The 455,763-nt window shown below is 65.7% G+C and carries 413 protein-coding genes, 16 pseudogenes, 2 riboswitches and 1 other annotated feature (2 of these 432 cut by a window edge); of the genes and pseudogenes, 247 read left to right on the top strand and 182 right to left on the bottom strand.

The window, feature by feature from the left end:
* Positions 1-1,639 carry the 3' portion of a fimbria/pilus outer membrane usher protein gene (locus tag ACPTTC_RS32115; RefSeq protein ID WP_423395404.1) on the top strand. Its footprint begins 53 nt before the window's first position, so 1,639 of the gene's 1,692 nt are visible here — the last part of the coding sequence; its start codon lies off the left edge, out of view; the stop codon is at positions 1,637-1,639.
* Positions 1,640-1,691: 52 nt separating this feature from the next.
* Positions 1,692-2,753 (top strand): fimbrial protein, encoded by a 1,062-nt coding sequence (locus ACPTTC_RS32110; RefSeq protein ID WP_423395403.1) that lies wholly within the window; start codon positions 1,692-1,694, stop codon positions 2,751-2,753.
* Between the two features lie 56 nt (positions 2,754-2,809).
* On the opposite strand, the pseudogene ACPTTC_RS32105 reads toward ACPTTC_RS32110, so the two are convergent.
* From ACPTTC_RS32105 to ACPTTC_RS32095, 3 genes and pseudogenes are all read right to left on the bottom strand, one after another.
* Positions 2,810-2,963 (bottom strand): annotated as a pseudogene (locus tag ACPTTC_RS32105) (helix-turn-helix domain-containing protein); the annotation flags it as partial.
* 887 nt (positions 2,964-3,850) lie between these two features.
* Positions 3,851-4,183 carry a DUF2322 family protein gene (locus tag ACPTTC_RS32100; protein ID WP_006749392.1) on the bottom strand — a complete coding sequence of 111 codons (333 nt, stop codon included), beginning with the start codon at positions 4,181-4,183 and terminating at the stop codon, positions 3,851-3,853.
* 107 nt (positions 4,184-4,290) lie between these two features.
* A complete protein-coding gene (locus tag ACPTTC_RS32095) occupies positions 4,291-4,992 on the bottom strand; it encodes a flavin reductase family protein (protein WP_423395402.1) in 702 nt (233 codons plus the stop codon).
* A 307-nt stretch (positions 4,993-5,299) separates the two neighbouring features.
* Here ACPTTC_RS32095 and ACPTTC_RS32090 point away from each other — a divergent pair, with 307 nt between their 5' ends.
* The gene (locus tag ACPTTC_RS32090) at positions 5,300-5,626 is read left to right on the top strand and encodes a thioredoxin family protein (protein ID WP_423395750.1); all 327 of its coding nucleotides are present in this window, start codon (positions 5,300-5,302) and stop codon (positions 5,624-5,626) included.
* Positions 5,627-5,636: 10 nt separating this feature from the next.
* Entirely contained in the window at positions 5,637-6,056 is a 420-nt protein-coding gene (locus tag ACPTTC_RS32085) for a secondary thiamine-phosphate synthase enzyme YjbQ (RefSeq protein WP_423395401.1), read from the top strand.
* Positions 6,057-6,137: 81 nt separating this feature from the next.
* Here the strand turns inward: ACPTTC_RS32085 and atsR are convergent, their stop codons facing one another.
* From atsR to ACPTTC_RS32070, 3 genes are read right to left on the bottom strand one after another with little or no spacing between them, the layout of a single operon-like run.
* Positions 6,138-7,949, bottom strand: coding sequence for a hybrid sensor histidine kinase/response regulator AtsR (atsR, locus tag ACPTTC_RS32080; protein WP_423395400.1), 1,812 nt, complete (start codon positions 7,947-7,949; stop codon positions 6,138-6,140).
* Entirely contained in the window at positions 7,946-8,449 is a 504-nt protein-coding gene (locus ACPTTC_RS32075) for a molybdopterin-dependent oxidoreductase (RefSeq protein WP_423395399.1), read from the bottom strand. Before ACPTTC_RS32075 ends, atsR begins: the two co-directional genes overlap by 4 nt.
* Positions 8,450-8,491: 42 nt before the next feature.
* Positions 8,492-9,364, bottom strand: a complete 873-nt coding sequence (locus tag ACPTTC_RS32070; RefSeq protein WP_226198911.1) for a response regulator — start codon at positions 9,362-9,364, stop codon at positions 8,492-8,494.
* A gap of 360 nt (positions 9,365-9,724) precedes the next feature.
* Here ACPTTC_RS32070 and ACPTTC_RS32065 point away from each other — a divergent pair, with 360 nt between their 5' ends.
* From ACPTTC_RS32065 to ACPTTC_RS32055, 3 genes are all read left to right on the top strand, one after another.
* The gene (locus ACPTTC_RS32065) at positions 9,725-10,312 is read left to right on the top strand and encodes a sel1 repeat family protein (RefSeq protein WP_423395398.1); all 588 of its coding nucleotides are present in this window, start codon (positions 9,725-9,727) and stop codon (positions 10,310-10,312) included.
* Positions 10,313-10,433: 121 nt separating this feature from the next.
* Positions 10,434-11,261, top strand: coding sequence for a hypothetical protein (locus ACPTTC_RS32060; RefSeq protein ID WP_423395397.1), 828 nt, complete (start codon positions 10,434-10,436; stop codon positions 11,259-11,261).
* A 123-nt stretch (positions 11,262-11,384) separates the two neighbouring features.
* Positions 11,385-12,404: a hypothetical protein gene (locus ACPTTC_RS32055; RefSeq protein WP_423395396.1), complete on the top strand. Its 1,020-nt coding sequence runs from the start codon at positions 11,385-11,387 to the stop codon at positions 12,402-12,404.
* Between the two features lie 211 nt (positions 12,405-12,615).
* On the opposite strand, the gene ACPTTC_RS32050 is transcribed toward ACPTTC_RS32055, so the two are convergent.
* On the bottom strand, positions 12,616-12,753 hold the full coding sequence (locus ACPTTC_RS32050; RefSeq protein WP_423395395.1) for a hypothetical protein: 138 nt from the start codon (positions 12,751-12,753) through the stop codon (positions 12,616-12,618).
* Positions 12,754-13,410: 657 nt separating this feature from the next.
* On the opposite strand from ACPTTC_RS32050, the gene ACPTTC_RS32045 reads away from it, so the two are divergent.
* Genes ACPTTC_RS32045 through ACPTTC_RS31995 form a run of 11 tightly spaced genes read left to right on the top strand, consistent with a single transcriptional unit; the run spans position 13,411 to position 26,392 of the window.
* On the top strand, positions 13,411-14,817 hold the full coding sequence (locus ACPTTC_RS32045; protein ID WP_423395394.1) for an undecaprenyl-phosphate glucose phosphotransferase: 1,407 nt from the start codon (positions 13,411-13,413) through the stop codon (positions 14,815-14,817).
* Positions 14,818-14,852: 35 nt separating this feature from the next.
* The gene (locus ACPTTC_RS32040) at positions 14,853-16,088 is read left to right on the top strand and encodes a polysaccharide biosynthesis/export family protein (RefSeq protein WP_423395393.1); all 1,236 of its coding nucleotides are present in this window, start codon (positions 14,853-14,855) and stop codon (positions 16,086-16,088) included.
* Positions 16,085-16,576, top strand: coding sequence for a low molecular weight protein-tyrosine-phosphatase (locus ACPTTC_RS32035; protein ID WP_175957053.1), 492 nt, complete (start codon positions 16,085-16,087; stop codon positions 16,574-16,576). The genes ACPTTC_RS32040 and ACPTTC_RS32035 overlap by 4 nt, the downstream gene beginning before the upstream one ends.
* 7 nt (positions 16,577-16,583) lie before the next feature.
* Complete coding sequence (locus tag ACPTTC_RS32030; protein ID WP_423395392.1) at positions 16,584-18,833, top strand: polysaccharide biosynthesis tyrosine autokinase; 2,250 nt, start codon at positions 16,584-16,586, stop codon at positions 18,831-18,833.
* A gap of 19 nt (positions 18,834-18,852) precedes the next feature.
* Positions 18,853-20,031: a non-hydrolyzing UDP-N-acetylglucosamine 2-epimerase gene (gene wecB / locus ACPTTC_RS32025; RefSeq protein ID WP_423395391.1), complete on the top strand. Its 1,179-nt coding sequence runs from the start codon at positions 18,853-18,855 to the stop codon at positions 20,029-20,031.
* 28 nt (positions 20,032-20,059) lie between these two features.
* Positions 20,060-21,304 (top strand): UDP-N-acetyl-D-mannosamine dehydrogenase, encoded by a 1,245-nt coding sequence (gene wecC, locus ACPTTC_RS32020; protein ID WP_423395390.1) that lies wholly within the window; start codon positions 20,060-20,062, stop codon positions 21,302-21,304.
* A gap of 20 nt (positions 21,305-21,324) precedes the next feature.
* Positions 21,325-22,611: a hypothetical protein gene (locus ACPTTC_RS32015; protein WP_423395389.1), complete on the top strand. Its 1,287-nt coding sequence runs from the start codon at positions 21,325-21,327 to the stop codon at positions 22,609-22,611.
* Positions 22,608-23,858: a hypothetical protein gene (locus tag ACPTTC_RS32010; protein WP_423395388.1), complete on the top strand. Its 1,251-nt coding sequence runs from the start codon at positions 22,608-22,610 to the stop codon at positions 23,856-23,858. The genes ACPTTC_RS32015 and ACPTTC_RS32010 overlap by 4 nt, the downstream gene beginning before the upstream one ends.
* Entirely contained in the window at positions 23,855-24,871 is a 1,017-nt protein-coding gene (locus ACPTTC_RS32005; RefSeq protein WP_423395387.1) for a glycosyltransferase, read from the top strand. Before ACPTTC_RS32010 ends, ACPTTC_RS32005 begins: the two co-directional genes overlap by 4 nt.
* A complete protein-coding gene (locus ACPTTC_RS32000) occupies positions 24,868-25,632 on the top strand; it encodes a WecB/TagA/CpsF family glycosyltransferase (protein ID WP_423395386.1) in 765 nt (254 codons plus the stop codon). Before ACPTTC_RS32005 ends, ACPTTC_RS32000 begins: the two co-directional genes overlap by 4 nt.
* A 19-nt stretch (positions 25,633-25,651) precedes the next feature.
* Positions 25,652-26,392, top strand: coding sequence for a heparin lyase I family protein (locus ACPTTC_RS31995; RefSeq protein WP_423395385.1), 741 nt, complete (start codon positions 25,652-25,654; stop codon positions 26,390-26,392).
* Between the two features lie 81 nt (positions 26,393-26,473).
* Here the strand turns inward: ACPTTC_RS31995 and ACPTTC_RS31990 are convergent, their stop codons facing one another.
* Complete coding sequence (locus ACPTTC_RS31990; RefSeq protein WP_423395384.1) at positions 26,474-27,490, bottom strand: 1-aminocyclopropane-1-carboxylate deaminase; 1,017 nt, start codon at positions 27,488-27,490, stop codon at positions 26,474-26,476.
* Positions 27,491-27,687: 197 nt separating this feature from the next.
* Here ACPTTC_RS31990 and ACPTTC_RS31985 point away from each other — a divergent pair, with 197 nt between their 5' ends.
* On the top strand, positions 27,688-28,188 hold the full coding sequence (locus ACPTTC_RS31985) for an Lrp/AsnC family transcriptional regulator (RefSeq protein WP_069250588.1): 501 nt from the start codon (positions 27,688-27,690) through the stop codon (positions 28,186-28,188).
* A gap of 346 nt (positions 28,189-28,534) precedes the next feature.
* Here the strand turns inward: ACPTTC_RS31985 and mdeB are convergent, their stop codons facing one another.
* Positions 28,535-31,264, bottom strand: a complete 2,730-nt coding sequence (gene mdeB, locus ACPTTC_RS31980) for an alpha-ketoglutarate dehydrogenase (protein ID WP_423395383.1) — start codon at positions 31,262-31,264, stop codon at positions 28,535-28,537.
* A gap of 164 nt (positions 31,265-31,428) precedes the next feature.
* Between mdeB and ACPTTC_RS31975 the strand changes: the two genes are divergently transcribed.
* Both ACPTTC_RS31975 and poxB read left to right on the top strand, forming a co-directional pair.
* Complete coding sequence (locus tag ACPTTC_RS31975) at positions 31,429-31,956, top strand: Lrp/AsnC family transcriptional regulator (RefSeq protein WP_423395382.1); 528 nt, start codon at positions 31,429-31,431, stop codon at positions 31,954-31,956.
* Between the two features lie 210 nt (positions 31,957-32,166).
* Positions 32,167-33,888: a ubiquinone-dependent pyruvate dehydrogenase gene (gene poxB, locus ACPTTC_RS31970; protein ID WP_423395381.1), complete on the top strand. Its 1,722-nt coding sequence runs from the start codon at positions 32,167-32,169 to the stop codon at positions 33,886-33,888.
* Positions 33,889-34,246: 358 nt separating this feature from the next.
* Here poxB and ACPTTC_RS31965 read toward each other — a convergent pair.
* Positions 34,247-34,396, bottom strand: a pseudogene (locus tag ACPTTC_RS31965) (ISKra4 family transposase); the annotation flags it as partial.
* 103 nt (positions 34,397-34,499) lie between these two features.
* Here ACPTTC_RS31965 and ACPTTC_RS31960 point away from each other — a divergent pair.
* From ACPTTC_RS31960 to ACPTTC_RS31945, 4 genes are all read left to right on the top strand, one after another.
* The gene (locus ACPTTC_RS31960) at positions 34,500-36,023 is read left to right on the top strand and encodes a GMC family oxidoreductase (protein ID WP_423395380.1); all 1,524 of its coding nucleotides are present in this window, start codon (positions 34,500-34,502) and stop codon (positions 36,021-36,023) included.
* Positions 36,024-36,038: 15 nt separating this feature from the next.
* A complete protein-coding gene (locus ACPTTC_RS31955; protein WP_423395379.1) occupies positions 36,039-37,493 on the top strand; it encodes an aldehyde dehydrogenase family protein in 1,455 nt (484 codons plus the stop codon).
* Complete coding sequence (locus tag ACPTTC_RS31950; protein ID WP_423395378.1) at positions 37,490-38,482, top strand: amidohydrolase family protein; 993 nt, start codon at positions 37,490-37,492, stop codon at positions 38,480-38,482. The genes ACPTTC_RS31955 and ACPTTC_RS31950 overlap by 4 nt, the downstream gene beginning before the upstream one ends.
* Positions 38,483-38,604: 122 nt before the next feature.
* Positions 38,605-39,246 (top strand): NADPH-dependent F420 reductase, encoded by a 642-nt coding sequence (locus ACPTTC_RS31945; protein WP_423395377.1) that lies wholly within the window; start codon positions 38,605-38,607, stop codon positions 39,244-39,246.
* Between the two features lie 300 nt (positions 39,247-39,546).
* Here ACPTTC_RS31945 and ACPTTC_RS31940 read toward each other — a convergent pair whose 3' ends face one another.
* From ACPTTC_RS31940 to ACPTTC_RS31920, 5 genes are all read right to left on the bottom strand, one after another.
* The gene (locus tag ACPTTC_RS31940) at positions 39,547-41,790 is read right to left on the bottom strand and encodes a molybdopterin cofactor-binding domain-containing protein (protein WP_423395376.1); all 2,244 of its coding nucleotides are present in this window, start codon (positions 41,788-41,790) and stop codon (positions 39,547-39,549) included.
* Complete coding sequence (locus tag ACPTTC_RS31935) at positions 41,787-42,251, bottom strand: (2Fe-2S)-binding protein (RefSeq protein ID WP_423395375.1); 465 nt, start codon at positions 42,249-42,251, stop codon at positions 41,787-41,789. The genes ACPTTC_RS31940 and ACPTTC_RS31935 overlap by 4 nt, the downstream gene beginning before the upstream one ends.
* 238 nt (positions 42,252-42,489) lie before the next feature.
* Positions 42,490-42,927, bottom strand: coding sequence for a DoxX family protein (locus ACPTTC_RS31930; RefSeq protein ID WP_423395749.1), 438 nt, complete (start codon positions 42,925-42,927; stop codon positions 42,490-42,492).
* 63 nt (positions 42,928-42,990) lie between these two features.
* Positions 42,991-45,297 carry an FdhF/YdeP family oxidoreductase gene (locus ACPTTC_RS31925; RefSeq protein ID WP_423395374.1) on the bottom strand — a complete coding sequence of 769 codons (2,307 nt, stop codon included), beginning with the start codon at positions 45,295-45,297 and terminating at the stop codon, positions 42,991-42,993.
* Positions 45,298-45,332: 35 nt separating this feature from the next.
* Positions 45,333-46,478 (bottom strand): serine hydrolase domain-containing protein, encoded by a 1,146-nt coding sequence (locus ACPTTC_RS31920; RefSeq protein ID WP_423395373.1) that lies wholly within the window; start codon positions 46,476-46,478, stop codon positions 45,333-45,335.
* Positions 46,479-46,829: 351 nt separating this feature from the next.
* On the opposite strand from ACPTTC_RS31920, the gene ACPTTC_RS31915 reads away from it, so the two are divergent.
* Positions 46,830-47,741: a LysR substrate-binding domain-containing protein gene (locus tag ACPTTC_RS31915; RefSeq protein ID WP_423395372.1), complete on the top strand. Its 912-nt coding sequence runs from the start codon at positions 46,830-46,832 to the stop codon at positions 47,739-47,741.
* 102 nt (positions 47,742-47,843) lie between these two features.
* Positions 47,844-48,106: pseudogene (locus tag ACPTTC_RS31910) on the top strand (IS3 family transposase); the annotation flags it as partial.
* Between the two features lie 40 nt (positions 48,107-48,146).
* Here the strand turns inward: ACPTTC_RS31910 and ACPTTC_RS31905 are convergent.
* Positions 48,147-48,366: pseudogene (locus tag ACPTTC_RS31905) on the bottom strand (IS3 family transposase); the annotation flags it as partial.
* Positions 48,210-48,327 (bottom strand) — a sequence feature (AL1L pseudoknot). Its footprint overlaps the pseudogene before it by 118 nt.
* A gap of 1,080 nt (positions 48,367-49,446) precedes the next feature.
* Between ACPTTC_RS31905 and ACPTTC_RS31900 the strand changes: the two are divergent.
* Together ACPTTC_RS31900 and ACPTTC_RS31895 are read left to right on the top strand one after the other, a co-directional pair.
* Entirely contained in the window at positions 49,447-50,037 is a 591-nt protein-coding gene (locus ACPTTC_RS31900) for a class I SAM-dependent methyltransferase (RefSeq protein WP_423395371.1), read from the top strand.
* A gap of 143 nt (positions 50,038-50,180) precedes the next feature.
* Positions 50,181-50,369 (top strand): hypothetical protein, encoded by a 189-nt coding sequence (locus tag ACPTTC_RS31895; RefSeq protein ID WP_423395766.1) that lies wholly within the window; start codon positions 50,181-50,183, stop codon positions 50,367-50,369.
* 165 nt (positions 50,370-50,534) lie between these two features.
* Here ACPTTC_RS31895 and ACPTTC_RS31890 read toward each other — a convergent pair whose 3' ends face one another.
* The 4 genes from ACPTTC_RS31890 to ACPTTC_RS31875 all read right to left on the bottom strand — a co-directional run bounded on the left by ACPTTC_RS31890 (position 50,535) and on the right by ACPTTC_RS31875 (position 55,003).
* The gene (locus tag ACPTTC_RS31890) at positions 50,535-51,674 is read right to left on the bottom strand and encodes an acyltransferase family protein (RefSeq protein ID WP_423395370.1); all 1,140 of its coding nucleotides are present in this window, start codon (positions 51,672-51,674) and stop codon (positions 50,535-50,537) included.
* 246 nt (positions 51,675-51,920) lie between these two features.
* Positions 51,921-52,133, bottom strand: a complete 213-nt coding sequence (locus tag ACPTTC_RS31885) for a hypothetical protein (RefSeq protein ID WP_423395369.1) — start codon at positions 52,131-52,133, stop codon at positions 51,921-51,923.
* Positions 52,134-52,357: 224 nt separating this feature from the next.
* Positions 52,358-53,347, bottom strand: a complete 990-nt coding sequence (locus tag ACPTTC_RS31880) for an RDD family protein (protein ID WP_423395368.1) — start codon at positions 53,345-53,347, stop codon at positions 52,358-52,360.
* 504 nt (positions 53,348-53,851) lie between these two features.
* A complete protein-coding gene (locus ACPTTC_RS31875; RefSeq protein ID WP_423395367.1) occupies positions 53,852-55,003 on the bottom strand; it encodes a porin in 1,152 nt (383 codons plus the stop codon).
* A 570-nt stretch (positions 55,004-55,573) separates the two neighbouring features.
* Here ACPTTC_RS31875 and ACPTTC_RS31870 point away from each other — a divergent pair.
* The 3 genes from ACPTTC_RS31870 (at position 55,574) to ACPTTC_RS31860 (ending at position 58,483) form a co-directional block, all read left to right on the top strand.
* Entirely contained in the window at positions 55,574-56,611 is a 1,038-nt protein-coding gene (locus ACPTTC_RS31870; protein ID WP_423395366.1) for an ABC transporter substrate-binding protein, read from the top strand.
* A gap of 70 nt (positions 56,612-56,681) precedes the next feature.
* Positions 56,682-57,647, top strand: coding sequence for an ABC transporter permease (locus ACPTTC_RS31865; protein WP_423395365.1), 966 nt, complete (start codon positions 56,682-56,684; stop codon positions 57,645-57,647).
* 14 nt (positions 57,648-57,661) lie between these two features.
* Positions 57,662-58,483, top strand: a complete 822-nt coding sequence (locus ACPTTC_RS31860; protein ID WP_053077708.1) for a quaternary amine ABC transporter ATP-binding protein — start codon at positions 57,662-57,664, stop codon at positions 58,481-58,483.
* 89 nt (positions 58,484-58,572) lie between these two features.
* On the opposite strand, the gene ACPTTC_RS31855 is transcribed toward ACPTTC_RS31860, so the two are convergent.
* Positions 58,573-59,280, bottom strand: a complete 708-nt coding sequence (locus tag ACPTTC_RS31855; protein ID WP_423395364.1) for a hypothetical protein — start codon at positions 59,278-59,280, stop codon at positions 58,573-58,575.
* A gap of 109 nt (positions 59,281-59,389) precedes the next feature.
* Between ACPTTC_RS31855 and ACPTTC_RS31850 the strand changes: the two genes are divergently transcribed.
* A complete protein-coding gene (locus ACPTTC_RS31850) occupies positions 59,390-60,292 on the top strand; it encodes a LysR substrate-binding domain-containing protein (RefSeq protein ID WP_423395363.1) in 903 nt (300 codons plus the stop codon).
* Between the two features lie 39 nt (positions 60,293-60,331).
* Here the strand turns inward: ACPTTC_RS31850 and ACPTTC_RS31845 are convergent, their stop codons facing one another.
* The 4 genes from ACPTTC_RS31845 to aldA all read right to left on the bottom strand — a co-directional run bounded on the left by ACPTTC_RS31845 (position 60,332) and on the right by aldA (position 66,111).
* Positions 60,332-61,999, bottom strand: coding sequence for a GMC family oxidoreductase (locus tag ACPTTC_RS31845; protein ID WP_423395362.1), 1,668 nt, complete (start codon positions 61,997-61,999; stop codon positions 60,332-60,334).
* 17 nt (positions 62,000-62,016) lie between these two features.
* On the bottom strand, positions 62,017-63,234 hold the full coding sequence (locus ACPTTC_RS31840) for a mandelate racemase/muconate lactonizing enzyme family protein (protein WP_423395361.1): 1,218 nt from the start codon (positions 63,232-63,234) through the stop codon (positions 62,017-62,019).
* Entirely contained in the window at positions 63,231-64,553 is a 1,323-nt protein-coding gene (locus ACPTTC_RS31835; RefSeq protein WP_423395360.1) for an MFS transporter, read from the bottom strand. Before ACPTTC_RS31835 ends, ACPTTC_RS31840 begins: the two co-directional genes overlap by 4 nt.
* Before the next feature lie 133 nt (positions 64,554-64,686).
* Entirely contained in the window at positions 64,687-66,111 is a 1,425-nt protein-coding gene (gene aldA, locus ACPTTC_RS31830) for an aldehyde dehydrogenase (RefSeq protein WP_423395359.1), read from the bottom strand.
* A 253-nt stretch (positions 66,112-66,364) separates the two neighbouring features.
* Here aldA and ACPTTC_RS31825 point away from each other — a divergent pair, with 253 nt between their 5' ends.
* The 5 genes from ACPTTC_RS31825 to ACPTTC_RS31805 all read left to right on the top strand — a co-directional run bounded on the left by ACPTTC_RS31825 (position 66,365) and on the right by ACPTTC_RS31805 (position 68,613).
* The gene (locus ACPTTC_RS31825; RefSeq protein WP_124619309.1) at positions 66,365-66,619 is read left to right on the top strand and encodes a type II toxin-antitoxin system Phd/YefM family antitoxin; all 255 of its coding nucleotides are present in this window, start codon (positions 66,365-66,367) and stop codon (positions 66,617-66,619) included.
* Positions 66,610-67,026, top strand: a complete 417-nt coding sequence (locus tag ACPTTC_RS31820) for a type II toxin-antitoxin system VapC family toxin (protein WP_423395358.1) — start codon at positions 66,610-66,612, stop codon at positions 67,024-67,026. Before ACPTTC_RS31825 ends, ACPTTC_RS31820 begins: the two co-directional genes overlap by 10 nt.
* Before the next feature lie 136 nt (positions 67,027-67,162).
* On the top strand, positions 67,163-67,657 hold the full coding sequence (locus tag ACPTTC_RS31815; protein ID WP_423395357.1) for a hypothetical protein: 495 nt from the start codon (positions 67,163-67,165) through the stop codon (positions 67,655-67,657).
* Position 67,658: 1 nt separating this feature from the next.
* Positions 67,659-67,859, top strand: coding sequence for a hypothetical protein (locus ACPTTC_RS31810; RefSeq protein WP_423395356.1), 201 nt, complete (start codon positions 67,659-67,661; stop codon positions 67,857-67,859).
* A 157-nt stretch (positions 67,860-68,016) separates the two neighbouring features.
* The gene (locus tag ACPTTC_RS31805) at positions 68,017-68,613 is read left to right on the top strand and encodes a cupin domain-containing protein (protein WP_423395355.1); all 597 of its coding nucleotides are present in this window, start codon (positions 68,017-68,019) and stop codon (positions 68,611-68,613) included.
* Positions 68,614-68,896: 283 nt separating this feature from the next.
* Here ACPTTC_RS31805 and ACPTTC_RS31800 read toward each other — a convergent pair.
* A pseudogene (locus tag ACPTTC_RS31800) lies at positions 68,897-69,433 on the bottom strand (IS630 family transposase); the annotation flags it as partial.
* Positions 69,434-69,481: 48 nt separating this feature from the next.
* Positions 69,482-70,420, bottom strand: coding sequence for a LysR substrate-binding domain-containing protein (locus ACPTTC_RS31795; protein WP_423395748.1), 939 nt, complete (start codon positions 70,418-70,420; stop codon positions 69,482-69,484).
* Between the two features lie 230 nt (positions 70,421-70,650).
* On the opposite strand from ACPTTC_RS31795, the gene ACPTTC_RS31790 reads away from it, so the two are divergent.
* Entirely contained in the window at positions 70,651-71,526 is an 876-nt protein-coding gene (locus ACPTTC_RS31790; protein WP_423395354.1) for a LysR substrate-binding domain-containing protein, read from the top strand.
* Positions 71,527-71,669: 143 nt separating this feature from the next.
* Here the strand turns inward: ACPTTC_RS31790 and ACPTTC_RS31785 are convergent, their stop codons facing one another.
* The 4 genes from ACPTTC_RS31785 to fae all read right to left on the bottom strand — a co-directional run bounded on the left by ACPTTC_RS31785 (position 71,670) and on the right by fae (position 76,268).
* A complete protein-coding gene (locus tag ACPTTC_RS31785) occupies positions 71,670-73,004 on the bottom strand; it encodes an MFS transporter (RefSeq protein WP_423395747.1) in 1,335 nt (444 codons plus the stop codon).
* A gap of 167 nt (positions 73,005-73,171) precedes the next feature.
* Positions 73,172-74,623, bottom strand: coding sequence for an NAD-dependent succinate-semialdehyde dehydrogenase (locus ACPTTC_RS31780; protein WP_423395353.1), 1,452 nt, complete (start codon positions 74,621-74,623; stop codon positions 73,172-73,174).
* Between the two features lie 56 nt (positions 74,624-74,679).
* Positions 74,680-75,702 (bottom strand): aldo/keto reductase, encoded by a 1,023-nt coding sequence (locus ACPTTC_RS31775; RefSeq protein WP_423395352.1) that lies wholly within the window; start codon positions 75,700-75,702, stop codon positions 74,680-74,682.
* Between the two features lie 41 nt (positions 75,703-75,743).
* A complete protein-coding gene (gene fae / locus ACPTTC_RS31770; RefSeq protein ID WP_031397394.1) occupies positions 75,744-76,268 on the bottom strand; it encodes a formaldehyde-activating enzyme in 525 nt (174 codons plus the stop codon).
* Between the two features lie 325 nt (positions 76,269-76,593).
* On the opposite strand from fae, the gene ACPTTC_RS31765 reads away from it, so the two are divergent.
* From ACPTTC_RS31765 to ACPTTC_RS31755, 3 genes are all read left to right on the top strand, one after another.
* Positions 76,594-77,514: a LysR family transcriptional regulator gene (locus ACPTTC_RS31765; RefSeq protein WP_175957149.1), complete on the top strand. Its 921-nt coding sequence runs from the start codon at positions 76,594-76,596 to the stop codon at positions 77,512-77,514.
* A 224-nt stretch (positions 77,515-77,738) separates the two neighbouring features.
* Positions 77,739-78,089, top strand: a complete 351-nt coding sequence (locus ACPTTC_RS31760) for a hypothetical protein (RefSeq protein WP_423395351.1) — start codon at positions 77,739-77,741, stop codon at positions 78,087-78,089.
* Positions 78,090-78,237: 148 nt separating this feature from the next.
* A complete protein-coding gene (locus ACPTTC_RS31755) occupies positions 78,238-78,798 on the top strand; it encodes a hypothetical protein (protein WP_423395350.1) in 561 nt (186 codons plus the stop codon).
* Here the strand turns inward: ACPTTC_RS31755 and ACPTTC_RS31750 are convergent, their stop codons facing one another.
* Positions 78,799-79,674, bottom strand: coding sequence for a LysR family transcriptional regulator (locus ACPTTC_RS31750; protein ID WP_059605089.1), 876 nt, complete (start codon positions 79,672-79,674; stop codon positions 78,799-78,801).
* A gap of 160 nt (positions 79,675-79,834) precedes the next feature.
* On the opposite strand from ACPTTC_RS31750, the gene ACPTTC_RS31745 reads away from it, so the two are divergent.
* On the top strand, positions 79,835-81,154 hold the full coding sequence (locus ACPTTC_RS31745; protein WP_423395349.1) for a DUF3422 family protein: 1,320 nt from the start codon (positions 79,835-79,837) through the stop codon (positions 81,152-81,154).
* Between the two features lie 43 nt (positions 81,155-81,197).
* Positions 81,198-81,401 (top strand): hypothetical protein, encoded by a 204-nt coding sequence (locus tag ACPTTC_RS31740; protein WP_423395348.1) that lies wholly within the window; start codon positions 81,198-81,200, stop codon positions 81,399-81,401.
* A gap of 37 nt (positions 81,402-81,438) precedes the next feature.
* Here the strand turns inward: ACPTTC_RS31740 and cynR are convergent, their stop codons facing one another.
* Positions 81,439-82,371, bottom strand: coding sequence for a transcriptional regulator CynR (cynR, locus tag ACPTTC_RS31735; RefSeq protein ID WP_423395347.1), 933 nt, complete (start codon positions 82,369-82,371; stop codon positions 81,439-81,441).
* A 113-nt stretch (positions 82,372-82,484) separates the two neighbouring features.
* On the opposite strand from cynR, the gene ACPTTC_RS31730 reads away from it, so the two are divergent.
* From ACPTTC_RS31730 to ACPTTC_RS31715, 4 genes are all read left to right on the top strand, one after another.
* Positions 82,485-83,144 (top strand): carbonic anhydrase, encoded by a 660-nt coding sequence (locus ACPTTC_RS31730; protein WP_175965482.1) that lies wholly within the window; start codon positions 82,485-82,487, stop codon positions 83,142-83,144.
* Positions 83,145-83,174: 30 nt separating this feature from the next.
* On the top strand, positions 83,175-83,645 hold the full coding sequence (gene cynS, locus ACPTTC_RS31725) for a cyanase (protein WP_423395346.1): 471 nt from the start codon (positions 83,175-83,177) through the stop codon (positions 83,643-83,645).
* A gap of 107 nt (positions 83,646-83,752) precedes the next feature.
* Entirely contained in the window at positions 83,753-83,977 is a 225-nt protein-coding gene (locus ACPTTC_RS31720) for a hypothetical protein (protein WP_423395345.1), read from the top strand.
* Positions 83,978-84,041: 64 nt separating this feature from the next.
* On the top strand, positions 84,042-84,476 hold the full coding sequence (locus tag ACPTTC_RS31715; protein ID WP_423395344.1) for a GNAT family N-acetyltransferase: 435 nt from the start codon (positions 84,042-84,044) through the stop codon (positions 84,474-84,476).
* Positions 84,477-84,666: 190 nt separating this feature from the next.
* Here the strand turns inward: ACPTTC_RS31715 and ACPTTC_RS31710 are convergent, their stop codons facing one another.
* The 3 genes from ACPTTC_RS31710 to ACPTTC_RS31700 form a co-directional block, all read right to left on the bottom strand.
* Positions 84,667-85,950: a cystathionine gamma-synthase family protein gene (locus ACPTTC_RS31710; RefSeq protein ID WP_423395343.1), complete on the bottom strand. Its 1,284-nt coding sequence runs from the start codon at positions 85,948-85,950 to the stop codon at positions 84,667-84,669.
* Between the two features lie 146 nt (positions 85,951-86,096).
* Positions 86,097-86,987, bottom strand: a complete 891-nt coding sequence (locus ACPTTC_RS31705) for a LysR substrate-binding domain-containing protein (protein ID WP_423395342.1) — start codon at positions 86,985-86,987, stop codon at positions 86,097-86,099.
* Positions 86,988-87,003: 16 nt separating this feature from the next.
* Positions 87,004-87,126, bottom strand: a complete 123-nt coding sequence (locus tag ACPTTC_RS31700) for a hypothetical protein (protein ID WP_264166048.1) — start codon at positions 87,124-87,126, stop codon at positions 87,004-87,006.
* On the opposite strand from ACPTTC_RS31700, the gene tam reads away from it, so the two are divergent.
* Positions 87,125-87,910, top strand: a complete 786-nt coding sequence (tam, locus tag ACPTTC_RS31695; protein ID WP_423395341.1) for a trans-aconitate 2-methyltransferase — start codon at positions 87,125-87,127, stop codon at positions 87,908-87,910. The two genes, ACPTTC_RS31700 and tam, sit on opposite strands and share 2 nt — an antisense overlap.
* Before the next feature lie 317 nt (positions 87,911-88,227).
* On the opposite strand, the gene ACPTTC_RS31690 is transcribed toward tam, so the two are convergent.
* The 4 genes from ACPTTC_RS31690 to ACPTTC_RS31675 form a co-directional block, all read right to left on the bottom strand.
* A complete protein-coding gene (locus tag ACPTTC_RS31690) occupies positions 88,228-90,678 on the bottom strand; it encodes a phosphocholine-specific phospholipase C (RefSeq protein WP_423395340.1) in 2,451 nt (816 codons plus the stop codon).
* Positions 90,679-90,722: 44 nt separating this feature from the next.
* Complete coding sequence (locus ACPTTC_RS31685; RefSeq protein WP_226239565.1) at positions 90,723-90,860, bottom strand: hypothetical protein; 138 nt, start codon at positions 90,858-90,860, stop codon at positions 90,723-90,725.
* Positions 90,861-91,029: 169 nt separating this feature from the next.
* Positions 91,030-91,710, bottom strand: a complete 681-nt coding sequence (locus tag ACPTTC_RS31680; protein ID WP_423395339.1) for an HAD family hydrolase — start codon at positions 91,708-91,710, stop codon at positions 91,030-91,032.
* A gap of 23 nt (positions 91,711-91,733) precedes the next feature.
* Positions 91,734-92,678: a choline ABC transporter substrate-binding protein gene (locus ACPTTC_RS31675; protein WP_423395338.1), complete on the bottom strand. Its 945-nt coding sequence runs from the start codon at positions 92,676-92,678 to the stop codon at positions 91,734-91,736.
* A 267-nt stretch (positions 92,679-92,945) separates the two neighbouring features.
* Between ACPTTC_RS31675 and ACPTTC_RS31670 the strand changes: the two genes are divergently transcribed.
* The 4 genes and pseudogenes from ACPTTC_RS31670 to ACPTTC_RS31655 all read left to right on the top strand — a co-directional run bounded on the left by ACPTTC_RS31670 (position 92,946) and on the right by ACPTTC_RS31655 (position 95,143).
* Complete coding sequence (locus ACPTTC_RS31670) at positions 92,946-93,626, top strand: MgtC/SapB family protein (protein WP_423395337.1); 681 nt, start codon at positions 92,946-92,948, stop codon at positions 93,624-93,626.
* A 43-nt stretch (positions 93,627-93,669) separates the two neighbouring features.
* Positions 93,670-94,437: a DeoR/GlpR family DNA-binding transcription regulator gene (locus ACPTTC_RS31665; RefSeq protein WP_423395336.1), complete on the top strand. Its 768-nt coding sequence runs from the start codon at positions 93,670-93,672 to the stop codon at positions 94,435-94,437.
* Positions 94,438-94,498: 61 nt separating this feature from the next.
* Positions 94,499-94,714 (top strand): annotated as a pseudogene (locus tag ACPTTC_RS31660) (molybdopterin-binding protein); the annotation flags it as partial.
* Positions 94,715-94,819: 105 nt separating this feature from the next.
* Positions 94,820-95,143 carry a LysR family transcriptional regulator gene (locus ACPTTC_RS31655; RefSeq protein WP_175957278.1) on the top strand — a complete coding sequence of 108 codons (324 nt, stop codon included), beginning with the start codon at positions 94,820-94,822 and terminating at the stop codon, positions 95,141-95,143.
* A 97-nt stretch (positions 95,144-95,240) separates the two neighbouring features.
* On the opposite strand, the gene ACPTTC_RS31650 is transcribed toward ACPTTC_RS31655, so the two are convergent.
* Positions 95,241-96,599, bottom strand: coding sequence for a DUF2325 domain-containing protein (locus ACPTTC_RS31650; protein WP_423395335.1), 1,359 nt, complete (start codon positions 96,597-96,599; stop codon positions 95,241-95,243).
* A gap of 548 nt (positions 96,600-97,147) precedes the next feature.
* Between ACPTTC_RS31650 and ACPTTC_RS31645 the strand changes: the two genes are divergently transcribed.
* The gene (locus ACPTTC_RS31645) at positions 97,148-98,032 is read left to right on the top strand and encodes a patatin-like phospholipase family protein (protein WP_423395334.1); all 885 of its coding nucleotides are present in this window, start codon (positions 97,148-97,150) and stop codon (positions 98,030-98,032) included.
* Between the two features lie 141 nt (positions 98,033-98,173).
* On the opposite strand, the pseudogene ACPTTC_RS31640 reads toward ACPTTC_RS31645, so the two are convergent.
* Both ACPTTC_RS31640 and ACPTTC_RS31635 read right to left on the bottom strand, forming a co-directional pair.
* A pseudogene (locus ACPTTC_RS31640) lies at positions 98,174-98,503 on the bottom strand (aldehyde dehydrogenase family protein); the annotation flags it as partial.
* A gap of 205 nt (positions 98,504-98,708) precedes the next feature.
* Positions 98,709-99,593 carry a helix-turn-helix transcriptional regulator gene (locus ACPTTC_RS31635; RefSeq protein WP_423395333.1) on the bottom strand — a complete coding sequence of 295 codons (885 nt, stop codon included), beginning with the start codon at positions 99,591-99,593 and terminating at the stop codon, positions 98,709-98,711.
* 198 nt (positions 99,594-99,791) lie between these two features.
* On the opposite strand from ACPTTC_RS31635, the pseudogene ACPTTC_RS31630 reads away from it, so the two are divergent.
* Positions 99,792-100,219: pseudogene (locus ACPTTC_RS31630) on the top strand (FAD-dependent oxidoreductase); the annotation flags it as partial.
* 20 nt (positions 100,220-100,239) lie between these two features.
* Positions 100,240-100,368: a hypothetical protein gene (locus tag ACPTTC_RS31625; RefSeq protein ID WP_423395332.1), complete on the top strand. Its 129-nt coding sequence runs from the start codon at positions 100,240-100,242 to the stop codon at positions 100,366-100,368.
* Positions 100,369-100,438: 70 nt separating this feature from the next.
* On the opposite strand, the gene ACPTTC_RS31620 is transcribed toward ACPTTC_RS31625, so the two are convergent.
* From ACPTTC_RS31620 to ACPTTC_RS31600, 5 genes are all read right to left on the bottom strand, one after another.
* Positions 100,439-101,818, bottom strand: a complete 1,380-nt coding sequence (locus tag ACPTTC_RS31620; protein WP_423395331.1) for an MFS transporter — start codon at positions 101,816-101,818, stop codon at positions 100,439-100,441.
* Positions 101,819-102,024: 206 nt separating this feature from the next.
* Positions 102,025-104,118 (bottom strand): esterase/lipase family protein, encoded by a 2,094-nt coding sequence (locus ACPTTC_RS31615; protein ID WP_423395330.1) that lies wholly within the window; start codon positions 104,116-104,118, stop codon positions 102,025-102,027.
* A gap of 331 nt (positions 104,119-104,449) precedes the next feature.
* Positions 104,450-105,319 carry an XAC2610-related protein gene (locus ACPTTC_RS31610; protein ID WP_423395329.1) on the bottom strand — a complete coding sequence of 290 codons (870 nt, stop codon included), beginning with the start codon at positions 105,317-105,319 and terminating at the stop codon, positions 104,450-104,452.
* A 47-nt stretch (positions 105,320-105,366) separates the two neighbouring features.
* Complete coding sequence (locus ACPTTC_RS31605; RefSeq protein ID WP_423395328.1) at positions 105,367-105,735, bottom strand: hypothetical protein; 369 nt, start codon at positions 105,733-105,735, stop codon at positions 105,367-105,369.
* A 31-nt stretch (positions 105,736-105,766) separates the two neighbouring features.
* Entirely contained in the window at positions 105,767-106,162 is a 396-nt protein-coding gene (locus ACPTTC_RS31600) for a winged helix-turn-helix transcriptional regulator (protein WP_226199002.1), read from the bottom strand.
* A 136-nt stretch (positions 106,163-106,298) separates the two neighbouring features.
* Between ACPTTC_RS31600 and ACPTTC_RS31595 the strand changes: the two genes are divergently transcribed.
* The 10 genes from ACPTTC_RS31595 (at position 106,299) to arsH (ending at position 116,645) form a co-directional block, all read left to right on the top strand.
* Complete coding sequence (locus ACPTTC_RS31595) at positions 106,299-106,931, top strand: glutathione S-transferase C-terminal domain-containing protein (protein WP_423395327.1); 633 nt, start codon at positions 106,299-106,301, stop codon at positions 106,929-106,931.
* Between the two features lie 93 nt (positions 106,932-107,024).
* On the top strand, positions 107,025-107,402 hold the full coding sequence (locus ACPTTC_RS31590) for a hypothetical protein (RefSeq protein ID WP_423395326.1): 378 nt from the start codon (positions 107,025-107,027) through the stop codon (positions 107,400-107,402).
* Between the two features lie 92 nt (positions 107,403-107,494).
* Complete coding sequence (locus ACPTTC_RS31585) at positions 107,495-108,787, top strand: TolC family protein (protein ID WP_423395325.1); 1,293 nt, start codon at positions 107,495-107,497, stop codon at positions 108,785-108,787.
* Positions 108,788-108,798: 11 nt separating this feature from the next.
* Complete coding sequence (locus ACPTTC_RS31580; RefSeq protein WP_423395324.1) at positions 108,799-110,322, top strand: efflux RND transporter periplasmic adaptor subunit; 1,524 nt, start codon at positions 108,799-108,801, stop codon at positions 110,320-110,322.
* Positions 110,319-113,525: an efflux RND transporter permease subunit gene (locus tag ACPTTC_RS31575; protein WP_423395323.1), complete on the top strand. Its 3,207-nt coding sequence runs from the start codon at positions 110,319-110,321 to the stop codon at positions 113,523-113,525. The genes ACPTTC_RS31580 and ACPTTC_RS31575 overlap by 4 nt, the downstream gene beginning before the upstream one ends.
* Positions 113,522-113,893: a copper-binding protein gene (locus ACPTTC_RS31570; protein WP_423395322.1), complete on the top strand. Its 372-nt coding sequence runs from the start codon at positions 113,522-113,524 to the stop codon at positions 113,891-113,893. The genes ACPTTC_RS31575 and ACPTTC_RS31570 overlap by 4 nt, the downstream gene beginning before the upstream one ends.
* Before the next feature lie 194 nt (positions 113,894-114,087).
* Entirely contained in the window at positions 114,088-114,420 is a 333-nt protein-coding gene (locus tag ACPTTC_RS31565) for an ArsR/SmtB family transcription factor (RefSeq protein WP_423395321.1), read from the top strand.
* Entirely contained in the window at positions 114,417-115,487 is a 1,071-nt protein-coding gene (gene arsB / locus ACPTTC_RS31560) for an ACR3 family arsenite efflux transporter (RefSeq protein ID WP_423395320.1), read from the top strand. Before ACPTTC_RS31565 ends, arsB begins: the two co-directional genes overlap by 4 nt.
* A gap of 20 nt (positions 115,488-115,507) precedes the next feature.
* Positions 115,508-115,930, top strand: coding sequence for an arsenate reductase (glutaredoxin) (gene arsC / locus ACPTTC_RS31555; protein WP_175909135.1), 423 nt, complete (start codon positions 115,508-115,510; stop codon positions 115,928-115,930).
* The gene (gene arsH / locus ACPTTC_RS31550; RefSeq protein ID WP_423395319.1) at positions 115,908-116,645 is read left to right on the top strand and encodes an arsenical resistance protein ArsH; all 738 of its coding nucleotides are present in this window, start codon (positions 115,908-115,910) and stop codon (positions 116,643-116,645) included. Before arsC ends, arsH begins: the two co-directional genes overlap by 23 nt.
* Before the next feature lie 81 nt (positions 116,646-116,726).
* Here arsH and ACPTTC_RS31545 read toward each other — a convergent pair whose 3' ends face one another.
* Complete coding sequence (locus ACPTTC_RS31545) at positions 116,727-117,737, bottom strand: sodium:calcium antiporter (RefSeq protein ID WP_423395318.1); 1,011 nt, start codon at positions 117,735-117,737, stop codon at positions 116,727-116,729.
* Positions 117,738-117,811: 74 nt separating this feature from the next.
* A riboswitch (yybP-ykoY riboswitch) is annotated at positions 117,812-117,986 on the bottom strand.
* A 120-nt stretch (positions 117,987-118,106) separates the two neighbouring features.
* On the opposite strand from ACPTTC_RS31545, the gene ACPTTC_RS31540 reads away from it, so the two are divergent.
* The 3 genes from ACPTTC_RS31540 to ACPTTC_RS31530 are packed head-to-tail and all read left to right on the top strand — an operon-like array spanning position 118,107 to position 119,864.
* Entirely contained in the window at positions 118,107-118,382 is a 276-nt protein-coding gene (locus ACPTTC_RS31540; protein WP_039354022.1) for a metal/formaldehyde-sensitive transcriptional repressor, read from the top strand.
* A 10-nt stretch (positions 118,383-118,392) separates the two neighbouring features.
* Positions 118,393-119,676, top strand: a complete 1,284-nt coding sequence (dmeF, locus tag ACPTTC_RS31535; protein ID WP_423395317.1) for a CDF family Co(II)/Ni(II) efflux transporter DmeF — start codon at positions 118,393-118,395, stop codon at positions 119,674-119,676.
* Between the two features lie 2 nt (positions 119,677-119,678).
* Positions 119,679-119,864 (top strand): DUF1289 domain-containing protein, encoded by a 186-nt coding sequence (locus ACPTTC_RS31530; RefSeq protein WP_272545136.1) that lies wholly within the window; start codon positions 119,679-119,681, stop codon positions 119,862-119,864.
* Positions 119,865-119,946: 82 nt separating this feature from the next.
* Here the strand turns inward: ACPTTC_RS31530 and ACPTTC_RS31525 are convergent, their stop codons facing one another.
* Positions 119,947-121,356, bottom strand: a complete 1,410-nt coding sequence (locus ACPTTC_RS31525) for a heavy metal sensor histidine kinase (protein WP_423395316.1) — start codon at positions 121,354-121,356, stop codon at positions 119,947-119,949.
* Positions 121,353-122,024, bottom strand: coding sequence for a heavy metal response regulator transcription factor (locus ACPTTC_RS31520; protein ID WP_175965530.1), 672 nt, complete (start codon positions 122,022-122,024; stop codon positions 121,353-121,355). Before ACPTTC_RS31520 ends, ACPTTC_RS31525 begins: the two co-directional genes overlap by 4 nt.
* Before the next feature lie 233 nt (positions 122,025-122,257).
* Here ACPTTC_RS31520 and ACPTTC_RS31515 point away from each other — a divergent pair, with 233 nt between their 5' ends.
* The 8 genes from ACPTTC_RS31515 to ACPTTC_RS31480 all read left to right on the top strand — a co-directional run bounded on the left by ACPTTC_RS31515 (position 122,258) and on the right by ACPTTC_RS31480 (position 129,595).
* Complete coding sequence (locus ACPTTC_RS31515; protein ID WP_423395315.1) at positions 122,258-122,650, top strand: hypothetical protein; 393 nt, start codon at positions 122,258-122,260, stop codon at positions 122,648-122,650.
* 90 nt (positions 122,651-122,740) lie between these two features.
* Positions 122,741-123,022: a hypothetical protein gene (locus ACPTTC_RS31510; protein WP_423395314.1), complete on the top strand. Its 282-nt coding sequence runs from the start codon at positions 122,741-122,743 to the stop codon at positions 123,020-123,022.
* Positions 123,019-124,515, top strand: a complete 1,497-nt coding sequence (locus ACPTTC_RS31505; RefSeq protein ID WP_175965533.1) for a TolC family protein — start codon at positions 123,019-123,021, stop codon at positions 124,513-124,515. The genes ACPTTC_RS31510 and ACPTTC_RS31505 overlap by 4 nt, the downstream gene beginning before the upstream one ends.
* 1 nt (position 124,516) lies before the next feature.
* On the top strand, positions 124,517-125,812 hold the full coding sequence (locus ACPTTC_RS31500) for a multicopper oxidase family protein (protein ID WP_423395313.1): 1,296 nt from the start codon (positions 124,517-124,519) through the stop codon (positions 125,810-125,812).
* A gap of 67 nt (positions 125,813-125,879) precedes the next feature.
* The gene (locus ACPTTC_RS31495; RefSeq protein ID WP_423395312.1) at positions 125,880-126,227 is read left to right on the top strand and encodes a copper-binding protein; all 348 of its coding nucleotides are present in this window, start codon (positions 125,880-125,882) and stop codon (positions 126,225-126,227) included.
* A 14-nt stretch (positions 126,228-126,241) separates the two neighbouring features.
* Positions 126,242-126,622 (top strand): copper homeostasis periplasmic binding protein CopC, encoded by a 381-nt coding sequence (gene copC, locus ACPTTC_RS31490; RefSeq protein WP_423395311.1) that lies wholly within the window; start codon positions 126,242-126,244, stop codon positions 126,620-126,622.
* On the top strand, positions 126,619-127,560 hold the full coding sequence (locus ACPTTC_RS31485; protein ID WP_423395310.1) for a CopD family protein: 942 nt from the start codon (positions 126,619-126,621) through the stop codon (positions 127,558-127,560). The genes copC and ACPTTC_RS31485 overlap by 4 nt, the downstream gene beginning before the upstream one ends.
* Before the next feature lie 220 nt (positions 127,561-127,780).
* Positions 127,781-129,595, top strand: coding sequence for an ExeM/NucH family extracellular endonuclease (locus ACPTTC_RS31480; RefSeq protein ID WP_423395309.1), 1,815 nt, complete (start codon positions 127,781-127,783; stop codon positions 129,593-129,595).
* Positions 129,596-129,824: 229 nt separating this feature from the next.
* Here the strand turns inward: ACPTTC_RS31480 and ACPTTC_RS31475 are convergent, their stop codons facing one another.
* Positions 129,825-130,073 carry a hypothetical protein gene (locus ACPTTC_RS31475; RefSeq protein WP_423395308.1) on the bottom strand — a complete coding sequence of 83 codons (249 nt, stop codon included), beginning with the start codon at positions 130,071-130,073 and terminating at the stop codon, positions 129,825-129,827.
* A 234-nt stretch (positions 130,074-130,307) separates the two neighbouring features.
* Here ACPTTC_RS31475 and ACPTTC_RS31470 point away from each other — a divergent pair, with 234 nt between their 5' ends.
* The gene (locus ACPTTC_RS31470) at positions 130,308-132,152 is read left to right on the top strand and encodes a S10 family serine carboxypeptidase-like protein (RefSeq protein ID WP_423395307.1); all 1,845 of its coding nucleotides are present in this window, start codon (positions 130,308-130,310) and stop codon (positions 132,150-132,152) included.
* A 53-nt stretch (positions 132,153-132,205) separates the two neighbouring features.
* Positions 132,206-132,637, top strand: coding sequence for a 2-oxoglutarate dehydrogenase (locus ACPTTC_RS31465; protein WP_175957229.1), 432 nt, complete (start codon positions 132,206-132,208; stop codon positions 132,635-132,637).
* Positions 132,638-132,707: 70 nt separating this feature from the next.
* On the opposite strand, the gene ACPTTC_RS31460 is transcribed toward ACPTTC_RS31465, so the two are convergent.
* Positions 132,708-133,718, bottom strand: coding sequence for a GlxA family transcriptional regulator (locus tag ACPTTC_RS31460; protein ID WP_423395306.1), 1,011 nt, complete (start codon positions 133,716-133,718; stop codon positions 132,708-132,710).
* 89 nt (positions 133,719-133,807) lie between these two features.
* On the opposite strand from ACPTTC_RS31460, the gene ACPTTC_RS31455 reads away from it, so the two are divergent.
* Positions 133,808-134,932: a DJ-1/PfpI family protein gene (locus ACPTTC_RS31455; protein WP_423395305.1), complete on the top strand. Its 1,125-nt coding sequence runs from the start codon at positions 133,808-133,810 to the stop codon at positions 134,930-134,932.
* Between the two features lie 16 nt (positions 134,933-134,948).
* On the opposite strand, the gene ACPTTC_RS31450 is transcribed toward ACPTTC_RS31455, so the two are convergent.
* On the bottom strand, positions 134,949-136,439 hold the full coding sequence (locus tag ACPTTC_RS31450) for an aminotransferase class V-fold PLP-dependent enzyme (protein ID WP_423395304.1): 1,491 nt from the start codon (positions 136,437-136,439) through the stop codon (positions 134,949-134,951).
* Between the two features lie 190 nt (positions 136,440-136,629).
* Here ACPTTC_RS31450 and ACPTTC_RS31445 point away from each other — a divergent pair, with 190 nt between their 5' ends.
* A complete protein-coding gene (locus tag ACPTTC_RS31445) occupies positions 136,630-137,253 on the top strand; it encodes an NIPSNAP family protein (protein WP_423395303.1) in 624 nt (207 codons plus the stop codon).
* A 192-nt stretch (positions 137,254-137,445) separates the two neighbouring features.
* Here ACPTTC_RS31445 and ACPTTC_RS31440 read toward each other — a convergent pair whose 3' ends face one another.
* The 6 genes from ACPTTC_RS31440 to ACPTTC_RS31415 form a co-directional block, all read right to left on the bottom strand.
* Complete coding sequence (locus ACPTTC_RS31440) at positions 137,446-137,646, bottom strand: hypothetical protein (protein WP_423395302.1); 201 nt, start codon at positions 137,644-137,646, stop codon at positions 137,446-137,448.
* A 321-nt stretch (positions 137,647-137,967) separates the two neighbouring features.
* Positions 137,968-138,300, bottom strand: coding sequence for a TrfB-related DNA-binding protein (locus ACPTTC_RS31435; protein ID WP_226199021.1), 333 nt, complete (start codon positions 138,298-138,300; stop codon positions 137,968-137,970).
* Positions 138,301-138,558 (bottom strand): PAAR domain-containing protein, encoded by a 258-nt coding sequence (locus ACPTTC_RS31430; protein WP_423395301.1) that lies wholly within the window; start codon positions 138,556-138,558, stop codon positions 138,301-138,303.
* Between the two features lie 70 nt (positions 138,559-138,628).
* Positions 138,629-139,963, bottom strand: a complete 1,335-nt coding sequence (locus tag ACPTTC_RS31425; RefSeq protein ID WP_423395300.1) for a virulence factor — start codon at positions 139,961-139,963, stop codon at positions 138,629-138,631.
* Positions 139,964-140,102: 139 nt separating this feature from the next.
* Entirely contained in the window at positions 140,103-142,268 is a 2,166-nt protein-coding gene (locus ACPTTC_RS31420) for a T6SS effector phospholipase Tle3 domain-containing protein (protein ID WP_423395746.1), read from the bottom strand.
* Between the two features lie 160 nt (positions 142,269-142,428).
* Positions 142,429-145,197 carry a type VI secretion system Vgr family protein gene (locus ACPTTC_RS31415; protein ID WP_423395745.1) on the bottom strand — a complete coding sequence of 923 codons (2,769 nt, stop codon included), beginning with the start codon at positions 145,195-145,197 and terminating at the stop codon, positions 142,429-142,431.
* A gap of 843 nt (positions 145,198-146,040) precedes the next feature.
* Between ACPTTC_RS31415 and ACPTTC_RS31410 the strand changes: the two genes are divergently transcribed.
* From ACPTTC_RS31410 to ACPTTC_RS31365, 10 genes are all read left to right on the top strand, one after another.
* Positions 146,041-147,294 (top strand): MFS transporter, encoded by a 1,254-nt coding sequence (locus tag ACPTTC_RS31410; protein ID WP_423395299.1) that lies wholly within the window; start codon positions 146,041-146,043, stop codon positions 147,292-147,294.
* Positions 147,295-147,440: 146 nt separating this feature from the next.
* The gene (locus tag ACPTTC_RS31405; RefSeq protein WP_423395298.1) at positions 147,441-148,370 is read left to right on the top strand and encodes a LysR substrate-binding domain-containing protein; all 930 of its coding nucleotides are present in this window, start codon (positions 147,441-147,443) and stop codon (positions 148,368-148,370) included.
* A 115-nt stretch (positions 148,371-148,485) separates the two neighbouring features.
* Entirely contained in the window at positions 148,486-148,980 is a 495-nt protein-coding gene (locus ACPTTC_RS31400) for a hydroxyquinol 1,2-dioxygenase (protein WP_423395297.1), read from the top strand.
* 38 nt (positions 148,981-149,018) lie between these two features.
* Positions 149,019-150,029, top strand: a complete 1,011-nt coding sequence (locus tag ACPTTC_RS31395) for a hydroxyquinol 1,2-dioxygenase (protein WP_423395296.1) — start codon at positions 149,019-149,021, stop codon at positions 150,027-150,029.
* A gap of 45 nt (positions 150,030-150,074) precedes the next feature.
* The gene (locus tag ACPTTC_RS31390) at positions 150,075-151,541 is read left to right on the top strand and encodes an aldehyde dehydrogenase family protein (RefSeq protein WP_423395295.1); all 1,467 of its coding nucleotides are present in this window, start codon (positions 150,075-150,077) and stop codon (positions 151,539-151,541) included.
* 8 nt (positions 151,542-151,549) lie between these two features.
* Positions 151,550-152,617: a maleylacetate reductase gene (locus tag ACPTTC_RS31385; protein WP_423395294.1), complete on the top strand. Its 1,068-nt coding sequence runs from the start codon at positions 151,550-151,552 to the stop codon at positions 152,615-152,617.
* A gap of 28 nt (positions 152,618-152,645) precedes the next feature.
* Positions 152,646-152,789, top strand: a complete 144-nt coding sequence (locus ACPTTC_RS31380) for a hypothetical protein (protein WP_423395293.1) — start codon at positions 152,646-152,648, stop codon at positions 152,787-152,789.
* A gap of 5 nt (positions 152,790-152,794) precedes the next feature.
* A complete protein-coding gene (locus ACPTTC_RS31375; RefSeq protein ID WP_046549162.1) occupies positions 152,795-153,106 on the top strand; it encodes a YciI family protein in 312 nt (103 codons plus the stop codon).
* Between the two features lie 3 nt (positions 153,107-153,109).
* The gene (locus ACPTTC_RS31370; RefSeq protein ID WP_423395292.1) at positions 153,110-153,445 is read left to right on the top strand and encodes a Rieske (2Fe-2S) protein; all 336 of its coding nucleotides are present in this window, start codon (positions 153,110-153,112) and stop codon (positions 153,443-153,445) included.
* 197 nt (positions 153,446-153,642) lie between these two features.
* Positions 153,643-154,731: a porin gene (locus ACPTTC_RS31365; RefSeq protein WP_423395744.1), complete on the top strand. Its 1,089-nt coding sequence runs from the start codon at positions 153,643-153,645 to the stop codon at positions 154,729-154,731.
* A 313-nt stretch (positions 154,732-155,044) separates the two neighbouring features.
* On the opposite strand, the gene ACPTTC_RS31360 is transcribed toward ACPTTC_RS31365, so the two are convergent.
* Together ACPTTC_RS31360 and ACPTTC_RS31355 are read right to left on the bottom strand one after the other, a co-directional pair.
* The gene (locus ACPTTC_RS31360; RefSeq protein ID WP_423395291.1) at positions 155,045-155,923 is read right to left on the bottom strand and encodes a PhzF family phenazine biosynthesis protein; all 879 of its coding nucleotides are present in this window, start codon (positions 155,921-155,923) and stop codon (positions 155,045-155,047) included.
* A 507-nt stretch (positions 155,924-156,430) separates the two neighbouring features.
* Positions 156,431-156,817 (bottom strand): hypothetical protein, encoded by a 387-nt coding sequence (locus tag ACPTTC_RS31355; RefSeq protein ID WP_423395290.1) that lies wholly within the window; start codon positions 156,815-156,817, stop codon positions 156,431-156,433.
* 279 nt (positions 156,818-157,096) lie between these two features.
* A riboswitch (SAM-I-IV-variant riboswitch) is annotated at positions 157,097-157,199 on the top strand.
* A 42-nt stretch (positions 157,200-157,241) separates the two neighbouring features.
* Between ACPTTC_RS31355 and ACPTTC_RS31350 the strand changes: the two genes are divergently transcribed.
* Positions 157,242-157,574 (top strand): hypothetical protein, encoded by a 333-nt coding sequence (locus tag ACPTTC_RS31350; protein WP_423395289.1) that lies wholly within the window; start codon positions 157,242-157,244, stop codon positions 157,572-157,574.
* Positions 157,575-158,167: 593 nt separating this feature from the next.
* Here the strand turns inward: ACPTTC_RS31350 and ACPTTC_RS31345 are convergent.
* Entirely contained in the window at positions 158,168-159,328 is a 1,161-nt protein-coding gene (locus tag ACPTTC_RS31345; RefSeq protein ID WP_175978805.1) for an IS30 family transposase, read from the bottom strand.
* Between the two features lie 737 nt (positions 159,329-160,065).
* On the opposite strand from ACPTTC_RS31345, the gene ACPTTC_RS31340 reads away from it, so the two are divergent.
* The 4 genes from ACPTTC_RS31340 (at position 160,066) to tnpC (ending at position 163,756) form a co-directional block, all read left to right on the top strand.
* Positions 160,066-161,201 (top strand): IS3 family transposase gene (locus ACPTTC_RS31340; protein WP_423393241.1). Its coding sequence is split into 2 segments (ribosomal slippage): positions 160,066-160,330 and positions 160,330-161,201, totalling 1,137 coding nucleotides; the frame shifts between segments, so codons are not numbered across the junction.
* A 213-nt stretch (positions 161,202-161,414) separates the two neighbouring features.
* Entirely contained in the window at positions 161,415-161,816 is a 402-nt protein-coding gene (tnpA, locus tag ACPTTC_RS31335) for an IS66-like element accessory protein TnpA (protein WP_423391978.1), read from the top strand.
* 44 nt (positions 161,817-161,860) lie between these two features.
* Positions 161,861-162,154 (top strand): IS66 family insertion sequence element accessory protein TnpB, encoded by a 294-nt coding sequence (tnpB, locus tag ACPTTC_RS31330; RefSeq protein WP_057929670.1) that lies wholly within the window; start codon positions 161,861-161,863, stop codon positions 162,152-162,154.
* A 51-nt stretch (positions 162,155-162,205) separates the two neighbouring features.
* A complete protein-coding gene (gene tnpC, locus ACPTTC_RS31325; protein ID WP_423391979.1) occupies positions 162,206-163,756 on the top strand; it encodes an IS66 family transposase in 1,551 nt (516 codons plus the stop codon).
* A gap of 100 nt (positions 163,757-163,856) precedes the next feature.
* On the opposite strand, the gene ACPTTC_RS31320 is transcribed toward tnpC, so the two are convergent.
* On the bottom strand, positions 163,857-164,684 hold the full coding sequence (locus ACPTTC_RS31320; protein ID WP_423395288.1) for a hypothetical protein: 828 nt from the start codon (positions 164,682-164,684) through the stop codon (positions 163,857-163,859).
* Positions 164,685-165,869: 1,185 nt separating this feature from the next.
* A complete protein-coding gene (gene glmS, locus ACPTTC_RS31315) occupies positions 165,870-167,699 on the bottom strand; it encodes a glutamine--fructose-6-phosphate transaminase (isomerizing) (RefSeq protein ID WP_423395287.1) in 1,830 nt (609 codons plus the stop codon).
* A 156-nt stretch (positions 167,700-167,855) separates the two neighbouring features.
* On the opposite strand from glmS, the gene ACPTTC_RS31310 reads away from it, so the two are divergent.
* Positions 167,856-168,347 carry an Lrp/AsnC family transcriptional regulator gene (locus ACPTTC_RS31310; protein WP_021160045.1) on the top strand — a complete coding sequence of 164 codons (492 nt, stop codon included), beginning with the start codon at positions 167,856-167,858 and terminating at the stop codon, positions 168,345-168,347.
* A 32-nt stretch (positions 168,348-168,379) separates the two neighbouring features.
* On the opposite strand, the gene panB is transcribed toward ACPTTC_RS31310, so the two are convergent.
* Entirely contained in the window at positions 168,380-169,237 is an 858-nt protein-coding gene (gene panB / locus ACPTTC_RS31305; RefSeq protein ID WP_423395286.1) for a 3-methyl-2-oxobutanoate hydroxymethyltransferase, read from the bottom strand.
* Between the two features lie 77 nt (positions 169,238-169,314).
* Here panB and ACPTTC_RS31300 point away from each other — a divergent pair, with 77 nt between their 5' ends.
* A complete protein-coding gene (locus ACPTTC_RS31300) occupies positions 169,315-170,133 on the top strand; it encodes an AraC family transcriptional regulator (RefSeq protein WP_175965559.1) in 819 nt (272 codons plus the stop codon).
* Positions 170,134-170,152: 19 nt separating this feature from the next.
* Here ACPTTC_RS31300 and ACPTTC_RS31295 read toward each other — a convergent pair whose 3' ends face one another.
* Both ACPTTC_RS31295 and ACPTTC_RS31290 read right to left on the bottom strand, forming a co-directional pair.
* Complete coding sequence (locus ACPTTC_RS31295; protein ID WP_175965560.1) at positions 170,153-170,686, bottom strand: methylated-DNA--[protein]-cysteine S-methyltransferase; 534 nt, start codon at positions 170,684-170,686, stop codon at positions 170,153-170,155.
* Positions 170,683-172,167, bottom strand: coding sequence for a bifunctional transcriptional activator/DNA repair enzyme AdaA (locus ACPTTC_RS31290; RefSeq protein WP_423395285.1), 1,485 nt, complete (start codon positions 172,165-172,167; stop codon positions 170,683-170,685). Before ACPTTC_RS31290 ends, ACPTTC_RS31295 begins: the two co-directional genes overlap by 4 nt.
* A 320-nt stretch (positions 172,168-172,487) precedes the next feature.
* On the opposite strand from ACPTTC_RS31290, the gene ACPTTC_RS31285 reads away from it, so the two are divergent.
* Complete coding sequence (locus tag ACPTTC_RS31285; protein ID WP_423395284.1) at positions 172,488-173,780, top strand: MFS transporter; 1,293 nt, start codon at positions 172,488-172,490, stop codon at positions 173,778-173,780.
* A gap of 78 nt (positions 173,781-173,858) precedes the next feature.
* Here ACPTTC_RS31285 and ACPTTC_RS31280 read toward each other — a convergent pair whose 3' ends face one another.
* Positions 173,859-174,962, bottom strand: coding sequence for a LacI family DNA-binding transcriptional regulator (locus ACPTTC_RS31280; protein ID WP_423395283.1), 1,104 nt, complete (start codon positions 174,960-174,962; stop codon positions 173,859-173,861).
* 82 nt (positions 174,963-175,044) lie between these two features.
* On the opposite strand from ACPTTC_RS31280, the gene ACPTTC_RS31275 reads away from it, so the two are divergent.
* The gene (locus ACPTTC_RS31275; protein WP_423395282.1) at positions 175,045-175,878 is read left to right on the top strand and encodes an NAD-dependent epimerase/dehydratase family protein; all 834 of its coding nucleotides are present in this window, start codon (positions 175,045-175,047) and stop codon (positions 175,876-175,878) included.
* A gap of 211 nt (positions 175,879-176,089) precedes the next feature.
* On the opposite strand, the gene ACPTTC_RS31270 is transcribed toward ACPTTC_RS31275, so the two are convergent.
* Together ACPTTC_RS31270 and ACPTTC_RS31265 are read right to left on the bottom strand one after the other, a co-directional pair.
* Positions 176,090-176,788, bottom strand: coding sequence for a hypothetical protein (locus tag ACPTTC_RS31270; protein ID WP_423395281.1), 699 nt, complete (start codon positions 176,786-176,788; stop codon positions 176,090-176,092).
* 104 nt (positions 176,789-176,892) lie between these two features.
* Positions 176,893-177,363, bottom strand: coding sequence for a MerR family transcriptional regulator (locus ACPTTC_RS31265; protein WP_423395280.1), 471 nt, complete (start codon positions 177,361-177,363; stop codon positions 176,893-176,895).
* A gap of 77 nt (positions 177,364-177,440) precedes the next feature.
* Here ACPTTC_RS31265 and ACPTTC_RS31260 point away from each other — a divergent pair, with 77 nt between their 5' ends.
* From ACPTTC_RS31260 to ACPTTC_RS31245, 4 genes are all read left to right on the top strand, one after another.
* A complete protein-coding gene (locus tag ACPTTC_RS31260; protein WP_423395279.1) occupies positions 177,441-178,685 on the top strand; it encodes an NADH:flavin oxidoreductase/NADH oxidase family protein in 1,245 nt (414 codons plus the stop codon).
* Positions 178,686-178,878: 193 nt separating this feature from the next.
* Positions 178,879-179,262, top strand: coding sequence for a DUF2946 domain-containing protein (locus ACPTTC_RS31255; protein WP_423395278.1), 384 nt, complete (start codon positions 178,879-178,881; stop codon positions 179,260-179,262).
* 109 nt (positions 179,263-179,371) lie between these two features.
* The gene (locus ACPTTC_RS31250; RefSeq protein ID WP_423395277.1) at positions 179,372-180,289 is read left to right on the top strand and encodes a hypothetical protein; all 918 of its coding nucleotides are present in this window, start codon (positions 179,372-179,374) and stop codon (positions 180,287-180,289) included.
* Positions 180,290-180,305: 16 nt separating this feature from the next.
* Positions 180,306-180,671, top strand: coding sequence for a copper resistance CopC family protein (locus tag ACPTTC_RS31245; RefSeq protein WP_423395276.1), 366 nt, complete (start codon positions 180,306-180,308; stop codon positions 180,669-180,671).
* Between the two features lie 64 nt (positions 180,672-180,735).
* Here the strand turns inward: ACPTTC_RS31245 and ACPTTC_RS31240 are convergent, their stop codons facing one another.
* The 8 genes from ACPTTC_RS31240 to ACPTTC_RS31205 all read right to left on the bottom strand — a co-directional run bounded on the left by ACPTTC_RS31240 (position 180,736) and on the right by ACPTTC_RS31205 (position 189,087).
* Entirely contained in the window at positions 180,736-182,853 is a 2,118-nt protein-coding gene (locus ACPTTC_RS31240) for a TonB-dependent receptor (protein WP_423395275.1), read from the bottom strand.
* A 53-nt stretch (positions 182,854-182,906) separates the two neighbouring features.
* Positions 182,907-185,021: a TonB-dependent receptor family protein gene (locus ACPTTC_RS31235; RefSeq protein WP_423395274.1), complete on the bottom strand. Its 2,115-nt coding sequence runs from the start codon at positions 185,019-185,021 to the stop codon at positions 182,907-182,909.
* 165 nt (positions 185,022-185,186) lie between these two features.
* On the bottom strand, positions 185,187-185,618 hold the full coding sequence (locus tag ACPTTC_RS31230; protein ID WP_423395273.1) for a DUF2946 family protein: 432 nt from the start codon (positions 185,616-185,618) through the stop codon (positions 185,187-185,189).
* Complete coding sequence (locus tag ACPTTC_RS31225; RefSeq protein ID WP_423395272.1) at positions 185,596-187,059, bottom strand: PepSY-associated TM helix domain-containing protein; 1,464 nt, start codon at positions 187,057-187,059, stop codon at positions 185,596-185,598. The genes ACPTTC_RS31230 and ACPTTC_RS31225 overlap by 23 nt, the downstream gene beginning before the upstream one ends.
* Positions 187,060-187,302: 243 nt before the next feature.
* Positions 187,303-187,791 carry a DUF2946 family protein gene (locus ACPTTC_RS31220; protein ID WP_226199089.1) on the bottom strand — a complete coding sequence of 163 codons (489 nt, stop codon included), beginning with the start codon at positions 187,789-187,791 and terminating at the stop codon, positions 187,303-187,305.
* Positions 187,792-187,894: 103 nt separating this feature from the next.
* Positions 187,895-188,440, bottom strand: coding sequence for a hypothetical protein (locus tag ACPTTC_RS31215; protein ID WP_423395271.1), 546 nt, complete (start codon positions 188,438-188,440; stop codon positions 187,895-187,897).
* Entirely contained in the window at positions 188,437-188,670 is a 234-nt protein-coding gene (locus tag ACPTTC_RS31210; RefSeq protein WP_423395270.1) for a hypothetical protein, read from the bottom strand. The genes ACPTTC_RS31215 and ACPTTC_RS31210 overlap by 4 nt, the downstream gene beginning before the upstream one ends.
* Positions 188,671-188,763: 93 nt before the next feature.
* A complete protein-coding gene (locus ACPTTC_RS31205) occupies positions 188,764-189,087 on the bottom strand; it encodes a DNA-binding protein (protein ID WP_175015743.1) in 324 nt (107 codons plus the stop codon).
* Positions 189,088-189,679: 592 nt separating this feature from the next.
* Here ACPTTC_RS31205 and ACPTTC_RS31200 point away from each other — a divergent pair.
* Positions 189,680-190,312, top strand: coding sequence for a LysE family translocator (locus tag ACPTTC_RS31200; protein WP_423395269.1), 633 nt, complete (start codon positions 189,680-189,682; stop codon positions 190,310-190,312).
* Positions 190,313-190,330: 18 nt separating this feature from the next.
* On the opposite strand, the gene ACPTTC_RS31195 is transcribed toward ACPTTC_RS31200, so the two are convergent.
* Entirely contained in the window at positions 190,331-191,299 is a 969-nt protein-coding gene (locus ACPTTC_RS31195; protein ID WP_175965579.1) for a LysR family transcriptional regulator, read from the bottom strand.
* A 271-nt stretch (positions 191,300-191,570) separates the two neighbouring features.
* On the opposite strand from ACPTTC_RS31195, the gene ACPTTC_RS31190 reads away from it, so the two are divergent.
* The gene (locus ACPTTC_RS31190; RefSeq protein WP_423395268.1) at positions 191,571-192,899 is read left to right on the top strand and encodes an MFS transporter; all 1,329 of its coding nucleotides are present in this window, start codon (positions 191,571-191,573) and stop codon (positions 192,897-192,899) included.
* Between the two features lie 128 nt (positions 192,900-193,027).
* A complete protein-coding gene (locus tag ACPTTC_RS31185) occupies positions 193,028-194,194 on the top strand; it encodes a M24 family metallopeptidase (protein WP_423395267.1) in 1,167 nt (388 codons plus the stop codon).
* A gap of 66 nt (positions 194,195-194,260) precedes the next feature.
* On the opposite strand, the gene ACPTTC_RS31180 is transcribed toward ACPTTC_RS31185, so the two are convergent.
* Positions 194,261-195,889: an NADP-dependent glyceraldehyde-3-phosphate dehydrogenase gene (locus ACPTTC_RS31180; protein WP_423395266.1), complete on the bottom strand. Its 1,629-nt coding sequence runs from the start codon at positions 195,887-195,889 to the stop codon at positions 194,261-194,263.
* A gap of 601 nt (positions 195,890-196,490) precedes the next feature.
* Between ACPTTC_RS31180 and ACPTTC_RS31175 the strand changes: the two genes are divergently transcribed.
* Positions 196,491-197,528: an ankyrin repeat domain-containing protein gene (locus ACPTTC_RS31175; RefSeq protein ID WP_423395265.1), complete on the top strand. Its 1,038-nt coding sequence runs from the start codon at positions 196,491-196,493 to the stop codon at positions 197,526-197,528.
* Between the two features lie 140 nt (positions 197,529-197,668).
* Entirely contained in the window at positions 197,669-198,034 is a 366-nt protein-coding gene (locus ACPTTC_RS31170; protein ID WP_226199102.1) for a hypothetical protein, read from the top strand.
* 102 nt (positions 198,035-198,136) lie between these two features.
* Here the strand turns inward: ACPTTC_RS31170 and ACPTTC_RS31165 are convergent.
* Positions 198,137-198,271, bottom strand: a pseudogene (locus ACPTTC_RS31165) (LysR family transcriptional regulator); the annotation flags it as partial.
* A gap of 398 nt (positions 198,272-198,669) precedes the next feature.
* Here ACPTTC_RS31165 and ACPTTC_RS31160 point away from each other — a divergent pair.
* Together ACPTTC_RS31160 and ACPTTC_RS31155 are read left to right on the top strand one after the other, a co-directional pair.
* On the top strand, positions 198,670-200,799 hold the full coding sequence (locus tag ACPTTC_RS31160) for a TonB-dependent receptor (protein ID WP_423395264.1): 2,130 nt from the start codon (positions 198,670-198,672) through the stop codon (positions 200,797-200,799).
* 346 nt (positions 200,800-201,145) lie between these two features.
* Complete coding sequence (locus ACPTTC_RS31155) at positions 201,146-201,754, top strand: hypothetical protein (protein WP_423395263.1); 609 nt, start codon at positions 201,146-201,148, stop codon at positions 201,752-201,754.
* A 77-nt stretch (positions 201,755-201,831) separates the two neighbouring features.
* On the opposite strand, the gene ACPTTC_RS31150 is transcribed toward ACPTTC_RS31155, so the two are convergent.
* Entirely contained in the window at positions 201,832-202,779 is a 948-nt protein-coding gene (locus ACPTTC_RS31150; protein WP_423395262.1) for a LysR family transcriptional regulator, read from the bottom strand.
* A 225-nt stretch (positions 202,780-203,004) separates the two neighbouring features.
* On the opposite strand from ACPTTC_RS31150, the gene ACPTTC_RS31145 reads away from it, so the two are divergent.
* Positions 203,005-204,030, top strand: a complete 1,026-nt coding sequence (locus tag ACPTTC_RS31145; RefSeq protein ID WP_423395261.1) for a DUF1338 domain-containing protein — start codon at positions 203,005-203,007, stop codon at positions 204,028-204,030.
* Between the two features lie 138 nt (positions 204,031-204,168).
* Here ACPTTC_RS31145 and ACPTTC_RS31140 read toward each other — a convergent pair whose 3' ends face one another.
* From ACPTTC_RS31140 to ACPTTC_RS31125, 4 genes are all read right to left on the bottom strand, one after another.
* A complete protein-coding gene (locus ACPTTC_RS31140) occupies positions 204,169-205,677 on the bottom strand; it encodes a DKNYY domain-containing protein (protein ID WP_423395260.1) in 1,509 nt (502 codons plus the stop codon).
* Between the two features lie 217 nt (positions 205,678-205,894).
* Entirely contained in the window at positions 205,895-206,092 is a 198-nt protein-coding gene (locus ACPTTC_RS31135) for a CsbD family protein (RefSeq protein WP_175864337.1), read from the bottom strand.
* A 59-nt stretch (positions 206,093-206,151) separates the two neighbouring features.
* Complete coding sequence (locus ACPTTC_RS31130; protein ID WP_175954506.1) at positions 206,152-206,502, bottom strand: BON domain-containing protein; 351 nt, start codon at positions 206,500-206,502, stop codon at positions 206,152-206,154.
* A gap of 65 nt (positions 206,503-206,567) precedes the next feature.
* Entirely contained in the window at positions 206,568-206,732 is a 165-nt protein-coding gene (locus ACPTTC_RS31125) for a hypothetical protein (RefSeq protein WP_423395259.1), read from the bottom strand.
* A 369-nt stretch (positions 206,733-207,101) separates the two neighbouring features.
* Here ACPTTC_RS31125 and ACPTTC_RS31120 point away from each other — a divergent pair, with 369 nt between their 5' ends.
* The 4 genes from ACPTTC_RS31120 (at position 207,102) to ACPTTC_RS31105 (ending at position 211,917) form a co-directional block, all read left to right on the top strand.
* Entirely contained in the window at positions 207,102-208,646 is a 1,545-nt protein-coding gene (locus ACPTTC_RS31120; protein WP_423395258.1) for a PAS domain S-box protein, read from the top strand.
* Positions 208,647-208,786: 140 nt separating this feature from the next.
* Positions 208,787-208,978: a CsbD family protein gene (locus ACPTTC_RS31115; protein WP_423395257.1), complete on the top strand. Its 192-nt coding sequence runs from the start codon at positions 208,787-208,789 to the stop codon at positions 208,976-208,978.
* A 421-nt stretch (positions 208,979-209,399) separates the two neighbouring features.
* Complete coding sequence (locus ACPTTC_RS31110) at positions 209,400-210,551, top strand: branched-chain amino acid ABC transporter substrate-binding protein (RefSeq protein ID WP_423395256.1); 1,152 nt, start codon at positions 209,400-209,402, stop codon at positions 210,549-210,551.
* A 193-nt stretch (positions 210,552-210,744) separates the two neighbouring features.
* The gene (locus tag ACPTTC_RS31105; protein ID WP_226199115.1) at positions 210,745-211,917 is read left to right on the top strand and encodes an NAD(P)/FAD-dependent oxidoreductase; all 1,173 of its coding nucleotides are present in this window, start codon (positions 210,745-210,747) and stop codon (positions 211,915-211,917) included.
* Between the two features lie 103 nt (positions 211,918-212,020).
* Here the strand turns inward: ACPTTC_RS31105 and ACPTTC_RS31100 are convergent, their stop codons facing one another.
* On the bottom strand, positions 212,021-213,202 hold the full coding sequence (locus ACPTTC_RS31100) for a serine hydrolase domain-containing protein (protein ID WP_423395255.1): 1,182 nt from the start codon (positions 213,200-213,202) through the stop codon (positions 212,021-212,023).
* Between the two features lie 325 nt (positions 213,203-213,527).
* Between ACPTTC_RS31100 and ACPTTC_RS31095 the strand changes: the two genes are divergently transcribed.
* On the top strand, positions 213,528-214,655 hold the full coding sequence (locus ACPTTC_RS31095) for an aminotransferase class V-fold PLP-dependent enzyme (RefSeq protein WP_423395743.1): 1,128 nt from the start codon (positions 213,528-213,530) through the stop codon (positions 214,653-214,655).
* 365 nt (positions 214,656-215,020) lie between these two features.
* Here ACPTTC_RS31095 and ACPTTC_RS31090 read toward each other — a convergent pair whose 3' ends face one another.
* Positions 215,021-215,470 carry a hypothetical protein gene (locus ACPTTC_RS31090; RefSeq protein ID WP_423395254.1) on the bottom strand — a complete coding sequence of 150 codons (450 nt, stop codon included), beginning with the start codon at positions 215,468-215,470 and terminating at the stop codon, positions 215,021-215,023.
* 501 nt (positions 215,471-215,971) lie between these two features.
* Here ACPTTC_RS31090 and ACPTTC_RS31085 point away from each other — a divergent pair.
* Positions 215,972-216,382 (top strand): GNAT family N-acetyltransferase, encoded by a 411-nt coding sequence (locus ACPTTC_RS31085; RefSeq protein ID WP_423395253.1) that lies wholly within the window; start codon positions 215,972-215,974, stop codon positions 216,380-216,382.
* A gap of 98 nt (positions 216,383-216,480) precedes the next feature.
* On the opposite strand, the gene ACPTTC_RS31080 is transcribed toward ACPTTC_RS31085, so the two are convergent.
* The gene (locus tag ACPTTC_RS31080; RefSeq protein WP_423395252.1) at positions 216,481-217,029 is read right to left on the bottom strand and encodes a 2'-5' RNA ligase family protein; all 549 of its coding nucleotides are present in this window, start codon (positions 217,027-217,029) and stop codon (positions 216,481-216,483) included.
* A gap of 80 nt (positions 217,030-217,109) precedes the next feature.
* Positions 217,110-217,676, bottom strand: a complete 567-nt coding sequence (locus ACPTTC_RS31075; protein WP_423395251.1) for a nucleotidyltransferase family protein — start codon at positions 217,674-217,676, stop codon at positions 217,110-217,112.
* Between the two features lie 44 nt (positions 217,677-217,720).
* Between ACPTTC_RS31075 and ACPTTC_RS31070 the strand changes: the two genes are divergently transcribed.
* The 4 genes from ACPTTC_RS31070 (at position 217,721) to ACPTTC_RS31055 (ending at position 219,277) form a co-directional block, all read left to right on the top strand.
* Entirely contained in the window at positions 217,721-217,846 is a 126-nt protein-coding gene (locus ACPTTC_RS31070; protein ID WP_423395250.1) for a hypothetical protein, read from the top strand.
* Positions 217,847-217,951: 105 nt separating this feature from the next.
* The gene (locus tag ACPTTC_RS31065; protein ID WP_423395249.1) at positions 217,952-218,326 is read left to right on the top strand and encodes a hypothetical protein; all 375 of its coding nucleotides are present in this window, start codon (positions 217,952-217,954) and stop codon (positions 218,324-218,326) included.
* Positions 218,327-218,338: 12 nt separating this feature from the next.
* The gene (locus ACPTTC_RS31060; protein WP_423395248.1) at positions 218,339-218,533 is read left to right on the top strand and encodes a tautomerase family protein; all 195 of its coding nucleotides are present in this window, start codon (positions 218,339-218,341) and stop codon (positions 218,531-218,533) included.
* Between the two features lie 90 nt (positions 218,534-218,623).
* Positions 218,624-219,277: a DUF998 domain-containing protein gene (locus tag ACPTTC_RS31055; protein WP_423395247.1), complete on the top strand. Its 654-nt coding sequence runs from the start codon at positions 218,624-218,626 to the stop codon at positions 219,275-219,277.
* 105 nt (positions 219,278-219,382) lie between these two features.
* Here the strand turns inward: ACPTTC_RS31055 and ACPTTC_RS31050 are convergent, their stop codons facing one another.
* Entirely contained in the window at positions 219,383-219,967 is a 585-nt protein-coding gene (locus ACPTTC_RS31050; protein ID WP_423395246.1) for a GNAT family N-acetyltransferase, read from the bottom strand.
* A 268-nt stretch (positions 219,968-220,235) separates the two neighbouring features.
* On the opposite strand from ACPTTC_RS31050, the gene ACPTTC_RS31045 reads away from it, so the two are divergent.
* Positions 220,236-221,102: a helix-turn-helix domain-containing protein gene (locus tag ACPTTC_RS31045; RefSeq protein WP_423395245.1), complete on the top strand. Its 867-nt coding sequence runs from the start codon at positions 220,236-220,238 to the stop codon at positions 221,100-221,102.
* 87 nt (positions 221,103-221,189) lie between these two features.
* Positions 221,190-222,104, top strand: coding sequence for an alpha/beta hydrolase (locus tag ACPTTC_RS31040; protein WP_423395244.1), 915 nt, complete (start codon positions 221,190-221,192; stop codon positions 222,102-222,104).
* Between the two features lie 177 nt (positions 222,105-222,281).
* Here ACPTTC_RS31040 and ACPTTC_RS31035 read toward each other — a convergent pair whose 3' ends face one another.
* Positions 222,282-223,010, bottom strand: a complete 729-nt coding sequence (locus tag ACPTTC_RS31035; protein ID WP_423395243.1) for a hypothetical protein — start codon at positions 223,008-223,010, stop codon at positions 222,282-222,284.
* A 203-nt stretch (positions 223,011-223,213) separates the two neighbouring features.
* Here ACPTTC_RS31035 and ACPTTC_RS31030 point away from each other — a divergent pair, with 203 nt between their 5' ends.
* From ACPTTC_RS31030 to ACPTTC_RS31005, 6 genes are all read left to right on the top strand, one after another.
* Positions 223,214-223,588 carry a VOC family protein gene (locus tag ACPTTC_RS31030; RefSeq protein ID WP_423395242.1) on the top strand — a complete coding sequence of 125 codons (375 nt, stop codon included), beginning with the start codon at positions 223,214-223,216 and terminating at the stop codon, positions 223,586-223,588.
* A gap of 127 nt (positions 223,589-223,715) precedes the next feature.
* A complete protein-coding gene (locus ACPTTC_RS31025) occupies positions 223,716-223,937 on the top strand; it encodes a hypothetical protein (protein ID WP_423395241.1) in 222 nt (73 codons plus the stop codon).
* 130 nt (positions 223,938-224,067) lie between these two features.
* Positions 224,068-224,319: a hypothetical protein gene (locus ACPTTC_RS31020; protein ID WP_175965602.1), complete on the top strand. Its 252-nt coding sequence runs from the start codon at positions 224,068-224,070 to the stop codon at positions 224,317-224,319.
* A 65-nt stretch (positions 224,320-224,384) separates the two neighbouring features.
* On the top strand, positions 224,385-224,879 hold the full coding sequence (locus ACPTTC_RS31015; RefSeq protein ID WP_423395240.1) for a GNAT family N-acetyltransferase: 495 nt from the start codon (positions 224,385-224,387) through the stop codon (positions 224,877-224,879).
* Positions 224,880-225,004: 125 nt separating this feature from the next.
* Positions 225,005-226,897, top strand: a complete 1,893-nt coding sequence (locus ACPTTC_RS31010; protein WP_423395239.1) for an SAM-dependent methyltransferase — start codon at positions 225,005-225,007, stop codon at positions 226,895-226,897.
* Between the two features lie 106 nt (positions 226,898-227,003).
* Positions 227,004-227,684 carry a hypothetical protein gene (locus ACPTTC_RS31005; RefSeq protein WP_423395238.1) on the top strand — a complete coding sequence of 227 codons (681 nt, stop codon included), beginning with the start codon at positions 227,004-227,006 and terminating at the stop codon, positions 227,682-227,684.
* A 90-nt stretch (positions 227,685-227,774) separates the two neighbouring features.
* On the opposite strand, the gene ACPTTC_RS31000 is transcribed toward ACPTTC_RS31005, so the two are convergent.
* Positions 227,775-228,746, bottom strand: a complete 972-nt coding sequence (locus ACPTTC_RS31000) for a LysR substrate-binding domain-containing protein (protein ID WP_226201327.1) — start codon at positions 228,744-228,746, stop codon at positions 227,775-227,777.
* Positions 228,747-228,882: 136 nt separating this feature from the next.
* Between ACPTTC_RS31000 and ACPTTC_RS30995 the strand changes: the two genes are divergently transcribed.
* Together ACPTTC_RS30995 and ACPTTC_RS30990 are read left to right on the top strand one after the other, a co-directional pair.
* The gene (locus tag ACPTTC_RS30995) at positions 228,883-231,183 is read left to right on the top strand and encodes an NADP-dependent malic enzyme (RefSeq protein WP_226201326.1); all 2,301 of its coding nucleotides are present in this window, start codon (positions 228,883-228,885) and stop codon (positions 231,181-231,183) included.
* Between the two features lie 436 nt (positions 231,184-231,619).
* Positions 231,620-232,588 carry a hypothetical protein gene (locus ACPTTC_RS30990; protein ID WP_423395237.1) on the top strand — a complete coding sequence of 323 codons (969 nt, stop codon included), beginning with the start codon at positions 231,620-231,622 and terminating at the stop codon, positions 232,586-232,588.
* Positions 232,589-232,626: 38 nt separating this feature from the next.
* Here the strand turns inward: ACPTTC_RS30990 and ACPTTC_RS30985 are convergent, their stop codons facing one another.
* From ACPTTC_RS30985 to ACPTTC_RS30975, 3 genes are all read right to left on the bottom strand, one after another.
* The gene (locus tag ACPTTC_RS30985; RefSeq protein ID WP_423395236.1) at positions 232,627-234,321 is read right to left on the bottom strand and encodes an NfrA family protein; all 1,695 of its coding nucleotides are present in this window, start codon (positions 234,319-234,321) and stop codon (positions 232,627-232,629) included.
* A complete protein-coding gene (locus ACPTTC_RS30980) occupies positions 234,318-236,276 on the bottom strand; it encodes a glycosyl transferase family protein (RefSeq protein WP_423395235.1) in 1,959 nt (652 codons plus the stop codon). Before ACPTTC_RS30980 ends, ACPTTC_RS30985 begins: the two co-directional genes overlap by 4 nt.
* Positions 236,277-236,474: 198 nt before the next feature.
* A complete protein-coding gene (locus tag ACPTTC_RS30975) occupies positions 236,475-236,795 on the bottom strand; it encodes a hypothetical protein (RefSeq protein ID WP_423395234.1) in 321 nt (106 codons plus the stop codon).
* A 452-nt stretch (positions 236,796-237,247) separates the two neighbouring features.
* Here ACPTTC_RS30975 and ACPTTC_RS30970 point away from each other — a divergent pair, with 452 nt between their 5' ends.
* From ACPTTC_RS30970 to ACPTTC_RS30945, 6 genes are all read left to right on the top strand, one after another.
* Positions 237,248-237,544: a hypothetical protein gene (locus tag ACPTTC_RS30970; protein WP_423395233.1), complete on the top strand. Its 297-nt coding sequence runs from the start codon at positions 237,248-237,250 to the stop codon at positions 237,542-237,544.
* 12 nt (positions 237,545-237,556) lie between these two features.
* Entirely contained in the window at positions 237,557-239,197 is a 1,641-nt protein-coding gene (locus ACPTTC_RS30965) for a DUF2334 domain-containing protein (protein WP_423395232.1), read from the top strand.
* Positions 239,198-239,303: 106 nt separating this feature from the next.
* Positions 239,304-240,272: a hypothetical protein gene (locus ACPTTC_RS30960; protein WP_423395231.1), complete on the top strand. Its 969-nt coding sequence runs from the start codon at positions 239,304-239,306 to the stop codon at positions 240,270-240,272.
* Positions 240,273-240,580: 308 nt separating this feature from the next.
* The gene (locus ACPTTC_RS30955) at positions 240,581-241,780 is read left to right on the top strand and encodes a PLP-dependent aminotransferase family protein (RefSeq protein ID WP_423395230.1); all 1,200 of its coding nucleotides are present in this window, start codon (positions 240,581-240,583) and stop codon (positions 241,778-241,780) included.
* A gap of 12 nt (positions 241,781-241,792) precedes the next feature.
* On the top strand, positions 241,793-241,984 hold the full coding sequence (locus tag ACPTTC_RS30950) for a hypothetical protein (protein WP_423395229.1): 192 nt from the start codon (positions 241,793-241,795) through the stop codon (positions 241,982-241,984).
* A 104-nt stretch (positions 241,985-242,088) separates the two neighbouring features.
* Positions 242,089-242,676 carry a pyridoxamine 5'-phosphate oxidase family protein gene (locus ACPTTC_RS30945; protein ID WP_423395228.1) on the top strand — a complete coding sequence of 196 codons (588 nt, stop codon included), beginning with the start codon at positions 242,089-242,091 and terminating at the stop codon, positions 242,674-242,676.
* A gap of 16 nt (positions 242,677-242,692) precedes the next feature.
* Here the strand turns inward: ACPTTC_RS30945 and gcvA are convergent, their stop codons facing one another.
* Complete coding sequence (gcvA, locus tag ACPTTC_RS30940; RefSeq protein ID WP_175954447.1) at positions 242,693-243,586, bottom strand: transcriptional regulator GcvA; 894 nt, start codon at positions 243,584-243,586, stop codon at positions 242,693-242,695.
* Positions 243,587-243,720: 134 nt separating this feature from the next.
* Here gcvA and ACPTTC_RS30935 point away from each other — a divergent pair, with 134 nt between their 5' ends.
* Complete coding sequence (locus ACPTTC_RS30935; RefSeq protein ID WP_423395227.1) at positions 243,721-244,425, top strand: SDR family oxidoreductase; 705 nt, start codon at positions 243,721-243,723, stop codon at positions 244,423-244,425.
* Between the two features lie 203 nt (positions 244,426-244,628).
* On the opposite strand, the gene ACPTTC_RS30930 is transcribed toward ACPTTC_RS30935, so the two are convergent.
* A complete protein-coding gene (locus ACPTTC_RS30930; RefSeq protein ID WP_423395226.1) occupies positions 244,629-245,483 on the bottom strand; it encodes an alpha/beta fold hydrolase in 855 nt (284 codons plus the stop codon).
* A gap of 108 nt (positions 245,484-245,591) precedes the next feature.
* Here ACPTTC_RS30930 and ACPTTC_RS30925 point away from each other — a divergent pair, with 108 nt between their 5' ends.
* The 19 genes from ACPTTC_RS30925 (at position 245,592) to ACPTTC_RS30835 (ending at position 267,405) form a co-directional block, all read left to right on the top strand.
* Entirely contained in the window at positions 245,592-246,122 is a 531-nt protein-coding gene (locus ACPTTC_RS30925) for a MarR family winged helix-turn-helix transcriptional regulator (RefSeq protein WP_423395225.1), read from the top strand.
* A 97-nt stretch (positions 246,123-246,219) separates the two neighbouring features.
* Complete coding sequence (locus ACPTTC_RS30920) at positions 246,220-247,176, top strand: LysR substrate-binding domain-containing protein (protein ID WP_423395224.1); 957 nt, start codon at positions 246,220-246,222, stop codon at positions 247,174-247,176.
* A 208-nt stretch (positions 247,177-247,384) separates the two neighbouring features.
* Positions 247,385-248,314: a TauD/TfdA family dioxygenase gene (locus tag ACPTTC_RS30915; protein ID WP_423395223.1), complete on the top strand. Its 930-nt coding sequence runs from the start codon at positions 247,385-247,387 to the stop codon at positions 248,312-248,314.
* Positions 248,311-249,786, top strand: coding sequence for an AMP-binding protein (locus tag ACPTTC_RS30910; protein ID WP_423395222.1), 1,476 nt, complete (start codon positions 248,311-248,313; stop codon positions 249,784-249,786). The genes ACPTTC_RS30915 and ACPTTC_RS30910 overlap by 4 nt, the downstream gene beginning before the upstream one ends.
* A 13-nt stretch (positions 249,787-249,799) precedes the next feature.
* The gene (locus tag ACPTTC_RS30905; RefSeq protein ID WP_423395221.1) at positions 249,800-250,426 is read left to right on the top strand and encodes a thermostable hemolysin; all 627 of its coding nucleotides are present in this window, start codon (positions 249,800-249,802) and stop codon (positions 250,424-250,426) included.
* Between the two features lie 57 nt (positions 250,427-250,483).
* Positions 250,484-251,674 (top strand): multidrug effflux MFS transporter, encoded by a 1,191-nt coding sequence (locus ACPTTC_RS30900; protein ID WP_423395220.1) that lies wholly within the window; start codon positions 250,484-250,486, stop codon positions 251,672-251,674.
* Positions 251,671-252,105, top strand: coding sequence for a DoxX family membrane protein (locus tag ACPTTC_RS30895; RefSeq protein ID WP_175954429.1), 435 nt, complete (start codon positions 251,671-251,673; stop codon positions 252,103-252,105). Before ACPTTC_RS30900 ends, ACPTTC_RS30895 begins: the two co-directional genes overlap by 4 nt.
* A 166-nt stretch (positions 252,106-252,271) precedes the next feature.
* Positions 252,272-253,369: an efflux RND transporter periplasmic adaptor subunit gene (locus tag ACPTTC_RS30890; RefSeq protein WP_413227066.1), complete on the top strand. Its 1,098-nt coding sequence runs from the start codon at positions 252,272-252,274 to the stop codon at positions 253,367-253,369.
* Positions 253,366-256,452, top strand: a complete 3,087-nt coding sequence (locus tag ACPTTC_RS30885) for an efflux RND transporter permease subunit (RefSeq protein ID WP_423395219.1) — start codon at positions 253,366-253,368, stop codon at positions 256,450-256,452. Before ACPTTC_RS30890 ends, ACPTTC_RS30885 begins: the two co-directional genes overlap by 4 nt.
* A gap of 47 nt (positions 256,453-256,499) precedes the next feature.
* Positions 256,500-257,981: an efflux transporter outer membrane subunit gene (locus ACPTTC_RS30880; RefSeq protein ID WP_423395218.1), complete on the top strand. Its 1,482-nt coding sequence runs from the start codon at positions 256,500-256,502 to the stop codon at positions 257,979-257,981.
* Positions 257,982-258,396: 415 nt separating this feature from the next.
* Positions 258,397-259,206 carry an enoyl-ACP reductase FabI gene (gene fabI, locus ACPTTC_RS30875; protein ID WP_423395217.1) on the top strand — a complete coding sequence of 270 codons (810 nt, stop codon included), beginning with the start codon at positions 258,397-258,399 and terminating at the stop codon, positions 259,204-259,206.
* 61 nt (positions 259,207-259,267) lie between these two features.
* Positions 259,268-261,616, top strand: a complete 2,349-nt coding sequence (locus tag ACPTTC_RS30870) for a DUF3141 domain-containing protein (RefSeq protein WP_423395216.1) — start codon at positions 259,268-259,270, stop codon at positions 261,614-261,616.
* 19 nt (positions 261,617-261,635) lie between these two features.
* Positions 261,636-262,574 (top strand): phosphate acetyltransferase, encoded by a 939-nt coding sequence (locus ACPTTC_RS30865; RefSeq protein WP_423395215.1) that lies wholly within the window; start codon positions 261,636-261,638, stop codon positions 262,572-262,574.
* A gap of 4 nt (positions 262,575-262,578) precedes the next feature.
* Positions 262,579-263,757, top strand: a complete 1,179-nt coding sequence (locus ACPTTC_RS30860) for an acetate/propionate family kinase (RefSeq protein ID WP_423395214.1) — start codon at positions 262,579-262,581, stop codon at positions 263,755-263,757.
* A 33-nt stretch (positions 263,758-263,790) separates the two neighbouring features.
* Positions 263,791-264,045: an RNA-binding protein gene (locus tag ACPTTC_RS30855; protein WP_113194772.1), complete on the top strand. Its 255-nt coding sequence runs from the start codon at positions 263,791-263,793 to the stop codon at positions 264,043-264,045.
* A 270-nt stretch (positions 264,046-264,315) separates the two neighbouring features.
* Positions 264,316-265,359 (top strand): alpha/beta fold hydrolase, encoded by a 1,044-nt coding sequence (locus ACPTTC_RS30850; RefSeq protein ID WP_423395213.1) that lies wholly within the window; start codon positions 264,316-264,318, stop codon positions 265,357-265,359.
* Positions 265,359-265,901, top strand: a complete 543-nt coding sequence (locus tag ACPTTC_RS30845) for a cytochrome P460 family protein (protein WP_423395212.1) — start codon at positions 265,359-265,361, stop codon at positions 265,899-265,901. Before ACPTTC_RS30850 ends, ACPTTC_RS30845 begins: the two co-directional genes overlap by 1 nt.
* A 301-nt stretch (positions 265,902-266,202) precedes the next feature.
* The gene (locus ACPTTC_RS30840; RefSeq protein WP_175965635.1) at positions 266,203-266,529 is read left to right on the top strand and encodes a DUF4148 domain-containing protein; all 327 of its coding nucleotides are present in this window, start codon (positions 266,203-266,205) and stop codon (positions 266,527-266,529) included.
* 84 nt (positions 266,530-266,613) lie between these two features.
* Complete coding sequence (locus ACPTTC_RS30835) at positions 266,614-267,405, top strand: alpha/beta fold hydrolase (protein ID WP_423395211.1); 792 nt, start codon at positions 266,614-266,616, stop codon at positions 267,403-267,405.
* Positions 267,406-268,068: 663 nt separating this feature from the next.
* Here the strand turns inward: ACPTTC_RS30835 and ACPTTC_RS30830 are convergent.
* From ACPTTC_RS30830 to ACPTTC_RS30800, 7 genes are all read right to left on the bottom strand, one after another.
* Positions 268,069-269,328, bottom strand: coding sequence for an MFS transporter (locus ACPTTC_RS30830; protein ID WP_423395210.1), 1,260 nt, complete (start codon positions 269,326-269,328; stop codon positions 268,069-268,071).
* Between the two features lie 321 nt (positions 269,329-269,649).
* Positions 269,650-270,462 (bottom strand): hypothetical protein, encoded by an 813-nt coding sequence (locus ACPTTC_RS30825; protein WP_423395209.1) that lies wholly within the window; start codon positions 270,460-270,462, stop codon positions 269,650-269,652.
* Positions 270,463-270,547: 85 nt separating this feature from the next.
* Positions 270,548-271,447, bottom strand: a complete 900-nt coding sequence (gene bla / locus ACPTTC_RS30820) for a class A beta-lactamase (protein ID WP_423395208.1) — start codon at positions 271,445-271,447, stop codon at positions 270,548-270,550.
* Between the two features lie 486 nt (positions 271,448-271,933).
* Positions 271,934-273,028 (bottom strand): 3-isopropylmalate dehydrogenase, encoded by a 1,095-nt coding sequence (leuB, locus tag ACPTTC_RS30815; protein ID WP_423395207.1) that lies wholly within the window; start codon positions 273,026-273,028, stop codon positions 271,934-271,936.
* Between the two features lie 396 nt (positions 273,029-273,424).
* Positions 273,425-274,198: a class I SAM-dependent methyltransferase gene (locus ACPTTC_RS30810; protein ID WP_423395206.1), complete on the bottom strand. Its 774-nt coding sequence runs from the start codon at positions 274,196-274,198 to the stop codon at positions 273,425-273,427.
* Positions 274,179-274,841 (bottom strand): flavodoxin family protein, encoded by a 663-nt coding sequence (locus ACPTTC_RS30805; protein WP_423395205.1) that lies wholly within the window; start codon positions 274,839-274,841, stop codon positions 274,179-274,181. Before ACPTTC_RS30805 ends, ACPTTC_RS30810 begins: the two co-directional genes overlap by 20 nt.
* A 32-nt stretch (positions 274,842-274,873) precedes the next feature.
* The gene (locus ACPTTC_RS30800; protein ID WP_423395204.1) at positions 274,874-275,908 is read right to left on the bottom strand and encodes an MDR family NADP-dependent oxidoreductase; all 1,035 of its coding nucleotides are present in this window, start codon (positions 275,906-275,908) and stop codon (positions 274,874-274,876) included.
* 92 nt (positions 275,909-276,000) lie between these two features.
* Here ACPTTC_RS30800 and ACPTTC_RS30795 point away from each other — a divergent pair, with 92 nt between their 5' ends.
* Positions 276,001-276,642 (top strand): TetR/AcrR family transcriptional regulator, encoded by a 642-nt coding sequence (locus ACPTTC_RS30795; protein WP_423395203.1) that lies wholly within the window; start codon positions 276,001-276,003, stop codon positions 276,640-276,642.
* 197 nt (positions 276,643-276,839) lie between these two features.
* Here ACPTTC_RS30795 and ACPTTC_RS30790 read toward each other — a convergent pair whose 3' ends face one another.
* Positions 276,840-277,667: an SDR family NAD(P)-dependent oxidoreductase gene (locus ACPTTC_RS30790; protein WP_423395202.1), complete on the bottom strand. Its 828-nt coding sequence runs from the start codon at positions 277,665-277,667 to the stop codon at positions 276,840-276,842.
* 99 nt (positions 277,668-277,766) lie between these two features.
* Between ACPTTC_RS30790 and ACPTTC_RS30785 the strand changes: the two genes are divergently transcribed.
* The 6 genes from ACPTTC_RS30785 to ACPTTC_RS30760 all read left to right on the top strand — a co-directional run bounded on the left by ACPTTC_RS30785 (position 277,767) and on the right by ACPTTC_RS30760 (position 283,454).
* Complete coding sequence (locus tag ACPTTC_RS30785) at positions 277,767-278,141, top strand: MerR family transcriptional regulator (protein WP_423395201.1); 375 nt, start codon at positions 277,767-277,769, stop codon at positions 278,139-278,141.
* A 601-nt stretch (positions 278,142-278,742) separates the two neighbouring features.
* The gene (locus tag ACPTTC_RS30780) at positions 278,743-279,213 is read left to right on the top strand and encodes a rhodanese-like domain-containing protein (protein WP_175965644.1); all 471 of its coding nucleotides are present in this window, start codon (positions 278,743-278,745) and stop codon (positions 279,211-279,213) included.
* Between the two features lie 28 nt (positions 279,214-279,241).
* Positions 279,242-280,180, top strand: a complete 939-nt coding sequence (epsC, locus tag ACPTTC_RS30775) for a serine O-acetyltransferase EpsC (protein ID WP_423395200.1) — start codon at positions 279,242-279,244, stop codon at positions 280,178-280,180.
* 8 nt (positions 280,181-280,188) lie between these two features.
* Positions 280,189-280,410 (top strand): helix-turn-helix domain-containing protein, encoded by a 222-nt coding sequence (locus ACPTTC_RS30770; RefSeq protein ID WP_175965646.1) that lies wholly within the window; start codon positions 280,189-280,191, stop codon positions 280,408-280,410.
* A gap of 136 nt (positions 280,411-280,546) precedes the next feature.
* Positions 280,547-281,479, top strand: a complete 933-nt coding sequence (locus tag ACPTTC_RS30765) for a family 2A encapsulin nanocompartment shell protein (RefSeq protein ID WP_021156739.1) — start codon at positions 280,547-280,549, stop codon at positions 281,477-281,479.
* The gene (locus ACPTTC_RS30760; RefSeq protein WP_423395199.1) at positions 281,454-283,454 is read left to right on the top strand and encodes a family 2A encapsulin nanocompartment cargo protein cysteine desulfurase; all 2,001 of its coding nucleotides are present in this window, start codon (positions 281,454-281,456) and stop codon (positions 283,452-283,454) included. The genes ACPTTC_RS30765 and ACPTTC_RS30760 overlap by 26 nt, the downstream gene beginning before the upstream one ends.
* Positions 283,455-283,512: 58 nt before the next feature.
* Here the strand turns inward: ACPTTC_RS30760 and ACPTTC_RS30755 are convergent, their stop codons facing one another.
* The 6 genes from ACPTTC_RS30755 to groES form a co-directional block, all read right to left on the bottom strand.
* Positions 283,513-284,406: an acetylglutamate kinase gene (locus tag ACPTTC_RS30755; RefSeq protein ID WP_423395198.1), complete on the bottom strand. Its 894-nt coding sequence runs from the start codon at positions 284,404-284,406 to the stop codon at positions 283,513-283,515.
* Positions 284,407-284,454: 48 nt separating this feature from the next.
* Complete coding sequence (locus ACPTTC_RS30750; RefSeq protein ID WP_226201288.1) at positions 284,455-284,976, bottom strand: PTS sugar transporter subunit IIA; 522 nt, start codon at positions 284,974-284,976, stop codon at positions 284,455-284,457.
* Between the two features lie 139 nt (positions 284,977-285,115).
* Positions 285,116-285,334 carry a hypothetical protein gene (locus ACPTTC_RS30745; protein ID WP_226201287.1) on the bottom strand — a complete coding sequence of 73 codons (219 nt, stop codon included), beginning with the start codon at positions 285,332-285,334 and terminating at the stop codon, positions 285,116-285,118.
* A 58-nt stretch (positions 285,335-285,392) separates the two neighbouring features.
* Complete coding sequence (locus tag ACPTTC_RS30740; protein WP_039354345.1) at positions 285,393-285,764, bottom strand: DUF6697 family protein; 372 nt, start codon at positions 285,762-285,764, stop codon at positions 285,393-285,395.
* Between the two features lie 661 nt (positions 285,765-286,425).
* On the bottom strand, positions 286,426-288,066 hold the full coding sequence (gene groL / locus ACPTTC_RS30735; RefSeq protein WP_423395197.1) for a chaperonin GroEL: 1,641 nt from the start codon (positions 288,064-288,066) through the stop codon (positions 286,426-286,428).
* Between the two features lie 12 nt (positions 288,067-288,078).
* Positions 288,079-288,369 (bottom strand): co-chaperone GroES, encoded by a 291-nt coding sequence (gene groES, locus ACPTTC_RS30730; RefSeq protein ID WP_175954388.1) that lies wholly within the window; start codon positions 288,367-288,369, stop codon positions 288,079-288,081.
* 105 nt (positions 288,370-288,474) lie between these two features.
* On the opposite strand from groES, the gene ACPTTC_RS30725 reads away from it, so the two are divergent.
* Positions 288,475-288,789, top strand: a complete 315-nt coding sequence (locus ACPTTC_RS30725; protein ID WP_423395196.1) for a hypothetical protein — start codon at positions 288,475-288,477, stop codon at positions 288,787-288,789.
* A gap of 85 nt (positions 288,790-288,874) precedes the next feature.
* Here the strand turns inward: ACPTTC_RS30725 and ACPTTC_RS30720 are convergent, their stop codons facing one another.
* Positions 288,875-289,894, bottom strand: a complete 1,020-nt coding sequence (locus ACPTTC_RS30720) for a zinc-dependent alcohol dehydrogenase family protein (RefSeq protein WP_423395195.1) — start codon at positions 289,892-289,894, stop codon at positions 288,875-288,877.
* Positions 289,895-290,028: 134 nt separating this feature from the next.
* Between ACPTTC_RS30720 and ACPTTC_RS30715 the strand changes: the two genes are divergently transcribed.
* Positions 290,029-290,940 carry a LysR family transcriptional regulator gene (locus ACPTTC_RS30715; RefSeq protein WP_423395742.1) on the top strand — a complete coding sequence of 304 codons (912 nt, stop codon included), beginning with the start codon at positions 290,029-290,031 and terminating at the stop codon, positions 290,938-290,940.
* 67 nt (positions 290,941-291,007) lie between these two features.
* A pseudogene (locus tag ACPTTC_RS30710) lies at positions 291,008-291,112 on the top strand (EamA family transporter); the annotation flags it as partial.
* Positions 291,113-291,120: 8 nt separating this feature from the next.
* On the opposite strand, the gene csgH reads toward ACPTTC_RS30710, so the two are convergent.
* The 6 genes from csgH to ACPTTC_RS30680 all read right to left on the bottom strand — a co-directional run bounded on the left by csgH (position 291,121) and on the right by ACPTTC_RS30680 (position 295,577).
* Positions 291,121-291,441 carry a curli-like amyloid fiber formation chaperone CsgH gene (csgH, locus tag ACPTTC_RS30705; RefSeq protein WP_423395194.1) on the bottom strand — a complete coding sequence of 107 codons (321 nt, stop codon included), beginning with the start codon at positions 291,439-291,441 and terminating at the stop codon, positions 291,121-291,123.
* Between the two features lie 71 nt (positions 291,442-291,512).
* Positions 291,513-292,889, bottom strand: coding sequence for a beta strand repeat-containing protein (locus ACPTTC_RS30700; RefSeq protein WP_423395193.1), 1,377 nt, complete (start codon positions 292,887-292,889; stop codon positions 291,513-291,515).
* Positions 292,890-293,007: 118 nt separating this feature from the next.
* A complete protein-coding gene (locus tag ACPTTC_RS30695) occupies positions 293,008-293,550 on the bottom strand; it encodes a hypothetical protein (RefSeq protein WP_423395192.1) in 543 nt (180 codons plus the stop codon).
* A gap of 29 nt (positions 293,551-293,579) precedes the next feature.
* A complete protein-coding gene (locus ACPTTC_RS30690) occupies positions 293,580-294,479 on the bottom strand; it encodes a CsgG/HfaB family protein (protein ID WP_423395191.1) in 900 nt (299 codons plus the stop codon).
* A gap of 63 nt (positions 294,480-294,542) precedes the next feature.
* Complete coding sequence (locus tag ACPTTC_RS30685) at positions 294,543-294,965, bottom strand: curli assembly protein CsgF (RefSeq protein ID WP_244134897.1); 423 nt, start codon at positions 294,963-294,965, stop codon at positions 294,543-294,545.
* Between the two features lie 45 nt (positions 294,966-295,010).
* Entirely contained in the window at positions 295,011-295,577 is a 567-nt protein-coding gene (locus ACPTTC_RS30680; RefSeq protein ID WP_423395190.1) for a CsgE family curli-type amyloid fiber assembly protein, read from the bottom strand.
* 499 nt (positions 295,578-296,076) lie between these two features.
* Here ACPTTC_RS30680 and ACPTTC_RS30675 point away from each other — a divergent pair, with 499 nt between their 5' ends.
* The 7 genes from ACPTTC_RS30675 to ACPTTC_RS30645 all read left to right on the top strand — a co-directional run bounded on the left by ACPTTC_RS30675 (position 296,077) and on the right by ACPTTC_RS30645 (position 304,119).
* Positions 296,077-296,796, top strand: a complete 720-nt coding sequence (locus ACPTTC_RS30675) for an SDR family oxidoreductase (RefSeq protein ID WP_423395189.1) — start codon at positions 296,077-296,079, stop codon at positions 296,794-296,796.
* Between the two features lie 224 nt (positions 296,797-297,020).
* Positions 297,021-298,979 (top strand): arylsulfatase, encoded by a 1,959-nt coding sequence (locus ACPTTC_RS30670; protein WP_423395188.1) that lies wholly within the window; start codon positions 297,021-297,023, stop codon positions 298,977-298,979.
* Positions 298,980-298,993: 14 nt separating this feature from the next.
* A complete protein-coding gene (locus tag ACPTTC_RS30665) occupies positions 298,994-300,043 on the top strand; it encodes a formylglycine-generating enzyme family protein (protein ID WP_423395187.1) in 1,050 nt (349 codons plus the stop codon).
* On the top strand, positions 300,040-300,849 hold the full coding sequence (locus tag ACPTTC_RS30660) for a MetQ/NlpA family lipoprotein (protein ID WP_423395186.1): 810 nt from the start codon (positions 300,040-300,042) through the stop codon (positions 300,847-300,849). Before ACPTTC_RS30665 ends, ACPTTC_RS30660 begins: the two co-directional genes overlap by 4 nt.
* Positions 300,843-301,829 (top strand): YkgJ family cysteine cluster protein, encoded by a 987-nt coding sequence (locus ACPTTC_RS30655; RefSeq protein WP_423395185.1) that lies wholly within the window; start codon positions 300,843-300,845, stop codon positions 301,827-301,829. Before ACPTTC_RS30660 ends, ACPTTC_RS30655 begins: the two co-directional genes overlap by 7 nt.
* A gap of 65 nt (positions 301,830-301,894) precedes the next feature.
* Entirely contained in the window at positions 301,895-302,221 is a 327-nt protein-coding gene (locus ACPTTC_RS30650; RefSeq protein ID WP_175954362.1) for an antibiotic biosynthesis monooxygenase family protein, read from the top strand.
* 197 nt (positions 302,222-302,418) lie between these two features.
* The gene (locus ACPTTC_RS30645; protein WP_423395184.1) at positions 302,419-304,119 is read left to right on the top strand and encodes a hypothetical protein; all 1,701 of its coding nucleotides are present in this window, start codon (positions 302,419-302,421) and stop codon (positions 304,117-304,119) included.
* A 93-nt stretch (positions 304,120-304,212) separates the two neighbouring features.
* Here the strand turns inward: ACPTTC_RS30645 and ACPTTC_RS30640 are convergent, their stop codons facing one another.
* Together ACPTTC_RS30640 and ACPTTC_RS30635 are read right to left on the bottom strand one after the other, a co-directional pair.
* A complete protein-coding gene (locus tag ACPTTC_RS30640; protein WP_423395183.1) occupies positions 304,213-305,118 on the bottom strand; it encodes a hypothetical protein in 906 nt (301 codons plus the stop codon).
* Between the two features lie 178 nt (positions 305,119-305,296).
* Positions 305,297-306,229, bottom strand: coding sequence for a LysR family transcriptional regulator (locus ACPTTC_RS30635; protein WP_423395182.1), 933 nt, complete (start codon positions 306,227-306,229; stop codon positions 305,297-305,299).
* A gap of 206 nt (positions 306,230-306,435) precedes the next feature.
* On the opposite strand from ACPTTC_RS30635, the gene ACPTTC_RS30630 reads away from it, so the two are divergent.
* The 4 genes from ACPTTC_RS30630 to pdeR all read left to right on the top strand — a co-directional run bounded on the left by ACPTTC_RS30630 (position 306,436) and on the right by pdeR (position 314,925).
* Entirely contained in the window at positions 306,436-307,209 is a 774-nt protein-coding gene (locus tag ACPTTC_RS30630; RefSeq protein WP_423395181.1) for a putative hydro-lyase, read from the top strand.
* A 78-nt stretch (positions 307,210-307,287) separates the two neighbouring features.
* A complete protein-coding gene (locus ACPTTC_RS30625) occupies positions 307,288-308,586 on the top strand; it encodes an MFS transporter (protein WP_423395180.1) in 1,299 nt (432 codons plus the stop codon).
* Between the two features lie 120 nt (positions 308,587-308,706).
* On the top strand, positions 308,707-312,357 hold the full coding sequence (locus tag ACPTTC_RS30620; RefSeq protein WP_423395179.1) for a hydantoinase B/oxoprolinase family protein: 3,651 nt from the start codon (positions 308,707-308,709) through the stop codon (positions 312,355-312,357).
* A 564-nt stretch (positions 312,358-312,921) separates the two neighbouring features.
* Positions 312,922-314,925 carry a cyclic di-GMP phosphodiesterase gene (pdeR, locus tag ACPTTC_RS30615; RefSeq protein ID WP_423395178.1) on the top strand — a complete coding sequence of 668 codons (2,004 nt, stop codon included), beginning with the start codon at positions 312,922-312,924 and terminating at the stop codon, positions 314,923-314,925.
* A 48-nt stretch (positions 314,926-314,973) separates the two neighbouring features.
* Here pdeR and ACPTTC_RS30610 read toward each other — a convergent pair whose 3' ends face one another.
* Positions 314,974-315,837 carry a crotonase/enoyl-CoA hydratase family protein gene (locus ACPTTC_RS30610; protein ID WP_423395177.1) on the bottom strand — a complete coding sequence of 288 codons (864 nt, stop codon included), beginning with the start codon at positions 315,835-315,837 and terminating at the stop codon, positions 314,974-314,976.
* Positions 315,838-316,419: 582 nt separating this feature from the next.
* Between ACPTTC_RS30610 and ACPTTC_RS30605 the strand changes: the two genes are divergently transcribed.
* The 12 genes and pseudogenes from ACPTTC_RS30605 to ACPTTC_RS30550 all read left to right on the top strand — a co-directional run bounded on the left by ACPTTC_RS30605 (position 316,420) and on the right by ACPTTC_RS30550 (position 332,117).
* Entirely contained in the window at positions 316,420-317,142 is a 723-nt protein-coding gene (locus tag ACPTTC_RS30605) for a winged helix-turn-helix domain-containing protein (protein WP_175954344.1), read from the top strand.
* A 10-nt stretch (positions 317,143-317,152) separates the two neighbouring features.
* The gene (locus ACPTTC_RS30600; RefSeq protein WP_423395176.1) at positions 317,153-319,765 is read left to right on the top strand and encodes an ATP-binding protein; all 2,613 of its coding nucleotides are present in this window, start codon (positions 317,153-317,155) and stop codon (positions 319,763-319,765) included.
* 148 nt (positions 319,766-319,913) lie between these two features.
* Positions 319,914-321,182 (top strand): ABC transporter substrate-binding protein, encoded by a 1,269-nt coding sequence (locus ACPTTC_RS30595; RefSeq protein WP_423395175.1) that lies wholly within the window; start codon positions 319,914-319,916, stop codon positions 321,180-321,182.
* A 189-nt stretch (positions 321,183-321,371) separates the two neighbouring features.
* The gene (locus tag ACPTTC_RS30590) at positions 321,372-322,208 is read left to right on the top strand and encodes a carbohydrate ABC transporter permease (RefSeq protein ID WP_423395174.1); all 837 of its coding nucleotides are present in this window, start codon (positions 321,372-321,374) and stop codon (positions 322,206-322,208) included.
* A gap of 1 nt (position 322,209) precedes the next feature.
* Complete coding sequence (locus ACPTTC_RS30585) at positions 322,210-323,040, top strand: carbohydrate ABC transporter permease (protein WP_226201189.1); 831 nt, start codon at positions 322,210-322,212, stop codon at positions 323,038-323,040.
* A gap of 38 nt (positions 323,041-323,078) precedes the next feature.
* The gene (locus tag ACPTTC_RS30580; RefSeq protein ID WP_423395173.1) at positions 323,079-324,215 is read left to right on the top strand and encodes an ABC transporter ATP-binding protein; all 1,137 of its coding nucleotides are present in this window, start codon (positions 323,079-323,081) and stop codon (positions 324,213-324,215) included.
* Between the two features lie 91 nt (positions 324,216-324,306).
* Positions 324,307-325,116 (top strand): ThuA domain-containing protein, encoded by an 810-nt coding sequence (locus ACPTTC_RS30575; protein WP_175954332.1) that lies wholly within the window; start codon positions 324,307-324,309, stop codon positions 325,114-325,116.
* Positions 325,113-326,261: a Gfo/Idh/MocA family protein gene (locus ACPTTC_RS30570; RefSeq protein WP_423395172.1), complete on the top strand. Its 1,149-nt coding sequence runs from the start codon at positions 325,113-325,115 to the stop codon at positions 326,259-326,261. Before ACPTTC_RS30575 ends, ACPTTC_RS30570 begins: the two co-directional genes overlap by 4 nt.
* 148 nt (positions 326,262-326,409) lie before the next feature.
* Positions 326,410-327,828 (top strand): carbohydrate porin, encoded by a 1,419-nt coding sequence (locus ACPTTC_RS30565; RefSeq protein WP_423395171.1) that lies wholly within the window; start codon positions 326,410-326,412, stop codon positions 327,826-327,828.
* A 5-nt stretch (positions 327,829-327,833) separates the two neighbouring features.
* Positions 327,834-328,757 (top strand): aldo/keto reductase, encoded by a 924-nt coding sequence (locus ACPTTC_RS30560; protein WP_423395170.1) that lies wholly within the window; start codon positions 327,834-327,836, stop codon positions 328,755-328,757.
* Between the two features lie 39 nt (positions 328,758-328,796).
* A pseudogene (locus tag ACPTTC_RS30555) lies at positions 328,797-329,804 on the top strand (glucokinase); the annotation flags it as partial.
* Positions 329,805-330,146: 342 nt separating this feature from the next.
* Positions 330,147-332,117 carry an APC family permease gene (locus ACPTTC_RS30550; protein ID WP_423395169.1) on the top strand — a complete coding sequence of 657 codons (1,971 nt, stop codon included), beginning with the start codon at positions 330,147-330,149 and terminating at the stop codon, positions 332,115-332,117.
* 69 nt (positions 332,118-332,186) lie between these two features.
* Here ACPTTC_RS30550 and ACPTTC_RS30545 read toward each other — a convergent pair whose 3' ends face one another.
* Positions 332,187-332,432, bottom strand: coding sequence for a hypothetical protein (locus ACPTTC_RS30545; protein ID WP_423395168.1), 246 nt, complete (start codon positions 332,430-332,432; stop codon positions 332,187-332,189).
* A gap of 133 nt (positions 332,433-332,565) precedes the next feature.
* On the opposite strand from ACPTTC_RS30545, the gene ACPTTC_RS30540 reads away from it, so the two are divergent.
* Both ACPTTC_RS30540 and ACPTTC_RS30535 read left to right on the top strand, forming a co-directional pair.
* Positions 332,566-334,485 carry a DUF3857 domain-containing transglutaminase family protein gene (locus ACPTTC_RS30540; RefSeq protein WP_423395167.1) on the top strand — a complete coding sequence of 640 codons (1,920 nt, stop codon included), beginning with the start codon at positions 332,566-332,568 and terminating at the stop codon, positions 334,483-334,485.
* A 49-nt stretch (positions 334,486-334,534) separates the two neighbouring features.
* Positions 334,535-334,702 carry a hypothetical protein gene (locus tag ACPTTC_RS30535; protein ID WP_174378269.1) on the top strand — a complete coding sequence of 56 codons (168 nt, stop codon included), beginning with the start codon at positions 334,535-334,537 and terminating at the stop codon, positions 334,700-334,702.
* 121 nt (positions 334,703-334,823) lie between these two features.
* On the opposite strand, the gene ACPTTC_RS30530 is transcribed toward ACPTTC_RS30535, so the two are convergent.
* Positions 334,824-335,873, bottom strand: coding sequence for an AraC family transcriptional regulator (locus ACPTTC_RS30530; RefSeq protein WP_423395166.1), 1,050 nt, complete (start codon positions 335,871-335,873; stop codon positions 334,824-334,826).
* Positions 335,874-335,943: 70 nt separating this feature from the next.
* Here ACPTTC_RS30530 and ACPTTC_RS30525 point away from each other — a divergent pair, with 70 nt between their 5' ends.
* Positions 335,944-337,146: an MFS transporter gene (locus ACPTTC_RS30525; RefSeq protein WP_423395165.1), complete on the top strand. Its 1,203-nt coding sequence runs from the start codon at positions 335,944-335,946 to the stop codon at positions 337,144-337,146.
* A gap of 49 nt (positions 337,147-337,195) precedes the next feature.
* Here ACPTTC_RS30525 and ACPTTC_RS30520 read toward each other — a convergent pair whose 3' ends face one another.
* Positions 337,196-338,074 carry an aldo/keto reductase family oxidoreductase gene (locus ACPTTC_RS30520; RefSeq protein WP_423395164.1) on the bottom strand — a complete coding sequence of 293 codons (879 nt, stop codon included), beginning with the start codon at positions 338,072-338,074 and terminating at the stop codon, positions 337,196-337,198.
* A 96-nt stretch (positions 338,075-338,170) separates the two neighbouring features.
* On the opposite strand from ACPTTC_RS30520, the gene ACPTTC_RS30515 reads away from it, so the two are divergent.
* Positions 338,171-339,070, top strand: coding sequence for a LysR family transcriptional regulator (locus tag ACPTTC_RS30515; RefSeq protein ID WP_423395163.1), 900 nt, complete (start codon positions 338,171-338,173; stop codon positions 339,068-339,070).
* 49 nt (positions 339,071-339,119) lie between these two features.
* Here the strand turns inward: ACPTTC_RS30515 and ACPTTC_RS30510 are convergent, their stop codons facing one another.
* The 4 genes from ACPTTC_RS30510 to ACPTTC_RS30495 all read right to left on the bottom strand — a co-directional run bounded on the left by ACPTTC_RS30510 (position 339,120) and on the right by ACPTTC_RS30495 (position 342,506).
* A complete protein-coding gene (locus ACPTTC_RS30510) occupies positions 339,120-339,965 on the bottom strand; it encodes a helix-turn-helix domain-containing protein (RefSeq protein ID WP_423395162.1) in 846 nt (281 codons plus the stop codon).
* Between the two features lie 48 nt (positions 339,966-340,013).
* Entirely contained in the window at positions 340,014-340,571 is a 558-nt protein-coding gene (locus ACPTTC_RS30505; RefSeq protein ID WP_423395161.1) for a carboxymuconolactone decarboxylase family protein, read from the bottom strand.
* Positions 340,572-340,701: 130 nt separating this feature from the next.
* Positions 340,702-341,463, bottom strand: a complete 762-nt coding sequence (locus ACPTTC_RS30500; RefSeq protein ID WP_423395160.1) for an isocitrate lyase/PEP mutase family protein — start codon at positions 341,461-341,463, stop codon at positions 340,702-340,704.
* Positions 341,460-342,506, bottom strand: coding sequence for a saccharopine dehydrogenase family protein (locus tag ACPTTC_RS30495; RefSeq protein ID WP_423395159.1), 1,047 nt, complete (start codon positions 342,504-342,506; stop codon positions 341,460-341,462). Before ACPTTC_RS30495 ends, ACPTTC_RS30500 begins: the two co-directional genes overlap by 4 nt.
* A gap of 118 nt (positions 342,507-342,624) precedes the next feature.
* Between ACPTTC_RS30495 and ACPTTC_RS30490 the strand changes: the two genes are divergently transcribed.
* On the top strand, positions 342,625-343,218 hold the full coding sequence (locus ACPTTC_RS30490) for a TetR/AcrR family transcriptional regulator (RefSeq protein ID WP_423395158.1): 594 nt from the start codon (positions 342,625-342,627) through the stop codon (positions 343,216-343,218).
* Between the two features lie 28 nt (positions 343,219-343,246).
* Here the strand turns inward: ACPTTC_RS30490 and ACPTTC_RS30485 are convergent, their stop codons facing one another.
* Positions 343,247-343,711 carry a MarR family winged helix-turn-helix transcriptional regulator gene (locus ACPTTC_RS30485; RefSeq protein WP_175965684.1) on the bottom strand — a complete coding sequence of 155 codons (465 nt, stop codon included), beginning with the start codon at positions 343,709-343,711 and terminating at the stop codon, positions 343,247-343,249.
* A gap of 81 nt (positions 343,712-343,792) precedes the next feature.
* Between ACPTTC_RS30485 and ACPTTC_RS30480 the strand changes: the two genes are divergently transcribed.
* The 11 genes and pseudogenes from ACPTTC_RS30480 (at position 343,793) to ACPTTC_RS30430 (ending at position 356,504) form a co-directional block, all read left to right on the top strand.
* Entirely contained in the window at positions 343,793-344,161 is a 369-nt protein-coding gene (locus tag ACPTTC_RS30480) for a hypothetical protein (RefSeq protein ID WP_175954301.1), read from the top strand.
* Between the two features lie 88 nt (positions 344,162-344,249).
* The gene (locus ACPTTC_RS30475) at positions 344,250-344,867 is read left to right on the top strand and encodes a glutathione S-transferase family protein (RefSeq protein WP_226201205.1); all 618 of its coding nucleotides are present in this window, start codon (positions 344,250-344,252) and stop codon (positions 344,865-344,867) included.
* A gap of 138 nt (positions 344,868-345,005) precedes the next feature.
* Positions 345,006-347,819: a type VI secretion system Vgr family protein gene (locus ACPTTC_RS30470; protein ID WP_423395157.1), complete on the top strand. Its 2,814-nt coding sequence runs from the start codon at positions 345,006-345,008 to the stop codon at positions 347,817-347,819.
* A 44-nt stretch (positions 347,820-347,863) separates the two neighbouring features.
* The gene (locus ACPTTC_RS30465) at positions 347,864-352,789 is read left to right on the top strand and encodes an RHS repeat-associated core domain-containing protein (RefSeq protein ID WP_423395156.1); all 4,926 of its coding nucleotides are present in this window, start codon (positions 347,864-347,866) and stop codon (positions 352,787-352,789) included.
* Positions 352,786-353,181: a hypothetical protein gene (locus ACPTTC_RS30460; RefSeq protein WP_423395155.1), complete on the top strand. Its 396-nt coding sequence runs from the start codon at positions 352,786-352,788 to the stop codon at positions 353,179-353,181. Before ACPTTC_RS30465 ends, ACPTTC_RS30460 begins: the two co-directional genes overlap by 4 nt.
* Positions 353,182-353,274: 93 nt before the next feature.
* Positions 353,275-353,610, top strand: a pseudogene (locus ACPTTC_RS30455) (RHS repeat-associated core domain-containing protein); the annotation flags it as partial.
* Between the two features lie 280 nt (positions 353,611-353,890).
* Positions 353,891-354,394 carry a hypothetical protein gene (locus ACPTTC_RS30450; protein WP_423395154.1) on the top strand — a complete coding sequence of 168 codons (504 nt, stop codon included), beginning with the start codon at positions 353,891-353,893 and terminating at the stop codon, positions 354,392-354,394.
* A gap of 262 nt (positions 354,395-354,656) precedes the next feature.
* Positions 354,657-354,842, top strand: a pseudogene (locus ACPTTC_RS30445) (RHS repeat-associated core domain-containing protein); the annotation flags it as partial.
* 353 nt (positions 354,843-355,195) lie between these two features.
* Positions 355,196-355,591, top strand: a complete 396-nt coding sequence (locus ACPTTC_RS30440; RefSeq protein WP_423395153.1) for a hypothetical protein — start codon at positions 355,196-355,198, stop codon at positions 355,589-355,591.
* A gap of 198 nt (positions 355,592-355,789) precedes the next feature.
* Positions 355,790-355,924, top strand: a pseudogene (locus ACPTTC_RS30435) (RHS repeat-associated core domain-containing protein); the annotation flags it as partial.
* 301 nt (positions 355,925-356,225) lie between these two features.
* A complete protein-coding gene (locus ACPTTC_RS30430; protein WP_423395152.1) occupies positions 356,226-356,504 on the top strand; it encodes a hypothetical protein in 279 nt (92 codons plus the stop codon).
* Between the two features lie 201 nt (positions 356,505-356,705).
* Here the strand turns inward: ACPTTC_RS30430 and ACPTTC_RS30425 are convergent, their stop codons facing one another.
* From ACPTTC_RS30425 to ACPTTC_RS30405, 5 genes are all read right to left on the bottom strand, one after another.
* Positions 356,706-357,428, bottom strand: coding sequence for an HAD family hydrolase (locus ACPTTC_RS30425; protein WP_423395151.1), 723 nt, complete (start codon positions 357,426-357,428; stop codon positions 356,706-356,708).
* A gap of 19 nt (positions 357,429-357,447) precedes the next feature.
* Entirely contained in the window at positions 357,448-358,419 is a 972-nt protein-coding gene (locus tag ACPTTC_RS30420; protein WP_423395741.1) for an ornithine cyclodeaminase family protein, read from the bottom strand.
* A gap of 109 nt (positions 358,420-358,528) precedes the next feature.
* Positions 358,529-359,659 (bottom strand): DSD1 family PLP-dependent enzyme, encoded by a 1,131-nt coding sequence (locus tag ACPTTC_RS30415; RefSeq protein ID WP_423395150.1) that lies wholly within the window; start codon positions 359,657-359,659, stop codon positions 358,529-358,531.
* Between the two features lie 128 nt (positions 359,660-359,787).
* The gene (locus ACPTTC_RS30410; RefSeq protein WP_175954282.1) at positions 359,788-360,714 is read right to left on the bottom strand and encodes a LysR family transcriptional regulator; all 927 of its coding nucleotides are present in this window, start codon (positions 360,712-360,714) and stop codon (positions 359,788-359,790) included.
* Positions 360,715-360,911: 197 nt separating this feature from the next.
* A complete protein-coding gene (locus ACPTTC_RS30405; RefSeq protein WP_423395149.1) occupies positions 360,912-361,826 on the bottom strand; it encodes an NAD(P)/FAD-dependent oxidoreductase in 915 nt (304 codons plus the stop codon).
* 141 nt (positions 361,827-361,967) lie between these two features.
* Between ACPTTC_RS30405 and ACPTTC_RS30400 the strand changes: the two genes are divergently transcribed.
* From ACPTTC_RS30400 to ACPTTC_RS30380, 5 genes are all read left to right on the top strand, one after another.
* On the top strand, positions 361,968-362,408 hold the full coding sequence (locus ACPTTC_RS30400) for an Rrf2 family transcriptional regulator (protein WP_226201210.1): 441 nt from the start codon (positions 361,968-361,970) through the stop codon (positions 362,406-362,408).
* 250 nt (positions 362,409-362,658) lie between these two features.
* Complete coding sequence (locus tag ACPTTC_RS30395) at positions 362,659-363,246, top strand: DUF2760 domain-containing protein (RefSeq protein WP_226201211.1); 588 nt, start codon at positions 362,659-362,661, stop codon at positions 363,244-363,246.
* The gene (locus ACPTTC_RS30390; RefSeq protein WP_226201212.1) at positions 363,243-365,084 is read left to right on the top strand and encodes an Hsp70 family protein; all 1,842 of its coding nucleotides are present in this window, start codon (positions 363,243-363,245) and stop codon (positions 365,082-365,084) included. Before ACPTTC_RS30395 ends, ACPTTC_RS30390 begins: the two co-directional genes overlap by 4 nt.
* 5 nt (positions 365,085-365,089) lie before the next feature.
* Positions 365,090-367,891 (top strand): Hsp70 family protein, encoded by a 2,802-nt coding sequence (locus ACPTTC_RS30385; protein ID WP_423395148.1) that lies wholly within the window; start codon positions 365,090-365,092, stop codon positions 367,889-367,891.
* Between the two features lie 391 nt (positions 367,892-368,282).
* Entirely contained in the window at positions 368,283-371,225 is a 2,943-nt protein-coding gene (locus tag ACPTTC_RS30380; protein ID WP_423395147.1) for a KAP family NTPase, read from the top strand.
* 209 nt (positions 371,226-371,434) lie between these two features.
* Here ACPTTC_RS30380 and ctlX read toward each other — a convergent pair whose 3' ends face one another.
* On the bottom strand, positions 371,435-372,451 hold the full coding sequence (ctlX, locus tag ACPTTC_RS30375; RefSeq protein WP_423395146.1) for a citrulline utilization hydrolase CtlX: 1,017 nt from the start codon (positions 372,449-372,451) through the stop codon (positions 371,435-371,437).
* Between the two features lie 62 nt (positions 372,452-372,513).
* Positions 372,514-373,593, bottom strand: a complete 1,080-nt coding sequence (locus tag ACPTTC_RS30370; protein WP_423395145.1) for an ornithine cyclodeaminase — start codon at positions 373,591-373,593, stop codon at positions 372,514-372,516.
* Positions 373,594-374,033: 440 nt separating this feature from the next.
* Between ACPTTC_RS30370 and ACPTTC_RS30365 the strand changes: the two genes are divergently transcribed.
* Together ACPTTC_RS30365 and ACPTTC_RS30360 are read left to right on the top strand one after the other, a co-directional pair.
* Complete coding sequence (locus ACPTTC_RS30365; RefSeq protein WP_006479718.1) at positions 374,034-374,465, top strand: Lrp/AsnC family transcriptional regulator; 432 nt, start codon at positions 374,034-374,036, stop codon at positions 374,463-374,465.
* Positions 374,466-374,837: 372 nt separating this feature from the next.
* The gene (locus tag ACPTTC_RS30360; RefSeq protein WP_423395144.1) at positions 374,838-375,539 is read left to right on the top strand and encodes a methyltransferase family protein; all 702 of its coding nucleotides are present in this window, start codon (positions 374,838-374,840) and stop codon (positions 375,537-375,539) included.
* Between the two features lie 107 nt (positions 375,540-375,646).
* On the opposite strand, the gene ACPTTC_RS30355 is transcribed toward ACPTTC_RS30360, so the two are convergent.
* The 4 genes from ACPTTC_RS30355 to ACPTTC_RS30340 are packed head-to-tail and all read right to left on the bottom strand — an operon-like array spanning position 375,647 to position 379,259.
* On the bottom strand, positions 375,647-376,240 hold the full coding sequence (locus tag ACPTTC_RS30355) for a peroxidase-related enzyme (RefSeq protein ID WP_423395143.1): 594 nt from the start codon (positions 376,238-376,240) through the stop codon (positions 375,647-375,649).
* Positions 376,237-376,767: a CMD domain-containing protein gene (locus tag ACPTTC_RS30350; protein WP_423395142.1), complete on the bottom strand. Its 531-nt coding sequence runs from the start codon at positions 376,765-376,767 to the stop codon at positions 376,237-376,239. The genes ACPTTC_RS30355 and ACPTTC_RS30350 overlap by 4 nt, the downstream gene beginning before the upstream one ends.
* A gap of 45 nt (positions 376,768-376,812) precedes the next feature.
* Positions 376,813-378,246, bottom strand: coding sequence for an NAD(P)-binding domain-containing protein (locus tag ACPTTC_RS30345; RefSeq protein WP_423395141.1), 1,434 nt, complete (start codon positions 378,244-378,246; stop codon positions 376,813-376,815).
* Positions 378,243-379,259 carry a LysR substrate-binding domain-containing protein gene (locus tag ACPTTC_RS30340; RefSeq protein ID WP_423395140.1) on the bottom strand — a complete coding sequence of 339 codons (1,017 nt, stop codon included), beginning with the start codon at positions 379,257-379,259 and terminating at the stop codon, positions 378,243-378,245. Before ACPTTC_RS30340 ends, ACPTTC_RS30345 begins: the two co-directional genes overlap by 4 nt.
* A gap of 355 nt (positions 379,260-379,614) precedes the next feature.
* On the opposite strand from ACPTTC_RS30340, the gene ACPTTC_RS30335 reads away from it, so the two are divergent.
* The 5 genes from ACPTTC_RS30335 to ACPTTC_RS30315 all read left to right on the top strand — a co-directional run bounded on the left by ACPTTC_RS30335 (position 379,615) and on the right by ACPTTC_RS30315 (position 384,805).
* Entirely contained in the window at positions 379,615-380,808 is a 1,194-nt protein-coding gene (locus ACPTTC_RS30335; protein ID WP_423395139.1) for an ABC transporter substrate-binding protein, read from the top strand.
* Positions 380,809-380,842: 34 nt separating this feature from the next.
* Positions 380,843-382,654, top strand: coding sequence for an ABC transporter permease (locus tag ACPTTC_RS30330; RefSeq protein WP_423395740.1), 1,812 nt, complete (start codon positions 380,843-380,845; stop codon positions 382,652-382,654).
* A gap of 11 nt (positions 382,655-382,665) precedes the next feature.
* A complete protein-coding gene (locus tag ACPTTC_RS30325) occupies positions 382,666-383,523 on the top strand; it encodes an ABC transporter ATP-binding protein (RefSeq protein WP_423395138.1) in 858 nt (285 codons plus the stop codon).
* The gene (locus ACPTTC_RS30320) at positions 383,520-384,284 is read left to right on the top strand and encodes an ABC transporter ATP-binding protein (RefSeq protein ID WP_423395137.1); all 765 of its coding nucleotides are present in this window, start codon (positions 383,520-383,522) and stop codon (positions 384,282-384,284) included. The genes ACPTTC_RS30325 and ACPTTC_RS30320 overlap by 4 nt, the downstream gene beginning before the upstream one ends.
* 74 nt (positions 384,285-384,358) lie before the next feature.
* Positions 384,359-384,805: a hypothetical protein gene (locus ACPTTC_RS30315; RefSeq protein ID WP_423395136.1), complete on the top strand. Its 447-nt coding sequence runs from the start codon at positions 384,359-384,361 to the stop codon at positions 384,803-384,805.
* A 25-nt stretch (positions 384,806-384,830) separates the two neighbouring features.
* Here ACPTTC_RS30315 and ACPTTC_RS30310 read toward each other — a convergent pair whose 3' ends face one another.
* Together ACPTTC_RS30310 and ACPTTC_RS30305 are read right to left on the bottom strand one after the other, a co-directional pair.
* Positions 384,831-386,252 carry a sensor histidine kinase gene (locus ACPTTC_RS30310; protein WP_423395135.1) on the bottom strand — a complete coding sequence of 474 codons (1,422 nt, stop codon included), beginning with the start codon at positions 386,250-386,252 and terminating at the stop codon, positions 384,831-384,833.
* Positions 386,239-386,904 (bottom strand): response regulator transcription factor, encoded by a 666-nt coding sequence (locus ACPTTC_RS30305; protein WP_423395134.1) that lies wholly within the window; start codon positions 386,902-386,904, stop codon positions 386,239-386,241. Before ACPTTC_RS30305 ends, ACPTTC_RS30310 begins: the two co-directional genes overlap by 14 nt.
* Before the next feature lie 238 nt (positions 386,905-387,142).
* Between ACPTTC_RS30305 and ACPTTC_RS30300 the strand changes: the two genes are divergently transcribed.
* Together ACPTTC_RS30300 and ACPTTC_RS30295 are read left to right on the top strand one after the other, a co-directional pair.
* Positions 387,143-388,159, top strand: a complete 1,017-nt coding sequence (locus ACPTTC_RS30300; protein ID WP_423395133.1) for an ABC transporter substrate-binding protein — start codon at positions 387,143-387,145, stop codon at positions 388,157-388,159.
* Between the two features lie 100 nt (positions 388,160-388,259).
* The gene (locus ACPTTC_RS30295; protein WP_423395132.1) at positions 388,260-389,570 is read left to right on the top strand and encodes an MFS transporter; all 1,311 of its coding nucleotides are present in this window, start codon (positions 388,260-388,262) and stop codon (positions 389,568-389,570) included.
* A gap of 12 nt (positions 389,571-389,582) precedes the next feature.
* On the opposite strand, the gene ACPTTC_RS30290 is transcribed toward ACPTTC_RS30295, so the two are convergent.
* From ACPTTC_RS30290 to ACPTTC_RS30280, 3 genes are all read right to left on the bottom strand, one after another.
* Positions 389,583-390,263: a hypothetical protein gene (locus ACPTTC_RS30290; protein WP_423395131.1), complete on the bottom strand. Its 681-nt coding sequence runs from the start codon at positions 390,261-390,263 to the stop codon at positions 389,583-389,585.
* Positions 390,264-390,533: 270 nt separating this feature from the next.
* Complete coding sequence (locus ACPTTC_RS30285; protein ID WP_423395130.1) at positions 390,534-392,324, bottom strand: MASE4 domain-containing protein; 1,791 nt, start codon at positions 392,322-392,324, stop codon at positions 390,534-390,536.
* Complete coding sequence (locus tag ACPTTC_RS30280; protein ID WP_423395129.1) at positions 392,321-392,965, bottom strand: response regulator; 645 nt, start codon at positions 392,963-392,965, stop codon at positions 392,321-392,323. Before ACPTTC_RS30280 ends, ACPTTC_RS30285 begins: the two co-directional genes overlap by 4 nt.
* Positions 392,966-393,286: 321 nt before the next feature.
* On the opposite strand from ACPTTC_RS30280, the gene ACPTTC_RS30275 reads away from it, so the two are divergent.
* Both ACPTTC_RS30275 and ACPTTC_RS30270 read left to right on the top strand, forming a co-directional pair.
* Positions 393,287-393,739 carry a hypothetical protein gene (locus tag ACPTTC_RS30275; protein WP_175965712.1) on the top strand — a complete coding sequence of 151 codons (453 nt, stop codon included), beginning with the start codon at positions 393,287-393,289 and terminating at the stop codon, positions 393,737-393,739.
* A gap of 102 nt (positions 393,740-393,841) precedes the next feature.
* Positions 393,842-395,860, top strand: coding sequence for a VTT domain-containing protein (locus ACPTTC_RS30270; protein ID WP_423395128.1), 2,019 nt, complete (start codon positions 393,842-393,844; stop codon positions 395,858-395,860).
* 482 nt (positions 395,861-396,342) lie between these two features.
* Here ACPTTC_RS30270 and ACPTTC_RS30265 read toward each other — a convergent pair whose 3' ends face one another.
* From ACPTTC_RS30265 to ACPTTC_RS30230, 8 genes are all read right to left on the bottom strand, one after another.
* Entirely contained in the window at positions 396,343-396,600 is a 258-nt protein-coding gene (locus tag ACPTTC_RS30265; protein WP_423395127.1) for a hypothetical protein, read from the bottom strand.
* A gap of 438 nt (positions 396,601-397,038) precedes the next feature.
* On the bottom strand, positions 397,039-397,863 hold the full coding sequence (locus tag ACPTTC_RS30260; protein ID WP_423395126.1) for a hypothetical protein: 825 nt from the start codon (positions 397,861-397,863) through the stop codon (positions 397,039-397,041).
* 311 nt (positions 397,864-398,174) lie between these two features.
* Complete coding sequence (locus ACPTTC_RS30255; protein WP_423395125.1) at positions 398,175-398,861, bottom strand: hypothetical protein; 687 nt, start codon at positions 398,859-398,861, stop codon at positions 398,175-398,177.
* A gap of 88 nt (positions 398,862-398,949) precedes the next feature.
* Complete coding sequence (locus ACPTTC_RS30250) at positions 398,950-399,498, bottom strand: hypothetical protein (protein WP_423395124.1); 549 nt, start codon at positions 399,496-399,498, stop codon at positions 398,950-398,952.
* Positions 399,499-399,580: 82 nt separating this feature from the next.
* Positions 399,581-400,060 carry a hypothetical protein gene (locus tag ACPTTC_RS30245; RefSeq protein ID WP_392387956.1) on the bottom strand — a complete coding sequence of 160 codons (480 nt, stop codon included), beginning with the start codon at positions 400,058-400,060 and terminating at the stop codon, positions 399,581-399,583.
* Positions 400,048-400,737, bottom strand: a complete 690-nt coding sequence (locus tag ACPTTC_RS30240; RefSeq protein WP_423395123.1) for a pilus assembly protein — start codon at positions 400,735-400,737, stop codon at positions 400,048-400,050. Before ACPTTC_RS30240 ends, ACPTTC_RS30245 begins: the two co-directional genes overlap by 13 nt.
* Positions 400,738-400,768: 31 nt before the next feature.
* Positions 400,769-403,030, bottom strand: a complete 2,262-nt coding sequence (locus tag ACPTTC_RS30235) for a TcfC E-set like domain-containing protein (RefSeq protein ID WP_423395122.1) — start codon at positions 403,028-403,030, stop codon at positions 400,769-400,771.
* A 106-nt stretch (positions 403,031-403,136) separates the two neighbouring features.
* The gene (locus tag ACPTTC_RS30230; protein WP_423395121.1) at positions 403,137-403,670 is read right to left on the bottom strand and encodes a CS1 type fimbrial major subunit; all 534 of its coding nucleotides are present in this window, start codon (positions 403,668-403,670) and stop codon (positions 403,137-403,139) included.
* 285 nt (positions 403,671-403,955) lie between these two features.
* Here ACPTTC_RS30230 and ACPTTC_RS30225 point away from each other — a divergent pair.
* Both ACPTTC_RS30225 and ACPTTC_RS30220 read left to right on the top strand, forming a co-directional pair.
* Positions 403,956-404,548 (top strand): annotated as a pseudogene (locus tag ACPTTC_RS30225) (helix-turn-helix domain-containing protein); the annotation flags it as partial.
* Positions 404,549-404,998: 450 nt separating this feature from the next.
* Positions 404,999-407,380, top strand: a complete 2,382-nt coding sequence (locus tag ACPTTC_RS30220) for a response regulator (RefSeq protein ID WP_423395120.1) — start codon at positions 404,999-405,001, stop codon at positions 407,378-407,380.
* A gap of 13 nt (positions 407,381-407,393) precedes the next feature.
* Here ACPTTC_RS30220 and ACPTTC_RS30215 read toward each other — a convergent pair whose 3' ends face one another.
* Positions 407,394-409,868 (bottom strand): ATP-binding protein, encoded by a 2,475-nt coding sequence (locus tag ACPTTC_RS30215; protein ID WP_423395119.1) that lies wholly within the window; start codon positions 409,866-409,868, stop codon positions 407,394-407,396.
* A gap of 290 nt (positions 409,869-410,158) precedes the next feature.
* On the opposite strand from ACPTTC_RS30215, the gene cblR reads away from it, so the two are divergent.
* The 4 genes and pseudogenes from cblR (at position 410,159) to ACPTTC_RS30195 (ending at position 412,878) form a co-directional block, all read left to right on the top strand.
* Positions 410,159-410,866 (top strand): cable pilus system response regulator transcription factor CblR, encoded by a 708-nt coding sequence (gene cblR / locus ACPTTC_RS30210; protein WP_423395118.1) that lies wholly within the window; start codon positions 410,159-410,161, stop codon positions 410,864-410,866.
* A 134-nt stretch (positions 410,867-411,000) separates the two neighbouring features.
* A complete protein-coding gene (locus ACPTTC_RS30205; protein WP_423395117.1) occupies positions 411,001-411,210 on the top strand; it encodes a hypothetical protein in 210 nt (69 codons plus the stop codon).
* Positions 411,211-411,469: 259 nt separating this feature from the next.
* Positions 411,470-412,313 (top strand): annotated as a pseudogene (locus tag ACPTTC_RS30200) (helix-turn-helix domain-containing protein).
* Positions 412,314-412,368: 55 nt separating this feature from the next.
* Positions 412,369-412,878: a GNAT family N-acetyltransferase gene (locus tag ACPTTC_RS30195; protein WP_423395116.1), complete on the top strand. Its 510-nt coding sequence runs from the start codon at positions 412,369-412,371 to the stop codon at positions 412,876-412,878.
* A 16-nt stretch (positions 412,879-412,894) separates the two neighbouring features.
* Here ACPTTC_RS30195 and ACPTTC_RS30190 read toward each other — a convergent pair whose 3' ends face one another.
* From ACPTTC_RS30190 to ACPTTC_RS30180, 3 genes are all read right to left on the bottom strand, one after another.
* Positions 412,895-413,848: a leucyl aminopeptidase gene (locus ACPTTC_RS30190; RefSeq protein WP_423395115.1), complete on the bottom strand. Its 954-nt coding sequence runs from the start codon at positions 413,846-413,848 to the stop codon at positions 412,895-412,897.
* Between the two features lie 58 nt (positions 413,849-413,906).
* The gene (locus ACPTTC_RS30185) at positions 413,907-414,029 is read right to left on the bottom strand and encodes a hypothetical protein (RefSeq protein ID WP_006766865.1); all 123 of its coding nucleotides are present in this window, start codon (positions 414,027-414,029) and stop codon (positions 413,907-413,909) included.
* A 390-nt stretch (positions 414,030-414,419) separates the two neighbouring features.
* Positions 414,420-414,875: an Lrp/AsnC family transcriptional regulator gene (locus tag ACPTTC_RS30180; RefSeq protein WP_059861100.1), complete on the bottom strand. Its 456-nt coding sequence runs from the start codon at positions 414,873-414,875 to the stop codon at positions 414,420-414,422.
* 123 nt (positions 414,876-414,998) lie between these two features.
* Here ACPTTC_RS30180 and ACPTTC_RS30175 point away from each other — a divergent pair, with 123 nt between their 5' ends.
* On the top strand, positions 414,999-415,544 hold the full coding sequence (locus ACPTTC_RS30175; RefSeq protein WP_423395114.1) for an RBBP9/YdeN family alpha/beta hydrolase: 546 nt from the start codon (positions 414,999-415,001) through the stop codon (positions 415,542-415,544).
* A gap of 226 nt (positions 415,545-415,770) precedes the next feature.
* Positions 415,771-417,039, top strand: coding sequence for a YbfB/YjiJ family MFS transporter (locus tag ACPTTC_RS30170; RefSeq protein WP_423395113.1), 1,269 nt, complete (start codon positions 415,771-415,773; stop codon positions 417,037-417,039).
* Positions 417,040-417,059: 20 nt separating this feature from the next.
* On the opposite strand, the gene hpaC is transcribed toward ACPTTC_RS30170, so the two are convergent.
* The gene (gene hpaC / locus ACPTTC_RS30165; protein WP_423395112.1) at positions 417,060-417,605 is read right to left on the bottom strand and encodes a 4-hydroxyphenylacetate 3-monooxygenase, reductase component; all 546 of its coding nucleotides are present in this window, start codon (positions 417,603-417,605) and stop codon (positions 417,060-417,062) included.
* Between the two features lie 353 nt (positions 417,606-417,958).
* Between hpaC and ACPTTC_RS30160 the strand changes: the two genes are divergently transcribed.
* Complete coding sequence (locus ACPTTC_RS30160) at positions 417,959-418,591, top strand: response regulator transcription factor (RefSeq protein WP_175954205.1); 633 nt, start codon at positions 417,959-417,961, stop codon at positions 418,589-418,591.
* 38 nt (positions 418,592-418,629) lie between these two features.
* Here ACPTTC_RS30160 and ACPTTC_RS30155 read toward each other — a convergent pair whose 3' ends face one another.
* The 5 genes from ACPTTC_RS30155 to ACPTTC_RS30135 all read right to left on the bottom strand — a co-directional run bounded on the left by ACPTTC_RS30155 (position 418,630) and on the right by ACPTTC_RS30135 (position 422,801).
* On the bottom strand, positions 418,630-419,373 hold the full coding sequence (locus ACPTTC_RS30155; protein ID WP_423395111.1) for an SDR family NAD(P)-dependent oxidoreductase: 744 nt from the start codon (positions 419,371-419,373) through the stop codon (positions 418,630-418,632).
* A gap of 59 nt (positions 419,374-419,432) precedes the next feature.
* Positions 419,433-420,557: an amidase gene (locus ACPTTC_RS30150; protein WP_423395110.1), complete on the bottom strand. Its 1,125-nt coding sequence runs from the start codon at positions 420,555-420,557 to the stop codon at positions 419,433-419,435.
* A 31-nt stretch (positions 420,558-420,588) separates the two neighbouring features.
* Positions 420,589-421,110, bottom strand: a complete 522-nt coding sequence (locus tag ACPTTC_RS30145) for a nuclear transport factor 2 family protein (protein WP_423395109.1) — start codon at positions 421,108-421,110, stop codon at positions 420,589-420,591.
* An 8-nt stretch (positions 421,111-421,118) separates the two neighbouring features.
* A complete protein-coding gene (locus tag ACPTTC_RS30140) occupies positions 421,119-421,496 on the bottom strand; it encodes a hypothetical protein (RefSeq protein WP_226201243.1) in 378 nt (125 codons plus the stop codon).
* 111 nt (positions 421,497-421,607) lie between these two features.
* Positions 421,608-422,801, bottom strand: coding sequence for an acyl-CoA dehydrogenase family protein (locus ACPTTC_RS30135; protein ID WP_423395108.1), 1,194 nt, complete (start codon positions 422,799-422,801; stop codon positions 421,608-421,610).
* A gap of 144 nt (positions 422,802-422,945) precedes the next feature.
* Here ACPTTC_RS30135 and ACPTTC_RS30130 point away from each other — a divergent pair, with 144 nt between their 5' ends.
* Positions 422,946-424,499, top strand: a complete 1,554-nt coding sequence (locus tag ACPTTC_RS30130) for an ATP-binding protein (protein ID WP_423395107.1) — start codon at positions 422,946-422,948, stop codon at positions 424,497-424,499.
* 44 nt (positions 424,500-424,543) lie between these two features.
* Here ACPTTC_RS30130 and ACPTTC_RS30125 read toward each other — a convergent pair whose 3' ends face one another.
* The 3 genes from ACPTTC_RS30125 to ACPTTC_RS30115 all read right to left on the bottom strand — a co-directional run bounded on the left by ACPTTC_RS30125 (position 424,544) and on the right by ACPTTC_RS30115 (position 426,779).
* On the bottom strand, positions 424,544-424,930 hold the full coding sequence (locus ACPTTC_RS30125; RefSeq protein WP_174429285.1) for a 2-hydroxymuconate tautomerase family protein: 387 nt from the start codon (positions 424,928-424,930) through the stop codon (positions 424,544-424,546).
* 65 nt (positions 424,931-424,995) lie between these two features.
* Positions 424,996-425,499 (bottom strand): aromatic-ring-hydroxylating dioxygenase subunit beta, encoded by a 504-nt coding sequence (locus tag ACPTTC_RS30120; RefSeq protein WP_423395106.1) that lies wholly within the window; start codon positions 425,497-425,499, stop codon positions 424,996-424,998.
* Complete coding sequence (locus ACPTTC_RS30115; RefSeq protein WP_423395105.1) at positions 425,496-426,779, bottom strand: aromatic ring-hydroxylating oxygenase subunit alpha; 1,284 nt, start codon at positions 426,777-426,779, stop codon at positions 425,496-425,498. Before ACPTTC_RS30115 ends, ACPTTC_RS30120 begins: the two co-directional genes overlap by 4 nt.
* 139 nt (positions 426,780-426,918) lie before the next feature.
* On the opposite strand from ACPTTC_RS30115, the gene ACPTTC_RS30110 reads away from it, so the two are divergent.
* The gene (locus ACPTTC_RS30110; protein ID WP_423395104.1) at positions 426,919-427,839 is read left to right on the top strand and encodes a LysR family transcriptional regulator; all 921 of its coding nucleotides are present in this window, start codon (positions 426,919-426,921) and stop codon (positions 427,837-427,839) included.
* 260 nt (positions 427,840-428,099) lie between these two features.
* On the opposite strand, the gene ACPTTC_RS30105 is transcribed toward ACPTTC_RS30110, so the two are convergent.
* On the bottom strand, positions 428,100-429,089 hold the full coding sequence (locus ACPTTC_RS30105) for a PDR/VanB family oxidoreductase (RefSeq protein ID WP_423395103.1): 990 nt from the start codon (positions 429,087-429,089) through the stop codon (positions 428,100-428,102).
* Positions 429,090-429,256: 167 nt separating this feature from the next.
* Complete coding sequence (locus ACPTTC_RS30100; RefSeq protein ID WP_423395102.1) at positions 429,257-430,654, bottom strand: spinster family MFS transporter; 1,398 nt, start codon at positions 430,652-430,654, stop codon at positions 429,257-429,259.
* 410 nt (positions 430,655-431,064) lie between these two features.
* Between ACPTTC_RS30100 and ACPTTC_RS30095 the strand changes: the two genes are divergently transcribed.
* A complete protein-coding gene (locus ACPTTC_RS30095) occupies positions 431,065-432,183 on the top strand; it encodes a porin (protein ID WP_423395101.1) in 1,119 nt (372 codons plus the stop codon).
* Positions 432,184-432,230: 47 nt separating this feature from the next.
* Here ACPTTC_RS30095 and ACPTTC_RS30090 read toward each other — a convergent pair whose 3' ends face one another.
* Positions 432,231-433,265 carry a LysR family transcriptional regulator gene (locus ACPTTC_RS30090; RefSeq protein ID WP_423395100.1) on the bottom strand — a complete coding sequence of 345 codons (1,035 nt, stop codon included), beginning with the start codon at positions 433,263-433,265 and terminating at the stop codon, positions 432,231-432,233.
* Complete coding sequence (locus ACPTTC_RS30085; protein WP_423395099.1) at positions 433,262-434,236, bottom strand: AraC family transcriptional regulator; 975 nt, start codon at positions 434,234-434,236, stop codon at positions 433,262-433,264. Before ACPTTC_RS30085 ends, ACPTTC_RS30090 begins: the two co-directional genes overlap by 4 nt.
* 150 nt (positions 434,237-434,386) lie before the next feature.
* Here ACPTTC_RS30085 and ACPTTC_RS30080 point away from each other — a divergent pair, with 150 nt between their 5' ends.
* Positions 434,387-435,502: an NAD/NADP octopine/nopaline dehydrogenase family protein gene (locus ACPTTC_RS30080; protein ID WP_423395098.1), complete on the top strand. Its 1,116-nt coding sequence runs from the start codon at positions 434,387-434,389 to the stop codon at positions 435,500-435,502.
* Entirely contained in the window at positions 435,499-436,509 is a 1,011-nt protein-coding gene (locus tag ACPTTC_RS30075) for a 3-hydroxybutyryl-CoA dehydrogenase (RefSeq protein ID WP_423395097.1), read from the top strand. The genes ACPTTC_RS30080 and ACPTTC_RS30075 overlap by 4 nt, the downstream gene beginning before the upstream one ends.
* A 104-nt stretch (positions 436,510-436,613) precedes the next feature.
* Here ACPTTC_RS30075 and ACPTTC_RS30070 read toward each other — a convergent pair whose 3' ends face one another.
* Both ACPTTC_RS30070 and ACPTTC_RS30065 read right to left on the bottom strand, forming a co-directional pair.
* Positions 436,614-437,951 carry an MFS transporter gene (locus ACPTTC_RS30070; protein WP_423395096.1) on the bottom strand — a complete coding sequence of 446 codons (1,338 nt, stop codon included), beginning with the start codon at positions 437,949-437,951 and terminating at the stop codon, positions 436,614-436,616.
* 192 nt (positions 437,952-438,143) lie between these two features.
* Positions 438,144-438,665, bottom strand: a complete 522-nt coding sequence (locus ACPTTC_RS30065; protein ID WP_423395095.1) for a GNAT family N-acetyltransferase — start codon at positions 438,663-438,665, stop codon at positions 438,144-438,146.
* A 202-nt stretch (positions 438,666-438,867) separates the two neighbouring features.
* Here ACPTTC_RS30065 and ACPTTC_RS30060 point away from each other — a divergent pair, with 202 nt between their 5' ends.
* Entirely contained in the window at positions 438,868-439,251 is a 384-nt protein-coding gene (locus ACPTTC_RS30060) for a hypothetical protein (protein ID WP_423395094.1), read from the top strand.
* 234 nt (positions 439,252-439,485) lie between these two features.
* Here the strand turns inward: ACPTTC_RS30060 and ACPTTC_RS30055 are convergent, their stop codons facing one another.
* Positions 439,486-440,343 carry a helix-turn-helix transcriptional regulator gene (locus tag ACPTTC_RS30055; protein ID WP_423395093.1) on the bottom strand — a complete coding sequence of 286 codons (858 nt, stop codon included), beginning with the start codon at positions 440,341-440,343 and terminating at the stop codon, positions 439,486-439,488.
* Positions 440,344-440,441: 98 nt separating this feature from the next.
* Here ACPTTC_RS30055 and ACPTTC_RS30050 point away from each other — a divergent pair, with 98 nt between their 5' ends.
* Positions 440,442-441,335 carry an SDR family oxidoreductase gene (locus ACPTTC_RS30050; protein ID WP_423395092.1) on the top strand — a complete coding sequence of 298 codons (894 nt, stop codon included), beginning with the start codon at positions 440,442-440,444 and terminating at the stop codon, positions 441,333-441,335.
* Positions 441,336-441,390: 55 nt separating this feature from the next.
* On the opposite strand, the gene ACPTTC_RS30045 is transcribed toward ACPTTC_RS30050, so the two are convergent.
* From ACPTTC_RS30045 to ACPTTC_RS30035, 3 genes are all read right to left on the bottom strand, one after another.
* Positions 441,391-442,770, bottom strand: coding sequence for an FAD-containing oxidoreductase (locus tag ACPTTC_RS30045; protein ID WP_423395091.1), 1,380 nt, complete (start codon positions 442,768-442,770; stop codon positions 441,391-441,393).
* 178 nt (positions 442,771-442,948) lie between these two features.
* Entirely contained in the window at positions 442,949-443,527 is a 579-nt protein-coding gene (locus ACPTTC_RS30040) for a hypothetical protein (protein ID WP_423395090.1), read from the bottom strand.
* A 49-nt stretch (positions 443,528-443,576) separates the two neighbouring features.
* On the bottom strand, positions 443,577-444,041 hold the full coding sequence (locus tag ACPTTC_RS30035; RefSeq protein ID WP_423395089.1) for a GNAT family N-acetyltransferase: 465 nt from the start codon (positions 444,039-444,041) through the stop codon (positions 443,577-443,579).
* A 148-nt stretch (positions 444,042-444,189) separates the two neighbouring features.
* Between ACPTTC_RS30035 and ACPTTC_RS30030 the strand changes: the two genes are divergently transcribed.
* Positions 444,190-444,828: a LysE family translocator gene (locus ACPTTC_RS30030; protein ID WP_175965727.1), complete on the top strand. Its 639-nt coding sequence runs from the start codon at positions 444,190-444,192 to the stop codon at positions 444,826-444,828.
* Positions 444,829-444,915: 87 nt separating this feature from the next.
* On the opposite strand, the gene ACPTTC_RS30025 is transcribed toward ACPTTC_RS30030, so the two are convergent.
* Complete coding sequence (locus ACPTTC_RS30025) at positions 444,916-446,127, bottom strand: hypothetical protein (protein WP_423395088.1); 1,212 nt, start codon at positions 446,125-446,127, stop codon at positions 444,916-444,918.
* A gap of 459 nt (positions 446,128-446,586) precedes the next feature.
* Between ACPTTC_RS30025 and ACPTTC_RS30020 the strand changes: the two genes are divergently transcribed.
* Genes ACPTTC_RS30020 through ACPTTC_RS30005 form a run of 4 tightly spaced genes read left to right on the top strand, consistent with a single transcriptional unit; the run spans position 446,587 to position 451,668 of the window.
* Positions 446,587-447,360 (top strand): DUF3348 domain-containing protein, encoded by a 774-nt coding sequence (locus ACPTTC_RS30020; RefSeq protein ID WP_423395087.1) that lies wholly within the window; start codon positions 446,587-446,589, stop codon positions 447,358-447,360.
* A gap of 10 nt (positions 447,361-447,370) precedes the next feature.
* Positions 447,371-450,418: a DUF802 domain-containing protein gene (locus tag ACPTTC_RS30015; protein WP_423395086.1), complete on the top strand. Its 3,048-nt coding sequence runs from the start codon at positions 447,371-447,373 to the stop codon at positions 450,416-450,418.
* 3 nt (positions 450,419-450,421) lie between these two features.
* Complete coding sequence (locus ACPTTC_RS30010; protein WP_423395085.1) at positions 450,422-451,066, top strand: OmpA family protein; 645 nt, start codon at positions 450,422-450,424, stop codon at positions 451,064-451,066.
* Positions 451,063-451,668, top strand: a complete 606-nt coding sequence (locus ACPTTC_RS30005; protein WP_423395084.1) for a DUF2894 domain-containing protein — start codon at positions 451,063-451,065, stop codon at positions 451,666-451,668. Before ACPTTC_RS30010 ends, ACPTTC_RS30005 begins: the two co-directional genes overlap by 4 nt.
* A 31-nt stretch (positions 451,669-451,699) precedes the next feature.
* Here the strand turns inward: ACPTTC_RS30005 and ACPTTC_RS30000 are convergent, their stop codons facing one another.
* A complete protein-coding gene (locus ACPTTC_RS30000) occupies positions 451,700-452,203 on the bottom strand; it encodes a DM13 domain-containing protein (RefSeq protein ID WP_423395083.1) in 504 nt (167 codons plus the stop codon).
* A 240-nt stretch (positions 452,204-452,443) separates the two neighbouring features.
* Here ACPTTC_RS30000 and ACPTTC_RS29995 point away from each other — a divergent pair, with 240 nt between their 5' ends.
* On the top strand, positions 452,444-452,755 hold the full coding sequence (locus tag ACPTTC_RS29995; RefSeq protein WP_423395082.1) for a DUF4148 domain-containing protein: 312 nt from the start codon (positions 452,444-452,446) through the stop codon (positions 452,753-452,755).
* A 79-nt stretch (positions 452,756-452,834) separates the two neighbouring features.
* Here ACPTTC_RS29995 and ACPTTC_RS29990 read toward each other — a convergent pair whose 3' ends face one another.
* Positions 452,835-453,395, bottom strand: a complete 561-nt coding sequence (locus ACPTTC_RS29990) for an NADPH-dependent FMN reductase (protein ID WP_423395081.1) — start codon at positions 453,393-453,395, stop codon at positions 452,835-452,837.
* Between the two features lie 140 nt (positions 453,396-453,535).
* Between ACPTTC_RS29990 and ACPTTC_RS29985 the strand changes: the two genes are divergently transcribed.
* Complete coding sequence (locus tag ACPTTC_RS29985; protein ID WP_423395080.1) at positions 453,536-453,751, top strand: hypothetical protein; 216 nt, start codon at positions 453,536-453,538, stop codon at positions 453,749-453,751.
* 39 nt (positions 453,752-453,790) lie between these two features.
* On the opposite strand, the gene ACPTTC_RS29980 is transcribed toward ACPTTC_RS29985, so the two are convergent.
* Positions 453,791-454,381, bottom strand: a complete 591-nt coding sequence (locus ACPTTC_RS29980; protein ID WP_423395079.1) for a histone acetyltransferase — start codon at positions 454,379-454,381, stop codon at positions 453,791-453,793.
* Positions 454,382-455,513: 1,132 nt separating this feature from the next.
* Between ACPTTC_RS29980 and ACPTTC_RS29975 the strand changes: the two genes are divergently transcribed.
* Positions 455,514-455,763: the 5' end (the start) of a hemagglutinin repeat-containing protein gene (locus ACPTTC_RS29975; protein WP_423395078.1), read on the top strand. 8,906 nt of this gene lie beyond the right edge of the window; the window shows 250 of its 9,156 coding nt (coding positions 1-250); the start codon lies at positions 455,514-455,516; its stop codon lies off the right edge, out of view.

The following is a 455,763-nucleotide window of genomic DNA, read 5'->3' as shown; positions in this document are numbered from 1 at the left end:
GAGCAATGCGGTGGTGGAAGTGCGGCAGAACGGCTACGTGATCTATTCGACGCCGGTGCCGCCCGGCGCGTTCGAGATCACCGACATCTATCCGAGTGGCTCGAACGGCGATCTCGAGATCAGGATCACCGAGGCCGACGGACGCGTGCGCCGGTTCAGCCAGCCGTACTCGTACCTGCCGGTCATGGTTCGTCGTGGCAGCCTGCGGTATGCGTTCTCCGCCGGGCAGTTTCGCGCCCAGGGCCAGTCGAGCCCGAAATTCACGCAGGGCACGCTGGTGTACGGTGCCACTGACAACTTTACCGGCTACGGCGGCATTATCGCTGCGGAAAACTACGTGGCGGCCGCCCTCGGCATCGGCATGAACACGCGCATCGGCGGCCTGTCGCTGGACGTCACGGCGAGCCGGTCGCGCACGTCGACGGGTACGCGGCAAGGTCAGAGTGTGCGGTTCCTGTATTCGAAGACGCTGTATTCGACCAACACCACGTTCACGATGGTCGGCTATCGCTATTCGACGGATGGCTACCGGACGTTGAGCCAGCATGTGGAAGACACGGACCATTCGTACGGGCCGCGCGTCGCGCGTCAGAAAAGCCGTCTGGACGTGAACGTCAACCAGCCGCTCGGGAGCGGCTCGATGTTCGCCGGCGTAGGCGACACGACCTACTGGAACGGCGAAGGGCGCAGCCGGCGCCTGCAGGTCGGCTACAGCAACAGCTACAAGAACGTCAGCTACAGCTTGTCGGCGTCGCACATCCAGGAGTCGGGGCCGTTCGCGCGGCCTGACACGCAGTTCAACGTGTCGGTCAGCATTCCGCTGGGCAAGGCGTCGAGCACGCATCGACTGTACGCGAATGCGGTGTCGTCGGCGCGCGGCGACTTCAACGTACAGACCGGCGTGTCGGGGTACCTGAACGACAGCAACACTGTCAACTACGGCGTGCAGGCGGGCTATAGCCGCGGCGGCGGCGGTTCGGGCGGCGTGAGCGCGGGCTGGGATACGCCGAACGCGAAGCTGACCGGCAACTTCACGCAGGATCGCTCGGGCCGGCATTTCGACGCGGGCGCATCGGGCTCCGTCGTCGTGCATGGCGGCGGGGTCACGCTCGGCCAGCCGCTCGGCGAGACGTTCGCGGTGGTTGAGGTGCCGAAGGTGCGCGACGTCACGTTCGGGGGAGCGCCGACGGTGCGCACCGACCGGCGCGGCTACGCGATCCTGCCGTATCTGCAGCCGTACCGTCAAAACTGGCTGAACGTCGATTCGGCGAGTATCGGCACGCATACGGAGATCGCCGACAACGCGAAGATGGTGGTGCCGACGCGCGGGGCGATCGTGAAGACCCGCTTCGACGCGGAGTCGGGCCGGCGCGTGCAGTTCGAGCTGAGCCGGGACGCAGGCGGCAAGGTGCCGTTCGGCGCGCAGGCGTACGACTCGAAGGGCAAGCTGCTCGGCATGGTGGACAACCAGTCGCGCCTGCTCGTGTTCGGCATCGAGGACCAGGGCAGCATCGACGTGCAGTGGGGCAACAATAGCTGCAAGGTGTCCTATCAATTGCCGACGATGAACAAGGAACTGGCATACGAACGTCAAGCCGCAATGTGCCTGTCTGCGCGCACGGTGGCTGGCGCGCAATGATCCGCGTTCCAACGGCTATTCCTGTCCCGATCCTGAAATACAAGGAACTCAGATGCTTTATCAAACACGTCTCGAATACATTTCTGCTATGTCGACTCGCAATACCCGTTTTCTCCGAACGGCCGTGTTGTCGCTCATGCTGCTAGTCGGCGTGGGGGTCGGAGAGGCCCAGGCCGTATGTACGCAGTCCGGAGGGAAGATCACCCCGGTAACGTTTCCGCAGTTGCCTGCGAGCCTGACGCTGGCGCCCGCTGCCATTGGCCAAGTGATGGCCTACTATGAAGTTCAGGCACCATTAGCCAATCCGCCTAGCTTCTTGTGCGCTAAAGGCGATATTCTTGGTTTGAGCAACATGACGGTTTCGTTGCCGCTACAGGACCAGAGCAAGAAAATCTACGAATCCGGGCTCCCCGGCATTGGCATGCGTTTTAGCTTCAAGGCAACCGTTAATTGGGGTTTACTCACGGAGCCACCCTACGAAGGGACAACCACAGGCTCGGGAGTTCTAATATATCCCTTCGACATCATGCGCGTGGAGTTCATTCGTACTGCGATGGATGTTGGAGGTGGCAGCATTACGCCGTTTGATTTGAGTACCTCCTTTTACATCGGCACCAATCCGAGGACCACTATCCCTATTACGGGTACACAGATGAAGACCACGCTGGTGAACAAGATCTACTTCAGCAGTTGCTACAACCAGTCGTCTGCACCCACCGTGAATCTGGGGCGGCCCTCCATCAGTGAACTCAAGCAGGGCGCCACGCTTCAGAAGGATTTTTCGCTGGATATCCGTTGCGATGGCATGAACTCGACCACCAAGCCACCGGTGACCATCTACTTCAAGGGCAACTCGCCGCGCGACGGCTTGCTGCTCACGGACGGACAGGGCGAAGCCGGCAGGGCGCAAGGCGTCGGCGTGGCGCTTACCAACTCCAACGGGGTGGCCCTGCCTTTCTCCAAGGCGAAAGCGATGCCAATGAGCTGGACGAGCAGCGGCACCAACACCGAGTTCTACCACTTTTCAGGCAAGGCGCGCTACGTCGTCAGCGGCGGAGAGGTCAAGGCGGGCAAGGCGGATGCCACGCTGACTTATGTGCTTGAGTACAACTGAGTCCGGTCGGCATGCAGGTGCACGACGCCATGACGAATCGGGTTGTCGTCGAAGCCAAGCGAGGGTGCCTTGCGCGTGACGACCGAGAAGCTCGGACCGAGTGACGTTCTCGATCGTCGTGTTGTGACTTCGCGGCGGAATGCCGTTCCGGTTCAGGCAATCGCGCACCTTGTTGGCGGTGGTGAGATCGATGTTGGGGTACCGTCGTATCCGGCGCGCGCAGGTCGCCGACCGCACCACGGATTCGAACGCCGGGTCATCCGGCGCCTCGCACACCAGTATCAGCGTCGCGAATTCGTGCGTGCTCAGCATGGCCGCCTCCCGTCGCGCATGGAGCCGCCGCCAGCGGGCGTGACGCGGAAAAACGCAACAGGATGGAACATGCGTCCGGACGCCACTACCCGACGACGGGGCGGCTTCGGTCGGCTGGTCGGGGCGGGCCGGTCCGCGCGGCGCAACACGAATGGATTGCGGGCAACGCGTACCCGAACGCCGATTGGCGCGTAGCGACCGTAACCGTTGCGCGCTGCCCGCCGGCCAGCCCGAAAATCCGTGATGACGTGGGCAATGTGCCGCTGTCGGCGGCGGGTCTTCGCTAGCCGATCGAAGGTGAAGAAAGGATCGTTCATGATTCGCTCCCGGTTGAACCTCGCACGAGGGACGAACCGGGCCACGCGCTCCAGTTCGCCGACCTGCGAGAGATCTCGCTGGCAAACAAATCGAAACACGCAGCGCGTGAGCCGCGACTGCTTGAGCGGTACCTAACATAGAGCAGGAAACGCAAATTTCAAGCGCGGTTTCGCGACGATGCTGGTGGCACGGAGCGGCGACCGTCAACGCCATATTGTCGCTCGTCATCGGCACGGACACGATTCCAATGCGTCCAGTCGCAATTTCGACGGCATACACCCCGACGGCGTCCTCGGGTCGATCACCAGCCATCTGAACGCGATGACGATCAAGGTTGCCGCGAGTGAGGGTGCGCTGAGACATCGGGCGCACAGATGAATGTCAAACTTCCGTAACTCGTCGGCACCCATCGACGAGATGAGTGGGCGTGCCGCGCATCGAGGCGGTATCGTCGCCCCGCCTGTCGCTCAGCCCTTCGCGACGACGTCGATGCGCAGCGCGTCGCCGCCGGCCGCGATCGCGAGCAGGCGATCGACGTTCGGGTGCGCGCCGGGGCGGTTGCGTGCGTCGGCGGTGTGCTCCGCGAACACCGCGAGCCCATGCTCGGCAGCCTTCGCGTCGAGCGCACCGAAGGCCTGCTTCAGGTAATGGTAGACCGCGAGCGAACCCTGCTTGCCGGGCTGGTTCTCGATGCTGGCGACCACGTCGCCGTTCGCGCCGACGAGATCGATGCGCGCGATGCCGTCGATGGCCGGCAATTGCGCGAGGTTGTCCTTGAATACTGGGGTAGCTTGAATCACTGAAAACACTCCGTCGGTTCGGTCATCGGCCAATGAGCATGGCCGGCCGTATTTTATCCGATCGGTTTCGGTGCAACGGCCGGCGCGGGCCGCCACATCGCGCTTCATCACCGCCCGGCGTCGGCCGGCACGCCGACATCGCGCGAACGCTCGATGTCGGGGCTGCGATACGCGCGCTCCGGAATCTCGGCGAGCCGCGACGCATGCACCTGCCGAGGCCCCAGGCCATAAAATTTCTGGAAACTCATGATCAGCGGCGACCATTTGTCCGGATCGATGTGGTCTTGATGACCATCCATCAGCAGGTCGGGATGCACGTGCACGCGCTGGATGCGTACCTCGAACACCGTGATCTTCCCGCGCAGGTCCGGTGTTTCCTCGGAGAGGCCGTGCGTGGCCGCGACGACCGCTTCCAGGTGAATCGGGCACTCGAGCGCACGCGGCGGCCGCACGGTTTGCGATGGCGTTTCCGTCAGCCCGGCCGTGCCGAACTTGTCCGGCTCGTACACGTAGCCTCTCGCGCGCTTCGATTCGGGCACCGGATGCGTGCCCGTCGTCCGTGCGATCCGGTCGACCGCGTGCGCTTGCGCGGAGGACGGCAGGTTCAGCACGCATTCGCCGGTGCGCATCAGGTTGCGGGTGGTCTGCGAGCTGGCGGCGATGCCGATCACGCCGCGCCAGCCGAGCCAGAACGCGGACGAGATCGGCGCGAGGTTGGCCGTGCCATCTTTGTTCAGCGTGCTGACCAGCACGACGGGCGTGCCGAAATAGAGGATGTTCGGTTCGGTGACGCGATGCGGAGCGTTCATGGTCGGAGCCTTCGCTTCGTTGATGGATCGGTTCACATGCTGATCCTGTCGCGGCCGCTCGGCGCTCCGATTCTTGTCGTCTCATCCGGAGACGGTCGCGATGCGGCGACGCACGAAAATTCCTCGGCCTCCAGTGCCTGCGATGCGCGGTAACGGCGCGAGCATGCGGCGCGCGAGCGGCCATGAGCGGCCACGAGCGCATCGGCGCCACGCAGGCTTTTCCGCTACAGTAAGAAATCGCAGGCCGCATGCCGCCGCGCCTCGCGCGCCGCACGGCCACATTCCGGAATTGCACATGAGGACCCCGATGGACACGCCGCAACGCTATATCGCCAACGCGCCCACGCGCGAGGAAGTCGACGCACTGGCCGGCGCGACCGTCATCGAATTCGGCGCCAACTGGTGCGGCATCTGCGCGGCCGCGCAGCCCGCGATCGTCGAATCGTTCGCCGCCCATCCCGCCGTGCGCCACCTGAAGATCGAGGACGGGCCGGGCCGCCCGCTCGGCCGCTCGTTCCGCGTCAAGCTGTGGCCGACGCTGGTGTTCCTGCGCGACGGCGTCGAGGTCGCGCGCGTCGTGCGCCCCACCGATGCCCGGCAGATCGAAGCCGACGGTTTCGCGGCGCTGGCCTGACGCCATGGCCATGCAACAAGCCATCACGCATATCGCCGTCGACGCGCGCGGCAGCGGCCTCGTCGAGTTCACGCCGCAGGTGCGCGCGTTCGTCGACCAGCAGTCGATCCGCACGGGCCTGCTCACGGTGTTTTGCCGCCATACGTCGGCTTCGCTGCTGATCCAGGAGAACGCGGATCCGTCGGTGCGGCGCGATCTGGAGCGCTACTTCGTGACGCTCGCGCCGGAAGACGAAAGCCGCTACGAGCACGACACCGAAGGCCCCGACGACATGCCGGCCCATTTGCGCACGGCGCTCACGCAGGTGCAACTGTCGATTCCGGTCGAGCATGGCCGCATGGTGCTCGGCACCTGGCAGGGAATTTATCTGTTCGAACATCGGCGCGCGGCGCACCGGCGCGATATCGTGCTGCATCTGATCGGCGAATAAGCGCGAGCGCGAGCGGGAACGCGCGATGCAGCCGCAGCGCCGGCGAGCGATGCCGTGCGCGTTTGCACGCGGCGCACCGCTTCAGGCGAGCAGCTTCTCGACGAGGGCGCCGAGTTCGCGCAGGTGTACCGGCTTCGGCAGGAATTCGTCGAACACGCGATGGTTCTCGCGCAGCGCGGCCGATTCATACGCGCTGACGCCGAGGATCACCGGATGGCGGCCGTCGTCGTCCGGCCGCGCGACCGCGCGAATGCGGCGCGCGACCTCGAAGCCGCTCAGGTCCGGCAGTTCGAGATCCAGAACCACGATGTCGTAGCGGCCCGCGCCGAAGCGCGCGACGCCTTCCTCGCCGGTGCCGCACAGATCGGCGTCGATGCCGAGCGCCGACAGCATCGCGCCGAGCGTTTCGCGCGCGTTGTCGTTGTCGTCGACGACCAGCGCGCGCCGGTCGCGATGCGCGGCGGCGGCCGGCCACGCGGGCGCTTCGCCGGCGGCCTCGATGAAGTCGGGCACTTCGACGGGCAGCGTCACGACGAATTCGCTGCCTTCGCCGACCACGCTGCGCACGTCCACATGGCCGCGCAGCGTCGTGACGATTTCGCGCACGACGGCAAGCCCCATGCCGATCCCGTCCACATGCAGCCCGACCGCGTCGTTCGCACGATAGAACGGCTCGAAGATCTTCGGCAGATGCTGCTTCGCGATGCCGGTGCCCGTGTCGCGCACGGCGATCGTCAGTTGCTTGCCGGCCGGTGCGTCGGCGAGTGCGATCGATATGTCGATCGATCCGCCGAGCGTGTATTTGACGGAATTCTCGATCAGGTTCGAGAGCACCTGTCGCAACAGCTTGCGATCCGAGCGGATCGAGAGCGCGTGCGGCTCGACCTGCTGCGCGACCGCGATACGCTTGGCCGCGATCTTCTCGCGCAGCGGCTCGATGACTTCGACGAGCAGCGACGCCATGCCGACCGTTTCCAGTTCGGCGAGGCGCTTGGTCGAGCGCAGCTTGATGTAGTCGGTCAGGTCCTTGACGAGCGCTTCGAGCGACAGCGCGGAATTTTGCAACCGCCGGATCGTCTTCAGGTTCGCGTCGGATTGCGGGCGCGCGAGCAGGATCTCGATCGACCCGCAGATCGCCTGCAGCGGCGTGCGCAACTCATGGCTGACCATCCCGAGGAATGCGTTCTTCGCCTCGATCATTTCGAACGCGCGATCGGACGCCTTGCGTTCGGCGTCGAGCGCCGCGTCCTGTCGTTCGAGCAGGTCGTCACGCGTGCGCATCGTATAGAACAGCAGCAGGAACAGCGCGCACAGGATCACGCCGAGCACGGTGCCGAGGATCAGGATCGCGCGCTGCTTTTCCTTCAACTGATGGAACGTGAAGTCGCGCTGCGCCATCTCGATCGCGCGGAAGTAGTTCGCGAGGCCGTTGACCTTCGGCCAGTACGCATTGACCTCGTCGATCAGCTGCCGCGCGTTCGTCGGCGCACCGCGCAGCAACGGCACGTCGTGCTTCAGGCGCGTCATGAATTCGCCGAGCGCGTCGATCTCGTTGCGCGCGCGCGGGATGCGCAGCCAGTATTCGGATACTTCGGAGGGCCGCTGCAGGAACCCGAACGACACCGACAGGCTGTCGAGCTGCATCTGCACGTGATCGAAGTCGTCGTCCTGATGCGTTGCGTAGAGGATCAGCTGCCGGTCGAATCGCGTATAGACGTTCCGGTATTGCGCGGCAGTCCAGAACACGCCTTCGCGCGGCCCTTCGAGCACACCCTCGTTGACCGACGTGGCGAGGAGATCCCACAGCAGGAACGCCCACGCGGCGAACCCCATGATCCACAGCGAGCCGAGGACCAGGATGATTTTTCTATTTTTCCATCGCCGGCGTTTCATTTCACCGTCAGGCCGATGATCTGCCACGCGAACTTGGCTTCGCCGAGCGGCGTCTTCAGTTCATCGGGATACTGGTCGCGCGGGTACATGATCCACAGCGGGCCATAGTTGTCGTTGCCGAGCACCTTGCCGTTCATCGTCCGCGCGAGGATCACGCCGTAACGATCGGCGTCGGACACGGGGATCGTGAACGTGTACTCGTCGATGCAGTGGAACTCGATCTGCGTGCCGTGCGCGCCGACGGTCTTCAGCACGTCGGACAGGCGCGGGCCGGTGAAGGTCGCCTTCGGCGTCCAGCTCGTCGACGTGACGATCGTGTGCTGCGGCAGCGCCATCAGCGCCTGCTCGGAAAACACGTAGGCCGTCCCGCCTTGCTGGTTGTGCTTGTCGATCTTGCCGTCGACGGTGAACGTAAACGACGAAGCGGCCCAGGTCGCGGCCGCCATGCCGAGCAGGCAGGCCGTCAGCAGGCTCTTGATCCAGATGGTCGAAATTCGCATGTCTTGCCCTCGGTCGTGCGGTGGTGATTTGTCGTTGTTGCCTCAGTTCGCGGCGGCGGGAGCCGGCAGCGGGATCTTCAGTTCGCGCGCCACTTCGGCGAACAGGATCGGCAGGCGCACCGGTTTTTCCTCGCAGCGCGCGTTGTAGTGCGACACGATGTGCGCGATTTCGTCTTCGCTGGCTTCGCCGGTCGAGATCTTTCCGGTCAGCAGGAAGATCGGCGCGCCGCTGTTCTCGCTCGAGCGGATGCCGCGCACGAGCTCGGCGGCCGTCTGGTCGCCGAGCATCCAGTCGAGGATGTAGCCGTCGAAATCCTCGACCTCCAGCGCCTTGCGGAACGCCGCGCCGTCGAAGTACGGAATCGCGTTCACGCCTTTTTCGATGAAATATTCACATACCGTTTCAGCGACATCCTGCGAATCGTCGACCACGGCGATCCGCGCCGCATACACGTTCGGCTGGGCCGAGCGCAGCTCGATGACGTCGACCGGGTACGTGCGGCCTTCGCGCGCGTGCTGACGCTCGGTGATGAGCCATTCGCCCTGCCACTGCAGCGCGACGAAATCCGTCTCGATCTGGCTGCTGGCCTTGGTCGAGATCGCGGCGCGGCAGCGGAAGCGCCGCGACTCGATCACGAGCGTCGCGTCGATCATCTCGGCGGCGGCCGGCTGCGTGCCCTTGTCGTCGAGCAGGATCGCGGGCGGCACGCCGAAGTGCGTCGCGATGTCCTGCAACTGCGACAGGTTCCACGGGATCAGGCCTTTCATCTTGCGCGTGACGACCGAGAAGCTCAGGCCGAGCACGTTCGCGATCGTCGTGTTGTGACTTCGCGGCGGAATGCCGTTCCGGTTCAGTAGGTCGCGCACCTTGTTGGCGGTGATCAGATCGACGTTGGCCTGCTCGCTGTTGGACATCTCGACGGGGTCTCCAGGGGGTTTTGGCGAGGGTGAGCATATCAAAACTGACGCGTCATGCAAGCTTCGAAAAAGCGAATGACCTTGACATGCCATTTTTCTCCATTATTATTGCTCACCACGTCACTATTGTTTTTCGCGTCATGTTTGGAGATCGATGCCGGCCACAGGCGGTGCAGCGAAACGCGGGAACAATGAAGCAGTGACTGAACGATTCGAAGAGAGAACCTGAGAGAGCCTTGGAGTGCGTGTCGGCGTTGGCGGATTGTATCCGTTGCGCCGCGCGCCACCGGGTACGAGCTCCCGGGGGTGGGATAGCTCGAAGAATTGCGGCGCCAATAGAACCTGAGGGAAGTAACAATGTACCGCCGTTTACTCGCACCGGGGCTGCTGTTGCTACTGGCCGCGTGCGCGCAGGATCCGTCGATCACCAGCAACACGGTGCGGATCTGCGACGACACGGGTTGTTCCGACCGTCCTAAAGATAAGGTCTCCTATCAAAAAAGGGACGATTCGGAAGACCAGGAAAGCCCGCGCATCGCTGCGCTGAAGCAGACCGCGAAGACCCAGCCGAAGGCCGCCTACGACCTCGGCCTGCGTTATTTCCGCGGCGACGGCGTGCGCCAGGACAGCTACCAGGCACTCAAGTGGATGCGCGAGGCCGCCGAGCGCGGCGACCTGCAGGCGCAGAAGGCGCTCGGCAGTTTCTACCTGTTCGGCCTCGAGGAAATGGGCTCCGACGCGCGTGAAGCGGAGAAGTGGCTGTCGATCGCGGCCGGCCGTGGCGACAAGGAGTCGAAGAAACTGCTCGACCTGGCGCGCAAGGCCAAGAAGGAAGACGAAGAAGACTGGAAATGGCGCACGGAATGGCGTGACCGCTATTACGACTACTGGTACTCGGGCTATCCGTACTACGGCGTCTGGCAGCAGACGTACTGGTACTACTGACCGGGCCTGAAGCAACGGGGGCAGCAGCGGGGAGACCACCATCGCGCGCCAGCCGGGGGGGCTTATCGAAGTTCGCACGAACACATAAGCCGGACAACGACTCTAATCGATCAATAACGACATGAAGACCATCCTTTCCCAACGTCTCACTCAAGGTGCGCTGGTGGCGGCGCTTTGCGCGTCCGTGACGGGCTGCGGCGGCGTGGTGACGCCCGGCGGCCAGAACGCGGGCGTGACCGGTGCCGCCGCGGGCGGCGCGAGCGCCGGCGCCGATTCGGGGCTGCAGCGCTGCGCGTCGCCGCTCGGCACGATCGCCGTCGATGATGGCCGCAACGCCGACTGGTGGGGCCCGTTCGGCAGCGCGACCAAGATGACGACGATCGACCCGCTGCTGCGCCTGGCCGTCCAGCAGTCGAACTGCTTCGTGATCACGTCGATCGGCAACCAGAAGAGCGACGCGCGCCTGTCGCGCATCACGCAGCTGCAGCGCAACTCGGGCGAATACCGCGCGGGCTCGAAGCAGCAGAAGGGCCAGCGTGTCGCGGCCGACTATTACATGGAACCGCAGATCGTCATCAACGATTCGCCGATCGGCGGCATCGGCAGCATGATCGGCGGGCTGATCGGCAACAGCGCGATCGCGGCGGTGGCGGGCCACCTGCAGACGAAGGCATCGGTCGTCACGCTGACGCTGTTCGACGTGCGCTCGGCCGTGCAGATCGCGGCGTCGGAAGGCAGCTCGACGGCGACCAACTACGGCGCGGCGCTGGGCGGCTTCGGCGGTGGCGTGGGCGGCGCGCTCGCGGGCTTCTCGACGACGCCGGAAGGCAAGGCGACGGTCGTCGCGTTCATCGACGCGTACAACAAGATGGTCGTTGCGCTGCGCAGCTACAAGGCGCAGGACGTCAAGGGCGGCCTCGGCCGCGGTGGCCAGCTCCAGGTCAACTGACGTTCCCGGGCCGGCGGTGCGCCGCCGGCCGATTCCTGATGCTTGATTCGTGATGGTCCGTGCGTGCGGAACGATTCGCGCGTGCCGGTTGCGTTCGTCCTGTTCGTTTGAAAGGTGATTCCGATGAAAGCCGTTGCATTGATCGCATTGACCTGTCTGGCGCTGACTGCTTGCGGCGGCGACGACAATTCCTCGCCCGCGGCATCCGGCGGATCGGGCACGAGCAACAACGGCGGAAGCGGCGGCACCGGCGGCACGGGTTCCGGCGGGACGGGAAGCGGCGGCAGCGGTGGCAGCGGTGGCTCGGGCGGCAGCACGCTGACGCTGCGCTACGACGCGCAGCCGACTGCGGCGGATCAGGCGAGCTTCCTGACGCTGCTCAACAGCGAAGGCGCGAAGGGCTATCGTTATCTGGGCGACTACTTCTACAGCGCGTCGAACGGCGGGTCGCGTTCGATCTTCGTGAACGACGGCGCGGCGCAGACGTACACGTACCAGTTGCAGGCGGCGCCGTCCGACATGACGGGCTTCGTCAACCAGGCCAACGCGCAAGGCACGAGCGGCTACCGCTACGAAGGGCCGCTCACGTACGGCTATCTCTATCGCAAGGACGGCGGCTCGTCGGCGACCTATACGTACGCGACGACGGCGTTGCCGGCCGACACGAACGCGTTCCTCACGCAGGCGAACGGCCAGGGCCAGTCGGGCTACTGGTTCCTGGGCCCGATGATGGTCGGATCGGTGCAGGCGAACGTGTACATGAAGAACAACGCGTCGAACGCGACCTATACGTACGATGCGCTGGTGCCGACGACGAATGTCAGCGACTTTATCGCGCAGGCCAACAGCGAAGGCGCGAAGGGTTATCGCGCGAAGGGCGGGATGCTGTTCGGCAGCACGATCTCGTGGGTCTACGTGAAGGACCAGACCCAGTCGCCGACCTTCACGTACCAGTCGGCCGCGATCCAGTCGACCGGCGACAGCTTCGTCCAGCAGTCGAACAATTTCGGCGCGCAGGGCTCCGCGTACCTGGGCGATCTCGCGCTCGGCACGTCGACGCCGGTGATGGCGTCGTTCTACTTCAAGCCGGCCAACTGCACGGGATTCCTGTGCACGACGCTGAATCCGCTCACGCAGAATTGAGCGGGCGCCTCCGGCGCAGCAGCGTCGCGCGGGTCGTTCATGGCTGAATGACCCACGCTCGCCGAATCGAGTGCCTCAGGTGCGCCACGTCATCCGTGGACGCATCTTTTGCCGCCGGCTTGCCGGCGGCGTTCCGTTTACGCGTCGGATTGCGCCCCGGACGCGATCTCGCTGCGAAATTTCGATCACGCTCAAAGCAGACTTTCTTGTTCTAACACGCGAGCCGAGCGTTGACGCTGACGTTGCCGCGATGGATGCGCACGAGCGGCATCGTGACGAGCGCGCGGCACACGCGCGCCCTTTTGTCACTGTCGAGATCCTCGAATTCGTCGCGGAGCCGGGACGTCATGTCGGAATTGACGACGTCGATGCACGTCGACACCGGGTCGGCCGGCACCCGAGACGAAGCGCGGAAGTGACGCTGGCGCGCGTTGCTCGTCAGGACGCGCAGCGAAAACCGACCACCCACGCGTAGCGGCGCATTGACGCCGCACTTATCGCAACGGCGACACACGTCGCAATCGTCGGCCATCGGGTCCGCGGGATGGTGGTGCTTCCACACTGTCTCGCGAAGTGACCCGATGCGCATCGCACCGCGTGCTTGATCAATTGACATCAATCAATCTGCCATGTAGGCAGGGACCTCATTGGCAAATAGGACAAGAAAGGTATTTATATCAATTTGTTTCGGACTTGAACGATTTAAAACGCCAGATCGTGGTGGCAGTATCCAAGTCTTACATCGTCTCGATAAGCGATGAGCTCGTGGTAAGCGGAGAGCGTCGGTCTCGTTGAAGTTGTCAGGCCACGTCCACCAGGTTCGAAAATCAACGGTTCGTAACATTTGATTGAAGGCCTGTGTCAATCGAATCAGATTCGCATTGCTAAACAATAGATGAAATCGATCATCGGTTCGGGAGTCGATCCGTGCCGGCGTGGCATGCATTGCGTGACGATGCGCCGCAGTTCCATTGCCGATCGACCGCGACGGTGATCGCCCAGGGTTATGCCTTCGTTAAACCAAACTAGATACACCCCCGCCGTTCGCGGAAAAGCGTCGCGGTTCAGGTTGCTGGATGCCGCGCTGCTTGTCGCCACCGCATGGGCGGCGAGAAGCTGGCTGGGCGGCTCGCCGTCTGCTGAATCGGATGCCGTGCTGATGGCCGTTTCGATCGCGTGCGCGCTGCTCCTGTTTCCGTTGGTCGGCTTGTACGGCGATCCCAAGCGCCGCCTGTCGTGGCGTCGCGTGTGGCTCGCGCCGGCCTGTCTGGCCGTCGCGTTGTGTGTCGGCGCGGTTTCCGTCACGGCGCACGACCGGCAATTTCCGATCGAACTCGACTGGGTAGCCGGCTGGTTCGCGTTGTCGGCGGTCGCGCTCGTCGTGTCGCAGGCCGTGCGGTGGCGGCTCGGCGTTGGCGCGGCGGCGCGGCATGCGCGGCGCAAACCGGTTGCGCTCGTCGGGCATCTCGAACGTTGCCGGTCGCTCGTTGGCCGCGATGCGTGTGAAACGTGGCGGCCGTTCCGGATAGCCGCAATCTTCGACATGTCCGGTCCGTCGCCGATCGGGCCGGAAGAACAGGCCGTGCATCGTGACCTGGCCAAATTCGTCGAGCACGTGCGTCGCGCACAGGTCGGGGAAGTCTGGATCGTGTTGCCGTTGTCGGAGGCCGATCGTGTCGGCGAGATCGTCCGCGCGTTCGCCGAGGATCTGGTCGACATCCGCTTCATGCCGGATCTCACCGGCATGACGCCGCTTCATCCGGACGGCGCGATTCGTGGCCGCGCGCTCGATCTCGTCTCGTCGCCGCTGTCCGCGCGGGCGCTGGCGGGCAAGGCGATGTTCGATCGCGTGTTCGCGGGCCTGGCGTTGATCGGAATCGCGCCGCTGATGGCCGTCGTTGCGCTGGCGGTCAAGTTGTCGTCGCCGGGGCCGGTGCTGTTCCGGCAGCAACGCAGGGGCGCTTACGGGCGCGTCTTCACGATCTACAAGTTCCGGACGATGCGCATGTGCGAGCCGCGCGAGCCTGGCGAAGTCCGGCAGGCGACGCAAGGCGACCCGCGCGTCACGCGTGTCGGCGCGCTGCTGCGGCGCACGAGCCTCGACGAACTGCCGCAGTTCTTCAACGTGCTGAAGGGCGACATGTCGGTGGTCGGACCACGCCCGCATGCGGTGGAGCACGACCGCTTCTACCGGCACCTGGTCGACGGCTATATCCAGCGCTACCGGATCAAGCCGGGCATCACCGGCTGGGCCCAGGTCAACGGTCATCGCGGCGAGACGGATCGCATCGAGAAGATGCAGAGGCGGATCGAACACGATCTCTATTACCTGAATAACTGGTCGTTTGCGATGGATATGCGGATCGTGGCGGCGACCGTTCTGTATGGATTCACGCATCGCAATGCCTATTGAATGACGCGTCGACGTACGGTGTCTGGACAACGGAAATGGAAACAGGAAAACGGCCCGGCTCACGGGCGCAACGATTGCGATCGGCGATGATGGTCTTGCCCGTCGTGCTGCTGTGTGCTTGTGCGGTCGAACCGGGCATGCATATGAACCTCGCGCATGATGCGCCTCACGATGATGGTATCGCGACGCAGACATACGAAGGCGGCTTGACGGTGTCGATGCATCGCATCGTTGCGGCATCGCTCGGCCAGCCGCAAAACGCACCCGCTCTGCGTGAAGCGGCGGCGTCGGTACCGATCGGGCCGATCGACGGCGAGTTGATCGCGGCCCAGCGGCGCGAGGCGCGCGCACAGGATGAACGCATGCGCGCGGTGCTCTTTGCCGCGCCGGCGCCATACGCGATCGACGCGGGCGACGTGCTGCAGATTACCGTGTGGGATCACCCCGAACTGGCCGCGGCGCAGGGCAACCCGGGCACGCAACAGGTGCGCCCTGCCGATCCGCCGGCGGGCTTCGTGGTCGATCAGGCCGGCAACCTGGCTTTTCCGTACGTGGGCGAACTGCATGTCGCCGGCATGAACACGAGCGAGATTCAGTCCGCGCTTCGCGCGCGGCTGTCGAAGTGGTTCGTCGCGCCGCAGTTGACGGTGCGCGTTGCGTCGTATCGCGCGAATCGCGTCTACATCGACGGCGAAGTTCATGCGCCTGGCGCGCAACCGCTCAACGACACGCCGATGACGCTGTTCGAAGCGGTCGCGCGCGCGGGCGGCTTCACAGCCGACGCCGATCAGAGCCGAATGACGCTCGTGCGCGACGGCGTCGCCTATCCGGTCGACCTGTCGGGGCTGATTCGCGAGCGCGTCGATCCGTCGCGCATCGTGCTGCGCAACGGTGACCTGCTGCAGGTCGGCGCGCGCGACCAGTTCGGCGTGTACGTGATGGGCGAAGTCAACAAGCCGACGACGGCGCTGCCGCAGCGCAACGGCCGGCTCACGCTGGCCGACGCGCTGTCGCAGGCGGGCAGCGTGAACCAGGGCACGGCCGATCCGAAGCAAACCTACGTGATTCGCGCCGGCGCGGACCGGCAGGCGCAGGTGTTTCATCTGGATGGCAGGTCGCCGGTGTCGATGGTGCTCGCCAACGAGTTCGAGCTGCAGCCGCGCGACGTCGTGTACGTCGACAGCACGAAGCTGGCGCGCTTCGGCCGCGTGCTCGCGCAACTGCTTCCGGCCATCAACGCGGGCCTGACGGCCGCGATCGTCACGAAATGATGAAACGGATCCTGGTGGTGTGTACCGGCAACGTATGCCGCAGCCCGGCCGCGCAGGCGCTGTTGTCGCGCGCGCTGCCCGGTCGCACGGTGGAGTCGGCCGGCGTCGCGGCGATCGGCGGGACGCCGGCCGATCCTGTGATGAACGCGCTGTTGATCGCGCGTGGCTTCGACCTGTCGGCGCATCGGGCCCGACGCGTCGATGACCGGACCTGCCGGTGGGCCGACCTGATTCTGGTGATGGAGGTCGCGCATCGCGAGCTGATCGAGCGGACTTTCCCGATGACGCGCGGCCGTGTGTATCGCCTGACCGAGCGCTACCGGATCGACGTTCCTGATCCGTACCGCCGAAGCCGCTACGTCTACGACTACGCGACGAAGCTGATCGAGCACGGCGTTGCCGATTGGGCCGCGCGGATCGCCACCTTCGACCCGAACCTGCAGCAGCATCCAGATACCGGCACGGATGCGCCGGAACACTTGCAGTGAGCCTCAAATGAACGCATCGAACCCACGCCAACCTCATTTACGCGACGCCGATGAACTCGACGTGCGCGGCATCCTCGACCTGCTGATCCGGCACGCAGGCCGCATCGTCGCGGTCACGGCGGCGTGTGCCGCGCTTGGCGCCGGCTATGCACTCGTCGCGAAGCCGGTCTACAAGGCAGACATTGCCGTGCAGGTCGAAAGCGGCGGCTCGGACCTGCGCAGCATGGCGGAGGGCGGGCTCGTCGGCGGCCTCGGCGCGCTGTTCGACGTGAAGTCGACCGACGACGGCGAGATGGAAATCCTGCGCTCGCGGCTCGTGACCGAACCGGTCGTCGACGGTCAGCATCTGCACATTGAAGCGCGTCCGCGCCGCGTGCCCGTGATCGGCTCCGCCGTCGCGCGCTTCAATCGCGGGCTGTCGACGCCCGGCCTGTTCGGGATCGGCGGATTCGTCTGGGGCAACGAGCGCATCGATGTTCCGGCATTCGACGTGCCACGCGACTTCCAGAAACATGCGTTCATCGTCACGTCGCTTGGCGACGGGCGCTATCGTCTGTCCGGCGGCGATCTCGATCGCGATGTGGAAGGCGCGATCGGCGAGCCGCTGCGCGTGAAGACGGCCGCAGGCGACGTGACGCTGCAGGTGGCCGGCATCGAAGCCGAAGCGGGCGCGCAGTTCGTCGTGAAGGCGGACTCGAGGCAGGTCGTGCTCGCCGAACTGCAGAAGAAACTGGCGATAGCGAATCGCGGCAAGGATCAGTCCGGCGTGATCGGCGTGTCGTACGAAAACCATGATCCGGTGCGCGCGGCCGCCGTGCTTAACGCGATCGCCGACAACTACGTTCGGCAGAACGCGAGCCGCAAGGCTGCTACCGCCGAGAAGTCGCTGGCGTTCCTGAGCGACCAGGTACCGACCGTGGAGCGTCAGTTGCGCGCGGCCGAAGATCGCCTCAATGCATACCAGGCCCGCCACGAAATCGTGGATCTGACCGAGCAGGCGAAGGCGATGCTGACGCAATCGACCGCCGCGCAGATGTCGCTGTTCGAACTCGAACAGAAGCGGCTGGCGTTGGCGTCGACGCTGACGCCGGCTCACCCGGAGCTCGCGGCGGTCGACCGGCGGATCGCCGCTGCCAAGGCGCAGATCGGGACGATCAACGACACGATCCGGCGCTTGCCCGACGCGCAGCAGAACGTCGTACGCCTGCGTCGCGATGTGACAGTGCAAACGGAGATCTATGTCGGCTTGCTGAACAGCATCCAGCAGCTTCGCCTGGCGACCGCGAGCAAGATCGGCAACGTGCGCGTGATCGATCGCGCGATCGTGCCGGACGAGCCCGTGCGGCCGAAGCCCGCGCTGGTCACGGTAATTGCCGCACTGATGGGGCTCGTGCTCGGCACGTGCGCAGTCGTCGGCCGCGCGGTGCTGTTCGGCGGTGTGACCGATCCCGCGGAGATCGAGCGCGACACGAACCTGAACGTGATGGCGACGATTCCGCACAGCGTTGCGCAACGCCGGCTCGCGCAGCGCGACGCTGCGGCATGCGAGGCGACGGTCCTGGCGCTGACGCGACCGAACGAACCCGCGGTCGAGGCGCTGCGGAGCCTGTGCACGGCGCTGCGGTTCCAGTTGATGGACTGGCCCGACGGCAACCGCGTGCTGATCACGGGACCGTCCGCGGGTGTCGGGAAATCGTTCGTGTCGGCCAACGTGGCCGCGCTGCTCGGACTGTCGAACAAGCGTGTGTTGCTGATCGACGGCGACCTGCGTCGTGGCGAGCTGGCCAGGCGCTTCGGCATGCGGCCGGAGATCGGCCTGTCGACCGTCCTTCGCGGCGGCGGGACCGCCGCCGCCGCCATCGTGCGCGACGTCGCGCCGAACGTCGATCTGCTACCGGCCGGCCCGCACGTCGACCGGCCCGTCGAACTGCTGTCGTCCGATCGTCTGTCTGCGTTACTGACGCACGTTGCACGCGATTACGACGTCGTGCTGCTCGATGCGCCGCCGCTCCTGCCGGTGACGGACGCCGTCGTCCTGGCCGCGCATGCGGACACGATCCTGCTCGCGGCACGTGCCGGCGTGACGACCTCGGGCGAACTGCTCGAAGCGGCGAAGCGGATCGAACGCGCCGGCGCGCGCGCGACCGCGGTCGTGTTCAACGGCTTCCGGCCGGGGCTGCGTTCCGCCCAGTACGGCAACTACGGCGCGTACGGGTATGACAACGCCGATTCGCAAACCGCTGCGGATCGCACGTGATCCGCCGACGGAGATTCCGATGACCCATCACCACGAAAACATCCTCGTTACGTTCGGCACCCGCCCGGAAGCCATCAAGATGGCGCCGCTCGTTCACGCGTTGCGGGCCCGCGAAGGCGTGCGCTGCGGCGTCTGCGTGACGGCCCAGCATCGCCACATGCTCGATCAGGTGCTCGACCTGTTCGGCATCGTGCCGGATTTCGATCTCGACCTGATGCGCGCCGGGCAGACGCTGGGCAGCCTGACCGGGCACATCCTCAATGCGCTCGACCCGGTGCTGGAATCGTTCCGGCCCGATCTCGTGCTCGTGCACGGCGATACGACCACGACGCTCGGCGCGACGCTCGCGGCGTACTACCGGCGCATTCCGGTCGGTCATGTGGAAGCCGGGCTGCGCACCGGCAACCTGTATTCACCGTGGCCGGAAGAGGCGAACCGGAAGGTGACGGGCGCGCTCGCGCTGCATCACTTCGCACCCACCGAAACCTCGCGGGCGAACCTACTGGCCGAAGGCGTCGAAGCCGACCGCGTGCACGTGACCGGCAATACCGTGATCGACGCATTGCTGACGATTACCGAGCGCCTCAAGCACGACGGGGCGTTGGTGCAGCAGATGCACGAGCGGTTTCCGTTCGTCGACGACGAGCGGCGCATGATTCTCGTGACCGGCCACCGCCGCGAGAACTTCGGCCGCGGGTTCGAGCAGATCTGCGAAGCGATCGCGACCATCGCGAAGCGCTATCCGGAGTGCCGCATCGTCTACCCGATGCACCTGAATCCGAACGTGCGGGAACCCGTCACGCGGCTGCTCGGCGACATCGGCAACGTCATGCTGATCGAGCCGCAGGAGTACTTGCCGTTCGTCTATCTGATGAGCCGCGCGTGGTTGATCCTGACTGACTCCGGCGGGATCCAGGAAGAGGCGCCGTCACTCGGCAAGCCGGTGCTCGTGATGCGCGACACCACCGAGCGGCCGGAAGCCGTCGGGGCGGGCACGGTCCGGCTGGTCGGCACCGAAGTCGAGCGGCTGGTCGGCGCGGTGGTCGAGCTCTGGGAAGACGGACGCACCTATCGCGCGATGAGCCGCGCGCACAACCCGTATGGCGACGGCCGTGCAAGCGAGCGGATTGCGGATCTGCTGGTCTCGCCGCCGATCCTGACGCAGGGGCCGGCATACCTGGCCGGCTCGCCCTGCTGAATCCCCCGACGTCTGGAGAACCTCATTCATGTCATTCGAAACCGTTTCCGTCATCGGGCTGGGCTACATCGGCCTGCCCACCGCGGCGGCCTTTGCCGCGCGCCGTAAAAGCGTGGTCGGCGTCGACGTGTCGCAGCACGCGGTCGACACGATCAATCGCGGCGAGATCCATATCGTCGAACCCGAACTGGACATGCTCGTGCATGCCGCCGTGACGCAAGGCTACCTGCGCGCGACGGCAACGCCCGAGCCGGCCGATGCGTTCCTGATCGCGGTGCCGACACCGTTTGCCGAGGGCAACAAGCCGGACCTGACCTATATCGAGGCCGCATGCCGGTCGATCGCGCCGGTGCTGAAGAAGGGCGACCTGGTGGTGCTGGAGTCGACTTCGCCGGTCGGGGCGACCGAAAAAATTGCCGCGTGGCTCGCGGCGCAACGCCCGGACCTGACCTTTCCGCAACAGACCGGCGAGCGCTCGGACATCCGTATCGCGCATTGCCCCGAGCGCGTGCTGCCGGGCCACGTCGTGCGCGAACTCGTGGAGAACGACCGCGTGATCGGCGGAATGACGCGCAAATGCGGCACGCGTGCGCAGGAACTGTACGAGGTGTTCGTGCGCGGCGAGTGCATCCTGACCGATGCGCGCACTGCCGAAATGTGCAAGCTGACCGAGAACGCGTTTCGCGACGTGAACATCGCGTTCGCGAACGAGTTGTCGGTGATTTGCGACCAACTGGACATCAACGTGTGGGAACTGATCCGGCTGGCGAACCGCCATCCGCGCGTCAGCGTGCTGCAGCCGGGGCCGGGCGTGGGCGGCCATTGCATCGCGGTCGATCCATGGTTCATCGTCGATTCCGCGCCGGAGCACGCGCGTTTGATCCGAACCGCGCGCAATGTGAACGACGACAAGCCGCATTTCGTCTACGAGCGCGTGCGGCAGGCGGCGAGCCGCTTCCGCGAGCCGGTGATCGCGTGTCTCGGGCTTGCGTTCAAGGCGGATATCGACGATCTGCGCGAGAGCCCGGCGATGGAGATCGTCGAAGCGCTGGCGCGGAACGCCGGTGCGACGCTGCTGGTCGTCGAACCCAACATCGCCGCGTTGCCGGCGTCGCTGGAAGCGAAGACCCGGCTGTGCGATCTGAACACCGCGCTGGCCGAAGCCGACGTGATCGTGATCCTCGTCGATCACGCGCCGTTCCGGCGAATGGACCCGGTGCGGCTGCAGACCAAGGTCGTGATCGACACGCGCGGCATACTGGCGCGCGGGTAACGGGCGGGCGCACAAACATCATGCTGCGGAATGCCGACGCCGAAAAGCTGCTGGGCCGTGTCGAAGCGCTTGTCTGTACCGGCGCGCCCGGTCTTTATCGTGTGCTGACGTTCTGGGTCATCCAGCGGATCTATTCGCTGGACGAGCTTGGGGCTGCGGCGTCCAACCTGTCGATCGCGCAGATGATCGGCTTCTTCACGGCCATCGGCTGGGCGACGCTGATTCTGGTACGCGTACCGGCGACCGACGGGAAGCAGGCGGCGCGCGGCGCGTTCTACTCGTTGGTGTCGATGGCGGGATGGACCGCCGTGGCCGCCACGTTCGCATGTGTGCTGGTGTCCGCGACCGGTCTCGTCGCGTTCGATCTCGGCGGCGTGGTCGCGCTGATGTGGGGCTGGACCGTGTATCAGCTCGCGCGACATTTCTTCGTGTCGTACCGCCGCTACCGGATCACGATCGCGTTCGACTGCCTGCTGATCGTGGGCTCGTGCGCGATGCTGTGGATGGGCACGCGCCACGGCCATTCCGCGTCGTCGTGCCTGGCCGTTGCGCTGGTCGTGGTGGCCGTCGCGATGTTCGCCGCGATCGGCGCACCCGATCGTCGCGCGTTTTCGATGCGCATCGACGTGAAGGGGCTGCAGTTCGGGCTGACCAATTTCCTGTCCGGCGGCATCGCGCTGGTGACCGTACCGGTGGCGAAGGCGATGTGCGGTGCGTCGTTCGCGGGGATGCTGTCGTTGTTTTCTTCGGTGACCGCGATGGGCAACCTGCTGCCGCGCGCCATTTCGATCGCGCAATTGCCGGACCTCGTGAAGCGGAAGAAGGACGAGGCGCCGCTCGATGCGACGCTGGGCGCGATGCGGCGCAATATCGCCCTGTCGAATCTGGTCGTACTTGTCGCGAATCTTGCGATGGTGGCAGGACTGACCTACCGATACGGGCTCGACGGCCACGGCGTGTTCGCGGTGCTCGCAGGCGGCGTGCTGCTGGCGATCCAGTGCGCGGCCGGCGTGCTCGGTGTCGTCAGCAGCAACGTGATGATGGTGTTCGAGCAGAGCGCGGTCACCGCGCGGATCAACATCGGCACATCGGCGTTGTTCGCCGCATTGCTCGGCGGCTGCGTCGTCATCGGCGGCGAAACCGGGTTCTTCTGCATGCTGGCGTCCGCGGTGGTCGTGACGCTGATCCGGAACGCGATCGTCGTGATGCATGCGCGGCGGGTATGCGCGGCCTATGCGGAATCGATCGGGGCGTTGGACGCAGCCGATATGAAAGCGACGCCGGCGTCGTCGGGAGCGCGACCGTGAACGCGGCCGCCCGATTCCCGGCGATCGTGCCGCATCGTCGATCGCGCGTCGCCGACCTGGGCGCCGGACTGCTGGCGCTCGCTTACTTGGTCTTCTGCGTCAGCGACACGCTGCTCACGCTCGACGACGATCGTTCGCAGGTCGTAAAGATGAGCGCGTTCGGCCTCGTGTTCGCGGCGATTCTGCTGCGCCCGCGCTTTCACCGGCTGGCCGTCGTCGCGCTCCCCGTCGCCGTGTCGCTCTGCATCGGGATGCTGCTGTCGTTCAACGTCCATGCAGGGATCGAGGAACTCGTCCGTTTCCTCTTTCCGGTCGCGATCACGGTGGCGATCTTCCCGTACCGCGACCGGCTCGACGTGCTGATCAGGACGTTCATCGGCGTGGTCGTGAGCAACGACCTGTTTCAGCTGTATTTCTATGTGTCGTACGCGATCGGGTTGCCGCTGTTCATGCCGGTGCGGATCGACTCGGGATTGTTCCTGCGTGCGCAGGGGTGGATGGGATTCTTTTCGGAATTCAGCTTCATCAATCTCTGCGCGTTTCTGCTGTGCCGCTGGTACTGGTCCGGCCGTCGCGCGGCAATCGCGTCGTGGGGTTTCCTGGTGTTCGCGTTGCTCGGCTTCTCGTTCAAGCTGTTCGCGGCGCTGGCGCTCTATCCGTTCGTGAGGAACGTCAGGGATGTGCGTGCGTGGCTGGCTGCCGCCGGCATCGCGGGCATGATGCTTGTGCTGATGGCGACGGGCGTGCTGGATGCGCTGTTGAAGGTCGGCATGGCGAAGATCCTGTTCTACGTCGTCGCTGGCAATTCGGCGCGCGCCGAATCCTATCGCGTGATGTTCGAGTCGATCCGCAACGGCAATCTGCTCGGCGAAGGGCTGGGCAGCTTCGGCGGCCCGGCATCGGTGAAGTTCTCGTCGCCGCTCTACCAGCTCTATCACTTCGACTGGTACGGGCTCGGCGGGTTGTTGAAGACCACCGACACGTTCTATCCGCACCTGTTCGTCGAGATGGGCACGTTCGGCGCGCTGGCGTGGCTGGTGTTCGTGCTCGGATACGGACAAGGGCGACGCAAGCCGGCTGTCTGGTTCTACATCGTCGGCGCGTTCTGCTTCGACAACATCTTCTCGATGGCATTTGTGTCGCCGTCTTACGTATTTTCCGCGCTGCTGGCGATGTATGCGTTCTCGTGGGGGCGGCCCCGCGTCGGCCCGGCGCATCGTGGCGGGGCGGTGGAGGTTCGCTCATGAAAATTCTCGTCGTTACGAACATGTATCTCGGCAGCAACCGCGCGAGCCCCTGGCAGGGCGTGTTCGTGACCGAGCAGGTCGAGGCGCTGCGGCGTTCCGGCGGCTGCACGGTCGATGTGCTCGTCATCGAGGGGTATCGCGACAAGCGTGAATACCTGCGCTCGATCTGGCAGGTCTGGAAGGCCGCTCGTGCGGGCCGGTACGACGTCGTGCATTACCACTTCGGCCTGAGCGCGTGTTCCGCACCGCTGATCCGGTTGTTCACGAAAGCGCGGGTTGTCGTCACGTTCCACGGCACGGACATCCTGGGGCCGCTCTGGATGCGCGCGGTGTCGAAATCGATGGCGTGCTTCGCGCATGCGTGCATCGGTGTGAGTGCGGAGATTTCGTCGCGTCTGATCCGGCTGCGCCGCCGTTGCGTGACGATTCCGTGTGCTGTCAATGAGACGGTCTTCGCTGAGGATCGCGACGATGCGCGCATGAAGTCCGCCGTGCCGATCGTTGTTTTCCCGTCGTCGCCGAATCGGCCGGAGAAGAACTATCCGCTATTTTCGCTGGTGCTGCGGCAGCTTGCGGAACAACACGGCATCCGGGTGCAGGAGCGGCATATCGACGGTCTCGATCGCGGCGAGGTGCGCGACCTGCTGGCGCGTGCCGCGTGCTTGCTGATGACGTCGACCCGGGAAGGGTCGCCGCAATCGGTCAAGGAAGCGATGGCGCTCAATCTGCCGGTCGTATCGGTCGATGTCGGCAACGTGCGGCAACTGCTCGACGGCGTGTCGCCGGGCATGGTGGTGTTCGACCACGACGCGGGCCGTCTCACGAACGAGCTTGCCGAAGTGTTGGAGGCTGGCGTGCGATCCAACGGGCGCGAGAAGCTTGCGGCGCTCGGTTACTTCTCCGCGGATGTGTCGGCGAAGTTGAAGGAGCTGTATGCATTGCTGCACCGGTCGTCGCGATTTGCCAACGATATTCCGGATGTTAAAAAAAATGATGGCGAGGCCTTGCAATGAACCGCGCTGAATTCTTTTCGTGCCCGATCCATCTGATGTCGATGAACGATACGGTGGACTGGATCGACGCGAGAGTCGAGAAACGGCAATTCACGCAGCACGTCGTCGTCAACGTCGCGAAGATCGTCAACCTGCAGCGCGATGCGGAACTCGCCGCGTCGGTCCGCGAATGTGACGTCGTCAACGTCGACGGCATGGGTGTCGTCTGGGGCGCGCGGCTGCTCGGCATCCCGGTGCCGGAACGCGTCGCGGGCGTGGATCTGTTCGATCGGCTGCTGGCGCTGGCCGAAGCGAAAGGGCTGCCGGTCTATCTGCTCGGCGCGACGCCGGAGGTTGTCGAGCGGGTCGTCGCCGTGACGGCGGCACACTACCCGCGGCTGCCGGTCGCCGGATATCACCACGGCTATTTCTGGGACGACGAACAGGCGGTCGTGGACGACATCCGCCGGTCGGGTGCGCGGCTGCTGTTCGTCGCGATCACGTCGCCGCGCAAGGAAAACTTCATCAATCGCTGGAAATCGCAGTTGGGCGTCGATTTCGTGATGGGCGTGGGCGGGACGTTCGACGTGGTGGCGGGGAAGGTGAAGCGGGCACCGCCGTGGATGCAGCGCAGCGGGCTGGAGTGGGCGTTTCGCGTGATCCAGGAGCCGGGGCGGATGTGGAAACGCTACCTGTCGACCAACAGCCGCTTCCTGGCGATGCTGGCGCGCGCGTATGTGTCGCGGCTGTTTCGGCGAAAAGGGGAGCGGAATGTGCGGTAGATTCGTCGTTGCCGCATGCGTGCTCGTCGCATCGGTTTGCCACGCGGGCCCGGAAGGCGGCAAGCATGACGATGCGCGCTTTTATCGGTCGGACTGGGCGCGCGGCATCGATTCGCGGCTTCGTTTGCAGGAGCCGGTGGTGCAGAACATTACCACCACCGAAATTTCCGGTATTCACGGCACGCTGTTGAGGGTGACGATGAACCGCTCGCAGGATTTCAGCAGCGTGGCGAGCGGCACGCCACGTTCCGAGATCAGCTTCTCTCCGGTGTTTCGCTTCGTCAACGGTCGTGACTACGAGGTGCGCTGGTCGACGGTCGTTCCCGCCGACTACCGGTTCGATTCCAGACAGCCGGAACTCATCGCGCAGTTGCATCAGGGCGGCAGCGACGGGTCACCGCCGTTTGCGTTGCTGCTGAATAACGGGAAGTACGAAGTCGATGTGCGCGGCGCGCCGGGCATGCCGAGCCAGTCCATTGCGTTCGGCGACCCGTCGGCGGATCGCGGGAAGCCGGTCTGGTGGGTGCTGCGGTATCGACCGGACGATCAAGGCGTCGACGCGCTGACCGATGTTTTCCGCAACGGCGAATGCGTCGTGCATGTTACGGGCGTACCGAACGCGTATCCGAACGATCGTGACGCTTACTTCAAGCTCGGCCTCTACAAATGGTGGTGGAAGACCCGCCCGTCCGATGTGATCGAGCGAACGATGTATTACGGCGACATCGAGATGAAGGTACTGCGTGAGACGGCCCGATGAGCGGGGCTGAACCGGGCGGGAGCCGTGCCGGTTCGACGGAGGCGTGACGCCGGTGCGCGCCGCACCTCCGCCCGGCCCGCCTCACCCCTGTCGGAAAATCTCCGCATACGCACTCAACGCCGGCACGCCGCCGAGGTGTGCATACAGCACCTTCGAGCCCGGCTCAAACTCCCCGCGCCGAACCTTGTCGATCATCCCGTGCATCGATTTCCCTTCGTACACCGGATCCGTCAGCATGCCTTCGAGCCGCGCGCACAGACGAATCGCCTCGAGCGTGCCGTCGTTCGGCAGCCCATATTCGGGGCCTGCATAACGCGTGTCGAGCACGACGTCCTGCTCGTCGATGCGACGCCCGAGTTCGACGATCTCAGCCGTGTGCCGCGCGATGCGCGTGATCTGCGCATGCGTCTTCTCCGGCGTCGCGGATGCGTCGATCCCGATCACGCGATCCGCGCGGCCGTCCGCCGCGAAGCCGACGACCATCCCCGCCTGCGTGCTGCCCGTGACCGAGCACACGACGATGTAGTCGAACTTGAAACCGAGCTCGGCTTCCTGCTGCCGCACTTCCTCGGCGAAGCCGACGAAGCCGAGCCCGCCGAGCGGATGCTCGGAGCAGCCGGCCGGAATCGGATACGGCTTGCCGCCCGCCTGCCGCACGCTCTCCATCGCTTCTTCCCAACTACGGCGGATGCCGATGTCGAAGCCGTCGGACACGAGCCGCACGTCGGCACCCATCATCCGCGACAGCTGGATGTTGCCGACCTTGTCATATACGGGGTCCTCATAGTTGACCCAGTGCTCCTGCACGAGCACGCATTTCATCCCGAGATGCGCGGCAACGGCCGCGACCTGACGCGTCTGGTTCGACTGGACGCCGCCGATCGACACGAGCGTGTCCGCACCCTGCTCGAGTGCGTCGGGGATCAGGTATTCGAGCTTGCGGGTCTTGTTGCCGCCGAACGCGAGGCCGCTGTTGCAGTCCTCGCGCTTCGCATACAGCTCGACCTTGCCGCCGAGGTGCGCGCTCAGGCGCTTGAGCGGCTGGATCGGCGTCGGGCCGAACGTGAGCGGATAACGGGGGAAACGTTGCAGGTTCATCGGCGTGCTCCGGAAAGCGGTGGACAGGGCGGGTAATCGGATCGTTCGGGTGCGGCCGGCAGGCCGTGTTCCGACGAGAAAAATGATAGGCAGAAGCGCGAGAAATGAGCTTGCGAAATCAATTGCGTCGGCCTACGTTATCGACATTGATGGAACGCTATAAACAATTTCGATTCGTTGAGTAGGAGGATGACGCAATGAAATTAGATCGAGGGAGCGCATCGCCGGCTGACGCCGCACCGGCGCTCGATCGCATCGACCGCGCGATCCTGCGGCAACTGCAGCAGGACGCGTCGATCTCCAACGTGAGCCTCGCGGCGAAGGTGAAGCTGAGCGCGCCGGCGTGCCTGCGGCGCGTCGAAAGGTTGAAGGAGATGGGGCTGATCCGCGGCATCGTCGCGTTGCTCGATCCGAAGCCGCTCGGTGCGGGGATGCTGGTCGTGATCGGCTTCGTGCTGGATCGCTCGACGCCCGAAGCGTTCGCTGCGTTCGAGAAGGCCGCGCAGAAAGTGTCGGGGTGCGTCGAGTGCCACGTCGTGACCGGCGAATTCGACTACTTCATGCTGGTGCGCACGCGCGACAACGACAGCTTCAACCGGCTGCACGCCGAACAGCTGCTATACCTGCCCGGCGTGCGTCAGGTGCGCTCGTTCATGGTGCTCAAGGAGATTCTTTCGACGCATGCGTTGCCGTTGTAGGCGCGTGCACGCGGTAAAGGTGCGACCGACGGATGCGTCGGTCGCGGTGGGGGATTTCAGCGAGTGGCATGGTGCGCGAGACGCGCCGTGGCGCGAGGGTGCGGCTTGCCCGTAAGCGATACGGGAGCGAATGCGCGACGGGGGTGTCGATGGCGGACGCCCGAGCGCCCGAGCGCCCGAGCGCCCGAGCGCCCGAGCGCTCAGACACTCAGACGCTCAGACGCTCAGACGCTCAGACGCTCAGACGCCCAACGCCCAACGCCCAACGCCCAACGCCCAACGCCCAACGCCCAACGCCCAACGCCCAACGCCCAACGCCCAGGCACGAAGACAAACGACGCACCGCTCAGCGCTGCCACGGCGCCGCACCGGGCTGCTGCGCGATCTTGCCAAGCCGCTCGCGCGCATCGCGCACGATCCGGGCATCGATCTCGCCTTCATCCGCGAGCGCCTTCAACGCAGCAAGCACGATGCTCGCCCGATCGACTTCGAAGAACGCACGCAGCGCTTCGCGCGTATCGCTGCGGCCGAACCCGTCGGTGCCGAGCGTCACGTAGCGGCGCGGCACGTAGGCGCGGATCAGCTCGGGCACCGCGCGCACATAGTCGGTCGCCGCGATCACGGGGCCGTGCGTCTCGGCAAGCTGCTGCGCGACATAGGGCTCGGCCGCCGTCTCGCCGAGCCGCGCCAGCCGTTCGGCTTCCATCCCGTCGCGCTGCAATTCGCTGAAACTCGTGACGCTCCACACGGCGGCATCGATGCCCCAGTCGTCCTCCAGCATCCGCTGCGCGGCGAGCACTTCGCCGAGAATCGCGCCCGCGCCGAGAAACTGCACGCGCGCCGTCGCGTTCGAGCCGGACGGCAGCCGGTGCATGCCCTTCAGGATGCCGTTGCGGCGCGCGGCCGGATCGTCGTCGGGCATCGACGGCTGCGCGTAGTTCTCGTTCATCACCGTCACGTAATAGAACACGTCGCGTTGCTGCTCGACCATCTCGCGCATGCCGGCATCGACGATCGTCGCGACTTCGTACGCGAACGCCGGATCGTACGCGCGGCAGTTCGGGATCGTGGACGCCGCGAGATGGCTGCTGCCGTCCTGGTGCTGCAGCCCCTCGCCGCCGAGCGTCGTGCGGCCCGACGTCGCGCCGACGAGGAAGCCGCGCGAGCGCTGGTCGGCGGCGGCCCAGATCAGGTCGCCGATGCGCTGGAAGCCGAACATCGAGTAGTAGATGTAGAACGGCAGCATCGGCAGGTCGTGCACGCTGTATGCAGTCGCCGCGGCGATCCACGATGACACGGCGCCGGCTTCCGAAATACCCTCCTCGAGAATCTGCCCGCGCGTGTCCTCGCGGTAGTAGAGCATCGAGCCGAGATCCTCGGGTTCGTAGCGCTGCCCGAGCGGCGAGTAGATGCCGACCTGCCGGAACAGGTTCGCCATGCCGAACGTGCGTGCTTCGTCCGCGACGATCGGCACCACGCGCGGGCCGAGCGCCGGGTCCTTCAGCAGCGCGGCGAGCATGCGCACGAGCACCATTGTCGTCGACATCTCGCGACCTCCCGCGTCCAGCGCGAACGCACCCCAGGCCGGCATCGGCGGGACGGTGAGCCCCTCCGACGCCACCATCCGCCTTCTGGGCAGATAGCCGCCCAGGGCAGCCCGGCGAGCGTGCAGGTAGCGCATCTCGGGGCTGTCTTCGGCCGGTTTATAAAACGTGAGCTGCTCGACGTCGAGATCCGACAGCGGCAGCCGGAAGCGGTCGCGGAATGCCTTCAGGTCGTCGACGTCGAGCTTCTTCTGCTGGTGCGTCGTCATCCGGCCCTGGCCGGCCGTGCCCATGCCGTAGCCCTTCATCGTCTTCGCGAGGATCACGGTCGGCTGGCCGCGATGGGCCAGCGCGCGCGCATATGCGGCGTGCAGCTTGCGCGCGTCGTGGCCGCCGCGGCGCAGGCGGTCGATCTCCGCGTCGGTAAGCTGCGCGGCGAGTGCTTCGAGCGCGGGATCCTGGCTGAAGAAGCGCGCGCGGTTGTACGCGCCGTCGTTCGCGGAGAAGGTCTGGAACTGGCCGTCGACGGTGTCGGCGAACGCGCGGGCGAGCGCGCCTGCATGATCGCGTGCGAACAGCGGATCCCAGTCGGACCCCCACAACACCTTGATCACGTTCCAGCCCGCGCCGGCGAACAGCGCCTCGAGCTCGTCGATCACGCGGCCGTTGCCGCGCACCGGGCCGTCGAGCCGCTGCAGGTTGCAGTTGATCACGAACACGAGGTTGTCGAGCCCCTCGCGCGCGGCGAGCGACAGCGCGCCGAGCGATTCGGGCTCGTCCATCTCGCCGTCGCCGAAGAAGCCCCATACGGTGCGGTTCGTGGTGTTCGCCAGGCCGCGATGCTGCAGGTAGCGCATGAAGCGCGCCTGGTAAATCGCGTTGATCGGGCCGATGCCCATCGAGCCGGTCGGGAACTGCCAGAAGTCGGGCATCAGCCACGGGTGCGGATACGAGCACAGGCCCGGGCCGGCGATCTCGCGGCGGTAATGCTTCAGGTGATCCTCGGTGAGGAAGCCTTCGAGATACGCGCGCGCATAGACGCCCGGCGACGAATGCGGCTGGAAGTAGACGAGGTCGCCGCTCGTGCCGCGTTCGCCGCTGCCGTCGGCCGTTGCCGCGCGGAAGAAATGGTTGAAGCCGACTTCGAACAGGTCGGAGGCCGACGCATAGCTCGCGATATGGCCGCCGAGCTCGCCGTACGCGCGGTTCGCGCGCACGACCATCGCGAGCGCGTTCCAGCGCAGCGCGGCCGACAGCCGCTCCTCAAGCTCGGCATCGCCCGGGTAAGGCGACTGGTCGTGCGCGGCGATCGTGTTCAGGTACGGCGTGACGGGCCCGCGCGTCGCCGCGAGGCCGCTCGCGTGAGCATGGTCGGCGAGCCGGTCGAGCAGGAACTGCGCGCGATCCTTGCCGACGTGCGCGACGACCGCGTCGAGCGCTTCGAGCCATTCGGCGGTTTCTTCCGGGTCGGCGTCGGCGTGCGCGAGGTTCGCGCGCCGCGTGGCTTCGAGTCCGTTCGACAGGTCCGTCATCGCAGGTCTCCCGCGCGCCGGTTTGGAGCGGCGCGCAATCAGTGGCAATCGGTCGAATCATGCTACCCGCCGATCCGCAAAATATGCGTCTGATTTCATTGGGCATTCTGCTTCGGATGGTGTAAATATTCTGGCTACGGCCACTCCTGCAGAAAATTTCCACCATGAGCGCACACCCGCGGCGGCTCGACCGCATCGACATCGGCATCCTGAACCAGCTTCAGCAGAACGCGCGGATCACGAACGCGGAACTCGCGCGGGCAGTGAACCTGTCTGCCACGCCCTGCTTCAACCGCGTGCGCGCGCTCGAGAAGCTCGGGCTGTTCCGGCAGCAGGTCACGCTGCTCGACCCGGAGCCGCTCGGGCTGCGGATCAACGTGTTCATCCAGGTCAGCCTCGAGAAGCAGGTCGAGGATGCGCTGCAGCGCTTCGAGGAAGCGATCTCGCAGCGCCCCGAGGTGATGGAGTGCTACCTGATGTCCGGCGACGCCGACTACCTGCTGCGCGTCGTGATGCCCGACATGCGCACGCTCGAGCGCTTCATCATCGAGCGGCTGACGACGATTCCCGGCGTGTCGAACATCCGGTCGAGCTTCGCGCTGAAGCAGGTGCGCTACAAGACCGCGCTGCCGCTGCCGTCGGCGGGGCTGACGCTGGGCGATCCGGACGAGTCGGCGTCCGACTGGAGCTGAATCCGCTGTCGCGGGCGAAGCCGCCGGCTGGCCGACGAAACGGCGACAGTCGCCCGACACCGCCGAAAGGGACCGAACGAAACGCACGCAAGCGCGTCGCACGTTCACGACACGGCGCGAAGCGATCGCGTATGCTCGTCCGTTCGGTGGCGAAGGCGGCCACCGCAGCCGGTTCATTCGTGTGACGACCCATCAACGAGCGAGGACAGCATGGCTAAACAGACGATGGCGGAATACCTGGCGAAGACGCTGGCGGCAGCGGGCGTCGAGCGCATCTGGGGCGTGACGGGCGACAGCCTGAACGGCCTGTCGTTCAGCCTGAGCCAGATCGGCTCGATCCGCTGGATGCATACGCGGCACGAGGAAAGCGCCGCGTTCGCGGCTGGCGCGGATGCCGCGTCGACCGGGCGGCTCGCGGTGTGCGCGGGCAGCTGCGGCCCCGGTAACCTGCACCTGATCAACGGGCTGTACGACTGCCACCGCAATCACCAGCCGGTGCTCGCGATCGCCGCGCACATTCCGTCGACCGAGATCGGCCTCGGCTACTTCCAGGAAACCCATCCGCAGGAGTTGTTCCGCGAATGCAGTCACTTCGCGGAGCTCGTGACGAACGCATCGCAGTTCCCGCGCGTGCTCGCGCGGGCGATGCGCACCGCGATCGACGAGCGCGGCGTCGCGGTGATCGTGCTGCCGGGCGACATCGCGCTCGGCGACGGCCCGGACGAGCGGCCGGCGTGGAGCGAATCGGCGCCGCCGTCGATCCTGCCGGCCGACGCCGATCTCGACCGGCTCGCGGCGCTGCTCAACGCGTCCGATGCGGTGACGCTGCTGTGCGGCAGTGGTACGCAGGGCGCGCACGATGAAGTGGTCGCGCTGGCCGACACGCTCGGCGCGCCGGTCGTGCATGCGCTGCGCGGCAAGCAGTTCGTCGAATGGGACAACCCCTTCGACGTCGGGATGACGGGGCTGATCGGCTTCAGCTCGGGCTATCACGCGATGGAGTCGTGCGACACGCTGTTGATGCTCGGCACGGATTTCCCGTACCGGCCGTTTTATCCGTCGAACGCGAAGGTTGCGCAGATCGACTGGAAGGGCTCGCAGCTCGGGCATCGCGCGCCGCTCGCGCTCGGCCTCGTCGGCACCGTGAAGGAAACGATCGCGGCGCTGCTGCCGCGCCTCGTGCGCAAGACGCAGCGGCGTTTCCTCGAAAACGCGTTGAAGCATTACGCGGCGGCGCGCAAGGGGCTCGACGATCTCGCGGTGGCCGAGCCGCCGGGCCGCGCGATCCTCCCGCAATACCTGACGAAGATCGTCGACGAAGTCGCGGCGGAAGACGCGATCTTCACCGCCGACGTCGGCACGCCGACGCTGTGGGCCGCGCGCTACCTGACGATGAACGGCAAGCGGCAACTGCACGGCTCGTTCAATCATGGCTCGATGGCGAACGCGATGCCGCAGGCGCTCGGCGCGCAGGGCGCGCATCCGGGGCGGCAGGTGGTATCGCTGTCCGGTGACGGCGGGCTGTCGATGCTGCTCGGCGATCTGCTCACCGCACGCCAGCTCAAGCTGCCGATCAAGATCGTCGTGTACAACAACAGCCTGCTCGGCTTCGTGTCGATGGAACTGAAGGCGGCCGGCTATCTCGACACGAACGTCGACCTGAGCCCGACCGACTTCGCGGCGATCGCGAAGGGCGCGGGCATCTTCAGCGTGCGCGTCGAGCATTCGGAGAACGTCGAGGAAGCGCTACGCATGGCGTTCGCGCACGACGGGCCGGCTGTCGTCGACGTCGTCACGTCGAAGTACGAGCTTGCGATGCCGCCGAAGATCGAACTCGCGCATGCGAAGGGCTTCAGCCTGTTCATGCTGCGCGCGATTCTCAGCGGGCGCGGCGACGAGATCGTCGAGCTGGCGAGAACCAACTTGCGGTGATGCGGTGCCGCGCGCGGTGCTTCGGGCAGCGCGCGCGGCGCACCGCACGGACGAGCGCGCCGGGGGGCGTTCGTCGGTGCGGGACGAATCGAACAATACGACAAGAAGGCAATCGAGATTCGTGCCTACGAGGCATCCGACCTGCACGCTATCGGCCATCTGGTTCGATGTATCGCTGCTCGCGCATCCGCTTTTCGGCGACGCGCGGCTGCGTGAGCAGCGCACGCTGATCGAAGCGGTTTATCTGCCCGAGGCGGAAACCTGGGGCGCGTGCCGGGCCGCAGACGCAATTTCTACCACTCCCTACCGATCAGATCCGTCGCCTGTGGCTCAAGCGCCATCTTGCACTCGAGGCGCTCCGTAGCGGATGCGGCGACGTTGAAGCCCACACTCGTGGCGGCTTGCCGGTTTCGCCCAGTGCAGCCACGACGACTGCGATCGACGATGGCCGGTTGCCGGCTTCTACGCGATTTCGCGTGCCTGAACCCTTGCGATTGCAACGAGCTTTAGGTTGCCGTAATTCGAACCGATAGTTCTGGTATTGCGTCCGGGAAATCACCTTGCCTCGGGTTAATCTGCATTCAGATAACCGAATCCAAGGAGAAAGCCCGATGAGCCAAGCCAATATCAAGAGTCCGGTAGCACATGTGGCCGACGTTTTGATTGTGGGTGGAGGGTCGGCAGGCGCGGTGCTGGCGCGGCGCCTGAGCGAGACCGCGAATCGGCGCGTGTTGTTGCTCGAAGCCGGCGCCGCGTATGACGCCTGGGGCTATCCACATGCGGTCGCGAACAGCGACCAATTGGGCGCCGCGACCGGACATGATTGGGGTTATCGATCAGAGCCCGGCTTCGTCGAACATCCGATCGGCGCCTTTCGAGGCAAGGTCCTGGGCGGAAGTTCGGCTGTCAATGGTTCGGTGGCCATTCGAGCAAGACCGCAGGATTTCGATAACTGGGCGCTGGCAGGCTGGTCGTATGAAGATGTCCTGCCGGCCTTCAAGAAACTGGAGCACCGCGTCGGCGGCGCGGATGCGCTGCATGGCCGTAACGGTCCGTTGCCGGTCCGTCAACTCGAGCGCGATGACATCACGCCCATGCAGCGCGCATTCATCGATGCATCGATCGCAAATGGATTCCAGCCGATAGACGATTTCGACGGGCCAGATGCGCATGGCGTCGGTCCCTACCCGATGAATATCGTCAACGGGGTCCGCGTCAATACCGGTATCGCGTATCTGGATAACGAAGTCCGCGACCGGAGCAACCTGGAAATTCGCGGCAACGCATTGGTCGATCGGGTCCTGTTCGACGGTACGAAGGCCATCGGCGTAAGTTTGGCGAATGGCGAGGAAATCCATGCAGGAGAACTCATTCTCAGCGCCGGCGCTTATGGCAGCGCAGCCATCCTGCTGCGTTCGGGGATCGGCCCGAGCGCGGATCTGCGCGCGTTGAACATTCCCGTGGTGGCGGATTTGCCGGTCGGCCAGCGCTTGAAGGACCATCCGTTCTATTACAACGCGTACGCCGCGCACCCGGACAGGATAGGTGCGCAGTCGCCGGTGATCGGCGCGAAGCTGTGGACGCGCAGCAAGCAGGCGAAGCCCGGGGATCTCGATCTCCACGTGACCGCCACGCATCTGTTTCCCCATGATCAGAGCCCGACGAAGGTCGGTTTCGTGCTGGCGGTCGCGCTCACGCGTCCGCTGTCGGTGGGCCGGCTCAGCCTGGTCGACCGGAATCCGGAGACAGCACCGCGCATCGACCTCAACTTCCTCGCCGATCCCGGCGACCGCGCCCGGTTGCTCGACGGCGTCAAGATCGCGCGGCGGATTGGTCAAACCGAACCCCTGTCTCTCCTGATTCATTCCGAACTGGCGCCCGGCATCCACGCGCGCACGGATCAGGAGATGCTCGATTCGATCAAGGCAACGCTCGACACCTATCATCATCCAACGTCGACGGCCCCGATGGGCGGTATCGGCGACAACGGGGCGGTGGTGGATCTGCAGGGCAGCGTCCACGGCGTATCGAACTTGCGCGTGGTCGATGCGTCGATCTTTCCCGACGCCATCTCGGTGGCGACCAATGTCACCACGATCGCGGTCGCCGAGCATATCGCTCGGCACTACGCCTGATCAGGGGATCCGATCATGACGATCACGACAGCCCTGCATTGGATCGACGGCGCCTGGATCGACTCCGGGACGCACCGTGATTCGGTCGATCCGGCAAGCGGAACGGTCATCGGCAGATACGCGGATGGCGGCGAAGCGGTGGCCGAACTGGCGATCGCCTCGGCGAGGAAGGCGTTCGACACGGGAAACTGGAAACACGATGCGTCGCTGCGCGCCAAGGTGCTCGACGAACTGGCTGCGTCATTCGAGCGGCACGAGGAAGCCCTGATCGAACAACTGGCGCTGGAAAACGGCAAGGTCAGGGCGGAGGCGCGCTTTGAGGTCACGATGGTGCCGTCGAAGTTGCGTTTCTACGCAGCGCTGGCGCGTGCGGAGCGTGGTCACAGCGGCACGCCGAGACCGGATGTGTTGTCGGTGGTGGTGCGCGAACCGATGGGCGTCGCCGGGATCATCGTGCCCTGGAATTCGCCGGTCGTGCTGTTGATCCGCTCGCTGGGACCGGCGCTGGCGGCGGGCGTCACGACGGCCATCAAGATGCCGGGGCAGACGGCCCAGACCAACTCGCTGGTGGCGCGCGTCATCTCCGAAGCCCCCAGCTTGCCGCGCGGCGTGATCAACCTGTTCAACGAGTCTGGCGCCGAAGGCGCGAAGCTGCTGGTCGCGTCGCCCGCGGTGCCGGTGATTAGCTTCACCGGGTCGACTGCGACCGGCAGGGCGATTTCGGCGGTGGCTGCACAGCGCATCAAGCGCGTCGGACTGGAGCTGGGCGGGAAGACGCCGCATCTGGTATTCGACGACGCCAATCTGGACGCGGTACTTCCGATTCTCGAGAAATCGCTGACAGTCTTTGCCGGTCAGTTCTGCATGACGGGTTCGCGGTTGCTGGTACAGCGCGGGGTTGCGGCGCAAGTACGCGAAGGGCTTTCCAGGCGACTCGAGGCGGTCCGCGTGGGGCCCGCCGCCGATCCGGCCAGTGACATGGGGCCGCTGATCGACAAGCCGAACGTGGCGCGGGTCGATGCGATGGTCGAGCAGGCCATCGCGGCGGGTGCACGGGTGATTACTCGCGGCGGACCGGTTCGGGAGGGCGCGCTCGCAAAGGGTGCGTTCTATCGGCCCACGCTGCTGGAGGTGACCGACGCGAAGCTGCCGATCGTGCAGCAGGAGGTATTCGGTCCGGTGTTGACCTTGCAGGTTTTCGATACGGAAGAAGAGGCGGTGGCGCTCGCGAACGACAGCGAATACGGTCTGGCGGCCGGAGTCTGGACGCAGGAGGTTCACCGGGCGATGCGGGTTGCCCGCGCGGTGCAGGCGGGTACGGTCTGGATCAACGATTGGGCGAAGGTCTACGACGAATTCGAGGAAGGAGGCTATAAGCAATCCGGTCTTGGACGCCTGAACGGTGTCGCCGCGATCGACGATTTCGTCGAGTACAAACACATCACGTTGAATACGGGACATGTGTCATGAAAGGAAAAATCGTGCTCGAGGAGCACCTGACGACCGAGTTGAATAACGGCCTGTGGGATGCGGCGGGCGAAGCGGCTCGCAATGGCAAGGCCTACATGGAAGATGTCGATGCGAGGCTGCTGGACGTGGATACGCGCTTGAGCGACATGGATGCGAACGGTATCGATATCGCGATCCTCTCGCTGACGTCACCCGGCGCACAGTCCATTCTCGATGTAGGGCAGGCCGTGGATTTCGCCAGGAAGACGAATGACCAGATCGTGGAGCAATTTTCCTCTCATCGATCCGGTCGCTTGAAGGCATTCGCGACGGTGGCAATTCAGTCTCCGCGGGCCGCGGCGGATGAGCTTGAACGCGCGGTCGTGGAATTGGGCATGAAAGGAGCGTTGATCAACGGGTACACGAACATCGGCGATCGAGACACCGCGCAGTACCTCGACGAAGAACCGGTATGGGAGTTCTGGGAACGGGTATCGACGCTGAATGTGCCCGTGTATTTGCATCCGAGGGAGCCGCTGCCGGCTCAGCAACGCATCTATGCAGGATACGAGTCGCTGGTGGGGTCGGCCTGGGGCTTCGCTCATGAAACGGCGACGCATGCGATCCGGTTGATGCTGAGTGGCTTGTTCGATCAGTACCCGAACATCCAGATCATCCTCGGTCATCTCGGCGAGGGCTTGCCGCTCATGCTGCCGCGCCTCGAACATCGGCTCGACATGCAGCGCGAAGGGGTGGGGCTGGGCAGGGCAAAGCGGCGGGTGAGCGAGTATTTCAGCGAGAACTTCTACATCACCACGGCCGGTCACTTTCACACCAAGGGGTTGTTCAACGCGATCAGCGAGGTCGGAACGGATCGCGTGATGTTTTCGGCCGATTATCCCTACGAGAGCATGACTACCGCGAGCCAGTGGTTCGATCACGCATTGCTTAGCGAAAACGACCGGCAAAAGATCGGGCGGGACAACGCCGCCCGGCTGTTCGGGCTATAGCTTCGAGAATACGGAGGACACGTTTCGTTTCGAGGTATCGGTCGTTCGGGGGCGCGTCGCTTTGACGAGCGGAAACGGATGTCGTGCAAATGTGCGGAAACGTTTGTTATCAGGAGAAGGGAATGGAACATGTTGCAATCATCGGCCTGGGGAACATCGGGTCGCGTCTGGCGAAGAACCTCGTCGCCGGCGGGGTTTCGTTGATTGTCGCGGATGCCGACGAGGATAAGGCGAAGCAGTTGGCGGATACGTTGGGAGAACGGGTGACGCATGCAACGCTCGATCAGGCCATCGACCGGGCGGACATCGTCATCTTCGCGGTCTGGTTCGACGTCATCAAACGCTATTTTGAAACCCACGGCGCGCAACTGGCTGGCAAGATCGTCGTCGATACCTCGAATCCGATTGCGCCCGACAACGCGGGCGGGTTCAAGAAAATCCTCCCGGAAGATCAGTCGTCGGGGCAAGTCCTCGCCAGCCTGTTGCCGGTCGGTGCGAGGCTCGTCAAGGCGTTCGGCACCTTGGGCGCGGCGTCGCTGACGTCGGGTGCGAATCGTCGCCCGACGCGGGCCGTCGAATTCTATGCGGCGGACGACGCGGCAGCGGGAGACGCAGTGGCGAAACTGATCGACGCGAATGGATTCGATGCCCTGAAAGTGGGTGGAATCGACCAGTCGATCCGCATCGAAGTCTTCGGTGATCTTCACGAATTCGGCAAGCTCGGCCGTCTGGTCTCGGCCGATGAGGCTGCGAAACTGATCTAGAACAGGTCTGGGTGAGTGTCCAGTGCTGGCCGCGTGGCCGGCACCGGATGACTTGCTTCCGGTCGGCTACCGGCGGCTGCATGCAGTCGTGGAGCGCGAAGGCATTCATGTGCATCGCAAGCGCGTGCATCGCCTTTATCGTGAAGGGGCGGTTCATCTTTCATAAACGTCAGATAAGGCGCTATAAGGTCCAATTCGTCATCCTGGACATAGGTCGAGGACGGTCTCCGCTTTTCCAACTCCTTGTGACGTGAATAACGCGCTCCAGTGAGCGGAACGGCATTGTTCCGAACGGCGGGATCACGCAAATGCACCGCGTAACTTATCGGGCGTGATCGGTAGATCCCGGATGCGGCGGCCCGTCGCATGCGCGATTGCGTTGGCCAGTGCCGCCGCCGCCGGCCCGACCGAGAACTCGCCCGCGCCCAGCGATACTTCGTCGGGGTGATCGATCAGCTCGATATCGATCGGCGGTACTTCGTCGAACCTCAGGATCGGGTAGTCGGCCCAGGCGCGCGTCGTGATCTTGCGTCGGTCGAATGCTACGCGTTCCTTCAACGACCAGCTCAACGCCTGCACGATGCCGCCTTCGATCTGGCTTTTTGTGCCGTCCGGGTTGACCACGCGCCCGACGTCTGCTGCCATCGTGACGCGTGTCACCTTGACGACACCGTGTTCGCGATCGACCTCGACCTCGACGACCGCGGCTGCGTAGGCCTGGATGTTCTTGTAGCGCGAGTAGGCGAGACCGCGGCCGCGGTGTCCGTCGCCTCGCGCGCCAGCGCGCCAGCCGGCGCGCCGCGCGCATGCGTCGAGTACGGCCAGCGCACGCGGGTCGCTCAGGTGCGCGCGGCGGAATGCAACGGGATCGATGCCGGCTGCGGTGGCCAGCTCGTCGATGAACGATTCGATCGCGAACACGTTCGCGTAGGCGCCCAGCGTGCGCAGCGAACTGGTGCGGATCGGCGCGTCGAGCAGTAGGTGATTGACGACGCGCTGGCGCGGCAGGTCATAGACGGCCACCGCGTTGCGGTCGCCGTTGCCGTACGGCTGCGGAATATGCAGCGGCGGCGTCGGCGAGAACGGCCTCGCGAGATCCCAGGCGGCAAGCAGATTGATCCCGCCTTTCTGGCCTGGTCGCGCCGCATGGGTGTTGCTCCACAGCTCGTATTGCCAGTCGACGATGCGGCCATCGTTCGACAGGGCAGCCTTCACCTGAATCGCCATCGCGGGGCTGATCGGGGACCATGCGAATTCATCGTCACGCATCCATTGGAGCTTGACCGGCCGGCCGGGCACCTGACGCGCGAGCAAGGCCGCGTCGAGCGCGGCGTCGTCCGCACCGTTATGGCCGTAGCAGCCCGAGCCTGCCGTATGCACGACATCGACGGCGGCGACAGGCATGCCGAGCACCGTTGCCAGATCCCCGCGTAGCGGAAACGCGCCTTGCGTATGTGACCAGACGGTCAGGTGCGCGTCGTTCAGCAGCGCTACCGCGCAGGACGGTCCGATCGACGCCTGCGACAGGTACGGCCGCGAATAGGTCGCCTCGAAATGCCTGGCGTCGGCGGGTGGCGCGATCTCCTGGCCGACCGACGCAACGATGCTGTCTTCGCTGCGCCAGCGGTACAAGGCCTCGGGCAGCGCACTTGCGTCGGGTAGGGCGGTGCCGTCGTCGCTCCATTGCGCGGCGGCGGCCAGTGCGCCGCGCGCGGCGATCGCCTGTTCCTCGCGCTGCGCGACGACGCCGAGAAAATTCCCGTCGCGCACCACGGCAATAACGCCCGGCAGAGCGCGCACGCGCGCGTCGTCGAGCGCGAGCAGTCTGACACCTGCGCGCGGGGGCCTGACGACTCGGCCGAACAGCATCCCGGGCATGCGCAGATCCTGTACGTAGGCGGCCTCGCCGGTGAACTTGCCGGGCAGGTCGAGGCGCGGTATCGCCTTGCCGACCAGACGGAAGTCGGCGGGGCGTTTCGGCACGACGTTCGCCGTCACTTCGAGGTCTAGCAGATCGCGCTTGCCCGCGACCAGGTCGCCGTAGCTGACGGCGCGGCCGCCGGCGGCCAGTACGCGGCCGTTTTCGGTCCGCAACGTGCCGACGGGCACGCCGAGGCGGATCGACGCCTGCTGAAGCAGCGTCGCGCGGGCCTGGGCGGCGGCGATCCGGACGGCGGCACCGCTTTGCTCGATCGACTGGCTGCCGTATGTGTAGCCTTCGTTCGGGCTGCGCGTCGTGTCGGCCGACACCATCTGCACCCGGGCGAGATCCGCGTCGAGTTCGTCCGCGGCAATTTGCGCGAGCGCTGTGAGGATGCCCTGGCCGAGTTCGGCTTTGCCGGTGAAAACCGTGATGGCGCCATGTTCGTCGATGCGGATCCAGCCATCGAGCCGGCGGTTCGTTCGCAGGCTGATTGGCAGTGCCGGTTGCGCCGCGCTGCCGGCCGGTTGGGGCAGTGCGCTCAACGGGGCGAGCGTGAAGGTGGCGACGAGCGCGCCCGCAAATTTGCCGAAGTCGCGGCGGGTAAGTTTGGCGACGTTCATGCGCGCATCTCCTGCGCGGCGCGCAGGATCGCGCGGACAATACGGTTATGCGCGCCGCAGCGGCACAGCATGCCCGACATCTCGCGGCGGATCGTCGCCTCGTCGGGGTTCGGATTGGCATCCAGCAGCGCCTTCGCGGCGATCAGCATCCCGCTCGAACAGTAGCCGCACTGGGCCGCCTGTTCGTCGATGAATGCTTGCTGAACCGGATGCAGCTTCGCTCGCGAACCGAGACCTTCGATGGTCGTCACGGGCGCGTCGCCCACGGCTCCGACCGGAAAGACGCAGGAGCGTACCGCGGTTTTGCCGATCAGCACGGTACATGCGCCGCATTGCGCCTGTCCACAGCCGAATTTGGGGCCGTTCAGGGCGAGGTCGTTGCGCAGCACGTAGAGCAACGGCGTATCGGGCGCTGCTACGACGGTGTGCGTCCGCAGGTTGACTTGAAGCGAAAGCGTCATGGAGTGCTCCTGGCGGGTTGCCGGAGGGCGCCTCGTCTTGACCACGAGGTTGCTGCGTAAAAGGATTTCGTATGCGATCGGGGGCGGTCGGAACGGGTTGATAAGTAAAACAAAATAAAAATTTTACGAACCATCGAGAAATCCAACGGACCTAATCATGAATTTCTCAATAGCTTATAAGTATTGGGAAATTCTTTAATCTGGCGGGCGATCCGTAATGGATCGCATACGGTTTCCATCAGTGGCGATCGATCGAGAACCGGCCGGGGCCGGAGACGATCAGCACCAACAGACCGCCCACGATACTGACGTTCTTGTAGAAATTGATCTGGTTCGCGTACTGGTCGGCACCCGTCATGGTCCAGTACGGGTGACCGATGAAGGCGGTGCCGAGCGTGTAAAGCGCGAGCAGCAACGCCACCGGCCGCGTGTAGAAGCCGGCCACGATCAGCAGCCCGGCCACGAACTCCATCACCACCGCAATCACCGCCGCGAGCGTCGGCACGGGCACGCCTGTCGACCCCATATACGCAACGGTACCGGAGAAGCCGATCAGCTTCTGCCAGCCGAACATGACGAACAACACCATCATCAGCACGCGTGCGATCAGCAGCACGTTGTCCTGTTGCTTGTCGAAAGAGAGGTAGCGCATGGTTGGGAGATTCTCGTGAAAGATTGATTGATATCGTGCGATCGATAATGCCCGGCGCCATGTCGGCGCGTGGCGTCTCGTTTATGGTCAGGTCGATTCTGCGGCGGTCTCGCGAGGCGCGTTCGACAGCGAGCGAACGATCCGGACCGGCACCGACTTGTACGATGGAGTCCCGCTCTGTTTGTCCACGTAATCGAGCGGAACCAGCTTGTTTGCTTCCGGATAGTAGGCCGCCACGGAACCCGGGGCGATGTCGTATGCGACCACCGTAAGACCTTCCATGCGGCGCGTTCGGTCCGCTGAGAGGGTTTCGATGTCAACGAGGTCGCCGTGTTCGAGCCCGCGCGACGTGAGATCGCGTTCATTCATGAAGAGGATGTCGCGCCGGCCGAAGACGCCACGATACCGATCATCCATCGTGTAGAGCGTGGTGTTGTATTGGTCGTGGCTGCGGATCGTGGCCAGTCTCAACATGCCCTCGTCAGCGACGTCGTCATCCTCGGCGAGACCGTCGAACACGAAGAATTCCGCCTTTCCGGAGGCTGTCGGCCAGATGCGTTCCGCCGGCGGGAGCGGCAATCGGAACCCGCCGGGCGTCTTGATGCGGGCGTTGAAGTTCGCGAATTCCGGAAGCACGCGCTCGATCAGGTCCCGGATGCGGTCGTAGTCTTCGATCAGCGCTTGCCACCGGATCTTGCTGTCCGGCAGCGTGGCACTGGCGATGCCGGCAATGATGGCCGGTTCCGACAGCAGGTGTTCCGACGCGGGTTTGAGTTTCCCCTGCGACGCGTGCACCATCGACATGGAGTCTTCGACCGTGATGGCTTGACGCCCGCTGGTCTGGATATCGGCTTCCGTCCTGCCGAGGCAGGGCAGCAGAAACGTTTCCTTCGCAACCAGCAGATGCGACCGGTTCAATTTGGTGCCGAGATGCACGCTCAATTCGAGTTGCTGCATGGCGGGAAAGCATTGATCCGGGTCAGGTAGCGCAACCGCGAAATTCCCGCCCAGGCAGAGCAGCGCCTTAGACTCACCGGCGATGATCGCCTGCATGGCCTTCACGGCGTCGTGCCCATGCTGTCGAGGCGGCTTGAAACCGAATGCGTGTTCGATCCGATCGAGAAACGTGGTGCTCGGTTGCTCGGTGATGCCAACCGTGCGATTGCCTTGGACATTCGAGTGTCCGCGCAACGGACAGATGCCTGCCCCCGGCTTGCCGATATTGCCGCGCAACAACAGCAGATTGACGATCTGCTGGACGTTCGACGTGCCCTTGTTGTGCTGCGTGATGCCCATGCCGTAGGTGACGATCGTGGCCTTGGACTTGGCGTAAAGCGCGGCCACGCTTTCGAGATCGGCGCGAGTCAGGCCGCTCGCCACCTCGATCTCGGCCCACTCGGTGGTGTCGAGATCGTCGACCAGGGCGGCGATGCCCTGCGTGTGTTCCGCGATGAAACGGTGATCCAGGACCTCGCCGGTCGCCGCATCCAGCGCAAGGAGCGCCTTCATCACCCCCTTGAGCGCGGCGGTGTCACCGCCTACTTTCACCTGCAAATAGGTCGAGGCAATCCGCGCGGAACCGTAGGTCGCCATCTCGAGCGGATTTTGCGGATCCTCGAAGCGCTCCAGCGCACGCTCGCGAAGCGGATTGAACACGACGATCGGCACGCCGCGTCGCGATGCTTCATGCAGGGTGCCCATCATGCGGGGATGATTGGTGCCCGGATTGTGGCCCATCGAGATGATGAGTTCGCATTGGTCGAAATCGGCCAGGGACACCGTGCCTTTGCCGATGCCAATCGATTTCGGCAGGCCGACGCTGGTCGGTTCGTGGCACATGTTCGAGCAATCCGGGAAATTGTTCGTGCCGTATTCCCGCGCGAAGAGCTGGTACAGGAAGGCCGCTTCGTTGGAGGCCCGGCCCGACGTGTAGAACTCCACGGAATCGGGGTTCGGGAGACGGTTCAGGATCGCGCCGATACGGGAGAAGGCGGTATTCCAGTCGATTGCCCGGAACGTATCGCTGGTGCGGTCGTACACCATCGGATGCGTGAGTCTTCCCAGGTCTTCCAGATCGAAATCGCGCCATGCGCGCAGTGACGAGACCGTGTGGCTCGCGAAGAATTCGGGCGGCACGCGTTTGGTCGTCGCTTCCCAGGTCACTGCCTTTGCGCCGTTCTCGCAGAATTGAAACGTCGAACCATGCTCCTTGTCCGGCCATGCGCAGCCGGGACAATCGAAGCCGTCCGGCTGGTTGGTCCGGAGCAGCGTGACGGGTGCTTCGATCGTCTCCATCTGCAGGCGTATCGCCCTGGCCGTCGCGCGCAGCGCGCCCCATCCGCCGGCCGGCCCGTCATAAGGCCGGATGCCGGGTACTTCACGTCGCTTGGTCATAAACGCTCCCTTGAACGCATGAGGTCGGGCAGACCCTAGGCATACAGCGCATCGCGTATCCGGTTTGGATAGGCGCCGGACATGCCTTCGAACGACGTGTTCGTCAGGCTGACGACGGTGAGACGCTTGAGCGGGTCGATGAACCAGTTGTGGCCATAGACACCTCCCCACTGAAGCGTGCCCGGTGACTGGGGGGAATCCGATGCGGCGGCGTCCGATAACACGGCCCACCCGTAGCCGAAACCCCAGCCGGGTCCCTGCGTTCCGGCCTGCGGACCGACATGGTCACGCATCATGTCTTCGACCGTCGAGCGTTGAAGGATCGGCGCGCCGCCTTTGCGGATCACTTCAAGAAATTGCAGGATGTCGCCTGCCGTACCCGCCATGCCGCACCCGCCTGACGGGTAGGAATCCTTGTAATGAATTCGACTGGGCGCATAGCGAATGGCGTTTGCGAAGGCGGGAACGATCGATTCGTCGGTCATGGCGACGGGATCGGGATGGCCGTCGACATAGGGTTTGACAAGACGCCTGGATTTGTCGACGTGGAACGTGAGATCGTCGAGGCCGAGGGGGGATGTAACGAGCCGGTGCATCGCGTTCGGAAACGACTCCCCGGTGGCGCGCTCAATCACCGCGCCCAGCACGTCCAGTCCGAGCGAGTAATTCCATCGCTCGCCGGGCGCGAAGCGCAGCGGAACGCTGGCCAGTCGCCGCAGGTTTTCGTCGAGACTCAGGTTGGGTTGATCGAGCCCGTCGGAAATGTCAGCCTGATCGTAATGCCCGCCGGCCACGTCGAGAAAGCGATAGCCGAGCCCGGACGTATGTGTCAGCAAGTGCCGCAAGGTGATGTCCGGCGCGGTGCCGTTGGCAAGACGCGGGCGGAATTCGGGCAGGTATCGTGTGACGTGATGATCCAGCGCGATCACGCCGCGTTCCACCAGAACCATGATCGCCGCACTCGTCAGCGGTTTGGTGACCGAAGACAGGCGAAAGATGGCGTCTTCGCTCATCGGCGTATTCGTCTCCCGGTCAGCCAACCCCGCCGCCCGGCGATAGACGGTCTCGCCGTCGATCGCCACCATCAGCACCGTGCCGAGCACGCGTTTGTTGCGGATTGCATGATCGGTGACGGCGTCGAGGCGACGAGCCAGTTCGCGGCGATTGAGTTGATCCGGCATCTGAAAAGGTCCTTGTCGGAGAGCAGGCGGTTTGTGGTCGTCAGGCAGATGCGTCTGGATAGGGCTTCCTTGCGGAACGGGCATGCGCGACGAGCCGATGTAGTGGGACAGTCTAGAGCGGGGCACATGACGGGAGGAAGTGCCGCTCACGCGAACGATAAGTTCGAATTTTCGCAACGAACTTGCGATGAACCGCCAATGGGCGCAGCGTCCGATCGCCACCGCGGTATGAAATCGGACGAGCCTGAACCTGCGCGTCGAATTATTGCTGCATCGATCGAGTCAACTCGGGATCGATGATTCGGATCACGATATGATCACGCCTGATGGAACCCGGAGCCACGCAGAGATATGCTGAATCTGAACGACGTCTATTACTTTGTGCAAGTGGTGGAGAACAAAGGCATCACGGCGGCGGCGCGCGCACTCGGCATGGCCAAGTCAAGTCTCAGCCGGCGCATCCATGGGTTGGAAACGGCGCTCGGCGCCCGCATGATTCAACGCACGTCGAGAGGCTTTGATGTCACGGAAGTCGGCGAGGCCTTTTACAAGCATGCGGTTGCCATGCTGATCGAGGCGGAGGCGGCGGAGAACGTGGTGCGACAGCGGATGGCGGAGCCCAGCGGGATCATCCGCTTCTCGTGTTCGGTCGCGACGGCGCAGCTGCTGCTCGCCGACCTGATTCCCAAATTCATGATCGATCATCCGCATGTGAGAATCGTTCAGCATGCGTCCAACCGGCAGGTCGATCTGCTTCAGGAAGGATTCGACCTGTGCCTGCGGGCGCACGTCGACCCGTTGCCGGATTCCACGCTGGTACAACGGGTGATCGCGCAAGCATCCTGGCACTTGTTCGCGGGGCCGGACTATTTGCGGAGCAGGGGCGTGCCCGATACGCCCGCCGATCTCGCATCGCACGACGGCATAGCGTTTGGCGGCATTCAAGATGTGAGCGAATGGCGCTTGAGTCATGCGGCGCGCCCGGATCAGGTTGAGACCGTGCCATTCAAGGCGCTGCTCTGCAGTGACGACATGACGACGCTGAAAGCTGCGGCCTGTCACGGCATGGGCATTGTCGCGTTACCCGGCTATGTGGGGCGTTCGGAGGTAGGTCAGGGGAAACTTGTGCGCGTCTTGCCGGACTGGATCGCGAGCCGGTCGACAATCAGCCTCCTGATGCTGTCGCGACGCGGATTGCTGCCATCGATCCGGACATTCGTCGACTTCTTGGCGGAGCAGGTGCCGATCGCCGTGCAGTGCTGAGCGTGTGTCGCTATTCCACACGGCTCGGATGCAAGCGCGAATGGCGTTGCGGTAGCCGTGCGATTCGAGCCCACATACCCGGTTAGTATCGCGTTACGACCGGGGCGGCAGGCGAGCGCAGAACGCGTGCGTCGCAGCCCGCAACGCCAGGGACTACGCCCGGTCTTCAAGCGCCCGTATCGGGTGACGACGGATTCGACACACACCGCCTGCCGGTGGCGCCAAAATTGTTCGATCGGCGCGTCGCCGGCAGGTCGATGTCCGAGCGGATCAGCGCGGGCCTGATCTGCCAGGCGTTGTGCAGCGCGCACTGGCAACGCAAAGCACGACCAGGATTGCCGCTGCGCTCCAATCGCGGCGCCCAAGGCTGATTCGGTCGCCCAGCGTTGAACTGTCAGTTGACCCGTTCCGGCGGGCGCGGCGTTTGGACAGATTCCGAAGCCGTGCGGCATGGCGTCGGTAGCCCGACGGGACAATCCGCAAGACCTTGCAGATCGGCTCGACGCCGAAGGTGTCGCGATGCCGATCAATGGAGGCCTTCAGGACTTGAAACGGCGGTCGAGCTCAGCCTGGTCGAACACCCGCTCGCCAGCTCGAGGATCTCGTTGGTACGGTGCAGTTCCTTGAATCCGAGCCTCCACAAAAACCGGTGTGGTTCAGAGTGAATTCTTGTGACCCGGTATCGTCTGAAGCTATTGTGGCGGACGTAGGAAGCGAGTCGATTTAGAAGAATCGCGCTTAAATGGACGGGTACACATGCATGAATGCATCAGGATTGTTTCGAATGCGGTGCGTCGGATGGTGATAATGCCAAGCTGTCGAGTGAGCGCAGTGATGCGCCTTTGTGCCGCCGCATTGGCGGCGCAGGCTTGGGTAAGCGGTAGCGCACATGCGATGAACAATGAGATGTCGTCGAGGCAATGCGAACCGCCACTCGCGCAGCGTCTGACGCGGGCTGCGCTCGCATCGCCCGACGCGGTTCTACGAGATGGTTCTCTCTATGGCGTACAACGTTGGACCGTAGCGACACGCGCTAGCTATCTCGGCCTGGAATTTCCCGGATTGCTATCGTGCGCGTACACGGTGAGCGCTATCTTCCGGGCTGCATGCCATCCGATCGGCAATCTTGCTTCAGTCTCGGCTGTCGATGCGACGTTGTCCCGCTGGCCGAAGGTTACGAAGATCGAAGATCTTCAGCCCGGTGATGTAGTGTTTTGGCGACCACGACGCACGGGCATGTTTCGATGCCCTAACACGCATTGGCACGTTGGTATCGCTGTCGGAAATGGCCGTACAGTCGACAACGACTGGTGGTCGGGAATGCCGGAAAAACATTCAGTCAGCCGGCTATGCCTGACTTTCGCCTATGCGCGTCGAGTACCGTAATCGTGTGTAGGCGTTGTGCGCAGGATGTATGGCAGACCAGGATCGTCGGCGAGCGCGATCCCGCGCACTTCCGGTAGCGCATCGATCGCTGATCGCGCATCCGGCGGCCGATCCGGCACGAATTGATCGGCGGAATCAGGGACAATCTTCACGTCGCCTTAAGTTTGCGTTTCCTAGAATCGATTTGAACGTCGCTCTTCCTGCGGCGGACCGCCTCGTCCAGGAGGATGCGCATGCCAAAGCCCCGTGTCGCCGTAGTCCTGTTCAACGAAGCCGTCGGCACGTCGAGGCCGACAGCGCAGCCGCGCGAGGGCCGCCCATGATGTGGCCGAACGCGTGGCGTGTCTCGGCACTGTTCGTGCGCGAGTGGGTCGGCCGTCCGGCCGCGGTGGGCGCGCTGTGCCCGAGTTCGCGGCAGCTGGCGCGCGAGATGGCCGACGCGGTGCCGGACGGCGACGGGCTGGTCGTCGAGCTCGGCGGCGGCACCGGCGCGATCACCGCGGCGTTGCTCGAACGCGGCGTCGCGCCACGGCGGCTCGTCGTGGTCGAGCGCTCGCCGGCGTTCGTCCGGCATCTGCGGCGACGCTTTCCCGGCATCTCGGTCGTGTCGGGCGACGCGCGGCAACTCGAGCGGCTGCTGCCGCCCGACGCGCGCGTCGACGCGATCGTGTCGTGCCTGCCGCTGCGCACGCTGCCGCGCCGGGACGTGACGGCGATCGTCGACCAGTGCCATCGCGTGCTGTCGGCCGACGGCGTGATGATTCAGTTCACCTACGACCTGCGGCCGCCCGGCCGCCATCCGCTCGGCGATTCGGCATTCGTTGCCTGCGGCAGCCGGATCGTGTGGGCAAACATACCGCCTGCGCGCATCGTGACCGTGCGCAGCGTTACCGCCGAACACGCGGGCTGATGCCGCTGCGAGCGGGGCGCCCGGTCGTGGCGCCTCGCCGTTGCCGTTCACAAGTCCTTCCAATCCCCCTTCGCATCGACGTCACATCAGGTTCCTGGCATCACCTTTCATTTCAAAAGAATCAATGGCGGGGGGCCGGCAACGTGAATCGAATCAAACTGGCGGCGCTGCAGTGCGCGGGCGCCTTTGCACTGGCCGGATGCGGCAGCGACGACGGCCGCGTCGTGCGCAGGCTGACCTTGACACCGGCGCCGGCCGTGCGGCGCGAGACGTTGCCGTGGCAGACGCTCGCCCGCTATACGCGCAAGGAATACGCGGACTATCTGGATTGACCCACGACCGGCGACCGGCGGACGACCTGCGCGGTCACCCGGTCGATCGCCGATTCAACACGGGGCTTGCGGTCAGGCCGGCCGATATCGTCAAGCGATACGGCCGGCGTCTGGCCGTTTTTTTTCGTCGCTCGATCGCTGTCGGGCCGCGTGCCGGACGGTCCGCTAGAAGCGCGAGCCGTCCGGCACGCGCGTTGACGGCCGCGACGCGATCCGCTTGATGTAGCGGTCGAGCGGGGTCGTATAGCCGCGCGCGATCGCCGCGCTCAGCGCCGCTGACAACACCAGATACGCCATCAGCAACAGCAGCTTCGTGTCGCCGTGCGTGGCCGACGGCGGCCAGAACGTGCGCAGCCCGCCGAGCACGATCAGGTGGAACAGATAGAGCTCGTAGCTGAGCCGCCCGCTCCAGCGCAGCGGTGCGAGCACGCGGCCATGCGTGCGTTCGCGTTCCGCATGCGCGCCGATCAGCAGCACGGCCGTGCCGAGCGCCATCGCGGAGACCCCGATCACATGGCTTTGGGCGATCGGCCACGCGAGATAGAGCGCCGTCATCGCCGCTGCCGCGAGCCATTGCACGGGCGCCGTCGCGAGTACCTGCCAGCGCGCGCGCTCGGCGAGCAACGCGGTGCAGCAGCCGATCGCGATGCCGTCGAACGACGCGAAGTATGCATAGAGGAATCCGCCTTCGTCGCCGGCGTGCGTGACGCGGTATGCGGGCCCGATCGCGGCGATGACCACCCAGAACGCGACCAGCCGCGTGTCGCGGCGCAGCGCGATGCACAGCAGCGGAAACGACAGGTAGAACACCTCCTCGACCGACAGCGACCACAGCACGCCGAGCGCGTAGTTGACCCATCCGTACGCGCCGATCAGCACGTTCATCCAGAACGTGAGCGACGCGAGATTCACGAGCCAGAACGACACCGGGATGCCTTCCGGCGCATGGTTCTGGAAGATCGGCACGCCGGCCGCCGCGAGGCCGTTGACGAGCGCGAGCAGCAGGAGCAGGCACGGGACGATGCGCGCGATACGCGACACGTAGAATGCGCGCACGTCGAGCGCGCCGAGGCTGCCCCAGCGGCGGCGCGCATTCGACGTGATCAGGTAGCCGGAGATCACGAAGAACATCGTCACGCCGTAGTTGCCGTTGCGCACGATCGCATGGACCGCGTCCCAGCCGAGCACGCGCGCGAGCGACGTGTCGCGCAGCGAGTAGGGGATGTTGAAGTGATGCAGCAGGACCAGCACGATCGACACACCGCGCAGCAGGTCGATTCGCGCGTTGCGCGGGCCGGTGCTCATTGCGGGCTGCCTGGTTCGGCGAGGGCGGAGCGCGCGGCCGGGAGGCCGGCGGCGGATGCGGACTGGGTGCGGCGCCAGTGCTTCAAGTGACACTCCTTCGGATGGGGCGGCACACAGTGTATCGACGGATCGTCGGCTGTCGACCTGTCACGGTTGACGGGGCGGCTTGCGTTTCATGACACGGGACGGCCCGATCGAACCCGGGTAGCCGCGGATATTGTGCGGTCAAGGGGCATGCGCCGTTGCTCAATGTCCTGCAAGGACGTAATAGATCCCGAGGCACGCAACGGCGAGTAGCGGGAGCGCGATGACGATGAAGGCAATACGACGGATGCCGTGCAGGCGAGTCACGCCGACATACAGGCTGAGGGATCCGAAAAAAAGCGTCACCGGCCAGTAGATGGTGCCGTAAAGGACCGGGACGACCCAGATCGGCAGGTCGATGCCGATGTCACTCATTCAGGATGCTCCGTTGTATGTGTGGACGCGCGTTCCGTCGTGTTCAGCTGGCGCCGCGATTCGACGTGGCGACTCCCGATGCGCGTTTCGCATGGGCCTGCAATCGCCGGAATCGCTGGCCGCGTGCGCTGGCGCTGGCATCGTTGCTTCCGTTGTGCGCCCTTTGCTCTCGTCCGGTGGACAGGCATGGCTCAACCGGGTGAGCGGCGGTCACGCCTGCATCGTCACGTCGACCCGGTGCCGACGGTCGCGGCCCATTCGGCAGGCGAGCGCCCCATGAAAAACTGGTTTCGCCACGTCGCAATACCAAGATTGACTGCGCGGACACTGACCACGTTGACGAGATCCTGCTGCCGCAGCCAGGCCGATGCGGAAAGCGCTGCGTGCGCAACAGCGGTCGCCCCGGCCTTGTTCAGCAACGTCGGCGTGCTCGAGGCCACGGTGATGGTGACGACCGCTTTCGCCGTCTGGCCCGCCGGGCCGACCGCACGCAGGTTGCCGATCCAGACGCCGCTCTGGAGCACGCCCGGAACGGTGGACGCCGCACGCTGGATCTGATGGATATCGGCCAGGCGATCGTCATCGATCAGCCGCGTTGCCGCAAAACGACTGCCGACGAACAAAAGCAGGCCAAGGACAGCCAGGATCGCCCAGTGCTTTCGGCTAACCGGAGCGGCATCCTCGACAGGGGCCGCGACTCGCACGACCCTGCTGGCGGTGAGCAGATCCTGTACGGACTGGCGGCTCGGCCTGTTGAACACGAGCAGATACAGCAACGCCATGCCCCAGAAGAACATGATCGCGTCGTTTGCGGCGGCGAGCCATGCCATGCCCGGCTCGTGAAGCGCGGGCAGGTCGATGAAGACGATGCCGCCGAGGATCAGCGGAACGGCGATCAGCGCGTACCGTGCCCAGGCGCGAAGGTACCCGGGACCGGATCCGTCAGGGGCGGCGCTATCGGCGACACGGATCTGCATCACCCGCTTGCCGAGCGACTGGTGCCGATTCCCGCCCTCGAGCAGGCCAAAGTAAATGGAACCGATCAGGAAGCCGATCAGCCTTCCCCATTCGCCAATCGTCGAAAGGGCATCGAAGAACAAGATCGCGATCGCCAGCCCGATCAGTCCGAGAATGATTGAATCGATCGAAAAGGCGGCGGTTCGTCGCCAGAAGCCGGCAGCGCCGTGCGATTTTGGGTGTTCGTTGTGCTCCATTGCCGTAGCCCCCGATGCGTTGTGTTCGTCGAGCCGTTTGGGCTCGTTGCGGCGCGTGGCTGCAGGATTACCTATCCCCATACCGCCACGGTGGTGACAGGCAGATCATATCGACCGGCCTGACGTGGAATTGCAAACTAGTGTGAGCAATGCGCAAGCGCGAGCGTCCTTCATCCCGCAAGCGGCTTGTCTACGATCGACCCGAGCGCGGCAGGGCGTGCGCTGCCAGGCGGACAGCGCACGCCCTGCGAGCATATCGGCCGGGCGCCGGATCGAGACAGGCACCGACGGGCATGAAAGGCTGGAAACGATTGTCGTGGATTTTCATGAGGCCGTCGAACGCGTGTGTCCGGCTTGGCGAGGCAGCCGATGTCGCACACGCGCTCCGGCATCCGGTGACGAACCATGAAAAAACCCGCCGGCAGGCTTGCGCTTGCGGGCGGGCAAAGACACCTCGGGCAGACCGGCGCGGGTGTCGCGTGAAGAACGGAGAACCGGGTTGCGTCAGAACTTGTGGCGCAGCGCGACGCGCACGGCCACCTGGTTCGACGTCGACGACGGCGCATCGGTGCCGGGGATGAACGCGTTGTCGAGGATCGAGTTCGTCTTGTCGCCGGCGATGTGCTGGTAGGCGGCCTGCACGTACACGTCGGTGCGCTTCGACAGGTTGTAGTCGGCCATCAACCCGGCCGAATGGATCTTCGGCTTCGCATTGCCGGTCGACGCGTCGTACTTCTCGAGCGACAGCACGTACTGTGCGCCGACCATGAACGCCGGCGTGATCTGGTACGAACCGTTCAGCTCGAAGTTCTGGTACTTGATCGCGCTGACCGTCGCGCCCGGGGCGATGATCGCGCCCGGCGTGCCGAGGTAGCCGTTGCCGGTCGGGTTCTTGTAGTTCGAGTTCGTGTACGCGAAGCCGACCGTCGCGGGCCCGAACGTGTAGTTGATGCCCGCGCCGAACACGCGCATGCGCTCGGCGATGTAGCTCGCGTCGTTCGCGGTGATCGCGCCGGCCGAGCCGTCGCCCGGATGGTTCGCCTGCAGGTACGCGGCGCCGATCAGCAGGCCGTTGTTCTGGTACTGCGCGCCGAAGCTGTACGCGCGGTTGTCCGAGAAGTTCGTGCTGTTGCTGAAGCTGTATGCGCCGCCGAACTGGAAGCCGCCGAAGTTCGGGCTTGCGTACTTCACCGTGTTGTCGAGACGGAACGAGTTGTCGGTGTTGTCGTTGTCGAACGGGTGGGCGAGCAGGTAGCCGCCCCAGTTGCCGTTGGCCGTGGTCGGCGCGAGATAGTCGACCACCGAGTCGTACTGGCGGCCGAACGTCAGCGTGCCGTACTGGGCCTGGCTCAGGCCGACGTAGGCCTGGCGGCCGAACATGCGGCCACCCTGGTTGAGCCGGCCGGTGTTCACGTCGAAGCCGTTTTCGAGCTGGAAGATTGCCTTCATGCCGCCGCCAAGATCTTCGCTGCCCTTCAGGCCCCAGCGGCTGCCCTGCGCGTAGCCGCTCGCCATTTCGTAGACGTGGCCGGTGCCGACGTTGTTCGTGTAGTTCAGGCCTTCGTCGATCACGCCGTACAGCGTGATGCTGCTTTGCGCGAACACGGGGGCGGCGAAGGTTGCCGTTACGGCGAGCGCCGTCAGGGTCTTTTTCATTGAGATCTCCGGGATATCCAGCTTGTATCGGTTGTCGTGAGCGCGTCCGGCGAGGCGCGCCCCGTCATCCGGGGCGACCCTGCGCAGCGCGTGCGGCGCCGGAAACGCGCAACGCGCGGCGGCGCGGCAACCGGCAGCGTCGGGTCGTGTCTCCTCCGATGACACCGCGCATTCTTCCCAAGCCGAACAGGATCCGAAAGCGAGTAATTTCGATGATTGCTATCGGCTTCGCCAATGGGGTCGCGACAGGCTGTTTCGACAGTCGAAACGGGGTGCGCCGCACCACGCTTCAAGGCCGCTCGCGCGACGGCCGAACGGGGGCGCGACACGGTATGCGCGGGGCCGTGAGCGGACTGGGGGAATCGGCTGGGAGGCCCGTCCGGCGGGCTTTCAGGGATGCCGGAAGATCGATTGGCGCTGCCGATTGCAATGATCGGAATTACTCGTTTCCCTAAACAAATTGGCGGCTGAAACATGCAGGCTGACCGGACGTGGCTGGATTCACGATGCGCCGGTCGCCGCGCATGCCGCGACGCACAAACAACAGATTCGATTTGGAGACGACCCACCATGCAGATTCGACGACTGAAAACGGTCCTTCTCGCCGCCGCGGCGATCCTGTCCGCGCCTGCCGCCCACGCGGCCGGCGGCGCGTGCGCCGACGGCAAGACGGTCCATTTCGCGGGCATCACGTGGGAGAGCGGGTCGTTCGCGACCGAAGTGCTGCGGCAGATCCTGGAGAAGGGCTACGGCTGCAAGACGGACGTCGTGCCGGGCAGCACGGCCGCCACCGAAACGGCGCTCGCGCGCAACGACCTGCAGATCTGGGCCGAGCAGTGGACGGGGCGCAGCGAGATCACCGCGAAGGCCGTCGCGTCGGGCGCCGTGAAGCTGATCGGCGACACGCTGCCGGGCGGCACGACGGAAGGCTGGTTCGTGCCCGACTACGTGGTGAAGGGCGATCCGGCGCGCAATATCAAGCCGGTCGCGCCGGGGCTCGTGTCGATCGACGATCTGCCGAAGTACAAGCAGGTGTTTGCAGACGAGGAGGAACCGGACAAGGGCCGCTTCCTGAACTGCCCGACGGGCTGGGACTGCGAGCGCGTGAATACGCGCCTCCTGAAGGTGCTGAAGCTCGACCAGTCGTATACGAACTTCCATCCGGGCACGGGCGCGGCGCTGGATGCGGCGATCGTGTCCGCGTACCAGCGCGGCGCGCCGATCGTGTTCTATTACTGGGGCCCGGCCGCGCTGATGGCGAAATACAAGTTCACCGCGCTGAAGATGCCGGCCTATAACGAAGCATGCTGGAAGACGTTGCGCGACGAGAGCAGCACGCACCAGTGCGCATCGTCGTACATGGTGTCGCGGCTGACGGTCGGCGTGTCGAAGCCGTTCGCCGATGCGAACCCGGATCTCGTCGGCGTATTCGGCAAGGTGCGGTTTCCGATGGACTTCCTGAACCAGACGATCCTTGAAATGACGACGAAGAAGATCGACGGCGCGGCGATGGCCACGCAGTTCCTGAAGACCCGCCCGGACATGTGGAAGCAGTGGGTGCCGGCCGACGTCGCGCAGAAGATCGCCGGCAGCCTGAAGGGCGCGTAACCTGCGCGCGGCGGCGGGCCCGCGCCCGCTGCCGCCGTCACGCGCCTTCGCGGCGCGACGGAGAATCAACATGAACGGCTTCTTTCTGCACCTGTCGATCGCCGACTGGGTGAACAGCGCGCTCGAGACGTTCGTCGCGCAATACGGCGACGGCTTCCATCACTTCAGCGTACTGGTGCTGCGCTACCTGCTCGTGCCGCTCGAGGGCGCGCTGCGCGTGGCGCCGCCGTGGCTCGTGCTGCTGGCCGTCGGCGCGATCGCGTGGAATGCGACGCGCCGCATCGGTCTCGGCGCGCTCTTCATGCTGCTGCTCTACGCGATCGGCTGCTTCGGCCTGTGGGACAAGCTGATGCAGACGCTTGCGCTGATGCTCGTCTCGACGGTGCTGTCGGTCGCGATCGGCGTGCCGGTCGGCATCCTCGCGTCGCGCAGCGCGTGGCTGCGGCGGATGCTGCTGCCCGTGCTCGACGTGATGCAGACGCTGCCGAGCTTCGTGTACCTGATCCCGGTACTGATGCTGTTCGGGCTCGGCAAGGTGCCCGCGATCCTCGCGACGATCATCTACGCGCTGCCGCCGCTGATCCGCCTGACCGATCTCGGCATCCGCCAGGTCGATCCGGACGTGACGGAAGCCGCGCGCGCGTTCGGCACGACGCGCTGGCAACTGCTCGTCAACGTGCAGTTGCCGCTCGCGCGGCCGAGCATCATGGCCGGCATCAACCAGACGACGATGATGGCGCTGTCGATGGTCGTGATCGCGTCGATGATCGGCTCGCGCGGGCTCGGCGAGGACGTGCTCGCGGGCATCCAGACGCTCGACGTCGGCAAGGGCACGCAGGCGGGCCTCGCGATCGTGATCCTCGCGATCGTGATCGACCGGATCAGCCAGGGCTTCGGCCAGGAACGACGCGCGCGCCGCCGGCTCGCGCAGCAGCGCCGGCAGAGGGGCGCGTCGCGCGTGCCGTACCGGTTGCCGCGCAAGGCGCAGTCGGCGGGCGTCGATTCGAATCAGGCGACGCAGTCGTCGCGTGCATAGGAACGGAGACAGACATGGCGACCATCGACGTCAAACACGTGTACAAGCTGTTCGGGCCGCAGGCCGCGCATGCGCGCGTGCTCGACCTGCTGCGCTCAGGCAAGCGCAAGGCCGACGTGCTGGCCGAAACGGGCTGCAACGTCGGGCTCAACGACGTGAGCCTCGGCATCGAGTCGGGCGAGATCTTCGTGATCATGGGGCTGTCGGGCTCGGGGAAATCGACGCTCGTGCGGCACTTCAACCGGCTGATCGAGCCGACGGCCGGCGAGATCGTGATCGACGGCAGCGACGTGATCAAGCTCGACGCGCACGGGCTGCGCGAGCTGCGCCGCTTCAAGGTCAGCATGGTGTTCCAGAACTTCGGGCTGCTGCCGCACCAGACCGTGCTCGACAACGCCGCGTATGCGCTGCGCACGCGCGGCGAGAAGCGGCACGATGCGGCCGAGGCCGCGCGCAACTGGCTGACGAAAGTCGGGCTCGACGGCTATGGCGATCACTATCCGGACGAGCTGTCGGGCGGGATGCGGCAGCGTGTCGGGCTGGCGCGCGCGCTGGCGGCCGACACCGATGTGCTGCTGATGGACGAGGCGTTCTCGGCGCTCGATCCGCTGATCCGCACCGAGATGCAGGATCAGTTGCTTGAGCTGCAGGCGACGCTGTCGAAGACGATCGTGTTCATCACGCACGATCTCGACGAAGCGCTGCGGATTGGCGACCGCATCGCGATTTTGCGCGACGGTACGCTCGTGCAGGTCGGGACGCCGGACGATATCCTGTCGCGGCCGGCGGATGATTATGTGCGGCGGTTCGTGGAGAAGCGGTCGAGTGTGAATTGAATCGGCCGGGCGGGGAGAACGATGCGGCGCTGCGCACCGCACTGCACCGCATCGTTCTCGCGCCGTTGCGGCCCGTGCGCCGTTTGCGGTTACGGCTCGATCGATTCGTAGCGCCGATAGCGCCCGCTTCCGTAATTGTCAGGCATCCTGCATTTCTGATAACTCTGCATCAGCCGAAACGCGGACTTCTCCCGGTCCGTCTCGTCGCCTTCCCGAAGCCAGAGCGCATGGCTTTTCTCGGCGAGCAAGACAAGCAGGCGTCGTCTGGCAGCGGACAACGCCGAACGATCCAGCAGGTCGCACACGAGATTGGCCGTCACCACGCCGAACAGCCTGCGGTGTGCCTGGCAGTCGTTCGACGCGAGCAGGTGCATCGCTTCGGCGAAGGCCGTTTCTGCTTCCGCCACCGATCGCTGCAGCGTGATCGCGGGGAGCGCGAGCGCCGTGATGTAGACGCGATCGTTGGCGTCGAACCTGTCGAGCGACGCATACACGTCCGCCAGTCGTTCGAGCACCGCATGCTGGCGGTCGATGCGCCGGAGCGATTCGGCCGGGACGTCGTCGTGCGCGTCCATGAGCTGGTCCAGATAGCCCATTCCCGCCTGCCAGTCGCCAAGATGCTCGCCGAATACGTGCGTCGCGAGCGCCGCCAGTTCGACGAGATCCTGCTCGCCCATCGGGAGCGCAAGCCGCTCCCGCAAGCGGGCCGCCACCGCTGCCGGCTGCTTCGTATGGTCCTGCCAGTCCTGTAACAGCGACTCGCGCAATCGTTCGTCGTCGTTCTGCGTCGCCACCATGCGTTTCTCCGTTCGGTTGCCCGAATGGTAGGAGCGGGATAGGTGTGTGTACAGTGCAGGTTTGGCAGATATATGATGCATTCGATGCAAATCTGCGAGGAGCGCGGTGTTGAACCGGATCGACCTGAACCTGCTGCTGGCGCTGAAAGCGCTGATCGACGAGGAAAGCGTGTCCGGCGCGGCGCGCAGTCTCGATCTGAGCCCGTCCGCGATGAGCCGGACCCTTGCCCGTGTCCAGGACGCGATCGGCGACAAGGTGCTGGTGCGCGCGGGCAAGGGCATGGTGGCGACCGAAACGGCGCGGCGGTTGAAGGAGCCGCTCGACCGCATCCTGCAGGATGTGGAGCTGCTGCTCGGCGCGCAGCACCGGTCGATCGACGCGCAGCGCGTCTTCAACATCAGCGCGAACGACGGGTTCATCGATTCGTTCGCGGTACCCATCATCGCGCAGGCGTGCGAGGCATGGCCGCATGCGAGGCTGCGCTTCCTGCCGAAGCACGAGAAGACCGTGGCGCGCCTTCGCAGCGGGGAAGTCGATATCGAAATCGGCGTGGTCGGCGAGACCGGGCCGGAGATCATGATCCGCAAGCTGTTCGACGACCGCATGGTCGGCGTGCTGCGAAAGGGCCATCGGCTGGCGCGGCGACGCATGACACTCGATGCGTATCTTTCCGTGCCGCACATCAGCGTGTCGCGCAAGGGGCGCTTTCACGGGCCGATCGACGATGCGCTGAGCGAGCAGGGGCGCGAGCGCAACGTCATCGCGGTGGTGCCGAACTTCAAATCGGGCATCGAGCTCGCCCAGCGCTCGGACTGGATCGCTCACGTACCCGAGAAGCACACCGCCGAGGCCCGGCGAGACGTCGTGACGTTCGACCTGCCGGTCGCGACCCCCGCGCTCGCGATCTCGATCATGTGGCATCCGCGCTTCGAACGTGACGCGGTGCATGCCGGGCTGAGGGACCTGATCGTGAACGTGTGCCGGCAGATCGTGGGTGCCACGAAAGGCTGATGCTCGGCGGTGGTGACCGCCGAACCTGCCGGCACCGCGCTACTGCGCGACCGTCTCGCGTGGCGTCGACGGCACGCCGGCCGTCTCCGGCCGCGCCGCATCCGCCAGGATCAGATCCGCGCCTTTCTCCGCGACCATCATCGTCGGCGCGTTGATGTTGCCCGACGTGATGTTCGGGAACACCGACGCATCGACGATCCGTAGCGCCTGCAGCCCGTGCACGCGCAGCGATGCATCGACCACCGACGTCGCCGCGTCCGGCCCCATCGCGCACGAGCCGCACAGGTGATAGATCGAACCCGACTGCTCGCGGAAATACTGCAGCATCGCTTCGTCGGAATCGACCTGCGGCCCCGGCGAGATTTCCTCGACGGTCATCGACTTCAGCGCCGGCGCGTGCATCAGCGCCCGGATCATCTTGCTGCCCTGCACGGCTTCATCGAGATCCTTCTGCGTGGTGAGCGCGTTGATGTGGATCTTTGCCGCATCCTCCGCGCGGTTCGACGCGATCTCGATCGTGCCGCGGCTCGTCGGACGGCACGGGTTGAACGCGATCAGGAATCCAGAATATGGCTCGGGCTTGATGCTTGCGCGGTCGCTCTTCGGGATCCGGTATGACAGCGGGTTGAAGTACAGCTGGATGTTCGGCTCCCGCGCATCGTCCGAGCCGCGGAAGAAACCGCCCGCCTGGTTCACGCTCATCGCGAGCGGGCCGCGCTTCGTCAGCAGGTAGCGCAGCCCGATCTTCATCTTGCCGATGAGCGTGCCCATCTCGTCGTTCAGCGTCGGCCGGTTCGCCTTGAAGTAGAAGCTCACGCACAGGTGGTCCTGCAGGTTGCGGCCGACGGCCGGCAGCGCATGCACGAGCGGCACGCGCTGGCGCGCGAGCAGCGACGGATCGCCGACGCCCGACAGTTGCAGCAGCTTCGGCGTATCGACCGCGCCGGCCGCGAGGATGACCTCGCGTGCGGCGACGAGCGTTTCGTCGCCGTGTTCGCCCGCGACGACCACGCCGGTCGCACGCGTGCCGTCGAACGTCACGCGCCGCACGAGCACGCCGGGGCGCAGCGTGAGGTTCGCGCGGCCCAGCGCGGGACGCAAGTACGCAAAGCTGCTCGAACAGCGTTCGCCGTTCTTCGTGTTCAGGTCGTAGATGCCCGCGCCTTCGAACTGCGCGCCGTTGAAGTCGTCGGTGCGCGGCAGGTTCAGTTGTGCGCAACCCTTCAGGAACTCGTGGACGATCGGATGCACGTCGGCCTTCATCGACGTGATGTGGATCGGCCCCGTCGAACCGTGATGCCGCGGGTCGGTCGCGCCCGCCGCGTGGGTTTCGAGCTTGCGGAAGTACGGCAGCACGTCGTCGTACGCCCAGCCCGGATTGCCGGCGTTCGCCCAGTCGTCGTAGTCGCTGCGCTGGCCGCGCACGTAGACCATCGCGTTGATCGAGCCCGATCCGCCGACCACCTTGCCGCGCGGGCAGTACAGCTTGCGGTCGGCGAGCTGCGCCTCGGGCTCGCTGTAGTACATCCAGTTGTAACGGCGGTTGTAGTAGGTCTTCGTGAAGCCGACCGGCACCTTGAACCAGAACGACGCGTCGCGTTCGCCGGCTTCGAGCAGCAGCACCGAGTGACGGCCCGATTCGCTCAGGCGGTTCGCGAGGATGCAGCCGGCCGAGCCCGCGCCGACGATGATGTAGTCGTAAGTCATGGTCGCGTTTTTCCTGGTCAGCCCTTCGCGGGAGCGAGATCCTTTACATCGACGGGCTTCTCGCCCATCTGCAGGTGCAGCCGTTCGCCGGTGTACGGCGTGTGACGGCGCACGACGTCCATGTCGAGCTCGATGCCGAGGCCCGGTTCGGTCGACGGAATGATGTAGCCGTCTTCCCAGCGGATCGGCGTCTTCACGACTTCGGCATGGAAACCGCCCCACGTCATGATGCTTTCCTGGATCAGGAAATTCGGCGTGCAGGTCGCGAGCTGGATGCTAGCGGCCGCGCCCACCGGCCCGTTGTACAGGTGCGGCGCGATCTGCGCGTAGTGCACTTCGGCGAGCGTCGCGATCTTCTTCGCTTCGAGCAGGCCGCCCACGCGCGCGACGTTCAGTTGCAGGATCGACGCGCCGCCCGCCTGCAGCAGCTTGTGGAATTCGTACTTGGTGGTCAGGCGCTCGCCGGTCGCGATCGGAATCGACGTGTGCTTCGCGACTTGTGCGATCGCTTCTTCCTGGCCGGGGGGAACCGGCTCCTCGAACCACAGCGGGTCGTATTTCTCGAGCCGCTTCGCGAGCCGGATCGCCGACGACGGCACCATCTGCCCGTGCGTGCCGAACAGCAGGTCGGCCTTGCTGCCGACGGCTTCACGCACCTTGCGGCAGAACGTTTCGCAGCGGTCGAGCACCTCGAGCGACAGCTGATGGCCCGAGTAAGCCGTGTACGGGCCGGCCGGGTCGAACTTGACGGCCGTGAAGCCGAGCTTCACGTTCTCGGCCGCGCATTCGGCCGCGAGGTCGGGGTCGTCGTAGTCGTATTCGCCCTTCGCGTTCTTCGGGTACAGGTACGTGTACGAGCGCAGCCGCTCGTGGATCTTGCCGCCGAGCAGTTCATACACGGGCTTGCCCGCGGCCTTGCCGACGATGTCCCAGCACGCCATTTCGAGGCCGCTGACGACGCCCATCATCGTGAGGTCGGGACGCTGCGTGAAGCCGCTCGAATAGGCCTGGCGGAACAGCTGTTCGACGTGATGCGGGTCGCGGTCAAGCAGATGGCGTTCGAACACGTCGTCGATGATCGGGGCCATCGCCTTCGGGCCGAACGTCGCCGAGTAGATCTCGCCGACGCCTTCGATGCCGTCGTCGGTCCTCAGCTTCACGAAGATCCAGTACATCCCGCCGATATGCGGCGGCGGCACGGCGACGATATGGGTTTCGAGCGAAACGATCTTCATGCGGACTCCTGGAGGCGGTTGAGGCGGTATTTGAGGAACGCGGCGGCGCCCGCGCCGCAGAGCGCGATGGCCGCGATATAGCCGAAGTAGAGCTGGTAGCCGTGCGCGCCCGGGTAGGTCTGCGTCACGTAGCCGTTGATCAGCGGCACGAACACGTCCGGCGAATAGCCGAGCACCGAGATCAGGCCGATCGCGAGGCCCGCGCAATGGGTCGGCACCTTGCAGTCGTCGAGCAGCGACCAGTACAGGCCGCGAATCGCGTAGGTGAGGATGCCGATGAACAGCACGAGCACGACGAGCATGGCCTGCGGGCTGTGCGCGGGCGCCGCGATCAGCCCGACGAGCGACAGCGCGGCGAGCAGCAGCGCCCAGAACAGCACGGACACCTTCGATACGCGATCGCCGAGGAAGCCGCCGCCGATGCCGCCGACGGGGCGCATCCACAGCTTGAGCGTCGTGATGAAGCCGGCCGCCGTCGCGCTGAGCCCGAAATTGCCTTCGTGCAGGTACGCGGAGAAGCTGTAGGTCGCCCAGAACACCTGATAGCCGCAGAACACGATCGCGGCGACGAGCCACAGCTCGGGGATCGACGCGAGCGTCTTCAGGTCGGTCAGCACGTTGCCTGGCCGGCGATTGCTGGCCGTCGCACGGCGGCCCGTGCTCGCCGGATCCTTCACCAGCGCGAGCAGCACGCCGAGCGCGATGCAGAAGAATGCGTACAGGTGGACGACGAGCTTGAAGCCGGCCGCGTCGGTGCCGCCGCGCGCCTGCGTCACGTACGCGAACAGCGTGATCGCGATCGTGGCGAGCAACGCCTCGACGAGGCCGCGGCCGCCGTCGAGCAGGCCGAAGAAACGGCCCTGTTCGTCGGGGCCCGCGATCGTGTTCACGCGCTTGATCACGGCGGCCCAGAACGTGAGGCCGGTGGTGAGCCCCCAGCCGCCGAAGATCAGCACGAGCGCGTTGAACGACGGCCCGGTCGCGTAGACGAGCCCGAGCGCGCCCGTTGCAAGCAGCGAGAAGCAGATCAGCCAGCGCGGCGACAGGCGGTCGGCGAGCCAGCCGCTCGGCAGGTAGCTCACGAGGAAGATCGTGCCGAGCGACGAATACAGGTAGCCGAGCTGCACGTCGTCGATATGGAAGAACTGCAGCATCGTCGGCTGGTACACCTGCCGCAGATACAGCATCGGGTAGATCGCGCCCGCGGCAATCACGAGCAGCAGCAGTTGCAGGTAGCGTTGCGCGCGGGCGGGCTGCGACGCGTGTGCGTCGTCGTGCAACGCGAGCGACGCGGCGTGCGTCGACGGTTGGGTCGGCATGGTGTCTTCCTCCATCAGACTTCCTTTACGCGGAGGTCTGCAGATTTGTTATGTGTTCGGTCGGGTCAGGGGCGGCGCGCGCGGCGGGGTGTCGTGGTGCGCGCGCCGGAAACGGTGCGTCGGCGTGACGGCGTCAGTACTTCATGACGACGAGGCGCGTCTGCGTGAATTCGAGCATGCCGTGCTTGCCGTCGTCGCCGCCGAGGCCCGAGCGCTTCCAGCCGGCGTGGAAGCCCTGGTACGGGTCGGCCGGCGTGCGGTTCACGTACAGCTCGCCGGCTTCGATCGCGTTCGCGACGGTCATCGCGGTGCGGTAGTGCTCGGTGTAGAGCACCGACGACAGGCCGAACTGGTGGTCGTTCGCCCGTGCGATCGCTTCGTCGATCGTCGTGTAGCGCAGCACGGGCATGATCGGGCCGAAGGTTTCCTCCTGCACGATCTCCATGTCCTGGCGGCAGTTCGTCAGCAGCGTGGCCGGGTAGAAGAAGCCGGGGCCGGCCGGGATTGCGCCGCCGGTTTCGAGCGTCGCACCAGCGGCGATCGCGCGTTCGACCATCCCGTGGATGTGCGCGCGCGCCGATGCGCTGACGAGCGGGCCCATCCGCGTGGCGTCTTCCGCACGGTCGCCGACGCGCACGGCCGCCATCTTCTCTTTCAGCAGCGCGACGAAGCGATCGTGCACGCTGTCGTGCACGTACACGCGCTCGATCGCCGTGCAGAGCTGGCCGCAATGGGTCGTCTTCGATGCGACGAGTGCGGCGGCCGCGCGTTCGAGGTCGGCGTCGGGCTCGATGATCGCGGGCGTCTTGCCGCCGAGTTCGAGCGACGGCTTCGCGATGTTCGCCTTGCAGTAGTCGAGCACCTTGCGGCCCGCGTTCACGCTGCCCGTCAGCGTGATCATCCCGACTGCCGGATGCGTGCACAGCGCTTCGGCCGTCGGGTGATCCATCGTCAGGATGTTGATCACGCCCGGTGGGAAGCCTGCATCGTCGGCGGCCTTCGCGATCTCGAACGCGGACACCGGCGTGTGGTTGCTCGGCCGCACGACCACGGTGTTGCCGGCGATCAGCGCGGGCGCGACCTTGCGCAGCAGCGTGTAGACGGGGTAGTTGAACGGGATCAGGCACGCGACGACGCCGATCGGCTCGCGGTGCAGGAACAGGTTCTCGTCCGGCGTGTCGCTCGGGATGATCTCGCCCTCGATCCGGCGCGCCCACTCGGCGTGGTAGCGCGTGATCTGGCCCGCGTAGACGGCTTCGTTCGACGCGTCCTCGACGCTCTTGCCGGATTCCTGCCCGAGCGCCGCGCCGATCTCGGGGGCGCGTGCGGCGAGCGCGTCGGCGAAGCGGTGCAGGCAGGCGGCGCGCTCGGCGCTCGGCAGCTTGCGCCAGGCTTTCTGCGCGGCGGCCGCGGCGTCGACGGCGGCGAGCGCCGCGGCCGGCGTCGCGGCCGGCACGCGCGCGAACGGCGCTTCGGTGGCGGGATTGTGGACGACGATGAACGTGTCGCTTTCCGGGGCGACGAAACGGCCGTTCACGTAGTTGCGTTCGGTGCGCATGAAGTGACTCCTCCGATGAATGCTGGCGGATCGCTTCGGGTGGCGACACGCGCGGCACGGGATGGAGACCATTTTGTTCATGCGTTTAGCGCACGACAAACGACTTATTTTCGGGCCGACCATGAGGAAAATGCACGTTACTCAGCGAATCGGCCGGAGTCGCCCGTCCGGCAAAGGACGGGCTGTTTTTACCATCCTGCGCAGAATGCGTAAATTACGTATAATACGCATTCAACCGTCCCCGGAGGCTGCCATGCCGACCATTACTGCAACCGATCTGGCACGCAACACGCGCCAGATCCTCGACCAGGTCGCGCAGCGTCGCGAAACCGTCGTGGTCGAACGTAATCAGACCGTAATCGCTCGCCTGGTGCCGGCCGAACCCGTCATGAACGCGGCGCAGGCGCTCGAGGGCTTGCCGCAAACGCTAGGCGCCGAGGACGCGGCCCGCTGGCTGCGCGATAGCCGCACTGGCTTCGAAGATGGAGTGCGTGACCCGTGGGCGTGATCATCGACAGCTGCGTTTGGGTCGGCTTGGCAGGTGGTGCAGTTGAGCCGCGCGCCGTGATCGACACGGCTGGCGATGCGCCGGTGTTCATCTCGACGGTCTCGCTCGGCGAACTGGCATTCGGCGTGCACGCATGCGCGGACGCCGCTGAGCGTGCGCGGCGGGCCGCACACCTGAGGCAGCTCGAGCGCCGGCCGGTGCTCGACGTCACGCGCCACACCGCGGCCGCGTTCGGCGTACTGGCGGCGGCCGTCAAGCAAGCCGGCCGCTCGCCGCGTCCGCGCTATAACGATCTGTGGATCGCGGCGCAGGCGATCGAGCACGGCTACGCGCTGATGACACTGAACACCGCGGATTTCGCGGATTTGCCGGGGTTGACCGTGTTGGTGCCGGCAGCGGCGGCCTGATCCATGCCTACGCCACAGGGACTCATCCGCGATTGAAGTTCACCGCCTGCAGGCGGCTGGCGTCAGCCTTGAAGGCCCGCATTACGTTATCCAGCTGGCGCCGGTCAGCCCGGCCGGCACGCTCGATGCGCCGACCGTGAACATCAGCGTGCTGGCTCGTCCCGCGCTGACTGAGTCCGATCGGAATGTGCGCCTGGAGGCGTACGACGTCCGGCACGATTTCCGTCTGGTCGACATTGTGGTCGAGGCGCGCGAAACGCGTTACGAGCGCGCGCCGTATTTCCGCGAGGGTTTCACGCTGTCGCTCGAGGAAGGCATGACCGAACAGGTGGCCGTCTACCTGCCGCGCATCGATCTGATTAGCCTGGTTGCCGCCGGCGTGGGCGAGGCCATCAAGCCGATGCTCGGCTGCGCGCCGGCGCCGCACGAACAAGCGGTGATCGCCGATGTCGTCGCAAGCACCGTCCGCGATCGTCGACCGACCGGTCGCGCTCGATCGCGAGCTGCCCCCGCGACGTTCGGGTTGCGCCGCAGCTGCGAAGATCGGATTTATGCCGCGTGCCGCTTACCGCGCTGGTCGGCCACAAGACGTCGAGGCCGTACTGCGGAAAGTCGAGCTGCAGGCCTATGACGTGAAACGGGTCGTGGTGATGGTCGATGCGCAGGATCGAGGCGAGACGGTGTATGCCGCGTTCAACGTGAATTGCGAGACCGTGTTGATCCACGCGCGCAGTGAGCGAGCGGATCGCTACTGGCATGTCGACAGCGATCAGATCGTGCCGATACCGGCACCGCGTTGCTGCGGTCGTTCATCATCGACTCAATGCAAATGAAACTAGCTGTATGCTGTTGGCCTGTCGCTACGAATTCACGGTTTGCTTGCCGGTGATGGCTAAAGCAGCTTCCGGATACGAAGCAGTAAGGAATTGCAAATCGCAACAATCACATCGTATGTTGACAATAAAAAATAGAATTTTTCGTAGAGGGTCGATGGCAGTGATCGTGCAAGCCGCTGTCATTTCAACTTTTATCGCACTTGGCCTGATCTATGTTGGGGAAGTTATGGCGGAAGAAAGCACGCACAAGATTGAAAAATCGAAGGAATTTTGGATTAAAAAGCTTGGTCTGGCGCCGCACCCAGAGGGTGGGTACTTCAGATACGAGTTCGGTTCAGATGTGGTCCGAAAAACAGCTGGCGGAGCTGAACGAAAAGACTATAGCGGAATATATTTCATGGTGACGCATGATAGTCCGTCACACTTTCATCAGATGAAGTCCGATGAAATATGGTATTACCACGCTGGGGATGCGTTGACGATGCATGTCATCGATGAAGCAGGGAAATACCGCACCGTCCGTATCGGCCCCAATCCGGATCGTGGGGAGGTGCTATCCGTGGTCATGCATGGTGGCTGGATTTTTGGCGCGTCGGTTGACTCGGGTGATTATACTTTGGTTAGTTGTACGGTCGTGCCGGGATTTGACGAGGCTGACTACAGAATATTAATTCAGTCTGAATTGTTGGAAAAATATCCGGAAAATCGGAATGTCATACTGAAAATGGCATACAAAAATTTTCCAAAATAAAAGGCGGGCGTGGTGTTGGAGTGCTCTGCCTTCGTGGTTCGATAGTCGTTTGCGCGAATGAATTTTGGACGGGATCATTCGTGTCAACGGTGAACAGTATTCCAACCTGCCAAGTAGAGGCGATCTTTCCAAAAGATGATGGGAAGCACTCGTCGGTGGCAAGAATTCGTGTGAATTTCAGGTCTATCGCCCGTATCTCCGCACGACGCATCCAGACGCCAGCGTCGATATGTGCCGACGTCGTGCGAGCGAGAAGCGGGCGAACTCAACCACACATTATCGTTTAGACCCGTGCGCAAAACCGTTCGAGGCTCGCGAGAATTTCATCGGCCGACTTGCTCCAGGCGAACGGCCGAGGATTCGCGTTATAGACGTCGAGGTAATGCCAGATTGCCTCTTCAAGCTGCCGTGTCGAGCGATGCGTGCCACGTCGAATGTACTTCTCGGTCAACGTGGCAAACCAACGTTCCACCTGATCGAGCCACGATGCAGACGTTGGGGTGAAGTGAACCCGGAAGCGCGGATGTCGAGCGAATCGGTTTTTGATCGAAGGCGCCTTATGCGTGCCGTAGTTATCCATCACCCGATGCACGTCCAGATCAGCGGGCACGCTGGCATCGATCGTGCGCAGGAACTGCGGGAATTCACTACTGCGATGGCGACGATGCAATTCACCGATGACTTCGCCCGTGGCAATGTCCAGCGCGGCAAACAAGGTGGTGGTGCCGTGGCGCATGTAGTCGGGGGTACGACGCTCGGGAATGCCGGGCGCCAACGGTAGTATGGGCTGCGTGCGGTCCAACGCCCGGATCTGGCTCTTCTACTACGACAGGCGGCAATTTATTCAACGAATTTCCAACTCGCAACACTACGCCAGCGGCACTTGCGGAAGCGGCGACGACGGTTCGAGATGGCGTTTCGCGAGCCACACTTCCTGCTGCAGCCAGTCGCGGAGCTGGACGATGTGCGGCAGGTTCGTCTGCTCGGGCCGCGTGACGAACCAGTACGACTGGTGGCCGTCGACATGCACGTTGAGCACCTGCATCAGTTGCCCGGTCGCGAGTTCGCGCGCGACCATATGGCGGTCGGCGATCGTGATGCCGAGACCGTCGATCGCCGCCCGGATCGCGTGGTCGAGCAGGTCGAATTCGTAGCCCCCGCGTGTGTCGACGTCGGTGATGCCGGCGGCTTTCAGCCAGTGCTGCCAGGTCAGGTAGCGCTGGTCGTCGGTGGCGAGCACGTGCAGCAGCGTGAAGCGGTTCAGGTCGATCGGCGCGCCGTCCTGTCGCAGCCGCGCATACAGCGCGGGCGCGCAGACGGCGATATGCTGTTCCTGCATCAGCAGTGCGTTGTCGAAGCCGTCCCATTCGCCGTCGCCGAACCGGATCGCGCAGTCGAGCACGCGCGATTCGCCGAGGCTGTCGTGAATGCGGGTCGTGAGGCTCAGCTCGAATTCGGGATGCGCGTCGCGCAGCCGGCCGAGGCGCGGCACCAGCCAGCGCGCGGCGAAGGTGGGCGGCACGTTCGCGCGCAGACGGTTCAGGTGGGTTTTTTCCTGCAGGCTGCGCACGGTCAGCTCGATCTTGTCGAACGATTGCTGCAGGGCGCGCAGCAGCACGCGGCCGGCCGCGGTCAGTTCGAGCTGGTGATGGCGGCGCTCGAGGAGGGTCTCGCCGAGCTGGCCCTCGAGCTGGCGAACCTGGCGGCTCACCGCGCTCTGCGTCACGTTGAGCAACTCGGCCGCGCGGGTGAAGCTGCCGGTGCGGCCGGCCATCTCGAAGGCTTTCAGCGCATTCAGCGCCGGCATCTTGCGTCTCACGGGCGGTGTGGTGTTTGGTGCGGGATGCTTATTGTAGGCGGAGGGCCGCAGACGCGGGGACGATGAATGGAAGCGACGGCGGGCGCGGGCCCTCGGGCCTTTGATCGCGCGGCGGCTGGCGCGCCGGGTTGCGACAGGGCCGCTCGCCGGATGGCCGGCGGCGCCTGCCGGCAACGACACGAACGATACGAACGATACAAACGAAAGGGACACACATCATGCGACGCCTGCCATCGTTGATCGCACTGCGATTTTTCGAGGAGACCGCGCGTCACCTGAGCTTCAACCGCGCGGCGGTTTCGCTGTGCGTGACGCAGGGGGCGGTGAGCCGGCAGATCCGGCTGCTCGAGGAAGCGCTCGGCGCGCGGCTGTTCGAGCGCGATCACAAGGGCGTGCGCCTGACCGATGCCGGCCAGCGGCTGCTGCCGTTCATCGGGCAGGCGTTCGACACGATCGAACGCGGCGTCGCCGAAATCGCCGCCACGCGGCCGGGTGCCAAGCGGCGGCTGACGGTGTCGCTGCCGCCCACGTTCGCGACGCAGTGGTTTTCGCCGCGGCTCGGCACCCTCGCGGAGGCGCTGCCTGACGTCGAGCTGTCGATCCGCACGGAGCCGGCTGACGATTGCCATTGCCACATCCGTTTCGGGCGCGCGGCGCGTGCCGGGATGCAGTCGGAACTGCTGATGATGGAGCGGCATGCGCTCGTCGGCGCGCCGCGCTATCGCGGCGATGCGCTCGATGTGCTGCTCGGCCGGTTGCCGTCGCTGCATGTGCTGCACGAAGGCAAGCGCCTGACGCTGTGGGCCGACTGGTGCGAGCAGGCGGGCGTGCCGCTGACGCGGATCGGCGACGGCATCGAGTTTTCCACGCTCGAACAGGCGATTCGCGCGGCTCGCAAGGGCGCGGGGCTCGCGGTGGTCGATCTCAACATGATCGAGGAGGAGATCGGCGAGGGCAGCCTCGTGCGGCTGTCGCCGGTGCAGCCGATCGGGCCGTTCGGCTATTGGCTCGATGTCGAGCCTGAGAGTGTCGCGGTCGAACCGGTGGCCGCGTTTGCTGCGTGGTTGCGAGAGCAGGCGGCGAGGAGAGGGTAGGCGGCGAGGGCGGTGGGACGCGGCTGATGTTTCCGTGGGAACGATCTCGCGCGCGTCGTCGCAGTGGCGCATCGGCATGGCGTCGATGCGAACGCCTTGATCGAGCGCGATGAAGCAGGCGGGCACGCAGCCCGCCGCCACCGTCAATGCCCCGACGCCTGCTCCAGCGTCAGGTGCTTCGTCTCCGGCGCCCATGCGATCGACACGATCATCCCCACCAGCAGCACGCCCGCGAGCGCGAACATCGTCGCGTGAAAGCCGAGCGTCGCGATGCCGGCCGGCAGCAGGAACGTGCCGATCGCCGAACCGAGCCGGCTGCACGCGATCGCGAGCCCCACGCCGCTCGCGCGCACGTCGGTCGGGAAGCACTCGGGCGGGAACACGCCGACGAGATTGCTGAACGCCGACATCGTCAGCGTGAAGATCGCGAACGCGACGATCATCGCGATGGCCGCCGACGACGGCAGCACCGCGAGCGCGACGAGCGATGCGCACGTCACCGCGAACGAGCCGATCAGGAAGCCGCGCCGCGACAGCCGGATCGTCAGCCAGATGCCGATCAGCGCGCCCAGCACGAGGAAGCCGTTCAGCAGCAGGTCCGCGCCGAAGCCTTCGGCGAGGCCGATCGTCTTCAGGATCGTCGGCAGGAACGTGTAGATCGCGAAATACGGAATCACGAGGCACACGAAGAACGCACAGTTGAAAATCGTGCGGCGGATCAGGTCACGCTGGAACAGCCGCGAGAAGCCGCCATGCGCATGCGGCTCGGTCGAACCGTCGAGCATCACGTGCGGCCCGAAGTGCTTCGCGACGATCGCGCACGCTTCCTGCGCGCGGCCTTTGCCGAGCAGCCAGCGAGGCGATTCGGGCGTGCCGATCCGCAGCACCAGCACGATCAGCGCGGGCAGCGCCGCCGACGCGAGCAGCCAGCGCCAGGCGTCGGGCGTGACGTCGCTGTACGCGAGACCGAGCACGTTCGCGGCGACATAGCCGATCGTCCAGATCACGCTGAACGAGCCGAGCAGCGCACCGCGATGCTTGCGCGGCGAGAATTCGGCGAGGATGGCATGGCCGACCGTGAAATCGCCGCCCATCCCGAAGCCGATCAGCACGCGCAGCAAACACAGTTCGAGCGGCGACGTGACGAAGAACTGCGCGAACGCAGCCGCGGTGATGATCACGAAGCTCGTCAGGAAGATCTTCTGCCGGCCCATCCGGTCGGACAGCCAGCCGAACACGAGACTGCCGAAGAAGATGCCGATCAGCGCCGAGCTGCCGATCATCCCCATCCAGAACGCGTCGATCGGCATCTGCTTGCCGAGCGCGGCGAGCGCGTAGCCGATCGTGCCGAGCGTGTAGCCCTCGGTGAAATGCGCGCCGAACGTCAGGCCGGCGATCTTCACGTGAAAGCGGTTGAGCGGCACGTCGTCGAGCGCGACGGGGCGGTGCGGCGCCTCGGCGCCGCGCGACAGCGGCAATGCGCGCGCCGTGCCGGATTGAACGTTGGCTTGAGTCAAGCTGCCTCCTGGATTGTGGGTGTGCGTGCAGCGGCGCGCGGCGGCGGAACGCCGTCGAGAGCGCCGTGCGAGGCGCCGCGCGGCCGGGCGGCGCGCGGCGCGGGTCGACCGCGGGGAGCGGCCGGTGGTCAGCGGCCGAGGCCGGCCATCAGCGTGTACTTGAGTTCCACGTATTCGTCGAGGCCGTACTTCGAGCCTTCGCGGCCGAGCCCCGATTGCTTGACGCCGCCGAACGGCGCGACCTCGGTCGAGATGATCCCGTCGTTGACGCCGACCATTCCGCTCTCCAGCGCACCCGATACGCGCCACGCCCGGCCGAGGTCGCGCGTGTAGAAGTACGCGGACAGCCCGAACGACGTGTCGTTGGCCGCGGCCACGGCTTCCGCCTCGGTCGCGAAGCGGAAGCAGCCGGCGACGGGGCCGAAGGTTTCCTCTTCGGCGATCAGCATGTCGGCCGTCATGCCGGTGAGCACGGTCGGCTCGTAGAACGTGCCGCCGAGCGCGTGACGCTTGCCGCCGGTGAGCGCGTGCGCGCCCTTCGCGGTGGCATCTGCCACGTGCCGCTCGACCTTGCCGAGCGCCGCGTCGTTGATCAACGGCCCCTGGTCGACTTCGCCCGCGAGCGCGTTGCCGACGCGCAGCGTGCGCACGGCGTCGGCGAGCTTGCGCGTGAACGCGTCGTACACGCCGTCCTGCACGAGAAAGCGGTTCACGCACACGCAGGTCTGGCCCGTGTTGCGGAACTTCGATGCGATCGCGCCCTCGACCGCCGCATCGAGATCGGCATCGTCGAACACGATGAACGGCGCATTGCCGCCGAGTTCGAGCGACAGCTTCTTCAGCGTGTCGGCCGACTGCTTCGCGAGCAGCTTGCCGACCCGCGTCGAGCCCGTGAACGACAGCTTGCGCACGACGGACGAACTCGTCAGCGTCTCGCCGATCGCAACCGCATCGCCCGACACGACGTTGAACACGCCGGCCGGCACGCCCGCGCGCTCGGCGAGCACCGCGAGTGCGAACGCCGACAGCGGCGTTTCCTCGGACGGCTTCAGCACCATCGTGCAGCCGGCCGCGAGCGCGGGGCCGGCCTTGCGCGTGATCATCGCGAGCGGGAAATTCCACGGCGTGATCGCCGCGACGACGCCGACCGGCTCGCGCGTGACGACGATCTGCGAATTCGGCTTCGGGCTCGGGATCACGTCGCCGTACATGCGCTTCGCTTCTTCCGCGAACCATTCGAGAAAGCTCGCCGCATACGCGACTTCACCACGCGCTTCCGCGAGCGGCTTGCCTTGCTCGCGCGTCAGCAGCTCGGCGAGCGCGTCGCGGTGTTCGAGCATCAGCTCGCCCCAGCGCTTCACGCGGGCGCCGCGTTCCTTCGCGGTCAGTGCGCGCCACGCGGGAAACGCGTGCGCGGCGGCGTCGATCGCGCGTTGGGTGTCGTCGGCGCCGCCTTTCGCGACCTTCGCGATCGTCTCGCCGGTCGCGGGGTTGAACACCGGATAGGTCGCATCGCTCGCGCCATGCGGTTCATGCCATTCGCCGCCGATGAAATGGCCGGTCCTCAGAAATGCGTTCATTGTGTGTCGTTCCTTCAGTGCCTCGGAGCCTCTCGGTACCGCAGTCCTTCAAACTTTCAGTCCGTCGCGAAGCTGCCCTGCGCCGGACGCGAGGTGCGCGCGATGCGTTTGCCGGCCGTGTAGTCGTTGATCAGGTCGCACGGCGTGTAGTTGCGTTCCAGCTCGTGCAGCTCTTCTTCGGTGAGTTGCGTTTCGAGCGCACCGAGCGCGCTGTCGAACTGCGCGACGGAATCCGCGCCGACCAGCATGCTCGCGATGCCGGGGCGGCCCAGCACCCACGCCTGCGCGATCTGCGCGGGCGGCACGCCGCGGCGCTTCGCGACCTTCGCGACCGATTCCGCGATCGCGAGCGACGATGCGTCGCCGTACATCTGCGCGGTGAAGAAGTCGGTCTGGTTGCGCGTCGATTGCGGCTCGCAGGTGAGCAGGCCGCGCGCGAGCGGGCTGAACACCGATACGCCGACGCCCTGGTCGATGCAGTACGGCACCATCTCGCGCTCTTCCTCGCGATACGCGAGGTTCAGCTGCAGCTGCATGTTGATCGGCTTGTCCCAGCCGTTTCGTTCGCAGGCCTGCATGATCTTCGCGAACTGCCACGTGTACATCGTCGACACGCCGATATAGCGCGCCTTGCCCGCGCGCACGATGTCGTGCAGCGTGCTCATCGTTTCCTCGACGGGCGTGTTCACGTCGAAGAAGTGCAGCATGAAGATGTCGACGTAATCCATCCCGAGGCGCTTCAGCGACCCGTCGATGCCGTCGAGCACGTGCTTGCGCGAATGGCCGCCCGCGTTCGGATAGCTGCCCATGTCGTAGCCGACCTTGGTCGTCACGACCAGCTCCTCGCGGCGCGCGTTGCGCTTCAGGATGCGGCCGACCACTTCCTCGCCGACGCCGGTCGAATAGAAATCCGCGAGATCGATGAAGTTGACGCCGGCGTCGAGTGCGCGGCGCACGATCGGCTCGCTCTGCGCTTCGTCGAAGATCCAGGGCTTCCATTCGGGGGTGCCCATGTTCATCGTGCCGAGACACAGGCGGGACACCTTCAGGCCGGACTGGCCGAGGCGGACGTATTCCATGTTTCCTCCAGGTGCGGCCTTGTATCGGCCGCTTGTCGTCGTCAGTTTTTCTTCGGGGTGTAGAACGGGTTCGACACGTCGCGCGCGGCGGCGAACACCGCGTCGCGATGCGGCAGCCCTTCCATCGCCGCGACGATCGCGTTGCGGCACGCGCGGTAGTTGTTCTCGAACACGGCGTCGAGATCGTCGGTCTGCGGGTTCACCCAGTTCGCGGACACGACGACCCAGTCGTTCTCCGCTTCGGGCGGCAGCGTGCCGTTCTCGAGCGCTTCGGCCACGGCCTTCGCGATGCCGGCCTGCGACGCGCCCCACGTGGCATTGCCGTGGAAGTCGCCGGCGATCTGCGCCTTGTTCACATACAGCGTGAGCGGCTTGGTCGGCACGCCCGGCTGCGCGATCACGACGAACGGCGCATGGCCGGCCGACGGCGTGGCGAGCGCGGTGGCGAACGCCTGGCCCGCCGGGCCGTTGCGCGGGCCGACCAGCACGTTGATGTGCGCGAGGTTGACGCCGGGGCCTTCGAAGCCTTCGCCGATGTAAAGCTGCCTGGGTTGGGATGCGGTCATTGCGGTGTCTCGTCGATGAGGTGGGTGTGAGGCGATTGTGGTGGGCCGTGGCGCGGCCGGTGAATCGATGTTTTCTGATCGGGCCATGAGTTTTCGTCGTCTCCGGGAAAGCCCTGATCCCGGCGCGCGAATGCCCGCCGGGCGGGCCTCGACCGTTGTCGCGACGGCGGCCGGGGCGGGATCGGCGGGTGGGCATTAGCGTACCGGCTCCGGGTTTGTCATACCCGGGCAGGGGTTGGAGGGCCGAGCGCATCTGGACAACAATCGGCGTACTCCGAGCCCTATCTTTCGTCTTCCCTTTTTTTTTCGAAAGCGAGTAATTCCGATGGCTGCCATTCAAAGGCCCGATTGGTCGAAGCTCAGTTCGCTCGATCCGGAGCTGATCCGGGCATTCGTCGCCGTGGTCGAGAGCGGCGGTTTCACCGCGGCGGCCCGGCAACTGCATCGCACGCAATCGACGATCAGCCTGCGCATCCGCACGCTCGAGGAGCGGCTCGACACGCACCTGTTCATGCGCAACAGCCGGCGGCTCGAGCTGTCGCGCGACGGCGAGAATTTCCTGATTCATGCACGCCGGATCATCCAGGTGCAGAACGACGCGATCCTCGCGCTGAAGCAGGCGAGCAGCGACCGCGGCGTCGTGCGCTTCGGGCTGCCCGAGGACTATGCGGAGCTGTGGTTGCCCGACCTGCTGAAGTCGTTCTATGCGACGCGGCCGGGCGCGCGTTTTCATGTGCATTGCCGCACGTCGCTCGAACTGCTCGAACGGCTGCAGGCCGGCGAGCTCGACGTCGCGCTCGTCGTGCGGCATGGGCCGAACGCGAGCGGGCGGCTGCTCGGCCGACACGACGTCGTGTGGGCGGCGCACCGCGATTTCGCGCTGGACCCGCAGGCGTCGGTGCCGCTCGCGCTGTTTCCGGAGACGTGCTGCTACCGGCAGCGCGGGCTGCAGGCGCTCGCGACGGCCGAGCGGCCGTATCACGTCGTCTATACGAGCCAGAGCCCGACCGGCATCAAGATCGCGGTGAACCACGGCGCGGCCGTGACGATGATCGACCGCTGCACGCTGCCCGAGAACTGGCGCGTGCTCGACGAGACGGACGGGCTGCCGCCGCTGCCGGCGGCCGATCTCGAACTGCATCGCTCGCCGGGCATCTGCGACCCGCTGACCGACGATCTGGTGTCGATGATCGAATCGATGGTCGACGAGCGGCGGCGTGCGTCGCTCGACGCGTTCGCCGCGTAACGGAACGACCGCGGGGCCGCACGCCGCGCGGGCGAGGTTGGGGCAAGCTGCGGCGCGAGATCGCCGCGCGTGCGTGACGACCGCACGGACAGCTTCCGGCCGGTATCGTGTTGTGTCCCCGATGGCGTTTTTTGCATCGGCGGCGCGTTTTTTTGCACGACGTTTATGCCGTCTCTTCTAAGCTGGGGAGGTGTCGAACAGCCGAGACGGCTTCCGTCCGCTCCATGACCTTCATTCATCCCGTTCCCGCCTTCGATGTCGCCGGCCGCCAGTTGCGCGCCGGCGCACGCAACAACGTCATTCCGTTCCCGCCGCCGCGCCCGCGCCTGCAGTTGCCCGTCACGCTGACGGCCGACTCCGGCGAACGCGCGCACGCCCTGCTCGCGGCGCTGCTGCATTCCCCGCTCGGCGTCCATGTCGTCAGCGCGCGTGCCGTGCGCGACGTGGTTCCCGTGCACTTCGACATCGCACCGGAAGACCTGGATTTCACGCTGCGCACGCTGATCGCGCAGCAGGCCGATGCGGTGATCGGGCCGGTCGCGCGCCGTTTGCGCGTCGGGCCGAAGGCGCGGTGAAGCGAGGAACGGTTGTTGCTCGTTCCTGAATGGTTTGTCCGATCCGCCGCCCGATCGCCGGTTGCCGGCCGCCGTGCTGCCCGCCCGCAGGCGGCACGGCGGCGAGCGCCATCGCGTGCGCGGCGCCGATCCTGAATATGGAGGGGTCATGGACCTCATGGAAGCAGTGCCTGTCGCGCGGCCGGCGAGCCGTCGCGTACCGACGGCGTCGCTGCCGTCGGGCCAGCAACTCGCGCGTCAGCTCGTGACGACGGTGCGCGTGGCCGAAGTGCTGCTGCATCAGGCGATCGTCGTGCCCGACGGGCATCAGTGGTCGGTCGACACCGAGCGGGTCGACGCGGCCGGCGGGCCGCTCGCGGCGTGGGAAACCTGCGTGACCTGGCGGATCGGCAAGGTGTTCGCCGCGACGGTGAGCCCGGCCGCGCGCGTCAACGATCGCGACCAGGTCGCCGTCGAGATCCGGCTCTGCCTGCCCGAGCAGGACTACGTGGCCGGGCGGCGCGTGAGCACCTTCGGCCGCTGCCACGGCAACCGCTTCGGCGCGACGCTGTCGGTCGCGTCGGGTGCGCAGTGGGGCTGGCAACGCAAGGAGCACGTCGCACCGGAACACGCGCAGCTGCGCGGCGATACGCTCGAGGCGCTCGTCGATGCGGTGGTCGCGAACGTCAACGCGGCGCTGGCCGCGGCGGGATTCGGCGCGACGCGCTGATCACGCGTCGGCGGTTTGCCCGGTCTGCCGCTGCAGGTCTTCCATCAACTGCTCCGCGAGAAAGTCGCACGGCGGCCGCTTCGATTTGGTGCTGCGCGCGAGGATCAGTTCGAGCGGCGGCAGGTCGGGCAGCCCGTGCGAGCGGCCGAGCATCGACAGTTGCGCGGGAATCGCGCAGCGCGCGAGCGGCGCGACCGCGAGGCCGGCCTCGACCATGCTGAGCAGCCCGAGCAGGCTCGGGCTTTCATAGGAGGTGCGGTACGGCACCTTCGCGCGCTCCAGGCTGCGGATCGCGTTCTCGCGCGCAACGCTGCCCGGCATGAACACCGCGATCGGCAGCGGCCGCTCTTCCCACACGCGCGGCCCGTTCGTCATCGCGGCCCACGCCATCGGCTCGTGGCGGATGAAATCGCCGGTCAGCCCCTTGATGCGCGTGCCGCACACGAGATCGACGGTGCCCTCCTTGATCAGCGGCGCGAGCGCGCTGCTCGGCAGCCCCATCACCTGGATCTCGACCTTCGGGTAGGTCGCCGAGAATTTCTTCAGGACCGACGGCAGCAGCGACGACGCGTAGTCGTCCGGCACGCCGATCACGACTTTACCGGTCACTTCCGGCCGTACCACGGCCGCCCAGGCCTCGTCGCGCAGCGCCAGCATTCGTCTGGCGAATCCGAGCAGCACCTCGCCTTCGCGCGTCAGCACGATGCTGCGCGGCTTGCGCACGAACAGCGGCCGGCCGATCGCGTCTTCCAGGCTCTTGATCTGCATGCTCACGGCCGACTGCGAGCGGTTCACGGCCTCGGCGGCGCGGGTCATGTTGCCGGTTTCCGCGACGGCGACGACGGTGGCCAGCACGTCGTGATCGAGCATCTTCATGGGTATCAGGAAAACTGAACGTAACGATCAGCATTATGCGTTTTTATTGTTGCTGTGTGTCTGCCATAGTGCGATCACGCTGACGTTTCATCCGAAAGGGCGCGGCGTTCGGGCCGGTCGATCCGGCGTGCAGCACTGAACAGGAAAGCGTGGTGTATCGATGATGGACCATCCGTTGCGCGCCGCGCTGGCCGCGGAATTGCATGCCCGGCCGTTCCTGCGGCTCGCCGAAGCCGTGTCGCTCACGCATTACGCGATCTACGCGGACGGCCAGCCCGACATCCACGAAACGCTGCTGCACGCACTGTGCCGCGATACCGGCATCGCCGCGCCGCACGAAGGCGCGACGCACTACGCGGTGCAGTCGCCGAGCGGCTGGCATCTGAAGTGGGAACGCCATACCGAATTCTCGACCTTCACGTTCGTCGCGCCGCGCCGCGACACCGGCTATTTCGACGATCTCGCGATCGAAGGCATTCCGGCTGCGTGGTTCGCGCGGCTCGCCGGCATCCGCTTCGTCGCGGTGCGCATGGAGCTGCTGAAGGGCGACGCGGCGCGGCTCGTCTGCGGCGACCTGCGCCGCTGGATCGACGGCCCCGCGCTCGTCGGCAGCAACGTGCTCGGCGGCGGCAAGGTGTTCTGCGACTGGCACGTGCGCGACGACGGCTTCATGCGCTTTCTCGTGGTCGACGAGGATTTTCGCGAGGAGCAGGGCGGCCGCCTGCTGCAGCGCCTGCATGAAATCGAAACGTACCGGATGATGGCGCTGCTGGCGCTGCCCGTCGCGCGCCGGATGAGCCGCGAGCTGGACGAGATCCACGCGGCGCTGCACGCATTGATGCAGCGGATGGACGCGAGCGGCGCGGACGGCGACGATTCGGCGCTGCTCGTCAAGCTCACGCATCTCGCGGTGCGGGTCGAATCGCTGTCGGGATCGGGCGCACGTTTCAGCGCGTCGCGTGCGTACGAAAAGCTCGTGCTGGCACGCATCCACGAGCTGCGCGAGGAGCGCATCGAAGGGATGCCGACGATCGCCGAATTCATGGAACGCCGCTTCGCGCCGGCGATGGAAACCTGCCGCAGCGTATGGGCGCGCCACGAGCAGATCGCCGCGCGGATCGCGCGGGCGGTCGACCTGCTGCGCACGCGCGTGAATCTTGCTCAGGAAAAGGACGTGACGCGCCTGCTGGCGGGCATGGAGCGCACCGCGCGCAATCAGCTTCACTTGCAGCACGCGGTCGAAGGGCTGTCGGTGGCGGCCATTTCGTACTACGTGCTGTCGCTCGCGACGGCGGCGTTCAAGGCGCTGCACGTGATGAACCTGCCGGTCGATCCCGAGCTCGCGGAAGGCCTGCTGATCGCGCCGGTCGTGTTCGCGGTGATCCACATTACGCGGCGCACGCGCGCGCAGCTGGCGCGATCGGAGGCGGCGCACGACGGCACGCCGGTGCAGGCGGCGGCATTGAAGCAAGTTGGTTAGAACTTCGAAAACATAAACAGGTAAAACAGGTAAAGGAGTGGAGATGACTTTTTCGCAGAAGCAGCCGGGCTTTTACAGCGGTTTCGATGCCGCGTTCGACGAACCGGCACCGGATGAGCCAGGCGCGCCGGAAGCGCCGCGCGTGACGTCGTATCAGGCGGTGCTGCAGGAGCCGATGACGTCGCTCGTCGGGAATACGAACGACCGGCCGGACGTCGCGGCGGTGGCGATCCTCGGGTACAACTGACGCGGTTGCTTGCCCCGCTCCGGGGCAACGCCGGCCTTCATTGCCCGGCCGCCCCGGGGCGTGCCGGGCGGGGTTCGCCTGCCTTTTTCCCTTTCCCCGCCCCCTGCGCCAACGCCAGTTCGACGAACGCGCGCGCAGCGGCGCTCCGGTACGCCCCCTTGCGCTGCAGCAGCACGGCCGTGCGCCGCAGGACGGCCGGATCGAGCGCGACGGCAACGAGATCGTCGTGCCCGGTCGCGATCGTCGCGGGCAGCAGCGTCGCGAGGTTCGTGCGGCGCACGATCTCGATCACCGCCCCCAGCGAATTCGCTTCCATCAAGACGCGCGGCCGCACGTCATGCTCGCGGAAATAGCGGTCGATCTGCATGCGTGTCGCGAACTCGGCCGTGAGCAGCACGAGCGGCGCGTCGTGCAGCGCGCGCAGGCCGGCCTTGCGCTTGCCGGCGAGCGCATGCTGGCGGCGCACGACGAGCGCGAGCGTTTCGACCAGTAACGTTTCCGCCTCGATATCCGCCGTCTGCACTTCCTCGAACGCGATGCCGACATCGAGCTCGTCGTCGACGAGCAGCGCCTCGATGCGTTCCTGCGACATCTCGCGCACCGATAGCGACACATCCGGATAGCGGCCGTGAAACGCCTCGACGAGCGGCCCGACGAGATAGCTCGTGAAAGTGGGCGTGACCGCGATCCGCAGCGAGCCGCGGCTCAGATCCTGCACGTCGTGAATCGCGCGCCGGCCTTCCGCGAGATCGTGCAGCGCCTGCCGCGCATAGCGGAAATACACGTCGCCGGCGTCGGTCAGCCGCGTCACGCGCCCGCTGCGGTCGAACAGTTGCGCGCCGAGCGTCTCCTCGAGCTGGCGGATCTGCTGGGACAGCGCGGGCTGCGACACATGCAGCGCGGCGGCCGCGCGCGTGAAGCTGCGGTGCTCGGCGACGGCGAGGAAGTAGTGGATATGGCGCAGCAGCATGGCGATTCCTATAAGTCCTGCTTATCCACAGGATCATAAATCAGTCTTTTACCTTATTGGAAGTCCGGCGTAACCTGCCCTTCATCGATTCCACCTGCACCGGAGAACACACGATGAAGGACATCATCGAAGGCTTCCTGAAGTTCCAGCGCGACGCCTATCCGGAACGCGCCGCGCTGTTCCGCGATCTCGCGCGCAGCCAGAACCCGCGCGCGCTGTTCATCTCGTGCTCGGACAGCCGGCTCGTGCCCGAACTCGTCACGCAGCGCGAACCCGGCGACCTGTTCGTGATCCGCAATGCCGGCAACATCGTGCCGTCGTACGGCCCCGAGCCGGGCGGCGTATCGGCGTCGGTCGAATACGCGGTGGCCGCGCTGCGCGTGACCGACGTCGTGATCTGCGGCCATTCCGATTGCGGCGCGATGACCGCGATCGCCACCTGCCAGTGCATGGACCACATGCCGGCCGTCGGCCACTGGCTGCGCTACGCCGATTCGGCGCGCGTCGTGAACGAGGCGCGCCCGCATCGCAGCGAACGCGAGCGGATCGACTCGATGGTGCGCGAGAACGTCGTCGCGCAACTCGCGAACCTGAAGACGCACCCTGCCGTGCGGCTTGCGCTCGAAGAAGGGCGGCTCGCGTTGCACGGCTGGGTCTACGACATCGAATCGGGCTGCATCGACGCCTACGACGGCGCGACCGGCCGGTTCGTCTCCCTGGCGGACCACCCCGAGGTCCGCGCCACGCCCGCGACGCTCCCCGTCGCGGCCTGAATCGCTCCTACCCAACCACGAGGAATTGCCATGATCCAGTCCCAACTCAGCCAGACTGCCCGCCACGCGCTCGCGGAGACCATCGTGCTCGCGAAGGCGCGCAAGAACCTGTCGTTCGCACAGCTCACCGAAGGCACGGGCCTGAGCGAAGCGTTCGTGACCGCCGCGCTGCTTGGCCAGCACGCGCTGCCGGCGGAAGCGGCGCGCAACGTCGCCGACAAGCTCGGCCTCGACGACGACGCGGTGCTGCTGCTGCAGACGATCCCGCTGCGCGGCAGCATCGACGATCGCGTGCCGACCGACCCGACCATTTACCGCTTCTACGAAATGCTGCAGGTGTACGGCACGACGCTGAAGGCGCTCGTTCACGAGAAGTTCGGCGACGGCATCATCAGCGCGATCAATTTCCGGCTCGACGTGAAGAAGGTCGACGATCCCGAAGGCGGTTCGCGCGCGGTGATCACGCTCGACGGCAAGTACCTGCCGACCAAGCCGTTCTGACGCCGATGCGGCGCCGCGGCAGCGGTGCCGCGCAGCTTCCCGCCCGACGCGCACCGGCCGCCGGCCGGCGCACGGTCCCGCCGTTGCGCTTCAACGAGGACGCAGCCATGGATCTGGTGAAACGCATGATCGATCTTGCGAGGAAAAACGCGGAAGCGGGCGGCCGCCCGTTCGCGACGGTGATCGTCCGTGGCGGCGAGATCGTCGCGGAAAGCCCGAACCTCGCCGCGCAGACCAGCGACCCGGCCGCGCACGCCGGGATCCTCGCGGTGCGCGATGCGCGGCGAAGGCGACGGGCGCGCCACCACGGCATGCCCGCCGACGCGCTATAGTCGAGCGATGCCCGCCCCGGGTGTTGCATGCCCGGCAGTCTCTCGCTTCGACCGAACCCGCTCCATGACAACGCAACCCGACGTTTCCATCCGGCTCACCGACACCGGGCAGCCGGGCGCACACGACTTCATCAGCCGCAAGCTCGGCGAATTCAATCACGCGATGACGGGGCGCGCCGACGCGGCCACGCTCGACGTGTACGTGACCGATCCCGCGACCGGCGAGATCCTCGGCGGCCTCACGGGGCGCACGTCGCTCGGCCTTTTCTTCATCGATCTGTTCTACCTGCCCGAATCGCTGCGCGGCGGCGGCTTCGGCAGCCGGCTGCTGCGCGAGGCCGAAGCGGAAGCGAAACGACGCGGCTGCGCGCGTGCGGTGCTCTACACGATCTCGTTCCAGGCGCCGGATTTCTACCGGAAACACGGCTACGAAGCGTTCGGCGAGGTGCCGTGCGAGCCGGAAGGCACGTCGCGGGTGTTCATGGTGAAGGTGCTGTGAACCGGTTCGGCCGGCGGGCGTCGCGTGATCGTCATGGTCACGTTCGGCGCATGTTGCAGATTGCCGATCAGGTATCGATGCCGCGTGGTGTTCAGGGTGCGGATCCTTGGGTCAGCACGATTACGCGGCTTGAACGCCGTCATCCCAGCGCCGCCCCGTGCGAACCGGCACGGGGCGCATGCCGCGCGGGTCAGCAATGCTCCAGTGCGTACGACAGGTCGGCGATCAGGTCGTCCGGATGTTCGAGCCCGACCGACACGCGAATCAACCCTTCCGACACGCCCGCCGCAGCACGCGCATCGGCCGGTACGCCCGAATGCGTCGTGGACGCCGGATGGCAGATCAGCGATTCCGTGCCGCCGAGACTGACCGCCGACTTGAACAGCGTCAGGTGGTTGATGAACCGGAACGCCTGCTCGCGGCCGCCGTCGAGGAGGAACGCGAACGTCGAACCGGGCCCGGTGCACTGGCGCCGATAGACGGCCTGGTAGGCCGGATCGTCGATGAGCTCGGGATGCAGCACGCGCACCGGCCGATGCGGATTGTCGGCGAGCCAGCGAGCGACGGCGCTGCCGCTGCGGGCGGCCTGCTGCATGCGCAGCACGAGCGTTTCCATCGAGCGGGTGATCATCCACGACGAATGCGGATCGAGCTGCGAGCCGAGCGTGCTGCGGATCGAGCGGATCTTCGTGATCAGCTCGCGGGTGCCCGTGACGCCGCCGGCGACGAGGTCGCTATGCCCGCCGATGTATTTCGTCAGCGAGTACACGCTCAGGTCGATACCTTGCCGCGACGGCTTCTGATACAACGGCCCGAGCAGCGTGTTGTCGCAGACCGACAGCGGGCGATAGCCGTGGCGCGCTTCGAATGCGTCGATCTCGCTGCGCAGCCCTTCGAGGTCGAACAGCGCATTGGTCGGGTTGGCGGGCGTCTCGATGTAGCACATCCGCACCTTGCCCTTTTGCGCGGCCGCTTCGAGCGCGGCGCGGATTGCGCGGGTGGACAGCCCGTCGGCAATCGCTTCGGAGCGAATGCCCCACTCGGGCAGGAACTTCGAGATCAGCGTCTCGGTGCCGCCATACAGCGGTACGGACTGGACGACGCAGTCGCCCGGCCGCAGGAACGTCAGCAGGATCGCGGCGATGGCCGACATGCCGCTCGACGTCACGACGGCGGCTTCGGAATCGTCGAGCAGCGCGAGGCGATCCTCGACGATCTCCAGGTTCGGGTGATTGAAACGGCTGTAGACGAGGCCCGCGCCTTCGCCTTCGGGCGAAGGCTTGCGCCCGGCCACGACGTCGAAGAATTCGGCGCCGTCCTCGGCCGTGCGGAACGCGAACGTCGACGTGAGGAACACGGGCGGCTTCACCGATCCTTCCGACAGGAACGGATCGTAGCCGTACGACATCATCTGGGTTTCGGGATGAAGTTCCCGGTCTGCAATCTTGCGCTTGTGATAGTTGCGATAGGCCATGCAGTGCTCCGTGCAGGGGTAGTGAGGAACGGCCGTTGCAGCGGTGGCGTGACGTGCTCGGCGCCGGGTAGGCGCCGGTCGTCGCGACCGCGTGTGGCGATACTACCCCGAAGGCGCTGCTTCGTGACGCACCCCTGACAGTGTCGTCAGGGTGTCGCCTGTTCGATGATCATGTCGTACAACGCACGGGCGGCCGGCGACAGTTGCGCGCTCCTGCGCGTGACGAGCACGAGCGTGCGCGACACCGCCGGCTCGACGAGTTCGATCGTGCGGATCATCGGATACGCGTTCTTCTGGATCGCGAGCTTCGGTACCACGGCTGCCCCGAGCCCTTCGGCAACGAGCCCGAGCGCCGTCGAGCTGCGCTGCACTTCGTAGAACGAATGCAGCGACACGCCGCTCGTCTTCAGCGCGCCGTCGAGCAGCCCGCGATTGCCGCTCACTTCGCCGGCGAAGATCAGCGGATGCGGCTGCAGTGCCGCCCAGCGAATGCGCCGCCGCCTGGCGAGCGGATGATCGTCGCGGCACACCAGCACGTACGGATCGCTCGTCAGCGGCACGTTGACCAGTTCGGGATGCTGGTCGCCGGCGATGCCGATGCCGAACTCGGCCTCGCGATGCAGCACGGCCTGCAGCACCGACGCCGACGCGTGATCGAGGATCTTCACGCGATCGTGCGGCCGGTGCGCGGAGAAGGCGCGCAGGATGCGGGGCAGGTACTGCACGCCGACCGTCGGCACGCACGCGATCGTGACGTCGCCGCGCTGGCTCAGGCCGGTTTCGCGAATTTCGGTGAGCGCGTCGGACAGTTCGTTCAGCAGCCGGCGCGCCTGCGGCAGGAAGCGCCGGCCGATTTCGGTGAGCGTGGTGCGGCGCGTGGTGCGCTCGACGAGCGCGACGCCGAGAAAGGTTTCGAGCTTGCGCAGCCGCTGCGTGATGGCGGTCTGCGTCACATGCAGCGTTTCGGCTGCTTGGCGGAAGCTGCCGCCGTCGGCGATCGCGACGAAGGCCTGGACACCGAGCGTATCGATTTTCATCAGAAATTTGAATCAATCACGATATTAAATTCATTTTACTGAACTTCGTGACGATCGCAGAATGCGGTGCATCGACGGCCGCCGGCATCCCGCGCACGGAGAAGGCCAGGCCGATTACGCCGACCAGGAGGAACGACATGACGACCCCACTCGATCGATACGCCGCCCAGTACGTGCAATTCGAGGACGAACGCACGCGGCCGATCCGCGATCTGCTCGCTGCCGTGCCGAATACGCCGATCCATACCGCGATCGACATCGGCTGCGGGCCCGGCAATTCGACGGAGGCGCTGATGGCGCGTGCGCCGCACGCAACGGTTCACGGGATCGATGCATCGGCGGACATGATCGACGCCGCGCGCAAGCGCCTGCCGGGCCTGCGTTTCGATGTCGTGGACATTTCCACCTGGGACGATCCGGGCGGCTATGACCTGATTCTCGCGAATGCGGTGCTGCAATGGGTGCCTGCGCACGACACGCTGTTTCCGGCACTCGTCGGCCGGCTCGCGCCGGGCGGTCATCTTGCGGTACAGATGCCGGACAACCTCGACGAACCCGCGCACCGGCTGATGCGCGAGGTCGCCGCGGCCGGGCCGTGGGCGGACAAGCTGAAGGGCGCGGCGCGCACCGAGCGGTTCGACGCGCGCCACTACCACGCGCTGCTGTCGCCGCTGTGCTCGCGTGTGGACGTATGGCGCACGACTTATTACCACCCGCTGCGCGGCGGCGCCGACGCGGTCGTGGAGTGGTTCAAGGGCAGTGCGCTACGGCCATTCCTCGCGGCGCTCGACGATGGCGAGCGCACGGCGTTTCTCTCGCGGTATCGCGACGCGATCGCGGGGCCGGACGGCTATCCGGCACTCGCCGACGGCACCGTGCTGCTGCCGTTCCCGCGCCTGTTCATCGTCGCGACGCGGGCGTAGCGCGGCAATGACGGGCGGGCGGCAGTGCGTCAGCTTGCCGGCCGCCGGCCGTCGCGCGAAAGCGAGCCGTCTTGCCGGACGCCTCGTTCGCCCAGCCGCCGGATCGAAGCCGGAGTGCTTGCGCCGCGCCGGCGGCCGGGCTGTGGATCCTCGAAATCCGGATCGCGCACCCGGCGCGGCCGTTCGGCGCGTTCCACGACGACCTGCTCGTATCGCGCGTACCGCGCGGCTGGAAAAGCATTCGGGCGCAACGTGGTGCGTCGCGCCCGAATGCGTGTCGGCCCCATGCAGGCGGCCGGCACGGTCCGGCCATTCCGTCAGATGGTGATCGTGACGGGGCCCGCGAGCGGCGTGTAGCCGTCGTCGAACAGGTACCACGCATCGTACTGCCCCGACGCCAGCGAGCGATTGGCCGTGGACGAGAACAGCAGCGAGCCGGTGCTCTTCGGCAAGTACGCCCACGACTTGTAGCTGCCCTTGGTCGGCTGCGCGCCATGCGCAAAGATGCCCACCCAGTTTTTCGGGCTGTGGCTCCAGGGCGGTGCGACGTAGTCGAACCGCAGCGTGCCGAACGTCGAGCCCTGTGACGCGAGCGACGCGACGAACTTCTTGCCGGTATTGCCGATCGCCGAATCCGTGAGCAGCGCGCCGGATTGCGTCTGCACGCAGCCCGCCACCCGGCGCAGGAAGTTCGGGTCGTTCGCGTCGCGAATGCTTGCGTCGTACCAGCCACCGTCGCCATACCACGTCACGGCTTGCGTCGCGCCGGCGGCGACGGTGACCGACTGCCGCGCGTTCATGCCATAGGCGTTGTCGGTGAGCTGGAACGTCGTCGCGCTGGCCCCGGCCGAGTTGTCGAGCGTGATCTGCACGTTGCCGTTCGCCACGTCGTAGCACAGGCTGATTTCGGCGGTCGATCCGGTGTTGCCGGACGAGCCGATGCTGCCGCGGAACGTCTGCAGGAAGCCGTTCGGCCCGTAGATCGAATAGTCGTAGCTGCCGCCGCTAGTCAGTGCGAGCGAATCCGACAGGTTCGCGCACTGGCCCGCGCCGGCCGCGATCGTGTAGTGCCGGGGGATCGTGCTCGTGCCGTCGACCCACGCCTGGAGGTGTACGCCGGCGGCGCCGGTGTTGGTCATCGTCAGCGCCAGCGCGTTGCCGGCGCGGTTGACCTTGCCTTGCACGAAGAACTCGTAGGGCAGGCGGCAGGCGGTGCTGCGGCCGGCGGCCTGCGCCGGCACCGCGGTGGTGGTCGGATAGGGGATCAGCACGGTCGAACCGTTCGGGTTCATGTTGCTGACCGGCGGCTGGATGGCGGGAACCGTCTGGTCCGCGTTCGAGAAATCGAAGGCCGACGTCAGGTCGCCGCACACCGTGCGCCGCCACGGCGTGATGTTGGTTTCCTGCAGCCCGAAGCGCGCTTCCAGGAAGCGGATCACCGATGTGTGATCGAAGACCTGCGAATTGACCTTGCCGCCCTTCGACCACGGCGAAATGATGAACATCGGCACGCGCGGGCCGAGCCCGATCGGTACATCGCCGCTTGCCGAGCCGTCCGATGCCGCGCCGCTGCTGGCGACGAATTCGGCGGCCGTCGAGACTGTCGACTGACCGGTGCCGGCAGCGGCGCTGGCCGGGACGGCCGGCGGCATGTGATCGAACAGGCCGTCGTTCTCGTCATACATGACGAGCAGCACCGTGCTGGCCCACACCGCCGGATTCGACGTCAGCGCATTGAGGACGTTGCTCACGTACCATTCGCCGCCGCTCGCGGCCCACGACGGATGTTCGCAGTATGCGTACGGCGCGGCGATCCACGACACCTGCGGCAGCGTGCCGTTGGCGACGTCGGCCCGCAGCTGGCTGAAGAGGTTCGTGTCGTATTCCTTGCCGCCGCCTGACGGATCGATCTGCGTGCCGTTGAGCGCCGGCGCGAGCGGATCGCTGGCACCGAGGTTCTGGTATTGCTTGAAGTTGAGGATGACGTTGTCGCCGTAGTTGCCGTTCCACCAGAGATCGCTTTTGGAGCCGTTGTATTCGCCGTAGCCATGGTCGGCGTCCAGGCCGTTGCCCTTGTCCTGGTAGAACTTCCACGTGACGCCGGCCGTGTTCAGGCGCTCCGGCATCGTGGTCCAGCCGGTGCCCGTCATCGTGTTGGTCGTGTACGGCGCATAGCCGGGGACGTTGCCGCAGCAGCCGGTCCACAGATACAGGCGGTTCGGGTCCGTCGGGCCGAGCATCGAGCAGTGGTAGGCGTCGCACACCGTGAACGCGCTCGCCAGCGCGTAGTAGAACGGAATGTCGTTCTGCGTGAAGTAGTACATCGTGCCGCTGGTCTTCGCGTCCGCCCAGTTGTCGTAGCAGCCGTTGTTCCAGGCACTGTGCGTGCCGCTCCAGCTGTGGTCGAGGTCGCCGTAGTAGGTGTCGCCGTTCGCCGTTCCGGAGGGCGGGGACGGGTTGAACGGGAACACGTAGGACGTCAGCCAGGGCTGGCGCCACACCGGATACCCGCTCGAAATCACGACCGGCCGCGGATCGCCGAAGCCGCGTACGCCGCCCAGCGTGCCGAGGTAGTGGTCGAACGAGCGGTTTTCCTGCATCAGGATCACGACGTGCTTCACGTCCTGGATCGTGCCGGTCACGGTGGCTGCCGGAATGGCCTGCGCGCGCGCGATGCTTTCGGGCAGCATGCCCGTGATCGCGGTGGCGCCGGCGAGCTTCAACGCATCGGCGAGGAATTGACGTCGTGTCGTGGGTTTGTTTTGCATGATCGCTCTCTGTCGTGGATGGCTGGCGTGAGGGCCGGCGTCGGTCAGTGGCACGCGCTCGCGCAGTGCAGGACAGGCGTGGACGCCGAGCCCGGTGCGGCCGCGCGCGCGGCCGCGACGCTGGCTGGCGTGCCCGAGTCGCCATCGCCGCAAGCGGCCAGCGTGCACAGGAGTGCGATCATGAAAACGCCGCGCCAGTGCGGAAAGCGGCTTTCCGGCCGGCTCGGCTTGACGACAGGCTTTCGATCCAGTTCGAGTCGGATTCCTGAATGATCGAGACTGTTGCTGCGTGCTCCGTATTTCATTACCCCTCCAGACATGAAAAATGGACAGCAGAGAATATCGCCCGAATCAGAACAACTTCATGACAGGCCACCCGCGCGTGCCTGCCACTTGCGACAGCCTCGAGTCGGGATTGGTTGCGACCGGATGCGTGACGTAATCCAGAAGCGGCACGTCGTTGATCGAATCGCTGTAGAAGTACGTGCGTTCGAAATCGGCCGGCGCGTAGCCGAGTGACGCCAGCCATGCGGTCGTGCGCACGATCTTCCCTTCGCGGAAGCTCGGCACGCCTGTACTGCGCCCGGTAAACGCGCCGTCCGGCGTGCCGTCGTCGGTATCGAGCTCGATGCCGAGCAGGTGTTCTATACCGAATTCCGCCGCGATCGGCCGCGTGACGAAGACGTTGGTCGCCGTCACGATGCAGCAGAGATCGCCGTCCTCGCGATGGCGGTCGACCAGCTCGCGCGCCTGCGGCGTGATCGCCGGGCGGATCACTTCGTCCATGAAGCGCGCATGCCAGCGTTCGAGCACCTTGCGCGGATAGCGGGTGAGCGGCGCGAGCGTCACGGCGAGGTACGCGTCCATGTCGAGCGTGCCGGCCGCATAGTGACCGTAGTGCTCGTCGATCAGCGCCACGTGCGCGTCGTCTTCCCGCCAGCCGACCCGCGTGATGAAGCGGCTCCAGGCCTGGTCGCTGTCGAGCGGCAGCAGCGTGTGGTCGAGGTCGAACAGCGCGAGATTCTTGTACATGGGTGGTTCCTTGTCTGGCGTGTTCATGCGCCGATGAGCTTCTCGATCGCGTCCTTCGCGTTCTTGCCGTCGATGGTCGTGACGCCGTCGAGCCACTTCGACAGCACGCCGGGGTTCTTCTTCGCCCACTCCTTCGCGACGGCGACCGGATCGGCGTGATTCATGATCGGCACCATCAGCTGGTTCTCTTCGTCGGTCGTGAACGTCAGGTTGGTCAGCAGCCGGCCGACGTTCGGGCAGCGTTCGAGATAGCCGGGCGTGACGAGCGTATAAACCTTCGCCGAGCCGTAGTTCGGGCCGAACACGCCGTCGCCGCCGTCGAGATAGGCGATCTTGAAGTTGATGTTCATCGGGTGCGGCTCCCACGCGAGGAACACGATCATCCGGTGCTCCTGCACCGCGCGCGTGACCTGCACGAGCATCCCGGCCTCGCTCGATTCGACCAGCTTGAAGCCGCCGAGCCCGAACTCGTTCTTGTCGATCATCCGCTGGATCAGCGCGTTGCCGTTGTTGCCGGCGCCGATCCCGTAGATCTTGCCGTCGAGCTGGTCGCGGAACTTCGCGATATCGGCAAAGCGCTTGAGGCCCTTGTCCGACGCGTATTGCGGCACGGCCAGCGTGTAGCGCGCGCCGACCAGGTTGGGCTGCGGCAACTGGTGGACGGCGCCGGCATCGACGAACGGCTTCACCGTCGGTGTCATGCTCGGATCCCAGTAGCCGAGAAACGCGTCGATTTGCGCCTTCTTCACGCCGGCCAGCACGATCGGCGGCGACGCGATCGTCTTGGTCGCCTCGTAGCCGAGCCCGTCGAGCAGCATCATCGCGACGCCGGTGGTGGCCGCGATGTCGCTCCAGCCGACATCGCCGAGCGTCACCTTTTTGCAGGTGTCGCCTTCCGACGCGTGAACGGGGGCCGTGGCCAGCGCCGCCAGCAGTGTTGCAGCCAGCATCCATGCCTTCTTCATCATGTTGGTCTCCTAAGCAAGTGTTCCGGATCGTGTTGCCTGAATGGTCTGACGATTGATCGTGCTGATCGGATGAAACAAACGAATTTGGGTCTGGCTTTGTCGTTTTTCGTACCGTATATTAGAACGCACAAAATCGCAAGATCGCACAAAAATACAACTTGCCGGTTGCCGGCCCGGCGACGGGCGGGTGACGGCAGGAAGCATCGGGCGACGGCCCAGGCGGGCCGTGCTTCATCAGGTAGACCACGCAAAGCAAGGAGATCTCGCATGATCAGTCAGATGGAAATCGTATCCCGCCTGTTGCTGGCGGCATTGCTCGGCAGCATCGTCGGCATCGAGCGCGAGCGCCTGTCATGGGCGGCCGGATTGCGCACGCACATGCTCGTGGCCGTGGGCGCCGCGCTCGTGATGGTCGTGTCGGCGTTCGGTTTCGCGGATATCCAGAACGCGAAAAATGTGTCGCTGGACCCGTCGCGGGTCGCCGCGCAGGTGGTGTCGGGCATCGGCTTTCTCGGCGCCGGTTCGATCATGCTGCGCGGCGAGATCATTCGCGGCCTGACGACCGCGGCGAGCCTGTGGGTCGTGGCGGCGGTCGGGCTGGCCGTGGGCGGCGGCATGTACGTGGCCGCGATCGCCGCGACGGTGATCGTGCTCGCGATCCTGGCCGGCCTGAAGCCGATCGAGAAGCGCTTCTTCGCCGTGCGGCAGCGTTGGGGCGTCCGTATCCTCGCGAGCCGCGGCGCGGTGAAGCTGACGTCGCTGCAGGCGATGCCCGGCATCGACCAGGCGCGCATCGTCCAGTTCATCATCGAACAGGACGATGCCGCGCCGGACGACGACCGCATCCACGTGGTGTTTTCAAAGATGACGAGCAGCGAGTTCCAGGCAGTCCGTCAATCCCTGCAGACCCTCGTGGGCATCAAAAAGATGGAGGAGAGCGCAGCCTAGTTCGCCGTTCGAATAACATTGACGTTCATTCCGAGGACATTCCATGTGGCAAGAAGAGCGATACCAGAGGATCCGGCTTCTGTTATCGAAGATGCAGCGCGTTTCCACCGACCGGATCATGGCTGAACTGAACGTGTCGCGGGAAACCGTGCGGCGCGATCTCGTCGATCTCGAGGCGCTCGGTGAACTGAAGCGCGTACATGGCGGTGCGGTGCAGGTAGGCGACGAAGCGCCGATCGCCGAACGCGCGCAGACGCACGTGAAAGCGAAGCTGGCGATCGCCCGCGCGGCGGCCCGGCTGGTCACGGGCTCGCAGACGTTGTTCATCGACGCAGGCACGACCACGACGCTGCTGGCCGAGGAGCTGGCGAAGCTGTCGGGCCTCACGATCATCACGAACTCGATCGACGTCGCACTGAAGATGCGCTCGAGCGACCCGACGCAGGCGAACAACGAAACGATCCTGCTCGGCGGGATGATCGGCAGCCGCGCGGCCGCGACCGTCGGCGACGGCACGGTTGCCGAGATCTTCCGCTACCGCGCCGACCTCGCGCTGCTGTCGCCGGTGGGCGTCGATGCCGTCCGCGGCGCGACCAACTATGACCGGATGGAAACCGAAGTGGCGCGCGCGATGGTCAGCAACGCGGCGGACGTCGCGATCCTGGCGGATTTCAGCAAGCTCGGCACGAACAGCCGGATCGGCTTCTGCGAGCCGGCGCGGATCGGCGCGCTGGTGACGGACTCGAAGGCGGAATCGGTCGACAGCTTCAAGAGCATCAGGAAGGCCATCAAGAACATCGTGCTGGCGTAGCGCCGGGCGGTGTGGGGCGCGATCGGCCGCCGTCATGCCGCCCATGCGGCGCGCATGCGGCGCGCATGCGCACGACGGCTACGCGGTCACGTTTTCCTGGCATGAACTGTTCAACACGCCCGTTGGCGAACACGCGATCGTCGTGTTCGAGTGCGGCGGCGCGCCGCTGTCGATCGACGACGGCGCGCCGCGGCTGTTCCCGGGCGCCGACCTCCTGCCGGCGCCGCGCCACGTGAAGCGGCTGGCCGGCATCGTCGCGCGCGTGCTCGAGGTCTGATCCGGCGCGGGCTGCACCGGCCATCGTGTATGCTTGCCCGCATCGTTCAAAGGGCAGGACAACATGAAGAAACCGGCACACCCCAAGCCTGAGGTGCGGTTCAGGATGCGTATCCAGCAAGCCGATACGATCGCGCTCGGGCCGGGCAAGGTTGCGCTGCTCGAAGCCGTGCGCGAGCACGGTTCGATTTCGGCGGCGGCGCGCAGCCTGAAGATGTCGTATCGGCGTGCGTGGTTGCTGATGGACGAGTTGAACCGCTCGCTGAAATCGCCGGCGACGGTGTCCGAACATGGCGGGCAGAGCGGCGGCGGCAGCGTGCTCACGCCGGTCGGCGAGGAGATCATCCGGCTCTATCGCGGGATCGAGGCGCGTGCTTACGCGGCTTGCGCGGCCGACATCGCCGCGCTCACGAAAATGGTCAGGCGCTGAAGCGTGCGCTGGCCTGCGGCCCGTTCACGCTGACGACGGGCTTTCATTGGCACCCTGAAGCGCCGCGCGCACCGCATGCGGCGAAGCGAACCACGCCCTAGCCATGCCGCAGGCAAATGCGCGGCGTGCCGCCCATGCCACCCCTGGCGGCCTCCGGCGGCGTGACGTCGCGCGCCTGCGCATCGAGCCGCCCGATCAGCTCGACGAAACTGGCGACGCTCGCCGTCCGCAGCGGGTAGTACGCGATGTGGTGGCGTTCGCAGATGCGCTTGAGCTGGTTTGCCGAATCGTGGTCGATACAGTCGACCGGGAACACGACCATGTGCGCGCCCGGCAGCGCCGCCGCCAGCAGGCCCTTGCGATCCTCGATGCCGCCGTCGTGCAGCGTCACCTCGCCGCCCGCCGTTTCGACGATCCGCTTGATCGCGCGGTTCGAGCCCGGCCGCCCGCCGACGTACACGAGACGCATGCCCTGCAGAATCGACAGCGGATTGGCCGCGCGCTCGGCCGGCTCGTCCGCCGACGCCTGCACCGCCTGTTCGATCGCGCTCGCTTCGGCACGCAGCGTCTTCACCATCGCCATCAGGTCGTCGAGCCGCGCGCGCATCGCGCGGGCGCTCGCCTGTTCCGCGGCGATCCGCTGCTCGGCCGCCTCGCGGCGGCTCGTATGCAGCGCGAGCCGTTCGTCGCGCGCGGCCAGTGCGTCGCGCAGCGCATGCACTTCGTCACGCAATATGCTTTCCGCCGCCGCCGGCGGCTGCGCGTTCTGGCGTGCGGCGAGGGCATCCCGTTCCTGTCGCGCTGCGTCGCGCTGCGCGCTCATTTCGTGCAGGCGCGCCTGCTGCCGTTCGATCTTCGCGTGCAGCGCCGCATTCTCTTCCTCCAGCGCGACCAGCCGCCGGATATCGGCGCGATTGGCCGCGCCGACCAGGTGCGACAGCATGTGCAGGTCGCCGAACGCGGCCTGGCGTACGGCCATCGTCGTGCGCGGATGCGTCATCAGCGCCCAGTACGCGGGCGCAATGTCGCCGCTCTGCAGCGCATCCTTCCAGCGCGCGAGGAGTTCGTCCGCGTCCTGCGCGTTGTCGAACGCGTGGATCGCGCCGGCGTAGCGCGCGTCGAGCGCCTTGTGCAAGGCCTTGGCGCCCGCCGTGCCGTCGATCGCGAGCGCGACGGCCGCGTGATGGATCTCGAGGTCGGTCGCGTGCTGGCGGTCGAGGTCGGTGAACTTCGGCACGAGCCTGCGCAGTTCGTGCGTGGTCAGGCAGGTGCCGATGATCGAGCAGTGCAGGTTCGCATCCAGCTCGGACAAGCGCGTGCGGCGCTTCAGCTCGGTCAGTTGCGCGCGCGACGGCGCGCAGCATGGATCGACCCGCACGCCGGTTGCCACGGGCAGGGTGCCGCCGGGCGACGAGAGATCCGCCGTGCGGGCAAGGCGAAAGGGCGGAGCGTGCATGTTGACCTCTGTCCGGCGTGGTCGGGCCGGGGACGGATGCGCGAAAGATTCGCGAAATATACCATGGAATATAACGCGCGAAATTCCGCGGGAATCACCGGGCAACGCGGCGTGGCGCGGTCGGTAGGGCGCGGTTGAATGGCCGGTGAGCGGCATTGCGGCAGGGGCCGGGGGCGTGGGCGAAACGGCGAGCGATGCCGACGCGTGACGCGCCATCACGTACTCGACGCATAGCCCGACAAACAGCAAGTCGACGCGCTCAAGCGCGGCGACCGCGTCGCGCATCGCGGCCGGGTCGTTGCTGAACGAATCGGAGAACATGTCGTCACGCGTTCTCTGCATGGATGCGAGCCGGAAACAGGGCGGGAATGACGTAGCCCGTCTCAACGATGGCGCATCGCCGGATTCCGGGAAGCGCAACGCGCCGCACGCCGCGCCGGACAACCGGTGGGCCCGCATGCTGGCAGGGTTTTCATCAGGACATCCGGAGCACCGCACGATCCATCATGGAGAAAGCGCTGTCGCAGCCAACCGCAGGAGGGCGCGCCGTGACGTCCGATCCCACTCCCTCGACCGCCTTCGTGTTCGCCGGCGGCGGCAGTCTTGGCGCCATCGAGGTCGGCATGCTCCGCGAACTGGTCGCGAGCGGCGAACGGCCTGATTGCGTCGTCGGCGCGTCGGCGGGCGCGATCAATGCCGCCTATTTCGCCGGCCGGCCGGATGCGGACGGCGTCGCGATGCTCGCCGCGCTGTGGTGCAGAATCCGCCGCCAGGACGTGATGCCGTTCTCGATGCGCAGCATCATCGCGATGCTGCTGCGCAACCGGCCGCATCTGGTCGAGGCCGACGCGCTGCGCCTGCTGCTGGAAACCAACCTGCCGTACCGGCGGATCGAGCAGGCCGCGTTGCCGCTCCACATCGTCGCGACCGACGTGCTGAGCGGCCGCGAAGTCGTGCTGTCCGCCGGCCCGGTCGTGGATGCCGTGCAGGCCAGCGCGGCGATTCCCGGCGTGTTTCCGTCGGTCAGCATCGGCGGCCTGGAACTCGTCGACGGCGGCGTCGCGAACAATACGCCGATCTCGGTTGCGATCGCGCTCGGCGTCAAGCGGATCGTCGTGCTGCCGGCCGGGTTCGCCTGCGCGTTGCGCGTGCCGCCGCGCAGTGCGATCGCGCATGCGACGCACGCGCTGACGCTCGTGATCGCGCGGCAACTGGTGCGCGATCTGGAACTGTACGCGGCGCGCGCGCAAATCCATGTCGTGCCGCCGCTGTGTCCGCTCGACGTATCGTCATACGATTACTCGCAGTGCGCGCGACTGATCGACAAGGCCGCGGAACGCACGCGCGCGTGGATCGATGAGGGCGGGCTCGCGGAATGCGCGATTCCGGACCCGCTGCGCGAGCACGACCATGCGGCGGCGCTGTCGCATTGAAGCGGGTTCGTGCACCGTGCAAACGCATGATCGACGGGCGCCGATTGCCCGGTTCGCTCCCGGAAATTCTGCGAAGCACCAAAAGAAACGGCACCGTGTGCGAGACTCGGTGCAGCCTACGACCTGAAAGGCCCCGCTTGGTCAGTCGATCACGCGCATTGCGTGGCGCAGCGCCTGATAGCTGCGCAGCCCTGCAACGCCGAGTTCGCGGCTGATCCCGCCGAGCCCGAACCCGCCCCAGCACACATGCTGGTAGTTGAGCTGGGGCGCGTTGATCCACACGAGCCCCGCGCGCACACGCTGCTGGAATTGCTTCGCGAGCTCCGCATCGCGCGTCACGACGGTCGCGACGAGCCCGTAGCGCGTGTCGTTCGCGAGCGCGATCGCCTCGTCATCGGTGCGGAACGATTTCACGCATGCGACGGGGCCGAACACTTCGTCGGTCCACCGCGGGTTGTCGGCGGCCGCATCATCGTGGCGTTGCCGCCCATCGGCTGATTCAGCTCGCGGGGCATGGGCCGTCTCCTTTTTCTCAGGTAAAGCGATCGGCCGATGGTAGAGGAGAACGCCCGCGCGAAGATTTTGAAGTCGCAACGTTTACATCGACGGGGCTCGATGCAAGTGGCGCCGCCGTATCGACGCGGCGCAACCGAACGTGGCGGCGCGGCCGGGCGTGTCAGCGCGGGACGGCCGGCGGCGCGGCGCCGTCGTGCGGGCCGGCGCAAGGGAACACGGTGGCGGCTGCCCCCCACGCGGCGAGTTCGCGCTTCGTGCGCACGCCGAGCTTCGCGAACGCGCGCTTCACGTACGACTCGGCCGACGCGACGCGCACGCCGAGGATCTCGGCCGTCTCAGGCACGGTCTTGCCGGAGAGCAGGTGCTTGCAGGTTTCGTATTCGCGCTTCGACAGCTTCACGCCGTCGGCCGCGATCCGCGCATCGAACTGCGCGAGCGGATGGACGTCGGGCGTCGGGTGCGCGACGCGCCGCACGGCCGTGGTCGACGCGTGCAGTTCGAGCAGCGGGAACAGCACGTCGCTGATGCTGCGAAAGCGGTTCATCTCGGCGAGCGTGAACGGCGGCCGGTCGCGGCCGCGCTCCAGCGCGATCGAATGCTGCGAATAGCGCGTGCCGCGCGCGAGCACGCATTCGTGCCCGATATGCACGTCGTCGAACAGCCGCTGGCGGAATTCGCCGGGCGGGATCGCCGCGATGTCGCGCACCACGAGCATCGTGCCCGTCTTGCCGCGCAGCCCGGCGAACAGCGGGTCGCTGTCGAGAAAGCGCTCGTAGTAGAGCGTCATCACGGCGGAGATTTCGGCGGATGCGGTATCGATGCCGCTGCTGCCGATCCATTCGCATCGGTAGCCGGTGGGCATCGAGCCGTCGACGCGCGAGCGTTCGACGTGCGCGACGTCGAGCGGCACCACGTCGTTCAGCAGTTGCGTGAGGCGCGGCACGAAGTGCGGCGTGCCGACCGTCTCGATCAGCTCGCCCAGCGCCTTGAACGACACGTTGAAGCGGTCGTTGTCGCGGTGGAAGGGGTTCACGTCGAGCAGCATGCGGTTCCCCGGGTGAAAAGCGGGCGGATTGTAGCGTCGGCAACGAAAAGCGTCATTAGGGGGAAACACCGCCGGTTGTCCTGCCGACCCGTTCGCCCCGGAAAACGCCGCTTGTGCCCCCCGAAAGGGGGCATACCGGGGCAGTGTAAATGAGTAACTTTGTCCGTGCTTTTTTCAATCAAGAGTCGAAAGATTCGGATGACCAAACTGAATTCGCCGCTGTTCGCCGGCGCGCCGTGGTCGCGCAACCGCAGCGGCATCGCGCATCCGGCGAAGCTTGCGTGGGGGCTGAAGCGTGCGGCGCTGAAGCTCGGCGTGAAGCGGTACGAGCACACGCCGCTCGTGACCGCGACCACGTGCTCGCGACCGAGCCGCTGACCGGCGAGCAACTCGCGCGGCTCGGTGTTCGCGAAGCGCCATCTCGGCGACAAGGCCGTGTTCGCCGCCGGCGATACGGGCTACGGCGTCGCGGCGAGCCGGTTCGGCGCTTTCATGGGGCTGAACCTCCTTCGACCGAGACGGCCCCGAGCGCCAAGCTCGACATCGCGAACCAGAGCCCGAGCTGCATCCCGCCCGGGCCGATGCGTTGGGGCGCCGCGAAGATCACGTTTCATGCGTTCGACGGACCGCGCAGGACGCGATCGACATGGCGCGCACTGCACGCGTGAGCGCGTCGACGCTGCCGACCGTCGCCATCGATACCGACGCGTGCGTGCTCGACTACGTGGCCGGCAATCCGCACGATCTCGCGCGCGACGGGGCCCGGCGGTTCTGACGCGGCGCGCGGCGCGCAGCCAGCGGTAGCGGTTACGCAGGGCGGCATGCACGTGCCGCCCGCGCGACGCTCATGCGTCGATGCGCTCGACCTTGCCGACGAGCAGCCCGTACGACAGGCTGCCCGCAAGCGCCATCGCGGCGATGTAGGTGATCGCGCGCGAGAAGTCGGCGCCGTTCACGAGCAGCCCGATCACGATCGGCGTCGCGATCGCGGACAGGTTGCCGATCAGGTTGAACACGCCGCCCGTGAGGCCGAGCAGCCGCGCGGGCGCGAGCCCCGACACCAGCGACCACGTGATCGACGCGAAGCCGTTGCCGAAGAACGCGATCGTCATGAACGCGATCACCCAGCCGGTCGACGTGACGTAGTTCGCGCCGATGATGCAGGTCGAGATCAGCAGGCCCGAGATGATCGGCAGCTTGCGCGCGAAGCCCTGCGAGGCGCCGCGGCGCATCAGCCAGTCCGACAGCACGCCCGAGCACAGCACGCCGACGAATGCGGCGAGGAACGGCAGCGACGCGAGGAAGCCCGACTTGATGAAGTCCATCCCGCGATACTTGACGAGGTAGGTCGGGAACCACGTGAGGAAGAACCACAGCGTCGAGTTCAGCGCGAACTGGCCGAGATAGATGCCCCACAGCTTGCGCCGGCCGAGCACGACGCCGAGATCGCGCCACGTCGACGGCGCGCGTTCGCCGCGCGCCGCGATACGGTCTTCGAGATCGACGAGGCCGCCGCCGTCGCGGATCAGCGCGATCTCGGCCGCGTTGACGCCGCGAAACGCGCGCGGCTCGCGGTACACCGCATACCAGATCGCGGCCCAGGCGACGCCGGCGAGGCCGGTCGCGACGAACACCATGTGCCAGCCGAGATGCACCTGCAGCCATGCGAGCACCGGCGTGAGGAACGCGAGGCCGACGAACTGCCCCGACGTATAGCCGCCAATCGCGCTCGCGCGCTCGCGGGTCGGGAACCAGGTCGTCACCACGCGGTTGTTGATCGGGTAGGCCGGCGCTTCGAGCGCACCGACCGCGAGGCGCAGCACGATCAGCCCGACGAACGAACCCGCGAAACCGAGCAGCAGCGTCGCGGCCGACCACAGCGCGAGCGCGCCGGCATACAGCACGCGCGGCGACACCTTGTCGACGAGCCAGCCGCCCGGGATCTGCATCAGCGCGTAGGTCCAGCCGAATGCGGAGAACACGAGGCCTGCACGCACCGGATCGATGTTCAGTTCCTTGAACAGCGCGGGCGCGGCGATCGACAGGTTGCTGCGGTCGAGATAGTTGATCACGACCGTGACGAACAGCAACGCGAGGATCAGCAGCCGCTTGCGGCTGGGCTGTGTGGCTGCTGCTGCGTGGGCGACGGATTCGGGCGAGATATCGGCGCGCGTGTGCGGCCGCTCCTGCGGGTTGGCATGGGTGCGTGACGCGGATTGGGCCACGGTTGTCTCCTGTGTTCTTTGCCCGGCTGGCGCCCGTGAGCGGGGCGGCCGAATCGGATGGCGTTGCGGCGAACGTTAGAGCCGTGGGGTGAAACGCGTCAACATTTGGAAAGGCATCCCTATTAATGGGATGCCTGGCGTTCAATATGTGGGATTCGTGTGCTGGCGATCCCATGCCGGCACATGGTTGCGTCTGCGTGCGGGTGCTATTTCTTGCAATAGTCGTCCGAGTCGAAGCAGAAGAGGACGCCTGCCCTGTCGTTGCACGGGCGTTTCAGCGCGTCGCTGGAAAAGGCATCGTATGCGGCGGCGGTCTTCAGCAACGGGGATGCGGAGCGACAATACCCGGCCTCGTACAGTGCTCGTGCCTTGGTGGCCGTGAGTTGGCCGGTCAGTGCGGCGAGCTTGGGTTTGTCGACAGGAGAGCTTGCTTGAATGTCGTGGCTGGCGTCGATCGCCAGTTTCAGCGAATGGGCGGCCGCAAGCCAGTCGTGCTGCTCGGCGAGCGCGAGACCTTTTTGTCCCTGGGCAAAGACGAAATTCGGATTGGTCTTGTCGAGCGTGCGGGCAACGCTGTCGAAATTGACCACTGCCGCCAGCGTTTTGTATTGCGGTGCCTGGGCTTTGATGTTCGCCAGCGCGGCGTCGAGCGTTTTGTCGCATGGCCGTGTCGCGCAGACGAGCGCGCTGAAACGATTGGCGCTGTCGATGGCGAGCCGGGTCGACGCATCGAGCTGCATCGCGGAATCCGGCAGGACAGTCGCGGGGGCCAGGGCAGTCTGCACCGCCGACGCGTCGATCCGCGAGCCACCCGCGGCGACGTAGGCCGAAAGCCATTGCGGGTGCGCGGTGCTTTCCTGCGCGATGGTCGTGGCGACGATCGTGTCGAGTATGTTCGGCAGATGGATGTCGAGGAAGTCACGCTGGAAGCCGGGATCGGCCGGTAGGTCGCCGTGAGGGCTCAGCAAGCCGGTCGTGTTGGAAAACATGTCTTGGGGCGCGGATGCGAGATTCGCACTGGTGAGCGGCACGCGACCGTCGCCCTGCACGGTGTCCCAACCGTCCTTGCTGCGGTCCGATTGCGCGAGGATCGTCGTTTTGTGCGCGTCGACCAGCGTTTCGCGCTGGTTGGGCACTTCGTAGTACACCGAGTAGTAGAGCCATACAGGCACGTCGAGCGGGGCGGCGACGAAACCGCTGCGAAAATCGCGTGCCTTGGCGAGGACGTCCTTGTATTGCGGCGGCAGTTCGTAGCGCCCGAGCAGGCTATGTCCGATGGGGAGCACCCAGAACGCAGGATCGTAGTAGCTGACGTTCTGCGTGTCTGCCATGTCGCGTCCCGGACGAGGGACGTGAAGGCAAATGAAATCCGCGGCGCGATTCGACGGACGAGGGGTGAGTTCGATCGCGCCCGGCCAGGTCAGGATCAGCGGACGAACACCCTGCGTGAGGGCAGAGGTCACGTCGTTGACGACGCTGGATTTGATCGTCCCGAGCAGTGTCGCAAAGCCCTCGAGCGGATTCGGCAGCGGTTGGTTGTTGGCCGCGACCTTGTCGCCGACCGTCGGCTGCACGTACCCTTGCTCGATCATGCGGATGATTTCGCAACTGCCGACCAACGGGGAACCGAGCGTGACGAGTTGCATCAACCGATGCGTTGGCGCGACATCGTGCGCGTGCTGCATGGCCCATTGCCACGACACGAGCCCACCCATGCTGTGCGCGACGATGATGATGCGACTGCCGGCCGGCAAGGTGTCGATGCACCGGTCCAGGTCCTGCGCGCCTGAGCGGATATCCCGTCGCCAGTCGTAACCGCATGCCAGGAACCGGATATGCAGGTCGTTCGTGGCCTGCTTCATCTGTCGAAGCGCTTTGCCGTAGAAATCCATGCCGGCCATGCTTTCGAGGACAGTGGGCCGGATGGTGCTGCGGGCATTCTCGTCGATGAGCGCTGGCGGCAGCGCGAGATTCGCGATGAAATCGTCGTAGTGCGTCGCGAGATACGACAGGCTCAAGTTGCCCCAGATCTTTTTCTGAGTGGCGGTATCTTCGAGCGCCGAGCCCAGGATGCCGGGAACGAACACGACGGCAAGCGAAGATGCGACGCCGTCGAGCTCGGATGCAAGGGCGGCATCGCTTTTTGCTGCCTGCTTGAACGCAATGACGGCGGAGGTCGCATCCAGCGGGTTCGTGATCGTTGTTTTCGTGAACGGGATGTAACTCAGGTCAACCGCCAGAGCGGCCGTCGAAAGAACGCAAAGGATCACTGCGATCAGTGCCGCTCCGATTTCGCGCATTGCAAGTCCCCTTGGTCTCAAGCTGCTTCTGTGATTCTTTTCAGTCTTTGTCGAGTGGATTCCGTATCGTCGGCCCACTTCTGCCGAACTCCGAGGCGCGTCGGTCGTGCCGGGTCGATTCGCGGCTTCCGCCATCACGGGAATCCATCAGGATCCGAGCCCCTTCCCGGATGGCGTAACGAGGCGAATATTCATTGATATAGAAGAACATCGCATCCGATGCAATCCGTTATTTCTCCCGGACGTCGGATGCATTTTTGTAAGAATGTTTCGTTGTGTACCTGTTCAAGCAGTTCGTGGTCGGTGAAAAATCCCCGCTCGATATCGCGGTTCAGTTGCCCATCGCTTCCTTCGCGCTGACCCAGCCCTGCACCGCACCGGCGTGCGGATTGCGATACCGCACCTTCAGCCACTGGAAATCGGCGCTCGCGTCGATCAGCTCGACCGTGTCGCCCGCGACGACGTAGCGGCGCGTGGGTGCGTCGTTCATCGCATCGTGCAGCGGCAGCCGCGCCGGGCGCACCTTGAACGTGACCGTGCCGCCGCCGTACGCATCGGGGCGGCGCGATACGCGCTTGCCGTGCTCGTCGTAGGTCAGCAGCATCGACGACGGGCCTGAATCGCCGTCGAGCAAGTCGCGCAGGTCGTCGGGTATCGCTTCGCTGGATTGGTACAGGTACATCCTGCCGCCGGCATCGAAGCGGTACGCATCGGTGTACCAGATCGGGCCGCCGCGGCACGAGCTGTACAGCGTGCGCACTTTCGGTTTCGTGACCACGTTGACGAGGTCGTCGCAGTTGCCATGCGGCAGGTTGCCCGCCGGCATGCGCAGCGGCTCGAACTGCTGGCGCGCGGCGTCGTACAGGTAGATGCCGTAGTTGTCGTTGACCATCCCGAGCGTCGCGTGCATGGCGAGATCGCGGTGGCCGTCGAAGTTGTAGTCGTCCGACGAGAGGTGATAGTGGCCTTCCTCGTCGGCGGCGGTGACGTCGAGCGTTTGCGTCTTGCCGCTCGGCAGGAAGCGCACGGTGATGTGTGCGCTGTCCGCGCGTTCGACGCGGACCGTGACGGTGTCGTCGACCTTGAACGTGAGCAGCGGTTGCGCCGCATGCGCGGCGGGCGCGATCGATGCGAAGGCGGCGAGCAGCAGCGTGGTCGCGGCAAGGCGGGGAAGCGGGCGGAATCGCGAGGTGCGCATCATGGGCAAACGTAGGAGCGAGGGTCGAGGATGAGCGGGCTGACGACCGCCTAGCCGCGCGTGCTGTCGTCCTGAAACCGGTTCTTGCCGACGAAGATCTCCTTCAGCGCGGCGCGCAGCACGACCGGATCGTATTGACCGGGCGCGAGATGGATCACGTAGCGCGTCTGGCCGTCGAGACGCGCGGCGAGGGCGGGTTCGATCTCGACCTCGATCGTGTCGTCCGTCAGGCGCACCGACAGATCCTTGACGCGCACGTTGATCTGGTCGCGCACCATCACTTCGATCAGCGCGTCGTCCGGAAAGCGCGACAGCGCGAAGCAATAGTCCTGCTCGGCGTCGTGACAGTAGATGTTGGCGAAGCTTTCGTCGTCGTCGAGATCGGACGTTGCCGCGCCGATCGTGGCGTGAAGTTCCATGAATGTGGGTTCCTGCGTAAGGGGGTGACGGTTATCGGGTTGAAGGGAGGGTCGCTTCGATCGCGGCTTCCGTACCAGGAGGCGTCCCACCGGCATCGCACGACGCATCGGCATCGCGCGCCTTCAGCCACAGCCCGAATTCGCGCATGACGTCGACCACCGGCCGCAGCCGGTCGCCGTCGGCGGTCAGATCGTACTCGACCCGCACCGGCACTTCCGGATAGACGGTGCGCCGCACGAGCCCGGCGTCTTCGAGTGCGCGCAGGTCGAGCGTCAGCATCCGTTGCGAGATGCCGGGCATGTCGCGCCGCAGGTCGCTGAAGCGCCGCGGCCCGTCGAGCAGATACGACACCAGCAGCAGCCGCCAGCGGCCGCCGAGCAGGCGCATCGCTTCTTCAACGGAACATCCTGTCGCACTCGTTTTCATCGTGCCCAATCCTGGTCGGTAAATTTTTTGTGACTACGGCACAAACGACTGCCGTCTTCCCAGCCCTGCGCCGATGCGAGATATTAGCGCCCGCGTCGCGGCGAATCGATACATGGACAACCCACGAAGGACACGCATGAAGCTCTATCACGCTCCCGGAAGCTGCTCCCAGGCCATCTGCATCGTGCTGCGCGAAGGCGGCATCGAGGCCGAGATCGTCAAGGTCGACGCGCGCAAGCATGTCATTGAAGACGGGCGCAATTACTACGAGGTGACCGAACTCGGCTACGTGCCGCTGCTCGAACTCGACGACGGCACGCTGCTGCGCGAAGGGCCGGTGATCGCGCAGTATCTCGCGGATCGGTGCCCGCCCGCCGCGCTCGCGCCCGCCTACGGCACGCTCGGCCGATATCGGCTGATGGAGTGGCTGAACTTTCTCACGGCGGAAATCCACAAGGGTTTCATTCCGCTGCTGTACGCGGTGCAGGCGGGGCAATACGTCGATCCGGCGAGAGCGAAGCTCGACAGCCGTTTCGCGTGGATCGACCGGCAGCTCGACGGCAACGCGTTCCTGACCGGCGACACGTTCACGGTCGCCGATGCGTACCTGTTCGCGCTGACGGGGTGGGGCAAGGCCGAATGGATGCGGTCGGTGTACCACGCGGATATCGACCTGACCCGGTATGCGCATCTACGTGCGTGGTACGAGCTGGTGCGGGCGCGGCCCGCGGTGCAGGCGGTACTGGAAGCCGACGGGCTCGCGCGGTAGCGTGTTGCGGCGGCACCGGTGGCGGAGTCGGCCCGCCGTTTCGCCGAACCGACTCGCCGCCACAAAGCAAAACCCCGCGCTATAATCCCCGCCATGAAATTCCTCCGGACCATCCTGCTGCTGCTGCTCTGCGCGGTGCTGCCCATCAGCGGGCTGGCAGCCAGCGGCCTGGCCGGGGAATGTCCGATGATGCAGCAGGGCATGTCGATGGACATGAACGCTGGCATGTCCGCCGACATGCCGGGCTGCGATTCGATGAAGTCGTCGCCCACCGACACGTCTCACGCGAAGGCGAAGGGCATGTCCTGCAAGCTGACGGCGCAATGCCAGTTCGGCAGTCTCTATCATCCGGCCGCTCGCGCCGACGTCAGTCGTCCCGCTGCATACGCCCGTACCGTCGCGTTCCACTACGCGCAAATTCTCCCGGTCCGCGATCCGAACGGATTGTGGCGCCCTCCACGCATCAGCTGATCCCGATCCGATAGGTTCGCCGCATTCGCGGTGAGGTTCGTCCTGTATCAGGACGTGGAATCCCTATGGGGTTCCGCCGTTGGGGTTAAACCATGTCATTCCATCTCGGCACGCCGCCTGCGCGGCGTGCGCGTCGGCGCGCGCCCATGCTTTGGGCGGCGCTGCTGGTTGCGGGCGCCGTTCACGCGCAGCAACCGTCTTTCACGCTGGACGCCGCGCTGCAGTCCGCCACCGATCATTCGGCTTCGATGCAGGCCGCCCAGGCGTCGGTGCGCGCCCGCTCGGAGTCGGCCGTGAAGGCCGGCCAGCTGCCCGACCCGATGCTCAAGGCAGGCATCGACAACCTGCCGGTCAATGGCGGCCAGCGCTTCACCATCGGCCAGGACTTCATGACGATGCGCCGCATCGGCATCGAGCAGGAGTGGGTGTCCGGCGACAAGCGGCGCCTGCGCTCGGCGCTCGCCAACGAGCAGGTCGGGCGCGAGCGCGCCGGCTATCTCGCGCAGCTCGCGAGCGTGCGCCAGCAAACCGCGACGGCGTGGCTGAACGCCGTCTACGCGAAGCAGGCGCTCGCGCTGCAGCAGGCGTTGCTCGATCACATGAACCATGAGCTCGAGGCGACGAAAGCGTCGTATCGCGGCGCGAAGGCCAGTGCGGCCGATGTCGTCCAGGCGCGGGCCATGCTCGCGCAGACGCAGGATCAACGGCTGAAAGCGCAGCAGGTCTACCAGACCGCGCTCATCGCGCTGTCGCGTTGGACCGCCGTGCCGGCCGACGACGTCACCGGCACGCCGCCCGCGCCGGAATCGTTCGTATCGTCGCTGCCGCCGGACGAGCTGCGCCTGTCGCAACCGGCGCTCATCACGGCCGCCGACGATATCGCGGTTGCCGAGGCGGATACCGCCGTCGCGAACAGCGAACGCAGCCCGAACTGGACGTGGGAAGTCGCGTACCAGCAGCGCGGCGGTGCGTATTCGAACATGGTGTCGGTCGGCGTCACGATCCCGCTGCCGCTCAATCGCAAGAACCGCCAGGACCGCGACATCGCCGAAAAGGCCGCGCTCGCGACGAAGGCCCGCCTGATGTACGAGGACACACTGCGCCAGGTGCAGGCCGATATCCGCACGCAGTCCGCGACGCTCGCGAGCGGTCGCGCGCGCATCGCGAATCTCGGCGACGCATTGCTGCCCGCCGCCGATCAGCGCGTGCAACTGGCGGACGCGGCCTACCGTGCGGGCGCCGGCTCGCTCGCGGATACCTTCGCCGCGCGCCGCGCGCAACTGGATGCGCAACTGCAGGTGCTCGATCTCCGGCGCGAGGTCTCGCAGACCTGGGCGCAGCTCGAATACCAGGTCGTGCCGTCGACGCTGGCCGCGGCGCAATAAAGGAGAACGACATGACGAAGCAAATATGGGCCCGCGCGGCCGTGCTGGCGTTCGCCGGTGCCGCGCTGCTCGGCGCGGGTTATTTCGTGGGCGCACGCCATGCGGCGGCGACCGACATCGCCGCATCGCCCTCGCCGGGCAACGCCGATTCGAAAAGCGGCCGCAAGGTGCTGTACTGGCACGACCCGATGGTGCCGAACCAGCACTTCGACAAACCGGGCAAATCGCCGTTCATGGACATGCCATTGCAACCCGTCTATGCGGACGAAGGCGGCGGTTCGTCAGGCATCCGGATCGATCCGGGCCTGCAGCAGAACCTCGGCATCCGCTATGCGACCGTGCGCCGCGAGCAGACGGCGGCCGGCTTCGATGCGGTGGGCACCACGCAGTTCGACGAGTCGCGCGCGGATGTCGTCCAGTCGCGTGTCACCGGCTACATCGACCGTCTCTATGCGCGCGCGCCGATGCAGCGCATCGTGAAGGGCGCGCCGATCGCGTCGCTGTTCGTGCCGGACTGGCTCGCGCCGCAGGAGGAATACCTCGCGCTCAAGCGCGGCGGGATGGACGGCAGCCTGCTCGATGCCGCGCGCGCACGGATGCGGGCGCTGTCGATTCCGGACGGCATGATCGCGAGCCTCGATCGCACCGGTCGCGCGCAGACGCATGTCGTGCTGACGGCGCCGGAAACCGGCGTCGTCAGCGAGCTGAACGTGCGCGACGGCGCGATGGTCGCGCCCGGTCAGACGCTCGCGAAGATCGCCGGGCTGGCGACGCTGTGGCTCATCGTCGAGGTGCCGGAAGCGCTGGCGCTGAACGTGCAGCCGGGGATGCCGATCGACGCGACGTTCGCCGGCGACCCGGCGCGGCATGTCACCGGACGCATCCGCGAAGTGCTGCCCGGCATCAGCACGAGCAGCCGGACGCTGCAGGCACGCGTCGAGATCGACAACGCCGCGTTGAAGCTCACGCCCGGCATGCTGATGCGCGTGCGGGTCGCCGCGCGGCAGACCGTGTCGCGCCTGCTCGTGCCGTCCGAAGCGGTGATCGCGACGGGCAAGCGCTCGATCGTCATCGTGAAGAACCGCGACGGCCGGCTTCAGCCCGTGACGGTGACGCCGGGTAACGACGTCGGCAGCGACACCGAAGTGCTCGGCGGGCTGAACGAAGGCGACACGGTCGTTGCGTCGGGGCAGTTCCTGATCGATTCCGAGGCGAGCCTGAAAAGCGTGCTGCCGCGGCTGGAAAGCGGCGCCGGCGCGAGCGCGGCGGGGGCGAAGTCCGTGTCGGCGCCGACAGCGGCGGCACCCGCCTACGAGACCACCGGCAAGGTCGAACAGGTCACGGCCGACGACATCACGTTCTCGCATCAACCCGTTCCGGCGCTCGGCTGGGGGGCAATGACGATGACGTTCGGCAAACCGTCGGCCACCGCGTTCCCGGACGTGAAGCCCGGCCAGACGGTGCGCTTCGCGTTCACGCGGAACGACGACGGCTATCGGCTGACGAAGGTCGAACCGCAGGGAGGCGAACGATGATCGCGCGCATCATTCGCTGGTCCGTCCACAACCGCTTCCTCGTGCTGCTCGCCACCGTGCTGATCGCCGCATGGGGCGTCCACTCGCTCGGGCAGACGCCGCTCGATGCGTTGCCCGACCTGTCGGATACGCAGGTGATCGTGAAGGCGTCGTATCCGGGCAAGGCGCCGCAGATCGTCGAGGATCAGGTGACCTATCCGTTGACGACCACGCTGCTCGGCGTGCCCGGCGCGAAAACCGTCCGCGCGTATTCGTCGTTCGGCGACGCGTTCGTCTACGTGCTGTTCGACGACCGCACCGATCCGTACTGGGCGCGTTCGCGCGTGCTCGAGTACCTGAGCCAGGTGCAGAGCCGGCTGCCCGCCGGCGCGACGGTGTCGCTCGGGCCGGATGCGACCGGCGTCGGCTGGGTGTACGAGTACGCGCTCGTCGATCGCACCGGTCGTCACGATCTCGGGCAACTGCGCGCGCTCAACGACTGGTTCCTGAAGTTCGAGCTGAAGGCGGTGCCGGACGTGTCGGAAGTCGCGAGCATCGGCGGGATGGTGCAGCAGTACCAGGTCGTGCTCGATCCGGACAAGCTGCGTGCGTACGGCATCACGCAGGCGGAAGTCGCGACCGCGCTCGGCAACGCGAACCAGGCGTCCGGCGGCTCGGTCGTCGAGCTGGCCGAGTCGGAGTACATGGTGCGCTCGACCGGCTACCTGCGCACGCTCGACGAGTTCCGGCAGGTGGTGCTGCGCACGAACGACGCCGGTACGCCGGTGCTGCTCGGCGACGTCGCGCGCATCCAGGTCGGCCCGGCGATGCGGCGCGGGATCGCGGAGCTGAACGGGCAGGGAGAGGTGACGGGCGGCGTCGTCGTGATGCGTTCCGGCAAGAACGCGCTGACCACGATCGATGCGGTCAAGGCGAAGCTGGCCGACCTGAAGCGTTCGCTGCCGCCCGGCGTCGAGATCGTCACGACCTACGATCGCTCGCAGCTGATCGAGCGCGCGGTGGGCAACCTGAAGGACAAGCTGGTCGAGGAGTTCGTGATCGTCGGGATCGTCTGCGCGGTGTTCCTGTTTCATCTGCGCAGCGCGTTCGTCGCGATCCTGTCGCTGCCGCTCGGCGTGCTGGCCGCGTTCATCGTGATGCGCTACCAGGGCGTGAACGCGAACCTGATGTCGCTCGGCGGGATCGCGATCGCGATCGGCGCGATGATCGACGCGGCGATCGTGATGATCGAGAACGCGCACAAGCATCTCGAGGCGTACGACCACGCGCATCCCGGCGAGCCGCTCACGGCCGCGCGACGCTGGGAGCTCGTCGCGACGTCGGCCGCGGAGGTCGGGCCCGCGCTGTTCTTCTCGCTGCTGATCATCACGCTGTCGTTCATCCCGGTGTTTTCGCTGGAAGGGCAGGAGGGCAAGCTGTTCGCGCCGCTGGCGTTCACCAAGACCTACACGATCGCCGCCGCCGCCGGCCTGTCGGTGACGCTCGTGCCGGTGCTGATGGGTTATCTCGTGCGCGGCCGCATTCCGCACGAGCACGCGAATCCGATCAACCGCGTGCTGATCCGTGCATACCGGCCGCTGCTCGAAGCGACGCTCAGGCGCCCGTGGGCCGCGATCGGCGTCGCGGTCGTCGCGCTCGTGCTGACGGCCGTGCCGTTGTCGCGGCTCGGCGGCGAATTCATGCCGCCGCTCGACGAAGGCGACCTGCTGTACATGCCGACCGCGCTGCCCGGCATCTCGGCCGACCAGGCGAGCGCGCTGCTGCAGCAGACCGACCGGCTGATCAAGACCGTGCCCGAGGTCGACACGGTGTTCGGCAAATCGGGCCGTGCCGATACCGCGACCGATCCCGCACCGCTTGAGATGTTCGAGACGACGATTCGCTTCAAGCCGCGCAGCGCCTGGCGGCCCGGCATGACGCCGGAGAAGCTCGTCGACGAACTCGATCGCACGGTGAAGGTGCCGGGGCTGTCGAACGTGTGGGTGCCGCCGATCCGCAACCGGCTCGACATGCTGTCCACCGGCATCAAGACGCCGGTCGGCGTGAAGATTTCCGGGCCGGACCTGGCCGGGATCGACGCGATCGCGAAGCAGGTCGAGGCCGCGGTGAAGCCCGTGCCGGGCGTGACGTCCGCGCTCGCGGAACGGCTGAACGGCGGCCGCTACATCGACGTCGACATCGACCGCCTCGCCGCCGCGCGCTACGGGCTGTCGGTGGCCGACATCCAGTCGGTCGTGTCGTCGGCGGTCGGCGGCGAGGATGTTGGCGAAGTGATCGCGGGGCGCGAGCGCTTCCCGATCAACCTCCGCTACCCGCGCGAGGTGCGCGATTCGGTCGAGAACCTGCGGCAACTGCCGGTCGTTACCGCGCGCGGCGCGCAGATCCGCCTGGGCGACGTCGCGCGCATCGCGATCGCCGACGGCCCGCCGATGATCCGCAGCGAGAACGCGCGGCTGTCCGGCTACGTGTACGTCGACATCCGCGGCACCGATCTGCGGAGCGCCGTGCGCGCGATGCAGCAGGCCGTTGCGCAACAGGTCGCGTTGCCGCCCGGCTATTCGATCGCGTGGTCGGGGCAGTTCGAGTATCTCGAACGCGCGGCGGCCAAGCTGCGGACCGTCGTACCGGTGACGCTCGTGGTGATCTTCGTGCTGCTGTTCCTCACGTTCGGCTCGGCGGCCGATGCGCTGCTGCTGATGTCGACGGTGCCGTTCGCGCTGGTCGGCGGCTTCTGGCTCGTGTGGGCGCTCGGCCATGCGGTGTCCGTCGCGACGTCGGTGGGCTTCATCGCGCTCGCGGGCGTGGCCGCCGAATTCGGCGTCGTGATGCTGCTGTACCTGAAGGGCGCGCTGCAGCGCCGGCTGGATGCCGGCGAATCGCTGACCGAGGCGCTGCTGCTCGACGCGATCCGCGAAGGCGCGGTGTTGCGCGTGCGCCCCAAGGCGATGACGGTCGCCGTCGTGCTCGCCGGCCTCGTGCCGATCATGGTCGGGCACGGCGCCGGCTCCGAAGTCATGCAGCGCATCGCCGCGCCGATGGTCGGCGGCATGGTCACGGCGCCGCTGCTGTCGATGTTCGTCATTCCCGCCGCATGGCTCCTGCTGCAGCGCCGTCGTGCGCGAAGCGTGGCCCGCGCGCGGCATTCCGAATCTGTTCCTCACGGCACGAAGGTGCCATCCATCCCAACCGGAGAATCCCGATGAAGAAGCTGATTACCCTCACCGTTGCTGCCGCCGCCGTTCTTGCTGCCGGCGCGGCCGTCACCCCCGCCTTTGCCGCCGGCGACATGGCCGGCATGGACATGTCCGGCATGAAGATGTCGTCGGGCGGCATGGCCGAGTCGAATGCCGCGCTGACCGACGCCGAAGTGAAGAAGGTCGATGCCGCGACCGGCAGGATCACGCTGAAGCACGGCGCGCTCGAGAACGTCGGGATGCCGCCGATGACGATGGCGTTCAAGGCGAAGGACGCGGCGATGCTCGAGCACGCGCATCCGGGCGACCAGGTCAAGGTGCGCATCGAGAAGGTCGACGGCGTGCTGACGATCGTCAAGCTGGTGAAGGCGTCCTGACCTGAGCGCGCGCCGGTGCATTGCCCGTCCGCGAGGCGGGCGGCTGCACCGGCGCCGTGCGTATCGGGCTGGAAGCGGCTCGGGCGGCTGCGTCTGACGGTGCGCGAAGGGCTTGCGGGCAGCCACGCACGGGCTCGGCATCATCATTTCAACAATGCTTGAAATATTGAAATGATGGCGCTATCCTTCGCGCCATGGACTCCAATCTCGTCGTGCGCGCGTTGGGCGCGCTTGCTCATGAAGCGCGCCTCGCGATCTTTCGCGCGCTGGTCGTGGCCGGCCCCGAAGGGCTGCCGGCCGGCGCGATCGCCCAGCAGATCGGGCTGTCACCATCGAGTCTGTCGTTTCATCTGAAGGATTTGTCGCACGCAGATCTCGTCACGGCGCGCCAGGACGGCCGGTTCATCTATTACGCGGCGAATTTCGAATCGATGCGCAGGCTCATCGGGTTCCTGACCGAGAACTGCTGCGCCGGCGCTGCCTGTGACGTACCGGCTGCGCCCGACTGTTGCGGAGGCGGCGCGTGAGCGGCTCGAACTTTGCACGGCCGCAAGCCGCGGCGGCCGCGCCCGCCATCGGATGCTTCGAGCGCTGCCTGAGCGTCTGGGTGGCGCTGTGTATCGTGCTCGGCATCGCGCTGGGCCAGGCGCTGCCCGCGCTCTTTCAGCACATCGGCCGCATGGAATACGCACAGGTCAACTTGCCCGTCGGGCTGTTGATCTGGGTGATGATCGTGCCGATGCTGGTCAAGGTCGACTTCGGTGCATTGCATGAGGTTCGGCAGCACGTGCGGGGGATCGGCGTCACGCTCGTCGTGAACTGGCTCGTCAAGCCGTTCTCGATGGCGTTGCTCGGCTGGCTGTTCATCCGGCAACTGTTCGCGCCGATGCTGCCGGCCGACCAGATCGACAGCTATATCGCCGGCCTGATCCTGCTGGCCGCCGCGCCGTGCACGGCGATGGTGTTCGTGTGGAGCCGGCTGACGGGCGGCGATCCGCTGTTCACGCTGTCGCAGGTCGCGCTGAACGACAGCATCATGGTGATCGCTTTCGCGCCGCTGGTCGGCCTGTTGCTGGGGATGTCCGCCATCACGGTGCCGTGGGCGACGCTGCTCACGTCGGTCGTGCTCTACATCGTCATCCCGGTGATCGTCGCGCAAGGGTGGCGCAGGCTGTTGCTCGCGAAGGGGCCGGCGGCGTTCGACCGCGCAATGGCGAAGGTCGGCCCGTGGTCCGTTGCCGCGCTGCTGGCCACGCTGGTGCTGCTGTTCGCGTTCCAGGGCGAGGCGATCCTGAAGCAGCCGCTGGTGATCGCGCTGCTCGCGGTGCCGATCCTGATCCAGGTGTTCTTCAACGCAGCGCTCGCCTACGGGCTCAATCGCCTCGTCGGCGAGCAGCACAGCATCGCGTGCCCGTCGGCGTTGATCGGTGCGTCCAATTTCTTCGAGCTGGCCGTGGCGGCCGCCATCAGCCTGTTCGGTTTCCACTCCGGCGCAGCGCTCGCGACCGTCGTCGGCGTGCTCATCGAAGTGCCGGTCATGCTGCTCGTCGTGCGCGTCGTCAACCGCTCGAAGGGCTGGTACGAGCGCGCGTGAAATCATTCAGGAATCCGGAAATGACCGACATCACGATCTATCACAACCCCGAATGCGGCACGTCGCGCAACACGCTGGCGATGATCCGCAACACCGGCGTCGAGCCCCGCGTCGTGCTTTATCTCGACACGCCGCCGGGTCACGAGGAACTGCGCGCGCTGATCGCGGCGATGGGCATTCCCGTGCGCGACGTGCTGCGGCGCAAGGGGACGCCTTATGACGCACTCGATCTCGACAATCCGAAATGGCGTGACGAGGATCTGATCGGCTTCATGGTCGCTCACCCGCTGCTGATCAATCGCCCGATCGTCGTGACGCCGCTCGGCACGCGGCTGTGCCGCCCGTCGGAGCGGGTGCTCGAGATCCTGCCCGATCCGCAGCAAGGGCCGTTTGCGAAGGAGGACGGCGAAATCGTGATCGATGCGGCGGGCAAGCGTGTCTGACTGCCTGAACGACCTGCCGCAACTCGATGCCACGCTCTTTCGTGTGCCGGACGCGAGCCGGCTGCAACCCGTGCAGCCTTCGACGCATCCGCCTCGGATCGTGCTGCTGTACGGGTCGTTGCGCACGCGCTCGTTCAGCCGGCTGCTGGTCGAGGAAGCGGCGCGGTTGCTGACGGCGATGGGCGCCGAAGCCAGGATCTTCAATCCGTCCGGATTGCCGATGCCCGACGATGCGCCCGACGACCACCCGAAAGTGGCGGCGCTGCGCGAACTCGTGCAATGGTCGGAGGGCATGGTGTGGTGCTCCCCCGAGCGTCACGGCGCGATGACCGGCGTGATGAAATCGCAGATCGACTGGATTCCGCTGTCGGTCGGCGCGGTGCGGCCGACGCAGGGCAAGACGCTGGCGGTCATGCAGGTCAGCGGCGGATCGCAGTCGTTCAACGCGGTCAACCAGATGCGCGTGCTCGGGCGCTGGATGCGCATGCTGACCATTCCGAACCAGTCGTCCGTCGCGAAGGCGTTCATGGAATTCGGCGACGACGGCCGGATGAAACCCTCCGCGTATTTCGATCGGGTCGTCGACGTCATGGAGGAACTGGTCAAATTCACGCTGCTGACGCGCGACGTCGGCGCGTACCTGACGGACCGGTACAGCGAGCGCAAGGAAAGCGCCGAGCAACTGTCGCAGCGTGTGAACCAGACGCGCATCTGAAGCGCGCGCCGGCGGGCGGCGCAGTGGTGCTCCGTTCGCGCGGGGCAGCGGGATCGCGCGCGGCGGGCCCGTTGAGCAGGATCAGCGCGCCAGCGTCAGGAACAGGTAGCCCGCATAACCCGCGCCGTTCGCCAGCAACGCCCAGATCGCGAGGCCGCGCGTGCGCGCATTGAAGCGCAGCCACGCCGCCGCCGCGAGCGTGATGATTACGCCGGTCAGCACTTCGGGGCGCGGCTCCCACGGCGTCAGCATGATGCCGATCGCCGGCAGCAGCGTGCCCTGGAACACCATCGCGCCGGTGATGTTGCCGAACGCGAGCGTGTCCTTCCCGCGGCGAATCCACAGCACGCTGTTGACCTTCTCCGGCAGTTCCGTCGCGATCGGCACGATGATCAGCGACAGCAGCAGCGCCGAGATGCCGAGCGCGTGCGACACGCCTTCCACGCCGTGAATGAAGCCCTTCGCGCCGCCAACCAGCAGCGCGACGCCGATGAGCAATTGCAGCGCGATCGTCGCGAGGTTGGTCGGCACACCGAGGCGTGACAGGAACATCGTGTGCGGCGCCTCGGTGCCATGCCCGGCATCCACGAGCTGATTCGATGCGCGGAACGTCATCACCACATACATCACGTAGATGCCGACCAGCATCACGGCGAGCAGCGCACGCACGGCCCCGTTGTGATGCGGGACGAACATCGCGGCGGTGGCCAGCGAGAACGCGGCGAGAAAGTAGTTCATGTCGCGCACGAATCCCGTGCGTTCGGGCGCGATCGTGCCGCGCAGCCCTCGCGAGCGGATCACGGCGAGCGTCATCAGGAAGGTCGTGAGCGTCGCGAGCATCAGCGGCGCGCCGAGAATCGCGCCGACGCCGATCTCCTCGTTCACGGCCTGGTTCGCGGTGCCGCCGGCGAGCGCGAGCAGCGGCACCATCGTTTCGGGCAGCGCGGTGCCGACGGCCGCGAACAGCGAACCGGTGACGCCTTCGGAAATCTTCAGGCGTTCGCCGAGATGTTCGAGCGCATTGGTGAAGACTTCGGCGGCGATGAGAATGACGATCAGCATGAACGCCAGCTCGACGAACATGAAAGTCATGCGGCACCTCCGCAGGCAAGGGTGCGGACGGCGGCGAAACGCGGGGGGAAGACGGTGGGGAACATGGGGACTCCGTGGTCGGACGCTGACGAACCATGGCGCATCCACCGACGTCCGACCAGGAACGACGCGATGCGCCCATGGTCTCGCCAAGCCGATCAGGCTGAACGCGCCACGGCCGCAGGCCGAGTGTGTTGACGCGTTCGCTTTCCGGGGACGGAAAGCAGGCTACTCCCCAAAGACGAACGGCAGTCTAGCCGAGCGAATGGCTTTCGGCAAGCCTTCATCTCGCAAAAATATACCCCTCTCCCCTATAGGGGCAGCCTTCTGGATATATACTCCCCCTCCCTATCCAGGAGTCCGTCGGCGATGAGCCATACCGTTCGTGAAAAACAGAAGCTGCTGAACCGAGTGCGCCGTATCAAGGGCCAGGTCGAGGCGATCGAGCGCGCGCTCGGGGAAGAGCGCGGCTGCAACGAGGTGCTGCAATTGATCACGAGTTGTCGCGGCGCGATGAACGGGCTGCTGGCCGTCGTGCTGGAGGACCACATTCGCGAACACATGGTCGATGCCCATGGGCCGGATGAGCACGAAGGCAGCGCGACCGAGCAGCTGATCGACGTGGTGCACAGCTATTTCAAGTAATCGGGGGGACATGAACAATTTCACGAATGACGCGTTCGGCGCGGGGCATGACCATATCTTCCTCGGCGCCGCGCACGAGCAGAACGAGCGGCGGACATGGATGGTGATCGGGCTGTGCGCGGCTATGATGGTGGCCGAGATAGTCGGCGGTACGCTGTTCGGGTCGCTGGCGCTCGTCGCCGACGGGCTGCACATGTCGACGCACGCGGGCGCGATGCTGATCGCCGCACTGGCCTATACCTATGCGCGCAGGCATGCCGACGATCCGCGTTTCGTGTTCGGCACCGGCAAGCTGGGCGACCTGGCCGGGTTCACGAGCGCGATCGTGCTCGCGATGATCGCGATCCTGATCGGCTACGAGGCGATTGCGCGTTTGCTGGCGCCGGTGCCGATCCATTTTGGCGAGGCGATTCCGATCGCGGTGCTCGGTCTCGCGGTCAACCTGGCGAGCGTGTGGCTGCTGAGCGGTGGGCATCACGGGCACGATCATGGCCACCATCACGGGCATGGACACGGCCATGGGCACCTGCACGACGATCACGCGGATGAAGCCATGAGGGTGTTCTCGACAGCCGGCGTGTTCGACGTATCGGTGTTCGAGGACGGCGTGCCGCCGGTGTTCCGGATCGCGCCTGCAACCGGCGAGTCGAGCCTCGACGGGGTTTCTGCATCGATCACGACCGTCCGCTCCGACCAATCGCGACAGCGTTTCACGATGGTCGCGCGCGACGGCTTCCTGGAATCGCGCGAGACCATTCCCGAGCCCCATGCGTTCGATGCGATCGTGACGCTGAACGGCAACGAGCACGCACTTACGTTCGTCGAACACGATCATCATGAAGGCGTGCACGCTGCCGCGGCCCGCGATCACAACATCCGGTCGGCCTACGTTCACGTGATCGCCGATGCCGCTGTGTCGGTGCTGGCCATTATCGGCCTGCTGCTCGCGCGTGCCTTCGGCTGGGTCTGGATGGACCCCGTCGCGGGCATCATCGGCGCACTCGTCATCGCGAACTGGTCGTACGGTCTGATGCGCGATACGGGCGGCATCCTGCTCGACGTCAACGTCGATCGCAAGCTGGCGGAGCGCGTGCGTCATGCGATCGAGGCGCTTGGCGACAAGGTCAACGATCTTCACGTGTGGCGTGTCGGCCCCGGCCACATGAGCGCGATCGTGTCGGTCGAGACCGTCGATGCGGTGCGCGACGCGCGCTTCTACCATGCACTGGTCAAGAGCTTTGGCGGCTTGTCGCACGTGACCGTCGAAGTGATGGCGCCGGCGAAGGCGGCCTGACCATGGCCGTGAAATCGCCGTGTATCGAGCTGTGCGCGTTCGATGGCCGCACCGGATTCTGCGTGGGCTGCTTGAGGACGCGGGACGAGGCACGTGACTGGAAGAAACTGACCGACCATCGCCGGCACCGGATACTGAACGACCGCAATCGCCGCCAGGCGAAGATCCGGCGCGAGCCGGGAGAGTGAAGGTGTTCGGCGACGGTGGTTGTCGTGTTTCGTTCGGCGTCGCACCGGCCGTCATGCCGATGCGACAGGCGGGGTAACTGGCTTACCCTTCGGTGCCCCGCGGAAAATAAAGCGCGAACGTCGTGTGCCCGTCGCGGCTCGCGACCTCGACCTTGCCGCGATGCAGCTCCATGATCGACTTCACGATCGCGAGCCCGAGCCCCGCGTTGCGCGCCGCGCCGTGCCGCGACGAATCGATGCGATAGAAGCGCTCGAAAATCTTGTCGACCTGTTCGGGCGGAATCGCGGCGCCGCGATTCGTGACTTCGACGAGCGCGTAGCTGCCTTGCGCGGAAACCGCCAGCTCGATCGTCGACGCGGCTTCCGCATGTTCGAGCGCATTCGACGCGAGATTGCTCACCGCACGCCGGAACAGCGTCGCGTCCGCGACGACCGGCGCCTCGCCGTGCACGTCGATGCGCACGCCGGCTTCATCGGCCAGCGCCTGGAAATACGAAGCGAGCCGGCGCAGCTCGCTGCCCGCGTCGAGTTCGGCGGTTTTCAGGTGCTGCCGCGCATTGTCGGTGCGTGCGAGAAACAGCATGTTCTCGATCATCCGCTGCAGCCGTTCGCATTCCTCGATGTTCGAATCGATCAGCGCTTCGTATTCGTCGGTCGTGCGCGCGCGCGACAGCGTGACCTGCGACGAGCTGATCACGTTGGCGAGCGGCGTGCGCATGTCGTGCGCGAGATCGGACGAGAACTGCGACAGCCGCACGAACGCGCGTTCGAGGCGGTCGAGCATCCGGTTGACCGACGTCGCGAGTTCGCGCAGCTCGACCGGGCCGCCGCGTGCGTCGAGCCGGGCATTCAGGTTATGGGCCTCGATGCGCGACGTCTGCCGGCCGAGGCTCTCGACCGGACGCAGGCCGCGCGACGCGACCGCGTAGCCTAACGCGCCGACCAGCAGTGCGCCCACCGCCGCCGCGAGCCAGATGTCGACGCGATAACTTTCAAGCAGCGACTGGCGATCGGTCGCCGTGCGCGCGAGCGCCACCTGGATCGCGTCGCCGGACGGCAGCGTGGCGCGTGCGTAGACGCAACGCGACGTGCCGATGCCGGGCGGCGAGCACGTGAACGGCCCGTTGGCTCCGCCGGCCGGATGCGGCGCAGCGATCGCCGACGCCAGCGTGTTGCCGGCTTCGTCGGAATGCGCGACGATCGCGCGATTCTGCGCATCGTAGATGCCGAGATACACGCCCGGGTGCGACAACAGCACTTCATGAAACACGGCCGGATCGGCCCGCAGCGCGGCGATCGATCCGCTCGCGTGCGCGAGCTGCAGGAACTGGTTGAGCTTGCCGGAGATCTCGATGTCGTCGCGCCGCGTCAGCTCGGCGGACAGCGAGCGATACAGGTACGCGCCGGTCAGCGCGAACACGAGCGCGGCGACGGCGGCGAACGCGAGCGTCAGGCGCCGCAGCAGCGAGTACGAGCCGGGGCTGCGCGTCACGAACGATCCTCGAGCACGTAGCCCATCCCGCGGATCGTTTGGATCAGCTTCGTCTCATACGCGTTGTCGATCTTCGCGCGCAGGCGCTTGATCGCCGCATCGACGACGTTCGTGTCGCTGTCGAAATTCATGTCCCAGATCTGCGACGTGATGAAGGTGCGCGTCAGCACTTCCCCCTCGCGCTCGGCGAGCAACTGCAGCAGCGCGAATTCCTGTGCGGTCAGGTCGATGCGGGTGTCGGCGCGCCGCACGCGGCGGCGGATCAGGTCGACTTCGAGATCGGCGACATGCAGGATGTCGCGTACGTTGCGCGGCGCGCGCCGCAGCAGCGAGCGGATGCGTGCGAGGAACTCGGCATACGCGAACGGCTTGAGCAGGTAGTCGTCGGCGCCCAGTTCGAGCCCGGCGACCTTGTCCTCGATCGCCTCGCGCGCCGTGAGCAGCAGCACGGGCGTCTGCTTTTGCGCGCGCAGCCGCCGGAGCACCTCGAAGCCATTCAGTTCCGGCAGCATCACGTCGAGCACGACGAGATCGAAATCCTCGTGCAGCGCGAGGAACAGCCCGTCCTTGCCGTTTTCCGCGACGTCGACCGTGTAGCTCGCCTCCATCAGCCCCTTCCGGAGGTACGACGCCATCTTGGGTTCGTCTTCGACTATCAGTATCCGCATGGTGGGGCAGGCTGTCCGTGATTCCAGTCGGTCAGTGTAACGCGTGAGCTTACGGCGCCGCGCGTGCGCGAAGGATGACCGGAGGATGACGGAATTTTCATGAAACCCCGGTCATGTATCGGCCATGTCGTCGTCACCGCGGCGGCGATAAGCTGCGGCCGTCTTGTCCCCGGAGCGCGCCGTCTACGCGTCGCGCCGGCCCATCCGGTCGTTGCCTGCGTGATTCCGCATCCATGTCGTACTGGCGCAAATTCTTCGTCGTCGTGCTGCTGGCGCTGAGCCTGCCGATCCAGTCGTTCGCGACCGTGTCGATGGCATGTGCGGGTGCGGGCGTGGCAATGCCGTACGGGGAGAGCGGGGCAAGCGCTGGTGACTCGGCCGTGCCGCATGCGATGCCGGGCACGCAGGGTGGCCAGCATACGCACGCGCACGGTGATCATGCGGGACATGCCCAGCCGTGCGCCGCGTGCGGGTCCTGCTGCCTCGGCACCAGCATGGCGGATCTTCCCGCGATGTCCGTTGCGTCGGGTACCGGTATCGCGATCGTCTCGTTCGCGCCGACGCCGGTCGTCGTGTCGTTCCTGACCGGCGGCATCGACCGGCCGCCGCGCCGGCTTCTCGTCTAGCCCCAGCCCGCGGCCCCAACCGGCCGCGCTCCGCAATCCGCTCCGGCGGCGGCATCCCGTCCGCCGGGCGACTCAAGACGAGACCCATTCATGCGATTGATTACTGCGGCGCTGCTTGGCGCGGCGGCCCTGGTGCCGTCGTTCGCGCCTGCGCAAACCCCGTTGCCCGATCCGGCGGACGCCGCTGCGGCGGTGCCGGACGTCACAGTGACGTCCGCGTTCGACGGCTACCGGCCGTACCGGGACGACGAAGGCCCGGGCTGGAAGCAACTGAACCGGGACGTGATGGAACGACCGGCGAAAGGACGAGCGACTGGCGGCGCGGCCGGAAGCGGCGCCGCGCATTCGAAACATGGAGGAGCCGCGCAATGACGATGCTTGCGATATCGCCGAGGATCGGCGCGGCCGCGGCCATGCTGGTGTTCCTCGCGGGCTGCACGACGTTCTCGAAGGACGGCGGCTTCGACACGGTGTCGTCCGCCGCATCGGAACGCATCGGACAAGATGCGATCGTGGTCAAGACCGACGCCGACCGCGAAGCCGTCGACAAACGGACGAAGGAGTTGCTTGCCAAGCCGCTGTCGATCGACGACGCGGTGCAGGTCGCGCTGCTGAACAACCGTGGCCTGCAGGCGTCCTACGCGGAATTGGGACTATCGGAGGCCGATCTCGTCCAGGCCGGCCGGCTGCCGAACCCCCGCTTCGCGTTCAGCCGCACACGCGCCGGCGACGGCGAGCTGACGCTCGGCCGCACGTTCTCGGCGAACGTGTTCGCGCTGCTGACGATGCCGCTCGCGACGAACATCGAGCGCCGCCGCTTCGAGCAGACCAAGCTGGAGACGGCCGACGCGATGCTGAAGGTCGCAGCGGACGCACGCCATGCGTACGTCGAGGCCGTCGCAGCCGAGCAGGCCGCGAACTATGCAGAGCAGGTGCGCGATGCCGCGAGCGCCGCCGCTGAACTCGCGCTGCGCATGCGGCAGGCCGGCAACTTCAGCCGCCTCGATTACGCGCGCGAACAGGCGTTTCATGCCGACGCGGTCGCGCAGCACGCAAAGGCGCGCCAGCAGGCCGTGGCCGCGCGCGAGAAGCTCACGCGCGCGATGGGCCTGTGGGGCGAGCGCACGCAGTACGCGCTGCCGGAGCGCTTGCCCGATCTGCCGAAAGCGCGGCCGAACCTGCCCGATCTTGAACGCTTCGCGATGACCAACCGCTTCGACATCCAGGCCGCGAAGCTGCAGACGCAGGGCGTCGCGTCGTCGCTCGGGCTGAGCAAGGCCACGCGCTTCGTCAATGCGGTCGACCTCGGCTACGTGAACAACTACGAGACCGGCAAGGGGCACGAGCACGGCTACGAGATCAGCGTCGAGATTCCGTTGTTCGACTGGGGAGGCGCGAAGGTCGCGCGGGCCGAGGCCGTCTACATGCAGTCGGCGAACCGGCTCGCGAAGACGGCCATCGATGCGCGTTCCGAAGTGCGCGAGTCGTATGCGGCATATGTGACGAGCTACGACGTCGCGGCCCACTATCGCGACGAAGTCGTGCCGCTGCGCAAGACGATCTCCGACGAGCTGCTGCTGCGCTACAACGGGATGCTCGCGAGCGTGTTCGAGCTGCTGACCGACGCACGCGAACAGGTCGGCGCGGTCAACGGCTACATCGATGCGCTGAAGGATTACTGGCTCGCCGAAACCGATCTGCAGATGGCCGTTGGGGGCCGGCTGCCGACCGAGGGCGCCACGCCGCGCACGACGCAATCCGTCGAACCCGCATCCACTTCAAACGCCGACGCTGCGCCGCAGCCGGCTTCCACCCCCGCGGCGCAACCGGTGCCCGCGACGCAACCGCATCCGGAAGGTCATTGACATGGTGTCCCGTCGACAATTTCTCAGCGGCTCGGGCGCCGCGCTGCTGGGCGCCGCGATGGTCAGCAAGGCCGGCGCCGCGTCGCTGCCCGAAGCGCCCACGATGGCGAAGACCGCCACGCAGCCGCCGCTCATGCCGCCGAACGGCCGCCCGTACACGCCCGTCGCGACGCTGAACGGCTGGACGCTGCCGTGGCGGATGAAGAACGGCTGGAAGGAATTCCACCTGACGGCGGAACCCGTCGTGCGCGAAATGGCGCCCGGCATGAACGCGCACCTGTGGGGCTACAACGGCCAGTCGCCGGGCCCGACGATCGAGGCCGTCGAAGGCGACAAGGTGCGAATCTTCGTGACCAACCGGCTGCCCGAGCACACGACGATCCACTGGCACGGGCTGCGGTTGCCGAACGGGATGGATGGCGTCGGCGGCCTCACGCAGCCGCATATCCCGCCCGGCAAGACCTTCGTCTACGAGTTCCAGCTGGAAGCGCACGGCACGTTCATGTACCACCCGCACGCCGACGAGATGGTGCAGATGGCGATGGGGATGATGGGCATGTTCATCGTGCATCCGAAGGACCGCGGCACGATGCCGGTCGATCGTGATTTCGTGTTCCTGCTCGCCGCGTACGACATCGATCCGGGCAGCTACACGCCTCGCGTGAACGAGATGACCGACTTCAACATGTGGACCTTCAACTCGCGCGTGTTCCCGGGCATCGATCCGCTGCCGGTGCGCGCGGGCGACCGCGTGCGGATTCGCTTCGGCAACCTGACGATGACGAACCACCCGATCCACCTGCACGGCTACAGCTTCGAAGTCGCGGGCACCGACGGCGGGTGGATTCCGCCGGCCGCGCGCTGGCCAGAAGTGACGGCCGATGTCGCGGTGGGCCAGATGCGCGCGATCGAGTTCACTGCCGATCGCCCGGGCGACTGGGCGTTCCATTGCCACAAGTCGCATCACACGATGAATGCGATGGGCCACCAGGTGCCGAACCTGATCGGCGTGCCGCAGAAGGATCTCGCGCAGCGCATCGGCAAGCTCCTGCCCGACTACATGGCGATGGGCAGCACGGGCGGCGCGATGGGCGGCATGGAGATGCCGCTGCCCGACAACACGCTGCCGATGATGACGGGCACGGGCCCGTTCGGGCCGCTGGAGATGGGCGGGATGTTCACGGTCTGCAAGGTGCGGCAGGGGCTCGGCCGCAACGACTATCGCGATCCGGGCTGGTTCCGGCATCCGAAGGGCACTGTCGCGTACGAGTACACCGGCGAACTGCCGGACGGCTGAGCAGCAGCATGCGGCGGCTGCTCACAGGCGGCCGCCGGTTTCATTTCATTCACTGGGAGTCGACACGATGAAGAAGGGACTGGTTTTGATGGCGACGGGTTGCGCATGGGCGTTTTCCGCTGCGTCGTACGCGGCCGGCGACATGGCCGGCATGGACATGAGCGGCGGTGCGAAGCAGGAAGCCGCGGCGCAACAACGCATGTCGCACGGCGAGATCCGCAAGGTCGATACGACCGCCGGCAAGCTGACGATCAAGCACGGCCCGCTGGAAAACCTCGGGATGGACGCGATGACGATGGTGTTCAAGGTGAAGGACCCGGCGATGTTGTCGCAGGTGAAGGCCGGCGACAGGATCGACTTCGTTGCGCAAGACGTGGACGGTGCGCTGACCGTCGTCGAGCTGAAGAAGCCGTGACGCGGAGCGTGACCATGAAGATAACGAACCTCACGCGACTGGCCGCGATCGTCTCGACCGGTGCGATTCTCGCCGCCGCACCGATCGCGGCCTCGGCGCACGGCAAGCTGGAAAGCGCAGCACCGGCGACAGGAAGCACGGTCGACACCGCGCCCGACACGTTGCGGCTCACCTTCAACGAAGACCTCGAACCGGCGTTCAGCTCGGTGAAGGTATCGGATGCGAACGGCAACGCCGTCACGCAGGAAAAGGCGAAGGTCGATGCGGCGAACCCGCGCGTGATGACCGTCGCGATGCCGAAGCTCGCGCCCGGCGCGTACACGGTGCAGTGGGCGGCGATGACGGCCGATGCGCATCGCACGAAGGGCACCTATACGTTCAGGGTGAAGGGGTGAACGACGGCTTCGTCGGCCTCCTGCGGCTCGTGTCGGTCGCGATCCAGAACGCCGGGTTTGCCGTCATCGTCGGCGCGCTGCTCGGCAGCCACTGGCTCGCGCGCGGCGCGTCGGCGTGGCAGCACGGCATCGGGCGGCGGCTCGTCGCGACGCTGCGCATCGCGTCCGTCATATCGCTGGCCGCGAGCATCACCGCGTTCTGGGCGCATTGCGCGCTGATGAGCGAGGTGTCGTTGCTCGACGTGGGGCCGGCTGTGTGCGCGATGCTCGCGGGCACCGGGTTCGGTCACGCGTGGCTGGCCGGCGCGGTGTTCATGGCGGTGGTCGTGGCGCTGTCGTTTCTCACGCATGCGAACGTCATGCGCTCGCGATTGGCGATATGGGCCGCGCTTACCAGCGTCGCGCTCGCACGAAGCAATGGCGGCCATCCGGTGGATGCCGGGCTGTTCAGCGTGCCGGTATGGATCGACTGGCTGCATCTGCTGGCGATTAGCGCGTGGGTCGGGCTCGTGCTCGTGACGGCATTCAGCGTGATGCCGAGGTTCGCCGCGATGCCCGCGAGCGAACGCACGACAGGCGCGTCGTTCGTGCAGTCGCTTTCCGATGCATCGACCTGCGCATTGATCGTGTTGTTCGCGACCGGCGCGTACAACGGCTGGCGCGGCGTCGATACGCCCGCCAACCTGCTCGCGTCGACGTACGGGCAGATCCTGCTGCTGAAGCTCGCGCTCGTGCTGATCGCGGCGGCACTTGGCGGACACAACCGCTTCTTCGGGATGCCGAATCTGTTGGCGGCGCTGAAAGATCCGGCAGCCTCGATGCCGGTCGGGTTGTTGCAACGATTCGGCACAGTGTTGCGGATTGAGGCAGTGGTGCTCGGCGGCGTGCTGATTGTTGCGGCGGTTCTCGTGTCGAGTGCGCTGCCTGGCACGGTGTAGCGAGACGGCGCGACGCCGCAGTGGAGAGGGCACGCGGGGCAATCGTCACGAGCATGGCTGGATTTCATCAGACGATTTCCCCGCTTTTTCAGGCGTAAGCGCACGGTAGCTGCGATCGCACCACGATAAAAATAGTTACATCTACCTGTCTTTCAATTACCAAAAACTGTCATTGAGCGCCGCTAAGCTTTCGCCACCCTCACAACCGGGATTCCCCGTCATGCGCTCGACAATCCGCCTCATTACTCCGCTATTGCTGCTTCCGACGCTCGCCGCGCCGGTTTTCGCGGCCACCGCCGCGCCCGTCAGCCCGAACTGCGGCGGCAGCGCGACGCCGATCGCCGATATCCAGGGGCCGGGCGCGCCGTCGCCGCTGGCCGGCCAGAACGTGTCGATCGAAGCCGTCGTCACCGCCGATTTCGGCGGCACGGACGGCTTCGGCGGCTTCTTCGTCCAGCAGGCCGACGCGCAGCGCCGCAACCAGCCGGGCGTGTCCGAAGGGCTGTTCGTCTACGCGCCGAAGGTGCGTGCGAAAGCGGGCGACCTCGTGCACGTGACGGGCAAGGTCGAGGAGAAATACGGGCAGACGCAGCTCACGCAGTCGGGCGCGATCGCGGTGTGCGCGAACGGCCAGACGGTCAGGCCCGCGACGCTCACGCTGCCGGTCGACAGCTCGAACGCGTTCGCCGCGTATGAAGGCATGCTCGTGCGCCTGCCGCAGACGCTGAACGTCACGGACAACTACGAACTCGGCCGCTACGGCAGCGTGATGCTCAGCAACGGCCGCCTGCGCACGCCGACGAGCGTCGTGCCGCCCGCGCGGGCGCAGACGCAGATCGATGCGAACGCACGCAATCGCCTGATCCTCGACGACGGGTCGAACAAGCAGAACCCCGCCACGGTGCCGTACCCGGCGCCGGGCCTGTCGGCCGCGAACACGCTGCGTGCGGGCTACACGGTGCGCGACATCGAAGGCGTGCTCGAAGTGCGTTACGGCGCATGGCGCGTGCAGCCGCTGCCGGGCGCCGCCGCGCCGGCGTTCGAAGCGCGCACGAACCAGCGCACTCCCGCACCGGCGCGCGATCCGAAATCGAATCTGCGGGTCGCGTCGTTCAATGTCCTGAACTACTTCAACGGCGACGGTCTCGGCGGCGGCTTCGACGATCCGAACAACCGCGGTGCGAAGAACTTCCAGGAATTCCAGCGCCAGGAAGCGAAAATCGTCAGCGCGCTGAAGGCGATCGACGCCGACGTGATCGGCCTGATGGAAATCCAGAACAACGGCTACGGCGAACTGAGCGCGGTGCGCCAGCTCGCGGCGAAGCTCGGCAACCACTGGCGCGTCGTCGATCCGGGCGTGTCGCGCCTCGGCGGCGATGCGATCACGGTCGCGATGATCTACGACAGCCGCAAGGTCGAGCCGGTCGGCCGTGCGGCCACGCTCGCGATCGACGACAAGAACCGCCAGCCGCTCGCGCAGTCGTTCCGGCTGATCCGTGGCAACAAGCAGTCGCTGACGGTCGCGGTCAACCACCTGAAGTCGAAGAACTGCCCGGACGCCGCGAACGACGATCTCGACCAGGGTGACGGCCAGGGCTGCTGGAACCCGACGCGCACGCGCGCGGCGGCGAAGCTGGCCGACTGGCTCGCCGGCAACCCGACGGGCGTCGCGGGGCAGGGCGTGCTGCTGATCGGCGACTTCAACAGCTACACGTACGAAGACCCGATCCGCACGCTGGAATCGCGCGGTTACCGCAACCTCGTCGCGCGCTGGATCGGCGCGCATGCGTACAGCTACGTGTACAACGGCGAAGCCGGCTATCTCGATCACGCGCTCGCGACGTTGCCGCTCGCGTCGCACGTGAAGGCCGTGCACGAATGGCACATCAACGCGGACGAGCCGGTCGCGCTGCAGTACACGCTCGCGTACAAGTCGGCGGAGCAGCAGAAGACGTTCTACGCGCCGGATGCGTATCGTTCGTCGGATCACGATCCGGTGCTGATCGATATCGCGCTGCCGGGCGGCGGGAAGTGACGGCGGATTGAACGCGGGTGGGGCGCGGTGTGCGGCGAGGCGGCACGCCGCGTTTCATCCCGGCCGCACCGGCCGGCCGGATTGCGGGTAAATAATTCCGCCGAAATTTTCATGAATTGGCGAAATCGGTATTTTATGGATGGCGCGATGCGGATAAATGCATCGTTTGAAAAATTGTTGAAGCGACTCGAATCATCGAATGACGGTCCATGCTTGATGTCGAGCCGAATTAATCGATCGCCGATAATAAAAATGAAAGAATAATTCCGGCGATCTGAAGGCTTTCGAGGCGCGATGCCGGCGCCAGTAAAGGATTGCCGGTCGTGCGATAAAAACCGCCGATTCGGTGGATTATTGTCGATAAAACGTGCAATGCACGAATATTCCCGCTTTCTTTCAATTGCCAGACACTGCCGGCCGTTAGCATCATTGCGGGATTTTTAATATCCGAATGATCTTTGACAACGCGGCGCAGCACCGCCTATTTTTGTGTTGTCGTAAATTTGGGTCATATAAAAGTTGTCCAAACTGCAGGGGGCGTCCGAGCACCATTCTCGCCAGCAGTTTGCTGTGTCTGTATCAAGTTCAGTCTCTTAGAAGTCCAATCCCCAACCGCCGACTGCCGACCGTGCAACGCGAGTGGCGGGTCGGCCTGCGCGTTTCGCAGGCGTTGGCGGCCTTTGTGATGCGGTATCCGAACCAAAGGACAGAGATGAAACCAGACAGGAGCTGTACCGGCAGCCGCCGTGGCCGTCACGGCCGGTTGGCCGGGCTAGGTGCATTGACCGTCATGACCTTGGCGCTCGCGGCGTGCGGCGGCGACGATTCGTCGTCCGTCGGTGCGTCGAGCCTCGCGCAGGCCACCGCCAGCCAGCAGGCCAGCGCGCAACAGGCGGCCGGCCAGACGCCGGCCAACCAGCCGTACGTCGACCCGGTCGCGTATTCGATGAATGCGACCGACGGCCTCGCCCCCGGGCAGGTGTCCGAGAAAACGGCCGTCATGCATTACCAGTGGAAAAACGGCGGCACGACCGTCAACTACACGACGACTACCGGCCACCTGACCGCGCAGGACGCGAACGGCAATGTGGAAGCGTCGATGTCGTATGTCGCCTACACCGCGCCGAGCACGAACGGCAAGCCGCGCCCCGTCACGTTCGTCTATAACGGCGGCCCCGGCTCGTCGTCGATCTGGCTGCGGCTCGGCTCGTTCGCGCCGACCCGCGTGGCCACGCCCGATCCGCTGTTCGGCAACAACTGGCCGAACTATCCGCTCGTCGACAATGCCGAAAGCCTGATCGACACCACCGACCTCGTGTTCATCGACCCGCCCGGCACCGGGCTGTCGGAAGCCGTGTTGCCGAACACCAACCAGAAGTACTGGGGTTCGGATGCGGACGTGAACATCATGCGCGACTTCATCCAGCGCTACCTGAACGTCAACAGCCGCAACACGTCGCCGATCTACCTGTACGGCGAATCGTACGGCACGCCGCGTACCGACATGCTCGCGCTGGCGCTCGAATCGGCCGGCGTGCACCTGACGGGCATCGTGCTGCAGTCGTCGATCCTGAACTACTTCGCGGATGCGGTGGAAGCCGTGGCGATCACGCAGTCGACGGAGGGGCTGCTGCTCGAAACCGATACCGTGGCCGGCTACCTGCCGGGCTATGCGGCGGTCGCGGCGTACTTCAACCAGGTTTCCCCGGCGCCGGTGAACCAGGGGTTGTACGCACTGCAGACGGAACTGTTCACGACGCTGATCTACAACCAGCTGCAGAAGTATTCGCAGTCGTGGGTGTTGAGCCAGCTCGGCATTCCGGATGCGCTCGGCACGCCGGTGTTCCCGAGCGATGCGACGCTCAAGCTGTGGTCGATCCCGTCGAGCCTCACGCAACAGGCGTTGCGCGGCTACTTCAACGCGAATCCGTTCGGCACGAGCCTGCTGCCCGGGACGACGATCGGCCGGTATGACGGACGCGTGTCGTTGCCGAACGCCGATCCGCGGCTGCAGAGCGACGGCGACCCGTCCGACATCCTGATTTCGCAGCCGTTCACGAACGCGCTTGCGACGCAGATGCCGGATTACCTCGGCTACACCGCGCCGAACGCGACGTACCTGCCGCTGAACGACAACATCATCGAGGTCTGGGATTTCTCGCACGACGGCCAGCCGATGCCCGACACGATCCCCGATCTGCTCGGTGCGCTGCAGCTCAACCCGAAGCTTCGCGTGCTCGCGGAGAATGGCTTCCACGATCTCGCGACGCCGTTCTTCAACACCGAGAAGCAACTCGCGCGGCTGCAGACGGTGAAGGGCCTGAATCCGAAGCTGCAGGTGAACTTCTTCCAGGGTGGCCACATGATCTACCTGGACGACGTCGCCCGGCCGCAGATGAAGCGGGACCTGAAGACGTTCTACAAGGGCGCGCGGATTCCGACGGCGCTGACGCTGCACACGCTGCCGCCGCCGTGGCCGGATGAAAACCCGCCGAGCGTACCGACCGGCAGCGTCCCGGGCGCAACCGCCGCGACGACGCTGGCGGCCGCCCCTTGAGCGACCCTGAGCGACGGACTCCTTGTCAAAGGAACCCTCTATTCATCCATTGAATGCGAGTGATCATGTCCCTAATCAATTTGATGCGGCGTATGTCTCCGTTGATCGTCCTCGGTGCCGTGATGAGCAGTGCCTACGCGTTGCCGCCGCAGGCGGTGGCGCCGGTGAAGCTGCCGCACGGCGGGCACGGTGTCGACGGTCCGTTCTTTCCTGCCACGAAAGCGGCGCCGGTGTTGCCGTCGACCGGCGCGACGCTGCAACAGCAGGCGCAGCAGCGTGTCGATGCGCGGCTCGGCGCCAATACGGTGCTGAGCAACGGCGCGGCCGTGACGAAGGCGCAGGCGCAGAGCAACGGCCTCGGTTTCGTGTCGAAGCACTTCGATGAAATCGATACGAAGCACACCGGCCGCGTGACGATGAGCGATGTGCGGCAGTTCATCCAGCAGCGGCAGGTGCAGGCGCAGCAGGAACAGCAGGACGAGTGACGTAGCACGTAGCAGGCAGGGCGGCGGCCGGTGCGGGATGATTCGCACCGGCCGCCGGAAGGTGCACGGCCTATTCCGCCTGCAGCTTGTCGCGTCGCTGTCCGAAGCGTGCGCGATAGTCGCGCGGCGATACGCCGACCTGCTTCGCGAATGCACGCTGCAACGCGTCGACACTGCCGAAGCCCGAGCGTTCGGCGATGCGTTCGAGCGGCCAGTCGGCCCGCTCGAGCAGCGCCTTCGCGCGCTCGATGCGTGCGGCCAGCACGAACTGCGCGGGCGATCGTCCGGTCTCCTTGAGGAAATGACGCGCAAACGTACGTTCGCTCATGTGCATCCGTGCGGCCAGCGCCGCGACGCCGAGATCGCCGGTCGGATCGTCGGCGATCTCGGTGAGCAGCGCGCGCATGCGGGGTGTCGCGTCGGCTAGCGTGCCGAGTCCGACGCTGAATTGCGCTTGCCCGCCGGGACGGTGCAGGAACAGCACGAGTTCGCGCGCGACGGCGACGGCGGTCGGCGCACCGCAGTCCGCCTCGACGAGCGCAAGACACAGGTCGATGCCGGCCGTCACGCCGGCCGACGTATGGAAGGGCGGATCGCTGACGTAGATCGCGTCGGGCTCGACGCAAACGTCAGGGCACAGCGCTTGCAGCGTCGAACACTGGTTCCAGTGCGTGGTCGCTCGCCGGCCGTCCAGCCAACCGCCCGCGGCGAGCACGAACGCGCCGGTGCAGATGCTCGCGATGCGCCGTGTGCCCGCGAGCCGCATACGCAGCCACGGCAGCACGCCGGCGTCGGACGCCGCGTGTCGCAGCGCCGTTTCGCTGCCGCCGGCGACGATGATCGTATCGATCCGCCCGGGCAGTGCCGCGAGCGCGGTCGTGCCGGCGAGCCGCAAGCCCGCGTGCGTGACGATGTCGTCGCCGTCCTGCGACGCGAGCGTCAGCCGATACGGCGTCGCGTGATCCGGCCGGTAGCGGTTCGCGATCGCGAATACCTCCATCGGGCCGGTGATGTCGAGCGACTGGACGCCTTCGAAGCCGATCACGACGATGTCGCGTACCGGTTGCAGGGGCTGGGGCATGGCGGAAAGTGCGGTGGAGTTGTCCTTGTGACCGCGAGCATGATCCTTGTAATTTCCCGGGCATGCAATCGAATGACGCGGGGTGGACGATGCGGGAAAGAGCGGGACGGCGTGCAGGACGCGCGTGGATGGCGCTGCTTGCGTGCATGTTGCTTGGCATGTGGGCATGGCCGGCGGGGACGGCCTGCGCCGCGGCGGCAGGCGCACCGATGCAGACACCGATGCAGACGCTGACGACGGCCGCGCCGAAGGACGGCCGCGCGCGCCCGCTCGTGGCGATCGTGGCGGACAACGCAGGCACTGAGACGACCGATTTCGTCGTCCCTTACTCGATCCTGAAGGCGTCCGGCGCGGTGGATGTCGTCGCCGTGTCGACGGATGCGGGGGCCGTCGAACTGATGCCCGCGCTGCGCATGCTGGCCGACGCGACCTTCGAACGGTTCGATGCCGCAACGCCGGCGGGAGCCGACGTGGTGATCGTGCCCGCGCTGCACCGCGCGGACAGCCCGGCCGTACTGGCATGGCTGCGCAAGCAGGCCGCCGGCGGCGCGACGATGGTCGCGATCTGCGATGGCGCGGAGGTGCTCGCGAACGCGGGCCTGCTGCGCCATCGTGCCGCGACGTCTCACTGGTATTCGCGCGACGGCCTGCGCCGCCGCTTTGCCGATACGACCTGGGTCGACGATCGCCGCTATGTGATGGACGGCAACGTGATGACGACGAGCGGCGTGTCGGCGTCGCTGCCTGCGTCGCTTGCCTTGCTGAGCGCGCTGGCCGGGCCCGAGGCAGCGCGCGAGACCGCGCGGAGCATTGGTGTGCAGGCCTGGAGCGATCATCACGACGGAAGCCGGTTCGCGCTGAGCGCGCGCACGACGCTCTCTGCGCTGGCGAATCGAGTGGCGTTCTGGCGGCACGAGACATTCGATCTGCCGGTCGAGCGCGGCTTCGACGAACTGCCCGTGGCGCTGACGGCCGATGCGTGGGCGCGGACATGGCGCGGCGATGTCGTCTTGACGGCAGACGCGCACGAGGTCGTGTCGAAGCACGGGCTGCGGCTACTGACGCAGCCGGCGGGCGTCGGGCACGCGCCCATCGTCATTCCGGAAGGGCGGCGCGGCGATGCGGTGCTGCCCGGCGTGCTCGAGGACATCGCATCACGCTACGGTGGCGCGACGTCCGATTGGGTGGCGTTGCTGCTGGAGTATCCGCGTTAGCGGCGCCGTGCCGGGTTCAGGCCGAGGCCAGCGCCGTACGTCGGGCGCACAGGCGATTCCACAGCATGCCGGAGCGGCTGCCGCTGCGGCAGTACGCGAGCACCGGCTTCGGCAGCGTGTCGACCAGTTCACCGAATGCATCGATCTCGGTGTCGCCGATGCGGTCGCGCTCGACCGGCAGGTAGCGCGCTTCGAGGCCCAGTTCGCGGGCCGCCGCGGCGATGTCGTCGAACGCCGGATGGTCGTCGCCTTCGCCGTCCGGCCGGTTGCAGATCACCGAGCGGAAGCCGGCGTTGCGGATCGCCTTCAGGTCGGCCGGCGTGATCTGCCGTGAAGCGGAGAACCCGTTCGCCGCCGTCGCGCGACACTGTTCGATCGCGTGGCGGAAACAGGCGATCGCGAAGTCGACGTCCTGCTCCGTCGTGAAGCGGCCGAAGCTCACGCGCACGGTGCGGCCTGCCGCTTCCGCATCGAGGCCGATCGCGGTCAGCACGTGGGACGGTGCGCCGCTGGTCGAGTTGCAGGCGGACGTCGACGATACGGCGAGCGCGTCGCCGAGCATGAACGGGAAGAAGCCCGGCGCATTCACCGTCAGGCTCAGCGTGTGCGGGATGCGGCGCGCGCCGGCCGCGTTCTGCGTGACGTCGCCGAGCTTGAACAGCGCGTCCGTCAGGCGGGCGCCGAGCGCCGCGATCCGGGCGGCTTCACCGTCGAGCTTTTCCGCGGCCAGTTCGCATGCCACGCCCATGCCGACGATCTGGTGGGTGGCGAGCGTGCCCGAGCGCAAGCCGCGCTCATGCCCGCCGCCATGAATCTGAGGGGCGATCCGGTTCGCGATGTCGCGGCGTACGAACAGCGCGCCGATGCCCTTCGGGCCGTACACCTTGTGCGCGGACATCGACAGCATGTCGATGTCGAGCGCACGCACGTCGATCGGCGTCTTGCCGAGCGCCTGCGCGGCGTCGACGTGGAGCAGCGCGCCTGCGTCATGCACGATGCGCGAGATTGCGCCAATATCGGTCAGCGTGCCGAGCTCGTTGTTCACGAGCATCAGCGACACGAGGCCCGTGTCGGGGCCGATCGCGGCAGCCACTGCGTCGGCGGTGATCTCGCCGTCGCGCGTGGGCGTCAGGAACGTGACCGACGCGCCATGCTTCGACAGGTTCGCCATCGTGTCGAGAATGGCCTTGTGCTCGATGCGGCTCGTGATCAGGTGGCGCTTGCCGGTCGCGTGTTCCGCATAGCCCTTCAGCGCGAGGTTGTTCGATTCGGTGGCGCCCGAGGTCCAGACGATCTCGTCGGCATCCGCGCCGATCAGCGCGGCGACTTGCGCGCGTGCCTGCTCGACCTTGTCTTTCGCGAGCCGGCCGGCGGCATGCGAGCTCGATGCGGGGTTGCCGAAGATGCCGTCGAAGCCGAGGCAGGCCGTCATCGCGTCGATCACGCGCGGATCGGCGGGTGTCGTGGCGGCGTAATCGAGGTAGTGCAGCGTGGTGGTGTCGCTCATGTCCTTCTCATGCTCGTTTCTTTCGGAATGGGAGAAATGATACGGGGGACAGAAGGGAAAAAGGATCCAAAGTGGGCTGTCGATTCAGCTTGATATGGAATAACGTTTTATCCGATTGTGGATTGGGGGAATTTATTTTTCTTGTGGCTGGCGGGTGCGATTTGCGTGTCCGCAGCCCATTTTGCGAGGGATGGTCGAGATGCAGTATGAACTGACGACGTTGTCGTGTTTGCTGCTGGCGCAGGATGCCGTTTCCGCCGGTGCGCATCGATGGGTATCGGATCCGGGGGCTGGGGGGCGTCTCCTCGGCGCATGGCGTTCGGAAATCGGCGAGTTGGGGCAGATCGTCGTGTTGCGAGGCTTCGACGATGTCGGCGAACTGCAGCAGGAGCGCCGTCGTGCGTTGATGAGCGGCGGGCCGTTCAATATCGACGGTGACGACGTCGGTCTCGACATGGAAACCTACGAACTGTTTCCGTTCCTGCCCGCGATCGAGCCGTCGACACTCGGCAGGTTCTACGAACTTCGCCGCTATTGGCTCAAGCCGGCCGGGATCGCGCCGACGATCGCCGCGTGGGAGCAGGCCGTCGGCCCGGCCGAAGCCTATACGTCGCATCTCGTCGCGAACATGTACGCGACGGATGGCCCGCCTCGCATTGCTCATATCTGGGGGTTCTCGAGCCTGGAGGAGCGCATGGCATTGCGGGCGCGCCACTATGCCGAAGGGCTTTGGCCACCCAAGGGCGGACCGCAGCAGATCGAGCGGGCTACTTCGACGATTTGCCTGCCGGAAGCGTGGTCTCCGCTGCGTTGAATTTTCAATGAATCGCCGATGAGGCCGCCCCGCCCCGTGCTGCCGAGGGCAGCACGATGCGAAGGCAACTGGCCGTATCAACCACCCCGAAGCGGCTGGCTTGCCGCGCATCGCGGCGAGGCTGCGGCAAGCGCCGGATGGCGGCGCCGGCACGCCGACACGAAACGCGATCGGCAGTGCCGCGAGCAGCATTCAGGGCTGCGCAGAGGACGCCGCGTGCGGAGCGCGCACGGCATCCATGCCCTTGATCAGGGCAGCAATGCGCCGTTCGATGTCGTCATATTGGCGTGCGATCTGGGTTGCGTCGGGATCGCGAATGCCGACGTCTCGTGTCGAGGAGAACGCCGTTCCGTGCACGGATTCGTACTGGATATCGATAGCGATATCGTTCATGGTCAGCAACTTGAGCAAGATGGGCAAGCATGGAGGTGACGCCTTATCCGACAAGGCCAGACGCGGTACGATCTCGCCGGCTTTCAACGGGGCGTCGGGGCGCGGCCAGCCGGTACTGAAGCATCCCGTGGCACCGATACCTGCATCGGACTGGACGCGCGACCAGATACGGGACCGAGACCAGCGTATTTTCGGGTTCCGATCGTCACGGTCATACCCTTGATGATGGCCGGTCCCAGCCCTGCATTTGAAAGATGGATGCCGCGCCTGTTTTCGGCGTCGTCGAAGTGCTGTGTTGCCACTATGCGGGGCGGGAATCGATCAGATCGCCGTATCTTGTTCATTCTGGTTCGCCAATCGATATGCATCTCGCACCCATGCCTGGAGTGCGGGCTCATATCTGGCCGGGATCGTGATCGTGAGGGTGGTGAGGCGCGTGCAGCTTCCCGGTAGCTCCAGATACCGCTGCCACACCTTCCGTACAAGCTGCGACATCGCGGAACACGTCATGCCGACTTCCGCCGCCACAGCCCGTTGTGATCGACCCTTGACGAAAATCTCGTGCAGGGCCCACTGGTTCAAGGGCTTGATTCGTGTATTTTGCATGCGCAACAGGCGGAACTGTTCGGCAGTCATGCGTCGGGTCTTTTGCATTCAAACTCGCCCGGAAGTGTGAAGTGAAGAAATCAAGGTCGCGCCGCATGAAGTCTTGTGACCATCGAAGGCAGAGTCGCGACCTTCGACCTTGAATGCCGTGTCGCCTTCGGCAATCGTGCAGGTACCGTGAATCGGACACGAACACACGTCGCCTATGCGGGCGACCGAGCGCCCCATCACCTTGCTCGTTTCGGCTCCGGATTCGACCCGGCCGCCGTGGGTATGTACGTCGCCGACCCGGATAATTCCTCGCATATGACTCATCCCCTGAATGATTGGCGCGGAGCTCGCGTTCGCACGCGACGTGCCGTCGCGTCGGTTCGCATCACCATGAATAGCCCTGCATGCCGTAATCGGTATCGTGCCGGCGGCCCCACCACGGCAGGTAGGCATTGTTGCCACCGCGCGCGCGGAACCAATCCTTGTCGGGATCGATCGGCGTGAGTTTCGACGGTGGCATGACGACAACCGCGACGGGATGTTCGGGGTCGGTCGTGCCGGCGATCAGGGCGTTGCCGCCGAAGTGGTTGATTCGGCCGATTGCCAGCGCGACGTCGGTCAATGCGCTGCCGGTGCCCATGTCGCCGAGTCGGGCAGCGGTGTTGAATGTCTGCTTTCGGTGGTCGTATTCAGGAAGAGTTTCCGTCAACGTCTGTGCGAGCGCGGCAACGCGTGACGACGCTGCATCGCTGCCTGCGCCTGCGTCGTGGACGATGTAACTCAGGTTCGCGACCGCGACGCCGGCATTGCGTGCCGCCTGGTCGATGGTTGCCTTCCATGCCTGGACGGCGCGCGTCGTGCCGACCTTCGGCGAAAACTCTTGCGTGTTGCCCGTTGCGGCTTTGCCGATCCAGGCGAGCGGTTCGCGCTGCGTGTTGAAGTTCGGGCCGGCGAGGAATAGCACGACGAGGTTCTCGTTGATCTGCGCGTCGGTGGGCGGGAAGCTTGGCGCGTCCCAGTTTATTGCCCATACGGTCTTGTCGGGGTTCGCCTGCAAATAGTCCAGTGCCTTGTTCAGCGACGTAAAGCCAGCGTTCGCGCCGCCTTGCGTGATTTGCACATCAGGGGGCGTGTCGCGGCTCCACATTTCTCGGAAATGCGGGTTGCCGATCAAAAACGTCTTTCGAATCGAATCGCGCAAGTAGCTTTGCGAGTCGCCAACTTCGAGTCGATTCGGAATGGCCAGTTCAACACGAATGCCCGCGAGTTCGCGCCAGTCCGCTTTATCGCTGGGGTTCACCGTGTAGAAGTATTTGGGGTTGGACGCATAGCGTGAGCTAAGCAGCAGAGGGAATTTGTACATGTACTTGCAATAGAAGCCTCTAAACGTTTCCTTGCCTCTGTTGCCATATGCGATACCCGCTACGGGCTGCAAGCTCGTAAAGGACTTCGGGTCGGTGCGAACCATATCGTCATTCTTGTTTGGAACAGAGAGTTCTTGTGCCCACAACAATTGCCATTCGGTCGGGTAGTCCATGCGTTGCAACGGATTCAACCACATCAGGCCAACAACCTGCGCGACGAATGGCTTCGCCGGTTCTTCTGCGGCTTGCGCGGTATGCTCTCGGACGGGCACGGCTTGTGCTGGACGCATCAGGGCGGTGGTGAACAGAAACACCATGAGTACAGCGAGACCGGGTACTACAACGAATCGTTTCATCCAATCTCCTATTTCCAAATGTGCCGGATCGGGTTGTTCGACGTGCGTCATCAGCGAGGCCATGAGCACGGTGGTGATCAGCCATGTCGAAACGGCGACGGCGGCACGTCTCGACCGTGTGGCGATTAGCGTCTTCAAATCACCCCCCGACCTTCAGATAGAACTCACCTTCACGTTCGTCCACAATCGCGTCGGGTATTTTTCCCTCGCTTTTCTCCGCATGTACCCACTCCTGCATCGGTAAATCGTCGAGTTGACCACGCGAGAAGTAGTCGACGTACTTCTTGTTCGGATGATCTAAGGGAATCCCGTCCCCCATCCGCCAATCGGCCTCAATTCTCAAGTCATAGAGTTGATCGGGAGTCAGGTAGCACAGCCCCACCGCAACGTCATACGCAAGCGCCTTTTCGGCATGTTCCGGATTCGTCATCGTCGTGGAATGATTCGTCGGGCTGTTGGTCGCCCCGCGATCGAGCCAGTCGACAATCTGCTTGTCGCGCCATTCCTTGTAACCCTCCGGCATGGCGCTCTTGCCGTCCTCGCCGATCACATGGCCGTCGCTATCGAGCCATTCGGTGTTCAGCGTTCGACGTGCCTCCATCCGCATCAACGCGCGATCCTCGTAGCGTTGCGCGGCTTCGGTATCTGCCGTACCTTGCGCGACGCTATCCTGGCTCTTCGGCTGGTACTGGTCGTACGGATCATTGGCCCGCTTGTCCGCATCGGCCTTGTTCGCTTCGCGCCATGCGGCCGGCGGATCGTTGCCTTCGTTGAAGTCGCTCACCGCGTCGCCGTCCTTCGTTTCGACTTCCTTGCCGAACCGCAATGCCTTCGGCGGGAACGGTTCGTCAAGTGCCGGGGCGTCCGCCACGATGGTCCATCCCTTCGGCGGATCGGCGTTCACGCGGAACATATTCAAGGCCGAACTGATCCCGGTCATCACGAACATGAGCGGCGCGGTTGCAAGCGTGGCCGCCACCCCGAACACGGATTCGTTTCCTTTGAGCGCACCGATGAGATTGAACCTGGCCGGCGGAGAAGGCGGATACCAGAATCCCGACGTCTTTCCCTTCTGGACACGCCGCCAGTCATCCTCCCAATACCGATAGGGTGTCTGCACGCCGACGGGGAAGCCGGAGGCGAAGACGCGCTGCGTCAGCACGCCGGGGACACTGATATCGTGCAGCTCGTTCTTGTCGATGCCGCGCCAGCCGATGCCTTGAACCGTGACCGCTGAAATCACCTGGTCGTGCGGGCAGCAATACGCGGTGACGCGACCATACGTCGATTCGTTCAGGCCATGGCGAACCCGATCCTCTTGTGCCGCATACGACCTCTTGCTGGTCGGCGACACCCGTTCGTTGGCCATGTCTTCATCGATCTTGTCGGCGGAGCGTTCGTAGGCTTTTCGAGTGCGGATGATCGACAGAAACTTGCCGAACGTTTTCGTGCGCGCGGCGTAGGTCTGCCGTCCGCGACGGCCCTCGCCGTCCTTGGTCGCGCGTTGCGACCAGGTATCCATGAACGTATCGGATGGATTCGGACCGTCTGCACGCGCAAGGCTGTACGGCGCGTTCGCCAGCACGTAGGCGTCCGCCACGCAATGTCCGTTGCGCCCCCACGGATCTTCGACATCGGGCAGCGCATCGCCGAAGAATGCCGCCGTCAGGCCCACGATGTTGCCCTGGCTATGGCACACGACGGTAATCGGTACGTCGGCCTGCATGCGGCGAATCGACTCGATCAACTTCGCAAGGCGCAACGCCGCGAGCACGCCATACGCGCGGGGCGGCGCGCGATACAGCGGCCGGTTGGTCGGATTGATGCCCTGCACAGTGATCCACCCGGCCGCCCGGTCGTCGAGTCCGCCGTGCCAGAGATCGGGCAGGCTCGCACAGCCGTTCGTGAACGGACCGCCGCCCCAATAGTCCTTTTCGTTCAGGAAAATCTTGTCGCCGTACTCTTTCAGTTCCTCGGCGGTCGCGCGATAGCCCCATCGGAAATGAATGACGGGCGAGAAGGAAGAATCAGATTGGATGTAATTGCCGGACCAAAGCTTCGGATTCAGGAACCCGTCAGGCGTCACGCTTTCCGTGTACTTCGCCGGCACCAACTGCCCGGCATCGATGCCGCGATACTTCAACTGATCGTCCAGCCGCCCGAGCCGGCGGTTCAGGCCGTCGCACAGCCCCCGCTCGGCGGCCTCGAACCATTCGCCTTCGGAGTTCACGCCATGTACGAAGATGACGATACCGGGCAACGGCAGTTGCTTGATACAGATTAGCCGCGTGCCTTTCGTCCACATCGCGACCCCTTCGCTCCGGCCGACGACGATCTGCGGTGATTCCGGGCGCGGCGTAGCCGCGTCGGGCACGTCGGTCTTCGCGGCATGCTCGTCGGGGGGGAAATCCGCAGCCGGCCGAGGATTGGGAGATGAATCAGTCATCCGGACTCCCATGCTTGCGTTAGACATTTTTCTTGGTGAACTGGACCGCCAGCCTCTCGAATCGGTCGGTATCGATCGCCGGCAGTTCCCCGGCCATGTCGGTCGTCAGATCCGACAGTGTTCCCGATGCCTTTCGAATCTGTCCTTCGAACCCAGGTGCCGCGTTACCGTCCGTTGGGCGGATCAGCTTCGGGACGCGGCCGAGCGTACGTTGATCGAAGGTCGGCAGGTCGACGCTCATGCTTGCGGGGCCGTCCCATGCATGACCGTCCGATTTCACGGTGAACTTGCCGGGGCATCCCAGTTCGATATCGCGACCATGCAGCTTGAGATATGCGCCGCCGGACGTGACGAATACGACTTCGTCGCTTGCCGTGCCGGCAAGCTTGCCGTCGGCCGCAGTCAACTGGATGTTTTTGCCGGACTCGATTTGCGTGTCGTCGTTCTGCGATTGAATGGCCACTTTCCCTTGATTCGCGATTACCGACACGCCGTCCCCATGTGCGAACATCGCGACGCCACTGCCGCCATGCAGATTGATGGTCTCGCCGCTGGAGAGCTGCACGTGTTGCCGAGCAACCTGATCGATGTTTTCGCCCGCGTACGTCACATGTGTTTTGGGAGTGACGCTCAGCGATCCGTCCTGCGCGCCGAACGCGATCAGTGCGGACGCGTCGCCGGGTGTGCCGGACGCTGCGTCGCCAGGTGTCCAGTTGCGGAACGCCTCGGCGAGCGTCGTCTGCCCGGTGGTATCGACGGCGTGCCCGCCATGCTGGCCGGCATAATCGCCGAGCGACTCGAACAACTCGGTGCACTGGTCGAGCAAGCGGATCAGTTCATCGCGATCGAGCTGACCACCGGTCGCGCGTGTGCGCGCGTAGGTCGACAACAGGATGCCCTGGGCGGCGCGCAACGCCGCGGCGGCGTCGGTGCGCAGTTCCGCGCCTTCACCCCGGTCGCGCCCTTGACCATCATGACGGGGCTGCGTCAGATAGCCGAGATTCAATTGGGTGTGCGCGTGTTCGCTTGCCAACTGCGCCGAAATTTGTGACGGCGTATCGTCCAGACGAAGCTGGTTATACCGATGGCCCTTGATTTCCTTGGTCTTGATTCCGGACAAGTAGCGGTTGCCGGGTAGCGAGCCGGTATCGCTGAAGGTTGTGGGCGGGTTCGCGCCGTTGCTCAGGATTCCGATGATCACCAAACGGTCCGGGTCGCCCGACAGGCTGCCCAGCAAAACCTCCATGCCGACCCGAGGCAGGAAAAGCGCGCCGAAGTATTTCCCCGCCAGACTTGTTCCGACGCGAATCGGCGCACTGTCGCCCGCCAGGCCGGTCGTTCCGGCGCCTTGCGCGTGGGCGTGATCGACCGGGTCGTAGCCGTGAATCTGCACGCGCACGCGGCCGGCCGCATCGCAAAACACTTCCTCTCCCTGTGTGCAGACGATCGTGCCGGTGAGCAGGTGGGCCGGCGGCACATCGATTCCCGGATCGTAGGAAGGCTTGAGCGGCACGCCGCGTTGCACGCACGTGAAACTGTTCTCATAGCGCGTGTCCATCCGTTCCGATGCATCGGCTGGCGCCGGCGAAACGATTTGCATCAGGTGACGGCTTGCCGCGAACAGCCCGTTCACGCGACCTGCCAGGAACTTCGGCAGGTTGTTCCAGATATCGTGCCGAACCGACGTGACGACAAACTGGCGATGATCGGCGGGCTTCATATCCAGCTCGGGATCGCCGGTCAACGTGAACCAGTGACCGACCGGCATGTCGCGCACGCTGCTGATGCCTTCGTGGCGTATGGCTTCGAACTGATGCGCGAGCATCCGGTCGCGCGTGATGCGATCGTGATCGCTCCACGAATCGCCGACGTGCGGAATGTCGATTGCGACGTCGGTCAGCAGGTGCGCAAGGTCGTTCCCCGACTCGCCCTGATCGATACCGGTGACGGTCGCGGATTCGTCTACACGGGCTTTCTTGTAATCCCACGACGGACGGCTGACTTTGCCGGACGACAGACTTTGGCAGTATGCAAAGAGCGTCACCGTGTCGCGTTGTTCGACTCCCGCATCGCGCGGATGGACGCGGAGGGTGCCGGCCGGCGCTTCCGTCAGCCGATATGGATCATCGCAAAACTGGAGTGTGTGCATCGGGCGTTCGTCGCGCATGCCGCTCGCCCCGCCGATCGGTCCCGCCTTCGCAAATACCGTGATGCCTTCTCGACGCAACAGACGCCGGATGAAGCGCGCGTCGGATTCGTTGACCTGCCGTGTCAGTTCGCGCGCCGGATAGCGTTCGGCATGCAATGCCGACAGGTCGAAATCGAATGCCTGCGCGAGGGCGGGGCTGCGCTGTTTCCACTCATTCATCAGCGTCGCCAGAATTTCGATCACGCTGCACGATCGGAACATGCGGGCGTTCGTGCGACGGTCCATCAGCGACAGGGCGTCGCACACGTGCAATTGATACACGGTCAGTTCACCGTCGGATTGACCGGCCCGCACGTCGCGCACGATCGCATTGATCGCTCGTACGCCACCCCGATCGGTCGTCAGCCGGACCGACACGGGTAGACCGAGAAACAGCGCAGGCGACAGATGAGCGTGCGTGGACACGCAGGTCAGTTGCCCGTCGATCCCCGATATCAACCCTTCGCGAATATCGGCGTGTTGGAGCGTCAGCAGATGGCCGACCGTGCGTTGCGCCAGCCCGAAATAGAGATCGACAGGCCGCTTGTTACCGCCAATCAGACCGGACGCAAACTTTCGGAATGTACTTTCTATCGACATCACCGCAATCTCGTTATTTTCGTTCTCAATTCGGACTGGTTCGAATTGGGGTTTCAGGTAAATAAAAAGAAGGTTATGGAAAATTCGCGGTGAAGAATATCAAACTTGTTTGCCATGAGAAATGGTTTGATATTTAGAGATGGCTTTTATATTTTGAGGAGACTGTATGTGACATTCTTTGCAAGGTGCGGGAATTTGTATTTGGTAATGGGTTTAAATATTTTGGATAAGAATTTATCGGTGTGACGGGGTGAGGTAATTTATTTTTCGTCGAAATAAATTGAATGGAATGTGTAAAAAATGAGATTCATCCCATGTCTGGACGAGCTGCGTCGCATGGCGGTGTCGGAAAGTGAGGCGAACAGGATTGCGCTGGTGCTCGTCCGGTGCATCTTGGTTTGCCCCTGTTTGCTTCGCCTCCCGCTACCCGGCGAGCGGCTTCTTCTTGCATGGTTCGCGAAGGCTTTGCGTGATCGTGAGCGGGCATGGCGTGAATGGCGCCTCGCATGGATGCCCCGATGTCCATGAGGGAATTCCCCGGTGACGCATGCGCGAGCGTCACTTCGACGCCGCGCCCGTTCGCTTCGCGCTTTCCCGTCGCCCCTTTCTGGCACCGCCCCCGATTATTTGCGTTTCGCGAATGGCGCGTTCGCCGGTTGCTCCATACCCGATTGGCGGCCGTGCCTCTATCGTGGTGACACCGGCCGATCGAACGCTGCGTGTCGAACCCGAACGGCGGCCGGCACTTCCTCGCGATTCGCGTCGCACACACAAGACATCGGACCTGGCTCATGCGCAGGCGCCGCGGCGCGCGCAGGCGAAGCCGTGTCCACGGAGACGGACATGAAAGCAAACGAGTGGGATACCTCATACGAGTGGAAGGCGGTCACGCTGCTGGCGCTCGGCTTCGGGCTGGTCGGCCTCGACCGCTGGCTGATCGCGCCGCTGTTCCCTTCGATCATGAAGGACCTCAACCTGAACGCGCAGGACGTCGGCAACTGCATCGGCGTGCTCGGCCTGTCGTGGGGCATCTTCGCGGCGCTGATGGGCGGCATCTCCGACAAGATCGGCCGCCGGAAGGTGCTGATTCCGGCCATCGTCGCGTTCTCGCTGCTGTCGGGCTTCTCGGGGCTCGCGGGCGGCCTGCTCGGGCTGATCGCGATTCGCGGCCTGATGGGCGTCGCGGAGGGCTCGTTCTGCCCGACGAGCTTTGCCGCGACGGCCGACGCGTCGCATCCGCGGCGGCGCGGGCTGAACCTCGGCCTGCAGCAAAGCGGTTTCGCGCTGTTCGGGCTCGCGCTGTCGCCGATCATCGCGACGCAGCTGCTCGGGTTCGTGTCGTGGCGCTGGGTCTTTGCGCTCGTCGCCGTTCCCGGCCTGATCCTCGGCGCGATCATGTTCTTCGTGATCCGCGAGCCGAAGGTCACGAAGGCCGTCGCGTCGGAGCATGCGCCGGCGTCGCTCGGCCATGTGCTCAGGAGCCGCAACATCCTCGTGGCGATGGCCGCATTGTGCTGCGCGATGACGGGCGTATTCGTGCTCGGCGCGCTGCTGCCGCTGTACCTGACCGGTTACCTGGCGCTCGGCACGCAGAAGATGGGCCTCGTCGTGTCGGCGATCGGCTTCGGCGGTTTTCTCGGGCAGTTCGGGTTGCCAGGGCTGTCCGACCTGGTCGGCCGCCGTCTCGCCAGCATCGTCGGCTTCGCGGGGACGGCCGTGATGCTCTACCTCTTCCGTGGCCTCGGCCCGCAGCCGCTCGCGCTGTTCGGGGTCCTGTTCGTCGCGTCGTTCTTCACGCTCGGGCTGGTGTCGCTGCTGTCCGGCCCCGTGGCGACCGAGGCTGCGCCCGTCGGGCTCGTGTCGACGTCGATCGGCGTGGTGGTCGGTGTCGGCGAGATTTTCGGCGGCGGCATCGCGCCGGCGATGGGCGGCTACGTCGCCGCACACTTTGGCATCCAGAACATTCTGTGGCTGCCGATGGTCGCGGTGCTGCTGGGCATCGCGGTCAGCCTGCTGCTGAAGGAAACCGCGCCGGCCGTGCTGCAGCGCCGCGCGGCCGTGCAGCCGGCGCTGGCGGCGGGCGAGCAGCAGCGTTAAGGCCCGCGCGCGACGGTCGGCGCAGGCATGGGCCGGCGCCGCCGCCGATTGACATCGATTGCGTGACACAGTGACGCCTTTCGCATGACCCAGCCCGTGATCCGCACGGGTAGACTGCCGGTTTCGCTGTCGAAAAAGGGCGCGGTATGGACCGGTTTCTGAGCATCGAGGCATTCGTCAGGGTGGCGGAGGCGAGCAGCTTCGCCGAGGCGGCGCGGCAGCTTGGCGTGACCAGCTCCGTCGTGACGAATCGCATCCAGCAGCTCGAGAAGTTCGTCAACGCGCCGCTGTTTCATCGCAGCACGCGCCACGTGCGCCTGTCCGAAGTGGGCGAGGCGTTCTATCGCGAGTGCGCGGAGGTGGTGGGGCGCGTCAACGAGCTGACGGACCAGATGCGCGAGCTTCGCGCGACACCGACCGGGCGGCTGCGTATCCAGATGCTGCCCGGTTTCGCGCTCGATCACTTCGGTGCGCCGCTGATGGCATTCAACCGGCGCTACCCGGGCATCCAGCTCGACGTCATCGTCAATGACCGGGTCGTGGACCCGGTCGAAGAAGGGTTCGACATCGCGTTCCAGATCTTTCCGCCCATTTCCGAATCGCTGATCGAACGGCGGCTATTCACCGTCAGGCGCCTCTTTTGCGCGTCGCCCGCGTACCTCGACGCGCATGGTGCGCCACAACATCCGCGCGACCTCCTGCACCACACCACTGCGCTGTATTCGGGCTATCCGTCGCGCAACCGCTGGACGATGACGTGCGGCGACGAGGTCGTCGAAATGGAGTTGCCCGGCATGATCCGCTCGAACTCCGTGCACCTGCTGCGCGAGTACGCGCTGTCCGGCGGCGGTGTCGTGTGCCTGCCGACGCTCGTGGCGAGCGAAGCGCTCGTCGCCGGCCGGCTGGTGCCCATCCTCACCGACTTCCAGCTCGCGCCGCTGAGCTTTGCCGCGGTGTATCCCGCCACGCAGCGACAGGCGCTGAAGGTGAAGGCGCTGGTCGAATTCCTCGCGGAAACCATCGGCGACGAACCCCCGTGGGATCTTCCCCTTCTGGCGCGTGGCTGGGTGCGTTGAACCACGCCGATTATTCGCGAAACGCAAATGCCGTAGTCGCCGTCCCGTGCCTTGTTGCGGGGGTTCCTTGCCCCTAGAGTTGAATCCAACAAGCGGTTCAACTCAGGAGACAGCAATGACCGACACGGCATTCCATACCGTCTTTGGCTCGCTCGACAGCTACCGGAAGGGCGAGATCGAAATCACGAGCGGCAGCGCTCAACACTACGCGTTCTCGAATGTCTTCGAGGTCGCATCGAAGTCGGCCCCTTACGAAAAGGTCGTCGCCGGCAAGAACCTCGAATACGTGATCGAAGTGCTGCGCACCGACGGCCAGTCGCCGTGGTTCGCCTGCGCGCACGACGAGTTCGTGATCCAGATGGATGGCGAAGTCCGGATCGATTTCATCAAGCTCGATACGCCGCCGGCATCGGGGCGCGGAACCGTGAGCGCCGGCACGCAACCGGCCGGCCGCAAGATGGGCTACGTCGTATTGCGCCAGGGCCATCAGGCGCTGCTGCCGGCCGGCTGCGCATACCGCTTCACCGCGAGCCGGCCGGGCGTCGCGCTCGTGCAGACCGTCCTGGGCGAGCTGTCGGTGGAGAAGTGGGCCGACATCTGCCTGCACTGATTCGTCCGACCTCATTCGACTATTCCAGGAGACACGTTATGGCCACCCTCGACCCCTCCGTGGGCTTTGCCGCCGATCTGGTGCGATCGACCGAAGCCGATGCCGTCACCGGCTATCGCGGCTTCCAGCTCGGCGCGTTCGAGTTCCAGCGCGACGAATATTTCGTGAAGATCAGCTGGCCCGCGAAAGGCCGGACGCGCACGCATGCGATGCCGGCGGACGCGTTCCTGCGCGCGATGATGCGCGACGTGGCGTGGGGCTTCTTCTACGGCTGGGTGAACTTCGACCACGTGTTCGGCACGCGCAATCACTACGGCAAGGTGGACATGTATGCGGGCACCTTCAACGGCATCCTGAAGGACGCCGGGGTCGACTACACCGAGACCTTCGACACGCCCACGATCATGGCGACCTTCAAGGCGATGCTGCACGACTGGACGAACGAGGGCTTCGACCCGTTCGCGGCGCCCGAGGAAACCGGTACGGCGTTCGGACGCAAGCACGGTGACAACGGCTCGGCGATCGAGCGCACGCGGATCGCGACGCGCCGCATGCCGGGCCTCGAAGGCGATTCGCCGCTGCGCGACGACCTGCCGGTCAACCGCGCGTTCCTCGACGTCGCGCAGGACGAACCGGAAGTGCACGTCGAGCCGGGCTTCGAAGGCGAGCTGCACGCGTTCAACCTGTTCAAGTACCTGTCGCGCTCGGACGTGACGTGGAATCCGTCGGTCACGTCGGTGTGCGGGCGCAGCCTGTTCTGCCCGACCACCGAGGAATTCATCCTGCCGGTGTTCCATGGCAACGACCGCGTCGAATGGTTTCTGCAGTTGTCCGACGAAATCGTATGGGACATCGGCGACAAGAACACCGGCGCGCCGCGCGCACGCGTGACGATGCGCGCCGGCGACATCTGCGCGATGCCCGCCGACATCCGGCACCAGGGCTATTCCACGAAGCGCTCGATGCTGCTGGTCTGGGAAAACGCGACGCCGGACCTGCCGCAACGCTACGAGAGCGGCGAGCTCGCGCCGTATCCGATCGCGTTCTGAGCGGCGCTGCAGTTTCCGCTTCAAGCCCTACACCGAGGACGATTCATGCAAACCCAACTCTTCATCGACGGACGCTTCGTTGACGCTGTCGACCGCGGCACGATCGACGTGCTGAATCCGCACGACGGCGCCGTCATCACGAAGATCGCCGCGGCCACCGCGGCGGATGTCGACCTGGCCGTCGAAGCCGCGACCCGCGCGTTCCCGAAATGGTCGGCGCTGCCGGCCGCCGAGCGCGGCCGCTTGCTGCTGCGCCTGGCCGATGCGATCGAGGCCAACGCGGAGGAGCTGGCGCAGCTCGAATCGCTGGACACCGGCCACCCGATTCGCGATTCGCGTTCGCTCGACGTGCCGCGCACGGCGGCCTGCTTCCGTTACTTCGGCGGTATGGCCGACAAGCTGCAGGGCTCGGTGATTCCCGTCGAAACCGGCTTTCTGAACTACGTGCAGCGCGCGCCGATCGGTGTCGTCGGCCAGATCGTGCCGTGGAATTTTCCGCTGATGTTTACGAGCTGGAAGATGGGCCCGGCGCTCGCCGCGGGCAACACGGTGGTGCTCAAGCCGTCGGAAATCACGCCGCTGTCGACGCTGCGCATCGTCGAGCTGATGGCCGAGGTCGGGTTCCCTGCGGGTGTCGTCAATATCGTCCCCGGCTACGGGCATACGGCGGGGCAGCGGCTCGCCGAACATCCGGGCGTCGGCAAGATCGCGTTCACGGGATCGACGGCCACCGGCCGCCGGATCGTCGAAGCGTCGCAAGGCAACCTGAAGCGCGTGCAACTCGAACTGGGCGGCAAGGGCGCCAACATCGTGTTCGACGATGCCGACCTCGACGCGGCCATCAACGGCGCCGCGTGGGCGATCTTCCACAACCAGGGGCAAGCGTGCATCGCCGGCTCGCGTCTCGTGCTGCACGAACGCATCGCGGATGCGTTCCTCGAGCGCTTCGTCGCGCTCGCGTCGTCGATCCGCATCGGCAACCCGCTCGATGCGAACACCGAGATGGGGCCGCTCACCTCGAAGCAGCACCTCGAGCGCGTGCTGTCGTTCGTCGATGTCGCGCGCGAGCAGGGCGGTCGCGTGCTCACCGGCGGCAGCGCGCCGCAGGATCCGGCGCTTGCCGACGGCTACTACGTGCGCCCGACGGTCATCGAGGCAAGGAGCGCCGCCGACCGCGTTGCGCAGGAGGAAGTGTTCGGACCGTTCGTCACGGTGCTGCGCTTCGGCAGCGACGACGAAGCACTGGCCATTGCGAACGCAACCGAATACGGGCTGGGCAGCGGCCTGTGGACGAAGGATATTTCCCGCGCACACAAGATGGCGTCGCGGATCGACGCGGGCATGTGCTGGATCAACTGCTACAAGCGCGTCAATCCGGGTAGCCCGTTCGGTGGCGTCGGCAAGTCGGGCTACGGCCGCGAGATGGGCTTCGAGGCGATGCACGACTACACCGAAGCGCGGTCGGTGTGGGTCAACGTCGACGGCAACGTGCCGCCGCACTTCAAGCGCTGAGGTTCGCCATGGATCGCTTCGTCTATCAGGGCACCCCTTCCCGCGTGGTATTCGAATGGGGCGCGCTCGCCAGGCTGCCGGACGAGTTGTCGACGCTCGGCGCCCGCCGCGCGCTGATCCTGTCCACGCCCGAGCAGCGGCCGCTCGCCGAGCGTGTCGCGGCGATCCTGGGCGAGCGTTCGGCCGGCATCTGCGCACAGGCGGTCATGCATGTGCCGATCGAGGTCGCGCACGCGGCTCGCGAGATGGCCGGCGAACTGGACGCGGACTGTTGCGTCGCGATCGGCGGCGGGTCGACGATCGGGCTGGGCAAGGCCATTGCGCTCGAATCGGTGCTGCCGATCCTCGCCGTGCCGACGACTTACGCGGGCTCGGAGATGACGCCGATCTTCGGGCTCACGGAAGGCCGGCTGAAGCGCACCGGGCGCGACGCGCGCGTGCTGCCGCGGACGGTGCTCTACGACCCGTCGCTGACGTTGACGCTGCCGCCGGCCATTTCGGCGGCATCGGGCATCAATGCGATGGCGCATGCCGTCGAGGCGCTCTATGCGGAAGACGCGAATCCGGTGATCAGCCTGATGGCGGAAGAATCGATCCGCGCGCTCGGCGAAGCGCTGCCCGTCGTGGTGCGCGATCCGGCGCACCGCGCGATGCGCAGCCGCGCGCTGTACGGCGCGTGGCTCGCGGGAACCTGCCTGGGCGCGGTCGGTATGGCGCTGCACCACAAGCTGTGTCACACGCTCGGCGGCACCTTCAACCTGCCGCATGCGCAGACGCATGCGGCGATGCTGCCGCACACCGCGCACTACAACCATGTTGCCGCACCCGATGCGCTGCGCCGCGTGGCGCGCGCGTTGGGCGGGAACGATGCGGCCGAAACGGGCCCGCTGCTGTTTGCGCTGAACGCGCAGCTCGGCATCGCGCCGGCGCTCGCCGATCTCGGGATGCCGGAGGCCGGCCTCGACGAAGCTGCCGATCTCGCTTGCCGCAACCCGTATGCAAACCCGCGGCCGATCGAACGCGCGGCGATTCGCGCACTGCTTCAGCACGCTTGGGAAGGGCGCGCGCCGCAATGAGCGGCCCGATGCGTCAATGGAGAAAGACATGAGCCATGACCGCCATGACGGCGACACCAGGCTGAACGAGCAGGTCGTCGCCAGCTTCGACGGCACGCCGAGCCCGCGCTTGCGCATGCCGATGCAGCGCCGCGTGCGGCATCTGCATGCATTCGTCCTCGATCGGAGCTGATCGCCATGGCGCGTTTCTTTGCGGTGTTTGCGACGGACCAGCCGGGCATGCGCGACGTGCGCGATCGCGTGCGGCCGATTCACCGGACTTACCTGCGCTCGGCCGATCAGCACGGCGTGGTGGTGCGGCTCGGCGGCCCGACACTGGACCCGCACGGCGACGCGATGAACGGCACGCTGCTCGTCGTGGAGGCGGACGACATTCAGGCGGTGATGCAGTTCATCGGCAACGATCCGTATGTGAAGGAAGGGCTGTTCTCGCACGTGGAAGTGCGGCCGTGGGACTGGAGCCTCGGCAACCCCGAGCAGAGAGTGTGAACGATGGAAGCACGACCACTCTGCCAGCTTGCCGATGTGCCCGACGGCGGCGCGCGGGTCGTCGACGAAGCATGCATCGGACGCCCCGTGATCGTCGTGCGACGGGGCGAGCAGGTGTGGGCGTATGTGAATCGTTGCCCACACTTCTCGGTGCCGCTCGATTTCGTGCCGGGCAGCGTTTCCTGTTACCGGTCGCAGGTGTTGATGTGCGCCCATCACAGCGCGCTGTTCCGGTTCGACGATGGCGTGTGTATCGATGGGCCTTGCTCGGGCTCGGCGCTGGAGGGCGTGGCTGTCGAGGTGGATGCCGGCGCGTGGGTCGTCTATCGCGGCGCTTGATCCGGGTGTGTCGATGAAGTGAAAGCAGGGCGGGTTGATGCGACGGTCATCGTATTCATCAATCAGTAAAGCTAATGATGTTGAGGGTGTCGAGTAATCGGCACCCGAAAGACGGCGATTCCTTGTGCAGCACCGGGCGAGCACCTGCCACGCAGCAGGTGGCGGCCTCGCATTTTCATAAAAAAGACGGAGACGGAATGAAACTCAGGTTTGGAGCAGTGGCGATTCTTGCCGTGGCGCAGGGCGCATGGGCGCAGAGCAGCGTGACGATGTTCGGGCTGATCGACGCCGGCGTCTCTTATGTCAGCAACGAGGGGGGCGGAAAGAACGCCAAGTTCGACGACGGCATCTTCGCGCCCAATCTCTTCGGCTTTCGCGGCACGGAAGACCTTGGCGGCGGATATCGCGCGATCTTCGCGCTCGTGAACCAGTTCTCGATGGCCAACGGCAGCATCGTCGGGACCGGGATTTTCGGGCGCAACGCGTACGTCGGCCTTGAAAGCAATCGGCTCGGCAGCATCACGCTGGGTAACCAGTACGACTTCATGGTGGATGCGCTGTTTTCAAAGAACAACGCGATTTCACGGGATATCTCGGGGCTGTACGGCTTTCGCAATGGCCCGTTCCAGCGTCTCGCGCTCCCGGACAACCCGACCGGTGCGTTCGATTGGGACCGCACGGCAGGCAGCAAGCCGATCGCGAACGCCGTCAAGTACAGCTCGCCGACGGTCGCGGGTTTTTCCGGCGGCGTGATGTATGCGTTTGGCGGGGTGGCCGGTTCGGTCGGAGCGGACAATGCCGTCAGCGCCGGACTGAACTATGAAGCGGGGCCGTTTGGTGTCGGTGCGGCGTATACGAACGAGAAGTACGGTCCCGCGCCCGGCGTGCCGTCCACCAGCGTGCGCAACTGGGGCGTCGGGATGCACTACGACTTCGGTGTCGTGACAGCGAGTGCTCTGGTGACCACCGTGCGGAATTCGTTCAACGATGCCGGGGTGTGGATGGCCGAAGCGGGCGGGTTGTGGCACGTGCGGCCGGATGTCGTGCTGGGGGCGAAATACATGTACATGAAGGGCAATGAAGCGGTGAACGACAACCACGCGCATCAGGTCAGCGTGGCCCTTCAGTACCTGTTCTCGAAGCGGACGATGGTTTATGTGTCGGCGGATTATCAGCGGGCGAACAGCGGCGCGAATGCGCAGGTCAATGGCGTGCTCGATCCGAATGGGGCTTCGAGTTCGGCGAGCCAGACGGTGGCGCGGGTGGGGGTGCATACGGTGTTTTGACGGGGGCGAGGTGCCGCGCTTCATTTTGTCTACGGGTCGTTTCGTCGGCACGTACGAGATCGCGTCGTCGAGCTCGGCTCCTGCGCGCTGGCCGGATCGGGTGCGCCACCCGATGTCGAGATTCACTCAACCTGGTTCCGACGCGCCAGCCGTACACGGCCCACCGGCAAACGCGCTCATTCGATGTTGAATGCGCGGTTCATTCAACGTTGAACTTCCAAGGGCAGCTGGGCTCGGTCGCGCACGGGCGACCGGCTCTCATCGACCTATTGAAGCCATTCGGAAATTCGGGAAACGGACACTCAGAACAACATCAGATCTCGACCGTGATCGACCGCATGACAACCCCCGTGCCTCCGGCCATCAATCGGGAGATTCTTCCATTGTCGACATCGAGAATGACTTTGATGACGCTCGGTGAAGATTGCTGCATCAAGTGTCCTTGTTCAATGATTATTTCCGTATCGCCTGCCCCCATCCGCTCGTACAGCAAGCACGCCAGAGGCCCGGCTGCTGTTCCGGTCGCAGACTCTTCTGCAATTCCGAAACGCGGTGCGAACATGCGTGCTCCCGCATGGCGCCCAGGTATTTTCGTCGTCGTCGAGAATACGTAATAACCAATCAAATCAAGATCTTCGCTGATCGATTCAATAGCGCGCTGGTCCGGATGAATCTCAGCCACGGACTTCTCGTCGGGCAATGCAATCATCAGAAAGCTGTTGCCAGTGTTGACGATTGTCGGGCTTTCGATGCTATGGATTTGGATTGTTGATACTCCCAACGATTGGGCAATTATTTCAGAGAATGGCGAGTCCGCTCCGATTGATCGATAAATTGGAGAGCGCTGCTCCATCAGAACGGTATTGCCATCAATCGCGATGTCTCTGCATCCGTCGATCGTCTCTTTCAACGACTTGCCGTTACCCACTCTGCCGATTTCTCTTAAGAGAGAAAATGTAGCGATAGTGGCATGGCCACAATGAGCTATTTGCCGAGTCGGCGTGAAAAATTCCAACTTGACCGTTGCAATACTCGACGTCGACACGAACGCGGTCTCTGACAAGGCGGCCCGCTGCGCAACGTACAATTTCTGACTTGCCGTAAGCTCATCGGCGTCAATCACGACGCCTGCGGGGTTACCGCCCACTTTTCCGTCTGTCAAAGCATTGACTATTTGAACTTCAACTCGCACTAGTCCTCCCAACGGACGAACTTCAAACAAAGAGCGGTGGACACAGACGCCCGTGTCGATTTTCGACGATCTTAAGGTCGGCGCCTACTGATTGCAACTGACCGACTGTAGACAGCGTGGCCAGTCACCAGTTCTAAGGTCGGGCTGCCCCAAGAGCCGTTGTCAGCAAAAGCGACTTGCAAAATCACGGCGTTCATATAGGTGCATCAGGGCGCTTGGACTCCTTATTGTCAGCGATTTTAGTGGCTGCGTCGAATATCTCAAGCTGGCCGGCTACTGCGTGATGCGGTCGACCGTAGTCACCCGTCACTCCAATGAAGCAGCAGTACCTGCGTGTTATCTGACAAGGCTCGGCGCACAAACCTACGCCACTACCTACGCTTACCCGTTCGAAGGGCGACCGTTACCGACCCGAAGCGTATAACTCCTTCACCTAACATTGGTCACGCCGATGTCAAGAAATTTTGCCGCATCCGGAGATGCAAGCCATTGTTCAAACTGATCTTCCTAAAGACTCAATTCGAGTGCCTCATCATTTTTTGCGGCCTGGAAAAGGAAGTCACGGACTGTTTCCAACTGCGAGATAAGGGTCGCTCGACGGGTCTCCAGAACATAGACTTCCCCGTGTGGTGTCCATCTGTAGACGAAGCTAATAATCTCGTCTTTCCGCTCCTCAAGATCGCAAATTTGATGTGTCAGCTCACATGCGATTTGGCTGAGTGTCGCGGGCTCGGCTACTTCCTCTTCGAACTGATCAAACATTGTTCCAAGCAAGGTGTTTACCCTTTGCCAGAATTTTGAAACGAACAACCATTCCGAAGCGATACCATCTAAGACAAAAACAGGCTCCTCAGTACAGCCCGTGATAAAGAAGCGAGAACTCCTAGCGTTCATAGTGACGTTCGAATGGACTATCGGCGTCCAATTGTCGGCGATCCAGGCTGCAGCGTCGAGCGACCGTTTCTGGCCGACCGAGCCACGGAACAACCTTGAGGCCGGCGGACTGGCATCGACCGCAACCTTGAAGTAACTTCAGAGGTCAGCGTTGAGTGAACAAAGTGCCCAGTAGGATGAATCTCGACACCCGACCAAGGTCGGCCTCCTGCGGCACTCCTTGCCCGCCATCCGAATTTCGGTATAATGAACCCGCGTTCGGAATGTCGAACGTGAGAAATCAAGCATCCAGAGTCGGACTATCCGACGCCAACCTGCCCTCCCGGGCAAGGTGGACGCCTTCAGGCGATGCGGCCGATTTACGGCAACGAAACGGGAGCAGCATGGCTGGCACCGGTTCGATCACCACTCATCCGGAGCAACCATGCGTCAAGTAACCTCTGCTTCCTGCCCGACAGTCTGTGAAGACTGGTCGCACCTCCTCCCAGGTTTCACGCTGACGCATACGCTTCATCTCGTCTCGAGAGTGAATCCGGGCATCGTCTCGACAGCGGCCGCCGTACTCGAAGGTGAAACCGTCACGGTTGACCGTTGGGCCATCACCCGCTGTGGGGACGTTCTGGAGCAGAAAATCGTTCTCGGGGAAATGACGGAAGGGCAGGCGGTTCGACTGCGCGAGCGACTCGCCGCGCTTGATGGCGTGCTCCGCGCAAGGGTGGAGCATCATTTCGTTCGGGGCGGGTCGGCCGCCTCCTGAAATTCACCGGAGAGCGGCCGTTAGACGATGGATTCTCGTCGTCGCCGTGTTGGCAGGAAAGGGCAGGAAATGATCCCTTCACTTGTCATAGACTGGACTAGATCAAGCAGGCAGCGTCAGATTGGTTGATTCAGTTCGACCAGGAAGAGTCGTTTGCGAGCGTCCGCTTTCAGTGTCCCCCGTCGAAGAAGCGGCCACCCGCCACCCGCCTGCTAAACTCGCTTGCATCCGTTCGAGTGCCCAAACCATGAATCCTCGCGAAGTAAATCGCCCATTGTCGGCTTCCGAGATGTTGCTCGCTCGCTGGATGCTGGAACATGGCGAACCGGAGGCGCGAGCGTTTCTCGAACAACTCGCGGTGGCCGAAGTCACACCGTGGCGCTGCCCCTGCGGCTGTGCAAGTATCAATTTTCAGATCAAGGGCAACCAACCTGCGCCGCCGGGGGTGCATGTTCTCGGGGACTTTCTCTTTGGCCCGGACGACGCGCCGGCGGGAATCTTCATTTACGAGAGCGCTGGTTTGCTAAGTGGCATCGAAGTTTACGGACTCGCCGGTGATGCTCCCTCAGAACTGCCCCGAGAGGATTGCGGATTCAACCGGTCGATGCAACAGATTGATGGAACCGCTGGGCGGGTGTGTCAAAGTTTAGCGTCTTACGCGGACGCTCGTTGAGACGCCTCGCTACAGCGTCGAGTTGGGCTTGGGAATAGGCAGAGAGGTCGGTACCTTTCGGGAAGTACTGCCTCAGCAGTCCGTTCATGTTTTCATTCGAGCCGCGTTGCCACGGATTCTGCGGATCGCAGAAATAGACCTGGATCTTGGTCGCCACGGTAAAGCGTTTGTGATCAGCCATTTCCGTGCCCCTGTCCCAGGTCAGCGATTTATATAGTTCCCGAGGTAACTTGCTGGCGTGTCGTATCAGCGCGTTGACCACAGCCTCGGAATCCTTGCCGGCTACTTTTACCAGCATCACGTATCGACTCTGACGTTCGACAAGAGTCGCAATCTGGCTGGTAGCGTTGCCAAACAGCAAGTCCCCTTCCCAGTGCCCGGGTATCGCGCGATCCTCCGCCGTCGCGGGGCGTTCACTGATCGATACAGCGTCGCGAATGTTCGTGCGGTCTTCGGTTTTCAATGTGTGATGGCGAGACCGGCGCATCGCTCGAGAGCGTCGCAAGTGTTCAAGCAATTCCTTTTTCAGGGCACCGCGAGCTTGAATATAGAGGCTCCGATAGATCGTCTCGTGTGACACCAGATGGTCCTTGTTGACGGCATACGCATGCTTGAGCCAACCAGAAATCTGCTCAGGGGACCACTGCAGCTTCAGCTTTGCAGCGACAACTCGCGCCAGCGTCTGGTTGCTCACTAATTTGCAAATCTTCGGGCGACGTGCCCGATCCCAGGCGAGCTCATCCGCCCGGCTCGCTCGATAACCTTGGCTGCCTCCGTTGCGCTGCAGCTCGCGGCTGATCGTGGAAGGAGCACGTCCCAGCTTGGCCGCGATAGACCGAATCGATAATCCGCTCACCAGGCAGCGAGAGATTTCCTCGCGTTCCGCGAGCGTCAATGTCTGCGGTGCGCGATGTCTTTGCGGTGGCTCGATGCCGCCGGCCTCTGACAGGATCCGCTGTATCGAAGAGTGGCCCCGATCGAACAGTTTGGCAATTTGATGAATCGTTTCACCTTTGCGCCAGCGGTCCCACATGAGTGCTTTCTGACTCTCAGAATAGTAGATCCTCGGCCTCTGCTTCATTTGCAACACCTCCACTGCTTGCGCAGATTCTAGTGTGTTGCATCGACCGGTTGAATCCGCAATACGCTTCGGTCTTTCACCGCGAACCGTGGCGACGCGTAGTCGACCGCTAGCACATCGGGAAGGTGGCCCCGTGCGGCGTAGAACCTGGGATGACCGCTTTGCGTCGTCGGATTTCGAATCGGCTACTTCCGCATGCGGTTCGATACCTGCCGTCGACTTCGCGCGCAAGTACCTCGTTCGATGCGCGTCACTGACGGGGCCGCACCGACAGACACGAGAGTTGAATTCCGGTCGCGGTCGAAATAGCGGCCGTCTAATCGTGGAGTAGTATTCCCCCATGTTCAGGTTATTGCCAAGCCTCTACGACGCACAGCCGACCCATCCGTGACGACGGCGGCGAACGAGCCAAAGAGTTCGGAAACTGCTTCAACGATACGTGTGGCAGCGCCGGTCGTGGCGACGGCGCTGATGGGAATGCATCATGTCAACCGAGTGGAAGCACCGCGTCAGACTGTTTATCCAGCGTTTCTGGCAGCCGACCAGTGCGTGCATGACGTGCATGCCGGGGAGTTGGGGAAATATCATGAGCTTTGCCCACTGGACCATCGCATTTCATACGGGGCTGCTTACTGGACTCCTGGCTGTACAGAGGTGGCCTCGCAAAATCGGACAGCCAGATAAGTGGAACGGCCGGGGCCTGAGCCAGCGATAATGCCGGCAAAGGAACCGAGGAAATGACGAAGAAAACCCGACGCACGCACTCAGCGGCGTTCAAAGCGAAGGTGGCGCTCGCAGCGGTCAAGGGCGAGCGCACGCTGGTCGAGCTGGCGCAGCAGTTTGATGTGCACCCGAACCAGATTACCGAATGGAAGCGGCAATTGCAGGAGCGTGCGGCGGACGTGTTTGGCGCGGCAGGCATGCCGTCGAGCGAGCCGCCGGTGGACCTGAAGGCGTTGCACGCCAAGATCGGCCAGCTGACACTGGAGAATGATTTTTTAGAAGGTGCGCTCACCAAGGCGGGATTGCTGAGCGCAAAACGATGATCGACCGTACGCATGCGCTGCCGGTTTCGCAACAGACGCGACTGGTTGGCATCGCGAGATCGAGTGCGTATTACCGGCCGCAGCCGGTCAGCGAAACCGATTTGTTGTTGATGCGGCGAATCGACGAACTGCACATGGAGTTCCCGTTTGCCGGGGCACGGATGCTGGCGCGCCTGTTGCGTCGGGAGGGCCATGAAGTCGGCCGCCGTCGCGTACGCACGTTGATGAAGCGCATGGGCGTGGAGGCGCTGTACTGCAAGCCGAACACAAGCCGCCGCAACGCGCAGCACAAGATATGGCCGTACTTGCTGCGCGGCATGAAGATCGCGCGGGCCAACCAGGTGTTCGCCCTCGACACGACCTACATTCCGATGGCGCGAGGCTTCGTGTACCTGACGGCCGTGGTGGACTGGGCGAGCCGCAAGATTCTCGCGCACCGGGTTGCCATCACGCTGGAAGCCACGCATGCCGTCGAGGCACTGGAAGAAGCGTTCGCCCGCTACGGGCTGCCCGACATCGTGAACACCGATCAAGGCAGCCAGTTCACGGCGGGCGCGTTCACCGAGGCCGTACTGTGTCGAGGCGTGCGGCTGTCGATGGACGGCAAAGGGGCTTGGCGTGACAACGTGTTCGTCGAGCGCGTATGGCGCAGCATCAAGTACGAAGAGATTTACCTGCGGGCCTACGAGTCGGTCAGCCATGCCCGGCGCTCCATCGGCGACTACATCGAGCTGTACAACCGGAAAAGGCCCCATTCGAGCCTGGCGGATCAGACGCCGGATGAGGCATACTTCGCGACGCTGCCTGCGATCAAATCGGCAGCATGATTGCCTCGGCCGCTCCACTTAAAAATCTCAGAAAACTGTCCGAACGAGTGAGGCCACCTCTGAAGTGCCATGACCCACACGATGCACGGGCGGCGATTCTTCCGGCGTCAATGCTCGGGTCAGACTATCGTAAGCGCTCGACATGTACCGTCTGTTCGTGAGAGCGCGGCATAGGCAATCTGATTCCCATCAGATGTAATGGGAATCAGATCGATGAAGCCAGTAGTGCATGGAAGACAACCGGGATCGAGGAACTACACGAAGGAGTTTCGGGAAGCGGTTGCTGCTGAAGCGAACGATCCGAATCGTTCAATTGCCGAAGTGGCCCGTGCGCATGGCTTGAATGCCAATATGGTCGCGCAGTGGCGGAGAAGCTTACTGGAAGCGCAACGTGCAACTTCGACACCAAGCATCGCGCTGCTGCCAGTTGATGTGATCGATCTGCCATCGAAAAACGTCCCAAACCACTCTCTGCCGCAAACGCTGGATGTGTCGGCGAGCCCGGCGATGTCGCCGAGCTGTGAAATCGAGATCGAGGTTGGCAAGCGACGTATCCGCATCCGCGGCGTGTCACAGGAGTTCGCTGAACGGTATCTACGAGAGTGCCTGAAGTGATTCCGCCGAACACGCGAATCTGGATCGCGGCGGGCGTCACGGACATGCGTTCCGGCTTTAACTCGTTGGCCTCGAAAGTACAGACGGTGCTAGAGAAAGATCCGTTCTCCGGACACGTGTTTGTGTTTCGGGGCAAGCGAGGTGACTTGCTGAAGTGCTTGTGGTGGTGTGACGGCGGCCTGTGCCTTCTCTCGAAGCGCCTCGAGAAAGGACGCTTCGCGTGGCCGCGCGCCGATGCCGGCGTTGTCGCGCTGACGACCGCTCAGCTCGCGCTCTTGCTCGAGGGTTTCGATTGGCGGCAGCCGATCGATGCAGCGCGCCCGCGAAGCGCATTGTAAACGTTCATTACGCGTGGCGAGCTTGAGGGTGGCGTCGTGTAAGCTCACTGCATGTCTGCTGCTCCCGCCGATCTCCCCGATGACATTGACGCGCTGAAGGCGATGGTCGCCAATTTGCGCGAGCAGCTCTCGTCGCGCGCGATCGAGATCGAACATCTGAAGCTGACGATCGCCAAGCTGCGCCGGATGCAGTTTGGCCGGAAATCGGAGAAGCTGGATCGCCAGATCGAACAGCTTGAATTGCGGCTGGAAGACCTGCAGGCCGATGAAGGCTCGGCCGATATGGCCACCGCTCCTGCGTTGAAACGGCCGAGTCGCGAAGGTGTGGGCCGCAAGCCGTTGCCCGATCACCTTGAGCGCGAAGAGCGCATCCATCTGCCCGCGGACGATGACTGCCCCGATTGCGGCGGCCAACTCAAACTGCTGGGCGAAGACGTCGCGGAACAGCTCGAATACGTCCGGGCGCACTTCCGCGTGATCCGCCACCGCCGTCCGAAGCTGGCCTGCGCATGCTGCGATCGCATCGTACAGGCCGCGGCACCGAGTCGACCGATCGATCGTGGCATCCCGGGTCCGGCGCTGCTCGCGCACATTGCCGTGTCGAAGTTCGCGTACCACATCCCGCTGCATCGCCAGGCAGTCATGTACGCGCGCGACGGCGTCGAGATCGAGCCGGGTGCGATGGGGTATTGGATGGGAAGCATCACGGCGCTGCTTGCACCGCTGGTCGACACCGTACGCCGATACACGTTAGCCGGCGGCAAGGTTCACGGGGACGACACGCCGCTGCCTGTGCTGGCACCCTGCAACGGTCGCACAAAGACAGGACGCCTGTGGGTCTACGTGCGTGATGACCGGCCGAGTGCCTCCGAAGAGCCGGCGGCGGTCTGGTTCACCTATACGCCGGATCGACGTGGTGAACATCCCCAGCAGCATCTCGCGCACTTCGCCGGCGTGCTGCAGGCCGATGCGTTTGCCGGCTATGCCGAGCTGTATCGCGGCGGCACCATCCAGGAAGCTGCATGTATGGCCCACGCTCGCCGGAAAATCCACGACCTGCATGCGGTGCGTCCCAATGCCGTAACCGAAGAGGCACTGCACAGGATCGGCGCGCTCTACAAGATCGAAGAGCAGATCCGCGGCAAACCGCCCGATGAACGACGCAGAGTACGTCAGGCACAAGCGGTGCCGTTGCTCGACGACATGAAGCTCTGGTTCGAAGCGACGCTCGCCACGCTCTCTGCGAAATCCGACACGACCAAGGCACTTCGGTATGCGATGAATCGCTGGTCGGCACTGGTCTATTACTGCAGCGACGGGCAGGTGGAGATCGACAACCTGATCGCCGAGCGGGCGCTGCGTGGCGTCGCGATCGGGAGGCGCAACTACTTGTTCGCCGGCGCCGACTCCGGTGGTGAACGGGCCGCCGCGATGTATAGCCTGATCGGCACGGCGCGCCTGAACGGCCTCGATCCGGAGGCGTATCTCGCTTACGTGCTCGAGCGTATCGCTGACCATCCGGTCAATCGCGTCGATGAGCTGCTGCCGTGGCATGTGGCGCCGTTGTTGCCGTCTACCGCTCACGTCGATCCCATCCGATAGCATCGCGGATACCCCTCCGTCAACGACATGCGCTACGGTGCTGATCGGGTGCTTACAGACTATCAGCCAGCGGCAGACCCTCACGCGACTTGTCCTCCCGCTAACGAACCGCCCTCACGCCCTGCCTGACCAGCAAGAAGAACCCTGCCTCCACGTATGCGATTGTTTCATCCGGGCGGTGCTCGAGTTGATACGCTCGCAATTGGTTTACGAACAACTTGTACCCACGAGGATTCAGCGCGTACCCGAGACCTAGACTAAGCACCTCATCGAGGACGCAGAAACGCTCCGGTTCCAGCATGCGCAGGTGTTTGCTGACGAACGAGACGTCCAAACCTTTGATGGTGATTCCAACCTCTACGGCGTCCGCGATATCGAGATTGGGCACCTTAGAAAGCCACGCCGCCATCATGCCCTCAAGCGCGTCGCCGTTGAAACGCTTCAAATTTCCCCAAACTCGTTTGCCTCGGCCCCATTGATGGACCGCCTCACTGAAACTGAGGAAATCCGCCGGGCTGGCTTGGCCGGCCTTTATCGCACGCAGTAGCGCCTTGCCTCGTGCTTCCGTATCTAGCGTTTTCGAATCACGCTTTTGCTGACCAATGGCACTCGAGAGAGCGTTCCGCGAGTGGGGAAAGAACGCAAATTCGTGCACCTCAGTTGTGTAGACTCCAGATTGTTCGTCGAAGTCATCTATGGTGCGCATAACGCCTTCACCACAACGGTAGGGCCAGGGATGCAATGAAGAGCGAAGCACCCCCTTGTGACAAATCGGGCAAACTTGAACCCATTGAGTTTTTGTAAAGCTCTTGAACGCGCGCGGCAGGGATACGCTTTGCAAAGCAAGCTCTAACGTCCTGCCATTGATGTAACCGAGGACTCTCTGCCCGCATACATGATTTAGTTGTTCCGGCGTGGGATGCGACATGAGACTCTCCCTGTCCATTCGTTGCATTCATTATCGCCGTCAATGTTCATACGCCACAAGACGAACAAGGGAAAGTCCTACGAACAGGTATCGATGAGGAATTCTCTTGTCCAGGTGAACTCCCGTCTCTCTCATGGCTTATGCTGCAGTGCTCAAGCCAGACATCCGAAGCTTCCGTGGTGACGCATCCGAGAGGCGGTAACCTTGTTTCCTTGCCGCGATGCGCGCTAAAGGCAAGTGCCGTGCTGCCGTTAACGCTACCAAGCCACGTCGCGTCGAAGGACATGAAATTTTTCTAAATGATTCGCTCGAAAGGGTTCGATATGAGTGCATTGAGTCGAGGGTGTCTCACCTGTTTGATTGCCGCTTCAACATTTTTCTGCGAGATGTCCATTGCTTCGCAGCCTCCGCTGGCGGGGGGAGCATGCTCAAACTGGGGAGAAACGACGTCCGTAGTTGTAGAGCCAATGTTGACTTGTTCGCACGGGGTTTGGGTCGAGACATTCAAACTTCACCAATACGCGACGTTTGTTTCTGCTCGAAGCAGCAACGGTGAGTTGGAGTTCGGATATCCGATTGTGAGTCAAGCTGGTGTACCGGGGCGATTCTCTCACTACAACAAGGACAGCGGGGTCACCACTGGCGAAGCGGTTTCCCTGACCGTCTCTGAGACCTCTGATGCCGGGACCGTTCGGATTGAAGGGCGAATTTGGGGTACTTCCCGAGATGGGAGTTGGTCAAAAGACATTGACGTCACGACAAAAATTGGGCACCCGGAAACAATCGCTGTACGTCCAGACGGAACTGCATACACGTTCGAAGTTAGCCAGTTACCGAATCCGTAACCGTAACGCCAATCGATGTTCGCGATGTCCAGGCGGCACGACTGGTTTCCAGGGAATCATCCGTCGCGACAGATTCCTGCGGAATGGTTCGATTGATTCAAGTGCTGACGGGCTAGTCCTCGGTCAGGAATGGCAAGGGGACTGAATGCAGGGCACGGCGGGGCCCCTTTTTCCCGAAGCACCCCGCTTTGGCTGTGCCGAAATGCAGTTGGAACAGTTTCACTTAAGCCCCGCCGGGCGGTCGTTTGTTGGATTTTCAAGGGGCGTTAAGTGAAACTTCGCGCGTCGCGTTAAGTGAATCTATTCGAAGTTGCCAGGCCGGTCCATCGACCTATATACCTCACTCCACCGTCACCGACTTAGCCAGATTCCTAGGCTTATCAATATCCGTCCCCCTTGCCAGCGCCGCGTGATACGCAAGCAATTGCATCGGCACCGTATGCAGAATCGGCGAAAGCGGCCCGTAGTATTCATTGAGCCGAATCACCTCGATCCCGTCGCTCGGCACCAGCCCGCAGTCCACATCCGCAAAGACAAAAAGCCGTCCATTCCGCGCGCTGACCTCATGCATGTTCGACCGGAGCTTTTCGAGCAGCATGTCATTAGGCGCAACGGCAATCACCGGCATCTCGTTACTCACCAGCGCCAGCGGCCCATGCTTGAGTTCGCCCGCCGGATAAGCCTCCGCATGAATATAAGAAATCTCCTTCATCTTCAGCGCGCCCTCGAGCGCGATCGGAAAATGCATCCCCCGCCCGAGAAACAGCATGTTGTCGCGTCTTGCGAGCAGTTCCGACCAAGCCATGATCTGCGGTTCCAGCGCGAGCACTTTCGACATCGCATCGGGTAGGTGCCGCAGCGCACGCAGATGCGCCTTCTCCTCGTCGTCGCTTAACCGCCCGCGCACCTGCGCAAGCGACAGCGTCAGCAGGAACAACGCAACGAGCTGCGTCGTGAACGCCTTCGTCGAAGCCACCCCGATCTCGACGCCCGCACGCGTGACGAACTGCAGCGCACATTCCCGCATCAACGCACTCGTCGCGACGTTGCAGATCGCGAGCGTGTGCATCATTCCAATGCGCTTGGCGACATGCACGGCACCCAGCACATCGGCCGTCTCGCCGCTTTGCGACACCGCGACAACCAGCGTGCGCGGATTCGGCACGCTGTCGCGATACCGAAACTCGCTCGCAATTTCCACGCTGGCCGGCAGCTTCGCGATGCTCTCGATCCAGTACTTCGCCGTGAGCGCCGCGTGATAGCTACCGCCGCACGCGAGCAACAACACCGAATCGACGTCATTGAAAACCCGCCACGCGCCGTCACCGAACAACTCCGGCATGATCGAAGACACATCGAGCAACGTATCGGCCACCGCCTGCGGCTGCTCGAAGATCTCCTTCTGCATGTAGTAGCGATACGATCCGAGATCGGCCGCGCCGCTATGCGCGGCGACCCGCTGCACCGTGCGCTCGACGCGCTGGCCGGCTGCATCGACGATCCAGTAGCGATGAAGCTGAATATCGGCAACATCACCGTTCTCGAGGTAAGCGATGCGATCCGTGATCCCCGACAACGCAATCGCATCCGATGCCAGAAAATTCTCGCCTTCACCGACGCCGACGACGAGCGGCATCCCGTCGCGCGCGCCGACGATCCGGTGCGGCTCGTCGCGGCACATCACCGCGATCGCATAGCTGCCGCGCAGTCGCGCGACCGCACGCCGTACCGCATCGAACAGATCGCCGTCGTACAGATGATCGATCAGGTGCGCGATCGCCTCGCTGTCGGTCTGGCTCGCGAACACATAGCCATGCGCCTGCAGTTCGGCGCGCAGTTGATCGCAGTTCTCGATGATCCCGTTATGCGACAGCGCGATGCGCGCATTGGCGTCGCTCGGCGAGAAGTGCGGGTGCGCGTTGAGCGTGACGGGCGCGCCATGCGTGGCCCAGCGTGTATGCGCGATGCCGGTGTAGCCCGACAGCGCATGTTCGGCGATCTCGCGCTGCAGGTTGGCCACGCGGTCGACGCTGCGGGCGCGCGCCAGCGCCCGGTCGCGGTACACCACGACGCCGCACGAATCGTAGCCGCGGTATTCGAGCCGCTTCAGGCCGTCGACCAGGTTCGGCAGGATGTCCCGCTGGGCGACCGCCCCGACAATTCCACACATATCGCGCTCCCTAAATGTCCTGTCTGGATCAGTGAGAGCGATGGTAGGGCGAGCTAAATGGAATTAAATTTCAAAATACACGAACAGATGAAACAAATAGCAGATCGGCTATCATGTTGAAATTAAATTTCATTCCCTGACTGGAAGGAGCCGCCGATGGCCGGCATCACCCTCGACGATCTCGACCTGCGCATCCTCGCGATCCTGCAGGACGACGCGTCGGTGTCGAACCTGCAACTGGCCGAGCGCGCACTGTCGTCGCCGCCCACCTGCATGCGCCGCGTGCGTCGGCTGACGGAAGCCGGCGTGATCCGCCGGCAGGTTGCGGTGCTCGATCCGGTGGCGATCGGCACGGCCGTCACCGCGCTGATCGAGATCAGTCTCGACCGGCAGACTGCGGAAGACTACGACGCGTTCGAAGCGTACGTCTGCGCGGAGCCGGCCGTCACGCAGTGCTACCGCGTGTCGCCGGGGCCCGATTTCGTCGTGGTGGCCGATCTGGCCGATGTCGCCGAATACGACGAATTCGCGCGAAGGCTGTTCACCGGCGCATCGAACGTCCGCAACGTGCGGACGTTCTTCTCGACACATCGCGCGAAATTCGAAGCGAATGCGCGGGTCACGCATGCGATGCGCAAGCGCGCGTAGTGCCCGTCGTGCCTGTCGTGCCCGTCGTGTCATCACGCAGCCGCGTCGGCCGCGTCCGCCAGTTGCAGCGGCTTGCCGTATCCGAAGCAATGCGCGGGTTCCGGGAACGCACGCTGGCGCACGTCGTGCGCGTACTGGCGGATCGCATCGCGCGTCACCGCATTCGCATCGGCATAACGCTTCACGAAGCGCGGCGTGTACGCATCGAATGCGCCGATCATGTCCTCGGTCACCAGCACCTGCCCGTCGCATGCGGGCGATGCGCCGATGCCGATCGTCGGGATCGTCAGCGTTTCCGTCAGGTGGCGCGCAAGCGCTTCGGCGGTGCCTTCGATGACGACGCAGAACGCGCCTGCCCGTTCCGCGGAGCAGGCCGCGTCGAATACGTGCGCGGCCGAACGCGGGTCCATCCCCTGCGCGCGGAAGCCACCGGTCGCGTTGGCCTGCTGCGGCATGAGGCCGACGTGCGCCATCACCGGGATGCCGCGCTCGGTCAGGAAGCGGATCGTGTCGGCCATCTCGGCGCCGCCTTCGAGCTTCACGGCCTGCGCGCCGGTTTCGGCGAGCAGGCGCGCGGCGGAGCGATACGCTTGCGCGGGCGATTCCTGATACGTCGAGAACGGCAGGTCGACGACGACGCACGCCTGCGCGGCGCCGCGCACGACGGCCGCACCGTGTGCAATCATCATGTCGAGCGTGACGCGCAGCGTATCGGGCATCCCGTACAGCACCATGCCGACGGAGTCGCCGACGATGATCACGTCGGCTACCTCGTCGACCAGCTTTGCCATCGGCGCGGAATACGCGGTCAGCGACACGAGGCTGCCGATGCCCTTGGTCGAACGGATCGCGGTGACGGTCTTGCGGGTGGTGCGGGTGTGAGCGCTCATGGGTGGAAGCCGTGTGAAGGAAGAGCCGCCACGGTAGCATCGCGCTCGTTCGTGCAATGACCTTCGGAGGACGTCTTATGTTGCTGGCGGGACAATCGGGTGACCCTTACGCGGTGCCGCCGATGGCGCGCCTGCCGAGGCCGTTGTACGTGCGTGCGTTCGGGATTCCCGGCAATGTGAGCATCGACGCGCACAGTCATCCGTGGGCGCAGCTGATGTATGCGATGAGCGGTGTGCTCGAGGTCGCGACGCCGTCGGGCCGGCACCTGCTGCCGCCGCACTATGCGATGTGGATTCCGCCGCACGTGCCGCATGCGGTGTCGACGCGCGATGGCGTCGCGTTCCACAGCCTGTATCTCGATGCCGCGATCGCGCGCGACGACGTGCACGACGATTGCGCGATCCTCTGCATGACGCCGCTGCTGCGCGAGCTGGTGCTCGCCACGGCTGAATTGCCGGTGAACTACGACGAGGCGGGGCCGGACGGTGCGCTCGTCTGCCTGATCGCCGACCGGATCGCACGCATGCGGCAGGCGCCGCTGACGGTGCCGCTGCCGCGCGATCCGCGTCTGCTGAAAATCGCGCGTGCGCTGCATGCGTATCCGGGCGATACGCGCAATCTCGACGAATGGGGCCATCAGGTCGGCGCGACGCGACGCACGCTGTCGCGGCTGTTCCGGCAGGACACGGGGCTGTCGTTTACCGAATGGCGGCAGGCGGTGCGGCTGCTGGCGTCGCTGCCGCTGCTCGACGCGGGCGAGCCGATCGGCTCGGTGGCCGCGCAACTGGGTTACGACTCGACGTCGTCGTTCATCGCGCTGTTCCAGGCGAAATTCCAGGTGACGCCCGGCGCATATGCGAAGCGTGAAGCGCGCCGGCCTGTGCTGAACGCTTGACGCGGCCGCGTATCGCGACTCAGAACGCGAGCGCCTGCTGCACCGGATGGTGGGCGCCGCGCTCGAACCCCGCGCCTTCGAGCGACAGCAGCGCGCGCTTGCGGTCGATGCCGCCGGCATAACCGGTCAGGCTGCCCGACGCGCCGACCACGCGATGGCACGGCACCATGATCGACACCGGGTTACGGCCGACCGCACCGCCCACGGCGCGCGCGCCGCTCATCGGCAACCCGACGCGTTCGGTGATGTCGCCGTACGTCACGAGTTCGCCGAACGGAATGGCGAGCAATGCCTTCCATACCCGTCGCTGAAACGCGGTGCCGCGCAAGTGAATCGGCACCGAGAACGTTTCGCGCATGCCGGCGAAGTACTCGGCGACTTCTTCCGCGACCTTGCGCGCAAGCGGCGACCTCGCGGCCGCGTCCGCTTCGGTCACGATCGCAACCGGCGGGAAGTATTTCTGGCCGACGAAGTAGAGGCCGGTCAGCGCATCGTCCTCGATGCGCACGGCGATGTCGCCCAGCGGGCTCGGAATCAGGTGAGCGGGAGTCATCGCAACACATCTCCATGAAGGCGCCACACGTGCAGTGCGGCATACGCGCGCCACGGCGCCCAGCGCGCCGCATGCGGCGCGGATGATGGCACACGGGCGCGTTCGGTGCGGGCGGGAAGCCACGCATCGTCGGCCGGGAACGCATTCGGCCACGCCATCGCGCGCATCGCGACGTACTGCACCGCGTGTTCGTCGAAGCCGGGCAGCGCGCGCAATGCGTCGAGCGTCGTATCGAGCGGCGCCATCGGTTCGAGCGAGAGCGTGCCGTCGTCGACGGCGCGGGCGAGCGACACGATCGCCTGTGCGGCGTCGCGCGCGATGCCGATCGTTGCAAGCGCGGAAGGCGGCAGCGCGGCCAGCGTCGCGGCGGATGGCAGCGCGTGCGTGAGGCCCGGCGGCGCGCCGTCCACCGATGTGCCGAAATGTTGGGCGATGCGTGTCAGCACCGGCGTGCCGGCATGCGCTGCCGCAAGCCGTTCGCCCGCGATCGCACGGAGTGCGATCTCGACGCCGTCGAACGCGCCCGGTACGCGCAGGCCCGGCGAGCCGCTCGCGAGTTCGCCGAGATGCGCGTCGATCACGTCGGGGCGGCTGTCGAGATCGAACAACCGCCGCACACGCGCGAGCACGGCCGGCACGACCGGCGTCAGCGCGGGCGACACGGTGACGGCCAGCGCGAAGCGCTGCGGCACATGCGCGACGGACAGCCAACCGGCGACGCGCGCGTTACCGCCGTTGCTGTTGCCGTCCCGGCTTGGCCATTCCACGACGCGCGCATAACCCTGCGCATCGATCCGCTCGACACCGGCGATCTGCCGCTGCGCGAGAAAGCGCATCAAGTCGGCCCACGCGAACGGCGGGCGATACGGCAGCGGGAACGTCATGTCGCCATCGGCCGACGCGCGCGCCCCTTTGCGCAGCCGCAGCGGATTGAGGCCGTAGCGCTGCAGGAACAGGTCGTTGAGACGCCGCACGCTGCCGAACCCGGCCGTCGACGCTACGATGGCCACCGGCAGCGCGGTATCGGTCAGCAGGCGCTTAGCCATCAGCAGCCGGTGCGTCTGCGCGAATTCGATCGGCGATACGCCGAACTGCGCCCCGAAGATCCGGCGCAGGTGGCGTTCCGTCACGCCCACGCGCTGCGCGAGCGCCTCGACGGAATGCGCGTTCAGGAAACCCTCCTCGATCAGCGTGGCGGCCGCGTCGGCGAGATTGCCGGACAGGTCGAGCAGCCCGTGGCCGGGCGCGAGCTCGGGGCGGCAGCGCAGGCAGGGTCGGAAGCCGGCTTTCTCGGCAGCCGCGGCGGTCGGGTAGTAGCTGCAGTTCAGCGCTTTCGGCGGCTTCACCGGGCAGACCGGTCGGCAATACACGCCCGTCGTCGCCACGCCGACGAAGAACCAGCCGTCGAAGCGGCGATCCCGCGAAAGCAGGGCGTGATAGCAGGTGTCGGGATCGAGGCGCATGAGGCGACTGTAAACCATCCCGGCCCCCGATTCTGGCTGGAATCGGACATGTGTATCGACCGCCGTCCCCGCGCGCACCCGTCGGGAAAATCCGGGAAAAACGGTTAATGCCACGTTGCGAAACAGTTGTCTCTTTTGCCGCGACGAATTTGAGATGACTCATCGAAATCCCCGACTGACAGGGCGCCGGCACACGCCCTATCCTTTAAAAAACGTTTTCCTGATTGATCGGCGGAATCGGCCATGCGCGACAGCGCGCCGCCGTCCGCCCCGGCGCCGGTCGCCGGACAACGAACATCGTGCGGCGCGACGGGCGCGGCCGCGCATCGGAGACAATCATGCAATCTGCCGTCGTCGGCACGGTGCGCGCCGTCGCCAGCCGCTACCGCTGGACCGTCTGTGCGCTGCTGTTTTTCGCGACCGTCATCAACTACATGGATCGGCAGATCCTCGGCCTGCTCGCGCCGATGCTCCAGCACGACATCGGCTGGAGCCAGGTGCAGTACGGCCGCATCGTGATGGCGTTTTCCGCGTTCTACGCACTCGGCCTGCTCGGCTTCGGGCGCATCGTCGACCGGCTCGGCACGCGGATCTCGTATGCGCTGGCGATGCTGGTGTGGAGCATCGCCGCGATGCTGCACGCGGCGGTCGGCTCGGTGATGGGCTTCGCGTTCGTGCGCGCGCTGCTCGGCGTCGGCGAGGGCGGCAACTTCCCGGCCGCGATCAAGACGACGGCCGAATGGTTCCCGCGCCGCGAACGCGCGCTCGCCACCGGCATCTTCAACTCGGGCGCGAACATCGGCGCGGTGTTCGCGCCGGCGATCATCCCGGCGATCGCGGTGGCCTACGGCTGGCGCGCGGCGTTCGTGATCATCGGCGCGATCGGCCTCGTGTGGCTCGCGGTGTGGCTCGTGTTCTATCGCCAGGCCGATACGCGCGCGCTGGCCGCGGAGTACGACGAGCCGCGCGACGAAGCCGAAGCGCTCGACGCCGCGAACGCGAATGCCGGTGCGCCGCGCTGGGGCGAACTGATCCGCAAGCGCGAGACGTGGGCGTTCCTGATCGGCAAGTTCCTGACCGACCCGGTGTGGTGGTTCTACCTGTTCTGGCTGCCGAAGTGGCTCAACGAATCGCGCGGGATGGACATGCAGCACATCGGCCTGCCGCTCGTCTGCATCTATGCGCTGACGACGGTCGGCAGCATCGGCGGCGGCTGGCTGTCGTCGATGCTGCTGCGCGCGGGCTGGAGCGTGAACCGCGCGCGCAAGACGGCGATGCTGATCTGCGCATGCTGCGTGCTGCCGATCGCGTTCGTGTCGCAGGTGCAGAGCCTGTGGGTCGCGGTGCTGATCGTCGGCCTGGCCGCCGCTGCGCACCAGGGCTGGTCGGCGAACCTGTTCACGACGGCGTCCGACCTGTTCCCGCGCCGCGCGGTGGCATCGGTGGTCGGCATCGGCGGGATGGCCGGATCGATCGGCGGCGTGCTGTTCTCGGAAGTGATCGGCCAGGTGCTGCAGCGCACGGGCCACTACTGGGTGCTGTTCGCGGTCGGCGCATTGGCCTACCTGATCGCGCTGGCCGTGATGCACGTGCTCACGCCGAAGATGAAGCCGGCGCAGCTTGACGCATGAGTGCGTGATCGAGCGCTGACACACGAACGCGCCGCCCGAGGGCGGCGCATTTTCTTTTGAAGGTGCGAAGCAGGGAACTCAGCCGGCCGCGGCTGTCGACGCGCGCATGATCAGCCGCGGCTCGAACGTCGAATAGCTCGCATCGGTGCGGCCCGCGAGCGCATCGATCAGCTTCTGCATCGCGAGTTCGCCCATGTTCTCGCTCTGGATGTCGACGGTCGTCAGCGCGGGCGCCGCGTATGCGCCGTACGGCACGTTGTCGATGCCCGCGACCGATACGTCCTGCGGCAGCCGGAAACCGAGCGACGCGGCTTCCTTCATGAAGCCGAGCGCGATCAGGTCGTTGTAGCAGATCACGGCCTGCGGGCGCTGCGGCCCGAGCATCACGCGCGAGCACGCCCGCTCGCCGGCCTCGGCGGTCGGCGCATGCGCATCGTGCACGTCGAGCGTGAGCCCGGCTTCCGCGAGACAGTCGCGCGCCCCCTGGATCCGCTCGTCGTTCACGCGCGCGGTGCCGAAGCCGAGATACGCGATGCGTGTGTGACCGAGATTGAGCAGGTGACGCGCGAGCATGTAGGTCGACAGCCGGTTGTCGATGCCGACGCTCGGAATCGGCAGGCCGGGGCTGCGGCGCAGCAGCACGAGCGGCTTGTTGAGATCGAGCATCCAGCCGGCTTCTTCATCCGGCATCCGCGTGCTGACGATCAGCCCGTCGACGCGCTGCGCGAGCGCCTCGATCAGCGAGCGCTCGCGTGCCTGGCTCTCCTCGGTATCGACGAGCAGCAGCGTGTAGTCGTGCTGCAGCGCAACGCGGTTCGCACCCTTCACCACGTTCGTGAAGTGCGGGTTGCTGATGTCGAGGATCACGAGGCCGATCGTGCGCGTGCGGCCGGTGATCATCGAGCGCGCGAGCGGGTTCGAACGGTAGCCGAGCCGGTCGATGGCTTCCTTGAGCCGGGCTTCGACGGTCGGCGAGAAGCGCTGCGTGCCGTTCACGTATTTCGATACCGTCGCGACCGACACGCCGGCTTCCGCCGCCACATCGCGGATCGTCGGGGAAACTTTTTTCATCGGAAGGGTAACGTTTTCGTTCGATAACGCCGGATTGTGGCAGAAAAAGGGGGCATGCGGCCACGTGCCGATATCGGGAAAGTGCGGATGGTTGCCAACGGGTTCGACCATTGACGTTCAGCGGCGCTCCCGCGTATAGTTGGAAAACGTTTTCCACTTCAGTCAGATTTCAGGTCAGATTCAAGGAGATTCGATGAACGCCTCATCCACCGGCACGCGCAAACCGTTCGGGCGCCTGCTGCTGACGGGCGCGGCCGGCAACCTCGGCCGCCAGTTGCGTAGCGCGCTTGCCGACTGGGCCGATGTCGTGCGCGTCAGCGACATCGCGACGCTCGGCGACGCGGCTGCGCATGAAGAAACCCGCGTCGTCGACCTGGCCGACCGGGCCGCGGTGATGCAGCTCGTCGACGGCGTGGACGCGATCGTCCACCTCGGCGGCATTTCGGTCGACGCACCGTTCGACGATCTCGTCGGCGCGAACATCACCGGCACGTACAACCTGTACGAAGCCGCGCGCAAGCATGGCGTGAAGCGCGTCGTGTTCGCGAGCTCGAACCATGCGATCGGCTTCCATCCGGTCACGGAGGTGCTCGACGCCGATTCGCCGCTGCGTCCCGACAGCCTGTATGGCGTGACGAAGTGCTTTGGCGAATCGCTGTCGCGCTACTACTTCGACCGCTTCGGGATCGAAACCGTGTGCCTGCGGATCGGCTCTTCGTTCGAAGTGCCAAAGAATCCGCGCATGCTCGTGACGTTCCTCAGCTATCGCGACTTCATCGAGCTCGTGCGCTGTTCGCTGCTGACGAACCGCGTCGGGCACGCGATCGTGTACGGCGCGTCGGACAACCCGGTGAAGTGGTGGGACAACACGAAGGCCGGTTTCCTCGGCTTCCGTCCGCGCGACAGCTCCGAGCAGTTCGCCGGGCTGTTCCCGGTGACGGCGCCGACCGCCGACTACGACGATCCCGCGCAGCGGTTCCAGGGCGGCGGGTTCGTCGTCGGCGAGCCGATGGAGCGCAAGGCGTAGGCGGTCATGGCAGGCTCCTCGACGTGATGCGGTTCGTGCGTCGCTGGCGCCATCATCGCGACGCGGGCGGCGCGCGTCGATTACCTGCGACGCAAGCGAATCTGTACGGCTGCGGAACGGCGCACGCGCGTGCCGGCAGAGACACCGCTCGCGCGGCACGGCAGCACCCGCACGCATCGTCAGCCGGTGCAGCCGTCCAGCCGCGTCGTCGTCAATGCGGCTTGCCGCACGCCGGATCGGTGTCGTGCCGTTCGGCCGACTCGCGCCAGTCACTCGGCCGCCACGCTTCGAACGTGACGGCTTTCGCCGCATTGGCGCGCGTGACGCGCACCGGGTCGGCCTTCAGCGCATCGCCGTTCGGGTCGTCGTTGGGCCGCCAGTTCCGCATGACTTCGCGGTGGAACACCCAGGTGCGATGCGCGGCGTCGTAGCGAAACGTCACGCGGTCGCGCCAGTGGCTCGGCCCCGCGAATACGCCCTGTTCGACCGTGAAGGTGCGCGGTTCGATCGTCAGCGCGTTTTCGGCGACGCCATCGAGATACGGGTCGCCCATCCCGCCTTCGTCGGCTTTCATGATCACGGTGTCGTTGCGCGCCGCGAGCCGGTAGTGCCCGTCCTTGCCTGGCACGAAGATCATCAGCGGGCGCGGCGACGCGTGGCGCATCGAGTCGTCGGGCCGATGCGCGACGACGACATAGCCGATGCGGGCGCTGTCGGTCAGATGCCCCGACGCGGCGTCCAGCGCGGCGTAGCCGGCGGGAAGCTGTGCGACGATGTCGACCGGAAGGTCGGGGGTGTCGGCGCATGCGGACGACGCAGGTATGTCGCTGCACGTCGCGGCGCAGGCGTTGCCGATGCCGAACGTCAGCAGTGCGGCGACGAGGAATCCTCTGATGCGGGGGATCGTCATGCGGATCGGGTCTTGAAGTCGCGCCGCGCAAGCCGGCGCACACGCGTCGGCTCGTCTCGCCGCAGCGCGGGTTGATGGTTTTTCAGGTGACGCAGTGTAACGAGTCATGCGCGCTTGCGCGTCGGCCGCGGAACCGGCGCGGGTGCAGGCACGGACACGGGCGGTTCGTCGGCTTGCGCGCACAGCCGGTCGAGCATCCGTTGCGCGGCGCCCGCGCAGTCCTCGCCCGCCGGCTTGTTCACGATCTCCTCGATCAGCACCTCCAGATGTTGCCGATTCTGCGCGAGACGCTGTTCGAGCAGCACGATTTCGTCGACCTTGTGCCGCAGCGCGGCCAGCAGTTCGTCGCGTGGCCACGCGCCGAGATCGGGCGGCAACACCGCGCGGATTTCGTCGAGCGCAAAGCCCGCGCGCTGCGCACGGTCGATGATCGCGAGACGCGTCAACGCTTCCGACCCGTATTCCCGATAGCCGTTGGCCTGCCGACGGGCCGGTTCGAGCAGGCCGCTCGCTTCGTAGAAGCGGATGCGCGATGCCGCGATACCGCTGGCCCGCGCCAGTTCGCCGATTTTCATGCGGTGCTCCAAAAGGGCTTGACCTTAAAGTTGACTTTAAAGTTATCGTTGGGCATCGTCAATCGAGGGTGTCCTCCATGAACCTGTTTACACCGCTGACACTGCCCAACGGGGCGGTGATTCCGAACCGTCTGGCCAAGGCCGCGATGGAAGAGAACATGGCCGATGCGAATCACGCACCGTCCGACGCGTTGCTGCGCCTGTACCAGGCGTGGGCCGATGGCCAGGTCGGCCTGATCCTGACCGGCAACGTGATGGTGGACGGCCGCGCGATGACGGGGCCGAACGGCGTCGTGCTCGAGAGCGACGCGCATCTCGACCGCTTCCGCCGCTGGGCGCAGGTGGCGCGCTCGGGCGGCGCACACGTATGGATGCAGATCAATCACCCGGGGCGCCAGATGCAGGCGGCGCTTGGCCAGACGACGCTCGCGCCGTCGGCCGTGCCGCTCGCGCTCGGTGCGCTGTCGAAGCGGTTCCCGGTGCCGAAGGAGATGACCCAGGCCGATATCGCCGATGTGCAGCGGCGCTTCGTGCGCGCCGCGCAACTCGCGGAGCAAAGCGGCTTCACCGGCGTGGAGATTCACGCGGCACACGGCTATCTGCTGAGCCAGTTCCTGTCGCCGCTGACGAACCGCCGGCAGGATCAGTGGGGCGGCAGCATCGAGAATCGCGCACGCCTGTTGCTCGATATCGTGCGGGACGTGCGCGCGACGGTGTCGCCGGAATTCGCGGTCGCGGTCAAGCTGAACTCGGCCGATTTCCAGCGCGGCGGCTTCAGCGCGGACGATGCGAAGCGCGTGGTCGAACTGCTGAATCCGCTGGGCGTCGATCTCGTCGAACTGTCGGGCGGCAGCTATGAAGTGCCGGCGATGCAGGGCGAGGCGCGCGACGGGCGCACGCTGGCCCGTGAAGCGTATTTCCTCGAATTCGCACGCGACATCACGGCCGTCGCGCGGATGCCACTGATGGTCACGGGCGGCATCCGGCGTCGCGTGGTTGCCGAGCAGGTGGTCGACAGCGGCGTGGCGATGGTCGGCATCGCGACCGCGCTGTCGATCGAGCCGAACCTGCCGCGCGACTGGCGGGCCGGCAAGGACAGCGCGCCGGTGCTGGGACCGATCCGGTGGAAGAACAAGGCGCTGGGCGCGCTGGCCAACATGGCCGTCGTCAAGTTCCAACTCACGCGCCTCAGCGAAGGCCGCCGCACGCACCCGCAGGTGTCGCCGCTGCGCGCGCTGGTCAGGCAGCAACTGGCCGCGCAGTGCCAGACGCGGCGCTACCGGAAATGGATGGCGGGGCGCGCAACGGGCTCGCGTGCGTGACGTGCGCGCGCGGGGCCGAATCGACGGCCCGCCGCTGATCGGCCCGCCGCCTGGCGGGTCGTTTCAAGGCTCGATCCTTTCGGATTGCTTTCCGTAATATCGAGCCTGTTTACTGCATTATTCCGGCGCCTGAGCGTGATTTCAGCGTGGCATAATCCACCACCTTCATCGCATTCCATTCTCGTCGCGCGTCATGCACGTCGCCCGTTTCCGCAAGCCCGGCAGCCTGATCGGATTGATCGCAATCCTGATGATGGCGCTCGCCCCTGCGGTCTCGCAGATGATGGCGTCGCGTCACCGGCTCGTCGATGGGCTGGCCGTCTATTGCACGGCGAGCGTCGATGAAGCGGTGGTCGCGCATGACGACGGCAAGCCCGCGCATGGCGTCAAGGCGCACTGGCAGGCTTGCCCTTATTGCAGCTTCGTTGCCCACGCCGTTGCACTTCCGGGCCATGCCGTCGCGTTCGCCGTTCCGCTTCCGGATGCGCAGCAGCCGATCGTGTCGGCATCGATTCCGGCGCGCGTGCGTCTCGTCCATACCGTCGCGCAATCACGCGCGCCTCCCGCGTTCTCCTGAGTTCGTCTGATTTTTCTGCCTGACAAGCCGCCGCTTCGCGACTGGAGCGAGCGGCCGTTCGTCGCGCACGTGCGCGACGGCATCGAACGACAACCGGAGAACCCACAACATGCCCCGCTTGAACGAACGGCACGCGCCCCGCGCATGTGCCGCGCTGCTGGCCGCCATCGCCGGCCTTTCCCATGCTTCCTTCGCAAACGCGCACGCCGTGGTCGGCGACCGCGTCTTTCCCGCGACGATGACCGTGGACGACCCCGGCGTCGGCGACGAATTCGACACGCAGTTCGGCCACATCAAGTCCACCGACGACAGCGGCAACGCCATCAACGTCAATACCGTGTCGTACGAGTGGGACAAGCTGATCACGAAGAACCTCGCGTTCAGCGTATCGAGCCAGTACGTGTCGCAGAACGCACCGGACGGCGGCTCCGCGAAGGGCTGGGACAACGTGACGCTCGGCGTGAAGTACCTCGCCTACACGAACGCACGGCACGAATTCATGGCGTCGGTCGGCCTGAAAACCGAGATCGGCGGCACCGGCGCGAAATCGATCGCGAACGCGTACTCGACGTTCACGCCCGCCGTCTACGTCGGCAAGGGCTTCGGCGATCTGCCCGCGTCGCTCGGCTATCTGCGCCCGCTCGCGCTGACGGCCGAACTCGGGCCGAACCTGACCACCGCGTCGTCCGACCAGGGGCCGAATGCGCTCGGCTGGGGCCTGACGCTGCAGTACAGCATCCCGTACCTGCAGCAGCAGGTGAAGAACCTCGGCCTGCCGCAGCCGCTCAGCAACATGGTGTTCGTCGTCGAGGCGCCGATGAGCACCTGCACCGCGGGCGCGTGTTCGGGCCAGACGACCGGGACGATCAATCCGGGAGTACTGTGGCTCAATCGCTACGGGCAGTTCGGCGTCGAGGCGCAGATTCCGGTCAATCGCGCGAGCGGCAATCACGTCGGCGTGATCTTCGATGCGCATCTGTATTTCGACGACCTGTTCCCCGGCTCGCTCGGCAAGCCGCTATTCTGATCGACGGAGAATCGCCATGAACCGACTGACCACCCTGCGCGCGGCCGCTGCCGCGCTGCTGCTCGCGGGCGCGCAGTTCGCGCATGCCCATGCGTTCCCGACGCATCAGGCGCCGTCCGCGGGCGAGACCGTGACCGGCGCGCCGACGACAGTCGCGATCGATTTCGACGACGGGCTCGAGCCCGCGTTCAGCTCGATCGCCGTGACCGATGCGCAGGGCCATGCCGTCACGAACGGCAAGGCCGAGGTCGATGCGTCGAACCGCAAGCACATGTCCGTCGCGCTGAATCCGCTCGCGCCGGGCGTCTACACGGTCGCATGGGTGGCCGTCGCGCTCGACGGCCACCGCACGCAGGGGCACTACGCGTTCACGGTGAAGTGACGCTCACTGCCCGCACCCGCGGCCGTGCATGCGCGCGGCCGCGGGTGCGGCGCACCGCACGGCATCAGAACCGGTAGTTCGCCACCACTTCGAGCCGCCGGTCGTTGCCGAGCAGGTACTGCGTCTCGTTGTAGTACGCGGACTGCACGAAGCGGCGGTTGAACACGTTGTACGCACGCGCGGTGATCGTCGTGTCCTTGCGCGGCTTCCACGCGAGGCCGAGGTCGACGGTGGTGTACGACGGCATCACGAGCTGGTTCGCGGTATCGGCGAAGCGCTTGCCGACGTACTTGACGCCCGCGATGCCCGTCCAGTCCGGCGCGAAGTGCCAGCTCACCCACAGGTTCGCGAGCCGCTGCGGCGCCGACACCGGCACGTTGCCGGCGCGCGAGATGGTCGCGCCGCCGGACGTCTGCTGGAAGTCGTCGTATTTCGCGCGCAGGATCGACACGTTCGCGTCGACGCGCCAGTCCTTCGCGATCTCCGCGCCGACCGTCGCCTCGAGCCCGCGCGACGACTGCTGGCCGACCTGGATCGACTGGTTCGGGTTCAGCGGATCGGCCGTCAGGAGATTGTTCTGCACGATCCGGTACGCGGCGAGCGTCCATTCCGCCTTGCCGCCGAGGAGCGACTGCTTCACGCCGATCTCGATCTGCCGGCCGGTCGCAAGCGTGAAGTTCGCTTTCGACGCGTTCAGCGACAGCAGCGAGCTGACCGGGTCGGCCGCGACCGAGTACTGGCCGTACACGGCGAGGCCGGGCTGCACGTCGTACACGGTGCCGATGCGCCAGCCCGTGTTCGCGAACACCTTCGTGAACGCGGCGCCGTTCACGAGATCGTCGCGGTTCACGCTCGCGTGGTCGTAGCGCAGCCCGCCGATCACCGACCAGCGCGGCGTGATTTCCAGCCGGTTCTCGGCGAACAGCGCGTACTGGTTCGCCTGGCTGCGGTACTTCGGATAGGTGCCGGCCGTGTTGATGAAACTGCCCGGATCGAAGTTGAACGGATCGACCGTCGACGTGCCCGAATACGGCGAGTTGTTGTCGTGCTGGAACGTCGTGTGATTGAACTCGAAGCCCGTCGAGAACGTGTTGCGCATGCCGAGCAGCGCGGTGGTCACGGTGGCCGCCGTCACGTTGCCGTACTGTTCCTGGTCGTGGAAGATCTCCGTGAAGCTGCTGCGCCGCACTTGCGCGGTCGACGGCAGGTACGTGTAGTACTCGGCGTCCTTCCAGTGGCGGTTGCTCTTCATCCGGTACAGCGTGCTCGTCACGTTCAGGCTGTCGCTCGGCTGCCAGTTCGCCGACACCGTCGCCCAGCTGTCGCGGAACGCGATGTCGCTGTCGCCGACGTTGTAGTTCTTCTTGTCGAGCGCGCGATCGCGCGCGCCGTTCACGAGCGGCGCGCCGAAATACTGCATCGGATGCTGGAAGCCCTGCGCGTACGACGCCGTCACGTACAGGTCGGACGTCACGTCGTAGCGCAGCGCACCGGAGATCGACAGGTTGCGCGAATCGCCGCGGTCCACCCAGTTCGACGAGCGGTTGCCGCTGATGTCGAAGCGGTATGACAGCTTGTCGTTGATCGCGCCGCCGCTGCCGAACGCGACTCGCGCCGTGCCCTCGGTGCCGCCGCCGATCTGGAGCTCGTTCTGGATCGCGCCGCGTGTCGGCTTCTTCGGCACGATGTTGACGACACCGCCGATTGCGCCTTCGCCGTAGATCACCGACGCCGGGCCGCGCAGCACGTCGATATGGTCGACCGACCACGTGTCGAACGGAAACGTGACGCCGATCGCGCCGTACGGGCGCACGCCGTCATAGAGCTGCGTGACCGACGACGCGCCGACGAAGCCGCGCGCGCCGAGCTCCGAGCCGCCGTTGCCGGGATGCGGCGACGCGCTGATGCCGGCGGCGCGGCTCACCGCGTCGACGATCGACGCGTCGCCGCGGGTGTCGAGCGTCGTGCGATCGATCTGCTCGACGCTCGCGGGCGTTTCGAGCGAAGTCAAGCCGAGGCGGCTACCGGTGTCGAGCGGCTGCGTGAGCGGCGTCGCCTTCTGTGCGGTGACGCGAATCGGCGCAAGCGTGGCGCCCGTGTGCTTGATGTCGCTTTCCTGTGCCTGCCCGGCGGGCGAGAAGGCGGCGAGCAAGGCGGCGGGCAGCATCAATCTGAACTTCATGTTTCGGTTTCCTCTGAATCCTTGCAATGAGCATGGCTGCGAGCGGCGGCGCATCAGAACGCGTAGCGCATGCCGGCGAACACACTGCGTCCTTCACCCGGATAGAAGATCGCGGTGTTCGCGGTGCGCGCATCCGCGACCGTGCTGATGTCGCTCACATAGCGCTTGTTGGTCAGGTTGCGTGCGTCGACGAACACGGACAGCCCGTTGCGGAAGTCGTAACCGGCCTGCAGCCCGAGCAGCGTGTAGCTCGGCACGCGCAGCGTGTTCGCATCGTCGGCCCATGCGCCCGACGGCACCCAGTCGAGGGTCGCCGCGATGTGGAAGCCGCTCGGGCGCGCGTAACCCAGCGTCGCGCGCAGCACGTTCAACGGCACGCCCGCGATCCGGTTGTTGCCGTACTGCGGGTCGTTCTTGAAGCGGAAGTCGTTCAGGTTCCAGATGCCCGACAGCGTGACCTTGTCGCCCGCGCCGCGCCCGGTGACGTTGCGCAGCAACTCGACCGACGCGCCGGCCTCGATCCCTTGCAGCACCGTCTTGTTCGCGTTGAACGTCGACGCCGGGACATCCGGGTTCGTCGTGTACTGCAGCAACTGGTCGCGCACGAGCGAGCGATAGGCGGTCACGTCCCAGCTCACGCGCTCGCGCGAGCCGCGCGTGCCGAACTCGATCGTCCACGCGTGCTGCGCCGCGAGCGGCGTGAAGCGCGTCGTGTTCGAGAAGGTCTGCGTGAGGTCGGTGAAGTCGGGCACGTCCTGGCTGCGCGTGACGTCGACGTAGGCCTGGGTGTTCGCATCCGGCTGCCACAGCAGCCCGAGCTTCGGATTGACGCCGCTGTAGCTCGCATTCGTCGACTTGTAGTTCGGGTCGCGCGGCAGCCCGCCGTTGTCGATGTACTCGCGCACCGAGTGCAGTACCTTCACGCCGGTCATCAGCGCGACGGTCGGCACGAAGAACAGCCGGTTCTCGACGTACGCCTCGTAGTTGAACGCCGTCTGCGTCGAGTCGAGCGTTTGCGCGCCCTTGTCGCCGTTGACGTTCACGTACTGGTTCGCCTGCGTGCGGCCGCCAAAGAAGCGCGCACCGACGATCAGGTCGTTGCGCATCCCGCCGAGCGTGAGGTGCCCCGTGTAGCGCGGGGCGAAGCCGTAGGTCCAGCCGTCCTGGTCGAGCGCCTGGAAGATCGGGTGATAGAGGCTCTTGTGGATCGCCCACGTGTCGAACTGCAGTTCGCCCGAATCGAGCTTCACCGTCGTGCGGTTCGCGATCCGCTCGGTACGCGTGTTGCGCGCCTGGTCGCCCGACACCGCGCTCGGCGCAGCCTTGGTCGGATTGTTCAGCGCGTCGGACAGCGACAGCGTGCCGGGCAGCAACTGGTCGACCACGTACACGCCGACGTAGAAGCGCGTCTCGACCGCCGGGCTGAACCGGTAGCCGACGTTCGCGTTGAACTGCTCGTATTGCCCCTTCGAATGATCGCGATAGCCGTCCGCGTGATTGACGCTGAAGTTCGCGAGGAAATCGAGCGGGCCGAGCACGCGCGAGATTTGCGCACTGGTGCGCACCGTGCCGTAGCTGCCGCCTTCCACGCGCACGATGTTCGGCGCGTCGGCGGTATGGGCGGTGGGCGTGATGAAGTCGATCGCGCCGCCGAGTGTCGATGCACCGTACGCGAGGCCGTTGCCGCCCTTGTAGACCTGCACCGCCTGCAGCGCGAGCGGATCGATCTGGTAGTAGTCGCCGCTGCCGTCCGCGAGGTTGGTCGGGATGCCGTCCTGCAGGATCTCGAGGCCGCGCGTGTGGTAGGCGCGGGCGATCCCCGAGCCGCGAATCGACAGCCGCAATTCCTGCCCGTAGCGGTTTTCGACGAACACGCCGGGCACGTCCTTCAGCACGTCGCGCAGCGTGAATGCGTAGGTGTTCCGGTAGCTGTCGGCGTCGACGAAACCGACCGAGCCGACCGTCTGGCCGAGCGTGCGTTTCAGGTCGTCGGTCGATTTCGACGTCAGCGAATCCGCCGCGCGGGGCGCGTTGACGTTGATGGCGGGCAGCGTCGAAGCGGCCGGCGCTTCGGCCGGCGCGGCGGCGCTTTGTGCGCATGCGCTCGAGGCGAACAGAACGGAGATCGCACCGGACAGCGCGACGGCAATACGGGTCAAGGGAAACATGTCGTTGTGTGTAGGGTTATCGTGAATGCGGAACGGAGACGGCACGCACCACGGCCGGCGCGCTGCGCGCGCTCGTGCGCGGGCTCGGTATCGGGCATCGGCGTGGTAGGCAATCGGTGCGAACGACGTCGGCACGGTCGTGCGTCGGCTCGTTCGAGAAGCGCGTCAGGCGCGAGCGGACGGTGGCCCGCGCGCGGCGAGCGCGTAGGGCTTCGACGGGTGGCGAGCGGAGAGGATTAGTGGCTCGGGCGGCGCATGCCGCACGGCCGGGGAGGCGGGCAGGAACACCGCGTACTGCAGCGGCGGATGGCCGGCGAGCAGGCCGCAATAGCCGCAACGGTCGACATGCCGGTCGAGCGGCGAATCCGAAGGCGCATGCGGTTGCGCGTGCGTCACGAGCGTGTTGCCGGTTGCCGAGCAGATCGGCGCGACCGGCAAGCCGTCATCGGATGCGGCGGCGCGCAGTTGCGAGATCAGCGGCGCGACCAGCGCGAGCACGAGCGCGAGCAGCCCGAGCCACGCCGTGGCCCGGGCTTGACGTGTCGGCGCGCGGCGTGTGCCGGCGCGCGATGGTTCAGGCGGCTGCGCGTGCCGCACGGCCGAACAGCAGACGGTCGATCAACCAGACCGCGACGATCGTCGCGCCCATCAGCGGAAAGACGATGCCGAGCAGCACGAGCCCCGCGACCCAGCCGCGCATCGGCGGCGTGCCGCGTTCGCGCGACGGCGCGCCCAGCTTGCCGGCCGGGCGGCGTTTCCACCACATCACGGTACCGGTGACGGCCATCGCGGCCAGCCCGAGCGACAGGACCGCACAGAGGATCTGGTTCGCGAGCCCGAAGTAGCGGCCCATGTGCAACGACGTGCCGTACGACACGGCCTGCGATACCGCGCCGTAGTCGTCATAGCGGATGTCCTTCAGCACGGCCCCGCTGTACTGGTCGATGTAGATCGTGCGCTCGGCCTTCGGGTCGGCCGGGAAGTACGACGCGGTGAACACGCCGTCCGCGCCGGACGGCAGCGCGAGCGTGTAGCCGCTCGTCACGCCGAGGCCCGCGACGATCGCGATTGCGCGCGCGAGCGGCAGCGGTGCCGGCGTCGGCGCCGACGGCGAATGCGGGACGGGCACGTTGCCGACCGCCCACGGCGTTTGCGGCAGCGGCAGGTCGTCCATCACCATCCCCGGCATCGAATCGCCGGATTTGTGGTGATGGCCGGACGGCGCAGCGGCCTGGGCAGGCGCGGGCGCCGCGGCAGCACCCGGGCGCGTCGAGCGCACCGACCCGCCGCCCCATGCGCCTTCCGGCGCGCCGAGGTTCACGGTCGCGGCCAGCGCCTTGAAGTTCTTGCCCCACGAGCCCGACCACGGCAGCCCCGTCAGGATGAACGCCACCGTGCCGGCTGCGAGCCAGATGCCGGCCGTCGCGTGGAGGTTTTTCCACAGCGGCCGGCCGCGCAGCGACAGGTCGGGACGCAGTGCCTGCCCGACGCGCGCCGCGCCTCGCGGCCACCACAGCGCGATGCCGGTGCCGATCATCACGAAGGTCCAGCACGCGGCGAGTTCCATCAGCAACTCGCCCGTCTTGCCGAGCAGCAGCTTGCGATGCAGCATCCGGTCGATCTGCATGAAGCGGTTCTCGACGCTCAGCGTGCCGAGCACGCTGCCGTCGTACGGGTTCACATACACGCTCTCGCGGCTGCCGTCGCGCAGCCGGAACACGTATTCGGCGCTGCGGTCCGGTGCGGTCGAGACCTGGATGGACACCGGCGTCGCGCCGGCCGGCATCGCGGCGCGCGCGTTCGCGAGCAGCGCGTCGGCATCGAGCCGCGGTGTGGCGCGCGGCTCGACGACGAGCCGGTGCGGATACAGCAGCGGCTCGATCTGCGGCTGGAAGCAGTAGAGCGTGCCGGTGATCGCGAGGACCACCAGGAACGGCATGACGAACAGGCCGGCATAGAAGTGCCAGCGCCAGAGCGTCCGGTAGCCGGCGTGGGCGGATTGGGCGGGCGAGAGGGCTCGCTCGACGGTGGTCGACATGGTGTCAGCTCCTCGTGTTCGTTGAGCGGCCACGCCGGCGCGAGCCGGCGGGCGTCAACGCGCGTTGCGCCCGCCAGCGCGCATCGATGGAACGGGCGGCGCAGCGTCATGCGCGGAAGGGGCGCATGACGGCGTCGCCCGCGCGATGCGGGCATGTGGGTGAACGCTTTGAATCAGGTCGTGTGAGACGAACGGCATGCAGGCCCGCGCACGTCGACGTGCACGAGCCGCTGGGCGGAACCGTCAGCAGAACAGAGGAGGAGCGCGGGAGGGGGGGCGATCGTCGAAGATCGATCGCACGACGGGAAACCGGTCGAAGCGAATCCGGAAGCGCCGCGGCGCGACGGCGGCGGGAAACAGCAGCACCCGCAGCACGAACGACGCCAGCGCCGTGAACAGCGCGGCGCCGAATACGCACAGGCTGTCGCCGCTGCCGGACGACGCTGTCTGGTCCGCATGCGCGTCATGCTTGAGCACATCGGCGAGCGCCCGCGCATCGTTGGCCGGTGTGATCGGCGCGCCGGCATCGAAGCGGGCGGCGAGTGCCGCCACGTTGACGATCAGCGGGCCGCGGCCCGAACACAGCACCACCGAGCCCGCATCCGGACCGTCCGGATCGAGCATCACGGCGCCCGACATCAGCGCGCGGGACAGCAGCGTCACGAGGAGGAATCCCCACAGAAGCTGTCGCGCGACGCCTTGCCGGAGCAGGAAGTGGCGAAGTGCGTTCATGGCGCGCGATTGTACCTCCGTTTGCGCGGAGGAGCCGGCTGGCACGCTGATTCGCGGTATCAGCCCCGCGTGCGGCCGGAAGCGGATGGGGCGCCCGCCGCGGCTATCCGGAACCGAACGATCCGCTGCCGGGCGGTGCGTTCGCCGGGCCGTATGACCAGGTGCCGTCCGCGCGGGCGGTCAGCACGTTGCCCGAGCGCCGGTCGTACAGATGCCACTGTTCGTCGGCCGGATCCCCGCCGTAGGGCCAGGTCGTCAGCTTGCCGCCGAGGTCGAAGTCGAACGCCCACGAACCCGGCTGCGCGCCGGGCGCGACCGATTGCAGGATCTGTCCGTCGAGCCGTTGCGCGGCGGCCGCGATGTCGCCGGACCGGGATTCGCTGTGTGCGAGTTCGCGACCGTCGAGTGCGATCGACCAATGGCAGTAGCAGATCCACAGATGCCCGCTGCCGGCGACCGTCACGCGCCGCGACGCGAGCCTGTCGCGCGCCGCCGCGGACAGGCCGGGCGAGCCCGCGAGCGGTTCCCTGACGTACAGCGCGGGTTGCCCGAACTCGAACGTGAGAAAGCTGCCCTGGCCTTTCGTCACGGACCAGGCCGGGGTTGTGCAGATGGCCGGCCAGATCCGGTCGAAGTCGACAGTGCTCACGGCGCGCGCCTCACCTCGGCGAAACCGCACTCGTCGTCGGCGGCGCTGCCGTCATCGCCGGCCAGCAGATCGGACAGGTCGGCCGGTGACAAGCGCCGCATCGTTCGCTCGACGTCGTGACCGTGGCGGCGATCGTTCGGGTCGAGATGCTTCTGTGCCTTGCGGCCGTAGCGTTTCACGAACACGCCGAATGCGCCGGCCAGTCGGGATTTCCGGTTCCTGGCGATCATGCGGCGAGGTCGTCGGGCATGCGCGCGCCGCGAATCGGGAGGGGCCGCCGCGGTCGTGCGTGACGCCCGCGGCAGCCGATGCATTGCGCCGGCTCAGGCCGGATATGCATCGTCGACTTTCAGGTTCGCGAGCCGGAACAGCGTGCGCAGCGTCTGCGGATGAATGTCGCGGTGCGCGGCGAGCGACGTCAGCATGAAGTCGAGCACCTTCGCGTAGCGGAGCAGCACGAGGCAGCGCGCGAGATCGGGCGTGCGGCCGCGCATGTCCTCGGCGAGGTGAACCATTTCGGTGGACAGCGAGCGTGCCATCTCGAGTTCCATCTGCTGTTTTTCGGTCCAGTCGGGCAACGGCTGTTCGAGCAGCTTCGCGAGAAAGAGCTGGAACGACGTGTCGGACGAATTGGGCAGCGTATCCATGAAGGGCCTCGTAACTTGCTCGGATCGTTCGGGCGTGTCCGGTGGATGCGCCCGACGGTGGGTTCGTGTCCGCGCGGTGAACGGCGCGGTTGTCACCCGAACGGAATGCAGGTTTCGTACCAGTGCCGCGAGACGATTGTTGAGTATTGTTGAGCCGCGATGCGAGGCGGGCGGCGAGTCCCGCCGGTACTGGGTGGCGGAGGGGATCGAGGCGGCCATCTAGACGCGCGGCGGGACGCATATCGGGTACGCGGAGCGGCTCGCCAAGGCGAAATGCTTCACGGATGTAACGTAACGCCGGAATAAATTGCGCGGCGCGTTCCCCACCTGTCTGACGAAACGGGCCGGCGCGCGTGTGCCGCCTGCGCCCGCCGGGCGTCCGGGCTGCCGGAAGCGGTGGGACTGGATGTCCGCCATGGTCGGCAAAACCCGCCCGCGAATGTGACGGGTGTTTCAAAACCGAGACGGATTCGCGTGCGGCAATCCGGCTGCGCGCCCCGTCCAACTGGCCCAGCGAATTGAAGGCCAATTGTCCATGGGCAGACGGCGCGCGTTTGCCAACAATCCCCTGATCATCCTTGCGAGGTTCGACATGAGCGTCCACGCCTTCTTCTCGGCCAACCTGCTGCTGGCCTACACGGCCTATTTCATCGGTACGGCCAGCCCCGGGCCAAGCAATCTCGCGATCATGTCGGTCGCCGCGAACCAGGGCCGCAAGGCGGCGCTCGCGTTCGCGCTCGGCGTCATTTCCGGGTCGATGCTCTGGGCCACGGTGGCGGCGCTCGGCGTGTCGGCCGCGCTGCTCGCGTGGTCGAAGCTGCTGGTCGCGATCAAGGTCTTCGGCGGGGTGTATCTGCTGTGGCTCGCGTTCAAGTCGGGGCGCACGGCGCTGTCGGGCAAGGGGGCGGCGTCGCTGAACGCGGCGGGCGAGCAGCGGCTGTCGCGCTTCTATGTGCGTGGCGCGATGCTGCACCTGACCAATCCGAAAGCGATCCTCGTGTGGGTGTCGATCGTTGCACTGTCATCGAACGGCGCGGGCGCGTCGCACGGCGCCGTCGTGCCGGGCTGCCTCGTGATCGGGTGCCTGGTGTTCGGCGGTTATGCGCTCGTGTTCTCGATGGACGGTGCGCGCCGGCTGTACGTGCGCGGCCGGCGCGCGATGGAAGCGTGTCTTGCCGTCGTGTTCGGCGTGGCGGGGATCCGGCTGCTGGCGTCGAACGTCTGAGGTGGCGCACCCGCGCAACTAGCGGGCCGCGCGCCGGGTTGCCGGGCGCCCGGCGCTGCCCGGCTGCTCCGCCGGACGCGTGAACAGCGACACGATCGTCTGCCGCAGCCAGCGGTGCGCGGGATGGCTGTCCCAGCGCTGATGCCAGATCACGCAGTAGGGCCGTGCGGGCATGCGCACCGGCGGTTGCCGCGACACCAGTTCCTTTTCATGGATCGATAGATCGAGCAGTGTGGTCGGCAGCACGCCGATGAAATCAGACTCCCGGATGATCGCCAGCGCGGGCGAGTACGCATTCAGCGTGAGGACGAGATTGCGTTGCAGGCCGTGCGCGGAGAGCAGGCTGTCGTACACCGGCACCCGCATGCCCGAAAACCCGACGTCGAGATGCCGCGCCGCGAGGAAGCGCTTCAGCGTGAGCGGCCCCTTCGCGAGCGGGTGATCCTTGCGCATCAAGCAACTCCAGTGGATCGGCCACATCTCGTGCGTGCGCACGCCGCTGCTCGGGCTCGAGTCGTTCAGGTAGCCGCCGATCGCGAGATCGACGCCGCCACGGTCGAACATGCCCGGCAGGTCGGCGACGCTGAACGGCGTGAGCTCGATCCGCATCGACGGAGCATGCGTGCCCATGTACCGCGCGAGGCGCGGCATGATGCGCTCGACCGAGTAGTCCGACATCGCGATCGTAAAGGTGCCCCGATGTGCTTGCGGGTCGAACTGGTCGGGCGAGATCGCCTGCTTCAATGCGTCGAAGTGCGGCTGGACCGCCGACCACAGCTCGCGCGCACGCGCGGTCGGCCGCACACCCGAGACGGTCTTCTCGAACAGCACGTCGTCGAGCGATTCGCGCAGCCTGCGCAGCGCATTGCTGACCGCCGACTGTGAAAGCGCCAGCCGCTCGGCGGCGCGCGTGACGTTGCCTTCGGCCATCAATGCCGCGAACACGCGCAGCAGGTTGAGGTCGAGCTGGCGGAACACATCCTTCATCGCACATCTCCGGTTCGGGTGCCGGCATCCCGCACGTGGCTGCGGAAAGCGGAACGTTGCGGTTGCCAGTGTCCGGGCGACACGGCACGCGGGCAAGGTCGCGTTTGCCCTTGCAGCGAGCCGGCCTGGCGACCCGACGAAGCCGCATGCCGGCTCGCACCATTATTCACGTTGGTGATGATCATATTCCGGAAATCCGTTGGACGCGGTAACGGTGCGCATCGAACATGAGCACGAAGCCACCGCAGCCAGCAGGTGGAGGAGACAGACGATGAAAGAGGATGCAGTGAATCCGGCCGGCGCCCTGGCGCTCGATCGCCGTTCGGCGGAGGCGCCGCCGTCCGCGCGAACGGGCACGCTGCGCGACGTCGCGGCCGCCGCCGCGGGCAATGCGCTCGAGTGGTTCGACTTCGTGATCTACGGCTATTTCGCCAGCGTGATCGCGAAGCTGTTTTTCCCGGTGGCCGGGCAGGTCGGGTCGCTGTTGCTCGCGACGGCGACCTTCGGCGTGGGGTTCGTCGTGCGGCCGCTCGGCAGTGTCGTGCTCGGGCTGTACGGCGACCGATACGGCCGCAAGGCGGCGATGTCCGTCACGATCTGGCTGATGCTGGCCGGCACGGCCGCGATCGCGGTGGCGCCGCCGTATGCGCAGGCCGGCTGGCTCGGCGCCGCGATCCTCGTGCTGGCGCGACTCGTGCAGGGCTTCGCGGCATCGGGCGAATTCGGCAGCACCGTTGCCTTCCTCGCGGAAAAGGCGCCGCCGCATCGACGCCATTTCTTCGTGAGCCTGCAGATGTCGAGCACGATGCTGGCCATCGTGCTGGGCGGCATGATCGGCACGATTCTGACGACGTCGCTCAGCCCGCATCAGGTCGAAAGCTGGGGCTGGCGTGTGCCGTTCGTCGTCGGGTTATTGATCGGCCCGGTCGGCTTCTATATCCGCAGGAGCGTGTCGGAAACCGATGCGTTCGTGCACGGCGAAGCGCTGCCGGTTTCGCAGGTGCTCAGGCGCCTGTTCGGCGAGCACCTCGCGTCATTCCTCGCGGCGACCGGCGTGACGATCGTCAGTACCGCCGCGTTCTACATGTACCTGATCTACATGCCGACGTTCGCGGTGAAGCAGCTCGGGTTGCCGATATCCGCGCCGTTCATGAGCACGACGGTCGCCGGCATCGTGATGGTTGCGATCGCGCCGCTCGCGGGCCTGCTCGGCGACGTCTGGCGCCGGCCGGTCGCGATGGTCGCTGCCGCGATCGTCGTGCTGTCCGCGATTACGCTGCCGCTCTATACGTGGGTCATCGCGAGCCCTTCGCTGCGCAACCTGCTGATCATGCAGGCCGCCGCCGCCGCGCCGATGGGCGTGCTCGTCGGGCTGGTGCCCGCGCTTGCCGCGCGCGCGTTCCCGGCCGCGGTGCGCAGCACCGGCCTCGCGGTGTCGTACAACATCCCGACGACGGTGTTCGGCGGTTTTTCCCCGCTGATCGTCACGTGGTTGATCGCGACCACGCACAACAAGGCGTCGCCCGCGCTGTACATCGTCGCGATGTCGGTCGTGAGCCTGGTCGCGCTGCTCGGGTTCCGTCGTATGGCGAGCGAATAAGCGAGCCGAATTCAGTCGATGTGCGTGTCGTTGAAACGAAGGATAACGAATGAAATGTGCGGGTGCAACGACATCGCAATGACCGGCCCGTGCGGCCGCCCCCTCACCCTCAACAGGAGAAGTCACGCATGAAGTTCAAACCCACTTTCGCACCGCCCAGCGAGGCGGAACTCGAAGGGCGCCTCGACCGCGTGCGCGCACGCATGGCGGAAGCCGGCCTCGATCGTTATGTGGTGTTCTCCCCGGACAACATCTACTACCTGACGAACTTCGCGAACATCGTCCACGAGCGGCCGTTCGTGCTGGTCATTTCGCGCAGCGGCCCGCCGCAGTTCGTCGTGCCGCAGCTCGAGCAGCCGCATGTGCGGACGCGCTCGATCGGCGAACTCGAGCTGATTCCATATTTCGAATTTCCGGCGCCGGCCGGACGCGAATGGAGCGACCGTTTCAACGCGCTGTTCGGGCCGGGCGAGCGTGTCGGTGTCGAGTCGGTGTGTCCGTTGCAGGTCTATGCGCAGACGCCGGGCGAGCGCGTATGCATCGACATCATCGACGACGTCCGGATGATCAAGTCCGACTACGAGATCGGCCGCCACGTGTATGCGTGCGGGATCGCAACCGACGCGCACAACTTGCTGCTGAGCGAAGCGCGCCCGGGGCTCGGGATGGCGGAAATGTCGTCGCGCATTCGCGGCTTCATCATGCAGCGGCTGCTGGCCGACGATCCGTCGCTGAACCCGTTGGCGACGCGGATCGTCGCGGTGTTCCAGCCGGGCAGCGTGTCGCACGATCCGCACAACTTCAGCAACATCGACATGCGGATGGAAGAGGGCGGCCCGCATGTGTCGATCGTCAATGCGGTGATGAACGGCTACGGCGCGGAAGTCGAGCGGACCTTCTTCCTCGGCCATGTGCCGGACGCGGCGCGACGCGCGTTCGACGTGATGTCGGAAGGGCGGCGGCTGGCGTTCGACGCGGCGATGCCCGGCGCGCTGCTGAGCGACGTCGATCGCAAGGTCAACGACTATTTCCGCCGCGCGGGGATGGGCGACCGGATGCTGCACCGGACCGGGCACGGAATGGGTGTCACCGCGCACGAGGCGCCGTTCTTCGCCGAAGGCTACGACCGGCCGATCGAGAAGGGGATGTGCCTGACGATCGAGCCGGGCATCTATATCGAGGGTGTCGGCGGCTTCCGTCATTCCGATACGGTGCTGATCGGCGATGAAGGCCCGGTTCAGCTGACCGGCGGGCCGCTCGATCTCGACGCATTGACGTTCCCGGTTCGGGCGTAGTTGCGCGCAGGGTCAAAAAAGCCGCTGCACGGGCGTGTGCAGCGGCTTTTTCGCGAACGGCTCGCTTCAGAAAATGAAGCCCGTATTGATGAACTTCGAGTAGTGATCCGACACGATCGAATCGAGCAGCTGCTTGCTGCCTTCGGTCTGCTTCGCCGCGACCATCGAGCGGATCGAGAACGCGCGCAGCGCGTCGCTCACCGACAGCGTGCCTTCCGCCGAATCCTTGCGCCCCGCGAACGGGAACACGTCGGGCCCGCGCTGGCACTGGCAGTTGATGTTCACGCGGCACACCTGGTTCACGAGCGGATCGACGAGCGCGCCGATCTGCGCCGGATCGGAACCGAAGATGCTGACCTGCTGGCCGTGATCCGACGTCGTCACGTAGTCGAGCGCGGTGTCGACGTCGTCGAACGGCGCGACCGGAATGATCGGCCCGAACTGTTCCTCGCGGTACAGCTTCATCCCTTCCGACACCGGATACACGACGGCCGGATAGAACAGCGTCTTGCTGAACTCGCCGCCCGAATGGTTGACGACCTGCGCACCCTTGGCCTTCGCGTCGTCGATCGCGTCCGTCATGTAGGCCGTGCGATGCATGCCGGGCAGCGGCGTGATGCTGACGCCTTTCTCCCACGGCATGCCGATCTTCAGCTGTTCGAGCGCGGCGGTGAAGCGCTTCAGGAACTCATCGACGATCGAGCGGTGCACGAGCAGCATCTTCAGCGCGGTGCAACGCTGGCCGTTGAACGACAGCGCGCCAAGCAGGCATTCCTTCACGGTGAGGTCGAGATCGGCGTCGGGCAGCACGATCGCCGCGTTCTTCGCGTCGAGGCCCAGGATCGCGCGCAGCCGGTGCGACTTCGGGTGCTGCTTCTTCAGGTGGTCGGCCACCTTGCTCGACCCGATCAGCGCGAGCACGTTGATCTTGCCCGACGCGAGCATGTGCGGCACGACCACCGCGCCCGGCGCATAGATCGTGTTGATCACGCCCTTCGGGAACGCGTCGCGGAACGCTTCGAGCAGCGGCTCGAACAGCAGCGTGCCGTACTGGGGCGGCTTGAACACCACGGTGTTGCCCATCAGCAGCGCGGGGATCAGCGTCGCGAAGGTCTCGTTCAGCGGATAGTTGTATGGGCCCATGCACAGCACGACGCCGAGCGGCGTGCGGCGGATCTGGCCGATCGTGCCTTCGGCGATCACGAAGCGCGAATTCGCGTTGTCGAGCTCCTTCAGCGCGTCGATCGTCTGCGTCATGTAGGTGACGGTGCGGTCGAACTCCTTCTGCGAATCGGCGAGGCTCTTGCCGATCTCCCACATGATCAGGTTCACCACCAACTCGCGCTGCGCGACCATCCGCTTGATGAAGTCCTGCATGCACGCGATGCGCTGCTCGACCTTCATCGTCGGCCACTCGCCGCGGCCTGCATCGTATGCGCGCACCGCGGCGTCGAGCGCCGCGTCGCTTTCCGTTTCGCCCATCACCGGGTAGCTGCCGATCTCGACCTGCTCGACGCCGCCGTCCGCCTGTCGCACGCACACCGGCGACAGCACGGTCTTGGTCGCGCCGCCCCACGGCCGTAACTCGCCGTCGACGAGCGACACGCGCTGGTGAATCGGCGAAGTGAGCCGGTACTCGGCAGGAATGTCCTGAAAGGCGGGAAACAACTGCTGCAGGGAGGCGGAATCGGGCATGACGGTCTCGTTTGACGGGGTGTCCGGGAAGGACGGGCGATGCGAATCCTGAGCTGAGCGATCCTCGATCCTGAATCGGCATCATGACGCGCGGACGACGACGCGTCACGCGTGGCCATGGCCGAATCAATGATTGGAACCAGTTCCATTAAAAAGGAACGCCGGCGTGAACGCAAGATTTGCCGAACCGTGCCGCATGTGCCGTAAGCATTCGGAAAGACTGTTGCCGAATGCTTGGGATAACACGCCAACTGCGCCCGCAAACGTTTCCCTTGAGCCGGATTGCGCGGATAATCGTTCGGCGCGGCGAAGAAAAAAATGAAGTGAGCCTGAGAGCATATGTAGTGAAGAACGGAAGAAGGTCCGCCGCACTGCCGATGCGAGGTCGGCTGCCCGGAGCGCCGGGTCGGGGTTGCCCGGTCCGGCGCGCACCGGACTTCGCAGCGGGCCACACGCGTCGCTCCCCATCCTCGTCGTCCTGGTTGCTTTCCCGTCCCGCCTTTAGAGAATATCGCGCGAACATTGTGCGTGTTTGGTATTTCGTCGATCATGTCGGCGCGCGACAGCGCCACGAATACACACAACGATACTGAGAGCGTTCATGCGGTCAAGAACGAAAAAAGCCGCTACCGTGCTGGCACGGGGGATGGCCTGCCTGTGCGCCGGAATGGCGTTGTCCGGTGCGAGCTACGCGTTGGAAGGCAAGGAATGGAAGCTGATGGTCGCCATGGGCGACTACGCGGCGGATAGCACCCCGCGGAACCTGGCGCGCGTCAGCGCGCTGCTTGAGCAGGGCGCGCGTCCGTATGACAAGACGGCGAAGCAGCGCTATGCGATGCCGGATGCCGAACTCACGCCGATGGGGCTGGCCGTCGTCAGCCAGGTGCCGGACGTCGTCGCACTGTTCATCGCGTCCGGCGTTGCGATCAACATGCCGATGTCGCCCAAGGGCTGGACGTTGCTGACGTACGCGATCAGCAACGCGACGCTCGGCGAACTCAAGCCCCACCAGCTCGAAACGATCCGCCTGCTGATCGACGCGGGCGCGAACGTCAACGCGATCGCGCCGAGCGGCGAGCCGCCGCTGGTGATGGCCGCGAATGCGTATACCCCTTCGCCCGAACTCGTCCGGATGCTGCTGAAGTCCGGCGCCGATGCCCGTGCCACCGACCCGAACGGATACACGGTGCTGACCGGACGCGCGGCATCCGATCTCGACATCCTCAAGCTGCTGGTCGACGCCGGCGCCAATCCGTACGCGCATGCGAAGACCGGACAGACGCCGCTCAGCTTCGTGTGCGAGCGACGCTACGAACTGGACGGTCAGCCCGACCCGACTGCGGCCGAGCGCATCGCGATTCTGCATGAACCGGGCACGCCGATCGAGCCGCAACGGGGCGAGCAACGCGCCCGCTGGGGGGAGACGCCGTTGCTGCGCGCGGCGATCGTGCACAACCCCGACTGCGTGAAGGCGCTTCTCGATGCCGGCGCGGATCCGGATGCGCCCGCGCTGATCGGCGCGGGCAAGGATGACGCCACCGGCAGCGTGCGCGAAGCCGTCGTGCGCGGCGCGAAGGCGACGCCCGACGTGTACGACCGCAGGGCCGTCGCACTGATCGAAGCAGCCCCACGCAAATAGTTGTCAGGCCGTGCACGTCGTGCGCCGTCGTGTTGCCCGTGAGGCGGACACGGGGCGCGTGCGTGCAGGGTCGTCGTATTCCGCCGGCGCGCGAGCGCCATCTTTTTCCAAATACTGTTCAACCACGGAGAATCCACACAATGAAACGAATCGCACTTGCCGCGCTCGCGCTGACGATCGCCTCGGGCGCCATGGCCGCGAAAGGCGAGCTCAAGGTATCGGCTGCGCAGATGATCGACGCTTATACGGGTTCGGGCGGCGACAAGTATTTCGACCAGCCGGTCGCGCTGACGGGCACGCTGCTCGGGCTCCAGAAGGGTTTCACGGGCAAGACGCTCGCGGAGATCGGCGAAGACGCGGATGCCGATCAGGCGGTGCGCGCGTCGTTCGTCGATGCGGCGGCCGAACAGAAGGCGCAGCGGCTGGTCGGCAAGCGCGTCACGCTGCATTGCGTGGGCGACTTTGCATCGGGGATCGCGACTGTTCGCGACTGCCGCCTCAAGTAAGACCGGGCGTCGACGGGATGTCGCGATGGCCTGCATCATTCGACGTCCTCGTCGTCTTCCTCATCGGCGTCGTTCGCATCGCGCTCCGGCGCCGCATACGCGCTCGACGGGCTCGTTCAGCAATGCGGGCGAGCAGATCGGCAAGACTTCCTCGCCGAACAGGTAGTCGGACGACGTGCCGGGCCAGGTCGGCTTGCCGTAGTGGATCGCGGCCTCGAAGTGTGTGTCCTCGAACGTAGCATCCCAAGCAGCCCTTCGATCCATACGGTCATAACGCACCGCGTCCGCTCATTTCCTTTCTATTTCATTACGAAATCCGCGCATCGATGCGCGAAACTGAAAGTGATTCGTCAGTAATCCGCAGTGTCAGCCGGATGTACGTTGCACGAAGGCGACATGTTGGAAATCAACTAATAACGCGAATCATTCTCGTTTAATATTTCGCTCCGTTACGAACCGTGACGCGTCGCAACGGCGTTTTCGTACCGGGCATGCCGGCCGGTGCGACGGGGCGATTTTTTGTGCGCCGTCCGTTGTGCGCAGACACGAGTCCGCCTGTCGATTCGCCGGCTGATGAATCTGCGTCGGCCGCACGGGTTTGCGCTCACCGTTTTCCCTCTGCCTCTACTTCAACGATGAAATTCAACAAGAGCGCGTGCCACGTCCTTCTGATCGCCTCGTCGCTGGCCGGCACACGCGCCGCCTGCGCGCAGGCAAGCGACGCCGCCGCGACCCTGCCCGCGATCTCCGTCAATGCAACCGCCGAGCATGCGTCGTACGACGGCGGCCACTCGCGCGCGGCGACCAAGACCGACATGTCGCTGATGGACGTGCCGCAGACGGTGAACGTCGTGCCGCACGCGGTGATCGAGGACCAGAACGCGACGTCGATGCAGGATGCGCTGCGCAACGTGCCGGGCGTCGGCTTCTCGGTCGGCGATGGCCAGCGCGACCAGATCACGATCCGCGGCTTCAACAGCATCACGGACCAGTACGTCGACGGCATCCGCGACGATGCGCTCTACTATCGCGACCTGTCGAACGTCGACCGCGTCGAAGTGCTGAAGGGGCCGGCGGCCGTGCTGTACGGGCGCGGCTCGGCGGGCGGCATCGTGAACCGCGTGTTGAAGCGGCCGTTGGCGACGCCGGTCAACGACGTCGGCGTGACGCTCGGCACGCGCGGCGAGCGGCGCGGCGAATTCGACCTCGGCTGGAATGCGAACGATGCGGCGCGTTTCCGGATCACCGGCGCGGCCGAGAACTCGAACAGCTTCCGCGACCAGTTCCGGCTCAACCGCCAGGCGATCGCGCCGTCCGCGCAGTTCAAGCTCGACAGCGACACGGTGCTGAACGTCGAATTCGACTACCTGCACGACCGCCGTACGTCCGACCAGGGGCTGCCCGCGTATCTCGGCCGCCCGGTCGATGTGCCGATCAACACGTACTACGGCTCGGCCGACGCGGCGAACAGCTCGTACAACGACGTCTCCGCGAAGAGCGCGACGGTGTCGCTCGACCATCGCTTCAGCGATTCGCTGTCGTTCCATGGCGCGATCCGCGCGTACGACTTCTCGCTCGAACGCAAGAACTACGTGACGTACGAGCCGATCAAGACCGCCGCGCACCCGGTCGTGACGCTCGACCAGTCGACGCGCGAGCGCACCGACCACGGCATCGACGGCCTGTTCGAACTCACGCAGAAGACCTCGCTGTTCGGCATGCGCCACGAGCTGCTGTACGGGCTCGAACTGTCGCAGCAGCAGAAGTTCGACACGATCTACAGCGTGTCGAAGGTGGCGACCTACGATCTGTTCAATCCGCAGGCGGTGATGCTGCCCGGCGTGCCGACCGGCGCGCGGGCGAAGACGAACGCGTCGACGGTCGTCGGGCTCGCGGGGGTCTACGCGCAGGACCTGATTTCGCTGACCGAGCACTGGAAGGTGCTCGCGGGGCTGCGTTTCGACTACCTGAACCAGATCCGCCACGACTACACGTCGTCGAACGTCAACCTCGACCGCACCGATCGTGCGTGGAGCCCGCGCGTCGGCCTGATCTACGAGCCGCTCGACTGGCTGACGCTGTACGGCTCGTTCAGCCAGTCGTTCTCGCCGCTGGCCGACACGCTGATCAGCGCCGGCGCGTTCGCGAACGGCGCCGCGCTCGCGCCGCAGAAGACCACCGCGTATGAAGTCGGCTCGCGTTTCGATCTCGGCGGCAAGGCGACGGCCAGCGTTGCGCTGTTCGACATGCGCCAGACCAACCAGCAGATCGGTGACCCGGCGAATCCCGGCTATGCGCTGCCGATCGGCACGCAGCACGTGCACGGGATGGAGCTGGGCTTCACCGGCGAGATCGCGCCGAAGTGGTCGGTGTATGCGGGCTACGCGTACCTGAACGGCACGGTCGACGGCTCCGCGCAATCGACGGCGGCGGGCGTCGCGGTATCGAGCAACACGCCGGGGCTGATGCCGCGTCACAGCGCGAACCTGTGGCTCAAGCGCGAGCTGCCGTACGGTTTCTATGCGGCGGCCGGCATGCAGTTTCAGTCGGCGCGCTACACGTCGGCGAGCGACCTCGTCACGCTGCCGTCGTTCACGGTGTTCAACCTGGGGGCCGGGTATCGCAGCAAGAAGGTCGACGTGACGCTCACGCTCGACAACCTGTTCGATCGCCGCTACTTCATCGCCGCGCACGGCAACGCGGACCTGTACAACATGCCCGGCGATCCGCGCACGCTGACCGCCACGGTGAAGTGGCACATGTAATGCGCGAGTCGTGCGCGCGCGGCCATGGCGGTTGCCCGGCAACATCGCTGTGACGCGCGCGTCGATCGGCGCAGTGAACGCGCGGGACGGGTTCGGGCGATCGTGCTTCATGCCGAGGGGGCGACCGGCAGGCAGGGCGACGTCGGTCACGAGCGCGCCGGCAGGTGACTGACCGGCGCGCTTGACATATCCTGCACGCGATCGCGCGGGAGCGGCGTCGCAGCGAACGTCCGCACTGCACGGCGGATTCAACCGGTCGATGCAACAGCTTGATCGAGTCGATCAGAATGCCGCGACTGAAAGAAACCCCATCTAACAATCACACGCCATGAAAATAAAACGAACGATGTCGGTCGTCGCCTTGGCCGCCTTGCTGAATGGATGCGTCCTCCCGAGCCCGATCGAGCGTCACGACGCAACCCGGGACCAGCAATCCGGTTACGTGTCGAGTGCGGCCAGAACGAGGTCCGCGTACGGATACGTGCTTCATCTGAAAAACACGGCGACTGACGCGACGTATGCGTTGCAGATCAACAGCGGGTTTCCCATCGAAAGAGTCTTTGACGGGCCGGACACGCCGCCGCAGATCAACATGATCAAGGTGCCTCCCGGCAACTACACGTTGACGGGCTGGAGCGCATACGAATGGGGAACCCACATGAAGCGCATCGAGAAAAAGTTCGACGCGCTGTCGGCTTTCGCCGAGCCGTTTTCGGTCGCGCCCGGGGCGGTCGTGTTCCTGGGAGACTTCGTGACGGACGATCAAGTCACGAGAAGATCGCTTTCGTATGCCACGGTACATTACAAAATAATCCCGCAGCCGATTGGCGTCGACGTTGCGCGCGACGAGTTCGTGAACGCCTACCCGACATTCAAGGAAGCCAGTTTCACCTGCCGATTCTGTTCGTTCGATGAGTCCGCAGGTCGCCGCACGTTTCGATTCACCGCACCCTGAACCGGCGAATCCCGATCGCGCGCCGGTCAGGCGTGACGTTTCCGGCGGCGTGCGCGGTACGGCCGCGCACGCCGGCTTCACTCGACGTCTTCATCGTCCTCTGTGTCCGCCGCGTCACCTTCTCCTTCCGGCGCCGCATACGCGCTCGCCTGCTCGAGCAACCAGCCGCGAAACAGCTCCAGCGGCTTGCTGTGGCTGAACTCCGTCGGATACACGAGGTAGTACGCGGAATCGCCGACCGTCGCCGCGTCGCACGGCACCATCAGCCCGAGCTGCTGCAACTGTTCCTCGACGAAGAATTTCGGCACGAGCGCGACGCCGAGCCCGGCCGCGGCCGCGCTGATCAGCATCGTGTGCAGCTCGTAGCGCACGCCCTGCATCGTGCGGATGTCCTCGACGCCGTGCGTCTCGAACCACTGCGCCCACGCGCCGGGGCGCGTCGTCGAATGCAGCAGCGGGTAGGCGAGCAGATCCTCGACGCTGCGCACGGGCCCGTCGAGCAGCGCCGGCGAGCAGATCGGCACGACTTCCTCGCCGAACAGGTAGTCGGACGACGTGCCGGGCCAGGTCGGCTTGCCGTAATGGATCGCGGCCTCGAAGTGGGTGTCCTCGAACGAGAACAGGTCGGTGCGGCTCCCCATGTTCACGCGCACGTCGGGCGTGCGGTCGTAGAAGCTCTTGATGCGCGGGATCAGCCAGTGCGACGCGAAGGTCGGCAGCACCGCCAGCTCCAGGTAGCCGCCGCCGCTGCCGTGCGCGATGATCGACAGCGTGTCGCGGTCGAGCGCCTCGAGCGCGCGCCGCACCTGCGTGCCGTACAGCTTGCCGGCGCGCGTCAGCACGACGCGCTGCTTCACGCGCGCGAACAGCCGCACGCCGAGGCTCGCCTCGAGCGTCGCGATCTGCCGCGATACCGCGCTTTCGGTCAGGAACAGCTCCTTGGCCGCGTGCGTGAAGCTTTCGTGGCGCGCGGCGGCTTCGAAAGCCACGAGCGCGCCCATGTTCGGAATCTTGAATTTGCGCATGATGTTCGTTTGTCTGACGATCAGGCCCGCGCGACACAAGGCGGGAGGCGGAGCAGCGGAGCGGCCGATAATTCCAAAAACTCATCACGTATCAATTTAATCTCGCTTTACGCCCGGCTGCAACCCTTTGAATAATGCTCCCCACGCAAGGCCGCGCGCCCGCTGGGCGGCCGGCCAACGAGTTGCCGGCACGTTTGCCGGCGGTCCCCCGAGACGAGAATCCTGATGCGCAATCCGAATATCGAGAGCTTGCTGACGAAGCTGCTGGGACAGGCGAAGACCGACGCCCTGTTCTCGACCCTGAACATGCCGGCCATCCTCGAAGAATGGGAGGACGGCGTCGTCACGCGCGCGGAAATCGCGCAGGCGATGAACATGGCGCTGTTCGAAGGGCTGCTCGAACGTTCGGCGAACGGCCGCGCGTATACGGCCGACGCGATCGAAAGCGGCGGCTCGGTCTATTTCGACCACGGCGCGCTGCGCACGGTGCGCTGGCCGCACACGGGCGCGCTACCGCCGGGCGAGGCCGCGTTCACGCGCATCCTGCGTCCGCTCGGCTTCCGCCTGAACGGCCGCTACCCGCTCGACAAGCTCGGCATGACGGGCCGCGCGTATGCGCATGAAGACGCACCGGACGAAATCGCGCAGTTCTTCGTCAGCGAGCTGCATCCGGAACGTTTCTCGAAGGAATTCCAGCAGGCCGTGACGAACGTGGTGAGCACGTCGCGCGATCCGCTGTCGCCGGCGGCCGTCGCGCTGCTGTGGGAAGTCGAGCGCGAAGGCTGGCTGCCGCTGGAGGCCGCGCACGCGCTGCTGCCGGAGATCGTCGGGGCGTTCGCGCGCCAGCACGACCTGCCGAGCGAACTCGACTACGAAACGCTGCTGCTCGAATCGGCGGAAATGGCGTGGATCTCGACCGAAGGCAACGCGTTCAACCATGCGACCGACCGCGTCGCCGACGTGTTCAAGCTGGCCGACGACGAGAAGGCGAAGGGCCGCCCGATGAAGCCGGAAGTCGAGCGTTCGCGCTCGGGCCGCGTGTTCCAGACCGCGTATCGCGCGGATATCGTCGAGCGCGAATTCCGCACGCGCGACGGCGGCACGGTGAAGCGCAACGTGCCGGGTTCGTTCTACGAGTTCATCACGCGCAAGCGCACGTTCGACCAGGCGGCGCGCCGCTGGGTGACCGACCTGCGTTTCGATGCCGGTAACGCGCAGGGCATCTTCAAGATGACGGCGAACGTGGCGTAGTAACGCAGGCGAAGGGGCCGGCGGTGCGTGCGGCGGCGTGATCGCCGGATTGGCGCCGGCGGGCCGCTGCCGATGGAAAGGACGACCGATCGGGCAGGGCGTGACCGCGTCCTGCCCGCTTGCGTTTGGCGGTGTGCGTCAGTCGCGCGGCGCCGTCGCGTCGCGCAAGGTCCGCGCGTCGTAGCGGCGGGCGCTGTCCGCCGCGGTCCCCGGTTCGACGACGCGGAACGTGGCCGGATCGGCGCCGTCGATCTCCACGAGGCTCACGTAGCCGACGATATACGCGTGCTTGCTGTCGCGCGCGAAATCGTCGTCGAGGAATTCGAGCGTCGGCAGGTGCACGCGCTTCGTCGAAACCGGCCGGCGGCCGAAGAACAGCTTGTCGCCGGCGCGCAGGAACGTCGGGTGCAGCACCTGGAGCGCGCTCGCCGGCACGTCGACCTGCAGCGGCTTGCCGTCGCAGAACAGGCGCTCGCCGTCCCACGCATAGCTGCCTTCGACCTGCAGCCGATCCGGGTCGATGCCTTTCTTGACGACGCCGAGATGAAACGCCCGCGTCGCGTCGCGCGCCCAGCCGCCGGACAGCACGCGGAACGCGGCCGGGTCGGCGCCGCGCAGCGGCTGCGGCTGGGAGGGCGTGAACGCGTAGAACACCGTGACGCCATCGGTGAAATAGTGCGGGCCGAGCACGCGCAGCGCATCGATCGGCTGGTCGGAGAAACGGGGCAGCTCGATCGGCATCTCGGCACCGGTTCGGTATGCCCAGTGAATGCCGTGTGCGTCGCCGCACAGCCAGTCGACCGCACCGAAATCGAACTGCGTCTCGCGCGCGGCGAAGGTCGCGGGATCGAAGCCCGTGAGCGTCGCGTCCCCGAAGCGCACCGTCGTGTCGGCCGCCGGCTGCTGCTGCCGATGCCACCAGTAGTCCCGCAGTTCGGGGCGCATCGTGAAGAAGCCGCGCCAGTCGTCGAACATGCGCGTCTCCTGCACCGTCTGCCGCTCGCCGGATTCGATCGGGCCGGCCCGGTCGGTGCATCGCAGGGTGCCGGCCTCGTCGGGCCCGCACAGGAAGCTCGCGCGATCGATGTCCTTCGGCCGGCCGTAGTAGTACACGCGATCGGCATCGGCGAAGTAGCCGCCCGGGAAGCCGATCGCGCTCGCGCCATGCGAGCCGTTGATGCGGCGGCCGTTCATGTAGATCGATTCGTCGTCGGTCGCGATGTACTCGTGCTCGCACCGCTTGAACGTCACGCCGCGGCCGTCGGTCGGCCGGCTCCAGGTTTCGTAGACGAGCGGCCGGAAGGCGTGCGGGCTGCGCGTGCGGATCGTCCTGCCGGTGATGTAGTACGCCTGCCGCGCATCGCGCGCGTAGCGCTGGTTCAGGATCTCGAAGGTCTCGAGATCGGCATCCTCGATCCGGTAGTAATACAGCCTCACCATCGCGCTGCCGAGTTGCCCTTGCACGATCACGTGTACGCCGTCGGTGAACCAGCGGCCGCCGATGCAGCGGAACGCGTGCGGCCGTTCGATCGGCAGCGGCCTGCCGTCCTTGCCCCACAGCGGCAGGCCGTCCGGGCTGCGGATCACGGTGTCGCCGGCGATCGCGTAGTCGGGATGGTTGGTGTCCTGCAGGGGCGGCTGGGGCATGGCGGATGGCGCGTGGGCGTCGTGGCGGTCGCCGTAGTATGCCGTGGAATACGGGCGGCGCGCGCCGGCGCCGCGCCGTCAGAAGATGTGCGTGATCAGATAGAACAGCACCAGCAGCCCGACCGGCACGCCGAGCAGCCAGGCGATCAGGTATTTGCCCATGTCGTTGTCCTGGTGGCCGCGACGCCGTGGGCGCCGCGGTGGTTGCGTTGTCGCGTTACAGCTCGCGGTCGAATTCCTTCAGCTGCTTCTCGGCCGCGTCGCGGGCGATCCCGTAACGCTCCTGGATCTTGCCGGCCAGATACTCGCGATTGCCGTCCGCGACGGCCAGGTCGTCGTCGGTCAGCTTGCCCCACTTGGCCTTCAGCTTGCCGGAGAGTTGCTTCCACTGGCCCTTGATCTTGTCCTCGTTCATCGTGTGCTCCTTGTCATGCAGGGATAAAGGAAGGCGCGGCGGCGTGCCGCGCCGGGAGGTCAGGCCTTTGCCTTCAGGCCGGATGCATCGACGTGCTTCACGCCTTTGACCGCGCGCGACACGGCGATCGCCTTCTTCACGGCGATCTTCGTCGGCAGCACGCCGGTCAGCGTGACGACGCCGTCGACCGTCGTCACGCTGATGTCGACGCTCTTCAGGCCGTCGACGGTGGCCAGCCGGCTCTTCACCTTGGTCGTGATCCACGTGTCGGTGACGGGCTGGTTCGATTCGGCCTTCATGCCGTTGTCGGTCGATGCGTCCTGCGCAACCGCGTTCGTGAGCGGCGCGGCGCCGAGCAGGAAAGCCGCGCTGACGGCGAGCAGCGTCGAAAGGTGGCGGGTCTTGTTCATGGATGGGTCCTCCTTCGGGAAAAGCGTGTCAAATCCAAATGAGCGATTGCGAGCCGTGTCGTCCGTCACCGGGCGATCGGCGTGTCGTAGCCGGGCTCGCGCGGCGGGGTGTCCGGGCGCGGCACGTCGGGCGGCAGCGGAACCGGCGGATCGGTGCCGGGCGGCGGTTCGGGCGGGCTGTCCGGAGGCGGTTCGGGCCGCGTCGGATCGGGTGTCTGATGCAGCATCATCGTGCTTCTCCTCTACGGTTCGGAAAGGCAGCGCATGAGCGCCGATGCAGTACCAGCGTACCCACGCGAACGGGCGCCGACATCGCGCAAATTCACCTGGTCGGCTAGTGCGTTTGCACGGGGTGTCGTCAAGGGGAGGCGCTGCGCGTGGTGGCGGGGACGCGCGGGAAGCCGGTACGGCGGATGTCTTGGGGATCGGCGAGGTGCCGCACGGAGGCGGCGCGGCGCGAATGTACTATGACGGATAGTGCATTCGCATCTGTCGCGCACCGGTGCGGCACGCGATCATCGCCACACGCGCCGGCCGGCGCGTGTCGGCGCAGCGGCAACCGGGCCGGCGGTCATGCAGACGACAGGGACAACCATTCGATGAACGAACAGGTAAACGAACAGGCGCTGAAGTCACATACCGACCGGCGCCAGCTGCACCAGATCATCGCGGGGCTCACCGAGGGCGTGATCCTGATCGAGCCCGACCAGCGGATCGTCTGGGCGAACGAAGCCGCGCTCGCGATGCATGGCGTGACCGAGCTGAAGGCGCTCGGCGCGACCGTTACCGATTACCGCGAGCGCTTCCGGCTGCGCTACCGGAACAACCACCCGGTGCGCGACGGCCACTATCCGATGGATCGCGTGATCGCGGGCGAGGAGTTCAGCGACGTGACGGTCGAAGTCGAATCGGCCGCCGACGAGACCGTGAGCTGGGTCCACCGCATCCGCAGTCTCGTGCTGACGAACGCGGCCGGCGAACCCGACTGCCTCGCGCTCGTGCTGCACGACGCGACGGAATGGGCGAGCGCCGAGGAGCGCTTCGAGCGCACCTTCAACGCGAACCCGGCGCCGGCCGTGATCTGCCGGCTCGCCGACCTGCGCTACGTGAAGGTCAACCAGGGCTTTCTCGACATGACCGGCTACGCGCGCGACGACGTGCTCGGCCGCTCGGTGTACGAGGTCGACGTGCTCGAACAGGCCGAGCGGCGCGAACTCGCGATCGAGCGGCTTGGCGAAGGCGCGACGATTCCGCAGATGGAGGCCGTGCTGAAGCGCGCGGACGGCAGCGCGAAGGCCGTGGTCGTCGCCGGGCAGCCGATCGACATGAACGACGAGGCCTGCATGCTGTTCACGTTCATGGATCTCGAGCCGCGCAAGCAGGCCGAGCGCGCGCTGCGGCAGAGCGAGGAACGCTTCGCGACGGCGTTCCGGATGGCGCCGGTCGCCACCGCGATCGTCACGGCCGAGCGCTTCGAATTGCTCGACGTGAACGACGCGTTCGCCACGATGACGGGCCACGCGCAGGACGACCTGCTCGGCAAGTCCGCTGACGAGATCGGGCTGTGGGCCGAACGCGGCGCGTGGCAGCGCATCGAAGGCCGGCTCGCGCGCGACGGCAACGTGCGCAACGCCGACGTGCAGATTCGCACGCGCGAAGGCGATGTGCGCGATTGCGTCGTGTCGGCCGACCCGGTCGCGATCCACGGGCGCGACTGCCTGCTCGTCGCGCTGCTCGACATCAGCGATCGCAAGCGCACGGAGATGGAGCTCGTCTACGCGATCGAAACGGCGATGCAGGATGCGTCATGGTTCAGCCGCACGCTGATCGAGAAGCTCGCGAACGTGCGGCGCGCGAATGCGCCGGATGCGGGCGCCCAACTGTCGGACCTGACCGCGCGCGAGCGCGACGTGTTCGACCTGCTGTGCCACGGCCTGGCCGACAAGGAAATCGCCGGCCGCCTCGGGCTCGCGCCGAACACCGTGCGCAATCACGTCGCGACGATCTACGCGAAGCTCGACGTGCACAGCCGCGGCGAGGCGATCGTGTGGGCGCGCGAACGCGGGATCGTCGGCGCGGCCGACGCGAATGGCGCGCGCGGCGAGAAGGGGGGCGAAAAGGGCGGCGAGAAGGGCAAGGACTGACGCCGTCGGTACGAATGCACCATGCGCGCTGGTGCATCCGCATCTGCCGCGCGCGGCGCCCGCTTGCGATCCTGTCCATTCGGCGGTGCGGCGCTGGCCGTCACATCGCCGGTGCTCCCCAACCATCGCAGGAGACGACCATGGACAGGAATCGCATCGAAGGCAGGCTCAAGCAGGTCAAGGGTTCGGTCAAGGAAGCGCTCGGCAAGGTGACGGGCGACCGCAAGGCGGAAGCGGAAGGCGTCGCCGAACAGCAGGCCGGCAGGATTCAGGAGCAGGCCGGCGAGGCGGCCGATGCGGTGCGCAAGCAGACGGGCACCGATCGGCACTGACCGATGACGCGGCGCCGCGGGCGCCGCGCTGGCCGGCCGGGCCGTCATCGCAATGGTGATGAGCCGCCGGCATGACCGCCGCCGGCCTTGATGGACGGGTGCCGGCGCGGCATCCCACGGCAACTGTCGACCCACCGCCCGCCATTGCGCGGGCCGCGGGCCGGCCACGAACGCGGAACTTGATGACAAATCCTCACAACATAGTTCCGAATTTTCGTTTGCTGCACGGGTATTGGCTATCCACAATCCATTCACCTCTTTCGCGATGAAAGGCTCTTCGGAGACGGAGCCGCGGCGATCGACCGGCCGGTTTGCGGGCATCGCATGACGCCCCGGCGGCGGACGAGATGACCGGCACGCGGGAGGTTGCCGACGCGCGGCAGTTGCGCGTTGCATCCCGGCCCCCAGAACAAGGATTGTCATGACGTTCCGCATTCGTTCGCTTTCCGGCGTCGCATTGACCGCCGCGATCCTCGCGCTCCAGACCGGCGCGGTTCATGCGCAGGAGACGGTCGTCAAGGTCGGCGTGGCCGGCCCGCTGACGGGCGGTGGCGCCGCGTACGGCAAGGACATCGAGAACGGCGTGCGCATGGCCGTCGACGAAGCGAATGCCGCGCATACGACGGTGGGCGGCAAGCCCGTGAAGTTCGTCGTCGCGTCGCAGGACGACCAGAGCGATCCGCGCACCGGCGTGCAGGCCGCGCAGCAGCTCGCGGACGCGCAGGTGGCCGTCGTGATCGGCCACTTCAATTCGGGCACGACGCTGCCCGCATCGAAGATCTACGCGAAGGCCGGCATTCCGATGATCACGCCGTCGGCGACCAATCCCGACATCACGCGCGCCGGTCTCGGCACCGTGTACCGCGTGATCGCAACCGACACGCAGAACGCCGGCAACGCAGGCGCCTATGCGGCGAGCGTGACCCGGGCGAAGCGCATCGCGATCATCGACGACCGCACCGCGTTCGGCCAGGGCGAAGCCGACGAATTCGAGAAGGCCGTGAAGGCGAACGGTGGCACGATCGTCGCGCGCGAATTCACGAACGACAAGGCGGTGGACTTCAGCGCGCAGCTCACGAAGATCAAGAGCACCCAGGCCGATCTGGTGTTCTTCGGCGGGCTTGACGCACAGGCCGCGATGCTCGTGAAGCGCATGCGCCAGCTCGGCATCCGCGCGCAGTTCCTCGCGGGCGGCGGCGTGATGAACGCGAACTTCATCAAGCTGGCCGGCAATGCGGCGGAAGGCGCGTCCGTGTGGGAATACGGGCAGCCGCTGTCGCGCCTCGCGAAGGGCAAGCAGTTCGAAACGAAATTCAAGCAGAAGTACGGCATCGACATGCTCGCGTATGCGCCGTTCGCGTACGACGCGACGTGGATCGCAATCAATGCGATGCAGAAGGCGAACTCGACGAAGCCGGCCGATTTCAACGGTGCGCTGAAGGGCACGCGCTACGACGGCATCACGGGCACGATCGCGTTCACGAACACGGGCGACCTGAAGAACCCGAGCTCGACGCTGTATGAGGTGAGGAACGCCGCGTGGCAGCCCGTCACGACGAAATCGGCGGATTGAATGCACCACGCGCGCGGACTTTCGCGGCGCTGCCGGACGTGCTGAAATGCCATCGGCGACCGGTTGCGCCCGCGGCGCACGCCGGTGTTGCAGCCGCACGAGCCTGCCCGCGCGACGCCGCGCGTGACGCGGCACGAACAACCCACGGGCGCGGCCGGCTGGCCGCGCCCAACATGTGCAACTGGAGTCAGTCGTGAGTTCTCAAGTCGTCATCGTCGGCGGTGGTGTGATCGGCAGCTCGATCGCCTATTTCCTGCGCGCCACCGATCCCACGGTATCCGTGACCGTCATCGAGCGCGACCCCACCTATGCGCGCTCGTCGTCGGCGTTGTCGGCCGCGTCGATTCGCCAGCAGTTCTCGACGCCGCTGTCGATCGAGATGTCGCTGTTCGGCATCGACTTCCTGCGCACGATCGGCGAACGGCTCGAAGTGGACGGCCACCGGCCGTCGATCGACCTGCACGAAGGCGGCTACCTGTTCCTCGCGACGCCGGCCGGCGATGCGACGCTGCGCGAGAACCATGCGTTGCAGACGAGCCTCGGCGCGGACATCCGGCTGATGGATCGCGATGCGCTGCGCGCGAAGTTTCCGTGGCTGAACGTCGACGATCTCGTGTCCGGCGCGTATGGCGTGAGCGGCGAAGGCTGGTTCGACGGCTACGGGCTCGTGCAGGCGCTGCGCAAGAAGGCGCAGGCGCTCGGCGCGCGTTATGTGGCGGCCGACGTGAAGTCGGTCGAGCGCGACGGACGCAAGATCACGCAGGTCGTGACGGGCGACGGCGAGCGTTATGCGTGCGACACGCTGGTCAACGCGGCCGGTGCGTGGACGCGCACGCTGTCGTCGATGATGGGCATCGACATTCCCGTGTATGCGCGGCGCCGCAGCATCTTCAACGTGTCGTCGCCGGCGAAGCTCACGGATTGCCCGCTGCTGATCGATCCGACCGGCGTGTATTTCCGGCCGGAAGGGCGCACGTATATCTGCGGGACGTCGCCGAGCCCGGATCGCGACCCGGACGACCTGCCGCTCGACGAAGTCGATCACGACCTGTTCGACGAGGTGATCTGGCCGACGCTCGCGAATCGCGTGCCGGAGTTCGAGGCATTGCGCGTGGAGAACTGCTGGTCCGGGTACTACGAGTACAACGTGTTCGACCACAACGCGATCATTGGGTATCACCCGGAACTCGACAACGTCGTGTTCGCGAACGGCTACAGTGGCCACGGGCTGCAGCAAGGGCCGGCGACGGGGCGCGGCGTCAGTGAACTCATTCTGGGCGGGCGTTACGACACGCTCGACCTGTCGACGCTCGGCTGGTCGCGCGTGCTGGAAAACCGGCCGATCGTCGAAAAGAACGTCGTGTAGCGCGGCGTAATCCGCCCGGTGTGGTGGGCGGGATTCTCCTTGTGTCTCGACTCATTGGCCCGACCGTGTCGGGCCTTTTTTGTTGCGCGTGTCGTGGCGCGTGTCAGCCTGCGCCGTAGACCGCGTCGCGCAGATCGAGCGTGTACTGGCCGTTCATTCCTTCGTAGAGCGTGTTCGACAGCGACACGACGGTGAGCCCGCGGGCGCGGTCGACGAACCACGAATGGCCGTAGACGCCGCCCCAGCGCCAGGTGCCCACGGACTCCGGCGACGCTGCCGCTTGCGGGTCGCGCAACACGGAAAACCCGATCCCGAAACCCGCGCCGGGCAGGTCGGGCAACTCGAGGTTGCCGGTGTGGACACGCCCCATCTCGTCGACCAGGTCGGCCGGCAGCAGCGTGCCGCCGCCCGCCCGTAGCGTGTCGAGCACATTCAGCACGTCGCCGGCGGTGCCGACCATCCCGGCGCCGCCCGACGCGAACGCTCCCGGGTCGAGCGCGCGCGACGGCGAGTACGTCACGCCGACGGTTCCTTCGAAGATGGGCACGGTTTCGCCCTCGGCAAGCCGGTGCGGCTGCGGCGTGTCATTGACGTAGGGCGTCGCGAGCCGCGCGGCGTCGCGTGCGACGAATCCCGTGTCGCGAATGCCGAGCGGGCGGAGCACCAGCGCATCGATTGCAGCGGCGAGCGGCAGCCCGCTGACGGCCTCGATTACAGCGCCGACCACGTCGATGGAGATCGAATAGTTCCAGCCGGTGCCGGGTGCGTACTGCAACGGCACGCTTGCGATCCTGCGCATGTTTTCGGCGAGCGTGATCGATGCGCCATCGAGCCCGTCGGAGACGTCCGCTCGTGCATACGCGCACATCGCGTCGGCTTCCGCGTAGCGATAGCCGAGGCCGGCGGTGTGCGTGAGCAGGTGACGCACCCGGATCACCGGCACGCTGCCGTCACGCAGTGCCGGACGGAACTCGGGAAGCCAGCGCGTGACGTCGTCGTCGAGCGACAGCTTGTGCTGTGCAACGAGCGCCATGGTGGCCGCCGAGACGATCGGCTTCGTCACCGACGCGAGCCTGAACAGCGTGTCCTCCTGCATCGGCGTGCGCGCTTCGCGGTCGGCGAACCCGGCTGCGCGGCGATAGACGAGTTCGCCGTCGCGTGCGATCAGGACGACCACACCGACGAGGCGTTGCGTTTCGAGTTGGCGGGACAGTACCGCATCGACGCGTTCGGTGAGTGCGGGATCGGCCGACGGCTGCCGTGATGATGCTCGGTTGGGGATCATCGAAGACTCTGTCGTGAAGGGGGGAGCCGACATGGTAGGCGGCACGCGGCGAAAGTGCCATTTGTCCATACATGGAACAGGGCTTCGAGGGCTTCGTGCGCTGCAACGGTCGGCGTGGACGGCCACGGGGCGGGCGGTTCAGCCGCGGGGCGCCCACGTCGGGCATGCGCCGGGAGGCCGACAAAATATGCGCCAAGCGGTGCGCGGTGTTCGTTAGAATCTGCTTTCGTCGAGACAATAACGCAATTGCATGGGTGCAGCGCGGTATCGCATGACGGACACTGCTTGCCCAGATTCCATCGTTCATCTTTCACCGGAGGCGAGCATGCCAGGATTACTTCCCGATGTTGACCGCGAGGGGCTCCTCGAATATTCGGTGGTGTACACCGATCGCTCGGTCAACCATATGTCGCAGCGCTTTCAGGGCGTCATGCGCGACATCTCCGGCACGCTGAAGAAAGTCTACAACGCGAAGTCCGTCGTGATCGTCCCCGGCAGCGGGACGTTCGGCATGGAAGCCGTCGCGCGGCAGTTCGCAACGAACAGGAAGTGCCTGGTCATCCGCAATGGCTGGTTCAGCTTCCGCTGGTCGCAGATCTTCGACATGGGCAGCATTCCGTCCGAAACGACGGTGCTGAAGGCGCGCCCGGTCGAAGCGGGACGGCAGGCCGCGTATGCGCCGGCCCCGATCGACGAAGTGGTCGCGGCGATCAAGGAACACAAGCCGGATCTGGTCTTTGCGCCGCACGTCGAAACCGCGTCCGGGATGATGCTGCCCGACGGGTATCTGCGCGCGGTGTCGGATGCCGTGCATGCGGTCGGCGGCATGTTCGTGCTGGATTGCATCGCGTCCGGCACGGTGTGGGTCGACATGCAGGCGAGCGGCGTCGATATCCTGATCAGCGCGCCGCAGAAAGGCTGGAGCGCGTCGCCGTGCTGCGCGATGGTCATGCTCGGCGCGCTGGCCCGCGAACGCATCGATGGCACGACCAGCACCAGCTTCGCGTGCGATCTGCGCAAGTGGCTGCAGATCATGGAAGCCTATGAGGGCGGCGGGTTCGCGTACCACGCGACGATGCCGACGGACAGCCTCACGACGCTTCGGGATGTGATGAAGGAAACCGAGGCGTATGGCTTCGACAAGGTGAAAGAGGAGCAACTCGAGCTGGGCAAGCGCATTCGTGCGCTGCTGGCTGAAAAGGGATTCCGGAGCGTGGCGGCGGAAGGGTTCGAGGCACCGGGCGTCGTGGTCAGCTATACGGACGACGACGGGATTCGAACCGGGAAGAAGTTCGCCGACGTTGGCTTGCAGATCGCGGCTGGCGTTCCGTTGCAATGTGACGAGGGGGAGGATTTCAAGACCTTCCGCCTGGGGTTGTTCGGTCTCGACAAGCTGCATGATGTCGATGGGGCGGTTGCGCGGTTTGCGGACGCGCTGGATCGGATTCTCTAGGTCGACCGCGAAGCCCCGGCGCCGAGGGCGAGCGCCGCGTCGTGCGCCAATGGCGCACGGGGACTACACGCTAGTCGCGCTCGCTTACGAATACGGGGTTCCCCTGTCGAGCGTCAAGCGCGCAGTCTATCCCGCAGAAGAGCGTGCTCAGCCGGCGCGCATTCCGTACCAAACAGTTGTGCAGAGAGGGGACGGGGAGCATGCGACACCGCTTGCGCTCCCCGTCCCCGGTGATACTCGCTACTCGGTCCGGCAGGCCGCGCGGAGCCGTGCGACAACCGCCACGATCCGCGCCCAGGCAGTCGCTCTACGTTGCCTTATTTACGGCCGGACACTTCTGACGCCTGGCGCCCATCGCCGAGCAATTAACCGATGTTTTCTCCTTGAGTAATCTGGCCAAGAATGCCATCGTCAATGCTCTTGACCTTCTTGGGATCAAAATAGAAATTATCGAATGTGGCTTGGTCCGGAATCAAGCGCTTCACGCCATTGGTCACCAACCAAATCGATGAAGACGACTTTGCGCCCCGGTAGAGTCCGGCTTCGTTGGTCAGCGGAATGCTGGCAGGGATTTGGTCGATCAGATAATCGCTTTGCTTGACGCCGCTCCAGGACGGGAACAAATTTTCGTATGTAATCGAATCCGGAATCGCCTGGCGTAAACCATTGATAACGAGGTAGATGACAGGGCTGATGCTCGATTTGATGCGCTGTCCGTCGTATTGAAACGGATTGCTGCCGATCAAGCCTTCTTTCGCTTCCTTTTCGGGGACGGTGACGACGTCTTTTTCGGAGTATGCGACTTGCGTGCTCATGTTTATCTCCAGCTTTCTATTGGTTGATTGGTGACCCAATTAAAGAATGAAAACAACCGGCCTTGTCATGATTGGGTTGCCGATTGACTCAAGGTGAATCGATTCGGCAGCTTGATTCTATATGTGTGCTATCCGAACGCAAGATGAAAATCGTCATATGTTAATTCTCCTTGATTAATTTGTTATTAATATTCGTGGTTGGTTGTAATAATTTACATTCCTGGTGTAATTATTTCGTTCGGGTAATCTATTGGGTAAATTATGTAGAGTGCTGCGCATTCATCGATTAAGGGGTGAATCAGGTTTTTGTAACCTGTAGGACGAGCACGATGTCCGACCTCGACACGCTGCCCGTTCCATGATGGTGGGCAGGTATGCCCCCGGCCTGCCGCGTCGCCAGCTTCATTGCCTGGTTCGACGCACGCGCTCGGGTTTTGTGTTTGCTGTACCCGTGCGCCGCGAGATCGATCTCGATCGACACGGCCAACCTGAAGGGTTCGCATGGAATACGTTGTTCGACAGGAAGTCCCGTCGGTATCCGACTACATCGACATTCGTCTTGCCGCGGGGTTGAGCAGGAAGTCGGAGCGGGCCGCGACGATCGGGTTGAAGAATGGTCTGTTCAGTGTCGTAGCGTATTGCGACGGCGTCCCGGTCGGAATTGGCCGGGTTATCGGCGACGGCGGCTGCTTCTTCGAAATCGTCGATATCGCGGTATTGCCGGCTCACCAGAAGAAAGGCGTGGGCGACCTGATCATGCGAGCACTCATGGGCTACATTCACGAGCATGCGCCGCCGACCGCCTATGTCAGCCTGATGGCGGATCACGGGACACCGAAGTTCTACGAGCGCTACGGGTTTCAACCGTCGCTGTTGCCCGAGAAGGCGGGGATGTTCCTGCGGATTACGTAATGTGCGGGATGCGTGAGTCGCGATGCGGGCCTGGGGCGGAATTCGTTGTCCTGCACGAGCCGTTCGCTCCGGACGAGCCAGACGCCCGGCACGGTAGTTCAACTATCGAGACCGGACTGTGGCGCCTTGATCTTCGGAAGATCAATGACATGCATCCGCTTCCAGCGACCAGACGAATTTTCCAATAGCGCCACGGAGTTGCAGCACGTTCGAATCGCCTGCCGGGCAGACAGCCGACGTTCGAGCTCAACGGCAGCAAAACGTGCTGTCGCAGCGTCCCCGTGCGCGACAGTCAAATGTGGAACGACGCCATCGTGTGCACCGCCGTAAGGGCGGAACCTGGGGAATCGCTCGACCAGCGCAGTTGTCAAGGCGATGAACGGGGCTGGCGGATCGGGCGAAAGGTAGGTGGTAACCGCGAACCGCCCGACCTTCGTCAACGAAAACTCGAACGACTGCACAACACTCAGTGCGCTTTCCGCCTGATGAAGTACATCGGGTGTAATTTCGTCAGGCGGCATGAAAGGAAACAGAACGGTGATATGCGCCGGAACGCCCAAGTTGCAGTTAGCATCAAACCGGCTCCGGAGGTCCGCTACCGCTGATTCGGCCGCGGCAACCTCAACGACGAACGCTGTTGTGAACACTCGGGAAATCCTTTCGCGTCTATTGACGGTTTATGGGCGACTTATGTCGGCAACCCATCCCTTCACAGCCGGTGGCTTTTCTAAGCGATGACGGTAACTCGGGGCCAGCGGTCCGTGTATTTTTTCTGCTCGATTCGCCGATGGTAGGTATCAATGCTGACGCGCGCTGGATTGCGTCGTACGACCATGGAAAAGAGGTCGTCGAGTCCGTATGGTGCGCAGACTTCAATCGTCCCGTCCCTGAGCAAAGTCAGTCCTACCGCCGTCGCGTATTCCGGCCACGATGCAACGGCTTCGGCCAGTGAACGGAGGGGGAGCACTGGGTGCCCAAATGTGCTCTCGAACCAAAGATGAACAGCGGCCTGATTCGTGACCTCCCACGGAATGTCGGGACGCTGCGCCGTGAGGCCGCGCCGGATTTCCGCATCGCGCGTCGGCGACAAATCGGACGGGTCGAAGTAGGCCACATCGACGTCAGCGGATCGTGTCGGAGCCGCATATCCGTGAAGCGAGTCCCAGACCAGATTGCGAATGGCCCCAGCGCCGATACACCAGGACTCGAGGCCCATGGTACGTACCGCGGACAGCGCAGACATACACCAGGATGATTGTCGTGCTATTTCAACCAGTCTTTCATGGGGGTTCATCGTGGATTGACCTGCCCTGAACGAACGGGACAGGAGAGATTGTCATGGAATCCGGCCGCGTCGTCGAGCGGCCGGCATCGGGCAGCGGATTCAACCGGGCGGCTGGCATCGGGGCGGTGTCGGCCCGGTTGAATCCGCCACCCGAAGCGGTCACCCAAACGCCTCTCTAACTGCCAGTCATGGGATGGCTTTCGTCCGAACGACGCTATAGTAGCCGGCAGGGCGTCGCCATTCGATCGCCTCGTTCCTGAGGAAGAATACGTATGCGGCAGCACATGATCGACGCCATTGCCGATGCCTGGAATATCCGGCCGACTTCTGTCCTGAAGCCGGCGGGCAGTCCGGTTTGCGGTGCTCGCCGGTTGTGCCGCTCACGCCCGGGCGATCGCGCCTACGAGACGCCTTTGCTGGCCAACACTCACGTCATCTTGCTGAGGCTGCATTCGTTCAGTGGCGAGTGCCTGCTCGACGGTCGCGACTTCTTCACCGGCAAGGTGCCCACCCATCGCCTGCGCGTGCCGCCTTCCGGACACGCCATCGCGCGCGATATCTCGCGTGACGCGCTTCAGGCGCTGGGCACACCGGCTGTCTCGCGGTCACGGCATACTGCCGCACGCCCCCCATATTCCCCTTCATTCCGGCCATGCTAAGGAGAGACATCGATGCCCGTGATTCGCGTTGAGATGTCGTCAGGGCACACGCGCTCCAAAAAACAGGAGGTGACCGATGCGATTACCCAAGCCATGATGACGCACCGCGGATCCACACTCGAAAGCATCCACGACGCGTTCCGGGACGTGCCGGTTTCGGCGTGGGCTATCGGCGGGAAGTTCCTTGCGCCGCCAAGCGAGGCTTGAGTTTCCCTGACCGGCGCTGAACGGCACCGGTCCATGATTCGATGGGAGGGAGCACCCTATCCCACGAGCGTTGACTTATCGAGAGTTGAAATGACAGCAGTTCGTTTGCAATCCCGCTGGACCCGTTTCGGTTATGTCTCAGGCATGTTGGCACCGCTCTGGCTGGCGATGGGGGTGACCCTCGTCGCGCACTTCTACCCTGGCTACAGTCACATCAGGCAAGCGATGAGCGAGCTCGGTGCCGTTGGCGCTCCCACGCATCAGTGGTCACCGTTCATCAACAACTTCCCCTTGGCATTCTGGTTTGTTGCCTTCGGATGCGCCGTATGGCAAACCTTTCCGGAGAGTCGACTCGCCCGGACGAGCGCCGTCTTGCTGGTCGTTCACGGCTTGGCGAATGTCGTGACGGGAACATGGAGCTGCGACGTCGGCTGCCGGCTCGACGCCGCTTCGTCATCCCAACGGATCCACAATCTGGCCGGCCTCGTCATGGCGTTGTCGTTGCTGGGGGCCAATGTCCTGTGGACGGTGTTGGGAAAGCGCGTGCTCGGTCTGGGGTGGCTCAGTGCGCTTTCGGCCGTCACGACGCTCGTCTGCCTCGCGACGTTGCCGCTGATGGTTCAGGCCGCAGGGACTGGCGGTCCCTTCGGGTTGTATCAGCGCATCAACTACGGCGTGTCGATCGCGTGGGTCGGCGTTCTGGCTGCGACACTGTACTCGCGCTGTACACGACGGAACGCTTGAAATACTTCATCGGTTGCGGTGTACCAATTGCCGGCCGGCGAGGAGGCTTTGTGTAGCCACACCCGGATTGGTCGATCGGTTCCATCGAGTGAGCCTCCCGGTTCGTCAAGTTGCGCGAACGACCGCTCCTGGCCGTATACCCACGAAAGCCCTCATCGTTTCCGACTCCGAGCAATCCTTCCATCTTGCCGTTGACGGGCAAGACAGATGATGCGAGCCACGCGAGCGAGCGCTACCGCACAGGCAATACAAGACATCGGGACAACCTTCCTCGTTCCTGCTTCCATCGCTGTATGCAATCGCAACGAACCCATGCCGTTCATAAAACGCGGCAGCATCGCGATTCATCTGGAACGTATGGAGCTGGAGCCTGCCGACCGTCTGCGACTTCACTGATTCCAGGAGGGAAGAACCAATCCCGCGTCGCTTGAATTCGGGGCATACATACAACTGGTCAAGCCACGCCACGCCGTCGGCGATGACGTGTGCGGCCATGCCGACGATGCGCTGATCGTTCACGGCAATGGTAACGTTGCCCGAAGGCACGATGATGTTGGCAACCCAATCGCGGACGGCGGCTTCGGAATGCGCGAGCGGCGCGTAGGATGCCAGCGTGTTGCGCGACCGTAGATAGACTTCGGCTACCTCCGCGGCATCAGCCGCAATCGCTCGACGCAAGATCAAGGGCATGTTTCTCCCGCTCCGAAATCTTCAAAAGGTGCTCAACGATAGCAGCACGGAACAGAACTTCCAAGATCGCGCACGCTGCGCCGAAACCGGCGAGACCGGAAGTTCAACGGGGCGTATCGAGTGCACGGTACAGCGATTCGACAGCGCGATCTCGTGACCGATTCGCTGCTTCATTCCACGATCCCCGGGATCCGACATTCTCGTATCATCTGTCCGATTCGCCGGGACCGCATGACCTGGCGATTCCGCACAAACGAGAGGACGAGCGATGAAGGTCGAAGGGCGCGGCCACGGCAACGCGATCGAGCAAAACACGGCGGCAGAGCCGAAGCGTGACGGTATCGCACGCGTGACGAAGAGCACCGACCCGCGCGACTACCAGCATGCACCCGGTATCGCCGCCGTCATGCCGAAAGCCTTCCCCGATGGTTTCGTCGTCCCGGAGCATCGGCATCGACGCGCACAACTCGTCTACACCACGACGGGCATCGCCGAAGTCATCGCGTGCCAGTCGCTCTGGATGATCCCGCCGCATCGCGCACTGTGGATTCCGCCCGACCTGCCGCACGCGATGCGCGCACACGGGCCGCTCGAATTGCGCACCGCCTACGTCGACCCGCGCGCATACCGATCGGCAACCCCGAATCAGCCGCGCCTCGTCAACGTGTCGCCGCTGCTTCGTGAGTTGATCGTGCGCGCGTCGTCGTTCCCGGTCGAGATCCATCCCGACGGACGCGACGATCTCGTCATCCAACTGATGCTGGCCGAAATCGAGTGGTCTGCCGAGCAGCCCCTGCGGCTGCCGTCCGGCCAGGACCGGCGTCTTGCCCGCGTCTGCGACGCGATTCTGGCGAATCCGGCCGACCCGCGAACGCTGGCGGAATGGGCCGATGAAGTCGGTGCGTCGAGCCGGACACTGGCCCGGCTTTTCACTGCCGAAACCGGGCTGTCGTTCAGCCAGTGGCGCCAGCAGGCCCGGATTTCGGCCGCGCGTCCGCTGCTGGCGTCGGGGCGCTCGGTGATCGCCGTCGCGGCCGAACTCGGCTACGAAACCGCGAGCGCCTTCTCGACCGTGTTTCGCCGGTTTGCCGGCATGACGCCCAGCGCTTACGCGAAACTGTCCGATTCCGCGTAGCACACGTCTTTCCAGCAAACGCAGGGCGTGGCGCCCACGCTTATCGTGTCGGTCATCGAACCCACTGACCGAACGAGGTAAGCCGACATGACACGACACGACATCGAATTCCTGTCCGAAGCCGCCACGCTGCGAGGCTGGTACTACGAGCCGGCGCAGCGCATCGCCGATACGGCAACGTATCCGGCCATCGTGATGGCGCACGGTTTCTCCGGCGTGAAGGAACAATATCTCGACCGCTACGCCGAGGTGTTCGCCGCCAGCGGTTTCGGCGTGCTGCTCTACGATCACCGGAATTTCGGCGCGAGCGACGGGTACCCGCGTCAGGAGATCGACCCGGTGCAACAGAAGCGCGGCTATCGCGACGCGATCAGCTATCTGCTTACCCGCCCGGACGTCGACGCCGCGCGCATCGGCATCTGGGGCACCAGTTACAGCGGCGGCCACGTGCTCGAAGTCGCGGCGATCGACCGGCGTGTCAAATGCGTGGTGTCGCAGGTGCCGACGATCAGCGGCTATCAGTCGGCATTGCGCCGTACGCGTTCCGATCTGGTGCCGGCGATGCTGGCTCGTTTCGCTGAAGATCGCAGGCAGCGATTCGCCGGCGGCCCGCCGGCGATGTTGCCGGCAGTCAGTGCCGATCCCGCGACAGCCTGTGCGATGGCCGGTGCGGATGCGTACCGGTTCTTCACCGAGTCGGCGGCGCGGTGTGCGCCGAACTGGAAAAACGAAGTGACGCTGCGCAGCGCCGAGCTGTCGCGCGAGAACGAGCCGGGCCAGTATGTCGATCGCATCTCGCCCACGCCGTTGCTGATGATCGTGGCCGACCAGGATCTGCTGACGCCCACCGACCTGTGCCTCAAGGCATGGGAGAACGCGCTGGAGCCGAAGCGCTTGCTCTTGCTCCAGGGCGGACATTTCACGCCGTATATCGAGCACTTCGATGCAACCAGCCAGGCGGCGGTGGAATGGTTCACGCTGCATCTGTCTGGCGCGCGTTGATCGGGCTCATTGCAGGGCGTGCGTGCGGCATCCAGGGCTTACGCGAATGGCAACGCCGCTGGCTTTGACGGCGACTGCGTATGCAGGGCAAATGGAAGGCTGAAGCGCGCCGGCGTCGCTTCCCCAGCCTGAAGCGACGCCGGCGAACGACGCGCGGAGCCAAGTCGTTACGCGGGCTTACGGACGATGCGTCACCACTTGACCGTACACGACAGCGACCGAGGCTTCGTCATATGGAGTAATAGCTGTAATTTGGCCTGAAATTTTCTTTCGGGCGGCTCGGGCTAGACTGGCCTCGCCTTGATACCCCCCCAAGGTGTTGTTGTGTTCTCGGTTGGGCCCGCGCTTTCCGGTGCGGGCCAATTTTTCGGGCGGGCGCCACCGGCGGCCGAACGATCGCCGACCGGATGCACATGGGAGGAAACCTAACGTGACAGTACGCCCGACAGTCCGCGATGCCGGTTCGCTCGTGCGGATCGCCGCGTTGAGCGCGGCGGCGGCCGCCGCGATGGTGTCCGCCATGCCGCCGGCGTTCGCGCAAGCCAGCGAACCGGTGACCAGCAGCGTGTTCGTGCACCGGTCGTACGATACGGGCAATAGCGCGATCAACGACAACTTCCAGTACATCGCGCATCCGCCGATACGGCCGGTCGCCGCGAGCGCGCCGCCGGTCGCGCGTGGCGCGCACCGCGGCCGCCGCGGACAGACGGGTACCACGAATACAGCCGGCGCAACGGGCGGCGGGTCGAACAGCGCGGCCATTCCTTTGCCGACCATGCCGGCGGACGGGTCATCCGGCACGCCGGTTTCGCAGTAGTCGTTTCTTTCCGAATCCTTCCAGGCAAGCCTGTCGATCGACGATCGGTTGCAACACCGTGCCCGGTAGTCGGCCATCGCCAGGATCATGATGACGTCAGGTAGCACGGTGTGACCGCTCGATGAGGGGTGAGCGGGATCTCTCCTTGTGTCTCGCTCGTTGGCCCGACTGTGTCGGGCTTTTTTTGTTCGGTCGCGAGCGGGTGTGCCGGCGACGGCTACGTGTGGCAACATCGCGGTGATTTCCACATTCCAACCGGGTGTCGGCAGACCCATCTATCCGAGGGGGAGTCATGTTTGACCATGTCAAATTCGGCGTGAGCGACTTTGCAGCCAGCAAGGCGTTTTTCCTGAGCGCACTGGAACCGCTTGGCGTCGTGGTGCAGGGGGAGGGCGAGCCTTCGTACGGCATCGAGATTTCTCCGCCGGGCAAGCCTTCGTTGTGCCTGTTCCAGACGACGGAGAAACCGGCGCATCTTCACATCGCGTTCGTGGCCGACAACCGGCAGCAAGTCGAGGCGTTCTATCGCGCGGCGCTGGAGGCCGGCGGGAAGGACAACGGCGCGCCGGGGCTGCGGCCGCATTACCACGCGAACTACTACGCGGCGTTCGTCATCGGGCCGGATGGGCACAATATCGAGGTGGTGTGTCATCAGGCTGAGGGGTGATTCCCTGTCGAGCAACATGGGGAGGCGAGGCCGCTTGCGACGTCACGCGTTGATGGTCGGCGGTCGGCCGATGCCTTCGAAGCGATGAGCGAATACATGCCGCACCCGAGCAACGGAGCCTTTTGGGATGAGTGACATCGCCATCGATATCCCCTTTCCAGTCATCGTGATTCTCATGGGGTCCATCTACTGGCCCGTGACACTTTGCGTCGGTGCTGTCGGGTTATATGTCGGTGTGACTCGTCTGCGTGGTATCGGGCGCGTTGTGTGCATCGTCATCGCGCTCTTGTTCATTGTTGATGCGGGCGCGGGGATTTATGAGTCCCTTCGGCAGGGTTTGAATACTTGATGCGAGTGTATCGAGCGAACAGTCTCACCCTCTGTCGCGCGTCCCGTGCGAGCGGCTCCCGGGTCGGCGAATTCTGCATCATGCCAGGAGCGGCGATGATGGGCCGTAGACATTTCAGCGGAGAAATTCGATGACGTATGGGTTCCAGGTGGCTTCGGATGTCCGCCGCGACGGTTTGGGCATCGAGCTGATCGACGCAGACGGTAATGTGCTGGCCGAGGTGTTCAGGTGCGACGCCGACAATTCCCTGACCGTTTCGTTGTTTCAAGCAGGACTTCCGTTTCCACAAGTCGAAAAGCTGGTGCTGATGGCGCAGGAATCGCTGGGCTCGTTTGAAGACGGAACGCCGCTGCCGGTTCGCGTTGAACGTAACGGCGAATAGTCCAGGCGCCCCGTCGGAAACAAGCGGCATTTTCTTACCGGCACGCTTCAACGGAGATACGAACGATGGCTTCGAAACGCATCCGCCGGGCAACGGAAGAGGATGTATCGATTCTCACCGTGATCCGGAACGACGCACACACGAAGAAGCTCAGGTACGGCGACCATGTGTGGGGCAAGGAAGGCGACGGATTTTCCGAGGCGTGGGTACGCAACAACGTCTCCCAAAAGGACGTGTATGTCGTCGAACTGGACGGCACGTTGGCCGGAACGTTCTCGCTCGCCTTCGACGAGGACAAGCATTGGGGGCCGCAGGAGCCGATCGCCGGTTATGTGCACGGGCTGTGCGTTCGGGAAGGTTTCAACGGGCAGGGGCTCGGCAGCGTCATGCTCGACTGGTGCGCTCACAAGGTGAGCAGCTTGAACCGGCGCTTTGTTCGACTCGATTGCGCGGTTGAAAACGCGGCGCTCTGCGCTTACTACGAGTCGCTTGGCTTCGTTCGCGTCGGGTTGAAATCAGACGGGATCGTCTGGTCCCTGTACGAGAAGCCGGCTGAGTAGTTTTCGACTGGAACCCCGGTGAATTCTCCCGGACGGTTCAACCCGTCGCCCGCACAACCCCTTCGATTTCCCTTGCACCTGACGCTACGTCAGCTTTTAAGGTCGACTCCGACGACTGGGAAAACATGCGACTGAAAATCGGCGATCTGGCGAAGAAGGCAGGACTGAGCGTCCGGACCTTGCACCACTACGATGCCATCGGGCTGCTGTCACCGTCGCAGCGCACCGACGGCGGCGCGCGCCTGTATGGGCGCGACGACCTCATCCGGCTGCATCGGATCGAGGCGCTGAAACGGTTCGGGTATTCGCTGCCGGACATCAAGGCCAGCCTCGACGGCCAACTGGCCGGCTCACCGCTCCAGCTTCTGCAGCGCCAGATCGCGGAGCTCGATGCGCAGGCATCGCGCGCGCAGCGCCTTGGTCGTCACCTGAGATACCTCGTGGACATGATCGCCGCCGGCGACGAGACCACGGCGACCGACTGGCTGAACGCTCTGGAGCTGATGAACATGATCCAAAAACACCTTGATGACGACGAACTCGATACGTTGCTGGCATCCGGGCCCGATACGATCGCGCCGACGGATCCATCGTGGATCGCGCTGATCGACGAGGTCCGCGTTGCCTGGCAGCAGGCGCTGCCGGCCGACAGCGACGCCGCCCACGCACTGGCATGGCGCTGGATCCGGCTCGTGGTCCGCATGACCCGCAACGACCCGACGCTCGCGACCAAGCTGATGATGATGCAGCTCGACGAGCCGCGCGCCCCGCAAATCGTCGGCATCACGGCCGGGATGCTGGCATGGATCGACGAAGCGTTCACGCACGCGCGTTGCGCGCTGCTTGCGAAGTACCTCGATCCGGCTCAGGCCGACGAAGTGCGGCGGCGCCAGTTCGCTGCGATGAAGCATCGGGCGTGGCCGGCACTGGTGGTCGAACTGAGAGCGCACATGGAGGCGGGCGTCGACGCCGGCGCCGATGCGGTGCAGGCCATCGTGAGGCGCTGGCAGCAGCTGTTTCTCGACAGCTTCTGCGGCAGCGACGCCGCGCTGGAAGCGCGTGTGCGCGATGCGATGATGCGCGAACCGGATCTGCAACTGGGCATCGGCCTCGACGATGCGCTGCTGGCCTATCTGAACCGGGCGCATATCGTCGGCCACGACACGACACCGGTGAACGCCGGGCCCAAGCCGAGCGCGTTGATGGTGGCCACGCAGCGGGCCGCGCACCAGCTGCTCGACCGGCCGCTGGTGCTCGACGATCCGGTCGCACTGACCGTCCTCGGGCCGGCCGAGGCGCAGGCCTTGCACGGCAACCTCGACAAGTTCCGTGAACCGATGACCGTGGGCATGCGCAGCACGGTGGTCGTACGCAGCCGGCTGGCCGACGACGTCTGGGTCGATGCGATCGAACGTGGCATCCGCCAGTATGTGGTGCTCGGCGCGGGGCTCGATACCAGCGCATACCGGCGACCCGATGCGCCGGGGCGCGTGTTCGAGGTCGACTTGCCGGCGACGCAGGCGTGGAAGCAGGCCCGCTTGCGCGAGGCGGGCATCGCGGTGCCGGCGTCGCTGCAATTCGTGCCGGTCGATTTCGAGCGTGTCGGTCTCGCGCAAGGGCTGGCGTGCGCCGGTTTCGATGCCGATGCGCCGGCGCTGTTCAGCTGGCTGGGCGTGACGATGTATCTCGACGAGGCCGCGGTCATCGAGACGCTGCGCTTCATCGCCGGCTGCGCGAAAGGCAGCGCCGTACTGCTCGAGTATGTGGTTCCGCTGCCGAGCCTGCCGCCGATCATGCGCATCGCGATGGAGCAGATGGTGGCGCGATTCGCCGAGCGCGGTGAGCCGTGGAAGAGCTTCTTCGAACCCGCCGAGTTGACCAAGACGCTGGCCGCGCTGGGCTTCAGCGACAGCAACACGTGGACGCCGGACGAGTTGAACCGGCGTTACCTCGCGAATCGTTCCGACGGGCTGCATATCGGCGCGTCGCCGGGGCGTCTGGTTCTGGCCACCGTCTGATGGTGCCGGCCGGCGTGCCTCGCCGGCCGCAATCGTTCATTCGACAGAAGCGGCCGGATCATCGACAATTCGCGGCTATCAAAACATGAGAGAAGGGGGCGGGTGCATGCGCGGGTTCCGTCAAACGCTTGGGGTGGTTCTGGGCCTTACTGTTGCCGGCGTCACCGGCGTTCAAGCCGCTTCCAGCGAACTTGCTTTCCCGCGATTCACGCAGGCGCAGGGCCGGCTGGACACCGACGGGCTCCCGCTGTCCGGCGTGAAACTCTGCGTGCTTCCCGGCCATGCGCCGTGCTTCGAGATGCCGCCCGCGCCGCTTCCCGATGGCTCGACGAAGGTGCAATACCAGTTCGGGCTGGATCCGCGATCCGAACGCTTGCCGATTGCGTCGGGCGGCTCCTGGATGTTCTTCTCGGGGATGTTCTCCGGCGGCGGCAGCGGGATGCTGGAGCGTGTGGCGGTATTGCGTTATCGCGCGAACGGCAAGGTCGAGAACGTGATACCGAAAGTCACCCAGACCGAGCTGGCCGACCGCGCGATGTGGACGGTGCCGGACGTGTCGCCCTATCCGCTGTTCGTTCGCGCGGATTATGTGTGGGGCAAGGACGAGAGTCATTTCGGCCCGCACTTTTTCGTCGTCGACGCGTGGGTATTCGATCCCGCCGCCAATCTGTACACGAAGCGGTTTTCCTATCGGACGACCCGGCGCTATGACCGCGGCGAGGGCTCGGACCATGTGCTGGCTGCCGAGCGTGCGGAAATCATGCGGCGCCTCACCGCGAGCAAGTAGCCTGCGGCCGGAGTGCCCGGTGTTCGTCGAGACGCATGACCGTTTTCGGCGGACCCGGCGGGCCGTTCAACGCGGGCGGTGCGTGAACCGCTACCGCTGCGCTTCCCCGTAAGTCTCCCTGCACACCTCGCGCAGCGCTTCGACGAGGAGATCCCGCGCAGGCGAGCGCGAATCGGCGGCGCGGGTAAACAGCGCGATGGGCGGAAGCGTCCACACCAGCGAGTACGGGACGATCGCCACGCCGGCGATCCGCACCAGTTCTTCCGCGATATCGGCGGGCACGATCGAGACGGCCTCGTCGCTCGACGCGATCATTTCGCCGATCAGCTTGGAGGAATAACTCTCGACGATCGGAACGGGCGGCGCGATGCCGGCCGACAGAAACAGGTCGGTGACCTGTTCCCGCATCGGCGTATGCGGTGCGCCGAGAATCCAGTCGAGCGCGTGCAGCTTGTGCCAGTCGAGCGCGGTGCGGGCCAGTTTCGCGGCAAGACGCCGGCTCGCGATCATGCGCGGCTGCTGCTGGTACAGCACTTCGAAGGAGACCTGGCCCAGGTCGATCGCCGACGATGCCCGCCCGATCACGATGTCGACGCTGTGATCCCTGAGCTGAAGCAGCAGCTGATCGCTGGTGCCTTCGTGAATCGTCACGGTCAGGCGCCGCTCCATGCGCGCTTGCAGCCGCTTGAGCGCCGCCGACAGCATGTGCCCGGAAATGAACGGAATCACGCCGATGTGCAGGTGGGCCGCATGCCCGGCGGCGACCGCCTCCATTTCGCGAGCGAGGTGGTCGAGATCCTTGATCATCGCCTTCGCCCGCTCGAGCACGACCGCGCCGAGCGCGGTGGGCCGCATGCCGCGCGACGAGCGCTCGAACAGCGGCGTGCCGAACATGCTCTCCAGCTCGGACAGCGCGTTTGTCACCGCCGGCTGGCTGCTGGCCATGTGCTCCGCGACGCGCGTCAGCGACCCGTGCTGCTGGATCTGCAGCAACAGCACCAGGTGCCGCATCTTCAGGCGGGCGCCCAGCCGCCTGACCACGTCGTTTGCGTCAAAAGTCATTGACTGGTCACGTATTCATCATGAAAAAGTGATGGACCGATATTAAAACAGAATCATCACCTTATGGCGGATCCCTAGAATCCCCTTCATGGATCGCGCCGGGACTGGCCTGGCGCCCGTGCCCGGATCGAAAAACATGAAACAGACTGAGACACAGCAGCAGGCAGCGTTCGACTATCACGAATTTCCGACCCCGGGAAAGATCTCGGTCGTCGCCAGCAAACCGCTCGTGACCCAGCGCGATCTCGCGCTGGCCTACACGCCGGGCGTGGCGGGCGTGTGCGAGGCCATCGCCGCCGATCCGCTGCAGGCGCACCGTTTCACGAGCCGCGGCAATCTGGTGGGCGTGATCACGAACGGCACGGCCGTGCTGGGCCTGGGCAACATCGGCCCGCTCGCGTCCAAGCCGGTCATGGAAGGCAAGGCTGTGTTGTTCAAGAAGTTCGCGGGGATTGACGTCTTCGACATCGAGATCAACGAAACCGATCCGGACAAGCTGGTCGACATCATCGCCGGTCTCGAACCGACCTTCGGCGGCATCAACCTCGAGGACATCAAGGCGCCCGAGTGCTTCACGGTCGAGCAGAAGCTGCGCGAACGCATGAAGATTCCCGTCTTCCATGACGATCAGCACGGTACCGCCATCACCGTCTCCGCCGCGTTCATCAACGGCCTGAAGGTCGTCGGGAAGTCGATTTCGGAAGTGAAGGTCGTGACGTCGGGGGCCGGCGCCGCCGCGCTGGCCTGCCTGGACCTGCTGGTCGACCTCGGGCTGCCGGTTGAAAACGTCTGGGTGACCGACATCGAAGGCGTCGTCTATCGTGGCCGCACCACGCTGATGGACCCGGCCAAGTCGCGCTTTGCGCAGGAAACCGATGCGCGCAAGCTGGCCGAAATCATCGGCGGCGCGGACGTGTTCCTGGGCCTGTCGGTCGGCGGCATCCTGACCGCCGACATGCTGAAGGCGATGGCGCCGCGCCCGCTGATTCTCGCGCTGGCCAATCCCACTCCGGAAATCTTCCCGGAACTGGCGCATGCGACACGCGACGACGTCGTGATCGCGACGGGCCGCTCGGACTACCCGAACCAGGTCAACAACGTCCTCTGCTTCCCGTACATCTTCCGCGGCGCGCTGGACGTCGGCGCGACGACCATTACCCGTGAAATGGAGATCGCCGCGGTTCACGCGATCGCGGGGCTGGCCGAGGAGGAGCAGAACGAAGTCGTCGCGGCGGCCTATGGTGCGTACGACGTGGCGTTCGGCGCGCAATACCTGATTCCGAAGCCGTTCGACCCGCGCCTGATCGTCCGGATCGCGCCGGCCGTGGCCAAGGCGGCGATGGAAGGCGGCGTGGCGAAGCGCCCGCTGACCGATCTCGACGCGTACGTCGAGCAACTGCAGCAATTCGTCTACCATTCCGGCGCGTTCATGAAGCCGTTGTTCGCGACGGCGCGCCGGCTGGTGCGCGACGGAGGCAAGGCGCGGATCGTCTTTACCGAAGGCGAGGACGAGCGCGTGCTCCGCGCGGTGCAGGTGATCGTCGACGAGAAGCTGGCGCGGCCGATCCTGGTCGGCCGTCCGGAGGTGCTGCTGGCGCGCATCGAGCGATTCGGGCTGCGGATCCGGCTCGGTCAGGATGTCGAAGTGACCAATCCCGAATATGACGAGCGGTTCCCGCAGTACTGGACGACGTATTGGGAGCTGCGCTGCCGGGACGGCATCTCGAAGGAAATGGCGCGGGTCGAGATGCGGCGCCGCCTGACGCTGATCGGCGCGATGATGGTGCGGCTCGGCGATGCGGACGGGATGATTTGCGGGACGGTGGGCGAGTATCACAACCACCTGCGGTTCGTCGACGAAGTGATCGGGAAGAAGCCGGGGGCGTCGACCTATGCGGCGATGAACATCCTGTTGCTCGACCAGCGGACGGTCGCGCTGGTGGATACGCACGTCAACGACAACCCGGACGCGGAGCAGATCGCGGAATTCACGATTGCCGCGGCGCGTCAGATGGAATGGTTGAACCTGACGCCGAAGGCCGCGCTGCTGTCGCGGTCGAACTTCGGGTCGGGGAGCGCGGCTTCGGGCGTGAAGATGCGCCGGGCGCTGGAGATCGTCCGCGAGCAGGCGCCGGATATCGAGGCGGACGGCGAGATGCATGGCGACTGCGCGCTCGACGAGGGCTTGCGGTCGAAGCTGCTGCCGATGTCGCCGCTGAAGGGTGCTGCGAACCTGCTCGTTTGCCCGAACGTGGATGCGGGGAACATCGCGTACAACCTGCTCAAGACCGAAGCGGGCAGCAACGTGGCGGTGGGGCCGTTCCTGCTGGGCGTCAACGCGCCGGTGAACATTCTCACGTCGAGCTCGACGGTGCGGCGGATCGTGAACATGGCGGCGTTGACGGTGATCGAGGCGAATCGCAACGCGTCTGCCTGAGCAGGTGACGGAAGCGGGGCGGTGGCAACTCCGCAAGGCGCCGCGTAGCGGGATCCCGGTTGTGGTGGGGTTCCGCTATCCGGTCGCCTGATGAATGGGTGCCGCTGGTGGTTCGTGGCGTGGCGCCGCGCATGCATGTCGAGGTCGGTCGAGACCGGCCTCGGACGTCGGCAATCGTTTGCGTGCAGCCAACCGGACATCGGCTTTACCCTGACGCGCACCCGCCGCCTCGCCCGCACCCGTTCCCTGCACTAATGCTGTAGTGCATTTAATCAGCATCACGTAACAACTGCCTCGGCGCGACACCCTGTCGCAGCCACGTTTGATACCGATCCTAACCATTTTTTTAGGGCTCGCCACTTCCGATATCATCCGATAATTACCTTTTATTTTCGTCTAAAATCGCGCTTCTTCTTACTTTTGGACGGAAACTGTTTTGAAAAGACTGACGAAAAAACTCTCGCGCACGGCCATTGCCGCATGCGTTGCTTATGCCGGGCTCCTGCCTTTATCCCGGCCCGCTGAAGCCCAGGTCGAACCTCTGAAGAATCCCGTCTACGGCGTGACCCTCGACGACCTGAGCAAGCTGGACGCGATCGTCGCGTCGCTGCAGAACCTGCCGTACAAGCCCACCGTGCGTGTCGTGTTCGATCCGGGTACGTCGGCCGCCGACTACTACGCGCCGCTGCTGCGCCTGCACGCAGTCGCCTACGTGATGGGCGAAGTCTACGATTCTTACTATTTCCCTACGGATCTCGCCACGTATCAGGCACGTACGCAGGAACTGGTGTCGCAGTTGAAGAACACCGTCGACGTCTGGGAGATCGCGAACGAAATCAACGGCGAATGGCTGCGTAACAGCCCGGACGGCACGAACGCCGTGGTCAACTCGCAGGAGCAGCAGATCGGCCAGATGGTTGCCGCGGCCAACCAGATCGTCAAATCGAACGGCGGCAAGACGGCCATCACGCTGTACTACAACGACGACAGCAAGGGCAACAACTGCTGGGAGAAGCCGCAGGATTACTGGAAGACGTGGCCGACCACCTTCCTGTCCTCGACGGTCCGCCAGCAAGCCGACTACGCACTGTTCAGCTACTACCCCTACCAGGATTGCCCGGGGCTGAATCCGACGTGGAAGAACGATTTCGCGGCGCTGGAAAGCATCTTCCCGAACGCGAAGGTCGGCTTCGGCGAAATCGGCACCTCGGATACCTCCGCGCCGGCGTCGGTGCAGCAGAACCTGATCAAGACGTACTACCCGATGGTCAACAGCATGGCCGATCCGCGATTCATCGGCGGGTTCTTCTGGTGGTACTACGCAGAGGAAATGGTCCCGTATTCGACGAGCCCGTACTTCCAGCTGTTGCGTCAAACGATCATCACGCTCAAGTCGCCCAACTAAGCAGTCGCGTCATTCGAAAGCAAGCGTCAGCGTCGCAGTCAGAACCACAATGTCGCGCGTACCACGAGACCACGTGCGCGTGCCGCTGACGTCAACCCGAACCGGTATTGCACCGTGACATCCAGATAGCTTGCCGGCGCGCTATATCGGCCCTCGCGAAACCAGTACCGAAACTGGATGCCGGGCCCGGCGCCGATCGCCGTCTTGTCCGGCTCTCGATTGTCGTGATCGCCGGCCACCGCGGCGTGCGGGTAGACGGTCAGCCGATCGCTGATCATCGGCAACCGCCAGGTGTGCCCGTAACGCAACTCCGAATAAATGATGTATCGACCCGCGCTGATGAAGTAAGCGCCCTCGATGTACGCTTGCCAGCTGCGCCAGCTCGGTTCGGTCACCCTCAGGTCGGTTCCGCCTTCCGACGAATAACCCAGGCGCATCAGCCAGTCCGTCGTCGACAGGCTGCCGACGTGGAACAGCCGCTCGGCGGTCAGCACGACGTTCTGGTCGGGCAGCGGCTTGTAGCGCGCGCCCACCGAACCCTGCACGGTCGGCATGCCGGTCACGTTGCCCGTCCCGTCATAGGCCGTGCCGTAGCCGCGCACGAAGAACTGGAAGATGCGGCCGTTCTGATAGCCGATCTTCGGCGGCTGCCAATACACTTCGATACCCGGCTGCAACACGCTGATGGTGCCTTGCGGCCCGAACGCGGCCGACTGGTACGGCGCGCTCAGCACGAACCCCCAGGTGCGCTGAAGCTGCTCGACTTCGCGCCGATAGCCGAACTTGTGCTGCGCATCGAAGGTGTGTTCGTTTTCGTCGGCATCGAGGCTGTGCTCGAACAGGTCGATGGACTCCTGGTTCAGCCCGATCCGCTTGGCGGCGTAGCCCGCGTCCGCGTAGTTCATCGCATTGCCGGCACCGCCGGAAAATCCCTCGTTGAATGCGTCGAGCGCCTCGCGATCCTTGTGGTCGCGCAGGAGGTCGTAGGCTTCCTGCAATTTCTGTTGCGCGGTATTGTCCACCGGCGCGTCGGCGGCCTGATCTTCCTGGCGCGCCTGCGCCGCGATCGACGCGGCCATGTTGCGCTCGCCGTCGTTCGTGGCGTTGCCGGCCGCCAGGTCGGCCATGCGGATGGCGGTGTCGCGGTCGCCTGCCTGCAGGCTCATCTGCGCGATGCGCAACTGGATCACGGCCGATTTTTCATCGGCCAGCGGCGCCAGTGCAACGCCGGCTTCATGCGGACGCTTCGCCGCGAGCGCGCTGTCCGACCAGGCGAGACGCAGGTTGCGCTGCTGATCCTTGCTCCATTTCCCGGTCGCGACGGCGGCCGCGAAATCGCTGCAGGCGACGTCGTAGCGCATCTGGCGCTGCGCCAGGTAGCCGTGCTGCGCGCGTACCGCGCCACTCTTCGGAAAACGAACGATCAGCGATTCGACCATGTCGTCCGCTTCGTCGACTTTTCCTTCCCGTCTGTATACGTCGACGAGCAGTAGCCCGAGCTGTTCGCTGCCGGGCTGAATCTTGATGGCGCGCGATGCATACACTTCCGCGAGGGGCAGGTCGCCGGCGTTGATCGCCTTGTAGGCGCTGTCGGCGAGCTTGTAGGCCTTGGGTGTCAGTTGCTGGGCGGCGGATGCCGGCGCCTGCCAGGCCAGCGACACGGCGATCGCCAGTGCGCTCAGCCGTGCGCAGCGCTTGAGGCCGGCCGCGATCGGAAGTCTCGAATGCTTCATGCCTGTTCTCCCGACGGTTTTTTGACGGGAGCGCCGTGCTGCGCCGCCGGATCGCTGTCGCGTGCGCGTGCGAGTTCGACGAATCGCGAGTGCCGCGAGAGTTCGGCGGTAATCTCCGCATCGCACGCGATGAAGTAGGCCACGTTCGATCGGGCGCCCCGCCGCACCACATCCTGTTCGTCCTGGGTGAGCGGCCGTCCGACCGCGACGTTCAACGTGCCGTCGTCCGCCGTCGAAAACGGGATGGCGCGGTACGCGTACTGCAGTTCGAATGCCAGTGAATCCGCGAAGTGGCCTACCGCGACGTTGCCGAGGCTCACCCGGGGCAGCTCGGCCTGCTCGGCGATCGCATCCGCCAGCGATTCGGCGGATATCGCGCAGCCTTCGACCAGCAGTTCACCGAGCCGCTTGCCGCAGGTCAGTTGTTTGTCGAGGCTCGCCTGCAATTGCTCCAGTGTGACCACGCCCCAGCCGACCAGGATTTCGCCGACTTTCAGGCGCGCCTTCCCGAGTGCTTCGTTGGACAGGTAGGTATGACTGGTCTTGTCCCAGGCGATGGGCTTGCCGGTCGCGAGGTGGCGGATATAGATGCGCCACGCACGGCAAACCGCGTAGAAGTTGATCAGGTTGTTGACGAACATCCGCGGTATCGAGAGCAGCCCCTGGGTCGGCCCGTTCAGCTTGCTGACGAAATGGAAGCGCTGCCCGGCGCGCGCAAACAGCATCGCGGTGTTGATCCACAGCAGCGGCATGACCCAGTGGGCCGCCATGACGAACGAGGCGCCGGGCGGGATGACATGGCCGGATCGATGAAGCGCGCCCAGCAACAGGAAGTTGATCAGCACGCCATAGGCAACGACCGAAAACAGCGAGGTCACGATGCCCTTGCGATCGTGGAAGAACATGTATCGCATCAGCAGATTGCCTTTCCAGCCGAGCTGCTCCCAACCCTGAAAGGCAATGCCGAGGATCCAGCGCGTGCGCTGACGGTACGCGGTACGAAATGTTTTCGGAAAATACTCGCGCGTGGCCAGCAGGTTTCGATTGACGGCGCCACCCTGTACGCGCTTGTCCGCCGCATCGCGCACGATCCCCGTCAGTGGAATGCACGCGAAGGTTTCCTTCATCCCCAGGTCTCTCAACCGAAAGCTGAAGTCATAGTCCTCGGTCAGCGAGCTGGTGTTGAACGGCGCGCCGTTGCGCTCCTTCATCGCCGCTTCGATCGAGCGCCTGCTGTAGCACGATGCCACGCCTGCGCCCGGGACGATGCCGGTCAGCCGGGCGCGCACCGGGACATCCTTCTGGTGCGTTTCGCTGAAGTCGTCCAGGTAGCATCCGGCGACGAACTCGTTCCATTTCCGCGGCAACGACAGCACGGGAAGCTGGACCAGGTCGCTATCCGCAATCGCGTGGTTGAGGTACTTGAGTTCGACCGGATGAATGACATCCTCGCAGTCGTGCATGACGACGCCCGCGAATTGAATGTGATGGACCGATTCGTAGCGCAGGATGGTTTCGATGATCCAGTTCAGGCAGTCCGCCTTGCAGGTCGGCCCATCGTTCATGACGGTCGCGCGCGTGACCCTGCCCGGATACCGGCGGACCATCCGTTCGACCTCGGCGGTGGTCTCGGCATCGTTGTGATAAGTGCCGACGAATATCACGTACCGCTCGTACTCGAGCGTCGCCAACGTGTTTTCGATCATCTTGGCGATGACGTCGTATTCCTTCCACGCCGGTACCATCAGCGCCAGATGCCGCTCTTCCAGCGCGCGCAGCATGCCGATATCAACCGTTTGCGATTTTTCGCGGCGCAGGATGCGACGGATTTCAAAGGACCAGTAGCAGGCGTCCAGCGTGAGGTCATCCAGTGTGCTCACCAGGATGACGATTGCGGTGACAATGGCGACAAGGTTGAGTGCATATAAATACGCATTCCAAATCATGTTATCCATCATTTATTCCGCACTTTTATCTTGTACTGGATGATTCCTCCTCGTACCGACGCAAGACGAAACTTTCCCCGTCCTCGTCGCCCCCGTCACGTCCACTCCGTCGCTTGCGCCACGCGAATGCCTGTCAACCGGAAAAGCCCTGTCGACACGCGAGCTTTCCCGATGTGAGCACGTTGCATCGTGCGCGATGCAACGTGTTCAGTGGATGACTTTTTGACCGCCCGTTTCCCGCTTTCCTGCTTCCGTCCCTGCCTGCTTGAACGCTTGCAGCCGCTCTCCACCCGTTGCACGCGCAGTGCCCGCGCGCACCGGCTTCGCAGCACACAGATCATGTAGCAAGTCGTGCGCCATCGCAGCGTGACCCTTGAGCCTGCGGGCGTCGCGCGAAGCGGCACCGGACCGGTCCGCCGAATCCGAGCCAAATGTTTCAGCGCTGAAACACGCGGTCGATCGACTGGATGACACATCGTTTTCAGACCTACCGGCGGACCACGGCAGCCGCCCCCGGTAGATCGTCATGCGATTCCGGCGCTGACTGTCTGGATGGATTGGCGTCGAACCGGAAAGCCGACGCCTGAGTCGTCATTGCGCGAGCAGGCCACCTGTGGCGAGTGCCGCGTCGCGCGCTGCGCAGCGCGGTGATCGACTGGTTTTCCCTGAATCGTAAGAACAGGTTTCGCGCGTTTGTCCGATTTGATTCGTGACGCCGCCACGTTGCACGCCTGAAACGTTTTATCGACGCATTTTTGCGCTGCGTCGATGCGTCGATTTTTTCGCCTTGCCCTATGCCCATTTGCGACGGATGGTACGGTTCTAGCTTGAAAGTCAAACCATCTCCTCCCGGATTTATTTGTCTGGTTTCAATTGCGCCGCGGAATTTCACGACATGGCGCCCCGATTCCGGATGGTGATTCGCCGTGCTCGTTTCGTTAACGAGATGAATTTATTTTGCATATCAAAGGATGAAAATCATGCCTTCGCATCGCAATCAATCTTTTCGAAACGGGTTGAGTACCGCCGGATCAATCGTCGCATTGATCACGACGCTCGTCTTCGCCGTCGGCATTCAGGATGTGGGGGCGCAGCAGACGAGTAATTCCTCTGCTCCGAAGATCAAGCCGCCTCCGCTGCCGGTCGGCTCGGCCCAGGTCAACGTGAAAGCAGGGATGTCCGACGAGGATTGGGACAAGGCGTACAAGGAAACGGGGCGCCCGAAGTTCGACCGGAAGTCGGTCAAGAAATCCAATGGCAATGTGCAACGCGACTAGGGAGAAACAGCCATGAAAAAGATCTTGCTCGTCATCGCGCTGCTCGCGGGACTCGCGCAAATGACATTGCCGGGCACCGCGCACGCACAGGCCACTACTGCCCATACGCTCGTGCTGTACGACAATCCGGCCAACGATCCCTATTCGAAGCTGGGACTGATGTACAGCATCATGCTGAGGAACCTGCTGGGTCACTTCAATACGACGGTCGATCTGGTCCCGATCCAGAACTACACGTCCGGCATGGTCGGCAGCCACGATGCGACGTTCTATATCGGCGACTACTACAACAATCCGATTCCGACGGCGTTCATGAGCGACGTGATGACCACCACGAAGACGGTGGTCTGGTTCAAGTACAACCTGTGGCAGCTGGCCTGGAACACGGCCTACACGTTCAACCAGACCTTCGGGTTCAGCTTCCTGGGCCTTGCCGGGATGAACGCGACGCCTTCGTCGAGCAATCCGAATCCCGGCTTCTACGACACGGTCACGTACAAGAACCTGTCGATGGTCAAGTACTACTCGTATAACGCGTCGACCGGCGTCATTAGCGCGGATCCGGATGTCGGGCTGACCCAGATCAATTCCACCAAGGCACAAGCGCTCGTCACGATCAAGAACAGCCAGAGCGGGGCAACCACGCCCTACATCGTGCGCTCGGGCAACTTCTGGTACTTCGCGGACATGCCGTTTTCCTACATCGGACCGACGGACCGCTACCTGGTGATTTGCGACATCCTGCACGACATCCTGCAGACCAATGCACCGGTGAATCACCGTGCGCTCGTCCGTCTGGAGGACCTCGACGCCTATACGACGACGACTTCGATGCAGCAGCTGACGAATTACCTGTACTCGAAGAAGATCCCGTTCACGATGGCCACCATCCCGTTGTATACGGACCCGAATGGCTATTACAACGGCGGCGTGCCGGAAACGATCCACCTGGCGCAGGCAACCGGCCTCAAGACTGCGCTGAACTATGCGATCGCGCACGGCGGCTCGGTCGTGATGCACGGCTATACGCACCAGTACGATTCGACGCCGAACCTGCAGAATGCGGTGAGCGGGAGCGATTACGAGTTCTGGTTCGCCGTGCAGAACCGGCCGGTTGATGAGGACTCCATCCCGTGGGCGGAGGGCAGAATGGCCGATGGCCTGGCGGAGTTCAAGACCAACGGCTACAAGGTCGTCGGCTTTGCCGCGCCGCAGTACCAGATGTCGCCGTCCGCCTCTTCGGCGACAGCCCTGACGTTCCCGACCACGTTCCAGCGGGCCGTGTATTACACCGCGACCAATCCGCAACTCGGAACGGGCGCCGCCAACCAGGACTTCTCGGCCGGGCAGTTTTTCCCGTACATCATCAACTCCGATTACTACGGGCAACGGATCGTTCCGGAGAACCTGGGCAGCGTGCAGTACAACATCTGCAATATCGACCCGTTCTCGTGCATCTCGTACACGTGGCAGCAAATCGTGACCAATGCGCAGTATGGCCTGGCGGTGCGGGACGGTTTCGCGTCCTTCTTCTTCCATCCGTACTGGCTTGAACCGGATCTCGGATTGCCGGCGTTCCAGGACTTCCAGAGTCTCATTACCGGTATCACGAATCTGGGCTACAAGTGGGTGGACGGCACGACGGCCAAGTGACGACGACGTAGCGACAACCTCGTGCGACCCGCATCGGCAACGCGGGTCGCACGTTTGCGTTTGATCGGCTACGATGACGCGCAGGCATGCTTCCGGGGAACCAGCGATGACCACGTACGCGATCCCGGCCTTGCGCAGGATTCGACAGCGTATGGGCCGGTTCCGGTTCGCCGCGCGACCGGGCTTGCCTGCCGCCGCGCCGCGTTCGCCTCGCGCGGCGACGCTCGCGGCGATCGGTGCATCGCTCGTGGTGGCCGCCTGCAGCTGGACCGCGCACGACGTGCACGCGGACGGCATCGTCTGGCAGGTGGACAACGCGACGACCCATCCGGCCGGCAACTGGCAGATACTCGGCATACACGATCTGCTGATTCAATGGACCGTCGTCGACGATACCGCGTACCTCCCCAACACCCGCATCCAGCCTGCCGCGCACCTTCCCGACTGGGAACGTATCGGTCGTGAGCCGTGGGCCCGGAACGTGATCCTGGGGCTCGCCGGCTACCAGGACGAAAAGCGTGCGCGCACCCATCTGTCGACGCTGGCCGACCAGTCGCTGGAAGTGGCGCGCGCATCGGTCCCGCTGCATGTCACGGGCTACTACTTTCCGGCCGAGATCGATCCGACCTGGCAGGACGCGCCCAAGCTCGCCGCGATCCTGCAACGGCTGCCGCGCCCGCTCTGGGTGAGCGTGTACGACCAGACCAATATCGGCGGAAAGGCGCTCGCGGAGTGGCTCGCCGCGTGGCTGCCCGCGGACGTCGGCGTGTTCTTCCAGGATGGCTGCGGCGTCTATGCCCGTGAGCCGTATGTCGCGCGCAGCTACCTCGACGAGCTGGCTGCAAGGCTGGGCAAGCAGCGCGTGCGGGTCATCGCCGAGGCGTTCCGGCCCGCCGAGCGCGGCGGGTTCCGCTCCGCCAGCGCCGACGAGTTGAGCAAGCAGTTGCTGGCGTATCGCGGCTATCCGGTCTATCTGTTCGATGGTCCGCACTATGTGTCGGACGACCTCACGCGCGCGCTCTCGACGTGGAAGCCCAAGCCGCCGCCGGCCACGCCTTCCGGGACGCCGCACTGATTCGGCTCGATCCCGGCAAGCGAGGCAGGGTGCGCGCATCGCGAAACAATCGCCGGGATTGGCTTTCTCGCGGCAGCACACGCCCGAAATCCGGTGTCGTCGCGCCGAAGGATAGGGCGTCTCGGTGCTCCCGCCCACGCCCCATGTGATGACCAAACCGCAAGACCTAGTGCATAGATATCGTTTGCCGCGGCCTTAATGACTCTCGACAATCGTGACTCGATTGCACCGCCGCGGCGCCAGAAGCGCCGCGGTGGCCGGTCTTCGGCGGCTATCCCGGCCGTCCGCGCCATCCAGCTCACGACGACATGTACGCGTTCACTCCCTCATTCCAGAATCCCGCCGGCTCGCCGATCCGCGAACTGTTCAAGTACCTGTCCGAACCGGGCATGATTTCCTTCGCGGGCGGCTATCCGGCCAGCGACCTGTTCGACGTCGACGGCCTGGACGCAGCCGCCGAGCGTGCGTACGCGCAGCCCGTGCGCTGCCTGCAATACGGCCCGACCGACGGACTCGCCGAACTGAAGCAGCAACTGATCGCGCTGATGGGGCGCCGCGGCGCGGCGTGCACGCCGGCCGAACTGCTCGTCACGACCGGCTCGCAGCAGGGCCTCGACCTGCTGTTGCGCGTGATGGTGTCGCCCGGCGACGTCGTGCTGACCGAGCAGCCGGCCTATCCGGCGACGCTGCAGGCGATGCGTCTGCAGCAGGCACGCATCGTGACGATTCCGGTCGACGGCGCGGGCCTCGACGTCGATCGTCTCGGCGAACGGCTCGCGTCCGGCGCGATCACGCAGCCGAAGCTGCTCTACACGGTGCCGACCTTCGCGAACCCGACGGGCGCGACGCTCACCCGCGAGCGCCGGCTGAAGCTGCTGCGTCTCGCCGTGCAATACCGCTTCCTGATCGTCGAGGACGATCCGTACGGCGACCTGCGTTTCGCGGGCGAAGCCGTGCCGTCGATGCTCGCACTCGCCGATGAAGTGGATGGCGCGTGCGACTGGATCGTGCATTTCGCGAGCCTGTCGAAGATCGTCGCGCCAGGGCTGCGCGTGGGCTGGACGATCGCGCCGGCCGAGATCGCGCGGCGTTGCGTGATCGCGAAGCAGACGGTCGATCTGTGCAGCACGCCGTGGACACAGGCGGCCGCCGCCGAATATCTGGCCGACGGCGCGCTCGAACGCCATCTGTCGCGCATCACGGCCGCCTACCGGCGCAAATGCGACGCGATGTGCGATGCGTTGCGCGACGGCCTTGGCGAGGCGATCGAATTCCATCGTCCCGAAGGCGGGATGTTCGTGTGGGCGCGGATCGGCGCGGTGTCGTCGGACGCGCTGCTGCAACAGGCGATCGCGAACAAGGTCGTGTTCGTGCCGGGCAAGGCGTTCTTCGCGGACAACGTCGACGCGGCCTCGCTGCGCCTGTCGTTTGCCGCGCCGGATGTCGACGCGATCCGGGAAGGCGTTGCGCGCCTCGTGCGCGCCTATGGTGCGGCGCTCGCCGCGTGAGGCGACAGCAACATGACCATCATCGTCAACGACACCGTATCGACGGGCGCGGCGCCGGGCGCGGGCGATAACCGGCCGGTCGCGCACCGGTCGTCGCAGATCGGCGCAGGGCCGCAGTATGTGGCCGACGTGCTCGGCCGCTTCGGCGCGGAGCCGGCGGCCGACCTCGGCGACGCGGCGCCGGTCGTACTTGGCTACAACTGAGCCGCACGGCGACGGCGCGCGCGCCGCCCGAGCCGCCCGCGTGCCGTTGCCGCCGCAAACGGTTAAGCTTGCGCGATCGCAACCCGCACGATCGCCGCTCCGTCATGCCCGCCTCCACTTCCGAATCGCTCGTGCAAACGTACGAGCGTCTGTGGTCCTGCCTCGAATCCGGCGTGAGCGCACAGCGCTCGCCGTTCACGATGCTGCAGGCCGCGACGCTCGGCGTCGACGGCACGCCGAAGGTGCGCACGATCGTGTTGCGTCAGGTGAGCCGCGCCGGCCGTGTGCTGTCGTTTCATACCGACGCGCGTTCGGAGAAGGTCGCCGAGCTGCGACGCGATCCGCATATCGCGCTCGTCGCCAACGATCTCGATGCGCTCGTGCAGATTCGTGTGGAAGGTATTGCATCGATCTGCGACGACGAAGCGCAACGGCGTGCGGTCTGGCAATCGAGCCGCCCGCATACGCTGCTGCTGTATCGCGCACCGTTGCCGCCGGGTACGCCGGTCGAGTCGCCTGAAGCCGCGCATGCCGACAGTGCCGCATCGACCGATGACGGCTACGACAACTTCTGCCTGCTTCGCGTGAGCGTGACGCGCATCGACTGGCTCGAACTCGCGCGCGCCGGCCATCGCCGCGCGGTGTTCGACCTGCACGAAGGCGGCTACGAAGGCCGCTGGATCGCGCCCTGACGCTGCCGCCTTGCGCTCAGGGGCGTCCGCCCGACACCACCTGCGCGGCCATCCATTCGCGCATCATCACGATCGCGTCGTCGTCGCGCCGCTCGGCCGGATACACGAGATAGAACCCCACCGACAGCGGAAACGCGAAGTCGAACGGCTTGCACAGCCGGCCCGCGGCGATGTCGCGCTCGACCAGCGGATCGGTGGCGAGCGCGATGCCCTGGCCGGCGACGGCCGCATCGATCGCGAGCGACGTCTGGTTGAAGCGCAACCCCTTGTGCGGATCGACGTCGACGGGCTCGGGCATCGCGGCGAGGAACTCGGGCCACAGGTCGTGCGCGTCGTGCAGCAGCACGTGGCCGGCGAGCGCGCGAGGCGACGCGGGCGCGGCCAGCAGCGCGGGGCTGCACACCGCACACACGTCGAGCGGGAACAGCGCATGCGTGGCGAGATGCTTGCCGAACGGCGGCTTGCCATAACGGATCGCGAGATCGACACCGTCGTGGCGGAACGTCGCGATCTGCGGGTCGGCGATCACGCGCACGTCGTAGTCGGGATGCGCATCGGTGAACTGCGCGAGCCGCGGGATCAGCCATTTCGACGCGAACGACGGCGTCGTGCTGATGGTCAGCGCGGCGCGCCGCTTCACGAGTTTGTCGGTCGCGTCGGCGATCGCATGCAGCGCGCGCTGCACATCGGAGAAGTACGCGGCGCCGTCATGCGTCAGTGCGAGGCCGCGCGGCAGGCGTTCGAACAGCTTCAGGCCGAGCACGTCCTCGAGGTGGCGCACCTGCTGCGCGACGGCGCCCTGCGTGACGCCGATCTCGTCGGCGGCGGCGCGGAAATTGAGGTGCCGCGCGGACACTTCGAACGCGCGAAGCGCATTCAGCGGCGGCAGGCGGGAAGGGCGAGGCGGCATCGTCAGGCTGTAGAAAAACTATCGGCTGAAGGCAGAAATACTGGTTCGACAGTCATGATTGATGCGCCTACATTACCACCATGGCGCACCGAACGGCGGTTGCGCGGCGGCAGGATTCGAACGAGGAGCAAATCGTGACTGTAGAAAAAGTAGCGTTGATCACGGCGGCAGGCAAGGGCATGGGTGCGGCGATCGCGCGCGAGCTGGCGGCGTCGGGCTATCGCGTCGCGCTGATGTCGCCGTCCGGCAGTGCGGTGGCGCTCGGCGAGGAACTGGGCGGGTTCGGCCTCCAGGGCTCGGTGACGGAGGAAGCCGACATCGACCGGCTCGTGCAGGAAACGGTCGCGCGCTACGGCCGCATCGATGCGGTCGTGAACAACACCGGGCACCCGCCGAAGGGCGACCTGCTGGCGATCACCGACGACAACTGGCACGCGGGGCTCGACCTGATCCTGCTGAACGTGGTGCGCGTGATGCGCCGCGTGACGCCGATCTTCCAGAAGCAGGGCGGCGGCGCGGTGGTCAACATCTCGAGCTTCGCGGCGGACGCGCCCGAGCAGCCGATGCCCGTTTCGTCGGCATTGCGCGCGGCGCTCAGCGCGTGGACGCGTCTTTACGCGGAACGCTATGCGGCCGAGAACATCCGGATGAACGCGGTGCTGCCGGGCTTCATCGACAGCTGGCCGGAAACGCCGGAGATCGTCGCACGCATTCCGGCCGGCCGCTTCGGCAAGACCGGCGAGATCGCGAAGACGGTCGCGTTCCTGCTGTCGGACGGCGCGGGCTACATCACCGGGCAGAACATTCGCGTCGACGGCGCGATCGTCAAGGCGCTCTGAGCGCCGCACCGGCGAGCGGTCGCGCAGGCCGGGCCGCTCGCCGCGCCTCCGGCAGTGGGGGAGCGGGCGTCATGCACGGGAGACCATGCGGATTCCTTCCGGGTGGCTGGGAACGAGCGGTACGCATTGCATGCAAACGGTCATCCAGTCACGGCACTGGACGTGGCGGGATGTCAGCCGGAGTGGCGAAGTCGCCGCCGGTGTTACGCGCCCCGGCAATAATCCGAATAGGGTGCAACGTGGGCTGCATCCAGTTCGTTGTGATCCGACAGAAAGCGCAGGAGCGTCCAGTTGAATGTCCTGGCGCAGTCGAGATTCGGATGATGCCCGCTTCCCGGCAGCGCACTGAATCGTGCGCCCGGGATCATCGCGGCAAGCCGCTGTCCCTCGATCGCCGGGTGAACGCCATCGTCGTCGCTTTGCAGGACCAGTGTCTCGCTGCGGACGAGATTCAAGCGTCTGCGCACGTCGTGGTTCGCGATTCCCTCGCAAAGGCGCGCCAGGAAGGCCGAATCCGTTCCTGCCGCATGGGCATGGCCGATCTGATAGGCGATCTCTCCATCTTCCGTTTGAGCAAACTCGGCGCTCACCATTAACGGCCACATTTCCTCGAACCAGCGAGTCGCGCCGTCGCCGCGCTGGAACCCTGCCTTCCAGAGCTCGAACCGGCGCGCGACATCGTCGGCCACCAGGTTCGAGAATCCGTTGCAGATGACCAGCTTGCCAACCCGTGACGGGGCGTCGATCGCCACCGATAGCGCAATGGCGCCACCGAGTGACAGGCCAACCAGGTTCGCGCTTTCCAGCCCGAGATGATCCAGCAGACATTCCAGGCCGCTGGCGAATGCTGGAATATCCAGCATGCGATCCGGACAGGACGACGCGCCGTGGCCGGGAAGGTCCGGCACGATCACGCGAAAACCCGCCTGACGCAGGAACGACATCTGGCGCGCCCACGCGCGCCCGCAACTGCCTAAATCGTGAATCAACAAAACGGGCGTGCCACTGCCGACATCCGCGTAGTAGAGATCGTGGTCTCCGAATGATAGTTTTGTCATGGGTCTGCTCCGTTGTCGCGCCCAACATGCGCTCTCGCGATTATCTTAATATTGAGATATATTGATGACAAGCGCTCATCGAGAGCCCCTTCAAATGCGAGGACATTCATGATGGCGTGGGCCAAGGAGGATCATGTCGATCGGGTTGTGGCTCAATGGCGCCACGAACGCCCCGAGCTCGACGTCGCGTCGATGGAAATTTTCGGCCGGCTCGCGCGGCTGGCGAAGCACTGCGAGAAAGCGCGTACGGAGGCGCTTTCGCCGTTTGGATTCAAGGAAGGCGAATTCGACGTGCTGGCGACGCTTCGACGTGCCGGCAAGCCTTACGAGCTGTCGCCGACGCAACTTTACCGCTCGCTCATGATCACGTCCGGAGCGATCACGAACCGATTGATGCGCCTGGAGCAGGCTGACCTCGTCGAGCGTGTACCGAATCCACAGGATGGCCGAAGCCTCACCGTGCGGTTGACGCCAGCAGGCCTTGAGTTGATCGACCGGGCGGTGCATGTGCACGTGGATACGCAGAATCTGCTGCTCGGCGGACTCGATGTCGATGACCGTACCATGCTCGCGGCGCTCTTGAAGCAGGCGCTGCTCGCGTTGCCGGGAGAGGAACTGCCACAGGACGAGGCTGGCTAGGCGTGACGGGAAAGGGCGATCGATGATCGCCGGAGTATCGCCGGGGCGTCGAGGGGAACCGGGAAAACGTCCAATGACAACAACAACGAGGAAAATCGTGCTCAACAGTAACGTATTGCGCCAGCTCGACTTACAAGACGTGATGGTGTTTCTGTGTCTGTACGAACACAAAAGCGCACGCCGCACCGCCGAGGTCATGAGCATCAGCCAGCCCACCGTCAGCTATTGCCTGAAGCGGTTGCGCAATTGCTTTCACGACGTGCTCTTCGATGTCGATCACGGCAGCCTCGTAGCGACGCCCAAGGCCGAGGCTATCGAGCCTTATCTGCGCAACGTGATCGACGCGGTGAATCACTGCGCCGACATGGATGACGACCAGGTGGTCGCGACGGCGCGCCGCGTGATGCGTGTATGTGCGCCGGAGTACTTCGAGCTGCTGCTGCTGCCGGGCGTGCTCGAGTCGTTCATGAAGCGTGGCCGCGAAACCTCGCTGATCGTCGATCGCCTCGGCCGCGAATTGCCGGTGGAACGGCTGCTGGCCGGAGAAATCGATTTCGCGATCGGCTTCGGCCCTGGCTATCACCGGCTGCATCCCGACCTGCAATGGGAATCGGTTCTTTCCGACACCTTCGTGTGCCTGACCGCGTCGCGCAAGCTCGCGCAGTCGACGCGCGTCTCGCTCGACGAATTCTGCGACATGGACCACGTGTTCCCGACGCCGTGGGTCTCCGAGCGCAACATGATCGACGGCTGGCTCGAAAAGCTCGGCCGCTCGCGCAGCATCGTCGCGCGCGCCAACACGTATCAGGCCTGCCTGAACATCGTTGCGCGGCTGCCGGTTGCTCTGACGTTGCCGCGGCGCCTGATCCCGTACCTGTCGATTCCGGCGACCGTGCAGATCTGCGAAGTGCCGCTTGGCTTCCCGACCTTTACGCTGGACGTGATCTGGTCGACGCCGATGGAGAGGAACCCCGACATCCGCACCATGCGCACCCTGTTCAAGGATCTCGCGAGCGCCAACGCGCTCGAGCCGGGGGAATTGCCGCGCGCGTAGCCGCAACTTGCCCGCACTGGCCGGCGATCGCCGCCGTCCGGTTTATTGCCGGTGGGGAAGCAAAACCGGGCTTCCTTGCAAGACCCTAAACAAAATTTACATCCACCATTTAATTTTTAAAACGGTGTGCCCAGCCGTGTCGGTAGATTGGTCAGTGTTCGACGAAGCAGTGCTTCGAACGCAAAACTAACCACTCTGAGAGGCAACCATGATGGATGTTGTTGACGTAGTCACTGCGCAGGTTCAGCACAAACCATTGCCGCGTTTCGGCTTCGAGTTGATCGAAAGCCTCGAGCCCGGTCAAAAGGCGATCGACCTTGTCGATACCGACGGGTTGTACGAGCAGCTCGCCCATTCGGGTGTCGTCATCTATCGCAATTTCGCGGATACGCTCGAGGATTTCAATCACTTCGTCAGCCAGCATTCGGCGCGCGTCACGTTCGATCCGGCACGCAAGACCTCGACGGAAAACACCGCGGAAATCGATGCCGGCGAGCTCGAAATGGGCCTGCACCGTGAGAACGGCAACCTGCCGTTCACGCCCGACCTGCAATGGTTCTACTGCCTCGAGCCGGCTCGCGTCGGCTCCGAGACGACGATCTGCGACGGGCAGCGCGTGCTGCACGAACTGACGCCGGCCGTGCGTCGCCTGTTCGAGCAACGCCAGATCAAGTATTCGCGCCGCATTCCCTGGCCGAACGTACAACGCTTCCTGAGCGTCGAGCTGCAGGTGCCGGCGCACGAAGTGAACGACTCGCATCTCGAGGTCGTCAACCAGCGCGTTCGAGGCCAGCACTATCGCCGTCTCGACCCGTTTCTCGTGTCGTCCGAGCGTGTGACCGATGCGATCATCACCAGCTGCTTCTCCGGCCGTCGTGCGTTCTGCAATTCGCTCCTCGGGCCGAGCGTGAACTACGAGCCGCCGCTGATCACGTGGGCCGACGGCACCGACATCGATTTCGAGGTGTGGGACGAAATCAAGGACGTGACCGCCCGTTATACGTACGACCTGTTCTGGAACAAGGGCGACATCGTCGTGATCGACAACAGCCGCGTGATGCACGGCCGCCGCCGTCTCGCGGACACGGGGCGCCGCATCTTCGGTGCGCAAAGCTATCGCAAGGGAGCCATTGCATGATCAGCGCACTCATCGAACGTCATTTCGCTGAAGCGCCGAACCGCGTGGTCGTGCGCGAGATGGAAGGCCGCGAATACTCGCTGGACGAACTGCGCGCGGACGTCGCGCGCATCGCGGCGACGCTGCAGGATGTCTATGGCGATTGCAGCGGCCTCGTCTTCGGGATCGCCGCCCGCTCCAGCTACACGTGGGTGGCGACGATGCTCGCGATCTTCCGCGTGAAGGCCGTGCTGCTGCCGGTGCCGATCGAATTCTCCGACGAGCAGATCGGCAGCCTGCTGCACAAGGCAACCGCGATCTTCACGCAGGACGCGCACACGGCCGCGCGGATCGGCGCGATCCTGCCCGGCATCGCATGCATCGACGCCGCGAGCGAGCGCGGTGCGTGGCCGGCGGCGGGCGCAGCCACCGGCGAGCGGATCGAGCCGGGCATCTGCGGGATCATCCATACGTCCGGTACGACGTCGAAGCCGAAGGGCGTGAAGATCCGCGACGAGGCCGTCGGCCTGCTCGTGACGAATGTGCTCAAGCGTGTGCCGGCCGGCCCGCTCGACTACCTGTCGATCGTGCCGATGAGCCTGCTGATCGAACAGGTGCTCGGCGTGTTCCTGCCGGTGCTGTCAGGCGGCTCGCTGACGCTGATGCCCGCGAACTACGCCGAGTACGGCGCACGCAGCGGCAATGCGCGCGACTACCTGGACCTGATCGCCCGCGTCGATCCGAACTTCCTGTACCTGCCGCCGAAGCTGCTCGAGGAGGCCGACGCATTGCTGGAGTCGACCGGCACGACGCAACTGTTCGGCCGCCGCAATCCGCACATCATCACGGGCGGCGCGAAGATTCCGGCCACCGTGCTCGAATCGCTGGACAAGCGCGGCGTCCAGGTCTACGAGGCCTACGGACTCAGCGAGAACAGCTCGATCATCTCGCTGAACTACCCGGGGCAGCGCCGCATCGGCTCGGCCGGGACGCTGCTCGACGGGATCGTGCCGGTGATCGTCGACGGCGAGCTGCGCGTGCGCACCCCGACGCTCTGCGCGGGCTACTACAACTCGGACGATACGTCGTGCGAGCTCACCGACGGCTACCTGCACACCGGCGACATCGCCGAGATCGTCGACGGCTTCCTGTACATCACCGGTCGCAAGAAGCACGTGATCATCCTGTCGACGGCGCGCAACATCTCGCCGGAGTGGGTGGAGACGGTCTACAAGGAAAGTGCGCTGATCGACGACATCGTGGTGTTCGGCGAAGGGCGCGAAGAGCCGGCGGCGATCGTGCTGTCCACGCACGACGAAGCGGCGGTGCGCGACGAGATGGCGCGGCTCGAGCCGCGGCTCGCGGATTTCGCGCGCGTGCGGCGTGTCCGGGTCGTGACGGACATCGAGCGTTTCCGCAAGGATTACTACACGGTCACCGGGCGGCCGCGCCGTCAGCTGATCGAGCGCGATCATGCGGCGTCACTGTACTGACCGGGAGCCGACCGTGCACATCGTACGAAGCTTTCATCCGGGCCAGGACGCCTATCGCGAGATGCAGCTCGCGGTCTCGCAGCATTACTACCAGGCGCACGGTGCGCGTCCGGAGCCTCGCCCGGACCAGTTCTGGTGCCTGACCGACCGCGCGATGACGTTGCCCGGCTACGCGTGCCTGGGGCTCAGCTGGGGCGACAGCGCCCCGCTGTTCTCCGAGCACTACCTCGACGAATCGCTGACGAGCCTTTACGGGCTGTCGCGTGCGGAGCTGGTCGAGCTCGGGCAGTTCTCGTCGTTCGGCTCGAAGGGCGCCGGGCGCTACCTGATCGCGAACGTGTTCCGCACGCTGGCCCAGCATCACTACCGGTACGTGCTGATGACGGCGACGGAGCGGGTGCGTCACATCGTGCAGTCGCTGCAAATCACCTATGACGATCTCGGCCGCGCCTGCGTGAGCCGGGTACGCGACAGGCACGTCGACTGGGGTACGTACTACGACAACTCGCCGCGCGTCATCATGGTGAAGATCGGCGAAATGGCCCGGCGCAACGATTTGCCGAAGTGGAGTCCGTTCGACGATCCGCCGTCGGCCCGCATGCCGCCGAGGCAGGTTGAATTCACCGCAAACGGTCACTGATCCCGACGGGCCGCACGCATTCGCGTCGGCCTGTCCCGTCATTTCAGGAACGTCCCCATGTCCGACTCAAAAAGATACGAAAACTTCCTCGTGTTCCTGGCGCCGCTGATCAACAGCGTCGGCGGGATCGCGATCGACCTCTACGCGCCGAGCATCCCGGCCATCGGTCGAGAACTCAACGTCATGCCGAGCATGATGCAGAACACGATCACGATCACGCTCGTGTTCTATGCGATCGGCCAGCTCGCGTTCGGCGTGCTGGCCGACTGGTTGGGCCGGCGCCCGTCGGTGCTGTTCGGCCTCGCGCTGTTCATCGCCGGCAGCGCGCTCGCGGTGGCCGCGCCGTCGTTCGAGGTGCTGATGGCGGCACGCGCGATCCAGGGCTTCGCGATCGGGTCGTGCCAGGTCGTCGCGCGCGCCGTGCTGGTCGACCGGCTGAAGGGCGACCGCTTCCGCGTCGCGATCGTCTACCTCAGCCTGGCGTTCGGGCTCGGCCCCGTGATCGCGCCGTATATCGGCGGACACGTGCAGGAGTGGGCCGGCTGGCGCTGGAACTTCGTCGTCTACTGCGGCTACGGGCTCGTCGTGCTGTCGTTCGCTTTCGCGGGCCTGCGCGAGACGCTGCGACCGGAGTTGCGGCGCACGCCGCGGCAAACCATCGCGGGTTATCGCGAGATCCTGTCCGATTCCCACTTCCAGTCGGCGGTCGCGATGCTCGGGATGAGCTTCTCGGCATTCCTGATGTGGAACGTGATCGGGCCGTACATCGTGCAGTTCCGCCTCGGGCATTCGGCGTCGTATTTCGGTTCGACCGCGCTCGGCGTCGGGCTGTGCTACCTGTGCGGCACGACGCTGAACCGGAGCCTGATCCGGCGCTACAGCGGCGAGCAGCTGATGCGCGGCGGCATCGTGACCTTTGCGCTCGGGGTGGCCTGCGTGGCGTCGAGCGGCGGCGAGCTGATCCTGGTGACCGCGCTCGGCGGGATCATGCTGATTGCGTTTGCGCAGGGCTTCATCTTCTCCAACGCGATGGCGCGCTCGATGGCCCTGTTCCCGGGCCGCGCGGGCGCCGCCGCGAGCCTGCAGGGGTGCCTGATGCTTGCGCTCGGCTCCATCGTGTCGGGGGTCGTCAGCGCGCTGCCCATGGAGACGAATGCGGCGATTGCCGTCATGTTCGCGTGTTTGCTGGGCGTGACCATGATCGGTTTCCGGCAGCTGCATCGCCTGCATCCGCAGGTGGCGCGATGAAGACCGCCGTCGCACTCGTGCTGCGGCTCGTACTCGGCGCGTTCTGGATCTGGGCCGGCTTGACGAAGCTCTTCGGGCACTTCGATGCGGGGCCATTCCTGACGGCCGCCGTCTCGCGATCCACGGCGGCGCCCGAAGCCGTGCGGCTCGCGCTGGCCAGCGCGATCGGACACGTCGCGCTGCCGCACGTCGTCGCGGTCAACCTGGCCGTGCCCTGGCTCGAACTGGCGGCAGGGCTGTCGATCCTGCTCGGCATCGCAACCGCGTGGGGCGTTGCCGGCGCCGCCGCGATGTCGGTGCTGTTCCTCATGTGCGGGGCGGTCAGTACCAATCCGTTGCTGCTGTTCGGCGCCGTCCTGTTGGCGATGTCACACCCGTATGCGCGCGCATGGACCCTTCATGCGTCGCGATCGCCGGCCACGACGATCTGACCTCGTGGCGGGTGTCTTTTCACCGCATGTCCCGTTCGTTCGGGGCATGCGGTTTTTTTTCGTGTCAGGCATGCGAAATATTTAAACAGGGATTCAAAAAATTGACATCCGGGGCAGGCCGCTCCCCACACACTGATGTCATGACTGATTGATTGGGGAGATATCGGTGAGACGCTCAATGTTTTTTACCGCGGGCGCGTTGATCGTCCTGTTCGGCGCGTTGTTCCTGTGGCGCACGGAACGTGTGTCGGCCGCCGATCGGCCTGCGTCGCCGCCGGCGCCGTTGCCGGTCGAAACCATCGTCGTGAATCCGCAGGCGACGGCGCCGACGCTCGACGCGGTCGGTTCGCTCGAAGCGGTCCGGCAGGTGACCATCGCGCCGGAAGTCGCGGGCCGCATCGTCGGCATCCAGTTCGTCGCGGGTTCGCGCGTGAGTGCCGGGCAACCGCTCGTGCAGCTTTACGACGCGCCCGAGCAGGCGAAGCTCGCCGGGCTGCAGGCGAAGGCCGACTATACGCGCCGGCAGTTCGCACGCGCCGAGCAGCTCGTGCCGAACGGGGCCGAGCCGAAGGCGACATTCGACGCCCGCCGCTACGAGCTCGACGCCGCGCGCGCCGATATCCGCGAGACCCAGGCGGTCATTACGCAGAAGTCGATCCGCGCGCCGTTTTCCGGCGTGATCGGCTTGCGCCGCGTGAACCTCGGGCAGTACCTGAACCCGGGCGACGCGATCGCGACGCTCACGGATCTCGACGTGTTGCACGCGAACTTCACGGTGCCGCAGAAAGCGTTGAGCCGCGTGGCGCTCGGCCAGACCGTGCGCGTGACGACAGATGCGTATCCGGGCCGCACGTTCGAAGGGCGCGTGACCGCGATCGAGCCGCAGGTCGGCGACGAGACCCGCAACATCACCGTGCAGGCCACGGTGGCCAATACCGACCAGTTGCTGCGCCCGGGAATGTATATCGACGCGCATCTGGCGCTGCCGGGTCGCGACGCGGTGATCAGCGTGCCGGATACCGCGGTGCAGACCTCGCAGGCGGGCGACACCGTGGTGGTGGTCGAACAGCGCGACGCGCACGGCGTCGGCGTGGCACGCGTGCGCCAGGTGCGGGCCGGCGCGCGCGAGCGTGGCCGCATCGTCATCGACGACGGGCTGCGCGCCGGCGACGTGGTCGTGACGACCGGGCAGTTGCGCGTCGCGCCGGGCGCGAAGGTGCAGGCGCTGGCCGATGCGTCCACGCAACGGGAGACGGTGCGATGAGCCAGACCACGCAAGGCGCGCGCTTCACCGACATCTTCGTGCGGCGGCCGGTGCTGGCGCTCGTCTGCAGCCTGCTGATCCTGCTGGTGGGCCTGCGCTCGCTCGGCGCGCTGCCGGTGCGCCAGTATCCGATGCTGGAGAGCGCGACGATCAGCGTCGAGACGGCCTATCCCGGTGCGTCGCAGGCGTTGATGCAGGGTTTCGTGACGACGCCGATCGCACAGTCGATCGCGACGGCGGACGGCATCGAGTATCTGACCTCCACGTCGACGCAGGGCAAGAGCGTCGTGAAGGCGCGGCTGCGCCTGAATGCGAACGCCGACCGCGCGATGACGGAAATCATGGCGAAGGTGCAGGAGGTCAAGTACAAGATGCCCGAGGGCGCGTACGACTCGGTGATCACCAAGCTGACCGATGCGCCCACGGCCGTCATGTACCTGGGCTTTTCGAGCGATACGTTGTCGATCCCCGAGATCACCGATTACGTGGTGCGGGTGGCGCAGCCGCTGGTCACCACGGTGCCGGGCGTCGCGTCGGCTGAAATCGTCGGTGGGCAGAACCTCGCGATGCGGGTCTGGCTCGACGCGTCGCGGCTCGCCGCGCACGGGCTGTCGGCCGCCGATGTCGCGGCCGCGCTGAAGGCGAACAACGTGCAGGCCGCACCGGGCCAGTTGAAGGGCGCGCTGACCGTTGCCGACATTTCCGCGAACACCGACCTGACCGACGTCGGCGCGTTCGGCAACCTCGTCGTGAAATCGGAGGCGAGCGGCAGTTTCGTGCGGTTGCGCGACGTCGCGACGATCGAGCTGGGCGGCCAGCAATACAACGCGAGCGCGCTGATGAACGGGCACCGCGCCGTCAACATCGCGATCAACGCGACGCCGTCGGGCAACCCGCTCGATATCGTGCGCGGCGTGCAGGCACTGTTGCCGACGATGGAGCGCAGCAAGCCGGCCAGCATCAGGATCGGCGATGTGTTCGACGTCGCGCGCTTCGTCAACGCGTCGATCGACGAAGTGCGCGAGACGATCATCGAGGCGATCGCGATCGTCGTGGTCGTGATCTTCCTGTTCCTCGGCTCGTTTCGCGCGGTCGTGATCCCGGTCGTGACGATTCCGCTCGCCCTCGTCGGCTCCGCCGCGCTGATGCTGGCCGCGGGCTTCTCGCTGAACCTGCTCACGCTGCTCGCGATGGTGCTGGCGATCGGGCTGGTCGTCGACGACGCGATCGTCGTCGTCGAGAACATTCACCGGCACATCGAATCGGGGGAGCCGCCGGCGCGCGCGGCGTTGCTCGGCGCGCGCGAGATCGCGTCGCCGGTGATCGTGATGACCATCACGCTCGTTGCGGTGTATGCGCCGATCGGGCTGATGGGCGGGCTCACCGGCTCGTTGTTCCGCGAATTCGCTTTCACGCTTGCAGGGGCGGTGTGCGTGTCCGCGGTGATCGCGTTGACGCTTTCGCCGATGCTGAGCTCGCTGCTGCTCGACAGCCGGATGTCGGAGGGCCGCGTCGCGCGGGCGATCGAACACACGCTGTCGCGCGTCACGCACGGCTACCGGCGCCTGCTGCACGCGAGCCTCGCCGCGCGGCCGGCGGTGCTGGTGTTCGGCGCGGGCGTGCTGCTGGGCATCGGCGTGCTGTTCAGCGGCGTGAAGCGGGAACTGGCGCCGCAGGAGGACCAGGGCTCGATCATGCTGCAGGTGAAGGCGCCGCAGTATGCGAACCTCGACTACCTCGAACGCTACGCGCCGCAGATCGAGAAGGTGTTCCGCTCGCTGCCTGAAGCCGACACGAGCTTCGTGCTGAACGGTGTCGGCGGGGCCAATCTCGGCTTTGCCGGCGTGAACCTCGTCGACTGGTCGAAGCGCACACGCGGTGCGGCCGACCTGCAGGCGCTCGTGCAGGCGCGCACGAACGCGATCGCCGGCGACCAGGTGTTCACGTTCCTGCTGCCGTCGCTGCCTGCGTCGAGCGGCGGCCTGCCGATCCAGATGGTGCTGCGCGCGCCCGCGGACTTCAAGGACATTTTCGCGACGATGGACAAACTGAAGGCCGCCGCCTCGAAGAGCGGCCTGTTCGCGGTGGTCGACAGCGATCTGACATTCGACAGCCGCGCGGTCGGCGTGACGATCGACCGCAACCAGGCGAATGCGCTCGGCGTGACGATGAAGGACATCGCCGATACGCTCGCCGTGCTCGTGGGCGAGAACTACGTGAACCGCTTCGACCACAACGGCCGCTCGTACGACGTGATTCCGCAGGTCGCGCGCGCGGAGCGCCTGTCGTCGGAGATGCTCGATCGCTACTACGTGAAAACGCGCGGCGGCAAGATGGTGGCGCTTTCGACCGTCGTGCGCGTGTCGAACGGCAGCCAGGCGAACGCCCTCACGCAGTTCAATCAGTTGAATTCGGCGACGCTGTCGGCGGTGGCCGCGCCCGGCGTGACGATGGGGCAAGCGGTCGAGTTCCTGCAGAAGCAGCCGCTGCCGGCCGGCTACGACATCGACTGGCTCGGCGAATCGCGGCAATACGTGCAGGAGGGCAATCGGCTGACCGTCACGTTCGTGTTCGCGCTCGTCGTCATCTTCCTGGTGCTCGCCGCGCAGTTCGAGAGCCTGCGCGATCCGCTGGTGATCCTCGTGTCGGTGCCGCTGTCGGTGTGCGGCGCGCTGGTGCCGCTGTACCTCGGCTTCGCGACGCTGAACATCTATACCCAGATCGGGCTCGTGACGCTGATCGGCCTGATTTCGAAGCACGGGATCCTGATGGTGAGCTTCGCGAACGAACTGCAACGCACGCAGCACCTCGACCGGCGCGCGGCGATCGAGCACGCGGCCGCGGTACGGCTGCGGCCGATCCTGATGACGACGGCCGCGATGGTCGCCGGGCTCGTGCCGCTGATTTTCGCGCGCGGCGCGGGGGCGGCCAGCCGCTTCGCGATCGGGATCACGGTCTCCACCGGCATGCTGGTCGGGACGCTGTTCACGCTGTTCGTGCTGCCGACCGTGTACACGCTGATCGCGAAGCGCCATCGCGAGGCGGCGACCAGCGAGCGCGCTCGCGTGCTGGAGGCCGTATGAACGTGCAATCTGAAACGCGTGCCGCGGCGGCGCGCCACGGGAGCAACATGAGTCGAATTCGCATCGCGGCTGTGGCGGCGGCCGCGCTCTTCGCCACGGGCTGCACGATGGCGCCGCACTACACGCGGCCCGACGCACCCGTCGCGCAGGCGTACCCTGCCGGCGGCGTCTATGCGACGCAGCCGGGCGCCGCAGCGGGTGCACGCAGCGCGAACGGCCAGGCGGCGACCGTCATCGGCTGGCGCGATTTCTTCGCCGATCCGCGCCTGCAGCGGCTGATCGAGATCGCGCTGACGAACAATCGCGACCTGCGCGTGTCGGTGCTGAACGTCGAGGCGGCACGCGCGCAGTACCAGATCACGCGCGCGGGGCTGTTCCCGACGCTTGACGGCATGGGGACGGGAAACATCCAGCGCTATCCGCAGGGTGTTTCTCCGACGGAGCAGGCCACGATCACCCGGACCTACAACGTCGGGCTTTCCGCGTCGTGGGAACTCGACCTGTTCGGCCGCGTGCAGAGCTTGAAGGACCAGGCGCTTGCACAATACCTGTCGACTGCCTACGCACGGCAGGCGTCGGAAATCTCGCTGGTGTCGCAGGTGGCCGATCAATACCTGACGCTGCTGTCGACCGACGATCTGCTGAAGGTCACGGAGAACACGCTGAAGACGGCGCAGGACTCGTACAACCTGACGAAGCTGCAGTTCGACAACGGCACGGGCACCGAACTCGACCTGCGCCAGGCGCAGACGGTGGTCGAGACGGCGCTCGCGAACCAGCAGCAGCAGGCGCGTGCGCGTGCGCAGGCGCTGAACTATCTGGTGCTGCTGATCGGCGAGCCGCTGCCGGACGATCTGCCGGCGGGCCTGCCGCTCGATGCGCAGAACCTGCTCCCGGACGTGCCGGCAGGCCTGCCGTCGGATCTGCTGACGCGTCGCCCGGACGTGATGCAGGCCGAGCAGGCGCTGCTGGCCGCGAACGCGAACATCGGGGCGGCGCGCGCCGCGTTCTTCCCGAAGATCTCGCTGACGGCCGCGTTCGGCACGGCAAGCCCGACGCTGGGCGGCCTGTTCAAGGCCGGCACGGCGGCGTGGTCGTTCGCGCCGACCGTCGCGCTGCCGATCTTCGAGGGCGGCTCGAACATCGCGAACCTCGATCTCGCGCACGTGCAGAAGCGCATCGAGATCGCGAACTACGAGAAGACGATCCAGGCGGCGTTCCGCGATGTGGCTGACGGGTTGGCCGCACGCGGCACGTACGACCAGCAGATCGCGGCGCTGGAGCGCAACGCGCACGCGCAGCAGCGCCGCTTCGACCTGTCGGACCTGCGCTACAAGAGCGGTGCCGACAGCTATCTGTCGGTGTTGACCGCTCAAACCGACCTGTACAACGCGCAGCAGTCGCTGATCAATGCGCGTCTGGCGCGCTGGACCAACCTGGTCAACCTGTACCGTGCGCTGGGGGGCGGATGGATCCAGCGTAGCGGCGAGACGCCGCGTCCGGCAGATCAGCCGATCGCATCCCGATAGGTGGGGATGTCCTGGTGCGCGGCGCGGCCGGCCCGGCCAGTACCTTGTGACATGGAATCGGATCGTGCGTTGGGCAGCCAACCGGTCATGAAATCGACGAACGCGGGGCGGCGCAGTCATGCCGCTCGCGTTCGTTTCTTTTTTATGGCGAGAACGGCGATGACTGGATTGCTGCCTGCAGAAGCAACACGCGCTTGCATACACGATTGAATGACATATCGATGAAACGCGCACTTATGGATCGAAACATTTCAGCGTAATTATCTGATTCAAAAGCGATTTTGATAAAAATCAAAAACATGTCGCGCGAATGATCAGATGGTTTGAAACCCTCAATACAATGATTCTCCGCATAAAGGCCAACCGGCCTTGACGCAGCTTCGTCCGGTGAAAAAATTCGACCCGAGGTTTCGCGATGACGAATCACGACGTGCGCGAGTCGCGCGTGTCTTGCAATGGCTTGCAGCCCCTTGAAGGCAAACGGGGAATCGTCGTCGGCCTGGCGAACGAGCAGAGCATCGCGTGGGGATGTGCGCGCGCATTTCACGCAGCGGGTGCCGAGCTGGCCGTGACCTGGCAATCCGACCGCGCGCTGCCGTACGTCGAGCCGCTGCTGGAACAGCTGAAGCCGGCGATTGCGTTGCCTCTCGACGTGAGCCGGACCGACCAGATGCGCGAGGCGTTCGACGCGATCGGCGAGCAGTGGGGCGGCCTCGACTTTCTGCTGCATGCCGTTGCCTATGCACCGAAGGCCGATCTGCACGGGCGGGTCGTCGACAGTTCGCCGGAAGGGTTCGCACTCGCGATGGATACCTCCTGCCACTCGTTCATCAGGATGGCCAAGCTTGCCGAGCCGTTGATGGCCTCCGGCGGCAGCCTGATGGCGATGACCTACATCGGCGCCGACCGGGTCATCGACGAGTACGGCGTGATGGGGCCGGTCAAGGCGGCGCTGGAGGCCTCCGTTCGCTACCTGGCCGTCGAACTGGGGTCGGCAGGCATTCGGGTGAACGCCGTGTCGCCCGGTGCATTGCCCACGCGCGCGGCCTCCGGGCTGCCGAACTTCGATCACCTGCTCGACGACACCGCACGACGTGCGCCATTGCGCCGGGCGCTCGACATCGACGACGTCGGCGCGCTGTGCACCTTTCTCGCCAGCGATGCCGCCCGCGCGATGACCGGCGGCGTTCACTACATCGACGCCGGGATGCACGTGCTCGGCTGACGCGAGACGGCCGCTCCCGGCATGCGTCGCGATTCACCTTGCCCTTCTGGAGAACAGTGTTATGGATGCTGCCACGCAACTGGCGCGCAGTGACGAGATCGCCGCGGAAATTGTCCACGTCCTGCATAAGCGCACGCGGCACGCGCTGGAACAGTACGGGAAACGGTTGGGTGAAGCACTCGACGGCAGCGACAGCCCCAGCCACGACCCGGGCGCCGCCCCCGTTGGCACGCTGTTCTCGCCGCTGAGCGCATGGCATTACGCGGTCGACGCCGTCCAGCGCTCGCTGCTGTTCTGGGACACGCTGCGCGAGCGCGGCACGCAATACGTCGAGCGCGCGGCCCAGGGGCTCAAGCCGGTGCTGCATTTCGACTACGACGTCGTGCTCGACGGGCGGCAGTTCGAGCGGCCCGTCAATTACGCGCTCGTTCACATCCAGCCGCCGGACGGCGTGATCGTCGACGCCGCGAAACGGCCTTACCTGATCATCGATCCGCGCGCGGGGCACGGCCCCGGAATCGGCGGCTTCAAGGACGATTCGCAAGTCGGCGTTGCGTTGCGCGCGGGGCATCCGGTGTACTTCGTCGTGTTCTTCCAGGAGCCCGAGCCCGGCCAGACGCTGCTCGACGTGTGTGCGGCGGAACAGGCGTTCGTCCGGAAAGTGCGGGAACTGCATCCGGACAGCCTCAAGCCGGCCATCGTCGGCAATTGCCAGGGCGGCTGGGCCGCGATGATGCTCGCGAGTTCGTCGGCCGACGATACGGGCCCGATCGTCATCAACGGCGCCCCGATGTCGTACTGGAGCGGCGCGTGGAGCGAGGGGCCCGGCGACAATCCGATGCGCTATGCGGGCGGCCTGCTCGGCGGCACCTGGCTCGCATCGTTCTCGTCGGACCTCGGCAACGGCAAGTTCGACGGCGCGTATCTCGTGCAGAACTTCGAGAACCTGAACCCGGCGAATACGTTGTGGGACAAGTATTACCACGTGTACGACAACATCGACACCGAGCCGCCGCGCTTCCTCGAGTTCGAGCGCTGGTGGGGCGGCTACTACCTGATGAACCGCGAAGAGATCGAATGGATCACGCGCAACCTGTTCATCGGCAACAAGCTCTGGTCCGGCGAGGTGCGGGACGGGGCGGGCAAGGCGTTCGACCTGCGCGAGATCCGCTCGCCGATCATCCTGTTCGCGTCGATGGGCGACAACATCACGCCGCCGCAGCAGGCGTTCAACTGGGTCGCGGACATCTACGGCAGCACGGAGGAGATCAAGTCGCGCGGGCAGGTCATCATCGGGTTGATGGAGGAGGATGTCGGGCATCTCGGCATCTTCGTGTCGGGCAAGGTCGCGAAGAAGGAGCACGCACAGATCGTCAGCGTGCTGGATGCCGTCGAAACGCTGCCGCCGGGCCTCTATGCGATGTCGATCGAAGAGGTGAAAGGCGCCGACGGAAAGGTCGCGTACGACGTCACCTTCGCCGAGCACCGTCTCGAAGAGATCGCGCAACACTTCAACCGCTTCGGGCGCAAGGACGAACAGGCGTTCGCGGCCGTCGCCGAGCTGTCCGAATTCACGCAGCGCGCCTATGAACTGTTCATGCAGCCGTTCGTGCAGCAGGCATCGAGCGAGACCACGGCACAACTGTTGCGCGATTTTCATCCGCTGCGCTTTCAGCGCTGGGCGTTTTCGGACCTGAATCCGTGGCTGCGCTGGCTGAAGCCGGCCGCCGACACGGTCAAGGCGAACCGCCAGCCGTCCGACGATATCGAGCCGTGGCGCAGGCTCGAGCGTCGCGGCTCGGACGTCATCAGCGCGTCGCTCGACTATTTCCGCGCGATCCGCGATGCGGGCACCGAGGCGCTGTTCTTCACGTTGTACACGCAGCCGTTCATGCTGCGTTTCGCGGAGCAGTATCGCGACCGTCACGCTGCTACGCCGGTGGCGAAGGATCCCCGCGACCTGCCGTTCGTGAAGGAGGCGCTCGCGTCGATCGACCGCGGCGGCTACACCGAAGCGGTGGCGCGCGCAGCGTTCCTGCTCGAGCGCAGCGGCGAACCGTTTCCGCTGGCGCAGCTTGCGACCGAGCGCGAGCTCGCCGAAACCTACGCCGACTACCTTCCGGACCTGCCGCCCGACCAGTGGCGGCGCATCTACGGCGAGCAGGAGATCATCGCGACGTATGCGTCGCAACAGGCCGTCGCCACGCTGCCGGCCCTGCTTGCCCGGCCGGAGGATCGCGGGCGGCTGCTGACGTTGCTGGACAAGCTGCTGGGCGATCCGCGCGTGCAAAGCGCGGCGGTGAGCGAGCAACAGTGGGCGGCCCTGCAACGCATCCGCGCGGTGCTGGGCGCGCCGCCCGCGAAGCGGCCGGCCAAGGGGCCGGTCGCGGCCCTCGATCGTGTGCAGTGACGGACAGCAAGGAATCGCAATGGAAACCCGACACGAGAAGTATCACCGCCTGATCGAACACTGCCAGGCGCTGGCGCCGATGCCGACGGCCGTCGTGCATCCGTGCGATCGAAGCTCGCTCGAGGGGGCGCTCGAGGCGGCGCGCAAGCGGCTGATCGCACCGATTCTGGTCGGCCCGCGCGCACGGATCGAAGCGACCGCCGCGCAGTGCGGGCTGTCGATCGCCGATCACGAGATCGTCGATGCGCCGTACAGCGAGGCGTCGGCGGCCGCCGCGGTGCGGCTCGTTCGCGACGGGCGGGCGGCCGCGCTGATGAAGGGCAGCCTGCATACCGACGAGCTCATGGCCGAAGTGGTGCGTCACGATGCCGGGTTGCGCACGGGCCGGCGCATCAGCCATTGCTTCGTCATGGACGTGCCCGCGCACGCCGATCCGCTGATCGTGACCGACGCGGCGATCAATATCGCGCCGACGCTCGAGGAAAAGGTCGACATCCTGCAGAACGCGATCGATCTTGCGCATGCGCTGGCATTTCCGCAGGTGTTCGTGGCGATCCTGTCGGCGATGGAGACGGTCAACCCGAAAGTGCCGTCGACGCTCGAAGCCGCCGCGCTGTGCAAGATGGTGGACCGGCGGCAGATTACCGGCGCGCTCGTCGACGGCCCCCTTGCGCTCGACAACGCGATCGACCCCGAGGCCGCGCGCATCAAGCAGATCGATTCGCCGGTGGCCGGGCATGCGAACGTGCTGATGGTGCCGGACCTCGAAGCGGGCAACATGCTCGCCAAGAGCCTGTCGTTCCTCGCGGGCGCGGACGCGGCGGGGATCGTGCTCGGCGCGCGCGTGCCGATCATCCTGACGAGTCGCGCCGATTCGTTGATCACCCGGCTGGCTTCATGCGCGGTCGCGATGCTCGTCGCGAATGCACAGCGCGAAGCGGCCGCGCGCGCGGAGTGACGCCATGGCAGACGCGATTCTGGTGTTGAACGCCGGCTCGTCGAGCATCAAGTTTTCCGCATTCGACGTGCAGGGCGACACGCTCGGGCTGATCGTGCACGGCGAGGTCGACGGCCTGTATACGGCCACCGCCCGCTTCAGCGCCGTCGACCGTCACGCGGAACGTCACGAGCAGCAATGGAGCGGCGGCGATACGTTCGGACATCACGAAGGGCTCGCGCAGATCGCCGCGTTCCTGGAGGCGCATCGGGAAGGGCATCGTCTCGCGGCGGTGGGCCATCGCGTCGTGCACGGCGGGCAGCGCTTCAGCGGCCCGGTGCGCGTCACGCCCGCGATCGTGGCCGAGCTGGAAAAGCTCACCCCGCTCGCGCCGTTGCATCAACCGCACAACCTGACGCCGATTCGCATCCTCGAAACGGTGCGGCCCGGTATCGAGCAGGTGGCCTGCTTCGACACGGCGTTCCACTGCACGCAGCCCGCGGTGGCCCAGGCGTTCGCGCTGCCGGAGTCGATCACCAGCCGGGGCGTGCGCCGCTACGGCTTCCACGGGCTCTCGTACGAGTACATCGCGAGCGTGCTGCCCGACGTCGCGCCTCAGGCGGCGCGCGGGCGCACGGTCGTCGCCCACCTCGGCAACGGCGCGAGCATGTGTGCGCTCGTGGCGGGCAAGAGCGTCGCGAGCACGATGGGGTTCACGGCGGTCGACGGACTGCCGATGGGCACGCGTTGCGGCAACCTGGACCCGGGCGTCGTGCTGTTCCTGATGGAAGAACTCGGGATGGATGTGCGCGCCGTCGAGGATCTGCTGTATCGGCGCTCCGGCCTGCTCGGGGTGTCCGGCATATCGAGCGACATGCGCACCCTGCTCGCGAGCGACGATCCGCACGCGCGCTTCGCGATCGAGCTGTACGTCTACCGCATCGCGCGCGAACTCGGGTCGCTTGCCGCCGCCATGGAAGGCATCGACGCCATCGTCTTCACGGCGGGGATCGGCGAGCACGCGGCGGCGATTCGCGAAGGGGTGATGCGCCGTGCGGCCTGGCTCGGCGTCGAGATCGATGTCGACGCGAACCATGCCGGCGGGCCGCTCGTCACGACGGCGTCGAGTCGCGTACCGGCGTGGGTGATTCCGACCAACGAAGAACTGATGATCGCGCAGCATACGCGCGAGCTGATCCGGTGACGGGCGGACGAACGAACAGAGAAAGGAGCCGTCATGGCCGAACTGTTGCTGGTCAATGTCGAGGAACACGCACGCGACGACGAGGTCGGCGCGTTCCTCACCCAGTATGGATTCCCGCGGTTCGATGCGATCGAGCGCGTGCCGGCCGGGATTGGCAACCCGGTCGCGCTGCTCAGGTTTAGTACGCTGTCGTCGGTGGCGCTCTACACGCTGCGCGCACGGATCGACCACATATCGTGGCGGGGGCGGTCGATTCGTGCCCATATCCTGCCGGACCGGAAGGACTGAACGGCTTCGTGCGTCCGGGTGGCTCAAGGGGTGAATGCGGGTCGACTCGCCCGCCCATGCGCGTTTCCAGCACGATTTTTGAATCGCCGTGTGTCGTGTTCGTGCACAGATACGTTGGGATACAAAGCCTCCAGAGGCCTTGGGTATAAATCCGGTGAAGCGATTCACGCGGCGGCGCGGTGCCATGCGCCGCCGTTGCGAACGCCGATTCCCGAGCGGCCGCACGCGCCGCGGGGCCCCTTCTTAGCGATCGACACTGGAGAACGAGTCATGCCTGATACCGTGAACACCCGCCGCCGCCTGATCCTCGGTACGACGCTGGCGAGCCTGAGCCTCGCCGACCTCGGGTTCAGCGCCCTTGCGCATGCGCAGCCGGCGCCCGATGCGGCGCCTGCAAAGCGCGCGGCCGGCGTCGCGTCGCTGGGCACGATCCACCAGATCGACGCGGGCGTGCTCAACGTCGGGTATGCGGACCTCGGGCCGCAGAACGGCCCCGTCGTGTTCCTGCTGCACGGCTGGCCGTACGACATCTACAGCTACGCGGAAGTCGCGCCGCTGCTCGTCGCGGCCGGCTATCGCGTGATCGTGCCGTACCTGCGCGGCTACGGGTCGACGACGTTCCGCTCGGCCGACACGGTGCGCAACGGCCAGCAGGCCGTGACCGCTGTCGACATCATCGCGCTGATGGACGCGCTGAAGATCGACCGCGCGGTGTTCGGCGGCTACGACTGGGGCGCGCGCACGGCCGACATCATCGCGGCGCTGTGGCCGCAGCGCGTGAAGGCGCTGGTATCGGTGAGCGGCTACCTGATCGGCAGCCAGGAGGCGAACCGCAAGCCGCTGCCGCCGCAGGCCGAGTTCCAGTGGTGGTATCAGTTCTACTTCACGACCGAGCGCGGCGCGCTGGGCTACGCGGCGAACCGCGACGCGTTCAACAAGCTAATCTGGCAACTCGCGTCGCCGAAGTGGCAATTCTCCGACGAAACCTATGCACGCTCGGCCGCGTCGTTCCAGAACCCGGATCACGTCGCCGTCGTGATCCACAACTATCGCTGGCGCCTCGGGCTCGCGAAGGGCGAGGCGCAGTACGACGACCTCGAGCGGCGTCTTGCCGCCGGGCCCGCGATTACGGTGCCGACGATCACGATGGAAGGCGACGCGAACGGTGCGCCGCATCCGGAACCGGCCGCGTATGCGAAGAAGTTCACGGGCAAGTACCAGCACCGGACGATCACCGGCGGCATCGGCCACAACCTGCCGCAGGAGGCGCCGCAGGCGTTCGCGGAGGCGATCCTGCAGGTGGAGCATCTGTGATGCGGGCATGCGTGGGCGTGGTGCGGCGCACCGCGCGCCGCGCGTTCGTCGCGGGCGTGCTGCTGGCCGGCGCGGGGGTGGCGAGCGGCCCGGCCGCGTTGGCGGAGCAGCCGAAGCCGGCTGCCGCCGCGTCGCCGATCTACTGCGTGACGATTCCGCCCGGCTACCGGAAGTGGGAAATGGTCGCGCCGGCCGAAGAGGCCGCGCCGCTCGATGAATTGCGCGTGGTGCTCGGCAACCCCGTCGCGATCCGTGCGCTCGAACAGGCGACGTTGCCGTTCCCGGACGGCGCGATCCTCGTGAAGCTCGCGTACAAGCGCAAGCCGTCCGACGCGTTCCCGCCGGCGACGGTGCCGGGCCAGGCGACGACGGTCCAGGTGATGGTGAAGGACTCGCGCCGTTATGCATCGACGGGCGGCTGGGGGTTCGGGCGCTTCATCAACGGCGTGCCGGCCGATATCGGCCAGCATCAGACGTGCTTTGCGTGCCACGAGGCGCGTGTGAAGAACCACGACGACGTGTTCACGCGGCTGGCGCCGTGACGCGCGTGGCGTGATGTGTTCGACCGAAAGGCGTGCCGTGTGTGGCACGCCTTTTTCATGGCGGGTGGGCTTTGGGGCGCACATCGGCAGACGGGGCAGCGAACGATGCGGCAGCCCGGTTTGTATCGCACTGTATCTGCGGCCGCTCCTGAAAAACTGGCATGCGAAAAGCACCGGTTTCGGAAACATGGCAGATACGTGCGCGGGTTCTACTGTCGACATGCAGGAAACGTTCGATGCCAGACGATCTGGATCGGATGCCGAATGATCGACTGACCTACTTCCTTCAAGGAGAACCTTCATGAAAGCCGCTCGAATCCTCGCCGTCGCCGTCCTCGCCGCCATCCCCGCATTGTCGTTCGCCGATACCGGCCACGGCCTCACGCGTGCCGACGTGCGCGCCGAACTCGTCCGCCTGGAACAGGCCGGCTACAACCCGGCCCGCAGTGAACCGCATTACCCGGAGGACGTCGCCGCCGCGCTGCAGGTCGCGCGCTCCGACCAGAACGGCCCGTCGAAGTCGCAGGGTGACAACATGGCCGACGCATCGACGCCTGTCGGCCATCGCGGCGCGACGCAAGCGCCCGCCGCACCGAATGCCGCCGACAACTTGTACGCGCATTCGTGATGGGCTGCCGCGCTTGCCGCCGGCGGGCGCGGCCACCCCTGCAGTACTTCAGGTGAAAAACACAGCAAAGCAAGGAGCATGACGATGGCCGGTTTGATGAAACGCGTTCTGGTATCCGCCGCGGTGATCGGTGGACTGTTCGGTGCGGCGGCGGCGCAGGCTGCGCCGAAAGAAGACCTGAAGGGCACGAACGTCGTGCTCGTGCACGGCGCGTTTGCCGACGGGTCGAGCTGGAGCCGCGTGATTCTGCTGCTCGAGGCGCGCGGGCTGCACGTGGTGTCGGTGCAGAATCCGTTGAGCTCGCTCGCGGACGATGCGGCCGCGACGAAGCGCACGATCGACGCGCAGAAGGGGCCGGTCGTGCTGGTCGGCCATTCATGGGCCGGCGTCGTGATCAGCGAGGCGGGCAACGACGACAAGGTGAAGTCGCTCGTGTACGTCGCCGCGTTCGCGCCCGACAACGGCCAATCGATCGCCGACGTCACGCAGGGGCTGCCGGCGCCCGCCTGGGCCGGTGAACTGCGCAAGGACGCCGGCGGTTTCGCGACGCTGTCGGACAAGGCGATCGCGCAGGATTTCGCGCCGGACCTGCCGCCCGCGCAGCAGCGCATCGTCGCGGCGACCCAGGGGCCGTGGTATGGCGGTTGCATCTCGGAGAGGGTCACGCAGGCCGCGTGGCATGCGAAGCCGTCGACGTTCGTCGTCGCGACGCAGGACAAGATGATCGACCCGACGCTGCAGGAATCGATGGCGAAGCGGATCGGCGCGACCGTCGCGCGCGTGAACGGCAGCCATGTGTCGATGCTGAGCCAGCCGAAGGCGGTGGCCGATGCGATCATCGCGGCCGCGGAGCGTGTGAAGCAGGATGCGCAGTGAGGGAACGCGGCGCCGCGAATCGTGCATCCGCGCGACGTCGATGGTTAGCTGCTCAATTGAATCGTGGTTACCTCGGAACGTTGATAATTCCGTCCGAAGCACCGGGTGTGACGGAAATATGACCGGGGTAGAAGTTGGCGACGCACGAGAAACTGACACTCGTGTTGTTGAGCGTCGTCATTGAAAAATCGGTCGCTTGCCAATGAAGCGAGGTGCTTGTCCACGGCGCACCAGCCGATGCCGTGCATGTTGCGTTACCCGTGACAGATGTACAGGAATGCTCAGGAATGTCTGCGCATGCACCAGTGATGCGGGTAGCAGCAGTGGAATCGGAAGAAGTGTCGAGATTCATTCCACTTGGAGCTTTGTTCACTCAACGTTGACCGCTAAAGTTACTTCAAGGTTGTGGTGGACGCCGGTCCGCCAGGCATCAGGGATGCTCTGAGGCTCGGTTCGGCCAGGAGCGGCCCGTCGACTGCCCCACCAATTTCGTTGACAATCTGGACTTTTCCTCGTGTAACAACTTCCGACTCGCCCACAACGATCCGTCAATGTCGATCGTCGGGTCAAAACCTCTGTCAGTCGGGTGCTGTCGATGTCAACCGGGACGAAGGCACTACGGGCTCATCGTGTCCCGTTCCGTTGCCTTGCATCCGTGTCGTTTCATGGCTGCGTCGAACGTTCCGCGGGTGCGGGGGCAGCCTGGACCGCGCCGTGAATGCGCGTCGCCGTAGGCCGGACACGGCGATGGGTCACCAGCGTGATGAGCAGCGCAGCGACCTCGCACACTCCACCGATCGCGCCAATGTCAGTCACGGAGCGGTACGCGACGATGAACGATCCAAGCGCCGCGCCGAGCGCGAAGCCGAGATACGTGAACGATGAATTGAGCGACAGCGAGACCGGCGCGACGTCAAGGCCGGCGATGTCGATCAGCTTGGTTTGCTGAGCCGGGTTGAACGCCCAGCCTGCTGCACCCCATGCGGCGATCGCGATCAGGATCGCGACGCGCGCATGCGCGGGTTCCAGGTGCAGCGCGCTGGCGGTCAGGCTCTCATACGACAGCGTCATTACGATCAGACAGGCGATCAATACCTTCCCGCTGCCGAGACGATCAATCGCACGACCGCCGATGGATACGCCGATGCCGGCAAACACGCCATACAGCAGCAGCACGACGCCCACTTGCGCGCCGCTGAAGCCAGGGCGGCCTGTCAAGAACGGCGCGAGATAGGGATAGATAGTCCAGATGCCGGCGGCCCATAGGGTCGTAATGAGCAGCGTGACCAGTACGGCGGGCTGGCGCCCGACGGCCACCCGTTGGGCGATCGACGGTACCGACAGGTTCGCGCCGACCCCGCGCGGCAAGCCGACCATCACCCCGAGCGTCACGAGCGCGGACAACACGCCGATGCTGGCGAAGGTCGCACGCCAGCCGAAATGGCCGCCGATCCACGCGCCGAGCGGCACGCCAAGCGCGACGGCGATTGTAACCCCGCCATGGACGGTCGCGAGCGCACGCCCCCTGCGCTCCGGCGCGACCAGCGAGCCGGCGAGCGCATTCGCGCTCGGCATGTACAGGCCGGCCGATACGGCGAGCAGGACGCGCGCGGCCAGCAGCGGCAGATAGCCGGGCGATGCGCAAGCCGCGAAATTGGCGGCTGCGAAGCACAGCAGCGCGACAATCAGGAAGCGCCGCCGGCTCACGCCCGCACCGGCCGTCGTCAGGATCGGCGAGCTGATCGCATACGAAAGCGAAAAGACGGTGACGAGCTGCCCCGCCTCCGCGACGCTGATGGACAGATCTGTCGCGATGATCGGCAGCAGCCCCGCGAGCATAAATCCTTCGGTACCAATCGCAAAGGCACCCAACGCCAGGAAATACAACGAAGCATTCTGTTTCAGTTCGGCGGCTAAGGCCATGAAAGTGGCTCCCTGCTGATGAGTCTGGACAAGCGGACGTATACACGCGGGCCTGGCACGCTGCTTCAGCCCGCGGTCAACGGATCAGATACGTGGTCAATGGCCATGCGCATACGGCCCATTCAGATCAAGAGCCAGCTGCAGCGCCACGTCAATGCCCAGGCCGTCTCGTCCGTATGAACCATAAAAGCTGACGTAACGTGAGGTGCAAGCGAAATCGGAAAAAGTGCTCGGGCACCGCGTGACAAAGGCTGAAGGAATTTTCTGTCTAGTGCGAATAGTTCAGAGTAATCGGTAAAATAAGACTCCAGTAAGGATTGGTCATGGTTGCTGCGATTTTTCTGTCGACACGGACCTTCCCAATAACTTTGTAGCATTGGGGTCAATATCCCACGCTTTCAGGAACTCGGCCTTTGTATGCCACTTCACAGTTCCATTCGGTAGACCGAAAGTAAGCAACTTGTCGTCTGGTTCGTCATAGATATCAGGTGCCGTAGCGAAACGCTTCCGTCGCCAGGCTAAAGCAACGAGTATTTTCTTTCCCGCAGGAGATACCTTGAATACTCGAATCCACACGGGATGTTGACCGAGCTCTGACATATCTGTTGTCTCGTCATCTTCCGCCGTGGACGAGCGAGCCCAGCCGATAGCGATGATCCTAATCGTTCGTCCAGTCTCATCCAGCTGTTCCTGGCGTTCAACCTTCCTACCCAGCAGCCGAAAGCGTGAAACGGGTATATGGGATCCCGCCCTGAAAAATTCCGCGATTACCCAGTCCCTTCCCGAAGACACAATTGGTACATCCCGTCGACGATCATAAAGATATATCTTGGTTAGATCGTGTAGGATTGATCTCGGAACCTTCGCGTCCGGGAAAGTATAGCGTGCTTGTTTGAAGTCGCCCGTTTCGGACTTGATTGAATTCCGGTCGTTCATGTCCAGCCCCAATAGCTTTGGTGGCAAGGTAACGGAGAGTACCATGTTGCCATTGATTTTCGCGAAATATGGGGTGCTGAACGGATCATCGGATACACTACCATGTCCCATGTACGGCGAAGCAACCGCGCACCGTAAAATCATGAAAGAGACAGACGTGACAGATATAATTGTTTTATTAAACAGAAAATTTACCATAACGAAAAGATCAATTTTTAATTATAAATATTTCGTTAAGAACACAGGTATAAACGTAAGCGGAACAATAGACTTCTCGACGCCGCTATATTTCCGTGACCAGTTCGCCAATTTTTGCGATAGCCTCATCGCGCTGTGTCGAGGTCGCGTTCGTCGCTCCCGTGAGGTACGCACCTACGAAGACTGGCGCGCGGCCCGCAGGCCATACAACAGCAATGTCGTTGACGGTCCCGTGATCGCCTGTGCCCGTCTTGTCACCGATGCGCCAGTCTTTTGGCAATCGAGCGCGCAAACGTGCGTCTCCGGTCTTGTTGGAGACAAGCCAGGCGATGAGCTGGTCGCGAGAACTCGACGAAAGGGTGCTCGCGAGCAAAAGCGCGTGCATGTCCGAGAGGATCGCGGCCGGCGTCGTCGAATCACGCGGATCCCCCTCTGCTGCTTCGTTAAGTGCTGGCTCGTTGCGATCAAGTCGGGTGAATTTGTCACCAATGCTGCGTGCGAAGGCAGTAAGTCCTGTTGGGCCGCCAACGCTTGTAAGCAATAGATTTCCCGCCGTATTGTCGCTGTGTGTGAGCGCTGCTTCGCAGAGTTCCGCGATCGTCATCCCGTCACTGTCCGCGCGCGGGCCGCTGATGGGTGAAGAAGGCACCACTTCGCGCTTCGAAAATACGATCTTACGCGTGAGATCTTCTTGGCCGTGGTCCGTACGCATCAACACCAGTGACGCCAACAGGATCTTGAACGTGCTGCACATCGGAAAGCGCTCATACATGCGCCAACCCACTTGCTTCCCGCTAGCGGTATCGAGTATTGCCACGCCGAGTCGCCCGCCGACCTGCGCCTCGATTTGCGCTAGTCGCATCTCAAACGGGCTCGCGAGCACCGTGCCCTGCTGCGCGTGCGCTGCCGAGCAAACTGCTTGAGCCGCAACACCGGCTATCGCACTGGCCAATGCCGTAACGGTGAATTGCCTTCGTGTAATCAATTAACCACCTCCCCGGAAGAATCGCCAATATCGCACCTCTTCGTCCGAGCGAAAAACAATGAAATATTGCACGACGTCCAAGGAAAATTTATACCTCCGACATGCAAACGAGTCGCCCTTGAATGACCTTCGCGCTTTTAAGTCGGCAGTGCGGCTGTCTGAGTTTCGCTTGTACGACATCGAAAATGAAGGTCACTCAGGCCTCTATCAGCCGGCAGATCTAGAGCCCCGAGTCGCCTACAAAAGCCTGTCATAAGAGACCAGATCGATCACTGCACCACAAGGTTGCGCCTCAGTAGATTTTGGGAATGTTTCTAGGCGAACGGCCGCTCCCGAGAAACCCGATGGTCCGTTTCGGGTCGGGTGCTGCCCTTCACATCGGGTCGAATCCGCACTCCATTTCGGACATTCGGACGTTCATGCAGCAGCGGTCCTACCTTCTACAGCATGATCGACTGAGGCACTTCACGGCAGACACAGCAGCTTTTACGAAATGGCTTCTTGCGTCGGGAGTGCCGCAGCGACCGCGTCGCCCATCTCGCTGGTGCCGACCTTGCGCGTGCCGGCTTCCCAGATGTCAGCCGTGCGCAGCCCTTGCATGAGCACCCGCTTGACCGCCGTCTCAATGCGCAGGGCTTCATTGGGGAGGTTCAGAGAATGGCGCAGCATCATTGCCGCAGACAGGATGGTCGCAAGCGGATTCGCGATGTCCTTGCCGGCGATGTCCGGCGCAGATCCGTGTGACGGCTCATACAAGCCCTTGCCATTCGCATCGAGGGACGCAGAAGGCAACATGCCAATCGAGCCGGTCAGCATCGCCGCTTCGTCCGACAGGATATCGCCGAACAGGTTGCCGGTGACAATCACGTCAAACGCCTTCGGTGCGCGCACCAGTTGCATTGCGGCGTTGTCGATATACATGTGTGAGAGCTCGACGTCGGGATATTCGCTGGCCACCCTTGTTATCGTGTCACGCCAGAATTGCGAGGTTTCGAGCACATTGGCCTTGTCGACGTTACACAAGCGCTTGCTGCGCTTTTGCGCGGCACGAAAGGCGACATGGGCCACGCGAACGATTTCCGGCGTGCTGTAACGCATGGTGTCAAATCCTTCTTCATGACCCTGGAATGGCCCGTCGGGTGCGATACGCGTGCCGCGCGGCTCGCCAAAATACACGTCGCCGGTCAGGTCGCGGATGATCAGGATGTCGAGACCGCCAACGACTTCTGGCTTAAGCGTCGATGCTGCTGACAGTTCCGGATACAGCATCGCAGGACGCAGGTTGGCGAACAAGGCCAGATGCTTGCGCAGGCCGAGGATCGCTTGTTCCGGTCGCAGTGGTCGTTCGAGCGTGTCGTATTGCCAGTCGCCAACGGCGCCAAGAAGAATAGCGTCGGCTGATTTTGCCAACGCGAGCGTACGCTCGGGCAACGGGTGGCCGTGGATGGCATAGCCGGCACCGCCAACTGGTGCTTCTTCCAGTTCGAAGGAACAATCAAGCGCGTTGAGTACCTTGACGGCCTGCGCCGTGATTTCAGGACCAATGCCGTCACCGGGCAAAACCGCAATTCTTGGATTCATGCGAATGGAGTCTCCGTTGATTGAAGGACTCCAGCCTAACCGACGTACTCTCATGAAAAAAGATTAAGCATTTATCCCGGTACAGATCATGCCATGCTGCCTGAACCGCACTCGACCCGGCAGACGTGAGATGAAGGGGATCGCCGAGCGTCTCGTGCTTGATGCGCCGACCTCACGCGAACACGCAGAGCGGGCTGGTGAAGCCCTCGACGCAGACGAGCACCGAGTACAGTTGCAACAGTCACTGGAACGAGGCGTTTTCAACGCGACGGAAAGGCAAAACCGTCGCCGATGCCATGCGTCGGCCGGATTCGGCAGCGTGCTGCTTCGTCGGCGCATTGAGTACGCAGTCTTTGCCATGAGATGCGGACTTCCGCAAACGGCTTCGGCAATCAACTACTTTCTCGCCGAGATTGCGTGCATTTGACCGACTGACCTGTCGTGATCCACAGTGAATCCGACCCGTTGCAACGCTGCGACCTGGCTTGCGGGTGACAGGCGCAGCTTTTTGTAGCTGCTCTTGTAGAGCCTCCATGCCTCACCCTCACGCACATGGATCAGATCGGTGACCACGACGTTTTCAGGTTCGTATTCAAGCACGCAAGTCATGAGGCGCTTGTCGTCGGCGCGAACCGGGATGAAACGCTCCAGTCCCACCCGTTCCCGGGAAAGATCACGGAAAGTCAGCACCAGGCGCCCGTCCGGCTCCAGGGCATCGTAGGCGTCCCGATAGAGTCTCGATACATCGTCCTGCCGTTCCAGATGTGTCAGCGTGTCTCCCATGCAAACGATGACACTGACCGAGCCGCATTCGACCATGGCTGGAAAGGCGCGCAGATCGGCAAACACGGGCGTGACCCGATCGTCGTCCAGCGCCTTTTCCAATTCCGCGAGAAGATCCCGGCTGCTGTCGATCGCAATGACAGCGCCGTAACCGAGATTGACGAGCGCCATGGACTGATATCCCGGTCCACACCCAAGATCGACGGCGACGGCCTTCGGTCCGAAGTTCAAGCCCAGCTCGGCAAGAAGTGCTTTCTGCTCGGCGGCCTTATCGCTGATCGTCGCGCCACTCATCCACGAATAGTGGGCGGCCAGGAGATCATCATAGTGGCGAGTCGCCTGGCTCGCGGGGCGGGCGCCCATATAGTCACAGATTGACTTTGTCATCCTGACGATCCTGGCGATCTCGACCAGACGACGCGGTGCGGCCCCGCGCGAACTGAAGCGCCGCATCGGCGACGCGCCAGCCGAGGTGGCGCGCGGTGGCCAGATCCGCTTCGGGAGGCGCGGCCTCGGGCCCTTGATCCGTATTCGATTGCGCACCCGCACCCAACCAGAAACCCAGTCGATTGAGATCCTCCGCCGAGCCCGTGGTCGAGTTATTGGCAGGAGGCAGGCCAAGATTGACCCAGTGCATGCCGTGCTGGGCGGCGAACAAGGCAAGCTGCACAAGCGTGGACAGTTTGTCTCCGGCGTGCGCGCCGGAATTCGTGAATCCGGCCGCAATCTTGTCCTTCCACAGGAAGCCCCTGAACATCACCGCACTGGAGGTCGCCTCCTGAAAGGCTTTGAATTCCGCCGACACGCCCGCCATATAAGTCGGCGCGCCGAAAATGATTGCGTCGGCAAGTGCGAGTTCGTCCCAGCGCGCCGGCGCGTCCTCGCAAGCGACAAGAAATCCCGTTGCGCCGGCAGCACGGCCGACCCCTTCTTTTACGGCCATCGCCTGCCGTGCGGTATGGCCATAACGGCTATGAAAGACAATCGCTACGCTTGCATTCGTCACTGACTTCTCCCGGAAGATCGACATCCCTATCCCGCTTCATCTGGCCAGCCGCAGCGCTACAGTTCGACCAGCACCACGCCTTTGAGCCTGCCCGCACAAGCCTCCTGCAATGCCGCCGGGGCATTGTCGAGGCCACGGAAGGTCGTGCACGGCAGACAAATCGCATCTGCGTGCCGCCATTCGTCCAGGCGGTCCATCCATTCGTCAATCACACCGGGATCGTCTTCGCATGCGCTATAGCCGCGCAGCGTGATGCCCTTGATCGGAAGCCGAAACGTATCGATTTCGGCCGGCGCGATGGAGCTGGCGTGCTCGGCACTCAGTTCCGCGACAAGGGCGCCCAGGATGACGAAACGCGCACCTTCTCGCGCCAGCGCCACGGCGGCGCTCAATTGTTCGCCGCCAACCATATCGACGAAAACATCGATGCCATCAGGCGCAGCGTCGGCCAGTTGCGCGACGAATGGACTACCGTCGCGCACGATCACTGCGTCATAGCCGAGCTCCCGCCTCATCCACGCCGCCTTGTCCGGGCTGCGCGTGCTGCCGATGACTCGCCCGGCACCGAGCCTGCGCGCGATCTGTCCGGCCATCGATCCGATGGCGCCTGCTCCGCTCGATACGAGCACCGTGTCGCCTCGCTTGATCTGTATTCCACGCGTCAGCGCGGCATAGGCGGTCGAGCCATGACCGAGGTAAGCCGCGGCATCGAGGCCTTCGCCGGGCAACGCCTCGCAGCGACGCGCGTCGACGACCGCATAGTCGCGCCATCCCAGCGGATGCAGGACAATCTCGCCTGCCTGCAGTCCGGATTCCGGCCCTGCGGCAATCACTTCGCCAATCGCGGCGTCCGCCAGGGCGTCGCCGGGCTTGAGGGGCGGAAACGGAATGCCCTTGATTTCTTTCGCGTCGCGGCTGGCCATCAGGCGCGTCGACACCGAGACGCGGAACCAACGGTTGCGTAGCAGCACCTGATGGGGCGCCAAACGCGGCAACGAAGTCTCGACAATCGAGAAATGGGCCGACTGGAGCGTGCCCTCCGGGTGGGTGGCGAGTTGAACCTGACGTGAAACGCGGGGATGCAAATCCATGGGGGGCTCCTTCGATCTGGCGCAGGCGGCATCGCCGAGCGACACGTTTTGCCTGCGAAGGTATAGTGAAATTTTTGCGTGAATCCACAGCCATGGCTACTCGCTTTTCCGCTCCCCCTCCGTCGGGCCGCCGAGTCCCCAGGCAGCAGCGTTCGCGCGCCACGGTCGATGCACTCGTCGAGGCTGCTGCTCACGTTCTCGCCGCTCGCGGCTGGGCGAAGTTCACGACCAACGAAGTGGCCCGCGTCGCCGGCGCAAGCATTGGATCGTTGTATCAGTACTTTCCCGACAAGCTGGCGCTGGCCGAGGCGATCCGTGCGCGTCACCTCGGTGCAGTACTCGCCGCGTTGCCGGATCCCGGCGCGTGCGACGACGCCATTCCGCCTGTGACGCGGGCCGCTCGATTGATCGACGGCATCATCGCGATCCATTCGGCGGATCAGAGGGTGCATCGGGTGCTGCTCGAAGAAGTCCCACTCGCGGCGCGCTCAAGCAATGACGCATTCGAGGTGGAATACCTGCGCCGTTACCAGGCGTTGATCCGGCCAGGCGCGCCGCACGCCGCCGACCCGCGGGATACGATTGCCGCCCAGGTGCTCGCTGCGGCCGTAGAAGGCACGGTCCACGCCGCCGCGTCGCGCGGCACGCTCGCGGTACCCGAGGTGCGGCGGGAACTCAACGGCCTGGTATGCGGCTATCTGCGTGAACGCGGCGCCCGAGCCATCGAGCAATGAGGAACAATTGCCTCCAGCATTTGCGGGCATTCCTGAACTCGCCGCACGTGAAGAGGGTACCTGCTGCGTTGGAACTGCCTGCGGACGCTCCATGAGCGTTTGCTCAGCGAACTGGGCAACGAGGTAAGTCGGGTATCCGCCGAAGGCGATCTGCGGATCGCAACGTCGAGAGACTGCCGTGTGTAAACGGCACAGCCCTACGCCTCGATATCCGTTGCCGCGAGCCCCTGAACTTCTCTCGGGCGAAGGATTTTTTCAACGAGGCGAGCCGACATCTGGCGGGTCAATAGTCTCTGCAAGTTCGCAAGCAGTCGATTTCGCGCTCCCACAACCCGATAGCTCAGATTGCGATCGAGCGCCCGCAACGCATCCCGCACCACGTTCGCGACCGGCATCGGCACGCCGACTGCAGCCTCCTTTGCGCCAACAACGTCGAAAAAGGCCGTTTGCGTCGCGCCAGGACATAGCGCGACGACCCGGATGCCCCGATGCCGGTTCTCAGCCCAGACGGCTTCCGAAAATGACAGGAGAAAAGCTTTCGTCGCGCCGTAGACCGCCATATACGGATCGGGCTGGAATGCCGCGGTTGACGCGACGTTGATGACTGCGCCATCGGATCGCGCTTGCATCCCCGGCAGCAGAAGATGGGTCAGCTCGACCGCGGCGATGCAGTTCACCAGAACTTCATCGCGCTGGCGCGTCAGCGGAATCGTTTCAAAGCGCCCGTAAGCTGCGAAGCCCGCATTGTTGATCAGCACATCGACGAACATGCCTGTCGCCTTCAGATGACGATCGATCGTGTTGACGGCGTCGGCCGCGCTCAGGTCGACCGTCAGAAAATTGGCGTCGCACGCATGGTCGCGTCGCAGTTCCGCGGCCAGATCGCGCAGCGTGTCGTGAGAGCGTGCGACCAGCAGGAGTCTCGCCCCGCGTTCGGCCAACGCATAGGCAAACGCGCGCCCGATACCCGACGATGCACCCGTGACGAGTGCTGTTTTACCGCGAAAATCGAAAGATTTGCTCATGGCCTGCTGATGGAGTGGAACGGGAGTTGCACTCTAAACCGTTGACTATAGGCAACGGTCAAGCGTAAATGACGCTCCACGACATTGATTGGAGGCAGCATGCGCATCGGCGAGCTATGCAAGCGGGCGGGTGTATCGCGCGACACCGTCCGTTATTACGAGCGTATGGGCCTGCTGGACAAAACACCACAACCTAACGCGACGAACACTTACAAGCACTATTCGGAACTTTCGTTACAGCGGATACGGCTGATCGTCCACGCGAAGGCGTTGGGCTTCACGCTGGCGGAAATTGGCGACGTTGTCCATGTCTGGGAAAGTCCGACGTTCGGCGTTGAGCAAAAGGTCATGTGCCTGCAAGCAAAGCTCGCGGAACTCGACGCAAAGAGTCTTGCGTTGGTCACGCTGCGAACAGGGTTGCTGAATGCGTTGGCCAAAGTTGGCGGAGAGTGTGTCGAAGATGAAATTGCGTGATGACGCGCGGCCGAGCCAGTGTCATGCTGCCTCGAACAGGGCCGTCAATGGCCGCTTGGATCGCGCGCGAGAGTCCGCGCGATGAGAGCCGGTCGCCAGCGCTCCCACATTAACGCCTTCTGACCGTCTGTATCGTCGATCCGCCACCGCTGTTTCATTGCAACACGCGTCGCTGCCATGCAGCCTCAAGTGTGTTGCATCGACGGGTTGAATCCGCAGCAGATCACCGACACGCAAATACCGGGTTCATGCGCCTGCGCCGCGCAGAGGCTCGTTTTCAAAGACAAGACGACAACCAGGCCGATGGCGTGCTTCTCGCACCCCGGCGCCATGTCGCGATCGCTCTGATTCCCCACCCACTATCTCTCGCACCATGCGATGGCCTCCGGTCGTCGCAAAGCGCCCCACCTGGATCCGCCCGTTCACGTTCCCCGGCTATTGCATTCCTCGCGCCGCTGATTAGGAAATGAATTTTTATTGGTTCTGCTTGCCCGGCCGCACTCGCATAGTGGCGCTGACGGCTATAGACAGCACGCAAGCTGCAACGGCCGCATTCCCGGTGTTTTTTGATCATACGAATCAACGAAAACAAGGAAGTGTCATGACGGTTGCATTGGAACAACGAACCGCCGCGCAGCAGGCGCTCGAAGACGCGCGTGCGGCGGCAGCAGCGGCCGGCACGCCCTATGCGGGCGGCGTCGCACCGGAAGCCGCATGGGCGCTGTTCTCCGCGGGCGACGCAGTGCTGGTGGACGTGCGCACCGCCGAGGAACGGAAATTCGTCGGCCATGTGCCGGAGTCGCTGCATGTGCCGTGGGCAACGGGCACGAGCCTGACGCGCAACCCGCGCTTCGTGCGCGAACTGGAGGCGAAGACCGGCAAGGCGGCCGTCGTGTTGCTGCTATGCCGCAGCGGCAATCGCTCGGCGCAGGCGGCCGAGGCCGCGACGAAGGGGGGCTTTACGCAGGTGTTCAACGTGCTCGAAGGGTTCGAGGGCGACCTCGACGAACGGCAGCATCGCGGCGGCAGCAATGGCTGGCGTTTTCGCGGCCTGCCGTGGGCGCAGGACTGATTCACGGCCGTTACAGGGAGAAAGCAGCATGGCCGCATTCGACATCGACGACATCGTTCAATCGCTGCAGACCGTGCGCCGCGCGTGGCGCGAGAAGCAGCGCCGCTCGCTCGAACCGGGCGGGCGCGACCTGCCGGCGCGCGAGGCACTCGCGCAGATCATCGGCGGGCTGAAGGGCGTGCTGTTCCCGATGCGGCTCGGGCCGCCCGACCTGCGCCAGGAGAGCGAGAATTTTCACGTGGCCCATGCGCTCGATGCGGCGTTGAATGCGCTGCTCGCACAGGTGAAGCTGGAATTGCGCTACGCGGCGCGCCAGCGCAATGCCGACGTGCTGGTCGATAACGTCGATGACGTCGCGTCGACAGCCGTGCAGGCATTTGCCGCGCGCCTGCCCGAGATTCGCCGGCTGCTCGACAGCGACGTGCTGGCCGCATTCCACGGCGATCCGGCGGCCGGCAGCGTCGACGAAGTGCTGCTGTGCTACCCGGGCATCCTCGCGATGATCCACCACCGGCTCGCACACGAGCTGTACGGGCTCGGCCTGCCGCTGCTCGCGCGGATCATCGCCGAGCAGGCGCATGCGGAGACGGGCATCGACATTCATCCGGGCGCGCGCATCGGCGCGGGCTTCTTCATCGACCACGGCACGGGTGTCGTGATCGGCGAGACGGCGATCATCGGCGAGCGCGTGCGCGTGTACCAGGCCGTCACGCTCGGCGCGAAGCGCTTTCCGCGCGACGCGGCCGGCCACCTGGAGAAGGGGCTGGCGCGCCATCCGATCGTCGAGGACGACGTGGTGATCTATGCGGGCGCAACGATCCTCGGCCGCGTGACGATCGGGCGCGGCGCGGTGATCGGCGGCAACGTGTGGCTCACACAGGACGTGCCGGCCGGCGCGAACATCACGCAGGCCGTGCTGCGCAGCGAAGCGAACGCCGCGCCGCGCGCGGCGGCGCGGGTCGCATAGGAGGCCCGATGAGCGACCTCATCCATCACTTCGGCGCCAACGTGCGCAAGCTGCGCGAAGCGCGCACGTGGTCGCAGGAGCAGCTTGCCGAGCATGCGGGGCTGAACCGCTCGTATGTCGGCGAGATCGAGCGCGGCGAGGCGATCGCGTCGATCGTCACCGCCGACAAGATCGCGCGTGCGTTCGACGTGTCGATTTCCACGCTGCTGCCGGGCGTGTACGTCGCCTGAGGCCCCCGTTTCGTTTCCCTTTCGGTTGCACGCGACATGACGGCTATAGCATGTTGAGCCGGCAGGTGCGTGCTTCCGATAATCGTCGAGCGTCGTAAGCAATCCCGTTTTTCATCTAAAGAACCCGGAGCCCCACATGTCGACCGTTGCAAGCGGCACGGCCGCGCTGAGCGATCACGCCGCCCGCCAACTAGCGAACGCTACCAAGACCGTCCCCCAGCTTTCCACGATCACGCCGCGCTGGCTGACCCATCTTCTGCAATGGGTGCCGGTCGAGGCCGGCATCTATCGCCTGAACCAGGTGAAGAACCCGGAAGCCGTGCGCGCCGCGTGCACGCAGCTCGAGGACGAAAGCGTGCTGCCGCAGACTTTCGTGCCGTACGAGGAACAGCCGCGCGAGTATTTCCTGAACGCGGTGAGCACGGTGCTCGACGTGCATACGCGGATCTCCGATCTTTACAGCAGTCCGCACGACCAGATCAAGGAACAGCTGCGCCTGACGATCGAGACGATCAAGGAGCTCCAGGAAAGCCAGTTGATCAACAACCCCGACTACGGGCTGCTGGCAAACGTGACCGACGACCAGCGGATCTTCCCGCTGACGGGCGCGCCGACGCCCGACGATCTCGACGAGCTGCTGACCAAGGTGTGGAAGGAACCTGCGTTCTTCCTCACGCACCCGCTCGCGATCGCCGCGTTCGGCCGCGAATGCACGCGGCGCGGCGTGCCGCCGCCGACGGTCAGCCTGTTCGGCTCGCAGTTCCTCACGTGGCGCGGCATTCCGCTGATCCCGTCGGACAAGGTGCCGGTCGCGGACGGCAAGACCAAGATCCTGCTGCTGCGCGTCGGCGACAAGCGGCAGGGCGTCGTCGGCCTGTATCAGCCGGGCGTCGCGGGCGAGCAGGGCCCGGGCCTGTCGGTGCGCTTCATGGGGATCAACAACCAGGCGATCGCGTCATACCTGATCTCGCTGTATTGCTCGCTCGCGGTCCATTCGCCGGATGCGCTGGCTGTCCTCGATGACGTCGAAATCGCCAAGTTCCATGACTATCCCGACACCTACCGTTAATTCCGGCCTGGCCGGCGGCGACGCGCACGCGCTGCCGCACGCGCCGCTGCCGGCCGGCTTGCCTGACCCGGCGACGCTTGCGCGGCTCGCGTCCGAGTTCTTCGCGACACCGCCCGGGCAGGCCACCGCGCCCGGGCTGTCGGCCGGCAGCGGTGCGGTTGGCGGCGTGCCGTCGGCGTTGCCGGCCGCTGCACCGATCCTCGCGTCGGTGAGCAACCCGGTACCGGGCGGCTCGCCGCTCGCAGGGCCGGGCGGCGCGGGCACCGGCGTGCCCGGTCTCGCGCTCCCGCAAGGGAAAGTGCCCGGCGCGAACCTCGCGCCGTCCGCACCGACGCACGTGCTGTCGCTCGGCAACCGCGCACCCGCGCTCGCGCCGCATGCCGCCGCGCAGAACGGGTTGCCGGACACCGTCGTGTCGATCGCGCCGGCGCTCGAGCCGCGCGTCGGCGGCGCGGCGCTCGGCGTGCCGCAAGCGAATGCGCCGGTGCAAGAAGGCGCGGCGAAAGCATCGCCGTACTACTTCACCGATGGTTCGCTGCAGGGCTGGCAGGCGACGCCGCAGGACATCGTCGTGCCGTCGAACGGCCTCGCATCGCCGGAAGCGTTCGGGTTGCCGGGCGACGACGTGCTGCGCGAGCTGCTCGCCGTGCATCGCGACGTGCCGGTGTCGCGTGCGTCGGGCGCCGACGTGCCGCGCTACTTCATCGACGATGCGCACGCACCCGAGCCGCAGGGTCAGTGGCATCAGGGTGCGCACCCGCCGTTCGACGTGAACGCGATCCGCCGCGATTTCCCGATCCTGCAGGAGCGCGTCAACGGCAAGCAGCTCGTGTGGTTCGACAATGCGGCGACGACGCACAAGCCGCAGGCCGTGATCGACCGGCTCGCGTATTTCTATGCGCACGAGAACTCGAACATCCACCGCGCCGCGCATGCGCTGGCCGGTCGCGCGACGGATGCCTACGAGCATGCGCGGGACACCGTGCGGCGCTTCATCGGCGCGGCGTCGCCGGATGAGATCGTGTTCGTGCGCGGCACGACCGAGGCGATCAACCTGATCGCGAAGACGTGGGGCGTGCAGCATGTCGGCGAAGGCGACGAGATCATCGTGTCGCATCTCGAACATCACGCGAACATCGTGCCGTGGCAGCAGCTTGCTGCGCAGAAGGGGGCGAAGCTGCGCGTGATCCCGGTCGACGATTCGGGGCAGGTGCTGCTCGACGAATACCGGAAGCTGCTCAACGACCGCACCAGGATCGTGTCCGTCACGCAGGTGTCGAACGCGCTCGGCACGGTCGTGCCGGTGAAGGAAATCGTCGAGCTTGCGCATCGTGCCGGCGCGAAGGCGCTCGTCGACGGCGCGCAGTCGATCTCGCACATGCGTGTGGACGTGCAGGCGCTCGATGCGGATTTCTTCGTGTTCTCCGGGCACAAGATCTACGGGCCGACCGGGATCGGCGTCGTGTACGGCAAGCGCGCGATCCTCGACGACATGCCGCCGTGGCAGGGTGGCGGCAACATGATCGCGGACGTGACGTTCGAGCGTACGGTGTTCCAGCCGCCGCCGAACCGGTTCGAGGCCGGTACCGGCAACATCGCGGATGCGGTGGGGTTGGGCGCCGCGCTCGACTATGTGAGCCGGGTCGGTATCGAGAACATCGCGCGCTACGAGCACGACCTGCTTGCGTATGCAACGAGCGTGCTCGCGCCGGTGCCGGGCGTGCGGCTCGTCGGCACCGCGCGCGACAAGGCGAGCGTGCTGTCGTTCGTGCTGAAGGGTTACGAGACCGAGGAGGTCGGGCAGGCGCTGAACGAAGAGGGCATCGCGGTGCGCTCGGGGCATCACTGCGCCCAGCCGATCCTGCGGCGTTTCGGCCTGGAGGCAACCGTGCGGCCGTCGCTCGCGTTCTACAACACGTGCGACGAGGTCGATGCGCTGGTGAGCGTCGTGCGGCGTCTCGCGACGCGGCGCTGACGCCATTCGCTTGCGGCGGCCCGCGCGGGCCGCCGCAAGCGTTCGATCGCTACACGCTTCAGAACCGCACGACCTGCTTCTGCTCGACGCTGAAGCCGTCGCGCAGCACGCTCGCCGAATCCGCGAAGTAGCGGCGGGTTTCCGACAGCAGGTCGGTGTTGCCGCGGCGGCAGAACACGACCCCCGATCCTTCCTCCGTGAGCAGTTCGTCGATCAGCGATTCGGGTTGCCCGATATCGGCGAGATGGACGTTCTGCACGCCGTGTGCGAGTGCATCGAGCGCTTCGCGCACGCAGGACGCGGCAGTAGCGGCCGGGTGCTCGGCAAGCCAGTGCTCGAGTTCCGTGATGCCGTAAAGCCCGGCGAGCTCGCCGAGTTCGCGCAGCAGCGTGCTTTCGACCATCATCACCAGCGTGACGGCGCCCGTGCGCTGCGCGAAGAGGCTGCCGAGCCGTTCGGGGCGCAGCAGGTGATCGTGGCCTGCGTCGTCCGGGGCGACCGGCATCACGACGGGCACCAGACCGTTCTCGAGAAACGCGTTCAGCGCGGTGCCGTCGAAACGTGCGACCGTGCTCGTGCCGGTGCGGTCAGCATCGACGCTCGCCACCAGCAGGCCGCCATCGTGACCGTCGATGCCGATTGCCTTGGCGCCGTGACTGCCGATCAGGCGCACCAGCTCATGATTGACGCCCGCCATCGCCGCGTGCATGGCGTGGATCGATTGCGTACCGGACGCGGCCGGCACGCTCTGGACGACGATCGGTCGAACGCCGGTGAGCGCGAGCAGCGCGACATCCTGCGCGAACGCCTGGCGGGCACGCGCATCGCTCGCGGCGCCGCCCTCGACGATGACGACGGTCTGCCCGTGCAGGGCCTGCATGAACGGCAGCGAGCGCGCCAGGCCGGCCACGCGACGCGACGTAGGGGTGGGACTTTCAGGGTCTGGGAACATGGGAGTCCGATTGGATGAAGGGAATGCCTGTCGCCGCACGGTGCGGCATCAATGCATGCGTTGCATCAGCTGGTGAATCTCGTGCGGCGTCTGCGCGTCGCGCGATGCCTGCCGGAACGGGCGTTCGCTGAAACACCGCGCCGCGTCGGCGAGCAGTTCGAGATGCGCGCGGTCGTCTTCTTTCGGGAGGACGAGCACGATGAATTCGCGCACCGGCTTGCGGTCCGGTGCGTTGAAGGTGAACGGATACCGCGTGCGAACGAATAGCGCGACGGCCGAGCGAAGCCCGTCGACACGCGCATGCGGAATCGCGACGCCCTGGCCAAGGCCGGTCGAGCCGAGCTGTTCGCGCTTGATCAGTTCGGTCCTGATCCGTTCGGCGGATACGCCACTGCTGCGCTCGATATATCGCGCGACGAGGTCGAACAACTGGATCGCGCTTTCGACCGGCACGTCAAGCAGGATGTTATCCGGCGGGCAGGCGGCGGCCAGCCGGGTCGTGTCCGGTGCGCCGCCGCGTCGGCGGGGAAGGTCGGGGTGGCCGCCAGAGGCGGCCTGCTGCGTTTGCATGCGGATCTCTCCGTGTCGGGATGACAGGGAAATCCTAGACAAAACCGCGTAAAGACGGTGTCAGATACGTTGGGGGCCGGCATTAAAATGGTGTATCGATTGCGTCGCGGCTCGCGCGACGCGCTCGATACGCACGCCTTCAGGTGCCCGACAGCACGAACGGCAGCGTCGTCAGCAAGAAGACCGAAATGCCGACGACCGGCGCGCCGAACGCAATCGCCGCGAACGCCACCGCGGCGCTGGTCAGCACGAGCGTTCTCGACACCCGCCGGTGCCGGTCGTGTGCAGCCGCCCTGTCATCGCGGATTGCATCGGTCCGCTCGCCGATCACGTGTTTCCAGAACGTCAGGCCAAGCATGATTGCTCCTGTATGAAAGATGGCCGGAACGGGGCGCGCGATGCGCCCCGCATGCGTATCAGCAGCGCTTGAGCTTGAGCACGCGCGAGATCTGCCCGGGCGTGAAGCTGCTGTTGCGCACGTAAGGCGCGCAGTCGAGCGGTGCGGTGAGCGATTCGCTGACGACGTACTGGCCGACGAAGCGGTACGCGTCCGTCGCCATGCGGATGAACACCGGAATCGCATCGCGTTGCGCGGCGAGCGTCCTGCCGGCCGCTCGCGCGGACGCGCTGCCGTCGCAGAGGATCACGTCGGGCGCGTGCGGGTTGAGGTCCGTGCGCAGGCAGGCGGCCACGACCTTGCCGTTCTTCGTCGGCAGGAACGCCTGCTTGCTGCCGCCGCAGGCGGTGTGGATGAATTCGCGGGTGTACTGCTTGTCGATCTCGAACATGATCGGGCTCCGGTATCGGAAAGTTCCGTTGATTAAATCAGGTATGCGAATCAATGAGGCTGGATCGACAGGCAGGATGCGGGCATGCCGATCGATCGTTGCCGCGGCGGCGGATCGATGGCGCGTCGTGACGGGAATGTCCGCGCGAACACGCTTGCGTCGCGCGAGGCGCGGCTAACGCATCGACGTCGTGTTCAAGCGTGCACGGGAATGACTACGGCGCGCACCGTCCGCCTGCTGGCAGGACGGTGGCTCGGGAAAAGAGAGACGCAGGCGTCCTGCCTGTCAGGCAGAAAAGCAACTCGGAGGGCGAGGACTTCGGATGCGCATGTGCGTGCTCGGTGAGGGATGGGCTGCGAACACATTCTAGTGAACGCATGCGCGGGCGCAAGTAAAAAGGTCGTAAAGGTTTCGGGGGCCATGCGGGATCGCGTCGTGTGCGACGTGCGTTGCCAGAGGTTGACGATGCGCTGGCCCGGGCGGGCGACGCCCATCAGGAGGACGCCGGCGAGTGGAAGCAAGGTGGTGAGGGTGGTCGACGCGGGATGGACGTAACGGCAGACCGGGTTTAAAAAAAACGCGTGACGACTTTCATCGCCACGCGCCGCGGGAGTCCATGAGCGCGCGCGCATGCCGGCGAACCGGCACACGCGCCGCACCGTCAGAAATCGAACCCCGGCCCGCCCGCACCCGGGCCACCTGGAGCCGCCGCCGGCGCCGCGTCCTTCGGCGCTTCGAACACGGTCGCATCGGTCGTCAGCAACAGCCCCGCGACCGACGCCGCGTTCTGCAGCGCCGTACGCGTGACCTTGGTCGGATCGAGCACGCCCGATTCGACGAGGTCGCCGTATTCGCCCGTCTGCGCGTTGTACCCGAAGTTGCCCGAGCCTTCGGCGACCTTCGCGACGACGACGCTTGCTTCCTCGCCCGCGTTCGTGACGATCTGGCGCAGCGGCTCCTCGAGCGCGCGCAGCACGATCTTGATGCCCGCGTTCTGGTCGGCGTTCACGCCCTGCAACTCGCGAATCGCCTGCCGCACGCGGATCAGCGCGACGCCGCCGCCCGGCACGATCCCTTCCTCGACCGCCGCGCGCGTCGCGTGCAGCGCGTCGTCGACGCGGTCCTTCTTTTCCTTCACCTCGATCTCGGTGGCGCCCCCGACCTTGATCACGGCCACGCCGCCCGCGAGCTTTGCGACGCGTTCCTGCAGCTTTTCACGGTCGTAGTCCGACGTGGCTTCGTCGATCTGCACACGGATCTGCTTCACGCGCGCTTCGATGTTCTTCGCATCGCCCGCGCCGTCGATCACGGTCGTGTTTTCCTTGCCGACCTCGATGCGCTTCGCCTGGCCGAGTTCGGCCAGCGTCGCTTTCTCGAGCGTGAGGCCCGTTTCCTCGGCGATGACCTGCCCGCCCGTGAGGATCGCGATGTCCTCGAGCAGCGCCTTGCGGCGATCGCCGAAGCCCGGCGCCTTCACGGCCACCGTCTTCAGGATCCCGCGGATGTTGTTCACGACCAGCGTCGCGAGCGCTTCGCCTTCGACATCCTCCGCGATGATCAGCAGCGGACGGCCCGACTTCGCGACCTGTTCGAGCACCGGCAGCAGGTCGCGGATGTTCGCGATCTTCTTGTCGTGCAGCAGGATGTACGGGCTTTCGATCTCGGCGATCTGCTTGTCGGGATTGTTGATGAAGTACGGCGACAGGTAGCCGCGATCGAATTGCAGCCCCTCGACCACATCGAGTTCATCCGCGAGCGACTTGCCGTCCTCGACGGTGATCACGCCTTCCTTGCCGACGCGGTCGATCGCTTCCGCGATGCGCTGGCCGATCGATTCCTCGCCGTTCGCGGAGATCGTCGCGACCTGCGCGATTTCCTTGCTCGTGGTGGTCGGCCGGCTGATCTTCTTCAGCTCGTCGACGGCCGCCGCGACGGCCTTGTCGATGCCGCGCTTCAGGTCGAGCGGATTGAGCCCGGCCGCGACGTATTTCTGGCCTTCGCGGACGATCGCCTGGGCGAGCACGGTGGCCGTCGTGGTGCCGTCGCCGGCTGCGTCGCTGGTGCGCGAGGCGACTTCCTTCACGAGCTGGGCGCCGATGTTCTGCAGCTTGTCCGCGAGTTCGATTTCCTTCGCGACCGACACGCCGTCCTTCGTGACGACGGGTGCGCCGAAGCTGCGTTCGAGCACGACGTTGCGGCCCTTCGGCCCGAGCGTGACCTTCACCGCGTTGGCGAGAATGTTCACGCCTTCCGTCAGCTTGGCCCGTGCGACGTCGCTGAAAATGATTTCCTTCGCTGCCATGATTGCGCTCCGTTAGTGATTGACGACCGCGACGATGTCTTCCTCGCGCAGCACGAGAAACTCGGTGCCGTCCAGCTTGACGGCCTGACCCGCGTACTTGCCGAACAGCACGCGCTCGCCGACCTGCAGGTCGGGCACGATGCGCTGGCCGTCCGCATCCTTGCGGCCGGGGCCGACGGCGATCACTTCACCCTGATCGGGCTTTTCCGCGGCGCTGTCGGGGATCACGATGCCCGACGCGGTGGTGGTTTCCTGGTCGAGTCGCTTCACGATCACGCGGTCGTGCAAGGGGCGTAGGCTCATTTTTTCGTCCTGTGCTGATCTGTCGAAATTGGCTGGCACTCTTTAACAGAGAGTGCTGACGAGTATAAAAATGCGCGGCGCCGCGATCCAATAACGGATTCGGAAATGCATTCGCGCCGTCGTGCAAAGCGCGTCGCTCCCGCTGTTGCGACACGGCCCGCCGTGCGGCGGGCGTGCAGACCGGGCGAATCGTTCGGCGGCACGTACAGCGTCAGCAACGACACGGGCTTCGCGAACAACGGGCAGTGGAGTGTCGGCGTGCAGTACGAGCAGGGCGGGCTGCTCGTCGGCGCGGCTTTTCCGAATGGGGACAACCCGGATGCGACGTCGGGCGGCGCGATTGCGGGTTCGGGATTGGCCGGCGCCGATGCGAACTTCGCTTCGGCGCGGCTGCGCTGTTGTCGACCTCGAAGCAGTTGATGGTTCACGCGGGGATCCGTCACAAGTTCTGACGGGGCGATGACGGAAGAGGCGGCGGGCCGAACGGCCCGTCGCCTCGATGCGCTTACTGCGCGACGCGAATCACGACCTTGCCGAAGTGTTGCCCCGACTGCAGGTACGCATAGGCCTGCGGCGCTTCGTCGAAGCCGAACACGCGATCGACCACCGGCTTGATCTGCTTCGCGTCGACGAGCCGCACGACGTCATCGAGCATCGCGCGGCTGCCGACCATGATCCCGTGCAGCTGCCGGATCCCGCCGATCAGCGACAGCAGCCCGAGTTCGGGGCCGGCGAAGCTGCTGAGGCCGCCGATCACCGACACGATGCCGCCCATCTTCGTCGCGGCGACCGAGCGCGGCAGCGTATCCTTGCCGCCGACTTCGACGACCCGATCCGCGCCCGCGCCGCCGGTGAGCCGCAGGACTTCGTCCTGCCATTCGGGCGTCGTACGATAGTTGATGGTTGCGTTGGCACCGAGTGCGCGCGCGCGTTCGAGCTTCGCATCGCTCGACGACGTGACGATCGTGCGCAGCCCCGCCGCATGCGCGAGCTGCAGCGCGACGATCGACACACCGCCCGTGCCGAGCAGCACGACGGTCGCGCCGGGCCTCAAGCCGCCGTCGGCGAACAGCGCGTTCCACGCCGTGATGCCCGCGCATGACAGCGTCGCCGCCTCGTCGTAGTTCAGGTGGGCGGGAATCGCGACCAGCGCGGCTTCGTCGGACACGAAGTGTTCGGCCAGCACGCCGTCGAATTGCGCGCCGGGCGACCCGGAGACTTTCCGCGGTGTGGGCGGCCCGTCGGTCCAGTGCGGGAAGTACGTGTTGATCACGCGATCGCCCGGCTTGAAGCGCGTGACGTCGCGGCCGGTTTCGATGACTTCGCCGGCGCCGTCGGCAACCGGAATCAGCGCGTCCGTGCCGATGCCGAGATAGTCGCCGCGCGCGAACATCAGGTCGCGGTAGTTCAGTCCGGCCGAGTGGATCTTCACGACGACGTCGGTCGGCCCGACCGCGCGGCGTGTCGCGTCGATGCGCCGAAGCCCGGCCACGCCGTCGCCCGGTTTCACTTGCCATGCGTGCATGTCGACTCCTTTTCGATATTTCGAGATAGAGCGGACTATCATAGTGTTGCGCATGGGGACGCATTGGCGAGAATTCGGCCGATGCATGTCGCCCCTGCGGAAACAATCACGTGACCCAACCGGAGCGGAATGGCATGGACGAGCGGCTGAGAGGCGTGGCCGAATTTGTCGACGTGGTGGAGTCGGGCAGCTTCGCGGCGGCTGCGCTGCGGCTCGGCGTCACGCGCTCGGCCGTCGCGAAGGTCGTCGCGCGGCTCGAGCGCCGTCTCGGCACCCGGCTCCTGCAGCGCACGACACGCCAGCTCGGCCTGACGGACGAAGGGCTCGTCTATTACGAGCAGTGCCGGCGGCTGCTGGCCGAACTCGGCGAGACGGAGGCCGCGCTCGACGCGGGGCAGCGCGAGCCGGCGGGGCGGTTGCGCGTCAGCGTGCCCGTGCTGTTCGGGCGGCAATGCGTTGCGCCCGTCATGCGGCGCCTCGTGGAGCGCCATCCACGGCTCGAAATCGACGTGTCGTTCAGCGATCGCGTGGCCGATCTGGTCAACGACGGCTTCGACATCGCGGTGCGTATCGGCGAACTGGCCGATACGAGCGCGCTCGTCGGCCGGAAGCTCGGCGTGCAGCGCATGGGCATCTGCGCGTCGCCTGCCTATCTCGAACGTCATGGCCGTCCGGCGGGGCCCGGCGAACTCGCGTCGCACGTCGGCATCGCGTATTCGCGCGGCGGGCAACCGACGCCGTGGCGGGTCGTCGGTGCGGACGGCGCGGTGCACGACCATCGCCCGGCCGGGCGCCTGCGCCTCGACGACCTGCAGGCGATCGCGGACGCGGCCGCCGCCGGCGCGGGGCTCGCGTGGCTGCCGTGCTGGCTGATGGCGCCTTACCTGCGCGACGGCCGCCTCGCGCTCGTGATGGACAGCAACAGCGTGTCGGGCACCGAAGTGTTCGCGGTGCGGTCGGCCTCGCGCCAGGTGCCGTCGAAGGTGCGGGTCGTCATCGATGCGCTCGTCGACGAGATACCGCGCGTGCTGGCGTCCGATGATTGAGGGTGGCGCGACGTTCCCGCGAAGCGTGATCGGCCGACGCGGCGCATGATCGTCGCACGCCGAGGATTCCGGCGGCCCGCTTCGGGAAACGCGCTTCGGCGCCGACGTGCATCCTGTCACCGCGAACCTCGTGCGGTATGCGGTCGGCCTTGCGCTCACCGCGCCGCTCGCCGCACGAGTTCAATTCGATGCCCGATGCGGATTGCAGTCCACTGAATACTCCGCGTGCTCGCCATTGACGTGCAGCACCAGCGTCGCGTTGCAGATGTCGTCCGAGCCGACGCTCAGCCTCAGCGTCGCGAGCGGCCGGTCCTCGCCGCCGGCGAGCCGCGACTCGCCGGAGCGCGTCAGCGTGGCCGATCCTGCTCCGCCGGTCTTGACGATGCGCAGGCTGTACGACACGTCGACCGGTGCGGCCGCCCGCACGTGCGGCACGATGTTCACGCCGCCGGCGCTGGCGGCGATGTCAAAATAGGCGTTGAGATCGTGAATGCCAACCATGATCGTCCCCTGTCGAATGAAAAAAAGGCCGAACGGGCAACCGTCCGGCCTTTTCGTTACACCGGCGGCGCTCAGTGCTGCTTGATCGATGCGGTGTTGTTGAAGCCGTTCTGGCTGATGCTCGCGTAGTTCGCGTTGCCTTGCTGTACCAGCGTGGCGTTGTTGTTGTAGCCGATCTGCGTCACGTAGCCCTGGTTACCCGTGCCCGACACCTGCGATGCGTTGATGAGGTTGAAGCCGCCGACCTGCGAGAGGCTCAGCACGTCATCCGCGCCCGTCTGCGACGCATTGGCGTAGTTGCCGATGTCACCCGACTGGTTCACCGTCGCCGTCGAGCCCGATGCCGCCAATTGCGTCACATACGCCTGGTTGTCCGCCGAACCTTGCGTGATCGATGCCGTCGAACCGGCCGAGCTGCTTTGCGTGATCGACGCCGTGTTGAACGCGGCCGTTTGCGTGATGGACGCGCCGTTGCCGAAGCCATACTGCTGCGTGATCGTCGCGTTGTTCGACGGGGCCGACTGGTTGATCGTCGCGTTGTCGCCGAACTCGAACCACTGATTGACCGTTGCGTTGTTGCCGTCCGTGGTCTGCGTGATCGACGTCGTGTTGCCGGCCGCCGCGAGCTGGTTCACCGTTGCGTTGTTGCCGTTCACGCCGCCCGATTGCGAAATCGTCGTCACGTTGCCGCCGCCGAACGACGAGTTCACGTTGGCGGTTTCGGTGCCGCTCTGCGTCGTCGTAACCTGGTCGCCCCCTTCGGCGAACTGCGTCACGTTGGCGTTGGTCGTGCCGCCCGTTTGCGTGATCGACGTCACGTTCGCGGCACCCCAGGTCGTCTGGACGTTCGCGGTGCCGTTGTTGCCGGTCTGCGTGATGCCGACGGTGTTGAAGGCGGTGTCCGTCTGCGTCACGGTCGCGTTGTTGCCGATCGCCGACTGGCTCGGCGTGCCCTGGTTGATCGTGACGGTGTTCCAGCCGCCGCCCTGTTGCGAGATCGACGCGCTGTCGATGTAGCTGTACTGGTTGATCGTGTTGGTGTCGTATTGCGGGCCGCCTGTGTAGGCCGACGTCGTCTGCGTGATGTTCGCCGAGAAATCGCCGCCGCCCGACTGCGTCACGTAGTTCTTCTCGTTCGACGTGCCCGTTTGCGACACGTTCACGCTCGAATACGGCTGCGCCCACCAGGAGTTCTGCTGGATCACGGTCGTGTCGCCGCTGCCGCCCTGGGTCGTCACGTTGGCGACGAACCCGTAGCGGGGATCGTTGCCGGCTGCCGACTGGCTGATCGACACCGAATCACCGGTCGTCGCCGTCTGTTCGACGGTCGCCGAGTTGAAGTTGCCGGATTGCCCGATGTTCACGGTGTTTCCCGATGAATCGGCCTGTGCGGCAGCCGATGCGAGCATCAGCACCGCGATTGCGATTGCAGACTTGGTCACCTTCATTTCTTGCTCCTGATTCGAAAGAAAATTCGCCGGAAAAGTGGGTCTTTTGCCGGCACCCCCGCCAATTGAGCGCGCTCTCACGCCCCACACCTCACACCACTTGCAAACTGCGTAGCCGTTACCGCGTCAGCACCGTTGCGCGCGCACCGTTGCCGGTCTGGATCACCTGGATGCCGGTGTTCGATCCGCCCTGCACGATGTTCACCGCGTTGTTGCTGCCGTTCTGCGTAACGCGCGCCGACAGCGACGTGCCGACCTGCGTCGCATCGACCGAATTACCGGCACCGTTTTGTTGCACCTGCAACGTGTTGCCGTTGCCGCGCTGCGTCGCATTCAAGGTGTTGCCGAAGCCGGCCTGCGACGCCGCGATCCAGTTCTGCGCGCCGGTCTGCCGCGCGACGATCGAATTGCCGTCGCCGGCCTGCCAGACCAGCGCACCGTTGTGGCCCGCCTGGTCCAGCGACGCGGTATTGCCGGCGCCGCTTTGCTGGACCGCGACGATGTTGCCGCTGTAGTCGAACGCCGGTTCGGGCGGGCCGAGATCGCTGAGCGGCACCGGTGCCGCCGACGCGGCCTGCATGGCCGCTGCCGCCCACACGGTCGCGAGCCCCCGCCGCATCACGCGGGCGCGGCCGTTCCGATCACGCTGTCGATTCATCATGTTTTCTCCGCTGGCCGGCCTGGTGCCGGTTAATGAGTGGACGCAACCGGACGTTCGATCTTCTGCGGGTCGTACGCGGTGTTCGCGTCTTCCATGTCCTGCGCGTATTGCCGGTCTTCCTGCAGATAGCGCTGCATCGTCGGGTCGTACCAGTCCTGGTCGTTCTTCAGCGCCCAGGTCTGGTTCGCGACGCCCTGGACGATCAGGTGCGTGAGCGCCGATTCGATCGCTTCGTTGACGCAGATCTGCGCGGGTTCGTTACGCGTCAGCCCGACTTCGGCCTGCAGCAGGTCCTTGAAGCCGACGAAGCGATAGACGCCCGTGTCGACCTGGTAGGAGTAGACGGTCTTGGTCGTCGACACGCTGTTGAGCACCTGGCCCGTGCGGATGTCGATCGCGCGCAGGTTGACGGTGACCTGGTCGACCCGGTATTGCGTCGACCCGCTGATCCCGAGGTAGGCGACGCCGGCCCCGCCGGTCCGCACGTTCGTGTCGTAGCCGACGATGCCGCCCTCGAGCACGATGTTCGCGGGCAAGAGCGGCGCCATCGCATCGTTCTGCGCCTTCTTCGCATCCGCGCCGTCGGTGGCGCGCATGATCTTGCGTTCGGTCAGCAGATCCTGCAGGTTCTCGCGTTCCACCGGCGTGAACCAGCCGGAGTCGCGCATCGCCTTGACGAGGAACGACGCGCCGCCCTGCGTGACCTGCGACGAAAAGGAACTGTCCGGCGATGCCTTGTACTGCCCCGTCAGATCGCGGAAGCCGTAGACGGCCGCGACGATCCTACCCTTCGGCGGCGGAAGGTGCGTGAGGTCGCGCGTGGTGCGTGTCGGCGGCGTCAGCGTCGCGTTGCTCAATGCCGGCATCGGCCGCGTGACGCAGCCGACCAGCGACAGCAGCAATACCGCGCCCACGGCGATGCGTGTCATCCCCGTGTTCAAACGTGTGCGGTCAGCATTTTTTTTCATGATTCGCTCAGTCGTTTTTTCGATTTATTGGCCGTTGCTGACGATGAACGTCGAGGTCGCACCCGTTGTCTTGTCGGTGGTCGTGACCTGCAGGTTGCCGTTGCCGGCCGCACTCACGACGATCGTGAAATTGCCCGTGCTGATCGTCCCCGGCTTGAGTTCGCCGTTGGTGCCGACGATCGAGTTCGTCACCGAGCCCGCGACGCGCGACAGGATCGCCTGCTGCAGCTGCGCATTGAACTGGTCGAGCGACGACGTGGACGTCGACGACGAATAGGCCGACAGCGACGGATCCGTGTGCTTGTTCTGCGCGTTGGCCTCGTTGAGCAGATTGGGGCCGTTTGCCGGGTTGCCGCCGAAGTTCGGGTTGTTGGGCTGATAAACCAGCGTCGACGACCACGAATAGGGCGACACCGCGGTCATCGCGACCAGGGCGATCAAGCTCAATCTGATTCGATTCATTTTCCCTAACCCCTGTTTTTGATTAATCGACTAAATCTCGTCTTTGGCCAGATCCGAATCGGGAAACAGCAAATTCGACAGATCGTCCTGAATGACGGTTTGGAAGGAAATATTGGCGGCGCTTTCGGCCACGGCCCGGACATTTGCCCGTGCGATCGGCAGGAAGGTCTGGAATACGCGCTTTTGCTGGAATTCGACCCAGATCAGGCTGCCGTAACGCCCGGACGGGCGTTCGTGAATGGCGACCATGTAGCGCTCGCTCAGCGGGATTTCCGACCACGTTTGCGAGAAGTAGGTGTAGAAATCGCGGCCGGCGAGCGTCACGGCATCGGTCGTGACCGTGCCGCCGAGCTGGTCTTCCGGAAGGGCGCTGCGGGCGGCGGCCTTGGCGCTGGCCGACGCGGCGCCGGTGGCCGGCTTCGCCGCGGCCGGGCCCGCGCCGGGCGCGGGTCTCGGTGCTTCAAGGACGCGTTCGGCGTTCAGCAGCGTCGAGGGCGGCGCAATCGGATGTCCGCCGTTCGCCGCGGCGGCCGGCGGCGCGTCGACGGTGTCTTGTGCCGGTGCGCGTGCCGTCGCGAATAGCGACAGGCACGTCACGGCCCCCCAGGCCCATCGCCTGCTTGCACTCGATACCATTTCCCCGACCCCGGAATCATTTGTACGAAATAGGGCGCCGCCCGATTTTCGGGTGATTCGTTCCTGGTCGAACGCGGCACATGGTGGGGGGAGTCAGCAAGACGCATGCCTGCCGTTTTTTAAATGGCATATTTTTTTAAGTCGTTATTCGTCTAATTTTTGTGTTGCATATTTTGCGTCACGCAAAACGTTTGCGAGTTCGATATTCATTAACAAACTTTCTTTTATAAATGGAGCATTACAATTAAATCAGACGATATTTCAGGAAAATCATGATTTGGAAATTCCCGGCGAGGCTGACGCGGAGAAAACGTAACGTGTTGCTACGGGGTCGCGCGTAACGACACGACGTAACGTCCCGTTACGCACGTAGAATCGTCCGATGAAAGCCCAGGTTCCGGGGCTCCGCCCCGGAAACATCCTTCCACGCCATTCATGTGAATGAACTTCGGGAGCACTCATGTCATCTCGCACGTATCTCGTCACCGGCGCATCGCGCGGCATCGGCCTTGCGGTCAGCGCGTTGCTCGCACATCGAGGCCATCGCGTCATCGGTCTCGCGCGTCACACACAGGACATCGATTTCCCCGGCGAATTGCGCGCGTGCGACCTCGCCGACATCGAACAGACGGCGGCCACCCTTGCACGCGTCAGTGAGCAGCACGACGTCGACGGCATCGTGAACAACGCCGGCATCGTGTTGCCGCAACCGCTTGGACGGATTGATTTCCCGTCGCTGCAGACCGTGTTCGATCTCAACGTGCGGGCCGCGATTCAGGTTACGCAGCACTTTGCGGATGCGATGAAGGCGCGTGGCCACGGGCGCATCGTCAACATCTGCAGCCGTGCGATTTTCGGCAGCCTCGATCGCACCGCGTATTCCGCCGCGAAGAGCGCGCTCGTCGGCTGCACGCGCACGTGGGCGCTCGAACTGGCCGAACATGGCGTGACCGTCAACGCGGTTGCGCCAGGGCCGATCGAGACGGAACTGTTCCGGCAGACGCGGCCCGTCGGCAGCGAAGCCGAACGCAAGGTGCTCGCGACGATCCCCGCGCGCCGGCTCGGCACGGCCGACGATGTGGCGGCCGCGATCGCGTTCTTCCTGTCGGACGAAGCCGCTTTTGTCACGGGGCAGGTGCTGGCCGTGGATGGCGGCGGCAGTCTCGGCGGGCGGAGTTGATGCCGAAGTTGAAGCGTCGGAAGCCGTAGACGCGGGGGCCCGGCAGCGGCCGGTTTCGGCGCGTATCGGGGGCGGGGGGGGGCGCGCCCATGTGCGCGCGCTGATAGCGGGCATTCTGCTTGCGCGCATATTCCGCCATCCCGTTAGCATGTGACGAATCGGACTTTGGGCGCCGCGCGCACGACGCTAAGATCGCCGCTCCCGTAGATCGAGCGTTCAGAACAATGAAAAAGTCCGCGTCGCCGTTGCATGCCTTTCGTTTCCGTGTCGTCTGCGCCGCGATTGCCGGCGCGTTGTCGCTCGCATCGTGCGGCGGCGTCGACAGCGAGACGCCGTCGCCACAGACGAACACCACGCCGCCGCTGGCCGCGAAACGCCCGAACATCCTGTACATCATGGCCGACGATCTCGGCTATTCCGACATCCATGCATTCGGCGGCGAGATCAACACGCCGAACCTCGACGCGCTCGTCGCGTCGGGCCGCATCCTGTCGAACCATCACACGGGCACCGTCTGCGCGATCACGCGCGCGATGCTGGTGTCCGGCACCGACCACCATCTCGTCGGCGAAGGCACGATGGGCGTGCCGACCGACGAACGGCGCGGGCTGCCCGGCTACGAGGGCTACCTGAACGACCGTGCATTGTCGTTCGCACAACTATTGAAGGATGCCGGTTACCACACCTACATCGCGGGCAAGTGGCACATCGGCTCGGGGATCGTCGGCAGTGCGACGGGCAGCGGACAGACGCCCGACCAGTGGGGCTTCGAGCGCAGCTACGTGCTGCTCGGCGGCGCGGCGACGAACCACTTCGCGCACGAGCCCGCCGGCTCGTCGAACTACACGGAAGACGGCCGCTACGTGCAGCCTGGCCAGCCCGGTCAACCGGGCGGCGCGGGCGGCAGTCCGGCCGTGTTCTATTCGACCGATTTCTATACGCAGAAGCTGATCTCGTACATCGATGCGAACCGGCGCGACGGCAAGCCGTTCTTCGCGTACGCGGCCTACACGTCGCCGCACTGGCCGCTGCAGGTGCCCGATCCGTGGCTGCACAAGTATGCCGGCGTGTATGACGCCGGCTACGACGCGATCCGTAACGCGCGGATCGCGCGGCAGAAGGCGCTCGGCCTGATCCCCGCCGATTTCAAGCCGTTCGACGGCTTGCCTGAAACGACGGCCGCGTCGCCCGCGACCGCGAACAACGGCACGCCTGCCGCGAAATACATCAGCGCGGTGCATTCGGCCGCGGACGGCTACAGCGACTACGGCCCCGGCAAGGTCGACAAGCTGTGGTCGAGCCTGTCGCCGGCCGAGCGCCGTGCGCAGGCGCGCTACATGGAGATCTATGCGGGGATGGTCGAGAACCTCGACTACAACATCGGCCTCCTGATCCAGCACCTGAAGGACATCGGCGAATACGACAACACGTTCATCATGTTCCAGTCGGACAACGGCGCGGAAGGCTGGCCGATCGATTCGGGCGCGGACCCGACGGCGACCGACACCGCGAACGGTCAGGCGCCGATCTACGCGACGCTCGGCACCGACAACGGCAAGCAGAACGCGCAGCGCCTGCAATACGGGCTGCGCTGGGCCGAGGTGAGCGCGTCGCCGTTCCGGCTCACGAAGGGGTATTCGGCCGAAGGCGGTGTGTCGACGCCGACGATCGTGCGCCTGCCGGGCCAGACGCAGCAGCTGCCGACGCTGCGCGCATTCACGCACGTGACCGACAACACGGCGACGTTCCTCGCGGTCGCGGGCGTCACGCCGCCGTCGCAGCCGGCGCCGCCGCTCGTCAACACGCTGACGGGCGTCGATCAGAACAAGGGCAAGGTGATCTACAACAACCGCTACGTGTATCCGGTCACCGGCCAGTCGCTGTTGCCGGTGTTGACGGGCACGGCGACGGGCGAGGTGCATACCGCGCCGTTCGGCGACGAAGCGTACGGCCGTGCCTACCTGCGCAGCGCCGACGGTCGCTGGAAGGCATTGTGGACCGAGCCGCCGCTCGGGCCGCTCGACGGTCACTGGCAGCTGTACGACCTCGCGTCGGATCGCGGCGAGACGACCGACGTGTCCGCGCAGAATCCGTCGGTGATCAGCACGCTCGTCGACCAGTGGAAGACCTACATGAGCAACGTCGGCGGGGTCGAACCGCTGCGTCCGCGCGGCTACTACTGAACCGGGGCGACACGATGCGGTTCCGGTTCTGGACGATCGGCGCGGCGCTTGCCGCCACGCTGTTCGCCGCCGCGTTCGCGGCCGGCTATGCCAATCCCGTCGCACCGGCGGGTGACGCATTCGACGACGCGAATCGCGGCCGCGCGCTCGCCCCGCTCGGCTCGGAGCGCCAATGCGCGCGCTATTCGGGGTTGCCGGCGGGGTGGCGAGACGACCCGAAGGCCGGGATGGTGCACCTGCGCGGCGGCGCGTTCGTGTTCGGCAGCACGCGCGGCTACGCGGACGAGCGCCCGGTCGGCGACGGTCGCACGCGTGTCGGCGGATTCTGGATCGACCAGACCGACGTGACGATCGCGCAGTTCGCCGCGTTCGTGCAGGCGACCGGTTACGTGACCGAGGCCGAGCAGCAGGATGGGGCGGCCGTGTTTCATGTGCCGACGCGCGACGAGATGAACGCGCGTGACCTGGCGTGGTGGTCATGGGTGAAGGGCGCATCGTGGCGTCATCCGCGCGGGCCGGGCAGCGGCGTCGACGGGCTCGGCAACCTGCCCGTCACGCTCGTCACGCAGCGCGATGCGCTCGCTTATGCGCGCTGGCTCGGCCGCGACCTGCCGACCGAGGCCGAATGGGAATACGCGGGCAAGGCCGGCCGCGACGACGCATCGCTCGACGCGGCGCCGCGCGATGCGCAGGGCAAGCCGGCCGCGAACTACTGGCAGGGCGTGTTCCCGGTGCTCGACACGGCCGAGGACGGCCATGCGGGGCTCGCGCCCGTCGGCTGCTACGCGGCGAACGGGTTCCGGCTCTACGACATGATCGGCAACGCATGGGAATGGACCAGGGACGCATACACGGGCCCGCACCAGTCGCACACGAACGGCGACACGGCGGCCGTCGCGCCGCCGACGCGCCGGCACGATACGCCGATGGTCATCAAGGGCGGCTCGTTCCTGTGTTCGCGCGACTACTGCGTGCGTTATCGCGCGTCGTCGCGCGAACAGCAGGAAGCCGATCTCGGCGCGTCGCATATCGGGTTTCGCACGATTCTGAGGGATGCATCATGAAGCGCGTCATGGTTTGCGCGGGCGCGTGGCTGATGGCTGCGTGCGCGGTCGTTCACTCGGGTTTGACCGTTGCCGCCGAATCGGCTGCGCCGGCCGTGCGCGTCGGCGTGACACGCGGTGTGCATGCGCAGATCCTGGACGAAGTGAAGCGGGTCGCCGCGTCGCGAGGATTCGGCGTTGACGTCGTCGAATTCGACGATGCATCGCGCATCGACGCGGCGCTGGCCGATGGCCGGATCGACGCGGCCAGCTTCGAGGATGCGCAACAGCTTGCCGCGACGCGCGCGCGGAAGCGCTACGCGCTGACCGAAATCGCGCCGACCGTCACGCTGCCGATGGCGCTCTATTCGCGCAGGCTGAAGAACCTGAACGAACTGCGGCCCGGTGCGACGGTCGCGATTCCCGCCGATCCGCGCGGGATGGCGCGCGCGCTCGTGCTGCTGCAGAACGACACGCTGGTGACGCTGCGCGAGCGGGCCGGCCTGCACGCGACGCTGCGCGACGTGACCGGCAACCGGCTCGGGCTGAAGCTCGTCGCACTGCGGCGCGATCGCCTTTACGCGGCGCTCGACACGGCCGCGTTCGTCGCGATCGACAGCGACGATGCCGCGCGCGCCGGGCTGCAACCCGCGCGCGACAGCATCAGCCTCGAGGATGCGCGCTCGCCGTATGCGAACGTGCTGACGGTGCGCGAGGCCGATCGCACGAAGCCGTGGGTGACGCAACTCGTCGCTGCGTATCACTCGGACGACGTCGCGCGCTTCATCCTCACGCGCTACCAGGATTCGGTACGGCGGCCGTGGTAGAGACCTATCTGCTCGCATGCAACGCATGCGGACGCTGCTGCAACAGCGCACCGGCGCTGTCGTTGCGCGAACTGTTCCGGCATCGGCATCGCTTCGTCGGTGCGCTGGCGATCCGTCGCGTGCCGAAGCGGCGCATGGGCGAGCGCTGGCGCGCCGGCGGCCGCGAGTACGCGCTCGATGCGGACGACGTCGCGGCTTCCGATGCACTGGCGGCGCGGTTGTTTCACCGCACCGGCGGCGGGGGAGCCGAATGGATCGCGCTGACGCTGCAGGGCTACGACTATCCGTCGCTTGGCCGTTGCGCGGCGCTGGCCGAAGACGGACGCTGCAGCGTGCATGCGGACAAGCCGTCGATCTGCCGCGCGGTGCCGCTCGATCCGTTGCTGCCGGACCGGTTGCAGCCCCGCGTGCTGGCCGCGCGGCGCGACGACGCGGCGTGGCTCGGCGCGAACTGCATCGTCGAAACGGCGCGCACGCAATCGTCCGCTGAATCTTCATTTCCGATTCCGCTGGTGACGGCCGGGGAGGTCGCGGATCGTGCGGCGCTCGACGCGTATCGCGAAGCGCTCGTGTTCGAGCGCGTGGTGTGGCGAGATGCGGTGTTCGCATCGTTGACCGATGGCGGGCAGGACGTGCGGCATGCGCTGTCGCGGCTTGCGCCGGGCGGCTACCTGACCGTGTCGATCGCGCCGGTCTTGTTGGCCGTTGCATCGGTGTCCGCGCATTGCCACGCGCTGTGCATGGCGTTCATCGATGCGCAACTCGCGCTGATCGGTATGAACATTGAAGCAGCACTCGCGCGCCGGCTGGCCGACGACCGTCCCGCGACGCGTGAGTTGCGCGGCTTCGCACAGGCGCTCGAACGCGCACGACAGGCGTTGGCCGCGCTGCCGGCGCCCGCTGTCGGCATGCGTGAAGACGCACCGCGCATCGACGCGTGGCTCTCCGGTCGCCCCGACTTCGATACGCTCGCCGCGTGACGGTCTCTGCATGTTGCATTTGTCTTACAATCGGCGCTCTTTCAATCGCTTTCGATGGAGCGGGCATGTACGCGTCGACTTTCATTTTCCGTGCCGGGCAATACGACGACGAATTCCACCGGCTCGACCGGCAGATCGCCGATATGGCGCGCACGACGCCCGGTTATCTCGGCGAGGAGACGTGGGAGAGCGCCGAATCGGGGCTGATCCAGAACGTCTACTACTGGGAGTCGGAGGCCGCGCTGCAGCAGCTGATGCAGCACCCGGCGCATCTCGAGGCAAAGACGAAGCAGGCGCGCTGGCTGGACGGCTATCGCGTCGTGATTTCAAAAGTGCTGCGCGAGTATGGCGACGGCAAGCTCACGCAGCCGCATGCGGGGCAACCCGCCTGAATGGCTGTCTGATTCATTTCTTTCGCATTACGGATCAATAACGAGGCGCTGCGCTCGACAGCCCGGGTTGGCGCGCGGGTTTCCCCGCGCTCGTGTGCAATCAATTCTTCATCAAGCATGGCTAAGGTGGCGGGGCTTCACGTCGTCAGTCTGTCCACCAACAACATCCTCACTCGATGTCGTACGGAGCCTTGTCCATGCCGAATTTCGCCTTGTCCGCGAAGCGCCGCCGCGCGCTGCGCGATCGTACCGTTCCTGTCTTCGCACTGACGCTGATTGCCGCGAGCATCGGCGTGCACGCTGCCCCGCATGACAACGACGGCGACAGCCGTCTTACGCCGGGCTTCGTGCCGGGTTTCCTGGTTCTCAGCCGCAGCGTGTACGACAACGTGTCGAGCAACGTCCAGCCCGGCGCGATCCTGCCGCCGAACTGCGCGAAGACCACCGGCGGGTGCGGCACGGCATCCGGCGCGCCGAGCGACGGCACCTATCCTTACGTGTGGAACAACGACCGCTACGACGGCAGCTTCGGCATCACTTCGCGCATCTTCCTCGACCAGATCACGCCGGCCGGCGGTGTCGTCAGCACGCTCGAAGTGCCGAACAGCCTGCAGAAAGGCTTCGCGCGCGACCAGATGGTGACGAGCTTCAGCTCGAAGTCGGAACTCGGCCTGCACCTGTCGCTCGACGGCAACTATCTGACGTTCATGGGCTACGTCGCACCGGTCAACGCAATCGACGTGTCGAACTCGAACACGCCGCTCGCGGTCGATACGACGAACCCGGACGGGCAGACCTTCTATCGCGCGATCGCGCGCATCGATCGCCACGGGCATTTCCGCTTCACCGAGACGAATGCGTACAGCGGCAACAACGGCCGCGCGGCGATCCTGAACAATCGCGACGGCCGTGAGCTTTACTACACGTCGGGCAACGCCGGCAACGGCTCGAACCCGCAGCCGGACAACGTGATCCTCGGCGCGGGCGCCCAGCTCATCGACGGCGCGAAGCATCACGAAGCGCAGCAGGATCCGGGCGTGCCGACGCCGCTCGCGAGCTTCTCGGTCACGGCACTCGGCGCGAAGGCCGACAAGGTCGGCAAGGACGACAACTTCCGCGGTATCACGGTGCACGACAACGTCGTGTACTACACGAAGGGCAGCGGCGGCAACGGCGTGAACACCGTGTACTTCGTCGATACGACCGGCACCGCGTGCCCGTCGGGCGTCGGCGTGCCGTCGCCGAAGGCCGCGCTGCCGACGGCGCCGCTCGCCTACAACGCGGCCACGCTGCAGACGGCTGGCCTGCCGAACAACATGTGCGTGCTGGCCGGCTTCCCGACCACGCTGAACAAGACCGCGACGACGCTCTCCTATCCGTTCGGGATCTGGTTCGCCGACGCGAACACGCTCTATGTCGCGGACGAAGGCGACGGCTATACGGGCGGCGCGGACCTGTATACGCATGCCGCTGCACAGACCACGGCTGGCTTGCAGAAGTGGGTGTACGACGCAGGGGCGAAGCAGTGGAAGCTCGCATACACGCTGCAGAACGGGTTGAACCTCGGTCAGCCGTATTCGGTCGCAGGCTATCCGGCGGGCAACAATTCGGCGACGGGCCTGCCGTGGGCACCGGCGACGGCCGGCCTGCGCAACCTGACGGGCCGCGTCGAACGCGACGGCACGGTGACGATCTGGGCGATCACGTCGACGGTCAGCGGCAACGGCGATATCGGTGCGGATCCGAACCGGCTGGTTGCCGTGCGTGACGTGCTGAAGAACACCAGCGCGGCGACGGCTGCGCACGAGCAGTTCGCCGTGCTAAGGACGGCGAAGTTTGCGGAAGTGCTGCGGGGGATCGAGTTCGCGCCGGGGACGGATACGGGGCGGTGGCACTGAAGCAGGTGAGCGCCCGGCGGGCTGATGCCGGGTGATACAGGCACGGCCGCGGGTTTCCGCGGCCGTGCCCTTCGACTTTGTCGAGGCGCGGGTTCAGTCGGTGCGTTGCGCAACGCCGTCTTCCGGTTCCGCCCGCGCCGCGCGCTGCCAGATCGGGAAGACCGCGTTCTGGACCGACGTCTGCGCGTCGATGACCTTGCGGTGGTCGATGCCAGGCAGGTCGAGCAGCCGATCCACGGCCGCTTTCGCGCCTTCGGCGTCCTGCGGGAACCCGCACGCGAACTGCTTGTTCATATCGAACAGGATCCACCACACATCCGATTCGTACGGCCCCAGGTCGTTGGTTTCGATCGCGACCGCGCCGAGGTCGGACAGCGCGATTCCGTGCGTTGCGCCTTTCGGGTCGGTCGCCTCGATGCGCGTATCGGTCGCGGTCACGACCCAGCGGCTCGGCGGGATGGGCGAAACGGGCGGTGACGGCGCGGTGCCGGGTTGCGCCGCGTCGCCGGAATCGGCTGGCGCGGCGGCATCCGTCGCATTCATCGAATCGACCGGGTCATCCGGCGCGATCACCGCCGCCGGCGCGACGGCGTCCTTCTTCATGCGCCCGCCAATCCACGGCAATGCGGCGCCGCCAACCATCGCCGCAATCCACAGGTAGTACCCGATGCCGAATGCGTGGATGGGCTTGAAGTCCGGGCCGGTCGGTATCGTGTGCCATCCGAGTGCGAAGGCCACGACCACGGCGAGCAGCGCGGACACGATGCGGTTCGGCTTGATCAGCGCGACGACCAGCAGCGGGTTGCCGAGCCAGGCGAATTGCAGGTCGAGGATCGCGAGCGGGCCGATCGCGAGCACCATGTAACCGCGCCACCAGTCTATTGCGCCAGCCGCATTCGGCGGTTCGGCGGCGACCGGCAGCAGCAGCGACACGACGTACAGCGCGACGATGACGGCGCGCGCGAGGTTCAGGCGAGCGGAAGCGGGGCGAGTCTGCATGTTGCCCTCCTGTTGTGCAGGCGCGTGCGAAGCGGGCAATACCGGACGGCCGTGCCGGCATTCTCGACACGTGGCGCGCACGCGTCGCCGGCGATTGTGGGCGATTGTGGGTGATTCGGGCGGCGATGTCGAATCCGTGCCGGCTGCCCGGCGTCGCCACCCGCCGGCCCGCACCGCATCAAAGCGCTTCGACCAGCAACCGCTTGCTCTTCTCGCAGTACTCGTGACAGGCGGCCCGCGCCGCGATCGATGCGCCATGCACGAATCTCGGCGCGTCCGCCCGCCGCGACATCGACACGACGATCGACGGCGGCGAAGGCTGCAGCGGCAGCTCCACGACTTCACCACTTTCGATCAACGCATCGACGAACAGCACCGGAATCGCCGCGACGCCGAACCCGTCGCGCACGAGCTGCACGATCACCGAGATCGACGGCGACCCGGTGATGCGCGTGTCCGACAGCGGCACGCCGTGCGCGTGCGCGAGCGTACGGACGATATCCTCGAGCGCCCGGTGGGGCGCCGTACCGCGCCCGTAAGTGAGGATCGGCTGGCGCAGCACCTGCCGCGCGAGCCCCGTGCGCGTGTTCGGCAGCAGCCCCGCGCGCGCGATCCAGCGCACCGGATAGTTCGCGAGCGCATCGCACACGACCGACGCCTCGTCGCTGCCTTCCACGCGGATGATCAGGTCGAGCTCACCCGCCATCAGCCGGCGCTGCAGCACGACGCTGACGTCGACGGTCAGGTCGATCTCGAGTTGCGGATAGTCGGCCGCCAGCCGCCGCATGTAGTGCGGCAGCCAGCTGTGCACGACGGTCTCGATCACGCCGAGCCGCAGCTTGCCGCGCAGCGCGCGCTCGCCGGAGGCGGCGGCCAGCAGCTCCTGGGTCGCCTCGACCACGGCTTTCGCATAGCCGAGCAGGTATTCGCCGTTCGGCGTGAGCCGGAATTCGCGGCTGCCGCGGTCGACGAGCACCGTCTGCAGTTCGTCCTCGAGCGCCTTCAGGCGCTGCGAGATCGCGGCCGGCGTCGCGTGCAGTGCGGCGGCCGTCGTGCGGAAGTTGCGCAGCTTCGCGAGCGTGACGAAGGTTTCGAGAAAACGCGTGTTCATGGCGGTCGGGCGATGGGGCGGATGCGCACTTTGCCGGTGAAGAAAAGTGAACGGAGCCTGGGAAAACCCCAAGATCCGTTAAGAAATTCTATACGCGAAGCGCAGAAAAACTCGTTGGCGACAAAATTTTTTCTTTTCTATTCTTCGCCGTATCCGATGACACGGCACCGTCATCCCGACGACATACCGATCTGCGACAGACCCTCATGACCCCTTCCGAATTCCGCCAGTCCGTGCGCCACGGCGCGTTCCGCGGCCCGACCGCCGGCCACTGCGGCCCGTACGCGCAAGCGAACCTCGCGATCCTGCCCGAGGCGGTCGCGCACGATTTCCTGCGCTTCTGCCAGGCGAACCCGAAAGCCTGCCCGCTGCTGGGCGTCGGCGAACCGGGTGCGTTCCGGGTCGACGCGCTCGGCGAGGATCTCGACATCCGCACCGACGTGCCGAGCTACAACGTCTACCGCGACGGCCGTCTGACCGAACGCGTCGAGTCGCTGGAAGCACTGTGGCGCGACGATTTCGTCGTATTCGCGATCGGATGCTCGTTTTCGTTCGAGGACATGCTGGCCCGCGAAGGGATTGGCCTGCGCCATGTGGAGGAGGGGCGTAACGTGCCGATGTACCGCACGTCGATTCCGAACCGCCGCGCGGGGATCTTCGGCGGCCAGCTCGTCGTGTCGATGCGGCCGATGCGCGGCGCCGACGCGATCCGCGCGGTGCAGATCACGAGCCGGTTTCCGGGCGTGCACGGCGCGCCGATCCATCTCGGCGATCCGCGCGAACTGGGCATCGTCGATCTGAACGCCCCCGAATTCGGCGACGCGGTGACGATCCGCGACGGCGAGCTGCCGGTGTTCTGGGCCTGCGGCGTGACGCCGCAAACCGCGCTGATGGACGCGAAGCTGCCGATCGCGATCGCGCATACGCCCGGCCACATGCTGATGACCGACATCACGAACGCATCGCTGGCCGTATTCTGAGCCGGGGCGACGACCACCCGCACGACACACCGCACGCACGATCGCCATTTGACGGCGCACAACGACAGGAGCATCACCATGGAAAGCAAGACCCTCGCGGCCCCCGCCGCCGAGCCCGCGCCCCTCGAGCGTAGCGGCCTGTTCTCGTGGTACGGCGACGCGCAGCCGCGCGAGCGCCGCGCGTTCTGGAGCTGCAAGGTCGGCTACATGCTCGACGGGATGGACACGCAGATGCTGTCGTTCGTGATCCCGACGCTCGTCGCCACCTGGGGCATCTCGCTCGCGGACGCCGGCTTCATCGGCACGGTCACGCTGCTCGCGTCCGCGCTCGGCGGCTGGATCGCCGGCATCCTGTCCGACCGGATCGGCCGCGTGCGCACGCTGCAGCTCACGGTGCTGTGGTTCGCGGTGTTCACCGCGCTGTGCGGGCTCGCGCAGAATTACCACCAGCTGCTCGCCGCGCGCGCGCTGATGGGCTTCGGCTTCGGCGGCGAATGGACGGCCGGCGCGGTGCTGATCGGCGAAGTGATCCGCGCGCGCGACCGCGGCAAGGCGGTCGGTCTCGTGCAGTCGGGCTGGGCGATCGGCTGGGGGCTGTGCGCGCTGCTGTATGCGCTGCTGTTCTCGGTGCTGCCGGCCGAGCAGGCGTGGCGCGCGCTGTTCCTCGTCGGCCTCGCGCCCGCGCTGCTGGTCGTGGCGATCCGCCGCTACGTGAAGGAGCCGGACGTCTACGAGAAGGAGAAGGCCGCGCAGGCGAAAGTAGCCGATGCGCCGCGCCTCACCGAGATCTTCGCGCCGAAGCTGATCACGACGACGCTGCGCGCGGCGCTGCTCACGACCGGCGCGCAGGGCGGCTACTACGCGATCACGACGTGGCTGCCGACTTTCCTGAAGACCGAGCGGCACCTCACGGTGATGGGCACCGGCGGCTATCTCGCGATGATCATCCTCGGCTCGTGGGTCGGCTACCTGACGAGCGCGTACCTGACCGACCGCCTCGGCCGCAAGCCGAACTTCATCCTGTTCGCGGTCGGCTCGATGGCGATCGCGTTCGCGTACACGTCGCTGAACCTCACCAACGCGTCGATGCTGTGGCTCGGCTTCCCGCTCGGCTTCTTCGCGTCGGGCATCTTCTCGGGGATGGGCGCGTTCCTCACCGAGCTGTTCCCGACCCGCGTGCGCGGCTCCGGCCAGGGCTTTTGCTACAACGTGGGCCGCGCGATCGGTGCACTGTTCCCGTTCCTGATCGGTGCGCTGTCCAAGCAATACGGGCTCGGCATGAGCATCGGCATCTTCGCGGTCGCCGCGTACGGCGTGGTGATCGTCGCCGCGCTGACGCTGCCCGAGACACGCGGCCGCGAACTCGACGCCGCTTGAGCGGCGGGCCGGCCGGCCCTTCGTTTTTCTCCCCCTTTGACCGACCCGGTGACACGGCGCGCGACGCGCGCCGTGCGACGGCGCTCGCCCCTCGACCCAACGACGCATCGACCCGACATCATGACTGACCGACACCTTTCCCCCGTTCCCTCCGACGCTGCACGCTGGCAATTCTGGATCGATCGCGGCGGCACGTTCACCGACATCGTCGCGCGCCGGCCCGACGGCACGCTCGTCACGCACAAGCTGCTGTCGGAGAACCCCGAGCAATACCGCGACGCGGCCGTGGCCGGAATTCGCCAGTTGCTCGGCCTCGCGGCCGGCGAGCCGATCACGCCCGAGCGCGTCGAGATGGTGAAGATGGGCACGACGGTCGCGACCAACGCGCTGCTCGAACGCAAGGGCGAACGCACCGCGCTCGCGACGACGCGCGGCTTTCGCGACGTGCTGCGCATCGCATACCAGAACCGGCCGCGCCTGTTCGATCTCGACATCGTGCTGCCCGATGCGCTGTACGAGACCGTCGTCGAGATCGACGAGCGTATCGGTGCGCACGGCGACGTCGTCGTGCCGCTCGATGTTCAGGGCGCCGAAGCGTCGCTGCGCCGCGTGTTCGACTCCGGCGTGCGCGCGCTCGCGATCGTGCTGATCCACGGCTATCGCTACACCGCGCACGAACGCACGCTGGCGGACCTGGCGCGCCGCATCGGCTTCACGCAGGTGTCGGTGTCGCACGAGGTGTCGCCGCTGATGAAGATGGTGTCGCGCGGCGATACGACCGTCGTCGACGCGTACCTGTCGCCGATCCTGCGCCGCTATGTCGAGCAGGTCGCGCACGAGATGCCGGGCGTGAACCTGCAGTTCATGCAGAGCAGCGGCGGGCTGACGCGCGCCGACGCGTTCCAGGGCAAGGACGCGATCCTGTCGGGCCCGGCCGGCGGCATCGTCGGGATGGTGCGCGCCGCGCAGGCGGCCGGCTTCGAGCGCGTGATCGGCTTCGACATGGGCGGCACGTCGACCGACGTGTCGCATTACCACGGCGAGTTCGAGCGCGTGTTCGAGACGCAGGTGGCCGGCGTGCGGATGCGCGCGCCGATGATGAGCATCCATACGGTTGCCGCGGGCGGCGGCTCGGTGCTCGGCTTCGACGGCGCGCGGCTGCGTGTCGGGCCGGAATCGGCCGGCGCGAACCCGGGGCCGGCCGCGTACCGGCGCGGCGGCCCGCTGACGGTGACCGACTGCAACGTGATGCTCGGCAAGATCCAGCCCGATCATTTCCCGCGCGTGTTCGGCCCGCATGCGGACGAGCCGCTCGACCGCGACGGCGTGGTCGCGAAGTTCGAAGCGCTCGCCGATGAAATCCATGCGGCGACGGGGCGGCGCGAGACACCGGAGGCGCTCGCCGAGGGTTTCCTGGAAATTGCGATCGGCAGCATGGCGAACGCGATCAAGAAGATTTCCGTGCAGCGCGGCCACGACGTGTCGCGCTACGTGCTGACGACGTTCGGCGGCGCGGGCGGCCAGCACGCGTGCGGCGTGGCCGACGCGCTCGGGATGACGCAGGTGTTCGCGCATCCGCTCGCGGGCGTGCTGTCCGCGTACGGGATGGGCCTCGCCGACCAGACCGCGATGCGCGAGCGCGCGGTCGAGGCCGTGTTGTCCGACGGGTCGCTGCCGGCGCTGAACGCGGCGCTCGACCGGCTGGCCGACGAAGCCGTCGGCGCGCTGCTCGAACAGGGCGTGCCGCCGGAGCGGATCGCGACCGAGCGGCGCGTACACCTGCGCTACCAGGGCACCGACTCGGCGCTCGACGTGCCGGCCGGCAGCGTCGCCGCGATGCGGCAGGCGTTCGAGGCCGCATACCGGCAGCGCTACGCGTTCCTGATGCCCGGCACGCCGCTCGTCGCCGAGCTCGCGTCGGTCGAGGCGATCGGCCGCTCCGACGCGCCGGTGGAGATCGCGCCGCTCGCGCCGCGCAACGAGGGCAACGGCGATGATGCCGCGCTACGCGCCCATTCCGCGGTGCGCTTCCATTCCGGCGGGCAATGGCACGACGCGGCGCTCTACGTGCGCGACACGCTGCTGGCCGGCGACGCGATCGACGGCCCGGCGATCGTCGCGGAGAAGAACGGCACGACCGTCGTCGAGCCTGGCTGGCGCGCGCGGATGACCGCGCAGGGCAACCTCGTGCTGACGCGTACGACGCCGCTGCCGACGCGCCGCTCGCTCGGCACCGACGCCGATCCGGTGCGGCTCGAGATCTTCAACAACCTGTTCATGTCGATCGCCGAGCAGATGGGGCTGCGGCTGCAGAACACCGCGTACTCGGTGAACATCAAGGAGCGCCTCGACTTCTCGTGCGCGATCTTCGACGGCGACGGCAACCTGATCGCGAACGCGCCGCACATGCCGGTGCACCTCGGCTCGATGGGCGAAAGCATCCGCACGGTGATCGAGCGCAACCGCGGCCGCATGCGCGACGGCGACGTGTTCATGCTGAACGACCCGTATCACGGCGGCACGCACCTGCCGGACGTGACCGTCATCACGCCGGTGTTCGCCGACGGCTCGGACACGCCGCTGTTCTACGTCGGCTCGCGCGGCCACCACGCGGACATCGGCGGCACGACGCCGGGCTCGATGCCGCCCGATTCGACGCATATCGACGAGGAGGGCGTGCTGATCGACAACTGGCAACTGGTGTCGGCCGGCACGCTGCGCGATGCGGAAACCCGCGCGCTGCTCGCTTCGGGCCGTTACCCGGCGCGCAACGTCGAGCAGAACATGGCCGACCTGCGCGCGCAGGTTGCTGCCAACCAGAAGGGCGTCGACGAGCTGCGCCGGATGGTCGCGCAGTTCGGACGCGACGTCGTGCTCGCGTTCATGGGGCACGTGCAGGACAACGCGGAAGAAGCCGTGCGGCGCGTGATCGGCGCGCTGCAGGACGGCGCGTACCGCTATCCGCTCGACAACGGCGCGGAGATTCGCGTCGCGATCCGCGTCGACCGGGCGGCGCGGCGCGCGGAGATCGATTTCACCGGCACGTCGGCGCAGCTCGACAACAACTTCAACGCGCCGAAGGCCGTGTGCATGGCCGCCGTGCTGTACGTGTTCCGCACGCTGGTCGGCGACGAGATCCCGCTGAACGCCGGCTGCCTGAAGCCGCTCACGGTGATCGTGCCGGCGCGCTCGATGCTGAACCCGGAGTATCCGGCGGCGGTCGTGTCGGGCAACGTCGAGACGTCGTCGGCGATCACCAACGCGCTGTACGGCGCGCTCGGCTGCGTCGCGTCGAGCCAGGGAACGATGAACAACTTCACATTCGGCAACGATCGCTACCAGTACTACGAGACGATCGCGGGCGGCAGCGGCGCGGGCGACGGCTTCGCGGGCGTCGGCGCGGTGCAGACGCACATGACGAACTCGCGGCTGACCGATCCGGAGGTGCTCGAATGGCGCTACCCGGTGCGGCTCGACTCGCACCGGATCCGCGCCGGCTCGGGCGGCGGCGGGCGCTGGCGCGGCGGCGACGGCGCGGTGCGGCGGATCCGCTTCCTCGAGCCGATGACCGCGTCGATCCTGTCCAACAACCGGATCTACGCACCGTTCGGCGCGGCGGGCGGCGAGGCCGGCGCGCTCGGCCGCAACACGATCGAGCGCGCGGACGGCACGGTCGAGACGCTCGGCCATATCGGCCGCGCGGAGATGGCGCCGGGCGACGTGTTCGTCGTCGAAACGCCGGGCGGCGGCGGATACGGCACGGCGGGCTGAGCCGCGCGACCAGCGCCGGCGCCCCGCGCCGGTGCTCGAACGGCATTGCAACGGACTGTGGAATAAAGTTGCGTATTAGCGCACGAAAGGAATCAAAATCGACGGAAAGTCGGGTCGCCGCGACGCGATCAGACCCTGTCGCCGATGGCTTGTCGCAGCGCTGCCCACGGCTGCTGGAATCGGCCGCAAACACCCGCCCGGCGGGGCGATCAGCCCAATTCGCCGACCCCGTCCCGCACCGCCGCAACCGCGATCGGGCAGGCTGCCAATCATGAAAAATCCGGCTTGCCAATCGAGTCCCAATTCCTTGACACTCTGCTCTAAATGTGAGTGCCAATCCTGATCGTCATTTGATAAGATGGCTCTCATCATTCTTTTGGCAGCACCTGCGCGCATCACGCGCGAACGCCGGGTCGCATTAGCGGGAAACAAGTACGGGACGAGGCCCATCATCACGGCAATCACGGTTGCCCTGCCGGGAACGCGCGACGCGCGCCCCGGAAGGGCGGCCGGCCGGGTCGCCTCCGTCTACACTGTGCGTTTTTTCTGGATCGGGGCGTCTCCATGGATGACGAAAACGATAGCGCGGTGCTCGAGGCGCATGTAGGTACGCGCAGCCCCTGCTGGCGTCTCGGCAGCGACAGCAATGCCCTCGAACTGGCGGCCGTCCGCGGCCTGACCAACGTCGCCGTCGCGCTGACGGGCGAACAGGCCGCGCGCATCCGCGCGCTGACCGGCGTCACGTCGCACCTCGTGCTCGACATCACGCTGTTCGGCGAACCGGTGAGCCTTCATCTCGTCGGGCGGAAAGTCGACACGACCGACTGGGCCGGCACGGCCTCGGCCTATTCCGATACCGAATCCGTCGCGGCCGATCTCGCGCACGGGCTCGCGTTTGCCGAGCAGGTCGTGTCCGAAGTGAATTCGCTCGTCGTGATTCTCGACCGCAACGGGATGGTGCAGCGCTTCAACCGCCTGTGCGAGGAAGTGACGGGCAAGCGCGAGGTCGACGTGATCGGCCGCAGCGCGTTCGAACTGTTCATGAGCCCCGAGCAGGGCGCGCAGTCGCGCAGCAACATCACGGGCTTTTTCGCGAGCAACCACTCGTTCGCGGTCGAGCGCTACATCAATACGGTCAACGGGCCGCGCCTGTTCCAGTTCCGCAACAAGTTCGTGCAGAGCGGCAGCGGCGTCGAAGAGCAGTTCCTGATCTGCTCGGGCATCGACATCACCGAGGAGCGCAACGCGCAGCATCGGCTCATCGAACTCGCGAACACCGACGTGCTCACCGGGCTGCCGAACCGCCATGCGATCAGCGAGCGCATCCACGCGGCGATTGCGGCCGAGACCGCCGCATCGCGCGGGCAGGTCGGCATCCTGTTCCTCGATCTCGACAACTTCAAGCGCGTCAACGATCACTACGGGCACATCACCGGCGACCGGCTGCTGCAGGACGTGTCGGCGATCATCAGCGGCTGCCTGCCGTCCGGCGCGACGCTCGCGCGGCTCGGCGGCGACGAATTCCTCGTGCTGTTCGAGCACGGCACGCGGCCGCTGCTCGAAGCGACCGCGCAGATCATTCTCGAACGGCTGCGCACGCCCATTCATCTCGGGCTGATGGAGGTCTACACGAGCTGCTCGATCGGCATCGCGATGCATCCGCAGCACGGCGATTCGCTCGAGACGCTGATCCGCAGCGCGGACACCGCGATGTACGTCGCGAAGGAAGAGGGCAAGCATACGTACCGCGTGTTCTCGCTGGAGATGAACCAGAAGGTCGCGAAGTACATGTGGCTCGACACGAACCTGCGCAAGGCGCTCGAGGAAGAGCAGTTCGTGCTGCACTACCAGCCGGTCGTCGATATCGCGACCGGCGACGTGCACGGTGTCGAGGCGCTGATCCGCTGGCAGTCGCCCGATCGCGGGCTCGTCGCGCCGATCGAGTTCATCCGCTTCGCGGAGGAGTCGGGCCTGATCGCGCCGCTCGGGCGCTGGGTGATGCGTACCGCGGCCGCGCAGGCTGCCGCATGGAAGGCGAAGGGGCTCGACATCCGGATCGCGGTGAACGTGTCCGCGCGGCAGTTGCAGGACATGAACATCGTGCATCAGATGGCGTCGATCCTCGACGCCGCGGGGCTGAAGCCCGGCCTGCTCGACATCGAGCTGACCGAGAGCTGCTTCATCGAGGACGAGGATGCGGCCAACGGGCTGATGCGGCAGTTCCGCCAGCTCGGCGCGCAGATCCATCTCGACGATTTCGGCACCGGCTATTCGTCGCTGTCGCAGCTGTCGCGCCTGCCGCTCGACGCGATCAAGCTCGACCGCAGCTTCATCACGGGCATCGACCGCAATCCGCGCTCGCAGGCGCTGGTGCGCTCGGTCGTGTCGCTCGCGAAGGCGCTGAATTTCGCGGTGGTCGCCGAAGGCGTCGAAACGCATGCGGAAGCCGAATTCCTCAAGCAGCTCGACGTCGATCATGCGCAGGGCTACTACTACGCCCGCCCGATGCCCGCACAGGCGTTCGAGGCGTGGCTCGCGGAGACGAGAAAGCTCAGGCTGATCGCCTGAGCTTCGTTCACGAACAGGCGCCGCCGGCAAGCGGCGGCGCCCGTCGCATTACACCGTGCGCAGCTTCGACACGCGCCGGTTCTGCAGCATCACGAGGCGTTCCATGTACGCGAGATCCTTCGGCTCGATCGTGAACGCCGCGTGCACCCACGCTTCCGTGATGTCCATCAGCTCGGAGCGCGTCAGCTGGAACACCCGCTCGCGCGCGCGCAGCATCGCGCGCACGCCGTTCAGCTTCGGCTTCATCACGTCGATGAAGGTGCGCGTCGCGAGGTACGCGTCACCCGCGTCGAACGTCTGGTCGACCAGGCCGCGATCCTCGTACCACTCGGCAGCGTGCGCTTCGCCGGTCGCGATCAGTTGCTCCGCAATGCCCCGATCGGCCTTGCGCGCGACGAGCGAATAGCCGCCCATGCCCGGGAACAGGTTGAACGCGATCTCGGGAAACCCGAGCTTCACGCCCTTCTGCGCGAGCATGTAGTGATGCGCGAGCGCGGCCTCGAAACCGCCGCCGAGCGCGCTGCCCTCGACCATCGCGATCGAGATCGCCCCGGTGCCGAAGCCCGTGTAGATCTCGTACACGCCGTCGATGCACGAGCGCGCATAGGCCATCAACAGGTCGCGCTTGCCGCTGCGGATCGCGTCGACGAAAAAGCTCAGGTCGCCGCCGACGTTGAACAGCTCGGGGACGAGCGAGCCCGTCACCCAGAAGTCGAACGGCAGGCCCGAGTCGCGTGCGACGCGCGCGAGATGGATGATGTCAGTAACGAGTTGCTGGTTGAAGCACGGCCGCGGCTCCGATCGCAGCATCATCCACATGACATTACGTCCCTCTTCATAAAAGGCGGTCAGTTGCGTGAGTTCGCCGGCTTCGTAAAACGGGCGGCACGCGGGATGGGATTGGAGTTGCATGGTATGTCCTCGTGAGATGTGGTTCTTGAAGACCATCGCGCCCGGTGCCGTGCAGGAGGCGAGTGTCCTGACGGGCGCCGGGCGCGAGGCATCGCCATTGTTGCGCGCGCACATTCGGCGTATCTGTGGAGTGGGTCACCCGAAAGCCGCGCGGGCCCAGGCAGGGCGGCGGTTTCGGGCGAGCGGTCGGGGAGCGGGGGGAGGCCGGCCGGGCCGGTATCGCGGCGTTCCGGACGTGACGACGGAATGCGGGCATGCCGAGTGTCGGCAAACCTGCGAACGGCGCGGCAATGCTGCGTGCGACGCGTGCAGTCGTAACCGTGAATTGGCAATGCGGGGCACGCGTCGCGACCGCTCGCCGTGCAGGGTATTCACCGGTACCGACGGGTATCCGGTGAATTTTTTGCAGCGTTAGAATCGCGCGCCCGTTCATATCTGCGCGCCTCGTTCCGCGCGCAGGGTCGCGGTTCTCCTCCCCGGCGCGCATCCGACGGAACTTGCCAGAGTCGGTCGGCTTCAGCCAACATTCGCATCCGGCACGGCCGCGCGTTCCGAGCGCGGCCGGCATGGAGGAGAACACGCATGTCAGAGAAACATCGGGTCCTGGTGCTGGACGACGATCCGGAGGTGCGCGCCTGGTTGAGGGGTGTGCTGGAAGAGGCGGGGTTCGACGTATCGACGGCCGACAGCGCCGCGGTGATGCAGCAGCAACTGGCCGCCGCGCCGCACGCGCTCGTCATCCTCGACCTGAAGCTGCGCGGCGAGGACGGCCTGACGGTCGCGCGCGAGCTGCGGCGCCGGTCCGATGTATCGATCATCATGATCAGCGGGCTGGGCGACGAGACGGACCGCGTGCTCGGCCTCGAAACCGCGGCGGACGATTTCATCACGAAGCCGGTGTCCGGGCGCGAGCTGATCGCACGCGTGCGCGCGCAGCTTCGCCGCACGACCGAGCTGTCGATGCCGCGTCCCGCTCCGAACGGCGGCGGCCCGCGCTTCTGCTTCGACGGCTGGACGCTCGATTTCGCCGCCCGGACGCTGACGCACGGCGGCAATCCGTGCGCGCTCACGCAGGGCGAGTTCGAGCTGCTGGCGGCGATGGTGCAGCAGCCGTCGCGCGTCTGGTCCCGCGAGCAGTTGCTTGAGCGCACGCGCGGCTTCGGCATCGACGTCTACGATCGCACGATCGACGTGCTGATCCTGCGCCTGCGCCGCAAGATCGAACCGAACCCCGAGCACCCGACCTATATCCGCACGCAGCGCGGCGCCGGTTATGTGTTCTCGGTGCCGGTCGTGCGCGTGTGACGCGATGCGCATGCCCCCTACCCTGTTGCCGCCGTGGAGCGTGCGGGCCAAGCTGATCGCGACGTTCCTGGTGCTGTTCGGCATCACGCTGGCGGTCGTGGTGGTCGGCGTGCTCGGCATGCGCGCGAATCAGAACGCGCTCGACGAATACGAGGCGAACGTCGTGCCGGAGATCGCGCGCGCGCTCGAGCTGTCCGACAAGGTCGCGCAACTGGCCGCGGTTGCGCCGAGCATGATGCTGACCGATTCGCCGGACCTGCTGCACAGCGATTCCGAACTGCTGCGCGGCCTGCTCGGCGACATCCGGCGACTGTCGCCGGGTTTCGGCAAGCCGGCCGGTACGGCAGAGAAGGCGGGCGGCCGGCTCGCGGTGATCGACGATCTGGATGCGATCGACCAGGATCTCGCGCGGCTGCTGCTCGTATCGGGCCGGCAGCGGCAGCTCAAGGCGGAGCTGAGCGACCTGCGTGCCGCGACCGACAGCATCGGCGACGGTATCGCGCGCCAGAAAGGGGTGATCGCGCGGCAAGCGCCGACGCTGCTGGAAATCTGGGCGCGCACGACCGGCGCGTTGCAGGCGGCGAACGCGGCGGAGCTCGGCAGCGCGGAGAGCGACAACGAGGCGTTGTGGCTGCGGGTGCGCGAACGCGGCGAGGAGCGCAGCCAGCCGGCGCTTGCCGAGGCGCTGCAGCGCCTCGACGGCGGCGCGCGCAGCGTGTTCGCGGTGCGTCGGGAGTTTCTGTCGAGCGAAGCGCAGACGGGCTATCTCGTCACGCTGTTGCGCGGTCACGCGGATCACCTCAGCGGCAAGTCCGCCCGCTACGTCGAGCGCTTGCGGCAGATCGCGAGCGAGCGTAGCGACAAGGTGCGCAAGGTCGCGGTGTCGAGCCAGTCGGGCCTGCTGCTGCTGGCCGTCGCGGGCGTCGCGGTGGCATTGCTCGGGGTGGCCTACGCGAGCCGCATCCTGCACAAGCTGCAGGCGATGACGCGCGTGATGACGCGCCTGGCGAAGGGCATCACGTCGGACCGGATGCCGTCGATGCACCGGCCCGACGAAATCGGCGAGCTGGCGCGCGCGTTCGAGGTGTTTCGCACCAACCTGATCGAGAAGGAGCAACTGACCCAGGGGCTCGAAGCACAGCGCCGCCTGCAGGAATCGGTGCTCAACTCGATGAACGACGGCGTCTCCGTGCACGACACGCAAGGCAGCCTGGTCGCGTGGAACCCGACGTTCGCGAAGCTGCTCGGCATCGACGCGTCCGCGTTGCGGGCGGGCCTGCCGCTCGTTGCCCTGCGTGCCGCGCTGGCGCGGCCCGCCCGGTGGCACCAGGTATCGTCCGAGACCGCGACGCATACGTCGGACGGCGTGCGCGTCGCCGCGTCCGCCGAGCTGCACCTGAGCGACCGGCGGACGCTCGAATTCCACTGTCAGCCGTTGCCGGACGGCGGATGGGTATCGGTATGCCGCGACCTGACGAGCCGCCGCGCGGTCGAGGCCGAACTGCGCCAGGCGCAGAAGATGGACGTGCTCGGCCAGTTGACGGGTGGGGTCGCGCACGATTTCAACAATTTTCTCGTCGCGATTCTCGGCAACCTCGAATTGTTGTTGCCGCGGCTCGACGGGCAACACGACACGCAGACGATGGCCGAACGTGCGCGCCGCGCGGCCGAGCGAGCGTCGCGGCTCACGCGGCGGCTGCTTGCGTTCGCGCGTCGTCAGCCGCTGCAGGCCGAGCGCGTGTCGGTACGGGCGATGCTCGCGGAAATGCTCGACCTGGTCGAATATTCGGCTGGGCAGCGCGTCACCGTCGTGCTGGAGCCGTCCGTCGACACGTTGTGGGTGAACGTCGACCGCGGTCAGCTCGAGAACGCGGTGCTCAACCTGACGCTCAACAGCGCGGCGGCGATGCCGGACGGCGGGACGCTCACGCTGTCCGCGCATCGCGAGCCGGCGCAGGATGCGGCGGGCGGCCCGGCGTCGATCGTGCTGAGCGTGACGGATACCGGGTGCGGCATCGCGCCCGTGCTGCTCGACAAGGTGATCGAGCCATTCTTCACGACCAAGGCCGCCGGTGAAGGCAGCGGGCTCGGGCTCAGCAGCGTGTACGGGTTCGTCCGGCAAAGCGGCGGCGATTTGCGGATTCACAGCGAGGTCGGCCGGGGCACGCGTGTCGAGCTTCGGCTGCCGGACAGCGGGCCGCCCACCGGCGGGCCGGCGGCGCGGCGCGGCGGGCCCGCGGCCGGGCGCGTCCGGCCTGCGCCGGCACACCGGGGCGCGCGCGTGCTGGTGGTCGACGACGATGCCGAGGTGCGCGACACGGTGGTCAGCCAGTTCGCGGCGCTCGGTGCGCGGGCCGAGGCGGTGCCCGACGGCGACGCTGCGCTGCGCTGGCTGGCCGCGCATGGTCCGGTTGAACTGGTGCTGTCGGACATTTCGCTTGGCGCGAGCGGCAGCGGCATCGCGTTCGCCGCGCGGCTCGCCGAACGCTGGCCGGGCCAACGCGTGGCGCTGACTTCGGGCCTGCCGCCCGAGATGCATCAGTCGCATCCCGACTGGCGGGCGGACCTGCCGTTCGTGCAGAAGCCGTTCGATCTGGCGGCGCTCGTCGCGCTGCTGGGCTGATGCCCGGCGCCGATTGTTTCGATTGTTAATGGCAACGCGTGTTTCCGAAATGTTCGATTAACGCGACGGGTGTTTCATAGCGGTACGGCACCGGCGACGCGGTCGCGACGCCACGGCGCAAAAATCGAAAAACGGACGGAGACACCCTATGACGAAGATCAAGTCGGTCTTGCTGGCGATGGCGCTTGCGACGACGGCCGCGACGGCCGGCGCGGCGACGCTGAGGATTGCGTGCGGCGCGGCAGGCGTCGACCAGGACATCTGCCAGGTCTCGGCGAAGCAATGGGCCGCGAAGACCGGCAACGAGGTCGAGTTCATCAGCATGCCAAACAACTCGAGCGAGACGCTCGCGCTCTACCAGCAGCTCCTTGGCAGCGGATCGGACAAGATCGACGTGATGCAGATCGATACGGTCTGGCCGGGGATCCTCGCGAACCATCTGGTCGACCTGAAGCCCTACAGCAAGGGTCAGGAAAGCCAGTCGTTTCCGAGCGTCGTCGCGAACGATACCGTGAACGGCAAACTGGTCGCGATGCCGTGGTTCATCGACACGGGCTTGCTCTACTACCGCAAGGACCTGCTCGACAAGTACCGGGCGAAGGTGCCCGCGACGTGGGACGAACTCGATGCGACCGCGCGCAGGATCCAGGCGAGCGAGCGTGCAGCCGGCAATGAGAAGGTGTGGGGCTACGTGTGGCAGGGGCGTGCGTACGAAGGGCTCACCTGCGATGCGCTCGAGTGGGTCGCCAGCCACAACGGCGGCACGGTGATCGACGACAAGGGGCGCGTCACGATCGACAACCCGGGCGCGGTCAAGGCACTCGACCAGGCGGCGAAATGGGTCGGCACGATCAGCCCGAAGGCGGTGCTGAACTACGGCGAGGAAGAGTCGCGCGGCGTGTTCCAGGCCGGCAATGCGGTGTTCATGCGCAACTGGCCGTACGCATGGGCGATCGCGAACCGCGCAGGCAGTCCGATGAAAGGCAAGGTCGGCATCGCACCGCTGCCGAAGGGCGGCGCCGACGGCCGCCAGGCCGCCGCACTCGGCGGCTGGCAGCTCGCGGTGTCGCGCTACTCGCCGAACCCGAAGCTCGCCGCCGATCTCGTGATGTACCTGTCGAGCGCGGAAGTGCAGAAAATGCGCGCGGTGCAGGCGTCGTTCAATCCGACGATGCCCGCGCTCTACCATGACAAGGACGTCCTCCAGGCCAACCCGTTCATGGCCGACCTGCTGCTGACCTTCAACAGCGCGGTCGCGCGGCCGTCGACGGTTACCGGGGCCCGGTACAACCAGGTCAGCAACCAGTTCTGGAATGCCGCGCACGACGTGCTCGCGGGCAGCGACACCGCGGCGAGCGCGCTCGCGAGGCTCGCCTCGTCGCTCAACCGGCTCGCGCCGGCCGGCAACTGGCGCTGAGCGCGGCGCCTCACGACCGATCGACCCGGCCGGCCGCCCGACGGCGCCGGCCCTGACGGGAGACTTTCCATGAGAACTGCAAGCATCCGGATAGACAGGACTCCTTTGTTAGTCGGGAGCCCGGCGCGAACGGGAACCGGGCTGGCGAGGGCGCGCCGCCGCCAGGCGTGGCTGCTGGTCGCGCCGGCGATGCTGATGCTGGTGGCGATCGCCGGCTGGCCGCTGTTGCGCACCGCGTGGTTCAGCCTGACCGACGCGCAGCTGTCCGACCTGACACAGCGACGGTTCGTCGGCCTCGACAACTACATCGGCGCGGCGGGCGTCCTGCGCGATCCGTCGTGGTGGCAAGCGGTGGGCAACACGGTGCTGTTCGCGGTCGTCTCGGTGCTGCTCGAGACGGCCGCGGGGCTGGGCGTGGCGCTGCTGCTCGACGTGCCGTCGCGGTTGCGTACGCTGCTGCGCGCGGCCGTGCTGGTGCCGTGGGCGATCCCGACCGTCGTTTCCGCGAAGATCTGGAGCTGGATGCTCAACGACCAGTTCGGGATCGTCAATGCAATGCTGATGGCGATCGGCGCGATTCATGAACCGCTCGCGTTCACCGCCGATGCGCGCCTCGTGTTTCCGACCATCGTGTTCGTCGACGTGTGGAAGACCACGCCGTTCATGGCGCTGCTGATGCTCGCCGCGCTGCAGACGGTGCCGCGCGACTGCTACGAGGCGGCGCGTGTCGATGGCGTGCCGCGCTGGCGGGTGTTCCGGTCGGTGACGCTGCCGCTGATCCTGCCCGGCGTGCTGGTCGCGATGATCTTCCGCTCGCTCGACGCACTACGCGTGTTCGACCTGATCTACGTGATGACGTCGAACAGCCGCATCACGAAAAGCATGTCGGTGTACGTGCGTGAACAACTGATCGATTTCCAGCAGGTGGGCTTCGGGTCGGCGTCGGCGATGCTGCTGTTCGCGACGATCGTGCTGTTCACCGTCGGCTACATGGCCGTCAGCCGGCGCCGGATCCAGGAGGTCTGACATGAAGAAGCATCCGCTCGAGACGGCGGTATACGCGGTGCTGTCGGCGCTCGTGCTGACGGTCGCACTGTTCCCGCTCGTCTACATGATCGGCACGTCCGTCAAGCATGGCGACGCGCTGTTCGACACGTCGCTGTTCCCGGCGAGCCCGTCGCTCGACAACTACCGGCAGTTGTTCCGCGACCAGCCGTTCGGCGCGTACCTGCTGAATTCGGCTTGGGTCGCCGGCGGCGCGGTGGCGCTGTCGCTCGCGGTGTCGGTACTGGCTGCGTACGCGCTCGGCCGCGTGTCGTTTCGCGGGCGCGGCGTGTTGATGATGTGCATCCTCGGCGTGTCGATGTTTCCGCAGGTCGCGATCCTGTCCGGGCTGTTCGAGCTGATCCGCGCACTCGGCCTGTACGACCGCCTCGGCGCGCTCGTGCTGTCGGACCTGATCTTCACGCTGCCGTTCACGATCTGGATCCTCGTCACGTTCATGCGCGAGTTGCCGCGCGAGCTGGAGGAGGCCGCGCTGGTCGACGGCGTGGGCGTGTTCACGCTGATCTTCAGGATCTTCATGCCGCTGCTGCGGCCCGCGCTTGCCGCGACGTCGCTGCTCGCGTTCGTGTCGGCCTGGAACGAGTTCCTGTTCGCGCTGACCTTCACGATCTCGTCCGGGCAGCGGACGGTCCCGGTCGCGATCACGATGATCTCCGGGGCGAGCAGTTTCGAGCTGCCGTGGGGAACGATCATGGCCGCGTCGGTGATCGTCACGGTGCCGCTCGTGCTGCTGGTGATGGTCTGCCAGCGTCAGATCGTATCCGGGCTGACGGCCGGCGCGGTCAAGGGGTGAGCGGGTGACCCCCGCCGTCGTCAAACAGGAGCGAAAGCATGAGCCAGATCAAATTGAGCGGTCTTCACAAACAGTTCGGTGCAACCCCGATCCTCCATGACGTGAACCTGACGGTCGAGCCCGGCGAGTTCTGCGTGTTCATCGGCCCGTCCGGCTGCGGAAAATCGACGTTGCTGCGGATCATTGCCGGACTCGACGAGCAAACCGCCGGCGACGTATGGATCGACGGGCACTGTGTCAATGCGTTGGCGCCTGCGCGCCGCGATATTGCGATGGTGTTCCAGAGCTACGCGCTGTATCCGCACATGTCGGTCTATGAAAACATGGCGTTCGGACTGCGGCACCTGGGCTTGCCGAAACACGAGGTCGACCGGCGGGTGCGGCATGCGTCCGCGTCGCTGCGCCTCGACGAATTGCTGGGGCGCAAGCCCGGCGCGCTGTCCGGCGGCCAGCGGCAGCGTGTCGCGATCGGCCGTGCGATCGTGCGCAAGCCGAAGGTCTTCCTGTTCGACGAGCCGTTGTCGAACCTCGATGCCGCGCTTCGCGTGAAGACGCGCGTCGAGATCGCGAAGCTGCATCGCAGCCTCGACGACACCAGCATGATCTACGTGACGCACGACCAGGTCGAGGCGATGACGCTCGCGGACAAGATCGTTCTGCTGCGCCCGCTCGAAGGGCGGGCCGGCGTCGTGAGCGTCGCACAGGTCGGCACGCCGCTCGACCTCTATCACCGCCCGGCGAGCCAGTTCGTCGCCGGCTTCATCGGTTCGCCGGCGATGAACTTCCTGCCGGCGACGGTCGTGTCGGCGGGCGCCCGCGACGTGCGCGTGCTGACCGGCGGCCACGCGCTCGGCGCGAGCGTGTCGGGCGACGGCCTCGCGCGAGGCGGCGAAGTGACGCTGGGCATTCGCCCCGAGCATGTGCGGGTCGGGGCCGGCGACGTGACGGGAGAAGTCGCGCACGTCGAGCAAATGGGCGAGCACACCTATCTCTACCTCGATACACCGCTTGCCGCGCAGCCGATCGTCGCGAAGACCGACGCCCCCGGCGCGCGGATCGGCGAGCGCATCCGCGTCGACGTGCCGGCCGGCGCGCTGCACCTGTTTCACCCGGACGGTTGCGCGGCCGTGCGCATGCCGAGCGAGGCCGCCACCGCGGCGCGCGCGACGGCCTGAGCACGACGCACGCAATCCGTTCACGGCTTTCAGGCGGCCATGGCGCGCGGCCGCTGTCGAATCGGCGCCCATTCATGCAAAAAGGATAGTTATGCAAAACAAGAAACTTTCGGTGATCGTCTGGAACGAATTCGAGCACGAACGCGAAAACGCCGGCGTGCGCGCGATCTATCCCGACGGACTGCACCAGGTGATCGCCAGTGCGCTTGCGGAAACGCCGGCGCTCGGGCACGGCGCGCTGCCGCTCGAGATCGGCGTCGCGACGCTCGATCAGCCGGAGCACGGGCTCGACGAGGCGCGGCTCGCCGCATGCGACGTGCTGATCTGGTGGGGGCACAAGGCGCATGCGAAGGTGTCCGACGAAGTCGTCGAGCGCGTGCAGCGTCGGGTGCTCGAGGGAATGGGCCTGATCGTGCTGCATTCCGGGCACTTCTCGAAGATCTTCCGCCGCCTGCTCGGCACGCACTGTTCGCTGAAGTGGCGCGAGGCCGCCGAGAAGGAACGGCTGTGGGTCGTCGAGCCGTCGCATCCGATCGCGGCCGGGCTCGGCGAGTATTTTGAGCTGCAGCACGAGGAGATGTACGGCGAGCGTTTCGATATCCCGCAGCCGGACAGCACCGTGTTCATCTCGTGGTTCGAAGGCGGCGAAGTATTCCGTTCGGGCTGCTGCTGGGAGCGCGGTCACGGCCGGATCTTCTATTTCCGCCCCGGGCACGAAGCGTACCCGACCTATCACGACCGCAACGTGCAACGCGTGATCGCGAACGCGGTGCAGTGGGCCGCGCCGCGCGTGAATCTCGCCGACCGCTGCCCGAACTCGCCGCCGCTCGAAACGCTCAGCGAGAAGAGCGGGCAGTTCGCGCATGTCGGTATCCAACAAACCGCGGGAGACCTCGCATGAACGACGACTACAAGGTGGAGCTGCCGGAAGCCGCGGCGATTGCCCGCGGCCGCCGCCTGCGCGTGGGCGTGATCGGGCTGGGGATCGGCCGCAAGCATATCGAAGGCTGGCGCGAGCATCCGGACGTCGACGTGGTCGCGATTGCCGACCCCGACGCGAAGCGGCTCGCGAAGGTCGGCGACGCGTTGGGCATCGACGCACGCTACGCATCGGCCGATGCGATGTTCGCAGCGGAGAAGCTGGATGTCGTCAGCGTCTGCACGCCGAACAAGTTCCATCGCGAGTTGACGCTCGCCGCGTTCGATGCGGGATGCCACGTGCTGTGCGAGAAGCCGATGGCGCTGAACGCGGACGAGGGCCGCGAGATGCTGATCGCCGCGCAGCGCGCAGGCAAGCGGCTGATGATCAATTTCTCGTACCGCTTCAGCGCGCAGTCGCGCGCGCTGAAGGCGCAGGTCGATAGCGGCCTGTTCGGCGATTTCTATTTCGGGCGGACGGTCTGGCATCGTCGGCGCGGGATGCCCGGATTCGGCGGCTGGTTCGGCACGAAGGCGCTGGCGGGCGGCGGGCCGCTGATCGATCTCGGCGTGCATCGCCTCGATCTCGCGCTGTGGCTGATGGGCTATCCGAAACCCGTGTGGGTGATGGGAAGCACTTACGATCCGATCGCGCGCGAGCTCGCGGCGCGCGCGGGCAAGACGTTCGACGTCGAGGATCTCGCGGCTGCGCTGATCCGCTTCGACAACGGCGCGACGCTCGCGCTCGAGGCGTCGTGGGCAACCAACATCCAGGAAGCGGAGTTGATGGAGACGCGCCTGCTCGGCACGCGTGCCGGGCTGCTGCAGAAGAACCTGAACGAGGGCTACACGTTCGACGCGCACGTATTCATCGAGCAGAACGGCGCGCAGTTCGACATGCGCCTGAATCCGCCCGCGGAAGGCGCGCATTCCGCGATGTACGACTACGCGGAAGCGATCCTGTGCGACGTCCCGCATCCGGCGCCTGGTGAGGAAGGGCTGATCGTGATGGAAATTCTCGACGCGATCTATGCGAGCGCGGCCGCGGGCGAGCCGATTCGCATTCACGCGCCCGGGCCGGCGGCCGTCGATGCGCCGCCGGTGCTGCACCTCGACGTCGCCGGTTGACGTCGCCGGCTGACTTCGTACGGGGCCGGCGCGCGGATCGTCCACCGCGCCGGCCCGACAGCAACATGACGGACGACGCAGCACACACAGCTATTCGATGACGCCGCGCATCGCACGCGGCGCACTGACAACGTTTGGAGACACGTTCATGATCGACGAAGCAGGCCACGCCGCGCGCGGCCCCGCACGCACCCCGCTCAGGCTCACGCGGCTCGCCGCCGCCTTCTCGCTGGCCGTCGTGTCGGCCGCGCTGCATGCGGCGCCGGATCCGGCAACGACGGTCGCCGCGGACGGCGCGGCGGGCGGCTTGTCGCAGGCAACCGGCGTCGTGCCGGCCGACACGAGCCCCGCCAACGTGGCCACGCCGACGCCGTCGTCGGCCTGGAACCAGTTGACGCCGTGGACGCAGTTTCACGGCTATCTGCGGGCCGGCGTCGGGACCAGCGACAGTCACTCGCAGGCCTGCTTCCAGTTGCCGGGCGCACAGAGCAAGTACCGGCTCGGCAACGAATGCCAGGTCTACAGCGAACTGGAGATCGACCAGACGCTGTACAAGTTCTCGAACGGCATGCAGCTGTCGGCGGTCGGCATGGCGAGCCTCGTCAACGATCTCGATCGCACGCCGACCTTCAACGGCGATCACGGGCGCATCCGCCTGCCGCAATCGTACGTGCAGCTCACGAACTTTCCGGGGCTCGACGACATGCGCATCTGGTTCGGGCGCATCTACTACCGGCGCAATGACGTCCACATGAACGACTTCTATTACTGGAATCCGAGCGGCCTCGGCGCAGGCATCGAGAACGTGCCGATCGGCGGCGGCCTGAAGCTCAGCTATGCGCTGTTCCGCGAGGACTATATCGACCAGCCCAACTACGCTACGCGGCACGACCTCCAGTTGTCGGGCGTGCATCCGAATCCGGGCGGCGAGCTGCAGTTCGGGCTGTCGTACATTCCGGCCCGCGCGCCGGTGCCGAATTCGAGCGGCATGCTGCAGGACGCGCACGGTGGCTGGTCGTTCACGGTTCAGCACGTGCAGACCAACCTGCTCGGCGGCAAGAACAAGCTTGCGTTCCAGTACGGCGTCGGTCCGGGCACGGGCCTCGGCTACACGGGAACGCTGACCAACGACAACCGCTACAAGAGCCTGCGCGTGCTCGATGCGTTCGACTGGCAGGCGACGCGCGACTTCAGCGGCCAGGTGGTCGGCATCTACCAGCGCGACATCGCGCCGTCGGGCGGGTCGCAGACCTGGATATCGATGGGTGTGCGGCCGGTGTATGCGTTCACGCAGCACATCAAGCTGCAGGGCGACCTCGGGCACGATCGCGTGACGCCGTCCGGCGGCCCGACGCGCACGCTGCTGAAGGCGAGCGTCGCGCTGACGCTCGCGATGGACCGCTCGTTCTGGTCGCGGCCCGAATTCCGCGTGTTCTACACGTATGCGCGCTGGAACCAGGCCGCGCAGGATGCGGCGGCGCCTGGCGATCCGCTGTCGACGACGGGCATCTTCGGTACGTCGCGCACGGGTTCGACGGTCGGCGCGCAGGTCGAATGGTGGTGGTGAGCACGATGACGGAACGCTGTACGACGATATCGATGGGTGCCGATGCCGCGCCGTTCTCGCGCATCGTGTTCGGGATGTGGCGGATCGGCGACTGGGCGCTGTCGGCCCGCGAGCGCCGTGCGCTGATCGAGGCGGCGCTGGAACTCGGCGTGACGAGCTTCGACCATGCGGACATCTACGGCGACTACACGGCCGAGGGCCTGTTCGGCGACGTGCTGGCCGATGCGCCGCACCTGCGCGAGCGGATGCAGATCGTCACGAAGTGCGGGATCCGGCTCGTGTCCGCGCGCCGGCCCGCGCACGGGATCAAGCACTACGACACGCGGGCCGCGCATGTGATCGCGTCGGTCGAGCAGTCGCTGCGCGCGCTGCGCACCGACCGGCTCGACCTGCTGCTGCTGCATCGTCCCGATCCGCTGATGGATGCCGACGAAGTCGCCGCGACGCTTGATGCGCTCCGGCGTGACGGAAAGGTGAGGGCATTCGGGATATCGAACTTTACGCCGGCACAGGCCGAGTTGCTGCAGGACCGGATGGCGGCGCACGGTTCGTCGCTCGCGACGAACCAGGTCGAATGCTCGCTGTTGCATCTCGCGCCGCTCGACGACGGCACGTTCGATCAGGCGCAGCGCTGGCGCTGTCCGCCGATGCTGTGGTCGCCGCTCGCGGGCGGACGCCTGTTGACGGAGGCATCGCCCGCCGCGACACGCGTGCGCGCGACTGCGGCGCGGATCGGCGACGCGCTCGGCGTGTCCGCGACGACGGTGCTGTTCGCGTGGCTGCTCGCATTGCCGTGCCGGCCGCTGCCGATCGTCGGGTCGAGCCGGATCGCGGCGCTGCGCGAAGCCGTGGCGGCGACGCGCGTGACGCTCGAACGCGAACAATGGTTCGAACTGCTGCACGCGGCGCGCGGCGCGGATGTGCCATGACCGTTGCGATCGACACACGATGACAATCCGGGAGATACGATGAACGAAGCGACCCTGAGCGGTCATCCGGTCGCGCCGTGCGGCACGCGTGCCGGCGAACCCCGCTTGCTGGCGGACATCGGCGGCACGCACGCGCGCTTCGCGCTGGAGACCGCGCTCGGCGGGATCGGCGACGTGCGCGTCTATCGATGCAGCGCCCATGCCGGCGTGGACGACGCGGTGCGCGCGTTCCTGCACGACGCGGGCGGCGTGCGGGTGCGGCACGCGGCGATCGCGATCGCCAATCCCGTGGACGGCGACATCGTCAGCATGACCAATCATGACTGGCGCTTCTCGATCGATGCGACGCGCCGCGCGCTCGGATTCGACACGCTGCACGTCTTCAACGACTTCTCGGCACTGGCGATGGCCGTGCCGCATCTGTCCGCGGGGCAGCGGCGGCAGGTCGGCGGCGGGCACGCGTCGCCCGCGGGTACGATCGGCGTGCTCGGCGCCGGCACGGGGCTGGGCGTTTCGGCGCTCGTGCGCGCGGGCGACGCATGGGTGCCGCTGTCCGGCGAGGGCGGGCATGTGTCGTTCGCGCCCGCCGACGCACGCGAGGCCGACGTGCTGCACTACGCGCGGGCACGCTGGCCGCACGTGTCGTTCGAGCGGCTGGTCGCGGGCCCCGGCATCGCGGTGATTCACGCGGCGCTCGCCGCGCGCGACGGCTGCGACCCACCCGAGGCCGACGCGGCCGATACGGCGGCCATCATCGTACGTGCGCTCGCCGGCGACGCACGCTGCATGGCGACCCTCGATTGCTTCTGCGGGATGCTCGGCACGTTCGCGGGCAATCTGGCGCTGACCCTCGGCGCGACCGGCGGCATCCATATCGGCGGGGGCGTCGTGCCGCGCCTCGGGGCATGGTTCGATGCGTCGCCGTTTCGTGCCCGCTTCGAGGCGAAGGGCCGCTTTGCCGGCTATCTCGCGAGGATTCCAACCTTCGTGATCACCGCGCCGCATCCGGCCTTCGTCGGCGTGTCGCACCTGCTCGCTCGCGCGTTGGGCGAGGCCGGCTGACGCGATGCACAGACCACAGGGGCGGTGCGCGATGCCGTGCGTTGCCGTCGAGCATGGACCGGATGAGCACTCGCAACGGCGTGCATGCGCGTGCTGTCGCATGTCGATCGGCCGCGCCGCCGCCGCGCGCGACACGAGCGTGTCGCAGCCGCACCGTCATGTCCGGCATGCGTGGGTGTAGCGTGACTGTTTGCAATATGTCGGAGATTTGAAAGAAAGCCGGTGGTACGCGACGCCGCCCTATGGAATACGCCGACTGGAAGTCGTCCCGGAACTCATTTACTTTTAGAACAATGTCGCCGATGCGTCGTGCGTTCCGGAGGAGTCGTGACCACATTCCAGAAAGTGTGGCAGTTGCTGGTCGGAAAGCCACTCGACCCGCTCGACCCGCGCACGCGGCATGCGATCGCCGTGACGCCGCTGCTGGCTTGGGTCGGGCTCGGCGCCGACGGGCTGTCGTCGTCGTGCTACGGCCCGGAAGAAGCGTTCCTCGCGCTGGCGCACCATACGCCGCTCGCCCTGTTCCTCGCGCTCGCGACGTCGGCGACCGTGTTCATCATCGCGCTCGGCTACAACCAGGTGATCGAGCTGTTCCCGACCGGCGGCGGCGGGTATCGCGTCGCGACGTCGCTGCTCGGTTCGAAGCCGGGGCTCGTGTCGGGTGCGGCGCTGCTGGTCGACTACGTGCTGACCGTCGCGACGTCGCTCGCGAGCGGCGTCGACGCATTCTTCAGCCTGCTGCCGGTGAGCGCGCAGGCGTTCAAGCTCACGACCGAGATCGTGCTGATCCTGCTGATGACGGGGCTCAACTTCCGCGGGATGCGCGAATCGATCATGGTGCTGCTGCCGATCTTCGTCGGCTTCGTGATCCTGCACTTCGCGCTGATCGTCTATGGCGTCGCCGTGCACGGCAGCAACCTCGCGATGATCGTGCCCGATGCCGTGCACGAGGCGCACGGGATGTCGCAGTCGCTCGGCGTATTCGTGGTGCTTGCGCTGCTGATGCGCGCGTTCTCGCTCGGCGGCGGTACCTACACGGGCCTCGAGGCCGTGTCGAACAACGTGAACATGCTCGCCGATCCGCGCGTGCCGAACGGCAAGGTGACGATGTGGTACATGTCGACGTCGCTCGCGTTCACGGCCGGCGGCATCATCCTGCTGTACATGCTGTGGCACGCGCGGCCGGTCGAAGGCCAGACGCTCAACGCGGTCGTGTTCGGCAGCGTGATCGACCATCTCGGGCTCGGCTCCGCGTTCGCGCGGCATGCATTGCTCGCGGCCGTGCTCGCGTTCGAGGCCGGGCTGCTGATGGTCGGCGCGCAGACGGGCTTCCTCGACGGCCCGGCCGTGCTGTCGAACATGGCGTCGGATTCGTGGGTGCCGCGCCATTTCCGCGACCTGTCGGGGCGCCTCGTGCGGCAGAACGGGATCATCGTCGTCGGGCTGTCGAGCCTGCTGATCCTGTTGTGGACGCACGGCAGCGTCGACGTGCTCGTCGTGCTGTACAGCATCAACGTGTTCCTCACGTTCAGCCTGTCGCTGCTCGGGCTGTGCACTTACTGGTGGCGCCATCGCAGCGAGCAGGGCTGGTTCAAGCATTTCTTCCTGTCGGCGCTCGGGCTGAGCGTGACGGCGACCGTGCTCGTCATCACGCTGATCGAGAAGTTCACGGCGGGCGGCTGGCTCACGGTGCTCGTGACGAGCGCGGTGATCGCACTGTGCTTCATGATCAACCGCCACTACGCATACACGCGCGCGCAGCTCGCGAAGGAAGATGCGCTGTTCGCCGGCAACCCGCCCGAAGTCGACGAGGCTACCGCGCCGGGCAAGCCCGATCCGTCGCAGCCGACGGCCGTGCTGCTGGTCGGCAAGCATCGCGGCGCGAGCATGCACGCGCTGTTGTGGGTCAACCGGCTGTTTCCCGGCCACTTCCGCAACGTGATCTTCCTCGCGGTCGGCGAGGTCGACGCGAAGGCGTACGACGGGCACGAGCATCTCGAACGGCTGCGTCACTCGATCACCGAAGCGCTCGACTACTATGTCGCGCACTGCCGCCGCAACGGCATCGCGGCCGATTACTGGATCGCGTTCGGCACGAATCCCCTGGTCGAATTCATGAACCTCGCGTCGTCGACGCTCGACGAGTACCCGAACGCCGTGTGCTTCGCGAGCAAGCTGATCTTCCGGCGCGTGAATTTCCTCACGGCCTGGCTGCACAACCAGACGCCCGTCGAGTTGCAGGCGCGCCTGCACGTCGAGGGCAAGCAGATGGTGCTGTTGCCGATGAACGTCGGGTAACGGTGCGGCGCGTACGCGCTCGCATGGATGTGGCGCGGCAAGCGCGTGGGCGACTGCCGGGAGCAGCCGTCAGGGCTGATGATGCCGATGCGGGCGGTGAGGCCGCCGCAGCGGCGGGTGATGGAATTTGGCCCTCAGCCGGTCGCGCCCCGGGCGCTTGACGACGAACAGCACGGCGAGCGCGACAAACGCCAGCAGCACGACGACTTCCACGATCCCGTTTTCCATGGTGCCTCCCGGTCGCGGGCGGACGATCCTTCTGCGGCGTTCGGCAATCGAGCGAATGCCGGCGGCCGCATGCGACGACGCTTTCATGTCTCATTGTAGGTCGGCGTGCACCGGCTTGACGCGTGCGTATGCGTCGCCCACACTGGCCGACACGCGGGTCGCGCAGTTGATTCTGTCCGTTGCACGACCGCGCTTTCCGTGAACCGCGACGAGGTGCGATGTGGTGCGCTTTTCTGTCGGCCTGGCCGGCTGGGTGCTGGCGTGCGCTGCCGCGTTCGGCGCGTCGAACGCCGTCGGCACGCCGCCGGGCACGGGCCCGGCGGCGGGTGGGGCGAACGACGTTGCCGACGACGCGCCCGTCACGGTCGTCAGCGATGTTCACGAATTCGTGATCCAGCACGACGGCTCGCTCGACGAGCACGACGATTCGACGCTGCGCGCGAACGACGCGAACGGTATCGATGCAATCGCGCAGCGCTACGTGTGGTTCGACAAGAATCTCGAGAAGGTGGATCTGCTCGCGGCCGAGACGATCGACCGCGACGGCGTCGCGCATCCGGTCGGTGCGGACGGCATCCGCGACGTGCAGGAGCCGCGCTCGGCCGGCGCGCCGACATTCCAGGACGGGCTGCTGCGCACCGTCGTGTTTCCCGGCGTCGAAGCCGGGTCGAGCACGCGCGTGGCGTTCCGCAAGACCCGCACGAAGCCGGTCAACCGCGGCTACTTCGGCTATACCGTGGCGCCGTCGCGCGAGCCGGTCGACAGCCAGCGGCTGATCTTCGACGTGCCGGCCGACATGCCGCTGTATGCGGATGCGCGCGGCTACGTCGCGCTGCCGCCGGTCACCGCGAACGGCCGCACGCGCTACGAATTCGACTACCGGCACGGCCCGTACGACCGCATCGAGAACGGCGCGGTCGGCTACGCGACCTACGGCGACCGGCTCGTCGTGTCGACACTGCCCGACTATGCGGCGTTCGCCGCGCGCTACCGCAACGCGGCCGTCGATCCGGGTGCGGACGATCCGGTCGTTGCGCAGTTGGCGCGCACGCTCACCGCGGGTGTCGCCGATCCGCGCGACAAGGCGCGCATCCTGTACGACTGGGTGCAGGCGAACATCCGTTACGTCGGGTTGTTTCTCGGCGAAACGGCTGCCGCACCGCATCGCGTGACGGACATCCTGCGCAACCGCTACGGCGACTGCAAGGATCATGTCGCGCTGTTCGGCGCGCTGCTCGCGGCGGTCGGCATTCGCAGCGAACCGGTGCTGCTCAATCTCGGGTCCGTCTACACGCTGCCGTCGGTGCCCGGCTACGGCGGCGGTGCGATCAATCACGCGATCACGTGGCTGCCCGATCTCGCGCTCTTTGCGGACACGACGACGGCCGGCATCGCATTCGGCTATCTGCCGCCGATCGTGATGGATCGTCCCGCGCTGCTGGTCGACACGGGCGTGCTGTCGCGCACCCCGGCCACGCAGCCGCGCGGCCGTATCGCGCGGGTCGGGATCGATGCGGCCGGGCCGGACGCCACGCATTTTCACGCGTACGTCGAGGACGACGGCTGGACGGCCGAACTCGAACGCAACCTGTTTCGCCGCGCGACACCCGACGTCATCGCGCAGCTCGCGAACGACCGCTTGCGGCAAAGCGGCTTGCGCGGCCGCGCGCAACTGTCGACCAGTGACCGGCGCGTCACCGGCGGGCCGTTCGACGTGACGATGTCGGGCACGCTCGATCATTTCGTGTGGCCTGACGGCACGACCGCGTTGCCCGCGCTGTCGAGCCTGACGGGCGGCATCGCGACGCAGGTCGAGAACTGGCTCGCCGAGCCCGTGCGCACGCAGCCGTGGGGCTGCATCGGCGGCACGTTCGACGAGACCGGCCAGATTGCGCTGCCGGCCGGCGTCGCGGTGACCGACCTGCCGGCCGATACGGCCGTGCACGACCGCTTTGTCGACTTCACGTCGCATTACGTATTCGACGCGGCCGCGCGCGTCGTGCAGGTCACGCGGCGGATGACGGCGAATTTTGGCCGTCAGGTGTGCACGGCGGACGAATTCACGGCGCTGCGCGCGTCGCTCGAACGCATCGAACGCGACACGCAGGCGCAGATCGTCGTGCGGGCGAAGGGGCGTTGAACGGGCAGTGGGCGCGTCGCCGCCATCGGCCGACACACAGGAGGACATCATGACGGAACGGGACTACGAGATCGCCGATCTCTCGAAGGATTTGCTGGGCCGGATCGTGCAGGGCACCGTCGCGAACGGCGCGCCTGTGGATGCAGAGCAGTGCGCTGCGCTCGCCGTGCAATGCGCGACGGCGCTGGTCGACAAGCTCGACGCGCGCAGCGGCTGAAAGCGGAAGGACGTCACGCGCGGTGGCGACTTGAGCACCGCCGGCGAATGTGCGACTTCGGAACGAAGCAACGCGTAGCGGCCCCGGTCAGCGTCGCACGTCAAGCGTCAGGCATCACGCATTACGCTTCGACACGCACCTCGCCGTCCGCGCGCACGGCGCCCGGCGGCTTGCCCACCACGCGCTTGAATGCACGGCTGAACGCGGCGAGCGAGCCGTAGCCGAGCCGGTACGCGACGGCCTCGATCGTTTCGTGGTCGCGCGTGATCCATTGCGCGGCGAGCCGCATCCTCAGCTCGGTCAGGTAGCGCACCGGCGTCATCCCGGTGGCCGCGAGAAAGCGTTCGGCGAACACCGAACGTGACACGCCGGCTTCGGTCGCGAGTTCCGCCACGCTCCAGTTGCGGCCCGGGTCGCGGTGCAGCGCGACGATCGCGCGGCCGAGCTTCGGCTCGCGCAGCGCCTGCACCCAGCCCGTTGCATCACCGCATCCGCACTCGACCCAGCCGCGCACGATGAAGGCCGCGACCACGTCCGCGAGCCGCGCGAGGATGCCCGCGAAGCCCGCACGCGCCGAGCACGCCTCGCGCTCCATCGCATCGAGCATCGGGCGGATTTCCGGGTAGCGCGCGAGCAGCGTGCCGACGTGCATGAACTCGGGCATCGTGCCGACGAGCGGCTGCATGCCGCCGAGATCGAGCTCCATGCACGCGCTGAAGATCAGCGCATCGCCGGCGCCCGGCTCGGTCGTCGCGCAACGGGCGGGCGACACGCCGGCCGGCGCCACCGACGCCACCGTATCGCAGATCTTCGCGACCTCGAAGCCGTTGATCTCGCGGCACGGCGCATCGGGGTCGGACACGAGCGCATGCATGCCGCCACGCGGCAGCAGGATCGCGTCGCCGGCCTCGAGCCGCATCGTGTCGCCCGACGCGTCGCGCAGCAGCACGGGCCCGCGCCCGACGAAATGGAACTGCGCGCGGCCCGTCACATGGCCGAAGTTCAGCCCGAACGGCCGCGCGACCTGGATGCGACGGTACTGGACGCCGCTCAGGCGCATCCCCAGCAGCAGCTCGCTGACGAGGTCGTGCGCATCGGGGATGGGCGGAAGCAGGGGCTCGGACATATCGAGATTCGGACGATCGATCAACAAGAACGGATTGTATGTCATAGACCGTCCTGACGTGGTTCCTTACGATACGCTCTCATCAGTACTTTCCCTAGCCAACACGGAACCACGCATGAATCCCGGAATCTCCACGGCCGCCTCGACGGCGGCCCCCCGCGAACCGGCCTGGGGTGCGGTATTCGCGATGACGCTCGGCGTCTTCGGGCTCGTCACGGCCGAATTCCTGCCCGCGAGCCTGCTGACGCCGATGGCCGACAGCCTCGGCGTGACCGAAGGCGTGGCCGGGCAGGCCGTCACCGCCACCGCGACGGTCGCGCTGGTCACCAGCCTGCTGATCTCGGCGCTGACGCGCACGATCGACCGGCGGCGCGTGCTGCTCGCGTTCTCGGTGCTGCTCGTCGCATCGAACCTGGCGGTTGCGTTCGCGCCCAACCTGACGACGCTGCTGATCGGCCGCGTCGTGCTCGGCATCGCGCTCGGCGGCTTCTGGACGATGGCGACGGCCACCGCGATGCGGCTCGTGCCGACGGCGATGGTGCCGCGCGCACTGTCGATCATCTTCAGCGGGGTGGCGGTCGCGACGATCGCGTCCGCGCCGATGGGCAGCTACTTCGGTCACCTGATCGGCTGGCGCAACGTGTTCCTGATCGCGGCCGTGCTCGGCGGCGTTGCGTTCGTGTCGCAGGTCGTCACGCTGCCGTCGATGCCGCCGAGCGGCACGACACGGCTGCGCACGCTGATCGACGTGCTGCGTCGGCCGACCGTCGGCCTCGGGATGTTCGCGACGATCCTCGTGTTCACCGGGCATTTCGCGTTCTTCACGTACCTGCGGCCGTTCCTCGAACAGGTTGCGGGCGTCGGCGTGAACGGGCTGTCGGCGATCCTGCTCGGCTACGGCATCGCGAACTTCGTCGGTACGTCGCTCGCCGGCCGCGTGCTCGAACACCGGTTGCGGCCGATGCTGATCGGGATGCCCGCGCTGATGGTCGTGCTCGGCGTCGCGCTCGTCGCGCTCGGCCGCGCGCCGATGATCGACGCGGTGCTCGTCGCGTTGTGGGGGATGGCGTTCGGCGGCGTGCCCGTCGCCTGGTCGACGTGGGTCACGCGCACCGTGCCCGACGAGGCCGAGAGTGCGGGCGGGCTGATCGTCGCGGCGATCCAGCTGGCGATCGCCACGGGCGCGGCAGCCGGCGGCGTCGTATTCGACGCGAACGGTGCGGCCGGCGTGTTCGTTGCCGCAGCCGTCGTGCTGGCCGTCGCGGTTGCGACGATCGTGACCGGCGTGCCGAAGCGGGTCGGCGTGGCGGTGTCCTGACCGGCCGCCGGCCCCGTGCTTCGCGCGCGGGCCCGGCGGCGCTCGTCCGTCAGGCGGCGCCGGCGTCCGCGATGCGGTCGAGTTCCGCGAGCGCGTCTTCCGGCAGATCGAGGTCGGCCGCCGCGAGATTCTCGCGCAGATGCGCGACCGACGACGTGCCCGGAATCAGCAGCAGGTTCGGCGCGCGGCGCAGCAGCCACGCCAGCGCGACTTGCATCGGCGTCGCGCCGACGCGCGCCGCCACGCCGGACAGCGTCGACGACTGCAGCGGCGAGAAGCCGCCGAGCGGAAAGTACGGCACGTAGGCGATGCCGTCCCGGGCGAGCGCGTCGATCAGCGCATCGTCGTCGCGATGCGCGATGTTGTAGTGGTTCTGCACGCAGACGATGTCGCAGATCCGGCGCCCCTCCGCGACCTGCGCGGCCGTGACGTTGCTCAGGCCGACGTGGCGGACGAGCCCGCGCCGCTGCAGTTCGGCGAGTGTGCTCAGCGGCGCTTCGATCGATCCTTCGGCCGGCCCGTGCGGGTCGAACATGATGCGCAGGTTGACGACGTCGAGCACATCGAGCCCGAGGTTGCGCAGGTTGTCGTGCACGGCCCGTTCGAGTGCGTCGGGCGCGAACGCGGGCAGCCACGATGCGTCGTCGCCGCGCCGCGCGCCGATCTTGGTGACGATCACGAGATCGTCGCGATACGGATGCAATGCATCGCGGATCAGCCGGTTGGTGACGTGCGGGCCGTAGAAATCGCTGGTGTCGATATGGTCGACGCCGCACGCGACGGCTTCGCGCAATACGCGCAATGCCGCGTCGCGGTCCTTCGGCGGGCCGAACACGCCGGGCCCCGCGAGCTGCATCGCGCCGTAGCCGATCCGTTTGACGTGGCGATTGCCGAGCCGGAAGGCGGCGGTGTGTCGAGTGTCGGACATGACGGTGCTCCTGTTGATGAATGCGACCAGCATAGGCATTGGCCGCCCGCGCGATAAGCCGGCATAATCCGCACGGGTTGTACGAAAAGGCGAACAATGCAAGCCGATCTGGGCGATCTGAATGCGTTCTTGGCCGTGGCGCGCGCCAGCGGATTCCGTGACGCCGCGCGCGTGACGGGCCTCAGCGCGTCGGGGCTGAGCGAGGCCGTGCGCCGGCTGGAAGCGCAGCTTGGCGTGCGGCTGCTGCATCGCACGACGCGCAGCGTCGTGCCGACCGAAGCCGGTGAGCGCCTGCTCGCGCGTCTTGGCCCCGCGTTGACCGAAGTGGCGGCGGCGCTCGACGGCATCGGCGAATTCCGGGACAGACCGGCCGGCACGCTGAAGCTCAACGTGCCGGTCAGCGCGGCGCGGCTCGTGCTGCCGGCAATCGTGCCGCGCTTTCTCGAGGCGTACCCGGACATCCGGCTGGAAGTGATCGCCGACGAAAATTTCGTCGACGTGCTGGCGGCCGGATGCGACGCGGGCATCCGTTACGACGAACGGCTCGAGCAGGACATGATCGCGGTGCCGATCGGCCCGCGCATCCAGCGGTTCGCGACCGCGGCCGCCCCCGGCTATCTCGACCGTCATGGCCGGCTGCGGCATCCGCGCGAACTGCTCGCGCATCGTTGCCTGCGGGGGCGGTTCGCGAGCGGCGCGATGCCGCCGTGGGAGTTCGAGTGCGACGGCGAGGTCGTGCGGATCCAGCCGGCCGCCGGGCCGCTGCTGGTGCAGATCGGCGGCGCGACCGACCTGGTCGTCGACGCGGCGATCGCCGGCACGGGCATCGTGCATCTCTTCGAGGACTGGTTGCGGCCGCATTTCGACAGCGGGGCGCTCGAACGCGTGCTCGAACCGTGGTGGCGGCCGTTTTCGGGCCCCTTCCTCTATTACCCCGGGCGCCGTCTCGTGCCGCCGGCACTGCGCGCATTCATCGATTTCATCAAGGCATCCTGAGCGTTGCTTGCTTGCGGGCGGGCGGGCAGGCGACGCGGCGGCCCGCCGCTCAGCGCACCGGTGCGTGCGCGTCGAGCAGTTGCCGGTGGCGCGCCTCGGTCGCGTCGTCGGCGGGGAACATGCACTCCATGCGCAGCTCCTGCGCGGCGGCGCTTTGCGGTGTCCCCACCGTCGTGACCAGCGAGAAGTAACGCAGCACGACGCCTTCGTGCACGAAGCCGATCGGGATGACCGGCAGCGACGGTGCGGCGGCCGGCGCCGGCGGTGTTTTCCAGTCGCGCGGGGCATCGGGGCTGGCGAGCAGGTCGTCGAGCAGTCGCCGCGTGTCGTCATCGATCACGCGTCCCACCGATTCGCGATGCACGCGCTGCAGCAGGCTGCGCGACACCGTCTCCCAGTCGGCCACGAACGGCCGCATGCCGTGCGGATCGAACATCAGGCGCAGCAGGTTGCGCGGGCCGTCGCGCGCGGCCATCTCGATGAAGCAGCCGAAAAAGCGGGGTGCCGCGTCGTTGGTCATCAGCACGTTCCAGTGGCGGTCCATCACGATCGCCGGAAACGGATCGTGCTGGCGCACGACCCGTTCGAGCGCGCGGATCACGCCGTTCATCTCCTGCGCGTCCCACGGCGCTTCCGAATACACCGGTGCATAGCCGGCCGCGAGGAGCAGCGCGTTGCGCTCGCGCAGCGGCACGTCCAGGGTCTGCGCGAGCGTCAGCAGCGTGTCGCGGCCCGGCACGCTGCGCCCGCTCTCGATGAAGCTGATCTGGCGCTGCGAGATGCCCGCGTCGAGCGATAGAGCGAGCTGGCTTACGCCGCGCACGTCGCGCCAGTAGCGCAGCAGCTGGCCCAGTTCGCGCGGCGGCGCGTGCGGCTCGCGGCGGCTGGCGTTCATCGTGCCTCCCAGGGCGTTCCGTAAGCGACGCGATCGACTATATCGGACTCACGCGGCGTTCGCATGCCACGCGAACGCGTCGAACGGCGCTTCGATCGTGGGCCGCGTCACGCTGCCGACGTAGTTCGTGATCGTCGATGCGGCGACCACCGCGATCACTTCCAGCAACTGTTCGTCGCTGAAGCGTGCGTCGAGGAACGCCTGCCGGTCGGCATCGGCCAGGCGGCCGCGGGTGTCGATCAGCTTGCGTGCCGTGGCCGACAGCGCGGCCAGTTTCGCGTCGCCCGGCAGGTCGCCGCGGCGGATCGCGTCGACGTCGGCGCGGGTCACGCCCTGTTTCAGCGCAAGCGCGGTATGGAAGGCGACCGGCCATTCGCTCGCGTTCGCGACCGCGTTGGTGAGCAGGAGCGTCTGGATCTGCGGCTCGGTGAGGCTGCTGGCGTGCACGCGCTCGAACAGGCCGATGAAGCCGTTGATCAGCACCGGCGACGCGGCCATGGCCGCCGCGATGTTCGGGATGACGCCGAAGGTTTGCTGGAGCTGCCGGAGGACGGGCTTGGATGCGGCCGGTGCCGAGTCGATGGTGTGAAGCGGATAGGCGGACATGATGTCTCCGGGGGGGAGCGCCGCCGGAATGGCGGCGCGACACCCGAAGCGTAGGAGCGGCCGTGTCGCGCGCCAATTACATGCGATGTCATCGTTCAATGCGCGCGAGGCCGTCCGCTCCGCGAAGCGGCTAGCCGCCTTGCCTGACCATCTCCGCCAGCGTCTTCATCGCCTGCAGGTACGGATACGGCCCGTGGCTGATGCGGGCCACGCCGTATTCCGCGAATTCGGCGAGCGTCGGCGTCTCCGTGACGCGCATCACGTTCACCGGTAGCGGCGAGGCGGCCGTCAGCGCGCGGATGAGCGCCGGCGAGCGCAGCCCCGGTACGAACAGGCCATCGGCGCCGGCCGCGGCATACGCGCGTGCGCGGGCCAGCGTGGCGTCGAGCAGGCGTTCGTCGTGCGTGTCGGCCGGCGCCTTGAAGAACACGTCGGTACGCGCGTTGATGAAGTAGTCGGCGCCCGCGCGATCCGCGGCCTGCCGCGCCGCCGCGAGACGGGCCGCCGCTGCATCGACGTCACGCAATTCGCCCGTCGCCGGGAAGCTGTCCTCGAGATTGCAGCCGATCGCGCCGGCTTGGATGCTGAGCGCGATCGTCTCGGCCACATCCTCCGGCCGCTCGCCGTACCCGCTTTCGAGATCGACGGTGACGGGCAGGTCGGTCGCGCGCGCGATTCGATCGAGCACTTCCATCATCAGCGCGCGCGGCATCTGCTCGCCGTCGACGAAACCGTTGGCCGCCGCAACCGACCAGCTGCCGGTTGCCAGCGCGACGGCACCCGCGTCGGCCGCCGTGCGCGCGCTGCCGGCGTCCCACACGTTGAACAGCGCCAGCGGCTGGCCTGCGCGGTGAAGCGAACGGAAATACGCGCCCTTCTCATTGCTGCTCATGCTTGTGTCTCCTTGTGGAAAACGGGGTCGGTCGTCGTGCCGAACGATACTGCCACCGTATCGAGCGCCGCGAGAAAATCGCGCGCGTCGAACAGCTCGCCGAGACTGCGCACGCCGCCCGACACCGCGGTGTTGCCCGCGATCAGGCGCACGGCTGCCTCGACGATGATCGGTGCGCTGACCGCGTAGATGTCCTGCCCGGACGCCGTCGCGCGGTGCGTCGTGCCGCCCTGCACGACGATCGCGTCCATCGCGAACCGCTGCGCCGAGCGTCCCAGCGCGTCGGTCGGCTCGGGCGGTGGCGTGGCGGCATCGCGCACGTCGCGCAGCGCAAGGGTCGCGAGCCACGATTCGATCGTATCGATACGCAGGTGACGCGATAGTGTCATCACTTCGGAAAACGGCAGCAATGTCACGTCGACGCGGCCGATCGGCGGCGGGAACGGCCATGCGCGTTCGAGTGCGGTCGACGGCACCGGCGTCGGCTTGCCGTCCTTCTGCACGAGCCGCACCGCGCGATTGCGTTCGCCCGTCACGCGCGTGCCGCGCGTCGGGTGCCAGCGGTCGAGCCCGGTCGCGATATCGACGCGCTCGATCGGCCGGTGCTGGTCCACGACGGCCGTGACGAGCAGGTCGGCCAGGCCGCCGTAGAACGCCGCGGCCGGCACGATGGTCACGCCGGCGGCGCGCGCCCGCGCATCGCAGTGTTCGGCAAGCGCCAGCACCGACGGCTGCTCGGCCGTCAGGTCGAGATAGGGGAGGCCGGCCCGCAGCGCGGCATCGGCCAGCGGCAGCGCGGTATCGAGGTACGGCCCCGCGCAGTTGATCACCGCATCCGCGCCGCGCAATGCGGCGTCGAGCGCGGCCGGATCGTCGATTGCGGCGACGCGCGCGAGCGTCGCGTCGCCGCCGCCTTCCGCGAGCCGCGCGGCATCGCGCCCGATGCGAATCGCGCGCAGGCCGCGCCGCGCCAGCTCGGCGACGACAAACCGCCCGGTGTGACCCGTGGCGCCATAGACTGCAACCGTCATTCGATCATCCATGATCAACTCCGATACAGAACGGTCTGTTTTATAGTACAGACCTGTAGCGTCGTCAAGCGTGCGGTGCTATGATCGGATCACTGTTGCGGGAGTGGGCGGCCAGCCAGGCCGGGTCGGGATGAAAAAGGACACAGGCATACCAGGGAACGCGCTCGATACGCGCGAACGCATTCTCCAAACGGCCAGCGAGCTGTTCTACCGAGAGGGGACGCGCGCGGTCGGCGTGGACCTGATCGTCGCGCAGGCAGGCGTGGCGAAGACGAGCCTCTATCGTCACTTCACGACGAAGGATGACCTGATCGAAGCGTTCCTGCTGCGTGAAGATGCCGATTTCTGGGCGCATTGGGATGCGGTGGCCGCGCGGTACCGGCGCACGCCGCGCGAGGAACTGGATGCGCAACTGCAATGGATCGGTGAACGCATTGCGCGCCCCGGCTATCGTGGCTGTCCGCAGATCAACATTGCCGCCGAATACGCGGACGGCAACCATCCGGCCCGCAAGGTGGCCGTCGCGCACAAGCAGGAGCTGCGGCGCCGGCTGACCGAGCTGGCCGGGGCGATCGGCGTCGACGAACCGGACACTTTCGCGTTGCGGCTCGCGACCGTCATCGACGGTGCGCTGAGCAGCGGGCAGGCGCTGCATGCGCACGGGCCCGTGGCCTTCCTGCAGGAATTCGCGCAACTGCTGTTGCCGAAGAAGGGCCGCAAGTAAGCGCCGCCGCCGCGAACCGCGCGCCGGTTCAGTCGCGCGCCGGGTCGACCGCCAGCGCGCGCAACTGGCCGCGCAACTGATCGACTTCCCCCGGTGCGAACGGCCGTTCGATCTCGGCATGCGTCTGCTGCCACAGCGGAAACGCTTCGGCCAGCAGGTGCTGGCCGGCCGGCGTCAGTTCGAGCAGGCGGCTGCGCCCGTCGTCCGGATCCTGGAGGATCGTGACCAGGCCGCGCCGCTCGAGCGGCTTGAGTGCGGCCGTGAGCGTGGTGCGGTCCATCGCGAGCAGCGACGCGACCGATTTCATCGGCGCCGGCTGCGGCCGGTTCAGCGACATCAGCAGCGAAAACTGGCCGTTGGTGAGATCCAGCGGGCGCAGCGCATCGTCGAAGATCCGCGCAAGATTGCGCGCCGCGCGCTGCATGTGCAGGCACAGGCAGCAATCGCGCACCATCAGCGTCGTTTCGAAAGGGAGCTTTTCTTTTCGTGCCATGTTGCAATTGTGTTGATATCAACCTATCGTGTCAAGGTCGAGGCGCGGCAGCCCGTCGCGTCCGTCACCGGAGGAGGCAGCATGAGTGCTCAACAGCAGTTGTATCTCGCGGTGTTTCTCGGAGGCAAGGAGAGTCCGGCCATGAAGGCCTGGATGGCGCTGCCGGAAGAGGCGCGGCGCACGCGCGAGCGTGACGGCATCGCCGCATGGCACGCATGGGTCGACCGGCATCGCGACGCGATCGTCGAGATGGGCGGGCCGCTCGGCAAGACGAAGACCATCGATGCGGCCGGCGTCAAGGACACGGCGAACGCGATGAGCGGCTTTACCGTCGTGCGGGCGGCCTCGCACGACGCGGCGGCCGCGCTGTTCGAAGGCCATCCGCATTTCACGCTGTTCCCGGGCGTGGCGATCGACGTGATGCCGGTGCTGGCGATTCCCGGCGCGTGAACGACGCGCGAGGCCAGGCGTCGTGTATCGGCGATGCGCGGTGGCCGGCATGCGGACGTTTTCCCGACATTCTGGATGGAGACTGGCGATGAAGCTTTACGGATTTGCCGGCACCCGCTCGCAACGCGCGCTGTGGGGGCTGAAGGAGCTGGACGCCGATTTCGAGTTCATCTCGGTGAACCTGCTTCAGGGCGAGCACAAGCGGCCCGAGTTCCTGCGCCTCAATCCGGCCGGCAAGGTGCCCGTGCTGGTGGACGGCGATCTCGTGATTCCCGAATCGGCCGCGATCGTGCTGTATCTCGCGGACAAGTACCCGGAGAAGGCGCTGCTGCCGGCCGATCCGGCGCGGCGGGCCGAGGCTTACCGGTGGGTCATGTTCGCGGTGACGGAGCTTGAGCAGCCGCTGTGGCGGATCACGCGGCACTCGTTCATCTATCCGCCGGAGAAGCGCTCGCCGGCAGACATCGAACTGGCGCGCGAGGATTTCAAGACGATGGCCGCGATTCTCGACAAGCATCTCGAAGGGCGCGAGTTCATCGTCGGCGATACGCTGACGGTCGCCGATTGCGTGACCGCTTACCTGATCGACTGGGCCGGCGAGTGCAACCTGATCGAGTCGTTTCCGAATTTGCGGGCGTATCTCGAACGGCTGTATGCGCGGCCGAAGGCGCCGCAGCGGATCGCGGACGCGCGCAAGGCGGCGTGACGCGCGGTGGTCGGTCGTGCCAAACGGCGTGATCGACCACGAACATTGTTTCAGACCGTTGCCGTTCGCTGGACGCGAACGCGGCCATCCGTTATCCCTTCAGCTTCCGAGAAAAAAGACGGTTGCTGAGGGGAAATCATGGCCCAGGAACGAGGAGTGCAAGGTGCGTTCGCGCAGTGGATAACCGGTCGTCAGTCGTATTTCCTGGAGGTGCCGGGCGCGCCTCGGGCACGGGACTTGTCGATCATGTCGTTCGTGCTCGACGAGCAATTCGGCGAGCCCTACAGAATCGAGCTGACGCTGACGAGCCCGGATTCGCTCGCGCGCACCGACTATCTCAATCGCCCCGCGACCTTCACGATCGAGCCGGCGGGAATCGGCGGCGGCGCCGATGGCGTCCGCACCTTCGCGGGCTGTATCACGGCATTCGGACAGGTACGCAAGACGCGCGATTTCGTGTCGTATCGCATCGTCGTCGAACCGTTCGTCGCGCGCCTGCGTTTGACCGAGGCGTCGCGCATCTATCAGCAGCAGTCCGTGCCGGAGATCGTCGAGTCGATCCTGCGGCGGCACGAATTCCGCTCCCACCAGTTTTCGTTCAAGCTGCGGCGCGCCTATCCGCGTCTCGCATTCCGCATGCAATACCGGATGTCCGACTGGGACTACGTCCGCCTGCTGATGGAGCAGGCGGGCCTGTTCTGCTTCTTCCGTGCGGGACAGCATGGCGACGAACTGCATTTCGGCGACGACATCGATGCCTATACGTATCGTCCGGATGTCGTTATTCCGTACCGAGAGGCGAGCGGTCTCGAAACGGGCCACGAGGCGGTGCTGTCGCTCGAGTCGCTGAGCGAAACCATTCCGCAGTCGGTCAAGGTCGCCGATTACAACCCCGAAAAAGCCTACGACCGCTTCAACGCCGAAGCGAATATCGCTCGCGATGATTCGACCACGTGGGGGCGGCGTTATGTGTTCGGCACGCATCATCTGGACGGCGACGAAGCCCGATACGAAGCGCAGTTGCGTCACGAGGCCGCGGTTGCCTGGCAGGTCGTGTATTCCGGGAGGAGTTCGGTGGTGGATTTCGCGCCGGGGCTCGTCGCGAAGCTCGACGAGAGGCCGGCCGATGCGCCGCACGGGATCGTCATCGTTTCCGTGCGTCACGCAGGCGGGCGTGACGCGTCGTACATCAACACGTTCAAGGCGATTCCGTGCGGCCGGCCGTTCCGCCTGAAGTTCGACGAGCGACGGTGGCCGACGATTGCGGGCACGTTGTCGGCGCGCGTCACGACGCCCGATGCATCGCCGTATGCGCATCTGACGAACGACGGTCGCTACACCGTCCGTTTCGATTTCGACTTCGACGAATGGCCGGTTGGCGGCGAAAGCGTGCCGTTGCGGCTCGCCAAGCCGTTCGCGGGCGGCAACCAGACCGGGTTCCACTTTCCGCTGCTGGCTGATACCGAAGTGGCCATTGCATTTGCCGGCGGGAATCCTAACCGTCCGTATATCGCGCATGCGCATCACGACAGTCAGGCGGTCGACCTGGTGACGAGCCGGGACGGCTTCAATACACGCAATGTGATTCGCACGCGAGCGAACAACAAGCTTCGTTTCGAGGACCGGACGGGACGAGAATGCATCAAGCTGTCGACCGATTATGGCGGCAAGACACAGGTCAATCTCGGGCATCTCGTCGACAACCGGAAGGAGACGCGTGGCGAAGGGTTCGAGGTCCGAACCGACGAACGTGGTGTCGTGCGTGCCGGCAAGGGGCTGTTCCTGACGGCCGACGCCCAGTCGAATGCGCGCGGAAAGGCCTTCGACATGACGGCAGCCCGCCAGCAACTCGACGCGGCCCGGTCACGCATGCGCAGTCTGGCCGATGCGGTCGAGAAGGCCCGGGCGACGGTGGCCGCGTGCGACGCGCAGCAGGCATTGCTCGAATCGCGGATCAAGGATCTCGAAGCGGCCGTGCTGCTCGCATCCGCGCCGCACGGCGTCGCGATCACCAGTGGCGAGCATCTGCAACTGGCGGCCGGCGGACATCTTTTCACGACAACCGGCGGCAATGCGGATGCGGCGATCGGCGGCAACTACACGGTCGCTGCCGGAAACGCGGTGTCGATGTATGCGAACGCGCAGGGAATGAAGCTGTACGCGGGCGCGGGCAAGGTCGACGTGCAGGCGCAAACGGATGCGCTCGAACTCACGGCGCTGAAGGGCGTGACGATCGCGAGCACGTCGGACACCGTGACGCTGAATGCACAGAAGGCGCTGACGCTGATGTGCGGCGGAGCCTATATCCGGCTCGCGGGCGGGCGGGTGGAGATCGGCAGCGCGAGCGAAATCCAGGTGAAGGGGCCGCTGAGCATCGAGCCGGCCGCGACGCGACGACAGGCGCTGCCGCTGATGCCCGAACAGGAGCAAACCGGCATGCAGCTTTGGCATGCGTATCCGAATGGCGAGCCGGTCAGGAATGCACCGTATCGCGTGACGTTTCCGGACGGGTCGTGGCGAGAGGGGCTGCTGGATGCCAATGGCCGGGGCACGGTGGCGAATGCGCCGCGCGGCGGCGGCTCGGTCGAGTATCGCGAGGAAGACCACGATCTTCAGGATGCTGCGCGCAAGTTGGGCGACCCGAACGGGATGCCGGCATTTCCGGCTGCGAGTGGGGATGCGGGTCAGGCCGTGCCCAGTCTCGTCGGCGCGGCGATGGCGGCGGCAATACCGGGAGCCGGAACAGTCATGCAGGCGCTGCAGTCCGCGGTTTCCGTTCAGTCGGCGGCATCGGGCGTCGCGGCAAGTGGCGCGCCAGGCGATGCCGCCGCACTCGCTCGATCCGCACTCGACAGCGTTGCCCAGCCGGTTGCGAATGCCACCGCCAATCGCGCCACGGCAGCGATACCGGATGTTGCGCCGGGCCTCGTCAAAACCACCGTGTCGCGCTGATTCGCGCGTCGCGTCCGCTTCCCGTTCGAAACAGATAACGACTTATGGCCGGAACTACAGCCCCCTCCACGCCTCAGCGCCCGATCCCGCAGGCGATCCGGCAGAACGCCGAAGCCCGGCGTGTCATCGTCAGTCCGGTTCCCGCGCCGGGAACATCGCCGAAGCTGGTCGCCGCCGGCACCGAGTCGGTCAAGAACCCCGGCCTCGAGATCTTCGTGCAGTGCCTCTACATGGTGCCGTTCGTCGGCAACGCGATGTCGCTGTACGACGTCGGCATCGACATTTACCGCATTTGCAGCGAGCCGGGCGGCACGAAGAAGGTGCTCAATTGGGGGATCCTCGCGATCGATGCGATCGGGGTCGTGCCGGCCGCGGGCAACGCCACGCGGCCGGCACGCGCGGTCGTCAAGGAAGTGCTGCTCGCGTTCGCGAAGGGTGCCGGCGCGGCGGTGCTGGTCGATCTGTTCTGGGCGACGGCCGGCGGCGACGTGCTCGCGTTCATGGCGGAGCTCGATACGCATCTACGGAAGTGGAAAGCCAGCATCGTTCAAGGCGTGCGCGACGCATCGCGCACGGTGCGCCGCTTCGTGCTCAATCCCGTGTCGACTGCCGAACAGATGGGGCGGATCAGGAAGAACACGGGCTTCCTGTCGTGGGTGCCGTCGTCGGAGGAGATCGCGCTGATCGGCATCGACCAGTTGCTCAAGATGTCGGGGCAGCGCGATGCGATCGTCGCGTGGCTGGACGCGTTCGATCGCGATACGGAACCGATGCTCGACCGGGCATTCGGCAACGTGGAGGAAGCCGGCAGCCTGCTGTTCATGGCCGCGCAGATCACCGCGGAGATCAAGGCTCGCAAGGCGCGCAGGATTCCGTCGCATGTGGCGCAGGCCGTGCCGGGCACGATGCGCGAGCCGCACCGGAAGCCGGGCGAGCACCGCGATTCGACGCAGAAAGGAGCGGAGCCGAGCACACTGCCGGCAAAGGACGGCTGCGGGTGCCCGAAGACGGGCAGCAGCAAGCCGGTCAACTACGCGATGGGCGACGAGAACCTCGAGCAGACGGACTTCGTGCTCGACGGTATCGTGCCGATCGTGTGGACCCGACGCTACCGGTCGAGCCTCGCCGCCTACGATGCGAGCCCACTCGGCGCGCGCTGGAGTAGCGCGTATCACCTGTCGCTGGAAGAGCGTGACGGTGCGTTGACGTTCTTCGACCCCGACAACCGAGCGGTGCCGCTGCCGCCGGTGGCGGTCGGCGAATCGGTCGAGGTGCCGACCGAACAGTTCACCGTGAAGCGTCCGGACGGACGACATGTACTGCTGACGTACCCCGATGGCTCGCATGAACGTTATGAGTTGCACGGTCCGGTGACGCATGCTCGCTATCGCCTCATCGCCCGCACGAACCGCGATGGCCTCGGCCTGACCTTCACCTACAACGCGGCCGGCGAACTCGCCGCAATCAGCGACGGCGCGGCAAATGCGATCCGTATCGATTACGTCGACGGCCGCGTCTCGGCGATCTACCGCGCGGGCGTGCCGGGTCTTGCCAACGAGGCCCTGGCGCACTACACGTACAGCGCCGAAGGCGACCTGAGCGGCCACATCGACATGCTCGGCTTCCGGCGCACGTATGCGTACGAGCAGCACCTGCTCACGCGCTATACGGATTTCAACGGCCACCCCGCGAACCTGACATGGGACTGGTCGGGGCGGCGCGAGGGCATGCCGGCGCCGGCCGACGCTCGATGCGTCCGCACGTGGCACGGCAACGAAGGCCAGCATGTCCAGGACGACACGCACTTCGAGTATCACCGCGAGCACTGGTACACCAAGGTCACCGATGCGGATGGCCACGCCACGATCCATCGTTACGACTTCCACAACCGGATCGTGCTGGTCGAACACGCGGACGGCTCGACCGAAACTTACGAATGGGACGAACACAATCGTCTGGTCGGCACGAAGAACGCACTGGGCCATACGCAGCGATTCGCCTACGACGAACAGGGGCGGCTGACGGCCGAAACCGATGCGCTCGGCAATACCACGCGCACCGACTATGACGAGAGCGGGTTGCCGATCAAGGTGACTACCCCGGACGGGCGCGTCACGCAAACGGCCTATGACGAACTGGGTCGACCGATCTCGGTGACGGACGCCTCAGGCCGCACCACCCGCTACGCATGGGGCGTCCGGGGCGAGTTGCTGTCGCTGACCGACCCGAAGGGCGGCGTGAAGCGCTTCCGTTACGACCACGGCGGGCGGCTGGCCGAGGCGACCGACTGTTCCGGTCACACGACGCATTATGGCTATGACGAACGCGGCCACCCGTCGCGGGTCACCGATGCCGCCGGTCACGTGACGCTGTACCGTTGCGATGCGCGCGGGCAGATCGTCGGCGTCACGCATCCGGATGGCTCCGAGGAGCGCTTCACGTGGGACGGCGAAGGCAACCTGCGCACGTACCGCGACGGCGCGGGCCAGGTCACCGAATACACGTTCAACGCGCGCGGACAGCCGACCTGGCGCAAGGATGCCGCGGGCCGGGAACTGGCATACGGATACGACCGGCAATGGCGGCTGGAGACGCTGACCAACGAGAACGGCGACCGGACGCGGTTCGGCTACGACCGGCTGGGGCGCCTCGTCGAACAGACGGATTTCGACGACAGTACGACCCGTTACGTGTGGGATGACGCGGGGCAACTGAGCGGCTCGCAGGTGGGTGACATCGAGACGACCTACGCACGTGACCCGCTCGGTCGATTGACGTGTCGGGAGACGAAGGGCGCGGGCGGTCGCGGCCACGTGACCGAGCGCTTTTATTACGACGCCCGCGGCCGCCTGACGACCGCACAGGGTCACGGCAGCCGCGTGTACCTGCACTACGACGATGCCGACAACCTGATCGCCGAAGAACAGACGATTTACCCGGGTACCGACGGCACCTATACGGCGGTGACCCGGCACGAATACGACGCGCTCGGCAACCGGATCCGCACGCAACTGCCGAACACGCGCACGATCGACTGGCTACGCTACGGCTCTGGCCACCTGCACGGGGTGCTGCTGGATGGCCAGCCGCTGGTGGATGTCGAGCGCGATGCACTGCATCGCGAAACGATTCGCCGATACCGCAGCTTCGAGCAGACGCGCGAATACGATCCGGTCGGGCGGCTGAAGCGGATGATCGTGCGCCGCGAGACCTACGCGCGGCCGGCCGACTGGATCGCCAGCCGGCAACTGAGCTACGACGCCGTGGGCCAACTGACGCGCATCGAGGATCGCACGCGCGGCGTCACGGACTACACGTACGACCCGACCGGGCGCTTGCTGAAGGCGACCACGCCGGACCTGAAGGAAGTGTTTGCGTTCGACCCGGCGGGCAACCCGGTGGATCCGGAGAAGATCCCGCCGCGCCCGAGCGACGAAACGATCGAGTCGGTGACGGCGCGGATGCGGCGTCATATTGCGCAGGATCAGGCGTGGCAGGACGCGCACCCGGGCGAACGGATGTCGCCGGAGCAGGTCGCGCGGCGCCTGCAGATGGCCGACGAGTTCAACGCACTGACCAATTGGGAAAAGTCGCTGCCGAAGTGCATCGGCAATGTGCTGAAGGAGCTGAATCGCACACGCTATGAACACGACGCGCACGGCAATCTGGTGCGCAAGACGGAACCGGGCGGCGTGACGTGGCTGTACGACTACGACGCGGCGCACCGGCTCAGACGGGCCGATCGCTATGCGAAGCCGCCGGTGGCGAACGAGATCGGGCGGGGCGAGTACGAAGCGGGCGGCTGGGCCTCCGAGCCGGGTACGGTGCGGCCGGACTTGCGCGTGAGCTTCGCCTATGACGCGTTCGGCCGTCGCAGGTTGAAGGACGTGGGGAGAAAGGACGGCAGCATCGATCGGACGGTGTTCACGTGGGACGGCGATGTGCTGCTGATGGAGGAGCGGTTCCATATCCCGCCGCTGCAGCCGGGCGAGCGCGAGCGGGCGACGCATCGTCCGACGCAGGTGGTGCGGGAGGATCCGGACGATGCGTGCTCGGTGCCGGTGGCGCAGCGGATGCATACGTTCGGCGAGCGGTACCAGTGGCAGGGTGCGTCGCTGTATATGCACGAACCGGGCACGTTCGTGCCGCTGGCGCGGCTGGACGAGACGCTGGTGGAGGCGGCGTTTATTGCGACAGGCACGGACGGGCGGTTCGTGCAGGTGCCGGCGAAGACGCGGCATGCGACGCTGTTCTACCAGAACGATCATCTCGGGACGCCGCAGGAACTGCTGGACGAGTCGGGGAAGGTGGTGTGGCTGGGGCGGTATCGGGCGTGGGGCGGCGAGAAGACGGTGTGGCGGGAGGTGCCGGAGCGGAACGAGGCGACGAACCCGATCCGGTTTCAGGGGCAGTATTGTGATGAAGAGACGGGGCTGCATTACAACCGGTATCGGTACTACGATCCGAATAGTGGGCGGTTCGTCAGCAAGGATCCGATCGGGCTGGCGGGTGGGATCAACGTCTATCAATATGCGCCCAACAGCACCGTATGGATCGATCCTTTAGGTTTAGCAGGGAACCGTGCGAACCGTCGTGCGGGCAATATCTTACAAGATATCGATGCGAGAGGTGGAGGTCATGCCTATTCCCGCCACGGCGCAAGTACAACTCTGGCTCAGCAAGAGCATCGCGCCATGACAGGAATTCCGCCCGATTGTCCGTGCCCTAAACGTCCTCGCCCCACGGATTCGACGCGGTTTATGAACAATGTGGATCAGTTGGATGCCATTCAACGTGGAACGGTAAAAATGAACGCGAGTGGGGAAAACTCAGTAACGTTCGATATGGGGAGAACTATTGGAGAAGGGTATCGCAAGGGCGGTGGCACAACATTGAGCGCATCAGAGGTTACCGTTGTTCGTCGAGATGGAAATATTATCACGGCATTTCCAAAGTTGCCGAGTCTATGAAGAAGATCATTAATTTTAGTTACATTTCGCCATTATATTATTATCTCTATGCTATGGGAGATGATGATTTGGATAATTTTTATATAAATAGTAAACCTGATTTGGATCGACTTTACAAGGAAATGAGGTCAAGGTTTGCGAGGTTTGGGCCGGTGTCCCAATCTATGGTTTCTGATGCATTGGAGTACGTATTGGCATCGCATTCATGGGAAGCGAATTGGAGGGGCTTGCTGCCGCAAGAGATTCCTTTGGATGAGGTGGAAGATAAGGAGAGATTTGTGCGTGATCTGTTTTTTGTGTTGATTGGGAGAGAGCCAGACCCGGATTTCGATTTGAGCAATATCGAAGTGAATAATTATGTTGGACCGGACGGGATTGATACTAAGGTTTAGTGGTGGCGAAGTGATTTGCGAGTATATCTTTGTTGAACCGGGATGCTTCCGCTGATGTGCGGCCTCGTGCCTTCAGTTGCGAAGACGCGGCATGCGACGCTGTTCTACCAGAACGATCACCTCGGGACGCCGCAGGAACTGCTGGACGAGTCGGGGAAGGTGGTGTGGCTGGGGCGGTATCGGGCGTGGGGCGGCGAGAAGACGGTGTGGCGGGAGGTGCCGGAGCGGAACGAGGCGACGAACCCGATCCGGTTTCAGGGGCAGTATCACGATGACGAGACGGGGCTGCATTACAACCGGTATCGGTACTACGATCCGAATAGTGGGCGGTTCGTGTCGAAGGACCCGATCGGGCTGGCGGGTGGGGTAAACGTCTATCAGTACGTGCCGAACCCGGTTACATGGATTGATCCACTCGGCTTACAGAAGAAGCAGCCGATTCCGCCACATATCTCTCGACAGAAGCAAGCAGGTCATGTGTTAAGCGAGCCGCAATACGACAACCGAGTTAAACAAGGAAAGGCAACCTCATGCTTTTGTGATTGGGACGATGCGATTCAGTACACAGACGAAGCTTGGAACAGGGGGGCATCTGTCCCTGGGCGTCCTAATGTCCGAGATCACGATTTTAAAAAATCAGTGGGTTTTGGCCCGAACGGTGGAACTCAGAGCGCGGTCCGCGTTCATCAAGATAGTACAGGGAAAATACATGGACACCCCAAAGGTAGAGAAACACTCTGACCCATATTTCGACTGGGATGGGTTTTATCAATATGTAAATAAGGCTTACGGCAATATTGAAAAGCCGAATTACTCTTTTGCTCGGGAGTTTTGCGATAATAAAAAATATCCGAGGCTTATTGAATTTCTCGAGGAAAATTATCAATTTATAGAGGATACGGAACCGAATACTGATGTGAGTTATGGTTATTTGTTTAAGCAGGATAGGGTGGAGTCGATTTTGCGAGTTTCGATCGTTGGCCCGTATTTTTACCTGTCTCCGATCATCTCGGGCGGCGGTCAAGGCGTGCCTGATGTAAGTGTTGGGGAGGATGATTTTAGATTGCCATTATTGAATTTTATGGATGTGCATGGTTTTGTTTTTACGTCGCGAGAAGTGTTGAGGAGGAAAATAATGTTCGGCGGGAGTTTTGCTAGTGTTTATTCTATAATTTATTGTTATGAAGATGAGCCGTTATGGGTGGTTGGGTAGGAGGGGTGGTGAAAGCCTTGTGCGTTAATGGATTTTTTCTGATGGAGAAATGATCGCTTTGAGTGGTTTCGACTCCGATATGTTTCACGCGGGTGGTGCAAATGAACGCTGGCATCACGTTCGTCCATGTAATTATGGGAAATTTAATTCCGTTGGGAGATTTCTCGTCCCCCCCCAGAGATTTTTGTGGAAGGGGCGGTGTCGGGCGTGGGGCGGCGAGAAGACGGTGTGGCGGGAGGTGCGGGAGCGGAACGAGGCGACGAACCCGATCCGGTTTCAGGGGCAGTATCACGATGACGAGACGGGGCTGCATTACAACCGGTATCGGTACTACGATCCGAATAGTGGACGGTTCGTGTCGAAGGACCCGATCGGGCTGGCGGGTGGGGTCAACGTCTATCAGTACGCGCCTAATCCGGTTAGTTGGGTCGATCCTGTTGGCTTGGCGCGCATACCCGGCGGCGCAGGGAGGAAACCGGCATCGAATAAGCCGAACCAGAACGCGAAATGTCCCTGCAGGAAGGAGTGGGAAGTTAATCGCTTTGACCGAATCTGTGAGGCGATGCTCAACGGAACGCGCGTCAAGTACTTCCGGGATCCCACCACGAAACTATGGTGGTCAGTCGATACTGAGGGGCACGGTGGTTCAGCGTGGAAGGTTATGAGGCAGGTTGGGGAAAGTCTCGCACATGAAAATGATGCAGATATTTATGGGGATTATATGAGCAAACATAAAGGTGCAACTGGAAAAGAAATTTCCATGAAAGGTATGAAATGTCGGAGCGCGAAAGGCGAAAGCAAATGACAATTAAATCAGCCGGTGAATACAAAATATATGCTGAAAGTGACGATGAAAACGAGTTTGCAAAAATTTATGATGAGGCAACTGACGAAGTATGGGTAGACATTTTGTCAAAGTATCCTGAGTTGTCTAGACTTGTTGCCGCCAACAACACCATTTCATTGAATATTCTGAGTCATTTATCTCGAAATGGAGATTGGATGACTCGTTGTGATGTTGCGACAAAACGTAGAATTAGCCGAGAGATTTTTGAGCGATTGGCCTCTGATGTTCACTCAGGGGTCAGGCAGGCAATCGCATGTAATCCGAAGGCACCCAAAGACATATTGACTAGTCTTGCCAATGACGCTGACGAGTTGGTTGCTCAGGCCGCAAAAGAGCGATTGGTCTCATAGACGGAAGGGCCGCGTTCGCGCCCTGTCGTTATTGCAGTTCCGTGGGTATGATTGAGTACCCGATCTGCTTTGGCTACAAGACTCGACGGCAGATCGGAAACGAGCGATACCACCACGACGGGGGATGCTAGTTGCACTGGTATATACGATTTATTGACGGCCGCGCCGAGAGTGGTGTCGAGTAAATGGCTGTATTAAAACTGGTATTGGTACTACGATCCGAATAGTGGGCGGTTCGTGTCGAAGGGCCCGATCGGGCTGGCAGGCTGGATCAACGTCTATCAATATGCGCCTAATCCAGGGCAGTGGGTCGATCCGTTTGGTTTGACGAAATACTATCGAGGGGAGAAGTTCGGGAATAAGCCATCGTTTGAACCGCGGCCGGGCGAGTACAAGGTGCGGGATGGCAAGGTCCAGCCTACACATGGTGTGTCAGTGTTCGATAATCCAGAGAGTTGCCCATGCAGGGGTTTGTTCCCCACAGGATCAAATCAGAGTCCGTCCCGGACAATTTGAAAATAATTCAGCGGGGTAAGAATTCCGCACAATTTGAAATAACGCCGGCAAATCCCATGATCGAGGACGATTGCAGGGAATGCTCTAGGGAAAATCAAGGAAAAGTGAGGGATTATAAATGATAAAAATTGAAGTCAAGTACCCCGGTTGGTACGATGAGCTTGCTGAATTCGAACACGAAGAAAAAGGTTTTTTAGAGGGTGTTCTTGTCCTGTACGAGGGAGGCAATGTAAAGCTGAATTTTTACAATATGGCTAGATTCACTCAGGATGCAGCCGAAAGTATCCGTGATGACGGGTTCTTTTATATGTCTGGGGTCGTGATCGTCGATAGTGTTTCCAGGAGACATATCGAGGCAGCGGCACAAAGAATCGTCAAGGACGGGGTGGCGCCGTAAGTACCACTCGGTTCGATGGTCGTGCCCTTCGGTCTTGAGGAAATTTTGCAATGCTTCACCGGTAAAGGCTCACTACCGATTAGGCTGGGGCGTGATGTGGCTGCGATGAGGGGCGTGTTTTGTGCCGTGAGCGTTACTCTTCGTGATATGTGGTTGGGAGTACAGGTGTCGGCGAAGACGCGCCATTCCGCCCGCATGCTGTCACGACAGCTTGTCGGCCCCCCCGAGCGCGCGACACAGCATCGATAGGTCGCGGAGGGTAAGGTGTGCAGACACGGCATGCTGCTTCTTGCGTTCCACTTCCGGCTGAGGTTCGCGCACTACCCATGCCGCCTGAAGCCCCGCATTCAATGCACCGACGATATCGAGGTGGTAGTCGTCCCCGACATGCAGCAATTCCGCCGGACGCACGTCGAGCGCCTCCGCCGCCGCATGAAATATCCCGGGCTCCGGCTTCGCGACGCCGAATACCTGCGCGCTGAGCGTCGCACGGAAGAATTCGCCGCCGCCGGTCAGCCGGAGATCCGCGTTGCCATTGGTCACCGCGATCAACGGAAACCGCGCGCTCAACCACGCGAGCGCCGGCAACGCATCCTCATAGAATTCGACCTGGTTGCGCGCGGCATAGAAGGCTGCGTACGCACGGTCGGTGAGCGCGACATCTTCGTTCGCCCGCTCCAGCGCCAGCCGGATCGAACCGATTCTCATCGCGCGGAAGTCGCCGGCGAGATCGGGGCACAATCGTTCGTATTCCTCACGCAAGTCGCTTAGCGCCTGCTGCGTTGGCAGCACGCTTTCGGTACCGGGCGCGTGCTCGATCAACCACGTGCGAAGCGCCCGTTCGGCCCGTACGACGGACGGCCCGAACGGCCACAGGGTGTCGTCCAGGTCGAACGAGAGGGCAGAAACTTGGGTGATACGCATGGCGGTTGAAAAAGGTCGTTTACCAGGGCCACGGAATGGAGCGTCCGGTGCCGTTTTCGAGGGCCTGTCGATACAGGAAGTGTGCGACGGTCAGGTCCTGAAGCGCAAGCCCGGTCATGTCGAAGACGGTGATCTCGTGCGGCGCACGGCTAACCGTCGCGGTTCCGGCGAGGATGTCACCGATTTCAGTGCCTGGCAAATCCGGCGCCCACTGGCACTCGCCAATGCTGCGTGCCTGGGCTTGATCGTCCACGATGACGCGCGCGCGTTCCAGCACGCCTGCCGGCAGCTCACGCTTGCCGGCGGTATCGGTGCCCACGCAGGTCAGGTGGGTGCCCGGCTGAACCGCATCCGCATCGAACAACGCGCCACCGCCCGGCGTTGCCGTGATGACAACGTCGCTATCGGCCACTGCGTCGTTCCGGTCGTAAGCGACGCGGATCTCGCATCGTTCATGGAAGGTCGATTCGAATACGGGATCGGGCTCGCCGCTGCGGTTCACGTACCGCACCGTGCACCGTTGCGGCAACAGCGCGAGTGCGTAGTCGAGCTGGACGCGCGCCTGCACGCCGGTACCGAACACGCAGATTCGCGTGCTGTCGCGCCGTGCGAGCAGTTGCAGCCCGAGGCCGCCGGCGGCACCGGTTCGCGCGGTGGTGATCGCATTGCCGTCCATGATGCACAGCGGACGGCCGGTGGCCGGGTCGAACAGCGCGACGGTGGCCTGATGCGGTTCGCCGCCGAGCGCCCGGTTGCCGGGCCAGAATCCGGCCGCCTTGAAACCGAGCAGATCCTGATTCGCGACATCGCCCGACTTGATGCCGAACACGCCGCCGGTGTGCAGTTTCTCGCGGACTACCGGGAACACGCGCCCGGCCCGTTGACTGTGCAGCACGAAGGCTTCGCGAACCGCCGCCGTCACTTGCGCGGCCTGGAGGGCGGGTTCGACCGTATCGCGGTCGAGGAGCAGGAGTCGGGCGTCTGTCGGCATGTTCAGGCAAGCGCTTTCGGCGCAAGGCGAATCGGGGTTGTATAAAGTTTGTCCATATTTGGACAAATAGTCAACGAATCGGCGTGGCGGCGTGGACGCACGGTTTGGCTCACCACCCGTAGAAGCGCGGCCACGTCTGCGCGCTGCCGTCGTCGCCGAGCGCCTGATACTCGGGATGTTGCGCACCGGTGGCGCACGCGTGATTCGGCAGAATGCGCAGGCGGGTGCCGATCGGAAACCGTTGCGCGATGCCGGCGTCGGGTGAGCCCGCGCACGACACGATCCCGTGCTCCTGGTTCGCGGCGCTCATCACGTAGTCGCCAAGCACATCGCCGTGTTCGGTGCAGACCTGCCCGTAGCCGAAATCGCGCGCCTGGCGCTGCGTGCCGCGGTCGCGGCTCATCGCCATCCAGCCCGCGTCGACTATCGCCCAGCCTTTCTCTTCCTGGTGCCCGATGACGGTGGTCAGCACCGACAGCGCGATGTCGGACAGACCGCACACGCCGATGTTGTGCATCACGAGATCGAACATCACGTACACGCCGGCGCGCACCTCGGTCACGCCTTCGAGGTGTTTTGCCGCGAGGGCAGTGGGTGTCGAACCGATGCTCACGACCGGGCAGGGCAGCCCGGCGGCCCGGAGGCGCTCCGCTGCCTGCGCGGTGCGGCTGCGTTCCTGCTCGGCGATCGCCGCCAGCGCTTCGGGCGTGTCGTATTCGTAGCTGGAGCCCGCGTGCGCGAGCACCCCGCCGAGCACCATCCCGCCGTCGACCAGCGCGCGGCCCACGTCGATCAGCAGGTCGGCGTCGGGTGCAATCCCCGAGCGGTGGCCGTCGACGTCGATCTCGATCCATACGTCGAAGCGCTCGCCATGCGCGCGCCCGAATTCGGCGATCGCGTGCGCGGCCGGCAGGCTGTCGGCGACCAGCTTCAGGTCGCAACCCTGCCGGCGCAGCGCGAGCGCCTGGCCCAGCTTCGCGGGCACCATGCCGACTGCGTAGACGATGTCGCGGATACCGTGCGCGAAGAACTGTTCGGCTTCCTTGAGCGTCGAAACGGTGATGCCCTGCGCGCCGGCCGCGAGCTGGGCATCGACGACGTGCGCGCATTTGGTGGTCTTGACGTGTGGCCGGAACCTGACGCCGAGTGCGTCCAGGTGTGCCTGCATGCGGCCGATGTTGCGACGCATGCGGCCGACGTCGATCAGGGCGGCCGGGGTGTTGAGGGTTTGAAGGTCCACGATGCGTTGCCTCGGAGGGTTGCCGATGCGAACACTGTAGAGGCGTCGACGGGCGTCGTGTTTAACGCACGGCTAATCCGGCATTAAATGCGGTTTAATCGACCGGATCGCGCGGGCCGGGGCGCGCCTCATGCGTCGCCGCGCCATGGCGGCGGGCTCAGGAACCGCGTCGCGGCTTCGAGAAACACCCGTTGCCGCGCGGAACGGCCGGTGCGCGATGGCAGCAGCGCCGTCACCGGCGCGGGCGGCAGCCGCCAGTCGGGCAGTAACCGCACGAGCTTGCCGTTCGCCAGCAGCGGTGCGACGTCCCACTCGGAGCGTTCGACGATCCCGAGCCCGGCGAGCGCCCATTCCGTGATGACGGTGCCGTCGTTGGACGACAGCGCGCCGCTGACGCGGATCACGGTAGACCGTCGCGGCTCGTCCTTGGCGTTGCCGCCTGGCGAGAAGCGCCATCGCGGGATGTCCTCGTCGTTCTCGCGCAGGCACAGGCAGTCGTAGCGGGCCAGGTCGGACGGATGGTTCAGTTGCTTGATGCGACGTGCATAGGCCGGGCTCGCGCACAGAAAGCGCTCGTTGGGTGCGAGCGGATATCCGATCCACGACGACGACTTGAGGCTGCCGACATGGACGACCACGTCGGCGCCCGACGCACTGGTCAACGGGCTCTCCGACAGGTGGAGCGATATTTCCAGCTTCGGATGCGCGCGTTGCACGTCGCGCACGATCCGCGCGACGTACTTTCTGCCGAAGCCGAGCGGGGCGACGACGCGCAGCGTGCCCTGGACGTCGCCGTGGTCGCCCGCAATGCTGACCGGCAGCGCCTCCACGCGTTCGAGAATGTCGACGGCTTCCTGGTACAGCCGCTGCCCTTCGTCGGTCAACGCGATCCCTTTCGGCTGCCGCACGGCGAGCCGTGCGTTCAATCGCGTTTCCATCCGCTGCAGGCGAATCGTGACCGCGGGCGGCGTGAGATCGAGCAGCCGTGCGGCCGAGGCCAGCGAGCGCGACGTGCCGATCGCGCGTACGAGTCGAAGGTCGTCGAGGTCGAGCATTTCATGTCTCTTAATGCTGGCGTTGCCGAGCATTAAACCGCACATCACGCCGCGAATCCATCGACGCGGCTGCGGATCGCGGCAAATGCGTGCGATGACACGACCGTATGCGAGCCCGTGTCGGGCCCGACAGGTCGGCCTTTGTCACGCGACGAAAGCGCCGCGCATCGCGTCACTCCCGGATGCACGCATTCCCGTCAAGCGTTCAGCCCGAAAATCAACGACCGGTGCGCACCGACTCCCGCCGCCACGCCCGACGCCGACGCGAACGTCGCATTGGTCATCAGGCTCGATGCGTCGCCGGCGGCAAACACGCCGGCGACGCTCGTCTGCTTCCACGCGTCGACGCGAATCGCGATGCCGAGCGGCCCTTCGTCGAATGCGCAACCGAGTTGCTGCGCGAGATCGCTTGCCATTACCGTGCGCGCGCCGACGAACAGCGCATCGATCGGCACGACCTGCCCGTCGGCGAGCCGCAATGCTTCGATACGCGGCGCATCGCCGACGATTGCCACGACCGGCGAGCGCTCGATACGCACGCTGCGCGCGGCGAGCAGCGCGGCCTCTTCGTCGGTCGCTTCGGCCCGGCCCTGCGTGAACCACGTCGTCGGGCCCCAGTCCGGGAGCAGGATCGCCTGATGCACGGACAGCGGATGCGTGGCGAGCACGCCGAGCCGCTGGCCGCTCACCTCGTACCCATGGCAATACGGGCAATGCAGCACGCTGACGCCCCAGCGCTCGGCGAGCCCCGGCAGCGCAGGCAGTTCGTCGCGGATGCCGGTCGCGAGGATCAACCGGTCGGCGCTCGCACGGCGGCCGTCGGCCAGCGTCACGTGGAAGCGGCCGTGCGCATCGCGCTCGGCGGTGCGCACGTCGCCTGCGATCCGCCGGACGGTCGGATACGCGGCGAGTTGCGCGGCGGCTTCGTCGACGATCCGCGCGGGCGGCTTGCCGTCCTGCCCGAGAAAGCCGTGCGCGTGCGCGGCAAAGCGGTTGCGCGGCCGGCCGGCGTCGACCACGAGCACGCGGCGGCGCGCCCGCGCAAGCTGCATCGCGGCCGACAGCCCCGCAAAGCTGCCGCCGATCACGATCACTTCATGAGGGTCATGCATGCACCCGCTCCTTTCCTGAACCTGCGTGAATGACGAACGTGCGCCGATGGCGGCCAACTCATGGAACACGAGAAGTTGCATGATAGGGCGATGGTATCATTCACGCAACTTCAAAAGTTTCGAGAGAGGGGAGCACCGCCCGTGAGAACCGACAGTCGCTTGTCGCGCATGCTGCATGCGCTGATCCACCTGGACCAGGCCGACGGCCCGATGACGTCCGAAGCGATCGCGACGATGCTGTGCACGAACCCGGTGGTCGTGCGGCGCCTGCTCGGCGGCTTGCGCGAGCGTGGCTACGTGCAGTCGGAGAAGGGGCATGGCGGAGGGTGGGCGCTGAGTGTCGCGCTCGACGACATCACGCTGCTCGACGTCTATCGCGCGGTGGGCGAGCCGCCGCTGTTCTCCGACCTCGTGACCGACGACGAGGCCGGATGCCGGGTCGAGCAGGCCGTCAATGCGCACCTGTCGGCCACGCTGAAGGAGGCCGAGACGACGCTGCTCGCACGCTTCGGCGAAGTCACGCTCGGCATGCTGTCGCGCGAATTCGAAGCGAAGGCGGCCCGGCGGCGCAGGCCGCGCTGACGCGCCGCAGCATGGCGGCCGGGTGCGGCCGACCTGCGATCGGGCACGACCGAAACCACCGTGCCGCGATGCTCTGTCCCCCAACTTCTGCCCGGTTCTCCCGCCACAGGGCAAAATACGGGTTTTCCGCACCCGCGAGGGCGCGACCGAATCACGCGCCGGGCGGCGGCAGTGCGCAATCCGCACGCCGCCGCCGGGCGCCCAGGCAAGATCGCTCGCCATGTCGCGAGCCTACAGGAGTCCAGACCCCATGCCCGAATCCAACCTGTCCTTCTTCGGCCGGCTGTCGCTTGCCGTCGGCACGTTCTTCTCCGTGCTCGGCAACCGCGAGTTCGCGGCCGGCGTGCTGCGCGTGCGCGATGGCGCCCCGGCGCCGGTCGCGCCGGCACCCGCTGCCGCGCCGGCCCCGGCGCCTGCCGCCGCGCCCGTGAAGGCGCCGGCGCCCGAGCTGCGCGAAGCGAGCCCGCAGGCCGCGCTGCAACTGCTCGGCCTGCTGCAGCGCGATGCGCGCTTCATCGACTTCGTCGAGGAAGACATCGCCGGCTACGCGGACGCCGACATCGGCGCGGCCGCGCGCCTCGTGCACGACGGCTGCCGTGCCGCGCTGCGCGAACACTTCACGATCGTGCCGGTGCGCGACGAAGCCGAAGGCAGCCGCGTGACGCTGCCGGCCGGCTTTGACGCAACGGCCGTGCGCGTGACGGGCAACGTGGTCGGTTCCGCGCCGTTCACGGGCACGGTCAGCCATCGCGGCTGGCGCGTGGCCGACGTGCGCCTGCCGAAGCTGACGGGCAGCCACGACGCGTCCGTGATCGCACCGGCGGAGGTGGAACTGTGAGCGATCCGCGCTATTCGATCGGTATCGATCTCGGTACGACCCACTGCGCGCTGTCGTACGTCGACAGCGCCGCGAGCGACGGCGAAACCATCACGCAGCAGGTGCTGCCGATTGCGCAGCTCACCGCGCCCGGCGCGCTGGAATCGCGCGACCTGCTGCCGTCGTTCCTCTACCTGCCGCATGAAAGCGAACTCACGCAGGGCGACCTGACGTTGCCGTGGACGGCCTCGCGCGGCTTCGCGGTCGGCGAGATGGCGCGCACCCGCGGCGCCGGCACGCCGATCCGCCTCGTGTCGAGCGCGAAGAGCTGGCTGTGCCACCCGGGCGTCGACCGCCGCGCGGCGATCCTGCCGAGCGATGCGCCGCCGGAGGTGTCGCGCGTGTCGCCGCTGGAAAGCTCGATCCGCTACCTGACACACCTGCGCGAAGCGTGGGACCACGCGCATCCCGACGCGCCGTTCGCCGACCAGGACGTGACGGTCACGATCCCCGCGTCGTTCGACCCGGCCGCACGCGAACTGACGGCCGAGGCCGCACGCGCCGCCGGCTACTCGCGCATGACGCTGCTCGAGGAGCCGCAGGCCGCGCTCTACAGCTGGATCCAGAAGAGCCAGGGTGGCTGGCGCAAGCAGGTGCAGGTCGGCGACCTGATCCTGTGCGTCGACGTCGGCGGCGGCACGACCGACCTGTCGCTGATCGCGGTGGTCGAGCGCGAAGGCAATCTCGAGCTGCATCGCGTGGCGGTCGGCGAGCACATCCTGCTCGGCGGCGACAACATGGACCTCGCGCTTGCGCACGTGGTGGCGCGCAAGCTCGCGCAGCAGGGCACGCAGGCCGACCCGTGGCAACTGCGCGCGCTCACGTATGCGTGCCGTTCCGCGAAGGAAACGCTGCTGTCCGACCCGACGGCCGACGCAGTGCCGCTCGTCGTGCCGAGCCGCGGCTCGAAGCTGATCGGCGGGTCGATCCGCACGGAGCTCACGCGCGCGGAACTCACGCAGACGATCCTCGAAGGCTTCTTCCCGCAGGTGGACGCAGCCGCGCGCCCGGTGAGCCGCGCGCGCGTCGGCCTGACGCAGCTCGGCCTGCCGTATGCGCAGGACGCGGGCATCACGCGCCATCTCGCGGCGTTCCTCGGCCGCCAGGTCGCGGCGCTCGACTCGCTCGAAGGCGTGCAGCGCACGCTGCCGCAGGGCGCGACGTTCCTGCATCCGACGGCCGTGCTGTTCAACGGCGGCGTGTTCAAGTCGACGCTGCTCACGCAGCGCGTGCTCGATACGCTCAACAGCTGGCTCGCCGCCGAAGGCGCGCCGCCCGCACGCCTGCTCGAAGGCGCGGATCTCGACCTCGCGGTCGCGCGTGGCGCCGCGTACTACGGCTACGTGAAGCGCGGCCGTGGCGTGCGCATTCGCGGCGGCACGGCGCGCGCGTACTACGTCGCGATCGAATCGGCGATGCCCGCGGTGCCGGGGCTCGAACCGCCGGTGCAGGCGCTGTGCGTCGCGCCGTTCGGGATGGAGGAGGGCTCGGACGCGGCGCTGCCGCCGCAGGAGTTCGGCCTCGTCGTCGGCGAACCGGTGCAGTTCCGCTTCTTCGGCTCGTCGGTGCGCCGCCAGGACCAGGTCGGCACGCTGCTCGACTACTGGTCGGCGGAAGAGTTGCAGGAACTGGAAGAAATCCAGGCGACGCTGCCCGCCGAAGGGCGCACCGTTGGTGAGGTCGTGCCCGTGAAGCTGCATGCGCGCGTGACCGAAGCCGGCACGCTCGAACTCGAGGCGATCCCGAGCGGCACGAGCGAGCGCTGGAAGGTCGAGTTCGACGTGCGCGGCGCCGCCTGAGCGCGATGAAGCGTTATACGGTCGGGATCGACCTCGGCACGAGCAATACGGTCGTCGCATACGTCGAGGCCGGTTCCGACGCGATTCGCGTGTTCGACGTCGAGCAGCTGGTCGGCCCCGGCGCGGTGGCCGCGCAGCCGCTGCTGCCGTCGGTGCGCTATCACCCGGCGGCCGGCGAGCTCGCGGCGGACGCGTTGAAGTTGCCGTGGCAGGCGGCCGGCACACGCGACGCAGCGGCCCGTTCGGGCGGCGGCCGTGACGGCGGGGCAGCCGGTCGTGACAGCGGCGCGGGTGACGCGCTGCCGGCCGTGATCGGCCGCTACGCGCGCACGCTCGGCGCGCAGGTACCGGGCCGGCTCGTCACGAGCGCGAAGAGCTGGCTGTCGCACGCGTCGGTCGACCGGCTCGCGGCGATCCTGCCGTGGGGCGCGGCCGACGGCGTCGACAAGGTGTCGCCGGTCGATGCGAGCGCGAGCTATCTCGCGCACGTGCGCGACGCGTGGGACGCCCGTTTCCCCGATGCGCCGCTTGCGAAGCAGGACGTGATCCTGACGGTGCCCGCGTCGTTCGACGACGGCGCGCGCGCACTGACGGTCGAGGCCGCACGGCGCGCGAAGCTGCCTGCGCTGCGGCTGCTGGAAGAGCCGCAGGCCGCGTTCTACGACTGGCTGTACGGCCAGCGCGACACGCTGCGCGACACGTTCGCCGCCGCGCGGCGCGTGCTGATCTGCGACGTCGGCGGCGGCACGACCGATCTCACGCTCGTCGATGTCGCGCCGGGCGACGACGGCGAGCCGACGTTCACGCGCGTCGGCGTCGGCAACCACCTGATGCTCGGCGGCGACAACATGGACCTCGCGCTCGCGCGCCTGGTCGAGTCGCGGCTGACCGAGCCCGGCACGCGGCTGTCCGCCGCGAGCCTGTCGCAGCTCGTCGAGCGTTGCCGCGCCGCGAAGGAGCGGCTGCTCGGCGACGATGCGCCCGAATCCGTCAACGTCACGCTGCTCGGCGCGGGCAGCAAGCTCGTCGGCGGCGCGCGTTCGGCCGAGCTGACGCGGCAGGAAGTCGAGCAGATTGTCGTCGAAGGGTTCTTCCCGCAGGTCGAAGCCGGCGAGTTGCCGCGCCGTGCGCGCGCCGCGATCGTCGAATTCGGGCTGCCGTATGCGAGCGATGCGGCCGTCACGCGGCACGTCGCCGCGTTCCTGAACCGTCATGCCGAAGGCCCGCTGCCCGACACGCTGCTGCTCAACGGCGGCGTGTTCCGCGCGGGCGCGCTCGCCGGCCGTCTCGCGCAGACGCTCGGCGCGTGGCGCGGCACGCCGCTCGACGTGCTGCACAACGCGCATCCGGATGTGGCGGTCGCGCGCGGCGCGGTGGCCTACGGGCTCGCGCGCGCCGGGCATGCGCCGCGCATCGGCGGCGGTTCCGCGCGCAGCTATTTCCTCGTGCTCGACGACGGTGCCGAAGGCGCCGCCGCGCGTGGCGTTTGCCTGCTGCCGCGCGGCGCGGAGGAGGGGCACGAGATCCGGCTCGACGATCGCACGTTCGCGCTGCAACTCGGGCAGCCGGTGCGTTTCCACCTCGTGTCGACGGTGGCCGACACCGCGTACCGGCCCGGCGACCTCGTCGAGCTCGACGGCGGCGATTTCGTGCGGCTGCCGCCGATCGCGACGGTCGTCGAGCGGCGGGCGGGCAGCGATGCGCGCGAAACGCCGGTGAAGCTCACCGCGTCGCTGACCGAGGTCGGCACGCTCGAAATGCACTGCATTGCGACCGACGATGCGTCGCGCCGCTGGCGGCTCGAATTCCAGTTGCGCGGCGACGCGCCCGCGCAGGGCGACGACGCTGCGCTCGCGCGGCATCCGCGTCTCGACCAGGCGATCGAATTGATCGAGCGCTCGTTCGGCAGCAAGGCCGCCGGCGTCACGCCGAAAGACACGCGCCGGCTGCGCGCGCAGCTCGAACAGGTGCTCGGCGCGCGCGAGGCGTGGGACGTTGCGCTCGCGCGCGAACTGTTCGATGCGTTGCTGGCGCGGGCGCGACGGCGCCGGCGCTCGGCCGATCATGAACGGGCATGGCTGAACCTCGCCGGCTATTGCCTGCGTCCGGGGTTCGGGCATCCGCTCGATGCGTGGCGCATCGAGCAGCTGTGGCCGCTGTTCGACGACGGGATTCAGTATGTGACCGACGCCCAGGTGTGGTCCGAGTGGTGGACGTTGTGGCGGCGCGTGGCCGGCGGTCTCGACGACGATGCGCAGACGCAGGTGCGCGACGCGATCGCGTTCCTCGAACCGACCGACGACAAGCGGCGCAAGCTGCCGTTCGATCCGGGCAAGGTCGGGCCGGCCGACATGACGCGGCTGTCCGCGTCGCTCGAGCGGCTGCCCGTCGAGCGCAAGGTCGAGCTGGCCGGGCGGCTGATCGCGCAATTGCAGAAGCCGGCCGATCGCGCGCTGTGCGCGTGGGCACTCGGGCGCATCGGCGCGCGGCGGCCGTTCTATGGCAGCGCGCACAGTGTCGTGCCGGCGGAAGTCGCCAAAGGCTGGCTCGATGCGCTGTTCGCGCTCGACTGGAAACAGGTCGAACCGGCCGCGTTCGCCGCTGCGCAGATCGCACGGATGACCGGCGACCGTTCGCGCGACCTGCCGGGCGAGACGCGCGACGCGGTGATCAAGCGTCTGTCGGCCGCGAATGCGTCGGCGGCGTGGATCGACATGGTGCGCGAGGCGATTGCGTTCGACGAAGCCGACACGGTGCGCGTGTTCGGCGAAACGCTGCCGGCCGGGTTGAAGCTGCTGGCGGGGTGAAAGATGTGCGACGTGCTGCTTTCTTTGCTTGGGTAAGGGTAGGGGTAGGGAAGGGAATCTACTCAGACCGGGATGAGCTATTTGCGAAGCCGTGCCCGCGCCTTCACCCTGAATCACGCTTGTGATGTGTAGGAATAAGACCTGGAGATGGGCCGCCTCAAGCCAATGGTGTTTCCCACCCTGATCATAGGAAAACACGCGGTTTTGCTAGCTGCGTTTGAAACACGCAGAGATCTGCGCGCGATACGCCAGGTGATTCGCCTCCGCAGTCATACTCGAACTGGGTATTGACGTCGGCAGTGCAACGAATACAAGTGTGCGAGGCGATCTCGCTGCGTTACGGGGGATAAGGAGAATGGAGACTAGGCCTTCGACGAAGGAACCCGAGGTGATGAAGATGACTGAGTTGCCGGTGTTTATCCGGTTTCTCGCTATCGGATTTGTGAGCGCGGAAGTTTTCCGGGCATCCTTCTACCTCGGTGCGAACTTTATCCAGAGTCTTCCAGGCGTACCTGACTGGGCGAGGGTGGTCGTGGTACTGGGCGCGCTATTACTGTGCATGCACTATTGCATCAAGCGAGGCGCGCACACCGTTGCGGCACGGATGGCTTGCAGTTTGCGCGTGGATCTGCTGGTCGTGATCGGCGTCGGCGTTTGTGCGAACGAACTGGCTGCATCTTGGTTGATCGGATTTCATGCGAGTTTGGTGAAAGTCAATCCGCTTTGGGCACCCGCAGTCCTGCTGTTGCTCTGTTTAGTGCTGGCGTCGCCGATGATGCGGCGGTCAGGATCCAGGCGAACGCCACCGTTACCGTACTTCCTTCCGGACGAGGAAATACGAGACGAGAATGACGACGTGCTTGCGAGCAAGGAACAGGCTGCGTCATTCGCACAGACGGTTCTCGCTAGTGGCGCACATGCGGGGCTCGTGTTCGGGGTTGACGGCCCATGGGGGGTGGGCAAGACAAGCTTCATCAATTTAGCAGCGCGTCACTGGGAACAGGCAGGAGATCGCGTGATTGTCTGTCGGTTCGAACCCCTGCGTTATGCATCGGAGCCTGACCTTGCGGACCGTCTGATTCGCGATATGTCCGCGGCAATCCAGCGAAAAGTCTTTGCGCCGGAGTTTCGGCCTGCAGTATCACGGTACGCACGTTTGATCAGAGGCAAGGCTGATTTCTCGTTCCTTGGCTTCAAACTGTCCCTGGAGCCGTCGCAGGAGACGATCGAGGACCTGCTCGAGGATATCGACGATGTCCTCAGGCGCATTGACCACCGAGTCATCGTCGTCATCGACGATCTAGATCGACTGGATCTAAAGACTGCGAATAGCCTGTTGTTCGCGACGCGGCGGACGTTTAGCCTCTCGCAGGCAACCTATGTCCTTTGCTACGACACCGAAGTACTTGCCGGTAGCGGCGAAGAGGGCACGAGGGCGCGCGAGTTTATCGAGAAGTTCGTGACCATCAAGTTGAGTCTGTTCGTGGACAGTTCGAGCCTTGGGGACTTCTTGCGGCGCGACTGGCAACAAGCAGACACGTTTGGCTCGATTCCTGCCGATACGATGTTCAAACTTGCCACTGTGCTAAGCGAGCTGGCGGACATCCTCGACGGCGACCTCGCCGCAGAGTACCAGACCGTTCTCGGCGACCTGCGCAAGGTCAAGCGCTTTGTTAACGCCATGCTGATGATGCAGATGGAGAAGACCGAGCTGGGCCGGACGGATTTCAATAAGCGTGACCTTATCCATCTGATGCTCCTGCACCTCAACTATCCCGGGATATTCAGGCGCATTTACGCGGAGGAGACTGGGGGGCGAAGCGGAGTTTTCTCTGTACAGCGGCGTCCTAGAGAAAAGGGGTTCATCAACGACGACGGGTTCACGATACTGCTTGGCGAACTGGACGAAAGCAACCAGAAGACCGCGCGATTCCTATTGCAACAGCTTTTCGACGTGACTAGCCTGAATCTTGTTGACCGGAGTGATCTTAACGAGGCGGAATTGCGATCACGTGCATGTTTCAACAAGGACCGATCGAGAAATCTGGAGGGTTACCTTAAGCTGATTGTGCGTCTCGCCATACCGGCGCTGCAGGACACATACGTCCTGTACCAGCAGGCTGTAGAGCGGGTCGAGACGGGCGAGTCGGTTTCCGCGATTCTGAAGTCCTCTGCCTTCCGGCTGGAACAAGGGGACCGTGCGCATGATCAGTTCTGGAGCGTGCTCGCCACCCAGTGTCGAACCTTTCCTCGTAAGGTTGCAGACGACGCGATCGACACGCTTGTTGACTACCTGCCGCACTATTCGGCGGTTGGCACGTATGATCGGTCATTGCGGCAGCGGTCGATCTACTCTCTGCTGCAACTCCTGGATCGGGCTGGCTGGGTGGATTCATCGGGATATCGCCGGGACAACCGGTCAGAATATATCGTCGAAATCGCGCAGCGGATTTTCGGTGCGAAGTCGTACATGGGTAAGGGACTGCTTGAACGTCTCGCTGCTGGTGATCGCGGTGCCCTTGGCTGGAACGATCTGATGCTGTTCAGACTGCAGTGCTCAGAGGATCGCCAGGGACAGTTGTACAACCTCTATCGTGCGCTCATTCTCGATCAGGACAGCAATGCGCCGACTGATGGGGTCGTGAGCGGTCTTGCACGGAAGGGGATGAGAAAGCTGTCTCAGGAGGTGTTCGCGCTATTCAAGCAGGCCTACATTGATCCGCAGCGAAATTTCTATGCGGACGTTGATAGCGCGCCAGCGGTTGATTTTTTTGGCACGGCTTTGTCGCAGCCTGGCCTGCAGGATTCTGCAGGCGGACAACCCATCCTAGATGTCCCTTCATCAGACCAGGAACTCTCAGCCTCGCGCTCTGCTGTCAAGTCCTTCGTGATTTACCAGTTGTGTAATTCACGGCCTCCGAGTCAGGAGGGTGTGGGATGTGGATATTACGATGAAAGTGGGGAAGACGATCAGGGTGGAATAGCAAGCCAGATGAACAGATACGTGTTCGGGGTGTGTTTCAATCCCGACTTACACGTAGATAATGTTTTCCATTTCGTCGATCACTGCCTGGCACACCTGAGTAATCCGATCTTTTCGGGCGTCGACGCAGATGGATACATTGCAACTAAGACCGGACTTCCAGGGAGTCTTGATCCCACGGAAATGGGGCGGTACTGGAGCCGGCACCGGGAACTCATACGCCAGCGGGTCCGTGATAACGAAGACCGGTATGTCGTAACGTTGTACTACAGTGTTTCGTATCGCGAGAGTCTGACTGGCGTCTTCAATGTACTTGACGAACTGGCTGAGGAAGCGGAACCGGGCGGTTAAATTTATTCAGATACGATTGTGTGCCTGAATCGATCGAACGATACTCCGGACAGGGTGCGGGTACCTTAGGGAGGAACACATGGTGCGCGAGCCAATCGCATTCGACGAAGCCGACACGGTGCGCGTGTTCGGCGGAACGCTGCCGGCCGGGTGAAGAAAATTACGGATGCTTCAGCCTCGTCCGCAGGACGAAGCATCCGGCGCACCAATCAGTGTGCGACGTGACTGCCGTTTCCTTCTGGCATGCGATGCGGTTCCACCGATTCGATTTCCGATGTATCCGGCGCGGCCGCCCGCCGCGCGAGATGAATCCCCGCGAGCATGCAGCGCACCGATCCGCCGGCCAGTTCGATCGTCGGCACGTCGAGCGGCAGCAGCCGCGCGGAGCGCTCGATCGCCGCACGCTGGTCAGGTGTGAGGCAATCGAACGCACGCCGCGACAGCGCAAGCACACGCCCGTTTCTTCCCGACAATTCCAGCGTATTGCCCGCGAAGTTCGCGATCTGCGACTGATCGAGCGCGATCACCGTGCGGCCCGTTTCGGTCAGCCGTTGCGCGATCTCGGCGCGACGCCGGCTGTCGGCGATCAGGTCGAGGCCGACCATCGCGAATTCGGTCGCGACGCTCATCATCACGTTCGTGTGATAGATCGGCCGCCCATCGGCATCGGCCGTATCGAAGCAGATCGGTTCGAAATTGAAATGCGTGCAGAAGCGTTCGAGCGCGACCGGATCGGCGCGGCGCGAACGCGCGGTGTATGCGATCCGCGCGACGTGGTCGAGCACCATCGCGCCGGTGCCTTCGAGGAACACGTCGTCGTATTCGAGGCCTGAGTAGTCGATCACGTCCTGCACGCGGTACTCGGCCTTCAGCATCTCGATCACGTCCGCGCGCCGTTCGCGGCGGCGGTTCGGGCTGTGCATCGGATACAGCGCGACGTGGCCGCCCGGATGCGTCGAGAACCAGTTGTTCGGGAACACGGAGTCGGGCGTGTCGCGCTCGCCATGGTCGTCGAACACGTGCACGCGCACGCCTGCATCGGCGAGCGTCTGCGCGGCGGCCGTGACTTCGTCGCGTGCGGCGGCGGACACCGACGACGTGTCGGTCGAGCCGCCTTCGGCCGTGCGCTGGAACGCGTTGTCGGCCGCCGTCTGCGGGTTCGGCAGGAAACGGTGCGGCCGGATCATCACGACGGCGGCCGGCGCCTGGATCGATACGAGATTCATGGAAGGCGGGAGCGAAAGGCAACGGGCCGGGCGGCTTGGTACACGCCGCCCGGGTATGACGGTCAGCGCGCGAATGTGGCGACGGCTTCGGTCATGTACGCCGCGTGACCCTGCGCGATCGCGGCCGGGTCGTCGATCAGCGCGAACAGGTTCTTCGGGTCGACGGCGGGCGGAATCAATGCGATCTCGACGCCCGCGTTGTGCCGCTGCGCGAGTGCATACAGGTAGCGCAGCGCCGAGTAATCCTCGAGCGCGAAGCCGACCGAGTCGAACACCGTGACTTCGTCCGCGCGTTCGCGGCCGGTCGTCTCGCGTTGCAGCACGCGCCACAGCTCGGTCACGGGGAAGTCGGCCGGCATCTGCTGGATCTCGCCCTCGATGCGCGACTGCGGCTCGAATTCGACGAACACGCGGCCCGCATGCAGCACGCCCGCTTCGAGCTCGGTCTTGCCGGGGCAATCGCCGCCCACGGCGTTCAGGTGCATGCCGGGCTCGATCATGTCGGTGGTGACGATCGTCGCGTACGCTTTGTCGGCGGTGACGGTCGTCACGATGTCGGCGCCGCGCACGGCGTCGGCGGTCGACGCGGCGCGCACGACGCGCAGCGCCGGGTACGCGGCGATGTTTTGCACGAGCTTGTCGGTCGCGCGCGGATCGACGTCGAACACACGGATTTCGTCGATGCCGAGCAGCGTGTGGAATGCGATCGCCTGGAATTCGCTCTGCGCGCCGTTGCCGATCAGCGCCATCGTGCGCGAGTCGGGCCGTGCGAGTACCTGCGCGGCGAGCACCGACGTGGCGGCCGTGCGCAGCGCGGTGGTCAGCGTGAGTTCGGCGAGCAGCAGCGGGTAGCCGGTATCGACTTCGGCGAGCGCGCCGAACGCCATCACCGTGTGCATCCCGCGCGCGGCGTTGACAGGGTGGCCGTTCACATACTTGAACGCGAACAGCGATGCGTTCGCGACGGGCATCAGTTCGATCACGCCGTCGCGCGAGTGGCACGCGACGCGCGGTGACTTGTCGAAGTCGGCCCACTGGAGGTAGTCGGCGTGCAGTGTGTCGACGAGTTCGCGGAGGAACGTCGTGACGCCGGTCCTGGCGATCAGTCGGGCGGTGGCGGGAACGTCGAGGAAGCGGGTCATCAGTGTGTCTCCTGTCGACCCGAGTTAGCGCTTTAGCGCTTACTCGGGTCCCATGCCTTGTGCGGTCGACCCGAGTTAGCGCTTACTCGGGTCCCATGCCTTGTGCGGTCGAGCCGAACTGGCGCTTGAGCGCCTACTCGAGTCCCATGCTTCAAATACTCAGTGCCGGTCCAAGTGCCCCTGGCATTCCGGTCGACCGGGCGGTGCATCGGCGCGCGTCGCGGCTTCGCGGAAAACGGCGGCGCGGCATGTCCCGCCGGTCGATAGCGTCATTATTTCCGTGAGTCGAGCCAACAAAAAGGCGGCAAAAGTGGCAGATTTATCGATAGACTAGTCAAAATGCCGGCCATATTTGTCAATTTGATCAATTCCCGCTGGTCGGAACGCGCAGCCTCCGGCACGCTGGCAGCCGGTTTGCGTTCAACAAGGAAGCGCCACACATGATCACGCTCGACGACGTCGACCGGCAGCTCATCGCGCTGCTGCGCGACAACGCGCGACTGCCTGTCGTCGCGCTGGCGAAGGAATTGCGCGTCGCGCGCGCGACCGTGCAGAACCGGCTGACGCGGCTGGAGAAGAACGGCGTGATCGTCGGCTATACGGTGCGGCTCAAACCCGCGGCGGAACGGCACCGGATCCGCGCGCTGATGTCGATCGCCGTGCAGGGCAATCGCGGCGCGGAAGTGGTGAAGGTGCTGCGCGGGCATCCGAACGTCGCGTCGATCCACAGCACCAACGGGCGCTGGGATCTCGTCGCCGAGCTGCATGCCGATTCGCTCGAGCACTTCGATCGGGTGCTCGGCGCGATCCGGCTGATCGACGGGATCGCGAATACCGAGACGAGTATTTTGCTGTCGACGCACAAGGCGTGACGCGGGTATCCCGGCGAGGCCGCGGCGGCCTTACAAACGGGTATGCCGATGCGAAGTTCGCGGGGCCGGGCGTCGTTTCCGTTGCGATCGCAGCCATGGCATACATGGCGTTTACCCGGGCCCAATCCCGTCGGAATGCAAGCCGGTCAACTTACGGAGAACGGGAATCGTTTCATCCGCCCGGGGCATGGAATGCGCGGCGTACCGTCCGGCAACCGGGATATTCAACCCTTCCGGTTTTCCACTTGGCTAGTTTCTCGGGAATTACACTAATCGGCGTCACAAAGTCAAAACTTTGGCCCGCTTCGACAGGTTTGACATGCTAATCTGAAACGGAAAAAAATAACCGCAATAAATGACGGGGTTAGCAAGATGACACAGGCCACACAGGACGCAGGGGGGCGGGGAGAGTGTGCGCAAGGCGCCCTGATGCCGCATGCTGCGGGTGCGGATGGGGTGTCGGAGCCAATCAATCTGGTCGAACTTGGCGCTCGCGTGTGTTCGGTGACCGTGCTGGGCGTATTTGCCTATCTGACTTATATACCTTGGCGCCAGAATCCAGGCCGGATCACGCTGATCCTGCTGTTCGCCTCCGCGGCATTGACCGTTGGCTTGTCGGCATTCGCGAAATTGCCGAAACGGCGCGACTGGCATCCGGTCGCGGTGTTCTTTTCCCTCGGCGGCTCGTTCTACTGCCTCGCCTATCAACTGGACGCCAGTACCCAACTGATTCCTGAGTGGGCCGGCGGAACCTTGCAGTTTTGCGGGATTGCGTGCCAGCTGTTCGCGAAGCTGTCACTGGGGCGCTCGTTCGGTCTGCTGCCCGCCAATCGCGGGGTCGTTTCGGTCGGCGCGTACCGGTTCGTGCGTCACCCGATCTATGCCGCCTACTTGTTGTCCGAAATCGGTTTCGTGCTCGCCAACTACAGCCCACGAAACGTGTTCATGATCACCAGCTGGATGCTGCTGCAGATCGGGCGGATCAGTCTGGAAGAAAGAGTGTTGTCGGAAGATGCGGATTATCGCGCGTACAAGGAGAAGGTGCGGTACCGGCTGATTCCGGGCGTGTTTTGACGCGAAGGCCGGGCGCTCGCCATGCGCGTCGCCGATGCGCACATGGGCGCGGCGTGCCGCGCCGCGATCGGGGCGATCCGGAGTAAAGGTACAGGTACCGCCACTGGTCAGGCGCTGTCCGCCGGCTCCGGAAACACGGGCTCGCCCAGCGTCAGCATCAACCGGTTCGCCCACGCGAAGATCGCGACCGCGTGCGACAGGTCGAGAATCTCCTCATGCGTCAACCCTTCGGTTTCCAGCGCTGCGATATCGCTCGCATCGACCGTATCGGGCCGCTCCGTCAGCGCGATCGCATAGCGTACGATCGCGCGTTCGCGCGCCGTCGTGCCGGCCGTCGCCGGATCGTCGAACACCTGCTCGATCGCGTCGGTGCGTTTCGCGAGCTGGGTGAAGCGCTGAGCATGCACGGACGCGCAGTACACGCAGCCGTTCACGCGCGACACGGCCGTGCTCGCCAGCTCGTGCTCCGCGCGCGACAGCCCGCCGGGGCCGTACATGATCGCGTTGAATACGCCGGAACGCTGCCGCAGGATCTCGGGAAGATGGACGAGCAGCAGGTAATAGTCGGACGTCTTCGCTTGCGGGTGGCTCGCTTCGAGCACGGCGAGCTGATCGGGCGTCGCGGCATCGAGCGAAACGGTGTCGAGCCAGGCACGCCAGCCGAGCGTGTCGGACGTGAAGCCGTGCGTGGCCGTCGTCATGCGGCCTCCCTGGTGACGTGTGCCTGAAGCGCTCGCGCGGCAACGGCAACCCGCAACTGATACGCGACGAACGCCACGAGCTGCGACAGCGCGACGATCGCGGGCGTCGTGAGTCCGGCCGATTTCAGCGCGTCGAGGTCGGACGGGCGCGCATCGACGGGGGCGCGCGTCAGCAGGCGCGCATGCGCAAGGATCGCGCCGATGCGGCGGGGCAATGTGTCGAATGCATCGGCGTCTGCGCGTGCGATATCGTCGGGCGTGCCGCCTGCGTCGATCAGTCGTGCGCGATAAGTGTCGGCCAATGCTCGCGCGTTCGATGTGTGTGCGACATACCGTGCCGCGTGCAGTCTTTCGATCAATGCAAGATCGGGCAACGCGGGATCGAACAGCGCAGCTTCGCTCAGCCGCGTATGAAGCAGCACCTTGTCGCGCGCGTGGCGCAGCGCGGCGACCGCGTCGCCGGCGCGCAGGCCGGCGATCGCGTCGATCGTGTCCGGCGCGGCGGCCGGCGAGATGGATTCAGTCATCGTTTCGGGTTCCCTTCGTCGTCAATGTGATCGATGGACGCGCGCTCACGCGTCGGTGTCGCGCCATTCGTCGCCTTGCAGTTCTGCGTTCGCGTACGCGACGAGCGCGTCGTAGTGACGATCGCGGTCCGCGTCGAACAGGCGGCTCGCAATCCCGCGCGCGAGCCGCCTGGCGCCCGCGCTGATGGCCGGGATATCGCCGGACAGCTTGCCGTGGCTCAGGCTCGCCGCATGGTTGAAGCAGTGGATCCGCGTGATGGCTGCGCATGCGCCGGGCTCGCGCTCCTGGAACGCGAACGCGGGGCCGAGATCGGGCGACTCGGCGAGCTCGTCGAGCCACATGCCCGGCTCCGGTCGATAGCGATCCTTCCAGCGCCGAACCTGCGCGCCGAACGACGCGAATTCCGCGCGCGTCGTCCAGTCCGAATGAAAGCCGGTCGCGAAGATCAGGAAGTCGACCGTGTAGTGTCCGCGCGGCGTCGTCACGTCGAGCCCGTCCGCGTGTTCCGCGAGCGTCTCGATCGGGCTGCCCGCATGAAAATGCGCATGCGCGTGACGCGACACGCGCAGCACGCTGTCGCGCGGCGGCGGCGTCTGCGACGTCAGCGCGTAGTGCATGAAGCGCCACTTCGTCGCGTCGTCGAGATCGGCGTAACCGTGCACGAGTCCCGGGCTGCCGATGCCCGTCAGCTTGTTGATGCGCGGAATGTCCGTGCGGCGAAAGAACAGGTCGACGCGCGCGGCGCCGGCCTCGAGCGCGGTGCCCGCATTGTCGAACGCGGATGCGCCCGCACCGACCACGCCGATGCGCTTGCCCGCGAGCGCCGCGAAATCGATCGGCTCGGACGAATGGGCCCAGCGTGTGCGCGGCGCGCGTTGTGCGACGGGCGGTACGTACGGTCCGCCGAGCCCGTCACGGCCGGTGGCGAGTACCACGTGCCGCGCCAGCAGTGTTTGGGCTTCGCCGTTGCCGTGCACGTCGAGCGCGAGCAGGCCGTCGTCGCGCGGGCGCAGCGCGACGAGCGTGGTGTCGTTGCGCACCTGCAGGCCGAGCACGCGCCGGTACCAGCGCAGGTAGTCCATCCATTGCGTGCGGGGAATCTTGTAGAGCGCGTCCCACGCGTCGCGGCCGTATTGCGCTTCGAACCAGGCACGGAACGTCAGCGCGGGCAGCCCGAGCGCGGGGCCCGCGAGCTGCTTCGGCGAGCGCAGCGTGTCCATCCGCGCGAACGTGACCCACGGGCCTTCGTAGCCGGCCGGGGCGCGGTCGATCACGCACTGGTTGTCGATGCCGAGCAGGCGCAGTTCGGCGGAGGCCGCGAGCCCGGCCATGCCGCCGCCGCCGATCGCGACGTCGAGCACGCGTGTGCCGTCGGCCTCGCGCGGCGGCACCCACGACGGCGCGGGCAGGTCTAGCCAGCGCAGGTCCTGCGCGAGCCGGGCTTCGAGCGCGTGGAGTGCGTCGGGCTGTGTCGTCATGCGGCCTCCGGGCGGGTACGGCGTGCACGCGTCGTGCGGGTTGCGCCGCGCGGCGCGCGCTCGGCACGCAGCCGGTCACCGCGCAGCAACGCATCGTGCGCGGCGGCGTCGTGAAAGATCACGTCGTCGAGCAGCGCGCGCGTCGTACGGTGCAGTGCGTCGAGCAGCGCATCGACGGCGGACGTGCGGGCCTTGCCGGCCGGCGTCGCGACACCGAACGCGAACGGGATGTCGACGTCGAGCGGGCGTGCGACGACGCCGTCCACCGGTAGCGCCACACCCGTCGCCGGATCGACGATGCCGATCCCGATGCCCGCACGCGCGGCCATCACCGCATTCAGCGACGCGTTGGTTTCGAGGAATACGCGTGCGTCGACCCGCGCGGCCGCGAATGCCGCATCGATCCGCTGGCGCAACCGGTGCCGGTTCGCGACCGTCACGATGCGGCGGCGCGCGAGATCGCGCAGCGCGATGCGTGGCTGCGCCGCGAGCGGATCGCCGGCAGGCAGCACGGCAACGCACGGCGTCTGCGCGATCCAGTGCACGTCGAGCCCCGCGTGCGCCATCGGCAGCGTGACGACGCCGACATCGGCCGTGCCGGCCAGTACCTCGTGCACGACATGCTCGGCCGATTCGCTGCGCAACTGGTAGTGGGGCGCCTGCGCGCCGTCGGGCAGCGCGGCGAGCGCGGCCGGCACGAGCGTGGCCGCGAGCGAAGGCGTTGCCGCGATGCGTACGGGTTCGGCGGTTTCATCGCCGAGCGCCCGTGCGCGCGCCTCGATCGCGCGCAGGCCGACCAGCGAGCGTTCGACTTCCTCGTAGAGCAGGAACGCGCGCCGCGTCGGCGTGACGCGCGGGCCGTGCCGGTCGAACAGCGCGTAGCCGAGATCGGCTTCGAGCTCCTGGATCTGCCGCGTGACGGCCGGCTGCGAACGGCCGAGCAGTTCGCCCGCGCCGGTCACGCTGCCGGCCGACATGACCGCGGAAAAGGCTTCGAGTTGATGCAGCTCCATGACACCTTCCGATGATGCGATTTGCGCATTGTAGGAGTGTGAGCATGCGTGATTCATATAATGATTCTTGCTATCGACAGCGCGAAAACTGCGAAAGGCCCGATCGTTGCGATGGCCGGTGGTGCGTGCGCGTGCGTCGCCTGCGACGGGTGACGAGAACGAAACGCCAATCGAATCAACGTGATGCGATGCATGCCGACGCGTCGGGCGATGCAGGGCATGCAGGCGGGCGTTTGCGAGCCCCCACCCGTTCGCGCCGCGCACGATATCGATATGCGCAAAACTTCGTTGGATCGTCCTGAACCGGATGGTTACATGCCCTCACTCTTTTCGACTGACTGAAGCTGGGGGACGCATGAACGTTTCGGGGAACGACGCGCGCGGTGCATGGCGGCGCGTGCTGGGCACGGTGGCGGCGCTCGCTGCCGCATGGGGCTTGTCGACGGGCGGCGCGCTCGCGGCGGGCGTGTCGGGCGAGCCGGTGGTGATCGGCGTGAGCGGGCCGCTCACGGGCCAGGACGCGCAGTACGGCGAACAATGGAAGCGCGGCTTCGATCTCGCGCTCGACGAGATCAACGGCAGCGGCGGCATTCACGGCCGGCCGCTCGCAGTCGACTTCCAGGACAGCCGCAGCGACCCGCGCCAGGCCGTGGCGATCGCGCAGAAGTTCGTTGCCGATCCGCGCATCGCGATCGAGCTGGGCGACTTCTCCAGCGCGACGTCGATGGCCGCGTCGCCGATCTACCAGCGCGGGCAGCTGATCCAGTTCGGCTTCACGAACTCGCATCCGGATTTCACGAAGGGCGGCGACTATCTGTGGAGCACCGCGCTGAGCCAGGCCGAGGAGCAGCCGCTGCTCGCGCGCTACGCGGTGAAGGAACTCGGCTTCAAGCGGATCGCGGTGCTATACCTGAACACCGACTGGGGCCGTACCAGCAAGGACATTTTCGCGAAGGCGGTGGCCGGGCTCGGCGCGCAGGTCGTCGCGGCCGAAGGCTATCAGCCGACGGAGAAGGATTTCCGCTCGACGCTCGTGCGGATCGGCGCATCGAAGCCCGATTCGATCGTGCTGATCTCGTACTACGCGGACGGCGCGCAGATCGTGCGGCAGGCGCGCACGTCCGGCGTCACGCTGCCGATCGCGGCAGTCGGCTCCGTGTATTCGCCGAAGTTCCTCGAGCTGGGCGGCGCGGCCGTCGACGGCGTCTATACGGAATCGAACTTCTTCCCGGCCGAGCCGCGCCCCGAGGTGCAGGCGTTCGTGCAGCGCTATCGCGCGAAATTCCACGCCGATCCCGATTCGTTCGTTGCGCGCGCATACGACGCGCTGATCCTGTCGGCCGAGGTGCTGCGCCGCTACGGGACGACGCGCCAGGCCGCGCACGACGGCTTCGCGAAAATCAGCGACGTGCCGAGCGTGATCTTCGGCAAGGTGCGCTTCGATCCGCAGACGCGCCGCGTCGCGGGCGCACGCACCGTCTATCTCGTCGTGAAGCAGGGGCAGTGGGCGCTGTGGGACGGCGCGAAACCGCAGCTCGTCGCACGCTGAACCTGAACCGAATGCACGTGACGGACGCATCGTGATGGCTTCCTGGCTCGACTACACGCTCAACGGCCTCATCGTCGGCAACATCTACGCGCTGCTCGCGGTCGGGCTCGCGCTGATCTTCGGCGTGTCGCACCTGATCAACTTCGCGCACGGCTCGGTCTACATGGCCGGCGCGTTCATCGGCTGGCTGTGCCTGACGCGCTTCGGGCTGCCGCTGCCGGTCGCGCTCGCCGCGGTCGTGGTCGGCTGCGGCGCGCTCGGCGTCGCGATCGAGCGGATCGGGCTGCGGCCGCTGCGCCACGCGGCGCGCATCGCACCGCTGCTCGCGACGATCGGCATCAGTTTCATCCTCGACCAGCTCGCGCAGCTCGCGTTCGGCGCGGACCCGCGCGCGGTGCCGACGCCGCTGCCGGACTGGCATCTGCGGATCGCCGGCGCGACGCTGGGCTCGCTCGACCTGCTGATCGCGGGCATCGGCATCGCGGCGGCCGCGCTGCTGTACGGCTTCCTGCGCTTCACGCGGCTCGGCTGGGCCGTGCGTGCGACCGCGCAGGATCGCGACGCGGCGCTGCAGATGGGGGTCGACGTCGACCGCGTGAACCAGGCCGTGTTCGCGATTGCGTGCGCGCTCGGCGGCGTGAGCGGGCTGCTGGTCGGCATGTACTACAACAGCATCGATCCGGCGATGGGCTTCCAGGCGACGCTGAAGGGCGTGGTCGCACTGCTGATCGGCGGGCTCGGCAACGTGCCGGGCGCGATCGCGGGCAGCCTGCTGCTCGGCCTCGTCGAAAGCTACGGCGTCGCGCTGTTCGGCACGAGCTATCGCGACCTGTTCGCGTTCGGGCTGCTGATCGTGTTCCTCGTGTGGCGGCCGAACGGCTTGTTCAGCGCGAACCGCGCGCTGCCCGCCGAGCCGATGACCGGCACCTTCCTCGCGGCCGCGAAGGCCGTGCGCGTGCCGCGCCCGGTACTTGTCGTGCTGGTTGCACTGGCGGTCGTGCTGCCGTGGCTCGGCGCGTCGCCGTACGTGCTGCAGACGCTGACCAACGCGTGGCTGTACGGCTTGCTCGCGCTGAGCCTCACGCTCGTCGCGGGCACGGTCGGGCAGATCTCGCTCGGTCACGCGGCGCTGCTCGTGATCGGCGCGTATGCGTCGGCGCTGCTGTCGTCGGATCTCGGCTGGTCGCCGGCCGTGACGATCCCGTGCGCGGGCGTCATCACGGCCGTGCTCGGCACGCTGCTCGTCTATCCGGCATTCCGGCTGCGCGGGCACTACGTGTCGATCGCGACGCTCGGCATCGGCGAAGTGGTGAGCCTCGTGATCCTGAACTGGGACGGCCTCACGCGCGGCCCGCTCGGCATCGCCGGCATCGCACCGCTGCCGTGGGCGACGACCGCGCGTGCCGCGTACTGGTTCACGTTCGCGGTGCTCGTCGGGTTCGCGCTCGTGCAGGCGCGGCTGCTGCGCTCGCATCTCGGCCGCACGCTGCGCGCGGTGCGCGAGGACGACGTCGCCGCGCGTGCGCACGGTATCGCGCCGAACCGCTACAAGGCGATCGCGTTCGCGGTCGGCGGCGTCGCGGCTGGCGTGAGCGGCGGGATCGCCGCGCATCTGTACAGCTACATCAATCACCAGACCTTCGATTCGCAGGTGTCGATCCTCGCGCTGACGATGGTGATCCTCGGCGGGCTCGGCAACGTGCTCGGCGGCATCGCCGGCGCGATCGCGCTGATCGGGCTGCCCGAGCTGTTCCGCTGGGCGGCCGACTACCGGATGCTGATCTACGGCCTCGTGCTGCTGCTGCTCGTCCGGTTCCGGCCGCAGGGCCTGCTCGGCACGGTGTAAGGAGGAACACGATGACCCCCCATCGACCCCTGCTCGACGTGCAGGGCCTGACGCGCCGCTTCGACGGCGTGACCGCGCTCGACGGCGCTAGCCTGTCACTCGCCGACGGCGAACTGCTGAGCGTGATCGGGCCGAACGGCGCGGGCAAGTCGACGCTGTTCAACCTGATCGCGGGCGCCGACCGGCCCGATGCCGGCCGCGTGACGTTCGACGGCCGCGACATCACGGGCACGGCGCCCGAACGCCTGGCGGCGCTCGGCATCGCGCGCACGTTCCAGCACGGCCGTGTGTTCGGCAACCTGAGCGTGCTCGACAACGTGCTGATCGGCGCGCATGCGCGGCTGCGCGCGGCGCGGCCGGGCTGGCCCGCGCTCGGCGCGGCGGCCGAGGTGCTGCGCGCGCTCGTGCGGCCTGCGGCCGTGCGACGCGAGGAAGCCGCGCTGCGCGACGAGGCGCGCGCGATCGTCGCCGGGTTCGGCGAGCGGCTCACGCCGCGCATCGATCATCCGGCGCACAGCCTGTCGTATGCGAACCGGCGGCGCGTGGAGATCGGCCGCGCGCTCGCGCTGCATCCGCGCCTGCTGCTGCTCGACGAACCGACGGCCGGGATGAACGAGACGGAGACGGCCGAGATGCTGCAACTGATCCAGTCGCTGAAGGCGCGCGGCCTGACGATCCTGCTGATCGAGCACAAGCTCGAACTCGTGATGCGCGTGTCCGACCGCGTGATGGTGCTCGACAACGGCGTGAAGATCGCCGAAGGCGCGCCGCGCGACGTGCGGCACGATCCGCGCGTGATCGAGGCGTACCTCGGCCGCCGCCATGCGGGCGGTGCGCCGGCCGACCGCGCGGCACAGGCGGCCGCATGACCGCACTTTCTTCAGGGCCCCACACGACCATGACCGACGCGCTGCTGAAACTCGAACACCTCGACACGTTCTACGGGCCGGTGCAGGTGCATTTCGACGTGAACTTCGAGGTCGGGCGCGGGCAGATCGTCAGCTTGCTCGGCGGCAACGCGAGCGGCAAGTCGACGACGATGAAACTGATTCTCGGGTTGATGCGGCCGCGCCGCGGCGTCGTGCGTTTCGACGGCGACGACGTCACGGCGCTCGCGACGCCGCAGCGCGTGCGGCGCGGGATCGCGGCCGTGCCCGAGGCGCGGCGGCTGTTCGGCGACATGAGCGTGCGCGAGAACCTGCTGATGGGCGCGTACACGCGCGGCGACCGCACGGCGGTGGCGGAAGACTACGAACGCGTGCTCGACCTGTTTCCGCGGGTGCGCGAGCGGCTGACGCAGCGAGCGGGCACGCTGTCGGGCGGCGAGCAGCAGATGCTCGCGATGGCGCGGGCGCTGATGGCGCGACCGAAGCTGATCTGCATGGACGAGCCGACGATGGGGCTGTCGCCGCTGTACGTCGACAAGGTGCTCGAACTGATCGATGCGATCAACCGGCAGGGCGTGACCGTGTTCATGGTCGAGCAGAACGCGAGCCTCGCGCTGGAGATCGCGCATTACGGGTACGTGTTGCAGACGGGGCGCGTCGTGCTCGAAGGGCCCGCGAAGACGCTGCTCGACGACGAGCGCGTGCGCGATGCGTATCTCGGCGGGGAGGCCGTAGGGGCGTAGTGGGTGTGACGTTTCCTATATTCGGCGTAAATTGACGTTCTCCTGAACTCGAACGCCACGGGGGCTACCGCGCCATGTTGACTTATTCCATTCAGAAGGTCGGCTACGATTTCGAGCAACTCGATCCGCAGGGGGCGACGGATTACCCGTCGTTCATGCAGGCATTCGATGCATTCCCGTGGGCGGCGCAGCATGCCGAATGGGACGATGCGCAGGAAGGCCCGTTGCCGGCCCTCGTGCTGCAGCATGCCGACGATCGGCGGGAATTGTGGGTGACCGCGTTGAGCGATGCGCATGCGGGCGGCTTCCAGCTGAATGCCGTTTCCATGCGGATGAAAAAGGGGCTGTTCGGGATCGGCAAGGGCAAGCTGGAGCGGCATGTCGACACGATCGACGTCGACGCGCGCGCGGACGTCGATACGTTGTGCCGGCTGTTTTGCGATCGTCAGTACGACGAGCTGGACCGGGTGGTCGCGCGGCACGTGGAGCGCAACCGCTTCGATGACGACAGCGACGATTGAACGCCTGCTGCGCAGGTCCGCAGGCTCATGCCTTTTCCGCGCCGATTCCCGCCGCACGCGGAAACGTCAACACCACCGCGAACCCGCCCGCATCGGGGAACGCAAACCCGACGCGCCCGCCGTGCGCCTTCATCACTTCCTGCACGATCGCCAGCCCGAGGCCCGACCCGGTGCGCCGTTCGCTGCCGTCCGGTGCGATCCGCACGAACGGCTGCAGCGCGGCATCCCAGTGCTCGCGCGGAATCCCCCGACCGTTGTCGGTGACGGTCAGCGTCACGGCATCGCCGGCGTTGCCCTGCGTCGCGACCGAGACGACGATATCGTCCGCGTGACCGTGCAGCAATGCGTTGTGCAGCACGTTCGACAGCGCTTCCTGCAGGCTGATCGCGTCGCCGTCGATCCAGGCGAGCGGCGCGTCGCTTGCGAACGCGACGGCTACATCGCGCTCGCCCGCGAGCGGAATCGTGCGGCCGAGCACGACCTTCGCGAGCGCGACGAGTTCGACGGGTTGCAGCGGCACGGCCTCGGTGCGATGGATCACCATCGCATGGTTGAGCAGCTGGCCGGTGAGCCGCCCGACATCCGAGCAGGTCGCGCGCAGCGCGTCGAGCCGCGCCGCATGGCGCGCGGGATCGGCTTCGCCGTCGAGCAGTTCGATCTGCGCGTCGAGCCGCGCGAGCGGCGTGCGCATCTGGTGCGCGGCATCCGCGATGAAGCGCTGCATCGCGTTGATGCGCTCGGCCAGGCGGTGTATCAACCCGTTGATCGAGCCGATGATCGCGTCGATCTCGCTCGGGGTATCGACGGCCACCGGCCGCAGGTCGGCCGGGTCGCGCGCGGCGATGATCGCGCCGATCTGCGCGAGCGGGCGCAGGCCGCGCCGGATCGCGAGGCCGCTCGCGCCGATCGCGAGCACGCTCATCAGCAGGATCAGCGTCCAGACCTTGATGCTCATGTCGTTCGTGAGCTGCTGGCGCGCGTTGGTGGTTTGCGCAACGGTCACGAGCGCCCAGCCGGGCGTGCTTTCCTCGGGCATGTAGCGCGCGATGGTCGCGGTGCGGATCCGGTGGCCCTGGTACATGCCGTTCGCGAACGCGGGGCCCTGTTTCGCGGCGGCGAGCGTCGCGGGGCTCGCGAGATCGTTGTAGCCGGCCACGACGACGCCGCGCGAATCGACCACCTTGTAGTAGACGAGGTCGTAGCGCGACAGCGTCGACAGCGCGGCCACCGGCGGATTCAGTGCGAGCACGCCGCCTTGTACGTAGAGGTTTTCCGCGACCTGGATCGATGCGCCCGCCAGCAACTGGTCGTACGCGCGTTCGGCCGCGACGCCCGCGTAGTAGCGCGCGATCGCCGCGAGCGCGAGCGCGCCGGTCGCGACGACGAGCGCGATGAAGAGCAGCGTGCGCCCGAACAGCGTCTTCGGGAACCAGTCAATGCGCCGCAATCTGGTACCCCATCCCGCGCGCGGTACGGATCTCGACCGAGCTGCCCTGCAGCTTCCTGCGCACGCGTGTCACGTACTGCTCGACCGCGTTCGCGGTCGGCTCGTTGCCGAAGCTGAACAGCTGGTTCAGCAGTTCGTCCTTCGAGAAGATCCGCTGCGGGCGGCTCGCGAGGATTTCGAGCAGCGCGAATTCCTGGCGCGACAGCGACAGCGGCTGGCCGTCGAGTTCCGCGAGGCGGCTGCTGCGGTCGATCACGAGGCCGCCGAGTGTTAGCACGTCGTTCGCATGGCCGCTGTTGCGGCGCAGGAGCGCCTGCACGCGGGCGTCGAGCTCGCGATAATCGAACGGTTTCACCAGGTAGTCGTCGGCGCCGAGGCCGAGGCCGCTCACGCGGTCGTCGATCGCCGAGCGCGCGGTGACGAGCAGCACCGGCGTCGTGCTGCCCGATGCGCGCAGGTGGCGCAGCACCGTGAAGCCGTCCATGCCGGGCAGGTTCGCGTCGAGCACGACGAGATCGAAGCGCTCGACGCGCAGCAGCCCGTGCGCGGTCGCGCCGTCGGTTTCGAGATCGACGGCATGGCCGAGCCGTGCCAGGCGGCTGTGGATCGCCGCGCCGATTTCGGCATCGTCCTCCACGACGAGAATGCGCATGGTGCCGTTTCGCAGGTGGGTGGGTTAGGGGTTTTCCCGGGGCCGGGATGTCAGCATTTTCTCAGACTCGGTCGATAACCTGTGTCGAGCCGGATGCAGCACGCAAGGACGGCATTAATACCAGAAATATTCAAGGAGACGGCAACATGCAGCATGTCATGGGCACGACGAACGCGCGGCGTGGCGCGACGCTGGGCTTCGCGTGGCCGTTTGCCGCCCGCCGCACGGCGGCGCGCGCATGACGACGTCGCCGCGCCGCCGCGCGTTGATCGCCGCCGGGCTCGGCGTGCTGGCCGCGCCGGCGCTCGTGCGCGCGAAGCCGCGCACGGTGCGGATTTCCAAAGGCTATGGCGTGCTGTACCTGCCGCTGCTCGTGATGGAGAAGCAGCGGCTGTTCGAGCGGCACGCGGCGCGCCACGGCGTGCGCGACGTCGCGGTCGACTGGGTGCTGCTCGACGGCGGCAATTCCGTCAACGACGCGATGATGGCCGGCACGCTCGATTTCGCGGGCGCCGGCGCGCCGGGTTTCATCGAGCTGTGGGCGCGGGCGCGCGGCATTCCGAACGTCGAGGTGATCGGCATCAGCGGGCTGTCGGCCACGTCGCTGTCGCTGAACGCGAACCGGCCGGGTCTGACGTCGCTGCGCGACTTCACGCCGTCCGACCGGATCGCGGTGCCGGGCATCCGCACGTCGCTGTCGGCGGTCGTGCTGCAGATGGTCGCGAGCCGGCAACTCGGCCCGAAGCATTTCGCGCAGCTTGATTCGAGCACCGTGAACCTGCCGCATCCGCAGGCGATGCAGGCGCTGATCCGCCGCGAGAACGGCGTCACCGCGCACTTCACGTCGCCGCCGTTCTCGACGCTCGAGCTGCGGCAGCCGGGCATTCACCGCGTCGTGAATTCGGTCGACGTGCTCGGGCCGATGACGCTCGACGTCGTGTTCGCGCCGAAGCGGCTCGTCGATACGGCGCCCGCGCTGGCCGTCGCGTTTCTCGGCGCGCTCGACGAAGCGAACCGCCTGATCGCGCAGGACCCGCGCGCGGCGGCCGCGCTCTATGCGGCGTCGTCGGGCGTCGGCGTGTCGCACGACGACGTGATGCGGATGCTCGCCGCGCCGGACACGCGCTTCTCGGTGCTGCCGAACCAGCTGATGGACTACGTCGAATTCCTGTACCTGGCCGGCACGATCAAGGCCAAGCCGCGCGCGTGGCACGAGATGTTCGCGCCGATGCTCGACGACTACCGGTCGGGCTGATGCCGCCGCTTCCTTTCATCGAAATCCGTCGCGCCCGTGCAAGCGTCGCGGGCGGCGCCGATTCAACCGATATACAACCGATTCACGCAAGGAGCCTGAAGTGAACGCTACCGACACCCTGGACCCCGCGTCCGCCGAAGAACAGCGCATCATGTCGAAGATGGCGCGGCGCCTGATGCCCATCCTCGTCGTGATGTTCCTGATCGCGTTCATCGACCGGCAGAACGTCGATTTCGCGAAGCTGCAGATGGTGCACAGCCTTGGGATGACGGAAGCCGCGTTCGGGCTCGCGTCGTCGCTGTTCTTCATCGGCTACCTGCTGTTCGAGGTGCCGAGCACGCTCGCGCTGCATCGCTACGGCGCGCGCGTGTGGCTGGCGCGGATCATGCTGACGTGGGGGCTCATCACGGTGCTGATGGGCTTCACGACGTCGATGCCCGCGTTCTGCGCGCTGCGCTTCGTGCTCGGTATCGCCGAAGCCGGCTTCTATCCGGGCGTGATCTACTACCTGACGCTGTGGTTTCCGCAGAGCTATCGCGCGAAGGTGCTCGGCATCTTTACGCTCGGCAGCGCGCTCGCGAACATGCTCGGCTCGCTGGTCGGCGGCGTGCTGCTGAGCCTGAACGGCGTGTGGGGGCTCGCGGGCTGGCAGTGGGTGTTCGTGGCGACGGGCATCCCGGCGGTGATCGTCGCGATCGTCGTGTTCCGCGTGCTGCCCGCATCGGTGCGCGACGCGCGTTTCCTCGACGAGCGCGAGAAGCAGATCGTCGAGGCCGCGCTCGAACGCGAGAAGCCCGCGAAGGCCGAGCACGGCCAGCCGTGGAAGGCGCTGCTCGATCCGCGCGTGATGCTGTTCGCGGCGACCTACATGCTGATGTCGACGTCGCTGTACGGCGTGACGTACTGGCTGCCGACGCTCGTGAAGTCGTTCGGCGTGTCGAGCAGCACGAACGGCTTCCTGAGCATGCTGCCGTGGGCGCTCGCCGTGCTGCTGCTGCTGTGGCTGCCGGCGAAGCTGCGCCGCGCGAAGAGCATCCTGCGCACGATCGCGATCGTCGCGGCGCTTGGCGCGCTCGGCTTCCTGCTGAGCCTCGTGTTGCCGTCGACGCCGCTGCGCTTCATCGCACTGGTGCTTGGCGGCGCATGCATCCCGCTGCTGTATCCGTGCTTCTGGTCGATGCCGCCGCGCTACTTCACCGGCGCGCGGGCGGCGGCGAGCGTCGCGGCGATCAACTCGATCGGCAACCTCGGCGGCTTCTTCAGCCAGAACCTGATGCCGTTTGCCGGCAAGGTGACGGGCACCGCGTTCGGGCCGATGATCGTGCCGATCGTGTGTCTCGCGCTGCTCGGGATCGGCGCGCTGGTCGCGTGGACGCGGTCGGAGCGGGGGATGGTGGCGGCGCGGGCATGACGGCGTGCGGCGTCACCGCATCGTCACGTGGTTTCCTACGACCCTGAAGTTGGTCGAGACGTGCGCGTTGTTCGACAGCAGGTACTTGAGCGCGTCGATGTCCGGCGCGGTCGTGGAGAAGCGGTTCCCGCCGTCGAACATGAAATCCCACGTGACGATGCCGCGACTGTATTCGGGCATGTCCACGCGGATCTCCTTCAGCGACGCAAGCGGATACGCGCGCTCGTGCCAGTCGAACAGGTGCCGCACGTAGAGATGATCGGGCGTGACGATCTCGTAGCGCCGCAGGAACGGTATCGCGACGACGAAGAGCACGACAGTCGTGATCAGCCACGACCGGACCGCACGCCACACGACGGCCCGTGACGCACGGCCGCGCGGCTTGGTGCGGTAGCGCCGGTATGCGGACGGTACGATCAGCCAGACGGCGAACCACCACGCGATCGCGATGAACCCGAGCGGCACGTTCATGAACGGCACCGAAAACGCGCCGACGAAGCTCGTCGGAAAATCCAGGAGCCGCGCGGTCGACACGAACCCGAGCCCGATGTAGCTGCCGGCCGGATGCGGGATGAACACGGCCGTCGTCAGGGCCTGCAGCGCGAGCAGGACGGGCCAGCACAGCAGCGATACGGCAAGCCAGCCGGCTGGCACCGCACAGGAGATGAGGACGTAGCTGCGGAGTGTTTTCATTGTGGCGAAGGGGAATGCGATCGGCTGGTGCATGGGCGCGCAAGGACGCGGGACGGTGATGGCGAAGGATTGTAGCGCCACGCCGTCGCCGTCGCCGCGCGTAGCGCGCAGGGATGGGCGGGTGGGCACGGGTATTTCACGAGCCGAGGGTGCGAACGACTGACGCTTCACGATCCTGGCCGCCCGCCATCGACGCGAAGACGATTACCACTGACGACCGGCCAGCGGCGGGGCATCGCGGCGCCCGCGGGCGCCATCGCGTTGTCGCTTCTACCCGCGCGGCCCCCCAACCCCGCCATGTGCGACCGTCGCCTGCGCAGGCGACAGCGGAATCTCCACCTCGACCGTCGTCCCCTCGCCGAGCGTCGTCGTGATCCGCAGCGTGCCGCCGACGAGGTACGCGCGCTCGCGTAACCCCACCAGCCCGAACGATCCCGACTTGCGTGGCACACCGGGATCGAATCCCGCGCCGTCGTCGCGAATCGTCAGCGCGATCGCATCGTCCGCGTACACGAGGTCGATGTCCGCATGCGACGCGGCCGCGTGCCGCGCGATGTTCGCGAGCGCTTCCTGCGCGATGCGGAACACGGCCGTCGCATACGGCTCGTCGAGCTGCAGCTCGGGCGGATCGACGTGCAGCTCGCATGCAATCCCGTGACGCTGCCGGAAATCCTCCGCGAGCCATTGCATCGCGGCGGCGAAGCCGAGATCGTCGAGCATCAGCGGGCGCAGGTCCGATGCGATGCGCCGCGTCGCGGCCACCGCGCCGCGCGCCATCGTATGCATCGCCGCGATCTTGCGCGCCAGCGGCGCGTCGTCCTGCGGCACTTGGTTGATCAGCCATTCGAGCTCATTCTTCAGCGTCGCGAGCGTCTGCGCGAGTTCGTCGTGCAGCTCGCGCGCGATGCGGCGCTGCTCGGCTTCGCGCGCGGTCGCGCTGATCGCGGCGATCTCGCGCAGCTCCTCGCGTGACGCCTGCAGCGCACGCTCCGCGCGCACGCGCTCCTCGACCTCGCGCCGCAGGTCGCGGTTCGATGCGCTCAGTTGCGCGGTACGCGCGGCCACGCGCTGTTCGAGCCGCTCGTTCGCGTCGTTCAGCTGAGCGCTCTTCTGCGCGACGAGCAGATGATGGTGGCGCGCGCCGGCCAGCGCGCGCACCGTCTGCGCATGCAGCCGGCCGTTCTCGAACAGCATCGCGAACAGCACGACACTGGACGCGACGAGACCGTACGCGCGCCCCGCGTAGAAGCCGAGGTCGTAGCGCCCGTGATTGAGCATCGACGACAGCGCGATGTCGAACAGCCACGCGACGAGCACCGTCATCACCCACAGGTCGAGCACGGAATGGCGCCGCCGCCGCTGCCACATCAGCATCAGCGCCACCAGATTCAGCCCCCAGACGATCGTGATCGCGTTCGTCATCGGCGCGGCCATCCGGTTGCCGTTCACGATGCGCGGCAGCAGGTCGTGGCCGGCCGTCGCGAGCAGCGCGAGCGCGACCGTCGCGCCGGCCGCGGCCGCGATGCACAGCCCGATGGGAATCGCCGCGCGGCGCTGCGGGGCCGGGATCGGGCCGGCCGCGCGCGACGTCGCGCGCAGCAGCGCGTACGCGGCGACCGCCAGCGGAAAGCCGCTGTGCCAGAACAGGTACAGCCAGGCGGTGGTCTGGTCGCGGGCGCCGAGCAGGCCGGTCGGCGCGAACAGCCCGGGAAAGGTCAGCATGTGGGTGCCGGCCATGAAGCCCGTGAACAGGTAGCCGCCCGCGAGCACGAGCAGCGGTTTCTCGCGCAGGATTGCGTACTGGCCGAGCAGGAGGCCGGCCGTCGTCATGTCGTTGACGACGATCGCCGACTGGTACACGGGGATGAACGCCCAGCCCGGCGCAAGCGGCCTGCCCGCGAACGGCGCGAGCGCGGCGAAGATCACGGCGGATACGAGCACGGTCGCGAGCGCGAGCCGTCGTTCGCGCCGGCCCGGCGGCAGCGACGACATGAACCGGCGCGACGCGTCCGGGTCGTCGTCGTCCGGGAGCAAGGGCGGGACGGGGACGGCGGCCGTCATGCGTCGCCGCCGGGGTCGAGGTCGTGGCGCACCGCGTAGCGGACCAGCGCGGCTTCGTGCGGCAGGTCCATCTTCTCGAGGATCCGTGTCTTGTACGTGCTGACCGTCTTCGCGCTCAGCGCGAGTTCGGTCGCGATCTGCGTGACGGTCTGGCCCGCGACGATGCGGTGCATCACGTCGAGCTCGCGCGCGGACAGCCGCTCGTGCGGCAGCGTCGCGGCCGGCGTGCGCAGCGTGAGCGCGAGGCTTTCGGCCGCCGACGGGCTCACGTAGACGCCGCCCGCCGCGACCTTGCCGACCGCCTCGACGAGCTCGGCGGCCGCGCTGTCCTTCGTCAGGAAGCCGGTTGCGCCGGCCTTGAACGCGCGCGCCGCGTACTGCGCCTCCGCATGCATCGTCAGCACGAGCGTGCGCAGTGACGGCGCGTGGTGCTTCACCAGCCGGATCAGCTCGATGCCGGTCGGCGCGGGCATCGACAGGTCGAGCAGCAGCACGTCGGCGTCGCCGCGCTCGACCAGCGCAAGCGTGGCCGAGCCGTCGCTTGCCTCGCCGACGATCTCGAAACCGCCGGCCCTTTCCAGGATGTAACGCAGTCCGTCCCGCATGACTGCGTGATCGTCAGCCAGAATTACCCTGATCATCTAGCGATCCTCTTCGGGATGACGCAGCGCACTGCTGTCAGGTGGTCGCCGCGGCTGTTCTTCTGATCAATATATTCCGCCGAATCCGAAAACGGTACACATCCGGGAAATTTTCGAGATAGACGATCGCGGATCGTGCACTGAAGCGAAATAATCGCGGGGAAAAGGTATGCGCCGGAGCGGGCGCGAATCAGGGTATTCCCTGGTGGCTGCGGTGGCCGGAACAGGCAGGCGCCGCGTGTCGCGAGCCGCCCCGCGAACCGTCCCGATTCGGGACTAAACTGGTTCCCGATGCCATCCCGCCACCTGAGGAGCCACGTGATGATCGATCTTGCCGATATCCTGCCGTCCGCGCTGCCCGCCGCCGTCGCATGGGCCGAAGCCGAAGCGGCGCGCGGGATCGCGCAGGGCGCGCCGCTGACGCCGGCGCAAGCCGACGATGCGCGCACGGTGGGCGTCGCGCAGCCGGAGCGGATCCGCGTGGTGATCGTCGATCGGATGCCGTTCCCCGAGGTGCCGTCGCTGGCCGCGATCGCCCGCGACTCGGGGCTGCTGTCGCCGGGGACGATCGGGCTCACGCTCGGTCATGCGGTGTACGTGCTGCGCGGGCAGGACACGCGCCGCCTGCTGACCCACGAATTCCGCCACGTGCATCAGTACGAGGCCGCCGGCTCGATCGGCGCGTTTCTCGCGCGCTATCTGCAGGAGATCGCGACGGTCGGCTACCACGACGCGCCGCTCGAGGCCGACGCGCGGCAGCACGAGTTCGATTGATCCATCAAGCCGGCGCGACCGCGCGCACCGCCCGATGAACGTTCCCCCTGCCAGCGCCGGCCCGGTGTTCGCACGCCGGGTGGCCCCACCGAGGCGCGCGCGATGAGCGACACGATCCACACGTGGATCGGCGCGATCGGCGCGCATCCGCTGCTCGTGCTCGCGATCGTGTTCGTGGCGGCCTGCGCCGAGTCGATCGCACTGATCGGCACGGTCGTGCCGGCCGGCGCCGTGATGTTCGCGGCCGGTGCGCTGATCGGTGCGGGCGCGCTCGACGGCTGGACGACCATCGGTGTCGCGGCGATCGGCGCCGTGATCGGCGATGGGATCAGCTACGAACTCGGGCGGCGCTACCGCGGCGTGATCCGCCATGCGTGGACGCGCTTCGGCTATGCGGCCGCCTACGCGCGCGGCGAGGAGTTCGTGCTGCGTCACGGCATGAAGAGCATCGTGCTCGCGCGTTTTCTTGCGCCGGTGCGCGCGGTCGTGCCGGTCGTCGTCGGCTGCGCGACGCTGCCGCGCCGGTCGTTCTATCCGGTCAACGTCATCTCGGCGCTCATCTGGGCGCCCGTGCACGTTGCGCCGGGCATCCTGTTCGGGGCGTCGGCCGCGCTGGCCGCGGCGATCAGCGTGCGGGTCGCCGTGATCCTGCTGGTCGTCGCGGCGCTGGTCGCACTCGTGTGGATCGGCGTGCGCGTCGCATTGCAGCGCGGCTGGCCGCTGCTGCGTCGTGCGCTCGTCGAAGGCGTGCACGCCTGCGCGCGCCGCTGGCCGCGGTTCGGCGCGCGGCTGCACGACGCGATCGCATACGTGCGCGGCCTGCCGGGCGCGGTGCCGGTGCTCGCGCTGCTGTTCGTCGGCTGCGTGTGGCTGTTCGCGGGCCTCGTGCGAGATGTCGTCGCGAACGATCCGCTGATGCACGCGGACATCGCGCTGTATGCGTTCCTGCAGAACCTGCGCACGCCACCGGTGGACGCCACGATGCGCGCGCTGGCCGTCCTGCACGGGCACGATACGGGGCTGATCGTTGCGGCCGCGTTTCTCGTCTGGCTGATGATCCATCGCTGCTGGCTGACGGCCGCGTGGTGGCTCGTGACGGTCGGCGTTGCCGTCGTGCTCGTGCCGGTGTTCGGCGCGGGGATACCCGGCGCGACGCCCGCGAGCCTGCCGCCCGGCGCGCTGCACGTGCCGCTGCCCGATGCCGAAGCGGCGTTCGCGATTCTCGCGAGCAGCGGCCTCGGCTGGGTACTGACGCGCGACCGGCCCGCGCGGTGGCGGGTTCCGGTCGTGACGGCGGTGGTGCTGTGGATCGTGCTCGGCGGCTTCGCGCGGCTGTATGTCGGCGACACGTGGCTGTCGGGCCTGCTGGGCGGCTGGAGCCTCGGGCTCGCCTGGTTCGCGCTGCTGGCCGGCGCCTATGCGTACTGGCGCGTGCGCGAGCACGTGCAGCCGAGGGGCGCGCTCGTCGCGGTGACGGTGGTGCTCGCGACGGCCGGCGTATGGACGGTTCCTGCGCAGTGGCAGCTCGACCGCGCGTCGCGCCCGCATGCCGGCGACGTGGTCGCGATGACCGTCGACCAGTGGCTGCGCGGCGGGTGGCAGCGCGTGCCGATGCGGCGCACCGAGATCGGCGGCGACCGCGAGGAATATCTGCCGCTGCAATGGAGCGCGACGTCGGACACGCTCGACCGGCATCTCGCGCAGGCCGGCTGGCAGCGCGCGACGCCGTGGTCGCCTGCCACCGCGCTGCGCTGGCTGTTGCCGCAGGCGCCGGCCGATGCGCTGCCGGTGCTGCCGCGCTACACGCATGGCGAAAGCACGCGCCGCGTGTTCGTCCGTGTCGATCCGGGGCAGCCGGAAAGCCGCCTCGTGTTGCGGCTGTGGCGTTATCCGTACGTGCTGCAGGACGCGCTCGGCACGCGGCCGCTGTGGTACGGCGCGCTGTATCGCGAGACGCTGCACCGGCCCGCGCGGTTGATGACGATCGTGCGCTCGACGACGATCGACGATGCGGCGACGATGGCGCAGGCGCTGTCGATCGAGCCGACGATCGAGCGTCCGCCGGCGGGGATGACGAACGCGCCGGTGGCGATGCTGCTGGTGTGGATGGTTCGGCCGTGAGGGGAACGTCAGTTGGGGAGATGCGGCGATGAGGGGAGGTTGACGGCCTCCGTCATCGCATTCAGCGCGAGCAGGGCGGCAGCGTGGCTACCGAGGTGGCCGAGCGATTCCGTCGCGACGCTCGCATAGGCCGCAGCAAGGTCAGGGTCCGCTCGTCATTCGGCTATTCCCGCGTCGTGATGCGATACGGCGCCTTTGGGTTGGGTCATGGTTGCCTTGTTCGACATGTTTTCGACATATTGGTGTCAAGTTCAGTTCGATGTCCCTGACGGATCCCGATGTCATATTGGTGGAAACAGCTCCGATTGGTTCCCATCCAGCGTCGTACATCGATTCCGCATTGTTCTTGCTCATTCGTTACTGCCTTCGATCACACGATTTTTTCCGTATGAGCAAGCTACGCGGTCACCGTCGACGACTACAGGTCACGGATCAGGCGAACCACAAGCAGTCATCAGTTGCGGCGCGCCCACCGGATACTGCTATTTGTGGGGTGTATGGTTCTCGGCCGCTGGTTCGATGGTGTGCGACCCGCTGCAGCGGGCCATGAGGTACTGACGCTTCGCGCGCAGCTTCTCCGCTTTAATACGGTTGCCATATTTACTGGCGAGTTCTGCTTTTGCTTCTAGTATGTGTATTTTTTTCTCATAGCCGTAGCTGTCGCACTGGCCGGCGAATGCTGGAACGGCGAGCGAAAAAAGAAGAATCGTCGAAATATTTTTCACTATCTTAATCAACATAAAAACATCAATTGTAAAATTTAAGATTCACGACCCAAGAATCAAAGTTGCCTCTGTGAGGCCGGATTCTCACAGCCATCCAGGCGGAGACGCATAAGGCGAGTCCACCTTCCGCCATAAATATTGATGCCTGACAATTTCCGTGAAAATAAGAATATGCCTAAATTGGTAGGTGCTACCGAAGCGAGCGGGTTAGAGCCGGGAAATTTCGGTGAGAAGCGATCGCGCAACCGCGGAAGGTCAAGTAAATAATTTGGTCGGGAGCTGAATCTCTTGGATTTCTTGAGTAGCGCCGAACGCTCGTCTTTGGTCTTTCATGAGCCTCCGGCCGTGGGCTGCATAGCAGAGTAGATTTGCTCGTGGCGTTCGATGCTCGAACGCCACGAGCGATCGAGCATCGATTTAATCAACTCACCCGACGACGGTTACGGCTGGCATTCACGTTTTGGTAACGACCGTAAACGTAAGCACATCTGTGTAGGTACCGGGTTCCACGTTGTCGTCGACCATCGTTGTGAAGGTCGGTACGAAGCAGGTCCTGCCGGAGCTGTCCAGCGATATCGCTTCACTGCCGACATTGGGTAACTGTATCGGTATGCCCGACATTCCACCACTCAACGTGATGCTGTATGGCACCCGCTGCGACGGGTCGGCCGAATTTTGAAGCTGATACCGATTGCTGATCGTGCCGTTGGAGCCGGTTGCGGAAACGACGAACTTCTTGCCATCGACTGCTGTTCCGGTATACGTGAGGCAAAGCTGATCCGAAATATTCGACAAAATCTTCTCACTCGTCCCGCGCGACAGTTCGCCGAGATTCCAGTCGGGTGCGTTCATCGATATCTCGATCGGCACCGGGGGGGGGACGGTGGGGTTCGCAATCACTTTGCAGCTCGTGGTGGTGCCGACTCGATGGACATAGACGCCGCCTTTCATGTCGACGAACTCTATAAGGACGTCCGCCGCGAAAGTACCACCTTGAATTGTGATCGCGGGCCAGTCGGTAAGCTGCGCGGAGTCAATCGAAACCGAGAAAGTTGCCGTATGGACTTTTGGGTTTAGCCAGGCGTTACTAGTTTTTGACGTGATGCCGGTATACTTCGTGTGATAAAGCACCGTTTCCCCGGGCGACCCATCCTTGCTTGCAGTTAAAGCGCCCCGACCGAAAGGCGTAGGGGATCCGTTTTTGTCGTATCGATAGACATAAATCGCACGCGATCGAGGAGCATTACCGGCAAATTCGCCGATAAAACTTATATCCACTGATATCTGCGTAGAGTCCCCCGAATCAACCCAGCTACAGTTTGAATAACCGCCCACGGATGTGGTCTGCTGTTGCCCGTAAGATAATAGGGGAAATAATGAAAATGACGACAATATGATTGAGATTAAATATTTCATGGGCGTTCAGTATTTGATCTATCATCCCCTTGCCGATCGTCGTCAAACATGAAAACCTTGACGACTGCGAGAGGGAAACCATGGCTGGAATTTGGCGGTTATCGTGCTTTATATATTCAATAATTTTAAAGAATATCTTATCGAGCGACCCACGCAGCAAAACCCCGCGGAACCTAATGACTCAATTGATTGCTGACGCTATCGTTAAACTGACACACAGGCTGCCCGGGAATCTCGACAGCATTCCCGGGTGCAGGCAATGGAACGCCCGGATAAACATTGAAGGGTTCGATGACGCGGCCGTTCACTTTTGCACCGTTCACCGCATACCGCACGTTTCCGGTGCTGATAAGGCGCACCCCGCGTTCGTCGCATGTAACCTTCAATGCCTTGTGTTGACTCGCAGGTAACTGCCGCACCAGGCCGCTAAAACCCAGGTTGACGATAACCGCTCCAACAGCATGCGTTTTCTGCTCGCCGAGCGCTGCGATTACCGGGTTGACATTCAGCCGATACACCGTTTCCGTGTCGACCGGACGCATCGGTTTGAGCATGATCGTTTTCGCTTGCCCAGGCGCCAAGGTCAGCTTTGACGGAGAAACAAAAAGCATGGGGCTTTCCATGTCCCCCACCTGCTCCAATTTTTCGTCGCGTAACGGAACACCAGGGTTGAGAAGGTGAGCCAACGAAATCGACACGTATTCGGGACGATTTCCATTGTTGATTATTTGTGCGGTTGCGCCGTCGTTGCCGACGATTATTTCCTTCGGCATCAGGTCTATCGCAGCGAAGGTCACGGCGGGGGCAAGCCAACCAGCGATCAGGACCACAACCAGAGCTCGGTGAATGCGCAATTTCATGTATCGATCTCAGTGGAGTTAGATTGCCAGACAATTACCATTCGCCACGAGTAACGCATTTCAGTCTCCGACATGCGATCAACGAGAATCATGGCGCCGCCACAACCGGTTCGAAAGTCAGTGATAACGTTCCAGTGTAGGTGCCGGCAGTGCTGCGGAAATCCCCTGCCGGTGGATAAGCAGAAACAGCAAGGTTGTAATACCCTTCCGAGTCGATATTGGGGGATGGCGCAGCCGGATTCTGAAACTCGACACTCCGGTCGACGGCGAGCAGTTTCAGGCCTGCTCCTTCCTCGCCCATACTGACGGTCGGCTTCTGGAACACGACGCTCGGCTTTTCCTGATTGACAATCTGCAATGGCTGATCCATACGGACCTGGAATCGACCAGTAGTCGATACGACGCGTAGCCGCGCCTGCGCCTCGTACGGTGATTCCCAACCTCCGAACTGCTGCATCTCGATTCCTTGCGCGAACCATCCCCCCTTGTCGTCCGTCACGTCCAACACGTTTCTCTTAACCACTTTCGCCGTGACGTTGCTCTGCGTTTTCCCAGTGAGGGACACTTCTTGCGCCGATACGGCCACCGGCACACACATCAGTACGGCCAATACGGCACTTGTCCACTGTTTTCTCATTTCACCTCCTGAAACCTTGTAGCGACCGTAGAAATTCCGAGAGCGCAGCCGAGTGTCAAATCGAGGCTAGCCCGCAATATCGCTAGGACATTGCACCTTTCTGATAAATCACCACGCCGTAGCCAACGCTGACAAATAGCGGGGTAGGTAGGTCGTTTCCCGATTTGGCATCGATCACGACGCGCTCTTTGGGACGGAACGTCACTCGCCACACCAGTGTCCGAGCGGGTATGCCAAGTGCCTTCAGCACCATCCGATATTTCTGCCCAGGTGCCAGTACGAGTTTGCCAGGCATAACCAGCAGACTAGGTCTCCTGACTTCGGTAACGGGTACCAATTGCTCCGGCGTGTTTCCCGGATTCGTCAGCAAGTGCTGCTCGACATTCAAGTACAGTGGGGCATCTCCAATGTTCTCGACGTACAACTCATTAATCGGTTTACCTGGCTCGAGCGTCAATTCGGTACGCGATAGCTTAAGTACGGCGGCTGCCATGCTGGACGTGCAACCCAGGCTTACCAGGAGGCCAAGTACCAGAGGCATCCAGATTTTCATTGCCGGCATTCCAGCGTCTGCGGTTTGTCATCGAAGCGCAGCGTCATCCGCTTGGTTGCAAAATGCTGTGGCGTACCCGGGAACACTGCAACGGTTTGCGCTGATTTTGCCTTGTCGTACGAGACATCCGTGAAAACCTGGCGCACGTTACCGGTGTTCACGAGCGTGATGCCGTTGTCTTCGCAACGATGGGTCCAGCCGCTAGTCTGCTTGCCCGGTGGCGGCATGTGCCGCACGAGCACGCCATAGCCGACCGATACCGACATCGGAGCACTGATCTTGTCGGTGGGCGCGCCACTCACCGTCAGCGACCGGACCGGAACGATATACAGGCGATACAGTTCTTCCTCCCGCGGTTCGACCAGCGACTTAAGCGAAATCGATCGTGTCTGATTGCTCCCGAGCGTCAACTTGTCCGGGCTCGCAAGCATGCCCGGATGCTTCAGATCGCCGAGATCGATCTTCTTTTCCGGCGTGGTGCCGGGATTCGTCACCTTTTGCAGACTGATCGCCAGATAGAGCGGCTCATCGCCCATATTCCTGACCGTGACGCGCTGGTCGTGGCTGCTGAATACCTTGACCGTCGCCGGCATCACCATCAGTTCGCCCTCGGCGCGAGCTGTTGGGATCAATGCGAAAAGAAATCCGCACAGAATCGGTATCGCGAGTTTCAAGTTCGACGTCATATCAGTGTTTCCTTCATTTCCGAATGTTTGCCTATTCGCAGCGGTAGTAATTGCCTTTCTCGACCTTCAGGTCACACGTGTACCGATCCCCGCTGCCTTCGACTGTGATAGTGGAAAGAACTGTCTTGCTAACAAGCGAGAATAGTCCGTTCGGATGCACCGTATCGCCTGTTTCAACGATCTTCCCGCTGACGGGCTTGCCCGACGCATCCGTCAGGAAGCCGCCATAAATCATGTTGACGTCGACCTTCGCCGTCGCCGAATACACTTGCCCCGGATGCGCGCGAACGATGTTCGCGGGCACTTCGATGTTCATGTCGAGTTTGTCGCTATTACTCAGCACGCGGGCAAACGGGACGTCCTGATACGCGTTGATAGGCACCGCGTAGGTGCTGCCACCGCCAACGGGATTGCCTTCCACGTTGAACCCGTATTTCATGCCGGGGAGTTTTGGCGTCCTGAGCAGGATTGCACTTCCGCTTGAGCTGTACCGGCCGAACGCGACGCCCTTCGGGCTGACGGCTACCATTCCGCGATAGTTAAAGTCCATGTTCGTTCCCGCGGAGCTTTGTCCGAGGTTCAGCGACGCGTCTCCGCGCGTTCCGGAGCGGCTGCCATACAGATTGACGCCGTACTCGTTGTTCACGCGGTTCGCCGACATCCCGACCGTCGATGTGCCGAAACCATCCACGAAGTCCTTGCGGACATCCCCGCTGAGCTGCGTTTGCCCACCGGAATGCGCGGCGTTGAAGCTTGCCTGAACGCGATCCAGCGTCATGGTCATGTTGAAATACACGCCATATCCGCTATTGTTCCGCTGAAAACCGCCTTTCTGAACACCGAGCGCGAACGTACTCCACAAGCCATTCGGCCGATAATTCCAACGTACTTCAGCCTGATGCGATTCACCTGAATTCGACTTGCGATAGTTGTAACCGAACGCCATGCGGCGGAAGTTTCGGCTAAAGGTGACCGCGGTGCTCGGCTGGCCGTCGTAGAAGCGCGAGATGCCGGTGTTCTGATAGCGGCTGAGCGTCAGGGTACCCAACTCTTCGCTTGCCATCGAGATATTGATGTAACCGCCCGTACTGCGCTCGCCGGTCAGAATCCCGAGCGTCGGCGCAATTTCGACCTCGCCTAATCGAGTAGGGCGAGTCACGTTGACCTCGGCCGCCCATTTACCGCCTTTTCCCGCCAACATCGATGCGTTCAGGTAGAACTTCTTGAGGTTTCGACTCATCGCCGCCTCAAGCAGATAGCCGCCGTCCTGCATGTCCTTGCCGGCTGTCAGGTGCCATGCATTACCGCCATTCCCCATGAAGTTGAGGTTATTGACCTCGCGTGTTTCACGACTGATCAGATTCCCGTTCCGGTCGACGAGCCGAACCTCTACCGAGTAGTAGCCACCAGGCAGGTCAACAAAGCTGATCTGATTTCGACCGAGTACTGCCGGCCGCTTCAGGATAAGGCGTCCGTTTCGGTAAAACTCGTAGCTCCCCTCCGCACTTGCGTAAAGTATGAGCGATCCGGCATCGCTACCGACTTGCAGGTGAGTCTGGCTGCCGACCGTCACGAACTGGTCGAAGCTAGGCGATAGCATTGTGCTGACCGACCCGGCCGCATAGTCAATGCTGTTCTGCTTACCCATCCGCACGTACGTATCTGAGAAATTCTTCTGCAGGTAGTACGACGATACCCCTCGCGAACTGCTGCCGACGTTGTGCGCGTCAGTGCGGCTTGCATACCAGCTCATATAGCCAAAGCTCTGAAACGGTAGGCCAACCCACGTGTTTCCGTTCAAGTTGACCGTGCGATAGCCGTCCGACGCTGCGCGCAAGTCAAGCGACTGGTTGTTGACCAGACCCAGGCCAGTCTCCGGTGCAATGTAATCTTCGCTGGCATCACGGATTGAAATCGACCGCTTCAACTTGTCGACGGTCACGTGATAACTATCGATATCTAGATCACATCCCTTGGTGCACCACTTGTAGTCGAGTTTTGAGAGGATGCTCCGGAGGATACTCACATCCTCTTGTGAGATGCCATTCTCTTCGTACTTGAGCGCATCGAATACGAGGGAATTTTCGTCCCTGGAGTAACTGACGAAGCCGGGAAGTGTGCGCCCGTTGAACGTCGCCACATAGCTCGCGCTGTCGTCAAGCTCAGCCGCGCTGAATCCATCCGGAACACCGTACGATATATCAAGCTTCGCAAATGAGTACGACGAAGCAAAAATCAACGCACCCAACCACAGCTTGTTGAATCGGAAAGGAGGAGAGCAATCGGCGGACACGCTGAATATTCTATGAATAAGGTGGATGAGTTGACACGGCCCCTGCTTTGACATGACACCGGAAAGGAAGCCCCATTCGTGGCCCTGGGGCTCCCATGGCGATAAGTTACTGACCGGATTCGGCGCCCGATGCGGCAACCGGCTCGAACACCATGACGAGATCACCGCTGTAGTTGCCGTTGGTGCTGATGCCGTTGAGCTCCGTTGGCGCCTCGACGTCGATCTTCAGGTTGTGGATTTCGTCGAAACCGCCGTTACCGGCAACCGTCTGGGTGATCTTCTGAACTACCCCGAATTCAACCTTCGATTCACCTGCCTGGCTGGACAGCGTGACCTGCGGGTTCTTCATTTCGTAGGTGGCGCTCGACATCTTCAGCGGCTGGGCCAGCGAAACGTTGAAGTCGGCGTTCTTCGACCAGACGCGGACTGGCAACGACTTCGTGAATTTCGCTTGCGTATAGTCGGTGGCGTCGAGCTCCTCGGTGCCATACCAAGTCGAACCGTCCGGCTTCGAAACAAAGATCGCGTCGTTGATTTGTGCCGTCAGCGTGATCTTCTTCGACACCGAGTCAGCCTGTGCCACATGGGCCATTCCGAACAGCACCGCGGTCATGCCCAGTGTAAGAGCGACTTTTTTCATTATGGATTCCTTATATTTTATAAGAAGAAGTTGAAAATAAATTGAGAGGCAACCGATGGACCGACGCAGGCAAGCGTTGCGACGATCCGGTTGACGGACGCCGATGCGGGATAGAACACATCCGCAAAGGAGAATTGATTGTTTCATCCAATGACAGGAATGAACATAAGAACCGTCCTAAATGTAGTGGGCTAGACAAAATCTGACAGCGGTCGTTCTTTATGGTGGCGTGGAGGGGAGGAGCCCATAGCTGTAACGCGCGCCGCGAACAGAAAGGAGTCCGCCATGACTCCGGTGCAGAAGCTAACTCACGCCAAGGCCGGCATACTCGAGCTGGCGGGATTACTCGGTATCGTCAGCTCGGCCTGTCGCGTGACGGGCTACTGCGCGATAGCTTCTACCGATTTAAGGAACCGTACGATCGAGGCGGTGAAGCTGCGCTGCGGGAGATTTCCCATCGCCGGCCGCTGCTCGTGAATCGCGTGGACTCGCAGGTCGAGGCAGCTGTTGTCGAAAAAGCCCTCGAATTGCCGGCCTACGGTCAGGTGCGTATAGCCAACGAGGTCATCAAACGGCGTGCCATGTTCGTGTAGCCATGAGGTGTCCATAACATCTGGTTGTGACACGATCTGGAGACTATTCCGAAACGCTTGAAGGTCTTGGACGCCAAGCCCGCCCAGGAGGGGTCGGTGCTGACTGAGCCGCAGCTCGTCGCGCTCAAACGCGCCGAGCACGAGAAGGAAGTGCACAGCGAATTCGAGTCCGAATGACAGGGCTACTCCTGCGCGCAGGATACGTTCTATGTTGGTAGCATCAAGGGCGTCGATCGTGTCTACCAGCAAACTTTCGTCGATACCTACCCGAAGGTTGAGTTCGCCTAACTCTGCGGTCGAATGAGCCCTCCATTGCGGCGGCTTTGGCCGTTGACATGGCGCGCACTCGCGCCTGGATGTTCACCATCTCCAGCAATGAAATCGGCTGTTTCGGCAACGTTCCGTCCGACGCGTTTTAGGAAAAATCTTATGTCGAGCGATGCCCAAGGTCCGTACGATATGAACCGCTCACGCCGTCTCTTGTTCCAATTCTGGTGTTGCTTGCGTCGAGACCGGGTCTGGGGCCGTTCGTCCATATGCAATTCCAGGCTGTATGGACACACCTTCGCGCTTTGAGGCTCGGCGCTCATTCGTTACGCGGACTTGGGCCTAGATGAATCAGATTCTTCGAGTCATATGCAACAGATAGTCCGGGTCAGGAGCGGAGATACCGCAGGTCGCAGACGCTGGCGCGAACTGCGTGGCGTTGCATGCGCGGGAATCGGAGCGACGCGTTTGACGAAAAACCTCGTCGCTTTTTGTGCGAGTTGGTCAATGCTTGGTTGTGCCGTGCTGCTTGCGTGCATCATGGGATCGCGCGAAGCAAGTGCAGCGAATACCTGCTGGAAACCGTCCCTGACCGAAGAGGAGCGTCGGTGGATCAGTGCGCATCCCGTCGTAAACATCGCTGTCGAAGCCAACTGGCATCCGATCGAGTACATGCACAACGGGAAACAAGCGGGTCTCGTCGCCGGCTACCTAAGTGCGATTTCGAAGATGACCGGTTTGGTATTCAAGACAGTGCCGGGTACGGAATGGGGTCATGCGTACGATGCGCTCTCAGCCGGCAAGGTCGATCTGTTGCCGGGCGTATGGCGTGAACTGGTGCCGGATCGCATCGGCTCTGGTGCGCTCGTTAGTTTGCCGTACCTGGTTGGCCGCTTGACTGCCGTCACGCGCGACGATTCCGCGATGATCTTCAGTCTCAAGCGCCTTGAGGGCCGCCGGGTTGCGATCAAGGGCCGTGGCGCCGTCGAGTATTTCACGCGCCACAGCGGCGTAATGCTCGACATTCAGACGTACGAAAGCGAGGAGGAGGCGCTCGCCGCCGTCGCCCGTGGCGAGGCCGATGCGGCGCTCGGCGTCGACGTCACGATCCTGCCGATCGTGCGCCGGCAATTCCCCGGCAAGCTCTACATGTCCGGCATGCTTGCCGACCGTCCTGTATCGCTTGCGATGCTTACGCGCAATGATCTGCCGATACTTGCGTCAATTATCGACAAGTCGCTCGCGGCGATCCCGGTAAGCGAATCGGCGGAAATTACGCGGGACTGGGTGGAACTGGGCGACTATGGTAAGCCGACAATCCGCTCGATTATTTATTACCGCGCGCCGCAGGTGTTTGCGCTTGGAATGGCACTGCTCACGTTGTTGGCGCTGGCATACCTAGCCTTGAGATCCCGCGCCGCAGCGATCCGCAGCAAGCGCGACAAGGCGAAGTTTCTCGCGTTTGTCAGTCACGAAATCCGCACGCCGATGTATACGATTCTGTCGTCGCTGGAATTGCTGCAGCGTTCGCGGCTGACTGGGAAGCAGGCGAATCGCGCCGATGCGGCGATCTCGGCATCCGAGACGCTGTTGACGCTACTCGATGACATTCTCGAATACTCGCGCCTCGAATCGAGCAAGGTGCGGCTGGCGCCGCAAACGGTCGAACTCGGGACGTGGGCACGACAGACTATAGAGATGATGCGCTGCCGGGCCGACGCGAAGGGGCTGGCACTCTTGCTCGACGTGGCATGTGAACCGGCGCTGCGGGTTGTGCTCGATCCAGTTCGTGTGCGCCAAATCGTGTTGAATCTGCTCGTCAACGCAATCAAATTTACCGCCGCCGGGTCGGTCATGCTGTATGTGGACTTTTTACCTGATCCGCAGGGAAAACGCGGCACGCTTACTTTGGAGGTGCGCGACAACGGCATCGGCATCGCCCCCGAGCGGCTAAAGCGAATTTTTGACGCGTACTGGCAGGCGACGCACTTGCCTCACGTCGAAGTTAATGGGAGTGGGCTGGGTCTGGCGATCTGCCGCGAACTCGTCAAATTGATGTGCGGGACGATCGCCGTCGAAAGCTCGCCCTACGTTGAAACGAAAATGACTGTGCAATTGCCAATCGCGATAGTGGATGATGCCGTGGTTGAACGTCAGGTGATGGTTGCGCCGGTGGCGACCGATATGAGCAATGTACGCTCGCATGTCGACGCACCGCGTATTTTGATTGTGGACGACCACGAGACAGTGCGGCGAGCGATCGTGCAGCAATGCGACGAACTGGGCTGTATCGGGATCGTAGCCGCGACGGGTGAAGAGGCCATGCAGCGAATCGCGCAAGGCCACATCGATCTCATACTGCTCGACTGCAATCTCCCAGACATCGATGGATATGCGCTGACACAAATGATCCGTCAGCATGAGTCGATGGTGCGGTCCAAACACGTTCCCATCATCGCGATCTCGGCGGCTTCCGATGATGCGCACAAGGTGCGATGCTTCGACAGTGGCATGGATGGTGTGCTCGGCAAGCCGCTGCGGCTGCAGGCATTACGCCAAACGATCGCGAGCTGGTGTACGTCGTATGTAGACGCTCCCGATGGGGTGCCGGTCGTCCCTCGCGCCGACGATCTCGCAGATCTGCGGCCGACGTTCGAGGGCGAGATCGAGCGAAATTTCGATTCGCTCATTTCCGCGTTGCTGGCGAACGATTTGCACGACGCGCTGCACGCCGTGCATCGAATTAAGGACGTGTCACTGGTGGCAGGCGCGGACGCGATGGTCGAAATTGCGACGGGCATTGAGGAACGCCTTCGAAGACTCGGTGACTCGAAGGCATTGTGTGGTTGATTTTCGGCGCCACCTATGCGGATGCGTCGCCGAGACGCCGTTCACCTGCAACGCAGTTATCCATATCGGTGCGATGCTGGTGCGACAGGGTGTCATACAGTGCATAAACGTCGGGCGCAATGCCACCAGAGCTCGCTTGCAACCGCCGTTCGATTTTAGACGCCAACTCGCTGGTTGCGCTATGACCGGCGATCGATGCGGCCCCTTTGATGCGATGAGCCGCGTGAAGCGCGCGCGCGGAATCGCCGGCTGACAACGCGTCGCTGAGCGCGTCGAGATCGGTGTCAACGCAGTGCAGGTAGGTCTTGCGGAAGTCGGACTGTAGCGATTGCGAAGGAGCGGTGGGCGCGGTGCCCTGCTCCAGGTCTAAAGTTGGGCACCACAGGTCGATGATCTGAAGCAGCGCGTCGAGTCGCAAAGGCTTGCTGAGCACGCCGTCCATGCCATTGTCGAAGCAGCGTTCGCTGTGTGCGCTGTCCGTCGATGCCGAAATCGCGATGATCGGAGTGCGCGACCGCTCGCGTCGCTGCTCGCTGGCGCGCATGCGTTGCGCGACTGTATAGCCGTCGATGTCTGGCAGGTCGCAGTCTAATAGCACCATGTCATAGTGAGCACACTCGAAGCGTTCGAGTGCTTGCCCTCCGTTGGTGGCAACAGCTGGACGGCATCCAAGCGCTTCAAGCTGATGCTCAATGGCGTGCTGTACGGCCTCGTGATCGTCAACGACGAGAATCATGGGGCCTTTGGCGTTTCGCGCCAGCGCTTCGACGGCGAGCGGACTGGCGACGCGCGGAAGTGACGGCGTGCCATGTGTTGCCGGCATGGTAGTGCCCGGCTTTGTGGTCGGCCGAACACGCCGCGCAGGCAAGATTACTGTGAAGACAGTGCCCTTGTCGGAACCGCTGTCAACAGTAATCTCGCCTTTCATCAGATCGACAAGTTCGTGGCAGATTGACAGACCGAGCCCGCTTCCGGTCACGCGTCGGCCGCCGGGTTCTTCGACGCGCTGGTATGGTTCGAAGATGTGGCGTTGACGTTCGGAAGGGATGCCGACTCCAGTATCACGGACTTCAAGCAGGAGCGAGCCGCCGCTTTCGGGATTGCCTTCGAGGTAATCGACGTGCACTTCCACCGAGCCGGTCGACGTGAACTTGATCGCGTTTACGAGCAAGTTCAGCACGATCTGCCGAGTGCGCACTGGATCGATTAGCAGGCATAGTTCGGCTGCACACCCGAGTTCGAGCGAGAAGTCGAGGTACTTCTCGTCGATGCGCCAGCGGACCATTTCGACGCTGTCCCTTATCCACGGGCCGACCTGCGTGGGTTCGAGTACGAGGGCTACGTTGCGCGACTCGAGCCGGGAATAGTCGAGTATGTCGTCGAGGAGCGTGAGTAGCGATTCCGATGCCGCGACTGCGGCGTCGGCCTGGCTTGCCTGTTTTGGCGCAAGCTTTGCGCGCTGCAGCAACTCCAACGACGATAGGATCGTATGCATCGGCGTGCGGATTTCGTGACTGATGAACGCGAAGAACATGGCTTTTTCGCGCGCGCTGCCGATAGCGGCGGCGCGCGCACGCCATGACCCCACCGCAATTGCCACCAACGCGAACAGCAAGGCGCAGCCGGTAGCGACTTGCCAGCGGTGGTAGTAAAGGATCGACTGAAAGGTTGGTTTGCCATAGTCGGCAGATTGGAGCCATTCGCGTGGAATACTTTCCGTGTCGCGCGCCGGGATTGCCGCGATTGATTTGTCGAGTATCGATGCGAGGATCGGATTGTCTCGGCGCGTCGCCAGGGACAGCGCGTAGGGCCGATCTGGCAAGCCACCTGACAGAAACAACTCGCCTTGGAATTGCCTGCGGACCAGCGGTAGGATCGACATGTCGGGACCGATGGCGACGTCGGCCTTTCCATCGGCGACGGCGGCGAGGGCGCTGTACTCGTTGTTGTAGCTCAGCAACGTCACTGGAACGCCGCTATTCCGTATCGCGTATTCCAGCGCGCCGCCGCGTTTGATTGCAATACGGCGGCCGGCGAGACTCTCAAAATCGGTGAACAAGTTGAGGCTGGCAGGAGCGACCACGACCACAGTGCCCACAAAATAGGGCCGGCTCAGGCTGGTCGTGTTGCGATAGCGCGAAGAGTCTGCGCTTGCCGACACATCTGGAACCATGTCGATGTCTCCGGACAACAATGCATGGTAGGCATTGGGCCACGCGACACCTTCGACATATTCGAAACGCAATCCGCTAATACGAGACACGGCGTCGAGATACGACGGCACGATGCCGACTGCTTTCCCGCGTTCACGAAACTCGAACGGGCGCCAGTCGGGATCGACATAGGTTCGCACCGTCGGGTGCGCTGCAATCCATGCTTTTTCCTCAGCCGTGAACTGTGGCTCCGGGGCGGCCCAGCCGACCGAGGAGAGCAGCCAGGCCATTACGCCAGCCAATATTGCACATCGCTTCAACTTCAGGTTGATCACGTTCTCCACCAAATTGTTGGCCGGACGAATGCGTGATGCTTCGTGGATCTTTGTCGGACCCGGTGCACGCCGCGATACTCCGGAAAACGGACCTACCATCATATGTCCGTCGTTGCGCGAACGCAACGCAGCCGGCGGCCGAGGCAGATACGTCTGCTTTCGCTGCTTGGCTCGGAGGCTTAAAAATTGTTTCTAAACCCTGTAAACTTGCGGAACAAACATAGCGGCATGGCGCGGACGGGAAGGATTTAATCGCTCGTCGCCGCATCGCGTCGATTTAAGGGGTAACAATGAGGTCAGAGCAGCAGCCGATCCAAGTCGTGATCCTCGACGACCACGCGGTCGTTCAGCATGGGATCGCCAGTTACCTGACCGAGAAGGCCGACATCAATGTCGTGGGGAGCTTTGCAAGATCGCGTGACTTGATCCGCTGGCTCGAGGCGAATCACGCGGATGTTGTCCTGCTCGACTACTCGCTTGGCCCGGGTGAGATCGATGGTCTCAATCTCGTCACGCTAGTCAATCGGCGCTTTCCAGACTGTCGAATTTTAATGACGTCCAGTAGCGATACGCCGGCAACAGTGACCATGACGATGCGCGCTGGCGCGCTCGGTTTCTTCGGCAAGAGCGAAAGTCTTAGAGAACTCGCGAACGCTATCCGCGTCGTTGCGAGCGGTCGATCCTATATTAGTGCCGAGTTGGCGAACCGCATTCTGTCGGGTGCGGCGCCGGATCCGCGCGTGGCCGAACCGACAAGCTCAAGTGATGTTGGCGGGCCACGATCAGATTCCGGCCTGTCAGCCGACTTGCGCCTCAGCCCGCGCGAGCATGAGGTGCTGCGTTGTTATCTCGCGGGCATGTCCGTGTCCGACATCGCGTTGAAATTCTCCCGAAGCCCCAAGACGATCAGTGCGCAAAAGCAATCGGCGTTTCGCAAGCTTGGTATCCGCAGCGATGCTGAACTGTTCGCGTCCCGCAAGCTGCTTGAGGAGACCTGAGTGACCACCGGGCGGCATTGTCGCGTGAGGGCCAGGCCCGCCCCAAGCAAGAGAACGTTCGCGGAGGCTAGAGAGCCTGTGACGAAGTCAGGCGATCCGTTGGTCGAGGGGCCGCGGGAGGTCCAGTCACTGGCATGGATGCCGACGCGTTGCGGTTGCCTACCGGCTGGGTCAACTGGTTGACCGAGGTGCAGAAGCAGTTAAGCGCCATGAGTCACGCGGGTCTGTTGACGCTATCGCTGGGGATCAACTTCGCGCAGCGCGAAGCGGTTTTGTTCGGCGGCTTTTTCGAATCCGAAAGGTCTCGTGGTATCGCTCATCCATGTAACCCATATGCCCTTTAGTTGCCCGGTGCGACGTGCTGCGCCCAAGCTTCCATGAGCGGTCGTCGCTGTTCCAGAAGATCGGTACGATGATAGGCTGCCTCAACTTGATTCTTGACGGCATGAGCTAAAGCGCGTTCGGCGAGGTCGTGGGCATAGCCGTGCTCACTGGCCCAATCCCGGAAACTGGATCGAAAACCATGGGCGGTGGCGGCGCGACCTGCTTCGGGATAATTGTTTCAGTATTTGGGCCAAATCGGCGCTTCGAGGGTTTCTCCGCATGAGCTTCTGGGATTTCACCCGAAGTCCGGCCAGCGCCCGGCTGCTGGTCGATTTCGGCGACGAACGCGGCGTGCCGCACACGACGCTGCTGGCCGGCAAGGTGCTCGCGAACGGACAGCTCGACGATCCGAAGGTCGAGGTGACGGCCGCGCAGGAACTGCGGCTGACCGGCAACCTGCTGCGCGCGCTCGGGCGCGCGCCGGGCCTCGGGTTCGAGGTCGGCCAGCGCTATCACTTCTCCGCGTACGGCGTGTGGGGCTACGGGCTGATCGCGAGCGCGACCGCGCGCGATGCGCTGGCGCTTCGCTTTCTACCGCTCACCTATGCGTTTACGGTGACCACGTACCGCGAGGAAGACGGGATGTGCGTGCTCGGTTTCGGCGCGCGCGAACAGCCTCGCATTCGACCGCGTGTTCCTCGACCGGCTGCTGCCGCACGCGAATCCGCTGACGGTGTCGATGTGCGAACAGATGTGCGGCCAGCTGCTCGAAGCGCGGCGCGCGCGCGTGGGCACGTCGGAGATGGTGCGCCAATACCTGACCGCGACGCCCGGCCCCGCGCCGTTCTCGCTCGAGGACATGGCGCGGCTGATGAACACGAGCCCGCGCACGCTCAAGCGCCGGCTGCAGGAAGAGGGCACGACGTTCCGGGCGCTGCTCGCGCAGGCGCGCGGCGCGATGGCCGAGACGCTGCTCGGCGACGCGCGCCTGTCGCTCGCGGACGTGGCGGAGCGGCTCGGCTTCAGCGATCTGTCGAGCTTCTCGCAGGCGTTCAAGCGCTGGTACGGCGTGCCGCCGGGCGCGTATCGCAGCGCGGCGCAACGGGACAGCGGCCGTTCCTGAATCACGGTACGATCGCTGGCATTGCCGCCGGCATGCCAATCACGAGAGACTCCGCATGATCACGATTCGCCCGATGACCGTCGACGATTTCCCGCGCTTCTGGCCGACTTACCGCGCCATCGTCGCCGCTCAGGAAACCTATGCATTCGATTCGGCGCCGACACAGGAAGCGGCGCGCGCACTGTGGCTCGACGCGCCGCTCTGCACGTGGATCGCCGAAGAGGACGGCGCCGTGCTCGGTTCGTACTATCTGAAGGCGAACGCAGCCGGCCCTGGCAATCACGTGAGCAACTGCGGATACATGGTGAGCGAGAGTGCGCGCGGCCGCGGCGTCGCGCGCCTGATGTGCGAGCATTCGCAGCAGGTTGCACGCGAGCGCGGCTTCCTCGCGATGCAGTTCAACTCGGTCGTCTCGACGAACGAGGTGGCGGTCGCGCTGTGGCAGAAGCTGGGATTTGAAATCGTCGGCCGCCTGCCGCGTGCGTATCGTCACGCGCGGTTCGGCTTCGTCGACAGCCTCGTGATGTACAAGTGGCTCGGCGACACGGCAGCCGCCGAAGCCTGAGCACGCAGCCGCTTCGTCAGACGGCGAACGCGCCGTCGAACACGATCCTGTCGTCGAGCGCGAGCGTGCCGCGCGCGAAGATCAGGTCGAGATGGTGGCTGCCGTTTTCGCCGCCGCCGAGCCCGAGGTGCAGGCCCGGATGGCGTTCCTCGAACCCTGCGTTGCGGCCGTACAGCCCGCGAATCCCGAGGTTCGTGCCGATGCCGAATTCCTCGATCCGCCGGTGATTCGCATGCCGGTCGAGATAGGTCGAGAAATCGCGGCGGAAGCCTTCGTTGTCGGTGTCGAACCCGACGATCGTGCTGTTCTCGACCTGCAGTGTGGCCAGTCGGTCGGCCACCTTGTACTTGATCGCGAACGGCACGGTGCCGAGAAACGTGCCGCTGAAGACGACCGAGCCGTTGAGATCGGTGACGTGCGTCGCGATCTCGCCGGGCACGACGTCGAGGTTGCCCATACCGTCCACGCTTGTCCATTTCTGGTCCGGCGCGAGCGAGCCCGTCAGCGTGTTGCCGGCTTCGTCGATGAAGCGGATCTGCGAGGCGCGTGCGGCCGCGTCGATCAGCCGGCCGTTGCGCGCCGCGATGTCGTCGAGCGATTCGGCGAACGCCTCGTCGAGATGCGGGCCGTAATCCTTGAACAGTACCGACTTGCTCCAGTGCTCGACGATCGCAGGCCGGATCGCGGCGAGGAACGGCGGCCCGCTCGGCGATGGCGTCGGCAGGCACGACGAGTCGTACAGCAGCACGAACAGATCGGCGCGATCGAGCGCGGCGGCGATCTCGGCGGGCGGGGTGCTTTCGAGGCAGAGCGTGGTCGCGTCGAGCGAATCGGGCAGGGCGGAAAACGCGCGCAACGCGATGTCGCGGTTGCGGGTGTCATGGCCGACCAGCAGTTTTCCCGACTCGCCGCGCGCCAGCTTGTCGCGCAGCGCGGGGTGGAAGCCCAGCGCGCGGTGCAGGTTCAGCATGCGTGTCTCCGGAAGCGGCGGAAGGGCCGAGGCCCTTCCGCGAGAACGGGTGGCCCGCTCAGACCGGCCAGAGCGCGGTGCCGAACGGCACCACGGCGTCCTCGACCATCATGTCGACGGCCTCGGGGTGCGTGTCTTCCTGCATCCAGTCAAGCAATTCGATCTGCTGGGTGTCCTGCATGTCAATTCTCCTGTGGTGAACATGAGCGTTTCAACATGAAATCGCGGCTAAAAAGTTGCCACTCCTCATCACGCATTTCGTGAATGCACGGCGAGTGGCGTTGATATTAGTCTGATGAATTTACGAATGCAATGCGTTGCAAGGTTTTTAGCTAAGACGTGCTAAACATTGGGGATTTCTGGATCGCGTGCCGTAAAACACGGCTAAAGCGGATAAAGGATTCGATGTCATTTTCTCAATGACCGGAATCGGAATCGACGCATCGCATTCGGCGATTTTTCATCGGGAATTCGGTCGACTTCGAGCGCCGCGATCGAGGTCGTTCGAGGCGGGCATGCGTGCGCACGCGTCGCCGGTTATCGGCGGCGCGTCAGCGGCCCGCTGACCGCGTCAACCGAGCAGCGCCTTGCCGAGCGGCTTGGCCGGCTCGGACCGCAGCACCAGCGACGTCGTGACCGCGCCGAAGCGGGCAATCGCATCGATGAGGGTTTCCAGTTGTCCCGGTGTCGGCACCAGGACCTTCAGCAGGAAGCAATCCTCGCCGGTCATCCGGTGGACCTCGATGACGTGCGGCATCTCGGCGAACGCGCGCAGCGCGGGCTTGATGTGTTCGTGCGTCGTCTTCAGCCGGATGATGGCCATCATCCCCAACCCCAGCGCGGCCGGGTCGATTCGCGCGCCGTAGCCCGCGATGATGCCGCGTTCTTCCAGCCGCTTGACGCGCTCCGACGTGGCGGGCTGCGACAGCCCGATGCGTCGGCCCACTTCGGACAGCGGCATCCGCGCGTTTTCCTGTAGCGCCTCGAGGATCGAAAGATCCAGGCGATCGAGTTCTCCGTTCGACATGTCCGCTTTCCCGCTCCGTTAATTCATCGGCATATTGTCTCAATATCCGATGATTTGCCATTCCCGGCCGGTTTCCGGCAGACCAGACTGCGAGCTCGCCTGTTCATGAAGAGGGAGACGGAGATGGACCAGACGATCGTGATCGTGCCGGGGATCGGCAACTCGGGACCGGATCATTGGCAGAGCCATTGGGAGGCCGTGCTTCCGGGCGCTATCCGCCTGGCGCCTGCGTCATGGGATGCGCCCGACCTGCGTGACTGGATGGCCGCGCTCGACGAAGCCGTTGCGCAAGCCGCGACGCCGCCGGTGTTGATCTGTCATTCGCTGGGTTGCCTGCTGTTCGCGCACTGGCGTGCGGCGTCGACGCGCGTCGTGCGCGCCGCGTGGCTCGTTGCGGTGCCCGATCCGGGCGGCCCGCGGTTTCCGGCCGCGGCCAGTGCGTTCGCGGATCTACCGGGCGGCGATTTCGGCGGCTTGCCGGTGCTGGCGATCGCCAGTTCGGACGACGGGTACGACCCGTGCGGGCGCGGCATGGCGTGGGCAAGCGAGCGTGGTGCGACGCCGTTGCTGCTCGGCCCGCGCGGCCATCTGAATACGGAAGCGGGACTGGCGGAATGGGCCGAGGGACGCGCGTTGTTCACCGCCTTCATGGCGGGGTTGCGAGGGTAGCGCGGGCAAGGGGCCGAAGCGCGCCCGCGAGGGCCCGCGGCGGGCGCTGCATCGACGATCCGGCTGCCGCGGCCGGGTTCCTGTCGCCAACGCATGCCGGCCCGCGACGGCTCAAGTATGATCGTTCGACAGAATCGGAAGCCTCGACAGTCGGGATTGCCGCGTGCGGAACACCGGTTCCGCCGTGTCGACTTGCCGCGGCTTCGAACGACAAAGGAGACATGCGATGCGCGCAGCGCCGCAACCGGAGCAGGTCGGGCCGCCGCAGCCGGACACCGGCGCGACCGGTACCTACCCTGACCGCGACCCCGATCGCATCGCCGCGTGGCGGCTCGCGATCGGCCTGTCGCTCGGCAGCGCGATCGCGCTCGGCCTCGCGCGCTTTTCGTATGCGCTGCTGCTGCCGCCGATGAAGGCCGATCTCGGCTGGACGTTCGCGCAGGCCGGCGCGCTGAACACGGCGAACGCTGCCGGCTACCTGGTCGGCGCACTCGCGTTTCCGTGGCTGTCGCGGCGCTGGCGCGCGGGCACGCTGCTGGCGGCCGGATGCGTGCTGACCGCGTTGCTGATGGCCGCATGCGGGCTCACGTCCGGCATGCACGCGCTGCTCGTGCAGCGGCTCGCGACCGGCGTCGGCAGCGCGCTGATCTTCATCAGCGGCGGCGTGCTGGCCGCGCGGCTCGCGTCGGCGTCGCCGCGCGATGCGGGGTTGCTGCTCGGGCTCTACTACGGCGGCACGGGATGGGGCATCGTCGCAGCGTCACTGCTCGTGCCGGCCGCGCTGACGCAGGGCGTACATGGCTGGCAGCCGGCGTGGTTCGCGCTCGCGTTCGCGTGCGTGCTGTTCTCGGCGGTGGCCGTATCGGCCGCACGCCACATCGAGCGCGTGCACGCGGCACCGGCCGCGCCGCGTGACGGCGCGGCGCCGGTCGCGACCGCGAGCCCCGGACGCTTCTCACTCGCACTGGCCGGCTACGGCCTGTTCGGCGTCGGTTATATCGGCTACATGACGTTCATCGTCGCGCTGCTGCGCGGCGCGGGGATGAGCGGCACGGTGGTCGCCGCGTTCTACGTGATGCTTGGCGTCGCGACCGTCGTGTCGGCGCGGCTGTGGTCGGGGCTGCTCGACCGGATGCGCGGCGGCCAGGCGCTCGCCGTGCTCAACGCGCTGCTCGGCGTCGCGACGCTGATGCCGGCGATGTTCGTGCATCCGGTGGCCGCGTTCGCGTCGGGCGTGCTGTTCGGCGCGACGTTCCTGTCGGCCGTCGCATCGACGACGGCCTTCGTGCGCCACAACCTGCCGCCCGACGGCTGGGCAAAAGGGATCAGCGCGTTCACGACGGTCTTCGCATTCGGGCAGATCGCCGGGCCGGTCGCGATCGGCTGGGTGTCGGACAGCGCGGGGCTCGCGCGCGGGCTCGTGTATTCGGCGCTGACGCTGTTCGCGGGCGCCGCGCTGGCGGCCGGGCAGCGCGCGTTGCGGGCCGCCGCGTAGTCACGCGCGACACGCACCATTCACCGCATGCAGGCCGTGCGCGACACGCGATGAAACGCGCGGCTGAAGTAGATCAGGCTGTCGCCGTCGTCGCGCACGCGGATCGACGTCGCCTCGATGAACATCACCGAATGCGAGCCGACTTCCTTCAAGTCGGCGATCGTGCCCTGCAGGCTCGCGAGCGCGTCGCGCAGCACCGGCACGTCCTGCTCGCCGCGATCCCACACGGGCAGCTCGAAGCGCCGGTCCATCGGCAGGTCGGTCAGCCCCGCGAAATGCCGCGCGAGTGGCTCATGCTCGGCCGGCAGCACGTTGATGCAGACGTGGCGGTTGCGTTCGAACGTCGCACGCATCGCGCTCGACCGGTTGAGGCACACGAGCAGCGTGGGCGGCGTATCGGTGACGGAACACACGGCGCTCGCGGTGATTCCGCAGCGGCCGTGCGGCCCGGCGGTGGTGATCACGTTGACGGCCGCACCGAGGTGAGCCATCGCTTGCCGGAAGGCCTTCTGCGCGTCGGTCGGCTCGACGCGTGCCGGTCGCTGGATATCGGTCGTGGAAGACATGGACGCTCCTGAGTGGACGAAAGCGGCGATCGCGCGGCGCTGCCGCTGCAGCGCCGGATCGCCGACGATGACCCAAGCGTACGTCGCGAAAATGCCGGCGACCATTCGCACGATTGACGATCGAGATGGCGTTCTCGCCAACGCGTCTAAAGGTTCTACCTAGATGCGCGCCGTACCGCGTGAAAAAAAGCGCGATTGCGCGTTCGAGCGGCCCGTGAAGGGGTGTTCAGCGGGTTTTCGGCTCGTTATGATGTGCCGCACATCCCCAGCGAACGACGCGCGCGACGCGCCGGCAACCGGCCCCGTATGCGGCGCGTACGATACCCATACCGATATTCCGTGAGACACCCGCGATGACGTCACCCGCACCGATCGTATACATCGTCGACGACGACAACGGCATGCGGACGTCGCTCGCGTGGCTGCTCGAATCGGTCGGCATCGCGTCCGAAGGGTTCGCGAACGCGACCGATTTTCTCGCGCGCTTCGACGTGAACCTGCCCGCGTGCCTGGTGCTCGACGTGCGGATGCCGGAGAAGAGCGGCTTCGACGTGCAGGCCGAACTGAACGCGCGTGGCGCGACGCTGCCGGTGATCTTCGTCAGCGGGCACGGCGATATCCCGATGTCCGTGCGCGCGCTGCAGAACGGCGCGATCGATTTCGTCGAGAAGCCGTACAACTCGCAGCAGATGCTCGAGCGCGTGCAACGCGCGCTGCGGCTCGCGCAGCAGCGGCACGCGGTGAGCCGGCGTCACCGCGAGCTGCGCCAGCGGCTCGATGCGCTGACCGCGCGCGAGAAGGAAGTGCTGCGCGGCGTGGTGGACGGCAAGGGCAGCAAGCAGATCGCGGCGGACCTGTCGATCAGCGTGAAGACCGTCGACGTGCATCGCGCGAGCATCAAGGAGAAGCTCGGCGCGACATCGATCGCCGCGCTCGTGCGCGACGTGATGGTCGTGTGGGGCGACGACGGGGAGCCGTCGCGATAGGGCCTGCCGGCGGCGCGGCGAGGCGTTTCACGCAGCGCTCAGCGCATGTACAACCCGCCGTTGATGTCCCAGCACGCGCCGTTCGCGAAATGCGCGTCGCCCGAAGCGAGCAGCACGGCGGCATCCGCAACGAAGCCTGCCGAGCCGAGCTTGCCGCCCGGCAGGCTCGCGAGCACCTGGCGCAGCTTCTCCGGCGCGACGCTTTCATACACGATCGGCAGATCGAGCGGGCCCGGCGAGATCGCGTTGATGGTCACGCCCTGCGCGGCGAGATCGCGTGCGAACACCTTGGTCAGCGTCAGCGTGCCGCCCTTCGCGGCCGCGTAGTGCGCGCCCGTCGCCGAGCCGCCGTTCTGTCCGGCGAGTGACGCGATGTTGACGATGCGGCCCGCGCCGCGCGTCGCGAAGTACTGACCGAACACCTGGCAGCCGAACAGCACGCTGCGCAGGTTCACGTCGATCACCTGGTCGAACTGCTCGGCCGTGATCTCCATCGCGGGCACGACCTTCGATGCGCCCGCGTTGTTCACGAGTACGTCGATCGTGCCCCAGCGCGCGACGAGCGCATCGCGCGCGGCTTCGAAATCGCGTTTGGACGTGACGTCGAGCGGCAGCGCGATCGCGCGTTCGCCGCTCGGGTCGAGTGCGCGTGCATGCGCGTGAATGGCGTCGGCGGCGATATCGGCCAGCGCGACGCGGTAGCCGGCTGCATGAAAGCGTTCGGCGATGACGGCGCCGAGCCCGCGCGCGGCGCCGGTGACGAGGACGACTCGGTCTGACATGGTGCGTGATTCCCTGGTTCGCGAACGCGTGCCGGGTGCGGCGGCGCCCGCATCGTGGTTCATGCGGCGAGTGCCGCTTCGAAGTGTGCCGCAAGGGCGCAGACCTGCTCGTCCGCGCCCTTGCGCCCGACGATCTGCAGGCCGGCCTTCAGCGGCGAACCGGCCAGCGGCAGCGGCAGGCTGAGCGCCGGATGGCCGCTCAGGTTGAATGGCCGGATCAGCGACGACATCGCGATCACCGAAACGCCGTCGCGCGCCTGCCGCAGCGTGATCGGCAGCGCGGGCAACGTCGGCAGCACGAGCACGTCCGCGTGTTCGAGCGCGGCGTCGACCTGCGCGGTGAAGCGTGCGCGGACTTCTTCGGCTTCTTTCAATGCCGCGGGCGTGGTCGTTGCGGCCGCACGCAATCGTGCATCGAGGTCGGCGCCGAGCTTGCCGGTCGCGACCAGATGGCCGAACGCGCGGGACGTTTCCGCGTTGATCACGGTGAGCCCTGCCGCGAACGACGCCGGCATTTCGTCGAGCACGGCCGCGTGCGCGTGCAGGCCCGATGCGCGCACGGCCGCGTCGAGCGCGGCGGCGATGGCCGGATCGGCGTCGACCGTGATGTGCGCGACCGTGCAGCCCGCGGCGGAGGCCGCCGCTTGCGTAGGGTCGAAGCCCGGCGCGATCGCGGCCATCACCGCGGCCAGCGTGCGGATATCGCGCGCGAACGGCCCGACGCAATCGAGCGTCGTTGCGGCAGGCGCGACGCCGCGCCGCGATACGCGGCCGAACGTCGGCTTCATCCCGGCCACGCCGCAGCAGGCGGCCGGCCCGCGGATCGAGCCGCCCGTATCGGTGCCGAGCGCCGCATCGACCGTGCCGAGCCCGACGAGCGAAGCGGACCCGCTCGACGAGCCGCCCGGAATGCGCGTCGCGTCCTGCGGATTGACGGGCGTGCCCGTGTAGTCGTTGATGCCGGTCATGCCGAACGCGAGCTCGTGCATGTTCGCCTTGCCGGCAATCTGCCAGCCCGCGTCGAGCAGCAGGCGGACGACGTCCGCGTGCCGAGGGGCCGGCGGTGCATCGGCGAGCGCACGGCTTGCCGCGCGGGTCGGATGGCCGGCGATGTCGATCGTGTCCTTGATCGCGATCGTGGGGCCGGGGCCGCCGAGCGTGAAGGGGTCGATGAAGCCTGTCATGGTCGGTATCGTGAGCAAGCGTTGGAAAGCGTCAGGACCGTGGCGCGACGGCGAGCGGCCACGGGCCGTCGAGCACGCGTTCGGTGCGGAAATGGCGGATCAGCCACGCAGAGCCGTCGCCGGCCGGCGTGAAATCGACGGTCAGCCGGGCGGCGATCAGTTCGGCCGCGCCGTCCGCGTAGCGCGATGCCTGCAGCATGATCCAGCGGCCGCGTGCGCTTGCGTGACCGGCATCGATCTCGATCGACTCCGACGTCAGGAAGTGCAGGTTCGCCGAGAAGTGCGGATCGGGCGGCAGGTAGCGGCCCAGCATCGCGACGATCGCGGCCGTGCCTTCGAGGCGGCCGAACTTGCGCGCATACTGCGGGCCGACGCCTTCCCACACGGCATCGGGCGCGAACAGATCGGCGAGCGACGGGCCGTCGCCGGCATCCTCGGGCACGTCGCACAGCGCCATGTAGCGCGTGATCGTCGCGCGCACCGCGCGCTCGGCGTCGAGCGCTGCCAGACGCTGCGCGAGCGCATCGACCAGGCCGGGAGACAGGTCGGTCATCGCGCGCCTCACGCCGCGGGTTGCGCGGCCGGCGGCACCGTCAGCGCACGGCCGACGCGCGCTTCGATCTTGCCGTAGCGCCACAGGTTGTATTCGCCGACCGGCGTCGTGCGATACAGGTTGCACACGGCGACCGTCGTGTCGAAGTCGGCGACGTCGGCCATGATGTAGAAGGTCCACGGTGCGCCGTCGGCCTGGCCGACCACGAGGCGGTCGTCGTCCATCACGCCGAGCACGCGCACGCCGGGCATCGCTTCGACGGCGGCGAGCATCGCGCCGTACGCCTGCCACACTTCGCCGATCTTCTCGCGCGGCAGGTCGAAGAAGTTTTGCGACACGCCACAGCAGAACAGGACGCGCAGCGGCAGCGGATTCGAATCGGACATGCGAGGTTCTCCAGAGGAATCGGTTGAGTGCACGGGCCGGCCGGCGAGGGGGCTTCGACATCGGCATCGGCGTCATGCACGTTCAGACAAACAGCGTCGGTCGGCAGCCGGTTACAGATAGCCGGGAAACGGCGTGACGCCGGTAAACACCGCGCCGGCGCCGTCGAAGTTGCCTTCGGCGAGAAACGCGTGCTGCGTGACGACCATCGCGTCGCGCAGCAGCCGCTGCAACGGATGCGACCGGTAGATCGCCGCCGTGCCGCCGAGCCGGTACGCGCGTTCGACGACGCTCGCGCCTTCGCGAGCGATCTGCGTGGCCGCGAGCCGCAACAGGCTGACCTGGTCGGGCGTCACGGGGCGGCCCGCGAGAATCGATTGCCACACTGTATCGGTGGCGTCGTAGAAGAACCCGCGCGCGGAGCGCAGCTGCGCTTCGGCTTTCGCGAGCTCGATGCGGAAGTACGCGCGATCGGCGAGGCGCGGTGCGCCGGTCGTCGTCTGGCGGCCGCCCGACATGCGGTTCGCGACGTCGAGCGCCGCGCGTGCGAGGCCGAGGTTCACGACGGCCAGAACCTGCGCGGCATACGCGACGGTCGGATAGCGGTACAGCGGCTCGTCGACGGTCGGTTCGCCGCCGCGCACGAAGGTCCACGCTTCGGGCACGAAGCGGTCGTCGATGCGCAGGTCGTGGCTGCCGGTGCCCTGCATGCCGACCACGCTCCAGTTCTCGACGATCTCGACCTGATCGGCGCGGAACACGGCCGTGCGCGGCTTGTTCGGCGCGGCGTCGTGCGCACCCGGCACGGCGATGCCGACGCCGAGCCAGTCGGCCCCCTTGCAGCCGCTCGCGAATTTCCACGTGCCGTTCACGCGCCAGCCGCCGGGCGCGGGCTGGGCCGGCTGCACCGGGAACAGGCCGCCGGCGAACACCTGGTCGGGGCCGCTCGCATACAGTTCGGCCTGGGTTTCAAGCGGCAGCGCGGCGAGATACACGTTGGCGGAGCCGAAGCTCGCGACCCACGCGGCCGAGCCGTCGGCGGTCGCGATCCGTTCGATCATGTCGAGGAACGCGGCCGGCGCGAGCGCATCGCCGCCGAAGCGGCGCGGCGTGCCCGCGCGATAGATGCCGGCCTGCTTGAACAGCGCGATCACGTCGCGCGGCACGTGCGACAGGCGGTCGAATTCTTCGCGGCGCGCGGCGACGGTCTCGATCACGGCGTCGAGCGGCGACAGCCGGGCGGCCGGTTCGCTGGCCGCGTGAGGGGTGCTCGGCGCGGTATGGAGGGCGAGGGCGGCGTGGGTCATGGCTGTCTCCTGGGGCGGATCGGGGTTCGAATGCGGGGTGGTCACGTCGATGCAGCCAGTCTAGAAACGCCGAAAACGCGCGGCAATTGGTGCGTTGGGCCGTGCGACTGGTGACATTCCGCGCCGCACTAAAGAAATCTTCAGATGCGGGCGGCGCGCGCCGGTGCTATGTTGGGTTGCCGGCCGCGCGATGCCGCGCGGCCTCATCCGACGCCGATCATGAGTTTCCCCGACGAAGACGATTTCCACCGGCTGCTCGACGCGCTGACGACCTGCGTGCTGCTGCACGACGCACACACCCGGGCGATCGTGTGGGCGAACCGCGCCGCGTGCATCGCGCTCGGTTTTTCCGTCGAGGAACTGCTGCCGCTGAAGGCGCCGGACATGACGCGCCCCGAACCGAAATACCGGCGCGAGATCGCGGTGAGCGCGTGGGACCGCGCGCGCGTCGACGGTCCGCAGGTGTACGAGTGGTGCTACCGGTCGCGCACGGGTGTCGACATGCTGTCCGAGGCGACCGCCACCTACGTGCCGCTGCGCGGGCGCGACGTCGTGATGGTGCAGTTCCGCGACATCAGTGCGGAAGAGGCGGTGCGCCAGCAGTTGCGCCGCTACGAGGCGCGGCTGCGCGAATTCATGCAGGATCTCGACGAAGGCATCGCGGTCGTGACGCCGCACGGCGGCGTACAGTTCATCAGCGAGTCGGGCCGCCGCGTGCTCGGCCTCGCGCCCGACGAGGCGCCCGGCGAGGTGCTCGACTACTGTTCCGAGGCCGATCGCGACCGGCTCGTCGCGCAACTGCGCGATGCGCCGTCCGCGTACCCGTCCGCACCGCAGCGCTACCGGATCGTGCGGCGCGACGGCTCGCCATGCTGGCTGCGCATCCTGTGCCGGCAAGTCGAGATCGAGGGCGATCTCGACGGGCTGCTCGTGCAGTTCCGCGACGTGAGCGACGAAGTCGCGATCGAGGACGCGCGCCGCGTCGAGGCGCGCATGCTCGAACACGCGGGCCGTTACAACGCGATGGGCGAGATGGCGAGCGTGATCGCGCACGAGCTGAGCCAGCCGCTCGCGGCCGTGCGCAATTTCATCGAGGGTGCGGTGCAGCGGCTGAACGCGCGCGGCGCCATCGACGACGCGATCTGGGGGCTGCGCAGCGCGGACCGGCAGGCCGAGCATGCGGCGCTGATCATCAAGAGCGTGCGCGAGTTCATCGTGAAGCGCGAGCCGGTCGTCGCGCTCGCCGACCTGCGCGACATTCTCGCGGACGTCGCGTACTTCATCGAGCTGCGCGCGAAGGAGGCCGGCGTGACGGTCACGATCGTGCAGGCCGACGCGCCGCTGCCGATCCGCTGCGAGCGCGTGCTGATCGGGCAGGTGATCCTGAATCTCGCGTTCAATGCGATCGAGGCGTTCGCCGGGTGCGAACGCGTGCCGCGCACGCTGACGCTCGGCACCGCGCACGTCGGCGGGCACGCCGAGCTGCGCGCGATCGACAACGGCCCGGGGATCGCGATGGGCGCGCACGACCGGCTGTTCGACGGCTTCTCGTCGTCGAAGGCCGGCGGCAACGGGATCGGGTTGTCGCTGTGCAAGAGCATCGTGACGCGCCACGGCGGCCGGATCGGTGCGAGCCCGGCCGATGGCGGCGGGCTCGACTGCCGCGTGACGCTGCCGCTCGCCGGGACGCACGCGTAACGACTGCGTCGCGTCACGGCCGGGCAGCGACGCGCGGCGCATGATCAGCGTCCCAGCGCCCGCGCGGTCTGGCCGCCGATGCCGAAGTCGGTGTTCGGGATGTCCTTGATGATCACGCGTGTGGCCTGCAGCGGCGCGTCGAGCACGTTCGCGCCGGCGTCGGACAGCGCGGCGATCAGCGCGCGCTTTTGTTCATCGGTGCGGCCGGCGATCAGGATCGCGACGATCACGGGCAGCGACGGCGGCGCGCCGTCCGCGGCGCTGCGGCCGCCGAGGCCGATGTGCGTCGCGGGCAATTCAGTGAGCAGCACGCGCACCGATTCGATCGGTGCGCCGATCGCATCGACGGTCGCACCCGTCAGCCGCGCGATCAGCTCGGCCTTGCGGGCGTCGTCGTGGCCGGCCGGCAGGAAAACCTCGAGTGTGGGCATGGTCGTCCGGAAAGGTGAAGGTTGCCGGTTCACCATTGCACTTGCAGCGGCGAACCGGCCATGGCTTACAGCAGGAAGCCGATCGCGCTGAGCGCTTCGGTCGAATCGATCAGGCGCACGACCTTCTCGGCGATCCGCATCTCGCCTTCGGCATCGACGCGCAGCTTGTGCGTGACATCGGCCGCGAACAGCGTCGCGACGCCGCGCTTGTATGCGACGACGACCTGCGCCGACTTCAGCTCGACGGTGTCGGCGCTGCCGCTTTCCAGCGTGAAGCGCGACACGGTGCGCACCGTGCGCGCGGCGTCGGTCGCCGATGCCGAATAGCCGGACACCATCCGCTGCACGCGCTTCTCGCGCATGTCCTGGTCGTCGAACACGTAGTTCAGCGTTGCGGCGAAGTCGGTCGTATCGGGTTCGATCGGCACCACGTAGTGGCCGGCCGGATCCCACAGGTCGAGCCACGCGCGATAGTCGCGGCGGTCGAGCATCTCGGCTTCGCGCCACACGAATTCGACCGCGCGGGCGAAGGTCTGCTCGGAAAAGAGGGCGTTGCGGTCGTCCATCATTGTTGCTCCATCATCTTGCGCCATTGCCGGTAGGCCTCGCGCATGCCGGTTTCGTCGGTCGCATGGGCGGTCGTTTCGCCGTTCGCCGCGGTCGTCTCGCGGTTCAGCCCGCGATTTACGGGGATCGGCACGTCGGGGCCCGCGTGCGCGCCGCGCTGCACGCGCTCCCATGCTTCCGCGTCGTCGGGGCTGCCGAAACCGAACGGGCCCTGGAAGTGCTCGTGGATGCGCAGCCGCTCGCGGTTCGCTTCGTCGGGGCCGCCGTCCATCGCGAGCGCGACGTGACGGATCTCGGTTTCGTTCGCCGAGATCGGCCGCAGTACGCGGAAGAACGCCATCGACAGCGCAAGGTTCGGGAACAGGTTCAGGTTGAAGCCGACGCCCATCAGCGAGCGCACGATGCGGCGCACTGCTTCCGGCGTGTGGCGCTCGGCGAGCTTCGCCGCGAGCGGCGCGAAGCGTTCGGGTAGCGACGCGCCGTCGTCGTCGTCCAGGTCGATCAGCTCGGGCATCAGCACCGCGAGGCTGTGGCCGTTGCCGAGCCCGCGGCAGAACGCATCCTCGCTCGTCATGAAGCTCGTGATCGCGGCGGCTGTCTCGTCGTCGATCGACTTCATCCACGACTTGTGCACGACCGGGAAGTGATAGAGGTCGGTCGTGTTCTCGAGCTGGATCTTCCAGTTGCCCTTGAACTTGAACTTGTGCTCGCCGTTCGCCTTGATCGGGTAGCCGGCGCCCTGTTTCATGAACAGGTCGATCCACGGCTTCGCGCCGCCGAGGAAATCCTCGAGCGGTTCGATGTCGTCGTTGAAGCTCGCGAAGATCAGCCCCTGGTATACGCCGACGCGCAGCTTCACGAGCGGCAGGTCGCCTTTCTCGCACACGCCTTCGTAGCCGTCGCCGTACGGCAGCGCGCGCAGCGTGCCGTCGAGCGCGTAGGACCAGCTGTGGTACGGGCACGTGAAGCCCTTCGCGTTGCCCTTGTGCGATTCGCACACGGTCGCGCCGCGATGGCGGCAGCGGTTCTGCAGCACGTTGATTTCGCCGGTCCTGTCGCGCACGACGATCACCGGCTGGCGGCCGATCGTCGTCGTGATGAAGTCGCCCGGGTTCGGCAGCTCGCTTGCGTGCGCGACCCAGATCCAGGTGCGGTAGAAGATGCGGTCGAGCTCGGCTTCGAACAGCGCGGGATCGTGATACATCGCGGGCGCGATGCGGTCGGGTTGCGCGAGACCATGCAGCGCGCGGGTGTCGATCGTCTGGCAGGAAATGTCGCTCATCGTTGTCGTGGGGAAAGAGTCGCGAAATCGGGCCGCGCAGCGCGCGGTGTCGAATGCCCAGTCTCGTCTCCCGCTACTTATCCGTCAAATTGATCTAAAATTGGCTGGTCAATAAATTCGGCAAATAATGGAGGCTGCGATGACTTCGGTCGATCATCTCGATCTGAACCTGTTGCGCGTATTCCAGGCGATCGTCGAGGAGCGCAACCTGACGAAGGCCGGCGAGCGGCTCGCGCTGTCGCAGCCGGCCGTCAGCTATTCGCTCGGCCGGTTGCGCACGCTGTTCGACGATCCGCTGTTCGTGCGCACGCGCTCGGGCATGCAGCCGACACCGGTCGCGCTCGAACTCGCGGGCATCGTCGGCAAGGCGCTCGACATGGTGCGCGTGGCGCTGCGCTACGCGGAGCGCTTCGACCCGGCCACCAGCACGCGCACGTTCCGGCTGTCGTTGTCGGATGCGGGCGAGATGGCGTACCTGCCGGCGATCTGCCAGGCGCTGCGCGAGCGCGCGCCGCGCGTGACGCTGAGCGTGCAGCCGCTGCCGGTGGAGGAGATCGAGGAAGCGCTGCGCGCGAGCCGGCTGGATTTCGCGATCGGCAACCTGCCGGAGCTGATGCCGCGCACGCGCCACCAGGTGCTGTTCGAGGAAACCTACGTGTGCATGACGGGCCGCCGGCGCGGGGTGCCGAGCGGCACGGCGCTGAGCCTCGACCAGTTCGTGCGCGCCGCGCACGTCAACGTGAAATCGGTCGAGCACAGCCACCACGCGCTCGACGATGCGCTGCGCGCGCAGGGCGTGGGCCGCAACATCGCGCTCGAAGTGCCGCACTTCGTCGCGCTGCCGAGCGTGCTGTCGGTCACGGACCTGTACGCGACGCTGCCGAAGCGGCTCGCGCAGATCCTGAATCGCGACAACGCGTTCCGGCTTTATGACCTGCCCGTCACGCTGCCGCCCGCGCCGGTGACGATGCACTGGCACGAGCATTTCCATGAAGACGAGGGCAACGCGTGGATGCGCAACCTGCTGGCCGAGCTCGTCGAGCGTTTCGACGACGCGTGATCCATGAGGGCGAAGGCCACGCGTGAGTGCGCGCGTTGCTGGCGGAGCTCGTCGAGCGATTGGGCGACGCGCGACCCACGAGGCGGAGGCAATGCGTGAGTGCGCGTATTGCTGGCGGAGTTTGTCGAGCGATTGGGCGACGCGTGACCCACGAGGCGAAGGCCACGCGTGAGTGCACGCGTCGCTGGCGGAGGGCATCGAGCGGTTCGACGACCCGAGACGTCCCGAGCGAGCGCGACGCGTGCCGCGTGCCGCGTGCGTCAGAGATCGAGAACGAGCACCGCCGAGCGCGCACGCGACACGCAGCAGCAGATCACCGTGTTGCTCGCGCGCTCGGCCTTGCTGAGACAGTGGTCGCGATGATCGGGCTCGCCGTCGATGACGGGCACCATGCAGGTGCCGCACACGCCTTCGCCGCATGACGTGTCGACCGCGATGCCGATGCGCGCGAGTGCGTCGACGATCGACGTGTCGGGCGCGACGCGTACCGATTGTCCGCTGCGCTGCAGGCGCACTTCGAAGCCATCGGCCGGGCTGGCGCCCGCATCGGTATTGCCCGCATCGGCGGCGGCCGGTTCCGCCGCGAAGCGCTCGAGATGGATCGACGCGTCGGGCAGGCGGGTCGCGGCTGCCGCGACGACCGCATCCATGAACGGCCCCGGGCCGCACGTATAGACGTGTGCATGCGCGTCGACCGATTCGACGCAGCGGCCCAGCTCGGTCGCGAGCGCGGCGGGCTCGATCCCGTAGTGGAACGTCACGCGCGACGCGAACGGCTCGGCCGACAGTTCGGCGACGAAGGCCGCGTGCTCGCGGTTGCGTGCGAAGTAGTGCAGCCGATAGCGCGCGCCGCGCTTGTGCAGCGCATACGCCATCGACAGCAGCGGCGTGATGCCGATGCCGGCCGCGATCAGCACGTGCTCGCTCGCGTCATCCGCCAGGCGAAACAGGTTGCGCGGCGCGCCGATCGACAACTCGGCGCCGACTTGCACGTCGTCGTGCAGCGAACGCGAGCCGCCGCGCGACTGCGCCTCCTTCTTCACCGCGAACAGGTAGCTGCCGCGCTCGTCGGGGTTGCCGCACAGCGAATACTGCCGCGTGATGCCGGACGGCGCGGTGACGTCGATATGGGCGCCCGGTTCGTATGCGTCGAACGGCTGGCCGTCGACGCGCGAAATCCGGAAACAGCGGATGTCCTGCGCCGCGTCGATCAGCGCGTCGATCCGGACTTGGTGGCGGTTCGCTTGCATGGGTCAATTCGTGGGGTAGGGAGAACGCGGCGCGGCAGATGCCGTGCCGTCATGCGATCGAGAATAGGGATGGGCATCGCATAAATCAAATCGATTAAAAAACGATGCCGTAATCAGTAGCATGGATGATGGTTGGGCGACCGATTGGGCCTGGTCGCGCCCGGTGTTCAACGCGCGGCGATCGCGTTGCCCGTCTCGGCCGTCTGCGGCGCGGCTGCCGACGCATGGCCGCGTTCGCGATCGAGGCTGCGGCGATAGTGCCGGCACCCGGCGGCGAGCAGCAGCGCGGCGAGCGTGGCCGCCGCGACGTTGACGATCGACATCGAATGGCCGACCGCCGCCGGCGTGCCGAACACGCGGTCGGTGAACAGCGCGACGACGGTCGTGCCGATGCCGAGCGCGATCAGGTTCGACACGAGCAGGAACAGCGCGGAGATCTGCGCGCGCATCTGGTTCGGCGCGAGCGTCTGCATCGCGGCGGTCGAGGTCGGCATCGGGAACGACGCGAAGAACATCGCGACGACCAGCGTCGCGAGCGAGGCGGGCAGCGAGTCGAGCTGCGTGAACAGCGTCGCGGGGATCACCATGCACGCGGCGCCGATTGCGCCGGCGCGCATCGGCGCGTCTTCGCGGCCGCGTCGCAGCAGCCAGTCGTTGAGCCAGCCGCCGCAGAACACGCCGGCCGTGTTCGCGACCAGCAGCACGATGCCGAGCGTGTAGCCGGCTTCGACGGCCGTCATCCCGAATCGGCGGATATAGAACGCGGGCGTCCAGCTCAGCAGGCAGTACAGCGCCATCGCGTAGAACGAGAAGCCGAGGTAGTGGCACAAAAAGGTCGCGCGATGCGTGCCGACGAAGCGCAGCGAATCGCGCATCGACACGCGCCGCACGGCGCCCGAGCGATCCTGCGCGAGCCCCTTGCGCTGCGGGTCGCGCACGGTCGCGGCGAACAGCAGCGCCACGAAGATCCCCGGCAGCCCGACGATCAGGAACGTGACCTGCCACGCATGCACCTGCCCGACCACCGGCAGCGTGAACGCGCTCGCATGCTTGAGCAGCGCGATCACGTAGCCGCCGATCAGGAATGCGACGCCGCCGCCGATGAACGAGCCGAGCGAATACACGGCGATCGCGCGCCCGAGTTTCTCCTTCGGGAAGGAGTCGGCGAGCATCGAATACGCGCCGGGCGACAGCGCGGCTTCGCCGACGCCCACGCCCATGCGCGCGATGAACATCTGCACGAAATGCTGGCTGAGCCCGCACGCGGCGGTCGCGACGCTCCACAGCGCGATGCCGAGCGAGATGATCCGCGGCCGCGCGTAACGGTCGGCGAGATAGGCGACGGGCAGCCCCATCACCGCATAGAACAGCGAGAACGCGAAGCCGTTCAGCAGGCTGAACTGCGTATCGGACAGGTGCAGGTCGCGCTTGATCGGCTCGATCATCAGCACGAGGACCTGACGGTCGACGAACGAAAAGATGTACGCGAGCATGCAGATGACGACGACATACCATTCGTACGTATAGCGCTTGCCGTCGGCAGCGCGGGCCGTGGATGCGGACATGCGGATTCTCCAGGAGCGGGCGGTGGAAAAGCGCGGCAGCGGCCTTGCGGGCCGGGCGCCGTCGCGGCGCGAAAGCGTGCGGGGGCACGTGTCGGAGACGCAGCGTAGTCGGCCAAATTCGGCCGCCATAGCCGGAGTGACAGCCGCGCCGCACGGGCATTTACCGACCCGGATAAAGAAAACACCAGGGTCGCGCGCGCCGGCCGCCGCGCAGCGCGCTTGCGGCGGGGCACGCGTGCATCATGCGGCGCATCTATAAGCGTTATAGAGCGCATTGCGTCGACGTCCGAAATTGTCGTTCCTAGACTCGGCCCGTTTTTGATCGGCGGCGTTGGCCCTTCGCGGCGAACGCGCTTCACACCACGCGGCGCGACGCCGACCAGCGCCGGACTCTCTACGGGACGATGACGATGAACCAACCGAACGGGCGGGCCGACCGGCTTGCCGTACCGCTTGCCGCGCTGCTTGCCTGCGCGGCGCTGCCCGCATTCGCGCAATCGAGCGTGACGCTCTACGGCCGCGTCGACACCGCGATCGAATACGCGAACGCGGGGCCGAACCACGTGACGCGCATGGGCAGCGGCAACCTGTTCGCATCGCAGTGGGGGCTGAAGGGCGTGGAGGATCTCGGCGGCGGCTACGCGACGATCTTCAAGCTGGAGGATGGCTTCAATGCGGCAAGCGGCGCGCTGTCGAACAGCAGCGCACTGTTCGGCCGCGAGGCATGGGTCGGCATCACGGGGCCGTTCGGCGGCGTGCAGTTCGGCGAGCTTTACACGATCCTGCACACGACGCTCGTCACGTACAGCCTGCCGGGCCTCGGCGCAGGGCTCGCCTGGGGCAACGCGACGAACAACTTCGTCGGGCCCGCGTTCCTGCGCGTGCGCAACTCGATGCGCTACACGTCGCCGCGCTACGCGGGCTTCATGCTGCGCGCGATGGCCGCGCGCGGCACCAACGGCGCGGCCGGGCAGCCGGCGACGCTCGGCGATACGTACGGCGCCGGGCTCAACTACGTGCGCGGCGGCCTGTCGGTCGACGTCGACTACATGCAGCAGAAGTTCAGCCCGGTGGCCGCGGCCGCGCTCGGCGACACGAGCCCGGCCGCGAACGGCAACTACACGCTGGGCGCGATTTCGTACGATTTCAGCGTCGTGAAGGTTGCCGCGCTGTACATGCGCCATCGCGGCGGCCCCGACGTCGCGACCGCGATCGACAGCCAGAGCGCGTATCCGCACAGCGACATCATGGAGCTGAGCGCGACGGTGCCGATCGGGCGCGCGTCGCTGCTGCTGAGCGTCGGCCATTACCGCAAGGTCGCGGACAGCGACGGCAACGCCGATTCGTACGGCATCCGCTTCGACTATCCGCTGTCGAAGCGCACGGTGTTGTACACGGGCGCCGCGATGGTGCGCAACGGTGCGCATGCACGCTTCGTCGTCAACGGTGCGGCGGGTGGCGGCGTGGCGGTCGCCCGGGCCGGCGCGACCGCCAGTTCGATCGTCGCGGGCATGCTCACGTCGTTCTGACCGGCCCGCGCCGGTGCCCGCTTGCGCCGCTCGGGTCGCTTGCCCCGTTACGCGCAGGCGGGCGGCTGCGGCGCGAGCCATGCGTCGAACGGCGCCAGCTCGCCGATGTTGAACAGTTCGAGCAGCAGCGCACGCAGCCAGCGATGGCCGGGGTCGGCGTCGAAGCGCCGGTGCCAGTATGCGTTGACCGCCCATTCGCCGGCGCCGGCGATCTCGTACAGCGCGCACGGCTGCCGCGCCGCGAACGTGATCGCGATCGTCTCCGGCAGGATCAGAGCATAGTCGCCGTCCTGCAGCAGCGCGGGCACCACCATGAAATCGGGCAGCGCCGCGCGCACGCGCGGCATCAGTCCGTGCCGTTCCAGCAACTGCATCGATTGCGGATGCGACGTGACCGCGACGAAGCGCAGCGTATTGGGCGCCTCGCCATCGAGCACGTAGTCGTCGGGCAGCGCGACGCGCCGCGCGGTGCGGCGCGGCATCAGCAGCACGCAGCGCTCGTGCAGCAGCGCGGTGCGCTGGAAGTGGCTCGACGCATCGGCGAAATGCCCGAGCGCGAAGTCGATGCGCCCCGATTCGAGTGCGACGTTGAGCTGGCATTCGTCGACGTGCAGCGTCTCGATCACGGCGCCCGGCGCACGCCGGTCGAACGCGGCGAGCAGCGTCGGCAGGAACGCGCTCGCCGCGAAATCGCTCATGTGCAGGCGGAACACGCGCTGCGTGCTGTCGGGCGTGAAGCGCGAGCCTTCGTCGAGCACGTCCTGCAGGATCGCGAGCGCTTTGTCGACCGACAAGGCGAGCCGCTGCGCGCGCGGCGTCGGCTCGACGCCGGTGCCGGTGCGCACGAACAGCGCGTCGCGGAACATCAGCCGCAGCCGGCCGAGCGCGTAGCTGACGGACGGCTGCGTGACGCCGAGCCGCAGCGCCGCACGGCCGACGTGCCGCTCCTCGAAGACCGCGCGAAACGTCTTCAGCAAGTTGAGATCGAGATCCTGCACGCGCAGTTCGGACGGGTCGTTGTCGTGCGGTGCGGATTCGGCGCGGGCCGGGGCCGCCGGGCGGCCGGTTGCATCGTGCGTCATCGGGGTTGCCTCGCGGTGACGGAAGGCGCGTGGCCGTAACGCCGCGCATACGCCTTCGCGAAATGGCCGAAGCCATGGATGCCGTGTGCGATCAGCACGTCGGTCACGCCGCGTGCGTCGCCGCGTTGCAGCGCCGCGTGCACGGCGGCGAGCCGGCATTCGCGCACGTACGCGGCCGGCGTGGTGTGCAGGAACGCGCGGAACGCGTGCTGCAGCGTGCGCGGCGCGACGCCCGCGACCGCCGCGAGCGTGGCGAGTGCGAGCGGTTCGCCCAGGTGCGCGTCGACGTGATCGCATGCGCGACGCACGTGCGCCGGTAGCGGCGGCGTGCCGCGCGCGAGCGCATCGCTGTACGAATGCGGCAAGTGGGTGAGCAGCAGCGACATCAGCCATGCGGTGAGGTCGGCGCCGAAGAGCGTCGCGGCCGTACCGACGTCCGGCTGCGCGCCGAGCCGGCACAGGTATTCGAAAGTCGGCAGCAGGCGCGCGGCGCCCGTGCCGGCGCCGCCGGCCGCGGGATCGAACTGCAGCGGCCGCGTGAGCGTGGCCTGCAGCATGTCCTGCAGCTTGCGTTCGAGCGCGCCGCGTTCGAGCCGCAGCACGAGGTTGCGGCAATCGGGGCTCGTGCTCAGCCGGCTGGCGAGCGCGGGCGACGACACGGTCAGCTCGCCGGGGCCGGCGCGCGCGACGACGCTGCCGGCCTGCAGCTCGCATGCGCCGGCAAGCGTCAGCCTGAACAGGAAATGATTGGCATCGCCACCGAAATCGATGCGCGTCTCGCGGCCGTAGCAGAGTTCGAGCAGTGCGCCGTGATGCAGCGGCACTTCGTACAGCTCCGCATGAAACGGATCGCGGCTGCGTGCAGCCATCCGGTGCGGCCCGAGCCGGTGTGCGACCGCACGTTCGACTTCGTCGGGTGCGCGCAGCGTGCCGAGCCGGTTCGGCGCATGGTGGGAAAGGGCGATATCCATTCACGGACCTCGTAGCGGATGCGGGGGGCGCGGCGGCATGCGCATCGCCGCGATTGCGTTGCGCGAACGGGCGCGCCGTTGCGCGTTTTGAAGCGACGCGGCGGGGGCGGCCGCGTAGTCTCGGAGACACTCAATCACCGGGAGAAAACGATGAAGGCATGTGTACTGGGCGGCGGCCACGGCTGCCATGCGGCGGCGATCGACCTGCTCGAGAAGGGCCACGACGTGACGTGGTGGCGGCGCGACCGCGAGCCGCATGCGCGGCTGCGTGAGCTTGGTGTGCTGAACGTGACCGACTATCGCGGCAAGCGCGCGGTGCCGCTCGGCGATGCACCGGGGGCGATCCGCCTGACCGACGATCTCGCAGCGGCAGTGCGCGGTGCGCAGCTTGTCGTGGTGCCGCTGCCTTCCACGTCGCACGACGCACTCGCCGCGCAAGTCGCGCCTTTTCTGGAGGACGGCCAGGTCGTGTTCCTGCCGCCCGGCACGTTCGGCAGCGTCGTGTTCGCACGGGCGGCGGCCGACGCCGGCAACCGTTCGCGCGTCGCGTTCGCCGAGACGGGTACGCTGCCGTACCTGGTGCGCAAGCATGGCGACAACGACGTCGTGATCAGCGCCTACGCGACGCGTTTGCCGACCGGTGTCTTTCCGGCGAATGCGGCAGGCTGGGCGTTCGGCGTGCTGCGTGCGGGTTATCCGTCGGTCGAGCCGGTCGAGGACGCGTTGTCCGGTGCGCTGATGAACGCGGGGCCCGTGATCCATCCGCCGCTGATCCTGATGAACGCCGGGCCGCTCGAACACTTCGACGCGTGGGACATCCACAACGAAGGCACGCAGCCATCGATCCGTCGCGTGACGAACGCGCTGGATGCCGAACGCATCGCGGTGCGCGAAGCGCTCGGTTACCACGCGCCGCATTTCCCGCTCGCGGATCACTATGCGACCGAAGGCGACGAATGGATGTACGGGCGCGGCGCGCACGGCAAGCTGACCGATAGCGGCGACTGGCGCGAGAAGATCGATTTGCGCACCCATCGCTACATGCTCGAAGACACCCGGCTCGGGCTGTCGTTCATCGTGTCGTGCGGGCGCTGGGCCGGCGTGCCGACGCCGGTCGCGCAGGGGCTGTTGAGCATCGCGAGCGCGGTCGCGGTGCGTGACCTGTATGCGGAAGGGCGCACGCTGGAGCGGCTCGGGATCGCGGCGCTGTCGAAGGACGCGATGCGTGCGCTGCTCGACGCCGGCGTCGCGGGAGCGGCAGCATGAGCGCGGCCGCCGAGGTGACGCGCGTGCACGTGCTCGGCGCGGGGCGCATGGGGCAGGGGATCGCGCTCGTGTTCGCGTTCGCGGGCCTCGACGTGACGCTGATCGACTTCAAGCGGCGCGATGCGGCTGGCTGGCGAGCCTTCGACAATCGCACGCGCGATGAGATCGCAAGGCCGCTGCACGCGCAAGTCGCGCTCGGCCGCATCGATGCCGCGCAGGCCGATGCGGTCGTCGCGCGCATCGCGATCGTTGCTCGGGATGGCGCTGCGCAAGCCGTGCGCGATGCGGACGTCGTGTTCGAGGCACTTCCCGAAGTGCTCGATGCGAAGGCCGATGCGTTGCGCTGGCTCGGCGAGCATGTCGATGCGCGTGCAACGATCGCGTCGACCACGTCGACGTTCGTCGTCACCGAATTGCAGCGCCATGTCGCGCACCCGGAGCGGATGCTGAATGCGCACTGGCTGAATCCCGCGCTGCTGATGCCGCTCGTCGAGATCAGCCGCAGCGACGCAACCGACCCGTCGGTGGTCGATGCGCTCGCCGCGCTGCTCGAACGCGTCGGCAAGAAGCCGGTGATCTGCGGGCCTGCACCGGGCTACATCGTGCCGCGCATCCAGGCGCTCGCGATGAACGAGGCCGCGCGAATGGTCGAGGAAGGGGTGGCCAGCGCCGAGGATATCGACACGGCCATCCGCACGGGCTTCGGCCCGCGCTTTGCGGTGCTCGGGCTGCTCGAATTCATCGACTGGGGCGGCTGCGACATCCTGTATTACGCGTCGAAATATCTGGCCGGCGAGATCGGCCCGCGCTTCGCGCCGGCCGCGAGCGTCGTGCGCAACATGGAAGCCGGGCGCGATGGTGTGCGCACGGGGGCCGGCTTCCACGACTATGCCGACGTGGACGTGCCTGCGTACATGCGGCAGCGGCTCGGCGAATTCGCGCGGTTGCTCGATCACCTGGGACTGGCGCCGGTGTTCGACGGCGGGCGGCGCAACCGGGACGCATAGCCCGGACGTCGCGGCCGCGTGGATGTGCGGCGCCACGCAAGCGCGCACGCGGCATCGTGAACCGGTGAGCCGTTCACTAGCCGGCCAGGGCGCGGGCCCCTTGCTCATGCCGTCTCGCCGCGCGCGCCGGCGGCCGGTGCGGCACGTGTCTCGCGCATCACGCACAGCGTCGCGACGGTCACGAGGCCGAACGCAACGAGGAACAGCGACACGGGCCACGACGCCTGATAGCGCGCGAGCAGCGCGGTCGCGATCAGCGGCGACATCCCGCCCGCGAAGATCGACGCGACTTCATGCCCGAGCGCGACGCCGGAGTAACGCACCTCGGTGCTGAACAGTTCGCCGACGAGCGCGGGCAGCGTGCCGATCATCGCGCCGTGGCTCACCGCCGTGCCGACCGTGAGCGCGAGCCACACGAGCGGCGTCGCGCGCGTGTCGAGCAGCCAGAAGAACGGGAACGCACACGCGACGAGGCTCAGCGCGCCGATCAGGTACACGGGCTTGCGGCCGATCCGGTCGGACAGCCGGCCCCACGCGAGCATCGCGCCCATCTCGACGATCATCGCGATCATCACGCCGGTCAGCATCGTGCCGTTCGGGATGCCGACGTACTTGCCGTAGACGAGCGAGAACGCGAGGAAGATGTAGGCGCTACCGTTCTCGGCCACGCGCAGCCCCATCGCGAGGAGGATTTCCTTCGGGTGGCGGCGGATGCATTCGACGATCGGCAGGTGCGCGTGCGCGCCGCGCTTGCCGGCCCGCTCGAAGTCGCGGCTTTCCGGCAGATGGCGGCGAATATAGATGCCGATCGCGAAGATGACGATGCTCGCGAGGAACGGTAGCCGCCAGCCCCACGTGCGGAACGCGTCGTCCGGCAGCGCCTGCGCGGCGAGAAACGCGGCCGACGACAGCACGAAACCGCCGCCCACGCCGAGCTGGCTCCACGCGGCGTAGTAGCCGCGTTGTTCCGGCGGCGCATTCTCGCTGATCATCAGCACGCCGCCGCCCCATTCGCCGCCGGACGCGATGCCTTGCAGCAGGCGCAGCACGACGAGCGCGGCCGGCGCCCACACGCCGGCCTGCGCATAGGTCGGCAGCAGGCCGATCGCGAAGGTCGAAGCCCCCATGATCAGCAGCGTCCACACGAGCGACGCCTTGCGCCCGTAGCGATCGCCGACGTGGCCGAACACGATCCCGCCGAGCGGCCGCGCGACGAAGCCGAGCGCGAAGGCCGCAAACGCGGCGAGGCTGCCAGCCAGCGGCGATGCGCCGGGCGGAAAGAACACATGGCCGAACACGAGCGCGGCGGCCGTGCCGTACACGAAAAAGTCATACCATTCCATCGCGTTGCCGGCGACGGACGCGATGACGATCCGGCGCAGTTGCCGGTCGGCGAGCGGCCGGGCGGCGCTCGGGGATTGCACGATGTCGGTCGGGACCATGGCGGACTCTGAAGGGGGCGGGCGCGTGCCGTCTTTTGCAGCACTGCGGGCTAGTGTTGTCGGCCCCGCCGGCCCCGGTCAAATCCGCAGAAAAAGGGGCGTGTCATCACTCCCGCAAATGATGGTCGCGGCGTGCGCGGCCGTGCCCGTGCTCGCCGGCGCGCCGATCGCACCGGCGCTCGATCCGTGGCATCAGCGACGGTAGATGAACTCCAGATCGGTTGCTTCACCGACCTTGAATTCGTACGTGCCGACACGCTCGAACCCGGCCTTCTCGTAGAAGGCGATGGCCTTCGCGTTGCCGGACCACACGCCAAGCCATACCGGTCCGGGGCGCTCCGTTGCCAGATAGTCCAGTGCGAAGTCGAACAAGGCGCGCCCGGCGCCGGTCCCTTGCGTCCCTCGCCGAAGGTAGATCTGATGGATTTCCCCCGAACCGTCCGTCACTTCCGGGTGAGGAAGCTTGCACGGCCCCGCGTGCGCATACCCCACCAGCTGGCCGTCGTCGTTTTCGGCGACCCACGTGCGGCACTGGGGATCGTTGAGCTGGCCCGTGATCGTTTCCACCGAATAGGCTTGGGCCTCGTAAGCGGCCAGATCGTGTGGCGGGTAGTCGATGCCGAATCCGTCATGCAGGAAGGTTTCGCGAAACGTGTCGCTCTTCAATTCGGCAAGCGGGATGGCATCGGACGGCGTTGCAACGCGGATCAACATGGGGACGACTCGGTTCGTGGGTCGGGCAGACAGTTTATCCCGGGTAACAAGAAGCTTGCGAGCGCCTGGATGACCGGTGTGCGCGGCGTGTGACGGGCTGTTGCGCGCGACCCTGATCCCCCGCAACGCAATCATGCCGATGCCGATGGTTGGCCGCCGACGGACATGCTAGGATTTCCGACAAATAACTTCGGAGACTGCCATGCCGTTCATCTGCGAAAACGTTGAATGCCGTGCCGTGCTGGCTCGCGGGCAGGTCAGGCCCCGTCAAGAGGACGCGGGGTGGTGCTTCTACTGCCCGGACTGCAACACCAGGAACGAGTTGATGCATGTCGACATGGTCGGCGGCGCCGTCGAGCTGATTCAGCCGGAGCGAGCGAGCCCCCCGCACAAGGTGGTTGCCACGGCCCGACCGCTGGAGGACGGCAGGTACGCGGCGCAGTTGAGCGTTCAGCGGGCGCTCACCGTGAAGGGAACGTATGCGGCTGAAGAACACTGGGATGAGCTCGGTGTATTCGGCGACGCGCAAGAGGCCGTCGAGCACGCGAGGTCGTTCGCAACCGACCTGTTGCAGCGAGCGGCATAGTCGATTTTATTCGGTCAACGAAGAAGAGGCGTCGCGCATTCATGCGTGACGCCTCTTGGCGTTGTCCGTTCGTGTCCGTCAGTTGCGGATATCGAACGAGAAATACTTCGTCGAGATCCGCTCGTACGTCCTGTCCTGGATCAGGCGCACGCCGATCGCCGAACCCACGCCGAGCGTTTACGGGCCATGCAGCGGCGGCCCCGCGAATTCGAAGTTCGCCCCCCTCCGCGGTTTTCAGGCGGCCGGTGCCCGCAGTTCACGCGCCTGCTCGCGGGCCGCGACGAGCGCCCGGATGCGCTCACGATCAGCCGGCGTCGCAGGCGTGAAGATCACGAGACTCAGGTCGGGGCGGCCCGTGACCGAGAACGCCGAATATTCGAGCGCGATCCGGCCGGCCTGCGGATGGCGGATTTCCTTCGTGCCTTCGTCGTGCGTGCGGATAGCGTGGTCGCGCCACATCGTGTCGAATTCGGCGCTCGTCGCGCGCATCTCGTCGATGAATGCCTGCACGGCCCGCGTTGCGCCGCCGCGCGCGATATCCGCGCGAAACGCGCCCACCGCGAAGCGCGCGACGCGTTCCCAGTTCGGCTGCGCGTCGCGCACGCCGTCGTCGATGAAGATCAGCCGCAGGATGTTGCGCGCAGGCGGCGGCAGCGTCGCATAGTCGGTCAGCGTCGCGGCCGCCGCGGCGTTCCACGCAACGACGTCCCAGGTCGCCGTGCGCACGATCGCGGGGCTCGCATCGAGCGAATCGAGCACGTGCTGCAGGCGCGGCGTCACGTTGGCCGGCGCGTGATAGCGCACCTCGGGCGGATGACCGACGCCGATCAGGAACAGGTGTTCGCGTTCGGCGTCGTTCAGCAGCAGCGCGCGGGCGAGCCGGTCGAGCACGTCGGCCGACGGCGCACCGCCGCGCCCCTGTTCGAGCCACGTGTACCACGCGGTGCTCACGTGCGCGCGCTGCGCGACTTCCTCGCGCCGCAGGCCCGGCGTGCGGCGGCGCGTGGCCGGCAGCCCGAGCGCCGCCGGGTCGAGTTTCTCGCGGCGGTCCCGCAGGTACGCGCCGAGCAGGTTGTCGGGGGCGTCAGCCATCACATCCTGTTAGTTCGTTTACCGGTAAACCGTCACGGCTTCACCGCGAGCGGCCATCGGCAGATAGTAAGCCTCCATTTCATCCGGAGGTGCTGAACATGCGTGTCTTTGTTACGGGAGCGTCGGGATTCGTCGGCTCAGCCGTCGTCGCCGAACTCGTGGCCGCCGGGCACTCGGTGCTCGGGCTTGCGCGGTCCGATGCGGCCGCGGCGGCGGTGGCCGCCGCCGGCGCCGACGTCCATCGCGGGTCGCTGGAGGATCTCGACAGCCTGACCCGGGGCGCCGAGGCCGCCGATGCGGTGATCCACACGGGATTCAATCACGACTTCTCGCGCTTCGCGCAGAACTGCGAGCTCGACCGTCATGCAATCGAGACGATCGGCGCGGTGCTCGCGGGTTCGGCGCGGCCGCTGGTCGTCACGTCGGGCCTTGCGCTCGTCGCGCCCGGCCGCGCGGCGACGGAGGACGATCCGCACGTGCCGGTATCGGCGAGTTATCCGCGTGCGTCCGAGGCGACCGCGGTCGCGCTCGAGGCGCGCGGCGTGCACGCGTCGGTCGTGCGCCTGCCGCCGTCCGTGCACGGCGACGGCGATCACGGTTTCGTGCCGCGCCTGATTGCGTTCGCGAGGGAGAAGGGGGTATCGGCCTATCTCGGCGACGGCGGCAACCGCTGGCCGGGCGTGCACCGGCTCGACGCGGCGCGCGTCTATCGGCTCGCGATCGAACGCGGCGCGGCCGGCGCGCGCTATCACGCGGTCGACGATACCGGCGTGCGGTTCCGGGACATCGCGGAAGTGATCGGCCGGCGGCTGAACGTGCCGGTCGTCGCGAAAACGGCGGCTGAAGCCGGCGAACACTTCGGCTGGTTCGCGATGTTCGCGGGACTGGATGCGCCGGCAACGAGCGAGCGCACGCGTGCATTGCTCGACTGGGCGCCGACGCAGCCGGGGCTGCTGGCCGATATCGACCGGCCGCGGTATTTCGAAAGCTGAGCGGGCGGCGGGCGTGCCGTCGTTTTCAAACGGCGGCCGTCCGTCAGGCCGCGCGTCACTCGACCGGATGCAGATCCTGCAGCAGCGTCGGCACGAGCTCCGACACGGTCGGGTGGATGTGCATCGCGCGGCTGATCGTCGTGTACGGCGCGCCGGCGGCCATCACGTCGAGCATCCCGTGCACGACCTCGTCGCCCGTCACGCCGAGGATCGACGCGCCGAGGATCGCGTGGCTGTCCGCGTCGACGATCACCTTCATGAAACCCTGGCTCTCGCCTTTTTCCACGGCCCGGCCGACGCGTGTCATCGGGCGCGTGCCGACGAGCAGCCTGCGGCCCGTCTGCTTCGCTTCCGCGAGCGTCATGCCGACGCGGCCGAGCGGCGGATCGATATACATCGCGTACGCCGCGATGCGGTCGGACACCTTGCGCGGATCGCCGTCGAGCAGGTTGGCCGCGACGATCTCGTAGTCGTTGTACGCGGTGTGCGTGAACGCGCCGCGGCCGTTGCAGTCGCCGAGCGCCCAGATGCCGGGCACGTTCGTGCGCAACTGCTCGTCGACCTCGATATAGCCGCGCGCGTCGGTCGCGACGCCCGCCCGGTCGAGCGCGAGATCGTCGGTGTTCGGCACGCGTCCGACCGCAAGCAGCAGGTGCGAGCCCGCGACCTCGCGGCCGCCGCCCGCGCAGTCGAGGCCGACCGCGATGCCGTTGCCGTCGCGCCGTGCGCTCAGGCAGGTCGCATCGAGCTGCACGTCGATCCCTTCGTTGGCGAGAATCTCGCGCACGGCCTGCGACACGTCCTCGTCCTCGCGGCGGATCAGGCGCGGGCCCTTCTCGACGACCGTGACTTTCGACCCGAAGCGGCGATACATCTGGCCGAATTCGAGCCCGACATAGCTGCCGCCGACGATCACGAGATGGTCGGGCAGGAAGTCGACGTCCATCATCGTCGAGTTGGTCAGGTACGGCACCGTGTCGAGGCCCGGCATGGCCGGGATCTGCGCGCGCCCGCCGACGTTGATGAAGATCCGCTGCGCTTCGAGCACGTCGTCGCCCACGCGCACCGCATCGGCGCGCTCGAATCGGGCGTGACCCTGAAACACGGTCGTGTTCGCGAGGCCGCGCACCCATTGCTCGACGCCGTGATTGGAGCGGCCGGAGATCTGGTCCTTGCGCGTTTTCACGGCTTTCATGTCGACGGTGACGGGGCCGCCGACCGACACGCCGTATTCGCCTGCGCGCCGCGCGAGATGCGCGGCATACGCGCTCGCGATCAGCGTCTTGGTCGGGATGCAGCCGGTGTTCACGCAGGTGCCGCCGAAGCGGCCGCGCTCGATGATCGCGACTTTCATGCCGGCGGCGGACAGTCGCGCGGCGAGTGGCGGCCCGGCCTGCCCGGTGCCGATGACGATCGCGTCGAAGTGTTGCGTCATGACGTCCTCCAGTGCAGGTGCAGCGAGGGAGTGCGTGCGGGCGAGCCGCGTGCGAGGCCGGCGCACGGTCGTGCGACGGCGAGCGCTTATGGTAGCCCTGTTGGCGTGCGCTCGCGAGTGCGGGCGGGGCGGGAGAAGCGAGGCTTGACCGGGTCTGGCCGTGTTCGCGCCGGCCGCGTCAGTCCTTGCGTTGCCACTGACTGAACGACACCGGCCGGTGCGCGTCGGCGCGCGTGACGGTGACGTGATCGGGCTGGTCGTCGAGCGGAAACGATTCGGTGACGACCTGGTTCGAAAATAGCCACCCGTGCGTATGCGGGTCGTAGCGGAACGTCACGTAGTCGCTCCAGTGCTGCCCGCACGCGACGAAGTTCTGCACGGTGAAATAGCGGCCTTTTACGGCAAAGCCGCTGTCGGCGGCCTCTTCGGGATCGAACGGGTCGCACTGGCCGCCTTCGTCCGCGCGCAGCACGACCTGGTCGTTGCGCGCGACGAGCCGGAATGCGTGATCCGGTTGCTCCTCGAAGATCAGCAGCGGCCGCGGCGACGGCTGCTCGCGCGTATCGACCGCTCGATGCACGACGACGAGGAAGCTGTGCCGCCCGTTGTCGAGATCCGGCCCGGCATGCGCGAGCAGCGGCTGGTAGCCGGGCGGCAACTGCGCGGCGATCGACTGGGGCAGGTCGCCGGCGCGGGCGTCGAGCGACAGCGCGGCGAGCAGCGGGAGGAGCACGAAGGGCAGGCGGGAAATGCGCATGACGGGGTGTCCGGTCGAAAGGAGGTAAGCGCTGCCGATAGCGTGGCGGCTACAGGTCCCGCCCGAGAAACTCCGTGCCCGGCACCGGATTGAACGCGACGGGCGGCGCGGGCGTGAAGCCGAGCGACGCATACAGTTTCCGGGCCGCGACGAACTCGGGTAGCACGTCGAGGCACATGCGCGCATAGCCGGCCGCCTTCGCATCGCGCAGCAGCCGTTCGACGAGCCGGCGGCCGATGTTCAGCCCGCGCGCTTCCGGGCGCACGTAGACACGCTTCATCTCGCACGTCGTGTCGTCGATCTCGCGAAACGCCGCGCAGCCCACCGCTCGCTCGCCTTGCCATGCGAGCAGCAGCAGCCCGCGCGGCGCCGCGTACTTGCCGGGCAGCGCGGCGATCTCGGGCGCGTAGTCCTGGAAGTCGAGGCTGACGCTCGGGCTGGCGATGTACTCGCGGAAGATCGCGTCGACGACGCGGGCGTCGTCGGGATAGCGGGCGGCGCGGATCTCGATCATGGGGAGCGCGAATGACGGGAAACAGGATCAGCATAGCAGCGCGAGGCGGCTTTCGGCCATGCGCGAAGCGTGCCAGAATCGGCGCTTCGGCCGTTGGAAACGACCCGCGGGCGCCGGCGAATCGGCGTCGCTCACCAAGGAGACTTCGATGACTGCATCGGCTGCCGTACTCGCCATCCTGGCTGCGCTGTTTCTCGGCGCGATGATTCCGGGCCCGAGCTTCGTCCTGGTTGCGCGCAATTCGATCGGGTTGTCGCGCCGCGACGGGCTGGCCACCGCGCTCGGCATGGGCATCGGCGGCATTGTGTTCGGCGGGGTCGCGCTGGCCGGGCTCTATACGCTGCTGCAGGCCGTCGAATGGTTGTACGTGGGCCTCAAGCTGGCGGGCGGCGCGTACCTGATCTACATGGCGTCGAAGATCTGGCGCGGCGCCGATCGGCCGATCGCGATGGACGATCCGCAGGCGATCGCCGGCGGCAGCGCGCGCAAGTCGTTCTGGACGGGCCTCACGACCCAGCTCAGCAACCCGAAGACGGCGATCTGGTACGGCAGCATCTTCGCGGCGCTGCTCCCGCAGCATCCGCCGCTGTGGTGCTATCTGGCGCTGCCGCCGCTCGTGTTCGGCGTCGAGTTCGGCTGGTACACGATCGTCGCGCTGTGCTTTTCCACCCGCCGGCCGCGCGAACTCTACCTGCGCGCGAAGAAGTGGGTCGACCGCGTTGCCGCCGGCGCGATCACGCTGCTCGGGCTGCGACTGATCCTCAATGCACCGAAAGCGGGCATCTGACCGCTTCCATTCCCGATCTGCATCGCACGGCGGCCGGTCATTCCCTTGGCTGGCCGCCGGCGCGCACCGCGCGAACGCGCATCGGCATCAGGCTTCGCTGAACCGCGCCAGCAGCGCCGCGAACCGCGTGTCGTCCGGAAACACTTTCACTTCATACCGCACCGGCTGATGCCTGGTGGCCGTCATCAGATCGCCGCACGTGTGCAGCAGCTCGGCCATCGGCACGTAGGCGGACTGCCCCGTCGACGCGCGATGGAGCGCGACGATATCCGTCTCGGGCAGCAGCGTATGCACACCGTCGCTCCACACGCCGACGCTGAACAGGCTGCCGTCCTGGCGCTTGTACACCGAGTAGGTCGCCACGAAGATGTCGGTGCCGTCGCGTTCATGCGCGTCGTTGAGCAGCATCCGCTGATCCTGGTAGTCGCCCGCGCGCTCGCCGATGCGCAGCGCGTGCAGCTTCGCTTCGAGCCCCTCCGGCACGAAGCGCCGCCAGGCGGTGCCGTCCCAGCGCAGCATCAGCGGCGGCAGCGGGCGCGGCTGCGCCTGCGCCTGTTCGGCGAGATCGACCATCGCCGCGAGCCCGGCCGGATTGCGATCGCCGGTGAGCAGCAGCACCGCGCGGTTCGGCGCCATCACGACCGGCGCGCCGGCGATCGGCTGACGGTGGAGCAGGTCGGTGAGCAGCAGCCGCGCCGCGTCGTAGGAATCGTCGAATTGCGACAGGAAGACCCCGTTCGGTAGCGCCGCCCACGGCTTCGTCGATTCGGCCCGCAGGTTGTCGATCGCGATGTCGCAGGCTTCGTCGAACGAGACGCCCCATTGATCGAGCGTCGCGGTCGGCAGGCGCGCGATGTTGAACTCGCCGTCGTACGCGATGCCGATCTCGATGTTCTCGCACAGCGGCCGGAACGCCAGCGCCGTGATGCCGGGCTGCCCGGCCAGTTGCAGCTCGGCCACGCAGCGCTCGGTCGCGCTGCGGATCACGGGGCGCAGCTTCGCGCGCGCCACGGCGAAATCCTTGGGGATTTCGTGCTGCATCATCGCGCTCGCCTGCCGCTTCAGCACGGTGTCCCGCTCGGACGGCTTCGCGGCCGCGTAGTCGCGGAACAGGTTGTGCAGGTTGATGATGTTCGACGGGGCATCCGATTGGATGAGACAGCCCTTCTCGTCCTCGTGGCGCCAGGTGCGCGTGTCGCCCGATGCGCGCAGCGTGGCGATCAGGCGTTCGGCGAAGGCCTGCGGGGTCGGCGGTTTGCCGAAACGGTCGCGCAGGCGCGTGACGAGATTGGCAAGCATCGTGTGCGGTCGGGCCGGGCCCGTCTGTTGTCGTCGTGGGTCGGTGGCGCCCGGTCTCGGCGGCGCAACCCGCGGCCGGCACGCGTGGCTCGACGGGTGCTGCGATGGTAGCGCAACGCGGCAGGTATCGTCGGACGATATTCGAAACCGGCAGGCGACACGGCTGTGGGCGGGGCAGGGACGAGGGCGAGGGTTAGGGTTAGGGTTAGGGTTAGGGTTAGGGTTAGGGTTAGGGTTAGGGTTAGGGTTAGGGCAAGGGCAAGGGCAAGGGCAAGGGCAAGGGCAAGGGCAAGGGCGTGGCAGGACCGTCGCCGCGGCAGCCCCCCGGCCGCCCGCCAAGCCTTGCGCGGCGGGCGTTCGCGTGTGCCGCGTGCCGCGCCGAACGGCGCCGCTTCCCCGATTCTGGCGGCCGACGTCCCGCCGACGTGTAAACTGCTGCCTTTTTTGACGGTTTGCAGCATGGTGCAAGCACCTTCGCGCCCGGCGCTGAGCGGCCCGGCGCTCGTCCGGCTGCTCGCGCGCCTGGCTGATGCCGACGTCGCGGAATCCCGGCAGACGCTGTCCGACCGGCTGAGCCAGTGGCTCGGCTGGACCGACGCGATCACGCTGTCGTCCGCGCTGAACGCGAGCCCGCCCGGCGTCGCGGCCGGCGTGCGCGGCTACGACGCGGAGCGCGACTGCGCGCGCGTGCGCCACGAGCTCGCGCAGGCGATCACGGCCGCCAACCGGCCGCGAGCGCGGCGCCGGCCCGGCGATCCGCCGCCGCCGGCCGCCGACACGGCCGATTTCGCGGATTTCCGCCAGCGTTATCTGTCCCTGCAGCAGGACATGGAAACGGCGATCGGCCAGCTGCGCGGCCGCCTGCGGGTCGCGGTCGCCGCGCGCTCGGCCGGGATGGCGCGGCTCGCGACGCTCGACGCGATCATGGAGCGCGTGCTCGGCGCGCGCGAGCGCAGCCTGCTGTCGGCCATCCCCGCGCTGCTCGCCACGCGTTTCGGGCGGCTGCGCGACGCGGAGCGGCAGGCGCTGGCCGACGCCGAATCCGCGGCCGCAGCCACGGCCCCCCCGGCCGACGGCGGCGCGGTGGTGGCCGAGGGCGCGGCCGTCGCGGCAATCGTGCCCGGCGCATGGCTCGATACGTTTCGCGACGAGATGCAAGGCATCCTGCTTGCCGAACTCGAAGTCCGGTTTCAAACGGTAGACGGGCTGCTCGCGGCCCTTCGCACCAGCTAATCAACACGCTATGTCCAGAATTCGCCTTGATCTCGTTGTCTTCGTCGCCGGTCTGCTCGCTGTGGGCTGGATCGGCGTCGGCTATGTCGCGTCGAACCCGCTGGCGTCGGCCGTCACGCTGCTGATCGCCGCGTGCTACGTCGCCGGCGCATGGGAACTGCTGCGCTACCGGCAGGCCACCGCCACGCTGTCGCGCGCGATCGCCGGCCTGACCGAGCCGCCCGCGAAGCTCGACGCGTGGCTCGACACGCTGCACCCGGGCCTGCGCGGCGCCGTGCGCGCGCGGGTCGAAGGCGCGCGCGTCGCGCTGCCGGGCCCGTCGCTCACGCCTTACCTCGTCGGGCTGCTCGTGCTGCTCGGCATGCTCGGCACGTTGCTCGGGATGGTCGTCACGCTGAAGGGCACCGGCGCCGCGCTCGAAAGCGCGACCGATCTCGACGCGATCCGCGCGTCGTTGATCGCGCCGGTCAAGGGCCTCGGGTTCGCGTTCGGCACGTCGATCGCCGGCGTCGCGACGTCGGCGATGCTCGGGCTGCTGTCCGCGCTCGTGCGCCGCGAGCGGATCGATGCGGCCCAGCAGCTCGACGCGAAGATCGCGACGACGTTGCGCGTGCATTCTTCCGCGCACCAGCGCGACGAATCGTTCCGGCTGCTGCAGCGCCAGGCCGACGTGATGCCGGCGCTGGTCGACCGGTTGCAGACGATGATGACGACGCTCGAGGCGCGCAGCGTCGCGCTGCACGATCGCCAGATCGAAAGCCAGCAGGCGTTTTTCGACCGGACCGAGCGTGCGTATGCGGGCCTCGCGTCGAACGTCGGCGATGCGCTGAAGGAAAGCGCCGCCGAAAGCGCGCGCGTGGCCGGTGCCGCGCTGCAGCCGGTCGTCGCCGCGACGATGACGGGGCTCGCGCAGGAGATGGCCGCGCTGCGCGATACCGTGACGGGCGCCGTGCAGCGTCAGCTCGATGGGCTGACGGACGGCTTCGAGAAGACCACCGGCAACGTGACGGCCGTCTGGAACCGCGCGCTCGACGAACAGCGTCGCGCGGGCGACGCCGTCGCGCAGCAGCTGCGGACGACGCTCGGCCAGTTCACCGACACGTTCGCGCAGCGTTCGACGGACCTGCTCGACGGCGTGGCGACGCGCCTCGAATCGACGGAAAGCCGCCTGTCGGACGCATGGCGCGATGCGCTGTCGCGCCAGGAGCAGGTGGGCGAGACGCTGGCCGCGCAGCATGCGCGCGCGCTGGGCGAGGCCGCCGCGACGTTCGAACGCCATTCGGGCGCGACGCTCGCCGCGATGCGTGAGTCGCACGCGGGGCTGCAGACCGACCTGGCGGCGCGCGACGAACAGCGCCTTGCCGCGTGGAACGATTCGCTGGCCGCGATGGCCGCGAAGCTCGGCGACGAATGGCAACGCGCAGGTGTGCACAGTGCCGGCCGTCAGCAGGAAATCTGCGATGCGCTCGCACAAACGACGCGCGATCTAACGGCGCAGGCTTCGACGTTCGAGCGTCGCTCGAACGAACTGCTGTCGACGATTCGCGATTCGCACACGGGCCTGCAGACGCAACTGGCTGCGCGTGACGAAGAACGCCTGTCGGCATGGAACGATTCGCTTGCCGCGATGGCCGCGAAGCTCGGCGACGAATGGCAACGCGCAGGCATACACAGTGCCGGCCGTCAGCAGGAAATCTGCGACGCGCTCGCACAAACGACGCACGATCTGACCACGCAGGCGTCGACGTTCGAACGGCGCTCGAACGAACTGCTGTCGACGATCCGCGATTCGCACACGGGGCTGCAGACGCAATTGGCGGCGCGTGACGAAGCACGCCTGTCGGCATGGAACGACTCGCTGGCCGCGATGGCCGCGAAGCTCGGCGACGAATGGCAGCGCGCGGGCGTGCACAGCGCGGGCCGTCAGCAGGAAATCTGCGACGCGCTCGCACAAACGACGCGCGATCTGACTACGCAGGCGTCGACGTTCGAACAACGCTCGAACGAATTGCTGTCGACGATCCGCGATTCGCACACGGGCCTGCAGACGCAACTCGCCGCGCGCGACGAAGCACGCCTCACCGCATGGAACGACTCGCTTGCCGCGATGGCCGCGAAGCTCGGCGACGAATGGCAGCGCGCGGGCGTGCACAGCGCGGACCGCCAGCAGGAAATCTGCGATGCACTCGCGCAAACGGCGCGCGATCTCGCCACGCAGGCGTCGACGTTCGAACAACGCTCGGCCGAACTGCTGTCGACGATTCGCGATTCGCATGCCGGCCTGCAGACGCAACTCGCCGCGCGCGACGAAGCACGCCTCGCCGCATGGAACGACTCGCTCGCCGCGATGGCGGCCGCGCTGCGCGACGAATGGGCGCAAACGAGCGCGCAGGCCGCGGCGCGCCAGCAGGACATCTGCGACACGCTGGCCCGCACCGCGAACGACATCACCGCACAGGCGCAGGTGCATGCGAGCGACACGATCAACGAGATCGCGCGCCTCGTGCAGGCTGCATCGGAGGCGCCGAAGGCCGCGGCCGACGTCGTCGCCGAGCTGCGCCAGCGCCTGTCCGACAGCCTGGTGCACGATACCGCGATGCTCGAGGAGCGCAGCCGCCTGCTCGCGACGCTCGAAACGCTGCTCGGCGCGGTCAACCACGCGTCGACCGAACAGCGCACCGCGATCGACGCGCTCGTCAGCACGTCGGCCGACCTGCTCGACCGCGTCGGCGCGCGCTTCAACGATACCGTCGATGCCGAGACGCGCAAGCTCGACTCGGTGGCCGCACAGGTCACGGCAGGCGCAGTTGAAGTCGCGAGCCTCGGCGACGCGTTCGGGATGGCCGTGCAGGTATTCGGCGAGTCGAACGACAAGCTGCTGACCCATCTGCAACGCATCGAGGCCGCGCTCGAGAAATCGCTCGCGCGCAGCGACGAGCAGCTCGAGTATTACGTCGCGCAGGCGCGCGAGGTGATCGACCTGAGCATGATGTCGCAGAAGCAGATCGTCGAAGACCTGCAGCAGCTCGCCGGCCGGCGGGCGAGCGTCGGAGCGTAACGCATGCACGACGAAATCGACGGCGGCGCGTCCTCCGCGCCGGTGTGGCCCGCGTTCGCCGACCTGATGTCGGTGCTGCTCGGTGCGTTCGTGCTGATCCTCGTCGGCGTGATCGGCATGCAGCTTCAGCTCACGTCGAAGCTCGAGGAAGCCGTGCGCGCGCGGCAGCTCGAAGCGCAGCAGCGCAAGTCGCTCGAGCAGGCGCTCGCCGGGCCCCTCGCGACTGGCCGCGTGACGTTCGTGAACGGCCGCATCGGCATCAGCGGCAATGTGCTGTTTGCGCTGAACTCGGACCAGTTGCAGCCCGCGGGCCGCGACCTGCTGAAGACGCTGGCCGCGCCGCTGGGCGCTTACCTGAAGACGCGCGACGAGATCCTGATGGTCAGCGGCTTCGCCGACGACCAGCAGGTGCATGCGGGTAACCGCCTGTTCGCGGACAACTGGGAGTTGTCGGCCAAGCGCGCGTTGACGGTCACGCGTGCGCTGATCGACGCCGGCGTACCGGCGTCGTCGGTGTTCGCGGCCGCGTTCGGCTCCGAGCAGCCGGTCAGCTCGAACGCGGACGACGAAGGCCGCGCGAAGAACCGCCGCGTGGAGATCGCGCCGGTGCCGCGCAAGTCCGCGTCGAACGGAGGGAAGGCGCAGTGACCGGCGACGCGACGCATGTCCGAGCGATGCTCGACGCATGGCGCGAGCAGGGCGCCGACCGGCTCGATCCGGTGCGCTTTCACCGGATCGACGCGCTCGAACGGCGTGCGGCCGCGCTCGAAGGCGACGCACGCGCGTTGCTCGACGCGCGTCTGGCGACGTTGCTCGAAGGCTTCGCGGAGGTTGGCGCGCGCGCCGGTGAACCGGCAGCCGCGAGCGGCGCGGCGGATGCACCCGCGCGCGGCGCGCTGGCGGAACTCGTCAAGCGGCTCGCGCGCGATGCGCAGGCCGACCGGCGCGGGCTCGATCCCGAACTGGTCGACTACTTCCGCTCGCTGTGGTCGAAAGTCCGCACGGAACAGCAGTACCGTCAGTCGCTCGATCAGGTGCCGCGCAACGCGGGGCCGCTCAATTCGAACAGTCTCGTGCACCGGTCGCTCGCGACGATGCGCGAGTTGTCGCCGGCTTATCTGCAGCAGTTCCTGTCGTATGTCGACGCGCTCGCGTGGCTCGAGGATCTCGCCGGCGGTGGCGCGCAGCCCGAGAAGGAAGCGCCGCGCGCGAAGGCGGTGAAGAAGGTCGCGCGGAGCAGGAGCCGCTAGCGTGACTTCGTGCGGCGGTGGTCCGGACTCGTTACATCGACACCAGGCCCGATGTCGTCGCGTTCCGATACCGGGCCGCGCTGATGAACTTCGAAAAGCGCTCGCACCAGATCACGACCGACGTGTACTGCGCGGGGTTCACATCGGCGGGAAGCGGCACGACGAAGTTGCCGAATGTCTTCAGGTCGGCCACGCGCGCGGCGCGCGCCTTGATCGCGAGGAACGACGCGCGGGTATCGACGAATTCCGGCACGAGATAGATCTTGTAATCGGGCCCCGGCGCGATGTCGCCTTCGAAGGCGATCGACGAGTCGGTGATGGTCAGCTTGCCGGCGGCCCAGTGCAGCGCGTCACTGCCCGGCAGGTCGCGTTCGAAACGGCCGGTATGACGTGCGTTTTCGGCGGCCACCTGCAGTTCGACGGCGCTTGCGCCTTCCGATGCCGTCAGGATCGGAAGGACGTAGATGCCTGCGGCGAATGCCACGAGCCCCGTCGCGACATGCGACGCGATCAGTATCCAGATTCTGGTTTTCATGTCGGACCCCATGAGCGGAAACGGAGGGTGGCGCAGGGCCACGCCCCGGTAGTCGCGCGGGCCGGCAAAATTTGACACCCGGCCGGCATTCATTTGCGCATGCCGTATCCACGGGGCAGGGCGCCCGGCAGCCGCATGGCGACACGATGTCGAAAATTTTCCGCCGGCGCATGTCATCTTTTCGCTCGCGGGGCGACTCACTCTCCGTCGACAACGTCGTCGACGCTCAGGAGAGATCAGATGAACAAGCTTGCCCTGTATGTGCTCGCGACGGTTGCCGCGACTGCTTCCATTTCCGTTTCCGCATGGGCCGCGCCGGAGTCCACGGTGACGCGCGCGGACGTCACGGCCGAACTGGCCGCCGTGCGCGCGGCCGGCTACCGTCAGACCGGCGAAGATCCTCACTATCCGGTACGCCTCGCTGAAGCGCTGACGAAGATCGGTTCGACTGGCCCGTCGACGGCCGATACGAGCGGATACGGGACGATGTCGCCGACCGCGAGCGAATCGGGCTCGGTTGCCCGCGAACTGCCGATCTATCGTGGACGATGAGCCGGGCCGGACATGACGCCTGTCGACTGGCGTCATGTCCCATTATTCCGGACTGCGATGTGTTTTCGGATTCACGACGTCAGCGCGACGGCTCGCCTTTCGAAATTGCCGCGCGCAGCGCGTGCAACGCGTCAACCAGCCCGGACGCGAACGGCGGATGCGTGGCGATGCCCGCCGCGTCGAGTTGACTGCCGAGCACCGGCAGCGTGATCGACGCGCGTTCGACGATGTGCGCCGACATCACCGCCAGCGTTTCCCGCAGCGCCGCGTCCGCATGCGTCGCGCGCGGCGACGCATTCAGCACCGCGACCGGTTTGTATACGAACGCTTCGCATCCCACGACCCAGTCCAGAGCATTCTTCATGACGCCCGTCACGCCGTGTGCGTATTCCGGGCTCGCGATCAGCACGCCGTCGGCCGCGTTCAGGCGCTCGATCAGCTCGCGCACGGCGGCAGGCGACGGGTATTCGGTATCAGGATTGAACAGCGGAAATTCGCCGAGACGATCGAAGCGCACGATGCGCATGCCGCTCGGCGCGACGAGCGCGGTCGCATCGAGCAGCGCGGCGTTGTACGACTGCGCGCGGAGGCTGCCGCACAGCGCGACGATGTTGATGTGACGGGTGGGATCGGTAGCCATCGGTGAGTATTCGGGACGCGATGCGTGGAGCGGACGCATTATCGCACCGGCGCGTGATCGCCGAGGGATCTGATCGCAAGCGCTAGAATCGCGGCATCGATTTTGTCGGCCCTGGGAATTCTTTGACGAATGGTTCGCTCATGAAGCGCCGGAGCTGTCTGGCAAGTGTTGCCGTCACGGTGCTGATGAGCGCTTGCTCCGGTCCTTCTTCCAAACATGACGAGGTCTTGCGCCCGCCCGGCGATCCGGAGGTGCAGGCCGTTCTCGCGGAGATTGCAGGGGCGTCGAGTCGCGCGTATTCCGGAATGTCCGGCGCGCATCAGTCTTTTGTAAAACGTGACGAGCAGTCGTCGTGATCGATGGTTGGTAATGCCAACGGGATACGACAGTACCCGCTATCGCGCCGATCCCGCTGCCATGTCGGTCATCCCGGCCGCAAGCGCGAATGCTTCGAGGTTCCATCCCGTGCCGAGCATCAGCCGCCGCGTATGCAGCGCGCCGTGCACGTCGTCGGCGACGGTTTCGCCGAGATAACGCAGCACACGCCCGTCGATATCGACGAAGCCGTGCCGGTAGTCCTGCGCGAGCGCCGTCCACAAGCGCGCGGCGCCGACCGACTGGCGCGCGCCGCTGATCAGGCACAGGCCCGCGTCGAGCGCCCAGCGATACAACGTCGTCGCGAGGCCCTTGCGCTGCGCTGAGCCGCGCAGCCGCGTATGCGGCGCGCGCAGGTAGCGGTCGGCCCGGCGCGGGATTTCGGGCAGGCGGTTGAACACCGTATAGCCGGCGAGCTGGCGCGCGGCCGGATCTTCGACATACAGGAAGTACTCGCCGTCCGCCTCGCGGTGGCGGACGATCAGGCCGGAGCGGCCGAGCGCGACGGCCGGCAGGCCGTGCAGGCGATGGCCTGGCTGGTGCAGACGCGCGTAGAGCGTGTCGAGTTCATCGTCGATGTCGTGCTGGGAATGCTGTACGTCGATACGCATGGCAAAGGTCGCCCGTCCCGGGCGGTCCGAGAAAGTGGTTCATCGCAAAAGGGGAAAGGAATGGCTGCGGCCCCCGGGCTCGGCGAAGCGAGCCGGGGCCGCGAATCAGCTGGGGATGTGCTGGAAACCGGCGGCGATCGCGGCGAGGCCCGCGATGCAGAGTGCGAACAGGATCAGGACTTTGTGGATCACGTCTCTCTCCTCATGAATGCGCGGCGCCGAAGGGCGGCATCGCGGAGACGGTGAGCGGCGGGCACGGCCCGCGCGGCCGTCGTGCGGGACGACGGTCGAAGGTCCGGGCGGCAGCGCGCGGGTCGGGCGCCGGATCGCACGCGGACGGGCAGCACCATACGCGACGTGATCGGGTCGGGCAATCGGACTAGGGGAGAAAAGCTACGAATCGCGGGGATTCGGGGTGTTTCGCGACGATTGGTCGCAAGGGGGACGCACATTCGCCCGCGCGAGCAGGAAGTGCGTTCCGGCATCACACGCGTGCTTTTGTTGCGTGCTCACGACAATGCAGTCGCTACGTCGATTCGGCCGCGAAACGTCTCGCTCAAACGCCCGTTGTTTGGCGAGATTGTCAATAAGGAATGTGAACGATCAATTCGGGATAGGAGGATTGGAGCGGGCAGCCATCCCGGATGAAATGAGTAAACCCCGCGTTCGATTGACGCTGGCAAAGCGCGGATATGCCCGATTTCCGCTTGTTTGAATGGCTTCGTCATCAAGCGGTTGATGTGGTGCCGACCATGGGACAGCTACGGATATCGAATTATCTCAAATATCGGGTGGTGTTTTTAAAATAGATTCCAATTGTTAAAAAGTGGTGGTGAATTGCGAGCCACTCTGGTCTGCACTCGACTCTGATGCGCGAGAAACCGAGGCGTACCTACCCGGAAAGTCGATTGCGGCCATTCCAGAGCGACGCGACTTTATCAATTCCTGACAATGTACTGACAAATGTTTCGATATATTTCGGCGGGAGAGACCAATCAAGTTCGCTACGACCTGAGTGACGAAAAGGCGGGGAAATTCTGGCGCGTCGATCCCGGCATTGCCAACCTCTTCGTTACCTGTCGCGGCGTTCCAAACTTATTCGCCTGGTGCGTAAAAGCGCGCCCGCCGTACCATGAACAAGAACCAATATCGTCTGGTATTCAGCCGCGTACGTGGCATGTTGATCGCAGTCGCAGAGACGGCCAGCTCGTCGGGGAACCCAAGCCGTGGAGAAGCCGTCCACGTTGCACAGCCGCCGCGCGTAGCGGTGAGGTTCGCGCTGCGCCACGCGGCGTTTGCGGTGCTGCTTGCGGCGGGCGTGGCGCCACGCTGGGTGCAGGCACAGGTGGTGGGCGCAGGGGCGAATGCACCGTCGGTCGTGC

This window comes from Burkholderia mycopellens (assembly GCF_964265025.1).
Lineage (GTDB): Bacteria > Pseudomonadota > Gammaproteobacteria > Burkholderiales > Burkholderiaceae > Burkholderia.
Note: the sequence above shows the minus strand (reverse complement) of the source record. Positions and strands in the feature narration are given on the sequence as shown.

Coding starts and splice junctions, on each gene's coding strand:
- ACPTTC_RS31455 (WP_423395305.1), top strand. CDS start 133,808: ATGCGGGAAAGAGCGGGACGGCGTGCAGGACGCGCGTGGATGGCGCTG.
- ACPTTC_RS30670 (WP_423395188.1), top strand. CDS start 297,021: ATGAAAAAGTCCGCGTCGCCGTTGCATGCCTTTCGTTTCCGTGTCGTC.
- ACPTTC_RS29995 (WP_423395082.1), top strand. CDS start 452,444: ATGAACAAGCTTGCCCTGTATGTGCTCGCGACGGTTGCCGCGACTGCT.
- ACPTTC_RS30275 (WP_175965712.1), top strand. CDS start 393,287: ATGATCGATCTTGCCGATATCCTGCCGTCCGCGCTGCCCGCCGCCGTC.
- ACPTTC_RS31760 (WP_423395351.1), top strand. CDS start 77,739: ATGACCTTCATTCATCCCGTTCCCGCCTTCGATGTCGCCGGCCGCCAG.
- glmS (WP_423395287.1), bottom strand. CDS start 167,699: ATGTGTGGAATTGTCGGGGCGGTCGCCCAGCGGGACATCCTGCCGAAC.
- ACPTTC_RS31140 (WP_423395260.1), bottom strand. CDS start 205,677: ATGCCCCAGCCGCCCCTGCAGGACACCAACCATCCCGACTACGCGATC.
- ACPTTC_RS30880 (WP_423395218.1), top strand. CDS start 256,500: ATGAGTCGAATTCGCATCGCGGCTGTGGCGGCGGCCGCGCTCTTCGCC.
- ACPTTC_RS31665 (WP_423395336.1), top strand. CDS start 93,670: ATGTGGCAAGAAGAGCGATACCAGAGGATCCGGCTTCTGTTATCGAAG.
- ACPTTC_RS30985 (WP_423395236.1), bottom strand. CDS start 234,321: ATGAAGCATTCGAGACTTCCGATCGCGGCCGGCCTCAAGCGCTGCGCA.
- ACPTTC_RS30695 (WP_423395192.1), bottom strand. CDS start 293,550: ATGATGAATCGACAGCGTGATCGGAACGGCCGCGCCCGCGTGATGCGG.
- ACPTTC_RS30015 (WP_423395086.1), top strand. CDS start 447,371: ATGTCCAGAATTCGCCTTGATCTCGTTGTCTTCGTCGCCGGTCTGCTC.
- ACPTTC_RS30170 (WP_423395113.1), top strand. CDS start 415,771: ATGCGCGCAGCGCCGCAACCGGAGCAGGTCGGGCCGCCGCAGCCGGAC.
- ACPTTC_RS30835 (WP_423395211.1), top strand. CDS start 266,614: ATGGCCGGTTTGATGAAACGCGTTCTGGTATCCGCCGCGGTGATCGGT.
- ACPTTC_RS30700 (WP_423395193.1), bottom strand. CDS start 292,889: ATGAAGGTGACCAAGTCTGCAATCGCAATCGCGGTGCTGATGCTCGCA.
- ACPTTC_RS31610 (WP_423395329.1), bottom strand. CDS start 105,319: ATGATGCGCACCTCGCGATTCCGCCCGCTTCCCCGCCTTGCCGCGACC.
- ACPTTC_RS31095 (WP_423395743.1), top strand. CDS start 213,528: ATGCCAGGATTACTTCCCGATGTTGACCGCGAGGGGCTCCTCGAATAT.
- ACPTTC_RS31050 (WP_423395246.1), bottom strand. CDS start 219,967: ATGCCCTTGATCTTGCGTCGAGCGATTGCGGCTGATGCCGCGGAGGTA.
- ACPTTC_RS30430 (WP_423395152.1), top strand. CDS start 356,226: ATGATAAAAATTGAAGTCAAGTACCCCGGTTGGTACGATGAGCTTGCT.
- ACPTTC_RS30895 (WP_175954429.1), top strand. CDS start 251,671: ATGAAGACCGCCGTCGCACTCGTGCTGCGGCTCGTACTCGGCGCGTTC.
- arsC (WP_175909135.1), top strand. CDS start 115,508: ATGACCGACATCACGATCTATCACAACCCCGAATGCGGCACGTCGCGC.
- ACPTTC_RS30900 (WP_423395220.1), top strand. CDS start 250,484: ATGTCCGACTCAAAAAGATACGAAAACTTCCTCGTGTTCCTGGCGCCG.
- tam (WP_423395341.1), top strand. CDS start 87,125: ATGACGACCCCACTCGATCGATACGCCGCCCAGTACGTGCAATTCGAG.
- ACPTTC_RS30850 (WP_423395213.1), top strand. CDS start 264,316: ATGCCTGATACCGTGAACACCCGCCGCCGCCTGATCCTCGGTACGACG.
- ACPTTC_RS32015 (WP_423395389.1), top strand. CDS start 21,325: ATGCTGCGGAATGCCGACGCCGAAAAGCTGCTGGGCCGTGTCGAAGCG.
- arsH (WP_423395319.1), top strand. CDS start 115,908: ATGCGGCGGGCAAGCGTGTCTGACTGCCTGAACGACCTGCCGCAACTC.
- ACPTTC_RS31885 (WP_423395369.1), bottom strand. CDS start 52,133: ATGAGTGACATCGGCATCGACCTGCCGATCTGGGTCGTCCCGGTCCTT.
- ACPTTC_RS30530 (WP_423395166.1), bottom strand. CDS start 335,873: ATGACATACAATCCGTTCTTGTTGATCGATCGTCCGAATCTCGATATG.
- ACPTTC_RS30740 (WP_039354345.1), bottom strand. CDS start 285,764: ATGTTCGAGATCGACAAGCAGTACACCCGCGAATTCATCCACACCGCC.
- ACPTTC_RS32045 (WP_423395394.1), top strand. CDS start 13,411: ATGCCTTCGTTAAACCAAACTAGATACACCCCCGCCGTTCGCGGAAAA.
- ACPTTC_RS31755 (WP_423395350.1), top strand. CDS start 78,238: ATGGACCTCATGGAAGCAGTGCCTGTCGCGCGGCCGGCGAGCCGTCGC.
- ACPTTC_RS30265 (WP_423395127.1), bottom strand. CDS start 396,600: ATGTTGATTAAGATAGTGAAAAATATTTCGACGATTCTTCTTTTTTCG.
- ACPTTC_RS32060 (WP_423395397.1), top strand. CDS start 10,434: ATGAAGACCATCCTTTCCCAACGTCTCACTCAAGGTGCGCTGGTGGCG.
- ACPTTC_RS30825 (WP_423395209.1), bottom strand. CDS start 270,462: ATGGTAAATTTTCTGTTTAATAAAACAATTATATCTGTCACGTCTGTC.
- ACPTTC_RS31345 (WP_175978805.1), bottom strand. CDS start 159,328: ATGAAGCAGAGGCCGAGGATCTACTATTCTGAGAGTCAGAAAGCACTC.
- ACPTTC_RS31670 (WP_423395337.1), top strand. CDS start 92,946: ATGATCAGTCAGATGGAAATCGTATCCCGCCTGTTGCTGGCGGCATTG.
- ACPTTC_RS30410 (WP_175954282.1), bottom strand. CDS start 360,714: ATGCTCGACCTCGACGACCTTCGACTCGTACGCGCGATCGGCACGTCG.
- ACPTTC_RS30995 (WP_226201326.1), top strand. CDS start 228,883: ATGAAACAGACTGAGACACAGCAGCAGGCAGCGTTCGACTATCACGAA.
- ACPTTC_RS31745 (WP_423395349.1), top strand. CDS start 79,835: ATGATGGACCATCCGTTGCGCGCCGCGCTGGCCGCGGAATTGCATGCC.
- ACPTTC_RS30475 (WP_226201205.1), top strand. CDS start 344,250: ATGAAGCTTTACGGATTTGCCGGCACCCGCTCGCAACGCGCGCTGTGG.
- ACPTTC_RS30305 (WP_423395134.1), bottom strand. CDS start 386,904: ATGCGCATTCTCGTCGTGGAGGACGATGCCGAAATCGGCGCGGCGATC.
- ACPTTC_RS30860 (WP_423395214.1), top strand. CDS start 262,579: ATGGCAGACGCGATTCTGGTGTTGAACGCCGGCTCGTCGAGCATCAAG.
- ACPTTC_RS31950 (WP_423395378.1), top strand. CDS start 37,490: ATGAAAGGAAAAATCGTGCTCGAGGAGCACCTGACGACCGAGTTGAAT.
- ACPTTC_RS30185 (WP_006766865.1), bottom strand. CDS start 414,029: ATGCAGGACACCCAGCAGATCGAATTGCTTGACTGGATGCAGGAAGAC.
- ACPTTC_RS30760 (WP_423395199.1), top strand. CDS start 281,454: ATGACTATCCCGACACCTACCGTTAATTCCGGCCTGGCCGGCGGCGAC.
- ACPTTC_RS31715 (WP_423395344.1), top strand. CDS start 84,042: ATGACAACGCAACCCGACGTTTCCATCCGGCTCACCGACACCGGGCAG.
- ACPTTC_RS30440 (WP_423395153.1), top strand. CDS start 355,196: ATGACAATTAAATCAGCCGGTGAATACAAAATATATGCTGAAAGTGAC.
- groES (WP_175954388.1), bottom strand. CDS start 288,369: ATGAGCCTACGCCCCTTGCACGACCGCGTGATCGTGAAGCGACTCGAC.
- ACPTTC_RS31280 (WP_423395283.1), bottom strand. CDS start 174,962: ATGGTCGAACCCGTTGGCAACCATCCGCACTTTCCCGATATCGGCACG.
- ACPTTC_RS30945 (WP_423395228.1), top strand. CDS start 242,089: ATGCCCGCCTCCACTTCCGAATCGCTCGTGCAAACGTACGAGCGTCTG.
- ACPTTC_RS29990 (WP_423395081.1), bottom strand. CDS start 453,395: ATGGCTACCGATCCCACCCGTCACATCAACATCGTCGCGCTGTGCGGC.
- ACPTTC_RS30105 (WP_423395103.1), bottom strand. CDS start 429,089: ATGCAAGCGAACCGCCACCAAGTCCGGATCGACGCGCTGATCGACGCG.
- ACPTTC_RS31545 (WP_423395318.1), bottom strand. CDS start 117,737: ATGACTTTCATGTTCGTCGAGCTGGCGTTCATGCTGATCGTCATTCTC.
- fabI (WP_423395217.1), top strand. CDS start 258,397: ATGACGAATCACGACGTGCGCGAGTCGCGCGTGTCTTGCAATGGCTTG.
- ACPTTC_RS31570 (WP_423395322.1), top strand. CDS start 113,522: ATGAAGAAGCTGATTACCCTCACCGTTGCTGCCGCCGCCGTTCTTGCT.
- epsC (WP_423395200.1), top strand. CDS start 279,242: ATGGCCGCATTCGACATCGACGACATCGTTCAATCGCTGCAGACCGTG.
- ACPTTC_RS30360 (WP_423395144.1), top strand. CDS start 374,838: ATGACACAGGCCACACAGGACGCAGGGGGGCGGGGAGAGTGTGCGCAA.
- ACPTTC_RS31595 (WP_423395327.1), top strand. CDS start 106,299: ATGAAGCTCTATCACGCTCCCGGAAGCTGCTCCCAGGCCATCTGCATC.
- ACPTTC_RS30180 (WP_059861100.1), bottom strand. CDS start 414,875: ATGTCGAACGGAGAACTCGATCGCCTGGATCTTTCGATCCTCGAGGCG.
- ACPTTC_RS31565 (WP_423395321.1), top strand. CDS start 114,088: ATGGACTCCAATCTCGTCGTGCGCGCGTTGGGCGCGCTTGCTCATGAA.
- ACPTTC_RS30315 (WP_423395136.1), top strand. CDS start 384,359: ATGTTGACTTATTCCATTCAGAAGGTCGGCTACGATTTCGAGCAACTC.
- ACPTTC_RS30060 (WP_423395094.1), top strand. CDS start 438,868: ATGCCGTTCATCTGCGAAAACGTTGAATGCCGTGCCGTGCTGGCTCGC.
- ACPTTC_RS30075 (WP_423395097.1), top strand. CDS start 435,499: ATGAGCGCGGCCGCCGAGGTGACGCGCGTGCACGTGCTCGGCGCGGGG.
- ACPTTC_RS30805 (WP_423395205.1), bottom strand. CDS start 274,841: ATGTCGATCTTCCGGGAGAAGTCAGTGACGAATGCAAGCGTAGCGATT.
- ACPTTC_RS31010 (WP_423395239.1), top strand. CDS start 225,005: ATGCGACTGAAAATCGGCGATCTGGCGAAGAAGGCAGGACTGAGCGTC.
- ACPTTC_RS30770 (WP_175965646.1), top strand. CDS start 280,189: ATGAGCGACCTCATCCATCACTTCGGCGCCAACGTGCGCAAGCTGCGC.
- ACPTTC_RS31720 (WP_423395345.1), top strand. CDS start 83,753: ATGGATCTGGTGAAACGCATGATCGATCTTGCGAGGAAAAACGCGGAA.
- ACPTTC_RS31185 (WP_423395267.1), top strand. CDS start 193,028: ATGAAGTTCAAACCCACTTTCGCACCGCCCAGCGAGGCGGAACTCGAA.
- ACPTTC_RS31265 (WP_423395280.1), bottom strand. CDS start 177,363: ATGAAAATCGGCGAACTGGCGCGGGCCAGCGGTATCGCGGCATCGCGC.
- ACPTTC_RS31845 (WP_423395362.1), bottom strand. CDS start 61,999: ATGACTTACGACTACATCATCGTCGGCGCGGGCTCGGCCGGCTGCATC.
- ACPTTC_RS30500 (WP_423395160.1), bottom strand. CDS start 341,463: ATGAGCAGCAATGAGAAGGGCGCGTATTTCCGTTCGCTTCACCGCGCA.
- ACPTTC_RS31290 (WP_423395285.1), bottom strand. CDS start 172,167: ATGGTTTACAGTCGCCTCATGCGCCTCGATCCCGACACCTGCTATCAC.
- ACPTTC_RS31600 (WP_226199002.1), bottom strand. CDS start 106,162: ATGAAAACGAGTGCGACAGGATGTTCCGTTGAAGAAGCGATGCGCCTG.
- ACPTTC_RS30070 (WP_423395096.1), bottom strand. CDS start 437,951: ATGGTCCCGACCGACATCGTGCAATCCCCGAGCGCCGCCCGGCCGCTC.
- ACPTTC_RS31240 (WP_423395275.1), bottom strand. CDS start 182,853: ATGAAGTTCAGATTGATGCTGCCCGCCGCCTTGCTCGCCGCCTTCTCG.
- gcvA (WP_175954447.1), bottom strand. CDS start 243,586: ATGCCGCCTCGCCCTTCCCGCCTGCCGCCGCTGAATGCGCTTCGCGCG.
- ACPTTC_RS31190 (WP_423395268.1), top strand. CDS start 191,571: ATGAAAGAGGATGCAGTGAATCCGGCCGGCGCCCTGGCGCTCGATCGC.
- ACPTTC_RS31900 (WP_423395371.1), top strand. CDS start 49,447: ATGATGTGGCCGAACGCGTGGCGTGTCTCGGCACTGTTCGTGCGCGAG.
- ACPTTC_RS30790 (WP_423395202.1), bottom strand. CDS start 277,667: ATGAGCAAATCTTTCGATTTTCGCGGTAAAACAGCACTCGTCACGGGT.
- ACPTTC_RS30025 (WP_423395088.1), bottom strand. CDS start 446,127: ATGCTTGCCAATCTCGTCACGCGCCTGCGCGACCGTTTCGGCAAACCG.
- ACPTTC_RS29980 (WP_423395079.1), bottom strand. CDS start 454,381: ATGCGTATCGACGTACAGCATTCCCAGCACGACATCGACGATGAACTC.
- ACPTTC_RS31170 (WP_226199102.1), top strand. CDS start 197,669: ATGAAACGAATCGCACTTGCCGCGCTCGCGCTGACGATCGCCTCGGGC.
- ACPTTC_RS30050 (WP_423395092.1), top strand. CDS start 440,442: ATGCGTGTCTTTGTTACGGGAGCGTCGGGATTCGTCGGCTCAGCCGTC.
- ACPTTC_RS31790 (WP_423395354.1), top strand. CDS start 70,651: ATGCGACGCCTGCCATCGTTGATCGCACTGCGATTTTTCGAGGAGACC.
- ACPTTC_RS31400 (WP_423395297.1), top strand. CDS start 148,486: ATGACCGACACGGCATTCCATACCGTCTTTGGCTCGCTCGACAGCTAC.
- ACPTTC_RS30405 (WP_423395149.1), bottom strand. CDS start 361,826: ATGCATGACCCTCATGAAGTGATCGTGATCGGCGGCAGCTTTGCGGGG.
- ACPTTC_RS31060 (WP_423395248.1), top strand. CDS start 218,339: ATGCCCGTGATTCGCGTTGAGATGTCGTCAGGGCACACGCGCTCCAAA.
- ACPTTC_RS31075 (WP_423395251.1), bottom strand. CDS start 217,676: ATGAACCCCCATGAAAGACTGGTTGAAATAGCACGACAATCATCCTGG.
- ACPTTC_RS31320 (WP_423395288.1), bottom strand. CDS start 164,684: ATGTCGCATCCCACGCCGGAACAACTAAATCATGTATGCGGGCAGAGA.
- ACPTTC_RS30640 (WP_423395183.1), bottom strand. CDS start 305,118: ATGCAGACTCGCCCCGCTTCCGCTCGCCTGAACCTCGCGCGCGCCGTC.
- ACPTTC_RS31385 (WP_423395294.1), top strand. CDS start 151,550: ATGGATCGCTTCGTCTATCAGGGCACCCCTTCCCGCGTGGTATTCGAA.
- ACPTTC_RS31540 (WP_039354022.1), top strand. CDS start 118,107: ATGAGCCATACCGTTCGTGAAAAACAGAAGCTGCTGAACCGAGTGCGC.
- ACPTTC_RS31235 (WP_423395274.1), bottom strand. CDS start 185,021: ATGTTTCCCTTGACCCGTATTGCCGTCGCGCTGTCCGGTGCGATCTCC.
- cynS (WP_423395346.1), top strand. CDS start 83,175: ATGATCCAGTCCCAACTCAGCCAGACTGCCCGCCACGCGCTCGCGGAG.
- ACPTTC_RS30495 (WP_423395159.1), bottom strand. CDS start 342,506: ATGGATGATCGAATGACGGTTGCAGTCTATGGCGCCACGGGTCACACC.
- ACPTTC_RS31310 (WP_021160045.1), top strand. CDS start 167,856: ATGGCCGGCATCACCCTCGACGATCTCGACCTGCGCATCCTCGCGATC.
- poxB (WP_423395381.1), top strand. CDS start 32,167: ATGGCTAAACAGACGATGGCGGAATACCTGGCGAAGACGCTGGCGGCA.
- leuB (WP_423395207.1), bottom strand. CDS start 273,028: ATGAATCCAAGAATTGCGGTTTTGCCCGGTGACGGCATTGGTCCTGAA.
- ACPTTC_RS31625 (WP_423395332.1), top strand. CDS start 100,240: ATGGCGCGCACTGCACGCGTGAGCGCGTCGACGCTGCCGACCGTCGCC.
- ACPTTC_RS31390 (WP_423395295.1), top strand. CDS start 150,075: ATGCAAACCCAACTCTTCATCGACGGACGCTTCGTTGACGCTGTCGAC.
- ctlX (WP_423395146.1), bottom strand. CDS start 372,451: ATGAATCTCGTATCGATCCAGGCGCCGGCCGCCGTCGTGATGATCCGG.
- ACPTTC_RS31110 (WP_423395256.1), top strand. CDS start 209,400: ATGACGTTCCGCATTCGTTCGCTTTCCGGCGTCGCATTGACCGCCGCG.
- ACPTTC_RS31960 (WP_423395380.1), top strand. CDS start 34,500: ATGAGCCAAGCCAATATCAAGAGTCCGGTAGCACATGTGGCCGACGTT.
- ACPTTC_RS31465 (WP_175957229.1), top strand. CDS start 132,206: ATGCGAGTGATCATGTCCCTAATCAATTTGATGCGGCGTATGTCTCCG.
- ACPTTC_RS31275 (WP_423395282.1), top strand. CDS start 175,045: ATGAACGCCTCATCCACCGGCACGCGCAAACCGTTCGGGCGCCTGCTG.
- ACPTTC_RS31135 (WP_175864337.1), bottom strand. CDS start 206,092: ATGAACGAGGACAAGATCAAGGGCCAGTGGAAGCAACTCTCCGGCAAG.
- ACPTTC_RS31350 (WP_423395289.1), top strand. CDS start 157,242: ATGCGTCAAGTAACCTCTGCTTCCTGCCCGACAGTCTGTGAAGACTGG.
- ACPTTC_RS31590 (WP_423395326.1), top strand. CDS start 107,025: ATGAAATTCCTCCGGACCATCCTGCTGCTGCTGCTCTGCGCGGTGCTG.
- ACPTTC_RS31685 (WP_226239565.1), bottom strand. CDS start 90,860: ATGATCGCACTCCTGTGCACGCTGGCCGCTTGCGGCGATGGCGACTCG.
- ACPTTC_RS31125 (WP_423395259.1), bottom strand. CDS start 206,732: ATGATGCTGCATCAGACACCCGATCCGACGCGGCCCGAACCGCCTCCG.
- ACPTTC_RS30915 (WP_423395223.1), top strand. CDS start 247,385: ATGATGGATGTTGTTGACGTAGTCACTGCGCAGGTTCAGCACAAACCA.
- ACPTTC_RS30090 (WP_423395100.1), bottom strand. CDS start 433,265: ATGACGCACGATGCAACCGGCCGCCCGGCGGCCCCGGCCCGCGCCGAA.
- fae (WP_031397394.1), bottom strand. CDS start 76,268: ATGACCGCATCCCAACCCAGGCAGCTTTACATCGGCGAAGGCTTCGAA.
- ACPTTC_RS30855 (WP_113194772.1), top strand. CDS start 263,791: ATGGCCGAACTGTTGCTGGTCAATGTCGAGGAACACGCACGCGACGAC.
- panB (WP_423395286.1), bottom strand. CDS start 169,237: ATGAGCGCTCACACCCGCACCACCCGCAAGACCGTCACCGCGATCCGT.
- ACPTTC_RS31205 (WP_175015743.1), bottom strand. CDS start 189,087: ATGGATACGCTGCCCAATTCGTCCGACACGTCGTTCCAGCTCTTTCTC.
- ACPTTC_RS30290 (WP_423395131.1), bottom strand. CDS start 390,263: ATGAAAACACTCCGCAGCTACGTCCTCATCTCCTGTGCGGTGCCAGCC.
- ACPTTC_RS31035 (WP_423395243.1), bottom strand. CDS start 223,010: ATGATCCTGGCGATGGCCGACTACCGGGCACGGTGTTGCAACCGATCG.
- ACPTTC_RS31380 (WP_423395293.1), top strand. CDS start 152,646: ATGAGCCATGACCGCCATGACGGCGACACCAGGCTGAACGAGCAGGTC.
- ACPTTC_RS30420 (WP_423395741.1), bottom strand. CDS start 358,419: ATGCCGACAGACGCCCGACTCCTGCTCCTCGACCGCGATACGGTCGAA.
- ACPTTC_RS30280 (WP_423395129.1), bottom strand. CDS start 392,965: ATGATCAGGGTAATTCTGGCTGACGATCACGCAGTCATGCGGGACGGA.
- ACPTTC_RS30535 (WP_174378269.1), top strand. CDS start 334,535: ATGACGGAACGGGACTACGAGATCGCCGATCTCTCGAAGGATTTGCTG.
- ACPTTC_RS30745 (WP_226201287.1), bottom strand. CDS start 285,334: ATGCTTGGCCTGACGTTCTGGAAACACGTGATCGGCGAGCGGACCGAT.
- ACPTTC_RS31935 (WP_423395375.1), bottom strand. CDS start 42,251: ATGACGCTTTCGCTTCAAGTCAACCTGCGGACGCACACCGTCGTAGCA.
- ACPTTC_RS32110 (WP_423395403.1), top strand. CDS start 1,692: ATGCTTTATCAAACACGTCTCGAATACATTTCTGCTATGTCGACTCGC.
- tnpA (WP_423391978.1), top strand. CDS start 161,415: ATGAAGCCAGTAGTGCATGGAAGACAACCGGGATCGAGGAACTACACG.
- ACPTTC_RS31420 (WP_423395746.1), bottom strand. CDS start 142,268: ATGTGGACGAAAGGCACGCGGCTAATCTGTATCAAGCAACTGCCGTTG.
- ACPTTC_RS30605 (WP_175954344.1), top strand. CDS start 316,420: ATGTCAGAGAAACATCGGGTCCTGGTGCTGGACGACGATCCGGAGGTG.
- ACPTTC_RS30155 (WP_423395111.1), bottom strand. CDS start 419,373: ATGTCAGACCGAGTCGTCCTCGTCACCGGCGCCGCGCGCGGGCTCGGC.
- ACPTTC_RS30925 (WP_423395225.1), top strand. CDS start 245,592: ATGATGGCGTGGGCCAAGGAGGATCATGTCGATCGGGTTGTGGCTCAA.
- ACPTTC_RS30625 (WP_423395180.1), top strand. CDS start 307,288: ATGGAAAGCAAGACCCTCGCGGCCCCCGCCGCCGAGCCCGCGCCCCTC.
- ACPTTC_RS30330 (WP_423395740.1), top strand. CDS start 380,843: ATGGCTTCCTGGCTCGACTACACGCTCAACGGCCTCATCGTCGGCAAC.
- ACPTTC_RS31500 (WP_423395313.1), top strand. CDS start 124,517: ATGGTGTCCCGTCGACAATTTCTCAGCGGCTCGGGCGCCGCGCTGCTG.
- ACPTTC_RS30830 (WP_423395210.1), bottom strand. CDS start 269,328: ATGGCCTTAGCCGCCGAACTGAAACAGAATGCTTCGTTGTATTTCCTG.
- ACPTTC_RS30195 (WP_423395116.1), top strand. CDS start 412,369: ATGATCACGATTCGCCCGATGACCGTCGACGATTTCCCGCGCTTCTGG.
- ACPTTC_RS30930 (WP_423395226.1), bottom strand. CDS start 245,483: ATGACAAAACTATCATTCGGAGACCACGATCTCTACTACGCGGATGTC.
- ACPTTC_RS30350 (WP_423395142.1), bottom strand. CDS start 376,767: ATGACTGAATCCATCTCGCCGGCCGCCGCGCCGGACACGATCGACGCG.
- ACPTTC_RS31090 (WP_423395254.1), bottom strand. CDS start 215,470: ATGAGCACGCAAGTCGCATACTCCGAAAAAGACGTCGTCACCGTCCCC.
- ACPTTC_RS31940 (WP_423395376.1), bottom strand. CDS start 41,790: ATGAACGTCGCCAAACTTACCCGCCGCGACTTCGGCAAATTTGCGGGC.
- ACPTTC_RS30980 (WP_423395235.1), bottom strand. CDS start 236,276: ATGGATAACATGATTTGGAATGCGTATTTATATGCACTCAACCTTGTC.
- ACPTTC_RS30600 (WP_423395176.1), top strand. CDS start 317,153: ATGCCCCCTACCCTGTTGCCGCCGTGGAGCGTGCGGGCCAAGCTGATC.
- ACPTTC_RS31175 (WP_423395265.1), top strand. CDS start 196,491: ATGCGGTCAAGAACGAAAAAAGCCGCTACCGTGCTGGCACGGGGGATG.
- ACPTTC_RS31020 (WP_175965602.1), top strand. CDS start 224,068: ATGACGTATGGGTTCCAGGTGGCTTCGGATGTCCGCCGCGACGGTTTG.
- groL (WP_423395197.1), bottom strand. CDS start 288,066: ATGGCAGCGAAGGAAATCATTTTCAGCGACGTCGCACGGGCCAAGCTG.
- wecC (WP_423395390.1), top strand. CDS start 20,060: ATGTCATTCGAAACCGTTTCCGTCATCGGGCTGGGCTACATCGGCCTG.
- ACPTTC_RS31250 (WP_423395277.1), top strand. CDS start 179,372: ATGCCCCGCTTGAACGAACGGCACGCGCCCCGCGCATGTGCCGCGCTG.
- ACPTTC_RS31100 (WP_423395255.1), bottom strand. CDS start 213,202: ATGATCCCCAACCGAGCATCATCACGGCAGCCGTCGGCCGATCCCGCA.
- ACPTTC_RS30250 (WP_423395124.1), bottom strand. CDS start 399,498: ATGAGAAAACAGTGGACAAGTGCCGTATTGGCCGTACTGATGTGTGTG.
- ACPTTC_RS30635 (WP_423395182.1), bottom strand. CDS start 306,229: ATGAACACGCGTTTTCTCGAAACCTTCGTCACGCTCGCGAAGCTGCGC.
- ACPTTC_RS30010 (WP_423395085.1), top strand. CDS start 450,422: ATGCACGACGAAATCGACGGCGGCGCGTCCTCCGCGCCGGTGTGGCCC.
- ACPTTC_RS31425 (WP_423395300.1), bottom strand. CDS start 139,963: ATGAAACGATTCGTTGTAGTACCCGGTCTCGCTGTACTCATGGTGTTT.
- ACPTTC_RS30325 (WP_423395138.1), top strand. CDS start 382,666: ATGACCCCCCATCGACCCCTGCTCGACGTGCAGGGCCTGACGCGCCGC.
- ACPTTC_RS31415 (WP_423395745.1), bottom strand. CDS start 145,197: ATGTCGATAGAAAGTACATTCCGAAAGTTTGCGTCCGGTCTGATTGGC.
- ACPTTC_RS31955 (WP_423395379.1), top strand. CDS start 36,039: ATGACGATCACGACAGCCCTGCATTGGATCGACGGCGCCTGGATCGAC.
- ACPTTC_RS31450 (WP_423395304.1), bottom strand. CDS start 136,439: ATGAGCGACACCACCACGCTGCACTACCTCGATTACGCCGCCACGACA.
- ACPTTC_RS31245 (WP_423395276.1), top strand. CDS start 180,306: ATGAACCGACTGACCACCCTGCGCGCGGCCGCTGCCGCGCTGCTGCTC.
- ACPTTC_RS30380 (WP_423395147.1), top strand. CDS start 368,283: ATGAAGATGACTGAGTTGCCGGTGTTTATCCGGTTTCTCGCTATCGGA.
- mdeB (WP_423395383.1), bottom strand. CDS start 31,264: ATGACGGACCTGTCGAACGGACTCGAAGCCACGCGGCGCGCGAACCTC.
- ACPTTC_RS31375 (WP_046549162.1), top strand. CDS start 152,795: ATGGCGCGTTTCTTTGCGGTGTTTGCGACGGACCAGCCGGGCATGCGC.
- ACPTTC_RS30140 (WP_226201243.1), bottom strand. CDS start 421,496: ATGTCCGATTCGAATCCGCTGCCGCTGCGCGTCCTGTTCTGCTGTGGC.
- ACPTTC_RS31270 (WP_423395281.1), bottom strand. CDS start 176,788: ATGACGATCCCCCGCATCAGAGGATTCCTCGTCGCCGCACTGCTGACG.
- ACPTTC_RS31195 (WP_175965579.1), bottom strand. CDS start 191,299: ATGAAGGATGTGTTCCGCCAGCTCGACCTCAACCTGCTGCGCGTGTTC.
- ACPTTC_RS31750 (WP_059605089.1), bottom strand. CDS start 79,674: ATGAAGATGCTCGATCACGACGTGCTGGCCACCGTCGTCGCCGTCGCG.
- ACPTTC_RS31410 (WP_423395299.1), top strand. CDS start 146,041: ATGAAAGCAAACGAGTGGGATACCTCATACGAGTGGAAGGCGGTCACG.
- ACPTTC_RS31040 (WP_423395244.1), top strand. CDS start 221,190: ATGACACGACACGACATCGAATTCCTGTCCGAAGCCGCCACGCTGCGA.
- ACPTTC_RS30055 (WP_423395093.1), bottom strand. CDS start 440,343: ATGGCTGACGCCCCCGACAACCTGCTCGGCGCGTACCTGCGGGACCGC.
- ACPTTC_RS30505 (WP_423395161.1), bottom strand. CDS start 340,571: ATGTCCGCCTATCCGCTTCACACCATCGACTCGGCACCGGCCGCATCC.
- ACPTTC_RS31440 (WP_423395302.1), bottom strand. CDS start 137,646: ATGAACGATATCGCTATCGATATCCAGTACGAATCCGTGCACGGAACG.
- ACPTTC_RS31030 (WP_423395242.1), top strand. CDS start 223,214: ATGTTTGACCATGTCAAATTCGGCGTGAGCGACTTTGCAGCCAGCAAG.
- ACPTTC_RS31370 (WP_423395292.1), top strand. CDS start 153,110: ATGGAAGCACGACCACTCTGCCAGCTTGCCGATGTGCCCGACGGCGGC.
- ACPTTC_RS30150 (WP_423395110.1), bottom strand. CDS start 420,557: ATGACAGGCTTCATCGACCCCTTCACGCTCGGCGGCCCCGGCCCCACG.
- ACPTTC_RS31120 (WP_423395258.1), top strand. CDS start 207,102: ATGAACGAACAGGTAAACGAACAGGCGCTGAAGTCACATACCGACCGG.
- ACPTTC_RS30230 (WP_423395121.1), bottom strand. CDS start 403,670: ATGAAAAAAGTCGCTCTTACACTGGGCATGACCGCGGTGCTGTTCGGA.
- ACPTTC_RS30610 (WP_423395177.1), bottom strand. CDS start 315,837: ATGCAACTCCAATCCCATCCCGCGTGCCGCCCGTTTTACGAAGCCGGC.
- ACPTTC_RS31505 (WP_175965533.1), top strand. CDS start 123,019: ATGACGATGCTTGCGATATCGCCGAGGATCGGCGCGGCCGCGGCCATG.
- ACPTTC_RS31985 (WP_069250588.1), top strand. CDS start 27,688: ATGAAATTAGATCGAGGGAGCGCATCGCCGGCTGACGCCGCACCGGCG.
- ACPTTC_RS30840 (WP_175965635.1), top strand. CDS start 266,203: ATGAAAGCCGCTCGAATCCTCGCCGTCGCCGTCCTCGCCGCCATCCCC.
- ACPTTC_RS30240 (WP_423395123.1), bottom strand. CDS start 400,737: ATGACGTCGAACTTGAAACTCGCGATACCGATTCTGTGCGGATTTCTT.
- ACPTTC_RS31530 (WP_272545136.1), top strand. CDS start 119,679: ATGGCCGTGAAATCGCCGTGTATCGAGCTGTGCGCGTTCGATGGCCGC.
- ACPTTC_RS31740 (WP_423395348.1), top strand. CDS start 81,198: ATGACTTTTTCGCAGAAGCAGCCGGGCTTTTACAGCGGTTTCGATGCC.
- ACPTTC_RS30720 (WP_423395195.1), bottom strand. CDS start 289,894: ATGCACGCATGGCAAGTGAAACCGGGCGACGGCGTGGCCGGGCTTCGG.
- ACPTTC_RS30955 (WP_423395230.1), top strand. CDS start 240,581: ATGTACGCGTTCACTCCCTCATTCCAGAATCCCGCCGGCTCGCCGATC.
- ACPTTC_RS31145 (WP_423395261.1), top strand. CDS start 203,005: ATGCGCAATCCGAATATCGAGAGCTTGCTGACGAAGCTGCTGGGACAG.
- ACPTTC_RS32070 (WP_226198911.1), bottom strand. CDS start 9,364: ATGTCCAACAGCGAGCAGGCCAACGTCGATCTGATCACCGCCAACAAG.
- ACPTTC_RS31875 (WP_423395367.1), bottom strand. CDS start 55,003: ATGAAAAAGACCCTGACGGCGCTCGCCGTAACGGCAACCTTCGCCGCC.
- ACPTTC_RS31680 (WP_423395339.1), bottom strand. CDS start 91,710: ATGTACAAGAATCTCGCGCTGTTCGACCTCGACCACACGCTGCTGCCG.
- ACPTTC_RS30000 (WP_423395083.1), bottom strand. CDS start 452,203: ATGAAAACCAGAATCTGGATACTGATCGCGTCGCATGTCGCGACGGGG.
- ACPTTC_RS30960 (WP_423395231.1), top strand. CDS start 239,304: ATGACCACGTACGCGATCCCGGCCTTGCGCAGGATTCGACAGCGTATG.
- ACPTTC_RS32090 (WP_423395750.1), top strand. CDS start 5,300: ATGGACACGCCGCAACGCTATATCGCCAACGCGCCCACGCGCGAGGAA.
- aldA (WP_423395359.1), bottom strand. CDS start 66,111: ATGCGCACCGAACGCAACTACGTGAACGGCCGTTTCGTCGCCCCGGAA.
- ACPTTC_RS30470 (WP_423395157.1), top strand. CDS start 345,006: ATGGCCCAGGAACGAGGAGTGCAAGGTGCGTTCGCGCAGTGGATAACC.
- ACPTTC_RS30065 (WP_423395095.1), bottom strand. CDS start 438,665: ATGTTGATCCGCGTTGCAACGCCGTCCGATGCCATCCCGCTTGCCGAA.
- ACPTTC_RS30270 (WP_423395128.1), top strand. CDS start 393,842: ATGAGCGACACGATCCACACGTGGATCGGCGCGATCGGCGCGCATCCG.
- ACPTTC_RS30110 (WP_423395104.1), top strand. CDS start 426,919: ATGACTTCGGTCGATCATCTCGATCTGAACCTGTTGCGCGTATTCCAG.
- ACPTTC_RS30370 (WP_423395145.1), bottom strand. CDS start 373,593: ATGACCCGCTTCCTCGACGTTCCCGCCACCGCCCGACTGATCGCCAGG.
- ACPTTC_RS31920 (WP_423395373.1), bottom strand. CDS start 46,478: ATGCCGGATCAACTCAATCGCCGCGAACTGGCTCGTCGCCTCGACGCC.
- ACPTTC_RS30675 (WP_423395189.1), top strand. CDS start 296,077: ATGTCATCTCGCACGTATCTCGTCACCGGCGCATCGCGCGGCATCGGC.
- ACPTTC_RS31835 (WP_423395360.1), bottom strand. CDS start 64,553: ATGCCGACCCAACCGTCGACGCACGCCGCGTCGCTCGCGTTGCACGAC.
- ACPTTC_RS31210 (WP_423395270.1), bottom strand. CDS start 188,670: ATGATCGCCAGGAACCGGAAATCCCGACTGGCCGGCGCATTCGGCGTG.
- ACPTTC_RS31585 (WP_423395325.1), top strand. CDS start 107,495: ATGTCATTCCATCTCGGCACGCCGCCTGCGCGGCGTGCGCGTCGGCGC.
- ACPTTC_RS31285 (WP_423395284.1), top strand. CDS start 172,488: ATGCAATCTGCCGTCGTCGGCACGGTGCGCGCCGTCGCCAGCCGCTAC.
- ACPTTC_RS30395 (WP_226201211.1), top strand. CDS start 362,659: ATGCCCGAATCCAACCTGTCCTTCTTCGGCCGGCTGTCGCTTGCCGTC.
- ACPTTC_RS31765 (WP_175957149.1), top strand. CDS start 76,594: ATGGCTGCCATTCAAAGGCCCGATTGGTCGAAGCTCAGTTCGCTCGAT.
- ACPTTC_RS30845 (WP_423395212.1), top strand. CDS start 265,359: ATGCGGGCATGCGTGGGCGTGGTGCGGCGCACCGCGCGCCGCGCGTTC.
- ACPTTC_RS31445 (WP_423395303.1), top strand. CDS start 136,630: ATGGTCGAGATGCAGTATGAACTGACGACGTTGTCGTGTTTGCTGCTG.
- ACPTTC_RS31635 (WP_423395333.1), bottom strand. CDS start 99,593: ATGCTGCTCGACGTGAACCCCTTCCACCGCGACAACGACCGCTTCAAC.
- ACPTTC_RS31855 (WP_423395364.1), bottom strand. CDS start 59,280: ATGGTGGCGACGCAGAACGACGACGAACGATTGCGCGAGTCGCTGTTA.
- ACPTTC_RS31045 (WP_423395245.1), top strand. CDS start 220,236: ATGAAGGTCGAAGGGCGCGGCCACGGCAACGCGATCGAGCAAAACACG.
- ACPTTC_RS30800 (WP_423395204.1), bottom strand. CDS start 275,908: ATGGATTTGCATCCCCGCGTTTCACGTCAGGTTCAACTCGCCACCCAC.
- ACPTTC_RS30320 (WP_423395137.1), top strand. CDS start 383,520: ATGACCGCACTTTCTTCAGGGCCCCACACGACCATGACCGACGCGCTG.
- ACPTTC_RS31865 (WP_423395365.1), top strand. CDS start 56,682: ATGAACGGCTTCTTTCTGCACCTGTCGATCGCCGACTGGGTGAACAGC.
- ACPTTC_RS30115 (WP_423395105.1), bottom strand. CDS start 426,779: ATGAGCGACATTTCCTGCCAGACGATCGACACCCGCGCGCTGCATGGT.
- ACPTTC_RS31705 (WP_423395342.1), bottom strand. CDS start 86,987: ATGAAAATCGATACGCTCGGTGTCCAGGCCTTCGTCGCGATCGCCGAC.
- ACPTTC_RS32095 (WP_423395402.1), bottom strand. CDS start 4,992: ATGAACGCTCCGCATCGCGTCACCGAACCGAACATCCTCTATTTCGGC.
- ACPTTC_RS30645 (WP_423395184.1), top strand. CDS start 302,419: ATGCCGAATTTCGCCTTGTCCGCGAAGCGCCGCCGCGCGCTGCGCGAT.
- ACPTTC_RS31700 (WP_264166048.1), bottom strand. CDS start 87,126: ATGTCGTTCCTCCTGGTCGGCGTAATCGGCCTGGCCTTCTCCGTGCGC.
- cynR (WP_423395347.1), bottom strand. CDS start 82,371: ATGCTGCTGCGCCATATCCACTACTTCCTCGCCGTCGCCGAGCACCGC.
- ACPTTC_RS30355 (WP_423395143.1), bottom strand. CDS start 376,240: ATGACGACGGCCACGCACGGCTTCACGTCCGACACGCTCGGCTGGCGT.
- ACPTTC_RS30490 (WP_423395158.1), top strand. CDS start 342,625: ATGAAAAAGGACACAGGCATACCAGGGAACGCGCTCGATACGCGCGAA.
- ACPTTC_RS30255 (WP_423395125.1), bottom strand. CDS start 398,861: ATGAAATTGCGCATTCACCGAGCTCTGGTTGTGGTCCTGATCGCTGGT.
- ACPTTC_RS31655 (WP_175957278.1), top strand. CDS start 94,820: ATGCGTATCCAGCAAGCCGATACGATCGCGCTCGGGCCGGGCAAGGTT.
- ACPTTC_RS31675 (WP_423395338.1), bottom strand. CDS start 92,678: ATGATGAAGAAGGCATGGATGCTGGCTGCAACACTGCTGGCGGCGCTG.
- ACPTTC_RS30665 (WP_423395187.1), top strand. CDS start 298,994: ATGCGGTTCCGGTTCTGGACGATCGGCGCGGCGCTTGCCGCCACGCTG.
- ACPTTC_RS32040 (WP_423395393.1), top strand. CDS start 14,853: ATGGAAACAGGAAAACGGCCCGGCTCACGGGCGCAACGATTGCGATCG.
- ACPTTC_RS31150 (WP_423395262.1), bottom strand. CDS start 202,779: ATGCGCAAATTCAAGATTCCGAACATGGGCGCGCTCGTGGCTTTCGAA.
- ACPTTC_RS31025 (WP_423395241.1), top strand. CDS start 223,716: ATGAGTGACATCGCCATCGATATCCCCTTTCCAGTCATCGTGATTCTC.
- ACPTTC_RS30560 (WP_423395170.1), top strand. CDS start 327,834: ATGACGGAACGCTGTACGACGATATCGATGGGTGCCGATGCCGCGCCG.
- ACPTTC_RS31890 (WP_423395370.1), bottom strand. CDS start 51,674: ATGAGCACCGGCCCGCGCAACGCGCGAATCGACCTGCTGCGCGGTGTG.
- ACPTTC_RS30300 (WP_423395133.1), top strand. CDS start 387,143: ATGACGACGTCGCCGCGCCGCCGCGCGTTGATCGCCGCCGGGCTCGGC.
- ACPTTC_RS31710 (WP_423395343.1), bottom strand. CDS start 85,950: ATGGCCTATCGCAACTATCACAAGCGCAAGATTGCAGACCGGGAACTT.
- tnpB (WP_057929670.1), top strand. CDS start 161,861: ATGCGTTCCGGCTTTAACTCGTTGGCCTCGAAAGTACAGACGGTGCTA.
- cblR (WP_423395118.1), top strand. CDS start 410,159: ATGAGGTCAGAGCAGCAGCCGATCCAAGTCGTGATCCTCGACGACCAC.
- atsR (WP_423395400.1), bottom strand. CDS start 7,949: ATGAAACGCCGGCGATGGAAAAATAGAAAAATCATCCTGGTCCTCGGC.
- ACPTTC_RS30135 (WP_423395108.1), bottom strand. CDS start 422,801: ATGACCCACGCCGCCCTCGCCCTCCATACCGCGCCGAGCACCCCTCAC.
- ACPTTC_RS30130 (WP_423395107.1), top strand. CDS start 422,946: ATGCGGGCGGCGCGCGCCGGTGCTATGTTGGGTTGCCGGCCGCGCGAT.
- ACPTTC_RS30425 (WP_423395151.1), bottom strand. CDS start 357,428: ATGCGTATCACCCAAGTTTCTGCCCTCTCGTTCGACCTGGACGACACC.
- ACPTTC_RS31580 (WP_423395324.1), top strand. CDS start 108,799: ATGACGAAGCAAATATGGGCCCGCGCGGCCGTGCTGGCGTTCGCCGGT.
- ACPTTC_RS32055 (WP_423395396.1), top strand. CDS start 11,385: ATGAAAGCCGTTGCATTGATCGCATTGACCTGTCTGGCGCTGACTGCT.
- ACPTTC_RS30020 (WP_423395087.1), top strand. CDS start 446,587: ATGGTGCAAGCACCTTCGCGCCCGGCGCTGAGCGGCCCGGCGCTCGTC.
- ACPTTC_RS32075 (WP_423395399.1), bottom strand. CDS start 8,449: ATGCGAATTTCGACCATCTGGATCAAGAGCCTGCTGACGGCCTGCCTG.
- ACPTTC_RS30970 (WP_423395233.1), top strand. CDS start 237,248: ATGCCTTCGCATCGCAATCAATCTTTTCGAAACGGGTTGAGTACCGCC.
- ACPTTC_RS32030 (WP_423395392.1), top strand. CDS start 16,584: ATGAACGCATCGAACCCACGCCAACCTCATTTACGCGACGCCGATGAA.
- tnpC (WP_423391979.1), top strand. CDS start 162,206: ATGTCTGCTGCTCCCGCCGATCTCCCCGATGACATTGACGCGCTGAAG.
- ACPTTC_RS31690 (WP_423395340.1), bottom strand. CDS start 90,678: ATGCAAAACAAACCCACGACACGACGTCAATTCCTCGCCGATGCGTTG.
- ACPTTC_RS30460 (WP_423395155.1), top strand. CDS start 352,786: ATGAAGAAGATCATTAATTTTAGTTACATTTCGCCATTATATTATTAT.
- ACPTTC_RS30785 (WP_423395201.1), top strand. CDS start 277,767: ATGCGCATCGGCGAGCTATGCAAGCGGGCGGGTGTATCGCGCGACACC.
- ACPTTC_RS31510 (WP_423395314.1), top strand. CDS start 122,741: ATGCGATTGATTACTGCGGCGCTGCTTGGCGCGGCGGCCCTGGTGCCG.
- ACPTTC_RS30450 (WP_423395154.1), top strand. CDS start 353,891: ATGGACACCCCAAAGGTAGAGAAACACTCTGACCCATATTTCGACTGG.
- ACPTTC_RS31795 (WP_423395748.1), bottom strand. CDS start 70,420: ATGCCGGCGCTGAATGCGCTGAAAGCCTTCGAGATGGCCGGCCGCACC.
- ACPTTC_RS31460 (WP_423395306.1), bottom strand. CDS start 133,718: ATGCCCCAGCCCCTGCAACCGGTACGCGACATCGTCGTGATCGGCTTC.
- ACPTTC_RS30545 (WP_423395168.1), bottom strand. CDS start 332,432: ATGAAAGCGTCGTCGCATGCGGCCGCCGGCATTCGCTCGATTGCCGAA.
- ACPTTC_RS31870 (WP_423395366.1), top strand. CDS start 55,574: ATGCAGATTCGACGACTGAAAACGGTCCTTCTCGCCGCCGCGGCGATC.
- ACPTTC_RS30650 (WP_175954362.1), top strand. CDS start 301,895: ATGTACGCGTCGACTTTCATTTTCCGTGCCGGGCAATACGACGACGAA.
- ACPTTC_RS31730 (WP_175965482.1), top strand. CDS start 82,485: ATGAAGGACATCATCGAAGGCTTCCTGAAGTTCCAGCGCGACGCCTAT.
- ACPTTC_RS30120 (WP_423395106.1), bottom strand. CDS start 425,499: ATGATGGACGACCGCAACGCCCTCTTTTCCGAGCAGACCTTCGCCCGC.
- ACPTTC_RS30515 (WP_423395163.1), top strand. CDS start 338,171: ATGCAAGCCGATCTGGGCGATCTGAATGCGTTCTTGGCCGTGGCGCGC.
- ACPTTC_RS30965 (WP_423395232.1), top strand. CDS start 237,557: ATGAAAAAGATCTTGCTCGTCATCGCGCTGCTCGCGGGACTCGCGCAA.
- ACPTTC_RS30035 (WP_423395089.1), bottom strand. CDS start 444,041: ATGATCGAGATCCGCGCCGCCCGCTATCCCGACGACGCCCGCGTCGTC.
- ACPTTC_RS30040 (WP_423395090.1), bottom strand. CDS start 443,527: ATGCGCATTTCCCGCCTGCCCTTCGTGCTCCTCCCGCTGCTCGCCGCG.
- ACPTTC_RS30755 (WP_423395198.1), bottom strand. CDS start 284,406: ATGTTCCCAGACCCTGAAAGTCCCACCCCTACGTCGCGTCGCGTGGCC.
- ACPTTC_RS31860 (WP_053077708.1), top strand. CDS start 57,662: ATGGCGACCATCGACGTCAAACACGTGTACAAGCTGTTCGGGCCGCAG.
- ACPTTC_RS30810 (WP_423395206.1), bottom strand. CDS start 274,198: ATGACAAAGTCAATCTGTGACTATATGGGCGCCCGCCCCGCGAGCCAG.
- ACPTTC_RS31180 (WP_423395266.1), bottom strand. CDS start 195,889: ATGCCCGATTCCGCCTCCCTGCAGCAGTTGTTTCCCGCCTTTCAGGAC.
- ACPTTC_RS29985 (WP_423395080.1), top strand. CDS start 453,536: ATGAAGCGCCGGAGCTGTCTGGCAAGTGTTGCCGTCACGGTGCTGATG.
- ACPTTC_RS30085 (WP_423395099.1), bottom strand. CDS start 434,236: ATGGATATCGCCCTTTCCCACCATGCGCCGAACCGGCTCGGCACGCTG.
- ACPTTC_RS30160 (WP_175954205.1), top strand. CDS start 417,959: ATGACGTCACCCGCACCGATCGTATACATCGTCGACGACGACAACGGC.
- ACPTTC_RS30345 (WP_423395141.1), bottom strand. CDS start 378,246: ATGACGACACAGCCCGACGCACTCCACGCGCTCGAAGCCCGGCTCGCG.
- ACPTTC_RS30580 (WP_423395173.1), top strand. CDS start 323,079: ATGAGCCAGATCAAATTGAGCGGTCTTCACAAACAGTTCGGTGCAACC.
- ACPTTC_RS30590 (WP_423395174.1), top strand. CDS start 321,372: ATGCTGATGCTGGTGGCGATCGCCGGCTGGCCGCTGTTGCGCACCGCG.
- ACPTTC_RS31070 (WP_423395250.1), top strand. CDS start 217,721: ATGGAATCCGGCCGCGTCGTCGAGCGGCCGGCATCGGGCAGCGGATTC.
- ACPTTC_RS30595 (WP_423395175.1), top strand. CDS start 319,914: ATGACGAAGATCAAGTCGGTCTTGCTGGCGATGGCGCTTGCGACGACG.
- ACPTTC_RS31395 (WP_423395296.1), top strand. CDS start 149,019: ATGGCCACCCTCGACCCCTCCGTGGGCTTTGCCGCCGATCTGGTGCGA.
- ACPTTC_RS31575 (WP_423395323.1), top strand. CDS start 110,319: ATGATCGCGCGCATCATTCGCTGGTCCGTCCACAACCGCTTCCTCGTG.
- ACPTTC_RS30335 (WP_423395139.1), top strand. CDS start 379,615: ATGAACGTTTCGGGGAACGACGCGCGCGGTGCATGGCGGCGCGTGCTG.
- ACPTTC_RS31840 (WP_423395361.1), bottom strand. CDS start 63,234: ATGAAGATCGTTTCGCTCGAAACCCATATCGTCGCCGTGCCGCCGCCG.
- ACPTTC_RS30285 (WP_423395130.1), bottom strand. CDS start 392,324: ATGACGGCCGCCGTCCCCGTCCCGCCCTTGCTCCCGGACGACGACGAC.
- ACPTTC_RS30190 (WP_423395115.1), bottom strand. CDS start 413,848: ATGCTGAACCTGCACCGCGCGCTGGGCTTCCACCCCGCGCTGCGCGAC.
- ACPTTC_RS30660 (WP_423395186.1), top strand. CDS start 300,040: ATGAAGCGCGTCATGGTTTGCGCGGGCGCGTGGCTGATGGCTGCGTGC.
- ACPTTC_RS31365 (WP_423395744.1), top strand. CDS start 153,643: ATGAAACTCAGGTTTGGAGCAGTGGCGATTCTTGCCGTGGCGCAGGGC.
- ACPTTC_RS30205 (WP_423395117.1), top strand. CDS start 411,001: ATGGATGCCGACGCGTTGCGGTTGCCTACCGGCTGGGTCAACTGGTTG.
- copC (WP_423395311.1), top strand. CDS start 126,242: ATGAAGATAACGAACCTCACGCGACTGGCCGCGATCGTCTCGACCGGT.
- ACPTTC_RS31825 (WP_124619309.1), top strand. CDS start 66,365: ATGCCGACCATTACTGCAACCGATCTGGCACGCAACACGCGCCAGATC.
- ACPTTC_RS31000 (WP_226201327.1), bottom strand. CDS start 228,746: ATGACTTTTGACGCAAACGACGTGGTCAGGCGGCTGGGCGCCCGCCTG.
- ACPTTC_RS30865 (WP_423395215.1), top strand. CDS start 261,636: ATGGAAACCCGACACGAGAAGTATCACCGCCTGATCGAACACTGCCAG.
- ACPTTC_RS30480 (WP_175954301.1), top strand. CDS start 343,793: ATGAGTGCTCAACAGCAGTTGTATCTCGCGGTGTTTCTCGGAGGCAAG.
- ACPTTC_RS31160 (WP_423395264.1), top strand. CDS start 198,670: ATGAAATTCAACAAGAGCGCGTGCCACGTCCTTCTGATCGCCTCGTCG.
- dmeF (WP_423395317.1), top strand. CDS start 118,393: ATGAACAATTTCACGAATGACGCGTTCGGCGCGGGGCATGACCATATC.
- ACPTTC_RS31085 (WP_423395253.1), top strand. CDS start 215,972: ATGGAATACGTTGTTCGACAGGAAGTCCCGTCGGTATCCGACTACATC.
- ACPTTC_RS31615 (WP_423395330.1), bottom strand. CDS start 104,118: ATGCGCGAAATCGGAGCGGCACTGATCGCAGTGATCCTTTGCGTTCTT.
- ACPTTC_RS31925 (WP_423395374.1), bottom strand. CDS start 45,297: ATGACCAAGCGACGTGAAGTACCCGGCATCCGGCCTTATGACGGGCCG.
- ACPTTC_RS30520 (WP_423395164.1), bottom strand. CDS start 338,074: ATGTCCGACACTCGACACACCGCCGCCTTCCGGCTCGGCAATCGCCAC.
- ACPTTC_RS31355 (WP_423395290.1), bottom strand. CDS start 156,817: ATGAACGCTAGGAGTTCTCGCTTCTTTATCACGGGCTGTACTGAGGAG.
- ACPTTC_RS30725 (WP_423395196.1), top strand. CDS start 288,475: ATGCATTCGCGCCGTCGTGCAAAGCGCGTCGCTCCCGCTGTTGCGACA.
- ACPTTC_RS31255 (WP_423395278.1), top strand. CDS start 178,879: ATGCACGTCGCCCGTTTCCGCAAGCCCGGCAGCCTGATCGGATTGATC.
- ACPTTC_RS31775 (WP_423395352.1), bottom strand. CDS start 75,702: ATGGAATACGTCCGCCTCGGCCAGTCCGGCCTGAAGGTGTCCCGCCTG.
- ACPTTC_RS31495 (WP_423395312.1), top strand. CDS start 125,880: ATGAAGAAGGGACTGGTTTTGATGGCGACGGGTTGCGCATGGGCGTTT.
- ACPTTC_RS30750 (WP_226201288.1), bottom strand. CDS start 284,976: ATGCAAACGCAGCAGGCCGCCTCTGGCGGCCACCCCGACCTTCCCCGC.
- ACPTTC_RS31990 (WP_423395384.1), bottom strand. CDS start 27,490: ATGAACCTGCAACGTTTCCCCCGTTATCCGCTCACGTTCGGCCCGACG.
- ACPTTC_RS31435 (WP_226199021.1), bottom strand. CDS start 138,300: ATGCAAAAGACCCGACGCATGACTGCCGAACAGTTCCGCCTGTTGCGC.
- ACPTTC_RS31480 (WP_423395309.1), top strand. CDS start 127,781: ATGCGCTCGACAATCCGCCTCATTACTCCGCTATTGCTGCTTCCGACG.
- ACPTTC_RS32035 (WP_175957053.1), top strand. CDS start 16,085: ATGATGAAACGGATCCTGGTGGTGTGTACCGGCAACGTATGCCGCAGC.
- ACPTTC_RS30095 (WP_423395101.1), top strand. CDS start 431,065: ATGAACCAACCGAACGGGCGGGCCGACCGGCTTGCCGTACCGCTTGCC.
- ACPTTC_RS30045 (WP_423395091.1), bottom strand. CDS start 442,770: ATGACGCAACACTTCGACGCGATCGTCATCGGCACCGGGCAGGCCGGG.
- csgH (WP_423395194.1), bottom strand. CDS start 291,441: ATGGTTGGCATTCACGATCTCAACGCCTATTTTGACATCGCCGCCAGC.
- ACPTTC_RS30245 (WP_392387956.1), bottom strand. CDS start 400,060: ATGCCGGCAATGAAAATCTGGATGCCTCTGGTACTTGGCCTCCTGGTA.
- ACPTTC_RS32005 (WP_423395387.1), top strand. CDS start 23,855: ATGAAAATTCTCGTCGTTACGAACATGTATCTCGGCAGCAACCGCGCG.
- ACPTTC_RS30365 (WP_006479718.1), top strand. CDS start 374,034: ATGATCACGCTCGACGACGTCGACCGGCAGCTCATCGCGCTGCTGCGC.
- ACPTTC_RS30885 (WP_423395219.1), top strand. CDS start 253,366: ATGAGCCAGACCACGCAAGGCGCGCGCTTCACCGACATCTTCGTGCGG.
- ACPTTC_RS30765 (WP_021156739.1), top strand. CDS start 280,547: ATGTCGACCGTTGCAAGCGGCACGGCCGCGCTGAGCGATCACGCCGCC.
- ACPTTC_RS31200 (WP_423395269.1), top strand. CDS start 189,680: ATGAGCGTCCACGCCTTCTTCTCGGCCAACCTGCTGCTGGCCTACACG.
- ACPTTC_RS31520 (WP_175965530.1), bottom strand. CDS start 122,024: ATGCGGATACTGATAGTCGAAGACGAACCCAAGATGGCGTCGTACCTC.
- ACPTTC_RS30910 (WP_423395222.1), top strand. CDS start 248,311: ATGATCAGCGCACTCATCGAACGTCATTTCGCTGAAGCGCCGAACCGC.
- ACPTTC_RS30620 (WP_423395179.1), top strand. CDS start 308,707: ATGACTGACCGACACCTTTCCCCCGTTCCCTCCGACGCTGCACGCTGG.
- ACPTTC_RS31005 (WP_423395238.1), top strand. CDS start 227,004: ATGCGCGGGTTCCGTCAAACGCTTGGGGTGGTTCTGGGCCTTACTGTT.
- ACPTTC_RS30080 (WP_423395098.1), top strand. CDS start 434,387: ATGAAGGCATGTGTACTGGGCGGCGGCCACGGCTGCCATGCGGCGGCG.
- ACPTTC_RS30565 (WP_423395171.1), top strand. CDS start 326,410: ATGATCGACGAAGCAGGCCACGCCGCGCGCGGCCCCGCACGCACCCCG.
- ACPTTC_RS30465 (WP_423395156.1), top strand. CDS start 347,864: ATGGCCGGAACTACAGCCCCCTCCACGCCTCAGCGCCCGATCCCGCAG.
- ACPTTC_RS30385 (WP_423395148.1), top strand. CDS start 365,090: ATGAAGCGTTATACGGTCGGGATCGACCTCGGCACGAGCAATACGGTC.
- ACPTTC_RS31605 (WP_423395328.1), bottom strand. CDS start 105,735: ATGGAACTTCACGCCACGATCGGCGCGGCAACGTCCGATCTCGACGAC.
- ACPTTC_RS31015 (WP_423395240.1), top strand. CDS start 224,385: ATGGCTTCGAAACGCATCCGCCGGGCAACGGAAGAGGATGTATCGATT.
- ACPTTC_RS30485 (WP_175965684.1), bottom strand. CDS start 343,711: ATGGCACGAAAAGAAAAGCTCCCTTTCGAAACGACGCTGATGGTGCGC.
- ACPTTC_RS30690 (WP_423395191.1), bottom strand. CDS start 294,479: ATGACACGCATCGCCGTGGGCGCGGTATTGCTGCTGTCGCTGGTCGGC.
- ACPTTC_RS32050 (WP_423395395.1), bottom strand. CDS start 12,753: ATGACGTCCCGGCTCCGCGACGAATTCGAGGATCTCGACAGTGACAAA.
- ACPTTC_RS31915 (WP_423395372.1), top strand. CDS start 46,830: ATGCTGAATCTGAACGACGTCTATTACTTTGTGCAAGTGGTGGAGAAC.
- hpaC (WP_423395112.1), bottom strand. CDS start 417,605: ATGTCTTCCACGACCGATATCCAGCGACCGGCACGCGTCGAGCCGACC.
- ACPTTC_RS30145 (WP_423395109.1), bottom strand. CDS start 421,110: ATGACCGACCTGTCTCCCGGCCTGGTCGATGCGCTCGCGCAGCGTCTG.
- ACPTTC_RS31300 (WP_175965559.1), top strand. CDS start 169,315: ATGTTGCTGGCGGGACAATCGGGTGACCCTTACGCGGTGCCGCCGATG.
- ACPTTC_RS30575 (WP_175954332.1), top strand. CDS start 324,307: ATGCAAAACAAGAAACTTTCGGTGATCGTCTGGAACGAATTCGAGCAC.
- ACPTTC_RS30030 (WP_175965727.1), top strand. CDS start 444,190: ATGACTGCATCGGCTGCCGTACTCGCCATCCTGGCTGCGCTGTTTCTC.
- ACPTTC_RS30780 (WP_175965644.1), top strand. CDS start 278,743: ATGACGGTTGCATTGGAACAACGAACCGCCGCGCAGCAGGCGCTCGAA.
- ACPTTC_RS30175 (WP_423395114.1), top strand. CDS start 414,999: ATGGACCAGACGATCGTGATCGTGCCGGGGATCGGCAACTCGGGACCG.
- ACPTTC_RS30795 (WP_423395203.1), top strand. CDS start 276,001: ATGGCTACTCGCTTTTCCGCTCCCCCTCCGTCGGGCCGCCGAGTCCCC.
- ACPTTC_RS30870 (WP_423395216.1), top strand. CDS start 259,268: ATGGATGCTGCCACGCAACTGGCGCGCAGTGACGAGATCGCCGCGGAA.
- ACPTTC_RS30975 (WP_423395234.1), bottom strand. CDS start 236,795: ATGACGATCTACCGGGGGCGGCTGCCGTGGTCCGCCGGTAGGTCTGAA.
- ACPTTC_RS30585 (WP_226201189.1), top strand. CDS start 322,210: ATGAAGAAGCATCCGCTCGAGACGGCGGTATACGCGGTGCTGTCGGCG.
- ACPTTC_RS31430 (WP_423395301.1), bottom strand. CDS start 138,558: ATGCGAGGAATTATCCGGGTCGGCGACGTACATACCCACGGCGGCCGG.
- pdeR (WP_423395178.1), top strand. CDS start 312,922: ATGGATGACGAAAACGATAGCGCGGTGCTCGAGGCGCATGTAGGTACG.
- ACPTTC_RS31225 (WP_423395272.1), bottom strand. CDS start 187,059: ATGTCGACCACCGTCGAGCGAGCCCTCTCGCCCGCCCAATCCGCCCAC.
- ACPTTC_RS31065 (WP_423395249.1), top strand. CDS start 217,952: ATGATCGACGCCATTGCCGATGCCTGGAATATCCGGCCGACTTCTGTC.
- ACPTTC_RS31515 (WP_423395315.1), top strand. CDS start 122,258: ATGTCGTACTGGCGCAAATTCTTCGTCGTCGTGCTGCTGGCGCTGAGC.
- ACPTTC_RS31115 (WP_423395257.1), top strand. CDS start 208,787: ATGGACAGGAATCGCATCGAAGGCAGGCTCAAGCAGGTCAAGGGTTCG.
- ACPTTC_RS30950 (WP_423395229.1), top strand. CDS start 241,793: ATGACCATCATCGTCAACGACACCGTATCGACGGGCGCGGCGCCGGGC.
- ACPTTC_RS30340 (WP_423395140.1), bottom strand. CDS start 379,259: ATGGAGCTGCATCAACTCGAAGCCTTTTCCGCGGTCATGTCGGCCGGC.
- ACPTTC_RS31405 (WP_423395298.1), top strand. CDS start 147,441: ATGGACCGGTTTCTGAGCATCGAGGCATTCGTCAGGGTGGCGGAGGCG.
- ACPTTC_RS31155 (WP_423395263.1), top strand. CDS start 201,146: ATGTCGGTCGTCGCCTTGGCCGCCTTGCTGAATGGATGCGTCCTCCCG.
- ACPTTC_RS32000 (WP_423395386.1), top strand. CDS start 24,868: ATGAACCGCGCTGAATTCTTTTCGTGCCCGATCCATCTGATGTCGATG.
- ACPTTC_RS30125 (WP_174429285.1), bottom strand. CDS start 424,930: ATGCCCACACTCGAGGTTTTCCTGCCGGCCGGCCACGACGACGCCCGC.
- ACPTTC_RS31470 (WP_423395307.1), top strand. CDS start 130,308: ATGAAACCAGACAGGAGCTGTACCGGCAGCCGCCGTGGCCGTCACGGC.
- ACPTTC_RS30100 (WP_423395102.1), bottom strand. CDS start 430,654: ATGTCCGCATCCACGGCCCGCGCTGCCGACGGCAAGCGCTATACGTAC.
- ACPTTC_RS30510 (WP_423395162.1), bottom strand. CDS start 339,965: ATGAACGCCAGCCGCCGCGAGCCGCACGCGCCGCCGCGCGAACTGGGC.
- ACPTTC_RS31650 (WP_423395335.1), bottom strand. CDS start 96,599: ATGCACGCTCCGCCCTTTCGCCTTGCCCGCACGGCGGATCTCTCGTCG.
- ACPTTC_RS31975 (WP_423395382.1), top strand. CDS start 31,429: ATGAGCGCACACCCGCGGCGGCTCGACCGCATCGACATCGGCATCCTG.
- ACPTTC_RS31260 (WP_423395279.1), top strand. CDS start 177,441: ATGAACCTGTTTACACCGCTGACACTGCCCAACGGGGCGGTGATTCCG.
- ACPTTC_RS30715 (WP_423395742.1), top strand. CDS start 290,029: ATGGACGAGCGGCTGAGAGGCGTGGCCGAATTTGTCGACGTGGTGGAG.
- ACPTTC_RS31220 (WP_226199089.1), bottom strand. CDS start 187,791: ATGAACGCACTTCGCCACTTCCTGCTCCGGCAAGGCGTCGCGCGACAG.
- ACPTTC_RS31055 (WP_423395247.1), top strand. CDS start 218,624: ATGACAGCAGTTCGTTTGCAATCCCGCTGGACCCGTTTCGGTTATGTC.
- ACPTTC_RS31295 (WP_175965560.1), bottom strand. CDS start 170,686: ATGACTCCCGCTCACCTGATTCCGAGCCCGCTGGGCGACATCGCCGTG.
- ACPTTC_RS30630 (WP_423395181.1), top strand. CDS start 306,436: ATGACCCCTTCCGAATTCCGCCAGTCCGTGCGCCACGGCGCGTTCCGC.
- wecB (WP_423395391.1), top strand. CDS start 18,853: ATGACCCATCACCACGAAAACATCCTCGTTACGTTCGGCACCCGCCCG.
- ACPTTC_RS31945 (WP_423395377.1), top strand. CDS start 38,605: ATGGAACATGTTGCAATCATCGGCCTGGGGAACATCGGGTCGCGTCTG.
- ACPTTC_RS31780 (WP_423395353.1), bottom strand. CDS start 74,623: ATGAACGCATTTCTGAGGACCGGCCATTTCATCGGCGGCGAATGGCAT.
- ACPTTC_RS31130 (WP_175954506.1), bottom strand. CDS start 206,502: ATGAACAAGACCCGCCACCTTTCGACGCTGCTCGCCGTCAGCGCGGCT.
- ACPTTC_RS31805 (WP_423395355.1), top strand. CDS start 68,017: ATGGCAGTGATCGTGCAAGCCGCTGTCATTTCAACTTTTATCGCACTT.
- ACPTTC_RS32085 (WP_423395401.1), top strand. CDS start 5,637: ATGCAACAAGCCATCACGCATATCGCCGTCGACGCGCGCGGCAGCGGC.
- ACPTTC_RS30570 (WP_423395172.1), top strand. CDS start 325,113: ATGAACGACGACTACAAGGTGGAGCTGCCGGAAGCCGCGGCGATTGCC.
- ACPTTC_RS32065 (WP_423395398.1), top strand. CDS start 9,725: ATGTACCGCCGTTTACTCGCACCGGGGCTGCTGTTGCTACTGGCCGCG.
- ACPTTC_RS30525 (WP_423395165.1), top strand. CDS start 335,944: ATGAATCCCGGAATCTCCACGGCCGCCTCGACGGCGGCCCCCCGCGAA.
- ACPTTC_RS31880 (WP_423395368.1), bottom strand. CDS start 53,347: ATGGAGCACAACGAACACCCAAAATCGCACGGCGCTGCCGGCTTCTGG.